The organism is Mesorhizobium sp. B2-3-6, from assembly GCF_006442305.1.
Classification (GTDB): domain Bacteria; phylum Pseudomonadota; class Alphaproteobacteria; order Rhizobiales; family Rhizobiaceae; genus Mesorhizobium.
This window is the reverse complement of the sequence record NZ_VFVW01000006.1, coordinates 1-404,549: the sequence shown is the minus strand read 5'-3', so window position 1 is coordinate 404,549 and position 404,549 is coordinate 1. Positions and strand designations below refer to the sequence as shown.

376 protein-coding genes and 32 pseudogenes are annotated in these 404,549 nt (G+C 60.6%); 243 read left to right on the top strand and 165 right to left on the bottom strand.

What is annotated here, in order from left to right:
* Window positions 1–149: 149 nt before the first annotated feature.
* The 3 genes and pseudogenes from FJ953_RS20090 to FJ953_RS20080 all read left to right on the top strand — a co-directional run.
* Window positions 150–401 carry a type II toxin-antitoxin system Phd/YefM family antitoxin gene (locus FJ953_RS20090; protein WP_140522731.1) on the top strand — a complete coding sequence of 84 codons (252 nt, stop codon included), beginning with the start codon at window positions 150–152 and terminating at the stop codon, window positions 399–401.
* Between the two features lie 2 nt (window positions 402–403).
* Window positions 404–847, top strand: coding sequence for a type II toxin-antitoxin system VapC family toxin (locus tag FJ953_RS20085; protein ID WP_140522733.1), 444 nt, complete (start codon window positions 404–406; stop codon window positions 845–847).
* A gap of 171 nt (window positions 848–1,018) precedes the next feature.
* A pseudogene (locus FJ953_RS20080) lies at window positions 1,019–1,639 on the top strand (ISNCY family transposase); the annotation flags it as partial.
* 364 nt (window positions 1,640–2,003) lie between these two features.
* Here FJ953_RS20080 and FJ953_RS20075 read toward each other — a convergent pair.
* A complete protein-coding gene (locus FJ953_RS20075) occupies window positions 2,004–4,628 on the bottom strand; it encodes an EAL domain-containing protein (RefSeq protein ID WP_140523374.1) in 2,625 nt (874 codons plus the stop codon).
* 211 nt (window positions 4,629–4,839) lie between these two features.
* Here FJ953_RS20075 and FJ953_RS30995 point away from each other — a divergent pair.
* The 9 genes and pseudogenes from FJ953_RS30995 to FJ953_RS20040 form a co-directional block, all read left to right on the top strand.
* Window positions 4,840–4,982: pseudogene (locus FJ953_RS30995) on the top strand (IS630 family transposase); the annotation flags it as partial.
* A gap of 403 nt (window positions 4,983–5,385) precedes the next feature.
* The gene (locus FJ953_RS30575; RefSeq protein WP_181165398.1) at window positions 5,386–5,541 is read left to right on the top strand and encodes a hypothetical protein; all 156 of its coding nucleotides are present in this window, start codon (window positions 5,386–5,388) and stop codon (window positions 5,539–5,541) included.
* Window positions 5,542–5,562: 21 nt separating this feature from the next.
* Complete coding sequence (locus FJ953_RS20070) at window positions 5,563–6,459, top strand: LysR family transcriptional regulator (protein ID WP_140501511.1); 897 nt, start codon at window positions 5,563–5,565, stop codon at window positions 6,457–6,459.
* 185 nt (window positions 6,460–6,644) lie between these two features.
* Window positions 6,645–7,243 (top strand): annotated as a pseudogene (gene wrbA, locus FJ953_RS20065) (NAD(P)H:quinone oxidoreductase).
* Window positions 7,195–7,869, top strand: coding sequence for a DUF1003 domain-containing protein (locus tag FJ953_RS20060; RefSeq protein WP_224647543.1), 675 nt, complete (start codon window positions 7,195–7,197; stop codon window positions 7,867–7,869). The pseudogene wrbA and the gene FJ953_RS20060 overlap by 49 nt, the downstream one beginning before the upstream one ends.
* 149 nt (window positions 7,870–8,018) lie before the next feature.
* Entirely contained in the window at window positions 8,019–8,624 is a 606-nt protein-coding gene (locus FJ953_RS20055) for a sulfite oxidase-like oxidoreductase (protein ID WP_140501506.1), read from the top strand.
* Window positions 8,617–9,363, top strand: a complete 747-nt coding sequence (locus FJ953_RS20050) for a ferredoxin reductase (RefSeq protein ID WP_181165397.1) — start codon at window positions 8,617–8,619, stop codon at window positions 9,361–9,363. The genes FJ953_RS20055 and FJ953_RS20050 overlap by 8 nt, the downstream gene beginning before the upstream one ends.
* Before the next feature lie 250 nt (window positions 9,364–9,613).
* Entirely contained in the window at window positions 9,614–10,300 is a 687-nt protein-coding gene (locus FJ953_RS20045) for an antibiotic biosynthesis monooxygenase (protein WP_140522735.1), read from the top strand.
* Window positions 10,301–10,461: 161 nt separating this feature from the next.
* Window positions 10,462–10,956, top strand: coding sequence for an OsmC family protein (locus FJ953_RS20040; protein ID WP_140522737.1), 495 nt, complete (start codon window positions 10,462–10,464; stop codon window positions 10,954–10,956).
* Window positions 10,957–11,139: 183 nt separating this feature from the next.
* Here FJ953_RS20040 and FJ953_RS20035 read toward each other — a convergent pair whose 3' ends face one another.
* On the bottom strand, window positions 11,140–11,685 hold the full coding sequence (locus FJ953_RS20035) for a carboxymuconolactone decarboxylase family protein (protein WP_140501500.1): 546 nt from the start codon (window positions 11,683–11,685) through the stop codon (window positions 11,140–11,142).
* Between the two features lie 113 nt (window positions 11,686–11,798).
* On the opposite strand from FJ953_RS20035, the gene FJ953_RS20030 reads away from it, so the two are divergent.
* The 7 genes and pseudogenes from FJ953_RS20030 to FJ953_RS30990 all read left to right on the top strand — a co-directional run.
* Window positions 11,799–12,746, top strand: a complete 948-nt coding sequence (locus FJ953_RS20030) for a LysR family transcriptional regulator (RefSeq protein ID WP_140501498.1) — start codon at window positions 11,799–11,801, stop codon at window positions 12,744–12,746.
* Between the two features lie 192 nt (window positions 12,747–12,938).
* A complete protein-coding gene (locus FJ953_RS20025; protein WP_281405129.1) occupies window positions 12,939–13,529 on the top strand; it encodes a peroxiredoxin-like family protein in 591 nt (196 codons plus the stop codon).
* A 171-nt stretch (window positions 13,530–13,700) separates the two neighbouring features.
* Window positions 13,701–14,636, top strand: a complete 936-nt coding sequence (locus FJ953_RS20020) for a LysR family transcriptional regulator (protein ID WP_140522739.1) — start codon at window positions 13,701–13,703, stop codon at window positions 14,634–14,636.
* The gene (locus tag FJ953_RS20015) at window positions 14,633–15,364 is read left to right on the top strand and encodes a peroxiredoxin family protein (RefSeq protein ID WP_140522741.1); all 732 of its coding nucleotides are present in this window, start codon (window positions 14,633–14,635) and stop codon (window positions 15,362–15,364) included. The genes FJ953_RS20020 and FJ953_RS20015 overlap by 4 nt, the downstream gene beginning before the upstream one ends.
* Window positions 15,365–15,614: 250 nt before the next feature.
* Window positions 15,615–16,067, top strand: a complete 453-nt coding sequence (msrB, locus tag FJ953_RS20010) for a peptide-methionine (R)-S-oxide reductase MsrB (RefSeq protein ID WP_140501490.1) — start codon at window positions 15,615–15,617, stop codon at window positions 16,065–16,067.
* Window positions 16,068–16,069: 2 nt separating this feature from the next.
* Window positions 16,070–16,582 carry a peptide-methionine (S)-S-oxide reductase MsrA gene (gene msrA / locus FJ953_RS20005; RefSeq protein ID WP_140522743.1) on the top strand — a complete coding sequence of 171 codons (513 nt, stop codon included), beginning with the start codon at window positions 16,070–16,072 and terminating at the stop codon, window positions 16,580–16,582.
* A gap of 158 nt (window positions 16,583–16,740) precedes the next feature.
* Window positions 16,741–16,978: pseudogene (locus tag FJ953_RS30990) on the top strand (SUMF1/EgtB/PvdO family nonheme iron enzyme); the annotation flags it as partial.
* Window positions 16,979–17,212: 234 nt separating this feature from the next.
* Here FJ953_RS30990 and FJ953_RS19995 read toward each other — a convergent pair.
* Window positions 17,213–18,166 carry an AraC family transcriptional regulator gene (locus FJ953_RS19995; protein WP_210239479.1) on the bottom strand — a complete coding sequence of 318 codons (954 nt, stop codon included), beginning with the start codon at window positions 18,164–18,166 and terminating at the stop codon, window positions 17,213–17,215.
* A 729-nt stretch (window positions 18,167–18,895) separates the two neighbouring features.
* On the opposite strand from FJ953_RS19995, the gene FJ953_RS31205 reads away from it, so the two are divergent.
* The 3 genes from FJ953_RS31205 to FJ953_RS19980 all read left to right on the top strand — a co-directional run bounded on the left by FJ953_RS31205 (window position 18,896) and on the right by FJ953_RS19980 (window position 22,146).
* Window positions 18,896–19,468 carry a zinc-binding dehydrogenase gene (locus FJ953_RS31205; RefSeq protein ID WP_347439607.1) on the top strand — a complete coding sequence of 191 codons (573 nt, stop codon included), beginning with the start codon at window positions 18,896–18,898 and terminating at the stop codon, window positions 19,466–19,468.
* A 65-nt stretch (window positions 19,469–19,533) separates the two neighbouring features.
* Entirely contained in the window at window positions 19,534–20,451 is a 918-nt protein-coding gene (locus FJ953_RS19985; protein ID WP_140501484.1) for an NADP-dependent oxidoreductase, read from the top strand.
* Between the two features lie 1,161 nt (window positions 20,452–21,612).
* Window positions 21,613–22,146: a DUF1993 family protein gene (locus tag FJ953_RS19980; protein ID WP_181165396.1), complete on the top strand. Its 534-nt coding sequence runs from the start codon at window positions 21,613–21,615 to the stop codon at window positions 22,144–22,146.
* A gap of 212 nt (window positions 22,147–22,358) precedes the next feature.
* Here FJ953_RS19980 and msrA (FJ953_RS19975) read toward each other — a convergent pair.
* Window positions 22,359–22,888, bottom strand: a pseudogene (gene msrA, locus FJ953_RS19975) (peptide-methionine (S)-S-oxide reductase MsrA).
* A 257-nt stretch (window positions 22,889–23,145) separates the two neighbouring features.
* On the opposite strand from msrA (FJ953_RS19975), the gene FJ953_RS31200 reads away from it, so the two are divergent.
* The 6 genes from FJ953_RS31200 to FJ953_RS19935 all read left to right on the top strand — a co-directional run bounded on the left by FJ953_RS31200 (window position 23,146) and on the right by FJ953_RS19935 (window position 29,267).
* The gene (locus tag FJ953_RS31200) at window positions 23,146–23,628 is read left to right on the top strand and encodes a hypothetical protein (protein ID WP_318013163.1); all 483 of its coding nucleotides are present in this window, start codon (window positions 23,146–23,148) and stop codon (window positions 23,626–23,628) included.
* 350 nt (window positions 23,629–23,978) lie between these two features.
* A complete protein-coding gene (locus FJ953_RS19965; RefSeq protein WP_140501480.1) occupies window positions 23,979–24,485 on the top strand; it encodes a DNA starvation/stationary phase protection protein in 507 nt (168 codons plus the stop codon).
* A 562-nt stretch (window positions 24,486–25,047) separates the two neighbouring features.
* Window positions 25,048–25,755 (top strand): glutathione S-transferase N-terminal domain-containing protein, encoded by a 708-nt coding sequence (locus FJ953_RS19955; protein WP_140522747.1) that lies wholly within the window; start codon window positions 25,048–25,050, stop codon window positions 25,753–25,755.
* 1,108 nt (window positions 25,756–26,863) lie between these two features.
* On the top strand, window positions 26,864–27,046 hold the full coding sequence (locus tag FJ953_RS30985; protein WP_224656240.1) for a hypothetical protein: 183 nt from the start codon (window positions 26,864–26,866) through the stop codon (window positions 27,044–27,046).
* Window positions 27,047–27,437: 391 nt separating this feature from the next.
* On the top strand, window positions 27,438–27,839 hold the full coding sequence (locus tag FJ953_RS19940; protein WP_140522749.1) for a hypothetical protein: 402 nt from the start codon (window positions 27,438–27,440) through the stop codon (window positions 27,837–27,839).
* A 153-nt stretch (window positions 27,840–27,992) separates the two neighbouring features.
* Window positions 27,993–29,267, top strand: coding sequence for an MFS transporter (locus FJ953_RS19935; RefSeq protein ID WP_224656239.1), 1,275 nt, complete (start codon window positions 27,993–27,995; stop codon window positions 29,265–29,267).
* Between the two features lie 71 nt (window positions 29,268–29,338).
* Here the strand turns inward: FJ953_RS19935 and FJ953_RS19930 are convergent, their stop codons facing one another.
* Window positions 29,339–29,752 (bottom strand): hypothetical protein, encoded by a 414-nt coding sequence (locus tag FJ953_RS19930; protein ID WP_140501470.1) that lies wholly within the window; start codon window positions 29,750–29,752, stop codon window positions 29,339–29,341.
* A gap of 341 nt (window positions 29,753–30,093) precedes the next feature.
* Between FJ953_RS19930 and FJ953_RS19920 the strand changes: the two genes are divergently transcribed.
* The 7 genes and pseudogenes from FJ953_RS19920 to FJ953_RS19875 form a co-directional block, all read left to right on the top strand.
* Window positions 30,094–30,336 (top strand): hypothetical protein, encoded by a 243-nt coding sequence (locus FJ953_RS19920; RefSeq protein WP_140522750.1) that lies wholly within the window; start codon window positions 30,094–30,096, stop codon window positions 30,334–30,336.
* Window positions 30,337–30,599: 263 nt separating this feature from the next.
* Window positions 30,600–31,211, top strand: a pseudogene (locus tag FJ953_RS19915) (molybdopterin-dependent oxidoreductase); the annotation flags it as partial.
* Between the two features lie 179 nt (window positions 31,212–31,390).
* A pseudogene (locus FJ953_RS19910) lies at window positions 31,391–31,861 on the top strand (cupin domain-containing protein).
* A gap of 461 nt (window positions 31,862–32,322) precedes the next feature.
* Complete coding sequence (locus tag FJ953_RS19905; protein WP_140565795.1) at window positions 32,323–35,256, top strand: lysozyme inhibitor LprI family protein; 2,934 nt, start codon at window positions 32,323–32,325, stop codon at window positions 35,254–35,256.
* A gap of 47 nt (window positions 35,257–35,303) precedes the next feature.
* A complete protein-coding gene (locus FJ953_RS19900) occupies window positions 35,304–35,996 on the top strand; it encodes a hypothetical protein (RefSeq protein ID WP_140522756.1) in 693 nt (230 codons plus the stop codon).
* A 796-nt stretch (window positions 35,997–36,792) separates the two neighbouring features.
* Complete coding sequence (locus tag FJ953_RS19890; RefSeq protein ID WP_140522758.1) at window positions 36,793–37,143, top strand: DUF2200 domain-containing protein; 351 nt, start codon at window positions 36,793–36,795, stop codon at window positions 37,141–37,143.
* Window positions 37,144–37,734: 591 nt separating this feature from the next.
* Window positions 37,735–37,903: pseudogene (locus tag FJ953_RS19875) on the top strand (DUF4158 domain-containing protein); the annotation flags it as partial.
* A 169-nt stretch (window positions 37,904–38,072) separates the two neighbouring features.
* Here the strand turns inward: FJ953_RS19875 and gcvA are convergent.
* Complete coding sequence (gene gcvA, locus FJ953_RS19870; protein ID WP_140522762.1) at window positions 38,073–38,987, bottom strand: transcriptional regulator GcvA; 915 nt, start codon at window positions 38,985–38,987, stop codon at window positions 38,073–38,075.
* 170 nt (window positions 38,988–39,157) lie between these two features.
* Here gcvA and leuC point away from each other — a divergent pair, with 170 nt between their 5' ends.
* From leuC to FJ953_RS19835, 7 genes are all read left to right on the top strand, one after another.
* Window positions 39,158–40,645, top strand: a complete 1,488-nt coding sequence (leuC, locus tag FJ953_RS19865) for a 3-isopropylmalate dehydratase large subunit (protein WP_140522764.1) — start codon at window positions 39,158–39,160, stop codon at window positions 40,643–40,645.
* Window positions 40,642–41,280 (top strand): 3-isopropylmalate dehydratase small subunit, encoded by a 639-nt coding sequence (leuD, locus tag FJ953_RS19860; protein WP_140522766.1) that lies wholly within the window; start codon window positions 40,642–40,644, stop codon window positions 41,278–41,280. The genes leuC and leuD overlap by 4 nt, the downstream gene beginning before the upstream one ends.
* Entirely contained in the window at window positions 41,277–42,155 is an 879-nt protein-coding gene (locus FJ953_RS19855; RefSeq protein ID WP_181165395.1) for an isocitrate lyase/PEP mutase family protein, read from the top strand. The genes leuD and FJ953_RS19855 overlap by 4 nt, the downstream gene beginning before the upstream one ends.
* A gap of 114 nt (window positions 42,156–42,269) precedes the next feature.
* On the top strand, window positions 42,270–43,262 hold the full coding sequence (locus tag FJ953_RS19850; protein WP_181167710.1) for an ABC transporter substrate-binding protein: 993 nt from the start codon (window positions 42,270–42,272) through the stop codon (window positions 43,260–43,262).
* Window positions 43,259–44,077 (top strand): ABC transporter ATP-binding protein, encoded by an 819-nt coding sequence (locus tag FJ953_RS19845; protein ID WP_140522772.1) that lies wholly within the window; start codon window positions 43,259–43,261, stop codon window positions 44,075–44,077. The genes FJ953_RS19850 and FJ953_RS19845 overlap by 4 nt, the downstream gene beginning before the upstream one ends.
* On the top strand, window positions 44,074–44,826 hold the full coding sequence (locus tag FJ953_RS19840; RefSeq protein ID WP_140522773.1) for an ABC transporter permease subunit: 753 nt from the start codon (window positions 44,074–44,076) through the stop codon (window positions 44,824–44,826). Before FJ953_RS19845 ends, FJ953_RS19840 begins: the two co-directional genes overlap by 4 nt.
* Window positions 44,823–45,653 (top strand): ABC transporter permease, encoded by an 831-nt coding sequence (locus FJ953_RS19835; protein WP_140522775.1) that lies wholly within the window; start codon window positions 44,823–44,825, stop codon window positions 45,651–45,653. The genes FJ953_RS19840 and FJ953_RS19835 overlap by 4 nt, the downstream gene beginning before the upstream one ends.
* 661 nt (window positions 45,654–46,314) lie before the next feature.
* Here FJ953_RS19835 and FJ953_RS19830 read toward each other — a convergent pair.
* Together FJ953_RS19830 and FJ953_RS31195 are read right to left on the bottom strand one after the other, a co-directional pair.
* The gene (locus FJ953_RS19830) at window positions 46,315–46,758 is read right to left on the bottom strand and encodes a hypothetical protein (RefSeq protein ID WP_140522777.1); all 444 of its coding nucleotides are present in this window, start codon (window positions 46,756–46,758) and stop codon (window positions 46,315–46,317) included.
* Between the two features lie 68 nt (window positions 46,759–46,826).
* On the bottom strand, window positions 46,827–47,291 hold the full coding sequence (locus tag FJ953_RS31195; RefSeq protein WP_210239480.1) for a metalloregulator ArsR/SmtB family transcription factor: 465 nt from the start codon (window positions 47,289–47,291) through the stop codon (window positions 46,827–46,829).
* A 161-nt stretch (window positions 47,292–47,452) separates the two neighbouring features.
* On the opposite strand from FJ953_RS31195, the gene FJ953_RS19820 reads away from it, so the two are divergent.
* From FJ953_RS19820 to FJ953_RS19795, 6 genes and pseudogenes are all read left to right on the top strand, one after another.
* Window positions 47,453–47,962 (top strand): hypothetical protein, encoded by a 510-nt coding sequence (locus FJ953_RS19820; RefSeq protein ID WP_140522779.1) that lies wholly within the window; start codon window positions 47,453–47,455, stop codon window positions 47,960–47,962.
* Between the two features lie 10 nt (window positions 47,963–47,972).
* Window positions 47,973–48,512 carry a hypothetical protein gene (locus tag FJ953_RS19815; RefSeq protein WP_140522781.1) on the top strand — a complete coding sequence of 180 codons (540 nt, stop codon included), beginning with the start codon at window positions 47,973–47,975 and terminating at the stop codon, window positions 48,510–48,512.
* Between the two features lie 172 nt (window positions 48,513–48,684).
* Window positions 48,685–49,116, top strand: a pseudogene (locus FJ953_RS30970) (ion channel).
* Window positions 49,117–49,314: 198 nt separating this feature from the next.
* Window positions 49,315–50,283 carry a GAF domain-containing protein gene (locus FJ953_RS19805; RefSeq protein ID WP_140522783.1) on the top strand — a complete coding sequence of 323 codons (969 nt, stop codon included), beginning with the start codon at window positions 49,315–49,317 and terminating at the stop codon, window positions 50,281–50,283.
* Between the two features lie 142 nt (window positions 50,284–50,425).
* Window positions 50,426–51,943: an aldehyde dehydrogenase gene (adh, locus tag FJ953_RS19800; RefSeq protein WP_140522785.1), complete on the top strand. Its 1,518-nt coding sequence runs from the start codon at window positions 50,426–50,428 to the stop codon at window positions 51,941–51,943.
* A gap of 41 nt (window positions 51,944–51,984) precedes the next feature.
* Window positions 51,985–52,344: a DUF779 domain-containing protein gene (locus FJ953_RS19795; RefSeq protein ID WP_140522787.1), complete on the top strand. Its 360-nt coding sequence runs from the start codon at window positions 51,985–51,987 to the stop codon at window positions 52,342–52,344.
* A gap of 46 nt (window positions 52,345–52,390) precedes the next feature.
* Here the strand turns inward: FJ953_RS19795 and hemN are convergent, their stop codons facing one another.
* Complete coding sequence (hemN, locus tag FJ953_RS19790) at window positions 52,391–53,740, bottom strand: oxygen-independent coproporphyrinogen III oxidase (RefSeq protein ID WP_140522789.1); 1,350 nt, start codon at window positions 53,738–53,740, stop codon at window positions 52,391–52,393.
* A gap of 160 nt (window positions 53,741–53,900) precedes the next feature.
* On the opposite strand from hemN, the gene FJ953_RS19785 reads away from it, so the two are divergent.
* Complete coding sequence (locus FJ953_RS19785; RefSeq protein ID WP_140522791.1) at window positions 53,901–54,629, top strand: Crp/Fnr family transcriptional regulator; 729 nt, start codon at window positions 53,901–53,903, stop codon at window positions 54,627–54,629.
* Between the two features lie 2 nt (window positions 54,630–54,631).
* On the opposite strand, the gene FJ953_RS19780 is transcribed toward FJ953_RS19785, so the two are convergent.
* Complete coding sequence (locus FJ953_RS19780) at window positions 54,632–55,168, bottom strand: hemerythrin domain-containing protein (protein ID WP_224680308.1); 537 nt, start codon at window positions 55,166–55,168, stop codon at window positions 54,632–54,634.
* A gap of 105 nt (window positions 55,169–55,273) precedes the next feature.
* Between FJ953_RS19780 and ccoN the strand changes: the two genes are divergently transcribed.
* The 18 genes from ccoN (at window position 55,274) to FJ953_RS19685 (ending at window position 73,209) form a co-directional block, all read left to right on the top strand.
* Window positions 55,274–56,884: a cytochrome-c oxidase, cbb3-type subunit I gene (gene ccoN, locus FJ953_RS19775; protein WP_140522793.1), complete on the top strand. Its 1,611-nt coding sequence runs from the start codon at window positions 55,274–55,276 to the stop codon at window positions 56,882–56,884.
* Between the two features lie 11 nt (window positions 56,885–56,895).
* On the top strand, window positions 56,896–57,627 hold the full coding sequence (ccoO, locus tag FJ953_RS19770; protein ID WP_140522795.1) for a cytochrome-c oxidase, cbb3-type subunit II: 732 nt from the start codon (window positions 56,896–56,898) through the stop codon (window positions 57,625–57,627).
* 11 nt (window positions 57,628–57,638) lie between these two features.
* A complete protein-coding gene (locus FJ953_RS19765; RefSeq protein ID WP_140522798.1) occupies window positions 57,639–57,788 on the top strand; it encodes a cbb3-type cytochrome c oxidase subunit 3 in 150 nt (49 codons plus the stop codon).
* 2 nt (window positions 57,789–57,790) lie between these two features.
* Window positions 57,791–58,654 (top strand): cytochrome-c oxidase, cbb3-type subunit III, encoded by an 864-nt coding sequence (ccoP, locus tag FJ953_RS19760; protein WP_140522800.1) that lies wholly within the window; start codon window positions 57,791–57,793, stop codon window positions 58,652–58,654.
* Window positions 58,655–58,827: 173 nt separating this feature from the next.
* A complete protein-coding gene (gene ccoG, locus FJ953_RS19755) occupies window positions 58,828–60,387 on the top strand; it encodes a cytochrome c oxidase accessory protein CcoG (RefSeq protein ID WP_140522802.1) in 1,560 nt (519 codons plus the stop codon).
* Window positions 60,384–60,902: a FixH family protein gene (locus FJ953_RS19750; RefSeq protein WP_140522804.1), complete on the top strand. Its 519-nt coding sequence runs from the start codon at window positions 60,384–60,386 to the stop codon at window positions 60,900–60,902. Before ccoG ends, FJ953_RS19750 begins: the two co-directional genes overlap by 4 nt.
* A complete protein-coding gene (locus FJ953_RS19745) occupies window positions 60,877–63,162 on the top strand; it encodes a cation-translocating P-type ATPase (RefSeq protein ID WP_140522806.1) in 2,286 nt (761 codons plus the stop codon). The genes FJ953_RS19750 and FJ953_RS19745 overlap by 26 nt, the downstream gene beginning before the upstream one ends.
* Window positions 63,162–63,317: a cbb3-type cytochrome oxidase assembly protein CcoS gene (gene ccoS / locus FJ953_RS19740; protein WP_140522808.1), complete on the top strand. Its 156-nt coding sequence runs from the start codon at window positions 63,162–63,164 to the stop codon at window positions 63,315–63,317. Before FJ953_RS19745 ends, ccoS begins: the two co-directional genes overlap by 1 nt.
* Before the next feature lie 207 nt (window positions 63,318–63,524).
* Window positions 63,525–64,631 carry a copper-containing nitrite reductase gene (nirK, locus tag FJ953_RS19735; protein ID WP_140522810.1) on the top strand — a complete coding sequence of 369 codons (1,107 nt, stop codon included), beginning with the start codon at window positions 63,525–63,527 and terminating at the stop codon, window positions 64,629–64,631.
* Window positions 64,632–64,684: 53 nt separating this feature from the next.
* Window positions 64,685–65,554: an SUMF1/EgtB/PvdO family nonheme iron enzyme gene (locus FJ953_RS19730; RefSeq protein ID WP_140522812.1), complete on the top strand. Its 870-nt coding sequence runs from the start codon at window positions 64,685–64,687 to the stop codon at window positions 65,552–65,554.
* A gap of 885 nt (window positions 65,555–66,439) precedes the next feature.
* Window positions 66,440–66,817 (top strand): hypothetical protein, encoded by a 378-nt coding sequence (locus tag FJ953_RS19725; protein WP_140522814.1) that lies wholly within the window; start codon window positions 66,440–66,442, stop codon window positions 66,815–66,817.
* Between the two features lie 122 nt (window positions 66,818–66,939).
* A complete protein-coding gene (locus FJ953_RS30570; RefSeq protein ID WP_181165394.1) occupies window positions 66,940–67,197 on the top strand; it encodes a hypothetical protein in 258 nt (85 codons plus the stop codon).
* Window positions 67,198–67,374: 177 nt separating this feature from the next.
* Complete coding sequence (locus tag FJ953_RS19710; RefSeq protein ID WP_140522818.1) at window positions 67,375–67,716, top strand: DUF982 domain-containing protein; 342 nt, start codon at window positions 67,375–67,377, stop codon at window positions 67,714–67,716.
* A 308-nt stretch (window positions 67,717–68,024) separates the two neighbouring features.
* Window positions 68,025–68,735 (top strand): c-type cytochrome, encoded by a 711-nt coding sequence (locus FJ953_RS19705; RefSeq protein WP_140522820.1) that lies wholly within the window; start codon window positions 68,025–68,027, stop codon window positions 68,733–68,735.
* A 9-nt stretch (window positions 68,736–68,744) separates the two neighbouring features.
* Window positions 68,745–70,022: a cytochrome c gene (locus FJ953_RS19700; protein ID WP_140522822.1), complete on the top strand. Its 1,278-nt coding sequence runs from the start codon at window positions 68,745–68,747 to the stop codon at window positions 70,020–70,022.
* A gap of 202 nt (window positions 70,023–70,224) precedes the next feature.
* Entirely contained in the window at window positions 70,225–70,782 is a 558-nt protein-coding gene (locus tag FJ953_RS19695) for a cytochrome C oxidase subunit II (RefSeq protein WP_140522824.1), read from the top strand.
* Window positions 70,772–72,394 (top strand): b(o/a)3-type cytochrome-c oxidase subunit 1, encoded by a 1,623-nt coding sequence (locus FJ953_RS19690; RefSeq protein WP_140522826.1) that lies wholly within the window; start codon window positions 70,772–70,774, stop codon window positions 72,392–72,394. Before FJ953_RS19695 ends, FJ953_RS19690 begins: the two co-directional genes overlap by 11 nt.
* Window positions 72,394–73,209: a c-type cytochrome gene (locus FJ953_RS19685; protein ID WP_140522828.1), complete on the top strand. Its 816-nt coding sequence runs from the start codon at window positions 72,394–72,396 to the stop codon at window positions 73,207–73,209. Before FJ953_RS19690 ends, FJ953_RS19685 begins: the two co-directional genes overlap by 1 nt.
* Window positions 73,210–73,369: 160 nt before the next feature.
* Here FJ953_RS19685 and FJ953_RS19680 read toward each other — a convergent pair whose 3' ends face one another.
* A complete protein-coding gene (locus FJ953_RS19680; protein ID WP_140624923.1) occupies window positions 73,370–74,560 on the bottom strand; it encodes an NnrS family protein in 1,191 nt (396 codons plus the stop codon).
* A 262-nt stretch (window positions 74,561–74,822) separates the two neighbouring features.
* Between FJ953_RS19680 and FJ953_RS19675 the strand changes: the two genes are divergently transcribed.
* Window positions 74,823–75,215, top strand: a complete 393-nt coding sequence (locus tag FJ953_RS19675) for a hypothetical protein (RefSeq protein WP_140522832.1) — start codon at window positions 74,823–74,825, stop codon at window positions 75,213–75,215.
* A gap of 143 nt (window positions 75,216–75,358) precedes the next feature.
* Window positions 75,359–75,670: a hypothetical protein gene (locus tag FJ953_RS19670; RefSeq protein WP_140522834.1), complete on the top strand. Its 312-nt coding sequence runs from the start codon at window positions 75,359–75,361 to the stop codon at window positions 75,668–75,670.
* A gap of 57 nt (window positions 75,671–75,727) precedes the next feature.
* On the opposite strand, the gene FJ953_RS19665 is transcribed toward FJ953_RS19670, so the two are convergent.
* From FJ953_RS19665 to FJ953_RS19655, 3 genes are read right to left on the bottom strand one after another with little or no spacing between them, the layout of a single operon-like run.
* Complete coding sequence (locus FJ953_RS19665) at window positions 75,728–75,982, bottom strand: DUF2249 domain-containing protein (RefSeq protein ID WP_140522836.1); 255 nt, start codon at window positions 75,980–75,982, stop codon at window positions 75,728–75,730.
* 37 nt (window positions 75,983–76,019) lie between these two features.
* Window positions 76,020–76,604 (bottom strand): UbiX family flavin prenyltransferase, encoded by a 585-nt coding sequence (locus FJ953_RS19660; protein WP_140522838.1) that lies wholly within the window; start codon window positions 76,602–76,604, stop codon window positions 76,020–76,022.
* Complete coding sequence (locus FJ953_RS19655; RefSeq protein WP_140523388.1) at window positions 76,601–78,109, bottom strand: UbiD family decarboxylase; 1,509 nt, start codon at window positions 78,107–78,109, stop codon at window positions 76,601–76,603. The genes FJ953_RS19660 and FJ953_RS19655 overlap by 4 nt, the downstream gene beginning before the upstream one ends.
* 156 nt (window positions 78,110–78,265) lie before the next feature.
* Here FJ953_RS19655 and FJ953_RS19650 point away from each other — a divergent pair, with 156 nt between their 5' ends.
* The 6 genes and pseudogenes from FJ953_RS19650 to ric all read left to right on the top strand — a co-directional run bounded on the left by FJ953_RS19650 (window position 78,266) and on the right by ric (window position 83,076).
* A complete protein-coding gene (locus FJ953_RS19650; RefSeq protein WP_140522840.1) occupies window positions 78,266–78,706 on the top strand; it encodes a hypothetical protein in 441 nt (146 codons plus the stop codon).
* Window positions 78,707–78,734: 28 nt separating this feature from the next.
* On the top strand, window positions 78,735–79,283 hold the full coding sequence (locus tag FJ953_RS19645; protein ID WP_140522842.1) for an SCP2 sterol-binding domain-containing protein: 549 nt from the start codon (window positions 78,735–78,737) through the stop codon (window positions 79,281–79,283).
* Window positions 79,284–79,391: 108 nt separating this feature from the next.
* Window positions 79,392–80,278, top strand: a pseudogene (locus FJ953_RS19640) (peptidase U32 family protein).
* 4 nt (window positions 80,279–80,282) lie between these two features.
* Complete coding sequence (locus FJ953_RS19635) at window positions 80,283–80,885, top strand: U32 family peptidase (RefSeq protein WP_224656235.1); 603 nt, start codon at window positions 80,283–80,285, stop codon at window positions 80,883–80,885.
* A 318-nt stretch (window positions 80,886–81,203) separates the two neighbouring features.
* Window positions 81,204–81,733 (top strand): annotated as a pseudogene (gene mog, locus FJ953_RS19630) (molybdopterin adenylyltransferase).
* 647 nt (window positions 81,734–82,380) lie between these two features.
* Entirely contained in the window at window positions 82,381–83,076 is a 696-nt protein-coding gene (ric, locus tag FJ953_RS19625; RefSeq protein ID WP_140523391.1) for an iron-sulfur cluster repair di-iron protein, read from the top strand.
* A gap of 234 nt (window positions 83,077–83,310) precedes the next feature.
* On the opposite strand, the gene FJ953_RS19620 is transcribed toward ric, so the two are convergent.
* The 11 genes from FJ953_RS19620 to FJ953_RS19570 all read right to left on the bottom strand — a co-directional run bounded on the left by FJ953_RS19620 (window position 83,311) and on the right by FJ953_RS19570 (window position 97,060).
* The gene (locus FJ953_RS19620; RefSeq protein WP_140522844.1) at window positions 83,311–83,670 is read right to left on the bottom strand and encodes a hypothetical protein; all 360 of its coding nucleotides are present in this window, start codon (window positions 83,668–83,670) and stop codon (window positions 83,311–83,313) included.
* A gap of 186 nt (window positions 83,671–83,856) precedes the next feature.
* Entirely contained in the window at window positions 83,857–86,970 is a 3,114-nt protein-coding gene (locus FJ953_RS19615; RefSeq protein ID WP_140522846.1) for a molybdopterin cofactor-binding domain-containing protein, read from the bottom strand.
* Window positions 86,967–87,437: a (2Fe-2S)-binding protein gene (locus FJ953_RS19610; protein WP_140522848.1), complete on the bottom strand. Its 471-nt coding sequence runs from the start codon at window positions 87,435–87,437 to the stop codon at window positions 86,967–86,969. The genes FJ953_RS19615 and FJ953_RS19610 overlap by 4 nt, the downstream gene beginning before the upstream one ends.
* A gap of 117 nt (window positions 87,438–87,554) precedes the next feature.
* The gene (locus FJ953_RS19605; RefSeq protein WP_140522850.1) at window positions 87,555–87,833 is read right to left on the bottom strand and encodes a DUF2249 domain-containing protein; all 279 of its coding nucleotides are present in this window, start codon (window positions 87,831–87,833) and stop codon (window positions 87,555–87,557) included.
* 465 nt (window positions 87,834–88,298) lie between these two features.
* On the bottom strand, window positions 88,299–89,171 hold the full coding sequence (locus FJ953_RS19600; RefSeq protein WP_224656233.1) for an FAD:protein FMN transferase: 873 nt from the start codon (window positions 89,169–89,171) through the stop codon (window positions 88,299–88,301).
* A gap of 133 nt (window positions 89,172–89,304) precedes the next feature.
* Complete coding sequence (locus tag FJ953_RS19595) at window positions 89,305–89,865, bottom strand: nitrous oxide reductase accessory protein NosL (RefSeq protein ID WP_224656242.1); 561 nt, start codon at window positions 89,863–89,865, stop codon at window positions 89,305–89,307.
* On the bottom strand, window positions 89,862–90,692 hold the full coding sequence (locus tag FJ953_RS19590) for an ABC transporter permease (RefSeq protein ID WP_140522856.1): 831 nt from the start codon (window positions 90,690–90,692) through the stop codon (window positions 89,862–89,864). The genes FJ953_RS19595 and FJ953_RS19590 overlap by 4 nt, the downstream gene beginning before the upstream one ends.
* Window positions 90,689–91,606, bottom strand: a complete 918-nt coding sequence (locus FJ953_RS19585) for an ABC transporter ATP-binding protein (RefSeq protein WP_140522858.1) — start codon at window positions 91,604–91,606, stop codon at window positions 90,689–90,691. The genes FJ953_RS19590 and FJ953_RS19585 overlap by 4 nt, the downstream gene beginning before the upstream one ends.
* Window positions 91,603–92,952 (bottom strand): nitrous oxide reductase family maturation protein NosD, encoded by a 1,350-nt coding sequence (locus FJ953_RS19580; protein ID WP_140522860.1) that lies wholly within the window; start codon window positions 92,950–92,952, stop codon window positions 91,603–91,605. Before FJ953_RS19580 ends, FJ953_RS19585 begins: the two co-directional genes overlap by 4 nt.
* A gap of 37 nt (window positions 92,953–92,989) precedes the next feature.
* Window positions 92,990–94,915: a TAT-dependent nitrous-oxide reductase gene (gene nosZ, locus FJ953_RS19575; protein ID WP_140522862.1), complete on the bottom strand. Its 1,926-nt coding sequence runs from the start codon at window positions 94,913–94,915 to the stop codon at window positions 92,990–92,992.
* Window positions 94,916–94,939: 24 nt separating this feature from the next.
* The gene (locus tag FJ953_RS19570) at window positions 94,940–97,060 is read right to left on the bottom strand and encodes a NosR/NirI family protein (protein WP_224656232.1); all 2,121 of its coding nucleotides are present in this window, start codon (window positions 97,058–97,060) and stop codon (window positions 94,940–94,942) included.
* Between the two features lie 339 nt (window positions 97,061–97,399).
* On the opposite strand from FJ953_RS19570, the gene FJ953_RS19565 reads away from it, so the two are divergent.
* Window positions 97,400–98,293, top strand: coding sequence for a ferritin family protein (locus FJ953_RS19565; RefSeq protein ID WP_140522864.1), 894 nt, complete (start codon window positions 97,400–97,402; stop codon window positions 98,291–98,293).
* 143 nt (window positions 98,294–98,436) lie between these two features.
* On the opposite strand, the gene FJ953_RS19560 is transcribed toward FJ953_RS19565, so the two are convergent.
* Together FJ953_RS19560 and FJ953_RS19555 are read right to left on the bottom strand one after the other, a co-directional pair.
* Window positions 98,437–99,642 (bottom strand): NnrS family protein, encoded by a 1,206-nt coding sequence (locus FJ953_RS19560; protein ID WP_140523397.1) that lies wholly within the window; start codon window positions 99,640–99,642, stop codon window positions 98,437–98,439.
* 84 nt (window positions 99,643–99,726) lie between these two features.
* The gene (locus FJ953_RS19555) at window positions 99,727–100,173 is read right to left on the bottom strand and encodes a pseudoazurin (protein WP_140522866.1); all 447 of its coding nucleotides are present in this window, start codon (window positions 100,171–100,173) and stop codon (window positions 99,727–99,729) included.
* 218 nt (window positions 100,174–100,391) lie between these two features.
* On the opposite strand from FJ953_RS19555, the gene FJ953_RS19550 reads away from it, so the two are divergent.
* Window positions 100,392–101,096: a Crp/Fnr family transcriptional regulator gene (locus FJ953_RS19550; protein ID WP_140522868.1), complete on the top strand. Its 705-nt coding sequence runs from the start codon at window positions 100,392–100,394 to the stop codon at window positions 101,094–101,096.
* Here FJ953_RS19550 and FJ953_RS19545 read toward each other — a convergent pair.
* The 5 genes from FJ953_RS19545 to FJ953_RS30565 form a co-directional block, all read right to left on the bottom strand.
* A complete protein-coding gene (locus FJ953_RS19545; RefSeq protein ID WP_140522870.1) occupies window positions 101,093–101,308 on the bottom strand; it encodes a DUF1858 domain-containing protein in 216 nt (71 codons plus the stop codon). The two genes, FJ953_RS19550 and FJ953_RS19545, sit on opposite strands and share 4 nt — an antisense overlap.
* Before the next feature lie 525 nt (window positions 101,309–101,833).
* A complete protein-coding gene (locus FJ953_RS19540; protein ID WP_140522872.1) occupies window positions 101,834–102,160 on the bottom strand; it encodes a metal-sulfur cluster assembly factor in 327 nt (108 codons plus the stop codon).
* Window positions 102,157–102,696, bottom strand: coding sequence for a DUF2249 domain-containing protein (locus FJ953_RS19535; RefSeq protein ID WP_140522874.1), 540 nt, complete (start codon window positions 102,694–102,696; stop codon window positions 102,157–102,159). Before FJ953_RS19535 ends, FJ953_RS19540 begins: the two co-directional genes overlap by 4 nt.
* Window positions 102,697–102,707: 11 nt before the next feature.
* Window positions 102,708–104,090 (bottom strand): hypothetical protein, encoded by a 1,383-nt coding sequence (locus FJ953_RS19530; RefSeq protein WP_318013165.1) that lies wholly within the window; start codon window positions 104,088–104,090, stop codon window positions 102,708–102,710.
* A 54-nt stretch (window positions 104,091–104,144) separates the two neighbouring features.
* Window positions 104,145–104,318, bottom strand: a complete 174-nt coding sequence (locus tag FJ953_RS30565; protein WP_181165392.1) for a hypothetical protein — start codon at window positions 104,316–104,318, stop codon at window positions 104,145–104,147.
* Window positions 104,319–105,062: 744 nt separating this feature from the next.
* Here FJ953_RS30565 and FJ953_RS19525 point away from each other — a divergent pair.
* Entirely contained in the window at window positions 105,063–105,338 is a 276-nt protein-coding gene (locus FJ953_RS19525; RefSeq protein WP_140522876.1) for a DUF6522 family protein, read from the top strand.
* Between the two features lie 229 nt (window positions 105,339–105,567).
* Here FJ953_RS19525 and FJ953_RS19520 read toward each other — a convergent pair whose 3' ends face one another.
* Window positions 105,568–106,263 carry a VIT family protein gene (locus tag FJ953_RS19520; protein WP_140522878.1) on the bottom strand — a complete coding sequence of 232 codons (696 nt, stop codon included), beginning with the start codon at window positions 106,261–106,263 and terminating at the stop codon, window positions 105,568–105,570.
* A gap of 4 nt (window positions 106,264–106,267) precedes the next feature.
* The gene (locus FJ953_RS19515; RefSeq protein ID WP_140522880.1) at window positions 106,268–106,786 is read right to left on the bottom strand and encodes a cytochrome b/b6 domain-containing protein; all 519 of its coding nucleotides are present in this window, start codon (window positions 106,784–106,786) and stop codon (window positions 106,268–106,270) included.
* 111 nt (window positions 106,787–106,897) lie between these two features.
* Between FJ953_RS19515 and FJ953_RS19510 the strand changes: the two genes are divergently transcribed.
* Genes FJ953_RS19510 through FJ953_RS19500 form a run of 3 tightly spaced genes read left to right on the top strand, consistent with a single transcriptional unit; the run spans window position 106,898 to window position 109,999 of the window.
* Complete coding sequence (locus FJ953_RS19510; RefSeq protein ID WP_224656231.1) at window positions 106,898–107,743, top strand: FMN-binding protein; 846 nt, start codon at window positions 106,898–106,900, stop codon at window positions 107,741–107,743.
* Between the two features lie 25 nt (window positions 107,744–107,768).
* Window positions 107,769–108,491, top strand: a complete 723-nt coding sequence (locus FJ953_RS19505) for an FAD:protein FMN transferase (protein WP_224656230.1) — start codon at window positions 107,769–107,771, stop codon at window positions 108,489–108,491.
* Window positions 108,488–109,999, top strand: coding sequence for an RnfABCDGE type electron transport complex subunit D (locus FJ953_RS19500; protein WP_140522883.1), 1,512 nt, complete (start codon window positions 108,488–108,490; stop codon window positions 109,997–109,999). Before FJ953_RS19505 ends, FJ953_RS19500 begins: the two co-directional genes overlap by 4 nt.
* 7 nt (window positions 110,000–110,006) lie before the next feature.
* On the opposite strand, the gene FJ953_RS19495 is transcribed toward FJ953_RS19500, so the two are convergent.
* Genes FJ953_RS19495 through FJ953_RS19485 form a run of 3 tightly spaced genes read right to left on the bottom strand, consistent with a single transcriptional unit; the run spans window position 110,007 to window position 112,341 of the window.
* Entirely contained in the window at window positions 110,007–111,350 is a 1,344-nt protein-coding gene (locus FJ953_RS19495) for a HAMP domain-containing sensor histidine kinase (RefSeq protein ID WP_140522885.1), read from the bottom strand.
* The gene (locus tag FJ953_RS19490; RefSeq protein WP_140522887.1) at window positions 111,350–112,015 is read right to left on the bottom strand and encodes a response regulator transcription factor; all 666 of its coding nucleotides are present in this window, start codon (window positions 112,013–112,015) and stop codon (window positions 111,350–111,352) included. The genes FJ953_RS19495 and FJ953_RS19490 overlap by 1 nt, the downstream gene beginning before the upstream one ends.
* Window positions 112,015–112,341, bottom strand: coding sequence for a PepSY domain-containing protein (locus FJ953_RS19485; protein WP_140522889.1), 327 nt, complete (start codon window positions 112,339–112,341; stop codon window positions 112,015–112,017). Before FJ953_RS19485 ends, FJ953_RS19490 begins: the two co-directional genes overlap by 1 nt.
* A gap of 131 nt (window positions 112,342–112,472) precedes the next feature.
* Here FJ953_RS19485 and FJ953_RS19480 point away from each other — a divergent pair, with 131 nt between their 5' ends.
* From FJ953_RS19480 to FJ953_RS19470, 3 genes are all read left to right on the top strand, one after another.
* Window positions 112,473–112,751 carry a hypothetical protein gene (locus tag FJ953_RS19480; protein WP_140522891.1) on the top strand — a complete coding sequence of 93 codons (279 nt, stop codon included), beginning with the start codon at window positions 112,473–112,475 and terminating at the stop codon, window positions 112,749–112,751.
* Window positions 112,752–112,868: 117 nt separating this feature from the next.
* Entirely contained in the window at window positions 112,869–113,336 is a 468-nt protein-coding gene (locus tag FJ953_RS19475; RefSeq protein ID WP_140522893.1) for a DUF2231 domain-containing protein, read from the top strand.
* 130 nt (window positions 113,337–113,466) lie between these two features.
* Entirely contained in the window at window positions 113,467–114,165 is a 699-nt protein-coding gene (locus FJ953_RS19470) for a CBS domain-containing protein (protein WP_140522895.1), read from the top strand.
* Window positions 114,166–114,454: 289 nt separating this feature from the next.
* On the opposite strand, the gene FJ953_RS19465 is transcribed toward FJ953_RS19470, so the two are convergent.
* The 4 genes and pseudogenes from FJ953_RS19465 to FJ953_RS19450 form a co-directional block, all read right to left on the bottom strand.
* On the bottom strand, window positions 114,455–114,724 hold the full coding sequence (locus FJ953_RS19465; RefSeq protein WP_140522897.1) for a DUF6455 family protein: 270 nt from the start codon (window positions 114,722–114,724) through the stop codon (window positions 114,455–114,457).
* A gap of 94 nt (window positions 114,725–114,818) precedes the next feature.
* Window positions 114,819–115,251: pseudogene (locus FJ953_RS30965) on the bottom strand (NUDIX hydrolase).
* Window positions 115,252–115,294: 43 nt separating this feature from the next.
* Complete coding sequence (mgtA, locus tag FJ953_RS19455) at window positions 115,295–117,940, bottom strand: magnesium-translocating P-type ATPase (RefSeq protein WP_224656229.1); 2,646 nt, start codon at window positions 117,938–117,940, stop codon at window positions 115,295–115,297.
* The gene (locus FJ953_RS19450; protein WP_140522901.1) at window positions 117,940–118,752 is read right to left on the bottom strand and encodes a universal stress protein; all 813 of its coding nucleotides are present in this window, start codon (window positions 118,750–118,752) and stop codon (window positions 117,940–117,942) included. Before FJ953_RS19450 ends, mgtA begins: the two co-directional genes overlap by 1 nt.
* Window positions 118,753–119,009: 257 nt before the next feature.
* Between FJ953_RS19450 and FJ953_RS19445 the strand changes: the two genes are divergently transcribed.
* A complete protein-coding gene (locus FJ953_RS19445) occupies window positions 119,010–120,500 on the top strand; it encodes a PAS domain-containing sensor histidine kinase (RefSeq protein WP_224656241.1) in 1,491 nt (496 codons plus the stop codon).
* Window positions 120,487–121,101, top strand: coding sequence for a response regulator FixJ (gene fixJ, locus FJ953_RS19440; RefSeq protein ID WP_140522905.1), 615 nt, complete (start codon window positions 120,487–120,489; stop codon window positions 121,099–121,101). The genes FJ953_RS19445 and fixJ overlap by 14 nt, the downstream gene beginning before the upstream one ends.
* A 225-nt stretch (window positions 121,102–121,326) precedes the next feature.
* Here fixJ and FJ953_RS19430 read toward each other — a convergent pair whose 3' ends face one another.
* Window positions 121,327–121,560, bottom strand: a complete 234-nt coding sequence (locus FJ953_RS19430) for a hypothetical protein (protein WP_140527996.1) — start codon at window positions 121,558–121,560, stop codon at window positions 121,327–121,329.
* A gap of 196 nt (window positions 121,561–121,756) precedes the next feature.
* Between FJ953_RS19430 and FJ953_RS19425 the strand changes: the two genes are divergently transcribed.
* Window positions 121,757–121,975 carry a biotin/lipoyl-containing protein gene (locus tag FJ953_RS19425; protein WP_224656228.1) on the top strand — a complete coding sequence of 73 codons (219 nt, stop codon included), beginning with the start codon at window positions 121,757–121,759 and terminating at the stop codon, window positions 121,973–121,975.
* A gap of 505 nt (window positions 121,976–122,480) precedes the next feature.
* On the opposite strand, the gene FJ953_RS19420 is transcribed toward FJ953_RS19425, so the two are convergent.
* Together FJ953_RS19420 and FJ953_RS19415 are read right to left on the bottom strand one after the other, a co-directional pair.
* Entirely contained in the window at window positions 122,481–122,771 is a 291-nt protein-coding gene (locus FJ953_RS19420) for a cytochrome c (RefSeq protein WP_140523410.1), read from the bottom strand.
* A 78-nt stretch (window positions 122,772–122,849) separates the two neighbouring features.
* The gene (locus FJ953_RS19415) at window positions 122,850–123,185 is read right to left on the bottom strand and encodes a phasin family protein (RefSeq protein ID WP_224684585.1); all 336 of its coding nucleotides are present in this window, start codon (window positions 123,183–123,185) and stop codon (window positions 122,850–122,852) included.
* 417 nt (window positions 123,186–123,602) lie between these two features.
* Between FJ953_RS19415 and FJ953_RS19410 the strand changes: the two genes are divergently transcribed.
* The 7 genes from FJ953_RS19410 to FJ953_RS19385 all read left to right on the top strand — a co-directional run bounded on the left by FJ953_RS19410 (window position 123,603) and on the right by FJ953_RS19385 (window position 127,188).
* Entirely contained in the window at window positions 123,603–123,875 is a 273-nt protein-coding gene (locus tag FJ953_RS19410; protein ID WP_140522912.1) for a hypothetical protein, read from the top strand.
* Window positions 123,872–124,069, top strand: a complete 198-nt coding sequence (locus tag FJ953_RS19405; RefSeq protein WP_224656227.1) for a universal stress protein — start codon at window positions 123,872–123,874, stop codon at window positions 124,067–124,069. The genes FJ953_RS19410 and FJ953_RS19405 overlap by 4 nt, the downstream gene beginning before the upstream one ends.
* 137 nt (window positions 124,070–124,206) lie before the next feature.
* Window positions 124,207–125,484 (top strand): 5-aminolevulinate synthase, encoded by a 1,278-nt coding sequence (hemA, locus tag FJ953_RS19400; protein ID WP_140522914.1) that lies wholly within the window; start codon window positions 124,207–124,209, stop codon window positions 125,482–125,484.
* A gap of 114 nt (window positions 125,485–125,598) precedes the next feature.
* Window positions 125,599–126,033, top strand: a complete 435-nt coding sequence (locus FJ953_RS19395) for a DUF2267 domain-containing protein (protein ID WP_140522916.1) — start codon at window positions 125,599–125,601, stop codon at window positions 126,031–126,033.
* Window positions 126,034–126,036: 3 nt separating this feature from the next.
* Window positions 126,037–126,327: a phosphoribosyltransferase family protein gene (locus FJ953_RS30955; RefSeq protein ID WP_224656349.1), complete on the top strand. Its 291-nt coding sequence runs from the start codon at window positions 126,037–126,039 to the stop codon at window positions 126,325–126,327.
* Entirely contained in the window at window positions 126,324–126,722 is a 399-nt protein-coding gene (locus tag FJ953_RS30950; RefSeq protein WP_224656350.1) for a phosphoribosyltransferase family protein, read from the top strand. The genes FJ953_RS30955 and FJ953_RS30950 overlap by 4 nt, the downstream gene beginning before the upstream one ends.
* A gap of 19 nt (window positions 126,723–126,741) precedes the next feature.
* The gene (locus FJ953_RS19385; RefSeq protein WP_140522918.1) at window positions 126,742–127,188 is read left to right on the top strand and encodes a pyridoxamine 5'-phosphate oxidase family protein; all 447 of its coding nucleotides are present in this window, start codon (window positions 126,742–126,744) and stop codon (window positions 127,186–127,188) included.
* A gap of 64 nt (window positions 127,189–127,252) precedes the next feature.
* Here FJ953_RS19385 and FJ953_RS19380 read toward each other — a convergent pair whose 3' ends face one another.
* Window positions 127,253–128,089 (bottom strand): universal stress protein, encoded by an 837-nt coding sequence (locus tag FJ953_RS19380; RefSeq protein WP_140522920.1) that lies wholly within the window; start codon window positions 128,087–128,089, stop codon window positions 127,253–127,255.
* Between the two features lie 173 nt (window positions 128,090–128,262).
* Between FJ953_RS19380 and FJ953_RS31190 the strand changes: the two genes are divergently transcribed.
* The 3 genes from FJ953_RS31190 to FJ953_RS19370 are packed head-to-tail and all read left to right on the top strand — an operon-like array spanning window position 128,263 to window position 130,263.
* Window positions 128,263–128,418: a c-type cytochrome gene (locus tag FJ953_RS31190; protein ID WP_318013166.1), complete on the top strand. Its 156-nt coding sequence runs from the start codon at window positions 128,263–128,265 to the stop codon at window positions 128,416–128,418.
* On the top strand, window positions 128,415–128,660 hold the full coding sequence (locus tag FJ953_RS31185) for a hypothetical protein (RefSeq protein WP_318013167.1): 246 nt from the start codon (window positions 128,415–128,417) through the stop codon (window positions 128,658–128,660). Before FJ953_RS31190 ends, FJ953_RS31185 begins: the two co-directional genes overlap by 4 nt.
* A 49-nt stretch (window positions 128,661–128,709) precedes the next feature.
* On the top strand, window positions 128,710–130,263 hold the full coding sequence (locus tag FJ953_RS19370; RefSeq protein ID WP_140522921.1) for a bifunctional aminoglycoside phosphotransferase/ATP-binding protein: 1,554 nt from the start codon (window positions 128,710–128,712) through the stop codon (window positions 130,261–130,263).
* 22 nt (window positions 130,264–130,285) lie between these two features.
* Here FJ953_RS19370 and FJ953_RS19365 read toward each other — a convergent pair whose 3' ends face one another.
* A complete protein-coding gene (locus FJ953_RS19365; RefSeq protein ID WP_140522923.1) occupies window positions 130,286–132,964 on the bottom strand; it encodes a bifunctional acetate--CoA ligase family protein/GNAT family N-acetyltransferase in 2,679 nt (892 codons plus the stop codon).
* Between the two features lie 164 nt (window positions 132,965–133,128).
* Here FJ953_RS19365 and FJ953_RS19360 point away from each other — a divergent pair, with 164 nt between their 5' ends.
* The 6 genes from FJ953_RS19360 to FJ953_RS19335 all read left to right on the top strand — a co-directional run bounded on the left by FJ953_RS19360 (window position 133,129) and on the right by FJ953_RS19335 (window position 138,246).
* Window positions 133,129–133,515, top strand: a complete 387-nt coding sequence (locus tag FJ953_RS19360; RefSeq protein WP_140523416.1) for a DUF302 domain-containing protein — start codon at window positions 133,129–133,131, stop codon at window positions 133,513–133,515.
* A gap of 34 nt (window positions 133,516–133,549) precedes the next feature.
* Window positions 133,550–135,403: a heavy metal translocating P-type ATPase gene (locus FJ953_RS19355; RefSeq protein ID WP_140522925.1), complete on the top strand. Its 1,854-nt coding sequence runs from the start codon at window positions 133,550–133,552 to the stop codon at window positions 135,401–135,403.
* A gap of 28 nt (window positions 135,404–135,431) precedes the next feature.
* Window positions 135,432–135,884 carry a thioredoxin TrxC gene (gene trxC / locus FJ953_RS19350; protein ID WP_140522927.1) on the top strand — a complete coding sequence of 151 codons (453 nt, stop codon included), beginning with the start codon at window positions 135,432–135,434 and terminating at the stop codon, window positions 135,882–135,884.
* Window positions 135,885–135,897: 13 nt separating this feature from the next.
* Window positions 135,898–137,151, top strand: coding sequence for an MgtC/SapB family protein (locus FJ953_RS19345; RefSeq protein ID WP_140522929.1), 1,254 nt, complete (start codon window positions 135,898–135,900; stop codon window positions 137,149–137,151).
* Between the two features lie 85 nt (window positions 137,152–137,236).
* Window positions 137,237–137,623: a hypothetical protein gene (locus tag FJ953_RS19340; RefSeq protein ID WP_140522931.1), complete on the top strand. Its 387-nt coding sequence runs from the start codon at window positions 137,237–137,239 to the stop codon at window positions 137,621–137,623.
* Window positions 137,624–137,655: 32 nt separating this feature from the next.
* Window positions 137,656–138,246, top strand: a complete 591-nt coding sequence (locus tag FJ953_RS19335; RefSeq protein WP_140522933.1) for an NAD(P)H-dependent oxidoreductase — start codon at window positions 137,656–137,658, stop codon at window positions 138,244–138,246.
* 14 nt (window positions 138,247–138,260) lie between these two features.
* Here the strand turns inward: FJ953_RS19335 and FJ953_RS19330 are convergent.
* Together FJ953_RS19330 and FJ953_RS19325 are read right to left on the bottom strand one after the other, a co-directional pair.
* Window positions 138,261–139,242, bottom strand: a pseudogene (locus tag FJ953_RS19330) (zinc-dependent alcohol dehydrogenase family protein).
* A gap of 150 nt (window positions 139,243–139,392) precedes the next feature.
* Window positions 139,393–139,869: a plastocyanin/azurin family copper-binding protein gene (locus tag FJ953_RS19325; RefSeq protein ID WP_224656351.1), complete on the bottom strand. Its 477-nt coding sequence runs from the start codon at window positions 139,867–139,869 to the stop codon at window positions 139,393–139,395.
* Between the two features lie 276 nt (window positions 139,870–140,145).
* Between FJ953_RS19325 and FJ953_RS19320 the strand changes: the two genes are divergently transcribed.
* The 6 genes from FJ953_RS19320 to arcC all read left to right on the top strand — a co-directional run bounded on the left by FJ953_RS19320 (window position 140,146) and on the right by arcC (window position 145,892).
* The gene (locus tag FJ953_RS19320; RefSeq protein WP_140522935.1) at window positions 140,146–140,424 is read left to right on the top strand and encodes a PepSY domain-containing protein; all 279 of its coding nucleotides are present in this window, start codon (window positions 140,146–140,148) and stop codon (window positions 140,422–140,424) included.
* Window positions 140,402–140,998 carry a cytochrome b/b6 domain-containing protein gene (locus tag FJ953_RS19315; protein WP_318013168.1) on the top strand — a complete coding sequence of 199 codons (597 nt, stop codon included), beginning with the start codon at window positions 140,402–140,404 and terminating at the stop codon, window positions 140,996–140,998. Before FJ953_RS19320 ends, FJ953_RS19315 begins: the two co-directional genes overlap by 23 nt.
* A gap of 273 nt (window positions 140,999–141,271) precedes the next feature.
* Window positions 141,272–142,738, top strand: coding sequence for an arginine-ornithine antiporter (gene arcD / locus FJ953_RS19310; protein ID WP_140522937.1), 1,467 nt, complete (start codon window positions 141,272–141,274; stop codon window positions 142,736–142,738).
* Between the two features lie 13 nt (window positions 142,739–142,751).
* Window positions 142,752–143,966 carry an arginine deiminase gene (locus FJ953_RS19305; RefSeq protein WP_140522939.1) on the top strand — a complete coding sequence of 405 codons (1,215 nt, stop codon included), beginning with the start codon at window positions 142,752–142,754 and terminating at the stop codon, window positions 143,964–143,966.
* A 17-nt stretch (window positions 143,967–143,983) separates the two neighbouring features.
* Window positions 143,984–144,985, top strand: coding sequence for an ornithine carbamoyltransferase (gene argF / locus FJ953_RS19300; RefSeq protein WP_140522941.1), 1,002 nt, complete (start codon window positions 143,984–143,986; stop codon window positions 144,983–144,985).
* Window position 144,986: 1 nt separating this feature from the next.
* The gene (gene arcC / locus FJ953_RS19295; RefSeq protein WP_140522943.1) at window positions 144,987–145,892 is read left to right on the top strand and encodes a carbamate kinase; all 906 of its coding nucleotides are present in this window, start codon (window positions 144,987–144,989) and stop codon (window positions 145,890–145,892) included.
* A 337-nt stretch (window positions 145,893–146,229) separates the two neighbouring features.
* Here arcC and FJ953_RS19290 read toward each other — a convergent pair.
* From FJ953_RS19290 to FJ953_RS19280, 4 genes and pseudogenes are all read right to left on the bottom strand, one after another.
* A pseudogene (locus tag FJ953_RS19290) lies at window positions 146,230–146,388 on the bottom strand (MFS transporter); the annotation flags it as partial.
* A 53-nt stretch (window positions 146,389–146,441) separates the two neighbouring features.
* Complete coding sequence (locus tag FJ953_RS19285) at window positions 146,442–147,566, bottom strand: cation diffusion facilitator family transporter (protein WP_224680307.1); 1,125 nt, start codon at window positions 147,564–147,566, stop codon at window positions 146,442–146,444.
* Window positions 147,567–147,584: 18 nt separating this feature from the next.
* A complete protein-coding gene (locus tag FJ953_RS31120; protein ID WP_263483449.1) occupies window positions 147,585–147,719 on the bottom strand; it encodes a hypothetical protein in 135 nt (44 codons plus the stop codon).
* Window positions 147,720–148,193: 474 nt separating this feature from the next.
* Entirely contained in the window at window positions 148,194–150,761 is a 2,568-nt protein-coding gene (locus FJ953_RS19280) for a cation-translocating P-type ATPase (protein WP_140522945.1), read from the bottom strand.
* 232 nt (window positions 150,762–150,993) lie between these two features.
* Between FJ953_RS19280 and FJ953_RS19275 the strand changes: the two genes are divergently transcribed.
* Complete coding sequence (locus tag FJ953_RS19275; RefSeq protein ID WP_140522947.1) at window positions 150,994–151,632, top strand: helix-turn-helix domain-containing protein; 639 nt, start codon at window positions 150,994–150,996, stop codon at window positions 151,630–151,632.
* A gap of 51 nt (window positions 151,633–151,683) precedes the next feature.
* On the top strand, window positions 151,684–152,199 hold the full coding sequence (locus FJ953_RS19270; protein WP_140522950.1) for a GNAT family N-acetyltransferase: 516 nt from the start codon (window positions 151,684–151,686) through the stop codon (window positions 152,197–152,199).
* Window positions 152,200–152,232: 33 nt separating this feature from the next.
* Here the strand turns inward: FJ953_RS19270 and FJ953_RS19265 are convergent, their stop codons facing one another.
* The 5 genes and pseudogenes from FJ953_RS19265 to FJ953_RS19245 all read right to left on the bottom strand — a co-directional run.
* Window positions 152,233–153,399 carry an acetate/propionate family kinase gene (locus FJ953_RS19265; protein ID WP_140522952.1) on the bottom strand — a complete coding sequence of 389 codons (1,167 nt, stop codon included), beginning with the start codon at window positions 153,397–153,399 and terminating at the stop codon, window positions 152,233–152,235.
* Window positions 153,396–155,873 (bottom strand): phosphoketolase family protein, encoded by a 2,478-nt coding sequence (locus FJ953_RS19260; protein ID WP_140522954.1) that lies wholly within the window; start codon window positions 155,871–155,873, stop codon window positions 153,396–153,398. The genes FJ953_RS19265 and FJ953_RS19260 overlap by 4 nt, the downstream gene beginning before the upstream one ends.
* A gap of 121 nt (window positions 155,874–155,994) precedes the next feature.
* Window positions 155,995–157,608 (bottom strand): MBL fold metallo-hydrolase, encoded by a 1,614-nt coding sequence (locus tag FJ953_RS19255; protein ID WP_140555415.1) that lies wholly within the window; start codon window positions 157,606–157,608, stop codon window positions 155,995–155,997.
* A gap of 11 nt (window positions 157,609–157,619) precedes the next feature.
* Entirely contained in the window at window positions 157,620–158,741 is a 1,122-nt protein-coding gene (locus FJ953_RS19250) for a universal stress protein (protein WP_224656362.1), read from the bottom strand.
* A gap of 31 nt (window positions 158,742–158,772) precedes the next feature.
* Window positions 158,773–159,130 (bottom strand): annotated as a pseudogene (locus FJ953_RS19245) (transposase); the annotation flags it as partial.
* A 421-nt stretch (window positions 159,131–159,551) separates the two neighbouring features.
* Here FJ953_RS19245 and FJ953_RS19240 point away from each other — a divergent pair.
* The gene (locus tag FJ953_RS19240; RefSeq protein ID WP_224656363.1) at window positions 159,552–159,824 is read left to right on the top strand and encodes a hypothetical protein; all 273 of its coding nucleotides are present in this window, start codon (window positions 159,552–159,554) and stop codon (window positions 159,822–159,824) included.
* Window positions 159,825–159,985: 161 nt separating this feature from the next.
* On the opposite strand, the gene FJ953_RS19235 is transcribed toward FJ953_RS19240, so the two are convergent.
* From FJ953_RS19235 to FJ953_RS19215, 6 genes and pseudogenes are all read right to left on the bottom strand, one after another.
* The gene (locus tag FJ953_RS19235) at window positions 159,986–160,210 is read right to left on the bottom strand and encodes a DUF2274 domain-containing protein (RefSeq protein ID WP_140522958.1); all 225 of its coding nucleotides are present in this window, start codon (window positions 160,208–160,210) and stop codon (window positions 159,986–159,988) included.
* A 2-nt stretch (window positions 160,211–160,212) separates the two neighbouring features.
* A complete protein-coding gene (locus FJ953_RS19230; RefSeq protein ID WP_140522960.1) occupies window positions 160,213–161,370 on the bottom strand; it encodes a TrbI/VirB10 family protein in 1,158 nt (385 codons plus the stop codon).
* Window positions 161,367–161,615: a TrbG/VirB9 family P-type conjugative transfer protein gene (locus tag FJ953_RS30945; protein ID WP_246674854.1), complete on the bottom strand. Its 249-nt coding sequence runs from the start codon at window positions 161,613–161,615 to the stop codon at window positions 161,367–161,369. The genes FJ953_RS19230 and FJ953_RS30945 overlap by 4 nt, the downstream gene beginning before the upstream one ends.
* A gap of 33 nt (window positions 161,616–161,648) precedes the next feature.
* Window positions 161,649–162,188 (bottom strand): annotated as a pseudogene (locus FJ953_RS19225) (replication initiator protein A); the annotation flags it as partial.
* Between the two features lie 17 nt (window positions 162,189–162,205).
* Window positions 162,206–162,487: a helix-turn-helix domain-containing protein gene (locus FJ953_RS19220; protein WP_140523012.1), complete on the bottom strand. Its 282-nt coding sequence runs from the start codon at window positions 162,485–162,487 to the stop codon at window positions 162,206–162,208.
* Window positions 162,488–162,774: 287 nt separating this feature from the next.
* Window positions 162,775–163,101, bottom strand: coding sequence for a DUF736 domain-containing protein (locus tag FJ953_RS19215; RefSeq protein WP_140523014.1), 327 nt, complete (start codon window positions 163,099–163,101; stop codon window positions 162,775–162,777).
* A gap of 549 nt (window positions 163,102–163,650) precedes the next feature.
* Between FJ953_RS19215 and FJ953_RS19210 the strand changes: the two are divergent.
* Window positions 163,651–164,561, top strand: a pseudogene (locus FJ953_RS19210) (site-specific integrase).
* 2 nt (window positions 164,562–164,563) lie between these two features.
* A pseudogene (locus tag FJ953_RS19205) lies at window positions 164,564–165,700 on the top strand (IS91 family transposase); the annotation flags it as partial.
* 658 nt (window positions 165,701–166,358) lie between these two features.
* Here FJ953_RS19205 and FJ953_RS19195 read toward each other — a convergent pair.
* The 3 genes from FJ953_RS19195 to chrA form a co-directional block, all read right to left on the bottom strand.
* Window positions 166,359–166,757 (bottom strand): invasion associated locus B family protein, encoded by a 399-nt coding sequence (locus FJ953_RS19195; RefSeq protein WP_224656334.1) that lies wholly within the window; start codon window positions 166,755–166,757, stop codon window positions 166,359–166,361.
* Entirely contained in the window at window positions 166,669–167,550 is an 882-nt protein-coding gene (locus tag FJ953_RS30940; RefSeq protein ID WP_224656336.1) for a hypothetical protein, read from the bottom strand. Before FJ953_RS30940 ends, FJ953_RS19195 begins: the two co-directional genes overlap by 89 nt.
* 1,089 nt (window positions 167,551–168,639) lie before the next feature.
* Window positions 168,640–169,866 (bottom strand): chromate efflux transporter, encoded by a 1,227-nt coding sequence (gene chrA, locus FJ953_RS19185; RefSeq protein ID WP_140555420.1) that lies wholly within the window; start codon window positions 169,864–169,866, stop codon window positions 168,640–168,642.
* Between the two features lie 52 nt (window positions 169,867–169,918).
* Here chrA and FJ953_RS19180 point away from each other — a divergent pair.
* Window positions 169,919–170,295 (top strand): annotated as a pseudogene (locus tag FJ953_RS19180) (VOC family protein).
* Window positions 170,296–170,865: 570 nt separating this feature from the next.
* Here FJ953_RS19180 and FJ953_RS30935 read toward each other — a convergent pair.
* The 7 genes from FJ953_RS30935 to FJ953_RS19145 form a co-directional block, all read right to left on the bottom strand.
* The gene (locus FJ953_RS30935; RefSeq protein ID WP_246672802.1) at window positions 170,866–171,186 is read right to left on the bottom strand and encodes a hypothetical protein; all 321 of its coding nucleotides are present in this window, start codon (window positions 171,184–171,186) and stop codon (window positions 170,866–170,868) included.
* 1,026 nt (window positions 171,187–172,212) lie between these two features.
* Entirely contained in the window at window positions 172,213–173,388 is a 1,176-nt protein-coding gene (locus FJ953_RS19170) for an MFS transporter (protein WP_140565810.1), read from the bottom strand.
* 68 nt (window positions 173,389–173,456) lie between these two features.
* Entirely contained in the window at window positions 173,457–174,071 is a 615-nt protein-coding gene (locus FJ953_RS19165; protein ID WP_140523034.1) for a 2-hydroxychromene-2-carboxylate isomerase, read from the bottom strand.
* A 60-nt stretch (window positions 174,072–174,131) separates the two neighbouring features.
* On the bottom strand, window positions 174,132–174,497 hold the full coding sequence (locus tag FJ953_RS19160; RefSeq protein WP_140523036.1) for a nuclear transport factor 2 family protein: 366 nt from the start codon (window positions 174,495–174,497) through the stop codon (window positions 174,132–174,134).
* A 288-nt stretch (window positions 174,498–174,785) separates the two neighbouring features.
* Window positions 174,786–175,286, bottom strand: coding sequence for a DUF2285 domain-containing protein (locus FJ953_RS19155; RefSeq protein WP_140523038.1), 501 nt, complete (start codon window positions 175,284–175,286; stop codon window positions 174,786–174,788).
* A 55-nt stretch (window positions 175,287–175,341) separates the two neighbouring features.
* Window positions 175,342–175,536 carry a DUF6499 domain-containing protein gene (locus FJ953_RS19150; RefSeq protein WP_140523040.1) on the bottom strand — a complete coding sequence of 65 codons (195 nt, stop codon included), beginning with the start codon at window positions 175,534–175,536 and terminating at the stop codon, window positions 175,342–175,344.
* A 127-nt stretch (window positions 175,537–175,663) separates the two neighbouring features.
* Entirely contained in the window at window positions 175,664–176,344 is a 681-nt protein-coding gene (locus tag FJ953_RS19145) for a hypothetical protein (protein WP_224656331.1), read from the bottom strand.
* A gap of 95 nt (window positions 176,345–176,439) precedes the next feature.
* Here FJ953_RS19145 and FJ953_RS19140 point away from each other — a divergent pair, with 95 nt between their 5' ends.
* Window positions 176,440–176,700 carry a helix-turn-helix transcriptional regulator gene (locus FJ953_RS19140; protein WP_224656332.1) on the top strand — a complete coding sequence of 87 codons (261 nt, stop codon included), beginning with the start codon at window positions 176,440–176,442 and terminating at the stop codon, window positions 176,698–176,700.
* Between the two features lie 69 nt (window positions 176,701–176,769).
* Here FJ953_RS19140 and FJ953_RS19135 read toward each other — a convergent pair whose 3' ends face one another.
* A complete protein-coding gene (locus FJ953_RS19135) occupies window positions 176,770–177,096 on the bottom strand; it encodes a DUF736 domain-containing protein (RefSeq protein WP_042643545.1) in 327 nt (108 codons plus the stop codon).
* Between the two features lie 617 nt (window positions 177,097–177,713).
* On the opposite strand from FJ953_RS19135, the gene FJ953_RS19130 reads away from it, so the two are divergent.
* From FJ953_RS19130 to FJ953_RS19120, 3 genes are all read left to right on the top strand, one after another.
* Window positions 177,714–177,899 (top strand): DUF3606 domain-containing protein, encoded by a 186-nt coding sequence (locus FJ953_RS19130; RefSeq protein ID WP_140523042.1) that lies wholly within the window; start codon window positions 177,714–177,716, stop codon window positions 177,897–177,899.
* 53 nt (window positions 177,900–177,952) lie between these two features.
* Window positions 177,953–179,854 (top strand): DNA ligase D, encoded by a 1,902-nt coding sequence (gene ligD, locus FJ953_RS19125; protein ID WP_224680367.1) that lies wholly within the window; start codon window positions 177,953–177,955, stop codon window positions 179,852–179,854.
* A 103-nt stretch (window positions 179,855–179,957) separates the two neighbouring features.
* On the top strand, window positions 179,958–181,664 hold the full coding sequence (locus FJ953_RS19120; protein ID WP_140523044.1) for a DNA polymerase/3'-5' exonuclease PolX: 1,707 nt from the start codon (window positions 179,958–179,960) through the stop codon (window positions 181,662–181,664).
* 29 nt (window positions 181,665–181,693) lie between these two features.
* Here the strand turns inward: FJ953_RS19120 and FJ953_RS19115 are convergent.
* Window positions 181,694–181,880: pseudogene (locus tag FJ953_RS19115) on the bottom strand (hypothetical protein); the annotation flags it as partial.
* A gap of 48 nt (window positions 181,881–181,928) precedes the next feature.
* On the opposite strand from FJ953_RS19115, the gene dinB reads away from it, so the two are divergent.
* Entirely contained in the window at window positions 181,929–183,029 is a 1,101-nt protein-coding gene (dinB, locus tag FJ953_RS19110) for a DNA polymerase IV (protein WP_140523046.1), read from the top strand.
* 549 nt (window positions 183,030–183,578) lie between these two features.
* Here dinB and FJ953_RS19100 read toward each other — a convergent pair.
* From FJ953_RS19100 to FJ953_RS19085, 4 genes are all read right to left on the bottom strand, one after another.
* Entirely contained in the window at window positions 183,579–184,508 is a 930-nt protein-coding gene (locus FJ953_RS19100; RefSeq protein ID WP_140523050.1) for a DUF2493 domain-containing protein, read from the bottom strand.
* A 357-nt stretch (window positions 184,509–184,865) separates the two neighbouring features.
* Window positions 184,866–185,921, bottom strand: a complete 1,056-nt coding sequence (locus FJ953_RS19095; RefSeq protein WP_140523052.1) for a toprim domain-containing protein — start codon at window positions 185,919–185,921, stop codon at window positions 184,866–184,868.
* Entirely contained in the window at window positions 185,921–186,178 is a 258-nt protein-coding gene (locus tag FJ953_RS30930) for a hypothetical protein (protein WP_140523055.1), read from the bottom strand. Before FJ953_RS30930 ends, FJ953_RS19095 begins: the two co-directional genes overlap by 1 nt.
* A gap of 254 nt (window positions 186,179–186,432) precedes the next feature.
* Window positions 186,433–187,392, bottom strand: a complete 960-nt coding sequence (locus tag FJ953_RS19085; RefSeq protein WP_140555422.1) for an ArdC family protein — start codon at window positions 187,390–187,392, stop codon at window positions 186,433–186,435.
* A gap of 561 nt (window positions 187,393–187,953) precedes the next feature.
* Here FJ953_RS19085 and FJ953_RS19080 point away from each other — a divergent pair.
* The 3 genes and pseudogenes from FJ953_RS19080 (at window position 187,954) to FJ953_RS19070 (ending at window position 189,907) form a co-directional block, all read left to right on the top strand.
* A pseudogene (locus tag FJ953_RS19080) lies at window positions 187,954–188,203 on the top strand (hypothetical protein).
* A 240-nt stretch (window positions 188,204–188,443) separates the two neighbouring features.
* A complete protein-coding gene (locus FJ953_RS19075; protein WP_140523057.1) occupies window positions 188,444–188,977 on the top strand; it encodes a MucR family transcriptional regulator in 534 nt (177 codons plus the stop codon).
* Between the two features lie 438 nt (window positions 188,978–189,415).
* A complete protein-coding gene (locus tag FJ953_RS19070; RefSeq protein ID WP_140523060.1) occupies window positions 189,416–189,907 on the top strand; it encodes a thermonuclease family protein in 492 nt (163 codons plus the stop codon).
* Between the two features lie 28 nt (window positions 189,908–189,935).
* Here the strand turns inward: FJ953_RS19070 and FJ953_RS19065 are convergent, their stop codons facing one another.
* The gene (locus tag FJ953_RS19065; RefSeq protein WP_140499776.1) at window positions 189,936–190,397 is read right to left on the bottom strand and encodes a hypothetical protein; all 462 of its coding nucleotides are present in this window, start codon (window positions 190,395–190,397) and stop codon (window positions 189,936–189,938) included.
* Window positions 190,394–190,606: a hypothetical protein gene (locus FJ953_RS19060; protein WP_140499774.1), complete on the bottom strand. Its 213-nt coding sequence runs from the start codon at window positions 190,604–190,606 to the stop codon at window positions 190,394–190,396. Before FJ953_RS19060 ends, FJ953_RS19065 begins: the two co-directional genes overlap by 4 nt.
* A gap of 121 nt (window positions 190,607–190,727) precedes the next feature.
* Between FJ953_RS19060 and FJ953_RS19055 the strand changes: the two genes are divergently transcribed.
* Window positions 190,728–191,315 (top strand): hypothetical protein, encoded by a 588-nt coding sequence (locus tag FJ953_RS19055; RefSeq protein WP_140499772.1) that lies wholly within the window; start codon window positions 190,728–190,730, stop codon window positions 191,313–191,315.
* 15 nt (window positions 191,316–191,330) lie between these two features.
* Window positions 191,331–191,594, top strand: coding sequence for a hypothetical protein (locus tag FJ953_RS19050; RefSeq protein WP_140523062.1), 264 nt, complete (start codon window positions 191,331–191,333; stop codon window positions 191,592–191,594).
* 20 nt (window positions 191,595–191,614) lie between these two features.
* On the opposite strand, the gene FJ953_RS19045 is transcribed toward FJ953_RS19050, so the two are convergent.
* Both FJ953_RS19045 and FJ953_RS19040 read right to left on the bottom strand, forming a co-directional pair.
* Window positions 191,615–192,208 carry an SOS response-associated peptidase gene (locus tag FJ953_RS19045; RefSeq protein WP_140523065.1) on the bottom strand — a complete coding sequence of 198 codons (594 nt, stop codon included), beginning with the start codon at window positions 192,206–192,208 and terminating at the stop codon, window positions 191,615–191,617.
* A 70-nt stretch (window positions 192,209–192,278) separates the two neighbouring features.
* Complete coding sequence (locus FJ953_RS19040; protein WP_140499769.1) at window positions 192,279–192,416, bottom strand: hypothetical protein; 138 nt, start codon at window positions 192,414–192,416, stop codon at window positions 192,279–192,281.
* Between the two features lie 514 nt (window positions 192,417–192,930).
* Between FJ953_RS19040 and FJ953_RS19035 the strand changes: the two genes are divergently transcribed.
* Both FJ953_RS19035 and FJ953_RS19030 read left to right on the top strand, forming a co-directional pair.
* Window positions 192,931–193,632 (top strand): response regulator transcription factor, encoded by a 702-nt coding sequence (locus tag FJ953_RS19035; protein WP_140523067.1) that lies wholly within the window; start codon window positions 192,931–192,933, stop codon window positions 193,630–193,632.
* A gap of 225 nt (window positions 193,633–193,857) precedes the next feature.
* Window positions 193,858–194,739 carry a GHMP kinase gene (locus FJ953_RS19030; RefSeq protein ID WP_140523070.1) on the top strand — a complete coding sequence of 294 codons (882 nt, stop codon included), beginning with the start codon at window positions 193,858–193,860 and terminating at the stop codon, window positions 194,737–194,739.
* A 170-nt stretch (window positions 194,740–194,909) separates the two neighbouring features.
* Here FJ953_RS19030 and FJ953_RS30560 read toward each other — a convergent pair whose 3' ends face one another.
* Window positions 194,910–195,176 (bottom strand): hypothetical protein, encoded by a 267-nt coding sequence (locus tag FJ953_RS30560; RefSeq protein WP_181166228.1) that lies wholly within the window; start codon window positions 195,174–195,176, stop codon window positions 194,910–194,912.
* Window positions 195,177–195,438: 262 nt separating this feature from the next.
* Between FJ953_RS30560 and FJ953_RS19015 the strand changes: the two genes are divergently transcribed.
* The 4 genes and pseudogenes from FJ953_RS19015 (at window position 195,439) to FJ953_RS19000 (ending at window position 197,431) form a co-directional block, all read left to right on the top strand.
* Window positions 195,439–195,660 carry a hypothetical protein gene (locus FJ953_RS19015; protein WP_140499723.1) on the top strand — a complete coding sequence of 74 codons (222 nt, stop codon included), beginning with the start codon at window positions 195,439–195,441 and terminating at the stop codon, window positions 195,658–195,660.
* A gap of 633 nt (window positions 195,661–196,293) precedes the next feature.
* Window positions 196,294–196,740: pseudogene (locus FJ953_RS19010) on the top strand (MucR family transcriptional regulator).
* 61 nt (window positions 196,741–196,801) lie between these two features.
* Complete coding sequence (locus tag FJ953_RS19005) at window positions 196,802–197,092, top strand: hypothetical protein (RefSeq protein WP_140499721.1); 291 nt, start codon at window positions 196,802–196,804, stop codon at window positions 197,090–197,092.
* Window positions 197,093–197,227: 135 nt separating this feature from the next.
* Complete coding sequence (locus FJ953_RS19000; RefSeq protein WP_140499719.1) at window positions 197,228–197,431, top strand: CsbD family protein; 204 nt, start codon at window positions 197,228–197,230, stop codon at window positions 197,429–197,431.
* 463 nt (window positions 197,432–197,894) lie between these two features.
* On the opposite strand, the gene FJ953_RS30925 is transcribed toward FJ953_RS19000, so the two are convergent.
* From FJ953_RS30925 to FJ953_RS18985, 3 genes are all read right to left on the bottom strand, one after another.
* On the bottom strand, window positions 197,895–198,146 hold the full coding sequence (locus tag FJ953_RS30925; protein ID WP_224646664.1) for an AraC family transcriptional regulator: 252 nt from the start codon (window positions 198,144–198,146) through the stop codon (window positions 197,895–197,897).
* Window positions 198,147–198,739: 593 nt separating this feature from the next.
* Entirely contained in the window at window positions 198,740–200,140 is a 1,401-nt protein-coding gene (locus FJ953_RS18990) for a mercuric reductase (RefSeq protein ID WP_140523077.1), read from the bottom strand.
* An 88-nt stretch (window positions 200,141–200,228) separates the two neighbouring features.
* On the bottom strand, window positions 200,229–200,975 hold the full coding sequence (locus tag FJ953_RS18985; protein ID WP_140499716.1) for a glucose 1-dehydrogenase: 747 nt from the start codon (window positions 200,973–200,975) through the stop codon (window positions 200,229–200,231).
* Between the two features lie 117 nt (window positions 200,976–201,092).
* On the opposite strand from FJ953_RS18985, the gene FJ953_RS18980 reads away from it, so the two are divergent.
* On the top strand, window positions 201,093–201,974 hold the full coding sequence (locus FJ953_RS18980) for a LysR family transcriptional regulator (protein WP_140499714.1): 882 nt from the start codon (window positions 201,093–201,095) through the stop codon (window positions 201,972–201,974).
* Window positions 201,975–202,464: 490 nt separating this feature from the next.
* Here FJ953_RS18980 and FJ953_RS18975 read toward each other — a convergent pair whose 3' ends face one another.
* Window positions 202,465–203,094 (bottom strand): HipA domain-containing protein, encoded by a 630-nt coding sequence (locus tag FJ953_RS18975; protein WP_210239470.1) that lies wholly within the window; start codon window positions 203,092–203,094, stop codon window positions 202,465–202,467.
* A 951-nt stretch (window positions 203,095–204,045) separates the two neighbouring features.
* Between FJ953_RS18975 and repA the strand changes: the two genes are divergently transcribed.
* From repA to FJ953_RS18950, 5 genes are all read left to right on the top strand, one after another.
* Complete coding sequence (repA, locus tag FJ953_RS18970) at window positions 204,046–205,248, top strand: plasmid partitioning protein RepA (RefSeq protein WP_140499712.1); 1,203 nt, start codon at window positions 204,046–204,048, stop codon at window positions 205,246–205,248.
* A 77-nt stretch (window positions 205,249–205,325) separates the two neighbouring features.
* The gene (gene repB, locus FJ953_RS18965; RefSeq protein WP_140499711.1) at window positions 205,326–206,291 is read left to right on the top strand and encodes a plasmid partitioning protein RepB; all 966 of its coding nucleotides are present in this window, start codon (window positions 205,326–205,328) and stop codon (window positions 206,289–206,291) included.
* A 155-nt stretch (window positions 206,292–206,446) separates the two neighbouring features.
* Window positions 206,447–207,652: a plasmid replication protein RepC gene (repC, locus tag FJ953_RS18960; RefSeq protein WP_140523080.1), complete on the top strand. Its 1,206-nt coding sequence runs from the start codon at window positions 206,447–206,449 to the stop codon at window positions 207,650–207,652.
* Window positions 207,653–208,119: 467 nt separating this feature from the next.
* Window positions 208,120–208,455, top strand: a complete 336-nt coding sequence (locus FJ953_RS18955; RefSeq protein WP_181165405.1) for an MbcA/ParS/Xre antitoxin family protein — start codon at window positions 208,120–208,122, stop codon at window positions 208,453–208,455.
* The gene (locus tag FJ953_RS18950) at window positions 208,452–208,970 is read left to right on the top strand and encodes an RES family NAD+ phosphorylase (protein ID WP_140523085.1); all 519 of its coding nucleotides are present in this window, start codon (window positions 208,452–208,454) and stop codon (window positions 208,968–208,970) included. Before FJ953_RS18955 ends, FJ953_RS18950 begins: the two co-directional genes overlap by 4 nt.
* 44 nt (window positions 208,971–209,014) lie before the next feature.
* Here the strand turns inward: FJ953_RS18950 and FJ953_RS18945 are convergent, their stop codons facing one another.
* On the bottom strand, window positions 209,015–210,142 hold the full coding sequence (locus FJ953_RS18945; RefSeq protein ID WP_140523089.1) for a site-specific integrase: 1,128 nt from the start codon (window positions 210,140–210,142) through the stop codon (window positions 209,015–209,017).
* A 246-nt stretch (window positions 210,143–210,388) separates the two neighbouring features.
* Here FJ953_RS18945 and FJ953_RS18940 point away from each other — a divergent pair, with 246 nt between their 5' ends.
* The 5 genes from FJ953_RS18940 to FJ953_RS18920 all read left to right on the top strand — a co-directional run bounded on the left by FJ953_RS18940 (window position 210,389) and on the right by FJ953_RS18920 (window position 214,137).
* Window positions 210,389–210,685, top strand: a complete 297-nt coding sequence (locus FJ953_RS18940) for a hypothetical protein (protein ID WP_140523092.1) — start codon at window positions 210,389–210,391, stop codon at window positions 210,683–210,685.
* Window positions 210,675–211,268 (top strand): type II toxin-antitoxin system VapC family toxin, encoded by a 594-nt coding sequence (locus FJ953_RS18935; RefSeq protein ID WP_140523095.1) that lies wholly within the window; start codon window positions 210,675–210,677, stop codon window positions 211,266–211,268. Before FJ953_RS18940 ends, FJ953_RS18935 begins: the two co-directional genes overlap by 11 nt.
* 246 nt (window positions 211,269–211,514) lie before the next feature.
* Window positions 211,515–212,534 (top strand): DUF1403 family protein, encoded by a 1,020-nt coding sequence (locus FJ953_RS18930; RefSeq protein WP_140523097.1) that lies wholly within the window; start codon window positions 211,515–211,517, stop codon window positions 212,532–212,534.
* A gap of 5 nt (window positions 212,535–212,539) precedes the next feature.
* Window positions 212,540–213,244, top strand: coding sequence for an SMC-Scp complex subunit ScpB (locus FJ953_RS18925; protein ID WP_181165401.1), 705 nt, complete (start codon window positions 212,540–212,542; stop codon window positions 213,242–213,244).
* A gap of 116 nt (window positions 213,245–213,360) precedes the next feature.
* Window positions 213,361–214,137: a hypothetical protein gene (locus tag FJ953_RS18920; RefSeq protein WP_140523100.1), complete on the top strand. Its 777-nt coding sequence runs from the start codon at window positions 213,361–213,363 to the stop codon at window positions 214,135–214,137.
* Between the two features lie 371 nt (window positions 214,138–214,508).
* Here FJ953_RS18920 and FJ953_RS18915 read toward each other — a convergent pair whose 3' ends face one another.
* The 4 genes from FJ953_RS18915 to FJ953_RS18900 form a co-directional block, all read right to left on the bottom strand.
* Entirely contained in the window at window positions 214,509–215,348 is an 840-nt protein-coding gene (locus tag FJ953_RS18915) for a hypothetical protein (protein WP_140523103.1), read from the bottom strand.
* Between the two features lie 169 nt (window positions 215,349–215,517).
* Entirely contained in the window at window positions 215,518–219,510 is a 3,993-nt protein-coding gene (locus FJ953_RS18910) for a tetratricopeptide repeat protein (protein WP_140523105.1), read from the bottom strand.
* Window positions 219,510–220,196, bottom strand: coding sequence for an RES family NAD+ phosphorylase (locus FJ953_RS18905; protein WP_140523108.1), 687 nt, complete (start codon window positions 220,194–220,196; stop codon window positions 219,510–219,512). The genes FJ953_RS18910 and FJ953_RS18905 overlap by 1 nt, the downstream gene beginning before the upstream one ends.
* Window positions 220,189–220,968: a hypothetical protein gene (locus tag FJ953_RS18900; protein WP_224656323.1), complete on the bottom strand. Its 780-nt coding sequence runs from the start codon at window positions 220,966–220,968 to the stop codon at window positions 220,189–220,191. The genes FJ953_RS18905 and FJ953_RS18900 overlap by 8 nt, the downstream gene beginning before the upstream one ends.
* Window positions 220,969–221,593: 625 nt before the next feature.
* Between FJ953_RS18900 and FJ953_RS18895 the strand changes: the two genes are divergently transcribed.
* From FJ953_RS18895 to FJ953_RS18885, 3 genes are read left to right on the top strand one after another with little or no spacing between them, the layout of a single operon-like run.
* Complete coding sequence (locus FJ953_RS18895; RefSeq protein WP_224656322.1) at window positions 221,594–223,147, top strand: adenylate/guanylate cyclase domain-containing protein; 1,554 nt, start codon at window positions 221,594–221,596, stop codon at window positions 223,145–223,147.
* Window positions 223,144–224,856 (top strand): ThiF family adenylyltransferase, encoded by a 1,713-nt coding sequence (locus tag FJ953_RS18890; RefSeq protein ID WP_140523110.1) that lies wholly within the window; start codon window positions 223,144–223,146, stop codon window positions 224,854–224,856. The genes FJ953_RS18895 and FJ953_RS18890 overlap by 4 nt, the downstream gene beginning before the upstream one ends.
* Window positions 224,831–225,364 carry a Mov34/MPN/PAD-1 family protein gene (locus tag FJ953_RS18885; protein WP_181165402.1) on the top strand — a complete coding sequence of 178 codons (534 nt, stop codon included), beginning with the start codon at window positions 224,831–224,833 and terminating at the stop codon, window positions 225,362–225,364. Before FJ953_RS18890 ends, FJ953_RS18885 begins: the two co-directional genes overlap by 26 nt.
* On the opposite strand, the gene FJ953_RS18880 is transcribed toward FJ953_RS18885, so the two are convergent.
* Window positions 225,345–226,262: a TIR domain-containing protein gene (locus FJ953_RS18880; protein ID WP_140523116.1), complete on the bottom strand. Its 918-nt coding sequence runs from the start codon at window positions 226,260–226,262 to the stop codon at window positions 225,345–225,347. The genes FJ953_RS18885 and FJ953_RS18880 overlap by 20 nt on opposite strands.
* A gap of 170 nt (window positions 226,263–226,432) precedes the next feature.
* Window positions 226,433–227,338 (bottom strand): restriction endonuclease, encoded by a 906-nt coding sequence (locus tag FJ953_RS18875; RefSeq protein WP_140523118.1) that lies wholly within the window; start codon window positions 227,336–227,338, stop codon window positions 226,433–226,435.
* Window positions 227,339–228,192: 854 nt separating this feature from the next.
* On the opposite strand from FJ953_RS18875, the gene FJ953_RS31180 reads away from it, so the two are divergent.
* Entirely contained in the window at window positions 228,193–228,432 is a 240-nt protein-coding gene (locus FJ953_RS31180; RefSeq protein ID WP_347439601.1) for a type IV toxin-antitoxin system AbiEi family antitoxin domain-containing protein, read from the top strand.
* A gap of 102 nt (window positions 228,433–228,534) precedes the next feature.
* Here FJ953_RS31180 and FJ953_RS18865 read toward each other — a convergent pair whose 3' ends face one another.
* On the bottom strand, window positions 228,535–228,807 hold the full coding sequence (locus FJ953_RS18865) for an SDR family oxidoreductase (RefSeq protein WP_140523121.1): 273 nt from the start codon (window positions 228,805–228,807) through the stop codon (window positions 228,535–228,537).
* A 32-nt stretch (window positions 228,808–228,839) separates the two neighbouring features.
* Here FJ953_RS18865 and FJ953_RS30680 point away from each other — a divergent pair, with 32 nt between their 5' ends.
* Window positions 228,840–229,052, top strand: a complete 213-nt coding sequence (locus FJ953_RS30680; protein ID WP_140624922.1) for a hypothetical protein — start codon at window positions 228,840–228,842, stop codon at window positions 229,050–229,052.
* Window positions 229,053–229,792: 740 nt separating this feature from the next.
* Here FJ953_RS30680 and FJ953_RS18850 read toward each other — a convergent pair.
* The 3 genes and pseudogenes from FJ953_RS18850 to FJ953_RS18840 all read right to left on the bottom strand — a co-directional run.
* Window positions 229,793–231,406 carry an MDR family MFS transporter gene (locus tag FJ953_RS18850; RefSeq protein ID WP_140624921.1) on the bottom strand — a complete coding sequence of 538 codons (1,614 nt, stop codon included), beginning with the start codon at window positions 231,404–231,406 and terminating at the stop codon, window positions 229,793–229,795.
* A 44-nt stretch (window positions 231,407–231,450) separates the two neighbouring features.
* Window positions 231,451–232,689: an HlyD family secretion protein gene (locus tag FJ953_RS18845; protein WP_140523132.1), complete on the bottom strand. Its 1,239-nt coding sequence runs from the start codon at window positions 232,687–232,689 to the stop codon at window positions 231,451–231,453.
* A gap of 352 nt (window positions 232,690–233,041) precedes the next feature.
* Window positions 233,042–233,463: pseudogene (locus tag FJ953_RS18840) on the bottom strand (alpha/beta hydrolase); the annotation flags it as partial.
* 486 nt (window positions 233,464–233,949) lie between these two features.
* Between FJ953_RS18840 and FJ953_RS18835 the strand changes: the two are divergent.
* From FJ953_RS18835 to FJ953_RS18820, 4 genes are read left to right on the top strand one after another with little or no spacing between them, the layout of a single operon-like run.
* The gene (locus tag FJ953_RS18835; RefSeq protein WP_140523137.1) at window positions 233,950–237,744 is read left to right on the top strand and encodes a PAS domain-containing protein; all 3,795 of its coding nucleotides are present in this window, start codon (window positions 233,950–233,952) and stop codon (window positions 237,742–237,744) included.
* Entirely contained in the window at window positions 237,741–238,388 is a 648-nt protein-coding gene (locus tag FJ953_RS18830) for a response regulator (RefSeq protein ID WP_023767341.1), read from the top strand. The genes FJ953_RS18835 and FJ953_RS18830 overlap by 4 nt, the downstream gene beginning before the upstream one ends.
* Window positions 238,385–238,774, top strand: coding sequence for a response regulator (locus FJ953_RS18825; protein WP_013896619.1), 390 nt, complete (start codon window positions 238,385–238,387; stop codon window positions 238,772–238,774). Before FJ953_RS18830 ends, FJ953_RS18825 begins: the two co-directional genes overlap by 4 nt.
* The gene (locus tag FJ953_RS18820) at window positions 238,764–239,492 is read left to right on the top strand and encodes a response regulator transcription factor (protein ID WP_140523140.1); all 729 of its coding nucleotides are present in this window, start codon (window positions 238,764–238,766) and stop codon (window positions 239,490–239,492) included. Before FJ953_RS18825 ends, FJ953_RS18820 begins: the two co-directional genes overlap by 11 nt.
* 239 nt (window positions 239,493–239,731) lie before the next feature.
* Here the strand turns inward: FJ953_RS18820 and FJ953_RS18815 are convergent, their stop codons facing one another.
* Entirely contained in the window at window positions 239,732–240,697 is a 966-nt protein-coding gene (locus FJ953_RS18815) for an alpha/beta hydrolase (protein ID WP_140523142.1), read from the bottom strand.
* A gap of 566 nt (window positions 240,698–241,263) precedes the next feature.
* Here FJ953_RS18815 and FJ953_RS18810 point away from each other — a divergent pair.
* Window positions 241,264–242,241 (top strand): alpha/beta hydrolase, encoded by a 978-nt coding sequence (locus FJ953_RS18810; protein WP_140523145.1) that lies wholly within the window; start codon window positions 241,264–241,266, stop codon window positions 242,239–242,241.
* A gap of 177 nt (window positions 242,242–242,418) precedes the next feature.
* Window positions 242,419–243,168 (top strand): glucose 1-dehydrogenase, encoded by a 750-nt coding sequence (locus tag FJ953_RS18805; RefSeq protein ID WP_140523148.1) that lies wholly within the window; start codon window positions 242,419–242,421, stop codon window positions 243,166–243,168.
* A 204-nt stretch (window positions 243,169–243,372) separates the two neighbouring features.
* Here FJ953_RS18805 and FJ953_RS18800 read toward each other — a convergent pair whose 3' ends face one another.
* Entirely contained in the window at window positions 243,373–243,600 is a 228-nt protein-coding gene (locus tag FJ953_RS18800) for a DUF680 domain-containing protein (RefSeq protein ID WP_013896614.1), read from the bottom strand.
* A 418-nt stretch (window positions 243,601–244,018) separates the two neighbouring features.
* On the opposite strand from FJ953_RS18800, the gene FJ953_RS18795 reads away from it, so the two are divergent.
* From FJ953_RS18795 to FJ953_RS18760, 8 genes are all read left to right on the top strand, one after another.
* Window positions 244,019–244,789 carry an alpha/beta hydrolase gene (locus FJ953_RS18795; RefSeq protein WP_085984582.1) on the top strand — a complete coding sequence of 257 codons (771 nt, stop codon included), beginning with the start codon at window positions 244,019–244,021 and terminating at the stop codon, window positions 244,787–244,789.
* 66 nt (window positions 244,790–244,855) lie between these two features.
* Window positions 244,856–245,614: an SDR family oxidoreductase gene (locus tag FJ953_RS18790; RefSeq protein ID WP_140523151.1), complete on the top strand. Its 759-nt coding sequence runs from the start codon at window positions 244,856–244,858 to the stop codon at window positions 245,612–245,614.
* A gap of 71 nt (window positions 245,615–245,685) precedes the next feature.
* Window positions 245,686–246,087, top strand: a complete 402-nt coding sequence (locus FJ953_RS18785; protein ID WP_140523153.1) for a cupin domain-containing protein — start codon at window positions 245,686–245,688, stop codon at window positions 246,085–246,087.
* Between the two features lie 68 nt (window positions 246,088–246,155).
* Window positions 246,156–246,803 (top strand): hypothetical protein, encoded by a 648-nt coding sequence (locus FJ953_RS18780; RefSeq protein ID WP_140523156.1) that lies wholly within the window; start codon window positions 246,156–246,158, stop codon window positions 246,801–246,803.
* A 58-nt stretch (window positions 246,804–246,861) separates the two neighbouring features.
* The gene (locus FJ953_RS18775) at window positions 246,862–247,299 is read left to right on the top strand and encodes a CBS domain-containing protein (protein WP_140523159.1); all 438 of its coding nucleotides are present in this window, start codon (window positions 246,862–246,864) and stop codon (window positions 247,297–247,299) included.
* A gap of 209 nt (window positions 247,300–247,508) precedes the next feature.
* Window positions 247,509–248,243, top strand: a complete 735-nt coding sequence (locus FJ953_RS18770; protein ID WP_140523162.1) for an ATP-binding protein — start codon at window positions 247,509–247,511, stop codon at window positions 248,241–248,243.
* A gap of 51 nt (window positions 248,244–248,294) precedes the next feature.
* A complete protein-coding gene (locus FJ953_RS18765) occupies window positions 248,295–248,576 on the top strand; it encodes a GNAT family N-acetyltransferase (protein WP_140523165.1) in 282 nt (93 codons plus the stop codon).
* A 45-nt stretch (window positions 248,577–248,621) separates the two neighbouring features.
* Window positions 248,622–249,053 (top strand): DUF1810 family protein, encoded by a 432-nt coding sequence (locus tag FJ953_RS18760; RefSeq protein ID WP_140523168.1) that lies wholly within the window; start codon window positions 248,622–248,624, stop codon window positions 249,051–249,053.
* 48 nt (window positions 249,054–249,101) lie between these two features.
* Here the strand turns inward: FJ953_RS18760 and FJ953_RS18755 are convergent, their stop codons facing one another.
* The 4 genes from FJ953_RS18755 to petA all read right to left on the bottom strand — a co-directional run bounded on the left by FJ953_RS18755 (window position 249,102) and on the right by petA (window position 253,519).
* Complete coding sequence (locus FJ953_RS18755) at window positions 249,102–250,010, bottom strand: pirin family protein (protein ID WP_140523171.1); 909 nt, start codon at window positions 250,008–250,010, stop codon at window positions 249,102–249,104.
* A gap of 4 nt (window positions 250,011–250,014) precedes the next feature.
* Window positions 250,015–251,574: a mechanosensitive ion channel family protein gene (locus tag FJ953_RS18750; RefSeq protein WP_140523174.1), complete on the bottom strand. Its 1,560-nt coding sequence runs from the start codon at window positions 251,572–251,574 to the stop codon at window positions 250,015–250,017.
* Between the two features lie 157 nt (window positions 251,575–251,731).
* Entirely contained in the window at window positions 251,732–253,027 is a 1,296-nt protein-coding gene (locus FJ953_RS18745; protein WP_140523177.1) for a cytochrome b N-terminal domain-containing protein, read from the bottom strand.
* A 15-nt stretch (window positions 253,028–253,042) separates the two neighbouring features.
* Window positions 253,043–253,519: a ubiquinol-cytochrome c reductase iron-sulfur subunit gene (gene petA / locus FJ953_RS18740; protein WP_023767325.1), complete on the bottom strand. Its 477-nt coding sequence runs from the start codon at window positions 253,517–253,519 to the stop codon at window positions 253,043–253,045.
* Between the two features lie 470 nt (window positions 253,520–253,989).
* Between petA and FJ953_RS18735 the strand changes: the two genes are divergently transcribed.
* The 3 genes from FJ953_RS18735 (at window position 253,990) to FJ953_RS18725 (ending at window position 257,100) form a co-directional block, all read left to right on the top strand.
* A complete protein-coding gene (locus FJ953_RS18735) occupies window positions 253,990–254,574 on the top strand; it encodes a glutathione binding-like protein (RefSeq protein ID WP_140523180.1) in 585 nt (194 codons plus the stop codon).
* A 360-nt stretch (window positions 254,575–254,934) separates the two neighbouring features.
* Window positions 254,935–255,996 (top strand): alpha/beta hydrolase, encoded by a 1,062-nt coding sequence (locus FJ953_RS18730; protein ID WP_140523455.1) that lies wholly within the window; start codon window positions 254,935–254,937, stop codon window positions 255,994–255,996.
* A gap of 123 nt (window positions 255,997–256,119) precedes the next feature.
* On the top strand, window positions 256,120–257,100 hold the full coding sequence (locus tag FJ953_RS18725) for a Dyp-type peroxidase (RefSeq protein ID WP_210239471.1): 981 nt from the start codon (window positions 256,120–256,122) through the stop codon (window positions 257,098–257,100).
* Between the two features lie 199 nt (window positions 257,101–257,299).
* On the opposite strand, the gene FJ953_RS18720 is transcribed toward FJ953_RS18725, so the two are convergent.
* From FJ953_RS18720 to FJ953_RS18695, 6 genes are all read right to left on the bottom strand, one after another.
* On the bottom strand, window positions 257,300–258,244 hold the full coding sequence (locus FJ953_RS18720; protein WP_140499646.1) for a threonine/serine dehydratase: 945 nt from the start codon (window positions 258,242–258,244) through the stop codon (window positions 257,300–257,302).
* Window positions 258,241–259,257 carry a succinylglutamate desuccinylase/aspartoacylase family protein gene (locus tag FJ953_RS18715; RefSeq protein WP_140624920.1) on the bottom strand — a complete coding sequence of 339 codons (1,017 nt, stop codon included), beginning with the start codon at window positions 259,255–259,257 and terminating at the stop codon, window positions 258,241–258,243. Before FJ953_RS18715 ends, FJ953_RS18720 begins: the two co-directional genes overlap by 4 nt.
* A 79-nt stretch (window positions 259,258–259,336) precedes the next feature.
* Window positions 259,337–260,125 (bottom strand): transporter substrate-binding domain-containing protein, encoded by a 789-nt coding sequence (locus FJ953_RS18710; RefSeq protein WP_056570895.1) that lies wholly within the window; start codon window positions 260,123–260,125, stop codon window positions 259,337–259,339.
* A gap of 35 nt (window positions 260,126–260,160) precedes the next feature.
* Complete coding sequence (locus FJ953_RS18705; protein ID WP_140499643.1) at window positions 260,161–260,892, bottom strand: amino acid ABC transporter ATP-binding protein; 732 nt, start codon at window positions 260,890–260,892, stop codon at window positions 260,161–260,163.
* Window positions 260,879–261,529 (bottom strand): amino acid ABC transporter permease, encoded by a 651-nt coding sequence (locus tag FJ953_RS18700; protein WP_140499641.1) that lies wholly within the window; start codon window positions 261,527–261,529, stop codon window positions 260,879–260,881. Before FJ953_RS18700 ends, FJ953_RS18705 begins: the two co-directional genes overlap by 14 nt.
* Window positions 261,526–262,197: an amino acid ABC transporter permease gene (locus FJ953_RS18695; protein ID WP_140499639.1), complete on the bottom strand. Its 672-nt coding sequence runs from the start codon at window positions 262,195–262,197 to the stop codon at window positions 261,526–261,528. The genes FJ953_RS18700 and FJ953_RS18695 overlap by 4 nt, the downstream gene beginning before the upstream one ends.
* A 122-nt stretch (window positions 262,198–262,319) precedes the next feature.
* Between FJ953_RS18695 and FJ953_RS18690 the strand changes: the two genes are divergently transcribed.
* Entirely contained in the window at window positions 262,320–263,081 is a 762-nt protein-coding gene (locus FJ953_RS18690) for an IclR family transcriptional regulator (RefSeq protein WP_181165404.1), read from the top strand.
* A gap of 6 nt (window positions 263,082–263,087) precedes the next feature.
* Here the strand turns inward: FJ953_RS18690 and FJ953_RS18685 are convergent, their stop codons facing one another.
* Entirely contained in the window at window positions 263,088–264,245 is a 1,158-nt protein-coding gene (locus FJ953_RS18685; RefSeq protein ID WP_140523182.1) for a Xaa-Pro peptidase family protein, read from the bottom strand.
* Window positions 264,245–265,444: a RidA family protein gene (locus FJ953_RS18680; protein WP_140523185.1), complete on the bottom strand. Its 1,200-nt coding sequence runs from the start codon at window positions 265,442–265,444 to the stop codon at window positions 264,245–264,247. Before FJ953_RS18680 ends, FJ953_RS18685 begins: the two co-directional genes overlap by 1 nt.
* 123 nt (window positions 265,445–265,567) lie before the next feature.
* Here FJ953_RS18680 and FJ953_RS18675 point away from each other — a divergent pair, with 123 nt between their 5' ends.
* Window positions 265,568–266,164, top strand: coding sequence for a TetR/AcrR family transcriptional regulator (locus FJ953_RS18675; RefSeq protein ID WP_140499631.1), 597 nt, complete (start codon window positions 265,568–265,570; stop codon window positions 266,162–266,164).
* Between the two features lie 91 nt (window positions 266,165–266,255).
* Here FJ953_RS18675 and FJ953_RS30920 read toward each other — a convergent pair.
* The 5 genes and pseudogenes from FJ953_RS30920 to FJ953_RS18655 all read right to left on the bottom strand — a co-directional run.
* Window positions 266,256–266,489, bottom strand: a pseudogene (locus FJ953_RS30920) (transposase); the annotation flags it as partial.
* A gap of 148 nt (window positions 266,490–266,637) precedes the next feature.
* Window positions 266,638–266,896: pseudogene (locus tag FJ953_RS30915) on the bottom strand (IS110 family transposase); the annotation flags it as partial.
* A 221-nt stretch (window positions 266,897–267,117) separates the two neighbouring features.
* Window positions 267,118–268,053: a choline/ethanolamine kinase family protein gene (locus FJ953_RS18665; protein WP_140523188.1), complete on the bottom strand. Its 936-nt coding sequence runs from the start codon at window positions 268,051–268,053 to the stop codon at window positions 267,118–267,120.
* Window positions 268,054–268,062: 9 nt separating this feature from the next.
* A complete protein-coding gene (locus FJ953_RS18660) occupies window positions 268,063–269,148 on the bottom strand; it encodes a phosphotransferase (protein WP_140523191.1) in 1,086 nt (361 codons plus the stop codon).
* A gap of 132 nt (window positions 269,149–269,280) precedes the next feature.
* Entirely contained in the window at window positions 269,281–270,045 is a 765-nt protein-coding gene (locus tag FJ953_RS18655) for a DeoR/GlpR family DNA-binding transcription regulator (protein WP_140499625.1), read from the bottom strand.
* Window positions 270,046–270,516: 471 nt separating this feature from the next.
* Between FJ953_RS18655 and FJ953_RS18650 the strand changes: the two genes are divergently transcribed.
* The 11 genes and pseudogenes from FJ953_RS18650 to FJ953_RS18600 all read left to right on the top strand — a co-directional run bounded on the left by FJ953_RS18650 (window position 270,517) and on the right by FJ953_RS18600 (window position 283,558).
* Window positions 270,517–272,070 carry an ABC transporter substrate-binding protein gene (locus FJ953_RS18650; protein WP_140523193.1) on the top strand — a complete coding sequence of 518 codons (1,554 nt, stop codon included), beginning with the start codon at window positions 270,517–270,519 and terminating at the stop codon, window positions 272,068–272,070.
* Window positions 272,071–272,127: 57 nt separating this feature from the next.
* Entirely contained in the window at window positions 272,128–273,117 is a 990-nt protein-coding gene (locus tag FJ953_RS18645; RefSeq protein WP_140499621.1) for an ABC transporter permease, read from the top strand.
* Complete coding sequence (locus FJ953_RS18640; RefSeq protein WP_140499619.1) at window positions 273,117–274,031, top strand: ABC transporter permease; 915 nt, start codon at window positions 273,117–273,119, stop codon at window positions 274,029–274,031. The genes FJ953_RS18645 and FJ953_RS18640 overlap by 1 nt, the downstream gene beginning before the upstream one ends.
* Entirely contained in the window at window positions 274,028–275,899 is a 1,872-nt protein-coding gene (locus FJ953_RS18635) for an ABC transporter ATP-binding protein (RefSeq protein WP_140499617.1), read from the top strand. Before FJ953_RS18640 ends, FJ953_RS18635 begins: the two co-directional genes overlap by 4 nt.
* 79 nt (window positions 275,900–275,978) lie before the next feature.
* Window positions 275,979–277,562 carry a GMC family oxidoreductase N-terminal domain-containing protein gene (locus tag FJ953_RS18630; RefSeq protein ID WP_140499615.1) on the top strand — a complete coding sequence of 528 codons (1,584 nt, stop codon included), beginning with the start codon at window positions 275,979–275,981 and terminating at the stop codon, window positions 277,560–277,562.
* 34 nt (window positions 277,563–277,596) lie between these two features.
* The gene (locus FJ953_RS18625) at window positions 277,597–279,033 is read left to right on the top strand and encodes an aldehyde dehydrogenase (protein WP_140523199.1); all 1,437 of its coding nucleotides are present in this window, start codon (window positions 277,597–277,599) and stop codon (window positions 279,031–279,033) included.
* 18 nt (window positions 279,034–279,051) lie between these two features.
* Entirely contained in the window at window positions 279,052–280,461 is a 1,410-nt protein-coding gene (locus FJ953_RS18620) for an amidohydrolase (RefSeq protein ID WP_140499610.1), read from the top strand.
* A gap of 453 nt (window positions 280,462–280,914) precedes the next feature.
* Entirely contained in the window at window positions 280,915–281,721 is an 807-nt protein-coding gene (locus FJ953_RS18615) for an SDR family oxidoreductase (protein ID WP_140624919.1), read from the top strand.
* A gap of 13 nt (window positions 281,722–281,734) precedes the next feature.
* A complete protein-coding gene (locus tag FJ953_RS18610; RefSeq protein ID WP_140523204.1) occupies window positions 281,735–282,679 on the top strand; it encodes a 3-hydroxyacyl-CoA dehydrogenase in 945 nt (314 codons plus the stop codon).
* Window positions 282,676–282,893, top strand: a pseudogene (locus tag FJ953_RS18605) (3-keto-5-aminohexanoate cleavage protein); the annotation flags it as partial. The gene FJ953_RS18610 and the pseudogene FJ953_RS18605, both read left to right, overlap by 4 nt.
* Window positions 282,894–282,922: 29 nt before the next feature.
* On the top strand, window positions 282,923–283,558 hold the full coding sequence (locus tag FJ953_RS18600; RefSeq protein ID WP_140523207.1) for an AAA family ATPase: 636 nt from the start codon (window positions 282,923–282,925) through the stop codon (window positions 283,556–283,558).
* A 57-nt stretch (window positions 283,559–283,615) separates the two neighbouring features.
* Here FJ953_RS18600 and FJ953_RS18595 read toward each other — a convergent pair whose 3' ends face one another.
* The gene (locus FJ953_RS18595; protein ID WP_140523464.1) at window positions 283,616–284,539 is read right to left on the bottom strand and encodes a nucleotidyltransferase and HEPN domain-containing protein; all 924 of its coding nucleotides are present in this window, start codon (window positions 284,537–284,539) and stop codon (window positions 283,616–283,618) included.
* Window positions 284,540–284,946: 407 nt separating this feature from the next.
* Between FJ953_RS18595 and FJ953_RS18590 the strand changes: the two genes are divergently transcribed.
* From FJ953_RS18590 to FJ953_RS18565, 5 genes are all read left to right on the top strand, one after another.
* Window positions 284,947–286,206, top strand: a complete 1,260-nt coding sequence (locus tag FJ953_RS18590) for a DNA repair exonuclease (protein WP_140523209.1) — start codon at window positions 284,947–284,949, stop codon at window positions 286,204–286,206.
* Window positions 286,203–286,496, top strand: coding sequence for an AAA family ATPase (locus tag FJ953_RS30910; protein ID WP_246674848.1), 294 nt, complete (start codon window positions 286,203–286,205; stop codon window positions 286,494–286,496). Before FJ953_RS18590 ends, FJ953_RS30910 begins: the two co-directional genes overlap by 4 nt.
* Window positions 286,397–287,083: an AAA family ATPase gene (locus tag FJ953_RS18585; protein ID WP_246674846.1), complete on the top strand. Its 687-nt coding sequence runs from the start codon at window positions 286,397–286,399 to the stop codon at window positions 287,081–287,083. Before FJ953_RS30910 ends, FJ953_RS18585 begins: the two co-directional genes overlap by 100 nt.
* A gap of 550 nt (window positions 287,084–287,633) precedes the next feature.
* Entirely contained in the window at window positions 287,634–288,527 is an 894-nt protein-coding gene (locus tag FJ953_RS18575) for a S8 family serine peptidase (protein WP_140499605.1), read from the top strand.
* Window positions 288,528–288,951: 424 nt separating this feature from the next.
* Window positions 288,952–289,725: a hypothetical protein gene (locus tag FJ953_RS18565; protein ID WP_140499601.1), complete on the top strand. Its 774-nt coding sequence runs from the start codon at window positions 288,952–288,954 to the stop codon at window positions 289,723–289,725.
* Window positions 289,726–290,620: 895 nt separating this feature from the next.
* Here the strand turns inward: FJ953_RS18565 and FJ953_RS30905 are convergent.
* Window positions 290,621–291,010, bottom strand: a pseudogene (locus FJ953_RS30905) (transposase); the annotation flags it as partial.
* Here FJ953_RS30905 and FJ953_RS18560 point away from each other — a divergent pair.
* Window positions 290,985–291,230, top strand: a complete 246-nt coding sequence (locus tag FJ953_RS18560) for an FCD domain-containing protein (RefSeq protein WP_140523216.1) — start codon at window positions 290,985–290,987, stop codon at window positions 291,228–291,230. The pseudogene FJ953_RS30905 and the gene FJ953_RS18560 sit on opposite strands and share 26 nt — an antisense overlap.
* An 85-nt stretch (window positions 291,231–291,315) precedes the next feature.
* On the opposite strand, the gene FJ953_RS18555 is transcribed toward FJ953_RS18560, so the two are convergent.
* Entirely contained in the window at window positions 291,316–292,323 is a 1,008-nt protein-coding gene (locus FJ953_RS18555; RefSeq protein WP_140523218.1) for a LysR family transcriptional regulator, read from the bottom strand.
* A 122-nt stretch (window positions 292,324–292,445) separates the two neighbouring features.
* Here FJ953_RS18555 and FJ953_RS18550 point away from each other — a divergent pair, with 122 nt between their 5' ends.
* Entirely contained in the window at window positions 292,446–293,144 is a 699-nt protein-coding gene (locus tag FJ953_RS18550) for an HAD-IA family hydrolase (protein ID WP_140523221.1), read from the top strand.
* A 31-nt stretch (window positions 293,145–293,175) separates the two neighbouring features.
* Window positions 293,176–294,471 carry an FAD-binding oxidoreductase gene (locus FJ953_RS18545; protein ID WP_140523224.1) on the top strand — a complete coding sequence of 432 codons (1,296 nt, stop codon included), beginning with the start codon at window positions 293,176–293,178 and terminating at the stop codon, window positions 294,469–294,471.
* A 20-nt stretch (window positions 294,472–294,491) separates the two neighbouring features.
* On the opposite strand, the gene FJ953_RS18540 is transcribed toward FJ953_RS18545, so the two are convergent.
* From FJ953_RS18540 to FJ953_RS18500, 9 genes are all read right to left on the bottom strand, one after another.
* Window positions 294,492–296,534, bottom strand: coding sequence for an NADH:flavin oxidoreductase (locus FJ953_RS18540; protein WP_140523226.1), 2,043 nt, complete (start codon window positions 296,532–296,534; stop codon window positions 294,492–294,494).
* A gap of 142 nt (window positions 296,535–296,676) precedes the next feature.
* Window positions 296,677–297,468, bottom strand: a complete 792-nt coding sequence (locus FJ953_RS18535) for an amino acid ABC transporter ATP-binding protein (protein WP_281405127.1) — start codon at window positions 297,466–297,468, stop codon at window positions 296,677–296,679.
* Window positions 297,452–298,291, bottom strand: coding sequence for an ABC transporter permease subunit (locus FJ953_RS18530; protein WP_140523229.1), 840 nt, complete (start codon window positions 298,289–298,291; stop codon window positions 297,452–297,454). The genes FJ953_RS18535 and FJ953_RS18530 overlap by 17 nt, the downstream gene beginning before the upstream one ends.
* Window positions 298,288–299,034 carry an amino acid ABC transporter permease gene (locus tag FJ953_RS18525; protein WP_140499588.1) on the bottom strand — a complete coding sequence of 249 codons (747 nt, stop codon included), beginning with the start codon at window positions 299,032–299,034 and terminating at the stop codon, window positions 298,288–298,290. Before FJ953_RS18525 ends, FJ953_RS18530 begins: the two co-directional genes overlap by 4 nt.
* 48 nt (window positions 299,035–299,082) lie before the next feature.
* Window positions 299,083–299,943 (bottom strand): transporter substrate-binding domain-containing protein, encoded by an 861-nt coding sequence (locus tag FJ953_RS18520; protein ID WP_140523232.1) that lies wholly within the window; start codon window positions 299,941–299,943, stop codon window positions 299,083–299,085.
* A complete protein-coding gene (locus FJ953_RS18515; protein ID WP_140523234.1) occupies window positions 299,940–301,526 on the bottom strand; it encodes an FAD-dependent oxidoreductase in 1,587 nt (528 codons plus the stop codon). Before FJ953_RS18515 ends, FJ953_RS18520 begins: the two co-directional genes overlap by 4 nt.
* Window positions 301,527–301,595: 69 nt before the next feature.
* Window positions 301,596–302,690, bottom strand: a complete 1,095-nt coding sequence (locus tag FJ953_RS18510; protein ID WP_224684691.1) for a LysR substrate-binding domain-containing protein — start codon at window positions 302,688–302,690, stop codon at window positions 301,596–301,598.
* Window positions 302,691–302,738: 48 nt separating this feature from the next.
* Window positions 302,739–304,277: an FAD-dependent oxidoreductase gene (locus tag FJ953_RS18505; protein ID WP_140523237.1), complete on the bottom strand. Its 1,539-nt coding sequence runs from the start codon at window positions 304,275–304,277 to the stop codon at window positions 302,739–302,741.
* Between the two features lie 202 nt (window positions 304,278–304,479).
* Window positions 304,480–305,331, bottom strand: a complete 852-nt coding sequence (locus FJ953_RS18500) for a transporter substrate-binding domain-containing protein (protein ID WP_140523240.1) — start codon at window positions 305,329–305,331, stop codon at window positions 304,480–304,482.
* A 155-nt stretch (window positions 305,332–305,486) separates the two neighbouring features.
* Between FJ953_RS18500 and FJ953_RS18495 the strand changes: the two genes are divergently transcribed.
* From FJ953_RS18495 to FJ953_RS18475, 5 genes and pseudogenes are all read left to right on the top strand, one after another.
* Window positions 305,487–306,407: a LysR substrate-binding domain-containing protein gene (locus tag FJ953_RS18495; RefSeq protein ID WP_181165427.1), complete on the top strand. Its 921-nt coding sequence runs from the start codon at window positions 305,487–305,489 to the stop codon at window positions 306,405–306,407.
* Between the two features lie 99 nt (window positions 306,408–306,506).
* Window positions 306,507–307,793, top strand: a complete 1,287-nt coding sequence (locus FJ953_RS18490) for an FAD-dependent oxidoreductase (protein WP_140523245.1) — start codon at window positions 306,507–306,509, stop codon at window positions 307,791–307,793.
* Window positions 307,697–308,281, top strand: a complete 585-nt coding sequence (locus tag FJ953_RS31115) for a DUF1403 family protein (RefSeq protein WP_140523247.1) — start codon at window positions 307,697–307,699, stop codon at window positions 308,279–308,281. Before FJ953_RS18490 ends, FJ953_RS31115 begins: the two co-directional genes overlap by 97 nt.
* Window positions 308,262–308,501: pseudogene (locus tag FJ953_RS18480) on the top strand (DDE-type integrase/transposase/recombinase); the annotation flags it as partial. The gene FJ953_RS31115 and the pseudogene FJ953_RS18480, both read left to right, overlap by 20 nt.
* A gap of 205 nt (window positions 308,502–308,706) precedes the next feature.
* The gene (locus FJ953_RS18475; protein WP_140523249.1) at window positions 308,707–309,849 is read left to right on the top strand and encodes a GSU2403 family nucleotidyltransferase fold protein; all 1,143 of its coding nucleotides are present in this window, start codon (window positions 308,707–308,709) and stop codon (window positions 309,847–309,849) included.
* A gap of 444 nt (window positions 309,850–310,293) precedes the next feature.
* On the opposite strand, the gene FJ953_RS18470 is transcribed toward FJ953_RS18475, so the two are convergent.
* The 6 genes from FJ953_RS18470 to FJ953_RS18445 form a co-directional block, all read right to left on the bottom strand.
* Window positions 310,294–311,208 carry a polysaccharide deacetylase family protein gene (locus FJ953_RS18470; protein ID WP_140523252.1) on the bottom strand — a complete coding sequence of 305 codons (915 nt, stop codon included), beginning with the start codon at window positions 311,206–311,208 and terminating at the stop codon, window positions 310,294–310,296.
* A 197-nt stretch (window positions 311,209–311,405) separates the two neighbouring features.
* Window positions 311,406–312,164: an SDR family NAD(P)-dependent oxidoreductase gene (locus FJ953_RS18465; RefSeq protein ID WP_140523255.1), complete on the bottom strand. Its 759-nt coding sequence runs from the start codon at window positions 312,162–312,164 to the stop codon at window positions 311,406–311,408.
* A 52-nt stretch (window positions 312,165–312,216) separates the two neighbouring features.
* On the bottom strand, window positions 312,217–312,522 hold the full coding sequence (locus FJ953_RS18460; RefSeq protein WP_140527984.1) for a hypothetical protein: 306 nt from the start codon (window positions 312,520–312,522) through the stop codon (window positions 312,217–312,219).
* Window positions 312,519–313,688 carry a mandelate racemase/muconate lactonizing enzyme family protein gene (locus tag FJ953_RS18455; RefSeq protein WP_140523261.1) on the bottom strand — a complete coding sequence of 390 codons (1,170 nt, stop codon included), beginning with the start codon at window positions 313,686–313,688 and terminating at the stop codon, window positions 312,519–312,521. Before FJ953_RS18455 ends, FJ953_RS18460 begins: the two co-directional genes overlap by 4 nt.
* A gap of 8 nt (window positions 313,689–313,696) precedes the next feature.
* Window positions 313,697–314,773: a tartrate dehydrogenase gene (locus FJ953_RS18450; protein ID WP_140523264.1), complete on the bottom strand. Its 1,077-nt coding sequence runs from the start codon at window positions 314,771–314,773 to the stop codon at window positions 313,697–313,699.
* A gap of 79 nt (window positions 314,774–314,852) precedes the next feature.
* Window positions 314,853–315,830, bottom strand: a complete 978-nt coding sequence (locus FJ953_RS18445) for an asparaginase (protein WP_140523267.1) — start codon at window positions 315,828–315,830, stop codon at window positions 314,853–314,855.
* A 213-nt stretch (window positions 315,831–316,043) separates the two neighbouring features.
* Here FJ953_RS18445 and FJ953_RS18440 point away from each other — a divergent pair, with 213 nt between their 5' ends.
* The 15 genes from FJ953_RS18440 (at window position 316,044) to FJ953_RS30550 (ending at window position 331,219) form a co-directional block, all read left to right on the top strand.
* Window positions 316,044–317,705, top strand: coding sequence for an ABC transporter substrate-binding protein (locus tag FJ953_RS18440; protein ID WP_140560030.1), 1,662 nt, complete (start codon window positions 316,044–316,046; stop codon window positions 317,703–317,705).
* A gap of 63 nt (window positions 317,706–317,768) precedes the next feature.
* Entirely contained in the window at window positions 317,769–318,692 is a 924-nt protein-coding gene (locus FJ953_RS18435) for an ABC transporter permease (RefSeq protein WP_140523273.1), read from the top strand.
* Window positions 318,692–319,702: an ABC transporter permease gene (locus FJ953_RS18430; RefSeq protein ID WP_210239621.1), complete on the top strand. Its 1,011-nt coding sequence runs from the start codon at window positions 318,692–318,694 to the stop codon at window positions 319,700–319,702. The genes FJ953_RS18435 and FJ953_RS18430 overlap by 1 nt, the downstream gene beginning before the upstream one ends.
* A 97-nt stretch (window positions 319,703–319,799) precedes the next feature.
* Window positions 319,800–320,735, top strand: a complete 936-nt coding sequence (locus FJ953_RS18425) for an ABC transporter ATP-binding protein (protein WP_181165428.1) — start codon at window positions 319,800–319,802, stop codon at window positions 320,733–320,735.
* Window positions 320,732–321,787 carry an ABC transporter ATP-binding protein gene (locus FJ953_RS18420; protein WP_140523278.1) on the top strand — a complete coding sequence of 352 codons (1,056 nt, stop codon included), beginning with the start codon at window positions 320,732–320,734 and terminating at the stop codon, window positions 321,785–321,787. The genes FJ953_RS18425 and FJ953_RS18420 overlap by 4 nt, the downstream gene beginning before the upstream one ends.
* A gap of 29 nt (window positions 321,788–321,816) precedes the next feature.
* The gene (fabG, locus tag FJ953_RS18415; RefSeq protein ID WP_140523280.1) at window positions 321,817–322,566 is read left to right on the top strand and encodes a 3-oxoacyl-ACP reductase FabG; all 750 of its coding nucleotides are present in this window, start codon (window positions 321,817–321,819) and stop codon (window positions 322,564–322,566) included.
* 84 nt (window positions 322,567–322,650) lie between these two features.
* The gene (locus tag FJ953_RS18410; protein WP_224656196.1) at window positions 322,651–323,415 is read left to right on the top strand and encodes a FadR/GntR family transcriptional regulator; all 765 of its coding nucleotides are present in this window, start codon (window positions 322,651–322,653) and stop codon (window positions 323,413–323,415) included.
* Between the two features lie 41 nt (window positions 323,416–323,456).
* Entirely contained in the window at window positions 323,457–324,356 is a 900-nt protein-coding gene (locus FJ953_RS18405) for a polysaccharide deacetylase (RefSeq protein ID WP_140523283.1), read from the top strand.
* A gap of 318 nt (window positions 324,357–324,674) precedes the next feature.
* Window positions 324,675–326,210, top strand: coding sequence for a sugar ABC transporter ATP-binding protein (locus FJ953_RS18400; RefSeq protein WP_140523285.1), 1,536 nt, complete (start codon window positions 324,675–324,677; stop codon window positions 326,208–326,210).
* Between the two features lie 2 nt (window positions 326,211–326,212).
* The gene (locus FJ953_RS18395) at window positions 326,213–327,187 is read left to right on the top strand and encodes an ABC transporter permease (protein WP_140523288.1); all 975 of its coding nucleotides are present in this window, start codon (window positions 326,213–326,215) and stop codon (window positions 327,185–327,187) included.
* On the top strand, window positions 327,187–328,197 hold the full coding sequence (locus FJ953_RS18390) for an ABC transporter permease (protein ID WP_140523290.1): 1,011 nt from the start codon (window positions 327,187–327,189) through the stop codon (window positions 328,195–328,197). The genes FJ953_RS18395 and FJ953_RS18390 overlap by 1 nt, the downstream gene beginning before the upstream one ends.
* Window positions 328,198–328,227: 30 nt before the next feature.
* Window positions 328,228–329,442, top strand: a complete 1,215-nt coding sequence (locus tag FJ953_RS18385; protein ID WP_140523293.1) for a sugar ABC transporter substrate-binding protein — start codon at window positions 328,228–328,230, stop codon at window positions 329,440–329,442.
* Window positions 329,443–329,625: 183 nt separating this feature from the next.
* Window positions 329,626–329,958: a hypothetical protein gene (locus FJ953_RS18380; RefSeq protein WP_140523295.1), complete on the top strand. Its 333-nt coding sequence runs from the start codon at window positions 329,626–329,628 to the stop codon at window positions 329,956–329,958.
* A complete protein-coding gene (locus FJ953_RS18375; protein ID WP_140523298.1) occupies window positions 329,951–330,991 on the top strand; it encodes a GTP-binding protein in 1,041 nt (346 codons plus the stop codon). Before FJ953_RS18380 ends, FJ953_RS18375 begins: the two co-directional genes overlap by 8 nt.
* 63 nt (window positions 330,992–331,054) lie before the next feature.
* Window positions 331,055–331,219 (top strand): hypothetical protein, encoded by a 165-nt coding sequence (locus FJ953_RS30550; RefSeq protein WP_181165429.1) that lies wholly within the window; start codon window positions 331,055–331,057, stop codon window positions 331,217–331,219.
* 496 nt (window positions 331,220–331,715) lie between these two features.
* Here the strand turns inward: FJ953_RS30550 and FJ953_RS18365 are convergent.
* Window positions 331,716–332,153, bottom strand: a pseudogene (locus FJ953_RS18365) (transposase); the annotation flags it as partial.
* Between the two features lie 559 nt (window positions 332,154–332,712).
* Between FJ953_RS18365 and FJ953_RS18360 the strand changes: the two are divergent.
* Window positions 332,713–333,588 (top strand): hypothetical protein, encoded by an 876-nt coding sequence (locus tag FJ953_RS18360; protein WP_224656195.1) that lies wholly within the window; start codon window positions 332,713–332,715, stop codon window positions 333,586–333,588.
* Between the two features lie 215 nt (window positions 333,589–333,803).
* Here the strand turns inward: FJ953_RS18360 and xth are convergent, their stop codons facing one another.
* The 3 genes from xth to FJ953_RS18340 form a co-directional block, all read right to left on the bottom strand.
* A complete protein-coding gene (gene xth, locus FJ953_RS18355) occupies window positions 333,804–334,580 on the bottom strand; it encodes an exodeoxyribonuclease III (protein ID WP_140523301.1) in 777 nt (258 codons plus the stop codon).
* 10 nt (window positions 334,581–334,590) lie between these two features.
* On the bottom strand, window positions 334,591–334,773 hold the full coding sequence (locus FJ953_RS18350) for a DUF3606 domain-containing protein (RefSeq protein WP_140523303.1): 183 nt from the start codon (window positions 334,771–334,773) through the stop codon (window positions 334,591–334,593).
* A 1,206-nt stretch (window positions 334,774–335,979) separates the two neighbouring features.
* Window positions 335,980–336,195, bottom strand: a complete 216-nt coding sequence (locus FJ953_RS18340; protein ID WP_140523309.1) for a hypothetical protein — start codon at window positions 336,193–336,195, stop codon at window positions 335,980–335,982.
* 171 nt (window positions 336,196–336,366) lie between these two features.
* On the opposite strand from FJ953_RS18340, the gene FJ953_RS18335 reads away from it, so the two are divergent.
* The 5 genes and pseudogenes from FJ953_RS18335 to FJ953_RS30895 all read left to right on the top strand — a co-directional run.
* A complete protein-coding gene (locus tag FJ953_RS18335) occupies window positions 336,367–337,377 on the top strand; it encodes an SDR family oxidoreductase (RefSeq protein WP_140555432.1) in 1,011 nt (336 codons plus the stop codon).
* A gap of 254 nt (window positions 337,378–337,631) precedes the next feature.
* Window positions 337,632–337,769: a hypothetical protein gene (locus FJ953_RS18330; RefSeq protein ID WP_224656193.1), complete on the top strand. Its 138-nt coding sequence runs from the start codon at window positions 337,632–337,634 to the stop codon at window positions 337,767–337,769.
* A gap of 512 nt (window positions 337,770–338,281) precedes the next feature.
* Window positions 338,282–338,518 carry a hypothetical protein gene (locus FJ953_RS18325; protein WP_140523311.1) on the top strand — a complete coding sequence of 79 codons (237 nt, stop codon included), beginning with the start codon at window positions 338,282–338,284 and terminating at the stop codon, window positions 338,516–338,518.
* Between the two features lie 509 nt (window positions 338,519–339,027).
* Window positions 339,028–339,828 (top strand): amidohydrolase, encoded by an 801-nt coding sequence (locus FJ953_RS18320; RefSeq protein ID WP_318013598.1) that lies wholly within the window; start codon window positions 339,028–339,030, stop codon window positions 339,826–339,828.
* Window positions 339,810–339,944, top strand: a pseudogene (locus FJ953_RS30895) (ACP phosphodiesterase); the annotation flags it as partial. The gene FJ953_RS18320 and the pseudogene FJ953_RS30895, both read left to right, overlap by 19 nt.
* Before the next feature lie 224 nt (window positions 339,945–340,168).
* Here FJ953_RS30895 and FJ953_RS18310 read toward each other — a convergent pair.
* Entirely contained in the window at window positions 340,169–341,047 is an 879-nt protein-coding gene (locus FJ953_RS18310) for a GNAT family N-acetyltransferase (protein WP_140523314.1), read from the bottom strand.
* Between the two features lie 227 nt (window positions 341,048–341,274).
* Between FJ953_RS18310 and argE the strand changes: the two genes are divergently transcribed.
* The 5 genes from argE to FJ953_RS18285 all read left to right on the top strand — a co-directional run bounded on the left by argE (window position 341,275) and on the right by FJ953_RS18285 (window position 346,480).
* Window positions 341,275–342,399, top strand: coding sequence for an acetylornithine deacetylase (argE, locus tag FJ953_RS18305; RefSeq protein ID WP_140523316.1), 1,125 nt, complete (start codon window positions 341,275–341,277; stop codon window positions 342,397–342,399).
* A 17-nt stretch (window positions 342,400–342,416) separates the two neighbouring features.
* Window positions 342,417–343,340, top strand: coding sequence for a glyoxylate/hydroxypyruvate reductase A (locus FJ953_RS18300; RefSeq protein WP_140624918.1), 924 nt, complete (start codon window positions 342,417–342,419; stop codon window positions 343,338–343,340).
* A gap of 14 nt (window positions 343,341–343,354) precedes the next feature.
* A complete protein-coding gene (locus FJ953_RS18295; protein WP_140523322.1) occupies window positions 343,355–343,711 on the top strand; it encodes a cupin domain-containing protein in 357 nt (118 codons plus the stop codon).
* Between the two features lie 229 nt (window positions 343,712–343,940).
* Window positions 343,941–344,984 (top strand): tartrate dehydrogenase, encoded by a 1,044-nt coding sequence (locus tag FJ953_RS18290; protein WP_140523325.1) that lies wholly within the window; start codon window positions 343,941–343,943, stop codon window positions 344,982–344,984.
* 20 nt (window positions 344,985–345,004) lie between these two features.
* A complete protein-coding gene (locus tag FJ953_RS18285) occupies window positions 345,005–346,480 on the top strand; it encodes an NAD-dependent succinate-semialdehyde dehydrogenase (RefSeq protein WP_140523327.1) in 1,476 nt (491 codons plus the stop codon).
* 147 nt (window positions 346,481–346,627) lie between these two features.
* Here FJ953_RS18285 and FJ953_RS18280 read toward each other — a convergent pair whose 3' ends face one another.
* On the bottom strand, window positions 346,628–347,317 hold the full coding sequence (locus tag FJ953_RS18280) for a haloacid dehalogenase type II (protein WP_140523330.1): 690 nt from the start codon (window positions 347,315–347,317) through the stop codon (window positions 346,628–346,630).
* 321 nt (window positions 347,318–347,638) lie between these two features.
* Between FJ953_RS18280 and FJ953_RS18275 the strand changes: the two genes are divergently transcribed.
* Together FJ953_RS18275 and FJ953_RS18270 are read left to right on the top strand one after the other, a co-directional pair.
* Window positions 347,639–348,478: a GNAT family N-acetyltransferase gene (locus tag FJ953_RS18275; protein ID WP_140523333.1), complete on the top strand. Its 840-nt coding sequence runs from the start codon at window positions 347,639–347,641 to the stop codon at window positions 348,476–348,478.
* A gap of 13 nt (window positions 348,479–348,491) precedes the next feature.
* The gene (locus tag FJ953_RS18270; RefSeq protein ID WP_140523335.1) at window positions 348,492–349,868 is read left to right on the top strand and encodes an aspartate aminotransferase family protein; all 1,377 of its coding nucleotides are present in this window, start codon (window positions 348,492–348,494) and stop codon (window positions 349,866–349,868) included.
* A 173-nt stretch (window positions 349,869–350,041) separates the two neighbouring features.
* Here FJ953_RS18270 and FJ953_RS18265 read toward each other — a convergent pair whose 3' ends face one another.
* The 6 genes from FJ953_RS18265 to FJ953_RS18235 all read right to left on the bottom strand — a co-directional run bounded on the left by FJ953_RS18265 (window position 350,042) and on the right by FJ953_RS18235 (window position 356,925).
* Window positions 350,042–350,518, bottom strand: a complete 477-nt coding sequence (locus FJ953_RS18265) for an Lrp/AsnC family transcriptional regulator (protein ID WP_140499549.1) — start codon at window positions 350,516–350,518, stop codon at window positions 350,042–350,044.
* A 10-nt stretch (window positions 350,519–350,528) separates the two neighbouring features.
* The gene (locus FJ953_RS18260) at window positions 350,529–351,602 is read right to left on the bottom strand and encodes a tartrate dehydrogenase (protein WP_140523338.1); all 1,074 of its coding nucleotides are present in this window, start codon (window positions 351,600–351,602) and stop codon (window positions 350,529–350,531) included.
* Between the two features lie 80 nt (window positions 351,603–351,682).
* The gene (locus FJ953_RS18255) at window positions 351,683–353,008 is read right to left on the bottom strand and encodes an FAD-binding oxidoreductase (protein ID WP_140555434.1); all 1,326 of its coding nucleotides are present in this window, start codon (window positions 353,006–353,008) and stop codon (window positions 351,683–351,685) included.
* A 795-nt stretch (window positions 353,009–353,803) separates the two neighbouring features.
* On the bottom strand, window positions 353,804–354,868 hold the full coding sequence (locus FJ953_RS18245; protein WP_140499543.1) for a cupin domain-containing protein: 1,065 nt from the start codon (window positions 354,866–354,868) through the stop codon (window positions 353,804–353,806).
* Between the two features lie 21 nt (window positions 354,869–354,889).
* Window positions 354,890–355,882, bottom strand: coding sequence for a 4-hydroxythreonine-4-phosphate dehydrogenase PdxA (gene pdxA, locus FJ953_RS18240; protein ID WP_140523343.1), 993 nt, complete (start codon window positions 355,880–355,882; stop codon window positions 354,890–354,892).
* Window positions 355,879–356,925, bottom strand: coding sequence for a four-carbon acid sugar kinase family protein (locus tag FJ953_RS18235; RefSeq protein ID WP_140499539.1), 1,047 nt, complete (start codon window positions 356,923–356,925; stop codon window positions 355,879–355,881). Before FJ953_RS18235 ends, pdxA begins: the two co-directional genes overlap by 4 nt.
* A gap of 73 nt (window positions 356,926–356,998) precedes the next feature.
* On the opposite strand from FJ953_RS18235, the gene FJ953_RS18230 reads away from it, so the two are divergent.
* The 8 genes and pseudogenes from FJ953_RS18230 to FJ953_RS18195 all read left to right on the top strand — a co-directional run bounded on the left by FJ953_RS18230 (window position 356,999) and on the right by FJ953_RS18195 (window position 367,611).
* Window positions 356,999–357,886 carry a LysR family transcriptional regulator gene (locus FJ953_RS18230; RefSeq protein ID WP_140499537.1) on the top strand — a complete coding sequence of 296 codons (888 nt, stop codon included), beginning with the start codon at window positions 356,999–357,001 and terminating at the stop codon, window positions 357,884–357,886.
* Between the two features lie 791 nt (window positions 357,887–358,677).
* Window positions 358,678–360,342, top strand: coding sequence for an ABC transporter ATP-binding protein (locus tag FJ953_RS18225; protein WP_140624917.1), 1,665 nt, complete (start codon window positions 358,678–358,680; stop codon window positions 360,340–360,342).
* A 23-nt stretch (window positions 360,343–360,365) separates the two neighbouring features.
* On the top strand, window positions 360,366–362,036 hold the full coding sequence (locus tag FJ953_RS18220; protein ID WP_140499533.1) for a peptide ABC transporter substrate-binding protein: 1,671 nt from the start codon (window positions 360,366–360,368) through the stop codon (window positions 362,034–362,036).
* A gap of 80 nt (window positions 362,037–362,116) precedes the next feature.
* Window positions 362,117–363,067 (top strand): ABC transporter permease, encoded by a 951-nt coding sequence (locus tag FJ953_RS18215; RefSeq protein ID WP_140499531.1) that lies wholly within the window; start codon window positions 362,117–362,119, stop codon window positions 363,065–363,067.
* A 32-nt stretch (window positions 363,068–363,099) separates the two neighbouring features.
* Window positions 363,100–363,978, top strand: coding sequence for an ABC transporter permease (locus tag FJ953_RS18210; protein ID WP_140499530.1), 879 nt, complete (start codon window positions 363,100–363,102; stop codon window positions 363,976–363,978).
* Window positions 363,979–364,033: 55 nt separating this feature from the next.
* On the top strand, window positions 364,034–365,344 hold the full coding sequence (locus FJ953_RS18205; protein WP_140499527.1) for an FAD-binding oxidoreductase: 1,311 nt from the start codon (window positions 364,034–364,036) through the stop codon (window positions 365,342–365,344).
* Window positions 365,345–365,406: 62 nt separating this feature from the next.
* Window positions 365,407–366,017, top strand: a pseudogene (locus tag FJ953_RS30890) (IS481 family transposase); the annotation flags it as partial.
* A 271-nt stretch (window positions 366,018–366,288) separates the two neighbouring features.
* Window positions 366,289–367,611 carry an FAD-binding oxidoreductase gene (locus FJ953_RS18195; protein ID WP_140499813.1) on the top strand — a complete coding sequence of 441 codons (1,323 nt, stop codon included), beginning with the start codon at window positions 366,289–366,291 and terminating at the stop codon, window positions 367,609–367,611.
* A gap of 438 nt (window positions 367,612–368,049) precedes the next feature.
* On the opposite strand, the gene FJ953_RS18190 is transcribed toward FJ953_RS18195, so the two are convergent.
* Entirely contained in the window at window positions 368,050–368,988 is a 939-nt protein-coding gene (locus tag FJ953_RS18190; RefSeq protein ID WP_140499525.1) for an ornithine cyclodeaminase family protein, read from the bottom strand.
* A 132-nt stretch (window positions 368,989–369,120) separates the two neighbouring features.
* Between FJ953_RS18190 and FJ953_RS18185 the strand changes: the two genes are divergently transcribed.
* The 5 genes from FJ953_RS18185 to FJ953_RS18165 all read left to right on the top strand — a co-directional run bounded on the left by FJ953_RS18185 (window position 369,121) and on the right by FJ953_RS18165 (window position 373,428).
* Window positions 369,121–370,149 carry a GNAT family N-acetyltransferase gene (locus FJ953_RS18185; RefSeq protein ID WP_224646636.1) on the top strand — a complete coding sequence of 343 codons (1,029 nt, stop codon included), beginning with the start codon at window positions 369,121–369,123 and terminating at the stop codon, window positions 370,147–370,149.
* 11 nt (window positions 370,150–370,160) lie between these two features.
* The gene (locus FJ953_RS18180) at window positions 370,161–371,339 is read left to right on the top strand and encodes an alanine racemase (protein ID WP_140499523.1); all 1,179 of its coding nucleotides are present in this window, start codon (window positions 370,161–370,163) and stop codon (window positions 371,337–371,339) included.
* 57 nt (window positions 371,340–371,396) lie between these two features.
* Window positions 371,397–371,588, top strand: a complete 192-nt coding sequence (locus FJ953_RS18175; protein WP_224646634.1) for a hypothetical protein — start codon at window positions 371,397–371,399, stop codon at window positions 371,586–371,588.
* Window positions 371,585–373,039 (top strand): aldehyde dehydrogenase family protein, encoded by a 1,455-nt coding sequence (locus tag FJ953_RS18170; RefSeq protein WP_140523349.1) that lies wholly within the window; start codon window positions 371,585–371,587, stop codon window positions 373,037–373,039. Before FJ953_RS18175 ends, FJ953_RS18170 begins: the two co-directional genes overlap by 4 nt.
* A 143-nt stretch (window positions 373,040–373,182) precedes the next feature.
* Complete coding sequence (locus FJ953_RS18165; protein ID WP_140499519.1) at window positions 373,183–373,428, top strand: DUF982 domain-containing protein; 246 nt, start codon at window positions 373,183–373,185, stop codon at window positions 373,426–373,428.
* 252 nt (window positions 373,429–373,680) lie between these two features.
* Here FJ953_RS18165 and FJ953_RS18155 read toward each other — a convergent pair whose 3' ends face one another.
* The gene (locus FJ953_RS18155) at window positions 373,681–374,001 is read right to left on the bottom strand and encodes a hypothetical protein (protein WP_140499517.1); all 321 of its coding nucleotides are present in this window, start codon (window positions 373,999–374,001) and stop codon (window positions 373,681–373,683) included.
* Window positions 374,002–374,016: 15 nt separating this feature from the next.
* Window positions 374,017–374,226 carry a hypothetical protein gene (locus FJ953_RS18150; protein ID WP_140523352.1) on the bottom strand — a complete coding sequence of 70 codons (210 nt, stop codon included), beginning with the start codon at window positions 374,224–374,226 and terminating at the stop codon, window positions 374,017–374,019.
* Between the two features lie 957 nt (window positions 374,227–375,183).
* Between FJ953_RS18150 and FJ953_RS18140 the strand changes: the two genes are divergently transcribed.
* From FJ953_RS18140 to FJ953_RS18125, 4 genes are all read left to right on the top strand, one after another.
* A complete protein-coding gene (locus FJ953_RS18140; protein WP_140523478.1) occupies window positions 375,184–375,393 on the top strand; it encodes a hypothetical protein in 210 nt (69 codons plus the stop codon).
* A 703-nt stretch (window positions 375,394–376,096) separates the two neighbouring features.
* Window positions 376,097–376,630 carry a sigma-70 family RNA polymerase sigma factor gene (locus FJ953_RS18135; protein WP_140499513.1) on the top strand — a complete coding sequence of 178 codons (534 nt, stop codon included), beginning with the start codon at window positions 376,097–376,099 and terminating at the stop codon, window positions 376,628–376,630.
* A 28-nt stretch (window positions 376,631–376,658) separates the two neighbouring features.
* Complete coding sequence (locus tag FJ953_RS18130; protein WP_224646632.1) at window positions 376,659–377,402, top strand: hypothetical protein; 744 nt, start codon at window positions 376,659–376,661, stop codon at window positions 377,400–377,402.
* Between the two features lie 850 nt (window positions 377,403–378,252).
* Complete coding sequence (locus FJ953_RS18125) at window positions 378,253–378,474, top strand: hypothetical protein (RefSeq protein ID WP_140499509.1); 222 nt, start codon at window positions 378,253–378,255, stop codon at window positions 378,472–378,474.
* A 465-nt stretch (window positions 378,475–378,939) separates the two neighbouring features.
* Here FJ953_RS18125 and FJ953_RS18120 read toward each other — a convergent pair whose 3' ends face one another.
* From FJ953_RS18120 to FJ953_RS18095, 7 genes are all read right to left on the bottom strand, one after another.
* Window positions 378,940–379,365 carry a hypothetical protein gene (locus FJ953_RS18120; protein WP_140523354.1) on the bottom strand — a complete coding sequence of 142 codons (426 nt, stop codon included), beginning with the start codon at window positions 379,363–379,365 and terminating at the stop codon, window positions 378,940–378,942.
* Between the two features lie 809 nt (window positions 379,366–380,174).
* Complete coding sequence (locus FJ953_RS30675) at window positions 380,175–380,321, bottom strand: hypothetical protein (RefSeq protein WP_210242381.1); 147 nt, start codon at window positions 380,319–380,321, stop codon at window positions 380,175–380,177.
* A 46-nt stretch (window positions 380,322–380,367) separates the two neighbouring features.
* The gene (locus tag FJ953_RS18115) at window positions 380,368–380,892 is read right to left on the bottom strand and encodes an ATP-binding cassette domain-containing protein (protein WP_210242380.1); all 525 of its coding nucleotides are present in this window, start codon (window positions 380,890–380,892) and stop codon (window positions 380,368–380,370) included.
* Window positions 380,889–381,629: an ABC transporter ATP-binding protein gene (locus FJ953_RS18110; protein ID WP_224656199.1), complete on the bottom strand. Its 741-nt coding sequence runs from the start codon at window positions 381,627–381,629 to the stop codon at window positions 380,889–380,891. Before FJ953_RS18110 ends, FJ953_RS18115 begins: the two co-directional genes overlap by 4 nt.
* Before the next feature lie 2 nt (window positions 381,630–381,631).
* Window positions 381,632–382,618: a branched-chain amino acid ABC transporter permease gene (locus FJ953_RS18105; protein ID WP_140523360.1), complete on the bottom strand. Its 987-nt coding sequence runs from the start codon at window positions 382,616–382,618 to the stop codon at window positions 381,632–381,634.
* Between the two features lie 8 nt (window positions 382,619–382,626).
* Window positions 382,627–383,499: a branched-chain amino acid ABC transporter permease gene (locus FJ953_RS18100; protein ID WP_140499499.1), complete on the bottom strand. Its 873-nt coding sequence runs from the start codon at window positions 383,497–383,499 to the stop codon at window positions 382,627–382,629.
* 160 nt (window positions 383,500–383,659) lie between these two features.
* Window positions 383,660–384,928 carry an ABC transporter substrate-binding protein gene (locus tag FJ953_RS18095; protein ID WP_210239474.1) on the bottom strand — a complete coding sequence of 423 codons (1,269 nt, stop codon included), beginning with the start codon at window positions 384,926–384,928 and terminating at the stop codon, window positions 383,660–383,662.
* Between the two features lie 675 nt (window positions 384,929–385,603).
* Here FJ953_RS18095 and FJ953_RS18090 point away from each other — a divergent pair.
* The 4 genes from FJ953_RS18090 to FJ953_RS18075 all read left to right on the top strand — a co-directional run bounded on the left by FJ953_RS18090 (window position 385,604) and on the right by FJ953_RS18075 (window position 389,705).
* Complete coding sequence (locus FJ953_RS18090) at window positions 385,604–386,413, top strand: SDR family oxidoreductase (protein ID WP_140523363.1); 810 nt, start codon at window positions 385,604–385,606, stop codon at window positions 386,411–386,413.
* 111 nt (window positions 386,414–386,524) lie between these two features.
* Complete coding sequence (locus tag FJ953_RS18085; protein ID WP_140499496.1) at window positions 386,525–387,961, top strand: glycosyl hydrolase; 1,437 nt, start codon at window positions 386,525–386,527, stop codon at window positions 387,959–387,961.
* 787 nt (window positions 387,962–388,748) lie between these two features.
* On the top strand, window positions 388,749–389,144 hold the full coding sequence (locus FJ953_RS18080; protein ID WP_140499494.1) for a hypothetical protein: 396 nt from the start codon (window positions 388,749–388,751) through the stop codon (window positions 389,142–389,144).
* Window positions 389,145–389,282: 138 nt separating this feature from the next.
* Window positions 389,283–389,705: a hypothetical protein gene (locus tag FJ953_RS18075; RefSeq protein ID WP_140499492.1), complete on the top strand. Its 423-nt coding sequence runs from the start codon at window positions 389,283–389,285 to the stop codon at window positions 389,703–389,705.
* 687 nt (window positions 389,706–390,392) lie between these two features.
* Here FJ953_RS18075 and FJ953_RS18070 read toward each other — a convergent pair.
* On the bottom strand, window positions 390,393–390,620 hold the full coding sequence (locus tag FJ953_RS18070; protein ID WP_140499490.1) for a hypothetical protein: 228 nt from the start codon (window positions 390,618–390,620) through the stop codon (window positions 390,393–390,395).
* A gap of 1,296 nt (window positions 390,621–391,916) precedes the next feature.
* Between FJ953_RS18070 and FJ953_RS18065 the strand changes: the two genes are divergently transcribed.
* Together FJ953_RS18065 and FJ953_RS18060 are read left to right on the top strand one after the other, a co-directional pair.
* Entirely contained in the window at window positions 391,917–392,816 is a 900-nt protein-coding gene (locus tag FJ953_RS18065) for a class I SAM-dependent methyltransferase (protein WP_224656190.1), read from the top strand.
* Between the two features lie 542 nt (window positions 392,817–393,358).
* A complete protein-coding gene (locus tag FJ953_RS18060) occupies window positions 393,359–395,980 on the top strand; it encodes an EAL domain-containing protein (protein ID WP_224656188.1) in 2,622 nt (873 codons plus the stop codon).
* A 708-nt stretch (window positions 395,981–396,688) separates the two neighbouring features.
* On the opposite strand, the gene FJ953_RS18055 is transcribed toward FJ953_RS18060, so the two are convergent.
* Window positions 396,689–396,901 carry a hypothetical protein gene (locus tag FJ953_RS18055; RefSeq protein ID WP_224646616.1) on the bottom strand — a complete coding sequence of 71 codons (213 nt, stop codon included), beginning with the start codon at window positions 396,899–396,901 and terminating at the stop codon, window positions 396,689–396,691.
* Between the two features lie 145 nt (window positions 396,902–397,046).
* Here FJ953_RS18055 and FJ953_RS30535 point away from each other — a divergent pair, with 145 nt between their 5' ends.
* Both FJ953_RS30535 and FJ953_RS18050 read left to right on the top strand, forming a co-directional pair.
* Window positions 397,047–397,217 (top strand): hypothetical protein, encoded by a 171-nt coding sequence (locus FJ953_RS30535; protein WP_181165432.1) that lies wholly within the window; start codon window positions 397,047–397,049, stop codon window positions 397,215–397,217.
* A gap of 383 nt (window positions 397,218–397,600) precedes the next feature.
* Window positions 397,601–397,822, top strand: a complete 222-nt coding sequence (locus tag FJ953_RS18050) for a DUF768 domain-containing protein (protein ID WP_140523490.1) — start codon at window positions 397,601–397,603, stop codon at window positions 397,820–397,822.
* 242 nt (window positions 397,823–398,064) lie between these two features.
* Here the strand turns inward: FJ953_RS18050 and FJ953_RS18045 are convergent.
* The 5 genes and pseudogenes from FJ953_RS18045 to FJ953_RS18025 all read right to left on the bottom strand — a co-directional run.
* Window positions 398,065–398,263, bottom strand: a pseudogene (locus FJ953_RS18045) (transposase); the annotation flags it as partial.
* Window positions 398,264–398,279: 16 nt separating this feature from the next.
* Entirely contained in the window at window positions 398,280–398,741 is a 462-nt protein-coding gene (locus tag FJ953_RS18040) for an EF-hand domain-containing protein (protein ID WP_140523369.1), read from the bottom strand.
* A 933-nt stretch (window positions 398,742–399,674) separates the two neighbouring features.
* A complete protein-coding gene (locus FJ953_RS18035) occupies window positions 399,675–400,040 on the bottom strand; it encodes a response regulator (RefSeq protein ID WP_210239475.1) in 366 nt (121 codons plus the stop codon).
* A 106-nt stretch (window positions 400,041–400,146) separates the two neighbouring features.
* Window positions 400,147–402,828, bottom strand: a complete 2,682-nt coding sequence (locus FJ953_RS18030) for a PAS domain S-box protein (RefSeq protein ID WP_140523372.1) — start codon at window positions 402,826–402,828, stop codon at window positions 400,147–400,149.
* Window positions 402,829–403,193: 365 nt separating this feature from the next.
* Window positions 403,194–403,952: a Crp/Fnr family transcriptional regulator gene (locus tag FJ953_RS18025; protein ID WP_224656184.1), complete on the bottom strand. Its 759-nt coding sequence runs from the start codon at window positions 403,950–403,952 to the stop codon at window positions 403,194–403,196.
* Between the last annotated feature and the right edge of the window lie 597 nt (window positions 403,953–404,549).

Here is a 404,549-nt window from a genome sequence, read left to right as displayed (position 1 = left end):
CCCAGCCTCCATCCGCTGGCGATAAAACCGGACAACTCACGTGCTACCTAATCCGGACAACTCATCTGCTTACGACAGTTGGGCTACGGCCTTCTTGTCAAGGCTCGCTCCATAAGCTATATGACTACTTTGGTCACAGGGCTGTCAAGATGAAAGAGATTCAGCTTAAAGACGTGAAGGCGACGTTCTCGCATGTGGTCGACGAAGCGGTTGCAGGCGCACCGACGGTTGTCACCCGTCACGGCAAAAGAGAGGCTGTCGTAATCAGCTATGCGGACTACGAGCGCCTTTCCCGTGTGCCATCGCTGGGTTGGTTGCTTACAAACTCGCCCTTGGAGGACGGCGACCTGCCAGCGCGAAGCCGAAAGCCCGCACGGGCTCTGCGTGACCCGGCGTTTTGACGTTGTACCTTCTGGATACGAATGTCGTCAGTTTGCTCGCCCCCTCGAGACGCAGGACACCCTCCGATGAAAGACTAGTTGCCTGGATCGTCGACAGATCCTCCGACCTTTGGCTGTCCGTCATCACCTCGGCTGAGATCGAGGACGGTATTGCGAACGCCAAGCGAACCGGTGCCACCAAAAAAGCGGCCGCGCTCGCTGAGTGGTGGGGAGAAATTCGTCACTACTACGGTAGCCGCATTCTGCCTCTTGATCTCGAGACGGCAACGATAACCGGGCAACTTATGGCAGTCGCCCGCGGAGCTGGCATCTCTCCCGGTTTCGAGGATATCGCGATTGCTGCCACAGCCACGCAACACGATCTAATCGTGCTCACGGACAATGAAAAGGATTTCAGACCGCTCGGAGTTCGGTATCAGAATCCGTTCATCGGGCTTCCCGGTTAGCTTGTCCAATCGAAATATTGAAGTTCACATAAGTATATGAATAGTAATCACAAATGTTAGTTCCATAATACATGTTATGCGACTTATGGGTATTGCCGCAAAATAGAAATGTCTTGATTCCGCAAAGTAGGAATGTCGCCCTGCTCGCCGATGAGCGAGGGAGACGGCGGGTTGGGACTGATCTTAATGAGCGAGCGCGAGCTGCAACGCATCGAGGTGCTGTCGAAGGTTTTGGAGCGGCGCATGACGGTTGTCTCGGCGGCGCATGTCCTGGATATGACAACGCGCCAGGTCCAGCATCTGCTGAAGGCGTTCCGGACTGAAGGCGCCGCGGCACTTCGGCACAAGGCTCGAGGACGACCGTCGAACCATCGATATGTCGCCGGCATCGGTGAGTTGGCGGTTCGGCTGGTTCGGGAACACTATCTCGACTTCGGGCCGACCTTGGCGGCCGAGAAGTTGGCGGCGAACCACGGCCTGATCGTGTCGCGAGAGACGTTGCGCAAATGGATGGCGGAAGCCGGAATCTGGCTGTCGCGCAAGCAGCGCCGGACATTCCATCAGCCTCGTTTGCGTCGAGAATCTTATGGCGAGCTGGTGCAGATCGACGGCAGTGATCACCGTTGGTTCGAGGAGCGGGGCGATCCATGCACCCTGCTCGTCTTCATCGACGACGCCACGAGCAAGCTCCAGCAGCTTCGCTTTGTGAAGTCGGAGAGCACCTTCAGCTCCTTCGAGGCGCTGGAACTCTATCTGAAGGCACACGGCTGCCCAGTCGCATTCTACTCCGATAAGCCCCAGTCCCCTGGTCGATCATGAGAACCTGAAAGAACCTACCCGGCCTGTCGTATCCGAAGTGAGCCGCGAGCCTTCGGTTCTGCTTCCTTCCCTTCGAGAAGCTTAAGGATGTGACCAATCTCCAAAAGCTTGCCAGTGACGCCAGCGGCTATCGCCTGCGTCATGCGGCGCGAGGCATCAATGCGTCGCTCAATTGTAATACCTGGAATGGAGGCCACCGGGCTGGCGTGAGCCTCTGCCTTGTTAGAAAAGCCATTGGTCTGGCGCGTGAAATGGCGCTAGTACATCCGCTTGGTCATGCGCAGGGGCCGCAAACGGGGGTTGGCGGGCGCCGATGCTCGTCGCGCGCGCGCTGATCTCATGATGCTGCGAGCATTCGCCGGTTGTTTAACAACTTCGTGATGCCGTGTGCGGTCATTGGTCGGCTCAGCGCATAGCCTTGCAAGATGTCACAGCCTAAATTCTTGAGGACCTTGGCCTGCTGCATCGTCTCGACACCTTCGGCGATGACCTCCACGCCCAAGGACCGGCCAATCTGCACAATCGATTGTACGACCTCTCGCTGCTGGGCTGACCTGGCGATTGGACCAACTAGCTGGCGTGCAATTTTCAACCGTCGCGGTTGAAGCTTGAGCAAGCTGACAATCGACGCATGGCCGGTGCCGAAATCGTCAATTTCGATGTCGATTCCGAGTTCCTTGATCTGGTTGACGTTCCAGATCATAAGCTCATCGTTGTCGTCGAGGAAGATTGATTCTAGAAGTTCGAACGAAACGGTTCCTGGTTTTATCGAAAGTGACGTCAGGCTGGTGATCAGCTCCTCGTCCTGAAGCCGTCTCGCGGAGACGTTCACCGAAGCGCGCGGAACCAGGAGGCCGGCCCTCTGCCAGCGATCAAGGTCGTGGAGGGTTTGTTCCAGTACTAGTCGGTCAATAATTGAAACGACATTCAACTCTTCAGCAATCTTGAGGAACCCGGCTGGCGTCTGAAGTCCGTCGGCGGGATGGTTCCAGCGCGCCAGCGCCTCAACGCCCGCAACCTCCAGCGTTTTGGCATCGAACTGTAGCTGGTAATGTGGAACAAACTCGTTGCGTTCCAACCCTGCGAGGATCTCGTCGGCTACCCGTTTGGTCCGGATGATCTCAGAGTGGAGGTCCTGGGTGAAGAACTCATATCGATTGCGTCCCCGACTCTTGGCCCGGTAAAGGGCTATATCCGCGTTGACCATCAGGCGTGGGCCGTCGATGGGACCGTCCGCATCGACTGCGATCCCGATGCTAACGCCGATACGGCATTGATGGTCCTTGTAGGGAATCGGCTGCCGCAATCTATGTATGATGCGGTCGGCCAGCTGTTTAAGCTGATCAGTTGAGATATCGCGTCTGCAGACTACCACAAACTCATCGCCTCCGACTCGGGCAACGAAGTCTGATGAGCGAACAGTTGATGTCAGCTCCTTTGCGGTATGGATCAGCACGGCGTCGCCGATGGCATGGCCGAGCGTGCCATTTATCTGTTTGAAACGATCGAGATCAAGATGCAGAAGCGCGGCGCCGCTGCCAGGCGTTGAGCCTGTGACGGCGTAGCTATCGAGCATCGTGTCAAGGTGGCGGCGATTCGGAAGGCCGGTCAGTGAGTCGTGAAGCGCCGTATGCTCATTGCGCGCTGTCGCCGCCTCAAGCTCAGCACTCCTCGTTTCGGCGAGATCCTTTGCCCGTTCCAGTTCCCGTGTCTGGATCACATCCGCCGTCACGTCCCATTCCGCGCCAACCATTTTGTGATCGGTGCCGTCCCTGTAAGTCTTGGCACGCACGCGGACGTGTCGGACAACTCCATTGGGAAGCACCACACGATATTGCGAAGAGTATATGCCGGTTGCGATCCCTTGCGCGAAATCCCGCTTAGCCTCGTCGAGATCGTCAGGGTGGATCGATCTTGACCACTCTTCGAAGGTTCTTGGTTCGCCATCTGCTGACTTGCCATAGATTTCGTTCAGGCGGTCGTCCCAGAATATAATGTCCGAGTCGAGATCCTGCTCCCAGACGCCAATTTGCGAGGCGTCAAGCGCAAGCTCCAGCCTCTCTGAAAGCTGTGCCAGTCGTCGTTCGCCGCGGCGCAGATCGGCGTAATGCTTATACCGCTGATTGAGAAGCCGCCCCGCAAAGACGATCGGAACCACGACCAGGGCGCCGCCGATGAGCATTGTTAGTCGCAAAATCCAGGCGTTGCGGGGCGTGGTGTTCCAGCCACCCTTGGGAATGGCGGAAATTTGCCAAGATCCTGTCGGCAACCGCACCTCGGAAGTGACGGGATCTTGTTCCGTCACGTACGCGGGACCGTAAAATCGCGCCCCGCTTCTCCCGAGAGCGTCCTTACCTGTCAGAGCGATTTCGATTGGCAGGTTCTTGTCTAAAAGACCGCTGTCCGCGTACAGCTTCGGAACGTCGATCACGGCGGCCACTATGCCCCAGAACGTCTCGCGAGGGCCGTCACGGTCAAGGAAGACAGGAAATCGCCCGATGAATGCCTGACCTCCTTGTTTGAGTTCTACCGGCCCGGCTAACACCAGTTGCTTGTTATCGCGTGCCCGAAGTACTGCTTCGCGCAGCTTTTCGTCTTCGCGGAAGTCCAGCCCTATCGCTTTTTCATTGCCTTCCCTCGGATACATCAACGAGACGACCAGGTCAGGGGCGCCGGCAATGTTTCTGATCTGTGTCTTCTCGCGAAAGAGGCTCTTTGCCAGTTTGGCAAAGCGAGCTTGGCTCATGTTCGGTTCAGTAACGATCGTCGCGACCAGACCACGCGCCAGTTGAAGGTCTCCGTTGACATTACCCTCAAGTTTGGCGCGAACGAGGTTCATCTCCTTCGCAACGTCAACGCGCAATGCCTGCTCGGTTACAATGCTGTTTTGATGGTCCGCAAAAATTCCGGCAGTTAACAGCACCGCAAGGGCGATCACTGCCGGAAGACTGGTCCAGGTCATCAAGGTGCGGAAGCGCTGATGAATAGCAAATGGCAAGATGGAATCTCGGTCGCCCTGATTTCCAGTTGGCGCAGGATATCGGAGCCGACTTAATCGAATCTCTTCGCCTCTACTCAAAATTTATAAAAGACACCTGGAAGACTAACGCGTATCTGGCGTGCGCTGATCTCGCCAGCAGGCGCTTGCGTTTGGATCCTCGCAGACCGGGCCCGATCCCCAGTGCCTGTTCGATGAGCCGTGGATCAAGGCCAACATGGCTCGCTGTCATGTTGGCGGCCGAAGTGGAAGCGGCTGTGCGCCCTGGCTCCGCGCGGCCATTGGCGCACCCTGACCTTCCGTGGCGCGCTGCGCTGTATGGGTGCGCGGCTGCTCCACGAATATAAGGCGATCAGCGCGGCCGGCATGGACTAAGCGGCGCCCCGCGGCAAAAAGATAATCAGCGGCCAGAGCTAACGACCGCACCTGAGCGACGAGCGGTTGAATGATACCGGCGTTTCGCGGTTTGACACCAACTGCGCTGCGCGCTGAATGAAGAGGCGCGCTGAGATCAGAAGCGTGGGGGCGGCTCGTAGCGAGGGACCGTGACTTCCTAATCGCAGGGGATATTGCCGCCGACATCCCATAGCGCCGCCAGGAGCACGCAAACTACCTACTCTCATATGCCGAGAGGCGGTGTCTCACAGATAGACGATTATGTTGAGAGTCGATAGGCACTACTTCCCAGGTGTTGCAGAGCATGGTGCCGCTGAGGAGACCGATGAATGCCTGGAAAGCCGCACTCGCGACCGCAGTCGGCCTTTTTCGCTTCCAACGAGCACGGGGGTTTGGGGTCGCCGCCGTCTGCGCTGCGGTGGCGGTGGCCGCCGCGCTCGATACGATCCTGGCCCTCGTGCTGGATCCGACCTCCGTGTAGCCCGCCGCGAGCCACCAAGTGATGAACGACCGACTCTCAGCACTCAGACTGTTTGCTCGCGCCGCGCGCGTCGGCAACTTCTCCCGTGCCGGGCGCGAACTTGGCCTGTCGCAGCCGTCCGCATCCAGGCTGATCGCTGCGCTCGAGGAGGAGGTCGGCGCGACGCTTTTTAGCCGCACCACGCGAGCAGTGACGCTGACCGAGGCCGGCGCGACGTACTTGATGCGCGTCGAAACGATCCTCGCAGCGCTCGACGATGCCGACCACGAGGCGCGCGGAACAGGAGAGTTGCGCGGCTCGCTTCGCGTCGGCACGCCGACAAGTTTCGCGCTCAGGGAGATCATCCCGCGGCTTGGCGCGTTTACGAAGCAGCATCCGGCGCTGAAAATCGAGCTCCGAGTGACGGACCGCTACCCAGACCTCGTGACTGAGGGCCTCGACGTGTCGTTGCAGTTCGGCGCCCTCCCCGACTCCAGCGCGATGGCGCGCAAACTCATCCACCAGCCAAGGGTACTCACGGCCTCGGCAGGCTACTTACAGGAGCGCGGCACACCCACGATGCCGTCGGATCTCGTGCACCACTCGGTGATCATCAGTCCAGCGCATCCCTCGCCGACTTTCTCCTTCCGCAAGGGCGGCCGCATCACCTCCGTGCGCGTTGATAGCGCGCTCTCGATCACCACCAACGAAGTAGCCACGGCAAGCGCTGTCGCCGGGTTGGGGGTCGCCGCATCGAGCGAAAACAGCGCGCGGGCAGAGCTCGACGCCGGGAAACTTGTTCGGGTGCTGCCCGACTGGGATTTCGGCTCGATGGAACTGAATGCGCTCTTTGTCAGCGCAAAGACCATAAAGCCCGCCGCCCGTGCGTTTACCGACTTCCTTCTCAGGGAACTCCGCGCTGCAGACGATCGACCATAGGATTGCAGCGATAGCGCGGCATTCCCGGCAGTTATTGATACGATACGTTTACCCTTCCTGCCCCGAAACTTAATGCTAGCAAAGCAAGCACCCGACCGGACGCCCTCGCGCCGGAGGTTTTCTGCATGCTTCGAAATAGCCGAAGACGCGTAAGCGGGCGGCGGTCAATACGATGAACGGCTCCCATGGCCAAAGTGCTAGTACTCTACTGCTCCTCCTACGGGCACATCGAAAAGCTCGCACACGAAATCACCGCGGGCGCGCGCGAGGCGGGCGCGTCCGCCGACGTGAAGCGAGTGCCTGAACTTCTATTTCCGGAGGCGCGAAGGCAGCCAACGACAACCTCGACCAGACCGCTCCAGTCGCGTGCATCGACAACCTCGCCGTGTAGGACGCGATCGTCTTGGGCGCAAGCAGGCGCTGCGGCAGGATGTCGTCCCAAATGGCAAGTTTCCTCGACCAGGCTGGCGGCCTATGGGCGAAGGGAACCCTCAATCGCAAGGTCGGCGGCTCCTTCGCGTCATCGACGACGCAGGATGGCGGCCAGCAGACGACGCTGTTCACCATCATCACCAATCTGCTCCACTTCGGCATGACGGTGGTCGGAATGAACTGCGGGTTTGCCGGCCAAAGGAAAGTCGATGAGATCGCCGGCGGTACGCCTTACGGCGCCACGACAATTGCCGGCCCCGACGCGCAGCGGCCGCCGACCGAGAACGAGCTTGCCGGCGCCCGGTGCCGGCGACGAGCCATCGCGGATATCGCCACGAAATTTCACGGCTAAACGACGCGATCAAAAACGCGGTGGGGCGCTGGCGCGTCGACCGTGCAATCAAGCGGAACGGTGCTGGCAACGTGGAAGAGAAGGTGGAAGACCAGGACGGCATGGAACAAGCCGAGCATGACCTGCTCGCCGACCTCAGGCGAGCGCGTCGCTCATTTCGTCTCCAGGACATGGATGAGTCCGCGGCGGCTGCGTGCCTGACGCCCGGGCAAAGGATAGCTGACGCCGTCGCCAGCGTCATGGGATCGTGGAGTTTCATCATCGTGCAAAGTGCGATCCTGGTCGTCTGGATAGGGGCCAACCTAGTCAGCGCGATCAGGGGCTGGGACCCCTACCCGTTCATCCTTCTCAATCTCGCGCTTTCTTTCCAAGCGGCCTACGCCGCGCCAGTCATCATGATGAGCCAGAACCGGCAGCAGGACATCGATCGCAAGGCCGCGGAGAATGACTACCGCATCAACGTGAAGGCGGAGCTCGAGATAGAGTTGCTGCATGAAAAGATCGACCAACTACGTGAGCGCGAAGTCCTGAAGCTGACGGAGGCCGTCAGGATGCTGACCGAGCTGCTGGAGCAGTCGGCGTCGGGCGCACGCGAGGCCGATGCGGAAGGCGGACGGCGATCATAACGCCCGGCTATCGACTTCATGGCGTGACGTCATTTCCCATTCGCGGCGCGGAATACTATGTTACGCCGGTACCTTGCTCATCCGGCGCACTACGGCTTGGCGTTGCGCGGGACGACGCTCTTTTTACCTGCCGAGGAAGGATGTCCGCCATGGTTACTCGCGGTTTTACCGGCCGCCAATCCGGATCGGAACTATCGGATCGGATTCCCCCGGGACAGCACCTCGTCGACAATTTCCCGGTGCTTACGGCCGGTCCCACGCCGAGGATCGAGCCCGCGGACTGGACATTCACGCTAAAGGTCGGACCTCGTCCGGTCAAAGCTTGGAGCTGGTCGGAGTTCAACGCCCTCCCACGAACCAAGATGACGCGAGACATCCACTGCGTGACCTCCTGGTCGAAGCTCAACACCGCGTGGCAGGGCGTGGCCGTCGACGATATCCTCGCCGACGCCGGCCTCAGCGCACCCACTCCGTTTGCGCTCGCCCATTGCTACGACGGCTACTCCACGAACGTGCCACTGGCGGACCTCGCGACGGGCAAGGCGATGATCGCACTCGAGTACGAAGGCCAGCCACTGCCGCGCGACCACGGGGGGCCGGCGCGGCTCTTCGTGCCGCATCTCTACTTCTGGAAGTCGGCGAAGTGGGTAAACGGGCTTCAGTTCACCGAGCGCGACGAGGCCGGCTTCTGGGAGCTGCGCGGGTACCACATATACGGGGATCCGTGGCGCGAGCAGCGATACACGAATGACTGAAGCGATTGGCACAACCGCGCGATGGCAGAGCTGCGCGATTGTCGAGATCGCGACGAGAACGCCGGCTATAAAGAGCTTCTTTCTTCGCCTATCCGAACCGTTCGAGTATACGGCCGGACAGCACGTTGACGTGCGGCTGACTGCACCCAACGGCTACACTGCCATGCGCAGCTACTCGATCGCGTCGGCCCCGGGCAATTCCAAAGTGATCGAGCTGGCGATCGAGCGCCTCGCGGACGGCGAGGTCTCCCCGTTCTTCCACGACGTCGCTCGAGCAGGAGATATGATCGAGCTTCGCGGGCCGCTTGGCGGTCACTTCCTCTGGCCGGGACCGACAGCGAAACCGCTGCTCTTGATCGGCGCGGGCTCCGGCGTCGTGCCGCTGATGGCAATGATCCGGCATCGGAAGGCCAGCGGCGAGCCAGTGCCTGTCGCGCTGTTGCTCTCCTCCAGGACCTGGCGTGACGTGCTTTTCAGGGACGAGCTCCTCGAGCTCGAGAGGTCGCTTCCCGATTTCGCACTCGCCCTGGCCTTGACGCGCGAGCCGGCGATGCGCAGCAGCGACTTCAGCAGGCGGATCGACGCGGCGATGGTCGCCGACGTCGCGGCACGTCAGCCTGTCTCTCCCGGCAGCGTCTTCGTGTGCGGGTCGACTGCTTTCGTTGACATCGCGGCGGACGCGGCGCTCGCATTGGGACTGGAAGCGAGAGCGATCAAGGCCGAACGCTACGGCGCTTGAGGGACCGTTCCTTTCGTTTTGCGAGAGCATAATTTTCGCAAACGCCAGATTATCCGTGCGGCCTGCAGCGACTTTAGTGGTTGAATGCGAGGACCCGCGCAGTGAATGAACGGGAGCCACTGGGGTGCTGTCCAAGGCGACCGATGTCGACGGCTGGAACGTCTTCTGCCGTCAAGAATATGTGCCTTTGTCGGGCCATTTCGACATTGGGACTGACTGCGTCGAAGCACTCTAGAGACGGGATACGAACATGTTTTCAGTGATTTTCGAAGTCCTCCCCAATAAAGAGAACTGGGATGACTACCTCGACAGCGCCAAGATGCTGCGCCCCGAGCTGGAGCAGGAAGAGGGCTTCGTCGACAACATCCGCTACAAGAGCCTGATCCGCGAGGGCTGGATCCTTTCGCTTTCGAACTGGCGGGACGAGAAGTCGCTCGTGCGCTGGCGCACCCGCAGGCATCATCACGAACTCCAGCAGAAAGGCCGCGACGAAATCCTCGCCGACTACCACCTGCGCGTGGGTCAGATCACTGCCGACAATCAGCTGCCGACGGGGTACGCCCTCACGGAGCAAAGGCTCGATGAGACTGAATTTGGGGAGGGCACGACGGTTACGCTGATCAACGCGACTCGCCCCGCGCAGTGGAAGCAAACCAACAACCCGTACGATTGTGCCGAGTGGCTTGGCCTGAATCCGTGGGCCGCCGACAGCACGTTCTGGGACATCTTTGACGCCGTACTCACGCCCGGCGACCTGATTCTCCTCATATCGTGGAAGAACGCCGCTGCCGCGCAGGCTTATGAGGACGCTTCTGCGCCGAATAACAAGGCCAGGATCCGAAGAGTGCGGATCGTGCGCGACTACGGAAAGTATGACCGTCGCGAGGCGCCTCAGTACTACGCGGATGCCGAAGGTGGCGAGACCCTCCACGCCTGATACCCACTGTCGGGAACCGTCGACCCGCAGCGTGATAAACCCTACGTTCGCAAAAGTGCGGGCCGCGGGGGAGCCAGGTCGCGCTCGCGAGGCCGTAGCTACGATACCTGGTCAAGGCGGGCCTGCCAAAAGGCCCTGTCGAAACCTGAAAGGAAAGCACGATGACGAACTCGAATGATGGCGCTCCCCACCCGCAGGCCGTGGTAGGCGGCGATCTTGACGGCGCCGGCGCGCTCAACGGCCGCGCCGGCGCATCGGAATTCTCCATTGGCGGCCTCAATGGGAGGGGCGGCATCACGGCCGGGGCAAACCCCTACGAGCTGCTCAGCGCTTCGCTCGCCGCGTGCACAGCGATGACGATACGGCTGCAGGCGCGAAGGCGGAAATTCCCGCTTTCTCATGTCGAGGTGGCTGTTTCATATCACCACGGCATCGAGGGCAGCCGCGACTCCTTCGAGCGTTCCATCCGGCTCGAAGGAAACCTGAGCGACGAGGAACGTGCCCAACTGATGCAGGCCGCGGACATGTGTCCGGTGGGGCGGACGCTTGGCCTCAGCGCCGACATCCGCACGAACGACAACGTCAGCGTCGGGCGAGCGGCTAGCTATGACGACGACTTGCGCAAGCTTCCGATCCCGAACATCGACCCCGACTAGAGGCATAATGCCGAAGAATGTGAAGCGGTTTTCGGGCAACACCATGCTCAACTTCTCCGATTTAGAGACGAATTCAGATTTCAGGTCGATTCGACCTGAAATCATCTGCTAGCGGGCCGCGAGGTAGACGGCGAACGCATCGGCATCGTCGCGTCGAGCGCCGGAGAGCGGCGTCACCTGGCGTTAGACTGCCTTCGCGGGCCTCACCTCCGGAAAATCAATCGGGGTCCGCACTGCATTGTTCACGAAGTTGGTCAACAGGAACTGAGCAGTCAGCGCGATCATTTCGAGGGTACTAGCATCCGTCCAGCCCGCATCCTTGACCGCCGCAAACTGGGCGTCGGAGAGTTTGCCGCGCGTCTCGATAAGCGCCTTCGCGAAGGCGACCGCAGCTTGGCGCTTGGAGTCGCTCGATCGGCCCTGCCGGTTTAGATCGATTTCCTCCGGAGGGATCTTCGCGAGGTTCGTTGAGACATAGCTGTGCGCTGCAAGGCAATAGTCGCAGCCATTTGCCTCCGAAACCGCGAGCGCGATGCCCTCCCGGGTCTTCAGATCGAGGGCCTTGGACAGCGACCCCATCAGACCGGCCCAGCCGCCCAGAACGTTCGGACTGATGGACATGAGGCGATAGTGGTTCGGTACGAAGCCGAGCATCTTGTTGATGTTGTCGAGGATTGGCTGGGATTCGGCAGGCGCGTCGTCGCGACCCGGGATAGCGATGCGGGACATTTCTTCTCCGTTGGACTCTGGCCGGCTCGGTTTTTGAATTGCTGTGGTAGCCTCTGCCGTTCGGCGCCATAATTGCCTAATCGTGAGAAATGGCCTCTCGGAGGGTGAGAGAAATGGACCGGTTTGAAGCAATGTCGCTTTTGGTAAGGTCGGCGGAGGCCGGCAGTTTCTCCGCGGCAGGCCGTCAGCTCGGCGTCCCTCTACCGACCGTCAGTCGGAAGGTCGCCGAATTGGAGACCCACCTCAATACCCAGCTGCTGGTCCGATCGACGCGGAAACTGTCCCTGACCGAAGCGGGGCTCGCCTACGTCGCCGCCTGCAAACGCATCCTGGAACAGGTCGAGGAAGCCGAATCGCAGGCCTCTGGGGAGTACACAGTCCCGCGCGGTACGCTCACGATGACCGCGCCTATTGTCTTTGGGCGCTTCCACGTAGTGCCTGTCGTGAATGAATTCCTCGCGCGTTTCCCGCAGATCAGCATTCAACTGACGCTCACCGATCACACGATCAACATCGTCGACGAGCACATCGACCTGGCCGTCCGCGTCGGCATGTTGCCCGATAGCACACTCGTCGCGACGAAGGTGGGCGAGATCAGGCGTGTGGTGTGCGGCAGCCCCGACTATTTCGCCGCCCATGGCGTCCCGAAAACGCCTGACGACCTGGCCGAGCACATGTGCGTGACGTTCACGGCACTCGCAGCTGGGATGACGTGGGTTTTCAAGCCGCGCGGCAAGGCGACGAGGAGCGTGCGTCCCTACTGTCGGCTGAAGATCAACACGGCGGAGTCCGCGATCGACGCGGCGCTCGCCGGCGTCGGCGTGACGAACGTGCTCTCTTACCAAATCGCGAGGCCTGTGGCCGCGGGGAAGCTCAGGATCATCCTGGAGGACTACGAGCCTGACCCGATCCCGGTGCATCTGGTGCACACCGGACAGGCGATCCTGCCCCTCAAGCTGCGGCGCTTCATGGAGTTCGCCGCTTCTCGGCTGCGCAAGTCGCTTGCGGCCGACCTGGCCAAGCTCTCCGCGCCAAAGATATGCGCAAAAACGACGAAGTAGCCAACTCTCTCTCGGGCGATCATTCATGCATGAGAAAAATAACTCAAACTCGCGCGGCAAGACTACCGGAGCCACGCTGCACCAGCGATTATGCTAGTGGCATGCCGGGCCGCGCGCGACGAGCCGAAGATGTTACTCCAAGACGAATTGGACGCCGTTAGAGCCGAGGATTTGGCCAGGACCCCGCCGAACGTGACGCTGGTTCGGCAACGGGCGGTGGAAGCGCTTGCCACATCCGGATTGGCCGAGCGGGCCGCGCAGGCCGGGGATCAAGCCCCTCCGTTCCGGCTGCATGATGGGCATGGCCGGGCATTCTCATCATGCGAGGCGCTGCGTCGAGGCCCGATGGTTCTCTTCTTCTACAGGGGGAGATGGTGTCCCTACTGCACAGTCGACCTTCGCGCGATCGAGGCGTGCTCTCACGACATACGCAGCCTCGGCGCCTCGCTGGTTGTCATCTCACAACAGACGGCCCACAACAGCCTTGAGACGCAGAGGTGGAATGCCCTTTCATTCGCGAGCCTGGTCGACGCGGGTGGCAAGGTCGCGCACGCTTTCGGCCTACGCTGGAGGGCCTCCGACGAACTGCGTTTCGTCGAGAAGGAATGCGGCATAGATCTCGCGACCTTCAACGGCGATCCGAGCTGGACGTTGACTATGCCGGCCCGGTACGTCGTTGCGCCCGACGGAACGATCAAATACGCCGATATCAGTGTCGACTATACGCGACGCGGCGACCCGTGCGATCTGATTCCGGTCCTCGCCAACCTCGCTGCGCACTAGCCGCTTTCTGGGGCTCCAGAAAGCGTGTCCGGGCGTCCAAACGAATAGACCCGGCCATTCCAACGTGCGCCTGCAAGTGGCATCCATGCTCCGTTGTTACGGCGTGCCCCGCACGCCACCGGGTGCATAACCTCGCCATCATAATGGTCAGCCACTTGACGGAGAAAACACATGGAGCTTCATCAAGTCCGCTACTTCCTCGCCGTCGCGGCCACCCTCAACTTCACTCGCGCGGCCGAGCAGTGCAACGTAACGCAGCCCGCCCTGACAAAGGGGGTGCAGAAGCTTGAGCAGGAGCTCGGCGGCGAATTGATTTACCGTGAGCGCCAATTGACGCAGCTCACCGACCTCGGAAAGGAAGTCCTTCCGATGCTGGAACGCACATTGTCCTCGGCGGAGGCGGTGTGTCGCAGAGCCCAGGAGTTCCAGCGCAAGGAGGTCGCACCACTGAAGATCGGCCTCGCCCCCTCCATCTCGGCGTCGCTCGTGCTCGATCCGATCGCGGAGATTGCAAAGTTCGTGCCTGGACTTCACGTGGAGCTGTACGAGGGTGTAGCGCAGAGACTCGTCGATTTATTGCTTGAGGGGGAGATCAGCGCCGCAATCGTCGGTGACGTGCCCGACATGCCCGCCCGCATCGACGACTGGTTGCTATTCGAGGAGCGCTACGTCGCAGTTCTCGCGCCAACACACCGCTTGGCGAACCGTCTATCGATCGGTATCGACGACCTCCGACAGACCGTCTTGCTGGATCGCGCGGGATGCGACGTCGCCCCAAAAATCCAACAGACGTATTTTCCAAAGGGACCACCCCATCTCGGCCACTGCAGCGGTCATGAATTGCACCTGCAGCACATGGCGGCGGCTGGCTTCGGCGTGATGCTCGCACCAGAGCACATGCCGCGCCTTCCCTCACTCAAGACCATTCCGCTCGAAGGCGATCAGGTTTGGCGGGAAGTCCGGTTGCTGGCTGTGCAGGGGCGCCGCTACTCGCCGGCGCTGGACGCTTTTGTCAAGGTCGCGCGGCTTCGCGACTGGTCGATCGATGTCCCCCATCGCGGGATGCTGGACCCAACGTTTCCGAAGGCGGCGGGCGTGCCGGCATGACCGCGGCACGCACGCCGCCGGCCAACCGCTTCCAGCCAACCGATCCGCAGTTTGACGCCAAACGGATGCCAAGCCAGATCGACAAGACACTCGCCCAGATTCGTTCGGAGCTGTTGACGAGGTTCAGCGAAGCGGACTGGGCGTCATACAACCACCTCGTGGGCTGGCTTCGCGATATAGACGTGGTATCGTACGCGTTGAAGGTCGGAGATGCCGCGCCGGACTTCCTCCTTCCGGACGCGGACGGTCGTCTTCACTCCTCCGACCAGCTGCGCCGGGGCGGCCCCCTCGTCCTGAGTTTCTTCCGAGGAGACTGGTGTCCGTTCTGCACCGCCGAGCTGTGCGCCCTTCAGGCGGCGAAGGAGGAGTTTGAGAGCGTCGGCGCAACTCTCGCGGTCGTGACACCCGAGACGGGACAATTCCCGCGGCAACTCAAGCGAAGTCTGGGCCTAGACCTGAAGGTACTGTCTGACGTCGACTACGGCGTTGCGTTGTCGTATGGCATATTGTTCCGGGTGCCTGACGAAATCAAAGCGCACTATTCCGGGCTCGGTTTCGACTTCGGTGCGCGGCACGGTTCGCCAGTCTGGATGCTGCCCATTCCCGCGACTTACATCATCGACACGGAGGGCCGGATCCGCAGCGCGTCCGTCGAACCCGACTTCACGATGCGGGCGGAGCCGGCGCAAATCTTGGCCTCGCTGCGCCGTGCCGCTTCCACGTCTTAGCCGGAGGGGTCCGCCACCCAACACCACGACCTGTTGCGGACCGCGGCCGGTGGGCGCGTCGCCCCGACAGGGATCGACGGCTTTGAACAAGCATGTCGAGGACGGAATCACTCCGACCGACGGCTCGCCAAAGCAGTGCTTCTTGCCGCTTGCGCTGCGTCGATGGCATCGTTTCGATAGCCCGAGGTGATTAGACGCTCGCCAACCCGCTACCTATTCTTCCAGCCTGCGCGAGAAGGAGCTCCGCGAAATGCCGACCTATAGGAAAAACCCAGCGACGGTCTCGAAGCTGACTCCGGAGCAGCACCGCGTCACGCAGACTGACGGGACCGAGCGCCCTTTTGCCAACGAATACTGGGGCAACAAGGAGCCTGGCCTCTACGTCGACGTGGTTTCCGGCGAGCCGCTGTTCGCATCTTTCGACAAGTCCGACAGCGGCACCGGGTGGCCGAGTTTCACGCGGCCTCTCGAGGCCGCGAACGTCGTAGAGAAGGACGACAGCTCGCATGGCATGACACGGACCGAGGTCCGCTCCAAGCACGGCGACAGCCACTTGGGCCACCTCTTCCCGGACGGACCGCTCGACAAGGGCGGGTTGAGATACTGCATGAACTCGGCCTCCCTTCGTTTCATCCACCGCGATCAAATGGAGAGCGAAGGGTACGGCCAGTACGCGAAGCCCGTTGCAAAACAGGAGGTCTGACAATGGCAGCGAGTACAGAACGAGCGATCCTTGCCGGCGGTTGCTTCTGGGGAATGCAGCAGCTGATGAGGCGTTTGCCCGGCGTCGTGTCGACACGGGTCGGATATTCCGGCGGTGACGTCAAGAACGCCACCTATCGCAATCGCGGCACGCATGCAGAAGCTATCGAGATCATCTTCGATCCAAGCAAGACGAGCTTCCGCGACCTGTTGGAGTTCTTCTTCAAGATACACGACCCGACCACGCCCAACCGGCAGGGGAACGACCGCGGCACGAGCTACAGGTCTGCGATCTTCTACACCAACGACGAACAGCTACGCGTCGCGCAAGACACGATCGCCGACGTTGAAGCCTCAGGACTGTGGCCGGGCAAGGTCGTGACCGAGATTTATCCCGCTGGCGATTTCTGGCAGGCGGAGCCCGAGCACCAGGACTACTTGGAACGTTACCCGAACGGCTACACCTGTCACTTCGTCCGGCCGGGTTGGAAGTTGCCGCGAAGGAACGCCGCCTGAGGGCGGCTGCGGTACGTGTGACCTGCGGCGGGCACATCTTGACTGCATGTGCCTCACAAACCGTTTTGTTAAATATTCCCGCCGCCGCGAAGTCGCCCACACACGACAAGGCTGCGAGATTTGGACGGCCGGACACAGCTTTCAGATTCCAAGCGCGGATGCATCAGATGTTCGGCGACGCCTGGGAATGGACACGCACAGCCCGTCCTCGCCTCACCGGGGTTCCGCGCGGTCGAGGGCGCGGTCGGCGAATACAATGGCAGTTCATGTCCGGGCAGTTCGTTCTACGCGGCGGATCTTGCGTGACGCCGCCGGGATACCTCCGCGCGAGCTATCGCAATTTCTTTCCGGCACACGCGTTGGCAATTCTCAGGACTTCGCTTGGCGGCGGACAGCTCGGTCCGCCTGTTCGCGAACGACTTGAAGGCGCTCCGCCGGAGGATCGCCGAAAGCCTTCTGTGAGTTCCGCGACGTCGCCTCGGCTGAGAGAAAACGCGGAGCCGTGATGATCTTCGTGTACCACCTGAAAGCCTTGATGTCTCAAAGCGTCCCGTGGCTGCTGGGGGCGCTGGTGCGTCCAGCGCACCTTACCGCGGTCGCGCCTACGCAATCCCGGAGCGAACACCGGCGTCAGGCTGCGTCGGATTCCTCGATCGCGTCTTCGATCGGCGTAGCGCTGTTGGACCAGGCTCGCTGCGCCTTGGCGCGGTACTCTGATGGGTCGCTGCCGTAATATCTGCGGAAAGTGCGCGTGAAGCTGCTTCTACTCTGGTAGCCGGCGTTCAGGGCGACCTGATCGACAGACAGCGCATTGGCCGCGAGCAGGTCCGCCGCGTGACGCATCCTCACGCGGCGGAGCAATGACATTGGAGACTCTTCGAAGGCGGCGGAAAACCTAGCCATAAAAGCCGAGCGGCTGAGACCGACGGCATGAGACAAGCTCTGGACAGTGTGCGGCGCGGATGGGCGCGAGGCCATTTCGGCAAATGCCCGTGCGATCGGAGGATCGCTCAAGTTCGAAAACCGCTCCACCCACGCGTTCGTCGACACCAGGCTGCGCCGGAGCAATGCGAGGAGAACAAGTTTCAGCAGTGCCGCCGACATCGGCCCTCCACCAACCTCCTGGGCTGCGAGCTCGGCCATCGCGTAGGTCATCACTTGGTCGAGCTGGTCGTGCACGTCGAACCTCTCGACAATGGGCGTTGCCAAGGAGGCGAACAAGTCGAGCGCCGGACCATAAGTGGCCCGGAAGGCCCCGCACGCAAGCACCAGTGTCGGATCACCGTCTCCGACGGTGTGCCGCTGAGACGACCCCAGTGTGAAGCCGCCGTTGTTGTGTTTGCCGGCGTTCCTTAGTGCGATCGGATGCTCCGTTGCGGTGATCGTCATCGCTCGCCCAGGAGGGACGACTACCAGCGTGTGCGGTATCAGGCGTATGGGCGTTTCATGATCACGGAGAATGAACCCGGCGCCTCGAAAGCAGTAGTGGATGGTGGAGGTTGCCGCGCGGGCAACCGCCAAGTGGGCTCCCGCCGCAAGCGTGCACTCCGACAGGCTGACTAGGGTGACGTCCAAAGTGGTCATCAACTTGTCGAGGTCTTGTCGCGATATACGCCAGAACGGCTCGCCTGCCACGTCCAGAAGCCTTCTTTATGGTGCTCAGGCCCAGCTCGACTGCGAGACAGCGGGACGATGCCATCTCGCCCACGCCTTCGGCCTGCGCAACCGGGCGAAGGGCCATTCACGCTCCCACCTGATGTGGGATTGATCGGTTCGATCTTCACTGCCTTCAACTGAAGACGCTGAACAATCACTCAGTTGCAGCTGACGGAGTAGTGGCTGAAGTCGAATTAGATATATTCAGGCGCAACATGAATGATCCTGCTGAGCGTCTCAGCGACCGGCAAACTTTATAAATTCACACAAACCGATGCCCAGGCGCCTCAACAGGAAGCCCCGAGTCTCGGTCGCACGGCCGAATTCGCGACCGACCGATCGCGACGCACCAGTATCGGACGTCAGCGTCATACCTACACTGTGCGTGCCGCGCGGCCACGCGGCTCCTCGGTCTGCGACAGTATCCGGGACAGTCCGGCAATGAGCGTCCTTGCAACGGCCCTGGGCAATTGTGAGCATGGCACCTTTGGATGACGATACCTCGCGCCTATCGAAAGCATGTCCAAAGGGAATTTCTAATTTCGTCCGCCGCGTCCGATCTTTGAGTCTGGCTGGGCCGGCCGAGCACACGCGGCCGCCTTGACATCGATTGAATTTATTGCAGCGCGTCGCGCGTGGGCTGCAAAGGAGCGCTCTATGGACTCGCGATTATGCCGCGACCAAAAAGTGGTTTGCAACTTCCTGAGCAACGAACAGAGCGACAAAATTTTCCATACGTCCGTCGCGGCTTTCTCGACGTTGCCGCTCCCCGCGGGCGCTGCTTCGCTGGCGCCGGGCGTCCTGGCAGGAACGGCGGCAAAGATCGCCGCTCTCGCGGAAGCATCCCAACCCACCTCCTCCCAAGCCGTGGATGCTTCCGCGAGTACTATCGCCACCAGATTGCCATCGCCAACGCCCTTCTATCTTTCATTCGGCCGGAACGAAGCCGGCTTCGTCGAGGTAACGGCCAACGTGATGTTTCCTGCGGAAGCGCTGATACCGCGCCCGCTGACCATCGCCGGCCCGGCCGGAGCACGGCCCACCAATGGATTGGCGGTCGACTTTGTCGTCGAGTCCAATCGTGACCAACTGAATGAGATTGTCCAACGGGTGCGGGACGGACGATTGCGGACGAACATCGACAAAGTCGTAACCCTCGACGAGGCGATCGCCGCGTTCAACGTGACCGAGCGACGTAAGGGGAAGACGATCATCCGCATTCGTCCGTGAGCGAATCGCGCTCATCGATGAAGCATTTCCGCTAAGCAGACAAAAGACCCGAGGAGACAATTCCCATGAAAGCGATCGTAGTGACGGACCAGGCTGCAGGAACGGCCGGGATGAAGTTGGTGCAGCGGCCCGAGCCGCAGGCGGCGATAAACGATGTCGTCGTCGAGATCCATGCGTCGGGGTTCGTCCCGACCGAGCTGACGTGGCCCTCGACCTGGACCGATCGCGTCGACGGCGACCGGACGCCATCGATCCCCGGGCACGAACTGGCCGGAGTGGTCACCGCCCTGGGCTACGGTACGACGGGACTGTCGGTGGGCCAGCGGGTGTTCGGCCTCGCCGATTGGTATCGCGACGGCACCCTGGCGGAGTATGTAGCCATGGAAGCGCGCAACCTCGCGCCATTGCCGGGCGATATCGACTTCACGGTGGGCGCTAGCCTGCCGATCTCGGGCCTGACCGCGTGGCAGGGACTGTTTCAGCACGGCCGTCTTCAGGCGGGGCAGAGCGTCCTTGCGCATGGTGCGGCCGGCGCCGTCGGGTCGATGGTGACGCAGCTCGCACGAGAGGCCGGCGCCTACGTCATTGGCACCGGACGCTCTGCCGACCGCCAGAAGGCGCTCGACTTCGGCACAAACGAATTCGTCGACCTCGAGAACGACACCCTGGAAGACGTGCGCGCAGTCGATCTGGTGTTCGATGTCATCGGCGGCGACATCCAGAAGCGGTCCGCGGCGCTGATCCGAGCCGGAGGCACGCTGGTGACCGTCGTCGGCCCGGCCGAGACGCGGCCCGTGGAGGGCCTGGCGGTCGACTTCGTCGTCGAAGCCGATCGTGCCCAGCTGAGCGAGATCGTCCAGCGGGTGCGGGACGGACGGCTGCGGACGAACATCGGCAAAGTCGCGCCCCTCGACGAGGCGATCGCCGCCTTCAACTCGACCGAACGACGCGCGGGGAAAACGGTCATCCGCGTTCGCCCGTGAGAGACACGTGCCGATCGATGCACGCAGCCAGCCGACGCCTTAATCCTTACCGGTCATACCGTTCCTGTCGCCGTGAGTGCAGGGTGACGGTCGGGAGCCGATTCGTCCGCATGGGGGCCATACCGGACGATGCACCATTCGAGGGAGTGGCTCCAAACAATGCGGCTCCGCAAGCTTGTGGCAAGGAGTTCCTCAATGGGTCTTGATGGATAACGGCGCGATCCGAGATGTCCTAGAGCGGTCGATAGAAATTGCCTTATGAGCTGCGAAGCGTCTTCGTGGCCCGCGTTGCCAACGTCCTGACGGTGGGGCGTTGCGCCGCGTTATTCGATCGCCGTGCTTCCAGGCACACGCTTCGCTCGCCGTCTGCCGGCAGACCACCGCCTATTGGCTGCTAACTTTGTTAGGCTGATGAGCAAGGAGACAGAAGGTGAAAAGGGAGATCCGGGACAATCCGCCATGAGCCGGTTTGCATTGCCTCTAGATTCGAAGACGGCGGGGTCGTCCTGCACACATTGGTGTCATAAGAGCTGTCCGGCCTGGGTACGGATCGCGGCTGGCGCATGGCGTTTTCGAAGCATTGCAACGCGACGGCAAAAGAGCGATCGCGAAGTGCCCCTTCATGTCTTCCTACGCCGCGCCGCACCCTGAGTACGGTGCGTTCCTCGACGGCTGATCGAAGACCGACGCGACGCCGGTTGCGACCGGAGCTTTTGGACAACGATATCCCATTCCTATCAAATGCATATCCAAAAGGAATTTCTAATTTCGTCGGTTGAGTCGGATGCTGACGTCCATTCGCCCGGTCGCGATGCGTGGCCGCCTCCAAAGCGATTGAATTCGCCAGCCAAGTCATAGTGTCTTCAGCGAGCGACAAAGGAGACCTCCAATGAAGTTACCGAGGACTGTCAGCCTGGGCGTTGCCATTGCGCCGGTCGCCGGCACCGCAGTGGCGCTCGCACAGGTCAGCGGAGCGGCTCCAGCCTGCCGCACGCGTAGGCGCTCACCTGCTGCGGCGGTTTCTCCGAGCCAATGTCGAGTCCGGCAGACTGGCGTGGCTAAATCGGAAGATTGATGGGCTTATTGTGACCACTCGTTCCCGTCAGCGACCTTTCGGGTCCGACGGACGTTCAAAGTACAAACGAGCGCATGGAGATTGGCGTGTCCTTCTCGGTCTATGACATCACTGTCCCTGTCATGGTACATGGCCTGAACGTGATGGATGATTATCTCGACCACGCTCAAGCGCTCGAGCGGAGCAAGGGATTCGATCCCGGGAGGATCCTTGGCGAACGGCTCACGCCCAGCATGCTGTCTTTCGGAGGACAGTTCTCCGTAAGCTGCAACAAGGTCGACGCGCACATGGCGAAGTTGATGCAGCGCCACCCGCCGGCACCCCGCACCACGGCGATGATGTATCCAGCATTGAAGGGGCGGCTCGTTGAGACGCGCGGCTTTCTACAAAACGTGCAGCCGGAGGAAATTGCCGGCGCGCAGTCCCACACATACGAGCTGACGCCGCCTATCGTGCGCGGGTGGTACGGCGGCGACGACTATATCCGGCACCTGGTTCTGCCTGACTTCTTCTTCCACATCTCGATTGCTCACGCGATCCTCAGGCGGCTCGGTGCGGCTATTGGGAAGCGCGACTATCTCGGTAACCTCACTCAGCAGAGCGGCGGTGATTACTCGTGAGGTGGTGGCGCGACGCACGATAACAGCCGATGCCTTCAAGCCTGGAAACGAGCTCCAGGCACATCAGTAGTGAGCGAGTTGCGAGAGGTCATTGGCGCGCGACAAGGCTTAGTTGAATTTGAGGCCGATATAGCCGAGCTGGGAGCTGCGGGTATCGACCCTCTCGTTTAGGTTCGGGCACAAGGGGATATGGCAGGCTCCTGGAAGGCGCCTCAGTCCTCCGGTCCCTCGACGGTCCGCGTCGCCTGGCATGCACGAGCCGACGGCAGTCGCCAGTTTGGCCGGATAATGGCAGCTTTGGCCGCCCGGGTGCCGTTGCAGGTAGTCCTGGTGCTCGGCCTCGGCCTGCCAGAACCGCTCCTCGGAGTTGATTTCAGTCGTGACAGGACCGGGCCACAACCCAGAGACATCGATTTCTGCGGCCGTCGCGAGCGCCGTCTCCTTCTGCCGTTCGTCGGGGGTAGAAGATGGCAGCTAGCTTGGTCCAAAGTCGCTCCTGCTCGTAGGTTGTCGGGTCGTGAAACTGGAAGAAGCGTTCAAGGATGGCCCGGTAGCTTACCACCGCGGGATCGAAGATGATCTCGATTGCCTCTGCGTGCGCTTGATGGTTGCCGTAGGTCGGATTGGGGAGGTCGCCGCCAGTGTAGCCGACGCGTGTCGAGACCACGCCTCGCACTCGCCGGGACATGGCCTGCATGCCCCAGAAGCATCCACCAGCCAACACCGCCTTTTCCGTCGCCATGTTGGAGTTCCTCTGACCGGCCACACGCCGTAGTGAGAGTACCGGTCGCCGACATGGTAAGATCATAGAAAGCGGACATCCAATCGATAACCGGCCGGGATGAGGTCGTCACGGACAGTCCTGCTACCCAGCCTCCGACAGGGCGCCTCCACGACCGGCTCTGACGTGCAGCTCGCTACGTGGAAAGCGGAGAACGAACTTACAAGCGGCTTGGGCGGTTTTGAAGGCTGACCGCCGGTATCTGATGAGCGTGATCTTTGTCTGACATCATTTGCTTTTGGCGAAAGTGGAAGAATTCGTCGCCTACAATTCCCGACCGGCATGAAATCCATACAACGTTTTCATTGGCCTGGATTGGCGGCTTCGGGCGAAATCTGAGCGCGCCAGAAACAACGCAATTTTCGATCCTGGGCAAACACACATTGCAGAAGAACTCCCGCAAACCAGAAGGACACCTACTAATGAACCTGAGACCCATTCTGTTCGGAGCATTGGCTTTTTCAACGCTTGGTGGCGGGGCTTTCGCAGGCGCTCTCGACTCGCCAGCGATGATGGCGCCGTTTTTCAATGATGCAGGAATGAAAACGATGAAGCCCAAGGCCGAATTCGAGGCCGCGTGGAAAAGCATGTCGAAGAGCGATCAGGACGCGATGATGAAAGAGTGCCAAGATGAGGCAATGAGCAAGCCTTACGCGGAATTTTGTGCGAACCTAAAGCCGCTAGGCGGCGCGAACCATTAGGCCGAAGCCCTTGATCGGCGACGGGCCTCGCGCCCGTCGTGCATGACTTGGCTGCAAGCCTACATCGAACGGCAACACTCCGTCAGTGGAAGACGGCTCATCATAAGCTGCTCGAGTCGACTTGATCGAGGCGTTTGCGTCCCCCCGCCCTGGGATCGTCGCGTGCGGCGTGGCGCCTGACGAAATGCCGGACCTTCCACATCGCTCGAACAGGTCGGCGGCTATGCGCTCGAGAACGTCAATAAAGCGATCGTCGCCCTAACCGGCGGTTTGACGAGCACGCGCCCTCCCCGCTCGTTCCACGCACGCCAGGGACTCCCACGTACAAAGACAATGAAAGGGCTGCCAACATGACAACAAATGTCCAAGAGCTGCCGAACGGCGAGCGAGACGAGCCGGCGGTGCGAAACTCGATTGCGACCTTCGCGGCAAAAATCAACCAGCTCCTTGCTGACGCTCTGTCGCTCTATCTCAAAACCAAAAACTTCCACTGGCACGTGAGCGGCCCCCATTTCCGGGATTACCACCTCATGCTGGACGAGCAGGCGAGCGACATTCTCGACCTGATCGACCCACTCGCGGAGCGCGTCCGCGCGGCCGGCAGCAGGACGATCCGCTCGCTTGGGCAGGCGGCGCGGCTGCGAACCATTGCGGACAACGATGCCGATGGCGTTGCACCGGTCGCTATGCTCGCCGAGCTCATGGAGGGCAACTTGGCCTTGGCGGCTTCGATGCGGCTGGCGCACAAGCTCTGCGACGAGTTGGACGACGTTGCGACGGCAAGCCTTCTCGAAGGGTACATAGACGCCGCCGAGAAGCGCGCGTGGTTCTTGCGCGAGGCGGCGCAGCCGCACTGATCATCGACGGATGCACTGAGCCGAAAGTTCAAAACACGATGGCGCGAGTCTGAAGCGGCGGCGTGTTCGCCAGGACTCACATTCGTTCATATCCAGAGTGAGCTCTGGTCTAGGCGGAAATCGGCGTGCGCGGACAAATACGGTCAGCGCACGCATTTCGACCGCCCACAGAATGGATCGGATGCCTGAGTTGAGCGACACGGACGAATTGCAGTGACCTCCAGCCGCGTCGAGACTGGCGCCCGCCGCTTCAGCGCCTTCCGGTGAAGTGGAATTCGATGTCGACCTTGTTCGTGATCGGGGGCGGGTCAGGAGACGTCCGCGCCGCGGGCGTGGCGTCGGGACCCGGCGCGAAGGTGATGCTCGCCGAGGGCTGCAGGTCGTGGTGCCGGTCGCGATCGAGTGTAGGCGTCAGGCGGTCGGGAATGAAATCGATAATGCAGCGGCACTTCCGTAGGGACGAACGCATTGGCAATGTGGCGTCGGCGGCTTGGTCCAGTGGCTCCGTCGACCCGGCGCCCGGCCCTTGTGCGCAGTCTGTGAAATCCTGAAGGTGAGTGCGATGATCAGCTTCTATTTCCACCCTACGCCCAATCCAGCCAAGGTGGCCCTGTTCTTGGAGGAGTCTGAGCTAACGTATGAGCTGGTGCCGGTCGACACCAGCAAAGGCGAACAACACCAGCCCTCATTTCGCGCCGTCAATCCCAATGGCAAGGTCCCTGTGATCGTCGACCCAGAAGGCCCAGGCGGAAAAAAGGTGCGGGTTTTCGATTCCAGCGCAATTCTGCTGTACCTGGCCGAGAAAACAGGCCGCTTCCTTGGTCAGCCCGCCGACCGGGGTGAGCTTTTGTCATGGCTTTTCTTCCTAGCAACAGGCCTGGGGCCCTTCTCGGGACAGGCTGTGCATTTCCAGTTTGCGGCTCCCGACGGCCTGGACTACGCCGTCAACAGATATCGCCGCGAAGTGGAGCGCCACTATCGCGTACTCGACAGTCAACTCGTCGGCCGCGACTATATCGTCCGGTCCGACTACACGATCGCCGACATGTCCGCCTGGGGCTGGATAGACCGTGCCTCACGTGTGATGAAGGGCGCCGACGATCCCTTGGCGCCGTTCCCGAACGTCAAACGCTGGTTCGCCGCAATCGATGGTCGGCCCGCCGTCGCGAGGGCGCGTGCGGTCGGAACGGATCACGAGTTCAAGAAGGTGAACGACGAGGAAACGATGCGTGCGCTCTTCCCGTCGAACTACGTCGCGGCCGACGGCTAGACCAGAGGCGACCGGATCTCATCCGGCCGCAATTGCGAGAATGGAAACCAGAACAGTACTGCATTTCCCAACGTCTGTTACGAAACTTAGCGTTCGGTGCGGGGTGTCTAGGGACCACTTGTCGTGTGGTGTCGCGTTCGCGGGTCTGTTCCTGTGACCGATATATTTTGCCGCCTGAGCGGCGAAAATCTAGGAGGATGTAGATGAACCTCGACGCGAGGGACATGGTCGTGGCTGTTTCAGATCTCTTGAGACGCGGCTACGACCACAAATACCGGATAAGGATGGCCAACTCTACGACCTGACTGCCGAGAAGCCCGTAGGTGGCGGCGGCGCCCGCGTTGATGGCGCGATAAGGTTCGAGAGCCCGCCCGAAGCGGGAGACGGTTCCAACATCTATGCGATCACCGACAGGGGGGGCGGCAGCAAGGGCTTGTTGATCGATACCTTTGATGCCTTGGACCAGGAGCGCTCGCGGGGGCTTGACGAACAGCTAAACGCGAACCGCCCCACACGTCACGACAACGGAGACTAAATAGCGAGCCGATATGGCCTGCGAAAGATATTTAAGGAGGAATTCGATCGGGATCCCGAGCGGTTTGTGCTGCGCATCGGGTTTCCTGACTTCCCCCCGTGTCCGTTAGGGCAGTCATCCTCCATGCTCGGGTTCGACACGGTGAAGCAATCCTACGTCTGTCTGGTCGCCAGCATCCTACGAGATTCCAGGGTTGAGAGAATCCCTTACCAGGGGGCTGACGTTCCCGACAACGAATGAGCGCGCAGTGGTCGGGCTTGCCGACACTGTCACCACAGCGCCGGCCCGCGGCGCCTCCTTTAAAACGACGTGAGATGAATAAGCAGATCGTGAAGCAAACAATGCTGTCGCTCGAGGCGCGCGACCTCGAGAGCGCGAGAGAAAAATACCTGGAGTATGTCGCGAGCGCCCGGCTGGATAGAAGTGAGCCGATCGAATACGATGAACAAGCGCAGGCGGAGCTCGCAAGCGACCTGTCTGAAGCCTTCGACGACACTGTTCACTCGCACTCCGACAAGATCGAGAAGCTCGACGATAGACTTCGGACCAAAGAGCAAGGTCGAAGAAGGCGCAATGCTGAAGCTACACGGTCGGTTTTTCGTTGTTGCCGTGCCGACGGCCAAATTTGCGTGCGACGGCAACGAAATTATGGGCATCTCCACGCAAGCGCCGATCTATGCTGAGTTGGAAGGCAAGCGCGCCGGTGACACGGTCTCGTTCAATGGAAGGGACCTCGTGATCGAAGAGGTCGCCTGACGGCTGCGACGCCGAATGTTGAAGGCAAGCACCCCGGCATAACGCGCGGCAAGTGATCCGGCTCTTGTGGGGTGGCTAGGGAATAAGCTGATGACGTAAGGTCTGAAGCACGGTCACGTCGTGCGCCTGAAGTGCACTCCGCACTTACTGTCGGCCGACGCTCTACGCCGCATTAACGCTTCCATGGCGCGCCGGGCGACTGGAATGGAAACGATAACAACCCGGCATTTCTAATGGTCAGCCTTTCGGGATAGCTCTGTGCAATTAACCGAGCTGACCCGAGAGACGCATGGAGTGGCCGCTAGCGTAAGGCGTCGTGATCGCCCTCTTAGATGATGCGCTATCCACGTCGCAAGGACCCGCCCAAGCAAACAAGCCATAGGAGTCACCAATGTCGTTCCGCTTCATCACCAAGTCTATGCACGCCTACCTCATCGATTATCCCGTCGCTGTCGTCTTGATCGCAGCACCGTTTGTGCTGAAGCTCGGCCAGAGCGGACCGATCGCGGTGTGGCTTTCGGTTGTTGTCGGTGTCGCGGCGCTACTCTTGCCCGCCCTTACCGACCATCCCACCGGGCTCGTCCATATCATTCCCTACTGGCTGCATCTTTGGGTCGACCGGGCCGTTGGCGTCGTGTTTGTCATCGCACCGTTCGCCTTCAAGTTTGCTGGGCTCGACGCTTGGTACTACTGGGTCCTCGCTGCCGCTGTCCTACTCACCACGTCGGTCTTTAACGCGCCTGAGGAGCCAGCCGCGACGCATTTGGGAGCGGACAGGCGTAGGGCGGCTTGAGGGCGACGATTGTCGCAGCGCTCTTCTGCGCCGCTAAGAAAACCATATGCACCGGCTAGTGGAAGGTTTCGTTCCTCGCTGCAATCGATGCCTATCGCTTCCGCAGATCTTCTCGAGTGACGCGCAGCGCAGCCTGGAACGGACAAAGCTCAATTGCGTGAGGCAGAAATGCACGGCTCGGTGCAAGACGTGCCACCAGTGATCAATGAGGCTCGCCGGGGCGGAATGCGCCAGCTGGCTTTCATATCCGCCATGGTGTCCCTGGTCGCTTCCTTTGCCGTAGCGGCCGCTCCAATCCCGCTCTACAACACCTACCGGGCGGAGGACGGGTTCACCAACGCCGGCATCTCTATGGCCGTGGTGGCGTACGCCATCGGCACTATCGCCTCACTGTTGGTGCTGGGACGTCTGTCCAATCATCTGGGCCGCCGGCTCACTTCGATCGCTAGCCTCGGTCTGCTGCTGCTGGGCTGTCTGCTGTTGCTGAATGTGCGCGACATCGAAATCCTGCTGGCCGGTCGGCTCCTGGTGGGTGTCGGCACTGGGTTGGCCAGCAGCAGCCTGACTTCCTACATCGTCGACGCCGCGCCCAGCAGGCCAGAATGGTTGGCCTCCGTCGCCTCCAGCCAGGGACCGATGCTGGGCCTCACTGTCGGCGCCATCGCCTCCGGTGCTTTGGTCCAGTTCGGCCCTTGGCCACGCGACCTCATCTATCTGGTTTGCGTCGGCTTTCTATTGCTGTCTGGTGGACTCATCTCAATCAGCCCGGAAACCGCAACTCTGACCCCGGGCGCTTGGCGATCGCTGTTGCCTCGGGTGGGCGTACCGGCCCACGTTAGGCATCTGCTCCCTGTGGCGGCAGCGGTGTTCCTGGCCACCTGGGCGACCGGAGCCTTCTACCAAGCGTTCGTGCCTGCGCTGGTGGAAGATCAACTCCAGACCCGCAGCCCGCTCATTCTCGGATTGGTGTTCGCCGCCTATATGACGCCCAGCGTTCTCGGCGCTCCTATCGGCGGCCGGTTCACATCGGCGGTCGCCCAACGCGTCGGAATGGTCATCTTCCTGACCGGAATGATCGGCGTCATCACGGCGATCGCCGCCGGCACACTTGTGTTTTTCATCATCGCAACCATCCTTGCGGGCGCCGGCCAAGGCATCGCCATCAGCGCCGCGACACGCGGTCTGTTGCGCGGCAGCACGCTAGCCGACCGCGCACCGATCTTCAGCGCGATCTATCTCCTCTGCTACAGCGGCGCCGCCTTCCCCAGCCTCATCTCCGGCAAGCTGTCCAACACTTTCTCGCTGCCGCAAATAGCCGTCGGGTACGGAGGGCTTGCCCTCCTCGCCACCTTGTTCGCGGTCATCGGTGCACGCAACCCGCACGCTTACACGACCGCGAACGACGGCTCATCGCGGTCGATAAAATGACCCAGAAAGAGAACGCCAGGACGGAAGCACAGTTGGCTGTCGCGCACCATGCTCCGCGCCGGCAAGCCGCTCTAAGTCTCCCGCCAGCCGGTCGAGCAAATCGCCACGCATCGCCAATATTCGCCCTGCTGCCTCTCCTCCCATTTGCTCTCATTGGCGACCCGGTGGTCCTGCTGGATGGGACGGTCGTTACTGATCACGAAAAGCAGGTTTACCGCGAGGCTCCGGGCGTAGATGCGATAATTATCCGGCGTGATCACGACGTCGGGATTGGTGTTGCGCTCCTGGAGCCATTCGATCGTTTGATCGACCTTGCCCTCGGCGGGCTCTTCCCAATTTTCGATATCCTGGTCGAGCGTTTGCTGGACCCTATAGGTGTACTGCAGAAACTGTACCGTCGGCTGATCACTGGCGTGCTTGATCAGACTCGCCACAAACTCCGTTTCCGTGACTGGGTAGAGGACCGGTTTTCCGACGGCGGTCATCCAGGTACCTCTTTCGCAACCGCCATTCACGTCTCCCTTTAATCCAGTAGTTTCGCGCGGGCGAAGCTTTTTCTTCACCCTTGAAGAATTTGACCCGACCGACAAGGCCTGGCTTGAGCCATTCGGCCTTTTCTTTTCAGGCCCTTCGACACCGGTCCGCCTATCTGCCCCGTTGCCGATGCTCCCAATAGGCGGCGGGCTTCTGTGGACGCACCACTGGCGGCGCGGTGCGGTTTCGGCAGCGGACGAGCTTAGCGTAAAAGCCATCGCGAAATGGAAGAGCAGCCCGCCTTGACGTAATGTTTGGCATCTCGGGGATGCGCGACCGGTGGGGAAGTCCGATGAGAGTAGCAATATTTTTCGCGGCGATCGTGATCGCTGCGACTGGTGGTGCCTTTGCCAAGGAGAAGAAAGTGGTGGTCGGTGATGCTGCGGCCCTGTGTTCTACGAAGCATTCGACCAAGAAGCCGGTGAGAGATCTGGACTGCGGTTTGACTGGCACGGCCAAATTGCCGGATGGAACAACGCCGGAAAAGCCGCGCCTCGGATACGACACCGATCCGTGGATCCTAAATGGCTTTTAAAGCTGGCTTCAGATAGCCGCCAACTTGCAGCGTGGCCGGATGGAAGCGTTTTCAGGTACTTGGAACGACACTCGCATGAAATTCCAACACAACCACACGAGTATCCCCTTTTACGCGAAATGCGGGGTCCGATTCCACGGTCATTGCCGTTCAATCGTATCCGTCCTGTCCATTTCGCCTGTGGCGGAGCTTGTTGAACCGCAAACCGAGTGTAAGGCGTGATGCGGAAGATTCCGAGCCGCAACCCTCGCCACGACAACAAATGGGGCGCCCGCAGCATGTCGCTGGCCGACGCCATGGATCCCAAAAACATCCTTTGTTACGAGATGAACGGGACTCCCTTGCCGCCTGATAATGGCTTCCCGTTGCGGCTTATAGCGCCTGGCTGGTATGGGATCGCGAATGCGAAATGGCTACAGCGTATCGATGTGCGCGACCAGCGCTTCGAGAACCGTTTCATGGGACGCGACTACGTCACACGGCGCGAGGAGGACCACAACGGCGAGACTGTATGGGTGGAGACTTCTGTCGGGCGGGCGCGGCTGAAATCGGCACCGGCCCGGGTCACTCATATCGGCAATGACTATCGCATTGTCGGGGCCGCCTGGGGCGCGCCGATCGACCGGGTTGAGGTGAAAGTCGACGATGGGCCGTGGATGCTGGCGGCCATCGATGAGACGGACAAGGCGGACTTTGCTTGGAAGATATGGTCGGTCAACTGGCCCAAGCCCTCCGCCGGGGAGCACAGCGTCACCTCGCGGGCGGTCAGTACAGAGGGGCAAGTTCAACCGGCTATGGACGATCCTTTGATTGCAAAAAAGCACACATACTGGGAGAGCAATGGCCAGGTAACGCGGCACGTCAATATCGTTTGAGAAGCGTGCTCGAAAATTCCCTTGGGTGAAGCGCATGCGCGAGACTCGCATGCGCTTTCGCCAAGGGCAGCGGTTATACTGAGCCGACAAATCGCTTGCCTAGGTGTGACGCGCGGACCTTGGCGAGCCCAACCCGGCACGCCGCCGGAATGGGTAGCCCGCCTAGACGGGAGGCTACCATGAAAGTTGCATCGCTACTTGCAGTCGGCTGGATCATATCCTGCGCAATCGCCCCCTTTGCTTCGGCCGAGGACGCGCACACTGTGACCACTCCCAGCGAGGTTAAGTGGGGTCCGGGCCCCAAAACGCTTCCTGCTGGAGCAGAGTTGGCAATCCTGTACGGCGATCCGGCCAAGGAAGGTCCGTTTGCCCTTCGGCTCAAATAGCCGGCTGGGTATGCGATCGCGCCCCATACGCATCCGGGGCTTGAAGTTGACACAGTAATATCGGGAACCATTAATCTTGGCATGGGCGAGACCGCCAACCGTAGCGCCGTCAAAGCAATTCCTGCGGGCAGCTACTTCGCTTTGCCGCCAGGCATGGCGCATTTTGCATATTTCGACGAAGAGACGGTGCTCCAGCTCACCACTAACGGCCCGTGGGGCATAAAGTACATCAATCCGGCCGACGATCCTCGAAAGACGAAATAGCTACGAAGGCTCGAAAACGACAGGGTGGTGTGGACCCAGACGAGGTCGCCGCCGGCACTGACGAGACTAGCCAAGATAGTCTCAAGTGCACAACTTGCGCGCGCTGGGCAAGCGGGCATTTTTGGCAATGAGACGAGAACTCGCGCGGCTGCGGAGAAGTCAAGACTAGCTGCAAGAGAGCAGGGTTTCCGAACGCAGATCAAAACCAAGACAAGGGAGCTTGCCTCGCTCGTCGGACAGAGTCGCTCTCCGAAAGGCGTACTTGTGTCGATACGTGAGATGACCGAGGCTATCCTGCCTTGCCTATAATCGGATTTGTACGTCGATACTGCGGGATTCTGGGTATCAGGTGGCGCGGAGGTTTGGGCGGGAGCATCCTTCTGCAGGCAACCGATCCCGATCTGCGGCATGGCGGTTGCGGCAGTGGTTGTGCTGGAACGACACTTTTCCGGAGGGCGGCTATGCGAATTTTTATGACGCTCTGCGTCGCAGCCGCCGCTCTCCTTTTGGATGCGCCACAAAAGGCTGCAGGAGCAAGCTTTGATTGTTCTCGTGCGAGACTTTCCGTCGAGCGCATGATCTGTGCTGATGCATTGCTCTCCGATCTGGACGAGAAACTGTACGCGGCTTTTCAAGCGATTGACGGCCGGAAGGCACCGGAACTCGTGGCTGCTCAGAAACGTTGGATCAAGCAGAGAAACAAATGCACCGCTCCGACATGCGTTTCCACTTTGTACAGGGAGCGGATTTTCGAACTGTCCCAACTGGGTGCCACCGCGCAGGCAGTTCCAGGCAGCACAGCGGCATCTGCGTCTACGACACCTGCTGCAAGACTGGCGGGGGACGCTCGCAAGCAGGTTCTGAAGCTTCCGAGCCAAAACGATATTTACGTTCAGAACGCCGACGTGCTTGTTCAATTGATTCAAAAATTGCCAAGGGACATTCGTGATCTCCGATTTTTCCAGAATTACGACATAAGGTTAAGATCGTATTTTCAATTCCTTACCGCAGATCAGCAGCAAAGATATTCCAAGGTAATGGACGATTGGTGGCAGACAACCTTGAAAGAAATCGGCGGGCATCCCATTGCTGTTAGCGACATCACTCTCCTACAACTTATCGCGCCCAATTTCCCTCCTGAGCGTCAGGCGCAATTGCGCGAACTAGTGGGCAGTGCTCTTTCCTCTGGTCCCGGTCCCGCCCTTACGAACGCGGACACGCTATCGATCGAGGACGGAGTTGCTGTCGAGCCTACGGATCGGGAGATTTGGGAAGGCACTGCGCCGTGCGCGCCGAAGAATACGACGTATGACTTCGTTGTCCTTGGGTCGATCGATAAGGCGAATTCCGCCTATGTGATGTCGCGGGGAGATCAGCAGACGATCGTGCGATACGCAGCAAAATACGACCTGACCATCGGCACCATCGATCTCTCCGAAATGAGCATCATCCGCAACAATGATTTCGTCACGCTTCCCAAATCCGCGAACGTGGAACTTGAGGATGGCGGATCCACGCTGGCGATGCATCTTGCGCCATCCTGTGAGGTGCGTTTGCAGAGAAAGAAGTTTCCTGAGGCGGTCCTGCAGGCGATCTCGCACGCTAAAGCCGATCCGGCATATGTACCGGCGCAAGGCCTTCCGTTCTGCGTGAGCATGTTGGCGTGGTCGCATCAGATTCAAACTGGCGCGCCTAAACTCGACCTGACCAAGAACATTACGACAGACCCCCCCATGAAGCTGCTGATCGCCAGCGCATTCCACGATTCGATGACCAGGAAGTTCCTGGGGCGTCCGCTGACCACACTGGATACGCGACAGAAAGGAGACCAGGAAATCTGGTTCAGATGGACGGAGCTTGCGCGCGAGTGCCTGGCTCATCCGCTCTATTTCGACGACAGCCCCGCGCTGGTGAAAATAATACTTCCGTACTTGAACCATCTAGGTGACGAAGATGGCGAATTGGCGATCATCTCCACCGTGGAGAACCGCGTCAAACAGGTGGCCCAGGCTGGGGCAAATTTCAGTGCGACGGCCGATGGCTTCATGAAATTGCGGGCATATGTCTCGCCGCTCGAGATGCAATTGGAGCCGGTGCTGATGCAGGTTCGCCAAGCCGTGCTCAAGCCCCTGATCGACCGCGAGGCGGAGATCGCAATCGTCGCCGTGCATGCGGAGCCACCGGCAAAGCAAGGCAGTCCAAGACCGCTCGACAGGTTGAGCGTCATTGCGGATATGATCGACGCCCTGAGAAGTGCGGACCAAGCCGCAGAAGTCGCTTCGGCTGAGACCGTCGCTATCGGGATCGTCAATGCGGATTTGACGGAGATAATCGCGCTCGGCCGCACCCATGTCGAGTACGTCGGGGCGGACATATTCTCGCTCAGCCACCTGCAACAGTGGAAGAGCAAGACCGAAAACGAGCTCGGGAGATTTTCAGAATTCGCTTCCTACAAGACCGCCATGCAATCTGCCTCGCAGGAGATAGACGGCGTAATTCCGCAAGTCGTGGCCGGGCTGGCGAGCGTCGTGACCCAAGCCACGGACATCGGCGAGATCGGGACCATATCGAGCGCCGTCGCGGAGCTCCAATCCGGCCATTCCGACGTCATGACATCTCCCATGTGGCAGGCTTACATGCGCGGCCTCGACGGATGGTTTGCGGCCCATACGACGGGCAGTGCCGCGGTCGCCGGGACATCACCAGCCAGCCATGGCCAGAATGTGGCTTCGATCTTCCACTCCCCCGAGTTGAAGAATCGGCAGCTTGTGGGGGCGATTTTTGATCACGATTTCTTAGCGCTCAGAAACGATCAGGCGGACGCCTTCGCCGCTATCGTGGGGATGGTCAGGCCGATCAATCAGGCCTGCCCGGGAACCCTCACGGAAAAATTATTGCGAGCAGTGCTTCAGCGAGGACTGGGATCGGGCGTATTCGGGACCAGCGAAGATGCTCAGAACAACAATGCAGAGTTCCTGTTGCAGGAGGGGCAGTGGCTTGGAAAAGCCCTCAATAACCCCGGGCAGTTCATGAACGACATGGTCCGAGACGCGGCCGCTCAGGATCGCGCCGAGGCCGATGGACAACTCGTCACCGACATTTCCTGTAAAGACCCCGACATGCAAACCTTTTTTGCAAATGCCGAGGAATTCCTCGCAGACCCGACAAGCGGAATTCCAAATGATAAACTGGGCGTAGCCGAGATGTGTACGAAGGCCCTACCTGCAAACCAACCCGAGACGGCGCCTTATTGTGCTTGCGCAGGTCCTATTCTTGAACAGCGGTTGACTGCGGTTGAAGGCGCTTACCTGAAGTCCGATCCGCGCCGGAACTACTCGACCGTGGTCAACCTTCTGCCGAGCGTCAGTGAGGATCTAAGAAAGTGCCAGCAGTAGCACCACCTTGTTCTTCTGGTACATTGGCCGCGCGACTGATAGTTGCCATGCTGTCGGTTGGCATGTCGCTTGCGCCGGCACGGGCGACATCCCTCTACGACTTCTTTGTCAACTACCGCAGGCAGGATACCGATCTTCAGATCGCATTCTCTACAGAGGTTTTGCGCAGCGCGCGGCTCCAGAACGGAAAGCTGGCCGGCTGTATCGAGAAGAACTTTGTGAAGCACGGCCCGGCCTTCCTGCCCGTCTACGATGCCTTCAAAATCAAGCTTTATTCGACAATCACCCCCGCAAAAACCGGCGTCGAACAGTCCATCGTTGAGGCGATTTCCGAAACGTGCAATCCGGCCGCGCTGGCGGCATACCCCGACCTGGCGCGCGATAACGTGAGCGTTCATCCTACCGACGCTTTCCATTCCGAGTACCAGGACGATGCCGCCAGGCTGGGTGCTGCCACGATCGCGGTGAATACTCAGCTGGCGCGCGTCACTTCCGAGGGCGATGACGCCTATGCTGGCTGTCTGAACGAGAAGCTCGTTACCACTGACGGCGCGATCCCGGACGCGTTGGGTGATGACAAGACGGCATGGGCCTTGGGTGCGGAAGGACAAATTCTTGGAGCAATCATCTATTTCTGCAAGGAGCAGACGAATACTGCGTCCCGGAGAAGCCGGGGCAGTACCGTCCCACCGCCGAATCCGACTTCCACGACCCGATCTTCCGGAACCAACTGCAATTGATCGAAAGCGTAGCTGTTCAGCCGGGCATTGCAGCGGTTCATGCCGGCCCGGACAAACCAGCCGCCGATTCCCGTCGGCCATCCCCGCACCGGATCATAGGGCAGTTCCTCTAGCCGGAGCAACTCCGCTTTGCCCGATCGGTCCGATGAGAGCACCTCTCCCGCCAGTGGGCCACAACGTCCGAACACCGCAATGGTTATCGTTCTGATGAGAGGGCGCGCTTCGGGCTTGTTATCTTTTGAAAAGCCTCGAGGGTGGCTCCGCAAGAATGATGCGACTTCCGTCCGGGTCTGAAAACTGAGCGATTCTTCCGTCAAGGTGAAATTAGGGGCCGCAAGCGAGAGGTCGGCTGTCGGCATCGAGCAGCTCATCCACGCTCCACTTGACGGCGCGTGCCACTCCAGCCGATGTCGGGCTTATCTACGTCGATGGCGGGACCTGCCCCTGACCACGCTTTATGCGCGGCCTATGCAAGACCAGATGCCCTTCGCGTCGGATTTGATTGGTAGTCGCGCATTCTCACCGCAGCTGCCCAGAACAGGGCGGGGGGAGAAGCTCAAGATTTTGTCGAAACACCGCTGCTTTACATTCGCGGCGCGGATGAGCCTGGCGACATCAATCGTTATATCGACGGCTTTTCGTAGCGTTGGCATTCGCAGCATCCGCTGCGCCACTATTAAGGATTGCGGGCACCTTGCGCCCGAAGAACAGGCTGCTACGACACGCCGTGAACTTATCGTTTCCTGCGCCTCGTCGGGATGATCTAAAATACCACTTGGCACCAAGAGGGCGATGAATGACGAAACACCGCATCTATTCGATGAGCTTCGCCAAGGTGTATCCCCTTCTCGTCGCCAAGGCGGAGAAGAACGGCCGCACAAAGGCTGACGTCGACGAGGTAATTCGTTGGCTGACAGGTTACTCGCAAAAAGCGCTCAATGGCCAAATTGAGAAAAAGACGACCTATGAGGACTTCTTCGCACAAGCGCCCAAAATGAATCCATCGAGGTCCATGATAACCGGCGTCGTTTGCGGAGTCCGGATCGAAACTATCGAAGAACCCACAATGCGGGAGATCCGATATTTAGACAAAATGGTCGATGAGCTCGCCAAGGGCAAAGTGATGGACAAGATACTCCGCGCATAGTTCGCGCAAAGCGGTTTTCGACCCGACGCAGATCAAACCTCGGCGGATGCGCAAGGGGAATGCCGTCTCCTGCGGCCGAGCCCCACGTCTCGGCCGATGGGGAACCCCGCAACGGCCCAAGAGTGAAGTGCCGAGCATGCGTTCTTCAATATAGAAGGCGCGCTTGCTTCGGTCGGGACCTCTCCGAAGGATGTCGTCGTCGTACACGTCTTTGTGCCCGATCGTCAGGACAAGGAGATCGTCAACCGGCTTGTGGCCGAAAAGTTCCGCGGTATCCATCCAGCAAACACGACACTGTGTATGCCTTTGGGAAAGCCCGAACTGAAAGTCGAGATAGAGATCACAGCCTATCGGCGTCGGCGACCGGAAGAGCCGGAAAATAGACTGGCAGTTCACCTCGGCTGACGACTACATGGGGTGCGTGCATCGATTGCAGCAGGCATGAGGCCATCCGCCAACGTGCCGCTGCTTCTTGCGGTTATTAGCTTGCGAGAACAGCCGACTCATCAGTTTGATGAACATCGTCACAGCATCGTCGGTGAGCTTCTGGCCCAGATTCATGCGCCCGATCAGCGAGTCGCGACGGCTGGCATGATCCGCCACTATTCTCTTTCGCCCGGCCGATTTGCTGGAAAACCAGCTACGGCGCCGTGAACCCAATCAACTCGGCTTTGCCATCCAACTTTGCCTAATGCGCTACCCCGGCCGGCCACTGGCCCCTAATGAGGTTCCACCGAAAGCGATGCTCGACTATGTTGCCGGCAAATAGATGCAAGTCCGGTCGGCTACGCGAGCGGCTTTGGAAATGTTCGAGCCAGCACAAATCCGGGACCGACAGCCACGGGCAAACGGTGCGATTGATCGGGTCGCGCCACACATTTCAAAACCCCTGCGACCGGCGCCACCCAACCTCAAGCAAGTCACCGACTTCAACGAGCTCCATCGGCGGCCTCTTCCAACTCGGTCGCCTGCTGCACAATCCAGTTTTCGAAAGTGCGGATCAGGAGCGTCCGCCGCGTCGCGCGCGGATACACCAGATAGTAAGCGCCCTGCGTCGGCACTCTCAAACCGAAGGGTGCGATCAGGCGTCCCGTGCGCAGATCGTCCTCGACGAAGGCGCGCTGCGCCATCACGATGCCGAGTTCATCGGTAGCCGCCTGGTAGGCGAGCGCCGAATTCTCGAATTTGAGGCCGCTATTGCCGTCGACCGTCGTCACGCCAGCGGCATGAAGCCAGGCAGGCCAGTCATCCGGTCTGTGCATCGAACAGAGCAGGACGTAACGGACCAGATCCTTCGGCTCGACGAGAGGCGATGAGCTGCCAATCAGGCCAGGGCTGCAGACCGGCAGCACGATCTCCCCGAACAATCGCCTGCAATAGAGGCCCGGTGGAGGCTCCGAGCCGGAATGGATGCAGACGTCTATCTCCTCGCGATCGAAATCGACCTGCTGGTGCGAAGTAGTGATCTGCACGTCCACATCCCGATTGAGTGCGTGAAAACGGGCGAGCCGCGGCACGAACCAGCGGATGGCGAAGGTCGGGGGCAGCTTGATGCGCAATCTGTTGCCTTCCGGTTTTTCCTGAATGCGCCGCGTCTGCGCCTCGATCTGGTCGAAGGCGACGCGCAGCACAGCAGCCAGAGCCGCCCCCTCGGACGTCGTCTCTACTCCGCGCCTGAGCCGTAGGCACAAGGTTGTGCCGAGCCAGTTCTCAAGCTGGTGCAGATGGCGGCTGACCGCACCCTGGGTCACTGAGAGTTCCTGGGCGGCGCGTGTCAGGCTGCCGTTGCGCGCCGTCGCCTCAAAGGCGCGCAAGGCATTCAAGGGAGGAAGTCGGCGCGACATGTGCTATGCCTTTTCCTGATGGCAAAAGAGTAAATTGTGGGTGTACCCTAGGGCCGGAGGAGGTTACCGTCAGCAGAAATCTACTCTAACGGACGCATTATTGCGCGAACACCGGGCGGAGCCAAAAGCCAGAAGTCGCGGGTTTCACGACTCATGTGGGAGGAAAAGTCATGCCAGTTCACGCGCCGCCGACGCAAGCAGATGGCTTAGCAGCCGTTGCAACGTCTTCGGCGCGAGCTTCGGCCTCCTCCACTGGGCCGAAGACCGTCTTCGAGAAGATCTGGACCGCCCATCTCGTTCGGCAGTTGGATGACGGGCGCGACCTCATCTTCGTCGACCGGCACGTGCTGCAGGAGACGACGTGCGCCGCCGCTTTCGCGGGTTTGGAAAAAACCGGACGGCAAGTGCGTCATCCGGAGCTTACCCTTGCAACCCAGGACCACATCATCTCCACGGCGCCGGGTCGTACCGAGAACACCAATCCGGAAGGCCGCGAGCTCCTTTCCCTGATGCGGACGAATGCGTATCGGCACCACATCCGCCACTTCGGCGTCGGCGATCCGCGCCAAGGCATCGTGCACGTGATTGCGCCGGAACTGGGAGTTGCACTGCCGGGCAGCGTGCTGGCCTGCGGCGACAGCCACACCTCCACCGTCGGAGGGATCGGCGCGCTTGGCATCGGTGTCGGCACCAGCGAGGTCGAGCATGTGCTCGCGACGCAGACGCTTGCGCTCGCGCGGCCGGAGACCATGCGTGTCTCCTACGAGGGTACGCTCGGGCCGGGCGTAACCGCCAAGGACATGATCCTGCGCACCATCGGCGAATACGGCATCGCCGCAGGTCGCGGGGCGGCGGTCGAATACGCGGGGCCGGCGGTGCGGGCGCTCTCCGCAGAGTCGCGGCTGACACTCTGCAACATGTCGATCGAGTTCGGTGCGCGCCTCGGCCTCATAGCCCCTGACGAAACGACCTTCGACTATGTCCGTGGCCGCGAATTCGCACCCGCCGAGGCGGATTTCGAGCTCGCGCTGGCCTATTGGCGAACGCTGCGGACAGAGGCGGACGCCGTCTTCGATCGCGACGTCACCATCGATTGCGACAAGATCGTTCCACAGGTTACCTGGGGAACGACGCCGCAAGACGTCACGGGCATCGACGGGCATGTCCCCTACCCCGCCTCCTTTGCCGATGTGAAGCGCCGCGAACTCGCTGCTGCCGCAATTCGCTACATGGGGATCGAGCCTGGCAGTTCACTCGAGGGTATCCCGATCGACATCGCCTTCATAGGCTCCTGCACGAACTCACGTCTTGCGGATCTCGAAGCGGCGGCGGCCGTCGTGCGCGGGCGGAAAGTCGCTCCGAATGTTCGCGCGCTCGTCGTGCCGGGCTCCATGTCGGTGAAACGCGCAGCCGAAGACAAGGGCCTGCACCACATCTTCCGTGAAGCGGGCTTCGAGTGGCGCGATGCGGGTTGTTCCATGTGCGTAAGCATTAATGAGGATGTGGTCGGTCCGGGCCTGCGCTGCATGGCGACCAGTAACCGCAATTTCGAGAACCGGCAGGGGCCGCGCAGTCGCACCCATCTTGCGAGCCCCGCCATGGTCGCCGCTGCGGCGCTCGCTGGTCACATCACCGATGTCCGTAAGGGGAATGCATGAGAGAGCCCTTCGCCAGTGTCAATGGCGTGGTGGCAGTGATGCCGCTGAGCAACGTCAACACGGACGCGATTATCCCGTCGGCCTATCTGCGGTCCGCGATGGCCGACCTCGGCAAAGGCCTCTTCGGCGGCCATCGCTATGATGAGGCCGGCCGCGAACGGCCGGATTTCGTGCTCAACCGGCCGCCGTTCCGCGCTGCAAGCATTCTCCTGGCGGACGAGAACTTCGGCTGTGGAAGCTCACGCGAGGCGGCCGTCTGGGCATTGCAGCAGTTCGGCATCCGTTGCGTGCTGGCGCCGAGCTTCGCCGACATCTTCTACGAGAACAGTTTTCGCAATGGCCTGCTTGCCGGCTTGATCGACGCAGAGACATTCGCCGCGCTGGCCGCAACGGTCGAGAGCCGTCCCAGCAACCCAGTGTTCACGGTCGATCTGACGATGTCGGAGATCGCTGCGCCGGACGGGCACATCTACGCTTTCCGGGTGCCGGCGATGCGCGCTGAGGCGTTGGTGCGTGGCGACGATGAAATCGACACGACGCTTCGCCACGCCGCCGAGATCGAGGCTTATTATGCCGCCGGCAAGACAGGTCGCGGCTGGATCTACCGGCCCGTGGAAGGGGAATGGAACACATGACGCGTACGACCATCCGTGAGGCGCTGGCACAGGAGACGCCGCTCGTTACGCCGCTAGCACATGACGCGCTCTCCGCCAGGCTGATCGAACAGGCCGGCTTCAAGGCCTTCGCCATAGGCGGATCGGCGTTGCTCGCCGCCCGCCATGCCTATCCCGACATTGGACTGATCGGGCTGACCGACATGGTCGAGGGCATTCGCGATATCGCGGCTGCATCATCGCTGCCCTTCTTTGCCGACGCCGATGACGGTTATGGCGACGTGAAGAGCGTGGCGCGTACGATCGCCGCTTATGAAGCGATCGGCGTTCGCGGACTTCTCCTGGAAGACCAGAGTCGTGACCATAAGCAGCAGCGTGCCGACAAGGCGGCCGCGGTGGTCGAGGAAGCGGTGATCGAGGCGAAGCTTCGTACCGCCCTCGGTGCACGGAGGTATCCCGAGACTTTTATCATTGGCCGCACGGACGCCTATGGCCCGCTCGGCCTCGACGCGGCTATGCACAGGGCGGAACGCTTTCTTTCCGTGGGAGCTGACGGCATCTTCATCGCGGGGCTCCGCACCGAAGCGGATTACCGGAAGGTTGGTGCCGCCTTCAAGGGCGCCTATCTGTCGGCTGCCATGTTCGAGGGCGGCGATACGCCCTGGCTAAGCCCCGCCGAACTCGGCGCCATGGGCTTTACGCAGGTGTCCTTTCCGGCAAGCATCATCTTTCGCGTGGTCGCGGTCATGCAGCAGGCAGTCTCCGCGCTGCGGCGCCATGCCGAGGGGACGGAAACACTGCAGCCGCTCGCCAACGGCGTGGCCGTGCGCGGGATCCTGGATCAGGCAGTCAATCTCGACCACTGGCGGGCGATCGAAACTCCCGGGGCGAGGTAGGACGTACTGGAGTCGCCTTTCCGAGGGTATGAATGCCGCGCAAGCAGTGGCCTTGGCATGGCAAAGAGAGTCACGGGCTTAGCGACGCCCGGAGAATTGAAAAGGGAGGAACTTATGAAAGTATCGAATGCATTCTCGCGTCTAGCGGTTCTCGCTGCGGCCAGCCTGGCGCTGGCGGGCACGGCGCAAGCCGAACAGATCGTTGTGAGCAACTACGGCGTCTCGGCAAACGGAATGCCTTTTGCCGTGGCCATGGAGAAGGGCTTCTTCAAGGAAGAGGGCGCCGACGTTACAGGCATCCTTTCCTCGGCCGGCGGCGGCACGACGCTGCGCAATATGCTCGCTGGCGACGCGCCATATGCGGAAGTCAATCCGAATGCCATCATCGCGGCGATCCAGCAGGGCGCCGATATCAAGATCATCAGCGACAACGTGCTGACAGTTGCAGAATTCATCTGGGCAGTGAAGCCGGATTCGCCGATCCAATCGGTCAAGGACCTGAAGGGCAAGAAGATCGCTTTTACCAACCCTCGCTCCACCAGCCAAGGCTTGGCAGCGCTGGTCTTGCAGGCTGGCGGCCTCAAGACTGAAGACGCCGAGCTCGTGAAGACTGGCGGTTTCGGCGAAGGCGTTGCGGCGCTGGACACCGGGCTTGTCGACGTCGCGCCCATTCCAGAACCGCTGTGGTCGAAGTTCAAGGACAAGTATCGGCCTATCGCCAAGGCCTCCGATCTGCTGCCGCCCATCGCCAATGTGCTCGGTGCCGCTGCTGGCTCGGCGGCCGAGAAAAAGGGCGATTTCATCAAGGCGGTGATCCGCGCCCGCCGTCGCGCGGTGGAGTTCATGGCGCAGAATCCCGATGAGGCAGGCGACATCATCGCCAAGGTGTATAATCTCGAGCCAGAAGTAGCGCGCAGCGCGGTCAAGAACCTCGTGGACAGCCGTACCAACGGCATCGAATATTGGGGCACGGGGCAGATCCACCTGGACGGGCTAGAGAAGTCCGTCGAGGTGCAGAAGATGATCGGCGCCCTGAGCGGCGACGTCGACCTCAAGGCAATAATCGATACCCAGTTCCTGCCAGACGATATCAAGGAATTGAAATGACCATTTCGCAAAGCGCACAGGTCGCGCTGCGCGGCGTAGACAAGGTGTTCACCCGGCCGGGACGGCCGGGTGACACCGTTCACGCACTCGGCGCGATCGATCTTGAGTTGAAGCAGGGCGAATTCTTCGCCGTGGTGGGGCCGTCCGGCTGCGGCAAATCTACCCTACTGGAACTCGTCGCGGGACTTTCGACCGCGACCCGCGGCGAAGTCACCTTCGAAGGCCGGCCGATCGCCGGCCAGATACCGGATGGCGTCGGCGTCGTCTTCCAGGAAGATGCCTCCTTCCCCTGGCTTACGGTCGCCGACAATATTGCCTTCGGGCTGCGGCGCATGAAGATTTCGCATCAGGAGCGCGAAGAACGGATCGCGCGGGCGCTCGCGATGATGGGGCTCACATTCTTTGCCAAGAGCTATCCTGCCCAGTTGTCTGGAGGTATGCGCCAACGCGTATGCATCGCCCGGACGCTAGTGACGGAGCCGCGGCTCATTCTGCTTGACGAACCGTTCGGCGCGCTCGACCAGCAAACCCGCCTCCTGATGGGCGATGAGGTGCTGAACCTCTGGCGCAAGACCGGCGCGACGGTCTTCCTCATCACCCATGCGCTCGATGAAGCCGCCATGCTTGCCGATCGCATCGGGGTGATGTCGGCCCGACCCGGACGGCTCATCGATATCGTTAAAACGGACTGGCCGAAGGATCGCGACAGCCGCATCGTGCAGGAGGAGCGCTTCGGGACAATTACAGCCCGGCTCTGGCGTTCGCTGCGCGAGGAATCGCTCAAGGCGATCGGCAAGATGGAGGGGGCGGCATGAAGAGCGCCACATTCTGGCGGATCGGTATCGTCGTCGGCTTCGTCGGCCTGCTCGAAGTCTTGTGCTTTGTTGGGGTCATCCCCCACCTCACGATGCAGCCGCCGCACCGCATCGTCATCGATCTCGTCAAGATGTTGGCCTCGGGCGCGCTCAATGCCGCGATTGCCAAGACGTTGGGCAACGCCGCAATCGCCTTCGTCATTGCCGTTGTCACCGGGGTCGCGAGTGCTATCGTCATCCATCAGTTCGAGCGTGTGCGCGACACACTCGACCTGGTCTTCGCGACCTACTATGCGATCCCGGTCTTTGCTTTCTACCCGCTCCTGATTATCCTCTTCGGGCTTGGTGACGCACCGCAGATCTTCATCGGAACCATGCTGGGCGTCGTCGCTGTCATCGTGAATACGTTGAATGGCCTGGACCGGGTGCCGCGGGTGTTCCTCAAGACCGCCAAGATGGGCCATATGTCTGCGGTCGAGACCGCGTGGCGCATCACCCTGCCTTGTGCAGCACCTTATATCCTCACGGGGGCCAAACTCGCCGTCGCCTATTCGCTGATCGGCATCATCGGCGCCGAATTCATCATGTCGACGGGGGGGATGGGCTACGAGATCAGCTTCGCCTACAACAACTTCGACAATGCGATCATGTATCCGCTCATTCTGCTGATCCTGATCGTTTCGATCACCATCAACGCGCTTCTCGCCCGCTGGGAGAAGAAGCTCATGAACCGGCGGGGGCTTCGATGAGCAGCAAACTGCCTCTCAACGCGGTCGTCTCCGGCAAGGTCGATACGGTTGCGTCGACCGAGACCCGGTCAGCCGCACAGGACTTCCATATTCCCGACGGCCTGCGCAACGGCGTCACCCTCGTTGTCGCGCTGCTCGTCTTCTGGCAGATCCTCTATTGGATCGTGGGAGAGGTCGCGCTGCGCTCGCCGCTCGAGACGCTCGGCTTCACGGCCCATCTCGTCACAACCGGGCAGTTCTGGGTTCATCTTACCGAGACCGCCCAGGCCTTCGGCCTCGCGCTCCTGTTGGCGGTCGTCATCGGCCTCGCGATCGGTTTCACGCTTGGCCTGAACGGCGCCATCGCCGAGGTTCTCGAGCCCATGCTCGTCGCAGTCTATTCGATCCCCAAGATCACGCTCTACCCGATCCTGCTGCTCGCCTTTGGGCTTGGCATGTCGGCGAAGGTCGCATTCGGCACGATCCACGGCGTCATTCCTATCGCACTCTTCACGATCAATGCAGTGCGAAACGTCAAGCGCGTTTACGTCAAGACCGGGCACGTCATGCGCCTGAACCCTGCCGACATGATCGCGCGCATCGTCCTGCCGGCCGCCATGCCGGAGATCTTCGCCGGCATCCGGATTGGCTTTTCGCTGACGCTGATCGGGACGCTGCTCGGCGAGATGTTCGCCTCACAGCGCGGCCTCGGTTTCCTCCTGATGAACGCAATCGGCTTGCACAACATAGACCTCATCATGGCGCTCACTTTCCTGCTCGTCGTCATTGCGGGCGTCTCCAGTAGCCTGCTGCTTTATCTCAACCAGCGGCTTTATGGACGCGCCTAGCTAAGCCCCGGATCTTTTTGTTTTGAGCGTGCAATCTTTGTCGAGCTTGGCTCTTCAGAAACGACCCGGCGCAACCATGGAAGTGCTCGCCGATAAGACAGCCGAAACGCCGCATTCGAGACGGATGAGGTTGTAGCCAGGATCGTACGGCTGGTCGTGCCGCGAAGGCTTCACCGCGCCCGCTCCAAGGCGGATATACTGCCTCCATCACGGCACGGTGTCTGTGCTTGTGGCCGAAGAGGTGCAGGATTGCACGAGAGGTCAAAGCATCGTTCACAGCGCCTCCGTCAAAGAGCCAGTCGATTGGATGATGGACGAGCACAAGGCGACTGTATTCGGCACCAGCCGTTTGTAGGACTCAGAAAGATGTCGCTGGCCCTGTCGTCTTCAGTACGGCCAAACGGTGCCATGACCCGAGAATCTCTCGCCGAAGAGCTTGAGAGTGCGGCCGAGTGCCATTGCGGACATGTCGCGGCCGGATCTTCAAATCATCCTTCGCCGCGGTGCCTTGATGTTCCGAAACCTCGCTGGCTTTCCTTGAAGCCGGCGACGGACGATGCGCTCGCCTTGATCGCCTCTGTGATGAGGATCTGGGCTTGGAGATTACTTCTCCACAGTTCTCCGGGCAAGGGCGGTCAGGCGAAGCGCAATTTCATCCGGCTCATCGCGCGCGGCAGCGCTGGAATGTTTCCGGATCATCGGACGACCAGGAAAAGCCGTGCAGGGACAGGCTTATCCTGTTGGGCTCCGAACGCGAGAGCTCGACCGTGCCTGCGCTCATCGGGCTGCCGCCCTTGTAGCATTGGGCGGCAACGCGCAGCGTTTTTCCGTCAACGTGCGGTTCGCCGAATTCGCAGCCGACCTCATAAAAGGTCAATCCCGACGGCAGAACCTCCAGCACATCGACTTCCCCGTTCTCCTGCTCGCAGCGCAGCGGATCGGTCGACCATTTGCCGAGGAAGTCGTTCGGCATCTTGGCTTGGACGGCTGCCGGCAGGAACGACGCCAGTGCGACAAGGACCGCGAGCGAACGCTTAGCCCCGGCGCGGCGATGGCTGTCCGAGCTGGATTGCCTTTTCAGCATGACCGATCTGGTCATAAGCATGGTTCTCTCCTTTCTGCTGCCCGCCCATTCACAGCCGCGCCGGCCCTATTCAGGATTGACAGCGGCAATCAGGCAGTCCTTTCCTTGACCTTGTTGGTTCTGGGCCTTGCGCGTTTCGGCGGCGCGGATGCCGTCGCCTTGGCCTTTGCAGCCAAGCTCTTCGCGGCTGAGGCCTTTGCCACCGGGATTTTGGCGACTTGCTGATCCTTGGCGCCGGGCGCCTTTGCCTTCCTGGCCAGTGCCTTGCTCTCGCGGCGGATCGGCCGGCCTACCGGGCAGATCTCCTGCACAAAGCCGGTTAACGTCGAGGCCAGCGTGTTAGGCGCCTGGCGGTAATAGACGAACTTGCCGCGCTTTTCGCTCAACACCAGGCCGGCATGCTCAAGCAATTGCAAATGCTGCGAGATCGACGGCTTCGACATGTCGAAGCGCCCGGCGATGTCACCCGCGCTTAGTTCGTGATGCGCAACATAGGCAAGGATCTTGCGGCGTACCGGCGAGGACAGCGCCTCAAAGATGAGTTGGATGGACATACGACAATGCTACACGACAGCAAGTCGATTAGGCAATCAATTAATTGTTGACGCATTGACGATAAGCTGATTACCTAAATGACGAAACGAATTCGATCGGGGCTACAGGGGCGGGAGACAAGGCTGACCGCCGATGGCGGACGGCAAAGAAGGATGGCGAGATGCGCCCGGCCCTGAAAACCTTGCTCAAGATCGCCTTTGACATAGTCGCCACGATCGCCTTCTTCTACCTGGCCATGCTCACGGTGCCTTACGCGGTCGGCTTTCCTGTCGCCGGGCTGATGCGTCTCTTCTCATTAGGTGCTGGGTTTGTGGCGAACACCTGGATCGGCCACCAGTCCTTCCTGACGGATGCCCTGCTCGACACTTTGGGCATCACGTATCTGATGTTGGTCTTCGCCGTCGGCATTGAGATCGTGCGCCGGCTGGTCGGGTCCCGATCGATCTGGCTCTATGTCGTCGGCGCCTTCGTCACGATGGCGGTCTATATCGGCCCCGCATCCACAGCACCCCGTCCGGCTAGTGCCTTCGCGCTGGCACTACCGCTGATGATGGCCGCTGGATACGGTGCCGGCTACTGGCTGGTGACCATCCGTCTGCGCGCCGCTGTCATCCAGTTCGCCAGGCGCCTGATCTGCGGCCCCGACGCCAAACCCTGCGTGTTCTCCTGAGGATATCAAAATGTCTGCTTTGCGCCTTACATCTCTTTTGCGTTTTTCAACTCTGGGGTTCTTTACGCTGTCGGCATTAGCGTTGCTCGCCATCGCCACCGGCAGCGCTATGGCGGCGCCGGCGAAGGATCTCTACAAGCTCTGCCGCCAAGTGAAGAACGACGACGAGGTCCTCCCCTATTCGCACGCGCTTTACGCCGGCACGGTCAGGGCGTTCAAAAAGCTGTTTCCAGATGCCAAGATCGTGCCGGAGGAACCGGAACTCGAAACCCAGGTTCACTATCGCTGCATGAATGGCAAGCTGCTGGCCTGCTTCGTGGGCGCCAATCTGCCCTGCACCAAGATGAACGCCTCACGCGACAATCCTGGCGCTGACGAATTCTGCAAGGCGAACCCGAATGAAGACTTCGTGCCGGCCGCGGCGAGCGGCCACGATACCGTCTATTCCTACAAATGCCAGGACGGCAAAGCTGTGGTCACGGGTGATACTTGGGCACTCGACGAGCGCGGCTTCGCCAAGAAGCTTTGGGCCGAGGTAATTCAACATTGAGTTTGGTTTTGGCGCCTCAACGCTCTTCACCTCACTTGGGCCGAGACAAAGGGGCGGCAATTCCAGAGCATCAGTCAGGGCGGCTTCGGGAGGGGCAACGACACTGCATGCCCGTTACAGATTTGATCTCGCACGACGTCTGGTCGTGAGCTCGAATGGTAGAGACTCGCCTGTGGCTCTCAATCTCCTTATCGGTACCATCGTGATCAGCCTGACGGTACTGATTCATATCTTTGGCCTCATCGAGGTCACACACCCGGTGGGGGGTGCCTTGTGTCCCGTTTTCGCATGCACGGGCGCCGCAGCCGCATCGTCGCGATGACGCGTGGTGATGGGTCTCTTTGCCGTCATGACGGCAAAGATCTGGCTTTGGGCGGGGTTGTACCGGATGCTCAACATCTTCGCCGACTTTGAAACTGCATTGTACTTTTTCCACCATCACCTTCTCGACTGTTGGCTACGGCGACATAGTGCCTGCCCTTGCGTGGCGTGTCCTGGCGGCACTCGAATGCGTTAACGGGTTCTTGCTCATCGGCTGGTCGACCGCCTGTCTCATCGCAGCCGGCACCGCATCGGACCGTCCAAGGCGGGCGAGCATTTCTGACCAGTTGGTGCTCAGGTTTGCTCCCGATCAATACTGTACGGGCATTCTGTTGGTACGCTCTTACGATCGGGTCAGCCATGATTTGGCCGACGATCAGCAGGAGGGAGAGATCTGCCTTTCTGCTTCTTTGGACGAATTGACTATGACCTGATCGAACCGCAGACCGGGAGGAAAGACATCAGAGTTGGGAGGATAAGCATGGGAGAAGATCTATTCGGTCATCATGCCGACCGCATCCAGGCGGCGATTGCGTCGGACGCTGCGGCGAAATCCGCCCTGGTTGCCTCCTGGCGACGGTCTTCCAATTTGCATCGACTCGAACCAGCCGATTGCAGGCCTCCACATTATCTGACGGAGGCCGAACTGGGACAGGCCCGGCAACGAATCGAACCTCTCATTTGCGCTGCCCAAGCGAGTCTCGACCGTCTCTATCTCGCAGTAGGCGGCGTGGGATGCTGTGTCCTGCTCGCCGATCGCGACGGCGTGCCTGTCGAACGGCGCGGCGCGCTCGTGGACGACGAGACGTTTTATTCCTGGGGTTTGTGGACTGGCTCCGTCTGGAATGAGGAAAGGCAGGGCACCAACGGGATCGGCACCTGTCTGGTTGAGCGACGCCCGCTGACAATTCACCGCGACCAGCATTTCCATACGCGCAATACGCTGCTCAGTTGCACCACCGCTCCGATCCACGATCATGAGGGGAATCTTGTAGCCGTGCTTGACGTGTCGTCCTGCCGGGCTGATCTGACCGAAGCCTTTGTCAATCTCATCTCGATGGCTGTGGTCGACGCGGTGCACCGGATCGAGATTGAGAACTTCAAGATGGCATTCCCGAAGGCGCGAATTCTGCTGGCGCCGGTGACCAACAAAGGCTCTGGCGCGCTGATCGCCGTTGACGCGGACGATCTCGTGGTCGGCGCGACCCGTTCGGCCCGCCTGGCGCTTGGCATCACACAGCAGTGTTTCGACAAACCAATGCCTGCCGCCGATCTGCTCGGCTGGGCTGAGATCGGCCCTAAAGTTCTCGCTGAGGCAGAGCGTGGAGCCCTCCAGCGTGCGCTCGCGCGCGCTGACGGGAACGTCTCAGCCGCAGCTCAGGCGCTTGGGATCAGCCGGGCGACGCTTCACCGCAAGCTCAACCGTCTGGATGTCCGCCGGTCACACTGACGCCCAAGCTCTCATAACTGTCGCAATTCTGCGACACATCCTACCCGACCAGCGTGACCGGCGCGGTGACAAGCACCGCCGAAAATCGCAAGTGTCTTTCGAAGCGTCGCATCCCGCGACGTCAGCTTTGGGAGGAAGACGCATGAACAAGGTTGAATTCTCACGCTCGGTCAAGGCGCCCTTCGACAAGCGCTATGGCAATTTCATCGGTGGCAAACGGGCCGAGCCCCGCTCTGGCCGCTATTTCGAGAACTTCTCGCCGGTGAATGGCCAGCTGCTATGCGAGGTAGCGCGCTCGGACGGCCAGGACATCGAGGCGGCCCTGGACGCCGCCCATGCCGCCAAGGACGCCTGGGCGCGCACCAGCGTGGCCGAGCGCTCCCTTATCCTCAACCGCATCGCCGATCGCATGGAGGAAAACCTCGATCTCCTCGCATGCGCCGAAACGTGGGACAACGGCAAGCCGATCCGCGAAACGACCGCGGCCGACCTGCCTTTGGCCATCGACCATTTCCGCTATTTCGCCGGCGCGGTGCGTGGCCAGGAAGGCAGCCTTTCGCAGATCGACGACGACACTGTCGCCTATCATTTCCATGAGCCGCTCGGCGTGGTCGGCCAGATCATCCCGTGGAACTTCCCGTTGCTGATGGCATGCTGGAAACTTGCTCCCGCGTTGGCGGCCGGCAATTGCGTCGTCCTGAAACCTGCCGAGCAGACCCCGGCTGCCATCCTGCTCTGGGCCGATCTCATCGGCGATCTTTTGCCGCCGGGTGTGCTCAACATCGTCAACGGCTTTGGCCTCGAGGCCGGCAAGCCGCTGGCTTCGTCGCCGCGCATTGCCAAGATCGCCTTTACCGGCGAGACAACGACGGGCCGGCTGATCATGCAGTATGCCAGCCAAAACCTGATCCCGGTGACGCTCGAGCTCGGCGGCAAGTCACCCAACATTTTCTTCAAGGATGTCGTCGCCGAAGACGACGATTTCTTCGACAAGGCGGTCGAAGGCTTCGTCATGTTCGCGCTGAACCAGGGCGAGGTGTGCACCTGCCCGAGCCGCGCGCTCATCCAGGAATCGATCTACGACAGGTTCATGGAACGCGCCCTCAAGCGCGTCGAGGCGATCGTGCAGGGTGATCCGCTCGATCCGGCAACGATGATCGGCGCCCAGGCTTCGTCCGAGCAGATGGAAAAGATCCTGTCCTATATCGATATCGGCCGCCAGGAAGGAGCCGAGTTGCTGACCGGTGGAGCGCGCAGTCTTCTGCCCGGCGATCTGGCCGGCGGCTACTACGTCCAGCCTACGGTGTTCAAGGGTCACAACAAGATGCGCATCTTCCAGGAGGAGATTTTTGGGCCGGTGGTATCGGTCACGACCTTCAAGGACGACGACGAAGCGCTCAGCATAGCCAACGATACGCTCTACGGCCTCGGTGCCGGTGTCTGGACACGCGACGCCAACCGTGCCTATCGCTTCGGCCGCGCGATCCAGGCTGGCCGCGTCTGGACCAACTGCTACCATGCCTATCCCGCGCATGCGGCCTTCGGCGGGTATAAGCAGTCCGGCATCGGCCGAGAGACCCACAAGATGATGCTCGACCACTACCAGCAGACGAAGAATATGCTGGTCAGCTACAGCCCGAAGAAGCTTGGCTTCTTCTGATCGGCTCAAGGGCGCGGCTCCGCAGGGGACCGCGCCCCAAGCTGGATCGAAAACCTAATGCATACCAGGTCACGGCAACGCCGGCAGCGCTTGAACTGATCGCGGAGATCGTTGCCGAGCACGGTCCAGTGCTGTTCCATCAATCCGGCGGCTGCTGCGACGGCTCTTCGCCGATGTGCTATCCGCTGGACGAATTGATCGTCGGCGATCGCGATGTCTTGCTCGGCCATATCGGTGATGCGCCGTTCTACATCGGCGCATCGCAATTCGAGGCCTGGAAGCATAACGATCTCATTATCGACGTGGTGCCAAGCCGAGGCGGCATGTTCTCGCTGGACAACGGAAGGGAGAAGCGGTTCCTGACGCGGTCGACGATCTGCGCTGTCCAGATCGGGATGTAGGCCTTTCCATACGATTTGGGCGAGCATTTCTGACCGCAGCCGATGTTCAGACCGCCACGGAATGCCTCGCCTTGCCGGTTTCGAAATACTTGTCGAACTTCGCCGCGACGCTTCTGACAAAGGGGCGGCTTTCCAACGGCACGACGAAGCGGTCACCGTCAAGTTCAAGCAACCGGGCAGGGTCAAGAAGGGCGGTGGAACTCGCTCTGCCGAGAAGCCTTTGGCCAGCTTCGCCAAAGCGCTCGACCAGGTCGATCGCTGAAAAGCCGGAATCGCACATCAGCCGCTCGATGATCCACCCGCGAGCGCGGTCGTCGTCGGACAAAGCAATTCCGCGGACCGCAGCCAACCCACCGTCATCCACCATGCGGCCATACTCGGCGGTCGAAGGCATGTTCTGTACATAGCCTTGCCGGAATTGGCTGATGGATGACGGGCCGAGGCCGATCAAGGTTTCGCAGCGATCCTCGGTGTAGCCCTGAAAGTTACGACGCAACATCCCCGCGTGCGCAGCAAGCGCCAGCGCATCGCCCGGTTTGGCGAAATGGTCGAGCCCGATTGCTTCGTATCCCTGGTCGAGTATGGCGCGAGCTGCCAGTTGCGATTGAGCGAACCGCTCCTCCGGGCCTGGCAACCAGGCCTCGTCGATCATTGTCTGATGTTTCTTGAACCATGGCACATGGGCATAGCCAAAAAGGGCGATCCGATCGGGTTCGAGCGTCAGCGCCTGCATGACAGTGGACAAGACACTCTCCCTGGTCTGGTGCGGCAAGCCGTAAAGCAGGTCCAGGTTGACCGACTCGACGCCGCGTGACCGAACGCCGTCGACGACTGTCTTGGTCTGCAAGAAGGTCTGTTCGCGATTGATGGCCTTCTGCACCTTCGGATCGAAATCCTGGACCCCGAGGCTCGCCCTCGTCATGCCGATTTCGGCAAGTGCGTCGAGGCGGGCTTCGTCCATATCGTTGGGTTCGATTTCGACGCTGATCTTGGCGCCGGGAAGAAATGAGAAGCAGTTGCGCAGAACGGCTCCCAGCGCGACCATGTCCTGTGGTTTGAGCATCGTCGGTGAGCCGCCACCGAAATGGACGGCACGTACCCGGCCCTTGCCTCCGGCGAGACTTGAGACGGTGGCGATCTCCGCATGCAGTGATCTCAGATATTTGGTGACCGGTTCGTAATGGCGTGTCTGCTTGGTGTGGCACGCACAGAACCAGCAAAGCTTGTCGCAATAAGGGATGTGCAGATAGAGCGAGATCTCGTCGCCCTTGTTGAGCGCCTTCAGCCAGTCGCGACAAACGGCGGCATCGACGCCCGGATGAAAATGCGGCGCCGTCGGGTAGCTCGTATAACGCGGCACGTTTTCACCAAGCCTGGCAATTAATTCTGGCCGCATCTCGATATCTGCTCCGATGTGTATTGCACGATCCTGCTCACATCGGACAATGGCAGCCTTGATCTCGGTCAATGATATCTCGCCGCGGACAAACTGCCGCAACGGATTTCTCGGGCCGATACTATATCCTGCCAGTACTTTGGGTTCGCGGACGACCACGATGACAGTGCGTCAGGATGTACATAGCGCCGGCATTCCCGTGCTTTGCCAGTCATGCGAAGCGCGGCATCATGGCGTTTGCGGCGCGCTCGATCCGGACCAACTGGTGGGCCTCGCCAAGACCTCATCGAAGCATACCGTTGAAGCGGGCGTGGAATTGATCGGTGATGCCGAGGCCATCGACAGTTACGCGAATGTGCTTTCCGGCGTGGTCAAGCTGACGAAGAGCCTTTCGGACGGACGCCAGCAGATTGTCGGGCTTCAATTTGCTCCCGATTTTCTGGGCCGGCCCTTCAAGGTGGAAAGCGCGATCAACGCCGAAGCCGCAACCGCGGTCTCCCTGTGCTCGTTTCCAAGGGCCGTCATCGAACGGATGATGAAGCAATCGCCGGGACTGGAGCATCGTCTCTTCAAGCAGACGCTGAACGAACTCGATGATGCCCGCGACTGGATGGTGATGCTGGGCCGCAAGAGTGCTTCGGAAAAGGTGGCGAGCTTCCTTCTCATGATCGCCAAGAACATCGACCCCACGCTTGATCCGACCGCCCAGTCGACACGTTTCGACCTGCCTTTGACCCGCGCCGACATCGCCGATTTCCTCGGCCTGACGATCGAGACTGTCAGCCGTCAGCTGAGCCGGCTGCGATCAGATGGCGTGATCCGCATCGAGAACAATCGGCATGTTAGTGTCGATAGCTTGAATCGGCTGCAGAGCCGCTCCGGCGCCTAGGCTCAATCGACAAACCCGATCATCGGCAGGACATGCTCGCGCTCGAAGGCGATATGCCGGCGCAGGCTTTCGAAGAAACCGCGCAGCATGAACCCAACCGCCTCGGCGTTGTCGATCGTCTTGCCGTGGCCGATCGCCAGCAACATTTCGGTCACCTCACCGGCAAAGCACTCGTCCTCGATATGCTCGGCGCTCAATCGCCTTGCTGAACCAAGGTCGGCATCACTGCTGGCCAACGCGGCCTCGTAGGCGGGAAAGATGACCGTCTCTTCGTATCGATGACTGTCGCGCAACAGCGGAACGATTGCGTTGGCTACGCTCAGGCACGCCAACGTGTCGACCTTGGGCAACGTGTCCGCGATCCTTTCCAAGACGTCGCAGAGCTGCAGTTTTTCTAGGTGTGCACGTTTCATCACCGCAGCAAACGCTGTCGGTATCGAATTTTTGCCGGCTGCATGCGGCGGAAATGGTCCCCCTGCTGTCTGCGAGTTCAACGGCAATCTCCTGATCGTTCGCAGGACCAAGCCTGCCCACTCCAAATGCAAATGACTTTGACATGGATCAAGGCGGCGACGTGCCGGCTGCGGAATTGGTGTTGCCGCGGATTGGCGCCCGCGCAGGGAATCCGAGGTCGGGGATATGTCATGAAGTTCGGCACACAAATCTTCGCGTTGAGCCTTTTTACATTCGCGGCTTTGGTGGCCGCCGGCTTCGGCGTGGACCAGCCATTCCGGCAGCACATGTGGGTGCTGTTCTTCGTGCTGCTCGGTTTTGTCGCCATCCTCATTCGCAACTCAAGCTTCGAAGTGACCGCACCGATCGACCCTTCCGCCTACATGGACGGTCCGATCCGCTACGGGGCCATCGCCACAATGTTCTGGGGCGTGGTTGGCATGCTGGTCGGCGTGGTTATCGCGCTGCAGCTGGCCTACCCCGATCTCAACATTCAGCCTTGGTTCAATTTCGGCCGCTTGCGGCCGCTGCACACTTCCGGGGTCGTCTTCGCCTTCGGCGGTAATGCGCTGCTGTGCACCTCATTGTACGTCGTGCAACGCACTTGCCGCGCCCGCCTGTTTGGCGGCGATCTCGCATGGTTCGTCTTTTGGGGCTACCAGCTTTTCATCGTAATGGCCGCGACAGGCTACTTGCTCGGCATCACCGAGAGCCGCGAATACGCCGAACCCGAATGGTACGTGGACATCTGGCTGACTATCGTCTGGGTCGCTTACCTCATCCTGTTCCTTGGCACGATCCTGAAGCGTAAGGAACCGCACATCTACGTCGCCAACTGGTTCTACCTGTCCTTCATCGTGACCATCGCGATGCTGCATGTGGTCAACAACCTTTCGATGCCGGCCTCTTTGCTCGGTTCCAAGAGTTACTCCGCCTTTTCGGGGGTCCAGGATGCGCTGACGCAATGGTGGTACGGCCACAACGCGGTCGGCTTCTTTCTCACCGCCGGCTTCCTCGGCATGATGTATTATTTCGTGCCCAAGCAGGCGAACCGGCCAGTCTATTCCTACCGGCTTTCGATCATCCATTTCTGGGCGATCATCTTTCTCTACATCTGGGCCGGGCCGCATCACCTGCACTACACCGCCCTGCCCGACTGGGCGCAGACGCTCGGCATGGTGTTCTCGATCATGCTGTGGATGCCGTCCTGGGGCGGCATGATCAATGGTCTGATGACGCTGTCCGGCGCCTGGGACAAGCTGCGCACCGACCCGATCATCCGTATGATGGTGATGGCCATCGCCTTCTACGGCATGTCGACCTTCGAAGGCCCGATGATGTCGATCAAGGCGGTCAACTCGCTATCGCATTATACCGACTGGACCATTGGTCACGTGCACTCCGGTGCGCTCGGCTGGGTCGGCATGATCTCGTTCGGCGCGATCTACTACATGGTGCCGAAGCTCTGGAACCGTAACCGGCTCTATTCACTGCGGCTGGTTACCTGGCACTTCTGGCTGGCGACCCTGGGGATCGTCGTCTACGCCGCGGTCATGTGGGTGTCCGGCATCATGCAGGGCCTGATGTGGCGCGAATACGACGAGCAGGGCTTCCTGGTCTACTCCTTCGCCGAAACGGTCGCAGCCATGCACCCCTACTACGTCATGCGCGCCATCGGTGGCGCCATGTACCTCTCGGGCGCCCTGGTCATGGCCTGGAACATCGCCATGACCATCCTCGGCCACCAGCGCGAGGAGCAACCGATGCCTGGCTCCGTTCCCGCCCTTCAGCCTGCCGAATAAGGAGCCAGAACATGGGCTTGATGGATAGACATGCACTAATCGAGAAGAACGCCACGCTTCTTCTTGTGGGCTCCCTTCTTGTTGTGACAATCGGCGGCATCGTTGAAATCGCACCGCTCTTCTATCTCGACAACACGATCGAGAAGGTGGAAGGCATGCGCCCCTACTCGCCGCTCGAACTTGTCGGGCGCAACATCTATGTGCGCGAAGGCTGCTACCTCTGCCACAGCCAGATGATCAGGCCGTTCCGCGACGAAGTCGAGCGCTACGGCCACTACAGCCTGGCTGCGGAGTCGATGTACGACCACCCCTTCCAGTGGGGATCCAAACGCACCGGGCCGGATCTCGCCCGCGTCGGTGACCGCTATTCGAATGCCTGGCACGTCGCGCACCTTGCCGACCCCCGCTCGGTCGTCCCGGAATCGGTCATGCCGAGCTATGCCTTCCTGAAGGACGCGCAGATCGAGGTGAAGAACTTCTCGACGCACCTGGTTGCGAACGCGCGCGTTGGTGTCCCTTACTCGGACGACATGATCGCCAACGCCAATGCCGATTTGAAGGCGCAGGCCGACCCGAATGCCGACACGTCCGGCCTCGAGAAGCGCTATCCCAAAGCCAAGGTCGGTGACCTCGACGGCAATCCGCAGGAGGTGACCGAAATGGATGCCCTGGTTGCCTATCTCCAGATGCTCGGGACCTTGGTCGACTTCAAGAACTACGACGAAGCCGCCGGCTACCGTTGAGGAGTTTATCCATGGATTACAATTTGATGCGGGAGTTTGCTGACAGCTGGGGTCTGGTCGCCATGGCACTCTTCTTTGTCGGAGCAATTGTCTTTGCCCTGCGCCCTGGCAGCCGCAAGCTGGCCGACGAAGCTGCCCGGATTCCCCTTGAGGACGAGTGATCATGAGCGACGAGCACATCGATGAAATCTCTGGCGTCTCAACCACCGGTCACGAATGGGACGGCATCAGGGAGCTGAACAACCCGCTTCCGCGCTGGTGGGTCACAACGTTCTACGTCACCATCGTGTGGGCGATCGGCTACACCATCGCCTATCCGGCATGGCCGCTGCTGCACTCGGCGACAACGGGTGTTCTCGGCTATTCGAGCCGCAATGACGTCAAGAACGAGCTGGCGGCGGCGGAAGCAGCGAAGGGCAAGTACGTCGCGGCGGTGGAGTCGAAAAGCATCTCCGAAATCGCCGCGGACGATGTCTTGCGGGAATTCGCGGTCGCGGCCGGCGGCGCCGCATTCAAGGTTAACTGCACGCAGTGCCACGGCTCCGGCGCCCAGGGTTCCAAGGGCTTTCCCAACCTCAACGACGACGACTGGCTGTGGGGCGGCAAGGCCGAGCAGATCCAGCAGACGATCACGCACGGCATCCGCTTCGCTTCAGATCCGGACACGCGCCTGTCGGAAATGCCGGCCTTCGGCGACATCATCACCGCCGACCAGATCTCCCAGGTCAGCGCCTACGTCGCCAGCCTGTCCGGCAAGGTCCGCGATGCAACTCTTATTCAACTCGGCGCCAAGGTCTTCGCCGAAAACTGCGTCGCTTGTCACGGCGACAATGCGAAAGGCAACAGGGAGCTCGGCGCGCCCGACCTGACCGACGCGATCTGGCTCTACGGGTCGGGCGAAACGGCAATCGCCGACCAGGTTCGCGCACCGAAGCAGGGCGTGATGCCAGCGTGGGGCGCGCGTCTCGGCGAGACCAAGGTCAAGGAGTTGGCGGTCTACATCCATTCGCTCGGCGGCGGGGAATAGGTCGGGGGCCCTCTTTCCTGCCCTTCGCCGCCTGAGCGACGCGGCCCGGCCAGTCCGGGCCTCAATTTTTTCGGCATTCCTCGATTGACCTGCATCAACGCGGGTCTGTCCATGCCGCGGCAAGGTTGTCCAGCGCACTCAAAGTCACGGTCTGCGCGCAAGTGGAGATACTCGTGCTGGACAAGACGCAGATAGAACGGCTGGAAGCCGAGGCGGTCAATTCCGCCAAGACCCGTCAGCCCCTTTACGCTGCGCGCAAGAAAATTTTCCCAAAGCGCGCCTCAGGCAACTTTCGCCGCTTCAAATGGCTGGTGATGGCGATCACGCTTGGCATCTACTACCTGACGCCGTGGCTGCGTTGGGACCGCGGTCCATTTGCCCCGGACCAGGCCGTGCTGCTCGATCTCGCCAATCGGCGCTTTTACTTTTTCTTTGTCGAGATATGGCCCCAGGAATTCTACTATGTGGCCGGCCTTCTTGTCATGGCCGGCGTTGGACTTTTCCTGATTACCTCGACTGTCGGCCGTGCCTGGTGCGGCTATGCATGTCCGCAGACCGTATGGGTCGATCTGTTCCTTGTCATCGAACGTGCGATCGAGGGGGACCGCAACGCCCGCATGAAACTTGACGATGGTCCCTGGACCGCCCGCAAGCTGATGCTGCGCGTATCGAAGCACGCCGTCTGGCTGGTCATCGGTGCGGCGACCGGCGGCGCCTGGATTTTCTATTTCGCTGATGCACCGACACTTGTGGGCGAGCTTTTCACCGGTACCGCCGCGCCTGTCGCCTACATCACCATCGCCGTGTTGACGGCGACCACCTACACGTTCGGCGGCCTGATGCGCGAACAGGTCTGCACCTATATGTGCCCATGGCCGCGCATCCAGGCAGCCATGCTCGACGAGAATTCGCTCACCGTCACCTACAATGACTGGCGCGGCGAACCGCGCTCGCGTCACGCCAAGAAGGTGCAAGCCGCAGGGCAGTCCGTCGGCGACTGCGTCGACTGCAATGCCTGCGTTGCGGTATGCCCAATGGGGATCGACATTCGCGACGGCCAGCAGCTCGAATGCATTACCTGCGCGCTGTGTATCGACGCCTGTGACGGCGTCATGGACAAGCTCGGCAAGGAGCGCGGGCTGATCTCCTACGCGACGCTCTCCGACTACAACGCCAACATGATGCTGGCGACCGCAGGCGGCTCCAGTTCAATCAATCCGTCGCTGGTCAGGACTGCCGTCGGCACCTTCTCCGATCAGGTGGCGCATTTTCACATTCGCAAGATCTTCCGGCCGCGCACCTACGTCTACATGGGCCTGTGGTCGCTGATCGGGCTGGGCCTGCTCTATTCGCTGCTGACGCGCAATCGGCTTGAGCTGAACGTGCTGCATGACCGCAATCCGCAATTCGTCACGCTATCCGATGGTTCCATCCGCAACGGCTATACCGTCAAGCTGCTCAACATGATCCCTGAGCCAAGGACCATCGCCGTCACCATGCAGGGCCTGGAGGGTGCCGACATGGTCGTCGTCGGCGACGACATCCCGGCCGGCCGGTCTTTCGCCGTCCCGGTCGAACCCGACCGCCTGAAAACGTTGAAGGTCTTCGTTCGCCAGCCGGCGGACCAGATCCACGCCCCGGCCCAGACCTTCAAGCTCCGTGTCGAGGACAAGGCGAGCTTCGAGTCGAACGAGTACACCGCCACATTCAACGCGCCAGAGGCCGCCAAATGACCGCCAATGCCCAAAAGCCTCGCGAATTCACCGGCAGGCACATGCTGGCCATCATTCTCACCTTTTTCGGGGTGGTCATCGCGGTCAACCTGACCATGGCCACGCTCGCCAATACGAGTTGGACCGGCCTCGTCGTCGAAAACACCTATGTGGCCAGCCAGCAATTCAACAAGGAGGCCGAGGCCGGCCGCGCCCAAGCAGCGCTCGGTTGGACCGGCAAGCTGACCATCGCATGGGGCGAAGTCCGCTACGGCCTCTCCGACGCAGCCGGCAAGCCGGTTCCTCTGCACGGCGTCAAGGTGCTGTTTCGTCATCCCGCCTACGAGAAAGAGGACGAGTCCGTCACGCTCGCGCTTGCCTCCGGCCAGGAATTCGCAGCGCAGCATATGCCGAAGGACGGTGTCTGGATCGTCGAAGTCGACGCCGATGCCGGCCAGGCACGACCCTATCGCGACGTCCGCAGGATCATGATTTCTCATGGAGGCTGCAGTGAGCTGCTGTGCACCGGGCGCTGAAATGGCGCTAGATCTGAACGGCGCCACATCGGTCCTGCCATCCAGCCAGGAGATCAGGTTGGCGAGCCGATCGCTTGGCGACGATCTTCGGCAGACCGACCTTTCAGTGCCGACGGTTCATTGCGCCGCCTGCATCCAGACGATCGAAGCGGCACTTGGAAGGCTCGATCACGTCGAAAGCGCGCGCGTCAACCTGTCGACGAAACGGGTCGCGGTCCGGTGGCGTGGAGACGAGGTGCCACCCTTCGTCGCCGCGCTTGGCAGGCTGGGCTACGAGGCGCATCTGTTCGCACCCGAGATCGACGACAAGGACAAGACGCTTGCCGAACTGATCCGCGCAGTCGCTGTTGCCGGCTTTGCGGCGGGCAACATCATGCTGCTTTCGGTTTCGGTCTGGTCCGGCGCCGAAGGTGCTACCCGCGACCTGTTTCACTGGGTCTCGGCGTTGATCGCCATTCCTGCCCTCGCCTTTGCCGGCGGCATCTTCTTCCGTTCGGCCTGGAATGCTCTGCGCCATGGTCGCATGAACATGGACGTGCCCATCGCGGTCGGTGTTTCGCTCGCCTACGCCATGAGCCTCTATGAGACGGTCAATCATGGCGACCACGCCTATTTCGACGCGTCGGTATCGCTGCTGTTCTTCCTTTTGATCGGACGCACGCTGGATCATGTGATGCGGGAGCGTGCCCGGACTGCCGTGAAAGGCCTGTCTCAGCTGGCCGCGCGTGGCGCCATGGTGCTGCGCGGCGACGGCGCGCGCGACTATTTGCCGGTCGGCGAGATCGAACCAGGCATGCGATTGTTGATCGCAGCCGGCGAGAGGATCCCCGTCGACGGCAAGATCATCCAGGGAACGTCGGATTTCGACTGCTCGCTGGCCTCGGGCGAAAGCACGCCGAAAAACGTGGCGCCGGGCGAAGCAGTACAGGCCGGCGTGCTCAATCTTACCGGCCCGCTGATGATTCAGGCGACAGCCGCCGCAAAGGATTCGTTCCTGGCGGAAATGGTCCGGCTGATGGAGGCCGCCGAGGGCGGTCGCGCGCGCTATCGCCGCGTCGCCGATCGCGTCTCGGCGCTCTACGCCCCGGTGGTTCATCTCACCGCCTTCTTGACATTCCTGGGCTGGATGGCGGGGACCGGCGACTGGCACCGGGCCGTGACGATCGCCATCGCGGTTCTCATCATCACATGTCCATGCGCGCTCGGCCTCGCCGTGCCGATCGTTCAGGTGGTCGCAGCACGACGCCTGTTCGAGAACGGCATCATGGTCAAGGATGGTTCGGCCATGGAACGCCTGGCGACAATCGACACGACGGTGTTCGACAAGACCGGCACGTTGACCCTTGGCCGGCCCCGGCTGGTCAACGCTTCGTCGATCGATCCAGGCATGCTGGCGATCGCAGCCGACTTGGCCGCACATTCCCGTCATCCATTTTCAAAGGCCATAGCCGGCTTTGCCATTTCGAGCCGGCAGCACAAATTCGATGCGGTGACCGAGCAACCAGGTTTCGGGATCGAAGCCACCGACGCCGGAACCATCTGGCGTTTGGGTCGACGCGGATGGGCCGGCTGGAAGGCTCGCACTGGCGGCGAAGGCAAATACGGCTACGGCGGAACGGTGCTGACGAAAAATGGCATGATTGCCGCATCCTTCGTTTTCGAGGATGCGCTGCGCGCCCACGCCAGAGCGGCCGTCCAACGGTTGGACGATGCCGGGGTATCGGTGGAAATGCTGTCGGGCGATACCGCTAAAGCCTGCGCCGAGGTTGCGGACGTGCTGGGTGTCGATAACTTCGTTCCCTGCCTGCTGCCGTCCGGCAAGGTCGAACGCATCGAGAGTCTGGCGAGAGATGGGCACAAGGTTCTGATGGTTGGCGACGGGCTCAACGATACGCCGGCGCTGAGCGCGGCCCATGTCTCGATCGCACCGGCCAGCGCCGCCGATATCGGCCGGAATGCAGCGGATTTCGTTTTCCTGCGCGAAAGTCTTCTGGCCGTGCCTCTCGCGCTGGACATCTCGCGGAAGGCAGGAAGCCTGATCCGGCAAAACATCGCCATCGCGATCGTCTATAATGCGGTCGCGGTACCGATCGCCATCCTTGGCCACGTTACGCCCTTGATAGCGGCGATCGCCATGTCCGCCTCATCGCTGCTTGTCATCGGCAATGCGCTGCGACTGCGATCGTCGAAACCAATCTCACCGGCCAGCGATATTCGCCACGATAGGCTGTCCAACTCCAACGAACGGGTCGGACCGTAATGACCACACTGACCTACCTCATACCTGTCGCGCTGTTTCTTGGAGCGCTTGGCCTGGGGGGCTTCCTGTGGGCTTTGAAAACTGGCCAGTACGAAGATCTCGACGGAGCCGCCGAACGGATTCTGATCGATACGGAAGATAAAAGCGGCCGCTGATATTCAAGAAGTGGCCCGTGACGGCGCATCCTTGCAGAAAACGGCGACGCCAAAATTCTCCACTTCAAATAGTGACACATAAGATCGCTGCGTTCCGAGCTGTTGTTTCCGCGATTAACATCACCAATTTGCGCCAACGCAAAGAAACGCTAGGTCAGGTCAGGTAGTTTCTCCTCATCCACAATGGTCGAGAGACAGGAGATTGACATGATTACGCGACGCGAAGCCCTCTTCGGAGCAGCGTTTGGCGCTGCCGCCGTTGCGGCGCTGCCCGCATTGTCGGCAACGGTTACAAAGGCAGAGGTGCGGGGGCTGCCCCGCGAAAAGATCATGCTCGTTGCGCCGCCTTTTGTGCATTCGCATGACCAGATTGCCAAGGGCGGACCGAAGATCGTCGAGTTCACCATGACAATCGAAGAAAAGCCGATCGTCATTGATGCCGACGGCACAAAGCTCAACGCGATGACCTACAACGGCTCGATCCCCGGCCCGCTGATGGTCGTGCACCAGGACGACTACCTCGAGCTGACGCTCATCAATCCTGAAACCAATTCGCTTGCCCACAACATCGACTTCCACGCCGCAACCGGCGCTCTGGGTGGCGGCGAGCTCACGCTGATCAACCCCGGCGAACAGGTGACCCTGCGCTTCAAGGCGACGCGGACGGGAACGTTTATCTATCACTGCGCCCCTGGCGGCGCGATGATCCCCTGGCATGTCGTGTCTGGGATGAACGGCGCGGTCATGGTGCTGCCGCGCGACGGCTTGAGGAACGACAAGGGCGAACCGGTCAAGTACGACAAGATCTTCTACGTGGGCGAGAGTGACTTCTATATCCCGCGCGACGAGAAGGGCAACTTCAAGAGCTACGAATCCGCCGGCGACGCCTACGATGACACCGTCAAGGTGATGCGCGGGCTCATTCCCACGCATGTGGTGTTCAACGGCAAGGTCGGATCGCTCACCGGCGACAACGCCATGAAGTCGAAGGTCGGCGAAACCGTGCTGATCGTCCACTCACAGGCCAACCGCGATACGCGGCCGCATCTGATCGGCGGCCATGGCGATTACGTCTGGGAACAGGGTAAATTCGCCAACCCGCCGGCCAAGGATCTGGAAACCTGGTTCATTCGTGGTGGTTCCGCGGGCTCGGCGCTCTACACCTTCCTGCAGCCGGGCGTCTACGCCTACGTCAATCACAATCTGATCGAGGCCGTGGAGCTCGGAGCGACCGCTCACTTCAAGGTCGAGGGCGATTGGAACGACGACCTCATGACGCAGGTGGAAGCGCCCAAACCCGTCGCCATGAACTGAACGGCCCTCGCATTTGCCCGGACAGTGATCCTGTCCGGGCTTGGACAAGAACTATGTCGGCTTTCATCCTGAAGCTCGTGCCAATGGCCGTGGTGGCCGCAGCGGTAGCGGTAGGACTCTCGATACAGGCCGCCGATGGCCAGCGACAGCCCCACGCCATTGCCACAACGGTTAGCCTGTTCCCCGGTTCGATCACCTATCCGATGCCCGGCGAGTTCCTGAAGAACGGACGACCGCAAACCAATCCCAAGGTCGAGCAGCAACTCAACGGTCCGCTTGAGATCATGACTTATCAGGTCAGCGCAGCCGACTATACGGATTGCGTGTCGGCTGGGGCCTGTCGGCCGGCGGAGGAGACCCGCTCAATCCCGCATGACGCACCCGCAACGACAGTGAGCTATCTCGACGCCGTTGCCTACGCCCGGTGGTATTCAGAAGCAACAGGTGACCAATGGCGGCTGCCCACCGACGAGGAATGGGCATTTGCGGCAGCTGAGCGGTTTGCAGGCGAATTCGAAGGTGTCGAAAACGATGCCAACAACCCTGCCAGGCGTTGGCTCACCAGCTACCAGGCAGAGCTTGACCTCAATCGCAAACCGGACCCGTTGCCCAGGAGCCGGGGTTCCTTTGGTGTGAATTCGCGTGGCTTGGCCGACTTTTCCGGCAACGTGTGGGAGTGGACTTCGACCTGTTATGTCCGCACGACGCTGGCCGAAGACGGAAGCGGGGTTGTGAGCGCGGTCGACAATTGTGGCGTCCATGTCCTTGAAGGCCTTCACAGAGCCTATATGTCGAATTTCGTAAGTGACGGAAAAAGCGGAGGCTGCGCCGTCGGCTTGCCCCCCGACAATCTGGGATTCAGACTGGTGCGAGGGCATCGTGGATGGGCCAACCGTTTCCTTAGCTATCTCGGCATTACCTGACAGTCAGGAGCAAGTGCTGCGTTCTGGTTTCGTCGGTCGATTGCTGCTCCGGGCTCACGGTGTCTTTGGCCTCATCTATGCTGTTCGATAGATCAGGATAAAGCCGGCAAAAGCCGCCATCCGGCCAGCACCCGCCGCTCCAGTTGGGGACGAAGGCGATCAGAATTCCCAGTGATCCCGCAAGAAGGACGGCTACGAAGATGAACAAAGGCGCCATTTCCAGCTTTGAACTCTCGCCCAGTGTGCCCGAGCGCTGGTCATCAGAGCAGGTGTCAAAGCGCCCACCGCACCCGTTCCGAGCGCGCATAGCCCGGCAGCGGTCGGCACCATGGCAGGAAAGAAGATCGGCGCCGAAATGAAGGCAACTTCAACCGGCACGAGGCCCATGCAAGATGGAGGACCAGCGCAGCCCACGGTCGCCACGCCTGGCGGATAGCGGCCACGGCCATAAACAGTCCTGAGGCGCTGTCGTCATGAGCGGTCGACCACGTGCCCAGCGCGACGGCCGAGATGACTATTGCCACGATGTCGAGTTGGGCAAATTGTGTCGGCAGCCGGTCGTGTCTTGGCGGACGAGCCAGTTGCGCGTGAAACTCGGAACGATCCTTCCGCCGATGAACGAGGGTGGTTCACCTTGCGTCAATAGGTGAAAAGCTCGTCCTCTTCGACCTCCATGAGTAAGGAACCACATAAGCGTCCCGAAATTTGCCGAGGATTTGGTGGCCGTCTTGAACGCGGTTGATCGCAAGCGAACGCTTGGCAACGCTTGATTGATCCTTCGCGCTCAAACATTCCCGGCCGCTTTGGTTCGGGTGTTGATTTGCTTTGTGGGGTCCGTTCAACAGGGAGTAAATAAATCCTTTCGAGGGGGAGGAAGCCCCATGCTTGCAGCGCATACAGACATCGCGCGCGGCCATCGAAGCCACCTTCCTGCTGCGGCATCGCTCCTTTGCTGAAAGAGCCGCATTTCGGCGCGATATTAATCATACCCGAAGCGTAACCACGGCATCACACGACCTTCTGAGACGGCTTCACCAGTCCCAGAACGATGACACCGTCCGACCTTGGGAAGATGCAGACCCGGCTCCCCTTACCATCTCAGCGTTCGATGCCGATATTCTCCGCGCTGTGTTCCGAGATTTGGTCTCGGGAACGAACGCGCCCGAGTGTCAATGGCGCGATCTGGCTAAGAGCCTGGTACTCGAATACGTCGGGTGCGTGCCGGTCGAAGTTGGCTTGGTGGATTGGATCATCAGCAAGTAGTTGTCCCTGCCGGCGTCAGTTTAGCCTGAATGACGAAGCTCAGGGCTCTCGGGCGCTTTCTGGCCTTGGGAACCATCCAGGGCACCCGGAGTTCGGTGCTGAACTACTCGTGCAGACCGACCATGGCAGAACTCGACAAAGCCCGGCAGCAGGCCATAGCCCACCTTGTTCGCCGGTGGATCAAGACAGAGGCGTTCCGCCGCCACCTTCGCCAGTTGCTGGGGCTGCGGATAGACCACGATCTCCCCCAGGAGCATCGGTCCCTGCTCGAAGAACTGAGACGGAAATACAGCGAATGGTCTCATGGCCCCAAGGTACGAACGGAAAAGAGACCCCAAGGGGTGGACGGTGGTCGACCAAAAGACCGGGAAACCCGCTGAACCCGAGGGTCACCCAGCGGTCGGCCTTGAGGTCACCTTACGCGACGGACCTCGTGATGCTCCTGAACGCCTCTGAACTCAAACGCAGGCTCTCCTATCGGAGCGTCAGCTGATGGCCACCTTGATGGCCACCCACTGGTTCACCCCACCGGTCCCGTCAGCGGCAACCCGTCAGGCATGACGTACATGGTCAGCAGCGTAGAGGCTGCCGCCGAGCATCTCCTTCAGTGGAGTAAGCGTGGCCCTAAGTGGAAACAAGCGGTGCGCGCTTGCTGGGCCGCTCTGGCTGGCCAAGCGACACCTCAGGAAGGCTCGAGAGTGCTTCAAGCTGGCTGCTATCGAGGAGGGGAAATTCCGAGGTGCCCCATTAGGGGGCTGACTGAGCAAGGAAGGCCCGCTGCCGGAGGGACGGACAACGGGCCTCAAGCGGCTGCATCCTCGGGGAATCGAACACTCTGCAAAAGCAACCTGTACGGCGCAGAATGGTTCCGCATGGAGTTGCCGGTTCAAGCGGGTTAGTATGAGCTAGGATCCTTCGGTCTGGCTGACAATACGCGTCGATGCCCCAGAAATCGCCTGGAGAAACCCCAAGCTGCCCCGCCCGTTTCCGACCCCGCGTTTCTGCCAAACACTGCGGTTCAGGCTACCTTTCCGGCTCAAGCTCCATCTGCTTCGTCTCGTCCTCTCCAACGCGCTCCTCGACCCGTTTGCGGCAATTTCCGTGGCCCATCAGCTCATGTCTGTGAAAACAAGCGAGTTGCCGCTGCGGGGGTTCCATATCCTTGCTGTCTTGGTTATGGTCTCAGCCAGGCCGATGGAGCTTAGGTATGAGCAACCCAATTCCGCTCGCTGTTGTTGCGTCTCTGTTGCTCACCTCCGTCTCCGCACTTTCGCAAGACAATCCGCCAAACAACGCTCCAGACACAATGGAAGCTCGCGTGCAGGCCTGCACCATTTGTCATGGCGACAAAGGCAAGGGCACCAGCGACGTCTATTTCCCGCGACTGGCGGGCAAGCCATCCGGATATCTCTATAATCAGTTGCTCGCGTTCAGAGCGGGACGGCGCCATTATCCGCCGATGAACTACTTGCTCGAATTCCTGCCGCAGTCCTATCTCAAGAAGATGGCGGACTATTTTGCCGACCAACGGCCGGCCTTGCCTGTTGCCGCGCCCCCCGACGTCTCGCAAGACGCTTTGATGCATGGCAAGGAACTGGTGACACATGGTGACTCAGCGCGCTCCATACCTGCGTGCGCGAGCTGTCACGGCCCTTCGCTTACGGGCATGGAGCCTGCAATTCCCGGCCTTCTTGGTCTGCGCCCAGCCTATGTAAGCGCTCAGCTCGGCGCCTGGCGCTACGGGACCCGGACGGCGACTGCTCCTGATTGCATGCAAGTCGTGGCAGGGCACCTTACGGAAGATGATGTGAGATCCGTGGCGGCGTGGCTGTCTTCCCTGCCGGCCCCGCCGAATGCCGCGCCAGCCCCGAAAGGCACCTTCACATTGCCCTTCGATTGTGGAAGCCAGCCGAACTGAGAGGACGCTATGCTGAAGCCCAAAGTTCTCGTCGGCCTCCTGGCGTTTTCAGGCGCGGTTTCGTTTGCCGCCCTCAAGCTGGACGACGCCGCCTGGGCGCAAGAACGGACATTGACAAACCCGGCGGCCACTATTCTCAAAGGCGAGTATCTGGCACGTGCCGGAGATTGCATCGCCTGCCATACGGCGCCCGAAGGCAAGTTGTTTTCAGGCGGCCGCGCCATGCTCACCCCCTTCGGCACACTCTACACTTCCAACATCACACCGGATCCTGAGACCGGTATCGGCCAATGGACGGCCGACGAGTTTTACAGGATGATGCATACCGGGCGTTCACGGGATGGGGGATTGATCTATCCGGCAATGCCGTTCGCCTCCTACACCAAGGTGACCCGGGAAGACAGCGACGCGATTTACGCCTATCTCAAGTCTGTCGAAGCGGTGAAACAGCGAAACCGGCCCCATGACCTCAGTTTTCCATACAACAACCGATCACTAATCCTTGGCTGGCGTACCTTGTTCTTTACCGAAGGCGAATATCAGCCCGATCCAAGCAAGTCGCAGGAGTGGAATCGCGGCGCCTACCTCGTCGAGGGGCTCGGGCACTGCGGCATGTGCCATACGCCGATCAACGCCCTTGGAGGCAACTCTCAGTCCGACGCCTTCAAGGGCGGTCTTATCCCGATGCAGAACTGGTATGCCCCATCCCTCACCTCGAACAAGGAAGCGGGGCTCGGCGACTGGAGCATCAAGGACATTTCCGATCTGCTGCGCACCGGGGTCTCGAACAGGGGCGCGGTCTACGGGCCGATGGCCGAAGTCGTTTACAACAGCCTCCAGTATCTCAGCGACGAAGACACGCGCGCAATGGCCGTCTACTTGAAGAGCATCGCTCAGGACAGCGCCCCCGATGTCGCTAAACCTTCCGTGCCGCCGAGCGAAGGAAGCCTGCTGATAAGCCTTGGCAAAACGGTGTACGATCAACGATGCGCAAGCTGCCACGGCGCGCGAGGCGAAGGGGCTCCGCCACATTACCCGCCATTGGCCGGCAACCAGTCCATCCAGATGCAGTCGGCGGTGAACGCGATCCGGATGGTACTGAATGGCGGTTATCCTCCCGGCACCGCCGGCAATCCGATGCCGTATGGCATGCCTCCGTTTGCCGGCACTTTGTCAGACAACGAGGTGGCGGCGGTAGTCACTTATGTCCGCACCTCGTGGGGCAATCGGGGAGCAGCGATCAGCCCGTCGGAAGCAAACCAGCTGCGCTCTGCGACATTGAATTGAGGGCCGGATGATCAACTCTGATGAGCCGACAGGCGCAGCCGGATCCGAAAAGGAGGCACTGGAGCGGATATTACGATCGGGCCCAGGCGGAGCTTTTCTCCTCGCCGGTATTACGACCGCCATTGTGCTTGGCATGTGGTTGACGTTCTACCTACTCGTATTCATCCCCCACGCCAATCCTTAGGGCTTCGAGGCTATCCAGATGACCGAGGATCCTGTTGACCATGCCGGGGCTGCGATTCGCGCCGAGAAAAACTGGGCAATAATCGCGGTCTTGATCATCGCCTTCCTCGCCGGCATGGCGGCCTTCGCCGGCATCCATCAGGCGACGATGCCGCAGGCGCGGGTGGAGACCGCTGATCCAACCACGCTTCACATTTCGGGTGAGTTCGTCGAATCCAACCTTGGTAGCGCCATCGAGCCTGACGGTTCAGTAACTGTCCGGGCAATCGGGCAACAATACTCCTTCGCGCCACAGTGCATTCTCGTCCCGACTGACACGACGATAACCATCCGCGCCACCAGTGCAGATGTCATCCACGGCCTTCTTATTCAGGGGACGAACGTCAACACCATGCTCGTCCCCGGCTACATTTCCGTGCAGAACGCCCGCTTCCGCAAGCCGGGCGAGTACCTGATGCCATGCCAGGAATATTGCAGCTTCGGGCACGAAGGAATGTGGGGGAAAGTCAAGGTCATTGACAAAGCCGAGTTCATGACCATGGCAACCAAGCAAGAGAGGGTGAGCTGTGTTAAATAGCCGGCGACTGATACTTGCTCATTTTTGGCTTGCGTTTGCGGTTTTTGGGCTCGCGCTTATCATGGGCGCCTGGCAGATGTTCATTCGAAGCCCGCTTCATACCTGGATCACCAATCCGGAATGGTATTATCGCTCGCTGACGGCCCACGGAACCATTATGGGTTACGTGTTCCCGACGCTCGTGGCCATGGGCTTCGGCTACGCCATTTCCGAAAGCGCGCTCAAGCAACCACTCATCGGACGGCGATGGGCCTGGGCGGGCTTCTGGCTGATCGTGATCGGCGCAGTGACGGCGATGGTTCCCGTGTCGCTTGGCCGCGCATCCGTACTCTACACGTTCTATCCGCCGCTGATTGGGAGCCCATTCTACTATATCGGCGTCGTGCTGGTGGTGCTCGGGTCATGGATATGGGTCGCACTCATGTCCATCAACCTGAGGATCTGGAAGCGAAACAACCCGGACGCGCCGGTGCCTCTCGCCATGTTCGCCAATGTAGCGGGCGCATATCTTTGGGCCTGGACGGCCGTTGGAGCGGCGCTAGAGCTTTTGTTCCAGATTTTGCCGGTAGCGCTCGGCTTGAAATCGACCATAGACGCTGGGTTGGCCCGCGTCTTCTTCTCATGGACGCTTCATGCCATCGTCTATTTCTGGCTGATGCCTACCTATATCGCCTATTACACGATCGTGCCGCGGGCCATTGGCGGGAAGCTCTACAGCGACTCCATGGGCAGGATTGCCTTCATCCTCTTTCTGGTCGTTGCGATGCCCATCGGCATCCATCACGCTTTCGCCGATCCGCAGGTCGGCGCCGGCTTCAAGTTCATCCATTCGGCGTTCACGGCGCTTGTGGCCCTGCCGACCCTGCTGACTGTTTTCACGATCTGCGCATCTGTCGAAATCGCAGGTCGCCTGCGTGGGGGCAGAGGACCACTGGGATGGATCGCTACATTGCCGTGGAACAATCCGATCATGCTGGCAACGGCATTCTCCTTCGTGCTTCTGGGTTTCGGCGGCGCCGGAGGCCTCATTAACATGAGCTATCAGCTCGACACCACGATCCACAACACGCAGTGGATAACCGGCCATTTCCATCTGATCTTCGGCGGCGCGATCGTGATCATGTATTTCGCCATCGCCTACGATCTATGGCCACATCTGACGGGGCGCGCGTTCATCGACTTCCGCCTCATGCGCCTGCAGCTCTGGCTATGGTTTCTGGGCATGATCATTACAACTTTCCCGTGGCATTATGTTGGTATATTAGGCATGCCTCGCCGCATGGCTTACTTCGATTATACCGACCCCGGACTTGCCTCCGAAGCGATGTCAGTGAGCATGTCGGCCTTTGGGGGGCTGATCCTGCTGATCTCCGGCGCGATCTTCATTCTCATCCTCATACGAGGCCAGCGCGCCCCGGCGATGGATGCGGGCGAATATCGCTTCAGCACGGCCGTCCATGCTCCCGTTTCTGTGCCCGCTGCCCTTAACAGCTATGGCCTTTGGCTGGCACTGATGATCGGGCTCACTGTGACCAATTATGGGTTCCCAATCTTGCAACTCGCGTTCAGGCAGGGCACCTCTGTTCCGGCTGTCTACATTGGAGCCCGATAATGTCGACGGAACGCCTCTTCTCAGCGACAAACCCTTGGGTCAGGTTGAGTATTGGTATCACGGCCGCGCTGGTGGTCTTGACAGCCCTTGGCGGCTTCATCCTGCTTCCCTATGCACAGTCTGATCTGAAGCTGGCTGGCTTGTGGGACGCAATATGCAGTGCTGCCGGCATTCCCAAACTGACATCGGGTGCCAGGACCGTTCAGCCCACGTTCAAGACCTCGGACGTCATCATGACGTCAGCCATGCTCGCCAATCCTTCGAACGAGTCGATCAACCGCGGTGCGACGCTCGCTCAGCAATGCGCGATATGCCATGGCCCGACGGGCGTCAGCCGCGCCGATTCGCCCAACCTCGCAGGGCAATACCCAGCCGCCATATACAAACAGCTAAAAGACTTCAAATCGGGCGCGCGCGTGAACGCCGTAATGAGTCCATTCGCGCCTCATCTTGCCGACCAGGACATGATCGACCTCGCGGCCTATTATAATTACCTGCCGCGATTGCCTGCCTATCATCCCTCGCAAAAGGTTCCTGCGCCTCGCATCGTCATCAATGGAGCCCCAATGCGCGGAATTGCGCCTTGCGGCTCGTGTCACGGCAGTTTGGACAACAAGGCCGGCAGTCCGTGGCTCGAAGGCCAGTCGGCCGTCTACATCAAAGCTCAACTGCGCGCTTTCGCAGACGGAGGTCGTCGCAACGATATTAGCCAGCAGATGCGAAATATTGCACGCGCAATGACGGACGATGAAATGGAGCAAGTAGCACAATACTACGCATCTCAACCCCCGGATAAGTATAAGCCGCAACCTTGAAGGCGTTCAGCAGCGTGGGTAGCATCTTCCACTGGACCGAACCGGCGGCCCTATGCTGTCGCAAAAATAACTTCACGAATTGGGTGTGAAGGCAATCGGCAGCGACGGCATGGCACCCTCGGATCAGCTCAATCAGGCGCGCTGCGGCATTGATCGTCGCTTAGGATGTGGAGCGGCAGTCTGGCTTCGTCTTGCGCAGGATGAGCATTCTACGGAATGATGTGACAAACAGACCGAAGGCGACAACCCACATTGCTCCCGAGAGGTTGGTCAAGCCTGTCCCGTAGTCCGGCAACAGTTCGACGAGGAGGCGCGACAGGCAGCAAGTCGTCATCGCTATGAACGCACCGGTCGTCGGAGCCGAAGACGCGAAGGCGCGGTGGCTATGCTTACGGATCATGCTCGCCATGATAGCGAGGGCCATCGTGCCAATGGCGCCGATCGTCCATGCGTGGACCGCAGCCGCCTGTCCCAGCCACTCCGGTGCTAGAATGTGGATCGCCAGAAGTCCGAAACCCACGATGATCCATCCATATCCTATGTGAAGGGCAAGAGCCGTCGCCGAGGCCGCGCTTCGCCAACCATTCCATTGGGCGGCTCGCATGGTCTGACCGCAGGCGGCGAGCGCGCAGGCAACGCCGGTGAGTTGTGCCTGCGGCGCAACAACCCACAAACCAAGGGCGCATGCCGCAATAGCCGCTGCCGCGTATTCCAAAACGGCAGAACGGTTGACGGAGATTCGACCGCCCGCGCTCTCGACATAGGCCACCGTCAACGCCGGGACGACGCGTCCTCCGATGATCATGACAAGTCCGACGATCGAAGCCAAGGCTAGCCGCAGCGCAAATTCTACTTGGTAGGACGCCGCCGCAAGTATGTTGCCACCACAAAAGGCGAGCAGCAGAAACAATATCTTCAGGTTGCGGCGGTCGCGGCTCGCGATCACCCGTCCCGCCGCAATCAAGAGGAGCGTCAGCACCAAAAACGCATAGAGGGCAAGCCCGGCCGAATGCGACAGAAACAGGAAAGTCCCCCGGCTGCACAGCCATAGGGCGACGAGCAGACGCGTGGTAAGTGGCGAGACTGCGCGTCGTCCTGTCCATCGAGGCAATGCCGTCAACAGAAAGCCAGTCAAAATGGCTGGAACCATCCCGAAAAGAAGCACGTCGCGATGCCAATCGCCGGGAGATATCCCGGTCGGGCCGATGGCCTGTATTCCGAACGTTGACGGCAGCCAGACCGCCGGGCCTACAATCGCGTCCAACCCCGCGATTAGAAAGAATGGCCGAAACGGCGCCGACATCCGCCTCTGCTTCGCGTCGAAAATAAGCACACTCCCGTCGGCGGCCATGCGACAATTCCTCTACAGGGATGACTGACACGACGTCCTCGTGCCGCTTCTCAACTCGCAAGATCGGCGGTCGGAAAAAACTCAATGCGAAGGCAATACCGTCGATGATCGGTCTACGTGTTTGCTCCAGCGCAAACAGGCAGCAAAAATAGTCGCTTATAATCAAAACAATTTTCGAGACCGCGTCTGCCGATTGGCAGGGCGCGCGTCGTCTGTTCGCGTTGCGACCGGCTGCGAAACGTCTGCCCTAGGAGCGAAGAAGATGAAACAAAACGTTCCATTGAGTAGTATTGACGACTGTTCCCGGCGCTTTGCTGGCATGGCCGTTGTCGGCAGGCTGGCAAATTTGATCAAGGACGCCCGGCTCGATTGTGAGTGCCGTTCCAGACTCGACGAGACGCTGGCGCGATTTACGGCTCTGGAAGTGCGGCGCGCGGCACGCGAGCATCTTGCCAACGCCCGCTGTCAACGCGAGCGCATCGAAGCCATTCTCTTCTTCCTGCAGGATCTCGATGAAATGGGCGCAGCCGAACGGGATCGCAGCGTCTACATGGATCTCGCTCTCCTGTTTGACGACATCGCGAGCACCGCAAAGGAGGGTGCATTTTCGATGCGGCAACTCAGTTTATCTGCGGTGCAGACGGGCCATAGGTGATCAGCGGCAAGAACTGGTGAAGGCTTCAGGCGACCCTGCTAACCTGGTTCCGCCGATCGCGGTCCAAAACAGAGCCCGCGGCCACCTCCGACAGGGTGAAACTCAACACATTTCACAACGGAGAAATCGCACTGAAGAAATGCATGATGCCAACAATCGCCATGGTCCTCTTCATCGCCCCGGCGCTTGCGGCGGGAATGCATTCCGGCACTCATGACGGCCATGAACTGATGGTTATCGGTCAGCCGGGCATGGCGGCCAAAATAGATCGTACCATCGCGATCAGCATGGTCGAGAACGAAGATGGATCGATGGCGTTCGATCCGGTTTCAGTCACCGTAAAAAGAGGCGAGACGGTGCGTCTGGCCTTCACCAATGAAGGCGAATACGACCACCTGATACGGGGTCATTATGAGCTTGGAATGAAGGGGGCCCTCACGGTCACTGCCACCTGAGTCTTGAGTGACCAGATCGGTCGATCGGCGTGTGCGACCTCTTCGTAGAGCTCGACATCACTGCGCAGGTTGAGGTCTTCCTATCTCGATCAGCCATTCTGGTGGCCCCGGTCTAAGGCAAAGCCAGATGTGTTCGCCAGCAAAGAACGCTTCGAACTGACGCCTGAGTCTATCAGGATCAAAATCGAGAACGACCACGAATGTCTGACCGGGTTTGAGTCCGTCGAACATTGACAATACAGCGGACTGCTTCCTTTCAGGTGGAAGTTTCCGTACGTCATATGTCGCGCCTTTCGACGTCTGCAAATTCATTGCTATCCTTGCACGTTGAGCCAATCCATCAGGATGATCACGCGGCGGCGACTTTCTTTTCGCCCCAACGCGTGAGCTTGTCGCCCGGGTCAACGCCCGCCCAGCCAATCAGTCGGGCAGCCATCTCGACTACCATTTCCTCGATCGAGGCAAGCTTGACATAGAACGGCGGTACCGGCGGTGCGATGACTGCGCCCATCCGTGCTAGTCTCAACATCGCGTCGAGGTGCCCTTCATGGAGCGGCGCCTCGCGTGGAACAATGACCAGCCGGCGCCTTTCCTTCAGGACGACATCGGCGGCCCTGGTGAGAAGATTGTCGCCTAAACCGTGTGCCATAGCTGCCAAGGTCCGCATCGAACAGGGAACGACGATCATGCCATCCGTTCTGAAAGAGCCGCTGGCGATTGGTGCGGCGAAGTCCTGATAGGAATACGCGCGGTTGGCGACGGAGGTCAGTTGGGCAAGGCCGTCGGTGCCGAGCTCATGTGGGATCGCCAATCGCGCGCCCTTGGAGACGACGAGATGCGTCTCCACCCCGGCCCTGACCAACTGACGTATGGTCTCCAGCGCGAGCACGGAGCCGGATGCACCTGTCACACCGATTATCAGCCGTTTGGTCATTGTTGCCCCTGAGCGGTCGTCTGCGAAACAAACTCGTTCCATCGTTGAGACACCTGCTCCTCGATATGAGTTGACATCGTCAGCTCCTTTCCCCATTCGCGAGAGGTCTCGGACCCAATCTTGCGCGTCGCATCGAACCCGATCTTTCCCCCAAGCCCTTCGAGGGGTGAGGCGAAATCGAGCTGGTCGATAGGGGTTCGGTCCACCTGCATCAGATCGCGCGAGGGATCCATCCGGGTGGCGACCGCCCACATCACGTCCGGCCATGATCGAATGTCGATATCGTCATCCACCACGATGACAATCTTGGTCATCGAAAACTGCGGCAGCAGGGACCAGAACCCCATCATCACGCGCCTGGCCTGTCCGGCATACTTCTTGGCGATCGAGATGACCGCAATCCTGTAGGAGCAGGCTTCCGGCGGAAGCCACACATCAACGATTTCCGGTATCTGCTGGCGCAGGAGTGGCTTGTACACATCGAGCAGTGCCTCGCCGAGAACCGAGGGCTCGTCGGGCGCGCGCCCGGTGAACGTGGTCAGGTAATTTGCCCCGTCGCGAACGCGAACGCGCTTGAGGTTGAATACGGGGTATCGCTCCGGCGTGTTGTAATATCCCGTGTGATCGCCGAAAGGGCCCTCCAGCGCGGTTTCTGTTGAAGAGACGGCACCTTCAAGCACGATTTCCGCACTGGTTGGCACGTGAAGCATGATGCTCTTGCAGGGCGCCAATCCGACTCGGCGATTATTGATCATCCCGGACAGTGCCAGCTCCGACACGCCTTCAGGCGCCGGCATCACCGAGGCGATCAACGTCGCGGGATCTGCCCCGATGACGACCGCCACCGGCATCTCAAGCCCCCTCGCCTGCCATATGCGATGGTGGGCTGCTCCACCTCGCATGGGCAGCCATCTTACGATGGCACGATCACGGGCTAGCACCTGCATCCGGTATATGCCCAGATTGTATGTGCTCGGGTCGTCCTCGCCAGGCGGGCGAGTAATGACCACTGGCCATGTTATGAGTGGGCCTGCGTCTCCCGGCCAACAAGTCTGGATGGGAAGAAGCGAAAAATCCGGATCGGCGTCGCGCCACTCTCTGGGCGGGGAGACGATCTTCGGCCGCGCCACGAGTGCACCCCGCGCCGCAGGCAACATCTGTCGGGCCTGACGAAGGTTCTGTGGAGCCTGAGGCGATCTCATCCACGCAAGGAGCGCGCCGAGGGTTTCCAGACCGTGAAGGTCGGTGCCAAGGCCCCAGGCTACACGTTCCCGGGTGCCGAAAAGATTTGCGACGACGGGAAAGGCTGACTTGACGCCGCGATCGTCGACAGGCGCCGTAACGCGGAGCGCTGGGCCTTTCGAGGCAATCACCCGCCTGTGTATCTCGGTCAGTTCGAGCCGTGTCGAGACAGGGATGCCAACCTCACGAAGCTGCCCGTTCCGATCGAGGAACGAAAGGAATGAGCCAAGATCTGAAAACAAGGGAAGGCAGCGGTGATGCATAGCGAAATCCGGCCCGACCGGTTCGTCGGCGATCGATTTTGCCATCAGGGCTGACGAAGAACTTTGCGCTAGCGCAAAGAGCGAACGATCCGTCCCCGCTATTTTTCCCTTCTCACATCATTTCCGAGGAAGGCGATCGAGCCAAAAGGATTTCACATGGCAGGCAATCTCATTAGCGAAACTGTCGAAGCTTTGCGGTCCGTAATTTCCCTTCTCGCGGATCGCCGGCAGAGCATGGCAGCGACAAGGGACTTTTGGGCAATGGGTTTGGATGAGTGTACAGGCATCCTGAATGGCATCGGTTTGTCACGAAGCGAATTCGATGAAGCCATGCGGCTACCCTACGCTTCGCAAGACCTGCTTTCTTCCGCGATGCGTTCGATTGACATCGATCCTGACAGCTTTCAATCGCTGGAAGCCGCGCACCGTTTCATGTCACGCATCTGCATCGCCTGCCAGCATCGCCGCCAGTGTCATGGCCACCTGGCCGCCTTCGATTTCGAAAGCCACTATCAGGATTTCTGTCCCAACAGTGTCAATTTCGCGGACTTGCTGGCAGACGGACGCAGGAAGTCGATGGCCGGAAGGGCCTGCTGAACGAGCTCATGTGGATAGGATGTACTGAATGGTGACGATCAGCACGGAACCGACGTTGCCGGCGGTCATTCGTCATCTTTTCCCACCTTTTGCCGGACTTCCCCTCGGGCCGTTGCTGACGCTATCCTTGCGCTCGATGGCTAGGCGCCAGCCCCGATTGTTCGACCGCCTGGGCGAACATCGAACAGCTTGCGATTTCATCGACCCGGTCGACCTCGCCTTCGCATTTACCGTCGTACCGGACGCAGAGCGTTCGATCGTTCGTGTCGTCAGGAGAAGTGAGGCCGCGACATCAAACGTCCAGATCAGGGGACCTCTTCTGACACTCTTGAGCCTGCTCGACGGCACGCTGGATGGCGATGCGCTTTTCTTCAGCCGGATCATCTCGATCAGCGGCCGCACGGAGGCGGTGCTCGCGCTGAGGAACACAATCGAGGACGCCGAGCTTAGCCCCGCGGACCTACTCGGCCTGCGTGGCTTCCTGGCTCGTCTCGCCAATACGGGCATTCTCGGCGCATTGAGCGTCGCACGCCAAATGGCCAATCGAAATTCCAGACGCGAGGCGCCAGAGGCATGACAAGCGGACGCATGGAACTTGTCTGCCCGGCCGGAACCCCGCCTACATTGAGGGCAGCCGTCCAGGCAGGCGCGGACGCAGTCTATTGCGGATTTCGCGACGAAACGAATGCCCGGAATTTCCCCGGGGCTCAACTTCTCCGGGGAAGAACTGGCCGAGGGCGTCCGCTTCGCGCATAACCACGGCAGCAAGGTTCTCGTCGCCATCAATACATTCGCGCGTGTCAACGATGTTGGCCTGTGGAAAAAGGCAGCGGATACCGCAGCCGAATGCGGCGCAAATGCCATCATCGCGGCGGACATAGCCGTCCTTGATCATGTCGCCAAGAACCATAAACAAATTCGTCTTCATCTGTCGGTACAGGCTGCGGCAGCAACGCCGGAAGCAATCGGATTCTACGCGAAAAGTTTCGGAGTTCGTCGCGTCGTGCTGCCGCGGGTTCTTTCGGTTCAGGAGATCGCGGCGCTCAACCGCGCGATCGACGTGGAGACGAAGCATTCGTGTTCGGCGGCCTTTGCGTGATGATCGAAGGCCGATGCTATCTTTCTTCATACGCGACGGGAAAATCGCCAAATCTGAATGGCGTCTGTTCGCCACCCGAAATGGTGAGTTACGACGACGAGCCTAACGGCACGGCAGCACGGCTTTCAGGGTTCACGATCGACCGCTACGAGTTCGGCGAGCCAGTAGGCTATCCCACTTTGTGCAAGGGCAAATTCAAGGCCGGCGGCAAGACCTCCTATTTGTTCGAGGATCCCGTCAGCCTGAACGCTGGCGGGATGATTGCCGGGCTGAAGGCCGCCGGCGTAACCGCCTTGAAGATCGAAGGACGCCAGCGCGGCAAAGGTTATGTGACGGAAGTGGTCCGCGCCTTCCGGAAGGCCGTTGACGCGGTCGAGCAAGGCGGCGACGCCATTGAGATCGATCGGATTCTTGCTGGCCAGTCGGAAGGTTCCCGGCAGACGGCAGGAGCGTACAGCAAGAAGTGGAGATAGCACCTTGTCCGCAATTGCGTTGACGCTTGGGCCGGTCTTCTTCCACTGGTCGCCCGACCGCCTCACGGACTTCTACCGCAGGATCGCGGACGAGGCTCCGATCGACCGGGTCCATATCGGCGAAGTCGTCTGCGGCAAGCGGATGCCGTTTTCCGACCCCGTATGGCCTGAGATCATCGAACGCCTCGAGCGTGCCGGAAAGGAAGTGGTGCTGTCTACCCTGGCAGCACCGGCGACCGTTCGGGAACGCAGAAGCATCGAGGACCTCTGTGGCGACGATCGGCTGATCGAGATCAACGATGTCACCGCCCTGCCGTCACGCTCCGGCAAGCCTTTCGTGACAGGTCCGTTCCTGAACGTTTATAATGGGTCTTCCGCGCAATTCCTCATTCATCGCGGTGCCAAAACCATATGCCCGCCAGTGGAATTGTCGCTCGCCGCCGTCGGCGCCATGGCCAGCGCATGTCCCGAGGCGGATTTCGAGATTTTCGCCTTCGGTCGGCTGCCGCTCGCGCTTCCGGGCGATGCTATCATGCGCGCATTTACGGCCTTCACAAGGATTCGTGCCAGTTTACCTGCGAGAAAGACCCGGACGGTCTTGCCGTAGACACGCTCGACGACCAGCAGTTCCTCGCGATCAATGGCGTGCAGACGCTCTCCAACCAGGTGCAGGCCTTTTGCCCCGCACCCGCGGATCTCGCCTCCAGAGGCGTCCGGCGCATCCGCCTGTCTCCGCACACGTGCGACATGATCGAGGTGGCAAAGACGTACAGAGCTCTTGCCAATGGGAGAGAGGATCGCGAGGGGGCCCGTTTTATTCTCTCGTGCCTCGATCTGCCCGGCACGCTCGTCGATGGATACGCCCATGCCAAGCCCGGATGGCAAGCGACCGCTTCGATCTGAAGGTGGATCTCGAACAGAAAAAATGACCCAGATTGCAATCATTACAGTGTCAGAACGTGCAAGCCGCGGCGAATATCAAGATCTTGGCGGGCCTGCCATCGAGCGCTGGCTTCGACGTGTCGTAGCATCGCCTTGCGTCTTCATCCGCCGCATAGTCCCTGACGGCGTGGAAAGTGTCCGGAATGTGCTCATCGAGCTTTGCGACCAATGCGGCGTTGATCTTATCCTGACGACTGGAGGGACCGGTCCATCTCCAAGGGATCTTACCCAGAGGCAATGCAGCAAGTCATCACCAAGGAACTTCCCGGTTTTGGCGAACTCATGCGGCAGGCCAGCATGCGGCAAGTCCGCACAGCCATTCTTTCACGTCAGACTGCGGGAGTCCGCGGCCATCCGCTGATCATAAACCTGCCAGGCAAGCCGGCTTTAATCGACGTATGCTTGAACGCCGTCTTTCCTGCCGTGCCTTACTGTCTCGAACTGATCGGCGCAGCGCCAATCATACCCGAGCGATGTTCGGATGATCCCGTGTCGACAGCGCTTTTAGATTAAGAGCTGCGGACAATCACCTGATCCATCGGATCGTAGCTGCGAGAGGGCGACAACGAGGGAATTCCTGATTGTTTTCTCAAGCGAGTTGCGATGCGTCACACCTGTTTGAGCTTTGAGAAGCAACATTCGACCAGAGTGGCTTGGCGCACCGCGTGTTTGCGATCACATGGCGCAGGCGATCGGCATCGTCGGCCATTGCGACTTTGGCTGGCCGCCGATCAGAGCATAAGCCTGCGGCCTTTGCGCGACGGCCGGATGAAGCGCACCGGATGCCCTCATGCCTCCTGCGGCTGAAACAGCGGAAAACTCTGTTCAATCGCCGAAGACATCGGGCCTATCACGCTAGGCGATCAGGTGCGCACCCCTGCCCGGACACGCAGGATCCGAACTTGATAAATTGCTATGTTCTTTGAGCCAAATGCCCTGAACTCAGCCGCGCCGCACGCACTCAGGCTTCCCGCTGGGAGGCTGACGGCGACAGCTTGGTGATCTGCTCCTCTTTGTTCCAGCGCAAAGACGCGGACCTTTATCTGGGCAATTCATGGTCCAACGGTTGGCACGATTTCGTCCTCGAGACATTGCGTCGCGTCGAATGGGCCCGCTTCAAGTTTCAAAGCCGTTGTGTCGAAAATGCATGGAGCTTCGTCATGAACACCCAATTCCCAGTTCCAGAACTATGGGAACGCACGGTCGGCGACATAGCCGCAACGCTGCCTGGCGCCACCGCCGTTTTCCGCAAATTCAAGATCGACTTCTGCTGCAATGGCGATCTCACCCTCGATGGCGCCGCGCACCGGCGCGGAGTCGATCCCGACGACCTTGAGCGCGCGTTGGAGGCACTTGGTACCGACACTGCGGGTACAGCGGCGCCGGCTGCGATGGACAGCGATGAACTGATCAACCACATCGAAGCCTGCTACCACGAAGCGCACCGGCGCGCTCTGCCCGAGCTCATTGCACTGTCGCGTAAGGTTGAGGCGGTGCATCGCGAACATCCGAAGGTGCCGGCCGGCCTTTCGGATGCGTTACGGCAGTTGCAGAGCGAACTGGAGCAACACATGGCCAAGGAAGAGGCCATTCTGTTTCCAGCAATGCGGCAGTGGGGCAAAGGCAAGTTCGATATCCCGATTTCGGAACTGCGGCACGAGCACGACGACCAAGGCACCTTGCTTCGGCTCCTCGAAAGCCTCACCGGCGACTTCGTCACGCCCGACGGAGCCTGCCGCTCCTGGCAGGCGCTCTACGTCGGCACGGCTCAGTTTGCCGAAGACCTGATGGAACACATCCACTTGGAGAACAACATCCTGTTCCCGCGGTTCGCGGCAACGGAAGGCCGCGTCTAGCCGCCTAACGTCGACGACGACTGCAGCTACGCGGATCGCATAGCGAATCCTCGGCTGATGGTCTTGGTACTGAGGTAGCCACCGTGTTGTCGTCAGCACCAACTCGCTGTGGACCAACGCGCCTTTCCAGTTCGTCCAACCTGTCCCTGATGTCGTTGGCATCGGCCAGGTCTTCGCCCTGCCCTATCCTAGTTTGGCCTGATCTCACGACGGCCAATGGCGTGGCGGAAATGCCTAGTGGCGGTCGCTAAAATAGCTACGGGCTCGCGATAACACTTCCTCAGCGGTGACCGCATCGACAAATTCCACGCCAACGACACGACCCTCGGCCTTCTGACGGCATATGCGCTCGAGCAAGCCGACACAGCTCGATCTATTTCCGATTATAATCCATTTCTTCCGAGCTTCCAGAAAGCCAAGAACCTCCCCGAAGAAATCATCGTCTCGACGTTGGCCTTTCTGACCATCATGCGTCAGCCGCATGTCACCGATGAATTCAGGTTCTCCAGCGACTGACGGCGTTGCAGCGTCTTCAAAAAGGAACACTTTTGCTGTTCGGAATTCCAGCCACACAACAGCGTGATCGATTGACATGCCCTACCCCAGCTATCCTACGAGATATCCGGTGTGGGCGCTTGCCGCGCATTTGATATCGTTCGGCGGCATCGGCAGTGAACAGGCATGGAAGGGATGCACGGCCAGAAAGCGCAGGCGCACCCTAGGCTTCGGACCGAGTGCAATACCACAGTGGCTTAGATGCACCTCCATGACCATTGTCCCTCAACTCAATCCAGCGAGGACTCGCACGGGTATTGGCGGCAAATCTGTCAGTTCAGTGCCCAGGGCATCATTGACGGCGTTGACCACGGCCGCCGCGACCGGGATTGTCGCGATCTCTCCGACGGCTTTGGCGCCGAAGGGGCCGGTCGGCTCACCCTCTTCGGTGAGCAGGACACGCATCGGCGGCATCTCGGAGGCATTGGCCAATGTATAGCGGCTGAAGCTGTCGCCACGCATTCGACCAGTGACAGGGTCGATCGCAACATCCTCGTAAAGGGCATATCCGATACCGATCTGGATTCCCCCATGGAGTTGGCCTTCCACCAGCATGGGGTTGATCGCTCGGCCGACGTCATGGGCGGCTAGATAATCTGTCACGCGTACGCGACCGGCGAGTCCGTCGACCTCCACCTCAGCAAAATGCGCTGCGTATGAGCCTGAATTGGCCTGGGCGCGATAGGTCTCGGTCGCCGTGGGCAGTTCCGCCCCGCGGACCGTCAAGCGGGCAGCGAGTTCTGAAAGCGCCAGGCCCGAGCCGTCCGGGCGGCGCACTGCGCCCGCCTCCAGCCTCAATTCATCAACTTCTGTATTCAATTCCAGGACCGCCGCAGCCCGGATCACTTCCGAGAGTGCCACGCCTGCAAGTCGGATTGCTTCGCCGCAGATATAGGTCATGCGACTGGCCCGTGTGCCGAGATCATATGGACAGCTATCGGTGTCGGCGGGAACGATGGCAATGTCGCACGCCCTAAGACCCAACGTCTCGCCCGTGATCTGCGCAAGCGTCGTGTCGGCCCCACAGCCGAGGTCGTGGAGCGCGCAGACGAGTTCCGCTCGCCCGTCGGGCAGGAGGCTCAACCTCGCCGTCGTTTCCTCGTGGAAACCGGGATAGCAGCCGTTGATGTGAGTGGCCGAGGCTACCCCCACTCCTCGCCGCCACCGGCCTCGTCCGGCATCCGTCTGCCTACGCGCCTGCCAGCCGAATGCATCGGCCCCGCGTAGCAGACATTCTCTCCCCCGAGCGTTGCCAACGTTGAGCCCTTGCCAAGGTTCAATCGCGTTAGGCTCAACCAGATTCCTCAGCCGCATCGCCACCGGATCCACCCCCAGCCGCCGCGCGGATATATCAAGCGTGATCTCGGCTATTGTGTGGATCTGGGGGGATCCGTAACCGCGAAAAGCGCCTGCCGGGGCGGTGTTGATGTAGACTGCGCGGCCCGTGTAGCGCTCGGCGGGAACGTCATAAAGCCGAACCAGTCTTTGAAGCATCGAACTGGGCAGATAGTTGCCGCCGGTGCAATAAGCGCCGATGTCCACCAGCGTCTCGGTGTCGCGCGCCAGGATTCGGCCGTCGGAGCTAAGCGCGATCCGCATCCGGCCGACAACGCTCGACCGCGTGCGGGTCGCGGTGAAGGTTTCATGCTGGTCGTAGCGGATCATGACAGGCCGCCCTAGTACCAGCGCAAAGAATGCACACAACGGATCGAGAATCGGCTCGGCCTTGCCGCCGAAGGAGTCGCCTATGGGAGTCTTCACTACGCGTATCTGATCTGGTGGCACTCCCAATGCCTGGACGACGACAGCCTGCACTCCAAAAACGCTCTGACACGGCGAAAGGATCAAGATTCGACCGTCGGATTCAGGCTTGGCAATACAGGCGTGAGGTTCAAGGGCACAGTGATGGCTGCGCGGAGTCGTGACATGTGTTTCCACCACCAGGTCAGCCGCCGCAAATCCGGCATCAAGATCGCCATGCGTAAAGCTCTCGTCGGCCACGGGGTTCATGAAAGCCGGGATGCCATCGTCCCGCATCGCTGGCCCGGCGTGACCGAGCGCAGCTTCAGGATCAAATATAGCGGGGAGATCTACATCTTCGACCGCCACCAACCGTGCGGCGTGCCGCGCGATCTCCTCCGTGTCCGCCACCACAGCCGCAACCCGGTCGCCAATATGGCGCACCACCGCCGGGAACATTCGCTCGTCTGCCAGCGCCTCCTGTCCGGCGAACCAGATCGAGCTGTTGTAGTATCGTGGGGGCGTGTTTTCATGCCAGAAGACAGCGTGTACGCCCTCAACCGCCAACGCGGATGCAGCATCGACACAGGCGACGCGGGCATGTGGATGCGGGCTGAAAACGAGCGCGCAGTGCAGCAATCCTTCGACATGCAAATCGGCCGCGAAGCGCAATGCGCCCGTGACCTTTGCCACACCGTCAACGAGCGGCACCCGATGGGAGATCTGGTTCATCCCGCTGCTTCCTCGAAGAGCCGATCCACGTGGGCTGAGCCCCAGGGCCTGCGCGATCAGGTCGAGGCCGAGTCCGGCGATCGCGCGGCGCTTGTATATCTGCGAATTCCGGCCGGGAATGGCCGTATCGACATCGTCGACTAACGCCGCAATGAAGTCGCGCAACGTGGCGGCACCGAGCTTACGGCCCGCGAGCGCCCCCTCTGCCTGGAGCAGTCTGCTAGAAACGGGACCAAGCGCTCCGGCTGCGATCCGCACGACACCGAAATGGTTGCTCTGAAACTCAGCCAGCAGTGCGAGATTGAGGCGCGAGATGGTCATGTCCTGCCGAGATCCGAGCTTGACGAAGGCGCTTCGCGGCAGAAGGCCGCTTGCTGGCAAGATCACTTCCGTAATCAGATGACCGGAGCTTGGAAGGTGTTCGCAGAGCGCGGCCTCGTGTTGTGTCCCGTCGTGCTTGAGCAGCACCAGTCTTGTTCCCGCGGCGACCAACACGGGCATCAAGTCGGCGGCTGGGGCGGCATTGGCGATGTTGCCACCGATGGTGGCCCGGTTGCGGATCTGGACAGACTCGCACTGTGCGGCAGCCTCGCAAAGGGCCGGAATTCGTACTCGCAGCCTGCAATCCGCGGCAAGCACCGCGACAGTGGTGGCACCTCCGATGCGAACATCCGAGCCATCCGTGGAAATGAAGGCCATGCCCGCCACACGGGCGAGATCAACCAGCAGTCCGATTTCGGGGAGCGGACGGCCCGCGATCAGCATGTCCGTCCCTCCGGCGACGAAATGCACCGGCCCCGCTTCCGCGGCGAGCGTCGCCCGCAACTCGGCCATGTCGACGGGCGCTGAGACCGTGAGCGCATTCATCGCCCTGCCCCCTGGCGAGCGGCGGCTGCGGTAGCGACCGCCTGCACGATGGTCTCGAAGCCGGTGCAGCGGCAGATATTGCCTGCTAGTGCATGGCGGATTTCGGCTTCACCTGGGCTGGGATTGGCATGTAAGAGTCCCTGGGCTGCCAGCAGCATTCCCGGCGTGCAGTAGCCGCATTGCACGGCACCCATCTTCAAGAAGGCCTGCTGCAGATCGTTGATGCCGCTCCCACAGAGTCCCTCGATGGTGGTGATCTCGCGCCCCGCGACTTGAAAGGCCAGCATCAGGCAGGAATCAACCGGCTGGCTATCCAGCAGCACCGTGCATGCGCCACACTCGCCTTCGCAACAGCCTTCCTTGACACCCGTCAGGCCAAGGACGTCGCGAAGAAAGCTGCTCAATCGCGAGATTGGCAAGATCTCAGTCTCGATCGCCTGACCGTTAACCTTCAGCGACATTCTCATGGCGAGGAACCTTCCTCGCCTTAGATGTTTCGAATGTTTGACCTAGGCGGCGGCCAGACCAGTCGGTGGCGACGAAAAAGAAACCTTGCAAAGTGCTGCCGGACGTTGGGCTGGTCATCAGCTGCCGCAGCAACAGTCGCAGCCAGACGATTGCGGTCTGCTGATTTCGACGCGCCAGACCTCCGGCCCTCGCTCAAGGTATTCCCAAGCGAATACACCGGGATATCTGGCCTCGATCTGATAGTGCAGAGGTCGTGGGTCGTGGTCGTTGACGATGATGAAAGAAGAACCCTCGACCAACGCGGCCGCTACCCCGAAGATTCGCGGGTGACGATCTATCGGGGCGATGGTCCGCACGTCGATCAAAAGTGTCGATGCAAGTTCTGGGTCTGCCATGTCGATTGGAATTCCCGGCCGCCAGAAACGTTGGAGCCAGGAGACGGCGGCGATGGTCGATCCCGGCGCGAAAATCTACCCCGTGGTCAGTCAGCCTATTTGTCGAAACGCAAACAATTCCGAGAATCCTGGAGGAATTGGGAAATTGCCGCTTGTCGGCATTCCGCAAAGAGCCGTACGGGCGAACGGCTAGCATGACTGACGCTCCGTCCGTCCTGAGAAAATAGATGCCCGTCCTTCGCGGTTGTACCAGTGACCCAACGGCTCCGCGTTCTCGCCGGCAGTGGGAGGCCAGGTACCTGTGCCGACTGACTGGCGATTTCTAAAGGTGAGCCAGTATCGCTTTTTCTCGATTATCTCGCAGTCTTGCGGGAGAAGACTCACTTGGCACCCGATCCTGGCAGAGCCGCCTGACAATGCGGGCAATTGGACTTGTACCTTTGCCGCCCATCCCCACTCCCCGATTTAAGACTTGACGTGCGTCCATAGAGTGTCTTGCGACAGAACATACGCGTCTACGCCATCGAGGCGTCGGACCGCACCGGCAATTGTCTCCACGTCCATCAAGCTGAAGGCGGTCGACAGTGCATCCGCAATCGTGGCAGTCGGCGCGACGACGCTCAGGCTCGCATAGCGTTGGGGAGTGGATCCGGTTCGCGGATCAATAATATGGGTGAACCGGCCGTCTTCATCGAACTGAAAGCCGGCCGGGCTCGAGGTGGCGACGGCGCTGTCCGTCAGCGGCAAGACTTTCAGAATCGAATCGGAATTGAAGGGATCAGTTATGCCAATGCGCCAAGGACGGTCCTCCGGCGCCGATCCGATCGCACGGCCCTCGCCCATGTTGACGAGCGCGTGCTCAACGCCGCCGGCACGCAGCAGATCGACAACCTTATCCGTTGCGTAACCCTGCGCGATGCCGTTGAGCGTGAGCGCCGACCCGGCCATCGGCAATTCTATGCGATCTTCCGAGTAGGCCAATCTGTCGAAGCCGACCCGATCAAGGGCCTCTTGCATGACCCGCCGCGACGGCCCGGCCGCAGTGGCTCCGGGATCGGAAAAGTGGCGTTGATAGGCCAGCCACAATGGCTGCACCGTAGGATCGAAGGCGCGCCCGGTAAGACGCCAGACGTCGTTGCAACGGCGAAGGATTTCGACGAGATCCGTTGCCGGCGAGACCAGGAATCCTTGGCGATTCAATCTCGAAAGGTCCGAATCCTCACGATAGAGGCTGAAAATCCTTTCCAAGCGGCGGACTTCGGCGGCAACTTGGTCAACGAGCCTCAAGGCCAAGGCTCGGTCGGGATGGTTGATCAGCAGCGTTGCCTGGGCGCCCATAGCTTCTCCGCGCCACGAGACGGCCGACGGTGTCGCCAGAGCTTTGCGACCGAGCGGAAGCAAGGCCATTCCAGCAGCCGCAGCAGTTATGCCAATGAATCGACGGCGAGACATATGGGAGATCATGGCGCCCTCAATTGACGTTGTCGGGATCAAGCGATTGCGGGTCCGAGCCCCGATCGGAAACCGTCTCAGACTCCTGCCCCAGAACGTAATCGCGCGGCAGGTCGGTGAAGTTCAGGACCTGGCCACCATGCTCGCTGGCAAAGGCCCGGGCGGATTCGCTGGAGGAGAAAGGCACCGCTTCCGCAGCTCCCATGCCGCCCTTTTTGTCGCTCCCGATGACGAAAAAGGCGTCCTTGGCATTCACCCAGTTGTTGATACCTGGATTATCCCAGTTGGGTGCTTTCGCCATGTCGGACACGTAGACCGCCCGTATGTCCTTGGGTTCCTCTGGCAGCATGGTAAAGGCGATCGTGTCGCGGGCCGAGGAGAACCAGATGGGCTCGTCATACTTGGCAAGGATAACCTGCCCTTTCGGGCCCGGATGTTCGAGGATGTTCATACCGCAATAGCGACCCATCGCATCTTCGGTCATGGCGAACGGCGCCGGCATCTTGTCCGGGCCGCGCTGACAGCCGGCTATGGCTATGAGGCTTCCGGCGAGGAGTCCCAGTCCCAAGCGCATCCTCACAACTCCCTCGTCGAAAATATGAAAGCGGCGGCGGCCATCGGCGCCACCGTCCACGCTGCTAGTGTCGCCACGAGCGACAAGGAACCGAGCCCGACACTCTGGACGGTTCCAGCCATGCCGGATGCCGAACTGATCTCGGCAGTGCCCATGAGATTCAGCAGCCTGTACGCATCGGTCGGATTAAGAAGAAGCAGGGCATTTAGCATGCCGGCGGTCACGAATCGCCCTTGATCGGCTACCAGCAATCCCAGCAACCCCATGTCGTAGATCAGCACAAACAGGAGCCAGATACCGATCGCGATCCCACTCGCGGTTCCGTGGTCGCGTGAGAGCGCGCTCACAAGATAGCCGATCGCCACAAACACGGCTCCGAGCAGCACCGATGAGGCCGTCATTGTTCCGAAGGCGAACCAACTGGCGCCGCCAATCGACTTTCCGGTCGCCGCCAGCGCAATCGCGGCAACGCCATACCCAATGAGGGTCGCAAATGCCAGGATCGCAAGATGGCCAAGGAACTTGCCGAGAAGCACTTGCCAACGCCGCACGGGATAGCTCAGCAACAACGTCATCGTGCCGCGCTCGATCTCGCCGACAATCGCATCATGGGAGATCAGTAAGGCGATGAGCGGAACGATGAATATGGTGAGGCTGGCCAGGCTCACCACGACAACGTCAAGAGCGCCGGCCCCGACATTGCCAGTTGGCGCACTGCCGAGAAACGTCAGGGTTAGCGCGAGCGCCGCCAACAGTGCTGTCGCTGCCACCACCCAGCGGTTTCGCAGCCCTTCGCGGATTTCCTTGACGGCCAGAAGCGCGATCGTACTCATGCTGATGGTCTCCCGCCGAGGAAATGGGCATAAAGTTCATCGAGGCCGGGCGGCACCATCTCGATGTCGTCGAATGGCACTTCGGCGCCGCCTGTCCGGCGCAGGAACGCGATCTTGCTATCGGGGGACGCGTCCAATTCGATGGTATGGCCGTTCACCTGCCGGAGATCCGGCCCATTTCCCATCCAGTCCCTGATGCGCTGGACGCCGCCGTCGGTAGCCCTCATCCGAATGACCGTCGGCAGGCGAGAGATCCGCCGCAATTCATCGAGCGACCCGTCCGCGATCTTCTTGCCTTCGTTCATTATAATGACGCGCGTGGCGTTTCCTTCGAGCTCGTTGAGGGCGTGCGACGACAGAAGGATCGTTGTCCCCGCATCCCGCATTTCACGCACGATCCGATAGAATTGCTGGCGCAGTTCTGGATCGAGGCCGGTGGTCGGCTCGTCCAGCAGAAGAACCCGCGGCGTTCCGATCAGCGCTTGCGCCAATCCCAGCCGCTGCCGCATGCCCTTCGAGTAAGTTCCAATGCGTCGGTCCGCAGCATGCGCAAGACCGATCCGATCCATCAGCTCGTTCACGGAGCGCGGGCTCTCGCCCTTCAATCCAACGTAGAATCGAAGCATTTCGCGGCCAGTCAGAACCGGATTGAACGAAACGTTCTCCGGCAGATAGCCAAGATGTCTGCGAACGGCGGAATTTCCGGCTGACGTATCCTGCCCCAGCACGGTCACGGAACCTGATGTGGGCCGGCTCAGCCCAAGCATGAGCTTGATCAGGGTTGTCTTGCCCGCACCGTTATGTCCAACGAGGGCGACGGTCTCAGCATCACTCAGTGCGAATGAAACGTCATCGACGGCCCTGACCCTGCCAAAGTGCCTGGCAACGGAGTTCAATTGAATGTTGACGCTCATGGGCTCTCCTTCGTGTCAGCCGGCTTCATCAGAGGATGGCTGTCGACGACGCCGCCGGGGAAGACTGCGGGAAATCGGGTCTGCGCCCAGCGGATCACCTGCACCGCGGGGCTGTTGACGAGAACCTTCGCCGCCGGCGCTGTCCAGAGCACTTTGTCGATCATATCGTTTGGTCGGTAGGAGTTGTCGCCGATACCGTCGCCGTTCAGGTCAAAAGCCGGGTTGTCGCTCCAGTAGTTACCTCGGCCGCCGCTCGACCACTCAAGGTAGCGCGTACCGACATATTTCACCTGGTTTCGATTGCGGATGAAGGCGTTACCGGCCATCTCGTTGCCTTCCGAACCGGCCGTAAAATGCACGCCGATCTCGCAACCCTCGAATCGATTGCCGCGAAAGCGGTTCTTGTTTGCATTGTAGATGAACACGCACTTCTCGGGGCCTAGGCGGGTAATGGCCCCTGTCGGAGTCACCACCCTGTCCGCGTCGGCCACAGGAAGTCCGTCCGTGTCGGCGAAACGCTGTCCGTTGCTCGCCCATCTTCCGATCGGCTGCCTTCGGCCGCGAACCACGTTGCCGCTTATTTCTGAGCCATTGGCATAATTGAGCAGCAGCCCGTTGTCGCGGTCGCCGTCGGACAAATTGCCCGTGACCCGCAGCCTACTGGAATACATGATGGCGTAGCCAACAACATTGCCGACTGAAACGTTGTCACTGATCACGCTGTCGTTTGTGTACATGTAATGGATGGCGAACCGCACATCGTGGAAGGTGTTCGCGCTGAATTCATTGTGTTTGCTGGCAGTCGCAAAAATGCCATCGCGTCCAAAGCTGATCTGGTTGCCGACGACCTTGGCGCCTGGCGCGTTCCAGACGGAGACGCCATTTCCAGCCTGGTTCGTCCGCCCTGTGCGCATGCCCTCTATGCGGTTACCCCTAGCGACGGCGCCCGCAGCGCCATGGAGATATATTCCGTAGAGGTTGCCGAGGATCGTGTTTCCCTCGACCATCACGCCCTTGGCCGTCTCTTTCACGAACACGCCGGCGTCCATCGCATCCAAGTCGGACCCAGAACCAACAATCTCCAAATCGCGCACCGCAGCATTCGCGGCCTCGACGGTGATCACGTTGCCCTGGCCATCACCCTCGACGATTGCGCCCGCCTGGCCTTGCAGGGTCACCCGTTTGTTGATGGATACAGGACCGCGATGTCTGCCGACTGCGAGCAACAGCACGTCGCCGGGGGCGGCGGCATCGACGGTCGTTTGAAGGGGCGTCTCATCGGCCGGCACGGCGATTTCCGCCGCCCCGGCATCGTTACCAGGAATGGCGACGAGAAACGCCGCCATTCCCAAAGTTCCGAGGGTGGCCAATCGAGCCATGCTGTCACGCCGCCTGCGGCTCGACGAACATGCGGCCCTGCATCTCCATGTGCATGGCATGACAGAACCAGGAGCAGTAATACCAGTAGACGCCTGCGCGGTCGGCCGTGAACGTCACCGAAGCAGTTGCCTGGGACGCTACTTCCATGTTGATCCCGTAGTTGACGATTGCGAAGCCATGGGTGAGGTCTTCCACCTCATCGATATTGGTGACGTAGACCGTGACCTCGTCGCCTTGCTTGACGGAGAAGCTCTCCAGTCCGAACGCCGGTGCAGCCGACGTCATGTAGACGCGAACCTTGTTTCCGTCGCGGATGACTTCGCTATCCGCCAGCAGGTCAATGCCGTCAGCAACTGCCTGTTTTACCGCGTCAGCGAAGAACGGGTCCGCCCGATCCCATGCGCTGACGGGGTTTATTTTCGACCGGTGAACCAGCGTTGCGTCATGTGGTTCGGCAAAGCTCGGCCCGTCATGGACGAGCGCCATGGTATCCCCCGAGATATCGATGAGCTGGTCGTTCTCAGGCTTGAGCGGGCCGACGTTGAGGAACCGGTCCTTGGAGAACTTGTTGAGGGAGATGAGCCATTTGCCGTCCGCCTCCTTCGTCTGCCCCATCGAGGAATGGTTGTGGCCGGGCTGATAATGGACGTCGAGCTTTTGGCGGATCGGATCGACCTTCTCGCCGGCGAAGGAGCGCTTGGCATCGTCGATATTCCATTTGCAGATCTGGCTGTCGATGAACAAGGTGGTGTAGGCATTGCCCCGGCCATCGAAAGCCGTGTGCAACGGCCCAAGACCGAGCTGGGGTTCGGCCACGACGGCATCGCGGGGCTGGATCTTGTCGTCGAAGAGATCGTCGAACTTGCGCACATCGAAAACCGTGCAGGTGGGCGACAGCTTGCCGTTGGCCACCACATGGATTCCGTCTGGCGCGGTATTGATGCCATGCGGGCTGTTCGGAACGGGAACGTAGCGCGTGTAGGGCGAACCGTGGCGTCCGTCGATGACCGGCACGCCGCCGATTTCCTTGAAATCACCCTTGGCGACGGCTTGCTCGATGCGCTTGAGATTGAAGATGACGACCCAATCCTGCTCTTTCGCCATCGTCTCGGCCAAATTGACACCTTCTTCGGAATTGTAGCAGGTGGCATAACAATATTTGCCCTGGTAGTCGGCATCGACGTTGTCGAGATTGCCGTCGACCATCACCTGCCATGCGACCTTCATTGTCTCCCCGTCAACGGCGGTGAAGATGGCGTGGTACTTCGTCTTGTCGTCGAGGACTTTACCGTCGTTCGGGATCGGCACCCGGTCCTCGCCATTGCAGAAAACGTAGCCTGTCTTCGGATATTTCTGGACGCGCAGCCCGTGCACGGTGTGCTGGTTCGGCAGCTGGATGATCTTGTCGCATTTCATCACGTCGAGGCGGATACGGGCCACGCGGGTATTGGCCTTGTCATTCGCGAACAGGTAGCGGCCGTCATAGGTGCCATCCGTAAACGAGAGGTGCGGGTGATGAAGATCGCCGTTGAGGTAGATGCCGCCCTTGTCCTTCAGGAATTCCTTGGTTTGCGGCAGCAGCCCTTCGGTCAGCACCTTGCGGCTTTCGTTGGTCAGGCCCCATCCGGTCGCGCTGCAGCGGTTGAAGACGGGGATCCGCATCAGTTCGCGCATCGAAGGCGCACCGACAATGCGGACTTCGCCGCTTTGGCCGCTCGAAAAGAACACATAATATTCATCGAGCTCGCCTGGCATGACCTCGAACTTTTGCCCTCCAGACGCAGCGCTCTGTGCCGCAGCCGGCGACACCATGCTTCCGCCCAATGTCAGCGTGCCGCCAATGCCCGATGCGCCGGCGGCCGCCACGATTGCCGACGTACCCAACAGCTGGCGCCTGCTCAGGGTTCTCTTGCGGTCTTCTTCCGACATATTCCGTCTCCTTCTGGTTGAGTCTTAGGTCGTTGAACTGAGAACAGGGCTGCTTTGCTCGATTGGCTTGCCTTTGAAGGCGATCACCGGCTTGGCCGGCCCCTTGCCCCGGCTCGACGGTGACGAGAGCGCCTCGAATTTCTCGCGCTTCAGGCGCACCTGGATCATGTGCGGGCAGCGATGGTCGTCGTGGTAGAGTTCTTGGCAATGCATGCAGTAGATGCATTCATTGACGTTGATCTGGCCCTCTGGATGGATCGCCTGCACGGGGCATTCCTTGGCGCAACGCTGGCAGGGCGAGCCGCACTCGGGATAGCGCTTCAGCCACTCGAACATGCGGATGCGCCCTGGTATGGCGAGTGCGGCGCCGAGCGGACAGAGATAGCGGCAGTAGAAGCGTTCGATGAACAGGCCGGCAACCAGAAGCGCCAGCGCGAAGATCACGAACGGCCATTCGCGGGCGAACTTCAGGATGATCGCGGTTTTGAACGGCTCGACCTCGGCGTAAGTCTCTGCCATTCCCACCGAATAGAGCGAAAGGCCGAAGAGGCCGAGGAAGATGATGTACTTGATTGGCCACAGCCGCTCGTGCAGGCCGAAGGGCAGCGTGATCTGGGGCACTTTCAGCCACTGCGCCAGATTATTGCTTAGCTCCTGGAGCGCACCGAACGGACAAAGCCAGCCGCAAAACGGCCCACGGCCCCAGAAGAGCAGCCCGGCCGCAACCGCACCCCAAAGGATGAAGATGAGGGGTGCCGACAGAAAGAATTCCCAGCTGAAGCCGCTGATCAACGAGTTGAAAAACGTCAGCACATTGACCACGGAGAGCTGGGCATTGGCGTACCATCCAAGCCAGACCAGTGTGAAAAGGAGATAGCCTCGTCGCACCCAACCGAACAGGCGTGGCCGCCGAACCAGCCAGTTCTGGAAGAAGAAGATGGCGGTAAGGACAAGGAGGGCGGCCACGGTGATGGCGAGCGAAACGGTGTCCATCCTCCAAATTTTCATCCAGAGCGGTTCTTGGTCGGGGAAAGTCGCGCCTGGCTCTTCAGCCGACGCAGGTGCCGGCGCGGCCGCTTCCGAAACCGATTTGACGGCCTCCTGCACCGGAGGCTCTTCGATCGTCAGGTAACGGTCGGGAAGAGTATAGCCGACATTGAACGGAAGCACCGCCTTGTCGCGCGCACCAAAGCTACGCTGGGCTAGCAGTTGCAGTTCCCAAGGCCGCGTCAGATCGAGCGAAAATTCCTCCGGTACGGAAAACAATGCTATTTCGCGCAGGCTCGGCGCGCCTTTGGCCGCCAGGTCGCCGAGTCTGGTGTGGTTTCGATCGCGGAACCGGACACCTTGGCCGTCTTGCAGCAGTTCGATCCGATCAAAGATCCCGCCCCGGACATAGCCAGAGCCCTTGAAGGAATAAGCGCCCTCCCCGGCAACAACGATTGCCTGCTGCCCGGGCTTGAGCTTCCTTTGCAGCCGCTCGTAGGCGGCATCTCCCAGAAGGCTGCGACCGATCGTCGGCACACTGACCGCAGCCACATACAAGTCGATGAAGCGATCGCCTGGATTGGCTGTCTCGGGCTTGACGGAAGCTTCTGGATGGCCGGCTTGCGCGAAAGCGTCGGAGACCTCGCCGACGCTGAGGCGGAGGCTGCGAATTGAGCCATCGCCCAGGAGCGAAGCCCAATCGCGGATTTCAGACTTGGATAGGTCCGGTTTCTTAATCAGCCCTGGGGCGACTGGTGAGGTGGACGAACCCGTTGCACCAAGACGGTTGCTCCGGATCAGTTTGACGGCGGAGCGGACGACGCTGTCGCTCATCACCAGAACTGTCACGGTGGCACCGCTGACGATGTCGACCTGCGGAAGTTGTTCTGCCCCAGCAGCGACGCGACTAAGGTCCTTGCCGATCAATAAGTTGAGCGCCGCAACGACCTTTGCCTGCGGTATGCCTATGAGGACGATCGGTTCCTTGTGCTCGACCAGCTTGATTCCGCGGATAATGCCCGCGGGATCAATGCCAACAAGAATTCTGATCGGTTTTCCCGAATATCCAACGGCGCTGGAAAAGTCGGTGTTGAGGTAGGCATATCCGATCTTTCGGTTTCCCGAATAGACTGGCGCCAGCGCCGGGACCCCCTCCATCTCCCCGTATCGGTCGCCTCCCTGGATAAGCTCCCCGGGCTTGGTGTTTGCCAGGTAATCCTTAAGGCTCCCAGCCGCATGGGTGGGAGCGGACAAGACAGTTAGGATTGCAAGGGTTGTAATTGCCCACGCAGCAAGGCGGCGCCAGTTCCTCCAGAGTCGGAAACAAGCGGCCAACATATATCGTCTGGAAATGCTCCCCGGCATTGGCTTCCTTCATCACGTTCTCAAGCTGGGAGCCGGCTGGTTTCGTCCGCCAGCAGCCTCTGGCGCGTGTGTCGGCGGTTTTGGACGGGAGTTCTTTGACGCAGCGCAAACAACTCCCAGGCAGTTGGCTTAGTGTCGGAAAAACTGGCATCGGAGGAAAAAGTCATGTCTCGTTTGGGAGCAGAGCCGGCGGCGCCGGTCAGGTCGATGGCCGAACTTCTGGCAATCGCTTTCGCGATGGAGAAGGAATCTGCTCAAAGGTACTCAGAACTGGCACAACGAATGCGCGATAAGGGTCAGGCGAGACTGGCCGAGGTCTTCGAGCGCCTGGTCAAGGAGGAAACGGGCCATATCGAAAACGTCACTCGCTGGTCCCGGCAATCCAGTGGCAATGATCCGGATCTGAGGCAGCTCCGATGGACGCCGAAAGGTGTTTTCGATGACGAGAACACGGCCGTGGTCTCGCCGGAACTTGTGGACCCCTACCATTCGTTTGCGATGGCAGTGAGAAACGAAGAGCGCGCTTTTGCCTTTTGGTCCTACGTAGCTTCGAACGCACCTTCAACGGAGATCCGCTCCGCTGCCGAGCAGATGGCCAGAGAGGAGTTGGAACATGCCCGTGTTCTGCGGGTCGAACGCCGGCTTGCATTCTCTTCGCGTCGTGAGGCCGACGCGACATTTGCCAGCGCTGGCGACCTTGCAACCATGGAAGAACAGGTCGCGATCCGACTGAAAGCATTTGCGGCGCTTCGCGGGGAACATGACGAGACCGTGCTTAGCGGTCTGGCGGCAGAGGCACGAAAACTTGCGCAACAACTCACGGCCAGTCCGTTTGGAACGAACACGTCTATCAGCGACCGATCGCCGGAATCCTTGGATGCTCTCTGCGAGCTGCTGGCCGAATCCTACCTCAACGCGGGGGAAACCCTTCCCCTCCAGGCCGACCGCGACCGAGCTCAAATGCTGGCAACGACTGCCATTAAGCGCTTGGCTACTTTGAGATATCTCGACGAACAGCCGCTATGATTGTTGGCGCGATCAGTGTGGGTTCAACACCGAAATTCGCCAATTGCGCTGCTCCAACGTGATACAAATTCCGGATTCGTCATACCAAGCGATGTCGACGGCATTCCGTTTGCTTCGATACGGCGCGGTCCAGGTCTCGCGCGTCAAGAAGGCGCCTTGTTCGGCTGCCGCGCACGTAATTTGGGCCGAACGAGCATGCCGCCAAACAGGGCCACATATCCGAGGAAGGCCGCCACCCACAACGTCGCCGACATGTGGAGAAGCATTGCTTGCGCAGGTAGGAACGCGGCGCCGATGCGCAGGACGGCCGCAAGCACGATCGCGACAAAGACCACGCGTGTGCCAATGGTCGCCCGCAATTCGCGCCCTGTATGCCCAAGCGTGGCTCGGGTCATGACGGCGAGCGTCATGCATGCCACCGCTCCTACGCTGAACGCGTGAATGCCCGCCGCCGAAGGGACTGTCTCCGGCACGACGACGGCAAGTCCGGCGAGCAGGAGACCGATCGGCACGAAGGCAAACGCGACGTGCAGGATCAGCACCAGCGGATCACGAAACGTGCGATCACCCGCCCAGCGCACAAGCCGGATAGCGTTGAAGGCCGCCCCGACGATCAGCATCGCGCCTGTCGCGCTGCTTTCGGGAAAGAATGCCCAGGCCGCCAACGCGGTCGCCGACAGTGCGATCGCTGCGATGTCGAATTGGCTGAACGGGGCCGGCAGGCGTCCCTGATTTTCGCGTACCAACCAATTGCGGGTGAAACTGGGAACGATACGTCCGCCTATGATCATGATCAGAACGACGGCAGCCCCGAGTCCGAGCCGGCGGCTGATGTCCGAGACTGCATGGTTGTGCGCTTCGACATGAAACATCACATTGGCCACCAAAAGTACGGCGACCGGCAACAGCACCTTGAGGTTCCGCCAGTTCCGACCCGCGATGATTTCAGTCGCGGCGGCGACCGCGACAGCCACAAGGAAGGCGCAGTCGATTGCGGCTCCAACGAGCCAGCCGGTCTGCGCCGAAAAGAACACGGCGAACCGCCCCGCAAGCCACAACAGGACGAGTGCCAGCAAAGGCAGGCCTTGCACCGGCAGTCGTCCGGTCCAATTCGGGATCGCGGTCAGCAAGAAACCCGTGACGATCGCCGCGAGATAGCCAAACAGCATCTCGTGGACATGCCAGTCTACCGGCAAGAAGGCGCTTGAGGTTTCGATACGACCGTAAAACAACGGCAGCCAGAGCAGGATCGCCCCTCCGGCATACAGCGAGCCGAGCAGGAAGAACGGCCGGAAACCGTAGGAGAGAACCGCCGGATAAGTGCCGGGTCGTGTGCGTGGGATTGCCATCGGATGCATTTCAAAAGGGAACCATAGGCGGACTAACGTCCGCCCGCAGGTCCTTTAGGTCTCTGAACAAGAATTGCCCCACCTTCAGTTGCCTGCTGGAATTGCACCCAACAGCGTCTCGAACACTTTCTTCGCCTTCCCGGACTGCTTAACCGCCGCTGCCTGCGCCAGATTGACCGGCTTGCCGACCACGATCAACGCCACCATGCCCATCCCATAATGAGGCGCGCACTTCACGCCATAGATACCTTCCTTGTCGAGTGTAACGGTGATTTGTTCGCCCGGCTTGCCCTTGAAAGTCTTCGCGCCGTCGGGGATCATGCCGTTGATCGTTTCGGCATCGTGGCCCTTGTCGGTTGGCACGAACGTGATGGTGTCACCAGGCGCTGCCTGGACAAAGTCCGGTTGAAAGACCATTACGCCTTTCTCACCTTTGTTGAGCATCTGGATCTGGTGATCGGCGGCTTGAGCAGCTCCGCTCATTAGCGATGCGGCGGCGAGCGCGGTGGCGATGGTGACTGCGTATCTCATGATTTTACCTTTCTGTGATTTCATATTTGACGGGTTCGCCGTTGGGGAGCTTTTAGACTGACTTCAGCATGCGAACTTTGATGCAACGCAAACAAGGTCGAAGGAAAAGGCCGGGCTTGGTGCCCCTTGCCGTCCGTCGGGAACCCATGACATTGTGTGCTCGACAGAGACACGGATTTGCTGATGCCCATTGCAAGATCTTGGAAGAGGAATTGCCCTTGAGCCGTCTGGATCGGTCGTTGATCTCCGGGCTATCGGCCTTCCAGGGCATGACCCCGACGGATCTTGATTACATGATCGGCCAAGCGCGATCGTTGCGGGTTGTCAAGGATCAACCTATCTTCGAGCAAGAGCAGGAAGCCCACTCCTTCTTCTTGTTGCTCGACGGACATGTGCGTGTCGTTAAGACAACGCCAGACGGCCAAGAAGTGACCGTGCGCTACATTAGTCCTGGTGAACTGATGGGGATTGCCCACGCGTTGGGTCGCAGCACCTATCCGGCCAGCGCAATTGCTGCCGTCGATTGCGTGGCTCTTGCATGGCCAGGTCATCTTTGGCTCAAGTTCGCGGATTCCTTCCCAAGTTTTGGCGCCAATACCTATAAAACCGTTGGCAGCAGGCTGCAGGACGCTCACACGCGCGTGATCGAGATGTCCACCGAACAGGTGGATCAGCGCGTCGCCCATGCGCTGCTCAAGTTAATCAAGCAGACCGGTCGGCAAACCGATGAGGGAATCATGATTGATTTCCCGATATCACGGCAGGACATCGCCGAGATGACAGGAACGACGCTGCACACGGTGAGTCGGCTGCTCTCATCTTGGGAGGAAAAGGGGCTCGTTAAAAGTGGCCGCGAAAAGGTGACCGTGGTGGAACCTCACCGCCTGCTTTTGCTGGCCGAAGGACGGACTGGGAACAACTAGTCCGCTCCGGTTCGCTCGATCGCGGCGTTCAGATCGACACGCAGTGATTCCTCGCCTATCCCGTGCTCACGCGCCGCTTCGGAAATGGTGTGGAACGAGGCAACCGGGCAGCCGACGCAAAGCAGGCGATACTGGAGAACCACTCCGATGGTTGCCGGCCACCTGAGCATTATTTCGTCCATCGTTGCATCGTCGCGAAGTCGGGTCTTCATGCGCGTCGTCCAGGTTTAGGAAGCAATATCTTGCAACCGCTGTTCCAGATGATCGTTGCGCTGAGACAAAGAGGAAGCGCCCTCCCGCGTGTGCCCCCTTCCCAAGCAACGCTGAGATGCGTTTTGGACACCGAGGGCGGGCGCAGGCTGCTTGGTCCATAGGAGTAGGCATGCCACCCCAACAGGAAACTCTGAGCCGATGCTAAGCGCCCGTGTCATAAACATTCCGACGGTCGGGAAAGCGAGCGCGCTTCGCCGTGGCCGAACAGCGTAAGCCCACAAGTGAAACGCGCCACTGCAAGGCCCGGCCTTGCAAGGCAAGCATATGCGCCGCTGGTTGCGGGAACTCCGTAGCAAGGGTCCGGGTCAGAAATCGCGCACACCTTTCAACCATGAAGACGATCAGGACCGATGTCTTCACAACGCCGTGGAGCGCATTTGACCGTCGTAAATCAACGACGTTTCCAGAGCGGCGCACCGTCTATGACGAGGCGTTGCCTTGCAGCCATGCTGTCATGCAATGGGTCACGTTGCGGTCAGGCCAAGACGGCACTTGGCGTCTGTATTCATCATATCAGGTGCCCATGGTGGATCATATGTGAGCCGGATGTCTACCCAATGGATCCCAGGTACTATCCAGGCGGCCGAGCGGACTGCATCCTTGAGGTATCCCGTCGCGGGACAAGCACGGGCCGTGGTCGTCATTTCGATATGCGCTATCCCATCCTGTTCCACCGAAACTTGGTAGATCAATCCGAGATCGACGACATTTTCTCCAAGCTCCGGATCAATGACCATGCGCAGGGATTCACGTATGCCAACCGCTAGTGCCTGGCCTTCCGCTCCGTTCATGATACTCGCCCTCCTGACCCACCAGAGCGGATGACTATGCGATAGTGCCCTTGCGGCTCGAAGGTGCCGCGCCAGCGATGCCCACGTACCTGCAACTCATCGAATAAAAAAACTGGTTCGCGCGGCAGCAGCACTGCCATCGTCTGACCAAGTGCCAAGGTCTTGACCGCTTGCAGCGTTCTGACCATCGGTTCCGGCGGCTCGAGATCGCGATTGTCGAGCTCCATGATTGGTTCTGGCCAGTCGCGTGGCATGTCGTCGGTGCTTGCTGATCGTTCCGACGGTTCCCCTACCTGCTGTGCTGCCCCAACCGGCGTGAAGACAACTTCCCAGTCACCATTGCCAATTTCTTTGGCCGAGGGCTCGAAGCCTCGCGCGCCAAGCACCTGAAACAAGGGAATGGGCTTAAAGGACACAAGCAAGCGCAGGCTTTGACCCGGGCCGAGTGCGGCCACCGCTTCCATGATGGCACTGAAGGGCTCGCCACCTTCGCGAAGGATCGGCCGAACGTCGAGGTCGTAATGCGGGGCACTCATTCGGGTTTCCTCTATAATGGGCGCCAGGAGGGCAGGAAAAGGCGCGGGCGCGATGCTCCCTCGGGCAGGCGCAAGGCTGCGGTAACATTGGCAAGGCGGCGCGCAAGAACGAGTTCCGCGACGATCGCTATCGTAGCAGCTAAGGTCACAGCCGTAGCCATGCGGAACAGACCCGGCACCTCGGTCAGAAGCGCCCCAGTCCCGACCAGCACGCCGGCGTAGAAGAGTGCGAAACTCACCTTGCCGCGCGTTTCGACGACAAGATCCTGGACGCGCGGCGTTGGCTTCCTGCCCATCACCGGTCCGTAGCATTCGAGCCAGGTTAGGAACGGCACGATCTTGTAGAGTTGCGAAAGCCCCAGCCCTGTTAGCCAACCGAAAGCAACGAGATAGACAACTGCGCCTGCATGCTGCGCAAGCGTTCCCGTCGCCAGCAGAGCGAGGAGAAGCACAACCGACAGATAAAGGGCGGAGAAGGCGCCGATCGCCGAACTGCTGTTCAATTCGATCTTGCGTCGCTTGCGGCTGCGATAGAAGAAAACGAGATCGATGGCATAGAACACCGTCGCGGCGGACGCGAGTAAGCAAGCGAGAACGGCAGGCAGCATTATCTCTCCGGAAAGACGTGTCAAAGGCTCTGACGACACAATAAGAAGCAGGGCGGTAGCGCCGGCCCACAAGACCAGATAACCCGTGGTGCGTTCGCTGTCCGGGGAAAGCATAAACATTGGCAGCAAGCGGTAACTCACACCAACGGCCGTGAAGCCGAGCCAGCCGCCAAGGCCTACCATCACGTGAGTGGGAAGAGCCGCTTGCACATCTATGCCAATCCCACCTAGCACCTCGCCGGAGAGCGAGAATGCAAAGGAGGCACCCAAGACGCTGGTGACTGCGATGCTGGCAAGCCCTCCCGCAACGAAGCGCGCGGGCAGTGGCAGTCTGGATGGTCGGACATCCCATAACGTACGTGCGAGCGCCCATCCCACCAATCCGAAGCCAGCCGGAAGGAGAAGCCCGGCAAACGCAAGCGCAGGAACATCAACGTCAATTGCTCCTGATAGGCGCAAGAATCCGGTGACCAGGCAAGTCAGACCGACAATCAGGCACAGCAGCGCCGGCAAGGCCAGAGACTCGCAGCGAAGTGGCCGCGCAACGAGCACCGGGACAAACTGGAACAAGGCTCCGCACATCAGAAGGCTAAGCCAGCCTATTGTGATCATGTGGACGATCATAAGCGTCTCTGGGGCTTCCAAGGCAACAGTCGGAAAACCGTAGCCGGCCATCATCAGCATCTGAGCGGCGACCAAAGACACCAGTGCCGAGGCGAAGTACGCCATGGTCCAGCGCGAAAGAGCCGAGTTGATCATCGCCAGACAGCTATACAATGAAAACATCTGCGATCATGGGACATGTCAGAACTCATTCGCCAAATCGGAGCAGCAGACATTCTACACAAGGGCCATCACCGCTGTGGCACCCAACACGATTGGGGCGAGCCCAGCGATGAGCATGGGCAGCCATGTCTTCTCTGCCTTTGGGCCGCTCGCCGCTTCAGTGCTGAATACGAGGCTTGGGCATCCGTTGATCGCGTCTTCCATCCCTATCTCGAATTGCATGTTCATGTCACTTCCTTGAACTCCCGGTCGCTGAGGCGTCCGTCAAAGCGCTTCGCATTTGCCTCGCAATCCTTTGTTTGCTTCGACGTGCGACCGCTTTAGCAATCCCGCATCGTACGGCAGAAGCGCAATCGTATCCCCCTCGGGCAGCGCGCGAACACATCAGGTCAAAGTCGTCGAACGTCGATTACGAGAAGCTATCCGACATGCCCCAATAGTTCTTTGCGTTCGCGCAAACTGGGGTCGATCCGCGTCTTACTCGGGTTAGTGATCGCCCTGTGGGATTTCGGGTGCCATTCCGGTGCAAGAGCAGTGAGGACGCTGACAAGCGCGATTACGCCTGAGCAGGGAACGATCTCCGCAATCGCAACTGCTTGACCGACAAGACCAAGCCTTCGTAGAGCAATTGCCGCGAGGATGGCCAGAGCAGCTTGGGAGCGCTTTAATCAGTCGTCCAAAGGCAATCACCACAGTCCACAACGTCCCTGGGCAAAGCCGCCCGTCCAGGCCGAAATCCGTCGGGGCGAGCACGGCGACGAGGACGCTTGCGTTAGAGCAAAGAACATCCGATGGGATGCCATAAACTGGAGCTAGCAGTTTGATGGAAGGCCGTCGTTTAGAATCTATCGCGATGCTAATGGACGCAGAACTGCGGTGAGCGGATTCACCTTGCCAGTTGGCCGAGGGCAATCAGCAGGTTGAGAATTATGCAGAACAAGACGCTGCCAGAGATTGCGTGTGGAGGTCTGAATGATCTCGGTTAAATGGGCGGATGCTGCGCCCGAGATCGATGCCGCGGCTGCCGCCAAAGCGATGAAGTTCTCTGTTGAGTATTTCATAAGGCAGATCCAGCGTGGCGGCATCAAAGGGCGGGTTGAGCGAGGGGTTGGTGAGGACGATGGCAAACACCGTTTGGCCTTCCGTTCTCATGATCGTGAGTTGACAATAGTTGTCGGTCCAAACGGTGAGATCATCAGCCAGGAACTAATCGTGGCGACCCCAAAGCGTCGTTGGAGGCGGGCTTGAGCCGTGCCCAGCGCAATTGGAACATCTGCGAGGCCGTCAATTCCTTCCTTGTAGCACAATGAGGCTGCTGACGTTGGGACCCCGACTGATCTGGCCCACTTCGATCCCGAGCCACTTCGCTTCACGAACAGGTTCCACTGCGCCTCGCACACTGACCATGTAATGATCTGAGCGCTGGTGCTGAAGCGCTAGCCCAAGCCACACAGCGAGATCGAAATAACTAGGCCGGTCAGATGGCAATACCAACGGCGGCGCCGATACCGGCGGTCAGAGCCATTGCCAGCGCGCCCCAGAAGGTGACACGAACCATTGCCCTCAGCACATTGGCGCCGCCGGCTTTGGCCCCGATGGCACCCAGAACCGCCAGGAACAGGAGGGAGGCGACAGACACCGTTGTGGCAAGCCAGGCGGCCGGCGAAATAAGCACCATCGCCAAAGGCATGGCTGCGCCAACCGAAAATGCGGCAGCCGAGGTCAGAGCGGCCTGGATCGGCCTCGCCGTGGTCACCTCGGAGATACCAAGTTCGTCACGTGCGTGGGCGCCGAGCGCGTCCTTCGCCATCAATTGGTCGGCGACCTGCAAGGCCAGGGTTGGCTCGACGCCTCGTCTGACATAGATCTCCGCAAGTTCGTGACGCTCGAAATCTGGCTGCGTGGCCAACTCGCCCTTCTCACGCGCAAGGTCAGCTTGTTCGGTGTCGGACTGCGAACTGACCGAAACATACTCTCCGGCCGCCATCGACATCGCGCCGGCGACCAGTCCGGCCACGCCGGCCACCAGAACATTTGAGGCCGCGGCATTGGCCGCCGCCACACCAACGATCAGGCTGGCCGTCGACACGATTCCGTCATTGGCGCCCAGCACGGCGGCGCGCAGCCAGCCGACGCGCGATACGAGATGGTTTTCACTGTGCAGGCGGCTCATGGCATCACCGCGCGCGCCGTCCAGCAGGCCGGAGCATTCTGACGAGCACATCCGATTTTACGAAGAAATGCTGCCACAGCGCCGCTACGGCATGAAGGCCTACAACGATGATGATCACTGGCTTGGCGAGTTCGTGTATCTCACCCATTGCTCGAATGTTGAAGTACCATGCCAGCGCTCCGGTAATTGGCATCCCGAAAATGAACAGGTAGAGCAGGAAATGGGCGGCAGCGGCGATCCCCTTTAACAGTGCGCTTTCTTCCGACGGTGCTGCCGGCACACCAACCTTGAGACGGACCGCAAGCCGCCAGATCGCCAGTACCAGAACTGCCAAACCGACATAGACATGAATATTCGCGTTTAAGATGTCGCCAGCTGCCGGCTCGGTGCCGCGCGAGAACGCCCGGTAAGCCGGCTTGATGTCCTCACCGATTACAAGCTGCAGGACGATCAGCACCGCGATGGTCCAATGCAGCAATATCTGGGTTCCGGTGTATCCGGCCGGCTCTTTGACAACAGCCATAGGCAGCTACCTTGTTTGAGAGAGCCCTCTTAGCTCAGGCTTTATGTGGATATCTTGATCTATGACAAATCGACTTGATGTCGTCCATGAGCTTTGCCGGGCACTCGCAGCTTGAACTCGGCTGACAGCCAGTTGTCAGCTTGGTCGTGGGATATTGCCTCCGGAGAGCAGATAGGCCGCCCTGCGAGAGTCAACGTGGAAACACCTCCGATGAAACAGATTGCCTTGTCACTTTTCGTGATCGCCGCGTCGGGCGCTTATGTCTGGGATCAGGCCGGCAAGGACCCTGCAAACGATATGCTCGGCGAAGCGCTGCCGGCCGACGCAGCCGAAGCGCCTTCAGCGCAGCCAAAAGAGCCGGCCCCGTTTGCGGCGACCTTGCCGGCGCCCCTCGACCCCCGGTTCAGAACAAGGTTCCCGATTGCCCCGGAAACGACGGCTGGCATAGCAGTGCCCGCCGAACGAACAGATGATCCGGTCAAGCAGACAGTGGTTCCGGTGACCCCACAACCCTCGCGAGCGCTGCTGGCGCAGCCAGTGGCGCCGGCTGCCTCCGATCCTGCGCCATCGGTACCTTCATTTGCCGTCACTCCCGCCGTCTACATACCAGTCCCGCAGCCGAGGCCAGCATATCGGGATGCGCCAGCACGTGTCGTCCGGGTCGACATGAAGATCTATGCCGACGGCGTCTACACCGGCCCTACGGCCGATGCCTACTACGGCATCATCCAGATTCAGGCCCTGATACAGGGCGGGCAGCTTAAGGCGCTGAAGGTATTGAAATACCCATCCGACCGCCGCACCTCCATCAATATCAACAGGCAAGCGCTGCCCATGCTGCGCGACGAAGCGATCAGCGCCCAAAGCGCCAATGTCGACATTATTTCGGGCGCGACCCTGACCAGCAGGGCTTTCATCCAGTCGCTGCGCGGCGCGCTGAAGAAAGCGACGTCGTAGGTCCATGCGCGACACGCGAATTTTGATGGGCATGCCCATAACGGTCGACATCGGTGGCGCCTCGACCGGGGAGCTGATCGACAGGGTCTTTGGCTATTTCGAGAATATCGACCGGCGCTTCAGCACATACCGGGCCGACAGCGAGATCGCGGCCATCAACCGCGGCGACGTTCCGGTCGCCGACTGGAGCGGCGAGATGATGGAAGTGCTCGCTCTCGCCAGACAGACGAAAGACGAGACGGACGGATACTTCGATATTCGCAAGCCCGACGGATCGCTCGATCCTTCCGGCATCGTCAAGGGCTGGGCAATCCGCAATGCGGCAGGCATCGTTCAACGGGCCGGCATCAGCGATTTCTTCATCGAGGCGGGCGGCGATATCCAGTCCTGCGGCAAGAATGCTTCGGGTCAGGATTGGAGCGTCGGTATCCGCAATCCCTTCAATGCTCACGAGATCGTAAAGGTCGTCTATCCCCGCGATCGCGGCGTCGCGACCTCAGGCACCTATGTCCGCGGCCAACACATCTACAACCCGCACGGGATTGGTAATCCAATCCAGGACATCGTCAGCCTGACCGTGATCGGCGCCGATGTGCTCGAAGCCGATCGTTTCGCCACCGCGGCCTTCGCCATGGGTCGGGACGGCATTTTCTTCATCGAGCAGACCCCTGGCCTGGAGGGATATCTCGTCGACGCCAGTGGCCGCGCCACCCCGACAGCCGGGTTCGGAGCCCTTTGCCTGCCATGATCAAGACCATCGACCGATTTCTCGATCACCTGACCATGTACAGGCTGGTCCTCTACTATCTGATGACGCTTGTCGGCGCAGCGTTCGTGCTCGGCTTCGCCAAGCTGGTGCCACATGACCCCATTGCGCTTGGCTTCACGACGGCTCTTGCGCTGGCCGCCTGCTGGATCACCAACAAGGCCTTTGCGCGTGTCTTCGCGGTCCCGGCCAACAACGAGTCCGCCTACATCACCGCGCTCATCCTGGCGCTTATCCTCGATCCGGTGGCGGTCACGGACACAAAGGGGATCGCAGCGGTGGCATTCGCGTCCGTCTGGGCGATTTCATCGAAATTCATTCTCGCCATCGGCCGAAAGCACCTTTTCAACCCGGCTGCGCTGGGCGTGGCGCTGTCCGCGCTGCTGCTCGACCAACCAGCCACCTGGTGGGTGGGCGGCAATCTGCCATTGCTTCCGCTCGTGCTCGTCGGCGGTATGCTCATTGTCCGCAAACTGCGCCGGCTTGACCTTGTCTCGACCTTCCTTGTCGCGGCGCTGGCGACCATCCTGGCAACGACCGATCCGGACCAGTATTGGACGGCGCTCACGCAGACACTGAGTTCCTCGCCCCTGCTGTTCTTTGCCTTCGTGATGCTGACCGAGCCGCTGACCGCGCCGACGATGCGTTGGCCGCGTATCGCCTTTGCCGCGATCGTCGGCTTTCTGTTTGCTCCCGCCATTCATCTCGGCTCGTTCTATTTCACGCCGGAACTGGCGCTGCTTGCCGGCAACCTGTTTGCCTATGCGGCAGGCCCCAAGGGACGCTTCGTGCTGACTCTTGAACGCATCGAGCAGTCGGCCGTCGACAGCTTTGACTTCATCTTCCGCTCGCCGCGCAAGCTCGCCTTCGAGGCCGGTCAGTATCTCGAATGGACGCTTGGTCTCCATCGTGCCGACAATCGCGGCAACCGCCGGTATTTCACGGTCGCCTCGGCGCCGACGGAGGAAACGGTCCGCCTCGGCGTCAAGTTCTATCCGCAATCAAGCGCCTTCAAGCGCGAATTGATGGCCATGAAGCCAGGCAGCACGATTCACGCCGCGCAACTGGCCGGCAATTTCACGTTGCCCGCCCGGCGTGAAATCAAGATCGCTTTCCTGGCCGGGGGCATCGGGATCACGCCATTCCGCTCGATGCTGCAATACCTACTCGACCGCAATGAGCGGCGGCCGATCGTCATCCTCTACGGAACCGAGGGGCAGCAGGACATTGCCTACCGTGACGTGCTCGGTGCCGCAAAACGCGAACTCGGCATCCGAACGTTCCACGCCGTCGCGCGAGGTGGCGAGCGTGGCCAGTATCCTGGCTACATCGACGAGCGCCTGATCCGTCTGGCTATACCGGACCACCTCGAGCGGATTTTCTACATTTCCGGCCCGCAGGCGATGGTCAAGGCGCTGCGCAAGAAGCTGCTGGCCATGGGCGTGCGTCGCTCGAAGATAAGGGTCGACTACTTCCCGGGTTTCGTCTGAAGGACGCTCAACTGTGTCGTCGCAAGGAAATGGCCATAAACAGACCCGGATCGGCGTTGGCCATGGCAAGGCGTCCGCCATAGGCTTCGACGATATCGGATACGATGGCCAGGCCAAGCCCGCTGCTGCCGCCCTTGCTGTCGAGCTGGACACCACGGGACAGAGCGGTCTCCCGATCGGCATCCGGTATGCCAGGACCATCATCGGCGACAGTGACGATTACCTCGTCAGCGGTGGAGGATGCATCGACACGCACTGACGACTTTGCGTAGCGCGCGGCGTTTTCGACCAGATTGCCGAGGATTTCCGACAAGTCGCCTTCATCCATCGGCGCTGTCAGATCCTCCGGGACGGTCATCTTGAATGAAAGCTGCTTGCCGCTTGGCGTGCGCTTGACGACGGCAATGACGCCGGCCGCGACCTGCGATACCCGGCAGGATGCCTCGCCGGAAACGCCGGGCGCGAGGCGGGCGCGCGCGAGCTCCCGCTCGACATGGCGCCGGATCGCTTCTGTGCTCTTCTCGATCTCGTCGGCCAGATCCGTCTCGCCTTTCTTGCGCAAGGCACGGATGTCAGCCGACAGGACCTGGAGCGGCGTCTTGAGGCCGTGCGCCAGATCGGTGGCGCGCGAACGGGCCCGAGCAAGAGCCTTCTCCTGGGCATTGAGAAGACGATTGATTTCGTCAGCGAGCGGCTGCACTTCGCTCGGTGCCACCACATCGAGCCGTGTCGTTCGCTGCGCAATCACGCTTCCGACGGCGGCCCGCAAGGTCTCCAGAGGTGCGAGACCGATCGTGATCTGGATGAAAAACGCGGCCATGAGAACTGCGGCGAGCATCAAGAGAGCCGGAGCAAGATCGCGAACATACTCGCTTACAGACGCCTCGATGGTTCGATGATCCTCCGCCACGACTGCGCGAAAGGACCGACCTCCGGCGTCGATGATTGTACGCTCGACCGCAATGCTGAGTTCTCCGCCAGGTCCCGTGAACTCCTCGACCGTTCGCATCTCACCCGTTGCGCTGCGGGCAGGCAGGACCAGCTTGGCGTCCCACAAAGATCGTGAGCGCTGGAGACCGCCGGTAGCGATGTCTTCGACCTGCCAGTAATAACCGGACAGCGGATTGGCGAAGCGCGGGTCGGTGAGCACCGGGGCTAACACCAGTTGGCCGTTGCTTGTGAAGGTCGTTGCGCCGATCAACTCATTGAGATCGACCGTCAGCTCGCCCACAACGCGCCGCTCGACGTGAAGTTCAAACAGATAGCGCAAGCCGGCGCCGGCTATGGCGAGCGCGACAAGAATCGAGATCGTTGCCGCCAGCCACAGCCTGAAGCGGATCGAGCCGCCCATCAGGCGGGATCATCGGGCATCAGATACCCGAAGCCGCGCCGCGTTTCGATGGCGCCACTCCCGAGCTTGCGACGCAAGCGCGCGACGATCACCTCGATCGTGTTCGGATCGCGGTCGTTCCCTGAATCGTAGAGATGCTCAGCAAGTTCGGTGGGCGCCACCACCCGACCAGCATGATGCATCAGAAACGCCAGGAGCCGGTATTCCAGCGGCGAAAGAGAAATGGGGACGCCACGGAGCGAAATACGCATCTGGCGCGTATCCAGAAGCAACGGCCCGGACCTCAGAACGGGTGCGGCCTGCCCGGCCGAACGACGCAGGATCGCCCGCAATCGGGCGAGCAGTTCTTCCATCTCAAAGGGTTTGGGAAGATAGTCGTCAGCACCGGAATTGATACCGTCCACGCGTTCGGTCCACGTACCTCTTGCCGTCAGGATGAGAACCGGAAACCTGCGCTCATTGGCCCGCCAGCGCTTCAAGACAGTGAGACCATCGAGCTTCGGCAACCCGAGGTCCAGGATCGCAGCATCGTAGTTCTCCACATCGCCTGCGAACCAGGCAGCCTCTCCATCGCGAACGATATCAACCGCCAGACCGGATGCCTTAAGGGCTGTAGCGATATCGGCGGCGATACGGGGCTCGTCCTCGGCAAGGAGGATCTTCATCAGTCCCCCTCCCTTTCGCGCATGATGACACCGGCACCGGCGTCAACATCGACAGTCTTTCGCCGGCCATCGGCGCCGACGACCTGGAATCGATAGACCCATTTGTTGGCCTTGCGGAGGAGGTCAACCGCGACGATGTCGCCTGGAGCCTGCGCGCGAACAATATCGAGGATATTGGAAAGGCCTTTTATCTCACCGTGTTCGTAGAGATCCCGCGCCCTGTCATGATCGCCATCGTCGTCCTCGTCAGCCCGCGCGGCAAGTGGCTGGGCCAGGACAAGCCCGGCCAGGCCCAGGATTGCGAGGCTCTTTAGTTTGACCATCATGAGGGAGGCATGTCGCACGTCGAAGCTTTCAATTTGCTGTCAACCATCCACAGCTGCCGGCAAGCAAAGGCTCGCTATCACGGCATCCTCGCGGCCAATCATGGCCGCGCAGAGAAAAGGATGTCGAAACCATGCGCAATTCCCTGTTCTTACTCGCAGCACTCGGATGCTTCTCGACCTTTGCCCTGCCGGCAGCCGCTGAATCTGAAGAAGGTTCATGCGCAGCGTCATCCTCATCCTCAATTGCCCCTGCCGGCCCAATCGATCTGGAGGCCATCCCCATGCAGGATGCCACCGGTCCCAAGGCGATCAAGGGCGTTGGCGATGACCACGAATGCGACGACAGTCACACTTCCAGTAAGGCCGTTTTCAGCAGCACTGACGAGGACGGCCAGGGGGACGACGACTGATACCGAAAAGCTTATGCCCAGCCCTTGAGCTGGGCGTCCGCTGATCAATTGCGCTATCGCCAAACTTACCCCCTCTATCTGCGCCATCCCTTGGCCACTCCGGAGATTTTCCTTGTCATGATCCCAGTCCAGCATATCCATCCCATGCTCGTGCATTTTCCCATTGTCCTCATCTACACTTTGGCGGCGATCGACCTTGTGGTGCTCGCTCGCGGCAACGCGGTGACCAAGCGTTCTGGCGTGGGGACGGTATCGACCTTTATCGCTCTCGCAGCCGGGGCGTTCGCGATTGGAACCTGGTTCTATGGGGGAATGGCACTCGATCATGCTGAAGCCGCCGGCTTCAGCAGTGACATAGCGGAGATCCACGAGAGCCTGGGAGGTATCACAGCGTTCGCGTTTCTGATCTGGGGCCTAGTGAGGCTCGGCCTTTGGGTGCGGAATCGTGAACTGCGGCTACTGACCATTGCTATTCCTCTGGTCGAAATTGGCGGAGCAATTCTGGTCACGGCGACGGCCTATTATGGTGGACTGCTTGTCTACGAACTTGGCGTGAACGTCGCTAAGACCGCGATCGCTGGTTGACGGGCACGCGCCTGGTTATTTGCAGCCCCAGCTTGGGTCATTTGTCTCGAGGGCAAAATGATTCAAATCAAGGCCCTTCGCTCATGCGGCATCTAAGAAGCCGGGAATGAAATATCTCCGGGGAGCGAGCATGCAAGCCGAAGCCATCATGAGCAAGCCAGTCATCTGCACGGACCCGTCCGCCTCGATCGCCGAGGTGGCCGGGCTGATGCTGTCCAATAAGATCAGCGGCCTGCCTGTTGTTCGCGGCGACGGCACGCTGGTGGGGATTGTCAGCGAGGGCGATTTCCTGCGACGAGGAGAACTGGACACCGAGCAAAAGCGCTCGCGCTGGCTAGAGTTTCTCGTCAGTCCTGGAAAGGCCGCCGACGAATATGTCCACGCCAATGGTCGACGGATCGAGGAGGTGATGTCCAGCGATGTCGTCACGGCGTCTCCCGCCGCGTCGCTCGCCGAGGTCGTCGAACTCATGACGCAACATCACGTCAAACGCATTCCGGTCATCGATGCCGGGAAAGTCGTCGGCATCATCACCCGTTCTGATCTGCTGCGGGCATTGCTCAGCGTCCTTCCGGATGCAGGCCGTTCGGTCATCGATGACGAGCAGATTCGCCACAACGTCGCTGGCGAGCTTGCAAAGCACAAATGGACCGGCAAAGACCTGATCCACGTGATGGTGAACAAGGGCGTGGTGATATTGAGCGGTGTCATCTTCGACGAACGTGAGCGCCAGGCAGCCTTTGTGGCAGCCGAAAACGTTGCCGGCGTAAAGGCTGTCAGGGATGGTCTCTTCTGCGCCGATCCGTTGTCCGTGGTGCTTGTTTCGTAGCGGCGGGACGATCCCGACGAACTTGCCACTGCAAGCCGCGGGTCCACGATCAATCTCGCTCGACAGCGAATTGTCGAGAATGAGAACATCACCAGCCGATTACCATGCCAAACGGGTTTGGATGCTCGCCTGAAGATGTGGCCACCAGCTGAAGAGGTCCGTGCTATCAAGCCCGCCAGGGCGATCCATGGAGTCCGGAGCCTACGCATCCGGTTGCGCTGGACCTCCAAGACGTACGGTCTTTCCAGAGGTTGAGTGACCCTCCATCCAGCTCGAGGCGTCGACGGTTCTAACGTTGACCGGCGGCGTGTTGCAGCCGTGCGATAAGATCACGGTTGCGGCAATAGTCTGGCGGATTATCGGCTTGCTGGTGTTCGTCGAGCCAGGTCGAGCATTCGTCCTGATGCCCACACGAGCGGCATCGGTCCACTGCCCGGTTGGTGACGGCGGCATGATCCGGCACCGATTTCAATTGTTTGTCGACGCCAAGCTTCTGCATCATGCGGCCCATCAGGGCGGTCCTGGCGTCGACTGAAACCAGATAATCGAGAAATGTCATGCTGATCACTCCTGCCTAGCGACCATCATTGTCATGTCGGCGGCCGCAATCATTGATCTCGATCAACAGCAGGCGTCGTTGCTAATCCCTGAGGCTAAACGGGAGGGCTTGGGCTCTGAGCTGAAGCGACAAGGCGGTCGAGAAAACGCCGTTGGCCGACTACCAACTTGTCCCGGGCCAAGGCTAGATCCAGCCATTCACCGCGGTCGACGTCGACAAACAATTGTCCCCGGCCACTGCGTGGTGGCCACTCCATAGCAGACAGATTGCTGCGCATCATCGCGGTGTCGAAATCACCCTCGAGCGCTGGGTTTGCCTTCTCGCTGGCGCTACTCACCCAAATTCAGCAGTGGGCCCTTGAGCTCCCAGCCTGTCTCTTCGGTGAACTCGCGCCGCGCCGTCCCCGCTAGGATTATACTCGCCCTTGCAATCGACCAGGCCCCAAGATCTCGCTTTTGCCAGAATGGGCCGCCTGGATGAACGAGCAGCACCTGCAGCCCCTTGTCCAATCTGCGATAAGGCAAAATGCCGGCGCTCTTTTCACGATGGTTTCAAGCCTCTCCACCCAGCCTATAATGTCGGGTACGCAGAATGAGACTTGGTGGCTCTGCCAATAGGTTGCCCCGGCCTCTTCGGGTGCGACTGCGGCTCCTCCTGGCCGAAGAACCCGCGCTTTGTCGCCTCTGAGGCCCATAGATAGAGCGCGGTGATAGCGACAAGTCCGGCAAGTATAGGCAGCGGCAAGGGCACGAAACCGAACCAGTCTGCGAACGGCAGATACGGAATCATGATCGCGACAAACCCGACGCCCAGTGTCAGCCAGGCGAGCAAGGGGCTCGGACGGCTCGCCCAAAAAGCGCGGTGCGTACGAACGATGAGCACGATTGCAAGCTCGGTCAGCAACGATTCGACAAACCAGGCTGTCTGGAATGCAGCCTCTGTGGCATGGGCGAAGAGCAGCAGGAACGCGAAGGTTGCGAAATCGAACAGCGAACTGACCAGGCCAAAGCTGATCATGAATCGCCTCACGAAACGGATGTCCCAGTGGCGCGGCCTGTGCAGCTGATCTGCGTCAACGTTGTCACTTGCGATGGCGAGTGAGGGCACGTCGGAAAGGAAATTGTTGAGCAGGATCTGCTTTGCCAGAAGTGGCAGGAAAGGCAGGAATAGCGAGGCGACCGCCATACTTATCATGTTGCCGAAATTGGCGCTGGTGGTGATGGAGATATATTTCATGGTGTTGGCGAAGGTCTTGCGGCCGTCGTCGACGCCCCGCACCAGCACTCCGAGATCCTGCTTGAGAAGGATGATATCGGCAGCCTCACGCGCGACATCGCATGCGGTGTCGACGGAGACCCCAATATCGGCCTCATGGAGCGCGGGCGCATCATTGATGCCGTCACCCAGATAGCCAACGACATGGCCCCTGCTCCGCAAGGCCTGGACAATGCGTTCTTTCTGGTTGGGATCGATCTCGACGAAGAGGTCAGTGTCCTGCACGGCTGCAAAGAGCGCGCTCTTGGTCAACTTCGACAGATCCTCCCCGGTCATGATCCGATCGCTACGCAAGCCGACCGCTTGAGCAAGATGGGCTGCAACGTAGCGGTTGTCGCCCGTAATGACGTTCACGGCGATGCCCCGGTGGGCGAGTTCGGCAAGCGTGCTCTTTACGCCTTCCTTGGGCGGGTCTAGGAAAAGCAGAAAGCCGGCGAAGGCGAGATCGACCTCGTCCTTCCTGCCATAGGTAGCGTGGCTTTCAAATCGACGCGTCGCTAGCCCCAGAACGCGATATCCTTCCGCGCTCCAGCGTCGAAACATCTTGTCGATCGCCGCGCGGTGCGTGTCTTCGAGAGGTTCCAGGCCTTTCGCTGTGCCGACGAAGCTGCAGGTTTCGAGGACGTTCTGTACTGCGCCTTTCGTGATCAGAAGATCTTCGCCATCCTTGGTTCGCACAACAACGGATAGGCGCTTGCGAATGAAATCATAAGGGATCTCGTCGACCTTGGTGAAAGCGGCCAATGATGCACCCTTGCCCGGCGCACCGGCGATGGCTTCGTCCAGCGGGTTCTTCAGTCCAGTGTGCAGGGTTGCGTTGAGACGTGCCCAAAGCAGGATGTCGGTTGACGGGTTGCCGTCGACATCAAGCCATCCGTCAAGGTGGATCACGCCTTCCGTCAGCGTGCCGGTCTTGTCGGTGCAAAGCACGTCCATGCTGCCCAGATTCTCGATGGCGTCGAGACGGCGCACGATGACGCCATTGGCAGCCATGGCGCGGGCGCCACGAGCAAGTGTTACACTGATAATGGCCGGGAGCAGTTCAGGTGTGAGGCCGACCGCGAGTGCCAGGGAAAACAACAGCGATTCTATCAGCGGACGATGCAGCATCAGATTGGCAAAAAACACGATGATGACAATCGCCAGCATGATCTCGGTCATCAGATAGCCAAACGATCTGATCCCGCGGGCAAAATCCGTTTCCGGGATTTGTCGCTCCAGTGCCGCTGCGATGGAGGCGAATTCGGTGCGCCGGCCGGTCGCTGCCGCAAGCACGGTCGCCGTGCCGCTGCGCACGGACGTACCGGTAAACACCGCATTGTTGCGTTGGGCGACGGACGCATCAGGATCTGATCGCCCCGCCGCCTTCAGGACGGGGAAGGTTTCGCCAGTCAGCACCGCCTCGCTGACATTGAAATCCCGCGCTTCGAGGATGACGCAGTCGGCAGGTATGAGGTTTCCGGCCGATAGCCGGATGAGGTCGCCCGGCACGATTTCTTCGGCAGAAACGGAGGATTCGACGCCATCTCGCAGCACGGTAGCCTTGCGCGAGATACGCTGTTTAAGTGCCTCTGTCGCCCGCGACGCCCCATACTCCTGGGTGAAGCTGAGAACGCAACTTGCCAGCACGATCGCCCCGATGATTGCGGCCTCCTGACCTGCACCGACGAAGGCCGAAACGCTAGCCGCGAAGATCAGGATCAGGACAAGCGGGCTACGGAACTGGCGAACGAACACGCTAAGCGCCGACGCGCCTGACTTCGAGGCCGGCGTATTCGCGCCGTATTTGATGAGCCGCGAGGCGGCATCCGACCCAGCCAGGCCCGATGTGGGCGAAGTTGCCAGACCTCGCACGAGATCTTCGCTGGTGATCGACCAATACGGACTTGCGGCCGCCGCAACGGAATGTTGGTCCACGCCAGAAGACACGATATTCGCCATCAGTATGACAGGAAGCGGTTGATGCTGCTCTCTTCGATCAGCGTGCGGGTGACGCCACCAAACGCCCATTCGCGCAGGCGGCTATGGCCATAGGCGCCTGAGACGATCATGTCGGCATTGATCGAGCGTGCGAATGTCAACAACTGCTCGCCATCGACTTCACCGGTGATCAGTTCCGTCTGCGCCATGATGCCATGGTGCTCAAGATAGACAGCGACATCGGCGAGACTGTCACGAACATTGTCGTCGCCTTTGGCGGCGGCGATCGTGGCGACGACAACCTCATTGGCCTTGGCCAGAAAAGGCAAGGCATCCGCCACCGCCCGTCGCGCCTCCCTGGTATCCTTCCAGGCAACCAGGACCGTATTAGCGCGGAGGTGTTCGACGTTGTTTCCGATGACCAGGACTGGCCGGCCGATGCCGAGCGCCAGGCTGCCAACATCGGCGGCGCGAAACACGTCGTCTCCCGACGCACCGGTCACGACAAGATCGGCTGCGCGGGCGAAAACGCTGAGGAAGCGGGTCGGGCTGCAGACGGCCTGTCCCCACTCGCTTGTGATCGAAGCCGGGACCAGGCTTTCGAACTCGGCACGCAGTTCGGCAAGCCTCTTTTCGATTTCAGTCCGCTGAATCTGCATGACCTCCCCTTCGTAGACCATGCCTTCACCCGTCGCGACCAAGGGCGGAACATCCGCCGCCGCCAGACCAATGAGATGGGCGCCGAAACGCTCTGCGAGTTCGATACCCACTTTCACAATCGCAGCAGGGGGCGTATCGACGGCGAGATTCGCGATTATGGACTTGTAGGACATTGGACGCGCCTTTCACTCAAGCGTTTCGAATGTGCTATGAATTGCATTCACGGGCGCTGGCTTCCTTGATGCGCGTCAAAGAACCGGCCAATCGCTTTTGCATCTAGACTTCGGCCTCGATCCGTTTTGTCTCTGATCGGAGAAGTGATAGTTAGGCCTTGTTTATGTGTCTCGAGCCTAAGGAACCGCGGGTGATCCAAGACGAAGCATTCAGTTTGACGCCTGGCGGGACGACGCTCGAATCCCTATTGTCGCAAATGTTCGATCGGGCGCCCGGGTTCATGGCTCTGATACGCGAGCCTGACCATGTGTTCGTACTGACCAATGCCGCCTACCAGCAACTCATTGGCGACCGGCAGGTTATTGGAAAATCGGCGCGCGAGGCCTTTCCCGAACTCGAAAGACACGAATTCCTCGAACGGCTCGACCGCGTGTACGTGACTGGCGAGTCCTACAGCGGCAAAGGCGTGAAGGTCGGATTCCGCAACAGCAGCAATGGGCCAATTGAAGAGCGTATCCTGGATGTTGTCTATCAGCCGATCAGGGCCGATGACGGTCGAATTACCGCCATCTTCATTGAAGGCACGGATGTCAGCGACCTCTCATTTGCGAATGCCGCGCTTCTGTTGCGCGAAGATCATCTGCGTTCAATCCTGGCGACCGTGCCTGATGCGATGGTCGTCATTGACGAGCAAGGCAGTATCCAGTCCTTCAGCACGGCCGCCGAAACGCTGTTCGGTTACCAGTCGGGCGAGGTCATCGGACAGAACGTCAAGATGCTGATGCCGGCGCCCTATCGCGAAGAGCACGATGCTTATCTGCTTCGCTACCTGACGACCGGGGAGCGTCGGATCATCGGGCTCGGCCGCACCGTGACCGGGGCACGCAAGGATGGCACGACTTTCCCGATGGAGCTTTCCGTCGGCGAAATGCACCCGGGAACCGGACGCTTCTTTACCGGCTTTTGCCGCGACCTGACTGAACGTCATCGCGCGGAAGCAAGAATTCAGGAACAGCAGCAGGAGCTTCTGCACATGGCGCGGTTTACCGCCCTTGGCGAGATGGCATCGACGCTCGCTCATGAGATCAACCAACCGCTGACAGCCATCACCAATTACCTGAAGGGCAGCCGACGGCTCCTGGAGAAGAGCACGGAAGCAAACGCGCCGATGCTGCGGGATGCCGTGGAAAAGGCCGCCGAGCAGGCCCTGCGGGCAGGCGACGTCATTCGTCATCTGCGCGATTTTGTTGCCAGGGGCGAAAGCGAGCGCCAGGTCGAGCGATTGCCGGCGCTCATCGAGGAAGCCTCGTCGCTCGCCCTGGTTGGTGCGAGGGAGATCAATGTCCAGATCGGCTACAAGCTCGACCCTGCCGCGGAACTGGTCTTGACCGATCGCATCCAAATTCAGCAGGTTCTGCTCAATCTGATGCGCAACGCAGTGGAGGCCATGCAGGAAACGCAGCGCCGTGAATTGAAAATCACAACCGTTGCCCGGGACGATGGCATGGCTGAAGTGAGCGTGATCGATACCGGTCCGGGGCTCGCGCCAGAGGTTTCGGCGCAACTGTTCCAGCCATTTGTGACCACCAAGAAGCAGGGTATGGGTGTCGGTCTCTCCATCTGCCGCACCATCGTTGAATCGCACGGCGGCCACATCTGGGCCGAGGCAATGCCGACGGGCGGCACCGCCTTTCGGTTCACCTTACGCATCGTTGAGAAGGATGAGGTCACAAATGGCCGACAGTGATCTGGTCCACGTCGTCGACGACGATGTTGATGTTCGCAAGTCTCTCGGTTTTCTGCTGGCGACAGCCGACTTTGCCGTACGCCTGTACGAGTCGGCCACTGCTTTTCTCTCAGCGGCGGATGGCCATCTCGACGGCTGCATCGTTACGGACGTGCGCATGCCGGGAATAGACGGCATCGAATTGCTACGGCAACTCAGAACAGGCGGCCACAAGATTCCGGTCATCATCATGACAGGTCACGCCGACGTGGCGCTCGCCGTTCAGGCCATGAAGGAAGGCGCTTCCGATTTCGTCGAAAAGCCGTTTGACGACGAGATGCTGATCCAGGCGATACGCTCTGCACTGGCCAACCGGAACGAGGCGAACGCGGCGCATCCCCAGTCCGCGGATATCCGCGCGCGTCTATCGACCTTGTCTGACCGCGAGCGCCAAGTGCTGGACGGACTCGTTGCCGGTTTACCCAACAAGACGATTGCCTACGATCTGGGGATCAGCCCGCGCACGGTCGAAATCCACCGGGCCAATGTCATGAGCAAAATGGAGGCGAGTAGTCTGTCACACCTGGTGCGTATGGCGTTGATCGTGGAGTCCCGACCCTAGGGAGAGTCCTCGAGAGGATTGCGATTTCTGACCTCGGTCCTTTCCCAATCCCAATCGCGCCAATGGGTCGGCCGGATGTCGAGACGGGCACCACTAGCAGCATTCTTCCAGCCCTCCTTTATCCTTCTGCAGGCAAACACAAGCGCGTGCTCGCCGTCTTCGTCGAAAACGGCCAGTTCTAGATCGCGACCAAAAGGAGCGCTTAGGATTGGTTTCCACATCGCATCAAAATCTTCGCAAACGGTGTGGCGCGCCTTGATCTGCATCACTTTTTGAAATTACCGGCAAAGCGGGCGCGATTGCCTGTGTCGAACCGATGTCGACCACAATTCCTGCGGCAGACGCCATACCGGCCGCAATCACATGCGCGCCGCGGGCAGCCCAATCGATCGCGATTGCAGCATTGATATCTGATCCGACGTCCATGGCGATGGGCACCATTTCCCTGAACTGCTCCATGACCTCGCTCCGGCGATGATCGGCCATCTTAGGCCGGCTGCCGAACCAGAATTTGATCCGCGTCAATCACCGCACAATCGCGGCATCTGCGCCATACGCCGATTGATCGTGATCAAGGACTGCGCCGCCTAGGAGCCTATCGTTCGACGGCAAAACGAGATTTGCCATGCGGTATACCTAGGTCGACGAAGGCGCAGTGGCGGCCAGCATGTTGCCAGAGGGCATCCTGGAGCACTGGTTCATTGCCAGCGGCGACCCGATCAGGGCCGGAGAGCGCATAGCCGAGGTTCGCGTCGAAAGCGCGCTGCACGAGATTGTCGCGCCGGCAGCTGGGCGTGCGACCATTGTCGCATCGGCGAATACCGTCATTAAACCTGGATCGATCCTGGCAATCCTGGTGTCGCAGCCTGCTTAAGCCCTCAGCGCCTCAGATTGCCGTTCAGCAATACACGCAAGGATTTCCAGCAATGGCGACCCGACACGCCGCGCCTGCGACCATTGTGAAGCCAAGGTGTTCTTTTTCAACCGCGAGAACCTCCGACAGTGTGAGACTTGCGACGACGCTTGCGCATCATCCGAGCCACAACAAGGCTGGCTCGGTCGACGGCAAGCGTGCATTGGGAAATCAGGCCTTCTACCACGACATCCTCAGCGCCCTTCGGTCCGCGACCAGGGTCGGCGAAGCACGAGCTGGCCACGCACATCCGCGAGTACAACACCGGCTTAAACAATCGCATTGTCGGCATCGAACCGGCGGATCCTCCTACCGAGGCCCAGATCCTGGCGCATGCGCAGTCGTTTCTTCGTGCCCCTGGCCGGATGTTGCCCTGGCCCTCTCCGGTAGCAGTTTGCTGGCCGGCAATTGGCCGCGAATAGCCGGAGCCGTTCAGACCCGATCGCCTGCCGCATTCGAGACTGGGTCACGGCTGCTGCAGCGTGCTGATATACGTGATGATTGCTTCGATCTGATCGGGGCTCGCAGTCCACTCTGGCATATCCGGATGGCCAGTCGAAATGCCCTCCGCAAGAGCTTCCTCCAGATCGGAGATCGGATAGCGCTTTGACAAGGTGCGAAATGGCGGAGCGTCGGGATGGTTGCTCCTGTCAGTTTTTCCGACGGCGTGACAGCGGGCGCAGTTGACCTCCACCAACGCCTTGCCATGCTCCGTTACGCTATCGGCCAAGGCTGGCTGCACACATCCGAGTAACATCAACGCAAATACGGAAGCCCTGAGACGACTATGTCTGTAAACGGCGTTCATGTTGTCTGACGACCTCCGCATTGCCGTCTACACGACAGTCTTAGCCGCGGCATCCTCGATCGCTATCCTGGCGCCCTTACGCATGTTTCTGGCCGTTTCGGAAGCGAGCCTGGAGGTCAATGCGGCGACCTTGCCGGCTTCGATCACGTATTGCGACGTCGCATTCTGCACGAAAGCAGCGAAGATGTCGAAGGCATCATTGAACTGCGGACCACTGATCAAGTCATCGGCCAGCCTCACGTCCTGCTCACAACGATGCTTCAGAAACGCCAGCGTTTCAACATTGAAGCGCATCATGGCCTTGAAGGCGTGCACCTGAAGGGACGCGGCGGCGAGGAAGAGCTTCTGGCCATTCTCCGCCACCGGCAACAATTGTGTGCCTAATGAGGATGGCTCGGGCTGAGTGTGCATTATCGACTACTCCGTTCTGAATCTCCACAGCACGACGTTGACGCCATTCGTCGTCATGTCCTTGATCAGGATCAACCCTATGGTCTTGCGGGCTGTACGAGCGTGCCGGCACCAGCCGTTTTCCTTGCTTTTACGCCTCCCTCTATTTGATGGCCAAGTCGGTTCAACCGCAGATGGAATGAGCGATGGCTTTTAAGATGATTATGGTGCAACTGGACGTAGACGCGACGCCGCGCCGCGCATCTCGATGGCATGGGATTTGGCTCAACGGCTCGAGGCCGACCTCTGGCTTCTAGCGCCGCCGAGCCGCATTTTGTCCTTCCGACCGGCACTGACGACCAGGCCGCGCCCAAGGCGTTGTGGTGCCAGGTGGAGGAGATAGAAGGTCGCCTCGACTGCCTGAGAGAGGAATTCCTGAGCACCGTCAACGGCAGCAATCGTGCATCTTGGCGCGCAAAGATAGGCAATCCCACGCGCGAACTTGCACTCAATGCGCGTGCTGCCGATTTGATCTTGACCGGCTCGCCGTCGACCGATCTGGTGGTCGACCATAATCGTATGCTGGATGCGGCGAGTCTCATCCTGGCGTCCCGTGGCGACGATGTCGCGGACGTTAGCTCTTTCTGGCACGGCACGGAGTGACAGCGCGATCTGTGGTCTTGGATGCGCGCCTCTCCGAACCGGCGGACATCCTCCTGCAGATCGGACAGGATATTGCGGCCGATCTCATAGTTCTCGGCGGCTACGGTCACAGTCGGCTACTGGAGAGGACCTTTGGCGGCGTGACGCGTTCTGTGCTGCGCAGCGGATCATTGCATCGGTTCATATCGACCTGAGCAGGCGGAGCCTCGGAGTCGTGATTTTGACATGAATCAAGGTCGTCCGTTGCCGCAAAGGGTTACGTCCAACCCTTGCCAAATTCGGTGTAGCCGATGCCCGCAGCGCGACAGCGAGTAAATAAGGAGATTCGGACATGAATTATCAGCGGTTCTTCGAGGACGCGATCGACCAGCTCCATGCGGAACGACGCTACCGCGTCTTTGCCGACCTCGAGCGCATAGCGGGCAAATTTCCGCGTGCCATCTGGCGCGCCAACGGCCGCGCAGAGGAAATCACCGTCTGGTGCTCCAACGACTATCTCGGCATGGGCCAGCACCCGGATGTCATCGCAGCGTTCCAGAACGCGGCGGGCCGGATGGGTTCGGGCGCCGGCGGCACCCGCAACATCTCCGGCACCAGCAATCCGCTGGTCGAACTCGAGCATGAGCTCGCCGACCTGCACGACAAGGAAGCCGCGCTGGTCTTCACCTCCGGTTTTGTCTCCAACGAAGCCTCGATCTCGACCATCGCGCGGCTTTTGCCCAACTGCCTGATCATTTCGGACGAGCTCAACCATGCCTCGATGATCGAAGGCGTGCGGCGCTCGGGCGCGGAAAAGAAGATTTTTCGCCACAACGATGTCGCGCACCTGGAAAGCCTGCTGCAGGCGGCGGGCCGCGAACGCGCCAAGCTGATCGTGTTCGAGAGCGTCTATTCGATGGATGGCGATATCGCGCCGATCCGGGAGATCGTCGACCTCGCCGAGCGCTATAACGCCATGACCTATATCGACGAGGTCCACGCCGTGGGCATGTATGGTCCGCGCGGCGGTGGCATCACCGAGCGGGAAGGCCTCGCCGACCGCATCAACATCATCGAGGGCACGCTGGCCAAGGCTTTCGGCACGCTGGGCGGCTACATCACCGGCACGAGTGCTGTCATCGACGCCGTGCGCTCCTATGCGCCGGGCTTCATCTTCACCACCGCGCTGCCGCCGGCCATCGCCGCCGCTGCCACCACCTCGATCCGTCATCTCAAGCGCTCGCAGGCCGAGCGTGACGCCCAGCAGCAGCAGGCGACGCGGACCAAGCAGATCCTCTCCGCCGCCGGCCTGCCGGTGATGGAATCGGCGACCCATATCGTGCCAGTGCTGGTTGGCGACCCCGAGCTTTGCAAGATGGCAAGCGACCGGCTGCTCGGCGTGCACGGCATCTACATCCAGCCGATCAACTATCCGACCGTGCCGCGCGGCACGGAGCGGCTGCGCATCACGCCGACGCCGTTCCATTCGGATGCGCTGATCGCCGAGCTGCAGGACGCCCTGGTCGAGACCTGGGACGCGCTCGGCATTTCCTATGGTTCAGCAGGACGACCTTCCGTGGCCAAGACCGACCGGATCATTCCCCTGCTGGTGCAGCAGGCTTTTGGCTGAACTGGCGCCCAGCACCTCCGGTTCGTTTGACGCAGAGCCCGAACGATTTGATCCCGCTCAATGCTCAGAGCCTTATTATGCCCCAGAATGGCGCCAAATCTCAGGAGCATCGCCATGGGTCCTTGTCCTCACACGTCCTTCGCTGACTTCACGCATGCCGGCCAGCAGGCGCAACAATGGGTCAAGGAGCTCGCCAAAGACCTCTGCTGGAGCGAACCGAGCGCGTGCCGGCTGCTGAGGGCTGTCCTGCACACGGTGCGGGACTGGCTGTCGCCGGCGGAAATGGCCGATCTCTCGGCGCAACTGCCTGTTTTGGTCCGCGGCATCTATTTCGAAGGTTGGAAGCCGTCGGTGCCTGCGCATGAGCGCACGAAGCGCGACTTCATTATCAGTGTCAGAAACAGTTTCGGCTACGATGAGGAGATCGATTTCGATGTCGCGATCAGTGCCGTGTTCAAGCTTCTCGACCGTCACATTTCGCATGGCGAGATCGTACAGGTCAGAAACTCGATGAAAAAGTCGCTGCGAAACCTGTGGCCGGTGGATTGACCGATGTTCCGTGACCGGGAAGACGCTGGAGCGAAGCTTGGCCTGGAGCTGAGCAGACTTCAACTGCATCGGCCCATCGTACTGGCATTGCCGCGTGGCGGCGTGCCCGTCGCAGTGGAAGTGGCCAAAGCCCTCAACGCTCCTCTTGACCTGCTGATCGTCCGCAAGATCGGCGCCCCGGGCAATCCCGAATTGGCTGTTGCCGCAATCATCGATGGCGACCCTGGGGAGGTCGTGCTGAACCGTGAAATTGTCGAGCCTATGGGCTCGACGACGACGCCTTACGTGTCTTGATTGCAAATGAACGTCCTGAACTCGAACGCCGGCGCGTTGCCTATCGTGGCAAGACCAAACCGATGTCGATCGCAGGAAAGACGGCTATCATCGTCGATGACGGTGTCGCGACCGGTACGACCATGAAAATCGCGATCCGCGCCCTCAAGCGCCGGTCACCGAGGGAAATCGTCGTGGCGGTTCCCGTTTCACCGCAAGTGACGGTCGCCGCGCTGGAGCAGGAAGCGGACCGTGTAGTCTGCCTCAGTAGGCCAGGACAGTTCCAGGCCTTGAGCCATCATTATCGCCAGTTCCCGCAACTCTCTGACAACGACGTTGTCTCCGCTATGGACGAGGCTGCCCAGCTGTACAAAACTGGCCAGTGGCACGTTTCCGGCCTGGTTCAAAGGCCATGAAGAACAGGAGATCGAACTGATGCAGATCCGCACGCTTTCTGCTTTGGAATGTACCAAATTGCTGACGGCCAATCGCGTGGGCCGCCTGGCATGCGCAAAGGATGGACAGCCCTATGTCGTGCCGTTCCACTACGCCTATTCGGACGCCCATCTTTACGCGTTTTCCATGCCGGGCAAAAAGATCGAATGGATGCGGGCCAATCCGCTGGTGTGCGTCCAGGTGGATGAGCATGGACAGGGGCGGGGATGGAGAAGCGTCGTTGTTGACGGCCGATACGAAGAACTGCCTGACCGGATCGGCCACAAGCTTGAGCGGGATCATGCCTGGACGGTCTTGAGCAAGCACTCCGACTGGTGGGAACCCGGCGCACTCAAGCCGCTGGTTCCTCCCACAGCCGACAGTGCGCCGCATGTCTTCTTTCGGATCCTGATCGAACGGGTATCGGGACGGGAAGCGAGCGAGTAGTCATTCCATCAATTTGCGCGAGATGCGAAGGGCTGGCGCAATCTGCACCGGCCCTTTTGGATTGTTATCGCGCCATTAAGACCGGTAGTGACGAGCCCTCAAGCATTGACTTAGTGACCCCGCCGAAGATTCGCTCCCGCAGGCGGGAATGACCATAGGCGCCCATGACCAAGAGCTCGGCCGCGACGTCGCCGGCATGCTGGCGAAGCACGTCGGCAACCGAATGATTCGAACTCGGTAGCCGCTCGACGGTAACCTTCACGCCGTGCCGGGCAAGATAAGCCGCGGCATCTGCACCTGGCTCGTCGCCGTGATGGAACTCATTTTCGATGGGATCGATGATGACAAGGCGCACATCTTCGGCGCCTTTCAGCATATCGAGCGACTCGCGGACGGCGCGCGATGACTCCAGGCGGGCGTCCCATGCAACGAGGATGCGTTTCGGCTTCAGCGTCGGGCGCGAGCCCTCGGGAACAAGCAGGATGGGCTTTCCCGATGAAAACAGCGTGCCCTCGATGACTTTCTCCTTCAGCGCATGGCTTGCCAGCAGATCTGGTCCGAGAAGGGTCAGATCGGCGTAGCGGGCACGCCTTCCGATGACGTCGTCGGCCCATCCCATGTCGGGATAGTCGTCGCTCAGATCGGCCGATACGGCAGTCTGGGAGAGAAAGCCGGCGACGTCTGATTTTCGTTTCTCAAGCCTTCTCAACTCGGCCTGCCGCTCCGCAAGCCAGGCAGGCGAGACGACAGCGGCATACTCGCCCCCAGAGGGCGGCGCGGCCAGCTCGAGAACGAGCACGGAGAGATGGGCACCGACCTGTTCGCACAGTGAGGCGGCCAGCTTTAGATCGGCTTCGCCCTGGTTCGGCCCAGTAACCGTAAGCAGCGTCCTGAAAGTCACGGCGGCAACTCCTGATTTCGATTGAAAGGTCAATCTGGCTTCAGTCATTAGCGCGGGTGCCCGGCGCGCTCATTGCGCTGAATCAAATACCGTGACCGCGGGGCATTTGATCCGCATCAACGTACTGCCAAACCAGGGCTGTAGGTTTTCAGCTAATCAATCGGAAAACGCAGATGAAATTCCTGATCGCGGCGGCTCTGGCAGGATTGGCCTTCAACGCGGCTCGCGCCCAGGAACTTGGCGACGGCAAGGCCGAATACATGAACTCGTGCGCGGTCTGCCATGGTCCGGAAGGCAAGGGGGACGGCCCGTTGGCGACGAGTTGTTGAAGCGGCCGAGCGACCTGACGCGCCTCTCCAGGCGCAATGGCGGCGAATTCCCTTACTGGCGTGTTTATGCCGTGATCGACGGCCGCGCCATGGTGCCGGCGCATGGCGAGCGCGACATGCCGGTGTGGGGCAGCCAATTCCTGCCTGCCGACGTGAAGAAATATGGCCCGAACGCAGGCGAAATCGTCACCAGGGAACGGATCCATGAGTTGGCAGGCTATGTCCAGACATTGCAGCAATGAACGCAGCTCGCGCAAACGAAATACGCAAAACACACGTGGAAGGCCGGCCATGATCGTCGATGAGCAGCAAGCCGCTGCCTCTTTTCTGCTTGATCCTGCTACCCATGGCGCGGTCGGGGCCGTCGAGGCGATCGAGACTCACATTTCCCGTATTTTCCTCGTTGGCCAACGCGCCTACAAGATGAAGCGGGGGGTCAAGCTGCCCTATGTCGATTTCTCGGCGCCGGCCCTCAGGCTTGCCGCTTGCGAGAAAGAGGTGGAACTCAACTCGAAGACCGCGCCCGGCCTCTATTTGGTCGTGCGTCGAATCACCCGCGAAGCCGACGGCAAACTGGCTTTCAATGGCACCGGCCAAATGGTCGATGCTGCGATCGAGATGGTCCGCTTCGACCAGTCGAAGCTCCTCGATCGGATGGCAACCGCCGGAGAATTGACGCCGGCGCTGATGACCGCGGTTGCGCGCATGATCGTCAGCTACCACCGTGCCGCGCCGACGATCCACAATGGCGGCGGCTCATCAAATCTGGCTGGCGTGCTCGACATCAACGAGGCTGGCTTTGCCACCAGCCACGTTTTCGCAAAAGCTGAGGTCACGAGCTTTGCCGAGGCCTTCCGCAACGCCCTCGCCCGGCATTCCGGATTGCTCGACCGCCGGGAAGCCGCAGGCAAGATCCGCGGCTGCCATGGCGACCTGCATTTGCACAACATCTGCCTTTTAGACAGCGAGCCTCGCCTCTTCGACTGTATCGAATTCAACGACCAGATCGCCAGCATCGACGTTTTATACGACCTTGCTTTCCTGTTGATGGATCTTTGGCATCGCGGTTTTCCGCAGCTCGCCAACCTTGTGATGAACCGCTATCTCGATGAAGCCGACGACGAGGATGGGTTCGTGCTGCTGCCCTTTTTCATGGCTGTGCGGGCTGCCGTGCGCGCCCACGTCATCGCAACGCAGGTCGAGGAACGCAGCGCCGACAGCGACAGGCTGGTTGCCGAGGCGAGATCCTATTTCGACCTTGCCCGAACATTTCTCCAGGAAAAACCGGCGCGACTCGTTGCCGTTGGCGGTCTGAGTGGCTCGGGAAAGACGACCGTTGCCGAGGCGCTGGCCGCCCATTTCGGTGCAGCGCCAGGCGCCCGCATTGTCGAAAGCGACCGCGTCCGCAAGGCCATGCATGGTGTACCGCCGGAGACCAGGCTGCCGGACAAAGCCTATCGGCCCGAAGTTTCCGATCGCGTCTACCGCGAAATGGCATGGCGCGCCGGCCTGATCCTTTCGCAGGGCGGCTCGGTCGTGGCCGATGCCGTTTTCGACAGACCCGCTGATCGTGAGCGGATCGAGAAAGCGGCGCGCAGCCGGGCTATCAGATTCTCCGGATTTTGGTTGGAGGCGGCCCCGCTTGTCCTGTGGCAGCGGGTCAGCGAGCGCAAGGGCGGCCCTTCAGATGCCACGATCGAGATACTCTCGCGGCAATTGGAGCGAAATGCCACCCAGTCTGGCTGGCGAAAAATCGACGCTGATCGGATGCTCGCCGACATTGTCTTGGAATTGAGAAGGCACTCAGAGAGCGATGCGTCCGAAACCCTGTGCACAGCGTCCTGATCGGTGCAGCGGGCGATCGGCCTCAACTGAGTTCGAGCGTTACCTCGACAAGGCCGGGTTCGCTAGGATGACGCCTTATCGAGAAGCCAAACTCGCGGCACATGGCCAACATCCTCGTGTTCTCGGCGAGCATTATCCCTTCGATTCGTCCGATCCCATCGGCCCTCGCATAATCGACGATCTGGCTGAGCAATTCCCAGCCAAGACCATTACCCTGGAGATCTGTACGCACCAGCAAGGCGTATTCGGCGACGGTGTGGTCGGGATCGCAAGATATCCGGCTGATACCGGCCAGCGCGCCGGAGCTCGTATTCAGCGCAACGAAAGCCATGTTGCGACCGTAGTCTAGCTGGGTGAGCCGCTTCAGCATCTGGTCGGAGAAGCTTTTGCGGGGCGACAGAAAACGCAGGCGCAGATCATCGGGCGAAATCCTGGCAAGGAATTCGGGATAGAGCGAGATGTCGGCCGGCTTGATCGGACGGATATTGTAGTCGATGTCGCCCGCCGAAAACACCTTTTCCCAACCCGACGGATAGGGCCTTATGGCAAGTGCCGGGTTCGGCCCCGCCTCTTCCACCCGTTCCGGCTCGATCTCGATGCGGGCGTCGAGTGCAATCACACCCTCGGCGTCGGCCAGCAGCGGATTGATATCCACCGCAACGAGGCACGGAAAGTCGACGATCATCTGCGATAGGCCGTTGAGTGAAGCAATGATCGATTGCCGATCGGCCGGCTTGCGATCACGAAACCCGGCAAGAACGCGGCCGATCCGGGTTTGGTCGATTAGGTCACCGGCAAGAATGTCGTCGAGCGGCGGCAACGCGATCGCCGTGTCGTTCATCACTTCGACCGCGACGCCCCCGGCTCCAAAGAGGATGACTGGCCCGAAGATCGGGTCGCGGCTTATCCCGAGGATGAGTTCCTGCGCCTGTTTTCGCGCCACCATTGGCTGAACGGCATAGCCTTCAATGTCGGCTTGCGGTGCGTGCTTGCGCACGCGCGCCTCGATTGCGCGTGCCGCCTCCCCGGCGGCAACGGGGTCGGCGATGCCAAGCACCACCCCACCAATGTCCGACTTGTGCGTGATCGCCTTGGACAGGAGTTTGACGACGGCCTGCTCGGATGTCTTGAGGAACCGGCTGGCTGCCAGTTGCGCTTCGGCAGGAGATCTGGCGACGATCGTCTCGGGGACAGGGATGCCGTAGGCCGAGATTGCCGCCTTGGCTTCGGACTCGGTCAGCATACGCCGCCCTTCCCTGGCGACGGCCCTGAATATTGCAAGCGCGGCTTCCCGGTCGCTCGCGATGTCGCTGCGGCTCGACGGCGTGCGCATCAATGCCCGCTGGGCACGCGACCATTCGCTGAGATAAGAAACCGCCGTTGCGGCGTCCGCCGGCGTCTCGAAGCTGGCAAGACCAGCATCCTGAAGAACACGTCGCCCCTCGCGCGCCGTGTGTTCGCCGAGCCAGCAGGTCAGGACAGGTTTGCCGCTGATCTTGCCGCCCTGCGCGAGCACCGCCACGGCGCTTGCCGCGGCAAGCGGCGAGCCGAGCCCAGTCGGGCAGTTCATGACCAGGACGACGTCGGTGCCGGCATCGGCCATGATCGCCTCGATCGCGGCGGCATAGCGTTCTGGCGGGGCGTCCCCGATAATGTCGACCGGATTGGCGTGGGACCATGTACTCGGCAGGACGGCATCCAGACGAGTGATCGTTTCCGGCGATAGCTCGGCCAGGTGCCCGTTGCCTTCGACGAGTTGATCGACGGCAAGCACGCCGGCGCCGCCACCATTGGTGACTATGCCGACGCGGGCTCGTTCCAGCGGAACGAAACGGGCGGTCGTTTCAACCGCATCGAACAACTCGGTGAGACCTTTGACGCGCAGTATGCCAGCACGCAGCAATGCCGCATCGACGACGCGATCGGCGCCCGATAGCGCGCCGGTATGGGTCGCGGCTGCTTTGGCTGATTGCTCGTGCCGGCCCGACTTTATCGCAATCACCGGCTTTATGCGTGCCGCCGCACGCGCGGCCGAGATGAACTTGCGCGGATTGGGGATGGTTTCGAGATACATTACGATGGCGCGCGTGTGCATGTCGCCCGCCAGCATGTCGAGACAATCTCCCACGTCGACATCCGCCATGTCGCCCAGAGAGACGATCTGGGCGAAGCCGACATTGTTGTCCGCCGCCCAGTCTATCAGCGACGTCGCGATGGCGCCGGATTGCGACAGCAGCGCGATGCTGCCGGGTTTGGCGGCCATGTGCGCAAATCCAGCATTGAGCTTCAATGGCGGGATCATCAGCCCGACCGTGTTCGGCCCAATGATGCGGAAAACGGTGGGCTTGGCCGCATCGAGCATCGCCTGACGCAGGCCGTTTTCGTGCGTGAGCCCGGCGGTGATGACGATCGCCGCCCGCGTGCCCTTCTCTGCAAGGTCGCGCACTATGGCCGGAACTGTTCGGGGCGGCGTGACGATGACACCAAGGTCTGGAACGCCTGGAAGATCGGCCGCCTTGGCATAGGATTGCCGACCAGCCACTTGCGAATATTTCGGGTTGACCGGCCAGATCTCGCCCTCGAAGCCGCCGCTGACCATATTGTCGAAGACGACGCGGCCGACGGAGCCTTCGCGCACCGATGCGCCGAATACGGCGACCGACCTCGGGGCGAACGCATGTTCAAGATTTCGGATCGTCACCGGTGGGTCTCCCGTTCGCGGCGATAGTCGCCAATCGATCCTGCCCCTTCATTGCGCTGGATCAAAGCCTCGTCCGGTTCTCGCGATTAGCTGTTGCAAGAGGGTTCGAAGCGGTCGCTTGCGACGTAGCAGCCACTGCTGCGGTCAAGGATTGGAGAGTTAAGATGAGTTACTATTTCAGCAAGATCGTCGCCATGCCGTTCACAGCGGCAATCGACCACGTGAGCGACAAGCTCGCAAGCAAGGGGTTTGGCGTTCTGACCTCGATCAATGTTCAGCAGACCATGAAGGCCAAGCTTGGTGAAGATTTCAGGCCCTATGTGATCCTGGGCGCGTGCAATCCGCATTTCGCCTGGCGAGCCCTTCAGGCCGAAGACAAGATCGGAACCATGCTGCCCTGCAATGTCATCGTCACCGAGGTCGAACCAGGAAAGGTAGAAGTCGCGGCGGTGGATCCGGTCGCTTCAATGGGGGCCATCGCCAATCGCGAGCTTGCGCAGGTCGCGAACGTTGTGCGTCGCGTGCTCGAGGAGATGGTCCGCGAGCTCTAGCGCCAAAGGGGCCATCAAGGTTGAGGGACATCGGATGAGCGAGTCTGCTCTACGACGCGCATTGCTGGTCATCGCTATCCTGGGTCTCGCCGTCGGAGCCGGAGCCTGGCGAACGGGGCTCGGTCCCATCGAAGCCCACACGATCTGGACGGTGTCGACCTTGCCCGTGGTGGCGGCTCTCGCAATCTCCATTCTGCGCGATTTCTGGATCGGCCGCTTCGGCGTTGATGCGATTGCGCTGGTCTCGATGTCCGCCGCGCTGCTGCTCGGACAACCGCTTGCGGCAGTGGTGGTCGCTATCATGTATGCCGGTGGTACAGTCCTTGAGGATTTCGCTCGTGGCCGCGCGGAACGGAACCTCAAGGCGTTGACCGACCGATCGCCGCGTGTGGCCCATCGGACGACAACCCGAGGGACAGAGACAGTCCCCGTCGAAGATGTTGCTGTCGGGGACGAGCTTCTGGTCCGGGCCGGCGAATTGCTTCCCGTCGATGGTATATTGCTTGATCCTTCGGCCTCCCTCAACGAGTCCGCGGTGACCGGCGAGCCGCTGCCCGAGCGGCGGATAGCGGGCGACACGCTGCGCAGCGGCACCATCAATGCCGGCGAGACATTCAGCATGCAGGCTTCCGCCTTGGCAGACCAGAGCACCTATGCCGCGATCGTACGCATGGTCGCTGCAGCGCAGACGGCGAAATCCCCCTTCATTCGCATGGCCGACCGTTTCGCCCTGTTCCTGCTGCCTGCCACTCTGGTGGTTTCCGGCGCCGCCTGGTACATCTCCGGTGATCCAATCCGGGCGCTGGCCGTGCTGGTAGTCGCCACACCTTGCCCGCTCATCCTGGCTGCCCCTGTTGCCTTCATCGGCGGCGTCTCGCGTGCCGCGCGTGCAGGCATCCTGATGAAAGGCAGCGCGGCTCTGGAAGCGCTTGCGCAAGTCCGAACCGCGATCTTCGACAAGACGGGGACCTTGACCATCGGCGGCGCCGAGCTCATCGACATCGAAGCCGCACCCGGCTGTGAAGCGAACCAATCGCTGCAGCTGCTGGCATCCCTGGAACAGGCATCGCACCATGTGCTCGCCGACTCGATCATCCGGGCGGCGCGCGGCAGGCAGCTGATGCTTTCGCATCCGCATGATGTCAGCGAGCATCGCGGTGCAGGCCTCAACGGCCGGGTCGACACCATGTCGGTCGCGGCTGGATCGCGGGCTTTCGTGCTCGCCGACGAGCCGCTGCCCGGCTGGGCGAAAAGCGGCGAAGAAAAATACCGGGACGAGCCGGTGCTTAGGGTTTTTGTCGCCGTCGCTGGAGAGCTTGCTGGGATTTTCACCTTGGGCGATGCGTTGCGTCCTGATGCACGCGACGCGCTCGCCAATCTGCGCTCGGCTGGCATCACGCGCATGGTCATGCTTACAGGTGATGACAGTGCGGCAGCAAAGCGTGTTTCCTCCAGGCTTGATCTGGATGTCATCATCGCCGATGCCGTCCCTGCGGACAAGGTCACCACCGTCGAGGCCGAGAAAGCAACAGCGCCCACAATGATGGTTGGCGATGGCATCAACGATGCACCTGCCCTTGCCGCCGCAACGGTCGGTATCGCCATGGGCGCCCGTGGTGCGACCGCCTCCTCCGAGGCGGCCGACGTCATCGTGCTGACCGACAGGCTGCAGCCGGTTGCGGACGCGGTTCGGATTGCACGGCGAACGCGATCGATCGCCTTGCAGAGCATCATCGCCGGGCTGGCGTTGTCCGGGCTGGCAATGATCGCGGCGGCCATGGGGCAGATCACGCCGGTTGCCGGAGCGCTGCTTCAGGAGGGGATTGACGTCGCGGTTATCCTGAACGCCTTGCGCACGCTTGGCGATGGGCATCTGTGGCGCGCATAGTGGTTGAGAACAAAATCGGTGAATGGCGATGGCACAGCAAAATCTGGTGGTTTGCAGCAAATGCGGTGGGGTCAACCGCCTGCCGCCAGCCCGCAATGCCAGTGAGGCGAAATGCGGAAAGTGCGGGACCGCGCTGTTTTCGGGTCACCCGGAAGATGTCGACGCCGCGCGTTTCGATCATCAGATCGCGCGCAGCAGTCTGCCCGTTGTCGTCGACGTCTGGGCACCCTGGTGCGGCCCCTGCAAGATGATGGCGCCAGCCTATGAAGCGGCGGCAAGTGAACTGGAGCCGCATGTTCGTCTGATCAAACTCAACTCCGACAATGAGCAGGCTGTCGCGGCCAGGCTCGGCATCCGTGGCATTCCGACCATGATCCTGTTCCATGGCGGGCGCGAGATCGCGCGCACATCCGGCGCAATGACGGCAGGCCAAATCGTCAGGTGGGTTCGTGACCGCCTGCCGCCAACGGTCACCGCCTGAAGTCGTCGCGCCAATGGATCCGATCATCGCCCGGCTTGGGCTGGCGCTCGCAATAGGTCTTCTTGTCGGCTTGGAGCGTGGTTGGCAGGAGCGGGACGCGCCCGATCGCAGTCGCACAGCTGGCATCCGGACATTCGGCATATCTGGCCTGCTGGGTGGCGTGCTCGCTGCACTCGCCAACGCACTCGGCGCTGTATCCGTGCTGGTCGGCGGGTTCATCGCCTTTGCGACAATCTTTGCCTGGTACAAGGCACGCGAGGCTGCCCATGACGAGGACTTCAGCGTCACCAGCGTGATCGCGGGCCTGGGGGTGTTTGCCCTTGGCGCGCTTTCCGTCGCCGGCGATTATCGTGCTGCAGCCGCCGGTGGCGCGGCATTGGCGGTAATCCTGGCCAGCCGCGAGGTCCTGCACGGTCTTTTGAAGCGACTGACCTGGGTCGAACTGCGTTCGGCGCTGGTCCTTGCGGTGATGACGGCGATCGTCTTGCCCTTGCTGCCAAACCGCACGATCGACCCGTGGGCCGGTTTCAATCCCTGGGAAGTCTGGTTCCTGACGGTGCTGATGGCCTCGATTTCGTTCGCCGGATACGTGGCTGTTCGCATTCTGGGAAATACACGCGGTCTGCTGGTCAGTTCGCTCACCGGTGCAATCGTCTCTTCCACAGCAGTGACCTTGGCGCTTGCCCGCAATGCCGCGTCGGCAAGCAATCCGCTGCCGCTCGCCGGGGCGGCGTCCCTGGCAGCAATGGTTTCGGTGCTCCGCGTCTGCGCCGTGGTTCTGATCGTCGAGCCAAGTGTGCTCGCATCGGTCGTGATTCCGGCGATTACCGCAGCGCTTGCCTTCGCTGTCTGCGGCGCATTGCTGCTGGCTCGTGACAGCGGGAACGGTAAAGGCAGCGCGATCGCGCGCAATCCATTCGAACTGGGCCCCTTGCTGCTCTTCGCCTTGCTCTTTGCCATCGTCGCGACCGCAAGTGCCGGGCTGGCCGTTCAATTCGGTGGGCGCGGTCTGCTGGCGAGTTCGGCGCTGGCCGGCGCATTCGATGTCGATGTCTCGGTGCTTGGCGCGCTGCGCCTGGTCAAGCATTCCGTGTCCGTCGAGACCGTGGGCCAGGCCGTGCTCGCGGCGCTCGCAGCAAACGCGATCGGTCGCCTGTCGCTCGCAGTATTTGCTGGTCCGATCACGTTCTGGTTGCCACTGGCCGTCACAACACTGATAGCCGCGGCCATGGGTATCTGCGCCCTGTTGTTGCTCGGTCCTGGATAGAAGTGCTGTGCTCGCGCTTTTTTTGATACGGATCAAGAGCTAGGTCCCGCCACCGCTCTATGAAACTCCGTAGAAGGAGTTCGCCATGACCAGTGTGAAGGACCTCACCCCGAAATTCCGCAACGTCCGGCTGCTGCTCGCCCGTGAGAAAGGTCATCCGGAAGGCGACCGCGAAGAGGGCTATGACGTGCTCGCTCCGTTGACCGGCGAAGGCCGGATCGATGCGCAAGAGTGGAAATCGCACAAGGCCTCGTGCCGCGTTCGCCGATTTCGCACTGGCGAGGAGGATCTGGTCGGTCGGCTGAGGCGCAAGCCCGGCGGACATTGGTTCTTCGACTATGCCGACGGCGACCGCGACGACGAGATCGGCTTTCGTCTCGGCGACGAACGGTTCGTGACCGGCGAGTATGTGTCGATCGAGCGCAACGGCGCCATGCACACGTACCAGGTGGCGAGGGTCGAGCGGCCCTGACGCGGCGACGCAAGGCTCCCCTGGAGTAGACCATGTCGCGACGCATCTTGATTGTGGTCGGCCATCCCGATCCGTCCCCGGACCGGCTCTGCCGCGGTCTCGCCAGGGCCTATGGCGAGGGCGCGGAGAAGGCGGGGCACGCCGTCCGCCGGGTCGACCTGGCGGCGATCGATTTCCCGATGCTGCGGACAATGCAGGAGTTCGAGCACGGTTCAATTCCCGATGAACTGAAGGACGCAGCCGAAGCGATCGTCTGGGCGGAGCACATTGTCTTTGTTTTTCCGCTGTGGCTTGGGACCATGCCGGCCATGCTCAAGGCATTTCTGGAACAGGTCATGCGGCCGGGGACGGCCTTTGCCTATCCGGACAAGGGCGGCAGCTTTACCAAGACACTGCTTCGCGGCCGCTCCGCGCGCGTTGTGGTGACGATGGGTATGCCTTCCGTTCTTTACCGGCTATGGTTCCTGGGACACGGCATCGCCGGCATGAAGCGAAGCATCCTGCATTTTGTCGGTATCAGTCCGGTGCGCGAGACGTTGTTCGGCATGGTCGCCGGCGCCAGCGATGCGACCCGCGCGAAGTGGATCAGCCAGATCCGAAATCTTGGCGAGCGGGCCAGATAATCCTCAACCGCCAATCACGGTACCAGGACGGCGGCGCCGCTCAATCTGCCTTGCCTCAGATCGTCCAGTGCCTGATTGGCCTGTTCCAGTGAGTAGACCTTGGTGTGGGTGCGTGCCTGCGCACGCTTGGCAATGGGGAAAAACTCTTCGGCATCGCGGCGCGTCAGGTTTGCCACCGACACCAGTTCGCGCTCTTCCCAGAGCAACTCGTAGGCCATCGCCTGAATGTCACTCATAGGGATGCCGCCGCAAACCACCCGGCCGCCCTTGCGGACGGCACCAAGCGCGATCGGCACCAAGTCACCCACAGGAGCAAAGATGATCGCGGCATCGAGTTGCCCGGGCGGAAGTTGATCCGAACCGCCCGCCCAGGTCGCTCCAAGCGAGCGCGCGAAATCCTGTGCTTGCTCGTCACCGGGCCGGGTGACAGCGAAAATCTCACGGCCTTGCCAGATCGCGATCTGAGCGACGATGTGCGCGGCGGCGCCGAAGCCGTAAATCCCGAGCCGCTTGCCGTCGCCGGCCTTCTTCAGGCATCGCCAGCCGATCAGGCCGGCGCAAAGCAAGGGTGCCAGCGATACGGGGTCGGCATCCCGGTCCAGATCGAAGGCGAATTGCGCGTCGGCAATGACATGGCTGGCAAAGCCGCCATCGCGCGTGTAGCCCGTGAAATCTGGCTGATCGCAAAGATTTTCATGTCCTGTGGCGCAGTAGGGACAACGCCCGCAAGTATGCCCAAGCCATGGCACACCGACTCTCTGCCCGATCCTGGAAGGCGCCACCCCCTTGCCCACGGCATCGACGATGCCGACGATTTCGTGACCGGGAACGAGCGGCAATTTTGGGTGATGCAGATCGCCATCTATGACGTGAGATCGGTCCGACAGATAGCGCATGCCTCGACCTTCAACCTGATCTCACCCATCCCCGGTAAGGGGTCGAATCTTCGACCAGTTTCAAGGGAGTGCCTATGCTTTCGAGCACCATTGCTCTTATGACGCGCTCCATGTTGCCCCGCAAACAAACGAAGCCGATTACGATCAACTCCTCCGCTATTCCCGGCACCAGGCGATGGGATGCGATCCGGGCAACCTTTCGAAAACGGCGACAAGTCGCAGGCTCCTAGCGCTGCTCTGTTTTGGGGGTTCATGGACCGACGGTGAACTCGGTCCACATGCCGGCGCCAAAATGACCTGGCACGTTGCAGATAAGCAGGTATTTTCCAGCCTTCAGGTCGACGGTCAATGTGCCCGATTTGCCGGGATCGAGCTCCGAAACCTCGCCCTTGTCGCCCGCCTTGTCTTCGTCGACCCGGTTCTCGGCCTCAACATAGGGAAGCGGCTTGCCGGGATCGGCAAGGTACATCACGATCATTTCGTGAACGGTGTCCTTGGAGTCATTCTTCACTTTGAATGTGACCTCCCCGGCCTTCACGGCTCCGGGGGACGCCTTGATGCCCATGGTGGCCTTCGAGAGATCGCGTCCTGGCGTTGCATAAGCAAGAGCCATCGGCATCTCCGTACTCGCGCCCTTGTCCGAAAGCGAGACCTGAACAAGCTCGGCAGTCCGCGCAACGCCCGCACTGCTTGCCATCAGCATTGCGGCCGCAAGCCCGAGCGCCACTCTCCTCGATATGGTTTCCACGGTATTCCTCTTTCAGGACGGCAGCAGAAGCGCTCTACATCCTGGCGGTCATCATGCTCGCAGCACACCCGCGGTCGTTGCGCCAGATCAAACCGACCGATGCGAGCCCGATCTGCGGCCCGACCAAACTGTCAGCCAGTTGTCAGGTTGAAGTGGTTATTTCGGAACCAATGACGGCGAAAAGGCCGTCTGACAGACCGATCGAAATCCACCCGCAGGCGCAAAATCGGCGCCCAACTCCCGAATGGAGCCATCATGTATCGCACACTCGTCCTCGCCGCTCTCGCTGGCATGATTGCAGGACCGGCGCTCGCCGCCGGCGACAGCTGCAGCACCGCCCCGAAATCACAGTTCAAGCCCAAGGCAACGCTCGAGGCGCAATTGACCGGCCAAGGCCTCACCGTGCGCCAGATCAAGGTCGAGAAGGGTTGCTACGAAGTCTACGCGGTCGACAAGGCCGGCAAGAAAGTCAACCTGGCCTACAATGCCGAAACCCTTGAAAAGCTCGACAATGCCGAAGCCGGCGAAAACTGATCTGCGTGTTTCAGCCACTGCGGACGTGCAGCCATCTTCGCAGATGGTGCGCGTCTGGGACCTGGTCGTACGGAGTTTCCACTGGGCGCTGGTGCTCAGCTTCGTAACGGCCTGGTTCACCTCCCATTCCTCCGAGGTCTTGCACCATTTGGCAGGTTACGCCGCCGCCGCCCTGGTCGTGATGCGGCTCCTGTGGGGCGTTGTGGGCACGCCCTATGCGCGGTTCACTCAATTCGTGCGAGACCCGGCGACGGTGCTGCGCTATCTCTCTGCAATACCGAGCGGTCGCGAAGCCCGCTACATCGGCCACAACCCGGCCGGCGGCGCAATGGTGGTCGCGCTGATGGCTGCGATGGGGTCAACCGCACTGACCGGCTGGCTGATGACTACGGACGCCTATTTCGGCGTGTCGCGGGTTGAAACGGCGCACAGCCTGAGCGCGCACGGCTTACTTGTGCTGGTCCTCTTCCATATAGGCGGCGTCGCGCTGGCAAGCTTTCGCCATCGCGAAAACCTGGTACGGGCCATGATCACCGGGCGAAAACGCAAAGCCGAGTCGGCGGACATCGCCTGACGACCTGCCAATGGGCCAAATTCGATTTGCGCCCCGGCCGATATCGGGGGCGCGTGTCGGTCGCTCCTTGTTCAACATGGCCCTGGAAGCGCGCGATGCGACATGGGCGGAGCGGATAATATAAGAGCAGGCATTGGTGCGGCGACCCAGAAACCGGAACACCAACGCCACTCTTTTTATTCAGCAACCGCTTATTGACCCGCATCAAAGCTGCCGGTCCTGCCTTCCTGTTTATTGCCTCCCATCAGAGCTTTCAAAAGTGGGGAGAGCATCATGACTACGGCTGATTTCAACATCCCGGTTCCGCAAGTCGGTACCTTGGCGCCTGCGAAACTTCGATTGGGGTCGTTGACCGCCTTGGTCATCGGCTCGATGGTCGGGTCCGGCGTCTTCAGCCTGCCGCAGAACATGGCGGCAGGCGCTGGTCCCCTCGCAATTCTGATTGGCTGGGGTATCACCGCGTTCGGCATGCTGGCGCTGGTCTTCGTCTATCAATCGCTTGCGACCCGCAAGCCCGAGCTCGACGCCGGTCCCTATGCTTACGCCAAGGCCGGCTTTGGTCCCTTCATCGGCTTTAACAGCGCCTGGGGCTACTGGATCAGTGCCTGGGTCGGCAACGTCTCCTATGCTGTGATCGTGTTCAGCGCCCTGTCCTATTTCTTTCCGGCCTTCGGTGACGGAAACACCTGGCAGGCGGTGCTCGGCGCATCGGTCCTGCTGTGGCTGATCCACATCCTGGTTCTCGCCGGCATCCGGCAGGCCGCGGTCGTCAACCTCATAGTCACCGCGGCAAAGATCGCTCCGATCGTCCTGTTCGTTGGCGTTGTTGCCGTTGCCTTCAAGCTTCAGGTCTGGTCCCTCGACTTTACCGGTCTCGGCAACGCCAGTCTCGGCTCGATCACCGCACAGGTGAAGAGCACGATGCTGGTGACGTTGTGGGTGTTTATCGGCATCGAGGGCGCCAGCGTCTTTTCTGGCCGTGCGGAGCGCCGCAAGGACATCGCCACCGCGACGGTTCTTGGCTTCTTCACATGCCTCGCGCTCTACGCCCTGGTGTCGCTGCTGTCACTCGGCGTCCTCAGTCAACCCGAACTCGCCGGCCTGAAGAACCCCTCCATGGCCGGTGTGCTAGAAGCCGTTGTCGGCCCGTGGGGCGCTAGCCTCATCAACATCGCGCTCGTGGTGTCGGTGGTCGGCGCCTTCCTGAGCTGGACGCTGCTTGCGGCTGAAATTCCGCATGTCGCCGCCAAGGACGGCACAATGCCGAAGTTCTTCGGCTGGGAGAGCGAACGCGGTGTGCCATCGACCTCGCTGCTGATCACCAACCTGCTCGTCCAGGCATTCCTGGTGATCACGCTCTTCGCCCAAAGCACCTATCAAGCGCTGTTCTACATCGCGTCGGCCGCGATCCTGGTTCCCTACATTTTTTCCGGAGCTTACGCAGCCAAGCTCGCGCTGACCGACGAGAGTTACGGGAATGGCGAGCAGCGCGTCGGGGCTCTTTTTGCCGGATTGCTGGCCACGGTCTACGGACTGTGGCTCGTCTATGCGGCGGGACCCGCCTACCTGTTCATGTGCGCGATCCTCTATGCGCCCGGCATCATCTTCTACATCTGGGCGCGCCGCGAAACCAACCAGCGTGTGTTCCACCCTGCCGAAGCAGCGCTCGCCGCAGCTCTCGTCGCCGTCGCCATCCTCGCCGTTTACGAGATGTGGACCGGCGCCGTCAGCCCGCTTTGAAGGGATCGGTTCGATGACAAGCCTGGGTGTTCACTCCGAAGTCGGCCGTCTGCGCGAGGTTATGGTCCATCGTCCGGACCTCAGCCTGCGCAGGCTGACGCCGGAGAACTGCAAGGCGCTGCTTTTCGATGACGTGCTATGGGTCAAGCGCGCCCGCCAGGAGCACGATGTCTTCGTCGATGCATTGCGTGAACGCGGCGTCGTGGTCCATTCCTTCGGAGAGCTCCTGGCTGAGACGATGAGCCTGGCCAAGGCCCGCGAGTGGCTTCTCGACCGCAGGGTCCACCCCGGGGTCGTCGGTCTCGACATGGTCAATGAGCTGCGCGGATGGCTCGATGATATGCCGTCGGCGCAGCTTTCGTCCTTCCTCGTCGGCGGGGTTGCCAGGGCGGAGCTTCCTTTCGAACCCAAAGGTCTGACCGGGAGGACGCTCGCCCCCCAAGATTTCGTGCTGCCGCCGCTTCCGAACCAGCTGTTCACCCGCGACAGTTCCTGCTGGATCTACGGCTCAGTCTCGGTCAATTCCATGTACTGGGCTGCGCGGCGCCCTGAAGCCGCCAACGTCGAGGCCGTCTACCGCTTCCATCCTCGCTTTCGCGACAGCGGCATACCTTTCGTGTCGCCGGACCTAGGCACAGGCACGAGCCTCGAAGGCGGCGACGTTATGCCGATCGGTGGCGGGACTGTTCTCGTCGGCATGGGGGAGCGCACCACGCCGCAAGCCGTTGGCGACCTGGCCCGCAAGCTGTTCGCAGCCGGTGAGGCAACACGCGTGATTGCCGCCTTGATGCCACGCGACCGCAGTTTCATGCATCTCGACACCGTCTTCACCTTCTGCGATCGCGATCTTGTGACCTTGTATCCACCGGTGGTCGACCGCTTGCGCTCCTTCTCGCTGCGGCCGGGCGATGGCGAGGCGGCGGTCGAGGTCACGGATGAGGCAAAACCATTCACGGCTGTCATTGCCGAAGCGCTTGGGCTGAAAACGCTCCGAATCATCGCCACCGGTGGCGACCGCTACGAGGCCGAACGCGAACAATGGGATGATGGCAACAATGTCGTTGCGGTCGAACCCGGCGTGGTGGTCGGTTATGACCGCAACGTCTACACCAACACGCTTCTGCGCCGCGCGGGCATCGAAGTGATCACCGTCGAGGGGGCTGAACTCAGCCGCGGCCGCGGCGGTGGCCATTGCATGACCTGTCCGGTGGTCCGCGACGCAATCTGACGTGAAAGGAATTCTGGATGTCGACCAATCTTCACGGCCGCTCCGTCCTGACGCTGGACGATCTCACCGCCGATGAAATCCGCTTTCTTCTTAAGCTTGCCGCGGACCTCAAGGCGGCCAAACTCGCCGGGCATGAGATCCCGCGTCTGGTCAGGAAAAACATCGCACTGATCTTCGAGAAGGACTCGACTCGCACGCGCACAGGGTTCGAAGTCGCGGCCTACGACCAGGGCGCACACGTGACTTACTTTGGTCCCAGCGGCAGCCATATTGGCCACAAGGAATCGATGAAGGACACGGCGCGCGTGCTCGGTCGCATGTACGATGCGATCGAATATCGCGGCTTTGGCCAGCACCAGGCGGAATTGCTTGCCGCGCATGCCGGCGTGCCCGTCTACAACGGCCTCACCAACGAGGCGCATCCAACACAGATCCTCGCCGACCTCATGACCATGCGCGAATACACGCACAAGCATCTTTCGGACATGACCGTCACCTTCGTCGGCGAAGGGCGCGACAACGTCGCGCTGTCGCTGGCACTAGGCGCAGCCAAGGTCGGTATCGACATGCGCATCGCCTCGCCAAGGGAGCTCTGGCCGGATGAGGTATTTTGCGGCCATGTCGGAGAGCTCGCAGCACAAAGCGGCGGCCGCTTCCGGCTCGACGAGAATGTGACGGGTTGCGTCCAGGATGCCGATTTCATTTACACCGACGTGTGGATGTCAATGGGCGAGGACAAATCCGGCTGGGCCGAGCGTATTCGTCTTTTGACACCCTACCGCGTGACCGGCGAGGTAATGGCTGCCGCCGGCAACCCCCACGTCAAATTCATGCATTGCCTGCCGGCGTTCCATGACACGGATACCGAGATCGGTGCCTTCGTTGCGAAGGAATATGGCATCGATTGCATGGAGGTCACCCACCAGGTGTTCGAGTCTGCTGCCTCCATCGTTTTTGATCAGGCCGAAAATCGCATGCATACAATCAAGGCGCTCCTCGTCGCCACGATCGGTAACTGAGATGCTGATCGTCGTTGCACTTGGCGGAAACGCGCTACTGCGACGCGGCGAACCGATGACGGCCGAAAACCAGCGCGCCAACATCGTGCGCGCTGCCGCTGTGTTGGCGAAGCTGGTCAACACAGGGCACTCGATTGTCGTCACGCACGGCAACGGTCCGCAGGTGGGACTGTTGGCCCTGCAGGCAGCGACAACTGCGGACGGTCGCACATTTCCACTCGACGTGCTTGGCGCCGAGAGCGCGGGGATGATCGGCTACGTCATTGAGCAGGAGCTCTGCAACCTCCTTAAGGAGAGGCTTTTTGCGACGCTGCTGACGCAGGTGAGGGTCGATCCGCAGGATCCGGCCTTCGCTCATCCAACGAAGCCTATCGGCCCTGTCTACGATGAGACAACCGCACGCAGGCTTGCCAGCGAGCGCGATTGGCAGATCGCGCCAGATGGCGACAAGTGGCGCCGCGTCGTGCCTTCGCCCAGGCCCCTGGCAATCCTGGAAGCATCGGTAATCGCGTTCCTGGTCGAGCGCGGCGTGATCGTCATCTGCACCGGTGGCGGCGGTGTTCCTGTGATAGCAAGGGAGGACGGCAGTCTTTGCGGTGTGGAGGCAGTCATCGATAAGGACCTGGCAAGCGCACTTCTCGCCCGACAGCTGAGAGCCGACATGCTGCTCATGCTGACCGATGTCGACGCCGTTTATGAAGGCTACGGCACGCCGGGCGCTCGCGCGCTTCGTCAAGTGCGGTCAACGGAAATATCAGGGCGGAATTTTGCAGTGGGATCGATGGGGCCAAAGATCGAAGCTGCGGTCGAATTCGCGCAAGCGACTGGCAATCCTTCAGCGATAGGCCAACTCAAGGACGCCGTTGAAATCGTCAAAGGCGAGCGAGGCACCCTGTTCGCCCCCTGAGCCGTCCGGCCTTCAAGGCCTTCGAGCATTTTTCCAGCCGGGTTGCTCGCTGAGATCCCAGTACCTCTAAAATTCATCGTCATGCGCATCGCTTGATCGCCGTCAAGGCAAGCCGCGTCGCACGTTAGGTTGCTCCTGGAAACGCGAACGGGGCGCCGGCGGATGAGCTACAAATCCATTCGCTTGAACGTGGACATTGACGGTCCGATCGAGCCCATTGCCAGGGTAGGTATCGACCTCGCCCGGTTGATAGGCTTTTTGCGCGGCCGAAGCTCCGCTGCCGGTGACAATGGCTCCGGAAGGCGCCGAGCTGGCCGCGCAGTTTGTGGGAGCAGTCGATGGCGAGCGCAGTGCCGAGCACCGCGCCCGCATCTGCGCCGGCAAGATCATAGGCGAGAAGCCCGAGCGCGACAGTGGCGAGGCCGGTGCCGATGAGCGCGATGACCTGCGCCATGAACAGATGCCGATAGGTGCGATCGGCGAGAACTTCCAGCATGATTATCTTCTCGGGATGCTTGGGCGGCGTAAGGTGCCACGCCAGTAGTAGGATCAGTGTTTGTGGCCTTCCGGCTCAACCATCTTGAACGGCAGGACCTGTTGCTTGCCCTTTGAGGTCAGGATCAGCCTCGCCTCGAACTCGTGCGGCTCGGCGGGGGCGACGCTGCTTTCACGACGGTGGTGATTGCCGGCGACAGGCCCGAGCGAAAGCGTCTCGGGATCTTCGGACCGGTCGATGATCACGGTCGCCCCTAGATCGTCGGCATGGCTGTCGATGGTGAGACGGAAGCGCTCGCCAGCGGGCGTATCGACGATTTCGAGCGTTCCCGTTGCCAGGTCGCTGACGACCTTGAAAGGCTCCGGCGCATGATCGGCGTGGGCCGAACCGCCCGCCACGGATCCGACTTCGCCTTCCAGACGGATGTTCGCCTCCGAGAGCGCCGGCAGGTGGTCGAACAGCTCCCCTCTCAAAGCCTCCGCGATGCCGACCACATCCTTTGCGCTCGCTGTCTCGGCCACCTTGATGGCGATATCGGCGTGCAGCCTGTGGCCTATCCAGCGCGCCCGCACCTGGGCGACCCGTTGGATGCCCCCCACATGTTCAGCCGCATGATGGATTTCCTCGACGATGCCCGGCTCGACGCCATCCAGCATGCGTGTCAGCACCGCCTTTGAGGACTGCCAGACGATGGCGAGGATAGCCACAGTGATCAAAAGGCCGATGATCGGGTCCGCGAGCGGGAAGCCTAGCCAGACGCCGGCCGCGCCAAGCACCACCGCAAGGCTGGTGAAGCCATCGGTGCGGGCGTGATAGCCGTCGGCGATCAGGGCCGCGCTGTTTATCTCGCGGCCGACGCGGATGCGGAATACCGCGACAGCCTCATTGCCCAGGAAACCGACCAGGCCGGCGGCGGCAACCCAGCCGAGGAAGCTGATGGCTTGGGGATGGATCAACCTGTCGATCGCCTCATAGCCGGCGACGATGGCACTGAAGAGGATAATCAGGACGATGATGATGCCGGCCAGATCCTCGACCCGGCCAAGGCCGTAGGTGAAGGTCCGTCGAAACCCCTCTCCCAACAAATGTCGTCCACTGTTGTCCACCCGCCATTTCGCCAGTTGCTGCCATTCGTGTCGACCGCAGCCTTGCCGTTCCGACATAAGGCTATCGAGCATATCGGAGATCACGCTCCGCTAAGCGGCGATCAGCAGGAAAGCGATCGTGACCAGACCGGCCTTCGAAGTCCAAAATCCGCCTGCCTCGGCCTTCGGTTCTGGTTCGGACCCGGTCGGGGGATCGAACATGCGGTGCACGTTGTTGGTGTTCATGGGGTGGGTTCCTTATTTGTCAGCGATTGTCGTTGCGGGAGCTTTCGAGCCCATAGACGATGAGGCTGACGGCCCAGACCAGTCGCGGGCGAAGAGTGGCCACCTAAAGTCGGAGCCGATTGTGAAGTTGACCGCCGACATCAAGCCGATGGACGACGCTCCTCCGATCAGAACGCCGGCCACCGCGATCGCATGGCGCGCGCGTAACGCGGTGATTGCCAGCGCAACCAGGAGAACGCCGGGGGCGAGGGCGTAGCCGCCGAGCATCCGGAAACCTGGGTGAGCCACACGGAGGTCGAACGGATCCTGCAAACGCTCTACGGCATCTTGCGAACCCGAGGCCAGAACGGCCAAGACAAGGTGACGGCGGCGGCGTCAAAACGCCTCCTAAACCGGCGGATTTGTACCCAACCATCTCGTAGGCAAGGTTAGCGCGGCTTGGTGAAACCCGCAGGGTCAGCACCAATGGCGCGGTCAGGCTTTTAACCACCCTCTCCAGAAATGCTTCAGGAACTCAAGGCAGACCAGCACTGCGGCTCCTGCCGCCAGCGTCATCGAGAGGTCGTCAAGGTGCAGCGGTCCGAACTGGAAGAGACCACTGGCGAATGGCCAGAGAAGTGTCCCGCCCAGCGCTGCAGCAACCACCACGACGACAAGAGCAAGCGATCGATTGGGCCGGAACAACGCAATCAGCAGCGAGTCGCCGAACGTACGGTTGACGAAGATCAGGCCGACGATCGAGAGGACCAGCGAAAAAAACGTCAAGGCGCGAATTTCGTTCTCCGGCATTCCCCAGTGGAAGGCAAAAAGGAAGATGCTTGCGACAAGTGCGAACGCCAGCAGGCCCTGCACAACGCTCCAGGCTATGAGCGAGCGCGAAAAGAGCGATGCTTGCGGATCTCGTGGAGGGCGATTCATGACGTCATCTTCCTCGGTCTCGGCTTCAAAGACCAAGGAACACACCGGATCGATCACCATTTCCAGAAAGGCTATGTGCATCGGTCCGAACAGAATGGGCAGGCCAAACAGCAGAGGAAGAAGGGCCAGCCCAGCGATCGGCACATGCACGGCAAGAATGAAGCCCATGGCCTTGCGCAAATTGTCGTAGATGCGGCGGCCCAGCCGTATGGCTTTGACGATCGACCCGAAGTCGTCGTCGAGAAGGACAATGGATGAAGCCTCGCGCGCGACGTCGGTGCCGCGACCTCCCATGGCAATGCCGATGTTGGCCGCTTTCAGCGAGGGGGCGTCGTTGACGCCGTCTCCTGTCATGCCGACGATCTCGCCATTGGCCTTCAACGCTCTGACGATCGCCAGTTTCTGCTCGGGCGTGATCCGCGCGAACACTGTGGCGGTCTTGACGCGCGCGCAAAGTGCCGCATCGTCCATTGTCTTGAGCGTTTCACCGGTCACGACGTCGTTGAAATCGAGCCCAGCCTGACTGGCTATTGCTCTGGCGGTCGCCGGATAATCCCCCGTGATCATGACCACTCTGATTCCAGCGGACCGGCAGTTGTTCACGGCATCCGGAACCTCCGGGCGGAGGGGGTCAGCCAGCCCGACGAGGCCCATGAACTCGAAATCGAAGCCTGTCTGCCTTTCTGGCAGTTCACCAGCACAATGACTGGCTCGGGCCACCCCGAGGACGCGCAGTCCTTCGGTCGCCATGGCGTCCACGGAAGCCTTGATCGAAGCGAAGCGCTCCGCGCTCAGACGACAGAGTGCCGCTATGGCCTCCGGCGAGCCCTTGGCGGCGACCAGACAGTCGCTGCCGTCAGCCGGTGATCGCCAAGCATTCGACATGGCCAGCAGCTCGGGACGCAACCCATAGGCGCGGACAAGTTTCCGATCAACACTGTCCAGATCCTTGCGACTGGGTGATCGCTCCTGCGAAAGGGTGTGAAATGCCTTTTCCATCGGATCAAAAGGAATTTCGGCGCTGGCGAGCACACCAAGCTCGACCAGCTCGCCAAAGGCCGCCGGCATCCCGGCATTCATGTTGTCCGGTAACCGGAACCGTTTGCCGTCAGGCGTTCTCAGCTCCGCGATTGTCATGCGGTTTTCGGTCAACGTTCCGGTCTTGTCGGTGCAGAGAACTGTCGCCGAGCCAAGCGTTTCGATCGCCGCCGCACGACGGGTGAGCACGCGCGCCTGCGAGATGCGCCAGGCGCCCATGGCCATGAAGATGGTCAACACCATCGGGAATTCCTCGGGCAGCATCGACATGCCCAGCGCGATGCCAGCAAGGACCGCGTCGAGCCACCCGCCCCGCAAAACGCCATAAAGCACGACCGCCAGAACGCTGACCGCACCACCGACCAGTGCGAAGATGCCGACAAGACGTTTCGTCTGTCGCTGCAAGCGGGGTGCTTCGGTCTCCATAATGCTGAGCGATTGGCCGATCGCACCGATTTGGCTCAGCGGCCCGGTTGCCAGAACTTCGCCAATGCCCGAACCGCGCACCACGAGTGATCCGGAAAATGCGAAAGGCAGGTCGTCGCCGCCTGGGCGGCGTTCGGCTGGCGGGTCGCCATCCTTGGCTGCAAACTTGCGCACCGGAACCGACTCACCGGTCAGCAGCGATTCATCGGTCTGGAGATCCAGGCTTTGGATCAGCAAGACGTCGGCCGGCACCCGATCGCCCTCGCCCAGCACCACCAGATCGCCGCGCACGACCTCGCGCCCTGCAATGCGCCTACGTTCACCGTCGCGTATCACCAGGGCACGCGGGCTTGTCAGGTCGCGCAACGCCTCCAGAACGCGTTCTGTCCGCGCTTCCTGTACGATGGTTATCCCCACCGACAAGGTGGCAAAAGCAGCCAGGATCAACGCCTCATGCAGATCCCCAAGCAGCAGGTAAACGGCACCTCCGCCCAACAGAAGGGCCAGCATCGGTTCGCGCACGACTTCGAAGGCAATCCGCAGCGGCGTCCGCCGGTTCGATCTGGGCAGTTCGTTGAAACCATCGAGGGCGAGCCTGGCTTGTGCCTCGACCTCGCTGAGACCAGACAAAGCGATAGTGGGTCGGGTGGATTGGGACATTTGGGTGTTTCCCTCGTTCCCAACATCTTTAATCAGGTGAATAGAGCGGGCCTTGACCTACCGCAAAGGCTATCGTTCAAATGCCGAACGGACACCCGGTTCTGGATGGCCATTCGCCGATGCAACGGGCCAGCCTGAACGGATTAGGTGGTTTCCCTTAGGGACATAACCGAATTTCGCGATCTGCGGATTCGCGCGATTGCTGTGTTACGGATCAACCGGGAACACAGCCATGTACGCTCAACAGATCGCCAAGATTGAACTGCCAACGCAGCCGAGCCCTTTCGCTCTCCTCGATGGGGCTATGGCGCAACCGGTCAGCTTCTTCCCGGCTGGCACGGAGATCTACGCCCAAGGCGAAAAGGCAGGACCCCTTTACCAGGTCGAATTCGGCGCGGTGCGTGTCTACCGGCTGCTCGCCGACGGCCGCCGGCAGATCAGCGCCTTCCACATGGCCGGAGAGACTTTCGGCTTCGAGGCCGAGGCCACCCATCATTTCTTCGCCGAGGCCATCAACGCGACCGGTATCCGCGTTGTCCGGATCGCTGCGGCCGCGGACATGTCCCGCCAGTTGCTGCCGCTTGCGCTCAAGGGCTTGATCAGAGCTCAGGAACATCTGCTGGTCCTTGGCCGCCAGAACGCCATCGAACGGGTCGCAGCGTTCCTAGTCGACATGACGGAACGGCAGGGCGGCTTGCGCCAGGTCGACTTGCCGATGTCGCGACTGGATATTGGCGACTATCTCGGCCTCACCATCGAGACGGTGTCGCGGGTCTTCACCCGACTGAAGGACAAAGGCGTCATTCGCCTGCTCGGTTTGCGCAGCATCGAAATCCTCAAGCAGGACGTGCTTTTGGACATGGGTGAATAACCCACCCTCGCCGCTGCGACGACGCCAGACAACACCCAAGGATTTGAGACGATGAACAAGACGCTCACCACCCACACGGGATTCTGTTTCCAAGTGCGCGGCGCGCGCCCCGAGGACGAGCCGGCACTGGCTGAGTTTTTCACCCATGTGACCCCTGAAGATCTGCGCTTCCGCTTTCTCGGCGCCGTGCGGGAAGTTTCGCACGAACGGCTGGTGGCAATGACGCGGTCCGATGATGCGCACATCCATAATTTTCTTGCATTCGCACCAGACGGAATGCTGATCGCGGTGGCGACACTGGCCAGCGATCCGGCCGACCGGCGTGGCGAGGTCGCTGTCTGCATTCGCGATGACCGCAAGCAACTGGGCGTCAGCTGGGAATTGCTCGCCCACATTGCGCGCTACGCGGATGAGCTCGGTCTCGAAACCATCGAGTCGATCGAACACCGGGAAAACCGTGCGGCAATCGAGCTTGAGCGCGAGATGGGCTTCACCGTCACGACGGATCCGGATGACGCAACCCTCGTGCTGGTGCAACGCAAGCGAGGGGCCAAGTTGCCGAAGTAGCTGGGCACGCGGTTCCAGCGGCAGACAGACCGCTCAGAATGCCAGCGTCTCGCGGGCAACGGCCTGTTCCTCACCGGCCGGAATGACGAGAATGTCGACGCGCGAATTTGGCGCGCTGACACTCTCCGCACCTTTCTGGTTCAAATGCTCATCGAGCTCGACGCCAAGCCACGCAGCTGCTTCGCAGATCCTGTGCCGGATCAGTGGCGCGTGTTCGCCGATGCCAGCGGTGAACACCAGCGTGTCGAGCCCGCCAAGCGCGGCGGCAAGCGAGCCGATTTCACGTCCGACACGATAAACAAATAGGTCGACGGCTTGAACGGCCGAAGGCTCTTTTGCGCCCAGCAGAACCTGCATGTCTCCAGAAATGCCGGAGACGCCCAGCAGGCCCGAACGTTCGTAGAGAAGGCTGGCCAGGTCTTCGCTCGACAGCCTCCTCTCCTGCAGCAAATACAGGATGACGCCCGGGTCCAGCACGCCGCAGCGGGTGCTCATGACGAGGCCGTCAAGCGTCGAGAACCCCATCGTCGTGGCGACACTGCGTCCAGCCTTCATCGCGCAGAGGCTGGCGCCGCTGCCGAGATGGGCGACGATCACCCGACCGCCGGCGGCCGCACCGTAGCGCTCGCGCAGCTTCGCAGCGATATGGCTGTAGGACAGGCCGTGAAAACCATAGGAAACGATGCCCGCCTCGGTCATCGCGCGCGGCAGCCCGTAGATCTTGACAAGTGCTGGCCGGCTCGCATGAAACGCAGTGTCGAAGCATCCGACCTGACGCGCCCGCGGGAGGAGCTCTGCAGCCCGGGCAACGATCTCGAGATTGATCCTTTGATGGATGGGCGCCAGCGGCTCCAGCAGCTGTAGTGCCTCGAGCGCGTCCGTGTCGAGCAGCGTCGCTTGGGTGAAGTCGCGCCCGCCATGGACGATCCTATGCCCGACCCTGTTGATGCGGCCAAGAAGGTTGCGATCGGCGAGCAGCGCAGCGACCGTTGAGAAGGCTTTGGCAACATCGATCGATTTTTCGCCCAGGCTGATGTCGATCTCGGGGGATCCGGCCGCGGCCGCGACGTGCAGGCGCGGATGCCGTGCGAGCGACGAAATACTGCCGCGCAGCAGCTCGGAAAGCTCGGCGCTTGCCTCGAACACCGCGAATTTCAAGCTCGATGACCCGCTGTTCAGGACAAGGAACGCATCACTCATGAAGCCGTCCGCATTCTCGGCCCGGTGGTGCGCCGAAACCCGCTCGTCGGCTTATTGGGCAAGTCTGGCGCCGCATCCATGCCCTGCTCCCATTTCCAGCCAAGGATCTCCGGCATATCCTGACCATGAGCACGGATATAGGCCCGATGCTCAATCAGTTTGCCTTCCATCTCCTGCACCTGCCCGATATTGGCGCCCTTGCCCTTTGGCAGCCGCTCAAGGACGCTCTGGACGAGATGGTATCGATCCAGGCCATTGAGCACCGTCATGTCGAATGGCGTTGTCGTCGTGCCTTCCTCATTGTAGCCGCGCACATGGATGTTGTCGTGATTGGTGCGCCGGTAAGTCAGGCGATGGATGGTCCAGGGATAGCCGTGATAGGCGAAGATCACCGGCTTTTCCGAGGTAAACAGGGCGTCGAATTCACGGTCCGACAACCCATGGGGGTGATGCTCCTTGGGTTGCAGGGTCATCAGGTCGACGACATTCACCACCCTGATCTTGAGTTCGGGAATGGCATACCTGAGGATCTGCACGGCCGCCAGCGTTTCGAGCGTCGGGACGTCGCCGGCGCAAGCCATCACGACGTCAGGATCCTCGCCATTGTCGGTCGAAGCCCAGTCCCAGATGCCGATACCCGTCCCGCAATGAACGATGGCCTTGTCCATTGAAAGCCACTGCCACGATGGCGGCTTGCCGGCGACGATCACGTTGATGCGGTTCCATGTCTGCAGCACGTGATCGGTCACGCACAGCAAGGTGTTGGCATCCGGCGGCAGGTAGACCCGCACAATATCGGCTTTCTTGTTGAGAGCGACATCGATGAAGCCTGGATCCTGATGGCTGAAGCCATTGTGCTCCTGGTGCCAGACATGGCTCGACAGCAGATAGTTCAGCGACGCCACCGGCCGACGCCACGGAATGTCGCGGCAGGCATCCAGCCATTTGGCATGCTGATTGAACATGGAATCGACAATGTGAATGAACGCCTCGTAGCAGGAAAACAAGCCGTGCCGCCCGGTGAGCAGGTAGCCTTCGAGCCAACCCTGGCATGTGTGTTCCGAGAGAATCTCCAGGACCCTGCCGTCGCGGCCAAGATGAACGTCTTCGGGCAGGATCGTTTCCATCCAGGCGCGCTCGGTGACCTCGAACACGTCCTGAAGCCGGTTCGAGGCCGTCTCATCGGGACCGACGATGCGGAAGTTCTGCGCCGCCTCGTTCAGCTCCATGACGGCGCGCAGGAACTTGCCCATCGCCCGTGTCGATTCGGTCTTCACCGCGCCCGGTCGTTCGATCGCAACCGCGTGGTCGTGCACTAGGGGCAGGACGAGGGACTTGCGCAGCAGGCCGCCATTGGCATGCGGGTTGGCACCCATGCGCCATGTGCCCTCAGGGGCGGAAGCGCGGATCGCTTCAATAGGGGCGCCGGCTGCATCGAACAGTTCTTCGGGCCGGTAGCTTCTCAGCCAGTCCTCGAGCAGCTTGAGATGCGCCGGGTTTTCCGCAAGGCCCGACAAGGGAACCTGGTGCGAGCGCCAGAAGCTCTCGGTCTTCAGTCCATCGACCTCCTTCGGTCCGGTCCAGCCTTTGGGGCTGCGCAGCACGATCATCGGCCATCTTGGTCGCGAAGTCCCTGTTGCGGAACCGCTCCGCGCGGTCTGCTGGATCGCACGGATCCGGTCGAACGCATCGTCGAGCACGCTCGCCATGCGCTCATGCATCAGCGCCGGCTCGTGCCCCTCGACGAACAGCGGTTCATAGCCATAGCCGACGAACAGCGAGCGCAATTCGTCTTCTGGGATACGGGCCAGAATGGTCGGATTGGCGATTTTGTAGCCGTTCAGATGCAGGATCGGCAGAACCGCTCCATCGCGCTCAGGATTCAGAAACTTGTTGGAATGCCATGCGGTGGCCATCGGCCCGGTCTCGGCCTCTCCGTCGCCGACGACGCAGGCGACCACGAGATCGGGATTGTCGAAGGCCGCGCCATAGGCATGAGAAAGCGCGTAGCCCAGTTCGCCGCCCTCATGGATCGAGCCCGGCACGTCGGGCGCCGCGTGGCTCGGTATGCCGCCCGGAAAGGAGAACTGGCGGAAAAGTTTGCGCATCCCCTGCTCATCCATCGATATGTCGGGATTGAGCTCACTGTAGCTGCCCTCAAGATAGCTGTTCGCCACCATTGCCGGTCCGCCGTGACCAGGTCCGCAGACATAGATCACATTCGCGTCACTGAGCCTGATCATGCGATTGAGGTGGGCGTAGATGAAACTCAGCCCCGGCGACGTTCCCCAATGGCCGAGCAGGCGTGGCTTGACGTGCTCCAGCCGCAACGGTTCGCGCAGCAGTGGATTGTCGAGCAGGTAGATCTGGCCGATCGTGAGATAGTTGGCGGCACGCCAATAGGCATGGATGTCGTACGCCTCGCGGTTGGACAGGACACCACTGGAGGCTGGATTTGTCGTGTGCTCGGTCATGTCTGGCTCCGTTGTTGGCGACAGTCTTGAGTCTTGCGATTTCGACTTGCGCCTGTGTTTCGTCGAGCTGCAGCGAAGGAACACAAACGCGTCGGCGTTTCAGTGCATCTCTTCGCAGGATTTAAGCATCATTGCCGTCGAGCGCGCGGCGCATGCGCCTGATGACCGCCGCACGTCCCCGCTCGTCGGCCGCAGCGCCGACCGCTTCGTTGATGTCGAGGAGAAGTCTGGAAAGGTCGTTGTGCCAGTCGAGGCGGGCAACGCTTTCTGGTCTCAGACGGCGGGGCTGGTTGAGTTCGACCGGCAGACTGCCACTGAACGTCAATTGGAAGGCATCATCCAGCCGCGGCGTGATGATCCTGCCGTCAGGCATAATCGATTGCAGCCGCTCGCTGAAGCCACGCAGCCCTTCCTCCTCGCCATGGGTGAGGAACACCGCCTGCCTTACCGGACCTCTGGACGCGACCCACGCAACCAGTTCGGCTGCGTCGGCATGACCGGAATAGAGGTCGAACAGGCTGACATGCGCCTTGACCTCGACCTCCTCGCCCTGGATGCGCACGCGCCGAGCGCCGTCGAGCAGGATCCTGCCTAGAGAGCCCTGGGCCTGGTAGCCGGCGATCATCACCGTGGCATTCCGGCGCCAGAGATTGGCCTTGAGGTGATGGCGGATCCGGCCCGCGTCGCACATGCCGCTGGCAGCGATCACCACGAAGAAGCCGGTCAGGCGATTGATCGCCTTGCTCTGTTCCACCGTCTCGGTAAAGCGTAACTCCTTCGAGTTGAGGGCCTGCCGTAGCGCGTCACCCTGTTCGATCTCGTCGGCATGCCGCTCAAAAATCGCGCTGGCGCGTGTCGCCAGCGGCGAGTCGACAAAGACCGGCGCGGAGGGCACGGCACCGGTCCGCATGAGCAGATGGAGATCGACCAGCAGTTCCTGCGTTCGCTCCACGGCGAAGGACGGAATGATGAGAGGTCCGCCGGTCTCGGCGGCGCCACGCACGATGTCACCCAGCTGCGATCGCCGCTGCTCGGGCGATACATCCGGGCGCTCGCGGTCGCCATAGGTCGATTCGCAGATCAGGTAGTCGACCCCAGCCGGACCTTCCGGGCCGGTCTGCAGCAACTTGTGTCCAGGCCCGATATCGCCTGAAAACAGAATGCGCATGGGTCTCTTCTGGTGATCCAGATCGATCTCAAGTTCGACCGAGGCAGAGCCGAGCAGGTGACCAGCGTTCCAGAAGCGGGCCCGAAGGCCTTCGGCGACGGTTGTCCATTCGCCATATTCCAGGGCCCGGAACAAGGTCATGCAGGCGGCCGCATCTGAAAGAGTGTAGATCGGCTCGACCAGCGGCCGACCGCGCCGCGCGTTGCGTCTGTTCAGCTGTTCGACTTCCATTTCCTGGATATGCGCCGCGTCGGGCAGCATCACTGAGCAGAGATCGATGGTGGCGCGGGTCGAATGGATGGGACCGGAAAAGCCCTGCTTGACCAGCTTCGCCAACAGCCCACTATGGTCGATATGCGCATGCGTCAGGATGACAGCGTCGATCGTCTCCGGCGGGAACGGAAACTGGCCATAATTAAGTTCCCGTTCCGACTTCGATCCCTGGAAAAGGCCGCAATCGACGAGAACCCGCCAGCGGGAGGTTTCGATCTCGTAGCATGAGCCGGTGACGCCGTGGGCCGCGCCGTGAAAGCGCAGGATAGGATCCGTGCCGCGAGCGCCTTGCATGTCGCCACGCCCTAGTGGGAGAGCAGGACAGGCAGGCGCAGATCGGCAAGCACCCCGTCCGTAGCGCCACCGAGCACGAAATCCCTGACACGAGAATGGCCATATCCGCCCATGACCAGAAGCTTGCCGCCGATTTTGAGGGCATGCTCCTGCAGTGCAGTCGCGACCGAACGGTCCTGTGCCTGGATCGAGACCGCCTCGGCCATCAGACCACGCGCCCTCAAGCCCGAAGCAAGGCGCTCGCCAATGCCTTGCCCCGGAAGCGGCTTCTCGTCGGTGACGGTCACAACCGTAACCATTGAGGCACGTTCGAGAAACGCCCGCGCGTCTGCAACAGCCCTTGCGGCCACTCGGCTGCCATCCCAGGCGATAACGACATGTTCAAAGGGTTCCACCTTCGTGGAATCGGGAAGAAGAACGGTCGGCCTACCGGAGCCGAAGACTGTCGCCTCGGCCAGCGTCCGTGCCGTCTGGTTGGCGGGCGCCCAGCCGACAAGGCAGGTGTCGAAATAGCGGGAGTGCTCTGCGGCAACATCTCCCATCAGGGCCAGTGGCGCTGCGATCTCCTGGGCGGACAGGATCACCGCACCTGATGAGGCCTCATTGGCAACCGCCTCAAGCAGAGCTTTGCCGTGCTTGCGGCTTGTCGCCTCAGCTTCCGCTATCTTGTAGGGGAGGTCGAGGAGGTAGGTTGAGAGCGCATTTGAAACGTCGGGAATATCGACATTGATGGCGACGGCATGAAGCGCCGCTCCGATCTGCTTGGCGACGGCAACAGCGTTTACGGCCACTGCCCCAGCATTTGCGTCCGGATACGTCGCCAGACAAAGAACTGCCATTAGCTTCATCGGTTTTCGCCTCCATTGATGCCGGCCCGGATGGCCAACTTGCGTGGTATTGGTAGTCGCGGTGGGCGAGCCCGGCTTTGATCCACCGCAAATGCGTGACCACTGGACGAGATCCGCGTCGGCGCCCACGCCGACATCGTGTCGCCCGCCGTCGCTGCGCTGGCTCAATTGCATGGGCGAAAACCTGTCGCTATTTTGGAGCGAATGTTGTCTCTTGTCAGACGTCAATGCCCAAGCGGAAGACGACGCAACGATGGCACCGGCGGTCACCGCGATCCATGTCATTTCGGGGCTTCCGGACCTTTGACCGACTGACGTCGAGGACGCCTCCCGACGGGCTCGCCTCGCGACCCTCCCGTTCACGGTCCAGCATCAGCGCCACATCGTGGATTGTCTTGAACTGAAACGGCGCACGAAGCTGCGGCACCACCAGTAGACGGTCTGCCAGGGCGGGAAATCCTTCGGCAGCATGCGCCAGCCGCCACCCGGTCGGGCCATGTAGCGGATCGCGTTCAAGACTCGCGCAGGTCCCTCGCCACGCGCCGCCCGGTCATGGACGCGCCCGGCAGGAACGGTTGTATCCGCGACCATTCCTCATCCGTCAGATCGGACGGATAACGCTTGGTCTTCTTCTCGACGTCGGCCATCCGGCCACGCGTCGCTCGGGTCCACATCCCAAGCTTGAATTACGTGCGATCGCACCGTTCAAGGCGTTTTCAATCGGTCTCTGAGCGCGCTCGAACAAGCCCCGCCAATCCGCCGACCGCACTGCAGCATCGGGCGGCAATCAATCTGGTTCGGCTGTGATTCTTGGCGAGAACACGATGTCAATCGGAGATGACCAATCTGGATTAATCACTGAGTGGCTGACATTGCCATAAAATACGACAAAAAGGCGTGTGCCCGTTCCGAACCTTCGGGCCGGCCGCCACCTATGGTTCTGCACAAAACGGGAGGGCGGCTACTCCTAGCACAAGGGCTGCGTCTCTGCGTGGATACTCGTTGCCTCGACCCGAACAAGATCCGGCCTTCGCACCCTTGTCGCCGAAGACATACGGCCACTTTCGGAAACCCGAAACTTCATGGAGTGTTTCAATGACGCGAATACTGTTTGCCGGCCAGAAACCTGAAACCGTCGACTTCTCGGACCCGTCCTTGCCGCCCGGCTTCAATGCCGAAAAAATCAACGCTGGGATCGCTTTGGGCGTGGCGAAAATCGAGGAACGGGGCTGGCAGGGTGACACCTGCATGATTACGCCCGATGCCGCACTCAAAGGAGCGCTGAGCAATGCGACGTACGATTGCGTGGTGATCGGTGGCGGCCTAGGCTGCCGCCCAAGGGGCTACCCTTGTTCGAAACCGTTGTGAACATCATCCACAAGGCGGCGCCTAACGCCGCCTCAACACCAGACCCGAGGACACTGCGGAAGCCGCTGCCCGTCAGCTCCCCACGAGTTGACACCTCCCACGCAGTTTTGCAGTCGTGCTACAGCATTACAAAGTTTTAACCTTGGCGGCAGAGGTGGCCCTCAACCTTTCCGCTCCCGCTTGGCTCTAGCAAAGCCCCGATCGGTCGCGATAAATCGCTCAAGCATGGGCACAATCAGGCGAAGAGGATCAGTGGAAGGCTGACCCCCGTCGCGGCCAAGGATCTCAGCATATCTGGACAGATCGCGGTGCAGCGGCGCCGGCAGTTCCACTGTGACCTTAACCGGCTTGTCGTCTGCAATCGGACCGAGTTTCAGATTGGCCATTTTCAGCCTCCGTAGGGTTCGAGCACGAGATCGCGCGTAACGACGACACGCACATTGACGCCAGGCCGTATCGTCAGTGTGGGTGCGATGTTGAGTTGGCGCTGGACGATCTGCTGGCCCATCTGGCTGAGGCTGTCGGAGGCGCCGCTGCGCAAGGCGCGCACGATGTCACCTTCCTGGCCGGACGAGCCGGCCTCCGCGCCAACGCTGAGAATGGTGGTGAGTGCGGCCGCCTTGAACAGCTCGGCCCAATGGTAGTCGACGCCGTCCTCAAGGCCGGCATAGCCTTGGGCGTCAGTGCCAGGCTGGCGTTCAAGAACAATGGAGCGTCCGTTGGGAAAGACCAGCCTGTTCCAGACAAGCAGCACGCGCCGCTGGCCGAAGCCGACGCCATTGTCGTACTGGCCAATGACACGCGTGCCTTGCGGGATCAGCAGCGAGCGACCCGTCGGACTGTCATAGACATTTTCGATCACCTGGGCGGTGATCTGACCGGGCAGATCGGAACGGATACCGGTGATGAGGGCCGCCGGGATGACGGCCCCTGCTTGGAGCACATAGGGCGACGCCGGCGGCGTGACGCGATCCGGCGCCACGGTGCGCCGATCAGCGGCCGCATTCAGAAAGCCGAGCTGGCGGTCTTGCGTGGTCGACTGGCCGATCTGACCGGCAAGGTCGGGGCCGCCAAGGTTCGGCGGGGAAGTTCCTGCGGGCGGGGTTTCGGCCAATGCCGCGATTGACTGCCCCGTCTGGAAGAAAACACGCGACGTTCGGGCCGCCTCCTCTTCGGCCCGCCGGCGCTGTTCGGCTTCATCAACCATCGGCGTTGCGATCGTAGGCGGCACGACGGGCTGTCCCTTGTTCTGGGCATCAAGCATCGGCCGGCCAAGATCGCCAGGCAGCGGCGGTCCAAGAACAGGGCCAGTATAGTCGCGCGGCAGGCTGGCCAGTCCCTCGGCGGGCTGCCTGTTGGACGTCGAGTAGAGCTCGTCGCCATGCCTGCCGGTTTCACTCGTCCGAAGCGCGTAGATCAGCGCGCCGCCGACGCCAAGCGATGCACATAAGCCGATGCCGGCAAGCACCTTGCGCGACAAGCGCGTGACGCGCGGCGGATCGGCGCGAAGCTGCATGGGGGCAGCCGGGATTTCGTTCTCGCTCATGATTGTTCCCCTCCCCTTTGACGAAATGCGTTCTTTGCACTCGGCGCCGCATTGGTGCCTGACATCCACAGACCTCTCCTCGTGGCATCGGTGCGGACGATCCTGACGGTCTGTTGCCGCTTGCCACTGCCAAGCCGCAATTCCGCGGCGCCAAAGAGACGGTCGACGATCAGGGTGTTCTGGTAGACGCGGCTGTTGGCAATCTCGGCCTCGCCGTCCGGGCCTATGACGAAGATGGGCGGCATCTCGCCTTGCACGATCCCGCGTGGAAACTCGACCATAACAGCGCGGTAGAACCAATCCGGCAAAATCAATTCGACGCCGAGCGGGTGGCCGTTTCGATCGAAGCGCTCCTGCCACTCGTTGATCCACGAGAAGCGATGGCGCCGGCCTTCGGCGCGTTGGCGAATGGAGGTGACGACGCTTGTCGACTGCAGGCGATCGAGCGCCGCCTTGAGGCGCAGATAGTCTCGCTTCGAGACACCGCGGCCGACGAAGGTGAGCATTTCGTATGGCGTCGCGGCCATCAGGCGCGAAGTGCGCAATCCGGCGTCCCGCGCATTGACGATCTGGCTTGCGGCCCAGATCAGGATATCGGCATCCCAGATCGTCGCCATGCCGTGGTCGGGCATCGCTTCGACACGGATAGCCACATCGCCGGCGCGAAAGTCGATGGGCGCGATGCGCCTGGATTTGGCGAGGGAAAAGAAGGGATAGGCCATGAGGTCCTGCGCATCGCGTGGCGCGACAACACCGGGCAGCGCGTGGAACAGATCAAGCTGTCCGCGTTCCGATGGTTGGCGTGGTCGTGCCGACATAGGGGAGATCAGCCGTGTCAGCGCCTTTCGCGCCCGGCATAGGCGATCAGGCGGGCGGCTTGAGGCTTGGCGGGCAGCACCGAGCCTTGCGGATCGGATGTCGACGTCATCGCGCCGCGCTGCACCCAGGCCTGGAGGTCGTCGACGGCGTAGACGACGCGGCCGCCGAGTTTTCGATAGGCAGGCCCGGTGCCGTAGGTGCGGTGTTTCTCCAGCGTACGCGCCGAAAGACTGAGGAAATGCGCAGCTTCCGAAGTGCGCAGGTAGCGCGGCGGCAATGGCGCGGCGTCGGCATTCATCGGGTGTCTCCTTGCGGCCGTCGAGATTGAACGGCGATCGATGGCCAGGATGGAAGAGTGTGGAGACGGTGATCAGGTGCGCAATTGAGGGGCGCTATTTCGCACCGCCAAGAGGCCTTCAGGCAGTGGCGCCGGCGCGCAGCCATTGAGAACAGCCGCGCTCGACCATCTCCACGGCGTCGCGCATCAGACGACAGGAAGCCGGTAATGGCAGCCGGCGGCGCGGAAAGCTTCCGCGGCACCGGCAGAAGGCGCCTCGCCCGACACCGGGCGAGGCGTCTGCCAGTTCACTCGCCGTTGCGGCGGTTGGGGCGGGACCAGATGAGGCTATGGCCCTCGCCTTCCTCGTCGGCGAAGAGGTTGGCGTAGATCGGGGCGGTGAAGCTCGGATCGTCGAGCTTGAGCCCGAGATAGTCGCGGCCCTCGTTGGAGCGCTTGGACCAGGCGGCGCCGATTTCGGCCTTGCCGACCACCACGCGGTGGCTTGCAGCGTTCTCGCCGCTGGCCCGGGTGTCGGGGACGATGCGCACGCCCTTGGCCTGGACGCTGAGGGTGATGATCTCGCCGGTGAACTCGTTCGCATTGGTCTTCTTGAAAGTGCCGATGGTAGCCATTTTCAGTCTCCGTTTCTTCGTTTCCGAGCCCGCACCATGCGGCCTCGATAGCGATCACAGGGCCGGAGGCGACCGCCGCCGCATCGCTTGCGACCGCAGCAAAAGCGGAGGATGGCGGAGGCGCGCGTTTCTTGGTTCCGCGAGGAATGGGCTTTGCCCAGGGGAAGAAACGCGCAACGCGCCCTTGCGGCATAGGCGGTCGAGGCTTCAGCCGTCCTTCGGCCAGATCAGCCGGCTCGAGAGGTCGTTGGTGCGCTCTGCGAAATGAAGGAGGGAGGCAATCGCGGCATCGGTAGCTCGGCGACGAAGCGGATTGGTTGGCCAGGAGGTCCGCCCACAATGTTGACCCGCATCAAAGGCTTGCCCCGTTGTGCCAAGCGCACGCGACGGCACACTGCGAATGTCCTGTTTGGGCCGAAGAACGAACCCGCTGCGCGGGATGGGCGCGCTGGGATGAGGTAGAGATCACGAACCGGACGTCGCGCTCGCATTTGAGGGTGGTTCGGCAGCGGCAGAGCATCACAGGCTTCTTCAACAAGGAGCCTGACCATGCCCTGTCCTGTTCTTGATGCACCTATCAGTCCAGTTCGTCAGCGGCTGATCGACGACATGAATATGCGGCGTTTCTCACAGGAGACGCAGCGCAACTATCTCCGCGACATCGGACGCCTGGCGACGTTCCTCGGCCGGTCGCCGGATACAGCGACCACTGACGACCTGCGCCGATTCCAGATCGAGCAGCAGGACGACGGCGTTCCCGTGCCGACGATGAACAGCATCGTGTCGGCGCTGCGCTTCTTCTTCACACATACGGTCGATCGCCCCGATCTGGCGCGCAAGCTCGTTCGTCTGGCGCACCCGCGCAAGCTGCCGGTGGTGCTGAGCCGCGACGAGGTCGCCCGGCTACTCAACGCCACCACCTGCCTCAAGCACCAGGCCGCGCTGTCGGTCGCTTATGGCGCGGGCCTGCGCGTGGCGGCGGTGGCGACGCTGAAGGTTGCTGACATCGACAGCCAGCGCATGCTGTTGCGCGTCGAGCGCGGCAAGGACGGGCGATACCGCAACGCCATGCTGTCGCAAGACCTGCTCTTGTTGCTGCGCCAGTGGTGGAAGGGCGGACGCCAGCAGGGGGGTGATGCATCGCGACGGCTGGCTGTTTCCTGGGCAGCATGCGATGAAGCCCATCAGCACGCGGCAGCTCTATCGCGTGGTCGTCGAGGCAGCGCAGGCGGCCGACATCGCCAAGCGGGTCGGGCCGCACATGCTGCGTCACAGCTTCGCCACCCACCTGCTGGAGGACGGCACCGACATTCCGGATCATCCAGGTCTTGCTCGGGCGCGCCAAGCTAAATAGCACCGCCTTCTACACCAAGGTTGCAACCCTCACGGTGCGCACCGTCACGAGCCCGCTCGACAAGCTTGGCCTCTTCAAGCTGGAAGAGATCTCGCCCGACGGCTGAGCGTGCGCGCCTCGATTGAGGTTGCCGACATCTTCCGCACTGCCGGGCCCGCCTACCGGGCCGTCCATGCAGGGCATCTGACACTGCAGCAACTCAAGGTCATGTCGGCGATCGAGCACTGCCGCACCGCCGCCCTTGGCGGTCACGTGGAGGCCTGCGAGGACTGCGGCCAGTGGCGCATCGCCTACAACTCCTGCCGCAACCGGCACTGTCCGAAGTGCCAGGGTGCCGCGGCGCGGACATGGCTTGCCGAGCGCGAGGCCGACCTGCTGCCGGTCGGCTACTTCCACGTCGTGTTCACGCTGCCGGCCGAGGTCGCCGACATCGCCTTCCACAACAAGGCGGCGGTCGACGACCTGCTGTTCAAGGCGGCATCGGAGACGATGCTGACGATCGCTGCGGATCCGAAGCATCTCGGCGCGCGCATCGGCATCACCGCCGTCCTTCAAACTTGGGGCTCGGAAATGTCGCACCATCCGCATGTGCACATGATCGTGCCGGGCGGCGGCATCGCGCCAGACGGAAGCCGGTGGATATCGTCGCGCCCGGCCTTCCTGCTGCCGGTGCGCGTGCTCGGCAAGCTGTTCCGCCGCCTGTTCCTCTCTCGGTTGGTTGCGCTGCACGATGCCGGCCGGCTCACCTTCTTCGGATCGATGGCGCACTTCACCGACCGGCGAGCATTCCTGCGGCACCTGGCGCCGGTCCGGAAGAAGCGCTGGGTGGTTTATGCCAAGGCGCCCTTCGCCGGGCCTCAAGCCGTACTTGCCTATCTGTCCCGCTACACCCACCGCTTTGCGATCTCGAACCGCCGCCTCATCCGATTCGATGAGGCCGAGGTCACGTTCCGCTACAAGGACTATCGTCGCGACGGCACAGACCGGCAGCAGATCATGACGCTCGCCACCGACGAGTTCATCCGCCGATTCCTGCTCCACATCCTGCCGCGTGGCTTCCACCGCATCCGGCACTACGACCTGCTCGCCGGCGGCTCCCACAAAGCCAGCCTCGCACTCGCGCGCAAACTGTTGAGCGTCGCGCCGCTGCCCGAAGACGGCACTCCGGAAGAACCGACTGACTTCCGCCCGCCATGCCCGTGCTGCGGCGGACGGATGATCATCATCGACGTGTTCGAACGTGGAGGCAGCCGCGCGGGCCGCCGGACGCGTCGGCGACGAACCGGGAGAGCGTCCCATGACGCGGCATGGCGAAGTCCAGCCTTCAGCCACAGGCGCTCAGCCTCCGGCGACGAACCCACGCGCGTCCATGGAGATCATCGGCCTCGACAGGGCTAAGTCCGACCGCACGCCGAGCCGAGGAGGCCGCACGGCCGGAAGACAAGGCGGTCCGTGCATCAATCCCGCCGCTTCTCGCCGGCGGTCGCGCTATCCCCGACACCAGCCAAAAATCGAAATCCCCATAACCCCTCGCCTGTGGCTCGAGGGTTCCTTCTTCGGAGACTTTCGTACGCCTGCCGGCGCCCGAAACTCTTCACGGAATCGGACGGCTGGCTTCTAGGCTCAGATCATCAGAAGCGGACTTAACAGGAGGTCTGTGCGCCTCAGCTGAACTGATCCGAACGCGAACAGCGAAATCGAGAAATTGAAGAGAATAGGTCCGCTCGCCGGGAGCAGCCTTTACGTCTAGGGCTGTCGAAATCCCACGCGCGCCCTGTAGATTCTCCCAAGGTAAGCCAACCGCGCGGGTTTAAGCTCCTCTCGCTTCAATCCCGATGACGTAGCGCGTCGAGCCAATATCTTAATATCATAATTACAGCACTGGACCATTCCTCGGGGGCCTTCAGTAGCGCGGCTTCCCGATCAGCCCACCAGCTGTCTGTCTCACGCTCCAGCAAGATACGGACAAAGCGATGTCCTTCTGGTCGGTGCTTCTGACCTTGATCTTCAGCACCGAACCCGCCCGCAATGCGGCTACTGTTCCTTCATCGAGGGTGAGCGGCACGATGCAGCCGGCCGGCAAGCAGGTTGAGAAGCGCAGCGCCTCAAGGGGCTGGCTGTCATCGATCTGCAATGCGGCGCCGGCGTCGAGCATAAGCCCAAACGGAAGCACGACATTGCCCGCGAGCGTGGCGTCGCTGTTTCGCCTAAGCTCAACAGCCAGGACCCGCTGGCCGTTCTGCTGCGTCTGTTGCTGGGAGACACCGCACGTTACCGTTGATGTGCTGCTTTGACAGGTCAGGCTCCAGTCTTGATAGCTTTCCTGGAGCGAAGTCGCGCCGCCTGGCAGCTTTGAAGTCACATCTTGAGACAAAGCCGCGGTGCCCATCACCATCAAGCCGAGCGTCGCCGCTGCACTGGCCAGCGGGAATTTCCACATGCGCAATTCGATCACCTTTCTTGCGGGTGAGATTTATGCTCAGGAACTCCTGCAGCTTTCGCGCGGACTGCCTGGAAAGGCCGCCCTTGAACTGCTCCGGTCGGCTGGTTCGTGAGGCATAGGCGTAAAGCACGTGAATGCCCATGATTGCGATCAGCTGCTCGATATGGACGTGGCTGACGCCCTCCTTCTTCGTAAGCTCCGCCTTGAGCAGTTTGGCGATGCGCAACGCATTAAAGTCCCGCGTGCCAAGGGGCGGAGGCATCAACTCCGTCTCCACCGGGCCGAATTGCTGCCTGGCCAGTTCCTTCAGGCTGTCGTCCGGGTAGACGATAATTGCGCTCTCCCGCGCCTTCGACAGCCGCAAGCGAGCTTCAAGATGTGCCGGCTTGACGATGATGCTCCCTGCCGCCGCGTCGTAGCGCTCAGCCTTGGCTCCCCCGAGGGAGGCACACACGCCTGGTGCGGCCTCGAGACCGACATAGACAACGTGATCACTTGCCTCGAAGGTGTGTAGACCAGGTGCCATGACGGAACAAGACGCCCTGCCCCGCTGAGTCGCTATCGTCCGCTCATCGGTTGTCGAAGAAACAGATTGCAAGTCCAGTTCGGGTGGATCGAAGCCGGCATCCAGATCGTGCTCAGAAGAAGTCATATCAGTCGGCCTGTGTCACAGCGCGAGGCAGGAAGACATTCACGTTTCAATTAGTGAATCCTAATTTAGAAGACGAACACTCCCATTCACCTTAGTGAGCGCCGTCAGACGTCCCTGGAATGTAAACTATCCCCCGAATGAACCGGTTCCCGATCATTCGCTTTTGATTCAACTCAACAATGGAACAAGGGTCGTGTGCCACACCCGCAGCGGTTGTGGACCAGAGTTGAGCGGCTTGTCATTGACCAGACCCCAACCGCAAAAAAGTGAGCTCGAAGGGTTGCCATGCACTCACGGGGGCGCATATCGGGTCGCGGGGATGCACTGCGGTTCGCTGGGTGCGCGGGCCACAACCTTGATGATGGTGACGGAACATTGAAAAATCCCGAACTTCGCCCAATCGATCTTCCACAGAGCAGCAGCGGCCTCGGAGCCTTGTGACCAGACTATTCGGAGTGCATGGGAATGCGGGGCCGAGGCTGGATTCGGGAACTGCGGCTTGCTGACGCTCAACAGCTCAGAAAGCAAATCGCCCAGTTCGAAATGGAACTACTTACGGAAAGAGAGTCATTCAAACTAAGAAGGCTCGCGGAGCTCGGCTATCACATCCATTCCCGCAAGTTGCGACTTCAACGCCTGGAGCGCTGCATCTCTGCGCTGAAGTGACTGATCTCTAGGAACCGCCGGCGACCGCCGAGTGGTCCGCTCGCGAAAAATAAGCTTTGGGGAGCACGATCCTGCATTCCATGCGCAGCGATCGGAGGCGGCGAGGTTGTAATACGAGTGTCCCATTCCGTTTCTCCTTCGGCCATGATTGGCCACCGGAGAAACGCGGATACCCCTCGGGGCGTGATCCTGGCTAACCGCAATCTGATCGGTCCCGACATCGTGATCGCGGCGACGGCTATAGTACGGGCCTCGAATCGATGGTGGGCAAGCTTGGCGTTCTGGACGGCAGGGCGTTCCGCTTTTTAACGGCGGCGATCATGATCCGACGCGGCCGGGTCTGTGGTTCACGGGAATGCAGCCAAATGTCCGCGGCTGCTTCGCCGACGCCAGGATTCAGGCGCGCCATCGCAAAGGCCATTGTCAAATCATCGCGGCGCGAAGCGCGCCAGCAGCGGCAAGCAACGCCACAACAACCCACGACGGCATCCGCCATACGACCAGAAGCAGGAACCCGGTTACAGCCAGAGCAAAATCCCCTGGCGTGACGACTGCGCTCTTCCATACCGGATCGTAGAGAGCCATCCCAAGGATGCCGACCACAGCCGCATTCGCACCGCGCATCGCAGCCTGGGCGCCTGGACGCGAGCGCAGGGCGTCCCAAAACGGCAACATGCCGTAAACAAGCAGCGTACCGGGCAGGAAGATGGCGATAAGCGCGATCGCCGCGCCGGCCAGGCCGTTTGGAACGGGGCTTGCCACGCTCCCCAGATAGGCAGCGAACGTGAAGAGCGGCCCCGGCACTGCCTGCGCCAGTCCATAGCCCTGCAGGAAGGCTTCGTTCGTCACCCAGCCCGTGTTGACGACCTCCGTTTGCAGCAGCGGCAGCACCACATGGCCTCCGCCGAATACCAAGGCCCCAGAGCGGTAGAAGGCGTCAAAGAATGCGATAGCGTGACTACCCGTGGCCCGTTCCGTCAGCGACGGAACGACAAGGAGGACAGCAAAGAGTGCTAGCGAAACAGCGCCGCCGCGAGCCGAAACGGGAAAACTCAAATGTCCAGGCACCTTGGTTTCCTCGCCAGGGCAAAGCCATAGCCCGGCGAGGGTTCCAAGGACGATCGAAGCTATTTGCGCGAACGACCCGCCGACGACGACGACAACCGCAATCGCGAGTATCGCAATGGCGGCGCGCTGCTTGTCGGGCGTTAGCGTTCGCGCCATGCCCCAGATTGCTTGTGCTACCACGGCAACAGCCACGAGCTTGAGCCCGTGAAATACGCCGTCCGCGACTGGGCCATGAAGCCCTGCCGCACCAAAAGCGAAGGCCACAATGATCAGTGCCGATGGCAGGGTGAAGGCGAGCCATGCTGTAAGGCCACCTGCCAGGCCACCACCTCTGAATACGCCGAGGGCGAAGGCCACCTGGCTGGACGCCGGACCAGGAAGAAACTGGCAAAGGGCGACGAGATCGCCATACGCTTGCTCATCGAGCCATTTGCGACGCAACACCAGTTCGTTGCGATAGTAACCGAGATGCGCGATGGGTCCGCCAAACGATGTGAGGCCAAGCCTCAGGAATACACGAAAGACTTCGCCTGCGGACCCGCGTATCGGCGCGCCTAGCTGTTGGTCCATTGCGTTGCCCATACGAAATCGCTTCTAATAAACTTGCCGGGGGTCGTTTGAAAGGTGATCCATAATGACGCCAGCCAGTGTTCGGTACATTGTCAACGATGTCGCAATCTCCGTCGCCTTCCACACGCAGCACCTTGGGTTCACCATCGAGCAGGACGCACGGCCAGCGTTTGCGTCGGTGACCCGTGGTCCCTTGCGGCTGATGTTGAGTGGCGCTGCAAGCTCCGGCGCACGGCCGATGCCGGACGGTCGCCGTCCAGTGCCCGGCGGGTGGAACCGCATCCTGCTGCTTGTCGAAGATCTGAAAGAGGAAGTCGAACGGCTGAAAGGCGCCGGGTTGCCATTTCGCAATGAGGTCATCAGTGGAGTCGGTGGCTCGCAAATCCTGCTCGAAGACCGTCGGGGAACGTGATCGAACTGTTCCAGCCCGCCGCTCACTGACAGGTTCTCAACCTTGCTTTTGGAACTGACCGAGGTTTGAAGCTCGTCGGAACGGCCGAATCGGTGCAAGCGGCCGTAGACATGGTCGGAGTTCTGACGGCGTGTATAGGCGCCGTCTTCCGACACGAGGCTTTCAGGGCCAGGCGGCGGGCCTAAATGCCGCCCATTCCTCAGGCTAACAGAATACGGCACCATCAAGCTGCGCATGGGGTTGAACGCGCATCGTCGGAAACTTGGAACCCCCGCTTAGTCACTCGGAGCCGCGTGCGCCGTGGCGGAAGAGCTGTACTTCTAACTCGCCTCCCTATTGACAGACGGGCTGCATGCCGGGCCGCTCCGGCGGGAGCGCAATGTAGCCTTACTCGGCGACGGCAATAAAACAAAGCAGGTGTGCGACATCCAAACATTTGGATTCAACGTCCGGCATAATATGGCTTGAACGAAGTGCAAATGCTATGACCGTCGGATCGACAGAGTTCGGAGACCCATTCGCGGACGCAAGCGGTCCGTAGGCGGAGATGATCCGGAGGCTGCACCAAAGGGGCGATGATGATGGAAGCAGCGCCGCATTCACAGATTGCTGACCACTACGCGCGAGGCAGCCTGGTCGCAGGTATTCGCGATGGTCTTGCCGCCATGGGGAAGACCGAAAGCACGGTCACCGCCGAGGACCTCTCGCCCGTAGACGAGTTTCACATTGGCGGCCGCGCCGCCACGGGAGAGTTGGCAGGGCAACTTGCGCTCACCGCTGCGGATCGAGTGCTCGACATCGGCTGCGGCCTCGGTGGACCAGCGCGACAGATCGCAGCGAAGTATGGCTGCCACCTCACCGGCATCGATCTCACTCGCGACTACGTCGAAGCCGGCAATGTCCTTTCCGGCTGGCTCCATCTAGGGGAGCGCGTCTCGTTGCAGCAGGGCGATGCTTTGCGGCTGCCCTTCCCAGATGGATCGTTTACTGCCGCATACATGTTGCATGTCGGAATGAATATCGCCGACAAGAGCGCACTATTTTTCGGACATTGCGCGGGTCCTATGCCCCGGGGCGCGTTTCGGTGTCTTCGACGTCATGCGCACTGGACCCGGCGAACTGTCTTATCCGCTGCCATGGGCGAGTACGGCAGATACGAACGCGATCGCCGCTCCAGAGCAGTACCGCGACACACTTTCCGCGGCAGGGTTCGAGATCTTGTCGGAACGCCAGCGGCGTGATGCTGCGCTCGAGTACTTCGCACGGCAGCGCGCCCAAGTGGCCATGGGGCGGGCAGTACTGGGCGTGCAAACTCTCATGGGAGCGCGGCGGCCCCAGATGGTCCGAAACATGAGCGAAAGTATTTCAGCCGGCCTGATTGGGCCGGTCGAGATTATTGCCCGAAGGCGGTAATATCTGTTGTCGATTTCAACTGATTCTGGCGGGAAACGCAATGTCTGCTTCGGGTCAGGAATTGAACTAACGCGCCCGCCCCGTGCAAGTCCGCTTTGGTGAGCAGCAGCGCTAACTTCAACGGCCGGAATTGGGCGCATTGCTGCCCATCATTTCGGCTGAAAGCGAAGAGACATGGTCGTCGCGCTGCATCGTGTCACGCGGGTTCTCGAATCGGACCCGAGGTCCGCATCCCGACTACCTTCTGGAATCACCTCTCCGAGACTCTCCGGCGCAAGCGGGGAATGCTTGTGGGGTTGGGACGGGTGACCCGCGGTCGCCTCATTCCAGCCGTATCGCCGAGGAGCGATCTGAGCCCAGGTCGAGTGTGGCCGACCGGACAACGTCCCGACGCTCGTCGAATGGCCCTCACTGACGAGAGAAGCAGCAGGACGATTGGCTTCGACACCCACGCCTAGAATAAAGCGTTGATGACTACCGTGCCACGCAACGACACCATGTCCCGGGGTATCACCAAGGTTTGCTTGCGCGTTCTACGTCGAGGGAAGCGCCAGCCGCTTCTGGCCAGCAACGATACGGCGGAAGAACCACAGAATGGCTGGGCAAACCAGGAGCACGACGGCCCCGAAGTCCAGCGCGGCGCTGGCGGAGCCGATCGAGGTGGAAAGCTTTCCGCCGATCGCCGCTCCAACCGGGCTCCCGGCATAGAAAGCCGTATAGAATATTCCCATTCCGATCGCCCGCGTTTTCCGCTCGAGCACACGTGCTGGAAGGCTCATGATCGCACCGGCGGGGAGGCCGCAGACGGCACCGACGGCAATGACGATGGGAAGCACGTGGCCGCTTCGCGACAGGAGAACCGTTAGCAGGGCAAAGGCGATGCTGCCTGCGACAATGATGGCTTCGCCGCGTTTGGTCTGATCAGCGAGGAAGCCACCAAAGGGAACCGAAATCGCCGCGAGCCAGAGGACGATGCTGATCGTCGATCCAGCCGCAGCCATGGACCATCCTCGCTCAACCAGCATCGATGGCCCGAAACTGAAGATCATCGACAAACCGAGATTGTAGAGACACCAGATTGAGCTAGCGGCAACGACTGCATAGACCGTTTCCGAGGTCAGACTGCCTCGTTCGCCTTCAAGAGAGACCGCCGCCTCCGGCGCGCGGTAGACGAAAGCCATGAGGCCGAAGCCGATCAGAATCCACCCCGCGACGGCAAGGTTGACGAGATGAAGCCCGAACCTCGCTCCGATCCATGGCAGGAGCATGAGCGAGATTGCGATGCCCACCGGCCACGAGTTGACGAAAATGGCCATCGCGGTTGCGATTTCGCGACCAGTGAACCAGTCGGCCACCATCTTGGTCATCAGGACGCTCAAGAGAATGCCGCCAGTGCCCGCAATCAGTCGGCCCGCGATCTGCACGCTCCATAATGCCGACGTAGTCATAAGCAATTCGCCGGCCAGCATCGCCAGGAGCCCCCCGAGGACGGTCGCCTTGTCGCCATAGCGGCGTCCGATCGTGCCACCGGGCAGAGCAAGCAGGACGCCGGGCGCAAAGTAAACTCCTATAAGGATACCGATGTCGGCCAGGCTCGCATCGACGCTTTGGCTAAGCTGTGGTGCGACGGCCCCTACGCTCCCGAACTGAAATGCGAAGGCGGTGCGAGCGACAAACAAGACAGCAAGAATGGTCCAGCGGCTTGGCACTTGAGTCCTCCCGTGGGACTGACAATCCGCGCATGGTTTTCACCAAATGCCTGGCGCACTCAGTCCTATCAATGATGTCTCAGCGCTTGCAGATCATGTCGGCCAGCGGCCCAGGCAAGCGCCTCTTCGAGCCTGTCGTCACCCCAAAACGTCTCGCCATCCACGACGAACGCTGGAGAGCCGAAAATGCCGTAGTTGCGGGCCGCGTCGGTTTCAGCCTTGAGACGCTCATGGGCACCGGGCTCATCGGCCCTTGCAATCGCACGACCGACATCTTGACCGAGGGGGGCTAGCACATGCTCCAGATGGGCACGGCTACCCAGATCCATGCCTTCTAGGTACCACGCCCTGAAGCTTGCGACGGTATAAGCCTCGCACCAGCCCTCTTCGGCCGCCACCATGGCGACTCGGTTGGCCACAAGGTCCGGATCGGTCGGCCAGATGGGTGGCCTGACATAAGGCACCCCGTGCGTCGCCGCGCGTCGCTCCACATCGCGCCACATGTACTTCACCTTTGCCGCCTGGGTGCGGAGGGCGATGTTGTTCTCGGCCATGACGGTGCGGACATTGAAGGGCCGCCATCGAACGGCAACACCCGACCGTTTTGACACCGCATCAACGCGCATCACGGACAGATACGAGTAGCCGCTTCCGAAGAAATAGAAGAAGTCGAGTTGCTGCATTCCCGTCGCCTCCCATCCATGGATGCCGACACTCAGCCAACTCGGCAACAAACCTATGCCTCAGTCGGTGCTGTTAAGGCTGCACATCCGTATCAGCCATGATCCGCCGGCCTGCTGCTCGAAGACGTTGACAGACGTACCGCTGCCAACCTCCAGGCCCTCGGTATACGTCGCCAGACACCAAGCCAGGTCACCAGATCTGCCCGCGTGTATCACTGTCATCTTCTTTTCAGGCGCCTCGTCGTGGCCGTGCGTCCAGGCTGTATGGAGAGCTTCGATAGCATCCCGGCCCCGAGCAGGAGGCGCGTAGGGCGAAAGTAATTCGGCATCGGCCGTAAACATGGCGCCGCATGTTTTGGCGTCGCCAGCACGATAGGCAGCCACATAGGAATTCCAGAAAACCTGCAGTTCCTCGTGAATCGACATCGGACGGCCCTCCGGAAGCCAGTTTGCTATATTAGCGGTTTCTTAGATGTACGACAATTCTCCAATGCTGGTCCGCCGCTGGCCATCTTCCCACCTAGCCGTTATCGCGGTGACCCCGGGGGGTCGGTCTCCGCTTCAGGTAGTATGCGATCTCACACCGCGCGCACGGGTGCGCTTATGGGATATCGCAAAGGCGGGCTCTACGTCGGAGTTGAAGGCGAAGAGCAGCCGTTCACTCCAGAATCTGCCGACAGCGCATAAGTGGACCAGGCGCCGGACGGACCCCCTTCAGGAGAGGCGCCTTCGTGCGCGCAGCAATTGGCGGTAGCCGCGCTCGACCATCTTCAGGCCGTCGCGCACGAGGCGATACGTCTGGTAGCGGAAAGGCGAGTCCTGCCAGTCAGTGGCACTGACCAACTTCCGACCAAACAAGGCCGTCGCGACTTCGAAATGAGATGCCTGCTCCTCACGGCCGTCAAGGCACTGCAGCATATGGCCAAGACGCCGCCGCTGGGCCGAGGTCAAGCGGGCATCGGGAAGGTGTTGCCTGTGGATCGAGCGGACGAATCTCTCGATCGCCTGTAGCCTGTCATGCGCCATGTCATCGAGTGGAATTATGGCAGCCAGCGGCTCGCCTGGTCGCGCGCCGCCGAGAAGCGCCAACTGCACGCCGGCCGGCGAAGATCGCACGTGAAGGCCGACTTCGTCACGCTTTCCCGCGGCCAACCGAACATCGCGGGCGCTGTCTTCCCGCGCGAGCATATCCGCCGGAACCTCGACCAGGTTCACGACCCCAGGGTCGATCTGAGGCGCCCAATAGACCGGCTGCTCGACCGCGGACTGATCAGGCCTGGCGGCGAAACTGCAAGCCCCAGCGCTTGCGCAGCGCACGCATCGCTTTAGCCGAGCGGGAGGCCGCGAAGTCCCGCTGATACTGGGGATTTCGTCGCAGGAACTCCCAGGCAATCTCATCGGCCGCGGCGCCTTTAACGAACGCGTATGCCTGTGGGTCACACCACTGCGATGTATCGGGCTTCATCCGTATCCTTCCCTTCTCATGGATTTGATACGGAGACGCAGCGTTGAGCGAAATCCTTGGATTCCGTCATTGACGAATGAACGAGAGAGATCTCGGCGCCGAGCATCAGGCCGAGACTTTGCGATGCCTACTGGCTGGCCCCTTCCAGTGTCTTGAATGTGTCCGTCCAGGCGCGATAGGCCTCCTCATCGCCCTGGCTCCACGCGCTGAAGGCGCGCCAGGCGGCGAAAGAGGATGCAGACTGCTCGAACAGCGCGCCGATCGACTGGTCGCCTGCAGGCCAGCCGGCAGGCTCGCTGTTTATCGCTTCAGGCGTGAGGCGCCGCAGATCGGCCAGGGCCGAGCGGATGTGGGGCAACGGAAATTCGCACAGGTCTGTGTTGTCAGCCGCTTCTCGAACGATGACTGCAAGCTTGGCGATAACGCCCGCCAGCGATTGGGCAGACGTCACTGCAATCTTATCCAACAAGGCATCGGCCTTTTCAGCCTCGCTCTGCTCCGCCGTCCGGGCATCGAGATAGCGGTCGGCGTCAGCGCCCTCCCCGCGCCCAGGGACTTCGCCGACGGAGAAGAGCGCGCCGCGCTCCAAGAGCCCCTCCTCGGCCTGCTGCTGCCTGACACAGGAGGCTAGCATTCCAACATGAGCGTCGATCCAGGCAAGGGACAGGACGAGTGCTGGATCGGCCGACGGCGGGTCTACGACCGCATGGTCGGCCGAACGCTTAGGGTGTTCTTTGGTGCATGGCGATTGCCTCTCCCGTCCCAGCGTGACGGGAGGCAAAGTCGTGGTATTGTCGGAATCAGCCATGATCCGAGCTCCACACAGCTTGGCTTTGGTCAGGTCGAAAAGGGTGTTCGCGCACCCTCTTCGACCGCAAGTTCGAGACAGGGGTAATATACAAATTGATTGAGGTCAATCATAATATTGGAGACAAGGCGGCGAATTTCAGCGCCGAGCAGTGCCGCGGCGCACGTGCAATGTTGGGTTGGAGCCAAGATGATCTGGCCCGCGCGGCCACCGTCGCACGGCAGACAATCGCTGATTTCGAACGCGGCGCGCGGACTCCGATTGCAAATAATATATTAGCGATCGTGAATGCGCTTGAAAGAGCAGGCATTGAAGTACTTCCCAACAATGGGATCCTCTTGCGTAAGAGCAGCTGATCGCGATTTCTGGACCACCGTCGAATGCGAAAGCCCGTCCGACCGGGGTCGAACGGGCTCGATTGAGAGTTACTCGCCGTTGCGGCGGTTGGGGCGGGACCAGATGAGGCTGTGGCCCTCGCCTTCCTCGTCGGCGAAGAGGTTGGCGTAGATCGGGGCGGTGAAGCTCGGATCGTCGAGCTTGAGCCCGAGATAGTCGCGGCCCTCGTTGGAGCGCTTGGACCAGGCGGCGCCGATTTCGGCCTTGCCGACCACCACGCGGTGGCTTGGAGCGTTCTCGCCGTTGGCCCGGGTGTCGGGGACGATGCGCACGCCCTTGGCCTGGACGCTGAGGGTGACGATCTCGCCGGTGAACTCGTTCGCATTGGTCTTCTTGAAAGTGCCGATGGTAGCCATTTTCAGTCTCCGTTTCTTCGTTTCCGAGCCCGCACCATGCGGCCTCGATGGCGATCGCGGGGCCGGAGGCGACCGCCGCCGCATCGCTTGCGACCGCAGCAAAAGCGGAGGATGGCGGAGGCGCGCGTTTCTTGGTTCCGCGAGGAATGGGCTTTGCCCAGGGGAAGAAACGCGCAACGCGCCCTTGCGGCATAGGCGGTCGAGGCTTCAGCCGTCCTTCGGCCAGATCAGCCGGCTCGAGAGGTCGTTGGTGCACTCTGTGAAATGAAGAGGGAGGAAATGGCGGCACATGCGATTAGAAGACCAAGCCACCGGGTCTCCAAGATGTCTCTCGATCGGCTTGGCATGGGCTGTATCAAGCCCTTATCACGTCGGCATGAGGCGACCGCCACCTCGTCCGCAGTGGCGGCTCGGGACCCGATCCGCGCGAACTGCCGCCCAAGGAACTGCGCAAGCCGCGACATCTACATCCCGGGTCTGCATATTGACAACATTAAGGTCAAGACGGCGGGAGTTCAGGTGAATCGAATTTCTTGCCCGGCTCAGGATCGCAAGACGACCCGAGGCGTTACACGTCGACACCGTGACTCCGCGCCCTGGCAAGAAGGAAGACGATAATGGCAGACAACAAGTCGAAGCGAGGCGCCGCCGACCGTCGGCAAGTCTCCGGCGGTGAAGGCTACGAGGTCAATTACTTTGCCCGCAAGCACGGCATCAGCAAAGAGCAGGCCGAGGCGCTGATAAAGCGGGTCGGCAACGACCGCGACAAGCTCAATGCCGCCGCGCAGAAACTAAAGAAATAGGCCGCGCGCCGGAATGGCGCGTCGGACAATTCGGTTTGGTGAGAGTAAATTCTGTGAGCAAGTCAGCGTCGCGTCGCCTCACAATCAGAGGATCTTCAACTCCCCCTACGAAGCCAGCCTCGCGACGCGCGGCCAAACTCGCGCCACCTGCCTTCCGGCCGGTCCAGCTCGCAAAACTGGTGGACACAGTTCCCCCCGGCGATCGCTGGATTCACGAGATGAAATACGATGGCTACCGCATCCTCGTCGCTGTGGGTGGCGGAGAGGCGCGCGCCTATACGCGCTCCGGTCTGGACTGGTCCGACCGTTTTCCCTCGATCCTGTCCGAGGCACGCAAGCTCAAGATTCGCTCGGCGCTCATCGATGGAGAGGCCGTCGTCACCGACACCGAGGGACGATCCAGTTTCCAGGCGCTTCAGAACGCATTGAAGGGTGCTCCGGCGAGCATTGACTATTTCGCCTTCGACCTGCTGCAGCTCGATGGCGAAGACCTGACCAGGCTTCCGCTCCTGGAGCGCAAGAAGAAACTGGAGGCAATTCTGCCGGCCAGGAACCCCATCTTTCGCTACTCCGATCATATCCAGGGCCGTGGAGAGGAATTGCTGAACCGCTTCTGCGACGCCGGCCTGGAAGGGGTAATCTCGAAGCTCGCGGATTCCGACTATGTCGGCGCCCGGGACGGCAGCTGGCTGAAGATCAAGTGCATCAAACGTCAGGAATTCGTGCTCGTCGGCTGGACGCCGTCAGACAAGGATCGCGCGTTTCGATCGCTGATTCTTGTTTTCAATGATGGCGGAAAGCTGCGCTATGCCGGCAAGGTCGGGACCGGTTTCGATACCGCCGAGATGGCCCGGCTGATGAAGATCATGGCGCCGCTCGAGCAGAAAGCCGCCACGGTCGAGGCGCCGCGCGCGGAGGTTCGCGGCGCCCACTGGCTGCGTCCCAAACTTGTAGCCGAGATCGCCTTTACCGAGATGACCAACGAAGGAACGCTGCGTCATCCAAGCTATCTTGGCCTGCGCGAGGACAAGAAGCCGGAGGCCGTCGTGCTCGAGACGGAACACCGCACAGCAACCCTGCCGTCACCGGCAATCAGCACGATTGCGATCAGCAATCGCGGCCGCGTCATCTACCCGGAATCCAACATCACCAAGGGACAGCTAGCCGATCATTACGCCGAGGTCGCCGACATCATGCTTCCGTGGGTCGGCAACAGGCCGATCAGTCTGGTCCGCTGCCCGCAGGGCCGCGCGAAGAAGTGCTTTTTCCAAAAACACGACGCCGGCAGCTTTGGCGACAAGGTCCATCACGTCGGGATCACCGAGAAGGACGGACACGAGGAGCCTTACCTCTATGTGGACGATGCCGACGGGCTGATGACCTGCGTCCAGATGGGAACGATTGAGCTGCATGGATGGGGAGCCCGCATCGAGGACGTCGAAAAGGCCGACCGGTTGGTGTTCGATCTGGACCCGGACGAGGGCTTGGATTTTGAAGCCGTCCGCGCGGCTGCCTTTCAATTCCGCGACATCCTCAAATCGTTGGGACTGACGACTTTCCCGATGCTGACGGGCGGCAAGGGGGTGCATGTGATCGCTCCGCTGACCCCACAGGCAGAATGGCCGGAGGTAAAGGATTTCGCGTCCCGCCTGGCTCAGGCGGTCGCCCAGAGCGATCCGGCCCATTTTACCGCCGCGTTGTCGAAGGCCCGCCGCAAGGGTCGCATATTCGTAGACTATCTGCGCAACCAGCGCGGAGCGACCGCGATCATGCCGTACAGCGCGAGAACCCGGCCGAGTGCTCCGGTGGCGGCGCCGATCACCTGGGCGGAGATGAAGACCATCAATGCACCCTCGCATTTCCATGTCGGCGACGCTCCCGAATTGAAGAAACGAGCGGCTTCCAAGGCTCTGGCGGGCTGGGGGCGCGCTGATCAATCCCTGCCACATCTGTAGCGCCAGCGGGCAGAGGAGAAGCCACGCCGTTTTTCCAACCCGGCGCCATGGCCCGCCAGGATTCTTTGGAACCTGCCAAGACCGGCCTCGTTTGCCTGAAGCCATGGCAAAAACCGACACGAGGACCATCGCCAATCTTCTGAGGGAATACGCGCATAGGACATCCCTGCGCGGCGGTAATCCCTATCGCGCAAAGGCGTATCTACGTGCCGCTGACAGCCTGGCGGCACTCTCCCAACCACTTGATCGCATCATCGCCGCCGGCGCCCTCACCAGTATCCCGGGGATCGGGGACGCCATCGCGGACATCGTGACGAAGCTCCATCAGACCGGCACGCACCCAAGCCTCGACAAACTGCGGGAAGAGGTGCCGGCAGGCGTGATGGAGCTGTTTGCAATCCCTGGTCTTCGGCCCGACAAGATATTGAAGCTTCACCAGGCGCTCGGCGTGAGTTCGCTGGCGGAGCTCAAAACCGCGGCGAAGGAAGATCGCATCAGGCCGGTCAAGGGGCTTGGTGCCGCGCTTCAGACGAAGATCCTGGAGAACCTGGCTATCGCGCGAAGCGGTCAGATGCAGCTTCATCTCCACAAGGCTGCTGCTCTCCTGGAGCATGCAATGGCATCGTTGCAGCAAGAACATCCGGAGTTCTCCCGCGTCGAGATCGCCGGTGACTTCCGGCGCGGGTGCGAGCTCGTTTCCGCTTTCGCGCTGGTAGCGCAAGGCACGGAGCAGGCCGAGCTCGCGGATGCGACCCTGCGGGTTGTCATCACCGACAAGAAGCACTTTGGCGCCAGGCTCCTCGACGCGACCGGTTCGGCAGATCACCTCAAGCAGCTGAAGACGCTCGCGGCCGTCAAGGGATTTGTCCTGAAGGGTGACGGGCTCTATCGCGGCCGAAAGCTGGTCGCCTCAGCGACAGAAGAGGATATCTACGAGACCATAGGCCTGCAGTTCGTCGAGCCCGAACTGCGCGAAGGCAGGGATGAGATCAGACGGGCGGCCAGCCACGAGCTGCCCGCACTTGTTCGAGACCAAGATCTGTGTGGCATCCTGCACTCCCATACGACAGCGTCCGACGGCACCGAGACGCTCGAGACGATGGCCGAAGCCACGCGCAAGCGCGGGTTCGAATATTATGGTGTCGCCGATCATTCGCAGTCCGCTCACTATGCGGGTGGCCTTTCGCTGCAGGAGATAACTGAACAGCATCGCGAGGCCGACCGGTTGAACCGGCGGTATGGTGGGAGATTCCGTATCCTGAAAGGCATTGAGGCTGACATTCTGGCGGACGGCTCGCTCGACTATCCGGATCATGTCCTGGAGCAGTTCGACTTCGTCGTCGCCAGCGTGCACAGCCGCTTCAAACTGCCCAGGAAGGAGCAGACTGAGCGCATCATCGAGGCGATCGGCAACCCCCGGACGACGATCATCGGCCACATGACAGGCCGCCAGCTGTTGCGGCGCCCGGGCTACGATCTCGACATCGCCAAAGTTCTTCGGGCCTGCGCCAAATTTGGCGTCGCCGTCGAAGTCAACGCACATCCATGGCGTCTCGATCTCGACTGGCGCTGGCATCAGGAGGCACTCGAATACGGCTGCATCTTCAGTGTCAATCCGGATGCTCATTCAATTCGCGAGCTCGATCACATGCACTGGGGCGTTGAGATGTCGCGCAAGGGCGGCGTCCCTGCGCAGCGAGTCCTCAATGCGATGCGCCTGCCGGCTCTGCTTTCCTATCTGGAAAAGCGCAAGCGCGCATCCAAGAGGATCGGTCGACCACGCCTGATGGCGAGGGACGCTATGCTGTAATTCAATTGGCTGGTCTGGTGCGGCCTCCTTCAACAGGTGCACGCTGCGTATATGATATTGGAATCGAGCCAACGGTCCAGCTGACCGAGCTGTTCGACCGACAATGTCCCTGCCGGCAACGGTCTGGTCAATGATTTGGCGGAGACCGACGGATCGAGCCACGCGGCCCAATCCTTGAATGACGATTTGACGGTCATGATAAGGGGCGATGTCCGGAACTGAAGATTGTAGGATCCGGCAGCACGAAGCTTATATCCTGGCGGAATGACATTGCAGGCAAATGGCCCCTGCCGCGGCGCTGACCCGCGCAAGATAATCCATGTCGACATGGATGCGTTCTACGCGTCGGTCGAACAGCGCGACAATCCAGAACTCCGCGGCAAGCCGCTTGCCGTCGGTGGAGCGGCCGCCCGCGGCGTGGTGGCTGCCGCAAGCTACGAGGCCCGCGCCTTCGGCGTTCGCTCCGCCATGCCTTCGGTCACGGCAAAGCGCAAATGCCCCCAACTCATCTTTGTGCCGCCTCGTTTTGACGTCTACCGGGCAGTCTCGGCTCAGATCCGCGAGGTGTTCGCCGAACATACCGATCTCATCGAACCGCTCTCGCTCGACGAGGCTTATCTCGACGTGACGCAGAACCGGCTCAATATTTCGTCGGCCACGACGATCGCCGAGACGATCAGGACAAAGATCCTGATGGTGACCGGTCTCACCGCTTCCGCCGGAATCTCGTACAACAAATTTCTCGCCAAGATGGCGTCCGACCAGAACAAACCGAACGGCCAGTTCGTCATCACGCCACGCCATGGGCCGGCGTTTGTCGAGGGTTTGCCGGTCAAGAAATTTCATGGTGTCGGTCCTGCGACCGCCGCGAAGATGGAGGCGCTCGGAATTGAGACCGGCGCCGATCTCAAGGGCAAGTCGCTCCCTTTCCTGCAGCAGCATTTCGGAAAGGCGGGGCTCTGGTACTATCAAATCGCGCGCGCCATCGACGAACGCAAGGTCGAACCAGATCGGCCGCGCAAATCAATCGGCGCCGAGGACACGTTCGCAGTCGACATATTCGACCTCAATGCATCAATCGCCGAACTCAAGCCGCTGGTCGCCAAGGTCCGGGGCTACTGTGAGGGCAAAGGCGTTCGGGGCCGGACCGTCACGCTGAAGATCAAGTTCGCCGACTTCCAGCAGATCACGCGCAGCCGCACGGTGGCGGTGCCGATCGAACTTCCGGATTTCGAACATCTCGCAGCCGATCTCCTTCAATCGGTGTTTCCGGTGCGGAAGGGAATCCGCCTGTTGGGCGTCACGCTTTCCTCCCTAGGCGATGTGTTGCCGCCGGATCAACGTCAACTGCGCTTCGAGCTTTAGCACTGCCCTGGGGCCAGGACGGAAAGGACGTCCGGCCGCATCTTGTCCGGATCATCGCTCGGGTGGATCGATCGTCGCGGACGATCTGGGAAACCTCTCCTTCATATTCGTCGGCCGCACGACCGTGAGTGTACCGTCGCCGGCGCCTGGTGGCGAGGCTGAAGGCGAAGGCGTTGGCTTCGACGAGGGACATTTTCCCGGCTCCTGTTCTGGAAGCGGGGAGCGATCCCCGCGTGACAGACGCCCGATGTATCCGGCCGAGGGCCGCAATCACCGTGAAGGCAAAGCCGAAACGGCGGCACGCTTTGCGTAGTCCGACCCTTTATGGATTGATGGCATCAGGCCCTCGGACCGGACCAAGGAATTGCGCCGACAAACGCGGGGATAGGGTCCCTGTTCTCCATTCCAGGACGGGATGGGATGTGAACCTCATGGTTCGCCACTTCGCATTCACCGCCGCCAAATCGGCAGGAGCGATCGTTCGATCAACGCGCCGGGAGCGACGAAAAACAAAGCGAATGACTGGAGGCGACTGGCCTTGTGGCGCCGTCATGTGGCGCCGAACCTCATCACCGGAATGCCGAGCCTGCGGGCCTTGTCGGCGAGGTTGTCCTGAATGCCTGAGCCGGGGAAATGAATGACGCCAATCGGCAAGGTGTCGAGCATGGCGTCGTTGCGCTTGAAGGGCGCGGCCTTGCCATGTTTGGTCCAGTCCGGCTTGAAGGCAATCTGTGGCACCTTGCGGCTGTGAGCCCATTTGGCCGCGATCAACTCGGCACCTTTGGGTGACCCGCCGTGCAGCAGGACCATGTCCGGATGCTTGCCATGGACCTGGTCGAGCTTGGCCCAGATCAGCCAATGATCGTTGAAATCGAGCCCGCCGGTGAAGGCGACTTTCGGGCCCGGAGGCAACAGCACCTGACTGTCTGTATGCTTCCTCGCGGCAACGAAGTCCCGGCTGTCGATCAGAGCCGCGGTCAGGTTGCGATGGTTGACGACAGAGCCCGAACGCGGGCGCCAGATCGAGTGTGTGTGGCGCTCGTAATGCTCGGCGGCCTGATCGCGCATCAATTCGAAGGCGTTGCGGCGTTCGAGCAGCGTCTGACCTTGGGCGATGAGGCGCTCGAGCTCGACCGACTTGACCTCGGATCCGTCTTGTTCGCGCTGTAGCCGTTGCTGGCCAAGCTCGTTTTCATCGAGCTCGCGTTCGATCCGCTTGGTCGCGCGATGGAACAGATTGACCGTCCCCCACAGCAACTCCTCGAGGTCGGGCTCAAGGCGTGTGTCGGCCATCGCCACCAGGAGAGCGTCGAAGATGTCGGCGATGCTGGCGGCTATGACCCGGCCTTCGGGAAGCGGGCGCGGATCGGGTTCATCGTCGAAGGGACGGTAGCCGTAGAGCTGAAGCTCGTGCAGGATGTGGTCGATGGATGATGATGCGGGTTGCGGCTCGAAGTCGGTATCGTGCTCGGTGCTCATGGCGGCTTGCCTTCGTGGGACCGGCCGCGCCCATCGCGGCCTTCATGGCGACGAAGGCGATGGACGATCCGGACTTGCACCCGAAGCGCCAGCGCAGGGCCGGAACGGGAGTGAAGGATGGCGAAGCCCGGCTATTTTGGTTCGCGATGGAAAGGCCCGAAGACGAGGTCCCGGGCGGCTCGCCGCACGGGGTGGCAAGGGCCGCCGGAAAATAACGGGGCGCAGCCATTGCCTGTCCGGACCGGCTGGTGCCCGATCGCCCTCTGGAAGGCCGGTGGGCCGGCCCTCGCCTCAGCGAAGGCCCCCCTGCGCACCGAGGTACGCCTAGCAAATGCCACCCCTCCCTTCCCCTTCCGGTCAGGCCGCCAGCTTCACGAAGCGCTCGACATCCTGTGGCGCGATCTGAACCCGCAGGATCCCCCTCAGCGCATTGACGCCGAGTAGACGCAGATCCTCGTTGAGGTCGCCAAGTTTCGGCGTCAGAACCATGGCCTCGATACCGGCCGCGCTGGTGCGTTCAATCAGGGTTGCCACTGCTGCGTCGCCTGCCGGATCATTGTCACGGGCGATGTAGAGGCGCCGCAATGTGTCAGGAAACAGGATTGCGGACAGATGCGCCGCCGACAAGGCTGCGAGTGCCGGCATGGCGGGCAGGACAGTGCGTTGCGACAGCATGGTCTCGATGCCCTCACCGGCGGCCATGACATCGCAGCAGCAGCCGAAGCGGACAGCGTGTCCGAGCAGTTCGCCCATGGCCCGTCTCGGTGTCTCGAGCGGAGCGCGGCCGAGATGGGCTTCGCTAAATCCGCCCGGATCGAGCCAGGTGCGGTGGGCCCCGGTAAGCTTGCCTTTGAGGTCGGTGACCGCCGCGACCATTGCCGGCCAGGTTTCAGTCCGGCCGCGGTCTGAACGGTAGTAGCAGCGAGGATGAAACCGTAGGCTCCCAGTCTCATGCACGGCTGTAATCGCGCGTGCGCGCAAATACGTCTCCACAAGAGTTCCCCGTATCGGCTGCGACATGGAGACCAGCCGCCGCGCCGCTTCAGGGGAACCGCCGGCAGCGGGAACGGCTTGCTCCCACTGGCCCTTTGGTTCGTTCGTGGGCGGCATGGACAGAAAGCTGCGCGCCTCGCCGGACACATCCTTGAAGTCCGTCAGGCCAAGCGATTCACGGATGACGTCCAGAAGGTCGCCGTGCTCGCCGGTGGCGGCGTCGGTCCATTTCCCGGCGGCACCCTTGCCGCAATCCGGTCCCTTGAGACGCACAAACATCGAGCGCCCCGGCGCATTGCGGGCGTCGCCAACCAGCCAGTAGCGGCCCTCACGGCGACCGTTGGAAAGGTAACGGCGGCAAACAGCCTCAGCCTGCCGAGCAAGATGGCTTGCCAGTTCGGATGCATCGCGAGGCAGCATCAGCGGGCCTCCCTCTCACTGATGCGCTGCACTGGCCAACACTCGATAACCTTGGCCGGCACCGCAGGCCCGCTGGCGTCCGCCGGCACAAACATGCGCAGCTTCCAGGATATGATTTCATGGAAGAGTCCGTAGGCGGTGAGCCGCTCGCGCATGGTATCGGTGATGCGACGCACATTGGACTGGCCGAGCACCAGCTTGTTGAAAGGGATATCGCGCGAGGACGACAGCGTGATCTTTTGAACGGCAGTGGTCATTTGAAGGTCTCCGCGACGGGCCGCCGAGAGCCTCTCTCTCAGCCTTGAACCCGTCACAAGATCCCTCCAACCCTCTCCCTCTCCTGCCTGCACAATCCGGCACACCGTTGCTCGACTGCCGAGCGCGCACGCATGTCGGCCTGTACGTTGTCTCCGCGTGAGCCGATGGTTGGAGCGGACAGACGAAGTGCGGCTGGCACTTGATACCTATGCCGATCGGCGGAACGGTGCATGCGCTGTTCGGGTCAGCGAAATTATGCCGCCCATTTGTCGTTGCCTGCGCTCAGCCCGATGGATGCTTCGGCCTCCACCGGCACGTGGCCAAGAAGCCAATCGGCCGCCTTGCTGGCCAGGCTGGCGGCGCGAACGATGGCGCGATTGTCCTCGCGCAAAACCTCCAGCCATGAGCCGATGTAGTCGGCATGCCGAACCGTGGGCACTATGCCCAAGGCGGCGCAGCAGAAGGCCGCGTTGATTTCTGCCACGAGTTCCTCGAACGCATACTTCCTGGAGGCGGTAGAGCCGGATAATTTGCGATCGAGACGTGAACTGTGGCCGGTGGCATGACCGAGCTCATGCAAGGCTGTCCGATGCCAATTGATCGGCTCGAAGTAGGCTTGGGGCGGAGGCACCTGTATATAATCGTGGGCCGGCACGTAAAACGCCCTATCGCCGCCGATACGAAAGTCGATGCCGGTGGCCTTGATCAGCGCCTCGACACGCGGTTCGATCGGGCTAGCCACCGGCAGTACAGCCGAAGCTGCGATTTCGTCAGGTAGCCCTTTACATTGTTCAATGTTGAAAACGGTGAAGCGCTTGAGGAACGGGATGGCTTGAGCATCCTCACCCGTCTCGCGAGCGCGCTTCTTCTCGTGATCCGGGACAAAACGATCGGCATAAACGACCGTTGTCCCGCGCTCGCCTCTACGGACATTCCCGCCGAGCGCGAAAGCCTGTCGATAAGTTATCCAACTCTGCGTTGGGAACCCGCATTCAACGACCGCGCCCCAGAGAATAAGCACGTTGATCCCGCTATACGCGCGATGCGTCCTGGCATTCTTCGGCAGGGAAAGCGACGCGTTTGCGGCGGAAGTTCCCCATGGCTGAACCCAGGGAAAACGACCCCCTTCCAGCTCGGCAATTATCTTGCCGGTGATCTCGTCGTAGAGGTTCGACCGGTCGGCGGCGTGGGTTCGTTTGGTCCGGACATACATCGCGGTTCTCCGCGACGGGCGCCGAAGGCCTCTCCTTCCGCTTTCAACCCGTCGCGAAAAACCCCTCCCATCCTCTAACTCTCCGTCGGGAGAGCTCTGCTTTCCCGACCAAATGAAAAACGGCGTACAAGGCGGAGGCACCGAAATGTCCGTCATTGCGACCAAGTCAGTTCGGTGCTGGAGCAAGTTCGTGGCCCTGAGACCGGTTCAACAGAGGCGGCCGAAGGAGCATCAGCATAGCGCCGCCGCCAGGCGGGATGCGGGACCGACCGCCCCCGGCGAAGGGCGCCGGATCAAAAACGATTGGTGCCATGCCTGCGTAAAATAAGACACTCTTCGAAGAAGGGGGCACCGTTTTTACCGGTCGTCGCGTGATTCCGACGGTCTATTTCCAGTACACCAACTCGGCGCTCAACCAGCAAACCATCCTATTTACACGCCCTGACCGCAATTCACCGCACCGTTTGATCGGATCCCTTCCGGCAGTGGCTATACAATCCAGATCTTGATCCATGAATGGGAAGCCCACGCACAAGGGCGGACACATACCGGGGCGAGGTTATGAAAAGCGACTCCCTTTCCTATCCTTCTCGGGGTCTCTCACGCGAAGAAGCTGCCCGATATGTTGGCGCGGCCATGACAAAATTCGACCAGATGGTTGCTGACCGGCGCATGCCGAAGCCGAAGAAAGTTGACGGCCGCGTGATTTGGGATCGCCTTAAACTCGAAGCGGCGTTTACCGAACTACCTGGAGACGATGACGAGAATATCGTCGACTTCCTGTTTGCAAGGGAATCACCGCAGGGAATAGATTCATTCCGCCATGATCGACAAATGTCCCGGCCTCTCCTCTTACACCGACCTCTCGGCGTTTCGTTCATGGCAGCCTTGCCGGCTCTGCTTGGCTAGGTTGACTCGCCTAGGTGTAGTATTTTCGGCATGTTTTGGGAAAAAACATGTGGCTTGTAGAGGGAAATAAACTATTTGTCTCGCTGGCGGTATGGCAAATCAAAGCTCGATCAATTCGTCCGATACGGTAAGAGGAAACTATATGACCACTGCTCTCGAACATGACGGCCAACTGGATACTGTGTCGATAGCGGCCGACATCGTCGCCGCGTATGTCTCGAACAATCCGCTGCCGGTTGGCGAGTTGCCGAAGCTGATTGGCGATATTCATGCCGCTCTGAAAGGCATCGGCACGACGGCGATAGAGCCTGTGGTCAAGCAGGAACCGGCAATATCGATCAGAAAGTCGGTGACGCCAGACTTTATTATCTGCCTTGAGAATGGGAAGAAGTTCAAATCGCTCAAGCGCCATATCCGAGTTCACTACAATCTGAGCCCTAATGAGTATCGCCTGAAGTGGAACCTTCCAGTCGACTATCCTATGGTCGCGCCGAACTATACGGCCACGCGCTCGGCATTGGCGAAATCAGCAGGCCTTGGACGAAAGGCGGTGGTGCCCGCACCAACCGCGAACGAGAAAACAAAAAAACCAGCGCGCTTAGCAGCCGCAAGAACACCTGCGGCGTCAATCAAGTCACCGCTGAAGAAGACGCGCAAGGCATCCGTCAAAGCCTGAGGGACTGCCCTGGCAAGGTGCCAGGCTGTAGCGGCCTGACCTTGATGAAGCCCCGCCGCGTGGCGGGGCTCAGTTGCATGTCGGTTCAGTCTGCGGCACAGCGGAACCGGATGAGGGAAGAACTGCCCCGACCAAGAAGGTAAAGAAGAGAACTAAGGACCTGGGTCTTGGATCACCGAGGTCGCTGGCACGGAGCCGGGGTGTCGTAGGGAGGCGCAGTTATGTTTCGGATTATCGCCGCATTGGCGATCGGCGGCGTTTTCATGCCGGTGGATCCTGCGTCGGTCGTGCGGCGCCCACAGGCGCCGGTGCCCTGGTCGACGGTTTATGTCGAGGGATGTTGCAAGACTTGTTCGGCCGGTCAGGCATGTGGCGATAGCTGCATCTCGCGAGAGAAGCGATGCCACAAAGCGCCCGGCTGCGCGTGCGATGGCTGAGATGCCGCGATTTCCCGCCCTTGGCGTCTGCCGCTTGTCGGCCGCCTTGCTCTGCCTCACCTTGCCTTCCGTGGCCGAACCACTGGTGGGCATTCCATCAGTCGTGGACGGCGACACGATCGAAATTCATGGACAGCGGATTCGCCTCAATGGCATGGACGCGCCGGAGAGTGCTCAGATCTGCGCCATCGCCTCTGGCAAGAAGTACCGTTGCGGCCAGCAGGCGTCTCTGGTGTTGGCGGATTTCCTCGATGCGCATCGCCCAACATCGTGCATTGGAGTCGACCGCGATCGCTACAGGCGCATGGTCGCTGTCTGCACCGCCGCAGGCGTCGATATCGGCGAATGGATGGTCAGGCAGGGCTATGCGCTTGATTGGCCGAAATACAGTGCCGGCTTCTACGTTGGAGCCGAGCAGGAAGCCAGGACCGCAAAGCGCGGCCTGTGGGCCGGCTCATTCGACAAGCCCTGGAATTGGCGCAGGCAACACTAGGACCTTCGCCGTTCCCTCAGGAGCCGGTTCAATTCCGCGGCAGCTTGTGAATCTCCAGTCTCACCGGACCGCCTCGATCGCAGCTCGTGCAGACAAGCGCCCTCTCAACGGAGCTGAACAGCGCGTCCTTGCCGTATCGCCGAATAAGCGCGGCTGGCTTCACCTCGGCATAGTGCGAGCAGCGTTTGCACCAAGCTCGCAACGTGTGCCATTCGCGCAGATCGCCAAGTGAAACGTCCAACCCGGCATGAATGCTGCCGTTGATGACAGTCTGCGGTGGAACCTTCACCTCGCCCGGAGTGATAATCTTCTCCATGACATGGCGGCTGTTGTAGTGAATCAGCAGCATTCCGGGCCGACGCCGAATGGCCGCCTGCCAAGCTGCCTGGCTGACCACCGCGTCCGGAGATCGGCATATGGTTTCTAGATGGGTTTTCTCCTCTCGATCCCAGACTTCGATCCGGAAATTGTCTTCCGCCGTCTCGGTCATTGAACCCGCGCCTTATGCCAGCCGCGAGAATAGCCGTTCGAGACTGCGGCCCGCGACAAGCCCAGTTCCCGTTCAAGGTCGTTGTTCCTGGCAAGGACATTCAGCAACGCGACCAAGACATCGCCGCCGGCTGCGGCTATGGCCTGCTCAGCCACCTCTTCCAGTTCGGACATAGCTTCGCCGGCCGGCGCGTTCTGGCGCGTTCCCATGCCTCTTTCCTGCTCAGATGTCATTCAGGAATAAGGAACATATTCCTTCCTCGTCAAGAGCAGTCTTGACTCAATGTTCTCTTTTCGTTCACTGTAGCTAAAATAGTTACCGGAGACAGACATGGACCTGGTTTTGACCGTCCCAGGCGCATCGCCTGAGGAGATTTCGCGCGGCATCGCGGCCGCCGAGACGGCTTTGGAGCGCGCCGGTTTCACAGCCGAGGAAGCGGCACAAGGCGCCTTTGCACTCGAAGGCTGGGATATAAACGGCTTTCCGGAAGATGGATTGGACGGTCGAGCCGGCGCCTGCGCACAAGCCTGGGGCCAAGCCCATACCGCCGCCCTGGAGGCGTGCTGTGCCGGCTGGCCTGAAGAACGCAAGCCTCTAAGCGTGGATCTGGAGCTACTGATCGATCCGGAAACCCAACTCGTCGACCGCGTCACCGCGTTGGCGATGCTTCGTGCAGATGTTGAGCGAGGCGGCAAAGACACGCTTAGCGGAAGGGATTCCATCTTGGCCTGGCGCATTGCGGCCGATGTCGAAGATCGGTTCAAAATGCGAGACCTCATCGGCGACCTAACCGTCGTCTTCACCACTCTTTCGCTTTCTCATTTCCACCCTGACGAGCCGGTCGAACCCAAGCGCCAAGCCGTCTGTGATGCAATAAACGCGCTTGAAGCGGCGACGGAAAAGCAGGCCTCGCGCTGATGCGAAGGAGAGATGATGTCCGACCATGTCCTGCCTGGCCAGAAGAAGCCAAAGCTGATCGTCGTCATTGCCTTTGATCGCGGCAACGAGGGCGATCTGTTTGCCGCCTACGGCCCGGCGGATCAGCAAAGCGAGGAAAGGGCAGTTCGCATAGCCAAGGCGCTGGCTACCAGGCATGTCGGCGTCATCGCATGGAGCCGCGATGCCGATCCAGCGCTTGGGGACTACGGCCCGCCTACAACGCTTTTCGTCAGCGGTGACGTACCCGACATGGAATGATCGTCAGGATCGGCCTCGTGTTACGCGCTTTGCGGGCGCACCGTTTCCACTCTAAGCGACCCCGCCGGAAGCGGCCGCAAGAGTTCAGATTCGGGCTTCGTCAGGTTGATCCAGGCAGCCCAATTCTGCGGCTGAAGAACAACGACCTGCCGATTATGAAATGGTGCGACATCGGGCCCGGGATCAGTCGTCAGCATGGTGAAGGTAGGCGGCTTGTTGCCGGCGGCCTCACGCCAAAGCCCTGCGATGGCCATAAATGGAGAGCCGTTGAGCGTAAAGCGATGTTTCGCCTTCGGATATTTCGCACCAGTGAACTCGAAGAACCCGGAGGCCGGAATGAGGCATCGATTGCTGTTTGCGAATTGCCTCCCTTCGGAGCGAAAGTTGAACACCGGTCCCCCCTTTGGGCCCGCCGGCGGAAATCCGAACGTCATCGATGCCAATTCAATCGCATCGCCGGCGCCGCGCATTATTGGCGCCGGGTCATTAATGCGGATGTCATCCGCCTGCGGCAAATCGAGTTCGGTTTGGTGCGCCGGGATTTTGAGCGCCAGCGACGCCATCATCCGACAGTATTCACCCCACAGGACATGCTGTTCATAATCGTTGCACATGGAAGGCTCCGGGCGACCTTCTTAGAGTAAGCCTATCTGGCTCTCGATGAAAAGGCGGCTGCCGCTCAACTCAGCGGGCCCCATTTAGCCAGAATATCCCCTTCGTCGCGGCCTCAATGAATAGCCTGCGGGCGTGATGGGCCTCTTTCAGCCCTTCGAGAACACGCGGTAAGGCTTTCCGGGCCGCAACATCTTTCGAACTGGTCATCGCCGGCCATCGGGCTCCCCCTGGGAGTAGATTAATGATCAGGCGATAGGTTCCGGTTCGCCGGCGAGATCCGTTGCGGCGGGATGCCGATGACAGATACCACGGCCTACCTCGACCATCGTGCAGTGTGCGGACCGCCTTGGCGGGGACAGTCAGTCCCGCGTCCAGGCTTTCAGCCGTCGCTATGCTGACGCTCCTTAGGCTGTCCCGTTCACCACCGCGGCCGAGGCGGAATTCCTCCATCCCACGCGCGAGGCTTGTCCGCCGTTGCGGACGCGCGCGGGATTTCGGTTTATACGCCCTTTGTCTTTTTTGGCGGCGGCCGCCGCTGGACTCGAATTTGCCGTAGAGGGAAGCACGGACCGGCCGCCGGCATGTTTGCTGCGACGCCAAGCTCGTTTTTGGGCTTTGTTGTTTTGGGTGGCTTGTTCTGGCATGCTGGCCTTTGGGAATGCGGGATTCGAATATAGCCAGCCCGTCTTGATGGCAGCTGAAAGATCCTAACGCTGCGCATATGAAGCCATTGATAGTGATCTGCTCGAAGGACGCGGAATTTTATCTGCTCCTCAGCCACATTCTCGAGGTCGACGGCTTCGCCAGTACGCTGGCCGGTTCCATCGATGAAGTGCTGGAGCTTGCAGCGGGCATGCCGGTTCGGGCCGTGGTGCTGGATTGTCGACCGGACAACCAGCTGGGGGCCAAAAGTGCCGGGCTCAAGCAGGATGCTCGCACAGGCGCCCTCCCCTGTGTCGCTCTGGTGTCGCCCGGCGCGGAAGCTCAGCACATTCAGCTGCTGAGGTCTGGCATTGACGAATGCTTTGTCCGGCCGTTTGCCCCGGCCAAGCTGCTCGAATACCTGCGGGCCAGGCTGGCGGTGGGCCAAGCATCGGAACAGGGATCCCGGCGTGGCAAGTCGCTGGCATATAGCGATATCGAGATGCAGCTTGATACCCATCGCGTGCGCTGCGCCGGCAAGGAGATATCGCTCGGGCCAATCGAGTTCAAGTTGCTGCGCCACATGCTGGAAAATCCGGAAAAGGTGCTCAGCCGCGATGAGCTGATCGCCGTGGCCTGGACAAATAGCGCCAGTGTAAGCACGCGCGTGGTCGATGTTCACATGAGCCAGTTGCGAAAGTTACTCAGGCGGTCATCACGAAGCGTTGCCATTCGCACTGTAAGGCTCGCCGGATACGCGCTCGAAGACCAGTCGGCCTGATCATTCCCGCAGCACATATCGAGGAACGCCGGCAGCCGCCCCTGCCCGCCTGGTCGGGCTCTACATTTGTGACCAATATGTAAGAGGAAATAAATGCGCGTCATGTACTCGCAACGTTTTGGAATACAAAAGATTATCAACTTGGTTGTTGCTGTAGACGATCCGGCCTGCGAAAGTATTCACCGAGTAACTTAAGTGGTTGCTAAAGTATATGGAGGAATGCCCATGTCTGAGGGCTCGGGATACGCTGAAGCCATTGGCCATCACGGGGAACTGGTTCAAGGCGTTTTCGAGGATGAGGGCGCGCGGTTGCGACGCGCGCTGGTCTCGCTGCCCTGTCGTCATCTGAGGTCCAAAGCCAGGTTCAGCGCAAACGATAGCGATCACGTGACTGTCTGGCCAGCCTCGCGGGAGAAGGCTCGACGCGCGGCCGAGTTGACCATCAATGCATTCGGCCGGCCCGGCAGCGGCGGCCATCTCTCGATGGATAGCAACATCCCCATTGGCCGTGGCATGGGCTCCTCCACCGCCGACGTTCTGGCAAGCATCCTGGCGGTATTGAATTGGTTGGAGATCGATGCGGCGTCGGATGAGGTCATGCAGCTCGCGGTCAGCGCGGAAACGGCCTGTGACTCCACTTTGTTCAGGCAGCAAGCGGTGCTGTTTGCGCACCGGGACGGCATCGTGATGGAGGCATTCCGCAAGCCGCTGCCGCCGATCGACTTCATCAGCATCGATACCACCCCCCAGCTCACGGTCGATACGCTTGAATTCGAGCCGGCGCGTTACGGTCACCTGGAGATCGAGACCTTTCGGCCGCTTCGAAGCCTGTTGCGAACAGCCATCAAGAATGCGGACGCCCGCATGCTGGGCAGGGTTGCGACGGCGAGCGCGCGGATCAACGAGCGGTTTCTTGCCAAACCACGGCTGAGAGAGATCGAAACCGTCGGTGACCGCTTCGGCGCCATTGGCGTTCAGGTCGCTCACAGCGGCACGGTCGTCGGACTGATGTTCGACGCTAGAGACCAGAATGCATCCGTAAACATCGATCGCGCGGCAGGCGCTCTGCGTCAGTCCAATTTCGAGCCGACGATCTTTCGCCATTGAACGCCTGGCACGCAGGAGTAACCCATGTCGACCCGTGCGCTGATGCGAAAGCTGGAAGATTTCGAGGGCCCGCGCCTTGTGGCGCTCGGCGGAGCTCTTTTCGGCGCCAGCTTCTTCCTGATGAAGCTGCTGCCAGCCCGGTTCATGCTCGAGCGGGCTGTGGAACGCGATCAGTTGAAGCCTGAAGCCACGATCTGCGAATCCTCGTCGGGAACGGCGGCAACGGCGGCAACAACGTCGGCTGCTGCTCGACGCAAACGATCCCGGTGCTCGGCGGTCATGGCGGCAATGGAAGCGCCGGCGTTTCGCTTGTCTCCGGAGCCACATTCACTAACCTCGGGACGATCACCGGCGGCAATGGCGGCAGCGGTGGCAACGACAATGCGGCTCCCACCACGGGCGGCAATGGCGGCAATGGCGGGATAGGCGTCACGCACAGTCAGCGGATGTTAAAAAGCCCGCCACTGCGGAAACAGTGACGGGCTTCATCGGAGCCGGCCAGCGGAGGACGATGCTGGCCAAGGGTAGCAACGCTCCCCAAACCATCAGTTGCATCTAAGCGAACAAGGCCGCCCATCTTTCGAATAGCCGCCTTCGTGCACCAGCACCTTAGCAAGCAATTCCTGTTCACCAGCAACAGCCACGACAGTTCCGTTCGAATTCGGACTTGGCTAGGATCGCCTCGGAGAGATCGGGCCGATGGCAAGTTTCAAAGTTGAGGCGATGAACGGCACGAAGGTGATCAGCACCACCTCAGTGGAAGCCCACAGCCATGTTCATGCCGTTGTGAAGGTCGTCCAGCGACCACTGAAGCCCGGGCGAACATCCGGCAAACCCTGGGTGCGCGTCACCGATCTCGGCACGCGCAAGATCAGTGAGTTCGAATTCGCAAGTTACCGGAACCTCAAGTCTCCAGAATAATTTGCAGCACTAGAGGCCGAGCACTGGATCCAGAAAACCGCGGGATACGGCTGACGCGCTGGGCGGGCTTTCAGGAGCCATCGATGGCCGAATTTGTCGTGGAGGAGTTGACAAGATTGGGGCGCCAAGCGCCATTCAGGCGGCGTCCTCATCGAAGGGTCGACGGTGACGACCGGACGCCAACCCGGTATGATGTCGATACGCGTCACACACGACCAAGGTCAGGTCAGCGACTTTCGCTGATGACCGAATATGATGAAACAGCACGGCAACCGGGCTGCGCCGCTCCTGCCGCGAAATGCGGACCGGCGGTTCGCCGCCGTCAGCATCGTGGAGCGCGCGACGGACATCCGCGTCGCCAGCGTTCGAGATGCGGCCCCTGAACGTCGATTGAAGTGCAGGACTGCCTGCACCGCGACGTGAAGCCGAATTAGGCCGCAATTTCGAGGCTTTGGCGCGATCTTCTGGTCGCCTGGCTTTGCATCATCTTGAGAGTATGAAACACCGGGACACCCGCCAGCGCGGTCGTATACGATCGCGCCAATCTACAACCGCAGAACGTTTTGCTCTTTCGCGAATTGCGAAGAGGCAAATCCCAAGTAGAAGGTGCCGAAGCAATAGGAGTTCCAATAATTGCCGGAGCGGACCAATAGTGTCACTGAGATTGTCGAGCTAACCGCGGGTGTTGTCGCCGCATATGTCAGCAACAACCCCGTGCCGGCCGGCGAACTGCCAAACCTCATTGCGTCTCTACACGCTTCCCTGCCTGGTCTGAGCAAGCCTGCCGCGCCGGCAGTTGAGATGCAGGTCCCCGCGGTCAATCCAAAGAAGTCGGTTACTGCGGACTTCATCATCTGTCTTGACGACGGCAAGAAGTTCAAATCGCTGAAACGCCACCTTCGTTACCTTGGCATGACGGCCGATGAATACCGTGCCAAGTGAAAATTGCCAGCCGACTACCCGATGGTGGCGCCGAACTATGCGGAACAGCGGTCCGCTTTGGCAAAGGCGTCGGGTCTGGGGCGGAAGCCGGTCCCTCGGAAGAAACCTCCTGCCAAACCCACGGCCAAAGTCGCCTGACGCGAACTAAATCCTGCCCTTGTACTGGGCAGGCCACCGCCGGTGTGGCAAAAATGGAGCCATGACCCGCGCATCCATTGCCGAAGAGCTTGAGCGTGCCGCCGACCGCATCGCGGACATGCCGCGGCCGGATCTTCAAGTTATCCTTCGCCGCGCCGCCTTGATGCTGCGAAACGTCGCTGGCGTTCCCCTGGAGCCGGCAACAGAAGACGCGCTGAACTCGATCGCCGGAGAGATGAAGATCGGCCGGTCAGATCTCATTCAGATTGTGTTGCGCGAGTGGCTGGAAACCAACGCCTACCTGCCGGTGCGCCAAATCGATGAGGATAGCGAAACGGATGGGAGCGCTTAGAAACTTCCGCAATGATCATCGCGCCGATCAAACCAACGTGCGCCACCATCTTCCCAGCCCGCCTCTCCCGATTATAGCGGAACTCGAGGGCGATTTGTCCGTTCTTCCGATGTGTGATTCGAAGGAGAAGCCACGATGGATTGGAACCGCGTCGAAGGAAATTGGAAGCAGGTCAAAGGTAAAGTCAAGGAACAGTGGGGCAAGCTCACTGATGATGATATCGACCGCATTGGCGGCAAACGCGATCAGCTCGAGGGCCTGATCCAGGAACGCTACGGCATCGAGAAGGATCGCGTACGCCGAGATGTCGATGACTGGTATGGTCGGCAGGGCTGGTAGATACCAGGTTATGGAATTAGGTTCCGCTTGTCTCAATCGATCTAGATGGACTTCCGGGATCGAACCAGGGAGACTGGCCTGCGCTTCGCCGCATGCCGCTGCTGGCCCTGTACGGTGCGTCGAGCCGCGCACCACGTCGACCCTTTGCCTCCGCCGAAGCTGAAGCTCTGGAGATCCCAATGGGTTGGTTCTTCCTGCGCCCCTGCCAAGCTTGCGGCGCGCCTTGCGGCGGTAAAGGCCAACCAAATTTCAGCCAGCCAGCGGAAGCCCGCATCCAGTCACGCATCGAGCGACGTGCAATGGCCCGACGCTTATGTTAACGCTCGACACGCCGTCCTCCATCTCCTCGCGCCCAGCCGCCTTCCAGCATGCAGCCTAAGCTTCGCGTATAACCTTGCCCACCCGCGCCTGCGCCGGCGTTAGATGCCGGCATTTCTTCATGACGGTCGTAAAGTGGCTTTGGCTAGAGAACCCCGCTCACATGGGCGATCTCCGCAATGGCCATGCGCTTGTCGGCAAGCAGTCTCTCCGCCAAGTCGAGCCGCAGATTGAGAACGTAGTGATGCGGCGGCGCCCCGACTGTCCTGGAGAAAGCCCGCACAAAATGAGAGGATGAAAGCCCGCAAACCGCGGCCATATCGGCAAGCGCTAATTTGCGCGAGAAGTTCGCGCTCAGGAATTCCTGCACCCCGGGCATTGCGGGCAGAAAGCCCACCTTTTTCGTTCATCTGTGGATGCGGCGCTGCATCAGTTACGGAAATCCATTCCGGAAAATCATCATTGCGCCGCATCTTCGACCTTGTTACCTCCCGGTGGGAACACCCTGTGGCGCCTCTCAGCTCCCTCACGAAAAACAATTCGTTATTGTTCGATAGTCCGCGCATAGCATACGCACATTGGCGATCCAGAGAACCCCGCGCGGTAGCCTTCTCGAAATCAGGTCGAAGAGATATCGACCGCCTCACATCCAAGATCCAGATGCTTGCAACGGTACCTCGGCCGTTACGATAGGCGATCTTTCCCTCTGCGTTGTTGTCGCTATGGCCCTCCGACGTTTCTTTGCAGGAAAAGTCTCGTGGCCGGGCTGCTTCTGATTACAGAACCGTTCAAGGACCGCACCGGAGAACGAACCCGCAGCTTCGAAATACAGATCAGTCCGGGGAGAACGTTGAGGTGCCCGGTTGCATAGTCGGGACCGATCCGATGCAGACCGTTGGCTGCGTCGCTCGAGCGTCAATTTTTAATGTGCAGGTCAGACGCAGGCAGATCCCGTCATATCAACTGGACCTGCCTGTGATGTTTTCATCGCTATTGATTCGACCTAGGCGGCACGTTGGAGAAGAGAGCTCCTAGTCCCTCTGCGATCGTCAGGTGCGTGATGACGGCATCGCGAAGCTTCGGGTACGGCAGCTTCGCCAGCATGGCAGTCTGGATGGCAGCCAAGACCTCGCCGGCTTCGGAACCGATCATCGTGAACCCTAGGATACGGTCATCATCCCCGCCCACGACAGCCTTCATGAACCCCTGGGTTTCCTCAGTTGCTTCGGTGCGCAAGACGCTGCTCATCGGCAACTTTGCGACGCGCACGCTGACATCCTGGCGTTGTGCTTCGCCTTCGCTTAGCCCGACACGGGCAAGCGGCGGGTCGGTGAACATCGTGTAGGGCACCAGCCGATCGCGCGTGCTGCGGTTGCCGCCTGCCAGATTGTCCCTGACGATGCGGAAGTCGTCGACGGAGACATGCGTGAACTGCGGGCTGCCGGCGCATTCGCCTAGCGCCAGAACATCAGGCGCGCTCGTCTCCAGCCGCTCGTTGACCCGAATGTAGCCGCGTCCGTCGATTTCGACGCCAAGTTTTTCGAGACCAATTCCGGCAGTGTTCGGCACGCGCCCCGCCGCAACAAGGAGATGGCTGCCCTCCAACGTCGGCTCGCCTGATGAGGTGCGCACGGCCACGCTGATGCCTTCGCCAGAGCGGCCATGCACATTGAGAGGCTCCGCCCCTATAAGGAACTCGATACCTTCGCCAGCAAGAAGCCGACGCATCTCATCGGCGGCGTCAGGATCTTCGCGGCCGACGAGTTGAGGACCGGCTTCTATTACGGTCACGCGGCTGCCGAAACGGCGGTAGGCCTGCGCCAGCTCAAGGCCGACATAGCCGCCGCCGAGCACGATCAGATGCGGTGGCAAGACATCGAGCTCCAGGGCTTCGATGTGTGTAAGCGGTCGTGCCGCCTCAAGGCCGGGAATGCTCGGAATGGCCGCATGCGTCCCGACATTGATTGCGACTTTATCACCAACGAGCAGTCGCGTGCCGCCGCCGTTCAAAGCCACTTCGAGCGTCTTTGGCGCCACAAAACGGCCGCTCCCCATGATTAGCTCCGCGCCGCTGGTTTCGTAGGCGTTGAGATGGAAGGCGACCTCCCGGTCGATCATGTCCTGCTTGCGGCGGCGGACCTGCGCCATGTCGGTCACAGCGGGTCCGATGACCGTTCCGAACTCCGCGGCGTGACGGGTGAGGTGTGCGACCCGCGCGCTCCAGAGTTCATTCTTACTCGGCAGGCAAGCGACGGCTGGACAGGAGCCGCCGATCCATCGGCGTTCCACGACCGCAACCTTCTTTCCCGCGCGGGCCAGGTGCCATGCGAGCAGCTTGCCGCCTTGGCCGCTGCCGAGGATCACCACGTCATATTGTTCGGGCTCAGACATGAGTTCTCTCCGTCAGTTCTGGATGAAGGATATGAGGGAGGCCGACTCCAAGACGCTCCCGCAGTGCCGTCGAAGAAAGGCCGGCCGCCTAACGCTGGCCGCCGGAGGCCGTGATGCGTTCGCCTGTCAGCCAGGCGGATTGGTCCGAAGCGAGGAAGATTGCGACGCGCGCAATGTCATCGGGCCGTCCCAGTCGGCCCATCGGCAAGGTTGCTCCGATATTTCTGGCAGTCTCACCTTCGATGCCTGCCACCGCCAGACCCTCGGTCTCGGTCATGCCGGGTGCGATCGCGTTGACGCGGATATTGCGGCCCACGAGCTCGTTGGCGAGCGCCTTGGTGATTGTATCCACCGCGCTCTTCGAGGCGGAATAGATGACCGAATTCGGCACAGGATTGGTGCTCGAAATCGTACTAAGATTGATTACGCTGCCGCCGGCAGGGCCAAAGGCGTTTACGGCTTCCTGCGTCGTTAGGAGGATGCTCAGCACGTTGGTGTCGAACTGGCGATGGAATTCTGCTTCCGTCACCTCCTCCAAAGGGGCGAAGCGGTACACGCCCGCATTGTTGACGAGGATACTGGGCCTTCCGAACGCGGTCTTCGTTTCGGCGAACAGCCGCTTAACGTCGGCGCTCTTGCTTACGTCCGCCTGGATCGCAACGGCCTTGCCGTGGCCGCCCAGGATCTCGCCCACCACCTTGTCGGCATCGCTCTTGTTCGACGCGTAGTTGACGACAACGGCCGCGCCCGCCTCGGCGAACTGCCGGGCGATTTCCGCGCCTATGCCCTTCGATGCGCCGGTCACTATTGCTACTTTGCCCCTGAGATTGTCCATGGTCTTACTCCTTTCAGCTTTGTGAACCGCCGTTGAGTGGCGTGTTGCTCAGGAGTTAAATCATGCGCAAATCGGCGAGTAGCGCTGCCGATCTCATATAATGTATACGTATTCCGTATGAATGATCGGCTCCAGCAACTCGCGATGTTCGTTCGCACGGTGGAAACCGGCAGCTTCTCGAAAGTGGCCCGAGAGTTCGGATTGTCGCAACCCTCCGTCTCGCGGACGGTCGCGGCGCTGGAAGAACGGCTGGGCGTCAAGCTACTCACGCGTACGACCCGCGAACTTTCGCTAACTGATGCCGGCGAGGCGCTGCTTTCCCGGGCGCGCGAGGCACTTGCTGGGATCGAAGAGGCGGAGAGCGCAGCGCGTGGGGCGGATCAGTTGTCGGGGATATTGCGGGTGGCTCTGCCGGCGACTTATGGGGTGCGGCAGATCGTACCGCTGCTGCATGGTTTCTTGGAGCGGCATCCTTTGCTCAAGGTCGATCTCATGATGTCCGACCGCTACGAGAATCTCGTCGCAGAAGGCGCAGACATGGCGCTCCGCCTGGGCAACCAGCCGGACTCCAGTTTCGTGGCGCGTAAACTTGCCGCTAGCCGCCGTTTGTTCGTGGCCGCGTCTACCTATCTCGCACGACGCGGCACACCGACAAAACTCGCCGAGCTTAGTCAGCACCATCTCATTGGCGGTCCCAGTGATACGGGCGATCAGAATTGGACCGCCCATCGCGAAGGCGTTACCGAGGTTCAGCCCGTCAGCCCGCGCGTGCGAACCCGCTCTGCCGCAGGTGCTATCGCTTGTGCGAGCGCCGGCCTCGGTATTGCGATCGCATCGAGGTGGATGTGCGCGGACGAGCTTGTCTCGGGAGCTCTGGTTGAAATCCTTCCTGACTACAGCCTCGAGCCGGTGACCGCCTTTGTCGTGTTCCCCGCCGGGCGACGCCCTTCGCAGAAAGCCCGCGCCTTCAGCGACTATCTGGAGCAGGCACTGCGCTAAAAGGCAGAGTGCAGCCGCTACGCTGAGATCGACTGTTCGCCTGGCACTTTGCCGCCATTGAGAGCCGCTTCTGGCGCGCGTTCAGCACGCGCTGGAGCCTAGGAGCAGATCCGGCGCCTTCATGATAAATCGAGGTCAACCGGCCGAAACGCTGAACTCCTCTTGGCGGCACTTCACGGCCGCTACTGACCCAGCGAGACCTCCTCGCCGGCCTGCATAGGAACCGGTGAACAGGCCGGCCTTCAAGAAGGCCAGAAGCTCGCCCTGCGGTGTCTCGACGAAGATCGGCAAGCTCCGCACGGTCCTTCAGTTTTTTGGACATTCAGCGCTTTCTGAGGACGTCGCGCTCCATCGCGCTGACGCAATGTGGGCGAGCCACTCCTCCGGCAAGAGCGACACGATGAACGGTGGCAAGTTGCCTGGGATCGTCTCGCGAATGAGCAGCGTGCCGCCTGTTCGGTGAGCAGGCTTCCACCGCCTCTCGAAACCGTCATGGATCAGCTGTCCAAGCGAGATCCCGTGCCAGGCAACGAGAAACTCCAATGCGGACTTGTTGCCGGCGATTTGCCGGCGTCGGCCCGCGCCGAAAGATAGCGTTCTGCCCCTGCCCTTCCCGACACCAGCTGTTCTCACGGGCGAGCGCCCAAACCGCGTCCGCGGCTGCTTGCGGCGATCCAAACTCACCGATGAGACGCACAGCAAGTTGTGCCCGCATCTGCCCGGGTATCGCACTCGCATGGTCGCCGCGCAGCCGGAACGCTTCCAAAAACCCCTGTCGTGGGGACGAAGCATCGGTGCGCAACTCCCCCATGTCATCTCCAACAACAACGCCCATCGTCGACGGGTGGGCTGGCGCCTCATTTTGAATAATCTCGAGGGTGCGTAGGCGGGTGCGCTGGTTGCGTCGCCCGCTGATAAAAAGCCGCCCGTCCGGCGTAGGTCCGAGCAGAATCGCACTTGCCGATGACAGATACGCCGTTGGATAGAGATAACGTGCGATCCGAACGGCATGGTTCAGGATCGTGGTCTCGATGTCATCGGCAGCATCGACATAGATACCGCGAACGAGCTGAACCAATTCGCCTGCTTGCGAGCGCAGATGGGCATCGTGCGACTTCACGAGGCCTTCAGAAACTTGGCTCCTCTGACGTACAGCTGTGGCATGGGCCGTTTCAATTGGTCGTGCGCGCATTCGAAAACGCCGAGGCATGTTTGCAAGGCGGGCGGCGGTGCCCGATCCGTGGTCCAGCCCTGACTTGGCTTCTCGTACCGATCCAGCGCAGTCTCGGCAGGCAGACGCAGAGTGCTCCACCGGCGGGGCAACCCCACCTCGCTATCCTCTGCCAATTCGAGAGCCATTCATATCGGCACGTCTAGAGTGCAGGCTGCTCAACGCAGCCGTTCAACTCCTTCTCTCAACGCAACACCGGTCGCGCCGCGATCGACGATTGCGGCCTCTTGAAGTTGCTTGTCACGGCGCCCTTGCGCCTGCGTCGCCATCCGGGTTTGCGGTCGGCAATGGCAGGCAGACTCGACCGGCATCGCTGAAGTCGCAAGGGCAGCCGCCCTGCCCTACCAGGATCGCTGCAATGTGAGCTGCCCAATGATCTCAGTGGCTCGATTTCCGACAGAGCCCTTTACGACATGTAAAACTGGATTCCCGTGGATCGATCGCAATCGGGCGCGCCAATGAGGATCAAAAATTGCAGCGCCCCTGTGCGGTTTGAGCAGCGCTTGGCGGATGGCGTCCGTCAGCGCTGGGCGGGTTGGAACCGCCCTGCCAGGCACCGGTCCGCTTGTGCCACCCTCGACCTTTGACTGGCGCGATCTTTACTGCGGTAAAAACTTGCCCTTGTCGCAGAGAAAACATGCATTTAGCCACGCAGCGGCAGAGTCCTGGGTTCAGACGACAAGCAGCCGCTATGATCTCGCTATTCGGCAGTAAGACGCCTGCTGGTGGCGTTAACCTTCTGTTAACCCAAAACTTCTTGCCGGGCTGTCCGAATCGGAGCTTAATGGCGCTTGTTGAATAGTTTCTTCGCAAAAAGCGCCAATTCAGGTTTCGACAAGAATGAATATCGCCATGCGGCTACCACGCTTCGAGTTCGATGACAAAATCCTCGAGCAGGGTGCTGAGATATCGCGACGCCTCAATCAGTTGCGCATGGAGAAATTTCCACCCAACGCGACCAAGACGCTGCGTTCATTTTCGATGGCAGAAGTCGCCCACTATCTCGGTGTGTCGCAAAACAATCTGAAGCGGCTACACCTTGAGCGCAAGGGTCCTTTGCCGGAACAGATGCCTTCCGGGCGCCGCTCCTACACGGCCGCGCAGATACTCGAACTTCGCCATTTTCTGGACCAGCATGGCAGGACCGAGGTCAAGAAGTATGTCCCGCACCGCAAACCCGGCGACAAGCTCCAGGTCGTTGCGGTCGTCAATTTCAAAGGGGGCAGCGGCAAGACAACGACTGCCGCCCACCTTGCCCAGCACTTGGCTCTGACAGGTCACCGGGTCCTCGCGATCGATCTCGACCCGCAAGCCTCGCTGTCTGCTCTGCATGGATTTCAACCGGAACTCGACCGCAACCTCTCGCTCTATGAGGCGATCCGTTACGATGACGAGCGCCGGCCGATCTCCGATGTGATCGTGCCGACGAATTTTCCTGGCCTGGATATCATTCCGGCCAATCTCGAGCTGCAAGAGTACGAGTATGACACGCCGCTCGCTATGCAGGACAAATCCTCCGCTGCCGGCCGGCAGTTCTTCGTCAGGATTGCAAACGCCTTGTCCGAGGTGGACGACCGCTATGACGTGGTCGTCGTCGACTGTCCTCCGCAACTTGGCTATCTGACTCTAACGGCCATGTCGGCGGCGACGTCCGTTCTGATCACCGTTCATCCCCAAATGCTCGACCTGATGTCGATGAGCCAGTTCCTTTTGATGCTCGGCGGCATCTTGAAGACCATCAAAGCCGCTGGCGCGGCGATCGAACTCGATTGGTTCCGCTATCTGATCACGCGGTACGAACCGACAGACATTCCGCAAGCCCAGATGGTCGGCTTCATGCAGTCCATGCTTGCTGGCCAGATCCTCGAAAATCCCATGCTCAAATCGACAGCGATCTCGGATGCGGGCCTGACGAAACAGACGCTCTATGAGGTGGAGAAGTCGTCTTTTACCCGCTCAACCTATGACCGGGCGATTGAATCGCTCGACGCGGTGAATTCGGAGATCACGACACTTATTCACCGCGCCTGGGGACGGACATGACGACGCGGTTTACGGCAGTAAATAGTGGCAATTTTTGCCGTGAATTCAGTCCATTAGCCGCGAATCGGAGCGATTGAATGGCACGCAAGGACATTTTCGGAAGTGTCATGGGTCCCGCATCGGCAGTCGCCGATGCCCAGGACGTCTCGAGCTACGCCGTTCGTGGTGCATCACGGTCGATCATACAGTCGTTCCAGGAGCTCTCGAAGGGCTCAGTCGTCGATCTCGATCCGGATTTGGTCGACACCTCATTCGTGTCGGACCGTATCGACGATGACGATGAAGCGTTTCAGGAGCTGCTGGTTGCAATTCGGGAACGTGGCCAGGATTCTCCTGTGCTGGTCAGGCCCCACCCTGACATTTCGGGACGTTTTCAAACTGTCTTTGGCCACAGGCGCGTCAGGGTTGCCCGGCAGCTGGAACGGCCTGTGCGCGCCGTCGTCAAGAAGATGGACGATAGGGACCATGTCATCGCCCAAGGCCAGGAGAACGCCGCCAGAGCTGATCTGTCCTTCATCGAACGGACGCTTTTTGCCGACCGCATCCTCAAGCGGGGCCATTCGCCTGATACGGTGAAGTCGGCCCTCGCGCTCGACGATACGACCTTCTCGAAGATGCGCTCCGTGACCAGCACCATTCCAGAACAGGTCATTTTGGCGGTAGGGGCTGCCAAAGGCGTTGGCCGAGACCGCTGGTGGCAGCTTGCCAAGCTTATGGAACATCCTGGTGCGGCGGCGAAGGCCATGGAGTGCGTGAGCCGCGCCGATTTCGCGCAGCAAGGCAGTGAGGCCCGTTTTGCCCGTCTGTTCGACCTTGTGAGCGCCTTAGAAAAGCGCCCACGCGCAGCAGCGAAGCCCAAGGAGCGGGCGTGGATGCCCCAGGACAAATCCGTTCAGGCCAAGATCACCGACACGGGAAAAGTGTTTACGCTTGCCTTTAAGTCCAAGGAAGCATTGCCCTTCGGTACATTCATTGCCGGCAAACTCGATGAGCTTTTCGAGGCATTTCGGGAGTCGGAAATGGCGAAGAAAACAGGAGACTAAGACCGCAAAAGAAAAAGGCCCCCGAACGTCACCGTCGCGGAAGCCCTTCTCACGTCTGTAGCAAGCTGAGAATCGCATTTCCCCGAATCACTGTCAAGAGTCGTGGCGCCGTTTCGGCGAGCAGATTTCTTTTGCCTGATTGAAAGGTGAGGGAAATGGAGAGTGGGTACGCGACGACGCCCTTTGGGCGGCGGCCGATGACGCTTGCGCTGGTGCAGGCGAATGCGGCATCACGGGAGATCCCGCAAGGATCTGCTGTCGAAAAATGGCAAGTCTACCGTTGGCTATGTGAAGGTAAGTCCATCATCGGCGTGGGTGACCGCGCCCTGGCAGTGCTGAACGGGCTGTTGTCCTTCTACCCGGATGACCAGGTCAGTGAAGAAAACGGCTTGATGGTTTTTCCGTCGAACGCACAGTTGTCGCTGCGCGCGCACGGCATGGCCGAGTCCACGCTTCGGAGGAATCTGGCCGAGCTGGTGAGTTGCGGGCTGATTGTCCGCCGCGACAGTCCGAACGGCAAAAGGTTTGCTCGCAAGGGGCATGGCGGGAATATTGCGGAGGCATTTGGGTTCTCGCTGGCGCCGCTGCTGACACGGGCAGCGGAATTCCAGCGAGCGGCGGAGCAGGTCCGGTCCGACGCTCTGGCGCTCAAGTTGATGCGCGAACGGATCACGCTCCATCGACGCGATATTCAAAAGCTTGTCGAGGCCGCGATCGAGGAGGGCGCCGCGGGCGATTGGGGGGCGGTCTGGAGACGGTTTAGGGCTATCGTGGAGGCAATACCGCGCAGGGCCGGCCTGTCCGATCTGGAGAGCATCGTTGCAGATCTCGCCGAGCTCCACGATGAAGTGGATAGGATGTTGGAAAGCTTTATGAATTCCACGAATCCTAGCGCCAATGAATCCCATAATGAGCGGCAGCAATCTGATTCAAACACAGACTCTACTTTTGTATTTGAACCAGCTTTCGAAAAAAGCAGGGCGGCGGCCGAGCCAGCATCTCCTCCGGCTGAGAAGCCGAAAGGCTACCCAATTGGACTGGTGCTGCGCGCTTGTCCCGAAATTGCGGACTATGCCGTTAACGGGATCGGAAACTGGCGCGATCTGATGATGACTGCCGCCCAGGTGCGGGGATACCTTGGCGTTTCGCCCTCAGCTTACGAGGAGGCCTGCCATGTGATGGGCCAGGAGGTTGCCGCGATCGTGATTGCGTGCATCCTGCAAAGGGCGCAGCACATCAATTCGGCCGGCGGCTACTTGCGTGTGCTGACCGACAAGGCGAGGGCGGGAGAGTTTTCGGTCGGACCGATGCTCATGGCAGCCCTGAAGGCCAATGGGGCAACAGCAAGAATGACCGGATGATGATGAGCACCACAATTTGTGCGGGCGCTCGACCAAACGACCGCTCTGCCTGTAGATGCTTAGCCGACTTTGTCGTGTGAGACCTTGCCCCCTGCATGTCATCGCACGACCGGGCAACATTCTGATCAACCCAGCTTATGCCGTTTTTTACTGGGCCGCGGCTGTTTGGCTCCTGATCAGGGCAGGGGAGGGGCGTTACAGTCCTGAAGCCACCGGGCTCAAAAATGCTCCAGCCGGCGGCAGAGGCGCGACGGGTGTTTGCCGAACTCGCTACCTCGACATGCTCGCGCGCACGGTCGGCTCGATCGGCGTCCGTACTCGGGCGGTGGCAGCAGCCCGGGCTTGAAAGCTGCCGAGAACTGCCATATCTTTTGCACAAGAAATATGCCTCTCAATATGGTAGGACGAATTCTGTGGCCCCTGCATTCAAGATCCTCGAGCAGAATGGACCTCTCATCTTGTCCTATATGGACCGGAACGGGAAGATTGCGATCGAGCAGGTCGCGGACGGTTTTGGCATGTCCAAGGGCCAGTTGGCCCAGACCGCCGGTCTTGCGCGCGAGACCCTTTATCGCTCAGAGCGCAGCGCTGCGGTAAAGACACAGGGGCGTCTGCGGGAAATGCTCGAGATCATCAGTCGCGTGACGGATTGGGCGGGTGGCAAGGAGCAGGCGATGGCTTGGTATCGGGCTCAGCCGCTTCCAGCATTTGGCGGACGCACCGCTGAGGCGCTGGTGAAGGATGGCAAGGCCGCAGCGGTCCGTGATTATCTCGATCATATGGCCGTCGGTGGTTTCGCTTGAGGTTCGTTGGAACCTGCTACCGGGCACACGATCCACGTTGGGCATTCAAGCCGACTTCCGGCGAAGGGGCGGCGATCAGAGGTGCGCGATTAAATCCCAAAGGCGTGCCGGCGCTCTATTTGGCGCTGACCATCATGACAGCGGTCAAGGAAGCCAACCAGGGGTTCGCGCACCGGATCGATCCTTGCGTGCTGTGTTCCTATGAGATCGACTTCGATGACATCGTGGATTTGACAACGGACGAGGCGAGGGGAGAATTTTCTATCGCGCTCGAGGACATGGCCTGCGCCTGGGCGACGGCGCTTAGCGACGGAGAGCGCCCGGCGTCCTGGTCCGTCTACGACAGGCTGCGGCCTCGGAATATTGCCGGCATTGTGGTCCCAAGTTTCGCGCCGAGCGCCGAGAAGGAGGATCGTAACCTGGTCCTTTGGGACTGGGGTCCGGGTCTGCCGCACAAGGTAGCCGTATTCGACCCAAGCGGCCGGTTGCCGAAGGACCAGCTGTCCTGGAGATAACGCACTTTTCCGCATCCGAAGGGCAGGGGAGGGGCGAGCCCGGCCTATAGTCCGCTCGCCTTTGTGAGGTTGACACGGAAGCGATCGCGTCGGCGCTGATAGCGGCGAGTCATTTCAGCCGAGGCATGGCCGAGCTGCTTTTGCACATAGCGCTCATCGACTTCGGCCGAGGAGGCGAGGCCAGCGCGTAGCGAATGTCCGGCAAAGAGCTTTGCTCGTTCACCTTCCGACAGATCGCCGCGCACGCCGGCCGCCAGCGCAGTGCGCTTGACCAGGCGCGCGACCTCCTGATCGTTGAGCCGATCGGCGCCGACCGCCTTGCCCTGCTTGGTGACGCGCCTGAAGAGGGGACCGTGCGCGATACGGGCGAGCTTGAGCCAGGTCTGCACCGCGACAACCGGGCAGGTGGCATCGGACGACCCGCGCCCGACTTCAACCTCCCGCCAGCCGGTCTTGCCGCGAAGCGAAACCAGCATGCCCTTGTCGAGGATATCGATCCAGCCGCGGCCGTCCTCAGTCTGGTCGCGGCCGACGTCCAAAGCCACGATCTCGGAGCGCCGCAGGCCGCCGGCGAAACCCAAGAGCAGCATGGCGCGGTCGCGCAGGCCGCGCAAGGTTCCGCGGTCGAGTGTTTCTAGCATAGCGGTCAGATCCTCGGGAAGGATCGCCTCCTTCTGCCGGGGCGGGGCGGCGTGCTTGTTGCGGATGCCGGCCATCACGGTGGCGATGTGCCGATCCTTGCGGTCCAGCGGCTGGCCGCGCTGCGTGTAGTTCCAGGTCAGGGATGACAGGCGGCGCTCGATCGTCGCTACCGCCTTTTTGTCCCTTCCAGTGCCCGAAGCCTGCGCGGTGATATAGAGGCCGACGGTCTGCGGGTCCGGCCGCGATGGATCAAAAGACTGGCGCCGGCACCAGGCGCAAAAATGCTTCCAGTCGGCTGCGTAGGCGCGACGGGTGTTCGCCGAACTTGCTGCCTCGACATAATCGCGCGCACGGTCGGCGAGCTTTTCGAGATGCGTAGGCAACGATGTCTGTCGCGGGTCAAGGACCGACGGGAGAGGGGAGGGGCCTTCATCCGACCGCCCCATCTCCATGACGACGTCGACAATGTCCGGCAGGTCATCGGCGTCGATTGCGTCGGTGGACACCATCAAATTACGGGCTTTGCCCATCCAGCCTCGTCCATTCTAATGTCGCAGCAATGCGATTCTTGCGAGCGAAGGTGCGGCCAAAGTCCGGAATTGTCCACCGCGAGCTGTGTGACGGAATAGCTGAGGGAATTGTGTCCGCTCCGGTCTTGGTATCGCATCAGCGGGAGCGCAACGGGCCTGTCCGATCCAGGGATGGCCTCTCAAGGGTGGTCTCTCCTTGTTTTCATGTTCAACATCCTATTCCGTTCAACAGATGGAGATCCCAAGATGACCATACGTGGCGCAGCGACAGCCGCAAGCGAGGAGCGGATCGCCCACACCCGCAACCGTCTGGTGCTTGAGCAGGCGAGGGCGGTCGGCCTGCTTGGCGCGGCCAAGAACACCCGCCTTTCCGGCAGGGTGTCGTCGGAATTGATCGAGGCGGCAGAGAAGCGCGCCCATGTGAGCTCAGACACCGAACTGCTTGAGCTCGCCTTGTCGCGGCTGGCGCTCGAGGATGATTTCGGCGCCCGGCTCGTCGGCCGCAAGGGCAGCATCTCCGCGGACATCGATCTTGGCATTTGATCTAGGCGGCGCACTGCGGTCCCTAAAACCTCAGCGGCGCAGCGCTGGGCTGGAACGGCGACCGGATTCCGCCCTGTCCTGGGCAGGTGACCAGTCGCCCGTCGGCGGCGTATTGCTCCTCGACACCAGCGTCTATCTGGATGTCCTGCAGGGACGCACGCCCGAAGCGGTCGATAACCTTCTGACCTATCGGCTCTGTCACCACTCGGCCGTCTGCCTTGCCGAGCTCAGCCATGTGTTCGGCCGGCTCGATCCGGCGCACCCGACGACAAAGTCGGTCCCGGGAGCCGTTGCAGATACGATTGAGGATATTCCGGCGCACCGGCTGCATGCACCCGACGCCAACGCTTGGGAACGCGCCGGCATGCTGGCCGGCCTGTTGTTCCGGCTGAACCATCTGCCGAAAGGGGAGGGGCATGAGCGCCGCTTCCTCAACGATGCGCTGATCTTTCACCAGGCCGGTATGCTTGGGGCGACGGTCCTGACCGGCAATGTTGGCGATTTCGATTACCTCAGCCAGCTTGTTCCGTCGGTGCGGGTGATCTTCTACCGGGCAGCGCCAGGTTTGCGCCCGCAGGCGTAAAAGCGTCAGTGGGATGCACCAGCGCTATCGTTAGCCGTTCCAGGAAAGACCGTCGCGCTGTGGGATGGTCCGGAGGGTCGCTGGGCGTGAATTTTGGGCTTCTGCTCGACGAAAACGGCCATTCGTCCTTGTAGCCCACTAACGAACGATAATGCAACATTATCATTCGTTTGATATGTGCGACAAGTGCGGCGGTTATGTGCAAATAGATTGCTAAAAGCGCCGCCGTGATTCATCGTGCTTGCGATGATTCTGCGACCCAAACCCTCTCTGTCTCGCCATGGCGTGCTCGGCGGCGCCCCTTCGATCGCACCGATGGCAACGGTGCCGGCTTGGTTGCGCCGGGCCATCCCCGATGCGCAAAGCGGTGCAGGAAAAGATATTGAGGACGTGGCGCTCGTTGCCGGCGCCGCCATCGGCGCACTCGATGCGGTGGTTCGGCGGCAGGAGCGGTGGGCCGGCGCCTGGCGGCAGCGGCTGGCAATTTCGGCGGCCGCGGCAACGGCAAAGCAGGCCGGCCGCGTCGAGGACGAAGCGGCCTTGCGCGATGCCGTATTGCTCACAAGACCGGGCGACAACGTCGGTCCCGCCGGCCTTTTCCTTCTTGCTTGGCGGCGGCTGGCATCTCGGCCAGCGCACGATCTGCTGACGGAGAAAAATGTCGAGGCGGTGCTGGAAGATCTAGGTCTCACGCTCAACGATGAGGCGGTCAGCGACCTGACGGACGATCTGCGACAGCTTGCCGCCAACACCGGCACGGTCGAAACGCTGGTCGGAGTCTTCGCGGTCGCGGAGCGTTACGGCTTCCGGCGCGTTCTCGGAGCCTGGCTTGCCGATGTCTTGCTCGCGCAGCGGCTAGGCTGGACACATGCAATCCCTTTGTTGGGCGCCGAAGTGACCTTAGTTGTGGGTACGGGCCGGGCGCGTCGACCAGTGACTGCCGCTCTGGCTGCCGGCGCCGAAACGGAAGCCGATTGGGCCAAAAGCCTGCTGGCCGCGCAGGCGCGCGCTGCGCTGCGCGCCATTGATCTTTTCGCCGAACTCGAGCGCCGCGCGGAACGGCTGCTTGCGGTTGCGCCGAAACTCAGGGCCAAGGCGGCGGACGTCGTCGTGGAAAAGCTGCTCTCTGACGACTCGATCGTCGCCTCGGAACAAATCGCCGGCATGAGCGATCGCGGCCTGCGCCGCCTGTTTGACCGGCTGGTCGAGCTCGGTGCCGTGCGTGAATTGTCCGGCCGCGCCACCTTCCGCATCTACGGGCTGTGAAGACAATGGCGGAGAGTGCACGTAGGCGAGGAGGGAGCCGGCTAGATGACCGTCGATCAGCTGACCAGCTGTTTGACCGGGAGCTGGATCACCTGCCGCCGGAAGCGCGCTGGCGCGAATGGATGAACCGCGTCGAGGCCACGATCTTTGCGGCCAGCGAGCCAGTCGACCGCGAAATGCTCGCCCGCATCGTCGGGAAAAGCTGCAGCATTGATCTTCTCATCGACGACATCCGCGAGGAGCTGCGCGGCCGCCCTTACGATCTGGTTTCGGTCGCCGGCGGCTGGAAACATTTGACCCGGCCTGCCTATGCAGACGCCATCCGCGCTGCTGTAGGTGGAAGTGGGAAGACGGCCGACCTTACGCAGTCGGAGGTTTTGGTGCTGATGTGCATCGGCTACTTCCAGCCGATTACCCGCGCCGAACTGTCGTCGTTCTTCGGCAAGGAGATCAGTCGCGATTTTATTGGTCATCTGCGCGGTGCCGGCCTGATCGCTTCCGGTCCGCGCAGCCCAACGCCGGGCGCGCCCTACACCTACGTGACGACAAAAGAATTCCTGCTGGAGTTCGGGCTCGACACGCTGCGCGACCTGCCGGATTTCGAAGCCCTCGAAGACGCGGGGCTGTTGTCGAAGGAGAAGCTGCTGGCGGGCGACATCATGCCGGAATTTTCAATCCAGCAAAACTCCAACGGCGAGATCGAAGATTAAATGCCCGCTAGCTATTAGCATCCACGCAGATGGTGGATGGTGCTCGCTCCAAGCGTGAGAAATCGTTGACGGGCGAAAGCGGTTAGGAGTTGGATAGCTGCGCAGGGGGAAGAGCCATGCCGCTCAATCTACGTATCGGGATACTTGTCGTCGGATCGCTCGATTGGGAGAGCAAAAGCTACGGCGGGCATTTTGTCGGAAAGCCGGATCAAGTTCGCATGAAGTGGCGGGAGACACGCCTAAAAGCAGACAAGCGGTCGATCCAATACGTTCGTGTCCCGATCCGGTATGGCCGGCGGTCCTCTAGTCGTGGCAACACCTATACGATGGTTTTCTCGCCTGAGCTTGGTCCACGACTTGGTATTGGCAAAATCTTCCGCTGTCGCAATCCTGCCAACGGCATCGACGATTTGGTGCAGGAGGCCAAAGAACTCTGGAGAGCGGAGCAGCCAAATGGCAACGACGTAATCTCCGCAGGCTGGGGATGTGTCGCGATCCTGACGTCGCCCGGCTTTCTCGACCACGAGGACGCTGCGGATCGAACGAAGCTGCTGGAAGATTGGGCTGCCTTTACGGAAAAGCAAAGCCGTTACGCTGATTTCGCATTTTCCGCCGCCGACCGCGCCGCCGCCGGGGATAGGCCTGTGATTGAAAATGGCCGCCTCAACATCCCTTGGCCGAACTTCAGAAACAACTGGCCGCTCTCGCTGGACGTGGTTCTGCTGACAGCGACCAAACCGAAAATTATGCTGAAGGGAGCATACTGCACCGCGCAAGAGATCGCCGACGCTTGGAAAAAGAACAAGAAGGAAGATTACTATTTTCGCAACAATTTGCTTGCCGGAATTCGAACGGCAGACGATGAGGAAATCAAAACGTATCTAGACGGCTGAAGTGTTGCCGTAGTGCCTTAGGGTCGCATCGCGTCATAGGTTTTGCCAAGGTGCCTTGCGCTGCTGGCTGGACCAACCCAAGCGCCCCATCGTGAGAGAAGGGAGACGCAGTCAGCAAGCATGATCGGAAGAGCTTGCTTGGTCCCGACATGAGGATCGCATCCTCGATGCCGGGTGCTCCTTTTCGAAGTGAGCCTAGTGCACCGTCGAGCCAATCAGGTCCCATGCCGCGGCCAAGGTGATAATTTCGCGATCCAGTGCTGAATAGATTTTGCTTGCACAACCTGATCGTAAGCGAGCTGCAAAGCCGCCAATCGCCTTCGGGGAGTTCGCTTTAGCTCTCAGCTTCCCCGATGTGACTAACGCCGCGGCTAGGCCACGTCGGACGGGGGGACACCCGCCATCAGATCTCTCAAAAGGGGAGCAAGGGTTGGGAGGGGACAACCAAAGATAATACGGCGGCTAGGAAGCCAGGCGCTTTGCAGAGCGACAACCCAGTAGCGAACCCTCTTTTCGCCCTCGATGCGAAACCCAAATATCGGCCCGCCGCTCATGCCAACGACACTGGAGATCTGCAAGCCGTCATCGATCTCTCCAACAAATCGCGGGTAGGTGGTCTGGCGCGTGCCAGGCGGGAGCGTCTCATGTCGCAACACGCGAAACATGGTAGGCGAGACTGCGCCGTTTCCCGAAGCGTCAATCGCGGGCGATGTGAATTCCTGAGGCAGACCCAGCATCGCGTAGCCATCAAAGCAAACTCGGTGCTGGTGAATCCACCGCTCCTCATCGAGTGCTACTGTTCCGTTCTTCGCCAGAAGGTTGGTATAGTAGGGACGCAGAGGAATGGCACCAAAATCGAGCCCCTGTTCATCGTCATCGACGATGTAGAATGGCTCGTTTCTCACATCGAACGGAATTGGATTGTCTGTGACACGGCCTTGAGCGAACGTGTCAGCCAGAACGACATCGATGACTTCGATCCTGTCATCGGCGAGTTTATCCTTGAGATCGGCCAGAACGTGTCCTGCGGTGACGAAGCAGGTGGAGCCTGCGATGTCGATCAGCGTGCCATTGTATGCCGCAAAAGAGAGCGCTTCCTGTTTGGAAGCGCTTACTAAACGATAGGTCACGCAGATCGCCACGAGATGACGGCCGAAAAACTGCAGGCCGTCGCTTTCGCCCCACTCCCGGGTATCGCTGGTCTGATCCATCTGCCGGCTTGAATCCTTCAAGCGTAGCAACCTGCACGATTGGACCTGGCTAGGCAACCTTTGCGGCACACGCGCATCTTGCCTGCAGCGACAGTGCCGCGCGCCAAGCAAGCCCAGCGGCGCGGTCGTCCGCCTCAGGGAATCGATATGGTGGATGTTCTCGTTGCAGCTAATAGGGCCGTGTGGGTCGCAAGGTATCGGTGGGAAGAAAATGCCCGCGGACCCAACGCACCAAATAGTCGACGAGAAACGGTAGATCTTGCACATGCCGTTGAATCGTACGCAGCAACGCAACGTAGTCCGATCGCCCTTTGATCAAGTGCTCGAGCAACAATCCGGTCGCAGCCTGCCGGAATGGGTAAGTAGAACCATCCGACCAGAGGTCACGAAGACACTGTAGCGCCGCCAGCACGTGGGATTTTGGCTCCGCGCCTCGCCCACCTATGACCTCGCACAAAGTCCGGTACAAATATCCCGGTGCCTGGCCTTCGGCGGCGTCGAGTCGAAATGCGCGAGCCAGAGCAATGCCCGAAACTCCAATGTATGTATGGCCGCTATCTACCAAGTCAGCTGACCAGCGAATGAACGTGTCGAAGTCAATATGGCCGTGTTCGGCCGCGACCCCGAACACTTGATGAAGCCATGCACTACGGCTCCATCCCATAATGTGCGCAAACTCCCTGATAGGCCGATCGTCGCTGATCAATAGATGCTTGTTCTGGATGGCCAAGGCTACGCTGTCGAAGAAGTCGCTCTTCCCACCCTGCAAGAATTCAATCAATTCCTTGGGCAGTTCGTCGGTCAGAAGCAACGGACAAACGTGGGCATTGGTTTCGACCCACGCTATCGCCTTGTCGATATCTTCGAGCCAGGTCTTGACGATCTCCGGAGCGACTTCCGTCGCAGCGATCCGTCCGTTGTCGTATTGAGCCGTCTTGAGGCCGTCTTTGAGAGAAAATTGAATTTGTTCACGACGGGCAAGCAACCGGTCAGATACGCTCTGAGGCAGATGAATTCGACCACACGTTGCCTCGATAGTCTCGAGAGCCCTCAACCGCCAGCCTGTCCAGAATGCCAAGAGATCCAGCGTGCATCCCTGGATCGCGTTCTCACGGACGGCGATTGCGGCGGTATCTCGTTCAGCCTCGTTGCCGATCGCGACTTTCAGCGGCACTCCCTGGGACGCCAGCCCAGCTGCGACCTCGATCGTGTCGACGCCGATGCGATGCGCGAGCATAGCAAGTGGCCACGGTCCGTTCGTGTAGGTTTCCTGCTCCTGCTTGACCCAGTCAAATCTTTGCTTCAACTCGGCGATCAGGTCATTGAGTCCGTCGGGTCGCTCAATATCGATTGACACCTTCCGAAACCCAAATATTTCGGGAAAGCGGCCCTCATGATGCTCCATCACGTAGTGAAGTCGGGCGACGTACTTGTGGCGAAGCGCTATAATCTGGCCCGGCCTGCCAGATGGATCCAGGAACCGATCACCGCTTGAAAGTCCTATGAGTGCTCGGACGAGCGGATGGTCAGGCTCCCAGGATTCATTGTCGAGTCGACGGAGATCGGGATCCGGCTCGACCACCAGAAAGAGCCGCTCGCCGTCGTCGTAGCTGAGGTCCACCGCAACGTCAGATGCAACGACTCTAGCATTCCACGATCGATCTTCGTTGTCGGTACGGCCTTCCTCGATGACGAGCGCCGAAAGCGTCATCCATGCCTGCGATCGATCGCGGTTCTCGAGAAAGAGGCGATACGCAAGAGCCGCCGCCCTATCGAGGTAGCCAAAGTGGCCAAGCAAGCTTGCAATTCGAAAGCGATCCTTAAGGCGTCGGTATCGAAGAAATTCCAGGGGGTGATCGAGTTCGGCGACGATCTCCGTCGATTGATTCTGACGGAGCAGGATTTCAATTCTCAGAAGGCGCGCGTCCGCATCCGAAGCATCGAGACTCAAAATCCTTTCGACGGACGCACGCGCCGTAGAGAGGTCGCCAACGTTCCACGCGTGAGTTGCGGTTGCCCAAAGTACGTCGGGTGTGTCGCGCACGATTGGTGCTGCACGCTGGAGCGCATTCCGAAAAGCCTCATCCCGACGGGCCGCGGCGAGGCACTGCAGATACATCGTAGTCAGGGGACCGGGACGGTTCAGGTCGACAGCGCTGTCCAAGAGTGCGGCAGCTTCCTCCGGCAAGTCGTTGTGGCGAAGCTGGTCGGCGACTTGATATCGCGTGACGACATCAACCGTGTCGGGCAAGCCCTCCACAATTTTTCGCAGGCGAGTCGTGATCTCATCATTACCAACGCCGGTTTTCTTGTCACAGCGGATAAGGAGCAACTCAGCCTCGACTTTATCCGTGCCCAGCTGTCGAAGGGCTTCCACCGCCTCCCGCACCCTTCTTTCGTCATCGAGAACAAGCGCGAGTTCGCCGATGAGATGCCATCGTGAGCTTGCCAAGGCAGGGCTCAGCTCGTCCGGATCAATAGCCAACACCCGACCCAATGCTCCCGAGGGGTCATCGAGTGCGACTAGGTCAGCGGCGAGAAACTGGTTCTCGGGATCACGATCGCCTTCCAGCGTCGCCAAGGCATCCTTCGGTCTGCTCTGGCCAATCAGAGATAACGCGAGAAGACGTCGCAGCTGAGGCTCGCCGTGAACGACGGCGGCTGCGCGCTTAAGCAGTGTCTCGCATTCCGCGGGCCGATCCCCCAGCCGCAGGAGGACGCCAGCGTTGTTCAGATAGGCAACAAGATCATGTCGATCGGCAAAGCCGATTTCCAGCATATGTTCCGCAACTGCCTTCATATCGTTGGCCGCGGTGTTGAGTTCATCGGGACTGATCGGGCTACGGGCTCCCGGAACGGTGGCGCCGGATGTCACGACTATAGAGAGCGTTGCAACGGCCCCAATTCGCTTGAATTCCGCGACCTCGGGATGCTTTCGTGCAAGCTGACGATTTCGCTCTGCCCAATCGGAGACGTTTCGACGGCTGTAAAATTCTGCCAGACCGAGATCCGCATGAGTGCTATCGACGAGATCCGGCGGGATGAGCGAATGTGGGTCGCCGGCGAAATCTGATCGCGCCGCTGCTTGGAGTAGATAACCTATCGCATGATCGGCACGCGGCGTACCGGCCAAAGCCTTTTGCGCAAGATCCATGGCCTCGGAATATCGTCCCTGAATCGTCCGGGCCAAGGCGAGATTGGCATTGGCATTCGGATCATCAGGGCGGATCGAATGCGCCGTTTCGAACCGCCGTGCCGCGTCCGGCTCCCGGCCCAGATCGAGAGCCGCCGCGCCCAGGTTGGTTTCAATCCGAAAGCGGGCCCACGGCTTCTTGTCCAGGACCTCCTTCTCTAGCAGCCCAAGAAGTGCCTTCTCCGCAATAAGCGGCTGATCCTCTCCCAATAGATCGCGAAATGTATCGATGCGGGCATGCAACGCCGGATCCTCGCTGGAGAGACTGCTATTCGATGAGCTATCTGTCGGTAAGGAAACAAATCCCATTTGCCGAAGCTGTTCGCCGACTTGCAAGGCAATCTGTCCCGCCAAGTCGCCTGGAGCGCGGTCTCCCGGTAATGGCTGCTGTGGGGCAGACGTGGATACCGAAGCCGGGAAGAAAAAGGCGTACGCCCGCTCATGGAGGGCGATCAGGACCTGGAGCGCTCCCCAACCATAGAGTGAAACCGTCAGGTCGTGGCCCTCTTCCCGCAGGGCTTTCTCAACGGCAACCGCTGCATCGGTCGCATGGGTATCGTCTTCCGCGGTTGTGGCAAAAATGATCTCCTTCAGTGCTGCCTCGAGTTGCAGCGCCGCCCGGCAATCGGAGAGGATTTTCGCCTGCTTGAGCGGCTTTGTGACCCTTCGGCATTGGACGCCGACATAGTGGTTGGGATCGCCATTGCGACGTCCGATTACATCGATTCCGCGCTGATCCTGCCCGCCGCGGCCGTACTCAACGGTGTTCGGGTCGTTCAGCTCATCGCGAAACAAGATCACACACCCGCGCTGCAGCGCCTGCCAATCCTTAGGTTTTGGGATTTCGTGGGCAAGTCGCGTTGATAGCGGCACACTCTGGTCAGATGGTTGCCGGAAGACGCGGCTGGGGAGGTCAACAAGTACCTCGTTGCTGTTTCCCGATTTGCCCTGGTCGCCCGTTTCAGCCATCAGAAGCTGACGCCTACGATCTTTACGCCGATCCGGTCGGCGAGTTCGAGCAACTCGGAATAGATGTCAGAGTTGCCGGTCAAATCGAGCGACGCGCCGGACTGCACCAACATGTTTGCCGGAATTCGGTCGCCAAACAGCATCACCGCGAGAGCCCGGTCGTCCTGCCGAGAAATCCAGCAAAGTCCCTGGATATCTGGGCATTGTGCGTGAATGGCTTCAGCCCAGGGGCGTGTTGCAGGATATCGGTCCTTCTCAGTGTCAATAATCTGGCTGCGCTTGATGCCGAGTTTCCGCAACGCGGTGACGCTCAAATCAGCTAGGACCAAATCCCTCCGTGGCACCACCTGCGAATAGACTTGATCGGCTAGTTTCACCTTGTCGTAAGTCTTCAGGCCTGCGGTGAATGGCACATCGTGGAAGACGGTTTCCATGGCCGCACAGTCGAAGGTCGTACCGCCATAGAGAGTTGGGACACTTGCCCCATTTGCACGCTTTATCGGGCTGAATCGGGCGTTGCCTTTAAAGCCTGGATTGAATTCCGCGCCGGCATAGAGATTCAAATGTATGCGATGGATAGTTTGGTCCGCTGGCCATATCGCTCGCGTTATGTTGTCGTGCAAATCGTTCGATGGGACGGGAACTGGTGTTGTCAGGGGTCCCCGTCCAATCTTTGATTTAGCCATGGAGTGCGCCTACCAACTCATCCTCGGCCGCCGCAAGAACGCGCTCGGGTTGCGCAGCGAGCACATCTTGCGGACGCTTGCCTCCGAGGAAGCTATTAACGGATGCAAACCAATAGGCGAGCCCCCAGTCATCCTTCTTCCCGTGTAAGACGCTCAGAATTTTAGCGAGCGTTTTCATCGGCCGATATCCGGTGGCGGAATCCAGAGCGTAGCCAGGGAAATAGTCTATACCCCGATGCCGAACGGCAAAGATCTGACCCTCTTTCTTCCACTTGTTTGGCTGTGCACTTGGGTTGCTTGTGCTGAACCCAGCCATCTTAGCGATTTGGGGAGCGGTTAGCCAATCGCCGCTTTCCAGCACGGCCTTTCTTGCCTCGGCCGCCATCCGCGCCTCGACAAGCATATGCTGTGGGGGCGGAACCTGAGGGACCAGGGCCTCAATTATCGAGTTGATTGCCTCACGCTGGCGACGCATCAGGATGGTTCGAACCAACGGCGCAATGCTGACGACCGTGTCGGCTAGCGCCCGAACTGCGGGTTCGCTCCCATGCTCGAACGTTAGTGCGATGACCTGCTCCGCTGTCAGCCGATCAAGTTGGTCGCCAACCTGCTTAGGCGTTCCGGTGAGTGCGCCAAATCCCGATAGTTCGATGGTGTCATTAGAAAGTGCCATGATATCCAACTCCGTTGGTTTGGTGAGGGTGATTACATATATAGCATGATAACCGATCTCATCAAGAGTGTCGACTTGAACTCTGGGCTGCCGCTTCATCCGGGCGGTCGGCCTTTCGGGTGATCGGGTGCGCCGCCAAAATTTATCCTGGGCTCACTGCCTTCCGATTCGTCTCGTTATGGCCGCACGTGATATGTTCGTGGTATGTTCGGCACGCATCAGGTAGAGTGTCGGGCAGCGACCTACGGTATCAAGCTAGAATGGTGCGCACGGAAAAAGCCCGATTACGACCGAGCGATTGCGCGGTTTGCGTGTTCGGACGCCGAAGCCGACACCTGGCTGGAGGGTTTTGCCGACGACACCTACCAAGCCAAAGAGCTGCGGTCGACGCGGACGCGGCCGATCACACCATCGAAGAACCCGGCGAGCAGTACTTCAACGCTGCCAAGGATGAAGGCCGTCGTGAAGCTTCGTCGGGGAGGCGGCCGCAAAATATCGGAATTTCGCCCCCGGAAAATCCGACAGGCTGCCGCTGAACGACGTCCCGCAGTGTTTCGTCGTCATAAACTGATTGTACTGCCACAACACCACACGGTCGCCTCCCACTGCACGGCACAAGCCACAAGCGCGCTGTTCCTAGGTAAATTCCAGCAAATTTAGATGGAACTTATCGTGAACATACACTAACACTGCTTAAGTCGTCGGAATTTTTTTGAGGGAAATCATGGCTCGGACTTGGAATCGTGATCGTGCTGCGAAACGCATTCAAACTAGGCTGAGTGAAGTCCGCCTCGAGGACATTGAGATCCGTAAATACGTTCGCGACATAAACCTCGACAACCTTCCGCGCACGGTAGCTTATCGCGTGGATGGCGTGCATTTGTATGCCGATATCGTCAATCTCGATGATATGTTGAACGTAACGACCGTGGAGGGTGAAACCTGCCACAAACGGACCTTGCGTTTTCTTAACCTCCATTATCGCGCGGTGCATCGAATTCTGCAGGAAGTCGACGCGCTTTTCGTTGATTTTCACAATCAGCGCTTACATTCAGTGGTCACCAAGCCGTACGACACTGAAGACGGGCGTATCCATCGCGCCGTGGCAATTGGTCAGTTGATCATTGATGTCCTGAAGCGAACAGGTGAGGACGCCGACCACCCTGCGGCGAAGGTTCGAGTGGGTATCGACAGTGGGAAGGCCGTTGCCGTCAGCAATGGCCGTCGCGGCCACCGCGAACCACTTTTTTTGGGTGAACCCGCCAACCATGCAGCCAAGCGGGCTGGGGGAGGGAAAGCTACCGGGATTTATCTGACGAACCTCGCGCGCAAAGTGATTGGATTGAAGGACGTCGACAATCCAGACGTCAATCCGCTTTCGGCGTCGGAAATCGAAACATCGCAAAAATCAGCCAATCTGAGCGTGACAGCAGATCAGATCGTCTCTGAGTGGAAGACTGACTTGACCAACAACCCAATTGGTTCTTTCAGCTTCAGCGGTCACACGCCGCCGTACAGCACTCTCGATATTGAAACGCTGTCGGTCCGGAATTCGCGCCGGCAAGATGCCGCGACAGTTTACGGCGACATCGACAACTTCACCAACTACGTCAGCGCAAACATTGGCGACGACAGTGGTGCAAAGCACGTCGTGCGCGCTCTTCATGTCATTCGCAGCGAGCTCGATGCCGTTCTTCACAAAGACTTTTCAGGCCGGAAGGTTCGTTTCATCGGCGATTGTGTGCATGGCCTTCTAGTCGAGGGCACTGCTCAGACTACCGATAGCGAGACGACGATCAGCAATATGGTGCTCTGCGCCGGTGGGATGCGAAGCAGTTTCGACCTGGCAATCGAGAAACTGCAAGATGACGGCACTGATGCGACAGACCTTGGGCTTGCTGTTGGGTTCGAATTCGGACCGATGACAGTCACGAGACTCGGGGTAAAAGGCGCGCTTGTCCGGTGTTCTGTAAGCCGGGGAGTCATACAGGCGGAACGGGAGCAGCATCGTTGCGGAGAACATGAAACCGCTATCGGGCAGAATGCTTATGACAAAGGCAATGATGCAGTTCGCGGTATTTTTGGTTCGAGGCGGAAGCGCGCCAATTTGGACTACGATGTAGCCGTTACCGAGTTGTCGTCCAAGGGCGACAAGGTCGCCAAAGCAGCGGCGGCCTTTGCAACCGCCGGCTTACTGAAACCAGCGTCGGCTCCCGCAAGTCCCTACAGTTTTCAGAATCGCCCGACCGGACCAGCCAAGAAAGACGGCTTTTCTTGATCTGGTATTTTCAGAACGCGGATCGATCGCGGCACGAGCGGCTCGCCATCGAAGCGCTCGTTGGGGAAGTCCAATGGTTACGCCCGCTCGATTGGCGAATCGATGAACATCTTCGTTTGGTTTGGGACGCCGACATCTTGATCGGAGAACGCATATTTCCGATTTATCTTCGATATCCCAACCATTTTCCTCATTCACCGCCGCTCGTGATGCAACGAGGCGATACGTCTAGATGGTCCAGCCACCAGTGGGGAGCTGGCGGTGAGTTATGTCTTGAAATTGGCGCCGACAACTGGAACTCGGATTTTACAGGCGCAGATATGGTTCGAAGTGCCTATAGTCTGCTTGAAATGGAGGTGGAGCGAATACCAAGCTCCGAAATTCCATCTCGGCATCAGACGACCCTCGGCCAGGACCTTCGTTGGACGGTGAGCCGGCTTGCAGCGACGACATCTTTGCTGGAATTTGCCGCCACTCAAGACGTGCCCCTGGAAGGGAAGGTCGACTGCATAGTACACGACGAAGCCGTCATATATTACGCTTCACTTTTTGCTCGGAATGGTGCCGAAGTCTGGCGTGACGCGTCAATCCCAAAGCCCCTCCGAGCGGAATCCTTCAACATCGACGGGGTTCTAATTCCATGGCCGTCGGCAACGAGCCTTCCAACCATTGCGACAGTTAAAGACTTTCGCGCTGACTTGGCTGCCCAATGGTTCCCGCTGGATGATAATAGAAGGGTTGTCCTGCTTATGCAGGGCAAAGCGCTTCACGCCTTTCGGATGTATGGAGACTCCGTTTCCAAGGTGACCATCGTCGGTCCCGAGCTAGTCGTGGATCGACTGGGCGAGGACCATCGCTCTCTCTTGGAAAGGAAGGTGGCTATCGTAGGCTGCGGATCACTCGGTAGCAAGGTTGCAGCGAGCCTTGCCAGATCTGGCGTTGGGAATTTTCTTCTAGTCGATGATGACGTTCTTATGCCCGGTAACTTCGTGCGGCATGATCTCGATTGGCGGGATATCGTGACACACAAAGCAGACGGCGTTGCACGTCGCGTCCAGTTAGTGAATCCGATGGCCCAAACTGACATTCGTCGACAGCGGCTTGGCGGACAGGAGTCGAGCGGTAGTCTCGAAGGGCTCATCGAAGTCATCTCGCAGTGCGACCTTATTGTTGACGCGACATCTAGCGCAGAGGCGTTCAACTATCTGTGCGCCGCCGCCGAAAGTGGTGCGAAGCCAATGATATGGGCGGAAATTCACGGCGGGGGTATCGGCGGCCTGATCGCTCGTCATCGGCCAGGCATTGAGCCCGGCCCAGCACTGATGCGGCGAGTGATCGAAAATTGGTGCGCCGAGAAGGGACTCGTGGTTGAGCGCCCCGAAAGGTCATATGAGGATCGAAATGTAGGCATTCCTTGGGTCGCAGATGATGCAGATGTGTCTGTTATCGCAGCTCACGCCTCGCGATTCGCGATCGACCTGTTGATCCCTCGCTCGCCATCCATTTTTCCACACTCAGTATATTTCATCGGGCTTGCGGAAGGATGGCTGTACAGTGAGCCGTTCCATACGGAACCTGTTGACGTCGGACTGGCCTCTCAGGTTATTGCGGAGCAGAACATTCTCGACGAAGCCGACGTAGCTGCCGAACGGGCACGTATTATCCAAATACTTGGGAGATCATTTGGTCAAACTCCTCCTGCCGGATGATATAGCGTCGCGGCTCAATATCGCGCTGGCGAAAGCTAGACGCCAGGAGATCGGTGGTCTTATCGTCGGCGAGCACGTGACGGACGAAACGTTTCGGATTGTCGATATTTCAATCCAGACGAGCCATGGCACTCCCACACATTTCGAACGCGATCCTGTATTGCACGCGGAATTCCTGCGAGAATTTTTCGAGCGAACAGGCAGAGATTTTGAGCGGTACAATTATCTGGGTGAATGGCACTCGCATCCGAGCTTCGACCCGATCCCAAGTGCCGACGATGTCAGGACGATGCGATCGATTGTAAGCGACCCGAAAGTAGGCGTGAATTTCGCTGTCCTGTTGATTGTCCGTCGTACCGGCTCCACGAGGCTCGCCCTATCGGCGACCGCATTTTCCCAATTACTTCCTCCTGAGTCGGTGACCGTCGTCGGTGATGTTGGCACCGCAGCAAGGAAGAGGAGCCTCATGGAAGCCAGTCTGGATTGGCTCAGGAATTTGGTGTCTTAACGCCGAGTTGCCGCACGATTTTTCGGATTTGCGTGCAAACCGGTCCAAGGCGTGACGCCAGCGTGCTGGGATCGCCCGTTGCGAAAGACGCTGGCGTCAGACCATGGAGGTCCGACGGAAGGTTTATCCCCGTTTGGCGCGGATATACTAGGATACTGCGACGCCGACCAAGGCGTCCCATGAACATGCCAAGCTCAAAGAGCACGTTGTCTCGGATGGCAGAATTGCGAGCGCCTCGGCTGGTTTCGACGATGTCCTCGAATAGTGCGACCGCTACACCGAAATCGCTTTCGGCCACGGCTAGTTCCAGAGATTCAAGCGGATAGCCGCCCGCCCAGAAGACGCCGTTCGGCCACACGGTTGCAAGTACGTCATGCTGGAGACCGGTCTGGATTTCATTCGCAACGTCGAGCCCCTCCACAGACGACATTATAAACATCCTCGGCTTCTCGTTGGGGGTCGTCATGAGTCGATTGCGATCGAATAGCCGCCGCGACAACTCTTGGGCTACGGATTTCCAGATCAAACCCGGAAACTTGTCAGCCAAAGCCGAGAATTCTGCCCCCGACATCTTTATCGCTACGACCGTATCTTCAGCGAACACTGAGGCGGACCGCCGCTGGGAAGGCTCTATCGCGGCCATCTCGCCGACGTGCGCACCGGCCTTTAGAGTTCGCACCTCTTGACCTTTGACCACTACAGAGACGCCGCCGGCGACAAGAAAGAACACGTCGTTGTCCTCACCGCCTTCGGCAATGAGCGTATCCGCGGCCTTGTATTCTACGAGCTCGCCAGCCGTCGCGATTGCCTCAGCGACCGCTGCGTCACCACTGTCAAACTGCCGCTTCAGACTAGCGATAAGCGCCGAACTGTTGCCGCCTTCAAACCGCTCTTTCATATTCCCTCCCGGCAATGCATTTGTCTGAATCCTATGTATGTATTTGCTGGGCCTACAGGAAATGTTCGCGAGGGTACGAGGCTATGGAGTGGCCGGAGACGGCCAAATTATGAGCCGCGTGGTCCTAGGTTGCCAAAACTAGTGCCGACTGCTGAAGATTCTACGAGAATCTAGACGAAGCGCCGTTCCGGTAGATTGCCGATCTTCACTCGATGGTCCAACGCTCCCGTTGAGACGAGGTAGCCCATAATGCCGTCCTTTGATTTGATGAATGCCAACGTAGACTGCCCACTCGGGAACGTAATTTGTCCGGACGCGATCTCCAGCGCTGCGCTTTCTCCGGCGTAGTAATGGAACGTAATTGGGCGCTCCGTAACCTCAATCTCCAGTGCGTAAGTGCATGTGATATCCTTCACTTGGAAGCGCTGGCCCAGAGCGTCGATGACGTACAGTCCGTCCATCGGAGCAACGATTTGACTGTTGAGGGTCTGGCGGGTCGGATTGCGGGCCTCCGGGGGCAATTTGTCCATGATGAGGGATTGAATACCCTCGCCGGGGTAGGGCAAGCCGTCAGACGTATAGACTGCGGATGGATTCGTGACCTTTCGCCCGTTTTCCACCACGCCAACGCAGGCCCCGATCGCGGTGAAGTTGTAGAATTGGCCGACGATGGTGACGGTGCCAATCCATTCAAAGGATTCCGCCTCGGCCAAGTCCATGCATGTCAGGTTCAGTGCCTTTGCCTTGGTGCGGGCGGTGCGTGTAAAGCCGTTCGCAGCAACAACGATTCCGCGATGGATTCCAGTCTTTTCACACTTCTTAGCGAAGGCCTCAATCTGAGGAACTCCCACCTTTCGCCCTTGGTCCCTGCATTCAATGGCCGTCAGGTTGGGCCCGTGATGAGTACGACGGATAATCACCACGTCATGTTCGCGAAGCCGCCCGGTGTCCTTGTCGGGTAACCGTAAGGAGGAATCCACCGTCACGCCGTCATGGTGCGCGAACATACGCTCCAGGGTGGCAACGAAATTATGGAATCGCTGACCAGGTCGTTCATGAGAGGCGGTTTCTTTCACGGCGCAAATAGTACCACCATGGTGTCAGCGTTGCATCCCGTCTAAGACTTTGGGCTGGAGTTTATCCGCGACGATTGGCGAAGAACGTGTTTCTGGCCCATGGGGTCAGTCGGAGGAACGAGTGTCTGTCGGCGACGGTGCGACGCACCGAAGCTTGGCCGAGAATGAAGTCAACACGGGTTGAGGCTGACCGAGCGCCGTCGCCTTCAGGGTTGCGGGGATCCTTGCTGCGACTTTGGCTTGTTCGGCGAGCGTTGCGGGCGCCTCATGGGCTTCTCAGTAATAACTATGATTGAAGAGGTCGAGACCCCAGAGGAACATGTCTGAGTCAAGCGACGGCCCTGATCCCACGTCAGGGAGCATCGCAACATTTCGATGAATGGAAACGGGGGTTGTTCCTGGTTTGTGCTCAAAAAGCCGCATAAATGGCAGTCTGGTGCGACGTCCGGAATTATTGAGCATTTCACGGGGTAACCAGTCCGGAATTATGGGTTGCTGGCGGGCGGGCGATTGAAAACAGGAGAGTTTTCTGGCTGAGGGTAGGGGTTTCCGATCAAAGATCGAGTTTACTAATGGCCTCAATGACAGTTAATTCTGGATTGGCATTAAGCGATTGGATTTGCGTAGAATATAGCCGCCCTTATTGGTAAACCCGCTCACGGTCGACAACGGATTGGTCGACCCAAGACGACAGGATTGGTAAAACCTGAGCACCGAGGTTCAGCTCTATACTTCCTCCCCAATCGCTTGAGACTTGAGCCAGATGGCGTCAGTATCTCAGCGTTGGCGCTTGCGCACGACGGCGACGGCCTGATTAATTCCGGACAGCGACAGATAATTCTGGACGGCACACCATGCGGAGGCACTTCGCTTTGCGGTCCCAAACCATCACTTCTCAACCAAGCTGTTGCTCTGGCTACAAGGGCTGTGAGGTGCGGACCTGTGATTTGTCAAATGCAGGAATCCCTCGCTATTACTTGTCCCCGATGTGCAAGGAAGGCCTGCTCGTGAAGGTCGGTAAGGGCGGTATCGCGCCGCAGTGGTCGATGCGCCTGCTGTTTCAAGGGCCTCACGCATCTTGTCGACACTGCTGACCCGAGCATCCTGGCCGGCCTCAAAACGATTACCGTAGTCCCTTCACTCCGGCCGCCTTGACTAGGCCGAGAGTGCTTCTAAGCGCGTCATGCGCTTGCGATCTACATCGCTTTGGGGTCATGTCCTTCGACCCGAATGCAAAGCTTGCCGCGCCATATTCGTCCTTGACGCCACAGCTCATGAACGAGCGACGCCAAATGCAGGAGCAGACGCCTCAGAGTTTGGCCAGCGTAGCCAGCATCGCGATAGTCCGCAATGTAGTTGTCGACGTGAGGGAGTGAGGCCGCAGCCTCCACCTCGTGGCCCTTACGCTGCAGTTTCTTGACGGTGCGTGCTCTTATATAACGTGAGCCGCCAATGACCACAATTTTCATGTTGCGTCTCCTTGCCAGCATTGAAACCAAACATGCTCGCCGTCGTGCGTGCCGTTCCCGGTCAGCGTTTCGCCACTATCCTTTGCCGAGATCGTGAGGAAGTCGTGCCCGGAAGCCATTCGTTTCGTCTGGAGGTCTATCGCCTCGCGCTGGAAGGAAGCGCCGGCCTCCTCAAGCGCGATGTGGTCAGCCGAACTGCAGGCGAAGGAACTGTAGTAGAGTTTCACGATCTTTCTCTTGTCTGAATGCAGATGACGTTCCGCAAATGGAGGGGCACGAGCCCGTTCGGCCACTTGGCGCCGGTCGTTCCGGATAGCGCGTTGGAAGGCTCGCACTTGGCAGGAAAGACGGCTACGGTGCAGACAGGTAGGTATGCCTATGCCGAGGTGTGAGCGCGCCGAGACAATTGTTCTTTGATTGCCGCGCGCGCCAAGCCTGGCGTGAGAAATGGTCGCCGGAAGAGCCAAGACCGCCTGTCGCCGCATGGCGTTCTCGGTTATCAGGCCAATCCTTCGCTGAGGAAATAATAAGCGAAAGTATCGGGCGCACACACTGTTGGCACAATGACTGATATCCCGCCTCGGCCCCCATGGTGCCACTTGAGCAAAGAGATGACCACGGCCGCAGACATGCCTGCTCGATTGCCGCCGGCGCGATGAAGCACTTTCCAGCAACAGAGACCTTCATCATGAGCAATCCTGGCGAACCCGAAAGACGGCCCGCCGAGCTGGTGTTACCTGTTGAAGACCTTGCTACGGTCGAGGTCGATTTCTCTTCGCTGGTGCCCGGCACATCTGTGGTCGCGCAATGGCGCGGCAACCGGCGTGAGCATCGTCAGCGCTTGGCGCAGCACCTATCACGGCTCGCGAATTCACACTGCATCCTAGTGCGGCCATGCCAAAGCCGCGTCCTATGAAGCCTACTGGCCCTGGAGCTCGAACCAGCGAATTGATGTCCGGTGGCGTTCCCGGCTTCCCCCAGTAGGTTAGTGGGCGCCGCCGGCTGCTATATGACCCGGCTTCTTTAGCAACAGGACGGCCGACAACGCGATTATTAAGCTAACGCCAAGCAGGAAGAAGGTGTCGTTGAAGGCCATGACGAAGGCCTGCTGGCGTACCCTCAGCGCGATCGCAGCAATCGCTTTTTGTGCAGCGAGCGCCTGGTCGTTGATACCATGCGAATGGAAATAGGCGGTGAGCCGCACAATGCGGACGCGCGTTGCCTCTTGAAACAGGGATACCGATTGTACCAGCACGTTCGAATGGTACTGCTCGCGCTTGGTGAGGAAGGTTTGCAGCAGCGCGATGCCGACGGCGCCGCCGAGGTTGCGGGTCATATTGAACAGGGCCGAGGCAGAGCCGGCATTTTCCGTCTCGATGCCTGACGTGGCTATTGCCGAAAGCGGCGCCAATATAAGGGCTTGGCCGATGGCGCGCACGATGTTCGGCCAGAACAGCTGGTCGCCGGCATATGCTCCGCTCATGTGGACGTTCATGAAGTTGGATGCGGCAAACAGGGCGAAGCCGATCGCGATGACGAGACGGATGTCGAAGCGCTGCATAAGGCCAGGTACAAGCGGGATCACGACAAGCTGCGGCAGGCCGGTCCAGGCGAGCACCATGCCGATCTGCTCGGCATTGTAGCCCTGAATGCGGGCGAGATAGACGGGTACGATGAAGACCGATCCGTAGAGCGCGACACCAAGCAGGAAGTTGGCGAGGACGCCGAAGCCGAAGTTGCGGCGTACCAGCAGTCTGAGGTTCAGCAGCGGATGGCTCGAAGTCAGCTCGATCCAGACGAACAGGGTCAGCGACACCGCGGCGACGATTGCCAGCCGCGCGATAAAGGGCGAGCCGAACCAGTCGTCTTTGTTGCCTTCCTCAAGTATGGTCTGCAGGGCCGCCAGTCCGATGGCCATGGTGACAATGCCCGGCCAGTCGCCTTTGGCGAGCAGGCCAAGCCGCATCGGTTGGCCGTCGAGCGAAAACCACAGCATGCCGACCATCAGCGCGCCCGGCACCAGGTTGACGTAGAAGATGTATTGCCAGCCCCAGTTCTCGGTGAGATAGCCGCCGATGGTCGGGCCTATCGCTGGCGCGAAGGTGGCCGACAGCGCGAACAGGGCCAGGCCGATCGGCTGCTTGGCTTTCGGCAACATCGTGATGACAATGGTGAAGGCGAGCGGGATGAGCACGCCGCCGGTAAAACCCTGGATCGCTCGTAGGACAATCATCTGACCTAGATTGGCGGCGAAGGCGCAGGCGACCGAAAAGACGAGGAACAGCACCGCGTTGGTGATCAGATAGATCCGCAGCGAGAAGACCTGAGACAGCCAGCCGGTCAGCGGGATCACCACAATCTCCGCTATGAGGTAGGACGTCGAGATCCAGCCACCGTCATCGATGCCAGCCCCAATCGCCCCCTGGATGTCGGCAAGCGAGGCATTGACGATCTGAATATTGAGCACGGCCATGAATGCTCCGAGAGCAGAGCCGACCACCGCCACCCAGACCCGCAGCGAATTGGCGGCACCAGCAGATCCGGCCGCGTTCTGGACGTCGCCGGCCGACGTCGGAAGCGAGGAGACGGCGGTTTTCATTGCTGCAACTCCTCAAGCGCCAGTAAGAACGGCGCCAGTGTCAATCATCGCGAAACTGAGGAACGACCGTCGGCCAGCACGGCCGCTTTGGTGTTAATGGTCGGCTCGACGGACATGCCGGACCTGAGCAGCCCGTCGAGCTTGTGATTGTCGATGGAGATCCTCACCGGGATACGCTGCACGATCTTGGTGAAGTTGCCGGTCGCGTTGTCGGGCGGCAGCAATGCGAATTCCAGGCCGCTCGCCGGCGACAGGCTGTCGACCTGACCAGTCAATTCGACGCCAGGGAAGCCGTCGACGGCGACGCGCACCGGCTGCCCGGGACGCACATGAGCGAGCTGCGTCTCCTTGAAGTTGGCGACGACATAGACGGCATGCAGCGGCACCACAGCCATCAACTGCGTGCCTGATGCCACATACTGTCCAACCCTGAGCGTGCGCGCGCCGACCGTGCCGTCGACCGGTGCCGTGATTGTGGCATAGGAAAGGTTCAGTCGGGCCTGATCGGAAGCTGCCTCGGCGCGATCCGTTTGGGCAACGGCACTGTCGCGCTCGGTGGCGAGTACGTCGATCTTAGCCTTTGCGGCGGCTAGGGAAGCCTGGTCGCGCTGCAACCCGGCGATGAGTTGATCGGCCTGGGCGCGGCTTGCTTCGGCTTTCTGCGCAGTACCGGTGCCGCTCCTTGCCAACGTCGCATAGCGGTCGGCGTCGGTGCTGGCGAACGCCAGCGAAGCTTGCGTTGCGGCGACTGTCGCCTTTGCCTGCAGGATCAGCGACTGCTGGAGCGCGATCTGTGCGTCGAGATTACGGACGGCCGCCTCGGCGGCCTCGACCTCGGCATCAGCCTGGGCGAGCGCGGCACGGAAGTCGCGGTCATCGATGCGGGCGAGAACCTGCCCGGTCTCGACAGTCTGGTTGTCATGCACCGGCACATCGGCAATGTAGCCCGATATCTTCGGCGCCACCGTCGTGTAGTCGGCTTTCAAATAGGCGTCGTCGGTAGACTCCAGATACCGGCCTGCGGTCCAGTAGCCATAGCCCCAATCACCTCCCGCGGCTGCGCAAATCAGAAACGTCGCCGCGAATGCGATCCGCTTGAGGCGGCGGCTCCTAGATACCGCCGCAGTGACGTCGCCGGGAGTAGCTTCCGTACCAACCGGCAAGGCACTCGGCTCTTCCGCCGAGGGCCGAGCTGGCTGCTCGACGAAGGCAGCCGGCCGCGGCTGAGGCACGGCCGCGCCGGGTGCGTTGGAGAAGTTGGTGGTCGCGGGCATCTCGGACATCTCATTCGTCCTGACGTTCATCGTGCTTTGCGCAAGAGCGGAATGCCCCTGTGCTCAAAAATCGGAAGCCGGACAGGTAAGAAGCTCGCCTGCCTCTTCGTTGGCTGCAGAGAGAAACCGGAAAAACCCCTGCTTTCGTCGTCCGTACCTCGTCCGGTTGACACGGCTCGAAGTACATATTGCGATATCCGAGCCGAAAATCATCTGCACCAGCGTATAGGGAGGTGGCTGCGATAGCAGCGATGAAGATGGTCGTTCTGATCGTTCTCTTGCTCCTGTTTGTGAAGGGGGATTGCCTGCCGATCGGAGCGGCAGCCAGACTGGGCTCTTGTCGGGGGGAGGCGGCGCGAGCCTACGACCTGACTAGGGTGAGCAGGTCAGGATTTGATAGTGTCGGCCTGCGTCGTGCACATGCCGTGCGGAAATTTCTCATAGACCTTGAGTGTTGCTCGCTTCAGTGTTCGCGAGAGTAGCGCCGAGTCATGGATCGGAACGATCTAGTCGTCGTCGCCATGCATCACGAACGGAGACAAGTCGATTGACTTGGAGGTGTTCGGTGAAGTGGGTCTCCGAAAAGGCCTTGATGAATTGAATCTGGGCATTGGCGGCGCCCATCATGTGTGAACGACGCTCGCAATGGCTTCGCGTCGGATCGGTTGAACACTTAGAACGGGCCGCTCGCAAAATCGAGATAGAACTGCGCCCGACTTGCAGCGCTTGGCTCAGCCCGTCAAAAACTTCGATAGGCAAACCACTTGGATTGGCAGGCGTCTCAAGATCGGTGGCACTGCCGGAGGCCGGCATCGCGATCACCCTGAAGCCGGCATTGCGATACACGCTGTGGACGGCCGATCTTGGCAGCTTGGAGGCGAGCGGGCATTTGGCCTTTGCCCCGAACGAGTGTTGCGGCAAACATTACGAAAATACCGGCATGGCGAAGATGAATTTCACGGGGAGTTCCGGGGACTGCTCAGCGTAGTTGAGGCGAGGCCCGAGGCTTTCTGTATGTCGGTGAAGGCATGCGTTTTTAACGGCTAGGTTTTCGATTTCTCCGCGTGAAAGGCTATAGCTTCAATCGGGACGTGTAGGTGCCTCACCCGGAGGTTTGGTCACTCACATCTCATGGATTTCCATGAGGTGCGGCTGCGGCGTGGTCCGGTTAAGATCGGAAAAACGAATTCACGAGCCCAGATGGTCAATGATGAGAGTTAAAGAAGGCGCTGACAGTCTCCGCCTTTCATTGTCCGGCAGGAGAAGACAATGACGACAGCGTTCAACTCGCTTGGCGAACCCGACGCGGAAGCGTTGCGGGCGGCTCGGATCATTGAAAGCGTGGTCGGCAATGGGTGGGCGACAGACGCGGCCGGCAGATTCAGCTATGTTACTCCCAGCACGCTATCGCTTCTCGGCACGACGCTGGAGGAGTTCAACACTTCGTCAGAAGGTGGCCCCGCGGGTTGGAAGCGGCTAATCCATCCAGACGACTATGACCGAGCCGTGGCCGAGTGGCGTCGCTGCCTGCAGACAGGTGAGCACTACAATGTGGAGCACCGCATTTTGCGCGCGAGCGGTGCTTACGGTTGGAGCCGAATCTCCGGACAGCCGCTGTGCGATAGCGAAGGTAACGCCGTTGCATGGTATGGCACATTGATTGAAGGCGATTCGCCGTCCGCAGCCACAGAGCGATCCGCTGACGTGATCATTGCGGCCGAGAAGGAAGCAGCCTCCGACGCTCACCATTCCCTGAGACTGGTCCATCCGGACGACCGGACAGCGGCGGCGCACGCAGTCGCCCGCGCGTTCTGGACAGGTGTCCCCCAGGTAACGAGGCACAGGCAACTGCAGGCCGACGGAAGTTATCGCTGGAACGAGACCCGATCGGAGCCCGGCTACAGTGTCAGTGTGGACATTGATGATCTGGTGACAGATGGGGAGCCGCTTTCCGGGGCGAACCTGGATCACTTGGTTGAGAACAATGCCGGGCCAATTCGATCGGCGAAAATCGTTGAAAGCATATTCGGGAACGGATGGGCGTTCGATGCGGCGGGTAGATGGATCTACCTGCATCCGTTCGCGCTGAGCTCCCTCGGGGTGACGCTGGAGGATCTGAACGCTCCATTGAACGAGGGGTACACCGCCTGGAAGCGTTTGCTTCATCCAGACGACTATGAGCAGATCGCGGTTACCTGGCGCCATTGTCTGAGGACCGGCGATCATTTCAATGTCGAGTTTCGCTTTCGGCGCGCAAACGGCACCTATGTATGGGCCCGAACCGCCGCGCGGCCCGCGCGCGACAGCCAGGGTCGTATCACGGGATGGTATGGAATCGCGCTCGACAACGATGTCTACAAGAAAACCGTGGCGGAGCTGCGCGGTCGGGAGCGGGAACTTTCTCAGCTCGTCGACATGGTCCCAGTCCAGATCAGACGGCTGACGCCTGAAGGCGAGCCGACCTTCTTCAACAGACGTTTGCTTGACTTCTTCGGTCTCGACGGTGTGGCGGATCTGGACAAGCCGGGGATGAGCCGGCAGGCGGCGGCCATACAGTCCCTCGTCTATCCCGAAGATGCGGCACGCCTCCTGGAGACCGTCCGCCACTCTCTGGCTACCGGCGAACCATACTCCATGAAGTATCGAATGCGCCGTGCGGACGGAGCGTACCGCTGGGTGGATGGACGCGGCGAGCCGCTGCGTGATCACAGCGGCGCGATTGTTCAGTGGTATGTGATCTCTATCGACGTCGACGACGAGATGCGCGCACAGGAAGCGTTGCGCGACCGGGAGCGGGAACTCTCGCAACTGGTCGACATGGTGCCGAGCTTCCTCTGGCGCCTGTCTGCGTCGGGCGAGCCGGTCTTCTTCAGCAAGCGAATGGTTGAGTATCTCGGCCTTGACGTAGGAGGATACGAGAATGTCGGAGGAAATGGCCTGAAGGCGGCCATTGCGGCTGTCGTACATCCCGATGACGCCGCCACGCTGGAAACAGCGATCAACCACTCGGTCACCACCGGGGAAAGCTTCTCCCTGAACTATCGCCTGCGTCGTGCTGACGGCGTCTTCCGATGGATGTCGGGCCGAGCGGAACCGATGCGGGACGAGTGTGGGACTGTCGTCCAATGGTACGGTCTTTCGCACGACATCGACGACCAGGTGAGGGCAGAAGAAGCGCTGCGGAAAGCCAACCGGCAACTGGAGCAAATGATTGACGCTGTGCCCGTGAATCTCCTGAGCTTTGCCCCTTCAGGCAGGATCACCTACACCAGCAAGCGATACCTGGAGAAGGTCGGTTCGCCACCGACGCACATCAATAATTTCGATGCCCTGGCCCGGGACCTGGCCCATCCTGAAGACTTTCCGACAATGTTTCGGAGGGCTTCGAATGGCTTTGCGTCCGGCCAGCCTTTCGTGAACCGCTTTCGTCGACGCGAGAAGGATGGCGTGTACCGCTGGATAGAAGCACGAGCGCAACCGTTAAGGGATACCGATGGCGCGATCGTTCAATGGTATATGGCTTCAATCGACATCGAAGATGAGATGCGGGCGCAGGAGGCATTGCGCGAAAGAGAGCGCGAGCTTCAGCAGCTTGTCGATGCCTTGCCGGTCCACATCTGGAGCTGGACGCCCGATGGCAAGCTTGCGTACGTCAATAGGCGGTCTTTGGAGGAACTCGGCATCTCCGGGGCAAACTTCGAAGACTTCACGAGGGTGGCTCGAGATCTGATTCATCCCGAAGACGCTCTCGAGGTGCTCAATAGGTCAGCCAGCTGCCTCAAAACTGGCGACTCCTTCATCATGCGGTATCGCCGGCGTTGGAAAGACGGCAGCTATCGCTGGATAGAAGGGCGTTGCGAGCCTCTGCGCGATCGGGACGGAGCCATCGTTCACTGGTACCAGGTCTCCATCGACATCGACGAGGAGATGCGCGCACAGGTGGCGCTGCGCGAGAGAGAACGTTCGCTGTGGCAGCTGGTTGAAACGCTGCCGGTGATGATCGATTGCGCCGCACCGAATGGTGAGCCGATATATCGAAGCCGTCAGCTCCGCGAGTTCCTCGGATATGAGTTGGAGGTATTGGACGGTAAGGGAAAATCCCGCCTTTCCGGGACACTCGACGAAGGCGTTCATCCTGACGACCTGGCGGGCGTCAAAGCGAACTATGCTCATTCGTTGGCCACTGGCGAACCGTATGCGCGGAGGCACCGTCTGCGTCGCTTCGATGGCGAATATTGCTGGGTCGATACGCGCGCGGCACCGATGCGCAATGCAGAAGGGGCGATTGTTCAGTGGAACGTCGTCTGTCTGGACATCGACGGTGAAGTTCGCACGCAAGAAGAGCTGCGCCTGGCGCAAGAGAGACTTGCACGCGCGAGCCAGGCGGCGAGTCTCGCCGAGCTTTCAGCCTCTATAGCGCATGAGGTGAACCAGCCTCTGGCGGCTGTTGTCGCCAATTCATATGCCTGCCAGCGTTGGCTCACGGCCGATCCGCCAAATATCGAGCGGGCGCAGAAGACTGTGGAGCGTATTATCCGTGATGCCAACTCAGCTGCGGATGTCGTCAGCCGTATCCGCGCCTTATTCAAGCAATCGGCAGACGCGATGGCTTACACAGCACTCGACAGCGTCATCGCGGAGGCGCGCGACCTCATCGCCGAGGAGGCGGTGCGGCGCCGTGTTCGTCTGGATATCGATGTCGAAAGCGACCTTCCTATTGTCGCGCTCGATCGGGTGCAGATCCAGCAGGTTCTGGTGAACCTCATCCGCAATGGGATCGAGGCGATGGACTCTGTTACCGGTGACAAGGTTCTTGGACTTCGCGTGGGCCGTATAGGGGACGCGATCCAGATCGAGATCAGCGATTGTGGCCCGGGCATTGAGTTTCCTGACCGAATATTCGAGCCGTTCTTTACGACGAAAGAGCATGGCATGGGCATGGGACTCGCGATCTGCCGTTCGATCGTCGAGTCCCATGGCGGACGGTTGTGGGTGGAGAAGAACGACCCGCACGGAACGGCGTTCGTCTTCACGATGCCAGTTGAAATGAAAGCGGCAGCATGACGCCCCACGATCAAATGGTCTTCATCGTCGATGACGACGTGCGTATTCGGGAAGCGCTTGGTGAGCTTCTGGAGTCCCATGGCATGCGCGCCGTAGCGTTCGGATCGGCCGGCGACTATGTCCTTGCCGACAAGCCGGACGTCCCCGCCTGCCTGATCCTCGATGTGGAATTGCCTGACATCAACGGTCTAGATCTGCAGAAGCAGATCGCCGAGGGCGATCATCCGCCGATCGTCTTCATAACGGGGCATGGCGACATCCCGTCCTCTGTGCGTGCGATCAAGCACGGCGCTGTGGACTTCCTGACAAAGCCTTTCAGCGATACGGACCTCATGGTCGCGATCCGGGCAGCGATCGCCCAGGACCGGGAAAGGCGATCAGAGCGCGCCGAACTCACCGTGTTGAGGCAACGCTATCAAGAGCTCACGCAGCGAGAACGCGAGGTGCTGCCGCTCGTTGTGAGTGGCCTGCTCAACAAACAGGCCGCGGCTGAGTTGGGGATCAGCGAGGTCACGCTGCAAATCCATAGACGGAACGTGATGCAGAAAATGGTTGCGGCATCACTCGCTGATCTCGTGCGCATGGCGGAGCGGTTGGAGATACCGATCAGCCACTCTCGACGAACGGGAGGGAACGGAGTGTGAGCAAGGTGCGACCTGTCGTGGCGATTGTCGATGACGACCCAAGATTGCTCGAGTCGCTCGAGAACCTTTTGGAGTCTGCGGGCTATGCTGCCCGCATCTTCTCGTCGGCGGGATCACTGCTCGTCAGCGGGCTGTCTGACGTGGACTTGCTCATTACCGATATCGGGATGCCTGGTACGGACGGCTTTGAACTTCGTGACTTGGTCAAGAAGACGCGTGCGGACCTGCCGGTGTTCCTGATCACCGGTCGTCACGAGATAGCCGATCAGCACCGCGCCAAAGGCATCAGCGGGTTTTTCCGAAAGCCCTTCGATGGCCAGGCCCTGCTTGCGGCTGTGAGCGACGCTTTACGCAACCAAGAACCGAGGGATGAACATGAGAGTTGACCAACCGCTCTTGCAGAGATCGACGCCGGTGTCACGGCAGCGGAACGCCGAGCCGCAGCAGCCGCTCGTCATCATTGTCGATGACGATGCGTCTGTTCGGGAGGCACTGTCGGAGTTGATACTGTCGATGGGCTTTGAACCGGTCTGCTTCGCTTCGACCCGAGAATTGCTCGACGCTGACGTCTTGGACAGCCCCGGTTGCTTGATCCTCGACGTCCGCATGCCAGGGGCAAGCGGCCTGGATCTACAGCACCATCTTGCGTCAAACGGCAATCCCAAGCCCATCATCTTCCTGACTGGGCATGGCGACATACCGATGACTGTCCAGGCGATGAAGGCGGGCGCGGTGGATTTTCTCACCAAACCGGTGCGCGACCAAACACTCCTTGACGCCGTGATCGCGGGCATTGCGGTGGATGCCAAGCGGCGGGCAGATGCGGTGGTCGTCAAGCGCAACATCGAGCGTGTCGAGACGCTGACCCCGCGCGAGCGCGAGGTGCTGCATGAAGTGGCGCGTGGGCGCCTCAACAAACAGATCGCTTTCGACCTCGGCATCAGTGAAGTGACCGTCAAGCTTCACCGCGGCAATGTCATGCGCAAGATGGAAGCAGCTTCCATCGGAGAGCTGATCCGGGCCTGGGAAACGCTGCCCCCGCCGATGCGCGAGGCCGGCGCGGCCAGGACTTTCGAAAGGGTGAACCTCGCCTCCGTCCGATAGGATCGCCCAGCGGCTGGCGCTTCTCCGTTAAGAGTAGCCTGCCCAGGACGATCCGGACTCAGACAAATTTTCATGAAGTTTAGAGCGATGATCGCCGCGTGTAACCTGGTGTTGAGGCTACACTACCAAGCTCTTGCCGCGCATCGCCAGCTAACGGCGGCGCATTGGGAAAGCTTTGGAGCGGAGTATCTCCATCACGGCGACTATCGCTAATGTTGTGCTTCAGCCAGCCGCGAAGCTTAGTATGCTGGTGGCAGGAATTCGATCAGGGCCCTTGTGACGGCGGCCGGCTGCTCCTCCGGAACCCAATGGCCTGAGCCTTCGACTACTACGGCCCGTACGTTTTCGGCGACGTGGCGGAGATGGCCTTCGTACATCGATGCCAGGCCACCCGAACCGCTTATACCGAGTACCGGCATCGTCAGCTTGTGTTTTGCAAAGGCTTTGTTCTGTTCTTCGTCACGCGGGAAAGCCCGGTAGTACTCGAAGCCTGCGCGCAATGCGCCAGGCTGGGCATAAGAACGGCCGTAGACTTCGTCGGCTTCGGTGTCGAACGCGCGAGTATTTACCCCCTCTGCATTGTGAAACCACTTTAAATACTCAAGCTCGCGACCGGCAATGAGCATTTCCGGCACGTCGCGTACGGAGTGGAAGCGAAAATGCCAAGTGCGAGGGCCTTGGATCAATTCGTTCCACGGTTCGATGCCTGGCAGCGGGACGTCAACGATTGCCAGTGTGGTGACTTCCCCCGGGTGCTGCGCCGCATAGGAATAAGCGACCATGCCACCCATATCGTGACCGACGAGATTGAGGACCGGACCAAGGTTCAGCTGATTGACAAGTGCTCGAATATCCTCGGCAATCGCCGCCTTTTCGTAGCCGGCCGCAGGCTTGGCGGTGTCCCCCAAACCGCGCAAATCGGGCGCAAGTACCGTGTAACCGCGCGCCACCAGTTGCGGCATTACAAAGCGCCACATGTATGAGGTCGTGCCCCAACCATGCAACAACACCACGGTTTTCGGGCCGCCTGCTGCCAGCAAATAGTGATAGGCCACACCGTTAACGTCGGCCTTGCCGTCGACGATACGTGCCGACAGGTCGGTCGATTGCCCGAGCGGCACGCCGGAGTGCGGTGCGCTGGCAGAAGTCGATGGCCCGGCAGCAAGAACCGCAATGAGGAAACCAGAAAGAAAGCTAAGGCGCATAAAGCACTCCGGGGTTGTGAGGTACAAAGTGCTCCAAGAGCGGCAAATGCCGTGCAATTTCTATAAGGCGAAAGCTTTAAAGCCTTTGTCGTTATAATAACGCGTTGTACACCTAAGCATATTGCGCTCTGGCCGGCGGTGAGTTGATTACTCAACATGAGGACCACGTAGGCGAAACCTATCGCGGTCCGTTCGGGCGGTGACTTGCTCGCGATCAGCCGCTCCTCGTTTTGAGAAGAATCCTCATACGGCTTGATAGGTCGTGTTTGTGACAGCCGCACGCGGCACGTCGCGCACGAACCAACGTCATCGCATCATTTGCCCCATCTCAGCGACAGTTCCAGCACCTCGGCGTACCTACCCTGCACCTTGGCATCGTACGACAGATGCTTGCGTAGAATAGGTTCGCGGGGCGGATCGGCGCATCTTCTCCCTCGCAAGCCATCACGATCATCGGGCGTCGCCGCTCCTTCGCCCGCTCCTCCCCCCGAAAGCGACGGTGCAGGTCGACCCGGTGATCGTGATGGTGAGCCGACCCGAGAAGCCGCTCACCAAGGATGGACACGATGAGTATGGATGGACTTTTCACCCTCGGTGCAACCCGCCGCGACGTCTTGTTGGCCAGTTTTTCAGCAGCGGTCATAGCCGGACTGCCAGTCGCTTCGTCATCCGGCGCCCAGCAAAACCCACATGTTCCCACCCCTCAATCAGGACGCAAAACAATGAGCACCATCACAACCAAGGACGGTACGGAAATCTATTACAAGGACTGGGGTAGGGGTCCGCCAATAACCTTCTCACACGGCTGGCCGCTGAATTCCGACGCCTGGGATGCACAGATGCTCTTTCTGGCCCATAATGGCTTCCGCGTGGTTGCTCATGACCGGCGGGGCCATGGCCGCTCCAGCCAGGCCACCTCCGGCAACGACATGGATGGCTACGCGGACGATCTTGCAGCCGTGATCGAGGCGCTGGATCTCCGGGACGCCACGCTGGTCGGGCATTCAACCGGGGGAGGCGAGGTCGCTCGCTATATCGGGCGGCACGGGACGGAACGCGTGGCCAAGGCTGTTCTTATCGCCGCTGTTCCGCCGATCATGGTGAAAACGCCGGCCAATCCGGAAGGTCTGCCGATCGAAGTGTTCGACGGCATAAGGGCCGGCCTCCTCAAGGATCGCTCGCAGCACTATCTGGACCTCGCACAGCCGTTTTATGGTGCAAACAGGCCAGGCGCCACGGTCTCCCAGGGGGTTCTGAATCAGTTCTGGCTCTGGAGCATGCAGGTCGGTCTCGTGAATGCATATGAATGCGTCAAAGCGTTCTCCGAAACCGACTTCACCGAGGACCTCAAGAAATTCGATATACCGACCTTGATCCTGCATGGCGAGGACGACCAGATCGTCCCGGTCAAGGATTCGTCAGTCAAGTCGGAGCGGCTGATCAAGGGCGCAAAGGCCATATATTACCCCGGCGCGCCCCACGGGATCACGGCCACACACCAGGACCAGGTGAACGCCGATCTGCTCGCCTTCATCAAGGGCTAGTGCTCTCAAGCGGCGGTCATGGCTGGCCGCACAACACCGGTGCGGCCAGCCTGACTATGAAAACTCAGCATCGATGGCTCCTGGAGATGCTTTCTGGTCTCAGCCGTCCGAGTTCACGCTGAGAACTGCGGTTGGCAACTGCGGCGGCTCTCGTGAAAATCATCAGAGGCAATGCAAATGGGTATACTTTCAGGAAAGACCGCGTTGATCACCGGGGGAAACAGTGGGATTGGGCTATTCGCCGCGAAAGCTTTCGCGTCGGAGGGGGCGCAGGTCGTAATCACCGGCCGGAGACAGCGTGCGGTCGAGGAGGCAGTCTCCGAGATCGGAGCCGGCGCACTGGGCATTCAGGGTGATGTAGCCGACGTGGCGCACCACGAGGATGTCGCGCGACAGATCCATCAGAGGTTTGGGGCGTTCGATATCTATATGGCGAACGCCGGCGTGAACACCATCACGCATTCGTCGGCAGTTTCCGAAGCCGAGTACGATGCGCAGTTCTCTATCAATGCGCGCGGCGTCTTCTTTGGTGTGCAGAAACTGATCCCGCTGATGCGCGATGGCGGCGCAGTCATACTGACGGGATCAATCGCCAGCGAGAAGGTCTTGGAAGGCCATGCCGTTTATGCAGGCTCCAAGGCAGCCATCGGCGCCTTCGCGCGCAGTTGGGCGATAGAACTGAAATCGCGTCGCATACGCGTCAACGTGCTCAGCCCCGGCCCCGTGGATACGGCTATTCTCGACAAACTGGGTGTCCCGGCCGAAATGCGAGCATCCTTCGAGAAGTCCATGGCCGAAGCAATTCCCCTTGGTCGAATGGGCCAGCCGGAAGAACTGGCAAAAGCCGCTCTGTTCCTGGCATCGGACGCAAGCAGTTTTGTCACCGGTGTCAATCTGCGGGTCGACGGCGGAATGGCATTGCTTTGAGCTGGGGTAGCCAAGTCGCTGCCGTTTGACGGTCGAGCGTCGATCGCCATCCCACTCGGCCAGATCCAAGGTGAAAGGTGGTTTTATAGCTCCCCGGTCTCAGAACCTGTGTCAGGGCCCCCACGCACTTTCAAGGTCCTTTGGAAAGCGTGAAGAGGACCGGGGCGACGCCCCGGTCCTTCCAGGTTCTACAATTTTCGGGTGCTAGTGACCCCAGATGCCCTGGCCCGGGTCCTTGCTGGGAGCAATCGGCTTGCGCACGGTCTCCTGCACGCCGGCATCGTTGCCCGTCTTCCTGATCGAGGAGGTGTGCATGCTCTCGGAAGAAGTTGCGGGTTGCTGGACCGAGTTTGATCCGTAGTGATCGCTTCCGGCGACGGCGTTTCCTGCTGCAACAAGAAGGATTGCGGCAGCAAGAGATGTGTTCTTCATTTTGGTAACTCCATGGTTAATTTTGGATCGTATTCACAATAACAATATAAATGCTGCGTCATTGCGGAACGATCAGACGATGTGGCTGTTTGATCCATACGAAAGCATGGGCTGTGAAGGCCTAAGGTCAGGGGCAATGTCGTTCGCGGTGGGAGTCTTGCCGTTACGCCGGGGCGGCAGTGGTGTTTGGAGGCAGCAGCTCCATGGATTTGTATTGGTCACGAACCCCTGCGCTGCCGGCGATCCGCGTGCGGAATACCCAGGTCACCTGATCGCAGCGATGACCCACCCTGCACCTTGGCATCGTATGACCGACCATTCCGCACAATAGGTCGGCGCCCCGGATCGGCGCATCCTTCTCCACATTGGTCAAACGGAAGGCCGACAAAGGAGAAAGCAAATGCGAAATGTCACTGGAATCCTGGCGCTGGCCGCCGCGCTTGCCGTCGCGGGTGGCGCAACGGCGCAGGCGGCCGGAGCGAAGCCCAAGCCGACGATCGTGCTGGTGCACGGGGCCTTCGCCGAATCGTCGAGTTGGGACGCGGTCATAACCAAACTCGGCAGGGACGGCTATGTGGCGAAGGCGGCAGCCAATCCCCTCCGCAGCGTCGCCAGCGATGCCGCGGCGGTCTCGGCCATCATCCGGTCGGTTCCCGGACCGATCGTGCTGGTGGGGCATTCCTACGGCGGACCCGTGATCACCGAAGCCGCCAACGGCAATCCCAATGTGAAGGCCTTGGTATACGTGGCCGGATTCGCGCCGGATAACGGCGAATCGAGCGCCACCTTGTCCAGCATGTTTCCCGGCAGCACTTTGGCAAGCGCGCTTGCTCCAGTCGCGTCGCCGAACGGCGGCCAGGATCTCTTCATCCAGCCGGACAAATTCCGAGCCCAGTTCGCGGCTGACGTTCCCGAAGAGCAGTCGTCGCTGATGGCCGCCACCCAACGCCCGATCGCGCAGGCAGCCCTGGCCGAGCCCTCGGGCGTAGCTTCATGGAAAACGCTGCCGTCCTACATGATCTACGGCACCGATGACCGAAATATCCCGGCAGCCGTCATGAGCTTCATGGCCAAGCGCGCGCACGCCGTGAAGACGGTCGTCATCGAGGGTGCGTCCCACGCGCTCATGGTCTCGCACCCCGACGAGGTCACCTCACTTATCGAGGACGCCGCATCGGCCAGCGAGTAGCTCGCCGGAAAGCCGACATTCGACCAACACCCCGCAAATCAACACCCTCAACAAAGGAGATTGGAAATGAAGATCGTCGTCATCGGCGGAACCGGGCTGATCGGTTCCAAGACTGTGGAAAGACTGCGCAGGAAGGGACACGACGTGCTTGCGGCCTCACCGAATTCGGGAGTGAACACCGTCACCGGAGAAGGGCTGGCCGTCGCTCTTGCCGGGGCACAGGTCGTCGTCGATCTCGCGAACTCACCGTCATTCGAGGAAAAGGCCGCGCTCGAATTTTTCGCGGCATCCGGGCGTAATCTTCTTGCAGCCGAAGCGGCCGCCGGCGTCCGCCATCACGTCGCGCTGTCTGTGGTCGGCACCGACCGGCTGCAGGACATGGGGTATTTCCGCGGCAAACTGCTTCAGGAAAAGCTGATCAAGGAGTCCGCTATCCCCTACACGATCGTGCACGCCACACAGTTCTTCGAGTTCACCGCCGCCATCGCAAACACCGGCGCCGTAGGGGATACCGTCCACATGTCACCGGCGTACTTCCAACCAATGGCAGCCGACGACGTTGCCGATGCGATGGCGGACGTCGCCCTAGCAGCGCCAGTGAACGGCACGATCGAAATTGCCGGCCCCGATCGCGTTCGTATGAGCGAGCTCGTCGGTCGCTTTCTAAAGGCCACCAACGATCCGCGCAAAATCGTCTCGGATCCTGGCGCTCTCTACTACGGTCAAGTGGCAATCGACGATCAAACGCTTGTCCCCGGCGAGAACGCGCGTATCGGCGCCGTCCACTTCGACGACTGGCTCAGCCGATACACGCCACCGGCGTAAGTACTGAACGCCGGTTTCGCGACCCATCAGACCAGCATTCCCTAGCTCTCATTCCAACAAGGATATCGGACATGATCAGGAAACTCCTCTGTGCAGCGCTCGCCGCCGCATCCGTCACCGCAGCAATGGCCAAAGACGCGGACAGCGTGAAGCTCGTCTACGACCACGCCCTTCCAAATGTGCCCGGCAAGAGCTTGAAAGCCGTGCTCGTCGAGTACGGGCCGGGCGGGACATCGCCGGCGCATACCCATCCCAGTTCCGCGTTCATCTATGCCACGGTGCTGGAGGGGGCGATCCGAAGCCAGGTCAACGGTGGGCCCGTGAAGACGTACCGTGCAGGCGAAAGCTTCTCGGAATTTCCGGGCGACCATCACGCCGTCAGTGAAAACGCCAGCAAGACGGAACGCGCTCGCCTGCTTGCGATCTTCGTCGTCGATACCAACGAGACCAACCTGACGACCTACGCGAAATGAACTGGTGACGCCCTTGCCAAGGTAAGGGCGTCAAACCGACACACAATCGGCGAAGGAAAGGCACTGACATGGATGCGATCGCCAGGCGCACGCTTGCAGGGGTTTCGGTCCCCGATACGCCGCTTGTCGGCCGGGCGATCGAACATGCCCGCCAGCTATGTGAACCGTATTTGTTCAACCACGTGGTTCGATCATGGCTTTTCGCCGTCCGCATCGCACAGGTCCAGAACATCGAGCACGACGGTGAAGTTGTTGCCGTCGGAACCCTGTTGCACGACGTCACGCTCAACGAGACCTTCGCCGGGCCGCGCCGTTTCGAGGTGGAAGGCGCCGATCTGGCTCGCGCCTTCGTCCGGCAAGGCGGCTTCGACGAGCGTCGTGCTCAGTTGATATGGGACAGCGTCGCACTCAACTCGACGCCGTCGATCGGCCTCTACAAGGAGGCCGAGGTGGCGCTGTGCACAGCCGGCATCTGCCTTGATGTCGTGGGCCTGCAATACAGTTTCATCTCTTCCGCCGAGATAGCCAGGATCGTCGGCGAATTTCCGCGTCTTCAAATGAAGCGGCGGATGACGCGATGCTTTTGTCACATCGCCAAGGTGAACCCGGAAACGACCTACGACAACTTTGCCCGGGATTTCGGTGAGCGCTTTGTGGCCGGCTACAAGGCGCCGTCTTCCGTCGATTTTGTGATGAACACTCCCTTCGAAGAGTAAGCGAAACCTCGAACCTGATCTCTCCGGCTGCGGCCGCGAGACGCCTCAAGAGGGCATCATGCGAATTGACAGTCTACATCCAGAAACATCGGCGCGCCTTGCGGCGGTCGACCTCGACACGTCGCTGCGGGCAGCCGCGCTATGGCTGTCCAAGCCGGCCATAGGCCTGGTTGTCGTATGCCATGGCAGTGGCGAGGCGGCAGGCGTGCTGAGCAAGTCCGACCTTGTCCGTCATCTGGCGAATTCGGGGCCGGCGGAAGCGCCGGTATCGACACTGATGAGCCGGTCTTTCGTATCCTGTGGGCCCGATGACGACCTGCATTCGGTCTGGCAGACCATGACAACACAGCGGCTCCAGAACCTACCGGTGCTCGGCGGCGGCGCCAAGCCGATAGGCGTCCTCGATATCCGCGACGCGATGAAGGCGCTCTTCCAACAGGAAGAGCTCCAGGAGCGGCTGCTCGCCAACTATATCGGGGGCGTTGGCTACCAATAGAGGAGAATCTCGCGACGGTGCGATGAGCACGAAAGAGCGGGAGATCTGTCTCGCGAGATGTTTGGTCCCCCACTGGCGATGGTCCGCAGATCGCGGGACATATACTGCAATATGGTTTGGCTTCTTACTCGATCTAATCGACCACTCCCGTCCTCTATTGTACCGTCTTCAAGCAACTGAATTCTGCGTGAGCAAACATGAGGGTTACAATGTCTCGTCCGGAAGTGAAAGTGGATGTCTTCGACAGCCCGCCCGAGATTCCACGAGATGGCCTGCCCATTCAGCTAGCGACCGCCGGCATCGTTCATGACCTTGGCAATCTCATCCAGGTCGCCTCGTCGGCATTGAATCACCTGGCCCGTGACCCGAGCGTCTCGGCGGCTCCAGCGCTTGGGCATGTAATTTCGGGCGCCAGAACTGCCCTGGAACGAGCCGGCGCGCTTGTCCGCCAGACTATCAGTTCCGCCCGAGAGAGCCGCAGAGAAAGCGAATATGCAAATGTCGGCGCCTGTCTGGCTGAAATCGAGACCCTCATTCGAAGTGCGTCGGATCCCAAGATCCGCCTCGAGGTTCGAGTGACGCCGGACTTGCCTTCAGTGAGGTGCAATCGCCTGGATTTGCAGAACGCGATTCTGAACCTGGTATTCAACGCGCGCGATGCATCTCCCAACGGAGGCCTGATCTCGATAAATACCGCAGTGGTCTTTGATGGCTCCTCAGCCGCTCAGGTGGATATCACCACCGCCGACCACGGTGTGGGAATGACCGCCGAGACGATTGCCTTCGCATTCGATCCCTTCTTCACCACAAAAACGGAGGGCCTCGGCGGCGTCGGCCTGCCAATGGTCAAGCGCTTTGCCGAAGAGTCAGGCGGAAGCATCGATATTCAGAGCGCGCCCGGGGCAGGCACAACTGTCACGCTACGTCTGCCCGCGATGCGATAGCGACCGGGCAAGCTACATCCAGCCTCACGCAACGCACATCGAGAGATAGAGATGCACGCAAAGGTCACAGAAAACATTCAGCAGCATCGGTTCGAGCTCCCGATCACCGGTCAAGCCTTCGCAGTGGCCTACTATTCGCTCCAAGACGGCAAGGTAGTGTTGATACATACCGAAGTGCCTTTGGAATTTTCCGGACAGGGGATCGCGTCGCGGTTGGCGCAAGGCACCTTCGAATTGCTCCGCAAAACGGGCCGCAAAGCGGTCTTGAAGTGTCCCTTCATGAGCGGCTTCGTCGCCAGGTATCCGGAATACACCGATGTCGTTGCAGGGTGATCAGGCCCCGAATACAGCTGTTTGCAAAAAAAGGTCTGAGTCGAGATGGACGACCAATATAATTTGCAGAGGTTCGTCAACGCTCAGGATCCGGTCTACGGCGACGCCCTGGCTATACTGCGTCGAGGCGTGATGTGTACTCCATACATGGAGTTGATCTTCCCGAGGTTGGCTGCCGGGCTAAGCGACACTGACGCCGATCCGTACGCGATCACATCACTCGACGAGGCAGGCGCTTACCTCCAATCGCCGATACTGGGCGGTCGTTATCGGGAATGCGTCGGCACACTGCAACGACTTTCCAATCTAAGTGCTCGCGCGGTCTTCGGTGATGAAGATACAAAGAAATTGCACGCGTCCCTAACGCTGTTTTCCGAAGCAAGTAACGACGAGTTCCTGCTCAAGACCATCTTCGACGTCTGGTTCGACGGTCAAATCGACGAGGGCACGATGCGCAAACTCTACTCGATGTCATAACGCCGCCGGCGACCGGCGGATGTGGCCACCGCCGAAACCGTCACCGCCCTATTCTTCCTGTGGCAGAGGCATCAACCCGTGTTCGCCTGGTACGTCGGGGAAGCGGCCTTCGCGCCAGTCCGCCTTTGCCTGCTCAATCCGTTCGGCTGAGGAGGAGACGAAGTTCCAATGAACATAACGTGGTTCGGAAAGAGGCTCGCCGCCGATCAGCATCAGCCGCGCGGCATGGAAGGCAGGCGCCTGGAGCACGATCTCAGCGTCCGGCTCCAGCATGATCAATTCGCCTTCACCGAACGTGCCAAGTTGGCCCATGACTTCGATCTCGCCGGCGACAACATAGATCGCACGCTCGAGATATCCGGGTTTCACCTGATATCGCGCACTGCTGGTGAGCACGATTTCGGCGCAGACCAGGTCGGAGTACGTCCTTGCCGGAGACACCAACCCGTCGGAAACCCCGGCGATTAAAGTGAACTCGACCCCGTCGCCACAGATCCGTGGGATTTCGGGAGCGCCATAATGTGAAAAGTGGGCGGCAACTTCTTCGTGCTTGGTGGGGAGGGCCACCCAGGCCTGAACGCCGAAGAGATTGCTTCCTGGTGCTCGGGCTTCTGGCGACGTGCGTTCGGAATGGACGATGCCGGACCCGGCCGTCATCCAGTTGACCTCGCCGGGGCGGATGGTCTGCACTTCACCGAGATTGTCGTGATGGATAATCTCCCCGTCGAACAGATAGGTCACGGCCGCAATCCCGATATGCGGATGCGGCCCCATGTCGAAACCGCGACCTGCGTCGAATACCGCGGGGCCGAAATGGTCGAACAATATGTAGGGACCGATCATCAGGCGGTTCGAGGAGGGCAGTACGCGCCGTACCTTCAAACCGTCGGCAAAATCACGCATACTCGGCTGCCTAAGTGGGTCGATGCCGACGATGTCGCTTTGGCGGATGGTCATGAATCTAGTCCTTTCGAATGCCTGGTCGACCACGTGCTCGAGCGTGCTCCAATGGGGCGGTGTGGAAGACAGCCTGAATGGCTTTCAGGAGCGCAAATTTGGAGCTCTTGTGCTGCTGGCCGGGGATGCCGGTTTCGCCATAGGCCAACGTCCCCCTCGACAGGGTTGCCGCAAGATCTTCGGCCATCTCGGGCCTGTCGTGCAGGAGCGGCGCGAACCTCTGCTGGTCTATCTCGTAGACCAAGACGTGGGTCATCGCCCGCAATGTCGACGTCTCGCCAATACCTGCGAGCAGGCCGGTCTCGCCGAAGAAGTCGCCAGGTGCAAGCCGGCCAACCTCCTGCACGTTAGCATTGCTTTGGACATGTTGCCGGACGATGACGCCCTTCCGGACAATCATGAGGGATGGCAGCATCTCTCCTTGTTCTGCAATGACGTCGCCCTTGCGGTAGCTGCGAACCAGGATCGTCGCGGCAAGCGCCTCCTGCTCGGCATCCGTTAGCGTCGAGAAGATCGGTATGGCCTTGATCAGGTCGATCGCGGCGAAGCCTTGGGAGGTCGCCGTCCCGTCGATTGGCTGGGAGGTCATGGCAATCGAAGCCGAAAGTGGCGCTGCCAGCAGCACCCCGACCGACCTTGAATGGCGATAGACCAGATCGAAAATTTCGTTCCGAGCTGTAATCCGCTGGTCAAGGCTGGCGACGCGAAATGACAGCTCGATCCCGATTGCCGCCGCATCCAGGCTTGTGATGGCTACCACGGGCGAAGGGTCTTGGAGGATCGAGTTGCAGCTCAGGAGGACCATGCGCATCGTGTCTACGATGATAGCCGGCGTCTTGGTCAGAGTCATCTTTACCGTCACGGTAAGTCCATGGCTCTCGTCTGGGCCGCTAAGGTTTGTTACCCCGATTTTGGCGACAAGGCTGTTCGGAAGTGCGATGACGTTGTGGGCCGGGGTGAGGAGTTGGGTCGAGCGCCAATTGGTCTCTACGACGCGGCCCTCGGTTCCGTCGTTCAGAATGATCCAGTTTCCAAGCACATAAGGGCGGCCGAGGTTAAGCGCGATTCCCGAAAATACGTCGCCAAGCGTATTCTGGAGCGCCAAACCTAGCATGACGGCAAAGACGCCCGACGTGGCGATGAGCGTTCCGACCGGCACGGCAAAGACGAACGCCAGGATTGAAAGGAGCATTCCCGTATAGATGATGCCGACCACGACATCCTGCAGGAGGCGTGCCTCGCGCGGCTGCCGCTCGAACACGATATAGATACGGACAAACCCAATTAGCGCCCAGGCAAGATGGACCCACCACAGCAGCTTGACCGATCCGATGAGGATCGCTCCACTGGTCGTCCCATCGCTTCGTGCGGGCTCGTATGGGACGACCCGCAGTTCGAGAACCATGATCGACATTGCGAGGAAAAAGACGAGCTGGACGATCAACCTCGCATTGGCGAAGCGTCCCGGAACGAGGTTCCAAACGACGATTCCGGCGAGGCCGAGCGACACGATGTAGATCAGAGGTGAGTTCCACCAGTTCATCACCGGACCCAGATCGACCATGATCGCAATCCCTGTTTTTCATCATTCGGAGCAGAGCGGTTGCTGGCGCTCGACATAAAGTTGTCTCGTCGCCTCGACGCAACGGTTCGGTCCAAAGCGTGTTGCTATCGGCGCCTTTGAGACGGGCTGGCGAGACACGATCATCGCCTCTTCCCATCTACGTTTGGTCGCCGGCCACGGCGATCGCGCCTTTGCCGCCGGCCCCCTTGTTCTTCTCGAGCACCGCTTCAGTGATCGAGTTGGGCAGCCGCCGTGGCTTCTCGATTAAGCCTAGCACCGGCAGTGCGATCAGGAAGAAGGCGAAGTAGTAAAGCGTCGCCAACTGAGACATGACGACGTAATTCCCTTCGGCCGGCCGCGAACCAAGCCAGCCGAGAAACAGTCCGTTGGCGACGAAGAGCCAAAAGAACACCCTGTACCATGGCCTGTAAACGGCCGAGCGAACCTTGGACCGGTCGAGCCACGGCACGACGAAAAGCACCACGATCGAGCCGAACATGGCGAGCACGCCACCAAGTTTGGAATCGATCGGCCCGACATTGAAGGTGATGGCGCGCAGGATCGCATAGAAGGGCAGGAAGTACCATTCCGGCACCATGTGCGCAGGCGTCTTGAGCGGATTTGCGACGGTGTTGTTGTCAGGATGGCCGAGATAGTTCGGCAGGTAGAAGACGAAATAGGCGAAGAAGAACAGGAACACGATGATGCCGAACGCGTCCTTGACGGTCGCATAGGGTGTGAAGTCCACGACATCGGTTTTTGATTTCACATCAATGCCGGCTGGATTGTTCTGCCCGACGACGTGAAGCGCCCAGACATGCAAGGTCACCACACCTGCAAGCACAAACGGCAACAGGTAATGCAACGCAAAGAAGCGATTCAGCGTCGGATTGCCGACCGCGAAACCGCCGAGCAGGAGCCGCTGGAACCAGTCGCCGGCCAGTGGGATGGCCGTGAAAAAGTTGGTAATGACGGTGGCTCCCCAGAACGACATCTGTCCCCAGGGCAGCACATAGCCCATGAAGGCGATCGCCATCATAAGCAAGAGGTTGGTGCATCCGAGCACCCACAGCAGCTCACGCGGCGCCTTGTAAGAGCCGTAGTAGAGCCCGCGGCAGATATGGATGTAGGCGGCAATGAAGAAGAAGGAGGCGCCGTTCGCGTGGAGAGAGCGCAGCAGCCATCCCGAATTCACGTCGCGCATGATCTTCTCGACTGAATTGAAGGCCAACCCGGTATCTGGATCGTAATGCATGGCAAGCACGATCCCGGTCAGGATCTGCGAAACCAGCATGACCGTGAGAATGCCGCCGAACGTATAGGCGTAGTTCAAGTTGCGCGGGACGGGATAGACGATGAAGCTATCGTGCACCAACCTCGGCAGCGGCAGGCGGGCGTCGAACCAGCGTTCGATACCGGTCTTGGGCGTATAGGTCGAATTTTTGTCGCTCATCGAAATTGCCCCATCTCAGCCGATACGGATTCTGGTGTCGGAAATGAATTGGAACACCGGCACCGCCATGTTCTCGGGCGCTGGGCCTTTGCGGATGCGGCCGGCAGTATCGTATTGCGAGCCGTGGCACGGGCAGAGCCAGCCTCCGAACTCGCCTTGCTGACCAACCGGGATGCAGCCGCTATGCGTGCAGACCTGGACCATCACGATCCAGGCTTCCTTGCCCGGCGCTGTGCGGTTGGCGTCGATTGCAGGCGCATCGGCCGGCAGATTGGCGTTACGGGCGACCGAATCCTTGAGCTCGGCCAAGCTGACAGCTCTGCCGTCCTTGATTTCCTTCTCCGTGCGGTTGCGCACGACGACGGGCTTGCCGCGCCATTGCACGACCAGCGACATTCCCGGCATCAGCGAGGAGACGTCGACTTCCACCGCGGCCACAGCCTCGGCGGGCAATGCGGCAGTGCCGGTTTCGGTCTGGGATAGCTCGGCCATGACGACGACTCCTCTGATTGGAAAGCTGCTTCAGTGCGTCGGCGTGCAGTCGGAAAACCCGGCCGCGGCCTTTCGCCGTTCGCGTTTGCTCATTTCGAGTTGAACTATGCCGGCCGCAGCGGGATGTGGGCCATCGTGCCAAGGGCCCATGTGTCCAATACTTTCGTTTATGAGCCCTGAGCGAAGGACTGCGGGACTTTCGAGGACGCCAGGCGTAGTGGATGCGAATCCTTGGTTGTTGCCGTTCCCCACTTGAGCGGGATTCCGGCATTGCACGGGCAATCGCAGAACGATTGCTTGGCTTGATCATACCTCGGCATAGGCACGCCTACCTGTCGGTGTCGTAGCCTTCCTCCCCGGCAAGTGAGATCTTCTGGAACCTGATGGACGCCGCTGGCAAGTGCCCAGCTAGGCGGGCGCCGCCGCCGGACAATTGCGAAGCTTCGTCAGGATTCAAAAAGGGAAAACCCGTGAAACTTTACTATAGCCCTCTCGCCTGCAGCCTGGCCGACCACATAGCACTGGAGGAGGCGGGTGCCGCCTTCGAGCGCGAAACGGTCAATCTCAAAACCAAACGAACGGGCTCCGGTGATGATTTCACCACGGTCACGCGCAAGGGGTATGTTCCTGCCCTCGTGCTGGATAGCGGGGAAACGCTGACAGAAAATATCGCCGTCCTCGATTGGATTGCGTCGCAGTACCCGGCACTGGGAGTGGAAGGGCCAATGGGCCGTACCCGCGTTCTCGAAGCGCTGACCTACGTCTCGACCGAAATACACCGAAGCTTCAAACCCATGTGGCACCAAGGCAGCGATGCTGAAAAGGCCAAGGCGCGGACCACGATTACATCGCAACTTGATCTCTTCGCGGACGGTCTCAAGACGGATTTTCTGTTCGGCGAGAAACCCAGCGTAGCGGACTTCTACCTTTTCGTGATGCTTCTTTGGGCAGTCCGCTTCCAAGTCCCTGTTCCAGCTCCTTTGGAAGCGTTGCGCGCCCGAATAGCGGCCCGTCCGGCCGTTCGCATCGCAATGAAGCGCGAGGGCCTTGTCTAAGTGCGAGACCGGCCGCGTGTCGTGTCAACCTTCAGCCACGACACATTACGAAGGAGTTTGTCCATGCTTCTGTTCCTGCAGAACCTCCACCTGATCGCTACCAAGCGCGGCGACGGGCTACGCCCCGAATTTCTAAGCATGGAAGGCGAGGCGGGACTCGGCATGACCTTCCCATGTGATCGCGTCATTCCAGCTCAATGTATGTCTGAACAGCGCTCGGCGGAGCCACCGACGCCTCGGCTGTCCAAGGGGGTTGCCAAGGCATGCCGGCCGGGAACGCCAAGCCGATGAATGAAGCTGATGCCGGTGCCGCGCCATAACAGGTGGCATCCGGACGGTGCCGTGAAAGAGGTTGCAAGAATGGAAAATACAAGACGGCCGGGACAAATTGATCCCTATCGCAGGGCGTTCGTCGGCGTTGCTGCAATGGGTCTGGCTGCTGCTCAGTTCGCGACAGTTCGCTCAGCCGAGGCGCAACGCGTTTCAGGGCTGGACGGAGCAACGGCAGGACCATTGCCGGCTGCCTCGTTCGCAGCGCTCAGGCAAATCGACGCCGGCCTGCTGAACGTCGGCTACGCTGAAGCTGGTCCGTCCAATGGTCCCGTTATTATCCTCCTTCATGGCTGGCCCTACGACATCCACAGCTTTGTCGATGTCGCTCCCCTGTTGGCGATGGCGGGATATCGCGTGATCGTTCCCTATTCGCGTGGCTGTGGCACCACGCGCTTTCTTTCAAGTCAGACTGTCCGCAACGGCCAGCAGTCTGTGCTGGCTGTCGATGTCATCGAATTGATGGACGCGCTGAACATCGGCGAGGCAATCGTCGCCGGCTATGATTGGGGCGCGCGCACAGCCTGCATCATAGCGGCGCTCTGGCCGGAGCGTTGCAAAGCTCTCGTTTCGGTCAGTGGCTATCTGATCGGCAGTCTCGCGGCAAACAGAATGCCGCTGCCGCCGAAGGCCGAGCTCCAATGGTGGTATCAGTACTATTTTGCGACGGAACGCGGCCGGGCCGGCTACGAACAATACCGGCGCGATTTTGCAAACCTTATCTGGCGGATCGCCTCGCCGAAATGGGATTTTGATGACGCCACCTTTGAGCGCAGCGCGGCGAGCCTCGGCAACCCGGATCACGTCAGCATCGTCATTCACAATTACCGCTGGCGGCTCGGGCTTGCCGAAGGCGAACCGGAATATGACGGCCTGGAAAAACGGCTGGCCGAGAGCCCGTTGATCACGGTGCCGACCATCACCCTTGAGGGGGATGCCAATGGCGCACCCCACCCCGACAGCAGTTCCTATGCCAAGAAATTTTCGGGCAGATACGCGCATCGGACCATCACGGGCGGAATTGGCCACAACTTGCCGCAGGAAGCCCCACAGGCTTTCGCCCAGGCAGTCATAGACGTCGGCGAATACTGATCGGGCGAACTCGTGACCAACTGATGCGGAGATGATCCGCGAATTGGGTAAATCCAACTCCGCCCCTCCGGCCCTATGCCGGTCGACCAGTGGCGTTTCGATCAAGATTGAAAGGGATCTGTTGTGGATTCGACATTGCCATCCGCTGTTGCTCAACCGGTCGTCGCGCAACTGACGCGGGCCGCGATATTTCTTGTTGTGACGGTCATTTCCGGACCAGAACACGAAGCGACCGTGCGCGCCTTATGTTGCGATCTTTCCACACTTCTGCGCGCGGTCGGCTCCCGTGACCTCGAGGGCCGGCTCTCGTGTGTCATGGCGTTTGGTTCCGATGTCTGGGACCGCTTGTTTGGAGCCCCCAGACCGAAGGACCTGCATGCATTTCGCGAAATCCAAGGTCAGCATCATGCCGTCTCGACGCCGGGCGACATCCTCTTTCACATTCGTGCATCGCGTATGGACCTTTGCTTCGAACTGGCGACACAGATCATGTCGCAGCTCGACGGCGCAGTCTCCACGGCGGATGAGGTGCACGGCTTCAACTATTTCGATGACCGCGACCTGATCGGCTTCGTCGATGGCACAGAGAACCCGGTGGATGAGCGCGCCGTCAAGGCCGCGATCATCAGCGAGGAGGACCCCTCATTTGCCGGAGGCAGCTATGTGATCGTGCAGAAGTACCTGCATGATCTGAAAGCATGGAACGCGCTTCCAATCGAGGATCAAGAGGGAATTGTTGGCAGAAAAAAGCTCTCAGATATCGAACTGGACGATGACGTGAAACCGACCTCGGCGCACAATGCGCTGACCACGATCGTCGAGGACGGAGAGCAGTTGGAAATCGTACGCGACAACATGCCGTTCGGCGACGTCGGCAAGGGTGAGTTCGGTACCTATTTCATCGGCTACGCCCGTTCTCCGCGCAGAATCGAGCAGATGCTGGAAAACATGTTCATCGGCCGGCCGCCAGGCAACTACGATCGGTTACTGGACTTCAGCCGCGCAGTCACTGGCACATTGTTCTTCGTCCCGTCGACGACATTCCTGGAGAACCTTGCAACGGGGGAAGTCATCTCGACCACTGGTCCGGGCCTGTCGGGTTGACCTGTTTGGAGTAACCGTCAACAGGTTCCCCACCGAATATGAAACGCACGAACGACACCCCCACTTTGGCTTTCCAACGCTACACTGGCCTTGGGCGATGAACGGAAACGGTCGATGTTTCCGGTCTGTGCTCGAAAGTCGCATAAAACGCAGTCTGGAACTTGGTCTGGTATTTTTCGCTGCTGACATTCGGTCAGCTCTATCCTTGAATTCCATCTGGTCCGGCGCCGCAGATGATGGCACAGACGCACTCGCCTGAGCTGAACCGCACCCGACCCTCCGCAATTGCGGCAACCGCGGCAGCACCGCTTAGATCAGCCGCAAGGCCCATCTCGAACCACAAGCTTTTGGCGGCGCACAGCATCTCGGAATCGTCGACAAGCACGATCTCATCGACGCTATCGCGCACAATGTCGAAGATGCGATCGTCGGTTTTGGCGCAGGCCATCGTCGCGACAGATGTCGTGATCTTGTCCAGGGCCACATTGTGTCCGGCTTCGAGGGCGCGCAGCAGCACCGGCGAGCCTGTGGCCTCAATTCCAATAACGCGCACATGCGGCGCCAGCGCCTTGATCGCTGTCGCCACGCCGCTGACCAGCCCACCGCCGCCCATGGCGACCAACACTGTCGTCACATCCGGCATCTGGTCGAGGATTTCGAGGCCGACCGTGCCTTGCCCGGCGACCACAGCCGGGTCGGCGAAGGGATGGAAATAGACGGCGCCGGTTTCGCGGACGAAGGCTTGCGCGGCCTCGTTGGATTCGTGCCAGGCCGAGCCGACAATGTGGGTGGCCGCTCCCCAGGCGCGCAGCTTCTCGATCTTGGCCGGCGAGGCGTTGGTCGGCAGGAAGATGGTGGCCGGCACACCGGCCATGAGGCCCGCGCGGGCGGTGGCTATGCCATGGTTGCCACCCGACGCGGTGACGATGCCATGCTCCAGCGCGGCGGGGTCGAGCGAGAGCAGCCTGTTGGTGGCGCCGCGTGCCTTGAACGATCCGGTGACCTGCAGCAGTTCCAGCTTCAGCAGCAGGTCGACGCCGCCGGCCAGCGGCGTCTTGAGGTTGCCGGCGGCAATCATCGGCGTACGCCTGACATTGCCTTCGATGCGCGCGGCGGCAGTACGGATGTCTTCCAGCGCGATCACGCCAGCTCTCCTTCATAGCGCGTAGCGACGGTGACGCAGCAATTGCCGACAACGACACGGCCGGGCTGGCGGCGGCCATAGACGATGCCGTCCAAGAGGTAGCGCACGGTCTCGGGCGCGCGGCCGGGGTCGGCCAGGTCGTGGATGCGGCCGGCGTCCTGGCCAGCATGGACCTCGGCGCCCAGCGCGTGGAACGGTTCGAACACGCCATTGGTGGTGGCCAGCACATAGCCGTCATGGCCGGGAATGCGCAGGATGTTTTCGGGCCTCGCGGCAGGCGGCCTGCCTGTCGGCGGCAGCACGCCGAGGTGGCTCAGCACATTGCGCACGCCCTTGCGGCAGATGCCGAGCGCGTCGAGCGAGACCGTGCCGGCGCCGGCCATCTCGGTGCCGACCGTGGTCAGCCCGGCCCTCACCGATGTGGCCGTGGAGGTGCGCGGCTCGCCGAGATTGTCGATGACGACGGTGAGCGGAGCATCGAAGGCGAGCACCGCCTCCGTGTTGCGCTTGCGGTGGGCGGCGTCGGGCGCCGGCTCGATGATGGCGCTGGGCAGGATGTTGAGCGAGGAACCGCCGGAGTGAAGATCCATATAGGCATGCCCAAGCGGCATGACGACGTCGCTGACATAGGCCGAGATCTGCTGGGTGATGGTGCCGGTTGGATCGCCTGGGAACGTGCGGTTGAGGTTCAGCCCGTCGACGGGCGAGGTGCGGCGGCCGGCCAGCACGGCCGGCAGGTTGATCGCCGGCAGGAAGATGATGCGGCCGCTGACCATGCCCGGGTCGAGATCGCGGATGAGTTCGCCGAGCGTGATCGGCCCCTCATACTCGTCGCCATGGTTACCGGCCTGCAGGATGACGGTCGGCCCGCTGCCGTTCCGGATCACCGCGAGCGGAATGCGGGTCGCGCCCCAGGCGTCGTCATGCGGCGAATGCGGAATGTCGACGAAGCCGATCTGCTTGCCGGAACGGTCGAAATCGATGGTGGTGCGGGCGGTGGACATGCGGGCCATGTTTCTCTTTGAAACTCTAGGGGATGGAGGTGGCGAGGGAGAGGCGGCGAGGGCGGAAAGGCCCCCGCCGCCGAAGAAGTCAGATCGGCGGCAGGGTCGGCAGCGTGGTGCCGATCCACTTCTGCGACAGCGCCGAGAGCGAGCCGTCGAGCATGCCGAGATGGATGTAGGTGTCGAGCCAGCGAAGCAGCTCCGGGCTGCCCTGCTGGATGCCGATGTAGCAGGGCGAGAATTGCAGGATGAATTTGGGTTTCAGCTGCACCTTGGCGTCCTTGTCCATCAAATCCTTGGCCACGACATCGGCGGTGGCCAGCAGTTGCGCCTGGCCGGAGGTGAAAGCGGCTGCGGCGGTGGCGTCGTCGTCGAAGCGCACGATCTTGGCGTTGGGCGCGGCCTTGGTCAGTTCGAGATCCTGCGTCGTGCCGCGCGCCACCGCGATGGTCTCGTCCTTGAGCTCGGCCGGGCTCTTCACCGTGATGCTGTCGGGGCCGAAGACGCCGATCGAAAGCGCCGCATAGGGCGAGGTGAAGGCGATCTGCAGCGCGCGTTCCGGCGTCGCGCCCATGGCGGCGATGACGATGTCGAGGCGGTCGGTGACCAGATAGGGCACGCGGTTGGCGCCGGTGATCTGCTGCAGTTCGAGCTTGACGCCCAGCGCCTCGGCGATCTTCCTGGCCATGTCGACATCGAGGCCGACCGGCTCGTTCTTGGCGTCGACCGAACCGAAGGGCGGCACGTCGATCGGCACGCCGATGCGCACCGTGCCAGCGGACAGGATTTTCTGCAGGTCGGCCGCTCGCGCCGGCATTGCCGAGACGGCGCCGGCCAGGAGCACGGCTGTGACGATCCTGGTGAGATGCTTGAACATGGAACTTCCCCTTTTTCTGGTTGGACTTTCTTTTCCTAGTGAAGGACGGCGCTCAGGAAGCTCCTGAGTTCGGCCGTACGAGGCTCGAGCAAGGTCTCACGCGCTGGCCCATCCTCGTGGATGCGGCCCTCATGCATGAAGATCACGCGGTCGGCGACGTTCTTGGCAAAGTTCATCTCATGGGTGACGAGCATCATGGTCATGCCTTCGCTGGCGACGCTTTCGAGCACGCGCAGCACTTCGCCGACCAGTTCGGGGTCGAGCGCCGAGGTGATCTCGTCGAACAGCATCAGGGTCGGCTGCATGGCCAGCGAGCGCGCGATGGCGACGCGCTGCTGCTGGCCGCCGGACAATTCGTCGGGATAGGCAAGCAGCTTGTCGGCGAGGCCGACCTTGGCGACCACGGCGCGGGCGACTTCGCGGGCGGCCGGCGTGTCGAGCTTGCGCACCAGCTTCAGCGCCAGCGTGACGTTGCGCTCGACATTGAGATGCGGGAACAGATTGTAGCTCTGGAATACCATGCCGGCGCGCTGGCGCAGAAGGTTGAGGTCGGCCCTGGGCGCGGTGACGTCGATGCCGTCGACGACGATGCGGCCGGCCTGCACCTTCTCCAGCCCGTTGATGCAGCGAAGCATGGTCGACTTGCCCGAGCCGGAGCGGCCGATGACGGCGACGATCTCGCCTTTTTCCACGTTGAGCGAGATGCCCTTCAGCACCTCGATGGCGCCGAAGCGCTTGCGGATATCGGCGATTTCAACGAGCGACATGAAGTCTCCTTTCCAGCATGCGGGCGAGCTGGGAGAGGGAAAAGCAGATGACGAAATAGATGGCGGCGGCGGTGAGGTAGACCGGCAGCGGGGCAAAGGTCGCGCCGCTGATGATCTGGCTGGCGCGGGTCAGTTCGACGAAGCCGATCAGCGCGGTGAGCGAGGTGTTCTTCACCAACTGGACGAGGAAGCCGACGGTCGGCGCGACGGAGATGCGGATCGCCTGCGGCAGCACGACATGGCCGAGGCGCTGCGCGTAGGTGAGGCCGAGCGCGGCACCCGCCTCCCATTGCCGCTGCGACACCGATTGCAGGCTGCCGCGCCAGATCTCGCCGAAGAAGGCCGAAGCGTAGATCGACAGGGAAAGTGCCGCCGCCGTCCAGGCGTCGACCGAGAGGCCGATCAGCGGCAGGCCGAAGAAGAAGACGAAGAGCTGGCCGAGTAGCGGCGTGCCCTGGATCAGGTTGATCCAGGCGATGGCCAGCCAGTTGAGCGGCTTGAATGGGATGACGCGCAGGACGGCGACGACGATGCCGAGCAGCCCGCCGCCCACCGTGGCGGTGAGCGCCAGCAGCATCGTCCAGCGCGCGGCCTCGATCAGGTAGACGATATCGGTGCCGCCAAATTCGCGGATCATCGGCGCGGCCTCCTGACGAAGACCATCCAGTAGACGCCGGCGAAGAAGGCCCGGAAGCCCAGGGTCAGCACGAGATAGGAAATGGTGATCAGCGTGTAGGTCTCGAAGGAGCGGTAGGTGCGCGAGTCGATGAAGGCGGCCTGGTGGAACAGCTCGGTGGCGCCGATGGAGGAGACGACGCTGGTGGTCAGCATGATCAGCACGAACTGGCTGGCCAGCGCCGGGTAGATGGTCTTGACCGCCTGGAACAGCACGACATGGCGGAAGGTCTGGCCGGCGGTGAGGCCGAGCGAGCGGCCAGCCTCGACCTGGCTCTGGCGCACCGACTGGAAACCGGCGCGCAGGATCTCCGCGCCATAGGCGCCCATGTTGATCGACAGCGCGATCAGCGCAGCGGTGTTGGCGCCAAGCTTGATGCCGATCGAAGGCAGGCCGAAGAAGACGATGAACAGCTGCACCAGCAGCGGCGTGTTGCGCAGCGCCTCGACATAGACGCGAGCGCAGGCGCGCAGCGGCATCAGCGGGCTGATCGAGGCCATGGCGACGATCAAGCCGATGGCAAGGCCGCAGAGCATGGTGACGACCGAGAACTGCAAGGTCAGCAGCACGCCTTGCACAATCTCGGGGATATAGCGCAGCAGGACATCAAATTTGAAATTATAGCTCATGGAAGTAGAGCGTCCCCCTATGCAACTCCAGGCAGATCGCTATTTTCCGCTCGGATTTGCTGGACACCACGCTATCGTCGCTTCATATGTGACGTCAAGCGTCATCTATGAAGCGGATGCAAATGACGGACGACAAGCTGAATTACAGCGCGCCGGCCCTGGAAAAGGGGTTGGATATCCTCGAATTGCTGGCCAATGCCGGCCAGCGCATGGGCACGCGCCAGATCGCCGAGGAACTGGGGCGATCGAAGAACGAGATCTTCCGCATGGTCCATGTGCTGCTTGCGCGCGGCTACCTCCAGCGCGATGAGGGCGGCGAGGGGCTGATGCTGTCGAACAAGCTGTTCGGGCTTGGCATGCAGACGGCGCGCGCCCGCGACCTGGTCAGCACGGCGGCCCCCATCGTCGAGCGCTTCGCCGAGGAGGTGCACCAGGCGGCGCATCTGGTCGTCGCGCATCGCGGTGAAACCGTCATCATCGCGGCGGCATCGGGCGGGGCGGACATGAACTTCTCGCTCAAGCTCGGCTATCGCCGGCCGCTGGCGGATGCCCATTCCGGCCTGGTGCTGATGGCGTTCCAGCCCAAGCCCGTGCGTGACCGGATGATCGCCGAATGCCTGATGCTGATGCGTGAGCCGCCGGACCCGACGACGCTCGCCGCCGAACTCGACGCGGTGCGCGAGCGCGGCGCCATCATCCACGAGAGCCGCGACATCATCGGCGTGACCGACGTCGTCTGTCCGATCATCGCCGGCGACGGGCGCGCCGTGGCCTGCGTGACGGTGGCGGCGGTCAGCCGACGCAGCGCCGCGCCCAATTTCGAGGCCATGCTGGCGCGGCTGAAGCTCGCTTGTGCCGAGATCGCGCATGAGCTTGGAGGGTAGGGAGGCTCAGCCCGCGACGATGATGTCGCGCGGCGTGCGGGACAGCACCTCCGCACCGGCCGTGGTGACAAGCACATTGTCGATGATGCGGGCGCCAAGGCCTTCGGCGCCGATATAGACCGGCGGCTCGATGGTGACCACCATGCCGGCCTTCAGCATGTGCGGGCTGTCGCCGATCATGTGCAGCGGCTCGGCCCAGCTCGGCGGAAAGCCTGGCCCCAGCGCATAGCCGGACGTGTGGACACGGCAGGCTTCGAGCCCGGCCTCGCCGATGACGGCGCGGGCCGCCTGGTGCGGCACGGTTGCCGGCACGCCGTCGCGAATCGCCGCGATCATGGCGTCGCCGGCGCGCAGCACGATGTCGTGCAGTTCGGCCATGCGCGGCGTCGGCTTGCCCAGCGCGAAATTGCGGCCGATGGTGGCTGTGTAGCGGTTGAAGGTGGCGCCGAATTCGAGATTGCCGAAATCGCCATGTTCAAGCCGGCGCGCGGTCGGCGCGCCGTGGCTGTAGGCGGAGCGCGGGCCGGAGACGAGGTTGATCGGGCTGGCGGCGATGCCGCTGCCGTTGCGCAGCAAGGTCTCGTGGATGGTGCCGGCCAGCGCCAGTTCCGACAGGCCCGCCGCGAACTCGCCGGCAAAACGCTCCATGCCAAGGTCGGCAAGGGCCGCCGCGCGCCTGATATAAGCGATCTCGGCCGGCGACTTCACCAGCTTCAGGCCGGCGATCAGTTCCGTCGCCTCGGCAAGCAAGGTATCGCCGATGACGGCGCGAAGGCCGAGACAATGATGTGGGTGAAGATAGTAGGCCGGCACTTCGAGGCCGACGCGCCTGCCTAGCACGTCGTGGCGCCGCGCCACGTCGGCGAAGGCCGCGACCGGATCCTCGTTCTCGCCGCCGCCGAAGCCATGCACCTCGTCGGCAGCTGAATCCGTTTCGAATTCGTGCACTTCGCCCTGGCGTGTCAGCACGACGAGCGGCTCGTTGCGCGCGCCGACCAGCAGGCATTGGAATTCCTGGTAGCTCTTGGCGTCGCTGCCGGTCAGCCAATGGATGGAGGCGGGGTGAACGGCAATCAGCCAGTCGAGGTCGCGTGCGGCCATGGCGGCGCGGACACGCGCCAGACGATCGGCGAATTCGGCGGCGGTGAAATCGTGTTTCGACATTAGCCTCGCGTCACCGCCATCGCCTCGATCTCGATCAGCAGGTTCTCGAAGGCAAAGCCGGCGACGCGGATCGCAGTCACCGCCGGACCGGGCTCGGGGAAGAATTCGCGCTGCACGCGGGCAATCACCGCGCGCGTCGCCTCGATCCCGGCCCAGCTGCCTTCGGCGTGATAGTAGATATAGAGCTTGGCGACGTCGCTTTCGTCGAGCCCGCCTTCGGCCAGCGTGCGGCGGATGAACTCGAAGACGTTGCGGGTCTGCGTCTCCATGTCGTCGCCGACGGCCTGCGCCTTGTTGTCGGCCGAGATCTGGCCGCCGATCAAGGCGAGCCCGCCAATCTTCCAACCTTGCGTGAACTGGGTGTTGGGAATGCTCCAGTCCCAATGGTTGGCCGGCTGCAGGCGCTGCTTGTCGTCGCCGAGCATGCCGATGCCCTCGACCTGGATCAGTTCGCCGGCATTGCCCATGCCCTGGATGCGCAGTCCGGCACCGGCCGCCGAAGGCACCGACATGTAGCGGCGGCGCACATTGGTCATCTTCTCCCAGTAGTCGGTGACCTCGCGGCCTTCGCCGAAAAAGCGGAAATAGGTGTTCTGGCGCATCAGGCTGTGGCGGTCGCCGCCGCCCGACCGCAGCATGGTGTCGAGGTTGCGGAAGGCCTCGTCGGTCTGCACCTCGATGTCGCCGAGCCCGAGCACATTGCCTTCGGCATCGAGCGAGCGCTGGCCGCCGACAAACAGCATGTCGCCGACCTTCCAGCCATGGACGAAGGGCAGCTCCCTGCGCCAGCGCCAGTGACCCGGGGGGTCGAGCAGTTCGCGCTTGCCGCCGATCACCACCCAGGCGTCGACCATCAGCAGCGCGCCCTCGCGGTCGAGGCCGCAGCGGATTTCGGTGGTGGTCGGGCCGGGAGCGGTGAAACAGCCGGCGCGCACGGCATCGAGTTCGTCGAGCAAGGCGCCCACGGCATCGGCCTTGCAACTGAAATAGATGTTGTGCTTGACCACATCGGTCATGCCGGCGCCGGCCTGGGCGAGAAGGGCCGCCAGCCGATCGAAAATGACGCGCGCCTGACCCGTTATGCCGGTTGCGACGATATTGCCGCTGACGTCCGTCGCCATCAGCCCGCCGATGAAGACCAGGTCACCGGCGCGGACGGCCTGCGGCGCCGATCCTTCGATATCGCTGAATGTCCGCATCCGCACCACGTATCCTCCCGCTGATTTTCTACTTACTTACCTGCAAGTCAGTGTTCCGTCAAATGCTGGGGATGCAGCAAAGCTTCGGCGTCCACGGCCAACGCATTTGGCTATGATGGAAGCATGGACGAGACCGACACCAGACAGGCGATCAAGGATACGGCGCTGGAGCTTCTGGTGCGCCACGGCTATCGCGGCACCAGCTTCGGGGATATTTCGGCGGCGCTCGGCACGACGCGCGCCAACATCCACTATCATTTCGGCAACAAACAGGCGCTCGTCGACGAGGTGCTTGACGACTACATGCAGGCGACGCTGAGCGGCTTGCGGGCTGTCTGGTCGCATGAGGGGTCAAGCCTCGAGGAGCAGGTCGAGGCGATGATCGCCTACAGCCGCGCCCGCTTCCGGCATTTCAACCCAGCCGGCACAGAAGGGCAAAACTGGAGCCTGATTTCGAGGCTGCGGCAGGATGCCGACCTCCTTGATGCCGACGGCCAGAAGATGCTCGGCCATTTCAGCGCGGAGCTCTCGGCGTTGTTTGCCGGCGCGCTGTCGGCGGCGGGCCGGCGCGGCGAGTTGTCGCCGAATGTCGTGCCCGGCGACGCCGCGCTGCTGTTCGCGGCGATCGCCGACAACGCCGCGCCAATTACACTGGGCGAAGGTGGCTTTGACGCGTTGGAGAAGACCTATCGCAGCCTGATACGGATGATCCAAATCTGACTCACCGAAACGACAATGTGAAACCCCATGTTATAGCAGTGAGCCTCGCTTCCTCTGACATTCTGTCTGAAGAATTGGTCGTCTGCTCGGCTTACCTTGAGACATTCTCGGTTGCTGGCTTAATCAGCCCCGCAAGTGTGATCTTGGTCATGAGCTTGTGCTTGGACTTGTCGTGGTGGCGATAGTCCTTCCAGCGGAAGCTGACCAGAACTCCATGATCCAGGCTCACGAGGCGGCTGTTGGCGATGGCGACGCGGTAGGTGTAGCGACCAAGGTAGGCGAGGACCTGTTTTGGACCGCCGAACGGGGGCTTGGCGTAAACGACCACTCGATCCGCTTCAGTCCAGCCAGTTGGGCGCAGAAAGTAGCAGGGTCGGCCAGGCTAGCGAGATCGCTGAAGAAGCGAAGCTGGCCGGCGTCGAAGGCGTCTCGGAGGCGCTCTAGGAATAGGCGGTGACAATCGGGCGGTTACTCTATGCTGATGGTTTCGTCAGGAGAGCTCCTTCTATAACGACTCCGGAATTCACGTATTTCCACAGCGCAACAAACAGTTTCCGAGCGAGGGCGACCATGCCGCCTTCTTGCACCGGCCACCATTCGGGATGACTCGCGCCCTGAACCACTGGCTCAGTGCGAATTGGGTTGATGGGGCACCCAGACCCACGCAACCTAGACAAGCGTCGGCCGGAGCCTAGGATTGCCGGACTTCGAGACTCCCTGCTCGCAATTAATTAATCTGCCCACTCTGCTCAACCGGCCACGGTCTTCCTCCTCCGGCGTTGGCACTCGCAACATTGCGCAAACCCGAGGCTCCCGCGGTTGTGGCCAACAACGAAGCTGACGGTCTGCTTTCAGCGCAGAAAGCAGTCATTCCACCGGTGGCCTCCACTGCCCAGATGTAGCAACAATCCTCGAATGGCAAGGGAAGCCTCGAGCCAGAAGCTGGCGGGCTCCTACAGGGACGTGAGGGCGCGGTCCCAATATGGATTCTGAAGGGTCGAGCGCAGGCGCATCTGCTTCCACACGCCGTATTTGTAGAAGTCGAAGTCGATGCTCGAGGTAATGTTCTGGACCATGCACCACAGCGACCATTTCAAGTCGCCCAGCATCTGGTAGACAAACATGCGCGCCTTGGTGCTGGCTTCGACGCGACCGAAATAACATTCGATCGCCTCATCCTGCATCACGTCGCTCAGGACCATTTCCCCACACCAGGTGGCGAGATCGCAGCAGCGGTCGTTGTTCGACGCGTATTCGAGGTCGACGATCAGGATCCTGTCTTCAGTCAGCAGGAAGTTAGCTGGTGCCGGATCGTTGCAGCAAGGAACGATGTCCAGTCCTGACGCTTCCAGCGCGGCGCGAGCGGTGCGGTACTTCATGTGAATGGTAGGAAAATCGTGCGGGAATGCCGCCCCGAGCTCACGCAATTGAACGATATGTTCATCGATCATGTCAAACAGGGTCTTGGTTAAGCGAAGCGGGGCAGAATTGTTGAAGGTGCGGAACAAGTTAATAGTGGGCGCCCTAATCTCGGCGGAGTGGAAGTCGCGGGTGGTGCAGGGACGAGACCGCTCTACAAAGTCGCTGATTTCCACGCCGCGGTCGCTGAGATCACTATAGATCCGAGGCCCGATGCCAAGTTCGTGCGCGCGCCTGCCGGCCTCGAGCGAAGCGCTCCGATCGATAAACTTCTCGGTCCCGGGGCCTGGCATCTTAAGGAAAAACGTCTGACGCTCACCTCCGATCCTGACGTGCCAGTTAGAATTGCTAAAGCCCCCGAAGATTGGCCGGTAAAAGATGTCTTTGCCCTGCCATGGGGGTACCAAGGAAAGCATTGTTTCCAATGCCAGTTCGGAGGCCGATTGGCCTTCTCCGCACTTCCGTTCCATGAAGGGTTCTCAGAGCATTCGGGCGTACGAGCCGAAATCGAGGCTTCCGAGCGCGGCGCGGCAGCGGATGAAGCGCCAGAACCCGTAGCGGTAAAACTCGACATCCTTGCGCTGCGAGGTGGCGTCCATCACGAGACCCCAGAGACCCCATGCGAGATCGTCGGCGATCGCGTAGAGACGCACGCGACGGAGACTTGCCGGCCTCGGCGTGCCTTCGAACATTTCGAGGGCCGGGAGGAAGTCCTTCTCGTCTTCGAAAACCTCGTTGATCAGGATCCCGATCTCATAATAGGGGTCGACGTTGCCGGCACCGTCGAAGTCCACGAGCTCGATGCGACCATCCGGCCCGATGAGGATGTTCGAGGCCAGGCCGTCGGCATGGGAGGGCACACTGTCGACCCCCGATGCGGCGATCATGCGCTCAAAGCGCAAAACCTGCTCGAACAGGACCGGAAGGTCGGGAGGAGCCTGGGCCACGAGCCGATCGCATTCCTGCTTCAGCGCGCGGATCCGGTCGAACGGCGACACCGGGATCGTGAAGCGCAGTCCGCCGTGGACCCTGCGCTTAACACCTATCACCTCATTGAGGACGTCCAGCTTTTTCAGGTCGCTGACACGGGCGGTCGCCCAGCCGTCGCGATATTCCATGATGCAGGTCGCGCGCCGCGCATCGATGGCAAGGATCTTGGGCGCGCAGCCGAGGCCGGCCGCTTTGCGCTGCGCATCGAAGGATGCGGCCGCATCGATGAAGCGGCGCTGGTCGGGCTGAATGGTTTTGAGCAGGAGCGACGGATGCTGGCCATCGACCGACAGAAGCAGGCGGGTGCTGTCCACGCCACGATGCGACGGGACGAGAATGCCCGGCTCCATCTCCTGTGCCGATCTGCACAGCTGCGGTCCGGCACCAGAGCAGGCGGGCTCGTCGGGCGTCACAAGACAGAGGTCGGCCGGCGCCGTGAGGTCATCCGCAAAAAGGGAACGGACTTCTTTTGTTGCGGACGGGAGACGATGAATGTCCATCGGGCCGATGCGGCGATCCATACCCTTTCGCGACAGACCAATTTCCATGAAGCCAGCGGAACCCTTGTAATCCAAGCAAGCACAACCGACCAGCGACGGCCCGTCCACGAAAGGGAGCGGGGGACAGGCGCGCCAGCAGGAAACGCAATGCTATATCTATGCGGGCGTGAGTAAAGTGCCGACGTGCCTATCGGCGCCGAGATGCACTTAAACGCGGATGAGGTCGACGCCCAGTTCGGCGAAGCGCTGGACGAATTCTTCGCCGACACCCTTAGTGGTGATGACATGTTGGGCGTCGGCAAGGCCGAATGCACGAACCGAGCCGAAGCGTCCGAACTTCGATCGATCGGCTACCATGACGGTGGTGCCGGCCTGACGCCTCGCCTCATCGTGCAGTGCAACCTCGTCCTCACCAAAGCCCATGAAGCCGTGATCGACATGGACGGCGCTGGCACCCATCAAAGCCAGGTCGAACCTGTGCCCTTTCAGCGCGGTAATGGTAGAATGCCCGAATGTGGCCTGATATTCCGGCACCATCGGACCGCCGAGCACGCGGACACTGGTGCCCCAGCCGTGGGAGAAAAAATGCGCCGCAATGGCGATGGAGTTCGTGAAGATCGTCAGGTCTGCATGCTTGTCAAGGTGCTTCACGCAGGCCAGCGTAGTGGTTCCCGAACTGACGAAGATCTTCATACCGTTCTGGATAAGGCTGGCAGCCCTTTCGGCGATCAAGTTTTTTTCCGGCGCATTGACCCGGCTGCGCTCGCCAAACGGCTTGTCCCCCTCTTTTGGCGTCAGTACCGCACCGCCGTAGACGCGCCGAGCCAAGCCATTTGTTTCGAGTAGACGCAGATCGCGCCGGATGGATTCCGGACTGACTTCGAGGCGATCGGCGAGCAGATTGACACTCGCGCGCTCATTCGCGCGCAGTATTTCCAGGATTTTTTCCTGGCGAAACTCAGAAAATCTCATGGACCGAATCTGCCTGTGACCATTTGGGTCTTTCCGGACTTAACATATCCCCGAGCACGTCGAACACTGCGAGATGCCGGAAGACCGAAAATCCCGGCGCCAAGCTAGTCGACATGCTCAAACCAGTCAAATCCGTCTTAGTCGCTCAACAGTCCTAGGGTCTAACAGCCTTGAGATTTAGACCTGTTCGGGACTGGGCACTCGCCGAGAGTAGGCCAAGCCGCGCTTGACCACAGGCAAATGTGTCGATATTGGTGTTTTTGACCGATTTGTGTGTTTTGAGAAATTGGATCGGTTTGAGGATGGATCTGGCGTCCAGTCAGGATTTGGAAGGCTCGTCTGGCAATGGCGAATAAGTGCCATGCTGCAGGTCGAAGGATGGAGTTCAACGGGCCGGCGCCGAGCGGGTCCTAGAAAACTAAACCGCACATCGGCAAAACAACCGCCGATACAAAAAGGGGAACAGGATCAATGATTACGCGTAGAGACATTATGGTTGGCGCGGGCGCGCTTGGCGTGGCCGGCGTGCTCGGCAAGCTCGCGGTGCCGGCCAATGCGCAGGGCAAGAAGTCACTCGTGCTCGCGTCGATGGGGCCCGTCACGGGTAATTGGGATCCGACTTCCCACACGACCCTTGGTCAGGGCAATTTCGAAAAGTTCGTCTTCAATGCGTTGACGCGTGCCCCGATGCGGGACGGCGAGGCGGACCTGCTCGAACCCGCGCTGGCGGAAAGCTGGAAGCTGATCGACACCAACACGTTCGAGTTCAAGCTGCGCGACGGCGTGAAATTTCACGACGGCAAGGAATTCAGCGCCGAGGACGTAAAGGCGACGCTCGAATACTCCTGCGACCCGGCCCGCCCGGCGGCTTCCTTTTGCCCCGGAAAGGTCGATGTCGAAATTGTCGATCGCCTTACGGTGCGACTGCACACCGAGAAGCACGGCTATCCGGCATCGGCTTGGTGGTTTATTTCAAGCGTGATCCCGATCCTCTCGGCGAAGGATGTTGCTGATCCGAAGATTCTCCAAAAGCGTCCGAACGGCACGAACGCCTTCAAGTATGTCGAGACCAACGGCGACAAAAATATTCTTCACGCCTATGACGACTTCTTCGGCGGGCGTCCGAAGATCGATGAGGTCGTCTATGCCTATGTTCCGGATGCCAACACGCGGGTTCTCGGCCTCTTGAACGGCCAGTACCACATCGCCGAACGTCTCGAGCCGGAACAGTACGCATCGCTCGCCGGAAATCCGAAGGTCACCACTCGCAAGGGTCTCACGACCGAGAACAAATATCTGCATTTTCGCTGCAACAAGGCGCCCTTCGACGATCCGCGCATCCGCCTGGCGGCATGCCATTCGATCGATCGCAAGCAGATCCTCGAACTGATGGGCGAAGCGGCGCTCGAGTCAAGCTGTTACGTCTCCCCGATGAAGTTCGGCTTCACCGACATCAAGGGATATCCAGACTACAATCCCGAGGAAGCGCAGCGTCTGCTGGCCGAAGCCGGCTTCCCGAACGGGGCGGGGCTGCCGCAGCTCGAATATATCACTTCGATCGGCTTCTATCCCAAGACCAAGGAGTATGGCGAACTGATCGCCGCGATGCTCCAGGAGCAGGGCTTCAACGTGCAGTTGACGGTGCTCGAGCCAGCGGCCTGGGAAGTGGCGATCTATCGCCGCGCCGACGGTCAGGGCCAGGGCCATATGTGCGACGTCGGCTGGATGACGCCGTCGCCTGAGCCGGACCTCGTCCTGCGGCCCAACTGGCACTCCAGCGCGGCGCTGATTTCGGGCATCAATGATCCCGAGATCGACGCGGTCCTGGACAAGGAGCGCAACGCGCCCAATCCGGAACAGCGGCTGAAGATCCTCACCGAGGAAACCTTCCCGACGATGGCCAAGAAAGTCCCAAGCTTCTCACTGTTCTCTGCGCTCACCTTCCACGGCGCCGCCAAGAACCTTGAAGGCGCGGTCTACCTGCCCTACGGACCTATCGACCTGTCGAAGGCGGATCTCGTCTAACCTTTGGCCCAGCAGCGTCGCCATCCGGCGGCGCTGCTCCTTCGTGAGCCTGCCGTTATGCTTTTTGCAATAGACTTCTTCGTTCGCCGTCTTGCCCAAGGCGTGATCATTGTGGCGGGCATCGCCCTGTTGATCTTCACCCTGCTGCGCGTGGTGCCCGGCGACCCCGTGCGGCTGATGCTCGGCCCGATGGTTTCGCAGTCCGTGGCGGAGCAGACGGCCAAGGAGCTCGGCCTCCGGGATCCGATAATCGTCCAGTTCGGGCGGTATATGACCCAGATCGTCCGCGGCGATTTCGGCCGATCCTTCGTGCGCAGCGCCCAGGGCGGCAGCACTGGAGGTTCGCGCGGCGAATCGACCTTCGATGCCAGCAACCGGGCGCCGGTCATTGATCTGATCGGCGCGACATTGCCCTACAGCCTGCTGCTGGCCGGCCTGGCCTTCCTGATCTCACTGTCGATCGCGGTTCCGCTCGGCATCTGGGCCGGCCTTAACGCGGGCAGGGCGCCCGACCGATTCGCGCTTTACCTGAGTTCGGTCCTCGTCTCGCTGCCCAATGTATGGCTCGGACTGGTGTTCATTTATTTGTTGTCGGCCAGGACTGGCTGGCTACCTGCAATCGGCTACGAGAACTGGACCTATGCGATCCTGCCGGCCTTGGTCCTGGCGGTGGAACTGATTCCGATCATCGTCCGGTCGCTCTCGGTTTCGGTCTCCTCCAACCTCCTCGAGCCCTATGTCTATGTTGGCCAAATCCGCGGGCTGACCCGACGGCGCATGATCTCGGCGCATGTTCTGCGTAACTCCGGGATACCCCTTCTGAACGTGTTGGGCATCCAGGCGGTCGGCCTGATCCTCGGCTCGCTGTTCGTCGTCGAATACCTCTTCAACTATCCGGGGATCGGCCTGCTCATGATCAATGCGGTGTTCCAGCGCGATTTCCCGATCATCCAGGCGATCGCGATCTTCGCCTGCGCCGGGCTCGTCGGTGTGAACATCCTCGTCGATTTCGCATCGACCACGATCGACAGAAGGCTCCAGTACTGATGTCCGAACACACCATCGTCGACGCGGAAGTCAGCGTTCCCCCAAAAGCCCGAAGCCTCGGCGCTAATATCTTCCTTCAAGCATTCAAGACGCCGGAGTTCCGGGTCGGGGCGGTCATTTTCATCGCCGTGATCCTGCTCTCGGTCGCCGCGCCGGGGCTGCTCGGCCTTTCCGCGACGAAATTCAACGTCGGCCTCAAGTTCTCGCCGCCCTGGCCTGCCGAAGGTTCGGTCTGGCCTCATTTCATAGGGACCGACCAGTTGGGCCGCGATCTTCTAGCCCGATCGCTGATCGGCCTGCGGAACGCCCTGATGATCGGCATTACGAGCGTCATCGGCATGTTCGTTCTAGGTTCGGCGGTCGGGATGGTGGCCGGCTATGTCGGCGGCTGGACCAACCTGATCCTGATGCGCATCACGGATGCGCAGATGTCGATCCCGGTGATCATCCTCGCCATCACCATCCTCGGCGTGACGCGGCCGACGCCGCTGACGGTCATCCTCGTCTTCATCCTCGCGGGCTGGCCAGGCTACGCACGCGTGGCGCGTAGCGTCACCATGTCCGAGCGGCGCAAGGAATATGTGCGCGCCGCCAAGATCCTCGGCGCATCGGACGTCCGGATACTGCTGGTGCATATCGCGCCGAACATCCTGCCCCCGATCGCATTCGTCGCCGTGCTCGACGTCGCGCGCATGATGATCTTCGAAGCCATCCTCGGGTTCATCGGCATCGGCATCCAGCCGCCCACGCCTACATTCGGGACGATCATCGCCGACGGCACCAAGTATCTCCTGAATGCGTGGTGGATCACCACCATTCCCGGCCTGCTGCTGGCGATATCGCTGTGCAGCATCAACCTCATGGGCGGTGCCCTTGAGCGCTCCCGCAACAAGCTACTCCAAGGTGTCCTATGAGCGGGGAGAGTGTAAGCATTCTCGAGATTTCGGGCCTGTCGGTCGATCTAGCGTTGCCAGGCGGCGCAAGGCGCGCTGTTCTTCAGGACGTCAATCTCTCGGTTTCCCAGGACGAGGTCCTCGGCATCATCGGTGAAAGCGGCTCGGGTAAGACCGTCCTGTCGCGCGCACTCGTCAACTGGATAAGCCCGCCGCTGGTCGTGACCGGCGGGACGATTGCCTACCATGGCCGCAACCTGTTCGATCTCGCGCCCGCCGAGATGCAGAGATTGCGAGGGCGCAAGGTGGCCTATATAGGCTCCGACCCTGGCAGCGCACTCGATCCGACCATCCCGGTCGGACAGCAGATCATCGAGAAGCTGCGCGCCGTCGAGCCGGGCATTTCGACTGCGGAAGCCAAGGCGCGCGTGCTTCGTGTCCTCGACGCGGTCCGCATTCCTTCCCCGGCGCAGCGCTTTCACGAATTTCCTTTCCAGTTCAGCGGCGGGATGATGCAGCGCGTGCTGATTGTCGATGCCCTGGTCACCAACCCTGACCTGCTCGTCGCTGACAACATCACGCAGCCGCTCGACGTGACGGTCGCCGCCCAGATTCTTCGCCTACTGAGGGATCTCCAGCGCGATTTTCGCACGGCGGTCATCTTCGTCTCCTCGGCGCTCGGTGTGGTTAACGAGATCGCAGACAACGTCCTCGTGCTCGCCGATGGCCGCGTGGTCGAGTGCCAGCAGACCCGTAAACTGATCGACGAACCCCAGCACAACTACACGCGCAACCTCATCAAGAGCGTGCCGCGCATCTGGGGCGCCGAGCAGGTCACCGCCGCGCCGGGCTTGGCCAAGGACGACACACGCGAAATCATCCTTTCGGTCCGCGACGTCTACCGTTCCTACGCAACCAAGGACCGTGAGAGGCTGTTTGCGTACCGGGTTGTCCAGGCCGTCCGGGGCGTCTCGTTCGACGTCTACAAAGGCGATAATCTTGGCATCGTAGGCGAATCCGGTTGCGGGAAGTCGACGCTTTCGCGTCTACTCAGCCGCCTCGAAGCACCCAATCGCGGCCAGATCCTGTTCAAGGGCCAGGACATCGCGCATCTCGGCCGAAAGAAGCTGCTTGATCTGCGCCGTCGGTTCCAGCTGCTGCTGCAGGATCCCTACAACGCCATCCCGCCACATTTGGCCATTGGCCGGACGATCGCCGAACCGCTGCGCATCCATGGCGGAATGAGCGCCAAGGAGATCGGCGAGAAGGTCGCCTACACGATGAACGAGGTGGGGTTGCGCCCCGAGCTGACGGACAAACTGCCGGTAGGGCTCAGTGCGGGCCAGCGGCAACGCGTCAACATCGCCCGCGCCATGGTGCTGGACCCGGAACTCCTGATCCTCGACGAGACGCTGTCGGCACTCGACCAAGTGGAACAGGGCAAGCTGCTCGATCTTTTCGAGCGTCTGCAGGCCCGCCACGGCATGACCTACATCTATATCTCGCACGATCTGAGCATGGTGCGCCGCGTCTGCAATCGCGTGGCCGTGATGTATCTCGGTCGCATCGCCGAACTCGCCGGCAACGAGGCGACGTTCTTCGATCCCGGCCATCCCTACACGCGAGCCCTGCTCAGTGCGGTTCCGGCGATCGAGCACAAGCCCTACGACACGGCGACCTATCTCCTTGAAGGCGAGCCGCCGGACCCCATCGACATTCCTTCCGGCTGCACCTTCCGCACACGCTGCCCGTTCGCTTTTGACCGCTGCGTCACGGAGGATCCGGCGCTGCTGAAACGAAGCGACGTGGATTACGCCGCGTGCCATCTCGTCGAGGCCGGCTTGTCGGCGCCAAGGCTGATGCCGGCGGTCGATCTGAGCGGCCCGTAACAGCGGCGCAGTCCCTGACCGTCCTGGGCGCCCCTGACCCCGGCGCGGTGCCCCGCAATCCCGATGAGGCAAGCGTATCATGGAATTCGACTATATCGTCGTAGGTTCGGGCAGTGCGGGTTCACCGCTCACCGCCAGGCTTGTCGAAAAGGGTGCGAGCGTCCTTCTCCTCGAAGCGGGCAAGCGCGAGAAGCTCCACCTGACGCGCGTACCGGCCGCGCTCATGTATACGATCGGTAACAACCGGTACGACTGGAACTACGTCACCGAGCCTGATCCGAGCCGTAACGGACTGCAGGAAGCCTGGCCGCGCGGGCGGGTTCCGGGTGGTTCGTCGGCCATCAACGGGATGATCTTCATTCGTGGCGCGGCCGGCGACTACGACGCTTGGGAGGCGCTGGGAAACAAGGGATGGGGCTGGGCCTCCGTGCTTCCCTATTTCCGCAAGATGGAGACGGCGGACGACGACAGGGACAATTCTCACCGCGGCGGGATGGGTCCGCTCCGGGTTTCATCGCTGCGCTGGAAACACCCACTATCGCAGAAATTCATTGACAGCTTCGTCAATGCCGGCGTGCCCCGCAACCCGGACCTGAACGGGAGCTCGCATGAAGGGGTCGCCTGGAATCAAGGGTCCACGACAGGGGGCTTGCGTCATTCGGCGTTCGACGCCTTCGTCCTCCCACGTCTCAAGGACAATAAGTTGACCTTCATGGACGACGCGCTGGTGGAGCGTATCGTCATGGAGGGTAAGCGGGCCTCGGGCGTGGACATCATGCGCGGGGACAAGACAATCCGGGCAACAGCACGCCGCGGTGTGGTCCTGTCTGCAGGCTCCATCAACTCGCCACAGCTCCTAATGCTTTCGGGCATCGGCGATCCGGCCGAACTGAGTCGCCATGGCATCGAAGTGCGCGTCGCCAGCCCCGACGTCGGGCGCAACCTGATGGAGCATCCGGGCCTCTATGTCCGCGCCGAAATGGACGTCAAGACGGGCAATGCCTATGCGTCGGCCCTGGGCCGGCTGCGCGCCGCCGGGCAGTGGGCGCTGTCGCGCAGTGGCGTGCTGAGCGTGCCGACCGCGCAGGTGCTCGCCTTCCTCAAATCCACACCCGAGCAGGAGGTGCCCGACCTCCAGTTCCACCTCTTCCCGTTCGGCTATTTCAGCGAAAGCGGACGCCTGCGCGTCCCCACGCGCAATCTCGTCACCATTCTGGCGAACGTGAATTACCCCAAGAGTACTGGCCGTCTGGAACTACGCAGCAGCGATCCGCGCACGCCGCTCGCGATTTATCCGCGGCTCCTCGACCACCCAGACGACCTGGACTGCGTTCTACGCGGACTGGCCTGGATTCGCCGCCTTGCTTCGACGCCGCCATTCGGAAACCACGTGCGCGAGCTGATCGACGTGCCGCCCGAGGGGGCCGGCCGCGATGCGGAGGAGCAGTATGTGCGCAAGGCAACGGTCCCCTTCCTTCACCCGGTCGGGACCTGCCGGATGGGGATCGACGATAAGGCGGTGGTGACGCCGGAACTGCGCGTGCGCGGCACCGAGAGGCTGTGGGTGGCGGATGCCTCGATCTTTCCGCGCCACATCGCGGGCAACACCAACGCGACTGCAATCATGATCGGCGAGCGGGCGGCGGATCTCATCCATCCCTGATCCCAGGCAAGCCGGAACAGGAGCCAGACGGGCAATGACCAGGAATTTCAAGCACAATTTCATCGGCGGCAGGCGCGTCGACCCGCTCGGCCCGGAGTCCATCGAAGTTCGTTCGCCCTACGACGGCAGCCTGGTCGGCACGGCTCCGCTCGCCGCACAGGCGGACATCGACCTTGCCGTCGACGTGGCGCGCAAAGCGTTCGACGAAGGGCCGTGGCCGCGCATGCCGGTAGCCGAGCGCATCGCGGTCATCCGTAAATTCACCGACCTCTACGAGGCGCGGTCCACGGAATTTGCCCGACTGGTCACGGCAGAAATGGGCGCTCCCGCGTGGTTCGCCGCGGCGATCCAGGCCCTGATCCGTGATCAGGGCCAGGCTTATCTGACCGCGGCCGAACACTATCCCTGGGAAGTGAAGCGCGAGGGCTTCCCGAAAGGGACGTCCATCTGGATCCGCGAACCAGTCGGCGTGGTTGCCGCCATCATCCCCTGGAATGCACCGCATCAGGTCGCGCTAGCGAAACTCTTTCCGGCTCTGCTTGCCGGATGCACGGTGATTCTGAAATTGGCGCCGGAGACGGCGATTGACGGCCAATATCTGGGCGAACTTTTCAGCGAAGCCGGACTGCCGGACGGCGTGCTGAGCATCCTGGTAGCGCACCGGGAAGTGAGCGAGTATCTCGTCACGCATCCGGGAGTGGACAAGATCGGCTTTACCGGGTCGACCGCCGCCGGAAGCCGCATCGCCAGCCTCGCCGGTGCGCAGCTGAAGCGAGTCAGCCTAGAACTGGGTGGCAAGTCCGCGGCGCTCGTCTTAGACGACGCGGATATCGGCGAAACGGTCGAGGCGCTGCGTTACCGCTCGTTTCCGAACAACGGCCAGGTCTGCGTTGCGCAGACTCGGATACTCATATCGCGCCGGCGCCACGATGCCTTCACCTCGGCGCTGGTGGACAATGTTACGGGTATGAAGATCGGGAATCCGGCCGACCCGCAAACTTTCCTCGGTCCGGTTGCTGCCGAGCGCCAGCGCCAGCGGGTCAGTGACTACATCCAGTCTGGGCTGGAAAGCGGCGCGGAACTTGCGACGGGCGGCCTTGGAATGCCGGAAGGCATCAATCACGGCGCCTTCGTGAAGCCGACGGTTTTTGCCAATGTCGACAACAACTCACGCATCGCCCAGGAGGAGATCTTCGGCCCAGTCGTCTGCGTCATCCCCTATGACGGGGTGGATGAGGCAGTGCGGCTCGCCAACGAGTCGGAGTACGGTCTCTCCGGTTCGGTTTGGACGAACGATACTGACCAGGGTCTGGCGATCGCCCGCCGCATCCGCAGCGGCGGGCTGACGATCAACAACGCGGCCTCGGACCTGCTCTCCCCCTTTGGCGGCTTCAAGCGAAGCGGCGTGGGACGCGAGTTCGGCCCGGAAGCCATCAATCACTACATCGAGCACAAGACTGTCGCAGTCTGAGGGAGTTCCGGAGCGATAATGAGCAACGGCCATGGAATATGGATGCATGTCGACGGTCAGGCCGGGCGCTTCATCGAACTGAGCGACAGGGTTTGGGAAACGCCCGAACTGAACTATCAGGAACATCGGTCGTCGGCCGAGCATCTGAAGGCGCTTAACGATCAGGGCTTCCGAGTTGCTACCGGCCTTGCCGGCATGCCGACGGCCATCATGGGCGAGGCAGGCGAAGGCGGCCCGGTCATCGCCTTCCTCGGCGAGTTCGATGCATTGCCGGAGTTAAGCCAGGAAGCCGGCGTAGCGGAACACCGGCGTCTTTCCGGCAATGGACCGGGACATGGCTGCGGACACAATCTGCTCGGGGCCGGCGCACTGCTCGCCGCTACGGCGACGAAGGATTGGCTGGCCGCGAACAGCCTGCCCGGGCGTGTACGCTATTATGGCTGCCCGGCCGAGGAGGGCGGATCGGGCAAGGCGTTTATGGTTCGCGACGGGGTTTTCGCTGACGTCGACGCGGCGCTTTCCTGGCACCCCTTCTCGTTCGCGGGCGTAATGGAGCCGGCCTCGCTCGCTTACGCGATCCTTGATTTTTCTTACACTGGACGGTCCGCCCATGCTGCGGGCTCGCCGCATCTCGGCCGCAGCGCGCTCGACGCCGTTGAGCTGATGAGCGTCGGCGTCAACTATCTGCGCGAACACATCCCCTCCGATTGCCGGGTTCATTACGCCTATCTCAATGCGGGCGGTCCGGCGCCGAACATCGTGCAGGCGGCCGCAATTGTGCGCTACATGGTTCGGTCGCCGCGAGCCTCCGAGGTGTTGATGCTAGTCGAGCGGGTCAAGCGCATCGCGGAGGGTGCAGCGCTGATGAGCGAGACACAAGTGGAGTCGCGCTTTGTCTGTGCGATGAACAGCCTGCTTGGCAATCGCGTTATGGAGGGAGCGATGGCGCAGAATTTCGAGATGCTGGGGCCGCCGGAATTCGATGCGGCTGACCAAGCGTTCGCGGGGCAGATCCAGGCCACGCTGACAAGGGAGCACATCCAATCAGCCTATGCGATGTTCCGGCTTCAGGAGAGTGACAGCGCTCTCAGCGACGGTATCGTCGGCGCCGCTTCCGGTGGCAAGCAGATGCTTGGATCGACTGATGTCGGCGATGTGAGCTGGGCCGTACCGACCGTGCAGGCATATGGCGCGACCTATGCCATCGGCACGCCTTTGCACACATGGCAAGTAACGGCGCAGGGCAAATCGCCACATGCACACAAGGGCATGATCCATGTTGCCAAAGCGCTGGCGGCGACGGCGGCGGACCTCTTTAGCCACCCCGATCTGCTAGCTTCAGCTAAGGAGGAACATGCAGCAAGGTTGGCGCGCGATCCCGCAGTACAGATCCTGCCGCCCCACCTCGCGCCCCCGTTGGACGGCTAGATGTATGATGCCGGGCATCGTGCTCATCTTTGTCGTCCTAATCAAAGGAACCGCTGGAGCGAAGCGACATACTTTGCCCGAAGATGGGATTTCTCCTGGAAGATGTGTGAACGATCCCGTGATAGTGACGGTTGATCGGCCCTCATCAAGCTGTTGCACTGCGATGGGCTTTGAATCACTTCTCCCGATCCTCGGGTTGCCCGGATCTCCATCACTGATGTCGTTCTCTCCTGCCGAAAGGGGACGTCTTTTCGTGCGACTGTCGGTCATCCTCAAGGGTGCGGCGCGCGGTAGCTTTCCTCACGCGCTATCGATCCGTCCTACCTTGTTGGCGAGAGCGACTGTGACCTGCCGTTCCGGTTTACGCTCAAGCAACTCGTCCGCCCAAGTGCTGACGGTCGTCACTTTTCGCCGGGTGTATCATTTCCGGCCGAGCTTGTCAGAGGGACGATCATGAGTTCGAGCGCGCCATACTCCGCAAACGAATTTCTGGCTGGGCTGAAAGGCCAGCGCGTTCTGGTGACAGCGGGTGCGGGGGGCATCGGTTTTGCCATAGCCGACACGCTGTCGCGGCTCGGCGCCCGCGTCGTTGTCTGCGACGTTTCCGGCGAAGCGCTCGCCGCTGCGCCCGACAAGATCGACCTGATCGCGGCAGTGAAGGCCGACGTCTCGCGCGACGATAACGTCGACCGGCTGTTCGAGGCGGTCGAGAAAGAACTCGGCGGGCTCGATGCGCTGATCAACAATGCCGGCATTGCCGGGCCGACAGGCGGTGTCGACGAGATCGATCCGGACGACTGGCGGCGCTGCATCGACATCTGCCTGACCGGCCAGTTCCTGTGCGCCCGGCGCGCCGTGCCGCTGATCAAGGCGGCGGGCGGGGGCTCGATCGTGTCGATGTCGTCGGCGGCTGGCCGCCACGGCTATGCGTTCCGCACGCCCTATTCGGCGGCCAAGTGCGGTGTCATCGGTTTCACGCAAAGCCTCGCCAAGGAGCTTGGGCTGCACGGCATCAGGGTCAACGCCATCCTGCCCGGCATCATCGAGGGACCCCGCATCGAAGGTGTTATCTCGGCGCGCGCCAAGCAGGTCGGTATCAGCCACGAGGAGATGACCGATCGTTATCTCCAAAACATTTCGCTGCGTCGCATGACCAGCCCTTATGATGTCGCGTCGATGGTCGCCTTCCTGCTGTCGGACGCCGGCATCAACATTTCCGGGCAGTCGCTCGGCGTCGACGGCAACGTCGAAACGCTCTGAGGAGGGCCGATCCATGGCAAAGGTTGCGATTGTCGGCAGCGGTTTCATTGGGCGGGCCTGGGCGATCAGCTTCGCTCGCGCCGGCCATGACGTGCGGATGTGGGACCAGTCGCCCGCCGCGACGGGCGGCGCGCGCGACTACATAGAAGGCGTGCTTGGCGATCTTTCTTCGAACGACCTGCTGCGTGGGCAGTCCGTCGACACCGTGCTTGGCCGCATCGCCATCGCGGTCGAACTGGAGGAGGCGCTGGCTGGAGCAATCCATGTCCAGGAGAACACGCCTGAAAACCTCGATGTGAAGCGGGAAGTGTTCTCCCTGATCGACAGTCTGGCCGGCCCGCAAACGGTGATCGCCAGTTCCACCTCGGCGCTGTTGCCGTCGAAGTTCACCGACCATCTGCAGGGGCGGCACCGCTGCCTGGTCGTGCATCCGATCAATCCGCCCTACCTCATTCCGGCGGCCGAGGTGGTGCCAGCGCCATGGACGTCCGCTGAGACGCTGGAAAGAACCCGCGCCTTCCTTATCGATGCCGGTCATGCGCCGCTGGTGATGAAGCGCGAGCTCGACGGTTTCATCATGAACCGGTTGCAGGGCGCCTTGCTTGAGGAAGCCTTCCGGCTCGTCGACGGCTATGCCAGCGTCGAGGATGTCGACATCGGCATCCGCGACGGGTTGGCTTTGCGCTGGTCATTCATGGGGCCGTTCGAGACCATCGACCTCAATGCGCCCGGCGGCGTGCGCGATTATGTCGATCGCTACCAGGGCATCTACTCCAACATCTTCCCGCAGATGCTGCGCCGGGTCGACTGGGCGGGCGAGGTCATGGCAACCGTCGAGGCCGAGCGCAGCAAGCGCCTGCCAAGGAAAAAACTGGGTGACCGGCAGGTCTGGCGGGATCGCCGGCTGATGGCGCTGGCGGCACACAAGAAAAAATCGGATCAGGAGTTCGGACAATGAAAGAAACCAGCCGCAAGCCCGGCGCGACGGCGACCAGGTCATCATCACCTGTGCGGTGACCGGGGCGATCCACACCCCGACCATGTCGCCCTACCTGCCGATCACACCGGACCAGATCGCGTCGGAGGCGATCGCCGCGGCCGAGGCCGGTGCCGCGATCCTGCATTTGCACGCGCGAGACCCGGAAACCGGCAAGCCCGACCAGACACCCGAGGACTCGGAAAGACTGTAGCGCTCAACTGGATAGCCGCCCAAAGCGGAGCTGCCTATTGTGAGGTTGCGCAGCATACCAAGGCTATCAGGCCGATGTTCCTGATGCTGCACGACGCCTACGGCGTCCAAAGGGACAGCAAGCACACATACGATCTTGCGAAGGATTGCATGAATTTTTTGGGCGCCCGATACGGCCCGACGCGCCCGTTGCTGGTGGACGAATATCAGAACTTCACACCCACTGTTTTGCGGGAGCTGCTGCATCTTCAGGAGCGATGCGGCTTCGCTTTACTGCTCGCCGGCAACACTCATCGGTTAGCGGGCACGAGGCGTGATACCCATGCTATGGATCAGATCGAAAGCCGTATCGGCATGCGTTTCGAGATCGGGCAGCCGACGCGGGAGGACTGCTTGAGGATTGACGCCGAACACAACGTTGAAGGAGCCGACGCCTACGTGGCAATCGCCACCTACGGGCAAAACACCTCCCTTCGCGCGCTGTGCCATCTCCTCCAGAATTGCGCTGCGGGTACCAGCGGCTTCGGCAGCATTCGTCTTCCCCGGATAGAGACCACGCTTCGCGGCATGTCGTGCGGCAGCGATGTGCTCAAGGTTCTATACGAGTGCCGAAACGACTTCGCACACGACGTGGGCAGCCCCACTTAAATTCGGACGACGACAGATAATTCCGAACATCACACCGGAATTGGTGCAATCGCGAAGTTAGCCCGCTTGCTGATCAGCCGTATTTGCCTCGCTCCTCAATTTTTCAAGCCGTGATCGGCAGATCATTTCGATACGATCGATCAACTCGGAGACCCGCTTGGCAAGCCACTGGAGCGCTTCGCGAGTGATCTCGAAGTGCCTCGAATAGCGCGCTTTCACATAAGCCTCGTTGATGACGTTGAACCAAGCTACGAAACGCTGCTGGTCGCGGGGCCAAACTTCGGCAAGTTCCTGTGCTTGATCTTCAGCGAGGCTGCGAAGGAATTTGACGTTGTGAGAGGCAGGGCTGTAATTTGTTAGAACCAACAACAACACCGCGTAGGCCTGCTCGATTGATTGGTGAAGGAGAAAGGCCGCTTCCTTGAAATTGGATTCGCTGAGAAGAAATCCAGCTGTCTTTGCAAATACTCGGGCGTGCGGCAGCCTGTCTTCGAGGTGTTCGGCTGCTAATTGGAATGCATCGGCCGGCTTCGTAGGTGCCGGATGCGCCAGCGATTCTTCGTCGAGCTCGTAGAGGACAATTCCCTCGCGACGGATGTCGACAAAGAAGTACTGACCCTCCCTGAGGGCAGTGTTCACCTCCCGGCGGGAATGTACAATGAAGCTGACTGGCGTGCTGATTTCGCGCATCAACCGGTCTGCTGCCGTCTGCCAATAGCCGGCAAAATCGGTCAGTTTGCGATTGTTCACCACCACAAGCAGGTCGAAATCCGAACGGTAGCCCTTCCTGGTATGCGGCTCGTCGACCCAGCCACCACGTGCATAGGACCCGAAAAGTATGATCTTGAGAATGCGCCCGCGCTTTTTGAAGTCGGTCATCCCTCCCTTGAGGGCATCCTCAAACTCCTCGAGGAGCAGCTCAACCGTCTTTCTCAGCTCGCGCTGCTTTGGTGGCGGGAGGTGGTCGATGCTGGATTTCATAAACAAGGATCTGTCGTCCATCGTGTGTGCATAGCCGAGACGAGGCCCCGAATCCACACACTGCCTCGTTCGGCCGAATTGAGCAACGCACACCGTGCGACATCAAATGGAAGAGTTGTTAAGTCAGCATCCTAAACATTGCAGAGGGATTTAAGCTCATCACGTATCACTGCAATGTTGGGGGTATCGTCAATACATTGCCCCACCATTTCCCAGCGCTTTTATCTGTGGAGGGTCTGTCCCGCAGCGTCGCGCTCGGTCCTCGAATAAGCGAACAGACTTCTAGCTCGGAAGATGTCGGCGAACTCATGCGGAAGGGGGGCGGCGGTATCGGCCGCCGGATTTTCTTAAGATTTTCCCTGTCGAGCCGCGGTCGAACACCGGTATGTTCAAACCGGAGATTTCCAATGCCATTTCGATTCGTCGACACCGCCGACATCCACCTCGACTCGCCGCTGCGTTCGCTGGCGATGCGAAACCCCGACCTTGCCGAACTCGTCGGAGACGCCAGCCGTCAGGCGTTTGTCTCGATCGCTGACCTCTGCCTCACGGAACGTGTCGATGCCCTGGTCATTGGCGGCGATCTCTATGATGGCGATCAGACTTCGATGAAAACGGCCCGCTTCCTGGCGTCACAGATGACACGGCTTCATCAGGCCGGCATCAGGGTTTTCAAGATCCGTGGCAATCATGACGCCCTGTCGCGGATATCGAAACAGCTGGTGTTCCCTGACACGGTCACGATCTTCGGCGGCCGTCCCCAGACCGTGCTGCAGACAGCCGGCGGGCTTGACGTCATGTTCCACGGCTTGAGCTTTGCCAGCCCCAAGGCGCCGGACAGTCTACTCCCGAAGTACTCAGCGCCGCGCGAGGGCGCGGTCAATGTCGGTATCATGCATACCAGCCTGGCCGGATCGCCGGGCCACGACGTCTATGCCCCCTGCAATGTCGCTGACCTGCACGGCCACGGTTTCGACTACTGGGCGCTTGGGCACATCCATGTCCGCCAAGTCCATCCCGGGGCAAGCACCGTGGTGATGCCAGGAATTCCACAGGGCAGGGACATCAACGAGGCCGGCGAGAAATCCGTCACCCTGGTGACGATACAAGACGACCGCACCATCGAGATCGAGGAAAGGCTCACCAGTATCGCGCAATTCGAGCGGGTGAACGTCGACGTGACCGAAACGGTGGAATGGTCCGAGATCGTCGAGCGTGTCCGATCCGCGCTCGAAGATGTGCGCGCCTCCGTTAGATCCCGTCATGCTGTGGTTCGCCTCGGCCTGACCGGGGCGTCACCTCTATCGTGGGCACTGATCCGCGACCGGGATCTGCTGCTCGCGGAAGCTGAGCAGGTCGCGGACCAGGTAGGCGAAACCTGGGTGGAGAAGCTCGAACTTAACGTCTCGCCACCCGCAGCCGAAACATCCGAGGGCGTCGCCGATCCGATTTTCGAGCTCGCAGAGTCCATGCGCGCCGATGCCGGCTCGGAAGCCTTCCGTGCCGAGGCGAGGGCGTTGGTCCAAAAGATGATCGCGGATTTTCCGCCTGACGGGCGCGATTTCGCCGGCAAGGACGAGACTGAGCAGGAGTTGTTCCTGGAGAGGGTGGTTGCCAGCGGCGCCGACCTTGTTACCGCCCGCCTCAAGGCCGGTGGGTCACAATGAGGCTGCGGCGACTTGATCTCATCCGTTATGGCAAGTTCACCGACAGGACGATCGACTTCGGGCCGAAACCGGAATCCGGTCCCGACCTGCATGTCGTCTTCGGCCTGAATGAGGCCGGCAAGTCGACGGTGCTTTCCGGCTATCTCGAGATCTGCTGTTCGGCATCGAGGAGCGCAGCCGCTACAATTTCGTGCACGAGTACAGCGCAATGCGCATCGGCGGGGTGCTCGAACTTGGCGGCGCGGAGCAGATTTTCACACGCACCAAACAGCGCACCAACTCGTTGCTGAACGCGACTGGCCAACCAGTCAGCGAAATGGCGATATCATCCCATCTCGCCGGCCTGTCGCGCGACGCCTACGAGACCATGTTCTCGTTGGACGACGAAACGCTGGAAGCAGGTGGAAAATCAATCCTGGAATCGCGCGGTGACCTCGGCAAGCTGCTGTTCACGGCCAGCGCCGGCCTCGGGCATGCAAGCGATACATTGAGCCTGCTCGAGGCCGAGGCGGACAGGCTCTATCGCAAGCAGGCACACGGAACCGAGCTTGCTCTGTTCAAGAAGCGGCTTGCGGAACTGAAGTCGAGGAGGGAGGCGATCGACACCTTGGCGTCGACCTTCGAAACCCTTGAGACAGAGCGCCTGGACGCGACAGAAAACTACGACCGCAGCATCGCCGAGCGGTCGGTGCTGTCGGCCAGGCTCGATACGATCGCGAATTATCTTCGCGCGATCCCGATCCTTGCCGATATCCGACGCAAGCAAGCCCAGCTGGCCGAGTTGCCAGAGATCGCTTCACCGTCACGGACCTGGACGGGCAGCGTCGCCGACATGATCGAGATCGACGCCAGCCTGAGAACGCGTCTGCCGTCCTGATGCAGCATCATGACCCGACGAGTCGAATTCTTGCCCAGACGCCGATCGAGCAAGCCAGCTTCCCCAGCCTTTTCGTACCGATCGCGGTAGCGTCGGAATTGCCGCTCCGACATGCCAAGCAACTCGCCGGCCTCCGTCATCGAAAGATCGCCGCCATTCCAACGGCTCAAAACGTCCCGAAACTTTTGCATTCTCCGGCCGCCGATCCAGCAACCCAGCTTCCCCAGCCTCTTCCTAACGGTCGCGGTAGCGTCGGAATTGCCGCTCCGACATGCCAAGCAACTCGCCTGCCTCCATCATCGAAAGATCGCCGCCATTCCAGCGGCTCAAAACGTCCCGAAACTTTTGCATTCTCCGGTCCTGTAGCCATGCCGTCCGCTTCATCCCCAGCCTCCATCCGCTGGCGATAAAACCGGACAACTCACGTGCTACCTAATCCGGACAACTCATCTGCTTACGACATTGCAACCGGATGGGGTTGCGTTATTCCTTGCGGCGTGTAGGATAAAAAAGATGCTGGGAGGTCGATCGCGACGATCGTCCAACGCAGATGGCGCCCTCTGCTTCTTTAGCCTTAGTCAGCCTCACCGCGTTGATGGAACGCGGCAGCGGTAGCCCGGAAGTGAAGATCGGGCTCATCGATGGACCTGTCGTTACCCAACATCCCGATCTGACAGGCGAACACCTCCACGAGATCCTCGGAAGCAGCGGTGGCACATGCACCCAAGCTAACAGCGCGGCGTGCCTACATGGAACGTTTGTGGCCGGCATCTTATCGGCCCGGCGGAGTTCCGCTGCGCCCGCCATTTGCCCCGATTGTACCCTACTCATACGCCCTATTTTCACCGAGACGACCGCCGGGCGCGAACATATGCCCAGTGCAACACCCCGGGAGCTTGCCACGGCGATTGTCGAATGCATTGGCTCAGGCGCGCGAGTAATCAATTTAAGCCTCGCCCTTGCGCAACCTTCGGTTAAAGACGAGCAGGCGTTGGAAGAGGCGCTCAATCTCGCCGTCAGCCGCGGCGTCATAATCGTTGCAGCTGCGGGCAACCAAGGCACGCTTGGAAGTTCCGCCATCACCCGCCACCCGTGGGTCATCCCGGTGGTGGCCTGTGATTTTCGAGGTAGGCCGATCGACGAATCGAACCTGGGTAGTTCCATCGGCAGGCGGGGTTTTCGCGCGCCCGGCGACAGCATTACCAGTCTCGGCAGCGAGGGCCAGTCGCTTGCGCTCGGTGGAACAAGTGTTGCGGTGCCCTTTGTGACCGGTGCGATTGCACTTCTATGGTCGGAATTTCCTTCTGCGACCGCGGTACAAATCAAGCTCGCCCTGACCCAAGCCTCCACCTCGCGACGTGCTTCCGTCGTTCCACCTTTACTGGATGCCGCGGCGGCCTACCAAGTACTATTGGTGACAAATGGGAGGAGGCGAACAGCGTGACAAAGGCAAATGAAGGCAACGACTCGCCAAACCAGAGCGAACATCCGCCTTACCGGGTACGCCTGCCTGGATTTATCACCGACGAGGAAATCGGGTTAGGCGATGCGGTTGGACGAGCTACCTCCTATCTGGGGATACAATCCTGCGGAGGCTGTGAACGCCGGGCGGCCGCGCTAAACCGCCGGTTTGTCTTCACCGGCCGTGCCCATTAACCCAGATCCATTGATCTGTGATGTGATGAATGAGGATTACTATGGAACAAGAATCGACAGAACGGTCGACAGGTCATGATGAGGCAAGATGCGATGCCGCTGTGTTCACGGCCGCCTACGGTCCCGCTGGGGAGGAAAACCTCCGATCGTCGTCGACCTCTCCACTCTCGAGGGAGACGCCCTGCCCAACCTGCGCAGGAGGCGCGAACTCCATGTCCCTCTCTTATGTTTACGCCATTGGTCGGGTCGAAGCGCGTTTCCCGAACCTCGCCGCGGAAAAGGAATTTGCCCAGGCGACAGGACGCACGGAGACCGCCGGGAAGACCGATCAACAGACCTTCTACGCCGTGCTATCCAAGCGCGAGCACCGCTACCTAGTGCGCCAACTATGCTGGGTCCTGACCATCCAGGGGCTGGAAACTTACCTACTGCAGCCACGCGATCCGGCGGACATTGATCTGCTGGTGGAAGCCACTCGTCCCGCCCCTAGCCCTAATGACATCGATGTTGTCATCGGTATGCGCGGTCCCATCGCGCCGCCGCAAATGTGTAATGGCCTGATGGTACCCATCGTCGCATTCGATCAAATCTACTCCTTCGACCGCGACGCCCTTATCAAAGCCATCCCGAAGCCGGAGAAAACCACTGCCCAGCAGTTCGGACCGGCGGCCGAGGAACTGTTCGGCAGGATCATGCAGCTGACGGACAATGCCGGCGCGACCGACGAGCACCGCGCCTTGAACTACCTGGCCATGCGCTATCCCGCTATCTATGGCAAGGCCGCTGAGGAATTTGGGCGGGACTTTTCGTTGACCGGGGTGGAAGTGCGCCCCTCGCCCTTGAGCGCCACCCGCAACATCGTTGACGTGATCTTCTCTTATACCAACCGCAACAGCGATTTTACAGAGAAGTTCTCTACGCGCTGCGACGTAACCGAAGAATTTCCGTTCCTCGTCGCGAAGATGTCGCCGTACTATGACCGTTAAATCTAGCTAAGTGTAAGGAGATACAAAATGAATATGCCTGGATTTACTGCAGAAACATCGCTATGCAAGACGAGAGGTCACTACCAATCTGCAATAAACCAACCCTACAACAATATTGGAGAAGGAGTGATGGCTCAATTGCGCGGCGGCGGCGGAGGCATGATTGGGGGAGGTGGTGTGCTCTTTGGGTTTTGGTCATGCCTTGCATGTACTACTGCTTGTTCAATACTTACTGCTGGCGATATACCGGCATGTTTGACCGCATGTTATGCGTCTGGCTTCTGCTAAGCGCAATTCAGAAGGTTCGTTCGCAAGATCCGGATCGCCCGTTCATGCGGGCGCTCCTTGGTTAAAGCGTTCCTGCATGTTGGCGGACTGAAGTTTGTGTCGACAAATCGGGAGTTAGTCTGGTCAAATGCTATGATCGATAAAACCAACAAAGGAGGCGATCAAAATGAATATTCCTGGATTTGCTGCAGAAGCCGCTCTCTTACAAGAAAGAACCGGGCGCTACCGACTCATGCGATTTCCGATTCAAGCAGGGCCAATTACGCCGAGTCATGAAGGACGTTTGCGCAAACCGGTGAATCCCCAAGCGCTGAATTGGGGAGGAAGTCGACCGGGGAGCTGTGTGGACCGTTGTTTGGCGTCGTGCCCAAGGGACTCCGTCGGTGGAATCGAGGTCGCGTGTGCCCTCAACTGCCTTTGGATCTGCTCCGGATCTCGAGTTCTTGGGTATGCTTCCTTTGCCGCCACCTGAGTGCCGGTGCCCGTGGGCAAAGTTGGCGTCCGCGGACCCCACCCTAGTGGCAATCCGCATCGACATTTTCTTTTGAGGTATTTTGATAGTCACTTCCTCCTCTCGGCCAGCCAAACCGGTTGAGAACCGCTTCTCCATGCCGATCTCGATGTCGACCATGTTGAGCCAACTGGCGTGCTTGGGCGCATAGTGGAATTCGATGCGCCTGAGCAGGCGGCGCGCTTCCGATGACGGGAAGGCCGCATAGAGGACGGCGGGCGTGTGTCGACAGATTGACCAGCACGATCTGATGTAATCGGCCTTTGGGAAGTGGAGATCGACGAGTGCATGCAGAGCGCGAAGTCATCGGAGGTTCGCCGCTCGGTCACCTTGACGTTCCCCCATGACCGATGGGCATCGAGGCAAACGAAGAGATTGGCGGTGCCGTTGCGGCGATACTTCGTAATCGATACGCTGCGGCTTTCGCGATGCGGCGCCGTTCGGCTGGCGAAGTTCGCCGATGAGCTGGATCGGGCTCTTGTCGAACAAACGACCGGTCGTCGGGGGATCGGGAGCTGAGACGCTCGAGGCGCAGCGCCAGATGACGCATGATCCCGTCCGGTTGCAGATTTCCGACGCCGAATTCCACCACGCCATCTGTCGGGCCGGCGGCAATCCGCTTCTGGCCGATTTTCTGCACAAGATGTATTCGTTCGGCCTGGAATTCCGCCGCCGGGGCTTTTGGCGAAGGGCGCCGTGTCACTGAGCGTCCGCGATCACACCCGAATACTCGACGGCCTTGAAAAGCGCGATGCCGCCGCAGCCGTTGGAGCAATGGAGAAACACCCTTATCAGAATCCGCCGCAAGACGCTGGATGGGATGAACTCCTGATCGGATTACGGCCATTTTCCTGGCGCGATGGATCGGCACCAAGTTCAAGGCCAGGATACTGCGCGTCGACGCGCTTCATATCGGTGGTGAATTCGGTATCTATCCAATCGCAGATCTCGGAAACTACAGGAGTCTCCTGCTTGCGGGCGATGACCAGTTCGCAGGTCCGGCCGGTCTTCATGACCGGGCCTACCGGCACCAGGACACCGCGCGCCAGGTGATGCGACACGACGTTGAGCCAGCCGAGAGCGACGCCCTGCCCGAGCAGGGCGGCCTGGACCACGACTGTATAGTCCGAAAACTGCAGCCCGCCCGCCGTGCCATTTGCCGTGTTCTCCGAAAACAGGCCCGACCAGTCCGGTTCTGCCGTGCTGAGATTGATGATCCTGTCGAGCGCCGGCATGAACGTGCCGGTGGGCGCCTGTTTTTCCGGCAGGTGAGGAGCGCGGATCGGCACCAGCAATTCCGGCATCAGCTTGCGCGCGACGTGCCGGGCGTTGCTGCCATGATCGAAGCGCATCGCAATATCGACACCGTCCACGGCTCCGCCAAGCGGTCCGCTGATCAGCTGAAAGCGGATATCGACTTTCGGGAATCTCGACTGGAACAGCGCTAGCCTGGGCATGAACCAGTGCGTGGCGAAGGCAGACGACACCGAAAGAACCACTGTCCGCATTCCCGACTGCCTTGACTGCTGCACCCGCAGGACTGTTCGCTCGATTTCGTCGAAGCTGCCCGAAATTCCCGAAAAAAGCACGCTGCCCTGCTCCGTCAGGACGGCGCCGGAAGCGGTCCGGTGGAAAAGCGCGACGCCCAGATGGGCCTCCAGCCGCCCGATCGTGCGACTGACAGCCGGGCCGGTGACGCAAAGTTCCTGTGCGGCACGAGCAAAGGTCCCGCAGCGTACGGCCGCCTCGAAGGTCACGAGCGCATTGAGCGAAGGAAGCAGGTGTCGAAGGCGGGACATTACAAAATGTAAGCTCCCCGATCAGCATTTGTGGAATTGCGGCGACGCATCCTCTTCTGTTCATTGAACGCAAGCTTCCGCCGGTCGGAAGCCGGTTTCAGCGAGGAAGAGAGGCAGGTCTGATGTCCTTCAAGCAATTCAAAATTTTGACATTCGACGTCGTGGGGACGCTCATCGATTTCGAGAAAGGCATTCTCGACGCGTTCCGCTCGATCGGGGGAAAGGCTGCCGAGGGGCTGAGCGACGACGATCTCTTCGCCCCCTATCTTGAAGGGCGCGTCGATCATCCCGGCCGCTCCAGCCAGGTGATGGCGGACGTCTACCTCCATGTGGCCCATAAGCTCGGCCTGCCTGCGGACCAGCGCTCGGCCGACGCTTTCCAGATTGCCGTGCTGCGCTGGCCGGCATTCGAGGATTCCGCCGAGGCACTCAAGCGGCTGCGCCGGCATTTCCGCCTGGTCGCCATGACGAACGCCGACCGCGTTGCCTTCAGCGCCTACTCGCACACGCTGGGGACCCCTTTCCACGACGCCGTCACGATGGACGACGCCAGATGCGCCAAGCCTGACCCACGCTTCTTCTCGCATAATCTCGGGCGGCAATCCGCCTTCGGCTATCGCCAGGAGGACATGCTGCACGTTGCACAGAGCCAGTATCATGATATCGGCGTTGCCCGCTCGCTCGGTTACAAGGTCTGCTGGATCGAGCGGCGGATGCACCTGGAAGGCTATGGCGGCACACCGCATCCGGGCGAAGTGACGAAGCCGGATTTCCATTTCGCCACACTGCGCGACCTCGCCGACGCCGTCGAGCGGGAATAGCTCCGCCGGCGCCCAAGGGAGGACGATGCCGATGCAGGACCTGGCACATCCACGATCGCTGTGGCTGGAAACGGCCTCGCCGGCGCCGCCGCCGGTCGCGCTTGGAAACGCGGTCCAGGCCGATATCGCCATCATCGGCGGCGGATATACCGGCCTCAATGCCGCCTTGCGCGCCATCGAGCGCGGCCTGCATCCCGTCGTTCTGGAAGCGGTCGAAATCGGCTGGGGCGCTTCCGGCCGCAATGGCGGGGTCGTTTCCACCAAGTTTCGCGCCTCGCTAAGCGACATCGCGGCGCACCATGGGCTTGAAGCGGCGCGGCGCATGCACCGCATCGGCCATGATGCGATGGATCGCGTCGAACGGAATATCCAAGAACTGGGTATTGCCGACGCCGGCTTCATCCAGACCGGCAATTTGCGTTGCGCCCACAACGAACTTGCCCAGAAAAGGCTCGTGGCCGAAGCGGAGACGGCGCGGGGTATGTTCGGCGATGCCAGCCTGACCATACTCAACGCCAGCGCGGTGCGCGAGGAAACCGGTTCGGCCGATTTCGTCGGCGGCGTGCTTTCCACCCATGCCGGCATCGTTCATCCGCTGAACTATGCGCGGGGGCTTGCCGGCGCAGTGCGCAGCGGGGGCGGCGAGATCTTCGAGAATTCGGTCGTGGTGGCACGCCGGAAGGACGGCGACCGCACCGTTTTGACGACGGCGCGGGGCCAGGTCGCAGCCAGGCATGTCTTGATCGCCACCAACGGCTATTCCGACATTACCGCCGCCACTGCGCCGGTGCGCGGAACGGTGATCCCCTTCCGCAGCGCCATGATCGCGACCGAGCCGCTTGGCGCCGACCTCAGGGCCACGCTGATGCGGCACTGCCGCAGCTACAGCGAGACGCGGCGCATGATGCGCTGGTTTCGACCCGCCGGCGACCGGATGCTGTTCGGCGGGCGCGGGGCCTTCGGGCGCGAAGATTCCGCCTCCGCCTTCCAGGCGCTCGAAAGGGCGCTGAAGGAGATGCTCCCCCAGCTTGCCGGCACCGCGATCACCCACCGATGGTCGGGGCTCGTGGCCATGACCATGGATAGCCTGCCGCAGATCGGCATGCTCGACGAGCGGACCGGTTTCGCGCTCGGCTACAACGGGGCCGGCATCGCCATGTCGGGCCTCATGGGCCGCCGCGCCGTCGACCTGATGCTGGGAGACAGGCCGGAACTCAGCCTGATGCAACGCAACGAGCCGCAATCCATCCCCTTCTATTTCCTGCGCGAGCCGGCGGTGCGCACAGTGGCGGGCTGGTATCAGTTTCTCGACCGCATCGGCCGCTGACACCGCCGGCGCGCGCACCGTCACAGCGCGCTGCATATGCGCAAGGCGTCCAGCACCGCGGCATGGATGTTGCGGCTCGAAACCGCGTCGCCGATACGGTGCAGTTCGAAGCCGCTTTCCCGCAGGCGCGGTTGCGGCGCCGCCTTAACCATGGCGTCGAGATCGGTGACGCCATCATTCGCCGAGTGGCTGCGCAGCGCAAAATAGGTTTCGTCCATGGGAATGCTGCCCTGCTCGACGATGACCTGGTCGACAAGGATACTCGTCACCTCCCGCGAGATTTCATTGACAAAGCTGGCTTCCAGCCGGTTGTCCTTGCGCTGAACCGCGAAGAGTCGGCTCTCGAAGACTGGCCTCACGCCAAGCTGCAGGAAGCGCTTCTTCCAGCGCAGCCGCTCGGCATAGGTCAGTTCCTCCGAAAGCTGCGCGTCGATCGAGACATAGGCGACCTCCGCACCTGCATCTCTGGCTTGTTCGGCGGAAAGCGGGCCTGGATGCCGTCCGGTTCCGTCGTAAATCAGCACTTCGCCATGCAGCGGCACCTGTCCGGTCAGGACGTCCCATGTGTTGAGACAGAGTTCCGCGCCCTCCTGCAGGTCGATCTGCGGCAGGCCGCCCGTGGCGAGGATGACGACATCCGGTTCAAGCGCGGCGATATCGGCGCTTTCCATATAGGCGTTGGTATGGACGGCAACGCCGAGACGCTGCAGTTCGGCTTCGCGCCACTCCACAATGCCCATGAGGTCGCGACGCCAGGAGCCGGTCGCGCCGATCCGGATCTGCCCGCCGAGATCGCCAGCCGCCTCGTAGAGCGAAACGGCATGGCCGCGCTCGGCGCTGATACGCGCCGCCTCCAGGCCGGCCGGTCCGCCGCCGACGACGACTACCTTGCGGGCAGGTCCGTCAGTCTTCTGGATGATGTGGCGCAGCGTCAGTTCGCGGCCCGTCGCGGCATTGTGCAGGCAGGAGGGGCGATACGGCGACTGGCAATGCGTGGCGCCAACGCAAGGGCGTATCTCGGCCTCGCGGCCGCCGGCGAGCTTCTCCACCAGATGGGGGTCGGCGATCTGGGCGCGCGTCATGCCCGCCATGTCCAGCCTGCCTTCCGCCACCGCGAAGCGAGCCGAAGCGACATCGGCAATGCGCGCGGCGTGAAAGACGGGCAACCCGACCTCGTGGCGGAAGGCGCCGACCGGTTCGATCCATGGAGCCAGCGGCGAGCCCATGCCGGGCATGTTCTCCTCCGCAAGCGCGCGTGTCGTATCCATCGTGCCGTAAATGGCATTGAAGAAGTCAACGCCTCCCCCCGCCTTGAGCATCAGGGCCGCCTTGACGCATTCCTCGAAGTTCAGGCCGCCATCGGGGCCTTCGTCGACGACAAAACGTATGCCGACGAGGAAATCATCCCCCACGGCCTTGCGGATCGCTTCGTGGACCATCAGGCCGAAACGCAGGCGGTTCTCAAGCGCGCCGCCGAAACGATCCGTGCGGCGATTGGTCAACGGCGACAGGAATTGGCCGATCAGGTGCCCGGCCGCCAGGGTCTCGATCCCGTCCAGACCGCCTTCCTTGCAGCGCAGGGCAGCCTGGGCGTAAGCCTTCACGACACGGTCTATGTCGTGCTCGTCCATCTCCTTGGGGATGCTGCGGTGGAGCGTCTCGCGCACTGGCGAGGGTCCGATCGTAGAAAGCCGGTCGCCGGCATAAGGATCGCCGCGGCGGCCCAGATGGGTGATTTGGCACATCAGCGCCGCACCGAGATCATGCATGCGCGCGCTGAAGCGCTGGAAGTGCGGGATGATCGCGTCGGTGCCGACATTGAGCTGCCGGAAGATGTTGGGGGAATCCAGGTCGACGTTGGACGAGCCGCCGAACATCGATAGCGCCAATCCGCCGCGCGCCTTCTCCTCGTGATAGCGCTGATAAGCTTCCTCGGGCATGCCGCCGACTTCCAGGCCACAGGCATGACTGGTGCTTATGATACGGTTGCGCAATGTCAGCTTCTTGATGGTCAGCGGCTGCAGCAGCGGATCCCTGGTAATGGTCTTGACCGGCCCGTTCATTTCATTCTCCTGCCGAATTCCGGCCGAGCACGATCGCTCGCGCAGACGGATCGGTCCGCGCGTCGCCGTTGCCGGCCTGTTGGTTCAATTTCCGAGGCCCAAGGGTCTTGGGCCTAAACTCCTAGTCCGAGGGCCTGCGGCCCTAAAGAACCTGACTCAGGAACTGCCTCGTCCTGGGATCCTTCGCCTTGGTGAAAAACTCGTCCGGTGGGCCGTGCTCCACGATCACGCCCCGGTCGGTGAAATAGATGTGGTCCGCCACCTCGCGGGCGAATCCCATCTCATGGGTGACGAGGATGCAGGTCATGCCCTCTGCCGCCAGTTCCCTGATCGTGAGCAGCACCTCCTTCACCGTCTCGGGATCTAGCGCCGCCGTGACTTCGTCGAACAGCATGATGTCGGGGCGCATGGCCAGGCTGCGCGCAATGGCGACGCGCTGCTGCTGGCCACCCGACAGTTCTCCCGGATAGGCGTTTTCCTTGCCCTGCAGGCGGACTTTGGCGATCAGCGCGCGGGCGCGCTCCTCGACTTCCCTCTTCGGCTCCTTCAGCACCAGGACCGGCGCCATCATGACGTTCTGCAGGGCCGTCTTGTGCGGGAAGAGATTATATTGCTGGAACACGATGCCGACTTTCTTGCGCAGCGCGAGAAGATCGAGCTTGGTGTCGTTCACCTCCTGCCCTTCGACCTTGATCGAGCCCTTCTGGACAGGACTGAGCCCGTTGATGCAGCGGATCAGCGTCGATTTACCCGAGCCGGACGGGCCGATGACGCAGATCACCTCGCCTTTGCGGACATCGAAGCTGATCCCCTTCAGCACCTCCAGGGCGCCGAAGGACTTGTGCACGTCGCGCAGCGATATGATCGGCATGTCCGGCGACCAGCCTGATTTCAGCTTTGCTTCGTCGGTATTCGATTTAACTTGCAACGACATATTTTCGCTCGAGCTTCCGCGTCCAGATTGCGATCGGATAGATGTAGGCGAAGAACAGGCACAAAAGAAAAAGATAGAACGGAATGAGGAATTCCGGCCGCGCGCCCGCCGCTTCCATGGCGGCCTGGGCATTGCCGACCGCCTCGTGCACACCGAGGATCGAGGCCATCGGCGTCGCCAGCGCCAGCAATGCGTACCAGTTCATCCATGGCGGAATGGCGCGCCTGACGCATTGCGGCAGGATGATCCAGCGCAAGGTCTGGCCACGCGTGAAGGCAAGGCTCTCCGCCGATTCCCACTGACCCTTCGGGATGGAGTTGATGGCGCCGCGCAGCACCTCGCTGATATTGGCCATCACCGGTAGCGAAAAGGCGAAGGTGGCCTTGATCCAGTCCGGTATCGCCACCGTTCCGGCGCCGGGCAGGCGCATCTCGAACGGCACCAGCAGCATGACCGTGAACAGGATCACCAGCCACGGCGAATTGCGGAACAGATGCGTCACGAACCATGCGGGCGTTCGCAACAGCTTCGAGCGGCTGACCCGCAGCAATCCCAGCCCGATCCCCAGAAGGGTTGCGACCGCCATGGCGATGAAGCTCATCAGGAGATTGAGAGCGAAACCCTTGAGAATGAAAGGCAGCCACAGGATCAGCGTGGCGATGGCCGACGGGGCCTGCTGCTGGGGGTCCGATTGGGCATAGGCGAAGGCAAGCGAGCCGAAGAAGGCGAGCACCAGCCACAGCCCGTGCCGCCAATGGATGCGCGAGCAGAAGCTTTCTTCTGCGAAGCGGCCCCTTTCGATACGGAAAGCCGCGCCGCTCATTGGCCGTATCCCGGCAGGGTCAGCCTGTGCTCGATGAAATGGAGCCCGGCGGCCAGGAGCGAGACGACGAGCACATAGAACAGGAACAGGAGCAACATCATCTCCGGCACGTTCACATTGTCCGACCACACCTGGTTCAGCGTATAGGTCATCTCCGGGACGGAAATGACGTAGGCGAGCGATGTCGTCTTGGCGAGACTGACGAGATTGTTGGTGAGGGCCGGCAGGCTGATGCGGAAGGCCAGCGGTAGGGTGACATACAGGTATATCTGCCACTTGCTCATGCACAGGCTCTCGGCTGCTTCCTTCGTCGATCCCGGCACCGCCTCCAAGCCGGCGCGGAAGATCTCGACATTGAAGGCGCCGCCGAAAATGCCGAGCGAGATGATCGCCCAGGCGAAGGACGAGATCAGCGGCTGGTAATAGCCGCCAACATCGACCTGCGGCGTGAAGGCGCCGAGAGCGAAATAGAAGAACAGGAGCTGGATCATCGGCGGCGTGTTGCGGAATGCCTGGATATAGGCATCCATCAGCACCCGCAGGACGGGAGACCGGGCGCTTTGCGCCCAGGCCCCCAAGACGCCGATCACCAGCGACACGACGATCGACCAGAAGATCAGCTGTAGCGATATGCTGATGCCGGACAGGAAGCGCCCATATTCATAGCTGTCGTAGAAGACGATGAAATTGAGGCCCGTGCGGTCGTAGAGATCCTGGAAGAAGGGCGCGATCAACTGGAACATTTTAGCTCCGGCAGCCGGTCATCGATCAGCGTTTCGCAGAGCATCGGCTCAGTTGCCGCCCTTCAGGTAGCTCGTGTCCCACTCAGCCTTCTTGTGCTGCTCGGCGATCCACTGCGACGGCTTCACCTTCCATTTCTTTTCAAGCTCGACCAGCTTTCCGGACGCTTGCCAGCGATAGGCCATGCCTGCCATGAACACGCCCAAGGCCTTGTCCACTTCCGCCACGGGCACCGCGGCCGCCCAGGGATTGTCGAAGAGAACGGAAACAGGCATCTCATAACCCTTCCACTCGCCCGAAGCGAGGTCGGCCATAATGCTCGCATCGTCATAGACCCAGGCGATGCACTTGCCGGAGCGCAAGGCTTCCTTACCCTCCGTGTTTCCGGTGAAGGCGACGACCTTGGCGTGATATTCCGTCTCCACCAGCTTGTTGTAGTAGACGCCCTGCTTGGCGCAGACCGGCTTGTCGGCGATGTCCTTCCAGTCCTTGATGACACCCTCCTTGGCCAGCAGGGTCGGACCGGACGTCCAATAGGCCGGCTCGATGATGCCGACCGCCTTGCGCCGCTCAGTGGTGTCGTACATGCCGCCGATGATGACGTCGATCTTGCCCTGCTGCAGGAACTGCATGCGGTTGGCGGACGTGACCACGACCGGCTCAAGCTTGACGCCGAGCGCATCGGCTACCGACTGGGCGAGGTCCACCTCGATGCCTTGCATCGAACCATCCGGCGATGGGAAGGACCAGGGCTTGAACGCGCCGAGAACGCCGACACGCACGGCGCCTCGTTCCAGAATCTGCTGCAGATGCGATTCGGCCGCCTGCGCGCTGCTGGCGGGAAGGATCGCACTTGCGGCCAGCGTGACTGCAAGGGCGGCGATGGTTTTCAGTGCTGATCCGATTTTCATGCTTCTACATCTCCCATTTTGTGTGTTGTCGGCTGAATTGGAAGGTCCGATGCGGCGCGGAACGCCGTCTTCTGGTATCGGATGAACCCGTCGATTTCACTGACGGTCCGCTCCGGCGCCCAGCCGACCAGATCGGCAATGGCATCGGCAGCCTCCTCAACCTCGGCGCGGTCGAGATGGCGGCGCCAGGCGAGGCCTGTCCTCGTATAGAGAATACCTTTCAGGTCGCGGGCATGCTCGACCGAAACCGCTGTGCGGAAAGCGGCGCGCCTGCCTTGCGAAAGCGGCCTCGAAATTGCGAACTCCGCACCGCTGTCGCCTGTCTCCGGGATCCGCCTCGCCACGGACTTGCGCGTCGGCTTCAGTTGCTTCTCGACGATCCGCAGCATCTCGCGCCCTGCGCTCAGATGGCTCATGACCGGCCCTGCCGTCATCGCGAAGATACCCGGCCTGCCGGCAGATGCGAGATCGTGGATCTGACGCGTGCGCCGCCCCATCGGCTCGGCTGCATCGAAGGTGAGCGGCCGCACGCCGGCCCAGGTGAATTCGACGTGGCGGCGGCCGAGCCGCAGGCCGGGAAGCATGTGACTGGCTTCCGCAAGCAGGAAATCGATGTCTTCGTTGGTGGCTGCGGCACCGGCGGCGTCGCCGTCGAAAGGCGTCTCCGTCGGCCCGAAATAAAAGCAGTCGTCATGCGAAGGCAGACAATAGAACGGCATACCGCTGCGGTTGATCGTGGCGATGCCGTAGCCGCGATAGGAATCCGGCAGCCTGACCGCGATATGAGCGCCCTTGGTGCCGCGAACAAGGCAGGGCGCTGGCTTGCCGGCGACGGGATTGGCGTTCACCGCGTCCACCCAGGTGCCGGCCATGTTCAGCACGACGGACGCGCGAACCTCGGCCGCTTCCCCCTTACCGTCGCGCAGTTCGACGAGCCAGCCTTCCGGCTTCCTACGTATAACGGAAGCTTCGCAGAACAGGCGTATTTCGGCGCCGTTTCGCTCGGCGTCGAGGGCGGCATCCACGCACAGCCTGTCCGGCCAGTCCATGATGTATTCACGGTAGGTGGCAATCGACCGCAGACTTTCGGGGTCCCGCAGGTCGTTTGCGAATGGCAGGTGGGTTTCGAAATCACTCTTCAGCCGACGATAGGCGAGCGCCGGTTCCGGTGGCCCGAGACGGCGCAGGATGCGGAAACCGAGATCCAAATGCCAGCCGCGGACGGGGCTCTCCGGATAAATCGGAAAGCACATGGTGAAGGGCTTGCACCGTTGCGGGCTCCGCCCGACAAGTTCGGTTCGCGCTTCCATCCCCGCCCGCGCCATGCGCAAGGCCGCGGCGAAGCGCTGCGGATGAAACGCAAAGGTGCGGATCGGGTTGGGCGTTTCGAAATATCGAAGGCCGCAATGCAGGATGCGCGAGGATCGGCTGGAGGCGCCGGCGGCGAAATCGCTCCTGTCGACCAGGAGGACGCTGTAACCCGCTGCGGCCAGTTCTCGCGCCGCGCTCGAACCGTTGATGCCGGCGCCGACCACGACGACATCGTAGTCCCGGCCCTGCATCTCGATAATTCTAGGCGACATTGGCGGCCTGTTTTCCTGGACGGTCGATCACGCCAATAAAGCGCTGATACCGAAATGTTCAAAATAGAATTATCGGCGATTGATATGCGTAGTGTGCATATCGTCCTGGTCCGGCAATTGTCTCAGGATCCGATCGCGCTTTTGCGCCATCAGCTCCAGCAGGGCATCGGCGGCGGGGTTGGGCCCGCGCGACTCCGGGCGCAGCAGGGCAACGTTAAACGGGATCTTCGGCGCGAAGGGGATCAGCCTGACCCGGTCGTCCAACTGCTCGACCGCGGTGTAGGGATCGATGATCGCAATACCGATCCCGTGCTTGACCATTTCATAGGCCGACACCGAAAAGGTCGTCTCATAGGCGGCATCCACCTTGACGCTACTGGACAGCAGCGCCTGATCGAGGAGATGCCGTGCCGAGACGAAGGAAGTCCAGGAAATGAATGGCCCCTGGCGCAGGTCGGCCGGGCCGAGCCGGCTGCGCCCGGCGAGCGGATGATCGCGCGGAACAGCCGCGATATAGGGCGCGTCACTGAAGACTTCGGTCCGGAACCCGGAGCGCTTGAACGGTGTTTCCGCCAGTCCGAAATCAATCTGCTGCGCGGCCGCCCATTCCTCGATCTTGACGGACATGCGCACGTTCAGCGTGACCTTGGTCTTCGGCCAGTTCTTCCTGAAATCGGCCAGCAGATGCGGCACGAAATTGATGCCCAGCGCCGGCATGACCGCAAGGCTGATCTCGCCGCCTTCCCCGCTTGCCAACCGTGCTGCGAAGCTGCTCAACGCGTCCAGCGAGACATAGGCTCGCTCGATCTCGTCGAGTAACAGGTGTGCCACGGTGGTCGGCGTGATCAGGCCCCTGCGGCGCTCGAAAAGCGAAACGCCAAGCTCGTATTCCAGCTTGTCGAGAAGCCGGCTGACGGCCGGCTGGCTGCGCCCCAGCAATTCGGCCGCGCCGCTGACGGTGCCGGTGAGCATGACGGCGCGAAATGCCGAGTAGTGCAGAAGGTTCAACGTACTTGTCATGGCGCACCGGTCTTCCCCGGACTCCCTGCAAAGCCATTCGTCCCGTAATCGCGATTCCCGCGATCGCGTACCGGCTGTGTAGCATCTATCCATCAGCAGGCTGTCATTATCTTTGACGGCTTCAAGGCGCGGACTGTCCTGCAAAGAGGGCATGAAACACTGCCTCTGGTGGCAGGTGGGCCCGATATTGGGTCAAGCGGGCGGATCAATGTGCAGCCGATGGGCGATAGCCTCCCGGGCGGAAGCAGCCTCCTGCCGCTTCCTCTGCGCCGACCATGAGCGCGCCTTGGCAAGCACCTCGGCTGCCAGGTCCACGTCTTCGCCAAGCGGGTCGTCGTTCCAGACGAGGCCGCTGCGGCGTACCAGCAGATCGTCGATGGTCTCGGCATGCTCGCTCTCCACGCCCCGTTGCATGATCGAAAGCTTGTCCTCGCGTGAGCTGTTCCCGGTTTCGCGCGGAACGCTCCTGGAAGCGAAATCCGGCTGCTGGCTCGGCCGTGACGGTGCCAGTCCCTTGCCCAGTGCCGTCAATGCGAGCTGCCCTGCCGAGCGATGGCTCATGATCGGCCCTGCCGTCATGGCGAACAGGTTGGGCGCTCCTTCAGGACCGAAGTCATGCAGTTGCCGCGAACGTGCGCCCATGGGCTGCGCCGGATCGTAAGTGAGCGGCCGCACGCCCGCCCAGCCATAGAGAATGTCGGACCGCCTGATATCGAGCGTCGGCAGGAGATGATTGGCTTCGCCGAGCAGGAACTCGAAATCCTCCTCGGTCGGATGGATGTCGTCGGGATCGCCGTCATACAACGTTTCGGTCGGTCCGAAATAATGCAGGCCACGCCACGGGATACAGTACAGCCCCTCATTCAGCCGGTTGAGCGTTGCGATGCCGAAACGGCTGCATTCGGGCGGCAGGCGGACCACGATATGCACGCCCTTGGTGCCGGTGATGCGACGACCGATCCGCCCAGCCTCGACGCGCGCATTAATGCGGTCGATCCATATCCCGCCCATGTTGAAAACACTGCGCGCGACGACGTGAACGGGCCGGGCGGCAGCATCCAGCGTATCGCCGAGCTCCAGCTGCCACAGATCGCCCTGCTGCGCCGCATGGGTGACTTCGGTATAGTTGCGTACCGACGCACCCAGACGCTGCGCTTCCAGCACCGCATCCACCACCACCCGTTCGGGCCAGTCGAACTGGTATTCGTCGAACATGGCGACCGACTGGAGCGCCTGCTTGTCGCGCAGATGCTGGAGAAGCGGCATCTGCGCGACTTCTGCGCCCGATAACCGGCGGTAATTCAGCGGCACCTCGCGGCCGCCCAGGGATTTCAGGATGCGGAACGCCGCATCGATCTGCCACCCGCTATAAGGGCCTCCACGGTAGACGGGAAAGCAGAACCTCATGGAGCGTATACGGTCGGGCGTGTCGCGGACGAATTGCGCCCGTGACTGCATCGCCGCCCGGGCCATCCGGCACGCGGTCAGGAAGCGCTGCGGCTGGCGCACGAATTCCCAGACGGATTTTCCGGGCGCGAGATAACGCAGACCACAATGAAGGAGCCGCGAAGACCGTCCGCTGGCGCCGGCGGCGAAATCACTCTTGTCGACGAGCAGCACCGAATAGCCGGCAGCACTGAGGCAACGCGCTGTTTCGGCGCCGTTGATGCCGGCACCAACGATGGCGACGTCGAAGACTGATCCGGAAAGTTCATCGAGTGAAAGGCGCATGATATCCCTGCTTGTTTGCAACTATGGATCCGCTTGGCGCAGGCGCCCGCGCCGGGCCGATCGAACCAAGAGTTGAAAAAAATCGACCGGAGGACCGCGTCCACCGGTCTCAAAATGGAGCTTTTCCGTCTCCGGCCGGCGGCTCGACAAAGGCTGTCTGTCGACCGCCAACCGGCCTGGCGGCGCGCCTGTCGCGTTGAGACTACTGGCTGTCCATTTTCGTGTTGTCAGCCTCAAGCAGCTTTTCGTGTTCGGCTTCGAACCACGGATCCGCGACCACTTTCCATTTCTCGGCAAGTTCGATGAGCTTGCCGGAGGCATGCCAGCCATGGCTCATGCCGGTCATGAATTTTCCCCAGATGCCGTCGCGCTCCTCCAGTGGAACGCCTGCCGCCCAATAGCTGTGATAACGGGATTTCAGGGGCATTTCGTAACCATCCCAGCCTTCGGTTCTCAACGACTGCTGGATCGCCGTATCGTCCGACAGCCACGCTGCGCATTTGCCGCTGCGCAGGGCCTGTTTGGTTTCCGTATTGCCGGAAAAGGAAATGATCTTGGCGTCATAGGCCTGAGCGATCACGGTATTGTAGAAAAGGCCTTGCTTGGCGCAAAGCGGCTTGCCGCTGAGATCCTCCCAACTCTTGATCAGTCCGGCCTTGGCCATGACATTGGCGCCCGATACCCAATAGGCTGGCTGCACCATCCCGACGACCTTGCGTCGCTCCGGCAGGTCGGACATCGCCCCGAGGATGAGGTCGATCCTTCCCTGCTGCAGGAGTTGCATGCGGTTGGCGGATTCGATCTGAACCAGTTCCAGCTTGACGCCCAGCTTTTCGGCGACATCCGCAGCGAGATCAGGCTCGATCCCGACGAGCCTGCCATCGGGGTCACGATAGGACCAGGGCGGATAGGCACCCTGCACTCCGACCCGCAGCGTGCCGCGTTCAAGGACTTCCTTGAAGCGATCATTGGCCGCGTCCGCCTTTGCGGCAACTCCCGCAAGGACCGCGCCAGCCACGACGGCGATCGACGTGAACTTCACCCATAAATCCATTGCCCAATCCTCCCATTGCAATTATTGGCGACAAATGTCGCGGTCCGGCGATTGGTCACCGCCTCATCAATCGGACTTCGCGCCGATCCCATTGTCAAATAAGGGGAATTATGGACGCTATGCAGTTCCGTTATAGGCTGCAAAGGAGAGGCGGCTTGAACATCAGGCAACTCGAAGCCTTCAAGGCAACGATGACTGCAAAGACCACCATCGGGGCCGCGGAGCTTCTCGGCGTTTCCCAGCCGGCCGTAAGCCGGCTTCTGGGTCAATTGGAAACATCTTTGTCAGTGACCCTGTTCGACCGGTCCGGCGGGCACCTCAATCCCACGCCGGAAGCCCTCCTGCTGCATGAGGAGGTTCTTCGTGCCTTCGTGTCGATCGACAAAATCCGCGAGATCGCCCGCGAAATGCAGGTCGCCAATTCCGGGATGGTCTCGGCGGCGTCGCTGCCGATGCTGGCAATGGACTTCATGCCTTCGGCGATCGCCCGCTTCACGGCAAGCCGGCCGGAGAGCCGCATTTCGCTGCGTATCCAGATGTCGCCGCGCATAGAAGAACTCGTCGCCAGCCAGCTTGTGGATGTCGGCATCGCCGAATATCCCTTCGACCGCTCCGGCATCGAAATCGAGGAATTCTGCTCCGCGCATTATCTGATGGCGGTTCCAAGCCATCATCGGCTGGCGCAGAAGGCACGGCTGACGCCGGAAGATTTACGCGACGAACGCTATATCTCCATCACCCACAATCATCTGGGGAGGCAACTCGCCGACCAGATTTTCGACCGCTACGGCGTTAAGCGCCGCATTGTCCTTGAAGCCCAGCTTTTTAGCACCATCGCCAACATGGTGGCCAAGGGGCTGGGAATCGGATTGATCGACCCCTTCACGGCGTTCGATTTTCGCGAGCATCCGGGAGTGCGCTCCATTCCCTTCGAGCCCGCGGTCAGCCTGCGTCTCGGCATGCTTTATCCGACACACCGTTCCCCCTCGCGCGTCGCGCGCGAATTCATTTCCAGCCTCAAGGCATCGCGCCGCGATGTCCTGCGTCAGATCGACGATATCTTCCACCGCAATTGAAGCCGGGCGCGCATCTATGCCGATCCGGCATAGCCCTATGCCACGCGCGGCTGCCTTCTCCTGTTATTGTCGCGGCGAAGGATCGGGCAAGGAACATAGATGGGCACCTTTCAAACGGACGTGGCCATTGTCGGTGGAGGAATTGTCGGCTGCTCGACCGCTCTTTCCCTAGCCCGCAAAGGGAGGTCGGTAACAATCTTCGAGCGCGGCAAGATCGCTTCCGAACAATCCAGCCGTGCCTGGGGTTTCATCCGCCGGCAAGGACGGCATGAAGCCGAGCTGCCGCTCGCGGTCGAAGCCTTGGAACTGTGGGCGGACTTGACCTCGAGATACGGCACACAGGCGACGCAGTTCACCCGCAGCGGAATCCTGGTCCCCGCGGAAACCGCTGCCGATGAGGATCGGATCCGCAGCGGCCACGATATTGCGCGCAGCTTCGGCCTTTCGACGCGCCTGCTGGATGCCGCGGACGTTCGTCAGACAATCCCCGAATTGGCTGGGCAATGGCGCGGCGGACTTTTCACCGCCGACGACGCCCATGCCGATCCGGCTCTTTCGACCCGGACCATCGCGGCTGCGGCACGCGAAGCCGGAGTCACTATCCTGGAAGATACACCGGTTTTCCGGCTCGACCTCGACAGGCAGGACAGACCGAGGCTCCTGGCGTCTAACGGGATCTTCGAAGCAAAAACCGTCGTTTTGGCAAACGGCATCGGCGCACCGGTGCTGGCCGCTTCGGCCGGCCTGCACCTGCCTATCCAGATCGTCAAATCCTCCGTCGGCCGCACCCGGAAGGCAGCACCCTTCACCCGCATCGCGATGTGGGGTCCCCGCGTTGCATTCCGCCCCTCTATGGGCGGCGATTTCATTATCGGTAACGGCTATCGCGGCATGGGAGTCGATTACGAAATCACCGTCGACTCATTTCGCTGCATGCGCCATTTCATACCCGCCTATCGCAACAACTGGCGTCAACTGCACCTCAGCATCGGAGCCGATTTCCGTCATCAATTAGCCGCGCGCTTCAGCCGCCGCAATGCCGTGCAGGCGCTGCCGGAGCCGAAGCCCAATATGCGCAAGGTGATGGCCAACCTTGCTGGCTTCCGGCAGATCTTTCCGCATCTGAATACGATCGAACTGCAGAACGCCTGGGCCGGCAGGCTGGATATCACGCCCGACGTCATTCCAATCATCGATCGGCCCAAGCCAGAGCTCGAACTCTTCGTGGCGGCCGGCTTCAGCGGCCACGGCTTTGCGCTTGGACCTTCCATCGGCAAACAACTCGGCGAATGGGTCACACAGGGCAGCCCCTCGATCAATCTTTCCGCCTTTGCTCTTTCCCGGTTCGAAAAGGGCATCGTTCACAAAGCGCAACAGGCGCTTTGAGATCGTGTTCGTTCACGCGGCCTCGCCTTAGACTTAACGGCGGAGCCGGGCTTGACGGACTTGTCAGACAGGCCGGAGCCGAGCTCACCGCGATAGGAAGCGCGGCCGGCAGCATGCGGCTCGCCGGCCGCGCCGAGGACGCCCTGCGCGACCCCTGGTACCTGCGCCCGGCCGGCGCCGATCCCGGCCCCGCCGGCGCGGTTCTTGGCGCCTGGCGGCAGCTGTCCGTGCAGCCGCCCGCTGGCAGCGCCGACCGACTCGAAAAGATCGTCGACCAGCTCGGGCTCCATTGCCACCGCGCGGCGCTCGCCGACCTTTGCACGGAGATCGAAAAACTGGCGGGATCGCAGCGGCCGGTGCCGTTCGCTGCAACGGCAATCGCCGCCCGCGTCGCCGCGATTCGGCCCGACCCCGAGCTTTTGGCCTGGTGGCTTGCCGACCTGGTGCTGGCAGCACCAGCCCACCCTGGAGGCTGTCGTTTCCTGTGACAACTCAAATCGCTTGCAGTATCGTTCCCGGCGTCGGCTGAAGCCGATCCGGACCCGCAAGAGTAAATACCTGAGTAACCGGATCGAACAGGACCATCGGCGCATCAAGCGCCGCATCGGGTCAATGCTCGGCTTCAAATCACCGGGATCAGCCGCGATCATCCTAAACGGCATCAAAATGGTTCACATGATCAGCGGCGGTCACGCGGTGCCTGATTGATCGGCGCGGCTCCAGCATCGTTGGCGGTAGCATTGGCCAAAGCCGGGCGCATCGATCGCCATGTGTGGCATGACGGGTCTGCGTGAACCCTGGATGATGCGGCGGCGTTATAAGATTTCTGCAACTGTCTTATAACCACCGCTTGCGTCGCTTGAGTTCATCCTGTTATAAGAGAAACTCATTTTTCTTATAACGGAGCCGGCGCATGAAGACGGTCGATCTCGTTTATCGCACGATGTATGCGGAACTCGTTCAGCGCTGCCTTGGTGCATCGTTCGAAACCGACTTCTCAACGGCGGGAAATTTCGTTCGGGTTCCGGTGAAGGGGCGGGATTATTGGTATTTTGAGGAGACCCAACCCAAGAAGACGCGGAAGTATGTCGGCCCGTCCGATGATCCCGAGATCGCGAAACGCGTTGCAGCCTTCCAAGAGATCAAGGAAGACCTCCGCGGGCGACGGAAACTCGTCTCCACGCTGACTCGCCAAGCAGGGCTGACTGCACCGGACCGGTTCACTGGCGATGTCGTTGGAGCAATGGGAGCAGCAGGAATCTTCCGCCTGAGAGGCGTGCTCGTCGGTACGGTTGCCTTCCAGACGTATGCGGGACATCTCGGCGTGAGATTGCCCGGTGCCTCATTGCAAACCGGCGATGCCGATTTCGCGCAGCACTACTCGATCTCCTCGTCAGTCGACGACAGCCGGCCGCCGATCTTGGAAATCTTGAGAGAGATTGACCCGACCTTCAGGGAGATCCCGCACAGATCGGATCCCGCACACGCGACGCAATTCGAGAATGCAACGAGATACAAGGTCGAATTCCTCACGCCGAACCGGGGATCCGATCACTACACCGACCATGCCACTCCGATGCCAGCACTGGGCAGAGCTTCGGCGCAGCCCTTGCGTTTCCTTGATTTCCTCATCCACGAGCCCATCCGGACCGTGATGCTGCATCGGTCAGGGGTGCCTGTAACCGTGCCGTCGCCGGAACGCTATGCAGTTCACAAGCTCATCGTCGCCTCTCGCAGGCAATCAGATGCAAACGGCGTCGCCAAGCGCGAAAAGGACGTCTATCAGGCCAGCCTCCTTATCGAGGCACTGGAGGCCACCCGTCGCCAGGACGACCTTGCAACAGCGCTCGCGGAAGCGTGGGGCAGGGGGCAGCACTGGCGCGAGGCGATGCTGAAGGGGCTGAGCCTGATGCCGCCGAAGAAACGACAGGAAGTTGAGGAGACAGTCAGAAAGGCCCTTGTCGAGATCGGCGAGGAGTTGGACGGCTTCAACTCGGCCGTGAAGTCGTCGCCAGAAAAAAGTGCGACCCGAAAGCCGCCCTGTCGCTTGGACTGAGGAATATCCTCGTTGATCAGGATCGCGTACGAGGGAATATACCGTAGCTGAGGTCTGTTCGCCGTGTTCGTCTAAAACAAGGCACTAAGGAACTATAAGCTGGATTGCCTCGGGCGATCGCTTGCCTACCTGGCCAATACGGTAAAGAACCCTGCCTGACCAGCCGGAAAAGTGCGTAGATCGCACCACGACCGCAGCGGCCGTATGGTGGTTTTGCGTCTTCACCACGCTGGCGAGTTGGAGCGCGACCTGACCCGTGAATGCGCCAGCTGGTCTTCCTACCGCCAGAGCACGCGGCCGCAAAGGCGGACGGAAATTCGCGCTCACCAAAGCGCGGATACGCCTCGCCCAAGCTGCCACGGGCCCGCCAGTTCCGCAATAGCATTCCGAACAGCCCGATCGACGAGAATGCTGCGCTTCGGTGGAGACGAGCGTTTGCTTTTTTCAACCCATAGCCGTGCCAGACAGCTCTACCGACCCTGCGGGGAGCCGCGCAAAAGTGTACCAATTATAGATCTGCTCGCCCGTCCAGAATGCCACGTCGCGATGAGAGGAGATATAATCCAGCAATTCCTCCAGATAGCCAATCCGATGCGGAACACCGCTAAGATAAGGATGGACGCTGATGGACATGATCCGGGGCGAGGTCGCGCTCTCCCGATACAGCCGGTCGAACTGGCGCTTGCCGCGCTCGAGCAGTTCCGCCGACGAGTGCTGCGCCACAGCCATTATTGCGACATCGTTAATCTCCACCGTATAGGGGAGTGTCACCAGCCGGCCGGCCGTCGTCTTCAGTTCGCAAGGCAGGTCGTCCATTACCCAATCGGCGACGTACCGAATTCCTTCTTCAGCGAGGATGTCGGCCGTGTCCGAGGTCTCCGTAAGCCCTGGGCTTTCCCATCCCACCGGCGGCTTACCGGAAATCTTGGACAGCGCGCCGATTGTGCGCCGAATTGCAACGCGCTGGTCTTCGAGGTTGTGCATCGGCCCTTGGAGCCAACCGTGACCCATCAGTTCCCATCCGGCGTCGTGCGCGGCATGCGCGATCCTGGGATAGACCTCGCACACTGATCCATTGATGGCCAACGTCGGAACAATTGTTCGGGATGTCAGGCTCTCGTGGATGCGCCAGAAGCCGACCCGCATGCCGTATTCGTGCCACGACCAATTCGGAATATCGGGTAGCATCGGCATGCCCATCGGCGGCGGCAAGACGGTGCGCGGCATCGGCCGCCTCGCGTCCCAATGTTCGACATTGACGATCAGCCACACCGGCATCCTGACGCCGTCAGGCAATTTCAGCGGCTGTCTATCGACGATGGCCTGGTAGTCTATTCGTTCGCGAGGGCTCAGCGGCATGCGACGGTCCTAAGGGCTTGGAACGCACTTGGATTGATCAGCTTCATAGGGTGACTCGCCGTCAACCCAGTCGCACCACCAGTGGGCCGATACGTATAGACCTCCACCACGCCGCCGCCAAGCGGATGCAACGTGGGGCGCCTTGGCTTGGCACAAAGGACGACCAGTTGCACAAGCAAGCAGACGCATGATGATGTTTAGCCTTGTTTGATCGTCAGCCCGCCGTCTACCAGCAAAGTCTGGCCCGTCACGTATCGCGCTGCGTCGGAAGCCAGAAACAGGATTACATCCGCCACCTCGTCGGGTTCGCCGATGCGACGCAATGGAATGGAAGGAGCCTGAGCCACCAGCCGCGCTTCACCCATCGAGTGCTCCTCGGAGAGGGATTGTGCCGTGCGGATGAAACCGGGCGCGACGCCGTTGACCCGGATCCCGTCGCCGCCCAACTCGGCGGCCAAGCCTCGCACCAAACCCAGAACGCCGGCTTTGGCGGCGGAATAATGGACATGCTCGGCCCAGCCATAGCTCATGCCTGAAATCGACGATACCGCCACGATGGCGCCTTTGCGACGCTCTCGCATGCGCGGCGTGGCAGCGCGTGCCATCCGGAACACGCCTTTTAGGTCAATGTCGACTGTGATGTCCCACTTGGCATCGCTCATCTGCGCCAGCGGCACCTTGTGGGCGATACCCGCATTGGCCACCACGACGTCCACGCCGCCATACTGCTTGTCGATTTCCCCCACGACGTCGTCGACCTGATCCGATCTGGTCACATCGAGTTTGCGGAAATAAGCATCCCCGCCGCCCGCCTTGATCTCTTCGGCCACCTGCTTGCCTTCGGTCTCGAGAATGTCGGTCACGCAGATTCTGTAGCCAACCCTGGCGAAAGCGAGGGCCGTGGCGCGGCCAATGCCGATGCCGGCGCCGCTGATGATTACGGTAGGCTTGGTCATGACGATCTCCCGGACACTGCGTGGTTCGATGCGATTGTGGACATGAGGCGCATCACTCGATGACGCCGATCTTGCCGTGTTCCAGCGAAAGAAACACCGCAAGGATGAGAATTAGGCCGGTGATGATCTTCTGCTTCTCGCACGAGATGCCGAGAATGATCAGGCCATTGCTCCGCATGGCCATTATGAGGGCCGATATCACACTGAGTTCGAAGGAGGTTGCGGTTGTCGGCGTCGCCGCACCCAATCTTGCGGCGACGACGCGCGAAGTCACCGAAGCAGTCTGCAACGCCATAGGCGGGTGCAACGTCCTGACAGGCTGAAAACTGTCGTTCGGCACGGCCGGCGTCTCGCTCACGGCTGGTGCAATTGTCGGAACAGCTTGAACAGTTCGGCTTTCTTCTCGAAGCCGACACCGGGAACATCGGGTAGCCCGACATAGCCATCTTCGACCGCGATGTCGTCGGCGAAGCCGCCAAAGGGCTGGAAAACGTCGGGATAGGATTCGTTGCCGCCCAGATGCAGCCCTGCGGCAATGTTGAGCGACATCTGGTGTCCACCATGCGGCACCACGCGTCGTGACGACCAGCCAAGCGCCTTCATCACCTCCAGCGTGCGCAGGTATTCCACCAGGCCATAGGAGAGGGCACAGTCGAACTGAAGATAGTCGCGGTCGGGCCGCATGCCGCCGTAGCGCAAGAGGTTGCGCGCATCCTGGTGCGAGAACAGGTTCTCGCCTGTCGCCATCGGCCCACCGTAGTGGTTCGCCAGTTCCGTCTGCAACGCATAGTCCAGCGGATCGCCGGCCTCCTCGTACCAGAACAGGCCGTATGGCTGCATCGCCTTGGCATAGGCGACGGCGGTCTTCAGGTCGAAGCGTCCGTTGGCATCGACAGCCAGATACTGGCCCCCACCGACCACCTCCAGCACGGCCTCGATGCGGCGCAGATCCTCATCCAGGGGCGCCGCGCCGATCTTCATCTTCACGACCTTGTAGCCGCGGTCGAGATAGCCCCGCATCTCCGCCTGAAGCTTCGAGTGATCCTTGCCGGGATAATAGTAGCCGCCTGCCGCGTAGACCCAAACTTTCTCGTCCGCCACGCCCGCCCGGTAACGGTCCGCCAGCAGGCGCCACAGCGGGACGCCGGCGACCTTGGCGACGGCATCCCAGACGGCCATGTCGATGGTGCCCACCGCCACGGACCGTTCGCCGTGGCCTCCGGGCTTCTCGTTGGTCATCAGCGTCTTCCAGATGGCGAACGGGTCAAGGTTGTCGTTCTCATGGTCGATCAGTGTTTCGGGATCGGCCTCGAGGACGCGCGCGAGGAAACGGTCGCGCATCAGCGCGCCCTGCCCGTAGCGGCCATTCGAGTTGAAGCCGTAGCCAACCACCGGCTTGCCATCACGCACCACGTCGGTGATCACGGCGACGGCCGAGCAAGTCATCTTCGAAAAGTCGATATAGGCGTTGGCGATGGGGGAGGCGATCGAGACGGTCTTTTCCCTGATGTCGACGATGCGCATGCTTGGTCCTATCCTTCGAGTGCCTCCGCCACCGCCTTGCCGCAGGTGACGGTATCGGCCTTGCCCCCGAGATCACCGGTGCGGGTGGCTTCGCTCTTCAGCGTGGCTTCGATGGCTTCCACGATCGCGCGGCCAGCCTCCTCGTGACCAAGATGGTCGAGCATCATGGCGGCCGTCCAGATCTGTCCGATCGGATTGGCGATGCCTTTCCCGGCGATGTCCGGAGCCGAGCCGTGTACCGGCTCGAATAGCGACGGAAAGCGGCGTTCCGGGTTGATGTTGGCCGACGGGGCGATGCCGATCGTGCCGGTGCAGGCGGGTCCGAGATCCGAGAGAATGTCGCCGAACAGGTTCGATGCCACCACAACGTCGAAACGGTTCGGATTGAGCACGAAATGGGCTGCCAGAATATCGATGTGGTACTTGTCCCAAGAGACATCCGGGTATTGGGCGGCCATCGCCTCGACGCGCTCGTCCCAATACGGCATGGTGATCGAGATGCCGTTGGATTTGGTGGCCGATGTGAGGTGCTTGCGCGGACGCTTCTGCGCCAGATCGAACGCATAACGCAGGATGCGATCGACGCCGACGCGCGACATCACGGTTTCCTGGATGACGATCTCGCGCTCCGTGCCCGGATACATCCGGCCGCCGATAGATGAATATTCGCCCTCGGTGTTCTCGCGCACGACGTAGAAATCAATATCGCCGGGCTTGCGGTTGGCGAGCGGCGAGGGCACGCCCGGCATCAACCGGACGGGGCGCAGGTTGACGTATTGGTCGAACTCGCGGCGAAACTGCAGCAGCGATCCCCAAAGCGAGATATGGTCGGGAACCATGGCCGGCCAGCCCACCGCGCCGAAGAAGATGGCATCATGGTTTCCGATCCGGGACTTCCAGTCCTCCGGCATCATGCGGCCATGCCTGGCATGGTAATCGCACGACGCAAAGTCGAAATGGTCGAGCTGTAGGTCGATGCCGAAGCGCCTTGCCGCCACTTCCAGTACACGAAGTCCCTCGGGGACGACCTCCTTGCCGATCCCGTCACCGGGAATGACCGCGATCCTGTGCTTCTTTGCTGACATCATGGTTCCTCGGCTGCAGGAATGGGACGGCGGCGATGGACGGCCGCCTTACGGAAATCAGGCGGTGGAAGAGCGGGCATCAGCCGCCGAAATATTCGATCTCCTGGCGCAGGCGTTCGCCCTCGATGCCCATGCCGAGCAGGACGGCCACGAGCACTCGTGCTTTCTGGCCGCTCAAGTCGCCGGCAAAGATCACGCCCCCGTCGGAGAGTGTCTTGCCGCCGCCATTGCCATAAATCGGCTTGACCCGGCCGCGCTGGCAACGACTGGTCATGATGACGGGAGTACCATTGGCGACAAGCGACGTCGCGGCGGCAGTGACGGCGGGCGTCGCGTTACCCCGCCCGAAACCCTCCAGAATGATGGCCTTGGCACCATCCTGGGCGGCGAAGCGGATGTAGCGGTCACCGATCCCCATGACCAGCTTGATAAGATCGACATCAGCGACAATGCCTTTTGCGTCGTAGGTGCGGCGCAGGACCGGCTTGCGGTGCAATACGATGCGGTCGCCGTCCACTTCCCCGAGCTTGCCGTGCTCGTAGGAGATGAAGGTATCGGTGCGTGAACTGTGCGACTTGCTCACGTCACGCGCAGCATGGAATTCCTGCTCGAAGCAGATCATCGCGCCCAGGCCCCGCGCAGTTTCGGACGCGGCTAGCCGGATGGCATCCGTGAGGTTGCGTGGGCCGTCGGGGTTCGCCTCATCGGCCGCGTGCTGTGCGCCGGTGAACACTATCGGCTTGTTAGTCGCGACAAGGAGATCAGCCAAAAAGGCGCTTTCCTCCATCGTATCGGTCCCGTGGGTCACCACGACCCCATCGAAGTCACCTTGAAGGTGGTGTGAAATCCGCTGGGCCAGTGCAAAGCCGAGCGGGAGGTCGATGGCATAGCTGCCGACGTTGCAGAACTCGTCGATGGCGATGTCAATGCCATCGAGCGGATCGTGCAGCATGGCGCGCAACTCCGATCCTGTGACGCTTGCGGTGACATGTCCGCTCTCGGCTTCCAGCTTGGATGCGATTGTCCCTCCTGTTGTCATCAGACAGATTTTTCGCATTTCGGTTCCTCGCTGCCGTACCCGACGTTGAATAATTTGGTCAGACCAAGAAATCAAGAAGCTATTTTTTTGTGCATGAAATGCACGAATTTTTCGCATTTTTTGTGATTGACGGTCAGGCCAATTTGTCCATTAATGTCAGTTACGCTCTTTGGTCTGTCCAAAAGCGGAAAGATAACGAAGCGTATTCGCGCAACCAATGGGGAACGAGAGATGGTTGATGATTTTACCAGAATTCGGTTGGCGCCCACGCGCCGTCAGTTCCTGAAAACGACTGCCGCCTTCGGCGGTGCCGCACTTGCTGCATCGACCGGCCGCTTGGGGGAAGCCTTCGCGCAGGACGCAAACAGTACGCTGGTGATCGCGGCGCCCGCGACGCCCCAGGGCCTCGACATCGAGTTCGACGTCAGCCTGGGCTCCATCGATTCCCTCGGTGCGCTCTACGAGTACATGCTTGGCTATGAGAAGATGGATGATCCCAATGCACCCGGCGTGCTGCGGGAGGATACCGGCGTCCATACCGACAAGCCGAACAACCTCGCCTTGCGCGGCCGGTTGGCGGAAAGCTGGGAAGTGGCCCCCGATGGCCGCAAGGCGACCTTCAAGCTACGCGAGGGTGTCGTCTCCAACTGGGGCAACAAGTTCACGTCCAAGGACGTAAAATGGACTTGGGACCGCAAGTTCAACCTCAAGGGGCAAGGCCTGTTCCAGACCGCGGTGCTCGGTCTCAAGACGCCTGACCAGATCAAGGTGGAAGGCGACTATGCGGTCTCCTTCAATCTCGAACAGCCAAATCCATTGCTTCTCAAGCAGCAGTGTAACCTCGCCAACCCGATCTACGACGCCACCAAATGCGCCGAAGCCGGTGGCTCCGACGACCCGTGGGCGGTCAATTTCCTCAAGAACGATAGTGCTGGCTTTGGCCCATATCGCCTTGCCCAGCTCGTGCGCGGTCAACAAGCCGTGTTCGAGGCGCGCGAAGACTACTGGGATGAAAAGCCCTTCATGAAGCGCGTCATCATGCGCGAAGTGCCGCAGTCGGCCAGTCGTTTCTCGCTGCTGCAGGGCGGCGCGGTCGACATCGCACAGTTCCTGCAGCCGCGCGAACTGGAGGCGCTGAAGAAGCAGCAGAACGTGGCGGTGGATGCCGTCAATTCGTCCTACATGATCTGGCTGGAGCTCAACTCCAAGATCGCTCCATTCGATAATGTCGACGTGCGCCGTGCCATCAACCTCGCTATCCCGCGCGACGAGATCATCCGCACCATCTACTACGGCTATGCCGACGAGCAGAAGGCGCCGATGCCCTATATCTACCCGATGGCGGATGAAAGCTTCTTCGCGTACGGCTATGATCTTGCCAAGGCCAAGGAGCTTCTTGACAAGGCAGGCGCCAAGAACCTGGCGACCACCTTGTCCTACAACGCCGGCGACCCGACGCAGGAGCCGATCGCATTGCTGATCCAGACCGCGCTAAAGCAGATCGGCGTGGAGCTGACGTTGGAGAAGCTGCCGGCCGGCGTGTTTTACGAGAACGTCACCAAGCGCGCCAAGCCGATGATCTTCTATCTGGATTCGCCGTGGACGCCGGATCCGGGCTACTCGACCTACCTCTACTTCAACTCCGAAAGCTACGTGAACTATTCCAATTATGACAACAAGAGCGTCGATCAGATGATCAAGGACGGTCTTGCCACGCTTGATGACAATGTGCGTAAGCAGAAATACTCGGAGGTGCAGAAGACGTTGATGGACGAAGCGCCCTGGGGCTTCATTGCTTATCCGAAATACACGCTGGCGCGTAAGGCGAACCTCAAGGGTTACACTTACTACACGTCCAATAATCTTCGGTTCCAGGATTTCAGCCGCGGCTGATGAGGTCTTGTCCCTGGAGGCTGCCGCCTCCGGGGACAAGTTAGTGTATCGGAAAGATCTTAGATGTCTTCGAAGCTTAGCCTTCTCCTGAGGCTGGCGGTCATCCGGCCGAGATTTGCGATCGGCTATCTGATCGTCATCGCGATCACCCTGCTGGCGATCTTCGCGCCGGCCATTGCACCCTATTCGCCGACCGAGGCGGATTCGGCCAGCTTCCTGCAGCCGCCGGATGCCACCCATCTCTTTGGCACCGACAATGTCGGCATGGATATTTTCAGTCGTTCCATCTACGCGCCCCGCATCGACCTGACGATCGCGATACTGGGCACGCTCCTGTCGGCGCTGATTGGCGGCTCGATCGGTGCTGTTGTTGGTTTCTACAGCAGCGGGCGCGGCATTCGCGTGTGGCTATCCTTCGCCGTCATGCGCGCGGCCGACGTGCTGCAGGCATTTCCCATTTTCGTCTTCGCCATCGCCCTGGTTGCCAGCCTCGGTCAGAGCATCCAGACGGTGGTTCTGGCCATAGCCTTCGTCAATGCGCCGATCTACTTGCGTCTCATGCGCTCGCAGGTGCTCAGCATCCGCTCCATGCGCTATGTCGAGGCTTCGCAGGTCAATGGCCTGTCGGACATGCAGACCATTCGGCGCCACATCATTCCCAATGCGATGGCGCCGGTGCTGGCGCAGCTATCGGTCAATGTCGGCTGGGGCATCCTGCTGACCTCGGCGCTGTCCTTCGTTGGTGCCGGCGTGCGCGCGCCGACACCTGAATGGGGCAGCATGATCGCCATGGGCTTTCAAAACGTGGTGACCGGCCAGTGGTGGCCGTCCATGTTCCCCGGCGCGATGCTCGCGATCACCGTATTCGGCTTCTCGTTGGTCGGCGCGTCCATCGAGGTCCTGGCCGATCCGTCCAAGCGCCGGCAGCTGCTGAGCGATGCACGCGAGCATCGCCGCCGGGTCGACCGGCCGGCGGAGGGCGCCTGATGCGCATCCTGGCCTATCTCGCCAAGCGCCTGATTTTCGTGATCCCGCAGTTGCTGGGCATTGTGCTCGTGAGCTTCCTGCTGGTGAAGAGCATTCCGGGTGACCCCGCTGTGCTGATGCTCGGGCCCACGGCGACGCCTTCGGCCATCGCCTCACTGCGCCAGCAGCTCGGGCTCGACCAGCCTCTCTACATGCAGTTCCTGATCTATGTGCGCAATCTCTTGCATGGCGACCTGGGAACCTCCTGGCAGACAACGCGGCCGGTGCTCGAGGATCTGCTTCAGCGCTTCCCGGCGACCCTCGAACTCGTCACGCTTTCGCTGCTCCTGGCTATCATCGTTGGGGTAACGCTGGGCGTCTATGCGGCGCGCAAGCCAAACGGCTGGATCGCGCGCCTGTCCGATCTCTATGGCTTGAGTGCCGGTGCGCTACCGGACTTCTGGTTCGCCCTCGTGCTGATCTTCATCTTCTATACCGTGCTCGGCTGGGCGCCTGCGCCTCTCGGCCGTATCGACATGATCGTCATACCGCCGGCGCCGGTCACCGGAGCCCTCACCATCGACGCGCTTCTCGCCGGCGACCTGCAGGCCTTCTGGTCTGCCTGCGCGCATCTGGTCCTGCCGGTGATGACGCTCGGGCTCCTGAATGCCGGTCCCATCCTCAAGATGACGCAGGCGACGATGGAGAAGATGCTGGACTCCGATTTCAGCCGCTTTGAAGTTTTGTGCGGGGTGCCGCAGAACCTTGTCGTGCGCCATGCGCTGCGCAATGCGTTGCCATCGATCGTCACCATTATCAGCGTGCTCTACGGCTTCCTGATCGGCGGTGCGGTGCTCGTCGAGATCGTGTTCTCGTGGGGAGGGGCGGGGCAATACGCGGTGCAAGGTGTGCTGAATTCGGACATCTATCCGGTTCTGGGCTTTGTGCTCTTCTCCGCCATCTTCTCCCTCATCGTCTACATCGCGGTCGACCTCATCTATTTCCTGCTCGACCCGCGGATCAGCAATTAATGTGAGAATGTCATTGGGCGCAGCAGAAATCATAAGCAAAACGCGCAACGCGTCCGGCGGCGACAAGCCGCCGTTGATCGACATCAGGAACTTGCGCGTGACGTTCCCGTCCGGAAGCGCCGAACCGAAGGCGGTGCTGAAGGGCATCGACCTTGCAGTACAGCCTGGCGAGATCGTTGGCCTGGTCGGTGAGAGTGGCGCGGGCAAGACGACGCTCGCCCGCTCCATCCTCGGGCTGCCGCCATCGCCGGGCCGCATCGCCGGCGGCGAAGTCCACTTCGAGGGCCGCCAGATCCTCAGCCTGTCCGAATCCGAACTCCGCCGTCTTCGCGGCCGCCGTCTCTCGGTCGTGGTGCCGAATCCCCGCGCTGAGCTCAATCCGCTGCTCAAGGTCGGCGACCAGATCGCCGCGATGGCGAGGATCCATCTCGGCGTCGGCGGCAAGGAGGCGCGGCGCATGGCGTTGAAGATCCTGCACGACGTGCAGATACCGGACCCGGAACGGCGCATGGATGCCTATCCTCACGAACTGTCCGGCGGCATGGCGCAGCGCGTCGTCATCGCCATGGCGCTGATCTGCAGCCCGGCCTTTATCATCTCGGATGACGCCACCAGCGGACTCGACGTCACGGTGCAGGCGCAGATCCTGGCCCTGCTGACCAAGCTTGCCTCGGAGCATGGCAGCGCCATGCTGTTCATCACCCGCGACGTCGGCATCACCGCGCATTTCTGCAATCGCATCGCTGTGCTGTTCTCGGGCGAAATCGTCGAAATCGCGCCGCGCGAGGCTCTCTTCCTCGCGCCCGCGCATCCCTACACATTGATGCTGCTTGCAGCCTTCTCCCATAGCCCCAGGCTGCGCGACAGCTGGAGCGTGCCGGACACTGGCCGGCGGCGCGAACCGCCCACCGGCTGCCAGTATGCCAACCGCTGTCCCATCTCTCAGCCGGTTTGCCGCGCACAGCGGCCACCTTTCGCCGAGATCGGTCCGGGCCACTTCGTCCGCTGCCATTTCCCCGTGAGGCACGCATGAACGCCGTCCTGACCATCGACAACCTCTACAAGCGCTTCCCCATTGCCGGCTCCAAGCAGGTGGTACAGGCGATCAACGGCGTCAGCCTGACCATCGAGCCGGGTGAGACACTGGGGCTCGTGGGCGAGAGTGGCTCAGGCAAGACCACGGTCGGCCGCTGCATCGTCGGCCTGATCGAGCCGACCGCCGGAAACATTCGCTTCCGCGGCACCGACCTGGCGCAGCGCCATCAACACAAGAGCAAGCTGGCTGGCAAGATTCAGCTTGTATTCCAGGAACCGAACGAGTCGCTCGACCCGCGCATGAAGATCGGCGACACGATCTGCGAGCCGCTCCTGCCGCTAAAGCTCGACCGCGAAACGAGGCGCCGCCGCACGGCCGACGCCTTGCGCCTGGTGCGGCTGGATACCGACTTGCTCGACGCCTATCCTTCCGAGCTGCCTTCCGGGCAACAGCAGCGTGTCGGCATAGCGCGCGCCATGGTCACGGAGCCCGAACTCGTCGTCCTCGACGAACCGACCTCGGCGCTCGACCCGACCGCCCGCGCCGAGATCATCGATTTGCTGCGGCGCATCCAGAGCGAACGCAACACCGCCTATCTGTTCATCTCCCACGACCTCTCCACGGTGCGCTTCATCAGCCACCGCGTCGCGGTGATGTATCTCGGCATGATCGTTGAGCAGGGCAGCGCCGAAACGGTCTTCAATCGCCCGCAACATCCCTATTCCAGTGGTTTGCTGTCGTCGGTCATGCTGCCGCATCCGCATCTCAAGATCGAAAGCAGCGTCAGCCTCAAAGGCGAGATCCCGAGCCCGATCAATCTGCCCCAGGGCTGCTTCCTGGCATCGCGCTGCCCGTTCGTCATCGATCGCTGCCGCCGTGAGATGCCGCCGGCTGAGACGGTCGGCGAACGGCACACGGTCCATTGCTTTCGCCACAAGGACGTCGCCGCTTCGGTGCCGGCCTCCGACACCTTCAACGTGTTCATGAAGGAAGCCGAACGCATCCTCGGCCGGCCGGCGCCCGGTGGTCTCGCGTCTTCGCTACGATAGTCAATCAACCAGGAAATGGGAAACCAAGCATGTCAGGACGTCTCGCTGGAAAGAAAGCACTGGTCACGGGAGGCGCACGCGGCATCGGTGGCGCGATTGCCACGGCCTTCGCGCGCGAGGGCGCCGACGTGGCCGTTCTCGACCTGAAACTCGAGGCCGCCGAGGCGCGCATCTCCGCCCTTGCTGATTTCGGTGCAAGGACCTTCGCCGTCGCGGCCGACGTCAGCGACGAGGCGCAGGTCGAGGCAGCCGTCAAGAAGGTGGAGGCGGCGCTCGGCCATATCGACATACTGGTCAACAATGCCGGCATCGACACGACGTCCGTCGTCGCCGAAATGAGCACCGGCATGTGGGACCAGATGATGGCCGTCAACCTGCGCAGCGTCTTTCTTTGCACGCGCGCGGTGCTGAAGCCGATGATTTCCCGCAAGTTCGGCCGCATCATCAATATCGCCTCGCAGCTCGGTCACAAGGGCGCGCCGGAAATGGCGCACTATGCGGCCGCCAAGGCCGGTGTCATCGGCTTCACCCGCTCGCTCGCCTATGAGGTGGCGCGCGACGGCATCACCGTGAATGCCATCTGTCCCGGCCCGATCGAAACGGAGCTATTCAAGGCGCTGCCGGAGGAATGGAAGAAGCGCAAGCTCGGCGAACTGCCGATCGGCCGCGCCGGCCATGTCGACGAAATCGCTCCCACCGCCGTGCTGCTGGCGTCGGAGGAGGGCGCTTACTACATCGGCGCGACCATGAATCCGAACGGCGGCGATGTCATGCTCTGATCAACCGCGGGCTGAATGGTTCCATCCAAATGTATCTTGTTCTAGCTATGTGGCGACAATTCCTGCTGACGCTGGGGCCTAGCCATGATGAAACGCAATCTTAGTGATGATGGAAAGACGGCGGCCTTACAGCCGCCCGACCTGCGGCGCGAGCGCCGGGAAGCCAGCGGCGGTGTGGCCCAGGCAACGGTGGCCGCCTTGCAGTCGATGATCCGCGACGGCAGGTTGCGACCAGGCGATACATTGCCGCCGCAGCGCGACCTGGCCCGCGACCTCAATGTGAGCCGCGCCACGCTGCGCGAGGCTCTGTCGATCCTCGCCACCATCGGCGAGATCGTTGCGCGCGAGGGAGGGCGGGGCTTCGTTTGTGCCGACCCTTCCGGCGCACCGGCAACTCCGTCCTGGCGCTTCGCGGCGCGTTATTCGCTGAGCGAGGTCTATCAGTTCCGCTACATCGTCGAATCCTACGCCGCCGAGCTCGCGGCGCTGACCCATACCGATCAGGAGATCGCCGACCTGAAGGAATGCACGATCGCCTTTCGCAACGCGGCGCGCGAAAAGGACCTCAATTCCTACGCGCAGACGGACTTCGATTTCCACAACCTCATCATGCGCATCTCGCGCAACAAGCTGCTGGTGGACATGCACCAGACATTCGCGAGCGTGCTGCTGGAGAGCCAGCGCCTGCCCACCGAGCGGCGGGGCAATCTGCTGTTCGCGGTGCAGGAGCATGATCGCATCCTGGAGGCGATTGCCATGGGCGATCCCGATGGCGCCAACTACTACATGCGCAAACATATCAGCATGGCGGGAAGCCGGGCCGGTCTTCCACCCTCGCAACTACCCTAGACGCCCTTCGGCCGGGGACATGAACAACGAAAGGAAGAGAGATGCCGAAAGAAATGTTTGTATCCTACGGAGTGGACGTTGACGCTGTCGCCGGCTGGTTGGGTTCCTACGGCGGTGAGGACAGCCCTTGCGACATCTCTCGCGGCGCCTTCGCAGGCAAGGTCGGCAGCCTCCGGCTGCTTCGGATGTTCGAAAAGTGGGGGATCAAGACGACATGGTTCATCCCCGGTCATTCCATCGAGAGCTTTTGGGACGAAATGAAGGAAGTGGCGGACGCTGGCCACGAGATCGGCATGCATGGCTACAGCCACGAGAACCCGATCGCCATGTCGCCCGAGCAGGAAGAGGCCATCTTCAACAAGTGCGTCGACCTGATCACCAAGCTTTGCGGCAAGGCGCCTCGCGGCTATGTCGCTCCCTGGTGGGAGTTCGGCTCGAAAACAAATGAGCTTTTGAAGCAGAAGGGGCTGCTCTACGACCACTCGCTGATGCATAACGACCATCACCCCTACTATGTGACGGTCGGCGACCAGTGGACGAAGATCGATTATTCCAAGCATCCATCCAGCTGGATGAAGCCGTATTCGCAAGGCGAGGAGACCGATCTCATCGAGATACCGGCATCCTGGTATCTCGATGACCTGCCGCCGATGATGTTCATCAAGGCCTCGCCCAACAGTCACGGCTTCGTCAACCCGCGCGATATCGAGCAGATGTGGCGCGACCAGTTCGACTGGGTCTACGAGAACTACGACTATGCCGTGTTCCCGCTGACGATCCATCCCGACGTGTCGGGCAAGCCGCATGTGCTGAAGATGCACGAACGGCTCCATGACTATATGAAGGGCTTCGAGGGCGTGAAGTTCGTCAAGATGGAAGAGATCGCGGCCGATTTCGGCAAGCGCTTCCCGCGCAGCGGCAAGGCACGTCCCAAATCCTGAGCGGCTTCGGCGTACTATGCCGGGATCGCCGCGCGGTCTCCGGCCCGGTTCGCTTGAGTGGTCAGACCCGATAGATCGGATTGATTATACTTTCTGTGTCATCTCGCCGATGGCAGCTCCCGTCAATTCTGCTGGAAACAGCAGAATTGATGGTGGATTTGGTGCCCTTCGCATTGCTTTTCGACCACCCATTTCCGGTCAGACCAAATGTGCTGAAAATTCAAGCTTTCTTGCAAGTTTTCTTAATTGTCATGGCGGGTAAGGCGTGCTAGCTCCAATCTTGGTCTGACCAAATAGGGAAGACTGGGAAGAGGTGGAATGAAGGATAGAACGCACAACGTCCTTGATTTCCGATCCGTGTCCAAGCGCTACGGTGCCACGATTGCGCTTGAGGATATTTCGTTTGAAATGCGCTCCGGCGAAGTGTGCGGTCTGCTCGGCGAAAATGGCGCCGGCAAGTCGACACTCGTGAAGATACTGAGTGGCGTCGTCACACCTGATACCGGCTCCATCGAATTGCGCGGCGCTCCTTTCAAGCCGCAGGGCATTGTGGACGCCCGCTTGGCCGGCATAGCAACCGCCTTCCAGGAACTCAGCCTGATTCCGACATTGTCAGTGGCCGCGAACCTGTTCCTGCCGCGCCCGGCACTCAACCGCCTTGGTCTGGTGTCGGCGCGCAACATCGAGCGTGAGGCGGCTGAGATTCTTCAAGCCCATGACGTGGCGGATATCGCGCCCCGGCGGCTGGTCGAGGATCTGCCGCTCGGCATGCGCCAGAAGGTCGAGATCGTGCGTGCGCTGCGGCACCGCCCGGCCGTGCTGGTGCTCGACGAAGCGACCGCCGCGCTCTCCGACCGTGAATGGCTTTTCAAGCTGGTCGATGCCGCTGTTCGTGGCGGCACGTCAGTGCTCTACATAAGCCACAAGCTCGACGAGATCCGCCGCTTGTGCCAGCGCTGCGTTATCCTGCGTAACGGCCGCAAGGTGCTGGAAAGCGATGTTGAATCCATGAGCGACGAAGCGATATTCAGCAGTATGGCCGGTCGCTCCGTGGTTGAATCCGCGGAGAAGGCGCCGTCGGCGGTTCGCGTCGGCGCCACGCCGGCGCTGGAGGTCGGTCACCTGATCGGCCCTGGCGTCAATGATATCAGCTTCTCGCTGGCTCCCGGCGAGATTCTTGGTGTGGCGGGTCTGGAGGGTCACGGGCAGTCCAGTCTCTTCAAGTCGCTGGTGGGCTTGTCGACGCTGCGAGAGGGCACGATCTCGATCGCAGGCAAGGCGACTTCGGTCGGCTCGCCTCGCGCGGCGCGTAGGCTCGGCATGGTGCTGGTGCCGGAGGAACGAAAGTCCGAAGGACTGTTTCACGATCTCACCACGCAGGCGAATATCTCGCTGCCGGTGATAGACAAGGTGAGCCCATTCAAGCTCGTAAACAGATCTTCCGAGCTGCGGCTGGTGGAGCAGGTAACCCCGGCAGTGAACCTTTCGAAGCAGCTCCTGCCCCTCAACGTCGGCGCGCTTTCGGGCGGCAACCAGCAGAAGGCGGTGCTGGCGCGGGCGCTGATAACGGGCGCGCGGTGCCTGCTGTTGTTCGATCCCACGCGCGGTGTCGATGTCGGCGCCAAGCGCAACATATACGCCATGATGCGCGCGTTCGTGCGCGATGGCGGCTCGATCCTGTTCTATTCGACTGAACTGGACGAACTCGTTCAGCTCTGTGATCGCTGCCTCGTTCTCTACCGCAATTCGATTGCCGGCGAGCTGGGCCGCGACCATCTCTCACAGGACCGTATGCTGTCGCTGGCATCCGGTTATCGCGACGGGTCGCGGCGGCCTGCCGCCCAAGGGGCGTAACGATGGCATCCGATACGCCTCGCGGCCGCTTGACAATTCTAGGCAACGGAGCGGTCGCCGCCATCGGCCTGCTTATCGTCATGTTCGCCGTCTATGCCGCCCACGAGCCTTCGGCACTCTCGCTGTTCGGCATCGGTAACCTCCTCAACAACGCCATCGTACTCGCCCTCGCCGCAACGGGACTGACGCTCGTCGTGGTATGCGGCGAGCTGGACCTTTCGGGCCCCGGTGTGATCGCCATCGCGAATGTGGTGGTGGCGACGGTGAGTGGCGGCGATGCGGGCGCCCTTGGCAGCTTCGGCCTGGTTCTGTTGGTCGGCCTCGTGGTCGGTGGTCTCAACGGCATACTGGTCGCCTATTTTGGACTGCAGTCGCTCGCCGTGACGCTCGGTTCTCTGATCGCATGCCAAGGCATCGCGCTCCTCATCCTTCCGGCACCTGGCGGCGAGGTGGTGGAATCCATCGCTTATGGCATCACCGGCGACATTCTACGCATTCCCGTGCCGGCGATCCTGTTGGTGCTGGTGCTCGTCTTCTGGTTTCTGCTCAAGCATTCGCGCATGGGCATAGCAATGTACGCGGTCGGCACGGATCAGACGGCCGCGCGGCTCTCGGGGCTCAATATCCGCGCCACCAGGCTATTCGCTTTCGTGGCCGCCGGCCTGTTCTATGCCATGGCCGGCTTCGTTTTCAGCGCCGAGATCGGTTCGGGCGATCCACGCATCAGCGATTCCTTCTTGCTGTTCATGTTCGCGGCGGTCGCGATCGGCGGCACGTCCCTGTTCGGCGGTCGCGGCGGGGTGGTCGGCACGCTGGCCGGTGCAGGTATTTTGACGGTGTTGCAAAAGATGCTGTTCGCGCTCGGCGTGGCTGACTTTTACACCAACATCTTCAACGGACTTATCATGATCTTGGCAATCCTTTTCGGCCAAGCCTCCGTCTATTTGGCGCGCCGTTCCGCGAGAAGGGAAGCCTGATGACCGACAAGGACATTACGACCCCGGCACAGACGTCCGAGCACGGCGCGCAGAGCGCGCGCCGCGCACTTGTCTCATCGGACCTTGTGCCGCCGATCACCGTGTTCGCCGCCACGGCGCTGCTGGTCATCGGCACGAAGATCGCCAGTCCCAATTTCGGTTCGTTCGACCAGCTCACCGCCATACTGGTTACCGCCATCTTCCTGGTGGTCGCTTCGTTCGGGCAGGGGCTGGTGATCCTTCTGGGCGGCATCGACTTGTCACTGGGCGTGGTCATCGGTGTCGGCGGCATGATGATCGCGGAACTTACGCGCGGCAGCAACGACGCGCTGCTGTACGCCATTCCGCTTACCCTCTTGTGCTGTCTTGGCATCGGTCTCATCAACGGCATCGGTGTGGCGATTGCCAAGATCCCGCCCTTCATCGTGACGCTGGCGTCCGGCATCACATTCTTCGGGGTGGCGCTGGGTTTCACCGCGGGCAATTCGCAACAATCGGTCGCTCCTGCGATCCAGCAGTTCATGAGCTCCCGCTGGCTGGGGGTACCCTACCCCGTCTATTTCATAATCGTCTTTGCGGTGTTCGCCTGGCTGTTCCAGAACAAGAGCGCGGAAGGCCGCAAGCTCTACGCCATTGGCAGCAGCCCTGGCGCGGCCAACGTGCTGGGCCTGCCGATCGCCGCGCTCACCATCGCAGTCTATGCCATCAGCGGCCTTTGTGCCGGAATGACCGGCATCCTCTTGGCCGGCTATTCCTCGAGCGCGACGCTTGACATGGGCGATGCGCTGCTGATGCCCTCCATCGCCGCCGTCGTCATCGGCGGCGCACGGGTCACCGGTGGCTCCGGCATCTATCTCGGAACTCTTGCCGGCGCGCTCTTCCTCAGCACGTTGTCCACCGTCATCACCACGCTCAGCCTCTCGCAGGGATTCCGCGACCTGGTGCAGGGCGGGATCATCATCATCGCTTTGCTGCTCCAGCGTGGGCGGCTCAATCTGCGAAGCCGTTAGTCGGCGGTCGCTTCAAATGGGAGAAAGAACATGAAGAACGCTTCGCGTAGACTGACTTACGGCCGGGCGGCCATCGCCGCCACGTTGCTTGGTCTGGGGACATCCAGCGCGAATGCCCAGGATACCTACAAGGTGTTCCTGAACATGAGCTACAGCGGCAACACCTGGCAGGCGAGCGCCGCCAACGGCATCAAGGCACTGGCTTCGACCCCGCCTTACGACAACCAGGTAGAGTTCAAGACCATTATCTCCGGCACCGACGTGCAGAAGCAGATATCTGACCTCCAGAGCATGATCGCGGCAGGCGCCAACGCCATTCTTCTGTATCCGCTCTCGCCGACTGCGCTCAACCGCACCATCAAGCAAGCCTGCGATCAAGGCGTCGTGGTGTTCACATACGACAGTACGGTTACGGAGTCCTGCGCGCACAACGTCTCCAACATCACCGCCCGTTACGGCGCCAATACGGCGCAGTGGATGGTGAACCAGATGGGCGGCAAGGGAGAGCTGATCTTCAACCACGGCGTCGCCGGCACGACCGTGACCAAGACCTATGACGAACAGGCCTATGGCGTGTTCAAGAAATATCCCGACATCAAGATCGTCGGCGATTTCTATGGCAACTGGAACGACGCGACCTCGCAGGAGGAGGTTGCCAAGATCCTAGCCGCGCACCCCAACGTCGACGGTATCTGGACGGTTGACGGCACCTTTGGCTCTTTGCAAGCCGTCATCAACAGTCGTCCCGACAAGCTGGTCGTGATTGCCGGCCAGTCCAACAACGGCTATCGTCTCGCGATGGCGGATCCGGCAATGCAGGCCAAGGGCCTGAAAGGCGTCTCCTCGAGCGCGGGTCCGGCCGTTGGCGGCTACGCCTTCAAGCTCATGATGGAAGTCGTGACCGGCAAGAAGAAGCTAACCGCTAACAACATCGAATATCCGCTGCCATGGGTTGAGCCGCAGGATGTGAAGCTCTGCCAGGGTGAGACCTTCGTTGACGGCTGCAACACTTTCCCTGCCGACAAGGTGCCACCGCTCTTCATCGACACCTCGCTGAACGGCGATCTGCTGCCCGAACTCAGCTTGAAGTCGGTGCAAGATGGTACGCCCACGCCGGGCGCAACCATCAAGGATCTGCCCGACGTGACCTACGCCGACAATTTGCCCGGCATCAACTGCGGAAAATGTGAGCCGACCAAGGGCTGGCTGGAGCCAAACAAGGTTAAGCCGATCCCGGCCCCTTGAGTTCCTCGACAGAAGAACGCGGCCTCGGCATTTCCGAGACCGCGTTCTTCTTCTGGTCGAAGCCTGCGGTAGACCAGGCAGGGGGGACTTGGCATCGCCAGGCAGGGCAACCACCTACAGAGGAACTGTAAGGCCCTGTCGGGGTCAAACGGTCTCCGAAGACGGTCATCCAAGGAGCAGATCATGTGCTCGCTATGCGGCGTTCTAGGCAGCAACGAACATTGGACCGATGCCGTGGCCCGGCCCGGCGTTTACACGCGCAACGTCGAAAACGTTGACCGGCGCCGTGAGCGCGCCAATCGCGTCAGGATAGCTAATCTCATCCTGGCCTCCTTCGGCATGCGGCTGGCGGACTGGCAGGGGACGGCCTTTGTCATTTCAACGCGAACGGGCAAGACCGAGATCATCAACGATCTCGGACACCTATGGCAGGCTGCGGAGCGTCTTTCGGGCAGGACTTGCGATCCGTTGGAGGCCGATGTCATCGCAAGCTTCGAAGCCGGTCGCGATGGCTGAACTACCGCCTTTCACCCCGGTCCACCTGCTGACAGGTTTTCTCGGCTCGGGCAAAACGACGCTTCTGAAACGGTTGCTTGATGACCCTGATCTATCGGACGCGGCCGTGCTCATCAATGAATTCGGCCAGGTTGGGCTCGACCACCACTTGGTGGAACGAATTGACGAAACCATGGTACTGCTTCAGTCCGGCTGCGTGTGCTGCACCGTGCGCGGTGAACTGGCCGACGCGATCCGCGATCTATATTCGAAGCGGGAGCGAGGCCAGATATCCCCGTTCCGGCAGGTAGTGGTCGAAAGTACGGGGCTGGCTGACCCATTTCCGATTCTTTCGACGCTAAAATCCGATCCGATGCTGAAGCACCATTTCATCGTGGGAAATGTGGTGACCACCGTCGACGTCATGAACGGGATTGCCAACCTCGACCGATATATCGAATCCAATCGTCAGGTGGCCATTGCCGACAGGCTGGTCATGACCAAGACCGATCTCGCTGACGACGCCAAAATCGGGCGACTTGCAGATCGGCTGGAGCGCATCAATCCGGATGCCCCGATACTGAATGTCCGCTCCGGGTTCTGCGCACGAGATCTGTTCGAGCAGGAGACTGTAGCCCGTGCAAGCCAGCTGCAATCGCAGTCAGGCTTCTTCTGCGAGGAGGCTGCCGTGTTGGCGACTGCCGACGGACAGGCGCATCAAGCGGCGATCGCATCCTGCGTCCTGGTCTGGGACGAGCAAGTCGATTGGACCGCGTTCGGCTTATGGCTCACCATGCTGCTCAACAGACATGGAGAGCGTGTCCTTCGGGTGAAGGGCATCCTGAACATCGCAGGTGAAGACCGCCCGGTCGCGGTCCACGGTGTGCAGCATCTCGTTCATCCTCCTGTACATATGGAGGCGTGGCCGAGCCAAGACCGCACATCGCGGCTGGTCATCATTGCCGACGGCCTCGATTTAGAACGGGTGCAGCGCTCATTCGCTGCATTCGCATTGGCCAGCCAGCCCAAAGTCATGGTGATCGGCGGCGCGTAGCCGAGCGCCAATGTACCCCACACGGACCAACCGACCGCGGCGATGGTCATTGGCATGCCGATCATGATGATCATCGTGGCGATGCTGGTGCTGCTGATGATCATGCGTCATCGGCGACCGAAGCGCGGCGGCGATGATCAGCATCACGCTGCCTTCGTCCCAAGCGAAAGCCGCTCCCCGCTCAGAAGACACAAACCGCCAAGCGCGGCGCGGCCGACGCGATGTTGAGCGCCTCTCATACACGCTGCGGCTCGGTGCGGCATCCCAGAACCACGATCACGCCCAACTGCGTCGGCATCTTGCCGATTTGGTCGCGGCCTACAATTTCGGTCGCAGACTCGAAACCCTCAAAGTCTCACCCCCTACGAGTTCATCTGCAAGGCATGAGCTTCCCAGCCCGAGCGCTTCACTCTCAATCCGCTCCAGCAAATGCCGGGACTTCTCTATTCGGTGTGTTGAAGTCAATCGCTTTCAAGCTTCCTCTACCATGGGCATTTGATGTCTTTCGCGAGGCCCTGCTTCTCTTCGGGATCGGCGCTTTGGCCCTCCCAGCATGGGATCAGTTGGAATGAAGGGGACAATCTAAACAGCGTTCTCACCACGTTGCCGCGGTGGAAACGAGTCCCGGCACGTCCTCTCTTCATCCTCCGTCCCGCGAAGGACATGTATCCGCCCTTGGCGGATCCCGTTATCGGATCTTCTCCCTTTCGTTTGGTGGACCCGGCTATATCACCCCCGTCGCTTCCTCTCGCGCCCAGCGGAACTCACCGCCGTCGGACCATATTCTGTGCATGATGACAGCCATTCTGCGAGCAAGGGCAACGGTCGCCCTTTGCCGGCCTCGACGTTTGGCGATGTTCATCCCCAAGTTTTCAGCCATGACCACTTTTTCACCACCGTCAGCAAGACTTGCGCGGCTTCATAAAGCAGCGTCCGCATCATGGCGTCACCGCACAGGGAAACACGTCCGACGCGATTGTCCTCGCCTGATTGATGCAACCGCGGCGTCAACCCGAGAGCCGGACCTACGGCTTTCGAGTTCTTGAAGCGTGCAGGAACGTCGACCGTGGCATTGAAAGCCAGCGCAACGACAGGGCCGATACCAGGCACGGTCATCAACCGCCTGCAGAACCGTGTCATCCTTCACGATCGACAACAACCTTTCATGCAGCACCGTGAACTGCTCGCGAAGTTTCTGTCGGGCGGCAAGCAACGCCTCCATAATGTCACATAGCTCCGGAATGTCGTTGGAAAGGTCCTGGATGCGATCTGCAAATTTGGCAGCGCCGACAGACTGGTGCAGCCATGGGTATCTCCCCTCGACAACCCCCTTCAGAAAAAACGCATCCAGCGGCCATTTCTCCTGAATTCCCGCACTTTGGCTTTCCAGCGATAAACTGGCCTTGGGCGATGAATGGAAACGGTCAGGTGTCTGTGCTCGAGAAGGTCCACATAATTGGCACTGTTGAATTTCGATTTCGGTCTCGAATTAAGAAAGCTGGTGCAAATCCAGCTTGATCGGCCTCTCGGGCTTCCGGACGAAAAGCGCAGATCCTGTTGCATTGCGCGCTGGATCGCCGATCGCGCTATCGCCCAGGCCCTAGCGAAGTAAGCAAAGGTACGTTCGCCTCCTGCAATCTGGGAGTTCTTGCCGACATCGGCGCGAAGGGCACTTGCGCCTTCGTAAAGCGTTCTCCTGTCAGAGATGCGGTGAAGGCTCCATGATCATGAAGAGAACGGATGGATCAGGTTCGAATGACAATGTCTCAACGGGCGTGCCGGCGTCCTTCCCCTTTGATCGGACCACCGTCGAACGCTTCCGGAAGAGTTTTCCCCGGGCCCGCTGGAGCGATCAACTCAAGGCCTGGTTTGTCCCGGGAAAGACCGCAGCTCGGCGCGTCAATCGTTGGATGGAGCAAGAACTCGCCGGATCGAGCGTGCATGCTGACAGCAGAGGACGCGACGCCTACGCCTTCGATCCTATCGTTTCCAAGTACCTGTTCGTGCACCAGGATCGGCTGGAGGTGCAAACACCATATTCTCGCTCGGTGGTGAAGGTGATGCGCGACGTGCCGTTTGCGTCCTGGGATCCCGACAGGCACGCTTGGAAAGTGCCATATCGCTCCTATGAACAACTGCATCGACGCTGGGCGGAAATTGAGGCTGCCGCTCTTCGCAACGAGCCCGAAGCGCGAAAACAGCGCGCGGCGCAGAGGCAGGGGTCTCCGCAAGAACTGGCGTCTCGCGCCCATGCCACGGAACGCCGCCGCAGGCGCTATCCGCTGGATCCAAACGATCTTCCGCCGCTTGGCCGGCCGGTAATGACACGGGGCTACGGTGTCATCGTCTTCATCGGGTGCGATGGCGAGCCCGTCGATGGCGACATTCTTGGTACCCAGTACGCCGACTTTCCAGACCACCATGACTATGTCTGGGGTCGGTGGCGTCCCGCCGCCTTCGATGAGCTCATCAAGACCTGGCCCTCGCGAACCAAGACGGAGATTGGTGACGCGCTTTGGTGGCAGCCAACTCTCGATGACCTCAGGGTCGCACGAAAGGCGGCGCGTGGGTTGGAAAGACGGCGAGGTCGAGTGTGACCCTGTTTGCCACCGTTGAGGCTCTTCTCGATGCCTCCACCGAAGTCTGCAAAGTCGGCGGGTCCATACCTCGTCGGGTTTGGACTCGATCCGTGCAAGCACGCGCGTACGGAAATTGCTGTCAGGCTCAACCAAGGACATGTCCGAAATATGCGACAAGTTTCGGACAAAGGCGTGAACCTGCTGACATCTGAACTTGGCCCCGTCAAAATCGACTAGTCGAGCTCTATCCAAGCCGGCGCATGATCGCTGGGCTTTTCCCACCCTCGCGTCCCAACATCCACGCCGGCATCGCGAAGCCTGGGCGACAACGATGGACTGACGAGCAGATGGTCCATTCGCAGGCCAGAACTCTTGTCGTAGCCGCCGCCATAGGAGTGATTCCAATAAGTATAGACCCCCTTCTCCGGGCGGATGCGCCGGACCGCATCGATCCAGCCATCCTCAAGCATCTCGGCATAGGCTTGCCGGCTCTCGGGGAAGAAAACCGCATCGCCGAGCCATCGTCGCGGCACCACGGCGTCAATCGGAGTTGGAACGACGTTGTAGTCTCCACACAGCACTGTCGGCGCTCCCGCTTTGAGCAAGTCCTGGCCGTGGCTGATCAAGCGGTCGAACCAGCGCAGCTTGTAGTCGAACTTGGGACCAGGCGCTGGATTCCCATTGGGCACGTAGAGACAGCCGACAACGAGCCGGTCCACCTGGGCTTCGATGTAGCGGCTGTGAGTGTCATCAGGATCGCCAGGCAAGCCGCGCCGGCGTTCAACCGGGTCCATCCCTCGAGTTACAATGGCCACTCCGTTGTAGGATTTCTGGCCATGCCAGATGGCGCCGTACCCCGCCTCGCGGATGGCCTCGATCGGAAATTTCTCGTCGGACGTTTTTAGTTCCTGGAGGCAGACGATGTCGTAGTTGGTGGCCGAGAGCCACTTGAGGAGCACGGGCAGCCGTCCATTGACACCGTTCACATTGAAGGTGGCAATCCGAACCATTTGTCGTGGCTCATTTCTTTCCGAGTTTGTCCTTGACCTTCTTGCGACTGTTGCCGACCGATTTCACGGCCGATTTGACGTCGGCTTTGCTTGCCCCACTCTTGCCCGCCTCGTATTTCACCTCATGATTCTGCCCGCCAGCGACCTTTGCGCGGTCCTGGCTGCGCCCGCGAGTTGTTTGAGTAGCGGCCATTTCTTCCTCCAAGGATTACGTTTCGATTTCCCAACAACGCGGCCGGACTCTTCCGGTTCAATTCATCGGCGCGTAGTGTGGAACTGAAAGTCAGGGCCGGCTATTGGATCGAACTATGTGTTCGGGTTCCGCATGCCGGCCGTAGAGGCCGCCCTCTACCCGGACATTACCCCCTGCCTCAGTTTCGTCCGTTCCAGCGCTGCGCGCTGATCGACGACATACCGGTCCATACGGGAATGACGAAGTGCAGGTGAAATGAATAGGAGATCGCGGCGATCTCTCCTCGATATACACATGGCGAGGCGAGCGACCGCGAGAAGCACGAATGTCCTCTTTGGAAATCCGGTACCCATCCGGTGAAGCAGCCTTGCTGACATAGGCTGAAGGGCTGCAAGTTCTAGTGCCAGCACTAGGAGTAGCCCTATGACGAAGCATCAGATTGAAGTGATCACCTCGGTCGAGCGGCGCCGGCGCTGGGCCGGAGGAGAAGGAGCGGGTGGTCGGCGCGACATTTGAACCGGACGCCAATGTTTGGAGCTTGCGCGATCGGCCGGCATTCAAGGATCGATGACGGACGCTTTGATCGCATTGGTAGCCGCGGCCACAGAGCGCACGGGACTGCCGCTCCCGGGTCCAGCGGCTTCACTTCGTCCAAGTTTTCAGGCTCTCTCACATTCTCCCGAGCAGCCAGATCAGCCCAGCGTCCGGCTCGGCCTCAGTGCTGCTGGTACCTGACGCCCTTTCGAGGGCGCAATGGATGTTTCGCAAAGTCGAGGTGCATGACTATCATAGTTAATTGTAACTGCTGGTAACCTTGCGTAACCGGTAGCCATCAGTAGCTTTTGAGCAGAGAACGGTATGTTGTATCCTGGTCGTTTTTTGGGGCCGAGCGATATTGTTATGCTTGCCCACGTTTGTCACTCCGTCTGCAAAGAGCGCGGCGTAGCCCCTGCTTCGAACGAAGCAGCGCGCATTGCTGCGCACGTCCTCAGGCTCTTTATGAACGGCCTGACTGAGGAGGATGAACTGCTCGATGCTGAGAGGAACTGGGCTCGACGGCTCGACCCGTCATACCTGCAGAATCCCGTCAATTACGCTGAGACGGAAGAGGCCGCGTAATCCCCAGGCGCTTGTCAAAGGTGAAATTATGTCGGTCGTGCAGACCGATTAGATCAATCACCAGCCGCGAGCTCCGGATCGGCCGGCTCAAATCATTGGACGAAGATGCGTTGCCGCTAACGGGCAAAGAACTCTGCTAGCGGTCAATTGGGTGGGCGAAATTCTGTGGGCCCACAACGCCAGCAGGATCGCCTCGTACGCACTGCCGATCTCCCAGTCGAGGTAATTTCGGCTGTCATAGCCGATGATTTGCTCCATTGCTTCCTTATCTCGGGCATTGAGAGCTCTTGGGTTCGCGGTCAATCGGACCTCCTGCGCAACCAGCCGCCCAGCCATTCGCCATCCCGTGGAGAAAATTCGCCATCCCGTGGAGAAAAGATGACATGGCGGCCCTCCTCGGGCTCTCTCGATCGGACCAAGGAGCCTTATCAGGCCGAGGCGGTTCGGACGTTTCACGCGCCTCGGAGAAGTCGAATGACCAAAGACCGTCCCCGTTCATTGTCCCGACGTGAAGTCATGGCGGCAGCAGGAGTCGGAATAGCGGCCGGCGTCTCGGGTACGGCCAGCGCCCAGCAAACAACGACCAAAATCTCAGAGAACGGACCCGCGATGCAAGATCCCCGCTCCAAGTACCCGAAGCCGCCATTCGAAGCACAGACGCAGCCCTGGCCCGGCCTGGCACGCGACATGAAGCCGAAACCCGACCACGGAGAGACCAGCTACAAGGGTTCAGACCGGCTTGCGGGTCGCAAAGCTCTGATCACGGGAGGCGATTCCGGTATGGGCCGGGCCGCCGCTATTGCTTATGCGCGCGAAGGAGCGGATGTCGCGATCAACTTCTATCCGTCGGAAGAGCCCGACGCGAGTGAGGTGATCCAACTTATACGAGATGCCGGCAGGACCGGAGTCGCGCTTCCCGGCGATTTGCGGGAGGAGGCTTTCTGCCAGAAATTGGTTGCCGACGCCCTGCAGCAGCTCGGCGGGCTCGATATCGTCGTCTGCAATGCCGGCCGGCAGCAGGCGAAACCCTCCATCCTCGACATAACGAGCGAGGACTTCGACGCTACAATGAAGACCAACATCTACGCGCCGTTCTGGATCATCAAGGCGGTGCTGCCGCATCTGAAGCCAGGATCCTGCATAATCGGAACGACCTCGGAACAGGCCTACGATCCTTCGCCCGAGCTCTACGACTACGCTCAGACCAAGGCCGCGACTATGAACTACGTGAAGTCGTTGGCGAAGCAGCTCGGACCTAAGGGTATTCGCGTAAACGGCGTGGCCCCGGGACCGATCTGGACGCCCCTGCAGATAAGCGGCGGCGCGTCGGAGGAAAAATACAAGAAATTCGGCAGCACAACTGCGTTGGAACGGCCGGGTCAGCCGGCGGAACTGGCCTCCATCTATGTGCAGTTGGCAGCCAACGATGCAAGCTTCGCAACCGGAAATATCTACGGGTCCGGCGGCGGCCAGGGGCAGCCATAAGCAAACAAAGGGGCAAAGGTGATGCTCCCAAGCGGATCCTTCATCACCTCGTCGCCCGCAAGATCCGCTGAGCGGCTGAGCGATGCCATCAGCTCCGCCTGCGGGGATATTCGCCGTGCAGGAGGAACATTTCGCGAGGGGGGCAGTTTGCGATCTGTGTCTTCCACTTCCACGAAACAGGTGCGAAATGACCGTTCGCGAGCTTTTAGAGCAGATCAAGGATTTACCGCCGGACGCTGGTCTGCAGCGCCGAAGTGGACGAAGCCTTTGGCATGAATCCTACTGCGGTAGAAATCGTTGACGACGCTCAAATTGGTAGCCGCAAGTCCGATGGCACCGAGGCGATCCAACTGGGCGGCGGGAGAGATAAGGTGATCGTCATTCGCTGGTGAGGCGCCGAGGGCAGCTTCCGTTCTTCAATAGAATTCACGTCAGCCATCGACGGCAAAGGCAAAACCGAGTTTGGAAGGAGCTTTGTCATGGCCATGCAGTCGAAAGCGCCGGCCTCGTGAAGCGCAGAAGGAGACCGTTCAGCGGGTGACGCACGAGTACAACCACGGCCCGCTATCGCGCCTGGAACTGGAAAGCCCGAAGGGAAGGGGGCCCGGTCTCATCGATGCTCTCAGCACGAAGGGGAATGTCGGCGGCATGATATGTGTTTCGCAGGACAGACCACGTTCCGTGATCCGGCCCCGAGGGCTATCGAGCTTCACACAAACCTTTGAACCCGGTCGGGCAAGCGCGGGATCGCCTGGCGAGGGATGCCGAGTTCGGGACAACTTGCAAAGATCGCAGCTTTCTCTTCACCGAACTGGTCTCATCTCTGCTTCGAATGATGCGAACCCGACCGGGCGCGAGCCAGTGCATGCTTCGTGTGTGGCACGCTCGACTTGAGCGCCGGTTGATGCTTTCCTATCTGGCTGGAGAGGCAAGGAATTGCATGGCAAGACTCGTTCGTCTCATAATCTGGCTGTTGATCGCGCCCGGTGACATTATCTCGATCTCGGATCGGCTTGGCGTTACCAAGGACCAAAACCGCGACCTTGTTCGCATGCTCTTCAATTCGCTCTTTTGGATATTAATCGTCATCATCGGCTTGGCGATCTGGACGTCACGAATGCCGGCGTTTGGCTCGCGCTAAGATATGGTAGTGTCTCGGCCGTCTAATCGCGGACCGAAATGCAAATTTGTATTGGGATGTCGTTTGCCGGGAGCACGGTCGAAATAAGCCTGCTGCTGCCAAGCCGTGCACGACGCGGACAAGACCGACGTAACTAGCCGCACGGGCAGTGGCCCTCCGGGAAGCGTATCCGTACGTTTCGCCTCCCTGCGATCGTTTGGCAGAGCAAGTAGCCAAGCTCGCAGCTATGGAAATCGATCAAGGATGACTGGTGAGTGGACAGTTCGCCCCCCGAAACTGATCTTTGACATCGCCACAAGGCGACTAAGCCATCGAGGCCGAGCCCTTGCAAATACGCATGAAGGCTTCGCCCGGAACACCGGCACCGTATCGGGATGAGGTCACGATTTGGTTGATCATAGGAATCGGACTTGCTGTCGATACAGGGGACAGCAATGATCATCGTCTACTCCGCTGGGCCATCGAAGGCTTAAAAGGCCGGTTGTCCAAGCCGTCGGCAGGAGATTGTCATGAAGAAGCATACTTCTCGTGAGGACACATCCGCCGTCCTGTCGAACATGGGCAGGCTGCTGCCCGATCTTGAGGCGCTCTACAAAGACATTCACGCCCATCCGGAACTGTCGATGCAGGAGACGCGAACAGCGGGCATTGCCGCTGAAAGGCTCAAGAACGCCGGTTACGAGGTAACAGCCGGGGTGGGCAAGACGGGTGTGGTGGGATTGCTCCGCAACGGCAAGGGGCCGACGGTGATGCTGCGGGCCGACATGGACGCGCTCCCGATCGCCGAGAATACGGGCCTCGCCTTGGCCAGCAAGGTCACGGCGACGGACGCCGAAGGGAACACGGTGCCGGTAGGGCATATGTGCGGCCACGACATGCACGTCGCCTGGCTTGTCGGTGCGGCCACGCTGTTGGCGCAGACGCGCAAAGACTGGAAGGGTACATTGATGGCCGTCTTCCAGCCTGGTGAAGAAACCGCCCAAGGCACCCAGGCCATGATCGATGACGGTCTGCTTAAACGCTTCCCCACGCCTGATGTCGTGCTTGGCCAGCATGTCATGGTCGGTCCCGCCGGCACCGTCGCCGGCAGCGCCGGGCCAATCACCTCCGCGGCGGACAGCCTTCAAATCCGGCTGTTCGGACGAGGGGCCCATGGGTCGATGCCGCAAGCGAGTATAGATCCCGCCGTTATGGCGGCATCCGTCGTCCTGCGACTTCAGACCATCGTGTCCCGCGAGGTTGCCGCCACCGATGCGGCAGTGGTCACGGTCGGTGTGTTGCAGGCCGGCACCAGTTCACGCCGGGCCTGATCACGGACGGCGGCGAAGTCACAGTCGAATCCACGCAGGAGTTCTTGCGCAACTACATGGCCGAGTTCCATATGTTCATCGCACGGGTCCTTCAGGTGCTTCCAAAGGATGCCTGATGTTGTCACGGAGCCCCTAGACGGCTGCGATCCGGAGGCTGAGGGAAGGGCGGCCTGCTTGCTGCCTTTCGCAACAATGCGAGAGTGATTGATGGCGGATGGCCCACACCGAAGATATCTTCAAGGGAACGGGTAACCCAGAAATGCCACTACGAAGGCATAGTCGTGGAAATGCACTACCACAATCTGCAGTGGCGTCTTTCGGTCGCATTGTGGTGCCGCAGTCAGCTCAATGCGTGGCCAGCCAATCCATAAACCCACGGTCCGTTTTCTTCCCGGTTCAGGAAGCGACGCCCTTTGGACATGGTCGTAACGGTTTCGGCAATGCCAAGGCCGCACTGCTCGAGAAACGCGGCAAACATGCCATCCTTCTCCCGGGTATCGACTCGGGCGAACCGTCCTGCAAGATTTCTCAGATGGACGGCTGTGAGATGGACCGCGTCCAGATCACTGCGCGCGACCATCGGGCCGATCACGTAGCCACGCCCGAACTCGCGACACATGGAGTAGCCGACGATCTCGCCGCCACGGCTCAAAGTGCAGATCGAGGCATCCGCTGAGAGCAATGCGAGCAGCCTCTCGCGGTTTGTTCCAAACGCGCGCGTATCCAGCTCGATGATCTCATTCAGCCTGTCGCTCGGCAGCGTCTGCAATTCACCTTCCAAATCAGCCATGGCCGGGAGTACCAGCGGAACCTCCCCCTGTCGCATATATACGATGGCCTCGGTCGTGAAGCCAAGTGAGACATAGAGAGGATAGGCGACATGGGTGGCGTTGAGCGCCAGATTGCGATCGCCACACTGCTCAAGCACTTGGTCCATAAGCCATCGGCCACCGCCTTGCGCTTGCGTGCGGGGCGTTGTGATCACTACGCCAATGGTGGCGAAATCGTCCCCTTGCGGAAACCACATCGCGCTGCCGAAAACCCGACCAATGCCGTCTACGGCAACAATGCCGCGGCCGGCGCGGCGCAGAATATCCCAGTCCTTTGGCCGATGCGGCCAGCGGACTGAGATCGACAGCGCGTGCAGCAACTCGACGTCAACATCATCGATGTCCCGCGCGACCAGTTCGAAAGACTTCAGGCGCACTGATCTCTGCATTTCAGTCGACCTGCTCCTTATATCCAACTCGCGAGCACGTCCTGTCGTCGCTGACGGTGCCGCAGCCGTCTTTTGCCTTATGATTACACCCGAAAGCCAGCAGGTTTCGCTGGTTCCGGGCCAATATTCGAAATCTTCGGCCAAAGCATAGCTTCATTCGGCACGGAATGCTCTCGCCTGCTGCCACACTTGTCGCATCCAGCGAACTGCGAGTGGAGCGGCGCCCGGTGAATGTCGAAGAAATTCTAGCGACGCTGATCGCGTTCCCCTCGGTCGTGGGCTCGCCCAACGGCGCGATCGTCGACTGGGTGCGTGAATATTGCGAGGCGGCCGGAGCAGAAACGACCGTCCTTTGCGGCCCCGAAGGCGACCGGTCCAACCTGTTTGTCACGATCGGGCCGCGGCGTGCCCGCGGCTACATCTTGTCGGGCCACCTGGATGTCGTGCCGGCCGGTGAGCGGGAATGGAACTCGGATCCCTTTGTTCTGCGCCAAGATGGTGCCAGGCTTCATGGCCGAGGCACCTCCGACATGAAGGGCTTTCTTGCCTGCGTGCTGGCTGCGCTGCCGCGGCTTGCGGCGACGAACTTGCAGCGGCCCATTCATCTCGCATTCTCCTATGACGAGGAGGCGGGTGCCCGTGGTGTGCCGCATCTCATCGCCGCCCTGCCAAGCCTGTGCGAGAAGCCGCTTGGCGCGATTATCGGTGAGCCGAGCCGAATGGAAGCCGTGCGGGGGCACAAAGGCAAGGCGGCCGCGCGGCTCGAGGTGATAGGCAGGTCCGGTCATTCTTCACGGCCCGAGCTGGGACTGAATGCCGTGCATGCAATGTCAGGTCTCGTCACGCAGATCGTGGCCTATGGTCAGACCCTTGCGGATGGGCCGTTCGACACGGATTTCGCGCCTCCATACTCGTCATTGCAGGTTGGTGTCATCGCTGGCGGCCAAGCCGTCAACATCATCCCTGATCGCTGCACCGCCGATATCGAGCTCCGTGCCGTGCCGGGTGTTTCCCCATCATCATTGCTTGAGCCGGTAAAGGCCCAGCTAATCGCTCTCCGTGACAGCGGCTTTGACGTGGCGTGGCATGAGTTGAGCGCGTATCCCGGTCTTTCGCTCCCGCAGAAGAGTGAACTGACAACCCTTCTGGCCGAGTTGACGGGGCAAGAGCCGCTGCCTGCGGTAAGTTACGGCACGGAGGCTGGCCTCTATCAGCAGGCCGGCATCGACGCGATCATCTGCGGTCCCGGCGATATCAGCCGGGCTCATCGTGCCAACGAATATATCGAGATCGGCGAACTTGTTGCCTGCCGGAGCATGATCGAGCGTCTCGGCACGCGCCTAGCCGCATAGCCGGAGAGGGCGGTTTCATGGCTTTTCTTTTCAATTCCGACCCGGTGCGCGCAGCGGTCTTCCGCAAGGTTTTCGCACGCGAGCTCCCGGACGTCGAATTGTTCCACAGCAGCGAATGTGTCGACCCGGAGAAGGTGCGCTACCTCCTGACTTGGACGGCACCAGATGACATCGCGCGCTATCGCAATCTCGAAGTGCTGTTTTCGCTTGGCGCCGGCGTCGACCAGTTCAAGCGTGAGAGCCTGCCTCAGCAGGTGAAGCTGGTGCGCATGGTCGAGGACGGCATCATTCGCATGATGCAGGAATATGTCGTTCTCGGCGTGCTGAGTCTCCACCGGGATATGGTGGCGTATCGTGAACAGCAGAAGCGCCAAGCGTGGCTCGGTCTTGCCGCTCCGCAAGCCGCCGAGCGCCGCGTGGGCTTTTTCGGCCTCGGCATGCTGGCGCAGGCGGCTATCGAGCGATTGCTGCCGTTTCGCTTTCCCCTCGCTGCCTGGAGCCGAAGCAGGAAGGAGATCGACGGCGTCACCTGCTTTTATGGAGCGGATCAGCTTGCCGGTTTCCTCGCGCGCACGGACATTCTCGTTTGCCTGCTGCCGCTGACGGAAGAAACCCGTGGCATCCTCGATGCGGCCCTCTTCTCCCGGCTGCCTGCCGGGGCGAGGCTGCTGCATGTCGGCCGCGGGCCGCAGTTAGACCAAACCGCCCTGCTTCAGGCTCTCGATAGCGGGCACCTTGATGCCGCAATGCTCGATGTCACCGATCCCGAGCCGCTGCCGGACGGCCATCCGCTCTGGCGGCACCCGAAGGTGATGATCACGCCGCACATCGCTTCCGTAACGCAAGCAGATTCCGCGGCGCAATCCGTCGTGGACAATATCCGGCGCCACCGCGCCGGGGAAGAACTGATCGGCCTCGTCGATCGGACACTCGGCTACTAACAGGGAAACATGACATGTCACTTCTGATCACGATCGACACAGATCCAGCCTTCGCGCCGAAGGAGGCATTGCCAACTCCAGAGCGGCTCATTTCGGGCAATCCATCCTTCAAGACGTGGGCGCAGGATGCCTCGAAAGGCGAAAAGGTCCTGACCGGCGTCTGGGAGGCGACGCCCGGCGAGACGCATTCGATCAAGGGCACTACCTGCGAGTTCTGCCACATCGTTTCGGGTCTCGTCGAGATCGAGGAGAAGGGCGGTGAGACCAAGACTTACCGTACCGGAGACAGTTTCGTGATGAAGCCCGGCTTTGTCGGCGTCTGGCGCACGATCGAAACCGTGCGCAAGATCTACGTCAGCGTTTACGACTGAGCTCAACGCTCAAGGTCCGGCCGAATAGCGCGCGCGGCGGTTCCAGAACAATCGACTTTCCAGATTCCGCCCGACGCGATTCGACGCGGTCGGGCGGCTCATTCTCGGCGAAAAATGCGGCGCGCTGTCGACTATTGTTCTGATGAAACCAGGTACGAGATGCCGAATGTCGCTGCAATGTTGAGCAAGCTGCGACCTTCGGTGCCCGTCGGTCTCCAGGAGGACCTCAATGAAGGCTTACACGATAGCGCACATCCCAGGCGACGGCATCGGCAAGGAGGTGACCGAGGCGGGATGGGACGTGCTGCAGGCTGCGGCAAAGCGAGGCGGTTTCGCCCTTGAGAATACAAGGTTCCCATGGTCGTGCGCCTACTACCTGGAAACCGGTGCGATGATGCCCCCAGACGGCGTCGAGATCCTACAGAAATTCGATGCGATCTACCTCGGCGCCGTGGGGTGGCCAGCGAAGGTGGCCGACTCCGTATCGCTTCACGGACTGCTCCTGCCGATCCGCAAAGGATTCACGCAGTATGCCAACATACGGCCGCACAGGCTGTTGCCAGGCGTTCGGGGACCCCTTCGCCGTGATGGTTTCGATATCCTGTGCATCCGCGAGAACACGGAAGGCGAATATTGCGGCGCCGGTGGGCGCATTCATACCGGCACGGCCAATGAGGTCGCGATCGAGACGGCAATCTTCACGCGTGCGGGTGTCGAACGGATCCTTCGCTTCGGATTCGAACAGGCGCGGACGCGCCGCAAACAGCTTGCATCCGTCACCAAATCCAACGCGCAGAGACATTCCATGGTTTTCTGGGATGAGGTCACGCGCGAGGTGGCGAAGGACTACGCCGATGTGGAGGTCTCGCAATACCACGTCGACGCCATTGCCGCCCGCATGGTGCTGGCGCCTGAAAGCCTCGACGTGATCGTCGCCTCCAACCTTTTTGGCGACATCCTCACGGATATTGGAGCGGCCATTCAGGGCGGGCTGGGTTACGCCGCCTCCGCCAATATCAATCCCGATCGCAGCGCGCCTTCGATGTTCGAGCCGGTCCATGGTTCGGCACCCGATATCGCAAATCTCGGTATCGCCAATCCGATCGCCGCGATCTGGTCCGGCGCCATGATGCTCGGGCATCTGGGCGAGCGGCAGGCGGCAGCCGAAGTGATGTCGGCAATCGAGTCCGCAACCGCACGCGGGATAGGCACGATTGCAGGCAAGGACAGGACTGAAGCAATCACGCAGGCCGTGCTGGCCGGATTAAGCTGAAAGAGCAGAGGAAAAGAACCATGAACGCAATAACGAAGATTGGTTTCCTGAAGGATGCGGACCTGTTTCGCCAGCGGGGACTCATTGGCGATGTCTGGCAGCATGCGCACAGCAACGCGACTGTCGATGTGATCGATCCGGCCAGTTTGGAAGTGCTTGGAACCGTACCCGACATGGGCCGGGATGAGACAAGGGCTGCAATAGATGCAGCGCAGGCAGCGTTCAAGGACTGGAAAGCCAGGACCCATGCCGAACGCGGAGCGCTTCTGGAACGCTGGCACAGCCTGATACGGGAAAATGAAGAGGACCTGGCGTTGCTGCTGACGCTGGAACAGGGCAAGCCTCTGGCGGAGGCACGCGGTGAAATCCGCTATGGCGCCTCCTTCGTGAAATGGTTCGCCGAAGAAGCACGCCGGATCGGTGGCTCGACCATTCCGTCGCCAACGCCCGACCGCCGCATTCTGGTGCTGAAGGAGGCCGTCGGCGTCTGTGCCATCGTCACGCCATGGAATTTCCCCAACGCGATGATCACGCGCAAGGTGGCGCCGGCGCTGGCCGCGGGTTGTACGGTTGTCATTAAGCCGTCGGAATTCACGCCATTCTCGGCGCTGGCGCTCGGCGTTCTGGCGGAACGGGCAGGTATTCCGGCCGGGGTGATCAACATTGTCACCGGCATGCCCACCGAAATCGGCAACGAACTGATGGCCAACGAGACGGTGCGCAAGATCTCGTTCACCGGCTCGACCCGCGTAGGAGCGCTGCTCATGCGTGGCGCGGCCGATAGCATCAAGCGGCTCAGCCTCGAGCTCGGCGGCAACGCGCCCTTTATCGTGTTTGACGACGCCGATCTGGGCAACGCAGTCGAGGGGGTGATCGCATCCAAGTTCCGCAATGGGGGTCAAACCTGCGTTTGCGCGAACCGGATTCTCGTGCAGGCGGGCGTTTACGAGGCTTTCGCAGAAAAGCTGAGCCAGCGCGTATCGCGAATGAAGGTTGGCGCAGGGACCGATGACGGCACTGAGATCGGCCCGATGATCAATTCGGCCGCGATCGACAAGATCGAGCGTCACATCGCGGATGCACAGGCGAAAGGCGCGCGGATCATCGCCCAGAGCGAGACGGTGCCGGACGGCAAGCAATATGCACGGCCCGTCGTGCTGGGACAGGCTACGACCGATATGCTGCTGGCATCGGAAGAGACGTTCGGCCCGGTGGCGCCGCTTTTTCGCTTCGAGACGGAGGAAGAGGCTATCGCGATCGCGAACGGTACGCCATTTGGCCTTGCTGCCTATTTCTATACGGAGAACCTCAAGCGCTCGTGGCGTGTGGCCGAGGCGCTGGAGTTCGGCATGGTCGGGCTCAACACCGGCCTCATCTCGACCGAGGTTGCGCCTTTCGGCGGTGTCAAGCAGTCAGGAGTGGGCCGCGAAGGATCGCAGCTTGGCATCGAGGAATATCTCGAGGTCAAGACCCTTCATGTTGGCGGGCTTAACTAGGAAGTAGGTGGAAACACCTGCAGCTTCCAAAGTGTTGGAACAACAAGAAAGGGGCGGTGAAAACCGCCCCTTTCTCCGTATTGCGACCGGTGATCATTAACGAGGTGGGGAGCGCCGCAGCTTGGCGACTGCACTGGCAACAGACGTTCAGGCGAATTCACGAACGGGCTCCAGCCCGACGGCGCCGGCCAGACCGCCGATGTCCTTGATCTCGGTGTATTCGTAGAAGGGGTTCGCGGGCTCGTGGCCGCGATTCACCCAGACCTTGCTCTTGATGCCAAGATCATAGGCGGTCATGAGATCGTAGCGGAACGAGGACGACACATGCGTAATGTCTTCCGGGCCGCAGCCGAGCTTGTCGAACATGTGCTCGAAGCCCTTCATATGCGGCTTGTAGGCGCCGGTCTCCTCGGCCGTGATGACCATGTGGAAAGGTGCGCCGAGTTTCTCCACGTTCGACATGATCAGGCTCTTCATGGAGTTCGACAGGATCACCAGCGGAATCTCCTTGGCGACCTTGGCCAGCCCCGCCGGTACATCCGGGTGCGGACCCCATGTCGGTATTTCCGCATAGATGCGCTGGGCGTCCTCAGGCCGGAACGTCACATTGTTGCGCTTGCAGGCGCGCTCCACGGAATTGTGCACGACCTCGCTATAAGGCTTCCAGGCGCCAAGAACCTCATCGAGACGATAGGCCGAGAAGTCCTTGATGAACTGCGCCGTCACGGTTGCGGATAGTCGCGCGCCATAAACGCGTCGCGCCGCGCCGGCCATGTCGAAGTTGGTCAGCGTGCCATAGCAGTCGAAAGTGATGTATTTCGGTCTGAACTGGGTCATGGGCGTCGATCCTTCCAATCTTTCGGCACTGCGTGCCTTTAACAGCAAGGATCATAATGAGAGCCGAACAAGACGAGTCGCCGCATTCGATGCGCCCCGAAGCAGATTGTTTCGTATCGCGGTAGAGCCTTGGCAGAGAGTTGCGCCCGAGACCGTTTCGGTCTGCGAGGGGAGCGCGATCGGCCCGCTGTCCGTCCGCATAACATGCGGCGCCGGCGGCAAAGGAAAGTCAAAACACCTATCGCTCAGCTCCTGGTCGGAAGGAACTGCTGTCTGCGGCAGCCTACCTTGAGCTCAGAGAATTCAGGCCCGGACTGAACCATGACCACGCAGCAAATTACGCTGGAAACGATGACATTCGCGCATCTGAGGGATGCTCTCGAATTGTCACGTCATGTTGAATGGCCGCACCGTCGTGAAGACTGGGAACTGATGCAATCGCTCAGCCAAGGCGTCGTTGTCCAGGAGGAAGGACGCGTGGTGGGGACGATCTTGATGACGCCCTATGGCGACGATGCCGCCACCGTCAACATGGTCATTGTCGATGCCGCAATGCGTGGTCGCGGGCTCGGTCGCAAGCTGATGGAGGAGGCGCTTGCCAAGGCAGGCGGGCGCACCTGCTATTTGGTGGCGACGCAGGAAGGGCTCGCGCTCTACGAGAAGCTGGGATTCGTCGCGACCGGCAAGATCGTGCAACACCAGGGCCTGGCGCCGTCTGTAGACGCACCGGCACATGTGTCATGGGGCAAGGACGGCGACCACGCGCGCCTTGTTGCTCTGGATCGCGCGGCGTTTGGTCATGACCGGTCGGCGCTCATGCGCTCGTTGCGCGAGCGCGCGAAGTTCGCCGTCGTTCGCGATGAAGGCAATGTTCAGGCGTTTGCCGCAGTTCGTCGGTTTGGCCGAGGGCTGGTGATTGGGCCGGTGGTGGGGAGGAAGCTTCACGAAGCGAGATGCCTGATCGACTTCCTGCTGGCCGACAGTGCGGGCGAGTTTGTCCGTATCGACACCGACGAATCCACGGCTCTCGGCGAGTGGCTCACCCGTCGCGGGCTGGCCCACGTCGGCGGTGGCATCACGATGCGACGAACCGCAGACGAGCCGAAGGTCGAAATCAGGTCACACCAAACTTATGCGCTCGTTAGTCAGGCGCTAGGCTGAATCGGAGGAAGAAATGCTGGCCAACTCATTGATCGAACTCGATCGTGCACATCTGGTTCACCCATTTTCAAGCTATCGGAGCCATGAAGAGACGGGCGTGCGGGTGCTCAAATCCGCCAAGGGCGCAACGGTGACCGAGGCAAGCGGGAAAACCTTGCTGGACGGGTTCGCGGGTCTCTGGTGTGTCAACATCGGATACGGGCAAGAAAGCGTCGTCGAAGCAGCGGCGAAGCAGCTAAGAGAGCTTCCTTATGCGACAGGATATTTCGGGCTAGGATCTGAGCCCGCCATTCGTCTCGCAGCGCGCCTTGCCGAACTGGCGCCTGGCGATCTGAACTATGTCTATTTCACGCTGGGCGGTTCCGACGCGATTGACAGCACGATCCGTTTCGTTCGCTATTACTACCATGCCAAGGGGACGCCGCGAAAAGACCAGTTTATCTCGGTCGAGTATGGCTACCATGGATCCTCTACGGTTGGCGCAGGTCTGACCGCGCTTCCGGCTTTCCATGCTGGCTTCGGCGTGCCTTACGACTGGCAGCACAAGATACCTTCGCACTACGCCTATCGCAATCCGGTCGGTTCCGACCCGCAGGCGATCATCAACGCATCGGTCGCGGCACTGCGGGACAAGATCGCCGAACTGGGTGCTGATCGCGTCGCGGCCTTCTACGCCGAACCCATCCAGGGTTCGGGCGGTGTCCTGGTTCCACCGGCAGGCTGGCTGAAGGCACTGCACGCCGTGTGCAAAGAACACGACGTCTTGTTCGTTGCCGACGAAGTCATCACCGCCTTCGGCCGCACCGGGCCCCTGTTCGCATGTGAGGAAGACGAGGTCGTGCCGGATTTGATGACCACGGCAAAAGGACTGACGTCGGGCTACGTGCCGATGGGCGCCGTCTTCATGACCGACCATGTTTACAATACGATCGCGGACGGGGCCGGCAAAACGGCTGTCGGCCACGGCTATACCTACTCAGCCCATCCGGTGAGCGCGGCGGTCGGGCTGGAATGCCTGCGTCTCTATGAAGATGGCTTGCTCGAGAACGGCCGGAAGGCCGGGAGGCGCCTGATGAAGGGCCTCCGCTCGCTCGCCGATCACCCGCTGGTTGGCGATATTCGCGGTCGCGGCATGCTGGCCGCGGTCGAACTGGTGACCGACAAGGCGCGCAAAACGCCGCTGCCGGCGGCGGCAGATCCGGGACGCCGCATCTTCGACCGCGCTTGGGAGAATGGCCTTGTCATTCGCGCCTTCAACAGCGGCATTCTCGGCTTTGCACCACCGCTCTGCTGCACGGACGACGAAATCGATGGTATCCTGGAACGCACCCGGATGACGCTGGATCAAACCCTCGAAGACAAGGATGTGCGGGCGGCGATGAAGGGCTGATCCTCGCCATCGCCGGAGCTCCCCCGTCCAGGCGGCAGACGCCGAGCGGGGACGAAGCAAACCCTCAGGGTGGTGCCGCATTCCGCCAGGTGCCAAGCAAGTTGCAGCTATGGGACCTCAGCAGAAGAAAACACCGGCGCGCGCTCCAGGTGTTCAGACCGCGGAGCGGCTTTTCATTTGTCGAAAATGACATCGAGAGGCAAATGGGATTTTACGATCGGTGACTTCAGCACGACGAAGCTGAAATATTTGTCGATCCCGATATCCAGTTCGAGCATGCGCTCCATGATCGTCTGATACTCGCTTATGCCCGCTGTGACGAACTTCACAAGATAATCATACCCGCCCGAAATCAGATGGCATTCGATGACGGAATCCACTTTCTGAACGGCTGTGAGAAACCTCGCGAAGTCGTTTTGTTGATGGTGCTTGAGCGTGACCTCGGTGAAGATCGTTAGAGTCTGTCCGAGCTTGGACACATCGATCTGGGCGGAATAGCCGGTAATGAAGCCTTCCGCCTGAAGCTTTTTCACCCGCATCAGGCAAGGGCTCGGCGAGAGGTTGACCAGGTCGGCAAGCTCGACGTTGGTGACCCGCCCGTTCTTTTGCAGTTGGGATAAGATCTTGATGTCGATCTTGTCGAGCTTCATCGCAAACCTGTCACACGTTCGAACTGCGGATCGTCCGGCAGACGGCGTCCGTCACGTCCTGCGTGGTCGCTGTGCCACCCACGTCCGGCGTCAGCACGCCCTCACTGGTCACTGTTTCCACTGCGCTCATCAACCGGACGGAGGCTGCGCTTTCGCCCAGATGTTCGAGCATCTGGGCAGCGGTCCAGAAGGTGGCGACCGGGTTGGCAATACCTTTGCCGGCGATGTCGAAGGCCGATCCGTGAATTGGCTCGAACATCGAGGGGTAGCGCCGCTCGGGATCAATGTTGGCGGTCGGTGCAACGCCGAGACTGCCCGCCAGCGCGCCCGCAAGGTCCGACAAAATGTCGGCGTGAAGATTGGTGGCGACGATCGTATCGAGGCTGCGAGGTTTGAGTGTCATACGCACCGTCATAGCATCAACCAGCATCTTGTCCCACGAGACGTCTGGGAACTCTTGCGCCACCTCGGCTGCGATTTCATCCCACATTACCATGCCGTGACGCTGCGCGTTGGATTTCGTAACCACAGTCAGGAGCTTTCGCGGCCGTGACCGCGCCAGCCGGAATGCATAGCGCATGATGCGCGTGACCCCGACGCGCGTGAAGATCGCGACTTCGGTTCCGACCTCCTCTGGGAGGCCGCGGTGGGCACGGCCGCCATGGCCGGAATACTCACCCTCCGAATTCTCCCGCACGATCACCCAATCCAGATCGCCGGGGCCAACGCCCGCCAGCGGCGAAACGATGCCCGGCAATATCCTGGTCGGCCGCACATTCGCGTATTGATCAAAGCCTTGGCAGATCGGCAGCCGGAGACCCCAAAGCGTGATGTCGTCGGGCACATCGGGAGCGCCGACCGCACCAAAGAAGATGGCATCGAAGCGCTTCAGTTGCGCCACTCCATCTTCGGGCATCATCCGGCCATTGGCCTTGTAGTAGTCCGAGCCCCAGTCGAAGTGCTGGACGCGCAGCTTGAAGTCGCCGCAGCGCTGCTGCAGCGCCTCAAGCGCCTGGAGACCGGCGGCGATCACCTCCGGGCCGATCCCGTCGGCAGGAATGGCGGCAATCTCGTATTCGCGCATCGTCACTTCCCTGTTTTCAGCACGGCTGCTCGCAGCCTTAATCTCGTGTGCGACCGATTGTTACCTGTAAGTTGATCTTCTCAGAATTCAGCGACCTTGCCCCACGCAGCGGTCTTCAGGCGTTCGGGCCTATAAGGACGCGGGTCGACAATAGGCTCGCTGCCTGTAATGATGTCGGCGATCATATGCCCCGCGCCGGGGCCAATGCCGAAGCCGTGACCACTGAATCCCGCCGCCAGGATGAAGCCCGGAATCCCCTCCACTTCACCGATCGCGGGAATGCCGTCGGGTGTACTGTCGATATAGCCCGCCCAGGCATCGGAGATTGCGACGCGCTGGAGTTCGGGGATCAATTCACAGGCTCTTCGATATGTCAGTCGAATCTGTCCCATGTCGGGCTTCGGGTCGAGAATCCGGTTCCGTTCCATTGGCGTAATATCGTCAAGGCCCCATTTGCGCAGGCTTTCATGGCCTTGGCGCCAGCCCTCGAAGGCGCCCGGGGCGAGATTGCGCCAGCGGCGGGCGAACATCGGGATAAACTCGCGGCTGAACCTGAACTGCTGCGGCGTTGGATCGACGCGAGCCCGCCCGCTGATAGCCAGCGTGTATCCACCGTTGCTGCGCCGCGTCAGCGAGACGCTCGCTGTATGCAGGGCATCGGGCAGGCCGCTTGCGCCTGGCGCCACGGCTAGAATGGATTGACGCACGGCAGCTTGCGGGAAGCGCATACCAAGCTGGTTGCAGAAGGAGGAAGCCCACGCGCCTCCGGACATGACCGCGGTCTTCGTACGGATGGTTCCCGCTTCCGTAACGACGCCACTGACCCTGCCAGCGCTCAACTCCAGCCCGCGCGCCGCGCAATGCTGATGGACGGTACCGCCGGCCGCCATGATACCGCGGGCGGCAACCGGCACTGCCTTGGACGGATCCGCCGTTCCGTCAGTCGGTGAGAAAACGCCGCCCTTCCACTTGCGTCCGGTCACCTTGCCCTTCTCGGTGGCTTCCTCCGCGCTCAGCACATGCGTCGTAACGCCCACTGTCCCGGCGAAGTCACGCCACTTCGCCCAGCCCGCCAGCTCATTTTCGTCTTGTGAGAGATAGAGGAGCCCGCACCGGCGAAATCCAGTGTTCTCGCCAGTCTCCTGTGCCACCTTCTCCCAGAGATCGAGGCTCTTGGTCGCCATCGGCAGCTCGCGCGCATCACGGTTCTGCTGGCGGCACCAGCCCCAGTTTCGACTGGACTGCTCGGCGGCCACCCGCCCTTTCTCGACCAGGGCGACGCTGAAGCCGCGGCGTGCGAGATAATACGCCGTGAACACGCCCACGACGCCGCCGCCGATCACGACGACGTCCGCCTCGCGGGGCAGGGAAGGGCTGCACTCGATGTGCATTAGCGGCGCGGGCATCTACGGGACTCCGGTTACTCTGAAGCATTCTAACCCGCGCCGAGAATAGACAGGCTGCGGAGTTGTGTGCCTGGACGGAATATCCTGCGGTTAGTGAGCCTTAGGACATGCAAATTATTGCGTGAAAAGCTCGCTGGCGTCCCACCTCACAGAGGGGAGGTAGGCTGAAGCCTCAAAGCCATCTCGTGTGAAGGGGCGTCGATTGCGTAAGCGGCCTATGGGGTCGAATCCCACGTGCCCGCATGGCAATCCGCGCCGTCGCTGGAGAAGACGTTGTCGCTGCGGCATTGCGGGGCCGGGCCAAGCAAGGCCTCGGCCGGTAGCGAAGCAGACGGCTTGATGTCGGCGTCGGCGAACAGTTGGACAAGGCCGGGCTTCGTCGGTTTGTCGCAAGCGGCTGCGCAGAACGAAAACCGCACGCCTGATCCGCTCTGGATCCGAAGCGCGGTGCCACATCCGATGACAACGCCCGCTTGCGGCCCGAGCACCAGCGGGCCGTCCCGGTCGCCGTGGGGATCAGCTCTCCTTCCACCACGACGATGGTTTCGATGTGGGGGAAGCTTGCGACCTCGAGCTCACCAATAAAGCTGGTTCGGCCCACGATCATCGAGTCCGGTCCTTCCCAGGCGATTTCGCGATGCCCCACCAAGGGGTCGTCCTTGCCGAACGCTGCCCTGCGGAAAGAGCTTGCAACGGGTGCGCCGTCGGCGCGATGCAGCACTATAGCCACGGTCATGATTGCTCTTGCGCCTTGCGTCATGATTTCACTGAAACCTAGCAGTCGGTTCCGTCGTGCTAAGCAGTCAACTGGGATCGCTCAGAGTGTGCGAGATCAGTTCCCGCGGGTGGGTAGCAGGGTAGAGCGGTTGACGTTGCCAGCAACACTTCACATCCTTCCTCGCCCAAGGCCACCGCACTGTGCTCAACGCCATATGGAACGACGATGAACTCTCCGGGTTCGATGATCTCTTCACGGTCACGAAATTTCATGAGCAGGCGTCCCCGGTGAACGAAGAACAGCTGATCGTCGTGCTGCCGAAATGACCAGTTAGAGCTTCCCTTGAACAGGGCGACCTGGATTTGCATGTTGTTGACATGCACCTCGACTTTAGGCTCCCAAGGCGCGTGCAGCCCGGCAAACTCAATTGACAAATTCTTCTTGTGAATTGGCGAAAGGTGCTTGTTCAGGGCAGCGACGTCGCGAATGATCGCGGTGAGTTGGCTTGGTAGGTCATTCCCATTGGCCGGGTACTTGCCATCCAAAGCCGCAGTCCCAATCGTAAAACCAGCTGCGCCTGCGCTTTGGACGACTGCGATTCGTTCAGGGGTGTCGATCGAACCTGCAATGTAGACAGGCTTGGTGACCGCAGCGCAGACAGCCTTCATCAACTCGGGCACGTTCTGCGCCGAACGGTATGCCAGCAGGTCCAGGCCATGCACTCCATCGCGCCCTGCAATCGTCTTGGCACTTTCGACAATTTCGTCGATGGCGCCTTCAAGCACGCTCGGATGACCGGCAATCCGACCCGGAAACGGGAAGTACTGGATGCCGGTGTCCCTGAGGATCGGCAGCACATCGTCGACCCGCGTGCCACCAAGAAGAACGTCAACGCCGATTGCGGCAGCTGCCTTTGCCGAAGCAATTTCGCTTTCGCGGTCCAGTGACACGACTTCCAGATAGGAAGTTGCACCGCCCGTCCTGATGGCTGCATTGAGGCCTTTCAGCTGCTCGATCGGCACGCCGATGTCTTTGAACCCGATGTGCCGCACGCCAAAGCTGAGCGCGGTTTGAAGTTGCTGCGACGCGTCCGGAACCGTGCGGTCATTGCGCGTAAGCATGAAGATAAAGCGTAACCCCATCGGTGGTGGTTCCTTTCGAATCTAGTTCGTTTTGGTTCGCGCCGCTACCAGCCGCTTGGCGTAGGCAAGCGCCGTTTCCAAGCTGGCCTGGTCTGCAATCCCCCGGCCCGCGATGTCGAAGGCCGTGCCATGATCTGGGCTGGTGCGGACGAACGGCAGGCCAAGCGTGATGTTCACGCCCTTTTCCAGCCCGAGATACTTCACAGGGATCAGCCCTTGATCGTGGTATTGTGCCACCACAACATCGAATCGGCCTTGACGTGCTTGCATGAAGACGGTGTCGCCCGGATAAGGGCCAGTGGCGTCGATGCCCTCGGCTCGGGCCGCGTCGATTGCAGGTTGTATGATCCGGATTTCCTCGTCCCCGAAGAGGCCGCCTTCACCTGCGTGCGGATTGAGACCTGCTACGGCGACACGCGGGATCGCGAAGCCGAGAGCTTTTCCACCGTCGTGGGCGAGCCGAATGGCGGATAGCTGAGCGTCGAAATCGCCCTGTTCGATCGCCTTGCTCAGCGACGTGTGGATCGTGACGAGCACCGTGCGGATGTCATCGTTCGCAAGCATCATCGCCACGCGCTTGGCGCAGCCGTAGTCGGCCAGAATTTCGGTATGGCCGGGGTAGCGGATTCCCGCGCTGGCCATCGCCTCTTTATTGATCGGGGCCGTGACGATGCCGCTCACTTGTCCGGACTTCGCTGCTGCGATCGCTGCAACGATGGCGTCGAAGGCCGCCTGCCCGGAGATCGCGCTGATACGCCCGATTGGTGGGGACCCGGTAATGCGGGTGGTTTCGATAACTTCAATTCGCCGCGGCTCGAATTGAGCTGCATCGGCAGCGTTGATGCGTCGCACCTCGATGTTCAACCCGAGCCGGCGTACAATATCCTGCATGACAACATAGCTGCCGAACACGACGACGCGTTCGCCGCCCTTCGCAAGCACCTTCGCCACGATCTCCGGTCCAATGCCGGAGGCGTCGCCCATCGTGAGAGCAAGCGGGGGAATGTTCTTCATTGGGTTGCTCCACGTATCCGCGCGACGGCGCGCGTCAGGGCGTCGTCACTGCCAAAGCCACCGGCCTTCATCGCGAACAGGAGCGAGCGCCCATCGCCAAGCCTGGCGAGACCAAGTGGGAATCCGGGATCGAGTTCTTGCAGGATCTCGAACTCACGGACGTTGAGAAGATCCAGGATCGCGTCCATCGTGTCGCCGCCGGTGGCGATCAAAGCGCCGAAGCGTGGGCTTTGAAGCTCTTGCGCTGCGTCTTGTGCGATACGGCGCAGCACCGCTGCCGAGTCCGCCTCGCGCGCCCTTGGTCCGCGCAGCAGCATCACGCCCCTGACCTCCTGGAGTTGGTCTGCCTGCTGATGACTGCGCAAATTTGCGCTCCCAATGACGACCAAGACATCGCTACTGATGCCATCGAGCAATGGCGGTGGGGTCTTCGCTTGCACAAAACGCCGCGATAGGGCTGCAGCCATTCCGGGAGAACCAACCCAAAGGACCGACTCTGGATCCTCGATGGAAGCAATCTGCGAATCGAGTTCTTCCTGCGTTTCTGCATCAAGCAGCCTGACATTCTTGATGCAGTTGGGGACCAGGTCGACTAGCGCGGAATGCCGCACGGGATGCACGGGGTCATGGCTATACGCACTTTCCGACACCGGGATGCCGTCAACGAACTGAATGCCCCTCACTGTCGTACGTCCGGCCTGGGGGAACGCCGGCGCGAAGAGCAGCGATTTGCGGCCGCTCGCCGCAAAACATGCTTCAAGCTCCTCCGTTATGTGGCCGCGTAGAGTGGAGTCCACCGTTTTATAGAGCACGGCACGGCTGGCAAGTCGTGCGGTCAATCGAGCGACCGCCTCGAACGCTTGCGACGAAGTAGCAGACCGCGAACCGCTATCGACTGCGATTACCGCTGCCGCTTGGTTCGGAAGCTGGCGTCTGCCGATCGATGCAGTCAAGCCGCGGGCGACGAAAGGTGCTGCGCCATCTGCCGCGCTGGTGAGGTCATCGGCGAGGACCGCTATGCTGGGTTGATGATGGGTGCGCATGCATCAATTAACAAAACGTCGCCAAGTATGAATAGCGATAGTTTCTGACGAAATCGGTGATAGATTGTCACTGATGGATCGCTCGGACATACCTTCGCTCGACGACCTGCGAGCGTTCGAAGCAACAGCGCGGCTGGGTTCGGTCCGGCTTGCAGCAGACTCGCTTGCGCTCACGCACGGCGCCGTGAGTCGCCGTATCACCAAACTCGCCCATGACATCGGGGTCAGGTTGTTTGAAAAGAATGGGCGAGGCCTGCGGCTCACCCCGGCTGGCGAGACACTCAACCTGACTCTCGGGAAGTTCTTCGGTGAGTTGGCCACCACAGTGCAAAGCCTGCGTACCGCCAATGCCGGGAAGAATGCCCTTGTGCTCTCCTGCGAGCCTTCAGTTGCCATGCGTTGGCTTATTCCGCGCCTGGCGGCGCTTCAAGTGGCGCATCCGAACATGGCCCTCCACCTCTCCGTGGGTGGTGGGCTTGTGGAATTTCGCAAGAAACAGGTCGATCTCGCTATTCGACGGCTGGACTTCGCTGTGCCCGAGACATGGAACGTCCGGACCCTTTTCCCCGAAACGGTTGGGCCCGTTATGAGGCCGGAAGTGGTGCCAGCGTTCGAACGTGGCGACTATCTCGCTCTCGGGTCGAAGACTCGACCTGACGCGTGGGCGCAATGGCTGAAGACCCATCCGTCGGCGCGTCGACCCACAGAAATGCGATACTACGACAATCACGCGCTGATCGTCGAGGCAGCGTCCGCAGGCTTGGGTGTAGCCCTCAGTCCGCTCGTACTCGCGGTTGACGATGTGGAACGAGGAAGCCTGGCGGCGCCTGCTGGCTTTGACCCCGACGGCAGTCAATATGGGTTGATATGGTTGGGGTCGAGTGAACTGCAAGGTGTGGAGTTTGAACTCGCAGAGTGGCTCCAAGCGCAGTTCAGCGGCCTGAGCCCCCAGCACCTTTGAAAGAGCGCCCTGCGAGCTTCGCCTAGCTGAATGTGGTCGACCGGCATCGAAAAGCAGCAACCGAGCATTGATAGGCCGGGTAGAGTTTCTCGATGAGCGGCACAGTTTGCCGTGCTTGGTTCCGCACTACCATTTTACAGGCATCCTGATGAGGCATCGCATGGGCGCATCACGGGCTTCGTACAGGTGACGCCGGTTACTACCTACCTTCAACGCCTGGATGGGTGCCAATCCATTTCAAATGCGGAAAATCCCGGCGCGGCGGATCGTGCAAATTCCTGTGACAAGGAATGCCGTGCCCGCCTTGGACAGGTCGGCACGGCGGCTGGCCTCATTGCTCATTCATTTTTGGGGCAATCACTCTCAGACTCTCACCTATCCCACGCTATCATCATCAGGCCAAACAGAGTGAAATGCCAATTCGGACGCTCTTTTCAGAAGTTCGTGCTGCTCGCGGGCCAAGTTTCGATGACTCTGCGGAAACAGAACAGTCAAACTGGCTGAAAGAACGGAGCCAACCTCTTTATGGCGGGCAGGCTCCAGAGGACATCCGATAAGGCACAGTTTGCCCCATCGGTGAGTTCTCCAAGAAAAGGGAACACAGTTCGGTACACGGCCGGATTTTCATAAGGGAGTGGCCTGGATGAGCAGAACCCGTCTCTCGCGGCCTCAGCGTGCGAAGCGTCGAGATGCCCAGGCTACGGCTGTTGCGGTGAGGCGCTTCTGCTCAAAGGGCGATGATGCGGTCCGCAACAGCGTGGACCCGCTCGGTTGAAGGGGATCTGATCCAGATGGTCGCAAGCATCCAGGCTGTTGCCCCCCATGACATAGCGCTTTCGGTGCGCGATCTGACCGTAAGCCTGCCGGCCGGGATGGAGCGGGTCCATGCGGTCGAGAATATCTCGTTCGATCTGAAACGCGGCCAGATCCTCTGCATCATAGGCGAGTCCGGATCAGGCAAGTCGGTCACGGCGAACGCGATCATGGGGCTCCTGCCCAAGGTGATCCGCCTCTCATCGGGTTCAATACAGTTGGAGGGGATGAACATCATCGGCATGTCGCCCGACAAGCTGCGCAACCTGCGTGGTCGGGTCGTGTCGATGATCTTTCAGGATCCGCTCTCGGCGCTCAATCCCCTGATGACCGTGGGCGCGCAGATTGACGAGGTCATGGCCGCGCATGGATACGGCACGCCAAAAACCTGCCGCGACCGCGCCATCGAGCTGCTCACTGAAGTGGGCCTGCCTGACCCCGAACTCATGTATCATCAGTACCCTTTCCGGCTTTCGGGCGGGCAGCGACAGCGCGTCATGATCGCCATGGCCTTGGCGCTCGAGCCGACGGTGCTGATCGCCGATGAGCCAACCACTGCGCTCGACGTGACCACCCAGGCACAGATTCTGGAGTTGATCCGCGACATTCAGCGCCGCAAGGGCATGAGCGTGATGTTCATCACCCACGATTTTGGCGTGGTGGCGGAGATCGCCGACAGCGTCGTGGTGATGGAAAAAGGTCACATCGTCGAGCAGGGCAGCGCCGAGCAGGTGCTGAAGTCGCCCAAGCATCCCTATACGCAGCGCCTGATCGCGGCCGTACCGCATCTGACCGGCGAAGATCGCCCTCGTGCGGAAGCCGCCAGCAAGGAGCCGATCCTGAAAGTCGAAGGTCTGGTGAAGACCTATCGTGGCGGCAGCGCGCTATTCGGAGCGCAGCGGATTGTGATGGCGGTGAACGAGGTTTCGTTCGAACTGGCGCAAGGCCGCACCCTGGGCGTCGTAGGCGAGAGCGGTTCAGGAAAATCCTCGCTGGGCCGGCTTCTGATCAAATTGCTGGACAGCGACGGCGGCGAGATTTTGTTCGAGGGATCTGACATCGCCAAGCTTTCCGAAGCGAAGTTCCGCCCACTTCGACCGCGGATCCAGATGATCTTCCAGGATCCCTTCGCGTCTCTGAACCCACGCTCAACGGTCGGCCATATCATCACGGTCGGTCCGGTGGCACACGGAATGCCTTACGCCCAAGCGCGCGAGGAAGCGCGGGCGCTCCTGGCCCATGTCGGTCTCGATGTCGGCGCCTTCGGCCGCTATCCGCACGAGTTCTCGGGTGGGCAACGCCAGCGCATAGGCATCGCGCGCGCGCTGATGTTCAAACCGAAGCTGCTCATTGCCGATGAGGCGGTTTCCGCGCTCGACGTGTCGATCCAGGCGCAGATCCTGCAGCTTCTGGACCAGATCCAGCGCGAGACTGGCGTATCGATGGTCTTCATCACGCACGACCTGCGAGTCGCCAGCCAAATCTGCGATGAAATCGCCGTGATGCAGAAGGGCCGGATCGTCGAGCGCGGACCGCCCTCGCAGATATTCCTGAACCCGCAAGCAGCCTACACGCGCCAACTCGTGGCGGCGATTCCGGGGGAGCGGCCAGGCAATGCCCGTGCCATTGCAGCAAACGCATGAAAAATAACAAGAGAGGAACTACGATGACCAAAAATGCAACGACTACATCCAACTATTCGAGACGCCAGGCACTCCGACTGATGGCGCTAGGGGGGGCTGCAGGCTTGATCGCGCCCAATCTTCTGGGCAAGTCCGCTTTCGCCAAGACCCCTGCCACGGGCCCGGCCGGTCGCGTCGTCGTCGGCCTCTCACAAGAGCCGACGGTGTTCAATCCGCTGATGGCGCATATCGAAGTCGATGACGCGGTCCATTTCTCGGTTTTCGATGCGTTGGTCAGGATGGATGCCGAAGGTGTCCTTCAGCCGAACCTCGCGGCCGAGGTGCCAAGCCAGAAGAACGGCGGCATTTCGGAGGATGGTCTCAACTGGCGCATCCGGTTACGTGACAATGTTCGCTGGCACGACGGCGAGCCCTTCACGGCCGAGGACGTGAAATTCACCCTTGAGCTCATCACCAACCCGAAATTTCGCGCTTGGCGTACAAGCGGCCATTCGCTCGTGCAGGACATTACGGTGGTTTCGCCCACCGAGATCACCTGGCGGATGAAGGAGGCTTTTGCGCCCTATCTGTCGTTCCTGGCCGAAACCTTCATAGTGCCCAAGCACATCCTGGGGAAAGAGGGCGATCCGAATACAGCGGCGTTCAACCAGGCGCCGATCGGCACCGGCGCTTTCAAGTGGAGCCAACGGGTAGCCGGCGACCATATCGAGCTCGTCGCCAACCCCGAGTATGCCGGCGAGGGCCCCTATGTCGAGCAGCTCATCTTCAAATACATCCCCGATATGACGGTGCTCTACACGCAGTTCAAGAGCGGCGACGTCGACCTGGTCGATCAATCCTACATTACCGCCGACCATTATGCTGAAGCCCGCGAATTGCCAGACCGCGTGGTGACACTGGAGACCGGCGCATCCGTGGAGTCGATCTACCTCAATCTGGGGCGCCCGCAGTTCAAGGACCTGGCAGTGCGCCAGGCGCTTTACGCCGCAATGGACAGGAAAGCGATCGTTGACACGATCTATTACGGCGTGGGCACTCTCACCGAGACCTTCATGCCGAAGGAGTCCTACTACTACAATCCGAACCTGCCCGCGCAGGAATTCAATATGGACCGCGCGCGACAAATTCTGGATGAGGCCGGCTGGGCGCCAGGCCCGGATGGAATTCGCGCCAAGGATGGAGTGCGACTGTCCTTTGCCAATTCGACGACGTCAGGCAACAATCTTCGCGAGCAGACGCAGCAGTTCCTGCAGCAGACGTTTGCCGAGATCGGCGTCGAGATGACGATCTCGAACTTGCCGGCTGCGGTCATGTGGGGCGAATTCTGGCTGAAGTCGCAGTTCGACACCGCCATGGTGGGCGTTACCTATCTGATTGCCGCGGACCCCGACGCCACAAACCGCCTCCATACGAAGGCAATCGCTGCTCAAGGCGGGCACGGTTCGAACACCGGGCAGTATTCCAACCCCGAAGTCGATGCCCTGCTTGAAAAGGGTGCTCGCAGCTTCGATCAGGAAGAGCGGCACGGGATCTATAACCGCGTGCAGGAAGTGGTGCGTCACGATCTGCCCTTCCTGCCGCTGTTAGCGATCACCAACGTGCTCGGACGCAAGGCAGGGTTGGACGGTTTCAAGCCCAATGCCAACACGCGCACCGCGTCGTGGCATGCCGCAGACTGGCGCTGGAAGGCCTGATCCATCCTATTGCCGTCGCCGGATTTCACTGCGGCGACGGCAACAGCCTAAAATCGCCAACCCACAACGGAGGACTCAGAATGCGCGGCTTCCTGCTCAATCGCCTCTCGCAGAGCCTGGTGCTGCTTGTGATCGTTTCGATCATCGGCTTCGGCATTCTGAACCTCCTCCCGGGCGGCCCACTGGCGCAATTCGGGCTCGATCCCGGAATGACCCAGCAGGATATCGAGCGGCTGAAGGGATTGCTTGGCCTCGATCGGCCTATATGGATCCAATACCTGGACTGGGCATGGCGGCTGCTGCAGGGCGACTGGGGACACTCCTTCCGCGACGGAGCGCCGGTATTGCAGATCATTGGCAGCCACGTGTTCGCCACGCTGCTGCTGATGGGATCTTCAACCGTGATTGCGATCTCCATTGGCGCCTGGATTGGAATTCGGGGCGCCACACGCCGCTACTCGCTATTCGACTATCTAGCGACTGTCGGTGCCATGATCGCTTTGTCGGTCCCTACCTTCTGGTTCGGACTCGTCGGCATCTACATCTTTTCCCTGAAGCTGGGCTGGCTGCCCGCGGGCAATATGTCCGAGATCGGAGATGCCTCGATCCTGGGATATCTCCACCATTTGATCCTGCCAAGTATCGTGCTGTCGCTGGTCCATGTCGCGATCTGGAGCCGCTACATGCGGACGGCGACCCTCGACGCCATCAGCCAGGACTTCGTCAAGACGGCTCGGGCCAAGGGATTGAGCGAACGGCGGATTCTGATGAGGCATGTCGTCGGCAACGCACTCTTGCCGATGATTACCTTGGCCGGGATGCAGCTTCCCAGTGTTCTCACCGGCGCTCTGGTGACCGAAACCGTCTTTACCTGGCCGGGAATGGGACGGTTGTTCCTGGATAGCCTTGGCTATAGCGACTATCCGGTTGTGATGGGGCTTTTGATGTTCTCGGCCATCCTCGTTCTGCTTGGAAACCTAATCGCCGACATTGTCGTCGCTATTGTCGATCCACGTATTCGCCTGGCTTGAGCGCGCAACTTCCCCGACAGGAGACAGCCGATATGACCGCTCTCACCGCAAATGCAGCTCCAAGCCGATGGACAAACAACCGCGCGGCGCTTCGTTTCATGAGACACCGCCTGGCGCTGCTCGGGTTGGCGATGATCATTTTCCTCGTGCTTGCTTGCGTGCTCGGCCCCCATCTACTGCCTTATGACTCACTGTATATCGATCTGCGGGCCCGCTTTGCCCCACCGCTGACGGGCCACCACTTTCTGGGCACTGATCCGCTTGGCCGCGACCTTGCGGCAAGATTGTTGATGGCGGGACGAATCTCGCTGCTGGTGGGTTTCTTCGCCATGGTGTTGTCGACCCTCGTCGGCACGCTTGTCGGCGTGATCGCCGGCTATCGCGGCGGCTGGATCGGGGCGACGCTGATGCGCACGGTCGATGGCTTCCTGTCGTTCCCTTCGATCTTTCTGCTCCTGGCGCTGGCTGCGGCACTGAAGCCCAGCCCTGTGATGATCACCGTCATCATCGCCCTCACCAGTTGGATGGAGGTTGCCCGTATCGTGGAAGCGGAAGTCCGCTCGTTGCGGGAACGCGAGTTCGTCCTGGCCGGGCGCATGCTGGGATTGAGCGGCACCCACATCATGTTCCGCGAGATACTGCCCAACGCCATGGGACCCATTATCGTTGCTTCCACCCTGACGGTCGCGCGCGCCATTCTGATGGAAGCCTACATCAGCTTCCTGGGCTACGGAATTCAGCCGCCATTGCCCAGCTGGGGCAACATGCTCAACGGCGCCCAGCAATATCTGGGCAGCGCACCTTGGCTGGCCATCATTCCCGGAGCTGCAATCACCATCGCGGTGACCAGTTTCAATTTCATTGGTGACGGACTGCGTGACGCGCTGGACGTCCGGGACGACCATATTTGAAGTGCCGCGAGCGGCCGCTTTCTTAATCCCTGGAACATCAAGAGAAGTCAGTCACGTGCAAGAGCCCAAAGTCGCCGAAAAGAACACGCCCTACTGGTGGGAAGCGGCGCCCGTCATGCCGCTGCCGCGGCAGCCGCTGGCAAAGAAGCTCGATGTGGTGATTGTCGGCGCCGGCTATGCCGGGCTTTCGGCTGGGCTTGTGCTGGCGCGCGAGGGGCGCTCGGTCGCCGCTTTCGATGCGATGCATCCGGGCGAGGGTGCTTCCACGCGCAACGGCGGGATTACGAGCGGCAGCATCCGGCCGGACCATGCCACGATCACCCGGCGCTTCGGTGAAGAGAAGGCCATGGCGATCGAGGCCGAGGGCAAGATCGCGCGCGAATTCCTCTACGACTTCATCAAGACCGAAGGGCTCGACTGCGACTTCCGGCTGGTTGGCCAGTTCAAAGGCGCTTTCGGGTATCAACAGTATGAGATAATGGCGCGTGGCGCCGAGACACTGGCGAAGAAACTGGGGATCCAGTCCTACGCCGTTCCGCATGCCGAGCAGCGAAATTATATCGGCACCGATTTCTACCGCGGTGGAACCGTCCGGATGGACATTGGCGCGCTGCATCCCGCAAAATTCCACGCTGAACTCCTGCGGGTGGCGCTCGGATCCGGGTTGACGGTCCATTCGCATACAGCGGTCAAATCGATCGAGAGGAATGGTTCGGGGTTCCGCGTCACGACACCGGCAGGGACGGTGGATGCACGGCAGGTTCTGGTCTGCACCAATGGCTATACCGACGGCGCCGCTCCGTTCCTGCGTCGCCGCTTGGTTCCGGTCCGCAGCCGGATCATCGTGACCGAGGAACTTGCGCCCGATGTCATGGCGCAACTGATGCCGAAGCTGATGACGATCACCGAAAACCGGCAACTCGGTTTTTATTATCGTCCCTCGCCCGACGGGAAACGCATTCTGCTGGGCGGGCGCGACAGTTCTCGCGTCGGCGATCCGGTGGCGCCGAAACTTCTGCTACGCAAGGGCTTGGTGAACCTTTTCCCGGAATTGGAAAACGTCCGCCTTTCGCATTGCTGGTTCGGCAACGTGGCGATGAACCGCGATATGCTGCCCCGCATCTTCGAGAAGGAAGGTGTGGTCTATGCCACCGGCTTCTGCGGTTCGGGCGTGGTCTGGGCGCCATGGATCGGCATGCGTGCGGCCCACAAGCTGATGAGGCATGGCGAGCAGTCCCGCACGGCGTTCGACTTTCGACCGCCTTCGGCCATCCCGCTCTATCGCGGCGATCCGTGGTTCATGCCTGCGATTATCCAGGGCTACCGGTTGCAGGACCGTATCGCCTTCTGGCGCGCCAGCCGCTGACGGCCAAAGGTGACGGCCTTTTTTGACTATTCGTCGCTGCGGCCCGGCTGGAGGCACCGCGGAGCTTGAGGGCGCTGGCGAAGCGCTATGGAATCAACCAGAAGACCGTCGCGAAGTTGCAGAGTCGAATCTGTGTCCTCGATCTGCCGATTGGGCCGAAGGAGGCGCGGTCGACCCTGCTCACGGTCGATGAAGAGGCCGTCATCGTCGCCTTTTGACGCTATACGCTGCTGCCGCAGGATGACTGCTTCTATGCGTTGCAGCCGACGATCCCGCATCAGGGCAAGCAGCACAAGTTCGTCGCCATCTATCGTACCTCGAAGGGCGCCTTCATGGAATTGCATGAGAAGGCCACCACTGTCGTCTCCCGAGAGTTCCTGCTCCGGCTGATCGCGGCCGTTCCCCATAAGATCCACACAGTGCTCACCGACGATGGAATCAGTTCACCACACCTAATGCCGGAGGCTCGGCCGTGCCGCAGATCAATGAGGCTATCGCCAACGGCGAACGCTTCTGGGCGCACGCCTTCGAATATGCCTGCGCCACGAACGACATCGAGCACCGTACGACTAAGGCCAAGCATTGGACCAATGGACAGGTCGAGAGGATGTACCGCACGATTAAGGACGCCACGGTCAAACGCGTCTACTAGGGAAGTCACGATCAGCTCAGGTAACACCTCGGACTTCTTCGCCGACTACAACTTCGCACGCAGGCTCAAGACCCTCAAGCGCGTTCCAACGGACTCGCGAAGCGGTTACGCCGCCCTGCGCCGAACTGGAACTCGGTCGGGCTTGAGCAGATCGTATCGGTCAAGGGATCAAGAAACCGCACATCTGGCGAAGTCCTAGATGATTTCGGCACATTCTTTCGAGCGCACGATGCGATGAAGGGCTGATCGGAACTTTGCTTCCGCATTCATGGCAGCCGAGGTTGGTTGGAACATGTCGCCCCGAGTCGAGCGCATTCACAGCGATGAGCGTCTCCCGGCCGAAGTCGACGTCGTCATCGTCGGCGGCGGCATCCTCGGCTCTACGGCCGCCTATTTCCTGGCGAAGCGTGGCCTCTCTGTGGCTCTGCTAGAGAAGGGCCACGTCGCCTGTGAACAATCGAGCCGAAACTGGGGTTGGTGCCGTCAGCAGAACCGCGATCGGCGCGAACTGCCGCTCTCGGTGATCTCCATGCGACTGTGGGACGAGCTGACGCGCGATATCAATCGGGACCTTGGATTTCGACGCTGCGGTCTCGTCTATGCGACTCACGACGAGGCTGTGCTCGCCGGCTGGGAAAGGTGGCGCGAGGTCGCCAGGGAGTACGAGGTCGACACCCGCATGCTGAGCCGGGCGGAGGTGGCCGAGCGCGTCCCCGAAGCACGCGACAAATGGGTCGGCGGGACCTATTCAGACCGGGATGGTAAGGCAGAACCTGCGCTCGCCGCGCCGGCTATCGCCGAAGGGGCCAGAGCTCTGGGCGCCACCATCCACCAGGAATGCGCCGCGCGGGCGCTCGACTTGGCCAATGGCAAGATTGCGGGCGTGCACACGGAGAAGGGCTACATCAGAACCGGCGCGGTGCTGTGCGCCGCTGGCGCCTGGTCCTCGCGCTTCCTTAGGCCGCTCGGGATCAGTTTCCCCCAAGCAAGCATCCGGCAGACCGCGCTGCGTTCCACCCCGACAATCAACATAGGCGAGGCGGTCTCCACACCCTACTGCACGATCACGCGCCGACTGGACGGCAGCTATACGCTTGCGATCAGCGGCAAGGCGAACCTCGAAATCACGCCCCAAGCTATCCGGTATAGTCGGGAATTCATGCCGCAATTCTTGCGTCGCCTAAAGAACGTCAGGCTCGGCATCGGCCAATCGTTCCTTTCGGGGCCGGATTCAATGCCGGCGCTGCTGACCAGCGACGATCGGATCTTCGAACAGAATCGGGTGCTGGATCCTCCACCCTTAAAATGGCTGGTAAGCCAAGTGGTGGAGAGTGTCCGGAAGACCTTCCCCCAACTCGGCGACATAGAGATCGATAGTGCCTGGGGCGGCTTCGTCGATTGCACGCCGGACGCAGTGCCTGTGGTGTCGCAGGTGGACGCGGTGAAAGGTCTCGTCCTCGCGGCGGGCTGCTCGGGCCACGGCTTCGGTTTGGGCCCGGGGCTTGGCTATCTGGCCGCAGAGCTGGTCGTAAACGACACGCCTTGCGTCGATCCTACACCGTTCCGCCTGTCGCGTCTGGTCGACGGCTCGAAGCTGGACATCGCCGCTATCTGAAGATCAGTGGGAAGTCAGGCCTGACGCGCACCAACAAGCGCCGCTATGGCCTGCAGGACAAGATCGCCTGGTGGCGGGCCCAACGCTGACGGCTAAAGCTGGCGGCCCATTGACCATGCGGCGCTGCGGCCCGGCTGAATGATCGCGTCTCCAACGAAGACCATCACATGCACTACATCTCCACACGCGGCCATTGGTTGGGACTAGCCTCAAGGGGGCGATCTACGGCACGAACGTCCATGGCAGAATTCTGATGGCGACGATGACGCTGGTTTCTCACTCAGGCTATCGAATCTGGGACTTGGTTGCCATTCGGTCGTTGGCGGTGGACCGGAGTCTTGAGCTCCATGCGGCGCCATGAACCACGGCTCGGCTGTAAAGGTCTTTTCCAGTGCAGCGGAAAAATTCGTCGGCTGGGATCTGCCGGTGTGAAGGCGGTCAGTGGTGGGACGCTTTCGCGCGGATCAGCGCGTTGGCCATGTAGAGATCCTGGAGAGAGATACCGGAACTGTCGAAGACAGTGATTTCATAGTCGAAGCGGCGTCCGGGGGCACGCCTTTCAATGACGTCGCCGATTGGTGTTATCGCATGCACGCCGGCATCGATCTCGTCGAGCACGTGTTGGAACTCGCCGATCTGGACGGACTGGGAAAGCAGATCACAAAAGAGACGTGCTCTGGGAAATAGTTCTCTCGGCAATTCGCACTTGCCCGGAGCATCCGACCCCATGCTGACGATATGGGTTCCGGGTCCCACCCAAGCGGAATCGAACAGGGCTTCGCGTGAGGGTGTCACTGTGACCACGATGTCGGCTGCGCGGACGGCTTCTTCGGGCAAGGCAGCGCGCGCGTCCAGGCCCCTTCTCGCGATCTGATCGAGAAGAGCGTCGCGCCGTGGTGAAGGCCGGGCGACGACCAGCACGGTTTCGATTGGGCGGATGCGTGCCAGCGCCATCACTTCGAAGCCCGCCTGATTGCCGGCGCCGAATATCGCCAGGACCTTGGCTTGCTTGCGCGCAAGGAAATCGGCAGCAACCGCGTCGGCTGCGGCCGTCCTGTAGGCGTTGACCTTCCCAGCCTCGATAACGGCGCGGAGCCGACCTGAATGCTGATCGAGCAGCACGATTGTGGAGTTGTGGCGGGGAAGGCCACGTGCCGGGTTGCCCGACCAGAAGGAGCCAATTTTCACCCCGGTTAGGTCATCCGACGAACCGGATTTGATTGAGAAGGTATTGGTTGCCTCCTGTGTGCGCCCGAGAACAGCGGGAAAGATCCAGCTCCGCCGCGACGCTGCTGCCACGAAAGCCTCCCGCGCCGCCTCGAAAGCAAGCTCATGCGTGACAAGGGCGGCCGATTCCTCCTCGCTGATGTAGATCATCCAAAGTTCCCCATGTGCGTCAGTCGTTTATCGCTGGTTGCAGCTACGGCGTTACCGAGGCTGAAATCGCACCCCACGGCGAACGATGCGGACCTCAGCCGATCGCAGGGCAACCAGGCGGAGCGATTCTAGGTGCCCGATAGTCCTCGCCTGATTTGCGCAATTTGGGATGCCGAGGAACTGCTTAAAACGAACAATCCCGCTGAATTGAAAGCGCAAAACAGCAGCGAAATCTGTCCGCCGGACGCCACTCTAAGGTGCGACTTCAATCCTGGATCGAATGACAGCGTTGCACTTATGGCAATTGAGCATGGCACAGACATCGTCAGCAACCAGATGGAGCTGATGAAATTGGAGCCCCGCCATTTGCCGGGCGCGTTGAAGCTGTCGCAGGAGATGGGCTGGCCCTATCGCCTGGAGGATTGGGAATTTGCCGCAATGGTTGGAAATGGTCTGGTCCTGGAGCGGGGAGGACACGTGATCGGCACGGCCATGTCCTGGAGCTACGGACCGACCTATGCTTCCGCCGGAATGATCATCGTCACCGGCTCCGCGCAAGGCGGCGGCAACGGCTCCCGGCTCTTTGATGGATTGCTTGCGGCTACACAGGGGCGCCACGTGCTGCTCAATTCGACCGAAGAGGGGCTCGCGCTCTATAAACGGCGTGGCTTCACTGCCTGGGGCACTGTACTTCAGCACCAGGGCCCGCTGACTGTTGCCGTGACGCAGACGACCCCTGACATCCGTCAGGCGACGGTCTTAGACCTCGCGGCAATCCAGGCCTTCGACGAACGGGCCACCGGCATGCCCCGGACGGCGATGGTGGCTGCGCTCGCCGATGCGGGCAAGGTCGTCGTTATCGAGCGCGCGGGGCGGGTTGCCGGCTACGCCATCGCCAGGAAGTTCGGGCGCGGCTATGTTGTCGGCCCCTGTGCGGCCGAAAGCGTGGAGGACGCGCGGCTTCTGATCCTGGCCCAGCTTTCGAAGCTTCGCGATCAATTCGTTCGCATCGACGTCTATGCCGAGGATGGATTGGGCGACTGGCTTGAGAGCCTCGGCCTCAAGCGGACCGGCAGTGCCACCGCTATGGTCAAAGGGCAACGACCCGTTTCTGACGGGCTGGCCCACATGTACGCATTGGCAAACCAGTCGTTCATTTAGGAAACAAGGTCATGGACAATAGGGCGGCAAATCTATCAGGGAGCGCGACGGCGAAGAGTATCGACGCCCTTGTGACGCCGACCCTGCTGCTGGACCGCGGACGGCTCGGACGCAACATTCAACGCCTCGCTGAACGCGCCAAGAAGCTCGGCGTGGTGCTGCGTCCGCACATGAAGACGGCCAAGAGCATCGACGTCGCTTGCGACGTGTTTCCACAGGGACCCGGTCCCATCACGGTCTCGACCGTCGCCGAGGCGGCGTATTTCGCGGACCACGGCTTTCGCGACATCACCTATGCCGTCGGCATCTCGCCGGCTTCGGCAAGGCGCGCCATGGAGCTTTGTCGCCGTACCGGCGCCGATGTGAAGCTGCTTCTCGATTGCGTGGACCAGGCCGACGCCCTGGCCCGAGTGCGCGAAGCCACCGGCATGACGCCCTCGGTCCTCATCGAACTGGACTGCGACTACCATCGCGGTGGCTTGAGGCAGGACGACCCAAGATTGCTCGACGTGGCCAACAGGGTTGTCGCTGCCGGTGCCAAGCTCGTCGGCGTTCTCGCTCACGCGGGCGAATCCTACGGCTTGAACACACCCAATGCGCTGGTCAAGGCAGCGGAGAACGAGCGTTCAGCCGCCGTGCGCGCCGCTGAAATCCTGCGCGCTTATGGCCACGCCTGTCCGGTCGTCAGCGTCGGCTCGACGCCGACAGCGCATTTCGCCCAGAACCTGGAGGGTGTCACGGAGCTGCGCGCCGGCGTCTACATGTTCTTCGATCTCGTCCAGCATGGGGTTGGCGTCTGCGACCGCGACGATCTCGCAATTTCCGTTTTAGCCACCGTTATCGGCTCCAAGCCGGAAAATGGATGGGTGCTGGTTGACGCTGGGTGGATGGCGCTATCGCGCGACCGGGGAACCGCAAACCAGCAGATCGACCAGGGTTACGGCGTGGTCTGCGACGAAAAGGGGCGCGTGCTTGAAGATGTGATTGTGGCCCAGGCCAGCCAGGAACACGGTATCCTCTCCATTCGTGCCGGTTCCGGGAAATCCATGCCCGAACTGCCGCTCGGGTCTCGGGTCCGGATCCTGCCCAACCATGCGTGCGCGATGGCTGCCCAGCATGACTTCTACAGCGTCGTCAACGGGGACAGCCCCAAGATTGAAACGCGTTGGGAGCGGATGCGCGGCTGGTAGACGCGCGAACACACGCCTCGGACGAGCCCACTCTAATCAGCACTGGCGGTCAAGAAAATGAAATTTGCCTCTTACTGGTTGGATAAGTCGACGCTGATAGGCAGCACCATGACTGATGTCATGGATGGGCGCCCCGACCTGAACCTCTGGAAGGATTTCGAATGGCCAGCGATACCCGGCTATTTCGGGCGCCCCTGGTTCCTGCCGGTTCTGGGTGCCTATTCCCGTATTAAGGATCTTGTCGCGTGATCCCGCCCCTCGAACATCTGTCGCGCAACGGCCACCTGGACAAGTTCTTCATCGACGGTCGATGGGCCGAGCCACGCGGCACCGCCAAGGGCTTGGTGGTGAACCCCTCCACCGAAGAGGTTGTGGCTCGGTTTCCGCTCGGAAACAGCTTGGACGTGGATGCGGCCGTTGCAACGGCCCGCCGGGCATTCGCCGCCTGGAGCCGGACCACGCCGGAATATCGTGCCGGTCTGCTCGACCGCCTGCAGGCGCTGGTCGAGGCGCGCAGTGAACTGCTTGCGCAATGCCTCACCCTCGAAATGGGCGCGGCGATTGGATATGCGCGCACCGCCCAGGTGCCGCTGGCGATCGCGCATATCAAGGTCGCTCGCGATGTGGTGACAGCCTTTCCCTTCGTCAAGCAGCGGGGCCAAACCGCCGTCACCCACGAACCGATCGGTGTCTGCGCCTTGATCACGCCATGGAATTGGCCCCTTTACCAGATCACCGCCAAGGTTTCGCCCGCGCTCGCGGCAGGCTGCACGGTCGTGTTGAAGCCGAGCGAGCTTTCTCCCCTGGACGCTCTGCTGTTCGCCGAGGCGATCGAGGAAGCCGGCTTCCCTGCCGGCGTTTTCAACCTCGTGCAGGGTGATGGTCCGGGCGTAGGTGCTTGTCTCGCCTCCCATCCCGATGTCGACATGATCTCCATTACCGGGTCCACCCGCGCGGGCATTGCGGTGGCCCAGGCGGCAGCGCCGACGGTCAAGCGTGTCGCGCAGGAGCTCGGCGGCAAGTCGCCCAACGTGATCCTGCCGGACGCCGATCTCGACCGCGCCGTTTCCCTGGGCATAGCCGCCGCCTTCCGCAATCTCGGCCAGTCATGCAGCGCTCCGACACGCATGATCGTGCCACGTCCGCTGCTCACCGAGATTGAGGCAATCGCCAAGAGGGTCGCGGCCCAGATCGTCATTGGCGATCCTCTTTGCGAAGCCACCACTCACGGTGCGATCGCCAATCGTGCCCAATTCGACCGCATCCAAACCATGATCGGCGTCGGCATATCGGAAGGCGCCAAGGTCGTCATCGGCGGACCTGGTCGTGCACACGATCTGAACGTCGGCCTCTATGTGAAGCCGACGATCTTTTCGGCCGTGCGCACTAACATGCGCATTGCACAGGAAGAGGTTTTCGGTCCAGTTCTCTGCATCATCCCCTACGACACAGTTGATGAGGCCGTCAGCATTGCCAATGACACGGTCTATGGTCTGGGAGCCCATGTGCAGGGCAATGATATGGACGCCGTCAGAGACGTCGCATCGCGCATTCGCTCCGGTCAGGTGCATCTCAACTACCCGGCCTGGGATCCGCACGCGCCGTTTGGCGGTTTCAAGCAGTCCGGAAACGGACGCGAATATGGGATCGAGGGCATGCTGGAATATCTGGAGGTCAAATCCATCCTCGGCTATTTCTAGGCGATCTTTGCCCGGCGCAGAGGCGCGCCGTCGGAGCCATTCATGCCAAGAGTACAAGAGACCGACGGTGAATTGGTCGAGATCATCATGAACGAAGCCAAGTTTCGCGGCCAGTTCGTCCTGTTCGACCTCAGAGAGCCTTTATGAGCCTCCATTGGTTCAATCCCCCGGTCTCTATCAGGACTGGCAAGCCTGGCATGACGTATAGCTGCAACAACGTCGAGGGTGCAGCTCGGGAGCTCATGGGGTGGAACGATCGCGGCCCCAAATGGGACCTTGCGGTACGCGCCTGCCTGTCCTGTTTGGCTGGCGACATGACACCTGAGGATGTCCGCCAGGCGTTCATTGCCGCTGCTGAGGAGGGAGGCAAGCTGCTTGCCAGCGGTTGAGACTATAGCTTACTCCATGTCTGGCACGTCGCCACCCACAAACAGCGTCGTCGGCTCCCGTATTCGCGCAGTACCGGGTTGGCTTCACGCGACCTCGCAATGACGCCGGCATGGTTCCCCGCCAAGTCCTTGCGGTCCATATCGCCCGATCTCCAGTCGGCTGGTCCGAAGACAGGCCGGAGGTCGCCAGTCTCATCGCGGCCAAAGGCGGTGACGACGATTAGCTTCGGGGCTTTATGTTGCGGCATCAGGTTATCTGAGATGGGGGTCCTCTTTGGGCTGGAGCAAGAGCCGGTGGACGTTGAGCGGTGGAGGGGGCAGAACCTCGGTCATCTCGAATAGAGGCACCGATAGGCCGCCTTGCTCTGGCGCTGTGTGCTTTGACTTAAGGTCCGCTATTTCCTCGTCGCGTCTGGCAATTCGGCTTTCCAGATTGGCGATACGCTCAGTCAGCAAATACCGTCCAACAGCGAAGCCGCCGCCTCCAAACAGCACGGCAAACGTGGCAAAGGCTGCCGGGTTGGCCGCTACCAGCGCAGAGTTACTCTCAATGAAAGCGATAAGGTCATGCATTGAGGGTTGTCTGTCTCACCCCAGCACAGGCGGCGTAGGATCGAAGCTGATCGCCACGAGCCCCGGATGCCTGTGAGCGAGGGCGAGGATCTGTGTCTCAAGCTCGCAGTTGTAAGCCATGAGCGCCTTTACGGTCTCAAGGGGCGTTTCGTAGCGGGCGATGAGCTTCTCCGCCTCCGCGTGTAGTTCGGCTTTGGTTTCGGCGTCTAGGTGCATCGTGCCCATTGCAGTATTTTCCTAACGGGTTGCTCTGCGGGGTGCCGAGCGCGCGTCAAGGCGGTCCTGAAGGTAACCGTTGAGAACGATCATTTCCTTGAGGGCCTTCATCAACGTCGCCCTTGTGTACGGCAACGAACCTGTCGACGGTGGCTTGAAGGGCAGCCTCTTGCCGGCTGTCGAGTGACACAACGCAATCCACCTGAACGCCTCCTAATGTCGTGGACAGTGAACAAAAATGGAACAAAACTGTCAAGAGTGAAATGACTAGACGAGGAATAAATCCCTTTTTTTGGGCTCTGCCTGACAGGGATGGAAGACGGAAGCGCGGGCCGCACGCCGACACCTGAAGCGTGCGCGTCAGTGCCTTCATGGGCATGATCAAGTGAGCAGAGAAACGGTTGAGAGAATCGATGGGATGATCATAGCCCTGGCCGCGGAGGAGTGCTCTTTCTTTGCTTCCTCTTCCCCTTCGGCCATCGAACGACGCGGAACTCTGAGGCCGCCTCGTCCCTTTAAGGCATAGCTCTACCTGCTGAAGGCAACCAGGATGCCGAGCTCTTCCTGCATGGCGCCATGTGGCCCTCGATGCAGGAACTCGCAGTCCATCGAGGGGCCCCGCTGGCTCCCGCCGGCGGGCTCTTCAGTCACCCAGCGAAACGAAGCCGCTTCCGGCAAGTCCGGAGACTAAAGGAGGTTCCGATGAGAGAGCACGGCGGCGGACCCGAAGATGACGAGGGCATGCAGTTGCTTGCTCGGCGGCTGGCTTGAGAGGTCGGCATCCCGGAACGAGAACCGCGCGGTCAAGCTCATTGGTACCGACTGGAGTTCTTTGGGCGCGAAGCAAGTTTCCTGAAAAACCAGCGCTGGCCATTGTGATCTCGGCCAGGATCGCTGCCCTTGAAGGTCTTGCACGGCCGGAGGTCTTGCTGCATGTTTTCGGTGTTGGATTCCCGGGAGAAAATCATGCCAATTCAACAAAAGGCGGCGGAGGCCGGTATTTTCGACGCATCTGAGTTGGCACTGCTTGGGCGGGTTTTCCACAACCTTAAGCTAGGCAACCCATCGCCGGATGAGCGCGAGTTCATTGCCTCCCGAATTATCGCGAATTACATGGCAGGTGTGGTCGACGAGGCGGAGTTGGTTTTGCTCTCGAAGCAGCCGCTTGGCCGTTAGCCAACTCGCGGAACTTACCGCCTGCCCAGTTTTTGCGCTTCGGGGCCTTGTCGGTCTTTTTCTTTGACGCGAACAACGTACTCTTTCCGAAGTTGGAGCGCCGGAAGCTTCGCAGCGATACTCCCAGCTTCCGCAGCCCGTCTCGCCCACGGCAATGGCTTGCGGCTGTGGTATCCGAGTCGGCAGGCAGAATGATAACCATTCGCGCCTGACGCCTCGGGAAGAGCGGTCTTCCCGCTACCAGAAACACGATGACGAGAGCGCATAGCGCCAAGACTGCGGCGAAGGTGTTTGCTGTGAACTCGCCAAGTTGCATGACCATCCTCGTAAGGGACACGCGGTTAGACGAGTACCCGAAGATACCGACGAACAAGGGATCTTATTCCACGGTGCTTCGCAAAGGGCGGCAAAAAGATCGATTGGAATGGAATAATATCGGGCACAGCTCAGTAGATGGCCCAAGAACGAGCGTGAACGGAAATGCGTGGCGCGTAAACCGATCGTCACGATGATACAGGGAGCGGTAGCGAGTGCTGGAGGGTGGCTTGCCTCTCGCAGCTTGCAGGCGGGAGGAGCACGCTCCCATCGGCCCAGCGGTTGCCTGTCCCTGTCCCTGACCGCTGGGCCGATCCTCGGGTTTTCGGCCGGCAGACGATGAGTCCGAGTTGGAAATGGCGCTCGGGCTAACGCAGTATGAGACGGGATGAAAACGACGATCGACGTCATACCGCATCTGGAGGATCTTTGGCGCTACGGCCGGGTGCTCACAGGCAACGATTCCGACGCCGACGATCTGGTGCAGGAGGCCCTCGCCCGTGCGCTGTCGATGGCGGGCGGCTATGACACCTCCAGACCGCTGCTTCCCTGGCTGATACGGATCGTTCGGAACACTTTTTTGACCGGCGCTAGCCAGGCCAATGCCGACCGACGACGCTTGGCGTCCATCGCGGACATGTCCGACACTGCGTGGCCGCCATCGCAAGAACATTGCGCCGAGCTCTCCAAAGTCGGAAGGGCGCTCGCGCGAATGCCGGCCGATCAGGCCGAAATACTCCATCTGGTTGGAGTGCTGGGCTTTACCTACTCCGAAGCGGCCGAACTGCTTGGAGTGCCGCCAGGAACCGTGATGTCCCGGCTTAGCCGAGCTCGCGCTGCCTTGAAGCACAACATGGAAAATTTGGACGATGGAGCTTCCCCTCATTTGAAGGTCGTGGGAGGGCGTTATGTGGCCCGATAATCGTGTTTCGCAAGAGGATATCGGCCGCTTGCTGGATGGCGAGCTGTCGCCGTCGCAGAGATCCGAGCTGGAAGCCAGGCTTGCCCGCGATCCGGAACAGGCGGCAGAGGTTTTTGCCCACGCGCAGCGCATGGAAGCGTTGCGCAAGTCCCAACCCCGGCGGTTGTTTCCGCCCAGCGTGAGCCTGAAGAAAGCCAGGCAGCTGGAGAGGGCGTTTCGCCGCAGGAAGATGTTCACATTGCTCAGACTTCAAGTCGCGGCCGTCGCGCTGGTTGCGATCGGGTGGTCGGCCAACTCGCTGACCGTGCCGCTTCGCCAGGGAGGCAAGACAGCCGATGAGACCTTCATCCTGGCCGCCCGAGATGCCTTGCGGGTGGCACAACTGAATGCAGGTCCGGAGACGGGCACCGAGCCGAAGCAGGACAAGATCGAGCGACTGGTTGGCGCCGTCAACGTCAGCATGCCGACCCTTCCATCGGTATGGGTTGTGAAGGATGTCCAAGTACAGCCTTGGAACGGACAGCAAAGCCTGGTCGTGACGGCCGACACACCAAGCGTCGGTCGGATCACACTTGTCGCGGCTCCGATGAACGGCGAGGACGCCGTTTCGCCGACCACAGCGACCGACGGTCGCGTCCCGACAGTCTATTGGCAATCGGGAGGCACAGCCTACGCCCTGATGGGCTCGGCCGCGCCGGACCGGCTTGAGGTGGAAGCAAAGCAAATCGAAGTGGCAACGCGAAGAAACGTCTCTGCGAAGATCAGGGGCTAAAAGGTTGGCAATGGCAGAGGGAAACATATGCGCTCAGCAATTGGTCTATGGAACTCCGTACCGTTCGTGATCAGTTGGAAAGGTACAGGTTGGACTTGCTTTGATCGGTCGGCGACGGCCAGCGCGCCGATAGCAAAGACAGAGCAATGAACGTCCTGTCATTCGAAAGGCGGTATTTTCCCGCCACGTGCCCTGTCTGCACCGGCACGGCGCTCGAGGCCGACGTCACTCTTCGCAAGATCGAATTCCAATGTGCGTCTTGCGGAGGTTTCGAGATCACTTCCGCCGCGCGCTCTGCAATGAAAGGGCTGTCGCAGGAAAACCGTTCACTGTGGTTGTCGCAAGCTAGGCAACAGGGTTCCACGATTCCGCTGGTTGCTTGCGCAAACGAGACCCTCCTAACCGACCACTTTGATGACACAGGCTGATGTCCAAGGAAGTGCGACCGCGCGGGCACTTCCTGACGGCCCGGCACCAGGCTGGGGTGGTGTCGGGCCGTTTGCATCTTGGCGCAATGAGTTCCATCCCAGGGTCCTATTCTTGATATCGTGACGATCACCATGCGCAGATTGGAAGAGTACGAGGAAATTGGTCTCATAGGGTATCCCGGTGACGGAGAGTACATCGCCGTTCTGCGAGACAGCGAGCGCCAGAACTGGCTGCTCGGCGGTGAACGGTGTGGGCTGAACGGGACCCTCCTGGCGCATCAAGCAGCGGCTCTGCCCAGGTACTACCCGCACGGATCTCGCCTCGTTCTGGTGACGATAAGAGACAATTGGATTGTTGCGCTCCGGGACTACGGCGGCGCGGAAAACAGCCAAAACGCCAACGGATGATCGCGAGAAGGGCCTTGACTGCTGGGAAGAAGGATACGGCCAGGCGGCACACCGATCTTCAGGCCGCGGCCATGCTACGTGCTTCGACGATAGCCTTTGATGTGCGCACTGAAACGGCAATTTCGGAAGTCGCCGCCGAGATGAGCCTCGATCGGTTGGAGGTCATTCGCCTTGCGCTTCGAGAATGGCTGGCGATGCGCAAAAGCCTGCGCTTTCCCTCGGACATCCCGGAGTAGTTCATCATCCCTGGCTGAGGCAAGCCATGCCGCACAGGCACGTCAAGGCCGGCACAGTCTGGACTTCTACGAGCCGATCAACGTCCTCAAGCCCGTGGCCTCGATCTGGATTGTCGATGGACCTGAAATCAGGTTCGGCGTGGGCTGGCTGAAATTCCCCTTCACGCATAACGATCCTTCGGCCGCGCTGTGGCGAGCTGGTCCTGCATTCGTCTGTGAGATCTTGCGTCTGTGAGATCTTGCCCAAACTGCGATCGGGGATCGGAATGCTGGGATCAATTCGGTTCCTGGTTGCGCCGAACTGGTTTCACCGTTGGTGCCTGCCTGATTGGAAAGCTGCTGTCTCCCCAGATATGCTGGTGGCCACCGGCACCGGCCCTTGAAGCCACGCTTCATACATGGTCGCGCCTCCATTGCGACGGTCGCGCGACATAGCGCTGCCTGGCGAAAGTCCAAGATCGGCAATCAGCTCTTGGTGTTGTCCTGAGCTACGCTGTTCGCCGGGATTGTGTCCATCGCTGCCAATTTGTCCGCACATAGATCTGCGGCGCCTGGCACATCCTTCTTCATGCCGGCCAGTTTGACCCACCCGCCATCGCTGATGAAGCTGTCTCTCTGGTAGGAAGACGTATCCTTCAGCTTGGCCAGGTTGTCGCTCGCGTTGGACGCAGTGATGAATTTTTCCACACAAAGATTGGCCGCCAGTTCAGCCTTGGCCTTGATAGCGGATGTATTCGCCATTTCCGATGCCGTCCCTGCCGTCGTCCAGCCACCGGCGGTGAAGCCGACGATCATCGTCAATACAGCAGCACCCACTAGCGACCAAAACCAAAGTGTCTTGGAAGGTTGGTATTCGTCGAAGCGTTGCGACAGTGTTCGATCGGTTGTCATAGTTTCCTCCTTTTGAGATACGCTCTTCGTTTCGGGGTGATTTCCGCAGCCGTGGGCCGACAGTGGCCGGAATTCGAGCGATCATCGGCAGGACAATGCTCCCCGGCAAGATCGATCCAGTTCAGGAAACAGGGCAGGGGGATGCAGGGTCCGATTGGCAGCACTTTCGGGCGCGAGCACGTGGGCGCCGATCCTCTATCGTCCTCACCCATCTCCCGCACTCTGGCGCCTGAGACGACGTGCTTGAGCATCCGGAAATTTCCCAAAACGGCAAGAGCGGACAAACTTCACCTCGATGCTGCATATACCGAGCCTGCCGCCAAACTATTCCAAGCTAGTCTCGATTATGTGAAGTCGCGGTAGGCTCCGTCGCCAATAGCCGGAGCTGACGACATGGCGCAAACGGCGCCCTCATAGGATTGAGGCCCCGCAAACAGCCCGGTCAACTACGTCGGCAATCAACGGGAGGTGAATGGCTGCTCAGCAACTCCTTGCCTGGAAGCTGACGATCGGATTGCAGTCCCACCGCAGTCGTCCAGTGGCAGATCAGTTGGATATCCGGCAACGTCCATAACCATCATCTTTTTTTGCTGGTCTGCGGGCATCTGATCGATCAGTTCGGCGCGCTACGGCTCCTGCTTCTCCATCTCATTCGATTGGCCGCTTCTTCAGCGGGTGTGGCGCGGATTGAGCAACCGGTTCCGCGAGGGGTAACAGAAAGGGCCAAAGGCTCTAATCGCCACTGGATCACAGTGCAGTGGCAGGTCAGGAAATAGCAATCCCCGACCGCAAGAGCAGAACTGCAAATCTCACGCTCCGCCCATATAGATGTCCATGATCTGCCGGTCGTCGTGCACGTCCTGAGGCCTTCCCTCGAAGCGCCTTTCGCCGGCCGCCAAGATGTAAAGTTTGTCTGCAATGGGCATGGCCTCGCGGATGTTCTGCTCCACCATCACGATGCCGATGCCACGCGAGGTGAGGGTGGTAACGCGTTCGAGCGTCTCAATGACCCATGGCCGGCGATAATCCAGCGGAAGGTTCGTCGAGTAGAATGAAGCGAGGTTGCGAGACCAGCGCTCGCGCCAGCGCAAGCATTGCCTGCTCGCCGCCTGAAAGCGAACCGGCCGCGGTGCGCCGCCGCCGCGCCAAAGAGGGATATTGCTCGATCAGCGCCTCGATGCGCTGCTCGACTAACCGGCGGTCCGCGATGGCGTAGCCACCCATACGCAAATTTTCCATCACCGTCAGGCGTGGGAACACGCCGCCGCCCTGGGGCATCAGCACGAGCCCTTCGCGCACTATCTCATGAACGGCAAGGTTGGAGAGCGTTGTATCGCCCAGGCTCGCCCTGCCGCTCCACACCGGCAGCGCGCCGGCAATGGCCTTGAGCAAGGTCGACTTGCCACACCCGTTCGGTCCGAAGATGCAGGTGATCTTGCCAGCCTCCGCATTAAGCGAGACACCGTGGACGATCTCCTGCTTGCCATAGCCGGTGACGATGTTTTCTGCCGTGAGCGTGGCGCTCATTGCGGCCGCCCCAGATAGGTCTGCATGACTTCCGAGTCGCGAACAATGTCGTCGAACGAGCCGCTAGCCACGACACGGCCTGCGTCCATCACGATGATGCGGTCGCACACATTGCGCACAATCTCCATGTCGTGCTCGATGATCAGGAAGGTGACGCCGCGCTTGCGCAGCCGCGCGATGGCCTCGACGATAATGTTCCGGATATTTGGATGCACGCCCGCCGTCACCTCGTCGAGCAGAATGAGCGAGGCCTGGCGCATGATGACGCGCCCGAACTCCAGCAGTTTCTGCTGGCCGCCCGAAACGTCGGAGGCGCGATTGTCGGCGACATGGTCCAGCTTCAGCAGCGCCAGTGTTTCGGCCGCCCGTTCACGCGCGCCCTGCCAATGGCCCTCGGCCGCTGCTGCCAGTAGGTTTTCTATGACGGTCATATTGTCGAACATGGCCGGAATCTGGAAGGTGCGGGCAAGCCCCAGCCGCGCGATAACGTGAGTCTTTCGGCCGCCGATCTCGTGACCGTCGAAGCGGATCTGGCCGCGATCAGGGGTGACCGCGCCCGATACCAGGCTGAACAGTGTCGACTTGCCCGACCCATTAGGCCCGATCAGGCCGGCGATCTCGTGCCGAGCGACGTCCAGGGAGACACCGTTGACGGCTTTGATGCCGCCGAAATGGCGGTAAAGTTCGCGCACGACGAGGATAGGGTCGCCGCCGCCAGCCGTTCGGTCGTCGGCCACGCTCAATTGGGCTCTCCCTGGTCACCGCCGACAAGCTTGTCGACCGCCTTTTCCAGCACGGCGCCGGAGTTGCCGGCGCGCTTCGAAAACAGGCCGGCGATGCCGTTCGGCATGAACAGCACCACCAGCACGATGGCCGCGCCCAATATGGCGATATAGAAGGCGGTGTCGCCCCAATACATCCAGATCAGCCGGTTGACGACGAACAGCCCCACGCCGCCCAGTGCCGGCCCCCACAGGCTGCCCAGCCCGCCCAGCAGCACCATGACCACCATCTGGTCGGTGATGTCGCCGCCGAAGACGCTCTTCGGATTGATAAAGGTGACCCAGTAGGCGAAGATCGCGCCGAACACGGAGGCGGTGACGGCGCTGAGCACAAAGGTCTGCAGCTTGACCAGCGAAGTGTTGATGCCCATTGCCTCGGCCGCCAGTTCGTGGTCGCGCAGCGCCTTGACCTTCAGCCCAAAACGTGAGCGCTCGAACAGCGCCCAGGTGATTAGGTAGGTCAGCGCCGCTGCGGCGAACATGGCGAAGTAGAAGAAGCGCTCATCGAGAAACGGCGGCAGTCCAATTCCGCCGATGCCGCCGGTGAAGTCCATCACCGAGGCGAACTGGATAAGCACCTCGGCGAAGGCCCAGGTGGCTATGGCGAAATAAGCGCCACGCAGGCGCAGCGTCGGCGCTCCGATTATGATGGCAAACAGCGCTGTCACAACCATACCGGCGGGGACGGTGGCGAAGAAGGGCCAGGCGAGCTTGTCGCCCATCAGCAGCGCGGTGACGTAGGCGCCGAGCCCGAAAAAGGCCGAATGGCCGAAATTGATGTAGCCGGCATAGCCGCCAAGTATGTTCCAAGAGCAGGCCAGCCCCGCCCACATCAGTGCGCCGGTGGCGATACGCAGCCAATAGTTGTTGACCAGCATCGGCAGCAGCGCCAACACGCCGATCACCGCGATCAGCAGGAGGACGCCGGCCCAGCGTGGGTTCATGTCCGGTCTCACAAGCCGTGCCGCAGGATCCCGCGCGGGGATACGAGCAGGACGAGGAACAGCGTGGCGAATATCGCCAACAGTGAATAGCTCGACCCGACATAGGTCGCAACGAAGGCTTCGATGACGCCGAGCAGCAGCGCGGCGACAAGGGCACCGCCGACGGAGCCTAAGCCGGCAAGCACAGCCACGAAGAATGCGAACAGCGTATAGCGCAGGCCGACCTCCGGATTGACTGAAAAAATTGCACCCATCAACACACCGGCCATGGCAGTGATGCCTGCATAGAGTCCGTAAACATTGGCGCTTAGGCGGCGGATGTCGACGCCCATCAGCGCCGCGTTCTGCCGGTTTTCGGCCGTCGCTCGGATCGCCAATCCATAGCGGGTGCGGTAGAGGAATATGAACAGTCCGCTGGCGATGGCGACCGCGAACACCGCCGCCGCCACGCGGATCAGCGGCACCGTCAACGGGCCGACGGCGAGGCTCTCGCCGCTCAAGGCCGTCGGAACGCTGTGGGTATTGAAGCCCCACGCGGTCAGCATGCCGCCGCGCAGCAGCGTGAACAATCCGAAGGTCAGCGCCAGCGCCATCAATTCCGGCCGCGCCGTGCGGCTGTTGCGGACATTGTAGAGGATCGGCCCGATCAGATAGCCGATGGCGCCGAACAGCACGAAGGCGACCGGGATCGCAAGGAATCCGTCGACGCCCAGTCCAGCGGCCATGTAGTAGCCGAGATAGCCACCCAGTACGACCCAGCCGCCCACGGCGAAATCGATGACGTGCAGCACGCCGAAAGCGAGCTGGAATCCGATCGTAAAGGTGGCGATGACGCCGCCGATCAGAAGGCCGTTCAGCAAGGTCTGTAGGAAAAGATCCAAGGTGCAAACCGTCCCTCAGTAGGCAAGCGAAAGAGCGGGAATGCCATGGCGAGGCGAGCGCGCTCAACGGCATGGTCCGTCATTTTCCGCGCACGCGCAACCGTGGTTCCGCCTGGCAGAGTGATGGCGACGAGGCCGCCCACACCCTGTCCAAAACCGCCTATTTCCAGGCCGGCAGCGGGTAGGTGAGGTCTGCTGCCGCGGCTTCCTTCGGCCCCACCGCCACGGTCTTGCCACCCTGAATCTGGATCAGCACCGGCACCGGCTGGACGTTGTCGTGGTAGTGGTTGCCTTCCTTCTCGAACTTGATCGGCCCATAGAAGGTCTGGATGTCGGTGGCGGCTATCGCGTCCTTCAGAGCCACCCTGTCTTCGGGCGTGAGCGCCGGCTTCTTGCCAAGCCGCTTGACGGCATCGCCGAAAACGAGTCCGCTGGCCGCGCAGGCCGCTTCGGTATAGTCGGGCTCGTGTCCAGACTTCTTTTGCGCCATCTCGGCAAACTGCCTTGCGGTGCCGAAGACGTCGTCCTTGTACGGCACCGATGGCAGCCACACGGAGACGCCGCAGGTGCCGTCGGCGTCAGCGGCAAGCGCCTGGGCAAAGGCCGGGTCGGTGACGCCATAGTGCATTATCAGCGCCTTGGGCCGGAAGTTGAGCGACTTCGAGGTCTTGACGACGTTGATCAGCGGCTCCTCATGGCCGCCGACGGCGACGATGTCGGGGTTGAGCGCTGCGATCTTGGAGATGACCGGGGTCAGGTCGCCCGAGGCCGGTACCAATTCGTAGGCGACGAGTTCCAGTCCGGCTTCCTTGGCCCCGTCGCGAAAACCTTCGCCGGTTTCCTTCGAGAAGGGCTCGTTGACACCAATCACTGCAATCGTCTTGGCCGCTGGGTTGGACAGTTTCGCCAGTACGGCCAGCGACTTGCCTGCGGTGGTGTCGACGGCCGGGATGATGCCGAAGTTGAATTCCGGCTTGGCCTTCCAGACGTTTGGCGATTCCGCGGAGCCGGAAATCATTGGCACCTGGTACTTCTGGCAGATCGGCTGCACGGCGATGGTCGAGCCGCTGGTGTAGGGGCCGAACAGCACATCAACCTCGTTCTGCACGATCAGGCGCTCGGCGGCATCGGCTCCCGTCGCCGGGTTGCTCTGGTCGTCACCGTAGAACATGTCGACCTTGAAACGCTGGCCGGCGACCTCGACGCCGCCCTTGGCGTTTATGGCCTCTGCCCAGAGATCGTAACCGCGCTTGGTCAGGTTGCCACCGAGTATGTTCTCGCCCGACAGCGAGGTGATGACACCGGCCTTGAAGGTCGCCACCTGCGCGCGTGCCGTTCGCACGAACGGTATCCCCAACGTGCCGGCCGCCAAGGCGACGGCGCTGCCGCCGAGGAACCGGCGGCGAGAAACTTTGCTTTTGATGGACATCATTCAACTCCCTTTGTCCGACTGTCAGATTGGAAACCGATGATGTTCTTGTTCATACCACAAGACGCGGTTGTGCGGCCAGGAAGATTGCCTCACGAGGCGGCTTTGGGTCCGAGCGGTCTTCGCTGGATCGAAAAGACGGAGAGCTTTGCGGGAGCTACAGGAGGGTTGAGGATGAGAAGGACGGTTCACACCGAGCAAACGGGGTGGCGCCCAGGCTGAAGGAACGGGCTGGCACGACAGGCCGAGGTTCTCGTAGAGCGTGACGCTCCCGGCGCTGCTGGAAACGGCGGTCGCCGAATGGTCGATGCCAAGACAAGTTTCGCCGTCTGATCGATCGCCCGCTTGAACTTCAGCACCTTGTCCGGCGCGCTGAAAGACAGAAACAACACGCCCAACAGGCAGCGCACAGGGAACGTGGCGAGGATAGCGGGCGTCGGATGCTTTCTTCGGGCTCCGGCTGAAGTGCGCGCTCGGCGCGCTCCCGACTCAGTCTTACATTGGAGCGTTGGATTGGTTCGCAAGCCGCGATCACATTCATGTTCCTGCGCGTTACCGCATTGTAATGGCGCCAGCCGGACCTTTTGGTCCGCGGTTGCGTTTCATGGGAGCCGGCTGACCTGGCAGTGGCGATAATTTTAGTTCCAGGCGAGCTTCTTTTCGAATGAGTTCTCCATGTCCGATCACAAGCCTCTGGCGCGGCAGAAAGCCATCGTAACGGGGGCTAATTCAGGCATCGGCGAGAGCGTTGCCGTTGCGCTTGGCCGGGCGGGCGCCGACGTGGTGGTGAACTATGTCGAAAACGAGAACGCCGCGAACGCCGTCGTGGACCAGATCCATCGGGCCGGCAGCAAGGCGATCGCCCACATGGCCGATGTCTCGATGGAAGACCAGGTTCGAGACATGTTCGAGCGCACGATGCGCGAGTTCGGCACCATCGACATCCTTGTCGCCAATGCCGGCCTGCAACGCGACTCGGCGTTTGCTGACATGCCTTTGGCGACCTGGACTAACGTTCTCGGCGTCAATCTGACCGGCCAGTTCCTTTGCGCCCAGGCTGCGACACGCGAGTTCCTGCGGCGCGGCGTGGTGCCGTCCGTCTCGTGCGCGGCCGGCAAGATCATCTGCATGAGTTCGGTGCACCAGGAAATCCCGTGGGCAGGCCATGCGAACTACGCCACCTCCAAGGGCGGCATCAAGCTGCTCATGGAAAGCATGGCGCAGGAGCTGGCCCCCAGACGCATCCGCGTCAACGCCATCGCGCCCGGTGCGATACGCACGCCCATCAATACCTCCGCCTGGGATACGCCCGAAGCGCTCAAGGGCCTGCTGACGCTGATTCCGTATGGGCGGATCGGCCTGCCGGAAGACATCGCGCGGGCAGCCGTCTGGCTGGCGTCCGACGATTCCGACTACGTTGTCGGTACCACGCTTTTCGTCGATGGCGGCATGACGCTCTTTCCTGGCTTTTCGACCAACGGCTGATCGGAATGGACGGCGGTCGGCGATGCGAGCTTCTTCCCTCGATCGCGGTGGTCAATCCCACACTGACAATCATCGCCAACGCGCGTCGTGTGGCGGATAGGAGCGGCTTACATGACGGCGACATTTTCATGTGACCTGAACGGACTGGCGACGGAACTGCCGCATTTCTGGGAACACACGATCGGCAGTGGGCACGCCACGCTCGGCCTGCGCGCAGACTGGCAGGCGCAACTGAAGCGGACGCATGATGAGCTCGGCATGCGCTATGTCCGCTTCCACGGCATATTGTGCGACGAGATGGGCACGCTGATCGGCGAGGGCAACACATTGTTCTATTCGTTCTTCAACGCCGATCTCATCTTCGATTATCTGCGCTCGATCGGTATGAGGCCGTTCGTCGAATTGAGCTTCATGCCCGTCGCCCTGGCGTCCGGCGACAAGACCGCCTTTCACTACCGCGCCAATGTCACGCCGCCGAAGGACTACGCGCAATGGGCGGTGCTAATCCGCAAACTGGTGAGCCACTGGGTGGGCCGCTACGGCCTGGACGAGGTGCGCCAATGGTTCTTCGAGGTCTGGAACGAGCCGAACCTGACCGCCTTCGGCAGCGGCAAGCAAAGCGACTATTTCGAGCTTTATCGCTATACCGCCGAAGCCATCAAAGGCGTCGATAAGCTGTTGCGGGTCGGCGGTCCGGCGACGGCCGATAACGCGTGGATCGAGGATTTCCTGAATTTCTGCCGGACCGGCGACCTGCCCGCCGATTTCGTCAGCACGCACCATTACCCGACGGACGATTTCGGCCAACCAGGCGACGACACCGAAGCGCAGCTCGCCGCCAGCAAACGCAGCGCCCTGCGCGACGAGGCGCGAGGCGCGCGCAAGCAAGCGGGCGACGTGCCCCTCTATTATACCGAATGGTGCACCTCCTCGAACCCGCGCGATCCCTTGCATGACGACCCTTATGCCGCCGCGTTCATCGTCAAGACCGTTCTGGAAGCGAACGGACTGGTTGAGGGATACAGCTACTGGACCTTCTCCGATATTTTCGAGGAGAATTATTTTCCCTCGCTGCCCTTCCAGGGCGGGTTCGGACTGTTGAACATCCACGGCATCGCCAAGCCGGCCTATCGTGCCTTTCAATTGCTGCATGGCGCTGGCACCGAGATGCTGCCGGTCGAGGGCGCTCACGAGACGGTCGACGCCTGGTTCGTCCGCGGCGACGGCGCGTCTACGCTGATACTGACGAATTTCGCCCTGCCGCGCCATCCGATCAAGACCGAGGAGGTGTTGTTCACGCTGAAAGCCGCGTCGACTGCGACCACGGCTTGCGTGCAACGCATCGACGCCGAGCACGCCAACGCCAAGCGCCGCTGGGAAGAAATGGGCAAACCCGAATATCTCGACGCGCCGACCGTGGATAGACTCAAACATCTTTCGGAGCTTCGCAGCGAGCCGGTCGCGAGCAAGAGCGAGGCCGGTAGCTTGGTCCTCAAAATTGCGCTGCCGCCGCTATCGGTCGCCGCCATTCGTCTGGCGAACACGTAAAGCCGAGGCCCGCTTTCGGAGACGTACGCTAGGCCGGCCGCTTCACGACGCTGACCACTTCTCTGGCTTGCATGAATTCAGGACGGCGTCTCGCGCACGCTGACCGTCCTCGGTATGGTTTGGCTTGCCATTCAAATCCATTGCCAGGTTGGCGTGGCAGCAAATATGCACGCCCCGTTCGGGTTCGGGCTGAACGGGGATTTTCGTAACGTGATAGCCTTGTCGTCGGAAACTTGTGGGGATTGGCGCCTTTAGGTCGCCAGAATCGCGATAGCTGTGGCATCGCTCGTGACCGCCTGGGGTCGACATCTGGCGCGCCTTGCCAGGTGGTTTGAATCGGACCGCCCAAACCCGACCAAAGTCTGATTCCGAAGCGCAAAGGTCTGAAGCGTGAAACAACGCAGGCGAGGTCACATTAGTAAGGCGACCGCCGATCACCAGTCCCTTCATCGCCGGTCGATTGAGTACCCGCTTCATGTGGCGGGTACTAATATGGTGGCTTGGCCGGCAGCCTGGTACATGATTTGTGTTCGCAGCGGTTTTGGTGAGTGTTCCTTGTTTTCGGCAAGCCGTTGTAGCCCAAACGACAGGCTCGATGGTGATCATGCTGCCCGTCCATACAATCGGCCCCGCTCTGAATGGCTGACTGCCAAGCGACATGGCTGACGAAGAACGGCTGGTCCTTAAGATCCTACAGGCCGGCACCCAAGAATTCCGCCGGCGTCGGCATTGAAGTGACCCATCAAATGTGCCTAGATTGGACAAACATCGCTGGGGAGGAATGGCGATGATGGCCACGCAAACAGATACCACTCGAATGCTGGTCGAGGCTGCGCGGTTGAGTGTTCGGCGTACCGGACTGGAGATTGACGAACTTCACCGGAGCCTGAGCTTTTCCCGGAAGGCCGTCGAAGCCTCGCGCCAACTCTTGAAGCGCCTTCATGAGCAGCAGAAAGATCGCCAGCCGGGATCGTGCTCCGAATTTATCGGGCAGGCGGCAAAGGCACCGAGCGACATCTCCGCATTTGATTGCGACATTCTGCGCGAAGTGTTCAAAAAACTGGTTTTGGAAACCAAAGTGCCGGAAGACAAATGGCGCGATCTGGCTACAAGCCTGATCGTGGAATTTACCGACCGCAAACAGATCGAACCCGCCTTGATAAACTGGATCATCCGCAAGTAGGCACTGCCGCCGTGGAGGGTTGCCAGCCCCCTCTCTCGTCGCGAAAAGTTGTTCGGCGAATCTCGCTGGCTGAACTTCAGGTCCTGCTTCGTCACTGCGTGCCCCTTAACGCCGGCCTTGCCGATCTCAGGCACCCGCATGAAGGAACTGCTTCTCGACCGCCCTAGTATCGCGCTCGCCTTCTGGTGGAACACGCTTCAGGATGAAGGGCTGTTGCGCGAACGCATTATCGATGAGGGAAGGCGCGACGCCTTTTCGCGCATTGGATTTCTGATATATGAAATTTTCGTGCGCATGCGGGCTTTCGGCGACATTGTTGACGAGAATTTTGAATTCCCGATTACCCAAGTGGATCTGGCGGACGCGACAGGCCTCACACCTGTTCACGCCCGATATACCGAGACCTGCGCCCGCAAGGACAAAGACAGGGATAACCGAGAGGCCATCGTCAAAGCTCCCCACAAGACGAACAATTGGGATCATGGTGCGGTCTATGTGACGGCGACGCAATCGGCGTTGAGTCGGAGCAAGGCGTGGAATAGGCAACGCCAGGGCAAATGAACGCGTCGGCCAAGACATGAAGCAGAGATCGACGATCTGCGGCGCAAGGGGCTCGTCATTGGCATAGCAGCCTAGCGGTTATGCTTTCATCCGCTAGGAAAGCGCGCGGAGCGCAGCGGCATTCTTGACTTCCGGCGAACGTCGGCAAGTTCGTCAAGCAACCGCTATATGATCCCTGCCGAAGCATGGAACGATTTCGAGCTGGCGATGTTGGACCCTCGCACTGTTCCCATTCAGTGCTGTGTTCCCGCTGATTGCCCGCCGCCGAAAGGTGGCGGGCTTTTTTAGCATCGTGGAACATACCTCCACCTTCGCAGTTTATAGCGTTCCGATTGCTGCGTGTGGGGAAATCATGAAGCGAGACTTTGCAGACCTGTGCGCTTGGGCGAGCGCACGGGGCGTTACAATCTACCAGCGTTCAAAGACAGTATGGATCGCGGCTGGCGGCTATCGAGGTCGCGATTTGGAAGTTAAGGGGCGGTCGCCAGCTATTGCCCTCGCACTATGGATTGAGGCTACCCGGTACCGAGGCTCGATGTATGGCTGTTCTTAGCAAACAATTTGCTCGCACCCGTGCCGAGCCAAGGTGGCCGGCGCCCTTGTTGCGGGGGCGGGTGGGATAAGCCTGCCAGCCGCGCGGTGCAGCCTGGACCCTACAGCATGCCCACTACACGGGCAGGAGGGCACCTACCCCACCATCCGAAGCGGCATGTCATGACGGGAAATGATGCGTTCGAGTTCGCCTTCGTCCTCGATGCCGGCCTGAAACAGCGCCATCAGCTCACATGCTGCGTCGTTGGCCATGGCGGAATCCAAACTGCACCGTCTCTCTGAACAATACTGGATAAGAACCCGCTGCAGCAGTTCGAGATCGGTTGGATAAATGGCGATGTCTGCTGGATGATGCATGCGCATGCTGTGGTCCTCCGCAAGCCGATGCCTTTGTTCAGCAGCTTAAGGGGAGCCGCTGAGCACCCCCATCGCATCCTGCTCCTGCGCCGTCATTTAACTATGATATGCCCGCCCTGGATCTGCCGCCACCAGCCACGTCGCGGCTCTGTTTCCCGATCTTGTTCGTCGGTGGTCAACTAGTGCTCCCGAGGCATCGATCCCGCGCCGCAGGGAACACTTCCGCCAAGTCGAAGTTCGGCTTCCACAACGGAGAACCAATATGGCGGCCACTCGAAATTCAAACGACAATCGCATGCCAGAAAAGATGCTGCTCGGTACGGTGGAGATATCGCGCAAGCAAGCGGAGGATGAAGTCAGGGCACGACGCAGGTACAAAATGGCGAGGCGGGCTCGGGAATCAAGGCGAGGCCCGGCCATGCCTCGCATGGTTCTTGACGGACGCCACTAGCAGACCGCGGTTGCAGCCGCCTGGATCGACCTCTCTATCTAAGAGATGTGGCACCCTCGGCACCCGCGACCCGGCAGATCGGCACGACCTTTCACTTGGCAATATTCAATTCCCCAACTGCGATGCCGAACCTCCGAGCACCATAGGTTTCAGGGGATGCGCATGCCGCCGTGGGGCGTGCCAGGGTAGAGGTTGGTAGCCGCGGGGACGAACTGGGCTCGCGTTGCGGAACCGGGGTTCGTGTTCCCGAGACGACATGCTGAGTGCAAGTTCCGGGGATGCTGCCGACTTTCTCGGCCCCCCAGAAGGCGAAGACCGCAGCCTTCGCGTGGTTCCTGCTGTCGGATGCTGCTGCAGATGTGACCGGCAGGCAATACGTGGTCGATGGCGAGTTAACGATGCTGTAAACCGCGATCGCCGTTGGAGCTCTGGTAGCGTGGGCTGATCGACGGGCGGCGAGAACCGTGCCTACGCTGCCCGTTCAGATCCGAGCACTTCCGTTGCCGACTTGCCGAAATCGATCATGTGATGCTCGTTGGCATGAGGGGCACTCAGATGGGCTGTTGATGAGGCAAACCGACCCGATCCGATCAGGTCCGCGCGGGTCGTCGCAGACGAGCGGAAACTGTTCCCTCGTTAAGCATGCAGCTGGCGCTCTCTTCCGAGCTTGCAGAACTACTGCCAGGCGAGCGGTCGGCAACTGCCTGCATCATCATCAACTCAGTTCGAGCAACCTACACCTTCCCTCAGACCCCGCCGCTGTCTCCGCGATTATAGGCTTCGCGAACTGGCACATCGTCCGCCGACCTCAGATTGACGCACGGCCCTTTCGCTGCAAAGATATTAAGCATTTGTTTACCAAGCATCAGCAAGCGCTGACGATCGGAGGGGGTGTGGAATCGTTTCTGGGTACGAACCGCCTTAATTGGGATGATCGGGCCGAACTGCATTCGACTGACACAACGGGCAGCTACCAGATCGAAAACGTGCTGGCAGGGGGATCCAATCTCTATGAGCTTGAGACGAGCGAGCTCGGTAATATTGTCGGCAAGGATATCATCCATCTACAATGTCACATTGGGCTCGACACGATCAGCTTGAAAAATCTCGGCGCGCGCAGCGTGACCGGCCTCGACTTTTCACCGACTGCCATCGCCGCTGCGCGGGATTTCGCTTCCAAGGCAGGCACTGATGTGCGCTTCGTGGAAGCGCCGCTATTCGAGGCAGTCGAAGCGCTTGGCCGGACCTTTGACGTCGCTTACGTGACTTGGGGTTCGGTAAACTGGCTCGACGACGTGGGCCGGTGGGCGCGAGTGGTTGCCGATCTCCTGCGACCCGGCGGTCGGCTCTATATGGCTGAGGGCCATCCGTTAATGTTCCAGTGTGATCGCAAGGCCGCGGCACTCGAGTTGAAGCACGACTGGCGAACACCCATAGCTCAGCCGCTCGCCTGGAACGAGGAACTTACCTATACCGGCGACGACCGGCGCTTGAAGCATCCTCGCTACTATGAGTGGATTCATCCCATCAGCGATGTCGTGAACGCCCTGATTTCAGCTGGGCTCACGCTCGATTTTCTGAATGAGCATGACACGGTTTCGTGGCAGCACTTTTCATTTGCGGTGAGGGCCGGCAAGAATATGTACGGCTTGCCAAAGAACTCTCCCAGGATTCCGATGGCCTATTCCATCGGCGCGACGAAGCGGAGCGTCGGTATGATCCCATATCTCGCTGCTCCTAAATCCATGTGACGGTATGATCCCGCTTAAACGACTGTCGCCTGCGATCAGGATTCTTTCCGAGCACAGGGCTCTTGCTACGACGCGCAGTCGAAGGCACCCGCCTGCCGAGCACCGGCTGGTCGGGCTTTCGACGGCGATCTGGTTTGCTAGGCGAACGCCCTCAGCTTGAGCGTAGCCGTTTCTAAATCTTGCGTATAGGCCAGCCGCGCCGTGTAGCGCGGCTTGTAAGGGGTTGGCAGCAGCCCAGGTTCGTGCCGTTTGTAGCCGTTTCGCCTGTCTTCTCTGATTGCGGTCAGGGCAGGTGACGAAGTCGCTTGTCGACGATTCCCATCAATATCAGTGTTGTCATCGGTGTCGTCGGCAGCGTGAAAACGTCGAGGGGACCGGCGTCGACCCGAGATGACATCACCGTCGGAAGTGCAAAGTTTTCAGAAGTGTGAAGTCTAAAATTAAGCAATCAACGCTAGTATTGTAGCACGAGTCCATCCGAACACCGGAACCACACAGGGAGTTCGACCCCATTGCCCCTTTTCGGCGCTAGGTTCGGCGGGATGAAGGATGCCGTTTTTTCTTCGGTGAATATTCCGGCCGCCATGGCGGTCTTGGTTATTGCCATCAGCGCAGCGTATGCGGACCATCAAAACAAAATCGTTTCGGACCAAGCCGCCCGCGCGGATGTCCTGGTCAAGGTAAATCTAATTCGCGCCAAGCTAGAAGGTAACATCAGCGGAAACCTCCAACTTGTGCATGGACTGGTCGCGACGGTCGTGACGGAACCCTATATGGGACAGCAACGCTTTGCTTCTCTCGCGAGAAACCTGTTCAGCGAAAACTCACAATTGAACAACATTGCCGGCGCGCCCGATCTGGTCGTTTCCTTGTTGTATCCGCTGAAGGGCAACGAGAAGGCGATGGGCCTCGACTACCGCAAGGATGATTGGCAACGCAAGGCCGCGCTAAGGGCGCGAGACGAGCGCAAGTTGATTCTTGCCGGCCCCGTCGACCTGAAGCAAGGAGGCCAGGGCTTCATCGGCCGTTTTCCGGTTTTCGTGTCGAGTGCGGGCAACAGTGAAAGATTTTGGGGCATCATATCCGCGGTCGTCGATGTGCAGCGCCTTTACAAGGCGAGCGGCCTGTTTGACGATGATCTCGGGATTGATATCGCGCTCATAGGGAAAGATGCCCTTGGCCCAAGCGGAGTTCAATTTTTTGGCTCTGCAGACATCCGCAAAAGCAATCCGGTGACGGCCGAAGTTCTGCTTCCGTCCGGTTCGTGGCAGATCGCAGCCGTCCCCAAAAACGGCTGGCCTTCGACCCCCAGCAACGCTTGGCTCTTGCGTACCATCATGGCCGCGGCCGGGGCGCTGATCCTGATCCCATTCCTGGTAGCAGGTCGGCTGCTTAGTGAAAGGCAGCGCAATTATACGGAACTGCGTCGATTGTCCCGACGCCTAGAACTTGCTCTGGAGGCGTCAGCCATTGGCGTTTGGGAACATGATCTCGCGACCAATGACCTGTCGTGGGATGATCGCGTGAACGAAATATATGGCAAGCCCAGCGATGGAGGTCCTCGCGGCTATTCGGATTGGGCGGGCGCAATTCACCCCCTGGATCTGGCCCGCGCCAACGCAGATTTCAACAGTGCTGTGGCCAGCGGCGGAACATATTCGTCGGAGTACCGGATTGTCCGTCCAGGTGGTGAAATTCGTTACGTCCGATCCAAGGCCACCATATACCAAGCCCCAAACGAGACGCCCAAGATGATTGGCGCGGAATGGGATGTAACGGCCGACGTCCTGCTCAACAGCGACCTGGTTCGCGCAAAACAGCTGTCGGAGACGAAAAATGCAGAACTCGAGTCTGCCAAGGCGCGCATAGAGCATATCGCACTTCACGACTCTCTGACGGGTTTGCCCAACCGTCGTTACCTCGACCAGGTACTGAAAGACTTCGTAGCAAAAGCTAGGCGAGACTGCGGTCATGTGGGCCTGCTTCACATCGACCTCGATCGGTTCAAGCACATCAATGATACACTTGGCCACGCCGCGGGTGACGCGATGCTGGTTCACGCATCTACCGTGCTGCGATCCAAGGTAGGGGAGGGCGGCTTCGTCGCTCGTATTGGCGGCGACGAATTCGTGGTCCTGTGCACTGTGCAGCATACTAAGCAACTGGGGCTGCTGGCTGACGACATCATCAGCAAGATGAGCGAACCTGTTTACTACCACGGCCACCGCTGCCGCTTTGGTGCTAGCGTGGGGATTGCAGTCGAGAACGACAATGACATCGAAGGCAAGCATCTGCTGGTGAATGCCGACATCGCGCTTTACCAGGCAAAGACGCGTGGGCGCAACCGATATGATTTCTTCACCGAGGTGATGCAAAGCGAGATCGTCGACACGAAGCGGATTGCCGACGAAGTTCTCGGCGGCCTGGAGCGCAATGAGTTCATAGCCTTCTACCAGCCTCAATTTAATGCAAAAACCCTCGAAATCGTCGGCGTCGAGGCGCTTGCGCGATGGAGACACCCAAAGCGGGGAATTTTAGCGCCGGATGCCTTCCTAAGGATTGCCGACGAGTTAAATGTCGTCTCGATGATCGATCGATCCATACTGAATCAATCACTTTCAGATTTTGCAAAGTGGTCCAATGCAAATCTCCATATACCACGGGTATCGGTCAACGTTTCCGCGCGACGTCTTCATGACGAAGAACTCATAAAGAGCTTAAGGAAATTAGATATCAAAAAGGGAACGGTTTCGTTCGAGCTTGTTGAGTCTATTTTCCTGGATGGCAGCGATGATTTGATTGCATGGAACGTCAATCAAATAAAGGAACTCGGCATCGATATAGAGATAGATGATTTCGGCACGGGCTATGCCTCTATAGTCAGCCTGCTCAAGCTACAGCCCCGCCGGTTGAAAATAGATCGGCAGCTGATCATTCCAATCGTCAAATCTCCGCAACGAAGGCAGGTTGTGTCGTCGATCATTGAGATCGGCAAGTCCCTGGGTATCGAGATTATAGCAGAAGGTGTCGAGACGATGCAGCACGCACGGATGCTTGGAGATTTGGGCTGCGACATACTGCAAGGCTATGCCTTCGGCCATGCGTTGGATTCCGAGGGACTACAACTCTTTGTTCGGTCTCGGCGCCTGCGCGCAGTCAGCTAAGTGTCAGACGCGGCCCGGGTTAAATCGGCGGGCGATATCCAACAATGCTGCGCCATAGCTTTAACCCTATCGACCAGTTTGCCGGCAATTGGGATCACCGGATCCAGCGCGGGTGGCGGTTTTCCTCAGTGGACCCACGACAGGCTGAACAGGGCCGGGCTGTGGCAATGCGGGCGTCCACCCGCGTCTATAAAAGAGCTTCTGGCATCTCCAGACGGGGACGCTGGGCCCTTTTCAATGCCTTTCCCGATATCCGCCAGCAAATTGCCGAAAACCCGGAACTCTAGCCGCATCCGAGTGTGCGGGTTCGCGCCACCCCGCTTGCGCCGTGATGTAATCGGCGTCGACCAGATTGCAGGGCTCCTCAGTTTGCGTAGGCGGCAGCCTTTCGCCTCTTTTGCAACGAGCAGGTTCTGGCGGTCATTGCTTCTGATCCGACAATAATCCGCGTAGTTCGATAGTTAATCCGCGGGCATCGATGGCACGCCGTCCATGTTCTGGCGTCAGGTCGGGTGATGCGCGGCGATAGAGCTTCGTGTTGGCCGCGCTACTTCTCATCGGGGGATGCCTTCGCTGCCAGCGAGCGCGGCTCCTTCGGCCATTCCCAATCAGTTCCAGGAGTATGTCCTTGCCGTTCTCCAAACGGATTCCAGACGGCCAGGACGCGCGGTCAAACGGCCTCCTACCTCGCCCTTTATTCACGCCGCTTCATTGAGCTTTGGGCTTAATCAGGTCGCGAAAAACATCAAACCAGAAAAGAAAATCGGCCGTCCGCCCAGCGAAATGTGCTTCCATGGCGCAGTAGACCACTGCCGTTGCCGCGTCTGGGCCATAGAGTTCCCGGGCCGCACTTGCAGCAGCAACTAGGTCGGCGGTATCCGAAAGCATTAGGTCGCGAGTTGCGTCGATCCTTGAAGTCATTTGGTAGTTCTGTGGCGGTGATGCGTCTCGTCAAGAAGGGCGGCCCAAATTCGTCAATACAATCCGCCCGCTTGCTCCGGCCGGCGGTTTTTTTTGCCTGGCGAAACCAAACCAGCGCTGCCACGTTCGGCCGTAGGAGGTTTCGATGGAAGATGACGGCAGCGAACGCGAAGACGAGGGCATGCGGCTTCTTGCTCGGCGGCTGGCTAAAGAAGTCGGCATCTCGGAACGCCAGGCGCGTGACCTGATCAAGCTCATCGGCCCCGATTGGAATTCATTGCTGCGGGAGGCGAGGTTTTTGAGAGACCGCAACTAGGGACGTCAGGTGTTCAAGCAATACGCGGTTCGCGGCCAGAAATCGCCGGTATGCCGACGCGAGCAAATCGCCAGGCGTGCTGTTCTCACTGACCCGGCCTTAGCACCTCCTGCAGGTCGGAGCCGAAGGCTGAAAAAGGCGGTTCTTTCGCTGGAGTGAAAAATTGAATGTGTGGCAGCCATGGCAAGTTATTTTCCGCGAAACGGGATTAGCGGAACCTAAGATCTCCCCGCAGCTTGTTGCGGAATGGACGATCGAACCAAGCCTGAAAAGGTGGTGCCTCCGCCGCCGCCCGGATGGCAGAACGGCAGGGGCATTTTGATAGCGGTCTCAGCGGTTGTGGTTGGGGCTTGCGCGCTGTTCATCTGGTGGTTGTTTTCTCGATGAGCACGCGTGGAACCAACTTCCTTCACAAATGGATATCAAGCAACGTCCCGGAAACAGTCGGGGCGGATGTCACCTCGGTTGCCCAACTCACCCAGAAGCTTTTTTCGGATGCGAAAGCGGCTGGCATCAGCAGCACAGAAATCGAGGAAGATACCGTCAGTTTGTACAACGCAATCCTCGACGCAATAGTACCCCATGAGGCCGGCATGGCGGATTGAGGGGAACGTCCGAATCTCTCCGCCTCATCGCCTGATCAGCCGTCCTTGCCGCTCGCGGTTCAAGCACCTGTGACCGGGCTTCTCATGCCAAAAGAGAGCTGCCGCAGGCCGCGCATGGCCACCTCCCGCCGCAGGTCAGGTGAACAAATGGTCCTCTTCGCGGCCATGTTCCCGGGACTTGGCGGGCCGAGACCGGACAGCTTTGGCGCCCGCGCAATTTTTCTGCCTCAAGCGTGTCGCGATTAATCGGCCTCATATCCGGCCGCTTTGAAGAAGTTTCTGCATTCGGCTGGCTCGAACAGGTGGCAGATATCGCCGAGAGCCTCGCAAAGCGTGTCGAAGGTTCTGGCCGCCTTCTTTCGCAGGTGCGCCTTGAGTTTTGAGTAGGCCATCTCGATCGGGTTGAGGTCGGGCGAGTATGGCGGCCAGGAACAGGAGCCAGGCGCCCCTTTGGGCGCTACTGCATGTCTCCACCTCCACGACCCTGTGAGAAGGATTGAATCTCCTCGAGGTCAATCCTGCCATCGCCGTTCTCGTCGACGGCGTCAAATATCCGCCCGATCACATCCTGGATCTCGCTGTGCGAAAGGGCTCCATCGCCGTCGGCGTCCATTATCGCAAACATTATTTGCATACGGGCAAAGTACATCATGCGGGGCCCCATGCGATCAGCCTTTCGAGATATCCTGCCCGCCTCGCGAGGCCCTTGTGCGATGTCCCGGTGCCAACCTTTGCGGTGCGGAGGTCCTCCTTCGGGACCGCCATCTCCCTGCAGCTTTTCCTGCAACATCTCGTCTATCATCTGGCGCATCATTTCACGCGTCTGGTCGTCGATATGTCCGGTGGGGCCGGGGGGCGGCGTGGATCCAGACTGCTGCGTTGGCAGCTTAAGGTCCGGTGTCCCGCTCGTCTGGGCCATCGCCGGCAAGCTCAACAAAACCAAAGCAGCGGCAAACTGCCGCCGGCCCGCATTGCGCTTTCATCGGCTTCTCCTTCCTTGGATGGTTGTGCCAAACTTCGGCGTTCACGGCCAAACTTGCTCCTCAAACTTTGGTTCCGATTCGCACGCTCGGCTAGCAGCCGAGCCGGATGCGTCGGTCCTTTCCGACTGACGGTCCGCGACGTTCAGGTCGGGCAGCGGGAGCACCTTCGCTTGCGTCTGGAAAGCGGTCGTCGATGGCATCCGTTCAAGAAGAGCGGCTCCGTGCCGAACGGCCCCGAGCTCTAACTGCCGACCGAAAAAGCGCCGGTCAGGAAGAGGGCGAGCAGTCCTGGAGCAGACATCGCCGAGAGACGGGCAGGACATCGAACGCGCATAGCCGGTGTGCAGCCTCTCCAGCGATCTATGGTAGTCGCGCCACCACGGGCCGATATTGACGGTCGGGAGATTGGCTAACCCACTCTGCGACGTCCATCGTAAGGTGTCCTTCCATGCGGGCGTGTTTGCGTGCACGATGTCGAGACAGCGTTTGGCGGCTTCGCCGAAGAAGCTCACATCGGAAATCCCTGCGACATACTCCGAGTAGCCAATCGCGCTGCCGTGGTGTGCCGATGCCCTTCGGCAGTTCCATGGCCACGGCCCGAAGCCGGACTTCGGTCGAAGTGACGGAGAGATTTGTCGGCACTATGGTATCTAACCAAACCCGGTATGATTGCAGGCCCATGCTATTGGCCTGATACCAGGCCTCCTGGGTTGTCAGGCCAGGCAAAATGGATCCGGTGGTCTGTATGCGTACAGTCGCAATCGATCAGCCGGCCAGCTTGGAGCGTACCAATTCGCGATAGCAACGAAGATTACGTCCGTTAATTTCAAAGCCAGGGCTTCGCCAGCACTGGCTGCCGGCTGTGACGCTCAGCCTTTGTTGTCGAGCTCCTGCAAACCGTTTTGGATGGCTTCGATGAGCATCGCCGTAGAGTAGGGTTTCTGAACCCAGCCGAGTGGTCTTGCCGCTTCGGCTCGAAGCTTTACGTCGCGGTCAGCGTGCGCGGTTGCGAAGATGCACCGTATGCCGAAGTCCCGGTAGAGTTCCAACGCTGCGTCAATTCCGTCCCGCTTGCCAAGCAAGCGGATATCCATCAGGGCAATCGCAGGCTGAGCCGAGCGCGCAATTATGATCGCCTCCTCGGCTGTGCTGGCTATCCCAGCCAACACAAAACCGGCATCGCTAAGACTAGCCTCGACATCGAGGGCTATGAGGTAGTCGTCTTCGACGATCATGATGCATGGTTTGCCGGAAATTCTCGCTTCTGCTCCAATCCCATCATCTCTGGAGAAAACCAACTGAGGTCTGAATGGCTGGTTCGACTCCCCCGTTCGGCCTGTCTCAAACATTGCCGTTTTTAAGGTCAAAGCCGTTCTCCCCGGGAGCCTGAGAAAAAATCACGATGCAACGAGACGGATCTCGCTCAACTTCGAAAATCCCACCAATCTGTCGCGCCAACCCCTCAACCAACCGCAAACCTGACGAGGAAGGACGCACCGCCCTCAGATCGAAACCTGAACCTTCATCCTCTACCGTCAACACCTGCTTTTGACCGTGCTGCTTGATCCCAACCCGAATGATGCTTGCCTTGCCCGCAGATCCATGTTTGACGGCATTGACCAAAAGCTCATTGAGTATGAGCGCAAGCGGCATCGCGATATCGTTGGGCAACTGGATGGGATCGGCGTCGCAAATGAGTTGGACGTTCGCTGGAAACACCTGCTTTGTCGTTTCGCAAATGGCCCCGAGAAAAAGTGGCGCGCTGAAATTGGATGCGTCTGGGGTGTCGTAGAGAACACGTTGAGCCGCAGCCATGGTTGCCACTCGCTTGCTCGCCTCGTCGAGCGTCTTGCGAGCCTCCGAATTTTGACTGGTCCTGGCCGCTACCGAAAGCAAGGACTTCAACATCATCATGTTGTTCTTAACGCGATGGTTGAGTTCGTTAAGCAGGATCCGCTGTTGTGTCTCAGCTTGCTTGCGCTCGCTGACGTCGACCAGCATGTTGATGCCGCCGACAATTGCTCCAGCTGCATCCCGCATCGGCGTCGGATAGGGAATGAATGGAATCCGCGTGCCGTCCGGCCGCTCGGCAATCGCCTCAACTCCCCGGACCGGCCGCCCTTCACGAAGGGAAACAGCCATTGGACACTGGTCGTGAGGAAGTGGCGTTCCATCTGGCCAATAGAGCTTCCAGGTGACGCACCATTCATCACTGCCGATCACCGGCGTGCGGCCGGCGAGTTCGACCGCTGCCTCATTGAAATAGGTGATCTTGCCTTGCTCATCGGTCGTGTAGATTGCAGCAGGGATGGCCGCGAGAAGATCCTGAAGGTGACGTTCACTGTCGCGCACCTTTGCTTCCGCAATTTTCTGCGCAGTTATATCCCGGGCAATTTTGGAGGCGCCAACGATACGGCCCGCTGCGTCTCGGACAGGCGATATAGTCAGAGAAATGTCCACTAGCGACCCATCCTTGTGGCGCCGGACTGTTTCGAAATGATCGACAATTTCGCCCTTGCGTATTCGACCCAGGATGAGCGGCTCCTCTTGCAGCCGATCCGGAGGGATGATGATCGTGATCGGCTTGCCGAGCACTTCCGAGGCCGAATAGCCGAACAGGCGCTCAGCCCCGCGATTCCATGTCAAAATGATCCCATTCAAATCCTTGCTGACGATCGCGTCATGGGAAGACTCCACGATTGCTGCCAGCCTTTGAGCAGCAATTTCGCCCTTTATGCGTTCGATACCGAAACCGAGCTGACGAGCGATGGTCCGACCCGTTTCAATCTGCTGTTCCGAGTGCTCTTGAGGCTGGTCGAAGTAGGCCATGAATTTGCCCAGAAGCCGTCCACCTTGTGTGATCGGAATGAAGTAGACCGCACCAATGCCCTCAGTCTGGATCGCTTGTTTCAATTCTTCCGGCAAATCCGCTTGGTGTGCATCGTCAACACAGATCGGCTGCGGATCTTGGCTCTCCGCTGACCAAGGCGAGTGTCCTTCCACCGCTACGCGGTAAGTGTCGGACAGGCCACGCCAAGCCACAAACTTCATGCGCCCGTTTTTATCCAACAGCAATATCGAAGCACGCTGGCATTGGAGCGCACGTTGGATTGCATCGAGCGCCGGCGCATACACATCCTCTTGCGTGCGCGCATGCTGCAGCATTTCGGTGAATCGATGTATCGCACCCTGTTCCTCGGCACGTTTGGCAAGCGCCGCCTCAACCCGCTTGCGCTCGCTGATATCGTGCTGGACACGTACAGCGTATCGAAATGACCCGTCGCAGTCATGAACGCTCGACGAATTCACAACAGCCCAAAAAACTGATCCATTCTTGCGAACAAATCGCTTTTCAAGTGTGTAGCTGTCGATCTCGCCAGCCACTTGCCGTCGATACTGCTCGCGATCTGCTTCAGCATCGGCGGGAAAGGTGCGGTCAAAAATCGATCGTCCAATCAGCTCATCCTGCGTGTAGCCCAAAAGGTCACACAGATGGGAATTTACCCGCAGCAGTTGGCCTTCGGCGTTTGCTTCCACAATACCAGCGGCAGCGTTCTCATAGGTGATGGCAAGGCGCCGCTCCTGTTCGCGGATAAGCTCCTGCGCCTTGACCGTTTCAGTCACATCGATGGTGATGCAGCGGGTATTGAGGAAGCGGTCACCCAATGCGCGAACGTTGGAGGTTATCTCCACCCAGCGGGTCGAGCCATCTTTGGCACGCAGCCGGGCGCGGTGGTTTTTAAGTTCCTCCCGCCGGGACAGGCGGTCCAATATGTCTCCAATAGCAACCTGATCTGCGTGGAAATCGCGAATGTTGCGGCCTACATATTCGTCGGCCGTGAATCCCAACATTTGCAATTCCGCGCGATTGGCACGCAGGATGGTGCCATCTTTCCCGACGAAGTGAAGTGCGATGGCGGCATTCTCGAAGAAATCCTCAAACTCATTGGTGAGTATCGGATCGGGAACCTCCGAGAGAGAGGCTACCTCGTCGACTTGAGCAGGAAGAATCCCTTGCTTCATTTGGCACCCCGTCCCCACAAGCCCCTTCGAACGCTTGTGGGGATGAAAAGTTCCAAACTGACCGCTTTAATCGGCGCCAGACGCATCAGATCCCTTAGCCCAAGATGCATGAACACCGCGGATCGCGTGCTTGAGGGCCGCCCGGATAGGTTCAATTGCAGCAGAGGAGCCTGAAGAAAATCGCCTGCCGTGCGGCCGAAGCACTATCCGTTAGCACGATTGTGCACGGGCCGAGGTGGTTGAGGAGTGCGTCGGCAATTTGCCCGTTGGGGTCCTCCACCTGCCTCTCAAGCCGAGCGTGCCGTGCGCCATTGCTTGGGCCATCATTGCTGCTGGGAGGTGACGAAGCACGCGAGTAAAAGTCTCTATCGCGGCTCTTTGCGAAGGTTGAGATAAGTCGCGTCGAACTCGGCGGCTCGCACCAAGCGATCCCAGTTCGTGATGGTCACGACCTTACGCTGCCAGGTGATAAGGCCAGCACGGCGCAATGCCATAAGCGTCCGATTGAGATGGACAATCGACAGCCCCACCGTATCCGCCAGCATGCTTTGCGTGACAGGAAATTCGAATGACCATTCCCGGGTCAAGCCGACGACCTCCATACGCAGGAACATCTCGCAAATGATGTGCGCCAGGTGGGCCTCTGCGGACCGGCGCCCGAGGCACGCGATCCAAACCCTCTGAATGGCGGCATCCACCGCCAATACCGTTGTCAGCACGCGGAACAGATGCTGGTGGGTCTCAGTGATCCGATGCAGCGTATCATGCCCGATGAACGCCATGCGAGTTGGCGCCAAAGCAACGACGTTGTGGTCCATAACGTGCAACAGGAATGCATGCAGATCAACGAAGTCGCCTGGAATGTGGAGGGCCGTTATCTGACGCCTGCCGTCGGCGAAGGTGACATTTCTTCCCGTGATCCCCGAGACGATAACGCAGCTCTCCTTGGGTTCGGAGTGCTCCACGACGATTTCGTCGTCGACTTCGTAGTCACGCACGCGCCAGGGGCCGTCCTTAAGTACTGCCCGGTCTTGGGCCGTGAGATCGTCCCGTCGTTCCAGCACCTTGAACAACACGGAGAGATCGAAACCTGATCTGTTCGGCAGTATCGTCTCACCTGGCAAGGGGTTACCTCCTTAATATCGAGCGGGCTCAAAAGCTCAGGTCAGGTTGTATCGCGTGCCATACCTCGCCCCATCACTTGGAAGTAGTCACGTTCCGAGAATCGCCGAGTGTCGGACCATTAGGATGGTACGACTGTCCGCGGGTCGAAGGCGGCAAGCTAGCGATCCATTTCTTCGCGCGGACATCAGAGTGGTGTCACCGCGCGCTCGCCCGCGTGCTGCACACCACCACGCCAGCGAAGACGAGCTACATCTCCCCTCATGATCTCCACCTAAAGAACGTAAAGCTGCACGACGCCGAAGGTTCCGCCACACATGAAGAAGGCTTCATATCTGCCGTGGAACGACACCTTCACGCCAGCGCATCCGACCATCGTCGCCAAGTTCCGGCTTCGTCCAAAACTGTGGCCGCCCAAGATGTCGGATCAGCTTGCGGCAAAACCCTTCAAGCACGTTCGCGAGCTTGGCCCAAGAATGGGAACCCGCGTTGCAGTCGAAAGTTCTTGATGATGGCAAATCACCCGATCACGAGCGTGCTCACCTCAATTGGCACGTTGACCTCTCGGCCGGCAGCATTCCTGGTGCTGCTGGCTTACA

Coding starts and splice junctions, on each gene's coding strand:
- FJ953_RS18505 (WP_140523237.1), bottom strand. CDS start 304,277: ATGCGCCTTTCACTCGATGAACTTTCCGGATCAGTCTTCGACGTCGCC.
- FJ953_RS19750 (WP_140522804.1), top strand. CDS start 60,384: ATGACCGCCAATGCCCAAAAGCCTCGCGAATTCACCGGCAGGCACATG.
- FJ953_RS18820 (WP_140523140.1), top strand. CDS start 238,764: ATGAGAGTTGACCAACCGCTCTTGCAGAGATCGACGCCGGTGTCACGG.
- FJ953_RS18760 (WP_140523168.1), top strand. CDS start 248,622: ATGGACGACCAATATAATTTGCAGAGGTTCGTCAACGCTCAGGATCCG.
- FJ953_RS19525 (WP_140522876.1), top strand. CDS start 105,063: ATGATCTCGGTTAAATGGGCGGATGCTGCGCCCGAGATCGATGCCGCG.
- FJ953_RS19335 (WP_140522933.1), top strand. CDS start 137,656: ATGTCGCGACGCATCTTGATTGTGGTCGGCCATCCCGATCCGTCCCCG.
- FJ953_RS18680 (WP_140523185.1), bottom strand. CDS start 265,444: ATGCGGACATTCAGCGATATCGAAGGATCGGCGCCGCAGGCCGTCCGC.
- FJ953_RS18220 (WP_140499533.1), top strand. CDS start 360,366: ATGACCAAAAATGCAACGACTACATCCAACTATTCGAGACGCCAGGCA.
- arcD (WP_140522937.1), top strand. CDS start 141,272: ATGACTACGGCTGATTTCAACATCCCGGTTCCGCAAGTCGGTACCTTG.
- FJ953_RS19250 (WP_224656362.1), bottom strand. CDS start 158,741: ATGACATGGATCGCGGTGACCGCCGGTGCCATCGTTGCGTCGTCTTCC.
- FJ953_RS19855 (WP_181165395.1), top strand. CDS start 41,277: ATGACGCGTACGACCATCCGTGAGGCGCTGGCACAGGAGACGCCGCTC.
- FJ953_RS19605 (WP_140522850.1), bottom strand. CDS start 87,833: ATGGCAGACCCAGAACTTGCATCGACACTTTTGATCGACGTGCGGACC.
- FJ953_RS19850 (WP_181167710.1), top strand. CDS start 42,270: ATGAAAGTATCGAATGCATTCTCGCGTCTAGCGGTTCTCGCTGCGGCC.
- FJ953_RS18530 (WP_140523229.1), bottom strand. CDS start 298,291: ATGAGCGGCGCGGCTTTCCGTATCGAAAGGGGCCGCTTCGCAGAAGAA.
- FJ953_RS19560 (WP_140523397.1), bottom strand. CDS start 99,642: ATGGCAATCCCACGCACACGACCCGGCACTTATCCGGCGGTTCTCTCC.
- FJ953_RS19900 (WP_140522756.1), top strand. CDS start 35,304: ATGCTGTCGGTTGGCATGTCGCTTGCGCCGGCACGGGCGACATCCCTC.
- FJ953_RS18930 (WP_140523097.1), top strand. CDS start 211,515: ATGATTCTGCGACCCAAACCCTCTCTGTCTCGCCATGGCGTGCTCGGC.
- FJ953_RS18755 (WP_140523171.1), bottom strand. CDS start 250,010: ATGACCATCCGCCAAAGCGACATCGTCGGCATCGACCCACTTAGGCAG.
- FJ953_RS19615 (WP_140522846.1), bottom strand. CDS start 86,970: ATGAATGCGCTCACGGTCTCAGCGCCCGTCGACATGGCCGAGTTGCGG.
- FJ953_RS19820 (WP_140522779.1), top strand. CDS start 47,453: ATGCGCCCGGCCCTGAAAACCTTGCTCAAGATCGCCTTTGACATAGTC.
- FJ953_RS19930 (WP_140501470.1), bottom strand. CDS start 29,752: ATGACCGCCGTCGGAAAACCGGTCCTCTACCCAGTCACGGAAACGGAG.
- FJ953_RS19670 (WP_140522834.1), top strand. CDS start 75,359: ATGATGCCAACAATCGCCATGGTCCTCTTCATCGCCCCGGCGCTTGCG.
- FJ953_RS18310 (WP_140523314.1), bottom strand. CDS start 341,047: ATGCAGAGATCAGTGCGCCTGAAGTCTTTCGAACTGGTCGCGCGGGAC.
- FJ953_RS19705 (WP_140522820.1), top strand. CDS start 68,025: ATGAGCAACCCAATTCCGCTCGCTGTTGTTGCGTCTCTGTTGCTCACC.
- FJ953_RS18095 (WP_210239474.1), bottom strand. CDS start 384,928: ATGTCCATCAAAAGCAAAGTTTCTCGCCGCCGGTTCCTCGGCGGCAGC.
- FJ953_RS19685 (WP_140522828.1), top strand. CDS start 72,394: ATGTCGACGGAACGCCTCTTCTCAGCGACAAACCCTTGGGTCAGGTTG.
- FJ953_RS18150 (WP_140523352.1), bottom strand. CDS start 374,226: ATGGGCACGATGCACCTAGACGCCGAAACCAAAGCCGAACTACACGCG.
- FJ953_RS18535 (WP_281405127.1), bottom strand. CDS start 297,468: ATGTCGTTGCAAGTTAAATCGAATACCGACGAAGCAAAGCTGAAATCA.
- FJ953_RS18085 (WP_140499496.1), top strand. CDS start 386,525: ATGACGGCGACATTTTCATGTGACCTGAACGGACTGGCGACGGAACTG.
- FJ953_RS18115 (WP_210242380.1), bottom strand. CDS start 380,892: ATGAGCGCCACGCTCACGGCAGAAAACATCGTCACCGGCTATGGCAAG.
- FJ953_RS18615 (WP_140624919.1), top strand. CDS start 280,915: ATGAGTTCGAGCGCGCCATACTCCGCAAACGAATTTCTGGCTGGGCTG.
- FJ953_RS18630 (WP_140499615.1), top strand. CDS start 275,979: ATGGAATTCGACTATATCGTCGTAGGTTCGGGCAGTGCGGGTTCACCG.
- FJ953_RS18575 (WP_140499605.1), top strand. CDS start 287,634: ATGGCGCCCTCTGCTTCTTTAGCCTTAGTCAGCCTCACCGCGTTGATG.
- pdxA (WP_140523343.1), bottom strand. CDS start 355,882: ATGAAGAACATTCCCCCGCTTGCTCTCACGATGGGCGACGCCTCCGGC.
- nirK (WP_140522810.1), top strand. CDS start 63,525: ATGATTACGCGACGCGAAGCCCTCTTCGGAGCAGCGTTTGGCGCTGCC.
- FJ953_RS18990 (WP_140523077.1), bottom strand. CDS start 200,140: ATGTCTGAGCCCGAACAATATGACGTGGTGATCCTCGGCAGCGGCCAA.
- FJ953_RS18690 (WP_181165404.1), top strand. CDS start 262,320: ATGACGGACGACAAGCTGAATTACAGCGCGCCGGCCCTGGAAAAGGGG.
- FJ953_RS19695 (WP_140522824.1), top strand. CDS start 70,225: ATGACCGAGGATCCTGTTGACCATGCCGGGGCTGCGATTCGCGCCGAG.
- FJ953_RS30935 (WP_246672802.1), bottom strand. CDS start 171,186: ATGGAGCCAGCCGGAAAGGACATTGCCGGCTTCGACGTAGTCGCGAGT.
- FJ953_RS31195 (WP_210239480.1), bottom strand. CDS start 47,291: ATGTCCATCCAACTCATCTTTGAGGCGCTGTCCTCGCCGGTACGCCGC.
- FJ953_RS18400 (WP_140523285.1), top strand. CDS start 324,675: ATGAAGGATAGAACGCACAACGTCCTTGATTTCCGATCCGTGTCCAAG.
- FJ953_RS19030 (WP_140523070.1), top strand. CDS start 193,858: ATGTCTGAGGGCTCGGGATACGCTGAAGCCATTGGCCATCACGGGGAA.
- FJ953_RS18325 (WP_140523311.1), top strand. CDS start 338,282: ATGCTTTCCTATCTGGCTGGAGAGGCAAGGAATTGCATGGCAAGACTC.
- xth (WP_140523301.1), bottom strand. CDS start 334,580: ATGGTTCGGATTGCCACCTTCAATGTGAACGGTGTCAATGGACGGCTG.
- FJ953_RS18900 (WP_224656323.1), bottom strand. CDS start 220,968: ATGAAGCGGCAGCCCAGAGTTCAAGTCGACACTCTTGATGAGATCGGT.
- FJ953_RS18270 (WP_140523335.1), top strand. CDS start 348,492: ATGCTGGCCAACTCATTGATCGAACTCGATCGTGCACATCTGGTTCAC.
- FJ953_RS18635 (WP_140499617.1), top strand. CDS start 274,028: ATGAGCGGGGAGAGTGTAAGCATTCTCGAGATTTCGGGCCTGTCGGTC.
- FJ953_RS18395 (WP_140523288.1), top strand. CDS start 326,213: ATGGCATCCGATACGCCTCGCGGCCGCTTGACAATTCTAGGCAACGGA.
- FJ953_RS19045 (WP_140523065.1), bottom strand. CDS start 192,208: ATGTGCAACGATTATGAACAGCATGTCCTGTGGGGTGAATACTGTCGG.
- FJ953_RS19495 (WP_140522885.1), bottom strand. CDS start 111,350: ATGGGCGGCTCGATCCGCTTCAGGCTGTGGCTGGCGGCAACGATCTCG.
- FJ953_RS18745 (WP_140523177.1), bottom strand. CDS start 253,027: ATGAGCGACAAAAATTCGACCTATACGCCCAAGACCGGTATCGAACGC.
- FJ953_RS18490 (WP_140523245.1), top strand. CDS start 306,507: ATGGGCACCTTTCAAACGGACGTGGCCATTGTCGGTGGAGGAATTGTC.
- FJ953_RS18895 (WP_224656322.1), top strand. CDS start 221,594: ATGGCTCGGACTTGGAATCGTGATCGTGCTGCGAAACGCATTCAAACT.
- FJ953_RS18255 (WP_140555434.1), bottom strand. CDS start 353,008: ATGCCCGCGCCGCTAATGCACATCGAGTGCAGCCCTTCCCTGCCCCGC.
- FJ953_RS18445 (WP_140523267.1), bottom strand. CDS start 315,830: ATGCGAAAAATCTGTCTGATGACAACAGGAGGGACAATCGCATCCAAG.
- FJ953_RS18770 (WP_140523162.1), top strand. CDS start 247,509: ATGTCTCGTCCGGAAGTGAAAGTGGATGTCTTCGACAGCCCGCCCGAG.
- FJ953_RS19585 (WP_140522858.1), bottom strand. CDS start 91,606: ATGAGCGTCAACATTCAATTGAACTCCGTTGCCAGGCACTTTGGCAGG.
- FJ953_RS18685 (WP_140523182.1), bottom strand. CDS start 264,245: ATGTCGAAACACGATTTCACCGCCGCCGAATTCGCCGATCGTCTGGCG.
- fabG (WP_140523280.1), top strand. CDS start 321,817: ATGTCAGGACGTCTCGCTGGAAAGAAAGCACTGGTCACGGGAGGCGCA.
- FJ953_RS18440 (WP_140560030.1), top strand. CDS start 316,044: ATGGTTGATGATTTTACCAGAATTCGGTTGGCGCCCACGCGCCGTCAG.
- FJ953_RS19220 (WP_140523012.1), bottom strand. CDS start 162,487: ATGAATGCCGACGCCGCGCCATTGCCGCCGCGCTACCTGCGCACTTCG.
- FJ953_RS18550 (WP_140523221.1), top strand. CDS start 292,446: ATGTCCTTCAAGCAATTCAAAATTTTGACATTCGACGTCGTGGGGACG.
- FJ953_RS19655 (WP_140523388.1), bottom strand. CDS start 78,109: ATGCATCACCGCTGCCTTCCCTTGTTTTCAGATCTTGGCTCATTCCTT.
- FJ953_RS19535 (WP_140522874.1), bottom strand. CDS start 102,696: ATGAGTGCCCCGCATTACGACCTCGACGTTCGGCCGATCCTTCGCGAA.
- FJ953_RS19845 (WP_140522772.1), top strand. CDS start 43,259: ATGACCATTTCGCAAAGCGCACAGGTCGCGCTGCGCGGCGTAGACAAG.
- FJ953_RS18290 (WP_140523325.1), top strand. CDS start 343,941: ATGAAGGCTTACACGATAGCGCACATCCCAGGCGACGGCATCGGCAAG.
- FJ953_RS19345 (WP_140522929.1), top strand. CDS start 135,898: ATGGATCCGATCATCGCCCGGCTTGGGCTGGCGCTCGCAATAGGTCTT.
- mgtA (WP_224656229.1), bottom strand. CDS start 117,940: ATGGCGAATATCGTGTCTTCTGGCGTGGACCAACATTCCGTTGCGGCG.
- FJ953_RS18805 (WP_140523148.1), top strand. CDS start 242,419: ATGGGTATACTTTCAGGAAAGACCGCGTTGATCACCGGGGGAAACAGT.
- FJ953_RS18835 (WP_140523137.1), top strand. CDS start 233,950: ATGACGACAGCGTTCAACTCGCTTGGCGAACCCGACGCGGAAGCGTTG.
- FJ953_RS18275 (WP_140523333.1), top strand. CDS start 347,639: ATGACCACGCAGCAAATTACGCTGGAAACGATGACATTCGCGCATCTG.
- FJ953_RS18055 (WP_224646616.1), bottom strand. CDS start 396,901: ATGACTTCAAGGATCGACGCAACTCGCGACCTAATGCTTTCGGATACC.
- FJ953_RS18410 (WP_224656196.1), top strand. CDS start 322,651: ATGATGAAACGCAATCTTAGTGATGATGGAAAGACGGCGGCCTTACAG.
- FJ953_RS19450 (WP_140522901.1), bottom strand. CDS start 118,752: ATGTCCTACAAGTCCATAATCGCGAATCTCGCCGTCGATACGCCCCCT.
- FJ953_RS18980 (WP_140499714.1), top strand. CDS start 201,093: ATGAATGATCGGCTCCAGCAACTCGCGATGTTCGTTCGCACGGTGGAA.
- FJ953_RS19385 (WP_140522918.1), top strand. CDS start 126,742: ATGCAGATCCGCACGCTTTCTGCTTTGGAATGTACCAAATTGCTGACG.
- FJ953_RS18655 (WP_140499625.1), bottom strand. CDS start 270,045: ATGAGATTTTCTGAGTTTCGCCAGGAAAAAATCCTGGAAATACTGCGC.
- FJ953_RS18335 (WP_140555432.1), top strand. CDS start 336,367: ATGACCAAAGACCGTCCCCGTTCATTGTCCCGACGTGAAGTCATGGCG.
- hemA (WP_140522914.1), top strand. CDS start 124,207: ATGAATTATCAGCGGTTCTTCGAGGACGCGATCGACCAGCTCCATGCG.
- msrB (WP_140501490.1), top strand. CDS start 15,615: ATGCCGACCTATAGGAAAAACCCAGCGACGGTCTCGAAGCTGACTCCG.
- FJ953_RS18665 (WP_140523188.1), bottom strand. CDS start 268,053: ATGGAACGGAAGTGCGGAGAAGGCCAATCGGCCTCCGAACTGGCATTG.
- FJ953_RS18905 (WP_140523108.1), bottom strand. CDS start 220,196: ATGGCTAAATCAAAGATTGGACGGGGACCCCTGACAACACCAGTTCCC.
- FJ953_RS19785 (WP_140522791.1), top strand. CDS start 53,901: ATGACAGTGCGTCAGGATGTACATAGCGCCGGCATTCCCGTGCTTTGC.
- FJ953_RS19145 (WP_224656331.1), bottom strand. CDS start 176,344: ATGGCTGATTCCGACAATACCACGACTTTGCCTCCCGTCACGCTGGGA.
- ccoS (WP_140522808.1), top strand. CDS start 63,162: ATGACCACACTGACCTACCTCATACCTGTCGCGCTGTTTCTTGGAGCG.
- FJ953_RS18120 (WP_140523354.1), bottom strand. CDS start 379,365: ATGACAACCGATCGAACACTGTCGCAACGCTTCGACGAATACCAACCT.
- dinB (WP_140523046.1), top strand. CDS start 181,929: ATGACATTGCAGGCAAATGGCCCCTGCCGCGGCGCTGACCCGCGCAAG.
- ccoP (WP_140522800.1), top strand. CDS start 57,791: ATGAGCGACGAGCACATCGATGAAATCTCTGGCGTCTCAACCACCGGT.
- FJ953_RS18790 (WP_140523151.1), top strand. CDS start 244,856: ATGAAGATCGTCGTCATCGGCGGAACCGGGCTGATCGGTTCCAAGACT.
- FJ953_RS19765 (WP_140522798.1), top strand. CDS start 57,639: ATGGATTACAATTTGATGCGGGAGTTTGCTGACAGCTGGGGTCTGGTC.
- FJ953_RS20035 (WP_140501500.1), bottom strand. CDS start 11,685: ATGTCCCGCATCGCTATCCCGGGTCGCGACGACGCGCCTGCCGAATCC.
- FJ953_RS19130 (WP_140523042.1), top strand. CDS start 177,714: ATGGCAGACAACAAGTCGAAGCGAGGCGCCGCCGACCGTCGGCAAGTC.
- FJ953_RS18525 (WP_140499588.1), bottom strand. CDS start 299,034: ATGTTCCAGTTGATCGCGCCCTTCTTCCAGGATCTCTACGACCGCACG.
- FJ953_RS19100 (WP_140523050.1), bottom strand. CDS start 184,508: ATGAGCACCGAGCACGATACCGACTTCGAGCCGCAACCCGCATCATCA.
- FJ953_RS19015 (WP_140499723.1), top strand. CDS start 195,439: ATGGCAAGTTTCAAAGTTGAGGCGATGAACGGCACGAAGGTGATCAGC.
- FJ953_RS18140 (WP_140523478.1), top strand. CDS start 375,184: ATGCCAATTCAACAAAAGGCGGCGGAGGCCGGTATTTTCGACGCATCT.
- FJ953_RS18565 (WP_140499601.1), top strand. CDS start 288,952: ATGTCCCTCTCTTATGTTTACGCCATTGGTCGGGTCGAAGCGCGTTTC.
- FJ953_RS30985 (WP_224656240.1), top strand. CDS start 26,864: ATGCTGAAGCTACACGGTCGGTTTTTCGTTGTTGCCGTGCCGACGGCC.
- FJ953_RS30565 (WP_181165392.1), bottom strand. CDS start 104,318: ATGAACATGCAATTCGAGATAGGGATGGAAGACGCGATCAACGGATGC.
- FJ953_RS20015 (WP_140522741.1), top strand. CDS start 14,633: ATGACCGCGGCACGCACGCCGCCGGCCAACCGCTTCCAGCCAACCGAT.
- FJ953_RS18915 (WP_140523103.1), bottom strand. CDS start 215,348: ATGGATCAGACCAGCGATACCCGGGAGTGGGGCGAAAGCGACGGCCTG.
- FJ953_RS19835 (WP_140522775.1), top strand. CDS start 44,823: ATGAGCAGCAAACTGCCTCTCAACGCGGTCGTCTCCGGCAAGGTCGAT.
- FJ953_RS18165 (WP_140499519.1), top strand. CDS start 373,183: ATGAGCCTCCATTGGTTCAATCCCCCGGTCTCTATCAGGACTGGCAAG.
- FJ953_RS19995 (WP_210239479.1), bottom strand. CDS start 18,166: ATGACCACTTTGGACGTCACCCTAGTCAGCCTGTCGGAGTGCACGCTT.
- FJ953_RS18640 (WP_140499619.1), top strand. CDS start 273,117: ATGTCCGAACACACCATCGTCGACGCGGAAGTCAGCGTTCCCCCAAAA.
- FJ953_RS19270 (WP_140522950.1), top strand. CDS start 151,684: ATGAACAAGACGCTCACCACCCACACGGGATTCTGTTTCCAAGTGCGC.
- FJ953_RS18515 (WP_140523234.1), bottom strand. CDS start 301,526: ATGTCGCCTAGAATTATCGAGATGCAGGGCCGGGACTACGATGTCGTC.
- FJ953_RS18940 (WP_140523092.1), top strand. CDS start 210,389: ATGACCATACGTGGCGCAGCGACAGCCGCAAGCGAGGAGCGGATCGCC.
- FJ953_RS18830 (WP_023767341.1), top strand. CDS start 237,741: ATGACGCCCCACGATCAAATGGTCTTCATCGTCGATGACGACGTGCGT.
- FJ953_RS18540 (WP_140523226.1), bottom strand. CDS start 296,534: ATGAACGGGCCGGTCAAGACCATTACCAGGGATCCGCTGCTGCAGCCG.
- gcvA (WP_140522762.1), bottom strand. CDS start 38,987: ATGTCGCGCCGACTTCCTCCCTTGAATGCCTTGCGCGCCTTTGAGGCG.
- FJ953_RS19040 (WP_140499769.1), bottom strand. CDS start 192,416: ATGACCAGTTCGAAAGATGTTGCGGCCCGGAAAGCCTTACCGCGTGTT.
- FJ953_RS30955 (WP_224656349.1), top strand. CDS start 126,037: ATGTTCCGTGACCGGGAAGACGCTGGAGCGAAGCTTGGCCTGGAGCTG.
- FJ953_RS18230 (WP_140499537.1), top strand. CDS start 356,999: ATGGATCGCTCGGACATACCTTCGCTCGACGACCTGCGAGCGTTCGAA.
- FJ953_RS19500 (WP_140522883.1), top strand. CDS start 108,488: ATGATCAAGACCATCGACCGATTTCTCGATCACCTGACCATGTACAGG.
- FJ953_RS19940 (WP_140522749.1), top strand. CDS start 27,438: ATGTCGTTCCGCTTCATCACCAAGTCTATGCACGCCTACCTCATCGAT.
- FJ953_RS19490 (WP_140522887.1), bottom strand. CDS start 112,015: ATGAAGATCCTCCTTGCCGAGGACGAGCCCCGTATCGCCGCCGATATC.
- argF (WP_140522941.1), top strand. CDS start 143,984: ATGTCGACCAATCTTCACGGCCGCTCCGTCCTGACGCTGGACGATCTC.
- FJ953_RS19660 (WP_140522838.1), bottom strand. CDS start 76,604: ATGACCAAACGGCTGATAATCGGTGTGACAGGTGCATCCGGCTCCGTG.
- ric (WP_140523391.1), top strand. CDS start 82,381: ATGAACACCCAATTCCCAGTTCCAGAACTATGGGAACGCACGGTCGGC.
- FJ953_RS18700 (WP_140499641.1), bottom strand. CDS start 261,529: ATGATCCGCGAATTTGGCGGCACCGATATCGTCTACCTGATCGAGGCC.
- FJ953_RS19215 (WP_140523014.1), bottom strand. CDS start 163,101: ATGGCTACCATCGGCACTTTCAAGAAGACCAATGCGAACGAGTTCACC.
- FJ953_RS18075 (WP_140499492.1), top strand. CDS start 389,283: ATGAAGGAACTGCTTCTCGACCGCCCTAGTATCGCGCTCGCCTTCTGG.
- FJ953_RS19320 (WP_140522935.1), top strand. CDS start 140,146: ATGTATCGCACACTCGTCCTCGCCGCTCTCGCTGGCATGATTGCAGGA.
- FJ953_RS18945 (WP_140523089.1), bottom strand. CDS start 210,142: ATGGGCAAAGCCCGTAATTTGATGGTGTCCACCGACGCAATCGACGCC.
- FJ953_RS18360 (WP_224656195.1), top strand. CDS start 332,713: ATGATCATGAAGAGAACGGATGGATCAGGTTCGAATGACAATGTCTCA.
- chrA (WP_140555420.1), bottom strand. CDS start 169,866: ATGGGCAACGCAATGGACCAACAGCTAGGCGCGCCGATACGCGGGTCC.
- FJ953_RS19730 (WP_140522812.1), top strand. CDS start 64,685: ATGTCGGCTTTCATCCTGAAGCTCGTGCCAATGGCCGTGGTGGCCGCA.
- FJ953_RS20050 (WP_181165397.1), top strand. CDS start 8,617: ATGACTGAAGCGATTGGCACAACCGCGCGATGGCAGAGCTGCGCGATT.
- FJ953_RS19600 (WP_224656233.1), bottom strand. CDS start 89,171: ATGGGCGCCCAGGCAACGCTGCTGATCAACCATCCCGACCGAGCCTTG.
- FJ953_RS20020 (WP_140522739.1), top strand. CDS start 13,701: ATGGAGCTTCATCAAGTCCGCTACTTCCTCGCCGTCGCGGCCACCCTC.
- FJ953_RS20045 (WP_140522735.1), top strand. CDS start 9,614: ATGTTTTCAGTGATTTTCGAAGTCCTCCCCAATAAAGAGAACTGGGAT.
- FJ953_RS18520 (WP_140523232.1), bottom strand. CDS start 299,943: ATGAAAATCGGATCAGCACTGAAAACCATCGCCGCCCTTGCAGTCACG.
- FJ953_RS31205 (WP_347439607.1), top strand. CDS start 18,896: ATGGACTCGCGATTATGCCGCGACCAAAAAGTGGTTTGCAACTTCCTG.
- FJ953_RS19890 (WP_140522758.1), top strand. CDS start 36,793: ATGACGAAACACCGCATCTATTCGATGAGCTTCGCCAAGGTGTATCCC.
- FJ953_RS18765 (WP_140523165.1), top strand. CDS start 248,295: ATGCACGCAAAGGTCACAGAAAACATTCAGCAGCATCGGTTCGAGCTC.
- FJ953_RS18645 (WP_140499621.1), top strand. CDS start 272,128: ATGCTTTTTGCAATAGACTTCTTCGTTCGCCGTCTTGCCCAAGGCGTG.
- FJ953_RS18920 (WP_140523100.1), top strand. CDS start 213,361: ATGCCGCTCAATCTACGTATCGGGATACTTGTCGTCGGATCGCTCGAT.
- FJ953_RS18455 (WP_140523261.1), bottom strand. CDS start 313,688: ATGCGCATCGTCGACATCAGGGAAAAGACCGTCTCGATCGCCTCCCCC.
- FJ953_RS19355 (WP_140522925.1), top strand. CDS start 133,550: ATGAGCGAGTCTGCTCTACGACGCGCATTGCTGGTCATCGCTATCCTG.
- FJ953_RS19515 (WP_140522880.1), bottom strand. CDS start 106,786: ATGGCTGTTGTCAAAGAGCCGGCCGGATACACCGGAACCCAGATATTG.
- FJ953_RS18155 (WP_140499517.1), bottom strand. CDS start 374,001: ATGCATGACCTTATCGCTTTCATTGAGAGTAACTCTGCGCTGGTAGCG.
- ccoN (WP_140522793.1), top strand. CDS start 55,274: ATGAAGTTCGGCACACAAATCTTCGCGTTGAGCCTTTTTACATTCGCG.
- FJ953_RS18715 (WP_140624920.1), bottom strand. CDS start 259,257: ATGGCCCGCATGTCCACCGCCCGCACCACCATCGATTTCGACCGTTCC.
- FJ953_RS19230 (WP_140522960.1), bottom strand. CDS start 161,370: ATGAGCGAGAACGAAATCCCGGCTGCCCCCATGCAGCTTCGCGCCGAT.
- FJ953_RS18405 (WP_140523283.1), top strand. CDS start 323,457: ATGCCGAAAGAAATGTTTGTATCCTACGGAGTGGACGTTGACGCTGTC.
- FJ953_RS18780 (WP_140523156.1), top strand. CDS start 246,156: ATGGATGCGATCGCCAGGCGCACGCTTGCAGGGGTTTCGGTCCCCGAT.
- FJ953_RS19035 (WP_140523067.1), top strand. CDS start 192,931: ATGAAGCCATTGATAGTGATCTGCTCGAAGGACGCGGAATTTTATCTG.
- FJ953_RS19965 (WP_140501480.1), top strand. CDS start 23,979: ATGACAACAAATGTCCAAGAGCTGCCGAACGGCGAGCGAGACGAGCCG.
- FJ953_RS30575 (WP_181165398.1), top strand. CDS start 5,386: ATGAATGCCTGGAAAGCCGCACTCGCGACCGCAGTCGGCCTTTTTCGC.
- FJ953_RS18265 (WP_140499549.1), bottom strand. CDS start 350,518: ATGAAGCTCGACAAGATCGACATCAAGATCTTATCCCAACTGCAAAAG.
- FJ953_RS19135 (WP_042643545.1), bottom strand. CDS start 177,096: ATGGCTACCATCGGCACTTTCAAGAAGACCAATGCGAACGAGTTCACC.
- FJ953_RS18695 (WP_140499639.1), bottom strand. CDS start 262,197: ATGAGCTATAATTTCAAATTTGATGTCCTGCTGCGCTATATCCCCGAG.
- FJ953_RS20030 (WP_140501498.1), top strand. CDS start 11,799: ATGGACCGGTTTGAAGCAATGTCGCTTTTGGTAAGGTCGGCGGAGGCC.
- FJ953_RS18030 (WP_140523372.1), bottom strand. CDS start 402,828: ATGAAGCAAGGGATTCTTCCTGCTCAAGTCGACGAGGTAGCCTCTCTC.
- FJ953_RS18215 (WP_140499531.1), top strand. CDS start 362,117: ATGCGCGGCTTCCTGCTCAATCGCCTCTCGCAGAGCCTGGTGCTGCTT.
- FJ953_RS18435 (WP_140523273.1), top strand. CDS start 317,769: ATGTCTTCGAAGCTTAGCCTTCTCCTGAGGCTGGCGGTCATCCGGCCG.
- FJ953_RS19955 (WP_140522747.1), top strand. CDS start 25,048: ATGATCAGCTTCTATTTCCACCCTACGCCCAATCCAGCCAAGGTGGCC.
- FJ953_RS19150 (WP_140523040.1), bottom strand. CDS start 175,536: ATGAAGCCCGATACATCGCAGTGGTGTGACCCACAGGCATACGCGTTC.
- FJ953_RS19050 (WP_140523062.1), top strand. CDS start 191,331: ATGTCCGACCATGTCCTGCCTGGCCAGAAGAAGCCAAAGCTGATCGTC.
- FJ953_RS18070 (WP_140499490.1), bottom strand. CDS start 390,620: ATGCGCATGCATCATCCAGCAGACATCGCCATTTATCCAACCGATCTC.
- FJ953_RS18465 (WP_140523255.1), bottom strand. CDS start 312,164: ATGACCAAGCCTACCGTAATCATCAGCGGCGCCGGCATCGGCATTGGC.
- FJ953_RS30570 (WP_181165394.1), top strand. CDS start 66,940: ATGGCAGAACTCGACAAAGCCCGGCAGCAGGCCATAGCCCACCTTGTT.
- FJ953_RS19420 (WP_140523410.1), bottom strand. CDS start 122,771: ATGTTACTCGGATGTGTGCAGCCAGCCTTGGCCGATAGCGTAACGGAG.
- FJ953_RS20075 (WP_140523374.1), bottom strand. CDS start 4,628: ATGACCTGGACCAGTCTTCCGGCAGTGATCGCCCTTGCGGTGCTGTTA.
- FJ953_RS18450 (WP_140523264.1), bottom strand. CDS start 314,773: ATGTCAGCAAAGAAGCACAGGATCGCGGTCATTCCCGGTGACGGGATC.
- FJ953_RS18705 (WP_140499643.1), bottom strand. CDS start 260,892: ATGTCGCTCGTTGAAATCGCCGATATCCGCAAGCGCTTCGGCGCCATC.
- FJ953_RS19055 (WP_140499772.1), top strand. CDS start 190,728: ATGGACCTGGTTTTGACCGTCCCAGGCGCATCGCCTGAGGAGATTTCG.
- FJ953_RS19240 (WP_224656363.1), top strand. CDS start 159,552: ATGACGCGAATACTGTTTGCCGGCCAGAAACCTGAAACCGTCGACTTC.
- FJ953_RS18175 (WP_224646634.1), top strand. CDS start 371,397: ATGAAATTTGCCTCTTACTGGTTGGATAAGTCGACGCTGATAGGCAGC.
- FJ953_RS18865 (WP_140523121.1), bottom strand. CDS start 228,807: ATGAAAATTGTGGTCATTGGCGGCTCACGTTATATAAGAGCACGCACC.
- FJ953_RS19680 (WP_140624923.1), bottom strand. CDS start 74,560: ATGGCCGCCGACGGGAGTGTGCTTATTTTCGACGCGAAGCAGAGGCGG.
- FJ953_RS19480 (WP_140522891.1), top strand. CDS start 112,473: ATGCGCAATTCCCTGTTCTTACTCGCAGCACTCGGATGCTTCTCGACC.
- FJ953_RS19000 (WP_140499719.1), top strand. CDS start 197,228: ATGGATTGGAACCGCGTCGAAGGAAATTGGAAGCAGGTCAAAGGTAAA.
- FJ953_RS18295 (WP_140523322.1), top strand. CDS start 343,355: ATGTCACTTCTGATCACGATCGACACAGATCCAGCCTTCGCGCCGAAG.
- FJ953_RS20055 (WP_140501506.1), top strand. CDS start 8,019: ATGGTTACTCGCGGTTTTACCGGCCGCCAATCCGGATCGGAACTATCG.
- FJ953_RS19430 (WP_140527996.1), bottom strand. CDS start 121,560: ATGGAGCAGTTCAGGGAAATGGTGCCCATCGCCATGGACGTCGGATCA.
- FJ953_RS19265 (WP_140522952.1), bottom strand. CDS start 153,399: ATGAGTGATGCGTTCCTTGTCCTGAACAGCGGGTCATCGAGCTTGAAA.
- FJ953_RS31115 (WP_140523247.1), top strand. CDS start 307,697: ATGGGTCACACAGGGCAGCCCCTCGATCAATCTTTCCGCCTTTGCTCT.
- FJ953_RS19570 (WP_224656232.1), bottom strand. CDS start 97,060: ATGGAGGGGGTCCCGGCGCTGGCGCCAGTCTATTCGGGAAACCGAAAG.
- FJ953_RS30680 (WP_140624922.1), top strand. CDS start 228,840: ATGCTCGCCGTCGTGCGTGCCGTTCCCGGTCAGCGTTTCGCCACTATC.
- FJ953_RS19675 (WP_140522832.1), top strand. CDS start 74,823: ATGAAACAAAACGTTCCATTGAGTAGTATTGACGACTGTTCCCGGCGC.
- FJ953_RS19920 (WP_140522750.1), top strand. CDS start 30,094: ATGAGAGTAGCAATATTTTTCGCGGCGATCGTGATCGCTGCGACTGGT.
- FJ953_RS18545 (WP_140523224.1), top strand. CDS start 293,176: ATGCAGGACCTGGCACATCCACGATCGCTGTGGCTGGAAACGGCCTCG.
- FJ953_RS19120 (WP_140523044.1), top strand. CDS start 179,958: ATGGCAAAAACCGACACGAGGACCATCGCCAATCTTCTGAGGGAATAC.
- FJ953_RS19235 (WP_140522958.1), bottom strand. CDS start 160,210: ATGGCCAATCTGAAACTCGGTCCGATTGCAGACGACAAGCCGGTTAAG.
- petA (WP_023767325.1), bottom strand. CDS start 253,519: ATGGCCGAGCTATCCCAGACCGAAACCGGCACTGCCGCATTGCCCGCC.
- FJ953_RS18785 (WP_140523153.1), top strand. CDS start 245,686: ATGATCAGGAAACTCCTCTGTGCAGCGCTCGCCGCCGCATCCGTCACC.
- FJ953_RS19545 (WP_140522870.1), bottom strand. CDS start 101,308: ATGAAGACCCGACTTCGCGACGATGCAACGATGGACGAAATAATGCTC.
- FJ953_RS18245 (WP_140499543.1), bottom strand. CDS start 354,868: ATGGGGTTACGCTTTATCTTCATGCTTACGCGCAATGACCGCACGGTT.
- msrA (WP_140522743.1), top strand. CDS start 16,070: ATGGCAGCGAGTACAGAACGAGCGATCCTTGCCGGCGGTTGCTTCTGG.
- FJ953_RS18985 (WP_140499716.1), bottom strand. CDS start 200,975: ATGGACAATCTCAGGGGCAAAGTAGCAATAGTGACCGGCGCATCGAAG.
- FJ953_RS19285 (WP_224680307.1), bottom strand. CDS start 147,566: ATGCTCGATAGCCTTATGTCGGAACGGCAAGGCTGCGGTCGACACGAA.
- FJ953_RS30940 (WP_224656336.1), bottom strand. CDS start 167,550: ATGACTTCTTCTGAGCACGATCTGGATGCCGGCTTCGATCCACCCGAA.
- FJ953_RS20040 (WP_140522737.1), top strand. CDS start 10,462: ATGACGAACTCGAATGATGGCGCTCCCCACCCGCAGGCCGTGGTAGGC.
- FJ953_RS18320 (WP_318013598.1), top strand. CDS start 339,028: ATGAAGAAGCATACTTCTCGTGAGGACACATCCGCCGTCCTGTCGAAC.
- FJ953_RS19840 (WP_140522773.1), top strand. CDS start 44,074: ATGAAGAGCGCCACATTCTGGCGGATCGGTATCGTCGTCGGCTTCGTC.
- FJ953_RS19580 (WP_140522860.1), bottom strand. CDS start 92,952: ATGGCGGCGTTTCTCGTCGCCATTCCTGGTAACGATGCCGGGGCGGCG.
- FJ953_RS19060 (WP_140499774.1), bottom strand. CDS start 190,606: ATGGGAACGCGCCAGAACGCGCCGGCCGGCGAAGCTATGTCCGAACTG.
- FJ953_RS19255 (WP_140555415.1), bottom strand. CDS start 157,608: ATGCAAGGCGCTCGCGGCACGGATCCTATCCTGCGCTTTCACGGCGCG.
- FJ953_RS19070 (WP_140523060.1), top strand. CDS start 189,416: ATGCCGCGATTTCCCGCCCTTGGCGTCTGCCGCTTGTCGGCCGCCTTG.
- FJ953_RS18060 (WP_224656188.1), top strand. CDS start 393,359: ATGAAGGATGCCGTTTTTTCTTCGGTGAATATTCCGGCCGCCATGGCG.
- FJ953_RS19520 (WP_140522878.1), bottom strand. CDS start 106,263: ATGAGCCGCCTGCACAGTGAAAACCATCTCGTATCGCGCGTCGGCTGG.
- FJ953_RS18050 (WP_140523490.1), top strand. CDS start 397,601: ATGAGCACGCGTGGAACCAACTTCCTTCACAAATGGATATCAAGCAAC.
- leuC (WP_140522764.1), top strand. CDS start 39,158: ATGCCAGTTCACGCGCCGCCGACGCAAGCAGATGGCTTAGCAGCCGTT.
- FJ953_RS19315 (WP_318013168.1), top strand. CDS start 140,402: ATGCCGAAGCCGGCGAAAACTGATCTGCGTGTTTCAGCCACTGCGGAC.
- FJ953_RS18955 (WP_181165405.1), top strand. CDS start 208,120: ATGGACCGGAACGGGAAGATTGCGATCGAGCAGGTCGCGGACGGTTTT.
- FJ953_RS31190 (WP_318013166.1), top strand. CDS start 128,263: ATGAAATTCCTGATCGCGGCGGCTCTGGCAGGATTGGCCTTCAACGCG.
- FJ953_RS30535 (WP_181165432.1), top strand. CDS start 397,047: ATGGAAGATGACGGCAGCGAACGCGAAGACGAGGGCATGCGGCTTCTT.
- FJ953_RS19005 (WP_140499721.1), top strand. CDS start 196,802: ATGACCCGCGCATCCATTGCCGAAGAGCTTGAGCGTGCCGCCGACCGC.
- FJ953_RS19445 (WP_224656241.1), top strand. CDS start 119,010: ATGTTCGATCGGGCGCCCGGGTTCATGGCTCTGATACGCGAGCCTGAC.
- FJ953_RS18910 (WP_140523105.1), bottom strand. CDS start 219,510: ATGGCTGAAACGGGCGACCAGGGCAAATCGGGAAACAGCAACGAGGTA.
- FJ953_RS18610 (WP_140523204.1), top strand. CDS start 281,735: ATGGCAAAGGTTGCGATTGTCGGCAGCGGTTTCATTGGGCGGGCCTGG.
- FJ953_RS19395 (WP_140522916.1), top strand. CDS start 125,599: ATGGGTCCTTGTCCTCACACGTCCTTCGCTGACTTCACGCATGCCGGC.
- FJ953_RS18620 (WP_140499610.1), top strand. CDS start 279,052: ATGAGCAACGGCCATGGAATATGGATGCATGTCGACGGTCAGGCCGGG.
- FJ953_RS18750 (WP_140523174.1), bottom strand. CDS start 251,574: ATGGTCGATCTGGGTCCGGTGATGAACTGGTGGAACTCACCTCTGATC.
- FJ953_RS31120 (WP_263483449.1), bottom strand. CDS start 147,719: ATGAACACCAACAACGTGCACCGCATGTTCGATCCCCCGACCGGGTCC.
- FJ953_RS18650 (WP_140523193.1), top strand. CDS start 270,517: ATGATTACGCGTAGAGACATTATGGTTGGCGCGGGCGCGCTTGGCGTG.
- FJ953_RS18390 (WP_140523290.1), top strand. CDS start 327,187: ATGACCGACAAGGACATTACGACCCCGGCACAGACGTCCGAGCACGGC.
- fixJ (WP_140522905.1), top strand. CDS start 120,487: ATGGCCGACAGTGATCTGGTCCACGTCGTCGACGACGATGTTGATGTT.
- FJ953_RS19830 (WP_140522777.1), bottom strand. CDS start 46,758: ATGCTTATGACCAGATCGGTCATGCTGAAAAGGCAATCCAGCTCGGAC.
- FJ953_RS18135 (WP_140499513.1), top strand. CDS start 376,097: ATGAAAACGACGATCGACGTCATACCGCATCTGGAGGATCTTTGGCGC.
- FJ953_RS18375 (WP_140523298.1), top strand. CDS start 329,951: ATGGCTGAACTACCGCCTTTCACCCCGGTCCACCTGCTGACAGGTTTT.
- FJ953_RS18925 (WP_181165401.1), top strand. CDS start 212,540: ATGGCGGAGAGTGCACGTAGGCGAGGAGGGAGCCGGCTAGATGACCGT.
- FJ953_RS18800 (WP_013896614.1), bottom strand. CDS start 243,600: ATGAAGAACACATCTCTTGCTGCCGCAATCCTTCTTGTTGCAGCAGGA.
- FJ953_RS18180 (WP_140499523.1), top strand. CDS start 370,161: ATGGACAATAGGGCGGCAAATCTATCAGGGAGCGCGACGGCGAAGAGT.
- FJ953_RS19610 (WP_140522848.1), bottom strand. CDS start 87,437: ATGAGAATGTCGCTGAAGGTTAACGGTCAGGCGATCGAGACTGAGATC.
- FJ953_RS18560 (WP_140523216.1), top strand. CDS start 290,985: ATGAGCTGGATCGGGCTCTTGTCGAACAAACGACCGGTCGTCGGGGGA.
- FJ953_RS19275 (WP_140522947.1), top strand. CDS start 150,994: ATGTACGCTCAACAGATCGCCAAGATTGAACTGCCAACGCAGCCGAGC.
- FJ953_RS19505 (WP_224656230.1), top strand. CDS start 107,769: ATGGGCATGCCCATAACGGTCGACATCGGTGGCGCCTCGACCGGGGAG.
- FJ953_RS19540 (WP_140522872.1), bottom strand. CDS start 102,160: ATGAACGGAGCGGAAGGCCAGGCACTAGCGGTTGGCATACGTGAATCC.
- FJ953_RS31180 (WP_347439601.1), top strand. CDS start 228,193: ATGCGGAGGCACTTCGCTTTGCGGTCCCAAACCATCACTTCTCAACCA.
- FJ953_RS19645 (WP_140522842.1), top strand. CDS start 78,735: ATGGTGACGATCAGCACGGAACCGACGTTGCCGGCGGTCATTCGTCAT.
- FJ953_RS19360 (WP_140523416.1), top strand. CDS start 133,129: ATGAGTTACTATTTCAGCAAGATCGTCGCCATGCCGTTCACAGCGGCA.
- FJ953_RS19165 (WP_140523034.1), bottom strand. CDS start 174,071: ATGCAGCAACTCGACTTCTTCTATTTCTTCGGAAGCGGCTACTCGTAT.
- FJ953_RS19620 (WP_140522844.1), bottom strand. CDS start 83,670: ATGTCAATCGATCACGCTGTTGTGTGGCTGGAATTCCGAACAGCAAAA.
- adh (WP_140522785.1), top strand. CDS start 50,426: ATGAACAAGGTTGAATTCTCACGCTCGGTCAAGGCGCCCTTCGACAAG.
- FJ953_RS18675 (WP_140499631.1), top strand. CDS start 265,568: ATGGACGAGACCGACACCAGACAGGCGATCAAGGATACGGCGCTGGAG.
- FJ953_RS30930 (WP_140523055.1), bottom strand. CDS start 186,178: ATGACCACTGCCGTTCAAAAGATCACGCTGTCGTCCTCGCGCGATATC.
- FJ953_RS18225 (WP_140624917.1), top strand. CDS start 358,678: ATGGTCGCAAGCATCCAGGCTGTTGCCCCCCATGACATAGCGCTTTCG.
- FJ953_RS19530 (WP_318013165.1), bottom strand. CDS start 104,090: ATGTTTTCATTGTATAGCTGTCTGGCGATGATCAACTCGGCTCTTTCG.
- FJ953_RS18730 (WP_140523455.1), top strand. CDS start 254,935: ATGGAAAATACAAGACGGCCGGGACAAATTGATCCCTATCGCAGGGCG.
- FJ953_RS19805 (WP_140522783.1), top strand. CDS start 49,315: ATGGGAGAAGATCTATTCGGTCATCATGCCGACCGCATCCAGGCGGCG.
- FJ953_RS18080 (WP_140499494.1), top strand. CDS start 388,749: ATGATGGCCACGCAAACAGATACCACTCGAATGCTGGTCGAGGCTGCG.
- FJ953_RS18350 (WP_140523303.1), bottom strand. CDS start 334,773: ATGGCCGCTACTCAAACAACTCGCGGGCGCAGCCAGGACCGCGCAAAG.
- FJ953_RS19650 (WP_140522840.1), top strand. CDS start 78,266: ATGGCAGGCAATCTCATTAGCGAAACTGTCGAAGCTTTGCGGTCCGTA.
- FJ953_RS19700 (WP_140522822.1), top strand. CDS start 68,745: ATGCTGAAGCCCAAAGTTCTCGTCGGCCTCCTGGCGTTTTCAGGCGCG.
- FJ953_RS19985 (WP_140501484.1), top strand. CDS start 19,534: ATGAAAGCGATCGTAGTGACGGACCAGGCTGCAGGAACGGCCGGGATG.
- FJ953_RS19370 (WP_140522921.1), top strand. CDS start 128,710: ATGATCGTCGATGAGCAGCAAGCCGCTGCCTCTTTTCTGCTTGATCCT.
- FJ953_RS18845 (WP_140523132.1), bottom strand. CDS start 232,689: ATGTCCGAGATGCCCGCGACCACCAACTTCTCCAACGCACCCGGCGCG.
- nosZ (WP_140522862.1), bottom strand. CDS start 94,915: ATGTCGGAAGAAGACCGCAAGAGAACCCTGAGCAGGCGCCAGCTGTTG.
- hemN (WP_140522789.1), bottom strand. CDS start 53,740: ATGCGGCCAGAATTAATTGCCAGGCTTGGTGAAAACGTGCCGCGTTAT.
- FJ953_RS18420 (WP_140523278.1), top strand. CDS start 320,732: ATGAACGCCGTCCTGACCATCGACAACCTCTACAAGCGCTTCCCCATT.
- FJ953_RS18235 (WP_140499539.1), bottom strand. CDS start 356,925: ATGCGCACCCATCATCAACCCAGCATAGCGGTCCTCGCCGATGACCTC.
- FJ953_RS19710 (WP_140522818.1), top strand. CDS start 67,375: ATGACGTACATGGTCAGCAGCGTAGAGGCTGCCGCCGAGCATCTCCTT.
- FJ953_RS18105 (WP_140523360.1), bottom strand. CDS start 382,618: ATGAACCCACGCTGGGCCGGCGTCCTCCTGCTGATCGCGGTGATCGGC.
- FJ953_RS18380 (WP_140523295.1), top strand. CDS start 329,626: ATGTGCTCGCTATGCGGCGTTCTAGGCAGCAACGAACATTGGACCGAT.
- FJ953_RS19160 (WP_140523036.1), bottom strand. CDS start 174,497: ATGTCGATTCACGAGGAACTGCAGGTTTTCTGGAATTCCTATGTGGCT.
- FJ953_RS18285 (WP_140523327.1), top strand. CDS start 345,005: ATGAACGCAATAACGAAGATTGGTTTCCTGAAGGATGCGGACCTGTTT.
- leuD (WP_140522766.1), top strand. CDS start 40,642: ATGAGAGAGCCCTTCGCCAGTGTCAATGGCGTGGTGGCAGTGATGCCG.
- FJ953_RS18880 (WP_140523116.1), bottom strand. CDS start 226,262: ATGAAAGAGCGGTTTGAAGGCGGCAACAGTTCGGCGCTTATCGCTAGT.
- FJ953_RS18385 (WP_140523293.1), top strand. CDS start 328,228: ATGAAGAACGCTTCGCGTAGACTGACTTACGGCCGGGCGGCCATCGCC.
- FJ953_RS18475 (WP_140523249.1), top strand. CDS start 308,707: ATGAAGACGGTCGATCTCGTTTATCGCACGATGTATGCGGAACTCGTT.
- FJ953_RS18280 (WP_140523330.1), bottom strand. CDS start 347,317: ATGACCCAGTTCAGACCGAAATACATCACTTTCGACTGCTATGGCACG.
- FJ953_RS19085 (WP_140555422.1), bottom strand. CDS start 187,392: ATGTATGTCCGGACCAAACGAACCCACGCCGCCGACCGGTCGAACCTC.
- repA (WP_140499712.1), top strand. CDS start 204,046: ATGAATATCGCCATGCGGCTACCACGCTTCGAGTTCGATGACAAAATC.
- FJ953_RS19475 (WP_140522893.1), top strand. CDS start 112,869: ATGATCCCAGTCCAGCATATCCATCCCATGCTCGTGCATTTTCCCATT.
- FJ953_RS18850 (WP_140624921.1), bottom strand. CDS start 231,406: ATGAAAACCGCCGTCTCCTCGCTTCCGACGTCGGCCGGCGACGTCCAG.
- FJ953_RS18595 (WP_140523464.1), bottom strand. CDS start 284,539: ATGAAATCCAGCATCGACCACCTCCCGCCACCAAAGCAGCGCGAGCTG.
- FJ953_RS18430 (WP_210239621.1), top strand. CDS start 318,692: ATGCGCATCCTGGCCTATCTCGCCAAGCGCCTGATTTTCGTGATCCCG.
- FJ953_RS18590 (WP_140523209.1), top strand. CDS start 284,947: ATGCCATTTCGATTCGTCGACACCGCCGACATCCACCTCGACTCGCCG.
- FJ953_RS19665 (WP_140522836.1), bottom strand. CDS start 75,982: ATGAATTTGCAGACGTCGAAAGGCGCGACATATGACGTACGGAAACTT.
- FJ953_RS19280 (WP_140522945.1), bottom strand. CDS start 150,761: ATGTCCCAATCCACCCGACCCACTATCGCTTTGTCTGGTCTCAGCGAG.
- FJ953_RS20070 (WP_140501511.1), top strand. CDS start 5,563: ATGAACGACCGACTCTCAGCACTCAGACTGTTTGCTCGCGCCGCGCGC.
- FJ953_RS19075 (WP_140523057.1), top strand. CDS start 188,444: ATGACCACTGCTCTCGAACATGACGGCCAACTGGATACTGTGTCGATA.
- ccoO (WP_140522795.1), top strand. CDS start 56,896: ATGGGCTTGATGGATAGACATGCACTAATCGAGAAGAACGCCACGCTT.
- FJ953_RS18500 (WP_140523240.1), bottom strand. CDS start 305,331: ATGGATTTATGGGTGAAGTTCACGTCGATCGCCGTCGTGGCTGGCGCG.
- FJ953_RS18470 (WP_140523252.1), bottom strand. CDS start 311,208: ATGCCGCTGAGCCCTCGCGAACGAATAGACTACCAGGCCATCGTCGAT.
- FJ953_RS19260 (WP_140522954.1), bottom strand. CDS start 155,873: ATGACCGAGCACACGACAAATCCAGCCTCCAGTGGTGTCCTGTCCAAC.
- FJ953_RS20090 (WP_140522731.1), top strand. CDS start 150: ATGAAAGAGATTCAGCTTAAAGACGTGAAGGCGACGTTCTCGCATGTG.
- FJ953_RS18260 (WP_140523338.1), bottom strand. CDS start 351,602: ATGCGCGAATACGAGATTGCCGCCATTCCTGCCGACGGGATCGGCCCG.
- FJ953_RS19305 (WP_140522939.1), top strand. CDS start 142,752: ATGACAAGCCTGGGTGTTCACTCCGAAGTCGGCCGTCTGCGCGAGGTT.
- FJ953_RS18210 (WP_140499530.1), top strand. CDS start 363,100: ATGACCGCTCTCACCGCAAATGCAGCTCCAAGCCGATGGACAAACAAC.
- FJ953_RS18190 (WP_140499525.1), bottom strand. CDS start 368,988: ATGATCTACATCAGCGAGGAGGAATCGGCCGCCCTTGTCACGCATGAG.
- trxC (WP_140522927.1), top strand. CDS start 135,432: ATGGCACAGCAAAATCTGGTGGTTTGCAGCAAATGCGGTGGGGTCAAC.
- FJ953_RS30910 (WP_246674848.1), top strand. CDS start 286,203: ATGAGGCTGCGGCGACTTGATCTCATCCGTTATGGCAAGTTCACCGAC.
- FJ953_RS18555 (WP_140523218.1), bottom strand. CDS start 292,323: ATGTCCCGCCTTCGACACCTGCTTCCTTCGCTCAATGCGCTCGTGACC.
- FJ953_RS19470 (WP_140522895.1), top strand. CDS start 113,467: ATGCAAGCCGAAGCCATCATGAGCAAGCCAGTCATCTGCACGGACCCG.
- FJ953_RS18810 (WP_140523145.1), top strand. CDS start 241,264: ATGAGTATGGATGGACTTTTCACCCTCGGTGCAACCCGCCGCGACGTC.
- FJ953_RS18710 (WP_056570895.1), bottom strand. CDS start 260,125: ATGTTCAAGCATCTCACCAGGATCGTCACAGCCGTGCTCCTGGCCGGC.
- FJ953_RS19555 (WP_140522866.1), bottom strand. CDS start 100,173: ATGAGATACGCAGTCACCATCGCCACCGCGCTCGCCGCCGCATCGCTA.
- FJ953_RS18815 (WP_140523142.1), bottom strand. CDS start 240,697: ATGCGCCTTAGCTTTCTTTCTGGTTTCCTCATTGCGGTTCTTGCTGCC.
- arcC (WP_140522943.1), top strand. CDS start 144,987: ATGCTGATCGTCGTTGCACTTGGCGGAAACGCGCTACTGCGACGCGGC.
- FJ953_RS19590 (WP_140522856.1), bottom strand. CDS start 90,692: ATGAGTACGATCGCGCTTCTGGCCGTCAAGGAAATCCGCGAAGGGCTG.
- FJ953_RS18195 (WP_140499813.1), top strand. CDS start 366,289: ATGTCGCCCCGAGTCGAGCGCATTCACAGCGATGAGCGTCTCCCGGCC.
- FJ953_RS19095 (WP_140523052.1), bottom strand. CDS start 185,921: ATGCTGCCTCGCGATGCATCCGAACTGGCAAGCCATCTTGCTCGGCAG.
- FJ953_RS18035 (WP_210239475.1), bottom strand. CDS start 400,040: ATGATCGTCGAAGACGACTACCTCATAGCCCTCGATGTCGAGGCTAGT.
- FJ953_RS19485 (WP_140522889.1), bottom strand. CDS start 112,341: ATGATGGTCAAACTAAAGAGCCTCGCAATCCTGGGCCTGGCCGGGCTT.
- repB (WP_140499711.1), top strand. CDS start 205,326: ATGGCACGCAAGGACATTTTCGGAAGTGTCATGGGTCCCGCATCGGCA.
- FJ953_RS18625 (WP_140523199.1), top strand. CDS start 277,597: ATGACCAGGAATTTCAAGCACAATTTCATCGGCGGCAGGCGCGTCGAC.
- repC (WP_140523080.1), top strand. CDS start 206,447: ATGGAGAGTGGGTACGCGACGACGCCCTTTGGGCGGCGGCCGATGACG.
- FJ953_RS30550 (WP_181165429.1), top strand. CDS start 331,055: ATGATGATCATCGTGGCGATGCTGGTGCTGCTGATGATCATGCGTCAT.
- FJ953_RS30945 (WP_246674854.1), bottom strand. CDS start 161,615: ATGCCGCCCATCTTCGTCATAGGCCCGGACGGCGAGGCCGAGATTGCC.
- FJ953_RS18040 (WP_140523369.1), bottom strand. CDS start 398,741: ATGGCCCAGACGAGCGGGACACCGGACCTTAAGCTGCCAACGCAGCAG.
- FJ953_RS18300 (WP_140624918.1), top strand. CDS start 342,417: ATGGCTTTTCTTTTCAATTCCGACCCGGTGCGCGCAGCGGTCTTCCGC.
- FJ953_RS19815 (WP_140522781.1), top strand. CDS start 47,973: ATGTCTGCTTTGCGCCTTACATCTCTTTTGCGTTTTTCAACTCTGGGG.
- FJ953_RS19340 (WP_140522931.1), top strand. CDS start 137,237: ATGACCAGTGTGAAGGACCTCACCCCGAAATTCCGCAACGTCCGGCTG.
- FJ953_RS18775 (WP_140523159.1), top strand. CDS start 246,862: ATGCGAATTGACAGTCTACATCCAGAAACATCGGCGCGCCTTGCGGCG.
- FJ953_RS19065 (WP_140499776.1), bottom strand. CDS start 190,397: ATGACCGAGACGGCGGAAGACAATTTCCGGATCGAAGTCTGGGATCGA.
- FJ953_RS19905 (WP_140565795.1), top strand. CDS start 32,323: ATGCGAATTTTTATGACGCTCTGCGTCGCAGCCGCCGCTCTCCTTTTG.
- FJ953_RS18090 (WP_140523363.1), top strand. CDS start 385,604: ATGTCCGATCACAAGCCTCTGGCGCGGCAGAAAGCCATCGTAACGGGG.
- FJ953_RS19465 (WP_140522897.1), bottom strand. CDS start 114,724: ATGACATTTCTCGATTATCTGGTTTCAGTCGACGCCAGGACCGCCCTG.